General features: G+C 42.2%; 369 protein-coding genes, 4 tRNA genes, 1 other RNA gene and 1 pseudogene (2 of these 375 running past the window's edge). 157 read left to right on the top strand and 218 right to left on the bottom strand.

Annotated elements, in window-relative coordinates; translation table 11 throughout:
• Window positions 1-397, bottom strand: partial view of a peroxiredoxin gene (locus N7U62_RS03465; protein WP_264136486.1) — the 5' portion only. The gene continues 245 nt to the left of window position 1, outside the view; 397 of the gene's 642 nt are visible here — the first part of the coding sequence; its start codon is at window positions 395-397; its stop codon lies beyond the left edge, outside the window.
• A gap of 430 nt (window positions 398-827) precedes the next feature.
• Here N7U62_RS03465 and N7U62_RS03460 point away from each other — a divergent pair, with 430 nt between their 5' ends.
• The 3 genes from N7U62_RS03460 (at window position 828) to N7U62_RS03450 (ending at window position 3,271) form a co-directional block, all read left to right on the top strand.
• Complete coding sequence (locus N7U62_RS03460) at window positions 828-1,667, top strand: DUF4382 domain-containing protein (RefSeq protein ID WP_264136485.1); 840 nt, start codon at window positions 828-830, stop codon at window positions 1,665-1,667.
• A 209-nt stretch (window positions 1,668-1,876) separates the two neighbouring features.
• Window positions 1,877-2,497, top strand: coding sequence for a TlpA family protein disulfide reductase (locus N7U62_RS03455; RefSeq protein ID WP_264136484.1), 621 nt, complete (start codon window positions 1,877-1,879; stop codon window positions 2,495-2,497).
• A 3-nt stretch (window positions 2,498-2,500) separates the two neighbouring features.
• A complete protein-coding gene (locus tag N7U62_RS03450) occupies window positions 2,501-3,271 on the top strand; it encodes a hypothetical protein (protein ID WP_264136483.1) in 771 nt (256 codons plus the stop codon).
• A 50-nt stretch (window positions 3,272-3,321) separates the two neighbouring features.
• Here N7U62_RS03450 and N7U62_RS03445 read toward each other — a convergent pair whose 3' ends face one another.
• Entirely contained in the window at window positions 3,322-4,842 is a 1,521-nt protein-coding gene (locus tag N7U62_RS03445; RefSeq protein WP_264136482.1) for an FG-GAP repeat domain-containing protein, read from the bottom strand.
• A 161-nt stretch (window positions 4,843-5,003) separates the two neighbouring features.
• Here N7U62_RS03445 and N7U62_RS03440 point away from each other — a divergent pair, with 161 nt between their 5' ends.
• Entirely contained in the window at window positions 5,004-5,318 is a 315-nt protein-coding gene (locus tag N7U62_RS03440) for a phosphoribosylpyrophosphate synthetase (RefSeq protein WP_264136481.1), read from the top strand.
• Here N7U62_RS03440 and N7U62_RS03435 read toward each other — a convergent pair.
• On the bottom strand, window positions 5,315-5,860 hold the full coding sequence (locus N7U62_RS03435; protein WP_264136480.1) for a hypothetical protein: 546 nt from the start codon (window positions 5,858-5,860) through the stop codon (window positions 5,315-5,317). The two genes, N7U62_RS03440 and N7U62_RS03435, sit on opposite strands and share 4 nt — an antisense overlap.
• 156 nt (window positions 5,861-6,016) lie before the next feature.
• On the opposite strand from N7U62_RS03435, the gene N7U62_RS03430 reads away from it, so the two are divergent.
• On the top strand, window positions 6,017-7,411 hold the full coding sequence (locus N7U62_RS03430; protein WP_264136479.1) for a TonB-dependent receptor: 1,395 nt from the start codon (window positions 6,017-6,019) through the stop codon (window positions 7,409-7,411).
• Window positions 7,412-7,499: 88 nt separating this feature from the next.
• Window positions 7,500-8,891, top strand: a complete 1,392-nt coding sequence (locus N7U62_RS03425) for a sodium-dependent transporter (RefSeq protein ID WP_264136478.1) — start codon at window positions 7,500-7,502, stop codon at window positions 8,889-8,891.
• A 9-nt stretch (window positions 8,892-8,900) separates the two neighbouring features.
• On the opposite strand, the gene N7U62_RS03420 is transcribed toward N7U62_RS03425, so the two are convergent.
• The gene (locus N7U62_RS03420; RefSeq protein WP_264136477.1) at window positions 8,901-9,695 is read right to left on the bottom strand and encodes a hypothetical protein; all 795 of its coding nucleotides are present in this window, start codon (window positions 9,693-9,695) and stop codon (window positions 8,901-8,903) included.
• A 262-nt stretch (window positions 9,696-9,957) separates the two neighbouring features.
• On the opposite strand from N7U62_RS03420, the gene N7U62_RS03415 reads away from it, so the two are divergent.
• From N7U62_RS03415 to N7U62_RS03390, 6 genes are all read left to right on the top strand, one after another.
• Window positions 9,958-11,214: an asparagine synthetase B gene (locus N7U62_RS03415; protein ID WP_264136476.1), complete on the top strand. Its 1,257-nt coding sequence runs from the start codon at window positions 9,958-9,960 to the stop codon at window positions 11,212-11,214.
• A gap of 81 nt (window positions 11,215-11,295) precedes the next feature.
• Complete coding sequence (locus N7U62_RS03410; RefSeq protein ID WP_264136475.1) at window positions 11,296-12,120, top strand: prohibitin family protein; 825 nt, start codon at window positions 11,296-11,298, stop codon at window positions 12,118-12,120.
• 66 nt (window positions 12,121-12,186) lie between these two features.
• On the top strand, window positions 12,187-13,473 hold the full coding sequence (locus N7U62_RS03405; protein WP_264136474.1) for a citrate synthase: 1,287 nt from the start codon (window positions 12,187-12,189) through the stop codon (window positions 13,471-13,473).
• Window positions 13,474-13,574: 101 nt separating this feature from the next.
• On the top strand, window positions 13,575-14,024 hold the full coding sequence (locus N7U62_RS03400) for a hypothetical protein (protein WP_264136473.1): 450 nt from the start codon (window positions 13,575-13,577) through the stop codon (window positions 14,022-14,024).
• Window positions 14,025-14,046: 22 nt separating this feature from the next.
• A complete protein-coding gene (locus N7U62_RS03395; protein WP_264136472.1) occupies window positions 14,047-14,640 on the top strand; it encodes a hypothetical protein in 594 nt (197 codons plus the stop codon).
• Window positions 14,637-15,302, top strand: coding sequence for a DUF3575 domain-containing protein (locus N7U62_RS03390; RefSeq protein WP_264136471.1), 666 nt, complete (start codon window positions 14,637-14,639; stop codon window positions 15,300-15,302). The genes N7U62_RS03395 and N7U62_RS03390 overlap by 4 nt, the downstream gene beginning before the upstream one ends.
• Here the strand turns inward: N7U62_RS03390 and N7U62_RS03385 are convergent.
• Window positions 15,292-15,870, bottom strand: a complete 579-nt coding sequence (locus N7U62_RS03385) for a Maf family protein (RefSeq protein ID WP_264136470.1) — start codon at window positions 15,868-15,870, stop codon at window positions 15,292-15,294. The genes N7U62_RS03390 and N7U62_RS03385 overlap by 11 nt on opposite strands.
• 7 nt (window positions 15,871-15,877) lie before the next feature.
• A complete protein-coding gene (gene accC / locus N7U62_RS03380) occupies window positions 15,878-17,362 on the bottom strand; it encodes an acetyl-CoA carboxylase biotin carboxylase subunit (protein ID WP_264136469.1) in 1,485 nt (494 codons plus the stop codon).
• A 161-nt stretch (window positions 17,363-17,523) separates the two neighbouring features.
• On the opposite strand from accC, the gene N7U62_RS03375 reads away from it, so the two are divergent.
• Together N7U62_RS03375 and N7U62_RS03370 are read left to right on the top strand one after the other, a co-directional pair.
• Window positions 17,524-18,771 carry an aminotransferase class I/II-fold pyridoxal phosphate-dependent enzyme gene (locus N7U62_RS03375; RefSeq protein ID WP_264136468.1) on the top strand — a complete coding sequence of 416 codons (1,248 nt, stop codon included), beginning with the start codon at window positions 17,524-17,526 and terminating at the stop codon, window positions 18,769-18,771.
• Between the two features lie 104 nt (window positions 18,772-18,875).
• Window positions 18,876-19,052, top strand: a complete 177-nt coding sequence (locus tag N7U62_RS03370) for a BF3379 family histone-like protein (protein ID WP_264136467.1) — start codon at window positions 18,876-18,878, stop codon at window positions 19,050-19,052.
• An 80-nt stretch (window positions 19,053-19,132) separates the two neighbouring features.
• Here the strand turns inward: N7U62_RS03370 and dapA are convergent, their stop codons facing one another.
• Genes dapA through ligA form a run of 3 tightly spaced genes read right to left on the bottom strand, consistent with a single transcriptional unit; the run spans window position 19,133 to window position 22,530 of the window.
• Window positions 19,133-20,008 (bottom strand): 4-hydroxy-tetrahydrodipicolinate synthase, encoded by an 876-nt coding sequence (gene dapA / locus N7U62_RS03365; RefSeq protein ID WP_264136466.1) that lies wholly within the window; start codon window positions 20,006-20,008, stop codon window positions 19,133-19,135.
• A complete protein-coding gene (locus tag N7U62_RS03360) occupies window positions 19,998-20,516 on the bottom strand; it encodes a DUF6913 domain-containing protein (RefSeq protein WP_264136465.1) in 519 nt (172 codons plus the stop codon). Before N7U62_RS03360 ends, dapA begins: the two co-directional genes overlap by 11 nt.
• Before the next feature lies 1 nt (window position 20,517).
• Window positions 20,518-22,530: an NAD-dependent DNA ligase LigA gene (gene ligA, locus N7U62_RS03355; RefSeq protein WP_264136464.1), complete on the bottom strand. Its 2,013-nt coding sequence runs from the start codon at window positions 22,528-22,530 to the stop codon at window positions 20,518-20,520.
• Window positions 22,531-22,697: 167 nt separating this feature from the next.
• On the opposite strand from ligA, the gene der reads away from it, so the two are divergent.
• From der to N7U62_RS03340, 3 genes are read left to right on the top strand one after another with little or no spacing between them, the layout of a single operon-like run.
• Complete coding sequence (gene der / locus N7U62_RS03350) at window positions 22,698-24,014, top strand: ribosome biogenesis GTPase Der (protein WP_264136463.1); 1,317 nt, start codon at window positions 22,698-22,700, stop codon at window positions 24,012-24,014.
• Window positions 24,015-24,632 carry a transcription elongation protein SprT gene (locus N7U62_RS03345; RefSeq protein ID WP_264136462.1) on the top strand — a complete coding sequence of 206 codons (618 nt, stop codon included), beginning with the start codon at window positions 24,015-24,017 and terminating at the stop codon, window positions 24,630-24,632.
• An 11-nt stretch (window positions 24,633-24,643) separates the two neighbouring features.
• Window positions 24,644-24,844, top strand: a complete 201-nt coding sequence (locus tag N7U62_RS03340; RefSeq protein ID WP_264136461.1) for a YwbE family protein — start codon at window positions 24,644-24,646, stop codon at window positions 24,842-24,844.
• Here the strand turns inward: N7U62_RS03340 and N7U62_RS03335 are convergent.
• Window positions 24,841-26,244: a LytR/AlgR family response regulator transcription factor gene (locus N7U62_RS03335; protein WP_264136460.1), complete on the bottom strand. Its 1,404-nt coding sequence runs from the start codon at window positions 26,242-26,244 to the stop codon at window positions 24,841-24,843. The genes N7U62_RS03340 and N7U62_RS03335 overlap by 4 nt on opposite strands.
• Before the next feature lie 82 nt (window positions 26,245-26,326).
• Here N7U62_RS03335 and N7U62_RS03330 point away from each other — a divergent pair, with 82 nt between their 5' ends.
• Together N7U62_RS03330 and N7U62_RS03325 are read left to right on the top strand one after the other, a co-directional pair.
• A complete protein-coding gene (locus N7U62_RS03330; RefSeq protein WP_264136459.1) occupies window positions 26,327-27,055 on the top strand; it encodes a hypothetical protein in 729 nt (242 codons plus the stop codon).
• Window positions 27,056-27,115: 60 nt separating this feature from the next.
• A complete protein-coding gene (locus tag N7U62_RS03325; RefSeq protein ID WP_264136458.1) occupies window positions 27,116-27,997 on the top strand; it encodes a sensor histidine kinase in 882 nt (293 codons plus the stop codon).
• Window positions 27,998-27,999: 2 nt separating this feature from the next.
• Here N7U62_RS03325 and N7U62_RS03320 read toward each other — a convergent pair whose 3' ends face one another.
• The 4 genes from N7U62_RS03320 to N7U62_RS03305 all read right to left on the bottom strand — a co-directional run bounded on the left by N7U62_RS03320 (window position 28,000) and on the right by N7U62_RS03305 (window position 30,528).
• Complete coding sequence (locus tag N7U62_RS03320) at window positions 28,000-28,353, bottom strand: hypothetical protein (RefSeq protein ID WP_264136457.1); 354 nt, start codon at window positions 28,351-28,353, stop codon at window positions 28,000-28,002.
• Between the two features lie 244 nt (window positions 28,354-28,597).
• A complete protein-coding gene (locus tag N7U62_RS03315) occupies window positions 28,598-29,263 on the bottom strand; it encodes a Rossmann-fold NAD(P)-binding domain-containing protein (RefSeq protein ID WP_264136456.1) in 666 nt (221 codons plus the stop codon).
• A 50-nt stretch (window positions 29,264-29,313) separates the two neighbouring features.
• Window positions 29,314-29,907, bottom strand: a complete 594-nt coding sequence (locus N7U62_RS03310) for a c-type cytochrome (RefSeq protein ID WP_264136455.1) — start codon at window positions 29,905-29,907, stop codon at window positions 29,314-29,316.
• Window positions 29,908-30,045: 138 nt separating this feature from the next.
• Window positions 30,046-30,528, bottom strand: coding sequence for a deoxycytidylate deaminase (locus tag N7U62_RS03305; RefSeq protein ID WP_264136454.1), 483 nt, complete (start codon window positions 30,526-30,528; stop codon window positions 30,046-30,048).
• Between the two features lie 306 nt (window positions 30,529-30,834).
• Between N7U62_RS03305 and N7U62_RS03300 the strand changes: the two genes are divergently transcribed.
• Window positions 30,835-31,203, top strand: a complete 369-nt coding sequence (locus N7U62_RS03300) for an Hpt domain-containing protein (protein WP_264136453.1) — start codon at window positions 30,835-30,837, stop codon at window positions 31,201-31,203.
• Here N7U62_RS03300 and guaA read toward each other — a convergent pair whose 3' ends face one another.
• The 3 genes from guaA to N7U62_RS03285 all read right to left on the bottom strand — a co-directional run bounded on the left by guaA (window position 31,204) and on the right by N7U62_RS03285 (window position 34,269).
• The gene (guaA, locus tag N7U62_RS03295; protein WP_264140408.1) at window positions 31,204-32,733 is read right to left on the bottom strand and encodes a glutamine-hydrolyzing GMP synthase; all 1,530 of its coding nucleotides are present in this window, start codon (window positions 32,731-32,733) and stop codon (window positions 31,204-31,206) included.
• A gap of 86 nt (window positions 32,734-32,819) precedes the next feature.
• Window positions 32,820-33,521, bottom strand: coding sequence for a DUF6048 family protein (locus N7U62_RS03290; RefSeq protein WP_264136452.1), 702 nt, complete (start codon window positions 33,519-33,521; stop codon window positions 32,820-32,822).
• Complete coding sequence (locus tag N7U62_RS03285) at window positions 33,508-34,269, bottom strand: hypothetical protein (RefSeq protein ID WP_264136451.1); 762 nt, start codon at window positions 34,267-34,269, stop codon at window positions 33,508-33,510. The genes N7U62_RS03290 and N7U62_RS03285 overlap by 14 nt, the downstream gene beginning before the upstream one ends.
• A 131-nt stretch (window positions 34,270-34,400) precedes the next feature.
• Here N7U62_RS03285 and N7U62_RS03280 point away from each other — a divergent pair, with 131 nt between their 5' ends.
• Window positions 34,401-35,576 (top strand): OmpA family protein, encoded by a 1,176-nt coding sequence (locus N7U62_RS03280; protein ID WP_264136450.1) that lies wholly within the window; start codon window positions 34,401-34,403, stop codon window positions 35,574-35,576.
• Here the strand turns inward: N7U62_RS03280 and dnaB are convergent, their stop codons facing one another.
• Window positions 35,577-37,154, bottom strand: coding sequence for a replicative DNA helicase (gene dnaB / locus N7U62_RS03275; RefSeq protein WP_264136449.1), 1,578 nt, complete (start codon window positions 37,152-37,154; stop codon window positions 35,577-35,579). It lies immediately after the preceding gene.
• Between the two features lie 213 nt (window positions 37,155-37,367).
• Between dnaB and N7U62_RS03270 the strand changes: the two genes are divergently transcribed.
• Both N7U62_RS03270 and N7U62_RS03265 read left to right on the top strand, forming a co-directional pair.
• Window positions 37,368-38,729 carry a UDP-N-acetylmuramate--L-alanine ligase gene (locus N7U62_RS03270; protein ID WP_264136448.1) on the top strand — a complete coding sequence of 454 codons (1,362 nt, stop codon included), beginning with the start codon at window positions 37,368-37,370 and terminating at the stop codon, window positions 38,727-38,729.
• 22 nt (window positions 38,730-38,751) lie between these two features.
• Window positions 38,752-39,558: a 3'-5' exonuclease gene (locus tag N7U62_RS03265; RefSeq protein ID WP_264136447.1), complete on the top strand. Its 807-nt coding sequence runs from the start codon at window positions 38,752-38,754 to the stop codon at window positions 39,556-39,558.
• Window positions 39,559-39,650: 92 nt separating this feature from the next.
• Here N7U62_RS03265 and N7U62_RS03260 read toward each other — a convergent pair whose 3' ends face one another.
• Both N7U62_RS03260 and N7U62_RS03255 read right to left on the bottom strand, forming a co-directional pair.
• Complete coding sequence (locus N7U62_RS03260; protein ID WP_264136446.1) at window positions 39,651-40,199, bottom strand: thioredoxin family protein; 549 nt, start codon at window positions 40,197-40,199, stop codon at window positions 39,651-39,653.
• Window positions 40,200-40,517: 318 nt separating this feature from the next.
• Window positions 40,518-40,901 (bottom strand): START-like domain-containing protein, encoded by a 384-nt coding sequence (locus tag N7U62_RS03255; protein WP_264136445.1) that lies wholly within the window; start codon window positions 40,899-40,901, stop codon window positions 40,518-40,520.
• 113 nt (window positions 40,902-41,014) lie between these two features.
• On the opposite strand from N7U62_RS03255, the gene N7U62_RS03250 reads away from it, so the two are divergent.
• Window positions 41,015-41,088, top strand: a tRNA-Met gene (locus N7U62_RS03250).
• A 184-nt stretch (window positions 41,089-41,272) separates the two neighbouring features.
• Complete coding sequence (gene leuS / locus N7U62_RS03245) at window positions 41,273-44,050, top strand: leucine--tRNA ligase (RefSeq protein WP_264136444.1); 2,778 nt, start codon at window positions 41,273-41,275, stop codon at window positions 44,048-44,050.
• A gap of 88 nt (window positions 44,051-44,138) precedes the next feature.
• On the opposite strand, the gene N7U62_RS03240 is transcribed toward leuS, so the two are convergent.
• Window positions 44,139-44,756, bottom strand: a complete 618-nt coding sequence (locus N7U62_RS03240) for a hypothetical protein (RefSeq protein ID WP_264136443.1) — start codon at window positions 44,754-44,756, stop codon at window positions 44,139-44,141.
• A 258-nt stretch (window positions 44,757-45,014) separates the two neighbouring features.
• Here N7U62_RS03240 and N7U62_RS03235 point away from each other — a divergent pair, with 258 nt between their 5' ends.
• Together N7U62_RS03235 and N7U62_RS03230 are read left to right on the top strand one after the other, a co-directional pair.
• Window positions 45,015-45,590, top strand: a complete 576-nt coding sequence (locus N7U62_RS03235; protein WP_264136442.1) for a peroxiredoxin-like family protein — start codon at window positions 45,015-45,017, stop codon at window positions 45,588-45,590.
• A gap of 904 nt (window positions 45,591-46,494) precedes the next feature.
• Window positions 46,495-46,644, top strand: a complete 150-nt coding sequence (locus N7U62_RS03230; protein ID WP_264136441.1) for a PspC domain-containing protein — start codon at window positions 46,495-46,497, stop codon at window positions 46,642-46,644.
• Window positions 46,645-46,647: 3 nt separating this feature from the next.
• On the opposite strand, the gene N7U62_RS03225 is transcribed toward N7U62_RS03230, so the two are convergent.
• The 6 genes from N7U62_RS03225 to N7U62_RS03200 all read right to left on the bottom strand — a co-directional run bounded on the left by N7U62_RS03225 (window position 46,648) and on the right by N7U62_RS03200 (window position 55,573).
• On the bottom strand, window positions 46,648-47,895 hold the full coding sequence (locus tag N7U62_RS03225; protein WP_264136440.1) for a M24 family metallopeptidase: 1,248 nt from the start codon (window positions 47,893-47,895) through the stop codon (window positions 46,648-46,650).
• A complete protein-coding gene (locus tag N7U62_RS03220) occupies window positions 47,892-49,415 on the bottom strand; it encodes a M20/M25/M40 family metallo-hydrolase (RefSeq protein WP_264136439.1) in 1,524 nt (507 codons plus the stop codon). Before N7U62_RS03220 ends, N7U62_RS03225 begins: the two co-directional genes overlap by 4 nt.
• Before the next feature lie 22 nt (window positions 49,416-49,437).
• Entirely contained in the window at window positions 49,438-50,817 is a 1,380-nt protein-coding gene (locus N7U62_RS03215; RefSeq protein WP_264136438.1) for an aldehyde dehydrogenase family protein, read from the bottom strand.
• 10 nt (window positions 50,818-50,827) lie between these two features.
• Window positions 50,828-52,186 carry an aminotransferase class III-fold pyridoxal phosphate-dependent enzyme gene (locus N7U62_RS03210; protein ID WP_264136437.1) on the bottom strand — a complete coding sequence of 453 codons (1,359 nt, stop codon included), beginning with the start codon at window positions 52,184-52,186 and terminating at the stop codon, window positions 50,828-50,830.
• A gap of 496 nt (window positions 52,187-52,682) precedes the next feature.
• Window positions 52,683-55,187 carry a GIN domain-containing protein gene (locus tag N7U62_RS03205; RefSeq protein ID WP_264136436.1) on the bottom strand — a complete coding sequence of 835 codons (2,505 nt, stop codon included), beginning with the start codon at window positions 55,185-55,187 and terminating at the stop codon, window positions 52,683-52,685.
• A 50-nt stretch (window positions 55,188-55,237) separates the two neighbouring features.
• Entirely contained in the window at window positions 55,238-55,573 is a 336-nt protein-coding gene (locus tag N7U62_RS03200) for a PadR family transcriptional regulator (protein ID WP_264136435.1), read from the bottom strand.
• A gap of 340 nt (window positions 55,574-55,913) precedes the next feature.
• On the opposite strand from N7U62_RS03200, the gene N7U62_RS03195 reads away from it, so the two are divergent.
• Window positions 55,914-56,990, top strand: coding sequence for a putative type IX sorting system protein PorV2 (locus N7U62_RS03195; protein WP_264136434.1), 1,077 nt, complete (start codon window positions 55,914-55,916; stop codon window positions 56,988-56,990).
• Window positions 56,977-62,010: a putative type IX secretion system sortase PorU2 gene (porU2, locus tag N7U62_RS03190; protein WP_264136433.1), complete on the top strand. Its 5,034-nt coding sequence runs from the start codon at window positions 56,977-56,979 to the stop codon at window positions 62,008-62,010. The genes N7U62_RS03195 and porU2 overlap by 14 nt, the downstream gene beginning before the upstream one ends.
• 1 nt (window position 62,011) lies before the next feature.
• Here porU2 and N7U62_RS03185 read toward each other — a convergent pair whose 3' ends face one another.
• Window positions 62,012-62,764, bottom strand: coding sequence for a phytochrome family protein (locus N7U62_RS03185; protein WP_264136432.1), 753 nt, complete (start codon window positions 62,762-62,764; stop codon window positions 62,012-62,014).
• 122 nt (window positions 62,765-62,886) lie between these two features.
• Window positions 62,887-63,744: a short coiled-coil protein gene (locus N7U62_RS03180; RefSeq protein ID WP_264136431.1), complete on the bottom strand. Its 858-nt coding sequence runs from the start codon at window positions 63,742-63,744 to the stop codon at window positions 62,887-62,889.
• 120 nt (window positions 63,745-63,864) lie between these two features.
• On the opposite strand from N7U62_RS03180, the gene N7U62_RS03175 reads away from it, so the two are divergent.
• Window positions 63,865-64,764 carry a cation diffusion facilitator family transporter gene (locus N7U62_RS03175; RefSeq protein ID WP_264136430.1) on the top strand — a complete coding sequence of 300 codons (900 nt, stop codon included), beginning with the start codon at window positions 63,865-63,867 and terminating at the stop codon, window positions 64,762-64,764.
• Between the two features lie 10 nt (window positions 64,765-64,774).
• Here N7U62_RS03175 and N7U62_RS03170 read toward each other — a convergent pair whose 3' ends face one another.
• Together N7U62_RS03170 and N7U62_RS03165 are read right to left on the bottom strand one after the other, a co-directional pair.
• Window positions 64,775-65,326, bottom strand: coding sequence for a porin family protein (locus tag N7U62_RS03170; protein WP_264136429.1), 552 nt, complete (start codon window positions 65,324-65,326; stop codon window positions 64,775-64,777).
• 120 nt (window positions 65,327-65,446) lie between these two features.
• Window positions 65,447-66,442 carry an acyl-CoA reductase gene (locus N7U62_RS03165; protein ID WP_264136428.1) on the bottom strand — a complete coding sequence of 332 codons (996 nt, stop codon included), beginning with the start codon at window positions 66,440-66,442 and terminating at the stop codon, window positions 65,447-65,449.
• 107 nt (window positions 66,443-66,549) lie between these two features.
• Here N7U62_RS03165 and N7U62_RS03160 point away from each other — a divergent pair, with 107 nt between their 5' ends.
• Both N7U62_RS03160 and N7U62_RS03155 read left to right on the top strand, forming a co-directional pair.
• The gene (locus N7U62_RS03160; RefSeq protein WP_264136427.1) at window positions 66,550-66,897 is read left to right on the top strand and encodes a 4Fe-4S dicluster domain-containing protein; all 348 of its coding nucleotides are present in this window, start codon (window positions 66,550-66,552) and stop codon (window positions 66,895-66,897) included.
• Between the two features lie 81 nt (window positions 66,898-66,978).
• Window positions 66,979-67,251 (top strand): SemiSWEET family sugar transporter, encoded by a 273-nt coding sequence (locus tag N7U62_RS03155; protein WP_264136426.1) that lies wholly within the window; start codon window positions 66,979-66,981, stop codon window positions 67,249-67,251.
• Window position 67,252: 1 nt separating this feature from the next.
• Here the strand turns inward: N7U62_RS03155 and N7U62_RS03150 are convergent, their stop codons facing one another.
• The 23 genes from N7U62_RS03150 to N7U62_RS03040 all read right to left on the bottom strand — a co-directional run bounded on the left by N7U62_RS03150 (window position 67,253) and on the right by N7U62_RS03040 (window position 92,797).
• Window positions 67,253-68,137, bottom strand: coding sequence for a cation diffusion facilitator family transporter (locus N7U62_RS03150; protein WP_264136425.1), 885 nt, complete (start codon window positions 68,135-68,137; stop codon window positions 67,253-67,255).
• A 126-nt stretch (window positions 68,138-68,263) separates the two neighbouring features.
• Window positions 68,264-68,626 carry a response regulator gene (locus N7U62_RS03145; RefSeq protein WP_264136424.1) on the bottom strand — a complete coding sequence of 121 codons (363 nt, stop codon included), beginning with the start codon at window positions 68,624-68,626 and terminating at the stop codon, window positions 68,264-68,266.
• A gap of 4 nt (window positions 68,627-68,630) precedes the next feature.
• On the bottom strand, window positions 68,631-69,458 hold the full coding sequence (locus N7U62_RS03140) for a CheR family methyltransferase (RefSeq protein WP_264136423.1): 828 nt from the start codon (window positions 69,456-69,458) through the stop codon (window positions 68,631-68,633).
• A gap of 39 nt (window positions 69,459-69,497) precedes the next feature.
• Window positions 69,498-70,133 carry a chemotaxis protein CheC gene (locus N7U62_RS03135; RefSeq protein WP_264136422.1) on the bottom strand — a complete coding sequence of 212 codons (636 nt, stop codon included), beginning with the start codon at window positions 70,131-70,133 and terminating at the stop codon, window positions 69,498-69,500.
• Window positions 70,134-70,157: 24 nt separating this feature from the next.
• Window positions 70,158-71,951: a chemotaxis protein CheA gene (locus N7U62_RS03130; RefSeq protein ID WP_264136421.1), complete on the bottom strand. Its 1,794-nt coding sequence runs from the start codon at window positions 71,949-71,951 to the stop codon at window positions 70,158-70,160.
• 12 nt (window positions 71,952-71,963) lie between these two features.
• Window positions 71,964-72,998: a chemotaxis-specific protein-glutamate methyltransferase CheB gene (cheB, locus tag N7U62_RS03125; RefSeq protein ID WP_264136420.1), complete on the bottom strand. Its 1,035-nt coding sequence runs from the start codon at window positions 72,996-72,998 to the stop codon at window positions 71,964-71,966.
• A 16-nt stretch (window positions 72,999-73,014) separates the two neighbouring features.
• Window positions 73,015-74,058: a chemotaxis protein CheW gene (locus tag N7U62_RS03120; protein ID WP_264136419.1), complete on the bottom strand. Its 1,044-nt coding sequence runs from the start codon at window positions 74,056-74,058 to the stop codon at window positions 73,015-73,017.
• Window positions 74,059-74,062: 4 nt separating this feature from the next.
• The gene (locus tag N7U62_RS03115) at window positions 74,063-74,812 is read right to left on the bottom strand and encodes a ParA family protein (protein WP_264136418.1); all 750 of its coding nucleotides are present in this window, start codon (window positions 74,810-74,812) and stop codon (window positions 74,063-74,065) included.
• Between the two features lie 18 nt (window positions 74,813-74,830).
• Window positions 74,831-78,178, bottom strand: coding sequence for a methyl-accepting chemotaxis protein (locus tag N7U62_RS03110; protein ID WP_264136417.1), 3,348 nt, complete (start codon window positions 78,176-78,178; stop codon window positions 74,831-74,833).
• Between the two features lie 9 nt (window positions 78,179-78,187).
• A complete protein-coding gene (locus N7U62_RS03105; RefSeq protein ID WP_264136416.1) occupies window positions 78,188-78,784 on the bottom strand; it encodes a chemotaxis protein CheW in 597 nt (198 codons plus the stop codon).
• A gap of 18 nt (window positions 78,785-78,802) precedes the next feature.
• Entirely contained in the window at window positions 78,803-80,086 is a 1,284-nt protein-coding gene (locus N7U62_RS03100; RefSeq protein ID WP_264136415.1) for a response regulator, read from the bottom strand.
• A gap of 12 nt (window positions 80,087-80,098) precedes the next feature.
• Complete coding sequence (locus N7U62_RS03095) at window positions 80,099-81,418, bottom strand: sensor histidine kinase (protein WP_264136414.1); 1,320 nt, start codon at window positions 81,416-81,418, stop codon at window positions 80,099-80,101.
• A gap of 61 nt (window positions 81,419-81,479) precedes the next feature.
• Window positions 81,480-81,884, bottom strand: coding sequence for a DUF1987 domain-containing protein (locus tag N7U62_RS03090; protein ID WP_264136413.1), 405 nt, complete (start codon window positions 81,882-81,884; stop codon window positions 81,480-81,482).
• Window positions 81,885-82,049: 165 nt separating this feature from the next.
• Window positions 82,050-82,673 (bottom strand): SiaB family protein kinase, encoded by a 624-nt coding sequence (locus N7U62_RS03085; RefSeq protein WP_264136412.1) that lies wholly within the window; start codon window positions 82,671-82,673, stop codon window positions 82,050-82,052.
• 50 nt (window positions 82,674-82,723) lie between these two features.
• The gene (locus tag N7U62_RS03080) at window positions 82,724-83,317 is read right to left on the bottom strand and encodes an aminotransferase class IV (RefSeq protein ID WP_264136411.1); all 594 of its coding nucleotides are present in this window, start codon (window positions 83,315-83,317) and stop codon (window positions 82,724-82,726) included.
• Window positions 83,301-84,275 (bottom strand): aminodeoxychorismate synthase component I, encoded by a 975-nt coding sequence (locus N7U62_RS03075; protein ID WP_264136410.1) that lies wholly within the window; start codon window positions 84,273-84,275, stop codon window positions 83,301-83,303. Before N7U62_RS03075 ends, N7U62_RS03080 begins: the two co-directional genes overlap by 17 nt.
• Entirely contained in the window at window positions 84,265-84,579 is a 315-nt protein-coding gene (locus N7U62_RS03070; RefSeq protein WP_264136409.1) for a DUF6787 family protein, read from the bottom strand. Before N7U62_RS03070 ends, N7U62_RS03075 begins: the two co-directional genes overlap by 11 nt.
• On the bottom strand, window positions 84,580-85,317 hold the full coding sequence (locus N7U62_RS03065) for an RluA family pseudouridine synthase (RefSeq protein WP_264136408.1): 738 nt from the start codon (window positions 85,315-85,317) through the stop codon (window positions 84,580-84,582).
• A gap of 52 nt (window positions 85,318-85,369) precedes the next feature.
• Window positions 85,370-86,143 carry a subclass B1 metallo-beta-lactamase gene (gene bla / locus N7U62_RS03060; protein WP_264136407.1) on the bottom strand — a complete coding sequence of 258 codons (774 nt, stop codon included), beginning with the start codon at window positions 86,141-86,143 and terminating at the stop codon, window positions 85,370-85,372.
• Window positions 86,144-86,217: 74 nt separating this feature from the next.
• The gene (locus N7U62_RS03055) at window positions 86,218-89,622 is read right to left on the bottom strand and encodes an efflux RND transporter permease subunit (RefSeq protein WP_264136406.1); all 3,405 of its coding nucleotides are present in this window, start codon (window positions 89,620-89,622) and stop codon (window positions 86,218-86,220) included.
• 23 nt (window positions 89,623-89,645) lie between these two features.
• The gene (locus N7U62_RS03050; protein ID WP_264136405.1) at window positions 89,646-90,803 is read right to left on the bottom strand and encodes an efflux RND transporter periplasmic adaptor subunit; all 1,158 of its coding nucleotides are present in this window, start codon (window positions 90,801-90,803) and stop codon (window positions 89,646-89,648) included.
• Window positions 90,804-90,834: 31 nt separating this feature from the next.
• Entirely contained in the window at window positions 90,835-92,187 is a 1,353-nt protein-coding gene (locus N7U62_RS03045) for a TolC family protein (protein WP_264136404.1), read from the bottom strand.
• Window positions 92,174-92,797, bottom strand: a complete 624-nt coding sequence (locus N7U62_RS03040) for a TetR/AcrR family transcriptional regulator (RefSeq protein ID WP_264136403.1) — start codon at window positions 92,795-92,797, stop codon at window positions 92,174-92,176. The genes N7U62_RS03045 and N7U62_RS03040 overlap by 14 nt, the downstream gene beginning before the upstream one ends.
• 115 nt (window positions 92,798-92,912) lie before the next feature.
• Here N7U62_RS03040 and N7U62_RS03035 point away from each other — a divergent pair, with 115 nt between their 5' ends.
• The 3 genes from N7U62_RS03035 to N7U62_RS03025 all read left to right on the top strand — a co-directional run bounded on the left by N7U62_RS03035 (window position 92,913) and on the right by N7U62_RS03025 (window position 96,665).
• The gene (locus N7U62_RS03035; RefSeq protein ID WP_264136402.1) at window positions 92,913-93,728 is read left to right on the top strand and encodes an alpha/beta fold hydrolase; all 816 of its coding nucleotides are present in this window, start codon (window positions 92,913-92,915) and stop codon (window positions 93,726-93,728) included.
• Window positions 93,729-93,908: 180 nt separating this feature from the next.
• Complete coding sequence (locus N7U62_RS03030; RefSeq protein WP_264136401.1) at window positions 93,909-95,528, top strand: formylglycine-generating enzyme family protein; 1,620 nt, start codon at window positions 93,909-93,911, stop codon at window positions 95,526-95,528.
• A 51-nt stretch (window positions 95,529-95,579) separates the two neighbouring features.
• Entirely contained in the window at window positions 95,580-96,665 is a 1,086-nt protein-coding gene (locus N7U62_RS03025) for a formylglycine-generating enzyme family protein (protein ID WP_264136400.1), read from the top strand.
• Window positions 96,666-96,871: 206 nt separating this feature from the next.
• Here the strand turns inward: N7U62_RS03025 and N7U62_RS03020 are convergent, their stop codons facing one another.
• From N7U62_RS03020 to N7U62_RS03010, 3 genes are all read right to left on the bottom strand, one after another.
• Complete coding sequence (locus N7U62_RS03020; RefSeq protein WP_264136399.1) at window positions 96,872-97,780, bottom strand: alpha/beta hydrolase; 909 nt, start codon at window positions 97,778-97,780, stop codon at window positions 96,872-96,874.
• Between the two features lie 943 nt (window positions 97,781-98,723).
• Window positions 98,724-99,638, bottom strand: a complete 915-nt coding sequence (locus N7U62_RS03015) for a hypothetical protein (protein WP_264136398.1) — start codon at window positions 99,636-99,638, stop codon at window positions 98,724-98,726.
• 276 nt (window positions 99,639-99,914) lie between these two features.
• Window positions 99,915-100,199, bottom strand: a complete 285-nt coding sequence (locus N7U62_RS03010) for a hypothetical protein (RefSeq protein ID WP_264136397.1) — start codon at window positions 100,197-100,199, stop codon at window positions 99,915-99,917.
• Window positions 100,200-100,422: 223 nt separating this feature from the next.
• On the opposite strand from N7U62_RS03010, the gene purL reads away from it, so the two are divergent.
• From purL to N7U62_RS02970, 8 genes are all read left to right on the top strand, one after another.
• A complete protein-coding gene (gene purL / locus N7U62_RS03005; protein WP_264136396.1) occupies window positions 100,423-104,085 on the top strand; it encodes a phosphoribosylformylglycinamidine synthase in 3,663 nt (1,220 codons plus the stop codon).
• Window positions 104,086-104,181: 96 nt separating this feature from the next.
• Window positions 104,182-104,254, top strand: a tRNA-Gln gene (locus N7U62_RS03000).
• A gap of 55 nt (window positions 104,255-104,309) precedes the next feature.
• On the top strand, window positions 104,310-105,242 hold the full coding sequence (locus tag N7U62_RS02995; protein WP_264136395.1) for a ribose-phosphate pyrophosphokinase: 933 nt from the start codon (window positions 104,310-104,312) through the stop codon (window positions 105,240-105,242).
• 9 nt (window positions 105,243-105,251) lie between these two features.
• Window positions 105,252-105,863: a 50S ribosomal protein L25/general stress protein Ctc gene (locus N7U62_RS02990; RefSeq protein ID WP_264136394.1), complete on the top strand. Its 612-nt coding sequence runs from the start codon at window positions 105,252-105,254 to the stop codon at window positions 105,861-105,863.
• Window positions 105,864-105,971: 108 nt separating this feature from the next.
• Window positions 105,972-106,532 carry an aminoacyl-tRNA hydrolase gene (pth, locus tag N7U62_RS02985; RefSeq protein WP_264136393.1) on the top strand — a complete coding sequence of 187 codons (561 nt, stop codon included), beginning with the start codon at window positions 105,972-105,974 and terminating at the stop codon, window positions 106,530-106,532.
• 132 nt (window positions 106,533-106,664) lie between these two features.
• Window positions 106,665-106,901, top strand: coding sequence for a hypothetical protein (locus N7U62_RS02980; protein ID WP_264136392.1), 237 nt, complete (start codon window positions 106,665-106,667; stop codon window positions 106,899-106,901).
• 245 nt (window positions 106,902-107,146) lie between these two features.
• A complete protein-coding gene (gene queA / locus N7U62_RS02975; RefSeq protein ID WP_264136391.1) occupies window positions 107,147-108,193 on the top strand; it encodes a tRNA preQ1(34) S-adenosylmethionine ribosyltransferase-isomerase QueA in 1,047 nt (348 codons plus the stop codon).
• Window positions 108,194-108,249: 56 nt separating this feature from the next.
• Complete coding sequence (locus N7U62_RS02970; RefSeq protein WP_264136390.1) at window positions 108,250-108,927, top strand: 2-C-methyl-D-erythritol 4-phosphate cytidylyltransferase; 678 nt, start codon at window positions 108,250-108,252, stop codon at window positions 108,925-108,927.
• A gap of 54 nt (window positions 108,928-108,981) precedes the next feature.
• On the opposite strand, the gene N7U62_RS02965 is transcribed toward N7U62_RS02970, so the two are convergent.
• Both N7U62_RS02965 and N7U62_RS02960 read right to left on the bottom strand, forming a co-directional pair.
• The gene (locus N7U62_RS02965) at window positions 108,982-109,203 is read right to left on the bottom strand and encodes a DUF2795 domain-containing protein (RefSeq protein WP_073119581.1); all 222 of its coding nucleotides are present in this window, start codon (window positions 109,201-109,203) and stop codon (window positions 108,982-108,984) included.
• A gap of 185 nt (window positions 109,204-109,388) precedes the next feature.
• Window positions 109,389-110,654, bottom strand: a complete 1,266-nt coding sequence (locus tag N7U62_RS02960) for a DUF349 domain-containing protein (protein WP_264136388.1) — start codon at window positions 110,652-110,654, stop codon at window positions 109,389-109,391.
• Between the two features lie 95 nt (window positions 110,655-110,749).
• Here N7U62_RS02960 and ettA point away from each other — a divergent pair, with 95 nt between their 5' ends.
• Entirely contained in the window at window positions 110,750-112,429 is a 1,680-nt protein-coding gene (gene ettA, locus N7U62_RS02955) for an energy-dependent translational throttle protein EttA (protein ID WP_264136386.1), read from the top strand.
• 141 nt (window positions 112,430-112,570) lie between these two features.
• Here ettA and N7U62_RS02950 read toward each other — a convergent pair whose 3' ends face one another.
• Entirely contained in the window at window positions 112,571-113,545 is a 975-nt protein-coding gene (locus N7U62_RS02950; protein WP_264136385.1) for a zinc dependent phospholipase C family protein, read from the bottom strand.
• Between the two features lie 86 nt (window positions 113,546-113,631).
• Here N7U62_RS02950 and N7U62_RS02945 point away from each other — a divergent pair, with 86 nt between their 5' ends.
• The 6 genes from N7U62_RS02945 (at window position 113,632) to N7U62_RS02920 (ending at window position 122,502) form a co-directional block, all read left to right on the top strand.
• A complete protein-coding gene (locus N7U62_RS02945; protein ID WP_264136384.1) occupies window positions 113,632-114,954 on the top strand; it encodes a D-alanyl-D-alanine carboxypeptidase in 1,323 nt (440 codons plus the stop codon).
• A gap of 193 nt (window positions 114,955-115,147) precedes the next feature.
• The gene (locus N7U62_RS02940; RefSeq protein WP_264136383.1) at window positions 115,148-115,612 is read left to right on the top strand and encodes a MarR family winged helix-turn-helix transcriptional regulator; all 465 of its coding nucleotides are present in this window, start codon (window positions 115,148-115,150) and stop codon (window positions 115,610-115,612) included.
• Between the two features lie 8 nt (window positions 115,613-115,620).
• On the top strand, window positions 115,621-116,739 hold the full coding sequence (locus N7U62_RS02935; RefSeq protein WP_264136382.1) for an efflux RND transporter periplasmic adaptor subunit: 1,119 nt from the start codon (window positions 115,621-115,623) through the stop codon (window positions 116,737-116,739).
• 5 nt (window positions 116,740-116,744) lie between these two features.
• A complete protein-coding gene (locus N7U62_RS02930) occupies window positions 116,745-119,897 on the top strand; it encodes an efflux RND transporter permease subunit (RefSeq protein ID WP_264136381.1) in 3,153 nt (1,050 codons plus the stop codon).
• Window positions 119,890-121,203, top strand: coding sequence for a TolC family protein (locus tag N7U62_RS02925; RefSeq protein ID WP_264136380.1), 1,314 nt, complete (start codon window positions 119,890-119,892; stop codon window positions 121,201-121,203). Before N7U62_RS02930 ends, N7U62_RS02925 begins: the two co-directional genes overlap by 8 nt.
• A gap of 90 nt (window positions 121,204-121,293) precedes the next feature.
• Window positions 121,294-122,502, top strand: coding sequence for an MFS transporter (locus N7U62_RS02920; protein ID WP_264136379.1), 1,209 nt, complete (start codon window positions 121,294-121,296; stop codon window positions 122,500-122,502).
• 102 nt (window positions 122,503-122,604) lie between these two features.
• Here N7U62_RS02920 and N7U62_RS02915 read toward each other — a convergent pair whose 3' ends face one another.
• On the bottom strand, window positions 122,605-123,336 hold the full coding sequence (locus N7U62_RS02915) for a DUF952 domain-containing protein (RefSeq protein WP_264136378.1): 732 nt from the start codon (window positions 123,334-123,336) through the stop codon (window positions 122,605-122,607).
• A 153-nt stretch (window positions 123,337-123,489) separates the two neighbouring features.
• On the opposite strand from N7U62_RS02915, the gene N7U62_RS02910 reads away from it, so the two are divergent.
• Window positions 123,490-124,464: a polyprenyl synthetase family protein gene (locus N7U62_RS02910; RefSeq protein ID WP_264136377.1), complete on the top strand. Its 975-nt coding sequence runs from the start codon at window positions 123,490-123,492 to the stop codon at window positions 124,462-124,464.
• Window positions 124,465-124,563: 99 nt separating this feature from the next.
• On the opposite strand, the gene N7U62_RS02905 is transcribed toward N7U62_RS02910, so the two are convergent.
• The 3 genes from N7U62_RS02905 to N7U62_RS02895 form a co-directional block, all read right to left on the bottom strand.
• Window positions 124,564-126,708, bottom strand: coding sequence for a polyribonucleotide nucleotidyltransferase (locus tag N7U62_RS02905; protein WP_264136376.1), 2,145 nt, complete (start codon window positions 126,706-126,708; stop codon window positions 124,564-124,566).
• 124 nt (window positions 126,709-126,832) lie between these two features.
• Complete coding sequence (gene rpsO / locus N7U62_RS02900; protein WP_264136375.1) at window positions 126,833-127,108, bottom strand: 30S ribosomal protein S15; 276 nt, start codon at window positions 127,106-127,108, stop codon at window positions 126,833-126,835.
• Between the two features lie 67 nt (window positions 127,109-127,175).
• Window positions 127,176-128,945, bottom strand: coding sequence for an LptF/LptG family permease (locus N7U62_RS02895; RefSeq protein WP_264136374.1), 1,770 nt, complete (start codon window positions 128,943-128,945; stop codon window positions 127,176-127,178).
• 389 nt (window positions 128,946-129,334) lie between these two features.
• On the opposite strand from N7U62_RS02895, the gene N7U62_RS02890 reads away from it, so the two are divergent.
• Window positions 129,335-131,074, top strand: a complete 1,740-nt coding sequence (locus N7U62_RS02890; protein ID WP_264136373.1) for a tetratricopeptide repeat-containing sensor histidine kinase — start codon at window positions 129,335-129,337, stop codon at window positions 131,072-131,074.
• On the opposite strand, the gene N7U62_RS02885 is transcribed toward N7U62_RS02890, so the two are convergent.
• Complete coding sequence (locus tag N7U62_RS02885) at window positions 131,068-131,682, bottom strand: toxin-antitoxin system YwqK family antitoxin (RefSeq protein WP_264136372.1); 615 nt, start codon at window positions 131,680-131,682, stop codon at window positions 131,068-131,070. The genes N7U62_RS02890 and N7U62_RS02885 overlap by 7 nt on opposite strands.
• 172 nt (window positions 131,683-131,854) lie before the next feature.
• Between N7U62_RS02885 and N7U62_RS02880 the strand changes: the two genes are divergently transcribed.
• From N7U62_RS02880 to N7U62_RS02870, 3 genes are all read left to right on the top strand, one after another.
• Window positions 131,855-132,766, top strand: a complete 912-nt coding sequence (locus N7U62_RS02880) for a hypothetical protein (RefSeq protein ID WP_264136371.1) — start codon at window positions 131,855-131,857, stop codon at window positions 132,764-132,766.
• 122 nt (window positions 132,767-132,888) lie between these two features.
• Window positions 132,889-135,918: an ATP-binding cassette domain-containing protein gene (locus N7U62_RS02875; RefSeq protein ID WP_264136370.1), complete on the top strand. Its 3,030-nt coding sequence runs from the start codon at window positions 132,889-132,891 to the stop codon at window positions 135,916-135,918.
• A gap of 3 nt (window positions 135,919-135,921) precedes the next feature.
• A complete protein-coding gene (locus N7U62_RS02870; RefSeq protein WP_264136369.1) occupies window positions 135,922-136,680 on the top strand; it encodes a YdcF family protein in 759 nt (252 codons plus the stop codon).
• 5 nt (window positions 136,681-136,685) lie between these two features.
• Here the strand turns inward: N7U62_RS02870 and N7U62_RS02865 are convergent, their stop codons facing one another.
• Window positions 136,686-138,269: a peptide chain release factor 3 gene (locus N7U62_RS02865; protein ID WP_264136368.1), complete on the bottom strand. Its 1,584-nt coding sequence runs from the start codon at window positions 138,267-138,269 to the stop codon at window positions 136,686-136,688.
• A 282-nt stretch (window positions 138,270-138,551) separates the two neighbouring features.
• Here N7U62_RS02865 and dnaK point away from each other — a divergent pair, with 282 nt between their 5' ends.
• Window positions 138,552-140,480, top strand: coding sequence for a molecular chaperone DnaK (dnaK, locus tag N7U62_RS02860; protein WP_264136367.1), 1,929 nt, complete (start codon window positions 138,552-138,554; stop codon window positions 140,478-140,480).
• A gap of 67 nt (window positions 140,481-140,547) precedes the next feature.
• On the opposite strand, the gene N7U62_RS02855 is transcribed toward dnaK, so the two are convergent.
• Window positions 140,548-141,699 carry a hypothetical protein gene (locus N7U62_RS02855; protein ID WP_264136366.1) on the bottom strand — a complete coding sequence of 384 codons (1,152 nt, stop codon included), beginning with the start codon at window positions 141,697-141,699 and terminating at the stop codon, window positions 140,548-140,550.
• Between the two features lie 47 nt (window positions 141,700-141,746).
• Window positions 141,747-143,942 carry a B12-binding domain-containing radical SAM protein gene (locus N7U62_RS02850; protein ID WP_264136365.1) on the bottom strand — a complete coding sequence of 732 codons (2,196 nt, stop codon included), beginning with the start codon at window positions 143,940-143,942 and terminating at the stop codon, window positions 141,747-141,749.
• A 119-nt stretch (window positions 143,943-144,061) separates the two neighbouring features.
• Here N7U62_RS02850 and N7U62_RS02845 point away from each other — a divergent pair, with 119 nt between their 5' ends.
• On the top strand, window positions 144,062-144,631 hold the full coding sequence (locus tag N7U62_RS02845) for an acyl-CoA thioesterase (RefSeq protein ID WP_264136364.1): 570 nt from the start codon (window positions 144,062-144,064) through the stop codon (window positions 144,629-144,631).
• On the opposite strand, the gene N7U62_RS02840 is transcribed toward N7U62_RS02845, so the two are convergent.
• The 12 genes from N7U62_RS02840 to N7U62_RS02785 all read right to left on the bottom strand — a co-directional run bounded on the left by N7U62_RS02840 (window position 144,628) and on the right by N7U62_RS02785 (window position 155,758).
• Window positions 144,628-145,182, bottom strand: a complete 555-nt coding sequence (locus N7U62_RS02840) for a hypothetical protein (RefSeq protein WP_264136363.1) — start codon at window positions 145,180-145,182, stop codon at window positions 144,628-144,630. The two genes, N7U62_RS02845 and N7U62_RS02840, sit on opposite strands and share 4 nt — an antisense overlap.
• A gap of 72 nt (window positions 145,183-145,254) precedes the next feature.
• A complete protein-coding gene (purU, locus tag N7U62_RS02835; protein ID WP_264136362.1) occupies window positions 145,255-146,124 on the bottom strand; it encodes a formyltetrahydrofolate deformylase in 870 nt (289 codons plus the stop codon).
• Between the two features lie 91 nt (window positions 146,125-146,215).
• The gene (locus N7U62_RS02830) at window positions 146,216-146,449 is read right to left on the bottom strand and encodes an NADPH-dependent FMN reductase family protein (protein ID WP_264136361.1); all 234 of its coding nucleotides are present in this window, start codon (window positions 146,447-146,449) and stop codon (window positions 146,216-146,218) included.
• On the bottom strand, window positions 146,450-147,052 hold the full coding sequence (msrA, locus tag N7U62_RS02825; RefSeq protein ID WP_404818010.1) for a peptide-methionine (S)-S-oxide reductase MsrA: 603 nt from the start codon (window positions 147,050-147,052) through the stop codon (window positions 146,450-146,452).
• A gap of 23 nt (window positions 147,053-147,075) precedes the next feature.
• Window positions 147,076-147,831 carry a LytR/AlgR family response regulator transcription factor gene (locus N7U62_RS02820; protein WP_264136360.1) on the bottom strand — a complete coding sequence of 252 codons (756 nt, stop codon included), beginning with the start codon at window positions 147,829-147,831 and terminating at the stop codon, window positions 147,076-147,078.
• Window positions 147,828-148,910 (bottom strand): sensor histidine kinase, encoded by a 1,083-nt coding sequence (locus N7U62_RS02815; RefSeq protein ID WP_264136359.1) that lies wholly within the window; start codon window positions 148,908-148,910, stop codon window positions 147,828-147,830. The genes N7U62_RS02820 and N7U62_RS02815 overlap by 4 nt, the downstream gene beginning before the upstream one ends.
• 97 nt (window positions 148,911-149,007) lie before the next feature.
• A complete protein-coding gene (locus N7U62_RS02810) occupies window positions 149,008-149,649 on the bottom strand; it encodes a tetratricopeptide repeat protein (RefSeq protein ID WP_264136358.1) in 642 nt (213 codons plus the stop codon).
• Window positions 149,650-149,656: 7 nt separating this feature from the next.
• Window positions 149,657-150,073 carry a DUF2141 domain-containing protein gene (locus N7U62_RS02805; RefSeq protein ID WP_264136357.1) on the bottom strand — a complete coding sequence of 139 codons (417 nt, stop codon included), beginning with the start codon at window positions 150,071-150,073 and terminating at the stop codon, window positions 149,657-149,659.
• 22 nt (window positions 150,074-150,095) lie between these two features.
• The gene (locus N7U62_RS02800) at window positions 150,096-152,255 is read right to left on the bottom strand and encodes a TonB-dependent receptor (RefSeq protein ID WP_264136356.1); all 2,160 of its coding nucleotides are present in this window, start codon (window positions 152,253-152,255) and stop codon (window positions 150,096-150,098) included.
• A gap of 168 nt (window positions 152,256-152,423) precedes the next feature.
• Complete coding sequence (locus N7U62_RS02795; protein ID WP_264136355.1) at window positions 152,424-153,461, bottom strand: hypothetical protein; 1,038 nt, start codon at window positions 153,459-153,461, stop codon at window positions 152,424-152,426.
• 163 nt (window positions 153,462-153,624) lie between these two features.
• The gene (locus tag N7U62_RS02790) at window positions 153,625-154,659 is read right to left on the bottom strand and encodes a hypothetical protein (RefSeq protein ID WP_264136354.1); all 1,035 of its coding nucleotides are present in this window, start codon (window positions 154,657-154,659) and stop codon (window positions 153,625-153,627) included.
• Window positions 154,660-154,726: 67 nt separating this feature from the next.
• Window positions 154,727-155,758 (bottom strand): hypothetical protein, encoded by a 1,032-nt coding sequence (locus N7U62_RS02785; RefSeq protein WP_264136353.1) that lies wholly within the window; start codon window positions 155,756-155,758, stop codon window positions 154,727-154,729.
• A gap of 199 nt (window positions 155,759-155,957) precedes the next feature.
• Between N7U62_RS02785 and N7U62_RS02780 the strand changes: the two genes are divergently transcribed.
• Together N7U62_RS02780 and N7U62_RS02775 are read left to right on the top strand one after the other, a co-directional pair.
• A complete protein-coding gene (locus tag N7U62_RS02780; RefSeq protein WP_264136352.1) occupies window positions 155,958-157,754 on the top strand; it encodes an acyl-CoA dehydrogenase FadE in 1,797 nt (598 codons plus the stop codon).
• A gap of 141 nt (window positions 157,755-157,895) precedes the next feature.
• Entirely contained in the window at window positions 157,896-158,753 is an 858-nt protein-coding gene (locus N7U62_RS02775) for an endonuclease/exonuclease/phosphatase family protein (RefSeq protein ID WP_264136351.1), read from the top strand.
• 47 nt (window positions 158,754-158,800) lie between these two features.
• On the opposite strand, the gene N7U62_RS02770 is transcribed toward N7U62_RS02775, so the two are convergent.
• From N7U62_RS02770 to N7U62_RS02715, 12 genes are all read right to left on the bottom strand, one after another.
• Window positions 158,801-159,493: a hypothetical protein gene (locus N7U62_RS02770; protein ID WP_264136350.1), complete on the bottom strand. Its 693-nt coding sequence runs from the start codon at window positions 159,491-159,493 to the stop codon at window positions 158,801-158,803.
• Window positions 159,494-159,669: 176 nt separating this feature from the next.
• Complete coding sequence (locus N7U62_RS02765; protein WP_264136349.1) at window positions 159,670-161,112, bottom strand: TolC family protein; 1,443 nt, start codon at window positions 161,110-161,112, stop codon at window positions 159,670-159,672.
• 7 nt (window positions 161,113-161,119) lie between these two features.
• Window positions 161,120-164,356 (bottom strand): efflux RND transporter permease subunit, encoded by a 3,237-nt coding sequence (locus N7U62_RS02760; protein ID WP_264136348.1) that lies wholly within the window; start codon window positions 164,354-164,356, stop codon window positions 161,120-161,122.
• Window positions 164,357-164,382: 26 nt separating this feature from the next.
• The gene (locus N7U62_RS02755; RefSeq protein WP_264136347.1) at window positions 164,383-165,504 is read right to left on the bottom strand and encodes an efflux RND transporter periplasmic adaptor subunit; all 1,122 of its coding nucleotides are present in this window, start codon (window positions 165,502-165,504) and stop codon (window positions 164,383-164,385) included.
• 138 nt (window positions 165,505-165,642) lie between these two features.
• Window positions 165,643-165,981, bottom strand: coding sequence for a hypothetical protein (locus N7U62_RS02750; protein WP_264136346.1), 339 nt, complete (start codon window positions 165,979-165,981; stop codon window positions 165,643-165,645).
• Between the two features lie 238 nt (window positions 165,982-166,219).
• Window positions 166,220-169,939: a DUF5689 domain-containing protein gene (locus N7U62_RS02745; RefSeq protein WP_264136345.1), complete on the bottom strand. Its 3,720-nt coding sequence runs from the start codon at window positions 169,937-169,939 to the stop codon at window positions 166,220-166,222.
• A 215-nt stretch (window positions 169,940-170,154) separates the two neighbouring features.
• Entirely contained in the window at window positions 170,155-171,288 is a 1,134-nt protein-coding gene (locus N7U62_RS02740) for a serine hydrolase domain-containing protein (RefSeq protein WP_264136344.1), read from the bottom strand.
• 659 nt (window positions 171,289-171,947) lie between these two features.
• Window positions 171,948-172,622, bottom strand: coding sequence for a globin family protein (locus tag N7U62_RS02735; protein ID WP_264136343.1), 675 nt, complete (start codon window positions 172,620-172,622; stop codon window positions 171,948-171,950).
• 492 nt (window positions 172,623-173,114) lie between these two features.
• Entirely contained in the window at window positions 173,115-173,612 is a 498-nt protein-coding gene (locus tag N7U62_RS02730; protein WP_264136342.1) for a hypothetical protein, read from the bottom strand.
• 91 nt (window positions 173,613-173,703) lie between these two features.
• Complete coding sequence (gene yidC / locus N7U62_RS02725) at window positions 173,704-175,521, bottom strand: membrane protein insertase YidC (protein ID WP_264136341.1); 1,818 nt, start codon at window positions 175,519-175,521, stop codon at window positions 173,704-173,706.
• A 6-nt stretch (window positions 175,522-175,527) separates the two neighbouring features.
• Window positions 175,528-177,159 carry a CTP synthase gene (gene pyrG / locus N7U62_RS02720; RefSeq protein ID WP_264136340.1) on the bottom strand — a complete coding sequence of 544 codons (1,632 nt, stop codon included), beginning with the start codon at window positions 177,157-177,159 and terminating at the stop codon, window positions 175,528-175,530.
• Window positions 177,160-177,316: 157 nt separating this feature from the next.
• Window positions 177,317-177,703 (bottom strand): VOC family protein, encoded by a 387-nt coding sequence (locus N7U62_RS02715; RefSeq protein ID WP_318840622.1) that lies wholly within the window; start codon window positions 177,701-177,703, stop codon window positions 177,317-177,319.
• Window positions 177,704-177,790: 87 nt separating this feature from the next.
• On the opposite strand from N7U62_RS02715, the gene xseA reads away from it, so the two are divergent.
• The gene (gene xseA / locus N7U62_RS02710) at window positions 177,791-179,029 is read left to right on the top strand and encodes an exodeoxyribonuclease VII large subunit (RefSeq protein ID WP_264136339.1); all 1,239 of its coding nucleotides are present in this window, start codon (window positions 177,791-177,793) and stop codon (window positions 179,027-179,029) included.
• 3 nt (window positions 179,030-179,032) lie between these two features.
• On the top strand, window positions 179,033-179,227 hold the full coding sequence (gene xseB, locus N7U62_RS02705; RefSeq protein WP_264136338.1) for an exodeoxyribonuclease VII small subunit: 195 nt from the start codon (window positions 179,033-179,035) through the stop codon (window positions 179,225-179,227).
• A gap of 27 nt (window positions 179,228-179,254) precedes the next feature.
• Here the strand turns inward: xseB and N7U62_RS02700 are convergent, their stop codons facing one another.
• The 3 genes from N7U62_RS02700 to N7U62_RS02690 all read right to left on the bottom strand — a co-directional run bounded on the left by N7U62_RS02700 (window position 179,255) and on the right by N7U62_RS02690 (window position 181,946).
• Window positions 179,255-179,437, bottom strand: coding sequence for a hypothetical protein (locus N7U62_RS02700; RefSeq protein ID WP_264136337.1), 183 nt, complete (start codon window positions 179,435-179,437; stop codon window positions 179,255-179,257).
• Between the two features lie 252 nt (window positions 179,438-179,689).
• Window positions 179,690-180,337, bottom strand: a complete 648-nt coding sequence (locus N7U62_RS02695; RefSeq protein ID WP_264136336.1) for a response regulator transcription factor — start codon at window positions 180,335-180,337, stop codon at window positions 179,690-179,692.
• The gene (locus N7U62_RS02690) at window positions 180,318-181,946 is read right to left on the bottom strand and encodes an ATP-binding protein (RefSeq protein ID WP_264136335.1); all 1,629 of its coding nucleotides are present in this window, start codon (window positions 181,944-181,946) and stop codon (window positions 180,318-180,320) included. Before N7U62_RS02690 ends, N7U62_RS02695 begins: the two co-directional genes overlap by 20 nt.
• A gap of 844 nt (window positions 181,947-182,790) precedes the next feature.
• On the opposite strand from N7U62_RS02690, the gene N7U62_RS02685 reads away from it, so the two are divergent.
• The 6 genes from N7U62_RS02685 to cysM all read left to right on the top strand — a co-directional run bounded on the left by N7U62_RS02685 (window position 182,791) and on the right by cysM (window position 188,590).
• On the top strand, window positions 182,791-183,636 hold the full coding sequence (locus tag N7U62_RS02685; RefSeq protein ID WP_264136334.1) for a hypothetical protein: 846 nt from the start codon (window positions 182,791-182,793) through the stop codon (window positions 183,634-183,636).
• Window positions 183,637-183,643: 7 nt separating this feature from the next.
• Window positions 183,644-184,732, top strand: a complete 1,089-nt coding sequence (locus N7U62_RS02680; protein WP_264136333.1) for a S41 family peptidase — start codon at window positions 183,644-183,646, stop codon at window positions 184,730-184,732.
• Between the two features lie 360 nt (window positions 184,733-185,092).
• Window positions 185,093-185,518 (top strand): DUF1573 domain-containing protein, encoded by a 426-nt coding sequence (locus tag N7U62_RS02675; protein ID WP_264136332.1) that lies wholly within the window; start codon window positions 185,093-185,095, stop codon window positions 185,516-185,518.
• A gap of 71 nt (window positions 185,519-185,589) precedes the next feature.
• Window positions 185,590-186,720, top strand: a complete 1,131-nt coding sequence (locus N7U62_RS02670; protein WP_264136331.1) for an ARMT1-like domain-containing protein — start codon at window positions 185,590-185,592, stop codon at window positions 186,718-186,720.
• Window positions 186,721-186,854: 134 nt separating this feature from the next.
• Complete coding sequence (locus N7U62_RS02665) at window positions 186,855-187,661, top strand: serine O-acetyltransferase (protein WP_264136330.1); 807 nt, start codon at window positions 186,855-186,857, stop codon at window positions 187,659-187,661.
• Between the two features lie 35 nt (window positions 187,662-187,696).
• A complete protein-coding gene (cysM, locus tag N7U62_RS02660; protein ID WP_264136329.1) occupies window positions 187,697-188,590 on the top strand; it encodes a cysteine synthase CysM in 894 nt (297 codons plus the stop codon).
• Between the two features lie 3 nt (window positions 188,591-188,593).
• Here the strand turns inward: cysM and N7U62_RS02655 are convergent, their stop codons facing one another.
• Window positions 188,594-188,929: a winged helix-turn-helix transcriptional regulator gene (locus N7U62_RS02655; RefSeq protein ID WP_264136328.1), complete on the bottom strand. Its 336-nt coding sequence runs from the start codon at window positions 188,927-188,929 to the stop codon at window positions 188,594-188,596.
• Window positions 188,930-189,019: 90 nt separating this feature from the next.
• On the opposite strand from N7U62_RS02655, the gene N7U62_RS02650 reads away from it, so the two are divergent.
• The 3 genes from N7U62_RS02650 (at window position 189,020) to N7U62_RS02640 (ending at window position 194,431) form a co-directional block, all read left to right on the top strand.
• Window positions 189,020-189,451 carry a GlcG/HbpS family heme-binding protein gene (locus tag N7U62_RS02650; RefSeq protein ID WP_264136327.1) on the top strand — a complete coding sequence of 144 codons (432 nt, stop codon included), beginning with the start codon at window positions 189,020-189,022 and terminating at the stop codon, window positions 189,449-189,451.
• Window positions 189,452-189,463: 12 nt separating this feature from the next.
• On the top strand, window positions 189,464-190,345 hold the full coding sequence (ygiD, locus tag N7U62_RS02645; RefSeq protein ID WP_264136326.1) for a 4,5-DOPA-extradiol-dioxygenase: 882 nt from the start codon (window positions 189,464-189,466) through the stop codon (window positions 190,343-190,345).
• 234 nt (window positions 190,346-190,579) lie between these two features.
• Window positions 190,580-194,431, top strand: coding sequence for a two-component regulator propeller domain-containing protein (locus tag N7U62_RS02640; protein ID WP_264136325.1), 3,852 nt, complete (start codon window positions 190,580-190,582; stop codon window positions 194,429-194,431).
• Between the two features lie 447 nt (window positions 194,432-194,878).
• Here the strand turns inward: N7U62_RS02640 and N7U62_RS02635 are convergent, their stop codons facing one another.
• Both N7U62_RS02635 and N7U62_RS02630 read right to left on the bottom strand, forming a co-directional pair.
• Window positions 194,879-195,433, bottom strand: coding sequence for a hypothetical protein (locus N7U62_RS02635; protein ID WP_264136324.1), 555 nt, complete (start codon window positions 195,431-195,433; stop codon window positions 194,879-194,881).
• A gap of 252 nt (window positions 195,434-195,685) precedes the next feature.
• Complete coding sequence (locus tag N7U62_RS02630) at window positions 195,686-196,132, bottom strand: doxx family protein (protein WP_264136323.1); 447 nt, start codon at window positions 196,130-196,132, stop codon at window positions 195,686-195,688.
• Window positions 196,133-196,296: 164 nt separating this feature from the next.
• Between N7U62_RS02630 and N7U62_RS02625 the strand changes: the two genes are divergently transcribed.
• Complete coding sequence (locus N7U62_RS02625; RefSeq protein WP_264136322.1) at window positions 196,297-196,977, top strand: LytR/AlgR family response regulator transcription factor; 681 nt, start codon at window positions 196,297-196,299, stop codon at window positions 196,975-196,977.
• Here N7U62_RS02625 and N7U62_RS02620 read toward each other — a convergent pair.
• Together N7U62_RS02620 and N7U62_RS02615 are read right to left on the bottom strand one after the other, a co-directional pair.
• Window positions 196,961-199,600 carry an ATP-binding response regulator gene (locus N7U62_RS02620; RefSeq protein WP_264136321.1) on the bottom strand — a complete coding sequence of 880 codons (2,640 nt, stop codon included), beginning with the start codon at window positions 199,598-199,600 and terminating at the stop codon, window positions 196,961-196,963. The two genes, N7U62_RS02625 and N7U62_RS02620, sit on opposite strands and share 17 nt — an antisense overlap.
• A gap of 51 nt (window positions 199,601-199,651) precedes the next feature.
• Window positions 199,652-202,621 carry a helix-turn-helix and ligand-binding sensor domain-containing protein gene (locus tag N7U62_RS02615; protein ID WP_264136320.1) on the bottom strand — a complete coding sequence of 990 codons (2,970 nt, stop codon included), beginning with the start codon at window positions 202,619-202,621 and terminating at the stop codon, window positions 199,652-199,654.
• A 206-nt stretch (window positions 202,622-202,827) separates the two neighbouring features.
• Between N7U62_RS02615 and N7U62_RS02610 the strand changes: the two genes are divergently transcribed.
• Complete coding sequence (locus N7U62_RS02610) at window positions 202,828-204,630, top strand: cellulase family glycosylhydrolase (RefSeq protein WP_264136319.1); 1,803 nt, start codon at window positions 202,828-202,830, stop codon at window positions 204,628-204,630.
• Window positions 204,631-204,695: 65 nt separating this feature from the next.
• Entirely contained in the window at window positions 204,696-205,613 is a 918-nt protein-coding gene (locus N7U62_RS02605) for a carbohydrate-binding protein (protein ID WP_264136318.1), read from the top strand.
• Window positions 205,614-206,052: 439 nt separating this feature from the next.
• Here the strand turns inward: N7U62_RS02605 and N7U62_RS02600 are convergent, their stop codons facing one another.
• From N7U62_RS02600 to N7U62_RS02570, 7 genes are all read right to left on the bottom strand, one after another.
• Window positions 206,053-206,355: a DUF1330 domain-containing protein gene (locus N7U62_RS02600; RefSeq protein ID WP_264136317.1), complete on the bottom strand. Its 303-nt coding sequence runs from the start codon at window positions 206,353-206,355 to the stop codon at window positions 206,053-206,055.
• A gap of 689 nt (window positions 206,356-207,044) precedes the next feature.
• Window positions 207,045-208,016 (bottom strand): DUF4062 domain-containing protein, encoded by a 972-nt coding sequence (locus N7U62_RS02595; protein WP_264136316.1) that lies wholly within the window; start codon window positions 208,014-208,016, stop codon window positions 207,045-207,047.
• Between the two features lie 160 nt (window positions 208,017-208,176).
• A complete protein-coding gene (locus N7U62_RS02590) occupies window positions 208,177-208,983 on the bottom strand; it encodes an IS3 family transposase (RefSeq protein ID WP_264136082.1) in 807 nt (268 codons plus the stop codon).
• Between the two features lie 41 nt (window positions 208,984-209,024).
• Window positions 209,025-209,300, bottom strand: coding sequence for a transposase (locus tag N7U62_RS02585; RefSeq protein WP_264136081.1), 276 nt, complete (start codon window positions 209,298-209,300; stop codon window positions 209,025-209,027).
• 192 nt (window positions 209,301-209,492) lie between these two features.
• Window positions 209,493-210,551: a hypothetical protein gene (locus N7U62_RS02580; protein WP_264136315.1), complete on the bottom strand. Its 1,059-nt coding sequence runs from the start codon at window positions 210,549-210,551 to the stop codon at window positions 209,493-209,495.
• The gene (locus N7U62_RS02575) at window positions 210,552-211,901 is read right to left on the bottom strand and encodes a DNA cytosine methyltransferase (protein WP_264136314.1); all 1,350 of its coding nucleotides are present in this window, start codon (window positions 211,899-211,901) and stop codon (window positions 210,552-210,554) included.
• Between the two features lie 2 nt (window positions 211,902-211,903).
• Window positions 211,904-212,212, bottom strand: a complete 309-nt coding sequence (locus tag N7U62_RS02570) for a helix-turn-helix domain-containing protein (RefSeq protein WP_264136313.1) — start codon at window positions 212,210-212,212, stop codon at window positions 211,904-211,906.
• 441 nt (window positions 212,213-212,653) lie between these two features.
• Between N7U62_RS02570 and N7U62_RS02565 the strand changes: the two genes are divergently transcribed.
• From N7U62_RS02565 to uvrB, 21 genes are all read left to right on the top strand, one after another.
• Window positions 212,654-213,295 carry a hypothetical protein gene (locus tag N7U62_RS02565; RefSeq protein WP_264136312.1) on the top strand — a complete coding sequence of 214 codons (642 nt, stop codon included), beginning with the start codon at window positions 212,654-212,656 and terminating at the stop codon, window positions 213,293-213,295.
• Between the two features lie 365 nt (window positions 213,296-213,660).
• Entirely contained in the window at window positions 213,661-214,947 is a 1,287-nt protein-coding gene (locus N7U62_RS02560; protein ID WP_264136311.1) for a sensor histidine kinase, read from the top strand.
• Between the two features lie 139 nt (window positions 214,948-215,086).
• Window positions 215,087-215,713: a hypothetical protein gene (locus tag N7U62_RS02555; protein WP_264136310.1), complete on the top strand. Its 627-nt coding sequence runs from the start codon at window positions 215,087-215,089 to the stop codon at window positions 215,711-215,713.
• A 155-nt stretch (window positions 215,714-215,868) separates the two neighbouring features.
• Window positions 215,869-216,786: an alpha/beta hydrolase gene (locus tag N7U62_RS02550; RefSeq protein WP_264136309.1), complete on the top strand. Its 918-nt coding sequence runs from the start codon at window positions 215,869-215,871 to the stop codon at window positions 216,784-216,786.
• 346 nt (window positions 216,787-217,132) lie between these two features.
• Window positions 217,133-220,273 (top strand): SusC/RagA family TonB-linked outer membrane protein, encoded by a 3,141-nt coding sequence (locus tag N7U62_RS02545; RefSeq protein WP_264136308.1) that lies wholly within the window; start codon window positions 217,133-217,135, stop codon window positions 220,271-220,273.
• 20 nt (window positions 220,274-220,293) lie between these two features.
• Window positions 220,294-221,811, top strand: coding sequence for a RagB/SusD family nutrient uptake outer membrane protein (locus N7U62_RS02540; RefSeq protein ID WP_264136307.1), 1,518 nt, complete (start codon window positions 220,294-220,296; stop codon window positions 221,809-221,811).
• Window positions 221,812-221,880: 69 nt separating this feature from the next.
• A complete protein-coding gene (locus tag N7U62_RS02535) occupies window positions 221,881-222,744 on the top strand; it encodes a glycoside hydrolase family 16 protein (protein WP_264136306.1) in 864 nt (287 codons plus the stop codon).
• Between the two features lie 64 nt (window positions 222,745-222,808).
• Window positions 222,809-225,154, top strand: coding sequence for a glycoside hydrolase family 3 N-terminal domain-containing protein (locus tag N7U62_RS02530; RefSeq protein WP_264136305.1), 2,346 nt, complete (start codon window positions 222,809-222,811; stop codon window positions 225,152-225,154).
• A gap of 165 nt (window positions 225,155-225,319) precedes the next feature.
• Window positions 225,320-226,813, top strand: coding sequence for a glycosyl hydrolase (locus tag N7U62_RS02525; RefSeq protein ID WP_264136304.1), 1,494 nt, complete (start codon window positions 225,320-225,322; stop codon window positions 226,811-226,813).
• Between the two features lie 16 nt (window positions 226,814-226,829).
• Window positions 226,830-229,175 carry a beta-glucosidase family protein gene (locus N7U62_RS02520; protein WP_264136303.1) on the top strand — a complete coding sequence of 782 codons (2,346 nt, stop codon included), beginning with the start codon at window positions 226,830-226,832 and terminating at the stop codon, window positions 229,173-229,175.
• 194 nt (window positions 229,176-229,369) lie between these two features.
• The gene (locus tag N7U62_RS02515; RefSeq protein WP_264136302.1) at window positions 229,370-229,873 is read left to right on the top strand and encodes a hypothetical protein; all 504 of its coding nucleotides are present in this window, start codon (window positions 229,370-229,372) and stop codon (window positions 229,871-229,873) included.
• Window positions 229,874-230,166: 293 nt separating this feature from the next.
• Complete coding sequence (locus N7U62_RS02510) at window positions 230,167-230,445, top strand: co-chaperone GroES (protein ID WP_264136301.1); 279 nt, start codon at window positions 230,167-230,169, stop codon at window positions 230,443-230,445.
• Between the two features lie 47 nt (window positions 230,446-230,492).
• Window positions 230,493-232,124 (top strand): chaperonin GroEL, encoded by a 1,632-nt coding sequence (gene groL, locus N7U62_RS02505; RefSeq protein WP_264136300.1) that lies wholly within the window; start codon window positions 230,493-230,495, stop codon window positions 232,122-232,124.
• Window positions 232,125-232,587: 463 nt separating this feature from the next.
• Window positions 232,588-233,877 (top strand): alginate export family protein, encoded by a 1,290-nt coding sequence (locus N7U62_RS02500; protein ID WP_264136299.1) that lies wholly within the window; start codon window positions 232,588-232,590, stop codon window positions 233,875-233,877.
• Between the two features lie 47 nt (window positions 233,878-233,924).
• Entirely contained in the window at window positions 233,925-235,436 is a 1,512-nt protein-coding gene (locus tag N7U62_RS02495; RefSeq protein WP_264136298.1) for a methyl-accepting chemotaxis protein, read from the top strand.
• A 597-nt stretch (window positions 235,437-236,033) separates the two neighbouring features.
• The gene (locus tag N7U62_RS02490; RefSeq protein ID WP_264136297.1) at window positions 236,034-236,423 is read left to right on the top strand and encodes a DUF3127 domain-containing protein; all 390 of its coding nucleotides are present in this window, start codon (window positions 236,034-236,036) and stop codon (window positions 236,421-236,423) included.
• A gap of 285 nt (window positions 236,424-236,708) precedes the next feature.
• On the top strand, window positions 236,709-238,103 hold the full coding sequence (locus tag N7U62_RS02485; protein ID WP_264136296.1) for a tetratricopeptide repeat protein: 1,395 nt from the start codon (window positions 236,709-236,711) through the stop codon (window positions 238,101-238,103).
• Between the two features lie 112 nt (window positions 238,104-238,215).
• Window positions 238,216-238,989 carry a phosphosulfolactate synthase gene (locus N7U62_RS02480; RefSeq protein WP_264136295.1) on the top strand — a complete coding sequence of 258 codons (774 nt, stop codon included), beginning with the start codon at window positions 238,216-238,218 and terminating at the stop codon, window positions 238,987-238,989.
• Window positions 238,990-239,006: 17 nt separating this feature from the next.
• Window positions 239,007-239,957: a polyprenyl-phosphate transporter gene (locus N7U62_RS02475; RefSeq protein ID WP_264136294.1), complete on the top strand. Its 951-nt coding sequence runs from the start codon at window positions 239,007-239,009 to the stop codon at window positions 239,955-239,957.
• A complete protein-coding gene (locus N7U62_RS02470) occupies window positions 239,954-240,706 on the top strand; it encodes a shikimate dehydrogenase family protein (protein WP_318840620.1) in 753 nt (250 codons plus the stop codon). The genes N7U62_RS02475 and N7U62_RS02470 overlap by 4 nt, the downstream gene beginning before the upstream one ends.
• A gap of 79 nt (window positions 240,707-240,785) precedes the next feature.
• A complete protein-coding gene (gene uvrB, locus N7U62_RS02465; RefSeq protein ID WP_264136293.1) occupies window positions 240,786-242,813 on the top strand; it encodes an excinuclease ABC subunit UvrB in 2,028 nt (675 codons plus the stop codon).
• Window positions 242,814-242,889: 76 nt separating this feature from the next.
• On the opposite strand, the gene N7U62_RS02460 is transcribed toward uvrB, so the two are convergent.
• The 3 genes from N7U62_RS02460 to N7U62_RS02450 form a co-directional block, all read right to left on the bottom strand.
• A complete protein-coding gene (locus N7U62_RS02460; protein WP_264136292.1) occupies window positions 242,890-243,273 on the bottom strand; it encodes a hypothetical protein in 384 nt (127 codons plus the stop codon).
• A 501-nt stretch (window positions 243,274-243,774) separates the two neighbouring features.
• The gene (locus N7U62_RS02455; RefSeq protein ID WP_264136291.1) at window positions 243,775-244,398 is read right to left on the bottom strand and encodes a LysE family translocator; all 624 of its coding nucleotides are present in this window, start codon (window positions 244,396-244,398) and stop codon (window positions 243,775-243,777) included.
• Between the two features lie 6 nt (window positions 244,399-244,404).
• The gene (locus N7U62_RS02450) at window positions 244,405-245,964 is read right to left on the bottom strand and encodes a GH3 family acyl-acid amido synthetase (protein WP_264136290.1); all 1,560 of its coding nucleotides are present in this window, start codon (window positions 245,962-245,964) and stop codon (window positions 244,405-244,407) included.
• 126 nt (window positions 245,965-246,090) lie between these two features.
• Here N7U62_RS02450 and N7U62_RS02445 point away from each other — a divergent pair, with 126 nt between their 5' ends.
• On the top strand, window positions 246,091-246,774 hold the full coding sequence (locus N7U62_RS02445) for a YggS family pyridoxal phosphate-dependent enzyme (protein ID WP_264136289.1): 684 nt from the start codon (window positions 246,091-246,093) through the stop codon (window positions 246,772-246,774).
• 5 nt (window positions 246,775-246,779) lie between these two features.
• On the opposite strand, the gene N7U62_RS02440 is transcribed toward N7U62_RS02445, so the two are convergent.
• The 7 genes from N7U62_RS02440 to N7U62_RS02410 form a co-directional block, all read right to left on the bottom strand.
• A complete protein-coding gene (locus tag N7U62_RS02440; RefSeq protein ID WP_264136288.1) occupies window positions 246,780-247,751 on the bottom strand; it encodes a Gfo/Idh/MocA family protein in 972 nt (323 codons plus the stop codon).
• A gap of 54 nt (window positions 247,752-247,805) precedes the next feature.
• Window positions 247,806-248,297 (bottom strand): ExbD/TolR family protein, encoded by a 492-nt coding sequence (locus N7U62_RS02435; RefSeq protein WP_264136287.1) that lies wholly within the window; start codon window positions 248,295-248,297, stop codon window positions 247,806-247,808.
• On the bottom strand, window positions 248,281-248,835 hold the full coding sequence (locus tag N7U62_RS02430; protein WP_264136286.1) for an ExbD/TolR family protein: 555 nt from the start codon (window positions 248,833-248,835) through the stop codon (window positions 248,281-248,283). The genes N7U62_RS02435 and N7U62_RS02430 overlap by 17 nt, the downstream gene beginning before the upstream one ends.
• Before the next feature lie 103 nt (window positions 248,836-248,938).
• Window positions 248,939-249,616 (bottom strand): hypothetical protein, encoded by a 678-nt coding sequence (locus tag N7U62_RS02425; protein WP_264136285.1) that lies wholly within the window; start codon window positions 249,614-249,616, stop codon window positions 248,939-248,941.
• A gap of 53 nt (window positions 249,617-249,669) precedes the next feature.
• Window positions 249,670-250,779 (bottom strand): acyltransferase family protein, encoded by a 1,110-nt coding sequence (locus tag N7U62_RS02420; protein ID WP_264136284.1) that lies wholly within the window; start codon window positions 250,777-250,779, stop codon window positions 249,670-249,672.
• 86 nt (window positions 250,780-250,865) lie between these two features.
• Window positions 250,866-251,939 carry a WG repeat-containing protein gene (locus tag N7U62_RS02415; protein WP_264136283.1) on the bottom strand — a complete coding sequence of 358 codons (1,074 nt, stop codon included), beginning with the start codon at window positions 251,937-251,939 and terminating at the stop codon, window positions 250,866-250,868.
• Window positions 251,940-252,053: 114 nt separating this feature from the next.
• Window positions 252,054-253,220 (bottom strand): mechanosensitive ion channel, encoded by a 1,167-nt coding sequence (locus N7U62_RS02410; protein ID WP_264136282.1) that lies wholly within the window; start codon window positions 253,218-253,220, stop codon window positions 252,054-252,056.
• Between the two features lie 158 nt (window positions 253,221-253,378).
• On the opposite strand from N7U62_RS02410, the gene N7U62_RS02405 reads away from it, so the two are divergent.
• The 3 genes from N7U62_RS02405 (at window position 253,379) to N7U62_RS02395 (ending at window position 256,317) form a co-directional block, all read left to right on the top strand.
• The gene (locus tag N7U62_RS02405; RefSeq protein ID WP_318840619.1) at window positions 253,379-253,990 is read left to right on the top strand and encodes a YdeI/OmpD-associated family protein; all 612 of its coding nucleotides are present in this window, start codon (window positions 253,379-253,381) and stop codon (window positions 253,988-253,990) included.
• Between the two features lie 34 nt (window positions 253,991-254,024).
• Window positions 254,025-254,540, top strand: a complete 516-nt coding sequence (locus N7U62_RS02400; RefSeq protein ID WP_264136280.1) for a WG repeat-containing protein — start codon at window positions 254,025-254,027, stop codon at window positions 254,538-254,540.
• Between the two features lie 1,081 nt (window positions 254,541-255,621).
• On the top strand, window positions 255,622-256,317 hold the full coding sequence (locus N7U62_RS02395; protein WP_264136279.1) for a hypothetical protein: 696 nt from the start codon (window positions 255,622-255,624) through the stop codon (window positions 256,315-256,317).
• A gap of 451 nt (window positions 256,318-256,768) precedes the next feature.
• On the opposite strand, the gene N7U62_RS02390 is transcribed toward N7U62_RS02395, so the two are convergent.
• Genes N7U62_RS02390 through rsmA form a run of 5 tightly spaced genes read right to left on the bottom strand, consistent with a single transcriptional unit; the run spans window position 256,769 to window position 262,378 of the window.
• Window positions 256,769-258,685 carry a RecQ family ATP-dependent DNA helicase gene (locus tag N7U62_RS02390; protein WP_264136278.1) on the bottom strand — a complete coding sequence of 639 codons (1,917 nt, stop codon included), beginning with the start codon at window positions 258,683-258,685 and terminating at the stop codon, window positions 256,769-256,771.
• A 2-nt stretch (window positions 258,686-258,687) separates the two neighbouring features.
• Window positions 258,688-259,287, bottom strand: coding sequence for a hypothetical protein (locus N7U62_RS02385; RefSeq protein ID WP_264136277.1), 600 nt, complete (start codon window positions 259,285-259,287; stop codon window positions 258,688-258,690).
• Window positions 259,288-259,289: 2 nt separating this feature from the next.
• Window positions 259,290-260,222 (bottom strand): NAD(P)-dependent oxidoreductase, encoded by a 933-nt coding sequence (locus N7U62_RS02380; RefSeq protein ID WP_264136276.1) that lies wholly within the window; start codon window positions 260,220-260,222, stop codon window positions 259,290-259,292.
• A gap of 16 nt (window positions 260,223-260,238) precedes the next feature.
• Window positions 260,239-261,603: a magnesium transporter gene (mgtE, locus tag N7U62_RS02375; RefSeq protein ID WP_264136275.1), complete on the bottom strand. Its 1,365-nt coding sequence runs from the start codon at window positions 261,601-261,603 to the stop codon at window positions 260,239-260,241.
• Window positions 261,596-262,378, bottom strand: a complete 783-nt coding sequence (rsmA, locus tag N7U62_RS02370; protein WP_264136274.1) for a 16S rRNA (adenine(1518)-N(6)/adenine(1519)-N(6))-dimethyltransferase RsmA — start codon at window positions 262,376-262,378, stop codon at window positions 261,596-261,598. Before rsmA ends, mgtE begins: the two co-directional genes overlap by 8 nt.
• Before the next feature lie 23 nt (window positions 262,379-262,401).
• Here rsmA and pdxA point away from each other — a divergent pair, with 23 nt between their 5' ends.
• The 3 genes from pdxA to N7U62_RS02355 are packed head-to-tail and all read left to right on the top strand — an operon-like array spanning window position 262,402 to window position 264,691.
• A complete protein-coding gene (pdxA, locus tag N7U62_RS02365; RefSeq protein WP_264136273.1) occupies window positions 262,402-263,511 on the top strand; it encodes a 4-hydroxythreonine-4-phosphate dehydrogenase PdxA in 1,110 nt (369 codons plus the stop codon).
• Entirely contained in the window at window positions 263,508-264,122 is a 615-nt protein-coding gene (locus N7U62_RS02360; RefSeq protein ID WP_264136272.1) for a 4'-phosphopantetheinyl transferase family protein, read from the top strand. The genes pdxA and N7U62_RS02360 overlap by 4 nt, the downstream gene beginning before the upstream one ends.
• An 11-nt stretch (window positions 264,123-264,133) precedes the next feature.
• A complete protein-coding gene (locus tag N7U62_RS02355) occupies window positions 264,134-264,691 on the top strand; it encodes a thioredoxin domain-containing protein (RefSeq protein WP_264136271.1) in 558 nt (185 codons plus the stop codon).
• On the opposite strand, the gene N7U62_RS02350 is transcribed toward N7U62_RS02355, so the two are convergent.
• Window positions 264,692-265,558 (bottom strand): transglutaminase-like domain-containing protein, encoded by an 867-nt coding sequence (locus tag N7U62_RS02350; RefSeq protein ID WP_264136270.1) that lies wholly within the window; start codon window positions 265,556-265,558, stop codon window positions 264,692-264,694.
• Between the two features lie 111 nt (window positions 265,559-265,669).
• Complete coding sequence (locus tag N7U62_RS02345; protein WP_264136269.1) at window positions 265,670-267,295, bottom strand: acyl-CoA carboxylase subunit beta; 1,626 nt, start codon at window positions 267,293-267,295, stop codon at window positions 265,670-265,672.
• Between the two features lie 254 nt (window positions 267,296-267,549).
• Between N7U62_RS02345 and N7U62_RS02340 the strand changes: the two genes are divergently transcribed.
• The 3 genes from N7U62_RS02340 to N7U62_RS02330 all read left to right on the top strand — a co-directional run bounded on the left by N7U62_RS02340 (window position 267,550) and on the right by N7U62_RS02330 (window position 269,105).
• Window positions 267,550-267,954: an acyl-CoA thioesterase gene (locus N7U62_RS02340; RefSeq protein ID WP_264136268.1), complete on the top strand. Its 405-nt coding sequence runs from the start codon at window positions 267,550-267,552 to the stop codon at window positions 267,952-267,954.
• A complete protein-coding gene (locus tag N7U62_RS02335) occupies window positions 267,954-268,916 on the top strand; it encodes a YihY/virulence factor BrkB family protein (protein ID WP_264136267.1) in 963 nt (320 codons plus the stop codon). The genes N7U62_RS02340 and N7U62_RS02335 overlap by 1 nt, the downstream gene beginning before the upstream one ends.
• A gap of 104 nt (window positions 268,917-269,020) precedes the next feature.
• Window positions 269,021-269,105: transfer RNA gene (locus tag N7U62_RS02330), tRNA-Ser, on the top strand.
• 363 nt (window positions 269,106-269,468) lie between these two features.
• Here the strand turns inward: N7U62_RS02330 and N7U62_RS02325 are convergent.
• The 7 genes from N7U62_RS02325 to N7U62_RS02295 form a co-directional block, all read right to left on the bottom strand.
• Window positions 269,469-273,683: a CHAT domain-containing protein gene (locus N7U62_RS02325; RefSeq protein ID WP_264136266.1), complete on the bottom strand. Its 4,215-nt coding sequence runs from the start codon at window positions 273,681-273,683 to the stop codon at window positions 269,469-269,471.
• 96 nt (window positions 273,684-273,779) lie between these two features.
• Window positions 273,780-276,299, bottom strand: a complete 2,520-nt coding sequence (gene priA, locus N7U62_RS02320) for a replication restart helicase PriA (RefSeq protein WP_264136265.1) — start codon at window positions 276,297-276,299, stop codon at window positions 273,780-273,782.
• A gap of 6 nt (window positions 276,300-276,305) precedes the next feature.
• Window positions 276,306-277,598, bottom strand: coding sequence for a glutamate-1-semialdehyde 2,1-aminomutase (hemL, locus tag N7U62_RS02315; protein WP_264136264.1), 1,293 nt, complete (start codon window positions 277,596-277,598; stop codon window positions 276,306-276,308).
• Window positions 277,579-279,402, bottom strand: coding sequence for an ABC transporter substrate-binding protein (locus tag N7U62_RS02310; RefSeq protein WP_264136263.1), 1,824 nt, complete (start codon window positions 279,400-279,402; stop codon window positions 277,579-277,581). The genes hemL and N7U62_RS02310 overlap by 20 nt, the downstream gene beginning before the upstream one ends.
• Before the next feature lie 81 nt (window positions 279,403-279,483).
• Window positions 279,484-280,908, bottom strand: coding sequence for a pyruvate kinase (gene pyk / locus N7U62_RS02305; RefSeq protein ID WP_264136262.1), 1,425 nt, complete (start codon window positions 280,906-280,908; stop codon window positions 279,484-279,486).
• A gap of 15 nt (window positions 280,909-280,923) precedes the next feature.
• Window positions 280,924-281,352, bottom strand: a complete 429-nt coding sequence (locus tag N7U62_RS02300; RefSeq protein ID WP_264136261.1) for an IPExxxVDY family protein — start codon at window positions 281,350-281,352, stop codon at window positions 280,924-280,926.
• A 150-nt stretch (window positions 281,353-281,502) separates the two neighbouring features.
• Window positions 281,503-281,988, bottom strand: coding sequence for a paraquat-inducible protein A (locus N7U62_RS02295; protein ID WP_264136260.1), 486 nt, complete (start codon window positions 281,986-281,988; stop codon window positions 281,503-281,505).
• Between the two features lie 171 nt (window positions 281,989-282,159).
• Between N7U62_RS02295 and N7U62_RS02290 the strand changes: the two genes are divergently transcribed.
• Window positions 282,160-283,647 (top strand): dihydrolipoyl dehydrogenase family protein, encoded by a 1,488-nt coding sequence (locus N7U62_RS02290; RefSeq protein ID WP_264136259.1) that lies wholly within the window; start codon window positions 282,160-282,162, stop codon window positions 283,645-283,647.
• A gap of 52 nt (window positions 283,648-283,699) precedes the next feature.
• Here N7U62_RS02290 and N7U62_RS02285 read toward each other — a convergent pair whose 3' ends face one another.
• A complete protein-coding gene (locus N7U62_RS02285) occupies window positions 283,700-284,377 on the bottom strand; it encodes a SiaB family protein kinase (protein WP_264136258.1) in 678 nt (225 codons plus the stop codon).
• A gap of 178 nt (window positions 284,378-284,555) precedes the next feature.
• On the opposite strand from N7U62_RS02285, the gene N7U62_RS02280 reads away from it, so the two are divergent.
• The gene (locus N7U62_RS02280; protein WP_264136257.1) at window positions 284,556-286,349 is read left to right on the top strand and encodes an ATP-binding protein; all 1,794 of its coding nucleotides are present in this window, start codon (window positions 284,556-284,558) and stop codon (window positions 286,347-286,349) included.
• Between the two features lie 6 nt (window positions 286,350-286,355).
• On the opposite strand, the gene N7U62_RS02275 is transcribed toward N7U62_RS02280, so the two are convergent.
• From N7U62_RS02275 to N7U62_RS02260, 4 genes are all read right to left on the bottom strand, one after another.
• Complete coding sequence (locus N7U62_RS02275) at window positions 286,356-286,604, bottom strand: hypothetical protein (RefSeq protein WP_264136256.1); 249 nt, start codon at window positions 286,602-286,604, stop codon at window positions 286,356-286,358.
• Window positions 286,605-286,815: 211 nt separating this feature from the next.
• On the bottom strand, window positions 286,816-287,181 hold the full coding sequence (locus N7U62_RS02270; RefSeq protein ID WP_264136255.1) for a DUF2200 domain-containing protein: 366 nt from the start codon (window positions 287,179-287,181) through the stop codon (window positions 286,816-286,818).
• Between the two features lie 74 nt (window positions 287,182-287,255).
• Window positions 287,256-287,777 carry a GRAM domain-containing protein gene (locus N7U62_RS02265; RefSeq protein WP_264136254.1) on the bottom strand — a complete coding sequence of 174 codons (522 nt, stop codon included), beginning with the start codon at window positions 287,775-287,777 and terminating at the stop codon, window positions 287,256-287,258.
• Between the two features lie 128 nt (window positions 287,778-287,905).
• Entirely contained in the window at window positions 287,906-289,183 is a 1,278-nt protein-coding gene (locus tag N7U62_RS02260) for a vWA domain-containing protein (protein ID WP_264136253.1), read from the bottom strand.
• A gap of 197 nt (window positions 289,184-289,380) precedes the next feature.
• Here N7U62_RS02260 and N7U62_RS02255 point away from each other — a divergent pair, with 197 nt between their 5' ends.
• Window positions 289,381-290,166, top strand: coding sequence for a hypothetical protein (locus N7U62_RS02255; protein WP_264136252.1), 786 nt, complete (start codon window positions 289,381-289,383; stop codon window positions 290,164-290,166).
• A gap of 41 nt (window positions 290,167-290,207) precedes the next feature.
• Here N7U62_RS02255 and N7U62_RS02250 read toward each other — a convergent pair whose 3' ends face one another.
• The 4 genes from N7U62_RS02250 to N7U62_RS02235 all read right to left on the bottom strand — a co-directional run bounded on the left by N7U62_RS02250 (window position 290,208) and on the right by N7U62_RS02235 (window position 293,152).
• On the bottom strand, window positions 290,208-290,576 hold the full coding sequence (locus tag N7U62_RS02250; RefSeq protein ID WP_264136251.1) for a DUF6768 family protein: 369 nt from the start codon (window positions 290,574-290,576) through the stop codon (window positions 290,208-290,210).
• Window positions 290,560-291,144: an RNA polymerase sigma factor gene (locus tag N7U62_RS02245; protein ID WP_264136250.1), complete on the bottom strand. Its 585-nt coding sequence runs from the start codon at window positions 291,142-291,144 to the stop codon at window positions 290,560-290,562. The genes N7U62_RS02250 and N7U62_RS02245 overlap by 17 nt, the downstream gene beginning before the upstream one ends.
• A 121-nt stretch (window positions 291,145-291,265) precedes the next feature.
• Window positions 291,266-292,510 carry a beta-ketoacyl-ACP synthase II gene (gene fabF / locus N7U62_RS02240; RefSeq protein ID WP_264136249.1) on the bottom strand — a complete coding sequence of 415 codons (1,245 nt, stop codon included), beginning with the start codon at window positions 292,508-292,510 and terminating at the stop codon, window positions 291,266-291,268.
• Window positions 292,511-292,561: 51 nt separating this feature from the next.
• Entirely contained in the window at window positions 292,562-293,152 is a 591-nt protein-coding gene (locus N7U62_RS02235; protein ID WP_264136248.1) for a TetR/AcrR family transcriptional regulator, read from the bottom strand.
• Between the two features lie 903 nt (window positions 293,153-294,055).
• Between N7U62_RS02235 and N7U62_RS02230 the strand changes: the two genes are divergently transcribed.
• A complete protein-coding gene (locus tag N7U62_RS02230; protein ID WP_264136247.1) occupies window positions 294,056-295,111 on the top strand; it encodes an IS110 family RNA-guided transposase in 1,056 nt (351 codons plus the stop codon).
• Between the two features lie 364 nt (window positions 295,112-295,475).
• Here the strand turns inward: N7U62_RS02230 and N7U62_RS02225 are convergent, their stop codons facing one another.
• Window positions 295,476-295,991 (bottom strand): hypothetical protein, encoded by a 516-nt coding sequence (locus tag N7U62_RS02225; protein WP_264136246.1) that lies wholly within the window; start codon window positions 295,989-295,991, stop codon window positions 295,476-295,478.
• Between the two features lie 340 nt (window positions 295,992-296,331).
• Between N7U62_RS02225 and N7U62_RS23200 the strand changes: the two are divergent.
• Window positions 296,332-297,425, top strand: a pseudogene (locus N7U62_RS23200) (ISAs1 family transposase).
• Window positions 297,426-297,747: 322 nt separating this feature from the next.
• Here the strand turns inward: N7U62_RS23200 and N7U62_RS02210 are convergent.
• The 10 genes from N7U62_RS02210 to N7U62_RS02165 form a co-directional block, all read right to left on the bottom strand.
• Window positions 297,748-299,205 (bottom strand): alpha/beta hydrolase-fold protein, encoded by a 1,458-nt coding sequence (locus N7U62_RS02210; RefSeq protein ID WP_264136243.1) that lies wholly within the window; start codon window positions 299,203-299,205, stop codon window positions 297,748-297,750.
• Window positions 299,206-299,379: 174 nt separating this feature from the next.
• Window positions 299,380-300,009 carry an NAD(P)H-dependent oxidoreductase gene (locus N7U62_RS02205; RefSeq protein ID WP_264136242.1) on the bottom strand — a complete coding sequence of 210 codons (630 nt, stop codon included), beginning with the start codon at window positions 300,007-300,009 and terminating at the stop codon, window positions 299,380-299,382.
• Window positions 300,010-300,180: 171 nt separating this feature from the next.
• Window positions 300,181-301,914: an OmpL47-type beta-barrel domain-containing protein gene (locus N7U62_RS02200; RefSeq protein ID WP_264136241.1), complete on the bottom strand. Its 1,734-nt coding sequence runs from the start codon at window positions 301,912-301,914 to the stop codon at window positions 300,181-300,183.
• A 1-nt stretch (window position 301,915) separates the two neighbouring features.
• Complete coding sequence (locus N7U62_RS02195) at window positions 301,916-303,307, bottom strand: tetratricopeptide repeat protein (RefSeq protein ID WP_264136240.1); 1,392 nt, start codon at window positions 303,305-303,307, stop codon at window positions 301,916-301,918.
• Window positions 303,308-303,493: 186 nt separating this feature from the next.
• Window positions 303,494-303,742, bottom strand: a complete 249-nt coding sequence (locus tag N7U62_RS02190) for a VOC family protein (RefSeq protein ID WP_264136239.1) — start codon at window positions 303,740-303,742, stop codon at window positions 303,494-303,496.
• Between the two features lie 334 nt (window positions 303,743-304,076).
• On the bottom strand, window positions 304,077-304,466 hold the full coding sequence (locus N7U62_RS02185) for a nuclear transport factor 2 family protein (RefSeq protein ID WP_264136238.1): 390 nt from the start codon (window positions 304,464-304,466) through the stop codon (window positions 304,077-304,079).
• Window positions 304,467-304,498: 32 nt separating this feature from the next.
• The gene (locus tag N7U62_RS02180; RefSeq protein ID WP_264136237.1) at window positions 304,499-305,398 is read right to left on the bottom strand and encodes a mechanosensitive ion channel family protein; all 900 of its coding nucleotides are present in this window, start codon (window positions 305,396-305,398) and stop codon (window positions 304,499-304,501) included.
• 99 nt (window positions 305,399-305,497) lie between these two features.
• On the bottom strand, window positions 305,498-305,761 hold the full coding sequence (locus N7U62_RS02175) for a YtxH domain-containing protein (protein WP_264136236.1): 264 nt from the start codon (window positions 305,759-305,761) through the stop codon (window positions 305,498-305,500).
• A gap of 69 nt (window positions 305,762-305,830) precedes the next feature.
• Window positions 305,831-306,415 carry a Dps family protein gene (locus tag N7U62_RS02170; RefSeq protein WP_264136235.1) on the bottom strand — a complete coding sequence of 195 codons (585 nt, stop codon included), beginning with the start codon at window positions 306,413-306,415 and terminating at the stop codon, window positions 305,831-305,833.
• A 73-nt stretch (window positions 306,416-306,488) separates the two neighbouring features.
• Window positions 306,489-307,949, bottom strand: a complete 1,461-nt coding sequence (locus N7U62_RS02165; protein WP_264136234.1) for an ATP-binding protein — start codon at window positions 307,947-307,949, stop codon at window positions 306,489-306,491.
• Between the two features lie 73 nt (window positions 307,950-308,022).
• On the opposite strand from N7U62_RS02165, the gene N7U62_RS02160 reads away from it, so the two are divergent.
• The gene (locus tag N7U62_RS02160; RefSeq protein WP_264136233.1) at window positions 308,023-309,255 is read left to right on the top strand and encodes a sensor histidine kinase; all 1,233 of its coding nucleotides are present in this window, start codon (window positions 308,023-308,025) and stop codon (window positions 309,253-309,255) included.
• Here N7U62_RS02160 and N7U62_RS02155 read toward each other — a convergent pair whose 3' ends face one another.
• The 4 genes from N7U62_RS02155 to corA form a co-directional block, all read right to left on the bottom strand.
• Window positions 309,256-310,650: a sigma-54-dependent transcriptional regulator gene (locus N7U62_RS02155; protein WP_264136232.1), complete on the bottom strand. Its 1,395-nt coding sequence runs from the start codon at window positions 310,648-310,650 to the stop codon at window positions 309,256-309,258. It lies immediately after the preceding gene.
• Window positions 310,651-310,668: 18 nt separating this feature from the next.
• Window positions 310,669-311,013 (bottom strand): response regulator, encoded by a 345-nt coding sequence (locus tag N7U62_RS02150; RefSeq protein WP_264136231.1) that lies wholly within the window; start codon window positions 311,011-311,013, stop codon window positions 310,669-310,671.
• Window positions 311,014-311,069: 56 nt separating this feature from the next.
• Window positions 311,070-311,894, bottom strand: a complete 825-nt coding sequence (locus N7U62_RS02145) for a formate/nitrite transporter family protein (RefSeq protein ID WP_264136230.1) — start codon at window positions 311,892-311,894, stop codon at window positions 311,070-311,072.
• 71 nt (window positions 311,895-311,965) lie between these two features.
• The gene (gene corA, locus N7U62_RS02140) at window positions 311,966-313,024 is read right to left on the bottom strand and encodes a magnesium/cobalt transporter CorA (protein ID WP_264136229.1); all 1,059 of its coding nucleotides are present in this window, start codon (window positions 313,022-313,024) and stop codon (window positions 311,966-311,968) included.
• Window positions 313,025-313,328: 304 nt separating this feature from the next.
• On the opposite strand from corA, the gene N7U62_RS02135 reads away from it, so the two are divergent.
• Window positions 313,329-313,955 carry a carbonic anhydrase gene (locus tag N7U62_RS02135; RefSeq protein ID WP_264136228.1) on the top strand — a complete coding sequence of 209 codons (627 nt, stop codon included), beginning with the start codon at window positions 313,329-313,331 and terminating at the stop codon, window positions 313,953-313,955.
• 74 nt (window positions 313,956-314,029) lie between these two features.
• Here the strand turns inward: N7U62_RS02135 and N7U62_RS02130 are convergent, their stop codons facing one another.
• The 9 genes from N7U62_RS02130 to N7U62_RS02090 all read right to left on the bottom strand — a co-directional run bounded on the left by N7U62_RS02130 (window position 314,030) and on the right by N7U62_RS02090 (window position 323,749).
• Complete coding sequence (locus tag N7U62_RS02130) at window positions 314,030-314,512, bottom strand: outer membrane insertion C- signal (protein ID WP_264136227.1); 483 nt, start codon at window positions 314,510-314,512, stop codon at window positions 314,030-314,032.
• A gap of 97 nt (window positions 314,513-314,609) precedes the next feature.
• The gene (locus N7U62_RS02125) at window positions 314,610-316,103 is read right to left on the bottom strand and encodes a peptide MFS transporter (RefSeq protein WP_264136226.1); all 1,494 of its coding nucleotides are present in this window, start codon (window positions 316,101-316,103) and stop codon (window positions 314,610-314,612) included.
• A 1,251-nt stretch (window positions 316,104-317,354) separates the two neighbouring features.
• Complete coding sequence (gene trpA / locus N7U62_RS02120; protein ID WP_264136225.1) at window positions 317,355-318,131, bottom strand: tryptophan synthase subunit alpha; 777 nt, start codon at window positions 318,129-318,131, stop codon at window positions 317,355-317,357.
• Window positions 318,132-318,149: 18 nt separating this feature from the next.
• Window positions 318,150-319,331, bottom strand: coding sequence for a tryptophan synthase subunit beta (gene trpB, locus N7U62_RS02115; protein WP_264136224.1), 1,182 nt, complete (start codon window positions 319,329-319,331; stop codon window positions 318,150-318,152).
• A gap of 2 nt (window positions 319,332-319,333) precedes the next feature.
• Entirely contained in the window at window positions 319,334-319,954 is a 621-nt protein-coding gene (locus N7U62_RS02110; protein WP_264136223.1) for a phosphoribosylanthranilate isomerase, read from the bottom strand.
• A complete protein-coding gene (trpC, locus tag N7U62_RS02105) occupies window positions 319,954-320,742 on the bottom strand; it encodes an indole-3-glycerol phosphate synthase TrpC (protein ID WP_264136222.1) in 789 nt (262 codons plus the stop codon). Before trpC ends, N7U62_RS02110 begins: the two co-directional genes overlap by 1 nt.
• Window positions 320,739-321,734 carry an anthranilate phosphoribosyltransferase gene (gene trpD / locus N7U62_RS02100; RefSeq protein ID WP_264136221.1) on the bottom strand — a complete coding sequence of 332 codons (996 nt, stop codon included), beginning with the start codon at window positions 321,732-321,734 and terminating at the stop codon, window positions 320,739-320,741. The genes trpC and trpD overlap by 4 nt, the downstream gene beginning before the upstream one ends.
• A gap of 18 nt (window positions 321,735-321,752) precedes the next feature.
• Complete coding sequence (locus N7U62_RS02095) at window positions 321,753-322,319, bottom strand: anthranilate synthase component II (protein ID WP_264136220.1); 567 nt, start codon at window positions 322,317-322,319, stop codon at window positions 321,753-321,755.
• Entirely contained in the window at window positions 322,316-323,749 is a 1,434-nt protein-coding gene (locus N7U62_RS02090) for an anthranilate synthase component I family protein (RefSeq protein WP_264136219.1), read from the bottom strand. The genes N7U62_RS02095 and N7U62_RS02090 overlap by 4 nt, the downstream gene beginning before the upstream one ends.
• Window positions 323,750-324,071: 322 nt before the next feature.
• Between N7U62_RS02090 and N7U62_RS02085 the strand changes: the two genes are divergently transcribed.
• Window positions 324,072-324,485, top strand: coding sequence for a tellurite resistance TerB family protein (locus N7U62_RS02085; RefSeq protein WP_264136218.1), 414 nt, complete (start codon window positions 324,072-324,074; stop codon window positions 324,483-324,485).
• Here N7U62_RS02085 and N7U62_RS02080 read toward each other — a convergent pair whose 3' ends face one another.
• Window positions 324,486-325,340: a hypothetical protein gene (locus N7U62_RS02080; protein ID WP_264136217.1), complete on the bottom strand. Its 855-nt coding sequence runs from the start codon at window positions 325,338-325,340 to the stop codon at window positions 324,486-324,488.
• Window positions 325,341-325,570: 230 nt separating this feature from the next.
• Between N7U62_RS02080 and N7U62_RS02075 the strand changes: the two genes are divergently transcribed.
• The 5 genes from N7U62_RS02075 (at window position 325,571) to ssrA (ending at window position 350,444) form a co-directional block, all read left to right on the top strand.
• Complete coding sequence (locus tag N7U62_RS02075; RefSeq protein WP_264136216.1) at window positions 325,571-327,139, top strand: PorP/SprF family type IX secretion system membrane protein; 1,569 nt, start codon at window positions 325,571-325,573, stop codon at window positions 327,137-327,139.
• 6 nt (window positions 327,140-327,145) lie between these two features.
• Window positions 327,146-330,487: an FG-GAP-like repeat-containing protein gene (locus N7U62_RS02070; protein ID WP_264136215.1), complete on the top strand. Its 3,342-nt coding sequence runs from the start codon at window positions 327,146-327,148 to the stop codon at window positions 330,485-330,487.
• Between the two features lie 241 nt (window positions 330,488-330,728).
• The gene (locus tag N7U62_RS02065; protein WP_264136214.1) at window positions 330,729-348,725 is read left to right on the top strand and encodes a T9SS type B sorting domain-containing protein; all 17,997 of its coding nucleotides are present in this window, start codon (window positions 330,729-330,731) and stop codon (window positions 348,723-348,725) included.
• A 7-nt stretch (window positions 348,726-348,732) separates the two neighbouring features.
• Window positions 348,733-349,659, top strand: coding sequence for a PorP/SprF family type IX secretion system membrane protein (locus N7U62_RS02060; protein WP_264136213.1), 927 nt, complete (start codon window positions 348,733-348,735; stop codon window positions 349,657-349,659).
• Between the two features lie 388 nt (window positions 349,660-350,047).
• Window positions 350,048-350,444: a transfer-messenger RNA gene (ssrA, locus tag N7U62_RS02055) on the top strand.
• A gap of 64 nt (window positions 350,445-350,508) precedes the next feature.
• Here ssrA and N7U62_RS02050 read toward each other — a convergent pair.
• The 4 genes from N7U62_RS02050 to N7U62_RS02035 form a co-directional block, all read right to left on the bottom strand.
• Window positions 350,509-351,465 (bottom strand): fatty acid desaturase family protein, encoded by a 957-nt coding sequence (locus N7U62_RS02050; RefSeq protein ID WP_264136212.1) that lies wholly within the window; start codon window positions 351,463-351,465, stop codon window positions 350,509-350,511.
• 434 nt (window positions 351,466-351,899) lie between these two features.
• A complete protein-coding gene (gene msrB, locus N7U62_RS02045) occupies window positions 351,900-352,280 on the bottom strand; it encodes a peptide-methionine (R)-S-oxide reductase MsrB (protein WP_264136211.1) in 381 nt (126 codons plus the stop codon).
• Between the two features lie 36 nt (window positions 352,281-352,316).
• Window positions 352,317-352,688, bottom strand: a complete 372-nt coding sequence (locus tag N7U62_RS02040; RefSeq protein ID WP_264136210.1) for a hypothetical protein — start codon at window positions 352,686-352,688, stop codon at window positions 352,317-352,319.
• A 2-nt stretch (window positions 352,689-352,690) separates the two neighbouring features.
• The gene (locus N7U62_RS02035; RefSeq protein WP_264136209.1) at window positions 352,691-355,114 is read right to left on the bottom strand and encodes a penicillin acylase family protein; all 2,424 of its coding nucleotides are present in this window, start codon (window positions 355,112-355,114) and stop codon (window positions 352,691-352,693) included.
• 166 nt (window positions 355,115-355,280) lie between these two features.
• Here N7U62_RS02035 and N7U62_RS02030 point away from each other — a divergent pair, with 166 nt between their 5' ends.
• The 6 genes from N7U62_RS02030 to N7U62_RS02005 are packed head-to-tail and all read left to right on the top strand — an operon-like array spanning window position 355,281 to window position 360,225.
• Window positions 355,281-356,162, top strand: a complete 882-nt coding sequence (locus tag N7U62_RS02030) for a MerR family transcriptional regulator (protein ID WP_264136208.1) — start codon at window positions 355,281-355,283, stop codon at window positions 356,160-356,162.
• Window positions 356,163-356,201: 39 nt separating this feature from the next.
• Entirely contained in the window at window positions 356,202-357,707 is a 1,506-nt protein-coding gene (crtID, locus tag N7U62_RS02025) for a bifunctional phytoene desaturase/3,4-desaturase (RefSeq protein WP_264136207.1), read from the top strand.
• Window positions 357,688-358,524, top strand: a complete 837-nt coding sequence (locus N7U62_RS02020; RefSeq protein WP_264136206.1) for a phytoene/squalene synthase family protein — start codon at window positions 357,688-357,690, stop codon at window positions 358,522-358,524. Before crtID ends, N7U62_RS02020 begins: the two co-directional genes overlap by 20 nt.
• Window positions 358,525-358,532: 8 nt before the next feature.
• Window positions 358,533-359,054: an isopentenyl-diphosphate Delta-isomerase gene (idi, locus tag N7U62_RS02015; protein ID WP_264136205.1), complete on the top strand. Its 522-nt coding sequence runs from the start codon at window positions 358,533-358,535 to the stop codon at window positions 359,052-359,054.
• Entirely contained in the window at window positions 359,051-359,524 is a 474-nt protein-coding gene (locus N7U62_RS02010) for a sterol desaturase family protein (protein ID WP_318840611.1), read from the top strand. Before idi ends, N7U62_RS02010 begins: the two co-directional genes overlap by 4 nt.
• Complete coding sequence (locus tag N7U62_RS02005; RefSeq protein WP_264136204.1) at window positions 359,521-360,225, top strand: lycopene cyclase domain-containing protein; 705 nt, start codon at window positions 359,521-359,523, stop codon at window positions 360,223-360,225. Before N7U62_RS02010 ends, N7U62_RS02005 begins: the two co-directional genes overlap by 4 nt.
• A gap of 11 nt (window positions 360,226-360,236) precedes the next feature.
• Here the strand turns inward: N7U62_RS02005 and N7U62_RS02000 are convergent, their stop codons facing one another.
• From N7U62_RS02000 to pafA, 5 genes are all read right to left on the bottom strand, one after another.
• The gene (locus tag N7U62_RS02000; protein WP_264136203.1) at window positions 360,237-361,421 is read right to left on the bottom strand and encodes an efflux RND transporter periplasmic adaptor subunit; all 1,185 of its coding nucleotides are present in this window, start codon (window positions 361,419-361,421) and stop codon (window positions 360,237-360,239) included.
• Between the two features lie 15 nt (window positions 361,422-361,436).
• Entirely contained in the window at window positions 361,437-365,756 is a 4,320-nt protein-coding gene (locus N7U62_RS01995) for a CusA/CzcA family heavy metal efflux RND transporter (RefSeq protein ID WP_264136202.1), read from the bottom strand.
• 132 nt (window positions 365,757-365,888) lie between these two features.
• Window positions 365,889-366,155 (bottom strand): DUF6660 family protein, encoded by a 267-nt coding sequence (locus N7U62_RS23195; RefSeq protein ID WP_404818009.1) that lies wholly within the window; start codon window positions 366,153-366,155, stop codon window positions 365,889-365,891.
• Window positions 366,156-366,268: 113 nt separating this feature from the next.
• Window positions 366,269-366,670, bottom strand: a complete 402-nt coding sequence (locus N7U62_RS01985) for a Fur family transcriptional regulator (protein WP_264136200.1) — start codon at window positions 366,668-366,670, stop codon at window positions 366,269-366,271.
• 38 nt (window positions 366,671-366,708) lie between these two features.
• Complete coding sequence (gene pafA / locus N7U62_RS01980; protein ID WP_264136199.1) at window positions 366,709-368,343, bottom strand: alkaline phosphatase PafA; 1,635 nt, start codon at window positions 368,341-368,343, stop codon at window positions 366,709-366,711.
• 100 nt (window positions 368,344-368,443) lie between these two features.
• Between pafA and N7U62_RS01975 the strand changes: the two genes are divergently transcribed.
• The 4 genes from N7U62_RS01975 (at window position 368,444) to N7U62_RS01960 (ending at window position 372,773) form a co-directional block, all read left to right on the top strand.
• Window positions 368,444-369,856 (top strand): CCA tRNA nucleotidyltransferase, encoded by a 1,413-nt coding sequence (locus N7U62_RS01975; protein WP_264136198.1) that lies wholly within the window; start codon window positions 368,444-368,446, stop codon window positions 369,854-369,856.
• A gap of 107 nt (window positions 369,857-369,963) precedes the next feature.
• On the top strand, window positions 369,964-370,689 hold the full coding sequence (locus tag N7U62_RS01970) for a tetratricopeptide repeat protein (RefSeq protein ID WP_264136197.1): 726 nt from the start codon (window positions 369,964-369,966) through the stop codon (window positions 370,687-370,689).
• 133 nt (window positions 370,690-370,822) lie between these two features.
• Window positions 370,823-371,401 (top strand): sigma-70 family RNA polymerase sigma factor, encoded by a 579-nt coding sequence (locus N7U62_RS01965; protein ID WP_264136196.1) that lies wholly within the window; start codon window positions 370,823-370,825, stop codon window positions 371,399-371,401.
• A 64-nt stretch (window positions 371,402-371,465) separates the two neighbouring features.
• The gene (locus tag N7U62_RS01960; protein WP_264136195.1) at window positions 371,466-372,773 is read left to right on the top strand and encodes an NAD(P)-binding domain-containing protein; all 1,308 of its coding nucleotides are present in this window, start codon (window positions 371,466-371,468) and stop codon (window positions 372,771-372,773) included.
• A 71-nt stretch (window positions 372,774-372,844) separates the two neighbouring features.
• Here the strand turns inward: N7U62_RS01960 and N7U62_RS01955 are convergent, their stop codons facing one another.
• From N7U62_RS01955 to N7U62_RS01915, 9 genes are all read right to left on the bottom strand, one after another.
• Window positions 372,845-373,567 (bottom strand): SDR family NAD(P)-dependent oxidoreductase, encoded by a 723-nt coding sequence (locus tag N7U62_RS01955; protein ID WP_264136194.1) that lies wholly within the window; start codon window positions 373,565-373,567, stop codon window positions 372,845-372,847.
• A 27-nt stretch (window positions 373,568-373,594) separates the two neighbouring features.
• Window positions 373,595-373,963 carry a hypothetical protein gene (locus N7U62_RS01950; protein ID WP_264136193.1) on the bottom strand — a complete coding sequence of 123 codons (369 nt, stop codon included), beginning with the start codon at window positions 373,961-373,963 and terminating at the stop codon, window positions 373,595-373,597.
• Window positions 373,964-374,089: 126 nt separating this feature from the next.
• Window positions 374,090-374,479, bottom strand: a complete 390-nt coding sequence (locus N7U62_RS01945; protein WP_264136192.1) for a cupin domain-containing protein — start codon at window positions 374,477-374,479, stop codon at window positions 374,090-374,092.
• A 39-nt stretch (window positions 374,480-374,518) separates the two neighbouring features.
• Window positions 374,519-375,709, bottom strand: coding sequence for a glycoside hydrolase family 88/105 protein (locus N7U62_RS01940; protein WP_264136191.1), 1,191 nt, complete (start codon window positions 375,707-375,709; stop codon window positions 374,519-374,521).
• Between the two features lie 69 nt (window positions 375,710-375,778).
• Window positions 375,779-377,002, bottom strand: a complete 1,224-nt coding sequence (locus N7U62_RS01935) for a DUF4861 family protein (RefSeq protein ID WP_264136190.1) — start codon at window positions 377,000-377,002, stop codon at window positions 375,779-375,781.
• A gap of 115 nt (window positions 377,003-377,117) precedes the next feature.
• On the bottom strand, window positions 377,118-378,080 hold the full coding sequence (locus N7U62_RS01930; protein ID WP_264136189.1) for an alpha/beta hydrolase: 963 nt from the start codon (window positions 378,078-378,080) through the stop codon (window positions 377,118-377,120).
• An 85-nt stretch (window positions 378,081-378,165) separates the two neighbouring features.
• Window positions 378,166-379,389, bottom strand: coding sequence for a glycoside hydrolase family 88/105 protein (locus N7U62_RS01925; protein ID WP_264136188.1), 1,224 nt, complete (start codon window positions 379,387-379,389; stop codon window positions 378,166-378,168).
• 220 nt (window positions 379,390-379,609) lie between these two features.
• Window positions 379,610-381,250 (bottom strand): RagB/SusD family nutrient uptake outer membrane protein, encoded by a 1,641-nt coding sequence (locus N7U62_RS01920; protein ID WP_264136187.1) that lies wholly within the window; start codon window positions 381,248-381,250, stop codon window positions 379,610-379,612.
• 11 nt (window positions 381,251-381,261) lie between these two features.
• A complete protein-coding gene (locus tag N7U62_RS01915) occupies window positions 381,262-384,384 on the bottom strand; it encodes a SusC/RagA family TonB-linked outer membrane protein (protein ID WP_264136186.1) in 3,123 nt (1,040 codons plus the stop codon).
• Window positions 384,385-385,288: 904 nt separating this feature from the next.
• Here N7U62_RS01915 and N7U62_RS01910 point away from each other — a divergent pair.
• The 3 genes from N7U62_RS01910 to N7U62_RS01895 all read left to right on the top strand — a co-directional run bounded on the left by N7U62_RS01910 (window position 385,289) and on the right by N7U62_RS01895 (window position 389,473).
• On the top strand, window positions 385,289-387,943 hold the full coding sequence (locus N7U62_RS01910; RefSeq protein ID WP_318840610.1) for a sialate O-acetylesterase: 2,655 nt from the start codon (window positions 385,289-385,291) through the stop codon (window positions 387,941-387,943).
• 2 nt (window positions 387,944-387,945) lie between these two features.
• Window positions 387,946-389,313 carry a glucuronyl esterase domain-containing protein gene (locus N7U62_RS01900; RefSeq protein WP_264136185.1) on the top strand — a complete coding sequence of 456 codons (1,368 nt, stop codon included), beginning with the start codon at window positions 387,946-387,948 and terminating at the stop codon, window positions 389,311-389,313.
• Window positions 389,314-389,389: 76 nt separating this feature from the next.
• Window positions 389,390-389,473, top strand: a tRNA-Leu gene (locus N7U62_RS01895).
• Between the two features lie 120 nt (window positions 389,474-389,593).
• Here N7U62_RS01895 and N7U62_RS01890 read toward each other — a convergent pair.
• The gene (locus tag N7U62_RS01890; RefSeq protein WP_264136184.1) at window positions 389,594-390,445 is read right to left on the bottom strand and encodes a hypothetical protein; all 852 of its coding nucleotides are present in this window, start codon (window positions 390,443-390,445) and stop codon (window positions 389,594-389,596) included.
• A gap of 679 nt (window positions 390,446-391,124) precedes the next feature.
• Here N7U62_RS01890 and N7U62_RS01885 point away from each other — a divergent pair.
• The 3 genes from N7U62_RS01885 to N7U62_RS01875 all read left to right on the top strand — a co-directional run bounded on the left by N7U62_RS01885 (window position 391,125) and on the right by N7U62_RS01875 (window position 397,590).
• Window positions 391,125-391,733, top strand: a complete 609-nt coding sequence (locus N7U62_RS01885) for an L-threonylcarbamoyladenylate synthase (protein WP_264136183.1) — start codon at window positions 391,125-391,127, stop codon at window positions 391,731-391,733.
• A 147-nt stretch (window positions 391,734-391,880) separates the two neighbouring features.
• Window positions 391,881-393,068, top strand: coding sequence for a phosphoglycerate kinase (locus tag N7U62_RS01880; protein WP_264136182.1), 1,188 nt, complete (start codon window positions 391,881-391,883; stop codon window positions 393,066-393,068).
• A 214-nt stretch (window positions 393,069-393,282) separates the two neighbouring features.
• Window positions 393,283-397,590, top strand: coding sequence for a PAS domain-containing protein (locus N7U62_RS01875; RefSeq protein ID WP_264136181.1), 4,308 nt, complete (start codon window positions 393,283-393,285; stop codon window positions 397,588-397,590).
• On the opposite strand, the gene N7U62_RS01870 is transcribed toward N7U62_RS01875, so the two are convergent.
• The 3 genes from N7U62_RS01870 to N7U62_RS01860 all read right to left on the bottom strand — a co-directional run bounded on the left by N7U62_RS01870 (window position 397,591) and on the right by N7U62_RS01860 (window position 401,769).
• Window positions 397,591-397,905 (bottom strand): hypothetical protein, encoded by a 315-nt coding sequence (locus N7U62_RS01870; RefSeq protein WP_264136180.1) that lies wholly within the window; start codon window positions 397,903-397,905, stop codon window positions 397,591-397,593. It abuts the gene before it with no gap.
• 68 nt (window positions 397,906-397,973) lie between these two features.
• Window positions 397,974-398,876 carry a 3-keto-disaccharide hydrolase gene (locus N7U62_RS01865; protein ID WP_264136179.1) on the bottom strand — a complete coding sequence of 301 codons (903 nt, stop codon included), beginning with the start codon at window positions 398,874-398,876 and terminating at the stop codon, window positions 397,974-397,976.
• Window positions 398,877-398,907: 31 nt separating this feature from the next.
• The gene (locus tag N7U62_RS01860) at window positions 398,908-401,769 is read right to left on the bottom strand and encodes a ligand-binding sensor domain-containing protein (protein ID WP_264136178.1); all 2,862 of its coding nucleotides are present in this window, start codon (window positions 401,767-401,769) and stop codon (window positions 398,908-398,910) included.
• A gap of 219 nt (window positions 401,770-401,988) precedes the next feature.
• Here N7U62_RS01860 and N7U62_RS01855 point away from each other — a divergent pair, with 219 nt between their 5' ends.
• The 5 genes from N7U62_RS01855 (at window position 401,989) to N7U62_RS01835 (ending at window position 406,969) form a co-directional block, all read left to right on the top strand.
• The gene (locus N7U62_RS01855; RefSeq protein WP_264136177.1) at window positions 401,989-402,909 is read left to right on the top strand and encodes an acyl-CoA desaturase; all 921 of its coding nucleotides are present in this window, start codon (window positions 401,989-401,991) and stop codon (window positions 402,907-402,909) included.
• A 213-nt stretch (window positions 402,910-403,122) separates the two neighbouring features.
• The gene (locus tag N7U62_RS01850; RefSeq protein WP_264136176.1) at window positions 403,123-403,752 is read left to right on the top strand and encodes an SET domain-containing protein; all 630 of its coding nucleotides are present in this window, start codon (window positions 403,123-403,125) and stop codon (window positions 403,750-403,752) included.
• A gap of 143 nt (window positions 403,753-403,895) precedes the next feature.
• The gene (locus tag N7U62_RS01845; RefSeq protein WP_264136175.1) at window positions 403,896-404,861 is read left to right on the top strand and encodes a c-type heme family protein; all 966 of its coding nucleotides are present in this window, start codon (window positions 403,896-403,898) and stop codon (window positions 404,859-404,861) included.
• 6 nt (window positions 404,862-404,867) lie between these two features.
• Window positions 404,868-405,995, top strand: a complete 1,128-nt coding sequence (locus N7U62_RS01840) for a glycerate kinase (RefSeq protein ID WP_264136174.1) — start codon at window positions 404,868-404,870, stop codon at window positions 405,993-405,995.
• Between the two features lie 11 nt (window positions 405,996-406,006).
• Complete coding sequence (locus tag N7U62_RS01835; protein WP_264136173.1) at window positions 406,007-406,969, top strand: D-2-hydroxyacid dehydrogenase; 963 nt, start codon at window positions 406,007-406,009, stop codon at window positions 406,967-406,969.
• Window positions 406,970-406,974: 5 nt separating this feature from the next.
• On the opposite strand, the gene N7U62_RS01830 is transcribed toward N7U62_RS01835, so the two are convergent.
• From N7U62_RS01830 to N7U62_RS01810, 5 genes are all read right to left on the bottom strand, one after another.
• On the bottom strand, window positions 406,975-407,259 hold the full coding sequence (locus tag N7U62_RS01830) for a hypothetical protein (RefSeq protein ID WP_264136172.1): 285 nt from the start codon (window positions 407,257-407,259) through the stop codon (window positions 406,975-406,977).
• A 76-nt stretch (window positions 407,260-407,335) separates the two neighbouring features.
• Window positions 407,336-410,461: a cytochrome c biogenesis protein CcsA gene (locus N7U62_RS01825; RefSeq protein WP_264136171.1), complete on the bottom strand. Its 3,126-nt coding sequence runs from the start codon at window positions 410,459-410,461 to the stop codon at window positions 407,336-407,338.
• Window positions 410,462-410,622: 161 nt separating this feature from the next.
• Window positions 410,623-412,134: an ammonia-forming cytochrome c nitrite reductase gene (gene nrfA, locus N7U62_RS01820; RefSeq protein WP_264136170.1), complete on the bottom strand. Its 1,512-nt coding sequence runs from the start codon at window positions 412,132-412,134 to the stop codon at window positions 410,623-410,625.
• A gap of 12 nt (window positions 412,135-412,146) precedes the next feature.
• Window positions 412,147-412,749 carry a cytochrome c nitrite reductase small subunit gene (nrfH, locus tag N7U62_RS01815; RefSeq protein ID WP_264136169.1) on the bottom strand — a complete coding sequence of 201 codons (603 nt, stop codon included), beginning with the start codon at window positions 412,747-412,749 and terminating at the stop codon, window positions 412,147-412,149.
• A gap of 220 nt (window positions 412,750-412,969) precedes the next feature.
• Complete coding sequence (locus tag N7U62_RS01810) at window positions 412,970-413,863, bottom strand: DMT family transporter (RefSeq protein ID WP_264136168.1); 894 nt, start codon at window positions 413,861-413,863, stop codon at window positions 412,970-412,972.
• A gap of 209 nt (window positions 413,864-414,072) precedes the next feature.
• Here N7U62_RS01810 and N7U62_RS01805 point away from each other — a divergent pair, with 209 nt between their 5' ends.
• Both N7U62_RS01805 and N7U62_RS01800 read left to right on the top strand, forming a co-directional pair.
• Window positions 414,073-415,662, top strand: a complete 1,590-nt coding sequence (locus N7U62_RS01805; protein WP_264136167.1) for a sensor histidine kinase — start codon at window positions 414,073-414,075, stop codon at window positions 415,660-415,662.
• A 192-nt stretch (window positions 415,663-415,854) separates the two neighbouring features.
• Window positions 415,855-416,988 (top strand): carboxypeptidase-like regulatory domain-containing protein, encoded by a 1,134-nt coding sequence (locus N7U62_RS01800; protein ID WP_264136166.1) that lies wholly within the window; start codon window positions 415,855-415,857, stop codon window positions 416,986-416,988.
• Between the two features lie 51 nt (window positions 416,989-417,039).
• Here N7U62_RS01800 and dnaN read toward each other — a convergent pair whose 3' ends face one another.
• The 6 genes from dnaN to N7U62_RS01770 form a co-directional block, all read right to left on the bottom strand.
• Window positions 417,040-418,167 carry a DNA polymerase III subunit beta gene (gene dnaN, locus N7U62_RS01795; RefSeq protein WP_264136165.1) on the bottom strand — a complete coding sequence of 376 codons (1,128 nt, stop codon included), beginning with the start codon at window positions 418,165-418,167 and terminating at the stop codon, window positions 417,040-417,042.
• A gap of 117 nt (window positions 418,168-418,284) precedes the next feature.
• Entirely contained in the window at window positions 418,285-419,235 is a 951-nt protein-coding gene (locus N7U62_RS01790) for a DUF4340 domain-containing protein (protein WP_264136164.1), read from the bottom strand.
• On the bottom strand, window positions 419,232-420,908 hold the full coding sequence (gene gldG / locus N7U62_RS01785) for a gliding motility-associated ABC transporter substrate-binding protein GldG (protein ID WP_264136163.1): 1,677 nt from the start codon (window positions 420,906-420,908) through the stop codon (window positions 419,232-419,234). The genes N7U62_RS01790 and gldG overlap by 4 nt, the downstream gene beginning before the upstream one ends.
• A complete protein-coding gene (gldF, locus tag N7U62_RS01780; protein WP_264136162.1) occupies window positions 420,908-421,636 on the bottom strand; it encodes a gliding motility-associated ABC transporter permease subunit GldF in 729 nt (242 codons plus the stop codon). Before gldF ends, gldG begins: the two co-directional genes overlap by 1 nt.
• Window positions 421,636-422,553: a gliding motility-associated ABC transporter ATP-binding subunit GldA gene (gldA, locus tag N7U62_RS01775; RefSeq protein WP_264136161.1), complete on the bottom strand. Its 918-nt coding sequence runs from the start codon at window positions 422,551-422,553 to the stop codon at window positions 421,636-421,638. Before gldA ends, gldF begins: the two co-directional genes overlap by 1 nt.
• A gap of 94 nt (window positions 422,554-422,647) precedes the next feature.
• Entirely contained in the window at window positions 422,648-423,466 is an 819-nt protein-coding gene (locus N7U62_RS01770) for a purine-nucleoside phosphorylase (RefSeq protein ID WP_264136160.1), read from the bottom strand.
• A 625-nt stretch (window positions 423,467-424,091) separates the two neighbouring features.
• Here N7U62_RS01770 and N7U62_RS01765 point away from each other — a divergent pair.
• Window positions 424,092-427,034: a ligand-binding sensor domain-containing protein gene (locus N7U62_RS01765; RefSeq protein WP_264136159.1), complete on the top strand. Its 2,943-nt coding sequence runs from the start codon at window positions 424,092-424,094 to the stop codon at window positions 427,032-427,034.
• A gap of 260 nt (window positions 427,035-427,294) precedes the next feature.
• On the opposite strand, the gene N7U62_RS01760 is transcribed toward N7U62_RS01765, so the two are convergent.
• The 10 genes from N7U62_RS01760 to N7U62_RS23335 all read right to left on the bottom strand — a co-directional run bounded on the left by N7U62_RS01760 (window position 427,295) and on the right by N7U62_RS23335 (window position 436,252).
• On the bottom strand, window positions 427,295-428,857 hold the full coding sequence (locus N7U62_RS01760) for a carboxylesterase/lipase family protein (RefSeq protein ID WP_264136158.1): 1,563 nt from the start codon (window positions 428,855-428,857) through the stop codon (window positions 427,295-427,297).
• Between the two features lie 61 nt (window positions 428,858-428,918).
• Window positions 428,919-430,250 (bottom strand): DUF3237 family protein, encoded by a 1,332-nt coding sequence (locus tag N7U62_RS01755; protein ID WP_264136157.1) that lies wholly within the window; start codon window positions 430,248-430,250, stop codon window positions 428,919-428,921.
• A gap of 355 nt (window positions 430,251-430,605) precedes the next feature.
• Window positions 430,606-430,953 carry a DUF3024 domain-containing protein gene (locus N7U62_RS01750; RefSeq protein WP_264136156.1) on the bottom strand — a complete coding sequence of 116 codons (348 nt, stop codon included), beginning with the start codon at window positions 430,951-430,953 and terminating at the stop codon, window positions 430,606-430,608.
• A gap of 464 nt (window positions 430,954-431,417) precedes the next feature.
• The gene (locus N7U62_RS01745; RefSeq protein ID WP_264136155.1) at window positions 431,418-432,467 is read right to left on the bottom strand and encodes a restriction endonuclease; all 1,050 of its coding nucleotides are present in this window, start codon (window positions 432,465-432,467) and stop codon (window positions 431,418-431,420) included.
• A gap of 211 nt (window positions 432,468-432,678) precedes the next feature.
• Entirely contained in the window at window positions 432,679-433,275 is a 597-nt protein-coding gene (locus tag N7U62_RS01740) for a hypothetical protein (protein WP_264136154.1), read from the bottom strand.
• A gap of 67 nt (window positions 433,276-433,342) precedes the next feature.
• The gene (locus N7U62_RS01735) at window positions 433,343-433,519 is read right to left on the bottom strand and encodes a hypothetical protein (protein WP_264136153.1); all 177 of its coding nucleotides are present in this window, start codon (window positions 433,517-433,519) and stop codon (window positions 433,343-433,345) included.
• Window positions 433,520-433,522: 3 nt separating this feature from the next.
• Window positions 433,523-434,128: a hypothetical protein gene (locus N7U62_RS01730; protein WP_264136152.1), complete on the bottom strand. Its 606-nt coding sequence runs from the start codon at window positions 434,126-434,128 to the stop codon at window positions 433,523-433,525.
• Window positions 434,129-434,362: 234 nt separating this feature from the next.
• On the bottom strand, window positions 434,363-435,007 hold the full coding sequence (locus N7U62_RS01725; RefSeq protein ID WP_264136151.1) for a hypothetical protein: 645 nt from the start codon (window positions 435,005-435,007) through the stop codon (window positions 434,363-434,365).
• A gap of 63 nt (window positions 435,008-435,070) precedes the next feature.
• Window positions 435,071-435,349 carry a hypothetical protein gene (locus tag N7U62_RS01720; RefSeq protein WP_264136150.1) on the bottom strand — a complete coding sequence of 93 codons (279 nt, stop codon included), beginning with the start codon at window positions 435,347-435,349 and terminating at the stop codon, window positions 435,071-435,073.
• Between the two features lie 627 nt (window positions 435,350-435,976).
• Complete coding sequence (locus N7U62_RS23335) at window positions 435,977-436,252, bottom strand: hypothetical protein (protein ID WP_444875412.1); 276 nt, start codon at window positions 436,250-436,252, stop codon at window positions 435,977-435,979.
• Here N7U62_RS23335 and N7U62_RS01715 point away from each other — a divergent pair.
• Window positions 436,139-437,443, top strand: a complete 1,305-nt coding sequence (locus tag N7U62_RS01715) for a S10 family peptidase (RefSeq protein ID WP_444875409.1) — start codon at window positions 436,139-436,141, stop codon at window positions 437,441-437,443. The genes N7U62_RS23335 and N7U62_RS01715 overlap by 114 nt on opposite strands.
• A 243-nt stretch (window positions 437,444-437,686) precedes the next feature.
• Window positions 437,687-439,231, top strand: coding sequence for a methyl-accepting chemotaxis protein (locus tag N7U62_RS01710; protein WP_264136148.1), 1,545 nt, complete (start codon window positions 437,687-437,689; stop codon window positions 439,229-439,231).
• 501 nt (window positions 439,232-439,732) lie between these two features.
• Here the strand turns inward: N7U62_RS01710 and N7U62_RS01705 are convergent.
• Window positions 439,733-439,876: a hypothetical protein gene (locus N7U62_RS01705; RefSeq protein WP_264136147.1), complete on the bottom strand. Its 144-nt coding sequence runs from the start codon at window positions 439,874-439,876 to the stop codon at window positions 439,733-439,735.
• A 207-nt stretch (window positions 439,877-440,083) separates the two neighbouring features.
• Window positions 440,084-440,446, bottom strand: a complete 363-nt coding sequence (locus N7U62_RS01700; RefSeq protein WP_264136146.1) for a hypothetical protein — start codon at window positions 440,444-440,446, stop codon at window positions 440,084-440,086.
• 376 nt (window positions 440,447-440,822) lie between these two features.
• Between N7U62_RS01700 and N7U62_RS01695 the strand changes: the two genes are divergently transcribed.
• The gene (locus tag N7U62_RS01695; protein ID WP_264136145.1) at window positions 440,823-441,164 is read left to right on the top strand and encodes a T9SS type A sorting domain-containing protein; all 342 of its coding nucleotides are present in this window, start codon (window positions 440,823-440,825) and stop codon (window positions 441,162-441,164) included.
• 84 nt (window positions 441,165-441,248) lie between these two features.
• Here the strand turns inward: N7U62_RS01695 and N7U62_RS01690 are convergent, their stop codons facing one another.
• The 3 genes from N7U62_RS01690 to N7U62_RS01680 all read right to left on the bottom strand — a co-directional run bounded on the left by N7U62_RS01690 (window position 441,249) and on the right by N7U62_RS01680 (window position 442,859).
• Complete coding sequence (locus tag N7U62_RS01690) at window positions 441,249-441,437, bottom strand: hypothetical protein (RefSeq protein ID WP_264136144.1); 189 nt, start codon at window positions 441,435-441,437, stop codon at window positions 441,249-441,251.
• Window positions 441,438-441,670: 233 nt separating this feature from the next.
• The gene (locus N7U62_RS01685; protein ID WP_264136143.1) at window positions 441,671-441,862 is read right to left on the bottom strand and encodes a cold-shock protein; all 192 of its coding nucleotides are present in this window, start codon (window positions 441,860-441,862) and stop codon (window positions 441,671-441,673) included.
• Window positions 441,863-442,082: 220 nt separating this feature from the next.
• On the bottom strand, window positions 442,083-442,859 hold the full coding sequence (locus tag N7U62_RS01680) for a universal stress protein (protein ID WP_264136142.1): 777 nt from the start codon (window positions 442,857-442,859) through the stop codon (window positions 442,083-442,085).
• A gap of 303 nt (window positions 442,860-443,162) precedes the next feature.
• On the opposite strand from N7U62_RS01680, the gene N7U62_RS01675 reads away from it, so the two are divergent.
• The gene (locus N7U62_RS01675) at window positions 443,163-443,864 is read left to right on the top strand and encodes a YdcF family protein (RefSeq protein ID WP_264136141.1); all 702 of its coding nucleotides are present in this window, start codon (window positions 443,163-443,165) and stop codon (window positions 443,862-443,864) included.
• Between the two features lies 1 nt (window position 443,865).
• On the opposite strand, the gene N7U62_RS01670 is transcribed toward N7U62_RS01675, so the two are convergent.
• The gene (locus N7U62_RS01670; protein WP_264136140.1) at window positions 443,866-444,471 is read right to left on the bottom strand and encodes a DUF1684 domain-containing protein; all 606 of its coding nucleotides are present in this window, start codon (window positions 444,469-444,471) and stop codon (window positions 443,866-443,868) included.
• Window positions 444,472-444,895: 424 nt separating this feature from the next.
• Here N7U62_RS01670 and map point away from each other — a divergent pair, with 424 nt between their 5' ends.
• The 5 genes from map to N7U62_RS01645 all read left to right on the top strand — a co-directional run bounded on the left by map (window position 444,896) and on the right by N7U62_RS01645 (window position 449,727).
• Window positions 444,896-445,663, top strand: a complete 768-nt coding sequence (map, locus tag N7U62_RS01665; RefSeq protein WP_264136139.1) for a type I methionyl aminopeptidase — start codon at window positions 444,896-444,898, stop codon at window positions 445,661-445,663.
• 88 nt (window positions 445,664-445,751) lie between these two features.
• Window positions 445,752-447,326 carry a sensor histidine kinase gene (locus N7U62_RS01660; protein WP_264136138.1) on the top strand — a complete coding sequence of 525 codons (1,575 nt, stop codon included), beginning with the start codon at window positions 445,752-445,754 and terminating at the stop codon, window positions 447,324-447,326.
• A complete protein-coding gene (locus N7U62_RS01655) occupies window positions 447,323-448,003 on the top strand; it encodes a response regulator transcription factor (protein WP_264136137.1) in 681 nt (226 codons plus the stop codon). The genes N7U62_RS01660 and N7U62_RS01655 overlap by 4 nt, the downstream gene beginning before the upstream one ends.
• 89 nt (window positions 448,004-448,092) lie before the next feature.
• Entirely contained in the window at window positions 448,093-448,629 is a 537-nt protein-coding gene (locus N7U62_RS01650) for an aspartyl protease family protein (RefSeq protein ID WP_264136136.1), read from the top strand.
• Between the two features lie 15 nt (window positions 448,630-448,644).
• Window positions 448,645-449,727, top strand: a complete 1,083-nt coding sequence (locus tag N7U62_RS01645) for a beta galactosidase jelly roll domain-containing protein (RefSeq protein ID WP_264136135.1) — start codon at window positions 448,645-448,647, stop codon at window positions 449,725-449,727.
• Between the two features lie 3 nt (window positions 449,728-449,730).
• On the opposite strand, the gene N7U62_RS01640 is transcribed toward N7U62_RS01645, so the two are convergent.
• From N7U62_RS01640 to N7U62_RS01630, 3 genes are all read right to left on the bottom strand, one after another.
• Window positions 449,731-450,825, bottom strand: coding sequence for a T9SS type A sorting domain-containing protein (locus N7U62_RS01640; RefSeq protein ID WP_264136134.1), 1,095 nt, complete (start codon window positions 450,823-450,825; stop codon window positions 449,731-449,733).
• Window positions 450,826-451,052: 227 nt separating this feature from the next.
• On the bottom strand, window positions 451,053-451,949 hold the full coding sequence (locus N7U62_RS01635) for a DMT family transporter (RefSeq protein WP_264136133.1): 897 nt from the start codon (window positions 451,947-451,949) through the stop codon (window positions 451,053-451,055).
• Window positions 451,950-452,014: 65 nt separating this feature from the next.
• Window positions 452,015-454,798, bottom strand: coding sequence for a FlgD immunoglobulin-like domain containing protein (locus N7U62_RS01630; RefSeq protein ID WP_264136132.1), 2,784 nt, complete (start codon window positions 454,796-454,798; stop codon window positions 452,015-452,017).
• Between the two features lie 156 nt (window positions 454,799-454,954).
• Between N7U62_RS01630 and N7U62_RS01625 the strand changes: the two genes are divergently transcribed.
• Window positions 454,955-455,887, top strand: coding sequence for a glycerophosphodiester phosphodiesterase (locus tag N7U62_RS01625; RefSeq protein WP_264136131.1), 933 nt, complete (start codon window positions 454,955-454,957; stop codon window positions 455,885-455,887).
• A gap of 3 nt (window positions 455,888-455,890) precedes the next feature.
• Entirely contained in the window at window positions 455,891-456,394 is a 504-nt protein-coding gene (locus N7U62_RS01620; RefSeq protein WP_264136130.1) for a hypothetical protein, read from the top strand.
• A gap of 188 nt (window positions 456,395-456,582) precedes the next feature.
• On the opposite strand, the gene N7U62_RS01615 is transcribed toward N7U62_RS01620, so the two are convergent.
• On the bottom strand, window positions 456,583-458,166 hold the full coding sequence (locus N7U62_RS01615) for a SulP family inorganic anion transporter (RefSeq protein WP_264136129.1): 1,584 nt from the start codon (window positions 458,164-458,166) through the stop codon (window positions 456,583-456,585).
• Between the two features lie 277 nt (window positions 458,167-458,443).
• On the opposite strand from N7U62_RS01615, the gene fabF (N7U62_RS01610) reads away from it, so the two are divergent.
• From fabF (N7U62_RS01610) to N7U62_RS01590, 5 genes are all read left to right on the top strand, one after another.
• The gene (gene fabF, locus N7U62_RS01610) at window positions 458,444-459,694 is read left to right on the top strand and encodes a beta-ketoacyl-ACP synthase II (protein ID WP_264136128.1); all 1,251 of its coding nucleotides are present in this window, start codon (window positions 458,444-458,446) and stop codon (window positions 459,692-459,694) included.
• A gap of 12 nt (window positions 459,695-459,706) precedes the next feature.
• Window positions 459,707-459,868, top strand: coding sequence for a hypothetical protein (locus N7U62_RS01605; RefSeq protein WP_264136127.1), 162 nt, complete (start codon window positions 459,707-459,709; stop codon window positions 459,866-459,868).
• 79 nt (window positions 459,869-459,947) lie between these two features.
• Complete coding sequence (locus N7U62_RS01600; protein ID WP_264136126.1) at window positions 459,948-460,511, top strand: PhnA domain-containing protein; 564 nt, start codon at window positions 459,948-459,950, stop codon at window positions 460,509-460,511.
• Window positions 460,512-461,087: a Crp/Fnr family transcriptional regulator gene (locus N7U62_RS01595; protein WP_264136125.1), complete on the top strand. Its 576-nt coding sequence runs from the start codon at window positions 460,512-460,514 to the stop codon at window positions 461,085-461,087.
• A gap of 55 nt (window positions 461,088-461,142) precedes the next feature.
• Window positions 461,143-461,373, top strand: the 5' portion of a protein-coding gene (locus N7U62_RS01590; protein ID WP_264136124.1) for a hypothetical protein. 204 nt of this gene lie beyond the right edge of the window; only the first 231 of its 435 coding nucleotides appear in the window; it begins with the start codon at window positions 461,143-461,145; its stop codon lies beyond the right edge, outside the window.

The following is a 461,373-nucleotide window of genomic DNA, read 5'->3' as shown; positions in this document are numbered from 1 at the left end:
TCTTGTCAGGGCCGATCAAAAACACAGATCTTACTGTCAGTTTATCATCCGCATTCGGATGAATCATACCATACAATTCAGATACCTTTCTATCTTCATCTGCTATGATTGGAAAATTGACAGTTGTGTTTTGTGTCTCGTTGATGTCCTTGATCCAACCTTTGTGGGATTCAACTCCATCAACACTTAATGCTACAACTTTGACATTTCTTTTGTCAAACTCGGCCTTATAATTAGCAGCTGTACCTAATTCGGTGGTACATACTGGCGTATAGTCAGCAGGGTGTGAAAATAATATACCCCAACTGTCGCCTAGCCATTCGTGAAAGTTAATTTCTCCTTCTGAGGATTGCGCGGTAAAGTTTGGAGCTTCGTCTCCAAGTCTAATGTTACTCATGGTTAATAAGTGATTATATTAAGAAATAATAAAGTGAAAATTCTAATCCTATGGGACTGAAAAGGAATTCAATCCAAAAATGATTTTAACAACAACAGCAATAAAGTGTTTTGTTGCAGAACTGAATAGAGTCGATAAATTTTCTCATTTTGATAAAAATTTTATCATTTTGAATGAATAGTTCTAACGAAAATAAAAACTAAGGGTTGAAATGCAGAAGTATTTTTTGGTTAAATGAATGATTCGCACATCTATCAACCCAATCAATCCCCTGTTTAACAAGAACTTATCACCATACACTACTTAATTACAATTTACACTTTTATTTTTCATCCAATATTCTGCATCATATTTGCGTTAAGGATATGCAGTTGCAGGCAACCGGCTATTACGAGAACATTTAGTTATTTTAAACTTAAAAACTTCATTTATGAATATTAGGAAAACATTGAAACCAGTTGCACTTTTTGCTTTGGCTGTTGGTATTTTGGCTTCATGTGACAGTGAAAAACAAAGTGCCAGAATTCAAATCAGCCTTGTAGATGCCCCTGGCGATTACGATGCAGTGATGATTGATATTGAAGATATCCTTGTCAACACTAGCTCGGATGAATCAGACGAATCAGGATGGCAATCATTAGACACAGCAGAGCCTGGAATTTATGATCTGCTTAAATTAACCAATGGTGAGGAAGCCTTCTTAGGAGAAGTCGAGTTACCAGAAGGCCAACTAGGTCAGGTAAGATTACTATTGGGTGATGAGAACACATTAGTGATTGATGGAGAAGAAACCGCTCTAACCGTACCATCAGGAAGCCAGAGTGGATTGAAGCTGAACGTATCAGCAGAAATCACAGGCGGTGTTACTTACAAATTGATTTTAGACTTTGACGTTGACAAATCAGTGGTTAAAGCTGGAAATTCCGGAAAATATAACCTGAAGCCTGTGATTCGTGCTGAAATGGAAGCTCAAACTGGCGCGATCAGCGGTACAGTTGCTCCATTAGAAATAGGTTCTACTGTATATGCTATCATTGGTGAAGACACCATTGCTTCTACAGTTCCTGATGAAACTGGCGAATTTCTATTACGAGCATTGGACGCAGAAACTTACAGTGTTTCAGCAGCTCCAGAAGAAGGTAGTGGATATGATGGAGCTACTGTGGATGGTGTTGCTGTTGTAATTGGTGAGGTGACTGATGCAGGTGAACTGACCATGACAGAAACTGTCGTAGAAGAAGAAACTCCTACTGAAGAAGCAGGAGAATAAATAAAAAACTTTGATGAAACACTAAAGTCCTTGCATTCAGCAAGGACTTTTTTTATATCCATACCTAATGAATTTAGATGTATAGACATCTTTTATATTATAATAAATATTATCTATTCACTAATCCCCTATTCAATTCCCGATAAATCTAATTTTGCAAGCTTGAATAACGCAATCAGATATTTTGAACTCCGCCTGTTCAAACCTTTATGCTAAGAAAATTAATAGCAGGAGCTTTGCTTCTTTCAGTCATCTTACTCCTTGGTTTCCTATTTTGGGAACAAGAACTCCAGTATTCCTTTCCAACTCCAGTCCCAAATGATTATCAGATCGTACCCGTTAATCAATCACTGGTGATACCTGATAGTAGCCTAGCTCCAATTGACCGACCTGTTTTCTACCACTTTTTTAAACCAGGGTGTCCCTGTTCCAGGTTCAATGTCAAACATTTCAATAGTTTGAAAAGAAAATTTGAATCCAAAATGGACTTTGTAGTTGTAGTACCTGAGGGAAGTGATTTTGAGAAATCCCTATCTTATTTTGACAAGGAATTGACTGTAACAATAGATCAGGGAATGAAGCTCGCACATACTTTCGGGGTTTATTCCACTCCACAAGCAGTAATAGTCAATACCGACAGAAAATTATTCTATCGAGGCAATTACAATAAGGCTAGATACTGTACAGACCCTGGCAGCAATTTTGCACAAATGGCAATAGACTCATTGATGATGAATAGAAATGCACCAGATTTCGGATTACTATCTACTATATCGTATGGGTGCGGATTGCCCGACAATGAATTTAAACTTTGGAAATTAACCCTTTAGTCAATGACAATAGACCAAATATCGAAAGTGCAGATAGCACAGATTTTAAAACCACACCACTTAGGAGCTGACATCTATATGTCACGGGTACTCATGGTGCATGCAGGGCTAGCTATATTTCTGGCTTTTTTCTATGACACGTGGATCCTGGCACTTTCTGTGGGGGCTTTGTCTCTCATCGCGTGGTTTGGCACCAAAGCCTTGCTACCGAAGCACCAGCTTCATCGGTATGTAGGCAGCACCTTTCTCGGAATCTATGTAGCCTTATTCATCTATCAAATGCACGGTCTATTCGAAATGCACTTTTTTGCTTTCATCAGTGCCGCCATCCTCATCATTTATCAAGATTGGAAACTTCAAATTCCATTGATCGCTTTCATTCTTATTCATCATGCGAGTTTTGCTTACGCACAGTTCATGGGGGTTCCAGATGTGTATTTCACCCAATTACAGTATATGGATCTTCAAACTTTTATTTTTCATGCAATACTCGCTACAGCCATTGTAGTAATTTGTGGAAAGTGGAGTCAGACTTTCCGACAAAACACCTTAAATGACGCCATTGTCAAATTGCACCTAAGATCATCAAATAAAAAGATGGCCGACATTAACAAAGCGCTTCATGCAGTAAAACAGGAACTGAAAAAGAAAAATGAAGAACTGAACCAAAATAATGAAGAGCTCAATGCGCAAAATGATGAGCTAGTAGAAACCACAAGAAAACAAATGGAGATCAATGCCAGACTAGCCCAAACAGACATCAAATCATTTTAGAAGCAACATGCCCGAGCAGTCCTCGGGCATATTTCTCAAAAGTCAACTGGTTAATCACGCAATAGATTTTCCAATACCAAAAGGTCTGTGGAATTATTAGCCCATTTCGAAGTAAAAAGCTCTGGGACAGGCGAAAAGGTATAAGTGAAAGACCCAAAGATTAAATCTTCGTCTCCATCCTGATCCACATCAGCAGACTCCATCACTAACCATCTTCCCTCATTAGACACGGGAAACACACTAGGCACAAACTCCATCCCCTCAGTATCTTTATTCTCCAAATAAATAATAGATTGATCTGTTGTTTTTCCGTAATCAGGGAATGTAGACATTAAGGCAAAGTCCCAATCGCCATCTTGATCAAAATCTCCAGATTTTACCCTGGTGGCACCATTCATAGGGTAGAAATAGGCCTCATCAAAGTTATTTTCTCCTTGATTGAGATAAATACGCATACCGTGATAAGGCTTGAGCACAACCGAGTAATCGGCATTATCGCCATTGACCGTTACGATATCCAAATCACCATCTCCGTCAAAATCTAATAACTCAAACCAGCTGATTCCATAAACCGGACTCATCGACACCAACTGCTTCAACGAGAATGTAAGATTCTCTTCCTGATAAAGAACATAGATTCCTTCCCTTGCCTGTGAAGCAACAAATATCAAATCTAAGTTCCCGTCTTGATTCATATCTTTCGCGATCACACGTATCACACCAGGCAGACCATACAATGCTTCCTTGACATATTGGCCCTTAGGATCCTTTTTCAAAAGCGAAAGTTGACCCGTCAAGTGTCCAAATTCACTGATAACAAATTCTAGTTCACCATCATTATTCAAATCTCGCACCAATGTATGCACAGGACGATGAAGGCTATCTACTAAAACAGTGGTGTCCCCTTCCACTTTTATCAATCGCCCTTTTTTCTCTTCAGAGGGGTTTAAAACGCCAATTTCGGTGAGATAAGAAGCCTTAGAAGTTTTGGTATAATCTATCACAGTAGTCTCCCAGTCAAACCTTAGCGTCCTTTTCGTAGATAAAAAATCATATTCAAATAAACGTCCTGATAGATCCTGAGCCAAGACCGCATGTGTAGATTGATCATAACCCAATCTAACAACATAAGCCCCTCCGGCATCATCCAAATTGACCTGATGGGATTTAAACTCCAAATTGGTTTCAGTAATGGTTGGTACATCATTAATCACTGAATCAGGCGCCAATTGGATGATGTATTCACGCAATATTCGCCATTCCTCCTGACTCAGCATGGCTTGAGTTGGATATTGACCTGACCTGATGGTCGCTTCCATTTTCCGATAGCTCATCCCCTCATAGGGATTATAGCCTTCTTCTCTAATTCCCATCTTAGCAGCCATTTCTGGCAAAACATATTGATCCCAGGTTTTTTTAGGCAAATCCTGAATTTCTACAGCTTGATGACATGAGGCGCAATAGGTAGTGTATAATTCCTTCCCGCTTCTTTTTTCGCTCTTTTTAGAGCATGACAAAGAAACAATCAACAATAGCAGAGTGGACAAAACCAGGTTTGGGAGCTTTTTCATTTTCATTAATTTGAAAGATAACCATTAATGCCAGTTCTTACATTCAAAACCTTACGCTTTGGGAGCAGATGGATTCAAATCTCAACCCAAACCTTTAAAACCCATATGGATTAGAGCCGTTGGTATATATAAGCATTATTTGATAACTAAAGACAGAAAACATGAAAACACAAACTTTTGATACACTTTCGGAAGCGATGAATGCCTTAACTAAAGAGGGGTTTAAGGAAAACTTCATTCCCAAAGAGAATTCCATTCATGCCGTCTTTTCAGATAAGCATTACCAGCCACAAGAGCTAAAAATTACCCGCAATTTCAGATTCGAAGGGATGACTAACCCTGGAGATTCAACTGAATTATTTGCCATTGAGGCCAAAGACGGAACCAAAGGAACCATGAGTATGAACTATGGAGCCAACGGTCATCAAAATGATGAATTGATCAAAAACATTGAAATGGTCGATAACCAGAACTAATAATTCAGTTCCCGGCTTTTGACATTGCGAAACATCCCCTCGGATTCATAGAATTTACCTCTCTCGATCATCCCGATGTATTCCGTTTCGCCTTCCCTTCTTTCATAGACGTAATCTTTGCCTAGATAATCCAAAGAATACAAATCAAAGCCCATGGACACATCGGCATCTCTTACGACTAATGCATCGAATAGCATGCCAGTGTGAGTTTTATAATTGTGGTCGAGATAGAAGTATAAAATATGGCCTTCCTCAGAAACAGGGTCAATGATATGCTCTGAGGTCATTTTAGTGTCATGATTTATAAATTCGATTTTTCGCCAGATAAAATATGGTGATCCTTTGCTGGTGAAAAGTTTCCATTTGTATCGGTAAGTGATATCGACATTCTCAAATGTGAATTTCACTTTCCGATAATAAAACAAGTTGAGTGAATCTATATAATAGAGAAGTATGATAATTGAGATGATAATAAAAAACACAATCCCGAAAATAACTACCGGCTCGTTTAGTTTTAGAATGTTGGCAATAACAGGATTCATACTCAGGTTTTCAACTTAACATCAGGTTACAGACAATCAAACGACAGAGTTCTGTCAATTGATCATAATCCCGATAACTTTTTATCAAAAATAAAGCTTTGGAACTTCAATAAAGATAGACAAGTCCATACTTTTGTTCAAACTCTGAGAAACAATATGGAATCAGGTGTACATACCACGAAAGAAAAAGCCTTATCACTAAATCTAAACGAATCAATTTATGGATCATTAGCGGAAATTGGCGCTGGCCAGGAAGTCGCCGCTAATTTTTTCAAAGCAGGAGGTGCTTCAGGTACCATTGCCAAAACCATGTCGGCCTATGACATGGACTTTTCGGATGCCATTTATGGACAGACGGAGCGATATGTCTGCCAGGAAAAGTTGATGAAAATGCTGGACAAAGAGTATGGCCTTCTTTCGAAAAGGTTAACCGCACGTGCAGACAAGAGCAAATTCTTTGCATTTGCCAACACCATCGAAACCATCAACTTTAAAAAGACCAATCAAGGGCACGGTTGGTTGGGGGTTAGATTCCAATTGGAGCCTAACGCGCCGCACAATGATATCATCATACATGTTGTATTGAAGGACCCAGAGACGATTTGGCAGCAGGAAGTTTTGGGTAAAATTGGAGTTAACTTGATCTATGCCTGCTTCAACCACAATATCAATCCTGATAGAATGATGGTTTCTATCGTGGACAACATAAGTGAAGGACGAGTAGAAATTGATTACTTCAAACTCTCTGGCCCAAGCTTTAAGCATGTAGACAACCGTTTGATGAGTTTGAAACTAGTCAAATATGGTTTAACTCATGCAGCCATGTTTGATAAGAACGGAAACAACCAGCAGCCATCTACTTTCCTTTACAAAAAGAATATCTGTGTTCTAAGAGGGTATTTCCGACCTGTCACGGTAGTGAGTGAGGATATGATTGAGTCTTCCATCAACGAGTTCAAAAAGGACGCAAAAGTTGAGCATGACAAAATATTGATTACCACTGAACTGACACTGAACGATCTGTCTATGGATGGAAAAATCGACGAAAACGATTTTCTGGATAGAGTCGAGCTACTCAACTCTCTTGATCACAATGTATTGATCTCTAACTATACCGAACATTATAAACTTGCCGCATTTCTTTCCCAGTTTACAAAAGGAAAACGCATGTCCTTCGTAGTGGGAACAGATAATCTGCGCAAACTATTCGACGAGAGCTATTATGAAAGCCTGAGAGGAGGACTTTTGGAATCCTTCAGTCGATTATTTGGTTCTAATGTCAAACTACTCATCTACCCTACCCTATACAATGGTCAAATTGAGACCTCTCTGAATTTTGAGCCACCCAAGCATTTAGAGCACTTGTACCTCTATTTGAAGGAAAATGACTTCATTGTGGACATTGATTCAGCCAAAAGGAACATACAGCATGTCCAATCCAACGAGGTTTTGAGTCAAATAAAGTCTGGAGACTCTGGCTGGGAACAACATGTACCAGGGAAAGTTGCCAGTATGATCAAAGACAACAAGATGTTTGGCTACAAAGCCTAACGACAAAATAGAATTCAGACCGTTCATCAGGTAATTTTTACTGATAATACATTTTCGTATATCTTCGTGATTTAACAACAAAATTCAAATGGCCGCAAGAGGAAATTTTAGCAATCGATTAGGTTTTATTTTAGCAGCTGCAGGTTCTGCAGTGGGATTGGGTAACATTTGGAAGTTCCCCTTCGAGGTAGAAGCTGGCGGTGGTGCTGTCTTTGTGGTCTTATACTTGATCTTTTGTTTTGCTCTGTGCTTCCCTGTGATGGTTACTGAGGTAGCCATCGGTCGAAAAACCGAAAAGAACCCAGCGGGTGCATTTGTAGCATTAGGCTTCCCTAAATGGAAATATCTCGGCATATTAGGAATCGTCAGCGGTATCATCATACTTTCTTTCTATAATGTGGTTGCAGGCTGGGCATTCGGCTACTTTTTAGAGATGGCTCAGGGCAACTTCGACATTGGCAACAACTTCGGAAGCTACATTACCAACATATGGCAAATTGGGTTGTATGCAGTGCTATTCATGGGAGCGACAGCCTTCATTGTTTCAAAAGGTATTGCCGGTGGGATTGAAAAAGCCGCAAAAATATTGATGCCAACCCTGATCGTTATGATCTTAGGTATTCTTGCCTATTCATTCACCTTGCCCAATGCCATGATCGGTATCGAATACTATTTGGTACCGGAATTTTCTGAAATCAACCTTAGAGTAATTGGTGGAGCTTTGCGTCAGGCCTTTTTCTCACTCTCATTAGGTATGGGAGCTTTGATCACCTACGGTAGCTACCTTTCCAAAAATGAAAACATTGTAAGCTCGGCAGCCTCAATCACCCTATTCGATGTGGGTATCGCTTTTTTCGCAGGGTTGATGCTTTTCCCACTGGTCGCATATAGTACAGGTGGCGATATGAGTAATATACAAGGAGGTGCTGGCTTGATATTCGTGACCCTTCCAGGTGTTTTCGAATCTTTAGGACCAGTCTTAGGTATAGTTTTAGGTGCATTCTTCTTCCTATTGCTATCTTTCGCTGCATTGACTTCTACTGTATCCCTACTGGAAGTTCCTGTGGCCTACATTGTGGATGAGTTCAAAGTAAAAAGAAACAAGGCTGTTATTATTATGGCATTGATCATTTTTACAGCAGGACTTCCTTCCTTAGTAGGCAATGGATATAGCGAGTTTTTCACCAAATTCATTCATTATATCGGAGCAGAAGAACCGACTGACTTCATGACCTTCCTTGGGCATTTGGCTGATATTTCCTTGTTGCTGGGTGGATGTTTGATTGTAACATTTGCGGCCTACGTTTGGAAAAAAGAAAATCTACATGAAGAACTAGAACAAGGAAATGAAGGATACTCTTCTTCATGGCTCAAGACCTTCATTAACATTACAGTAAGTTATGTTTGTCCGGTCTTACTAGCACTTCTATTCGTTTTGGTAGTTCTAAACAACTTCTTCGGAATAGATATCATCAACTAAAAGCTGTATTTACTTTTTGACGAAACTGTCTAATTCGCCTTCCAAATTGATAGAATAATCACCAGGTTCCAAACGGCGTAAGGGAATTTCCTTGGCCGTTCCCTGAAGGATAATCTCTCCGCTGCTATTCATGATCTCGTAGCGGGCTTCACGTGAGAAATACATCATGTTCGTAACTACTTTAGGCGAAAACGTGACACCTATTGGATAATGATAGTATTCGATTTCTTCGGAGTAAAGATATCGACCATCTGGTAATTCATAGCGAATGCGAAATTTATTTCCACCATCTGCTAACTTAGGAATATAAGCATAGGTTGCTCCATTGAACCTACCTTTGGGTCGAACCATTTGCACTTCATCCCAATAATCATTTTTCAATTTCTCAATTACAAACTTCCCCTCTTTCCTATCCCCTTTGGTGTACCAATGGAGAACAGAATCCCTCATCACTAAGCTATCAAATTTGAAAGATGAGTAATACAAAACAGCCTCAGGGTTGACAATGCGAGGCTGGCAACTATCGGCATGAATAACCTGAATATGGACAGGACTGTACAACTCTACTTCATCAAGATTCAGCCTGATTGCGGTAAGGTTTACATTCACCTTACTCTTCTTTCCATTGATCAAAATAGATTGAACACAAAAGCCAGCCTTTGAAATGATGTATGGATTTTTGACATAAACATCCTCACCTTTGTTGACTCCAGTCAAAACAATCTCCTGAGCCTCAGCGAGATGGGCAGCCAATAAAAAAATAAGCAAGCAAAGGAATCGTGCTATCATTCTTTGAATTTTCATATCCTAAATTGTAAGAAGCCTTGAGCGCTGGCTGAATGATCATCGAAACAATCATAGGATTCTTTACTTCTTCTGAAATAAAACTATATACATAATTAGATAATTCAAGGAACTTTATCTAGAAATAATACAATTATAACTCAAGCGTCTTTTTTTAACCATCATTAGCAAAACAACTAGATTATTGAAACATTAATTGCGTGGAAGCGATTGAACTTACGTTGGTCTTGATAAATTTGACATTCATCCAAAATTGGCGAGCATGAGACGAATTCTTTTCATTCTATTTATTGCCCTGGCAACTCAGGCACGTGCTTCCTACCTTTTCTTGCCCATGGACGAAACCCAGTCCAATCATTTGAAAGCCTATGGCATAGCCTACTGGGTGCTGGAAAATGATGTAAAAGTAGACTGGCTTCTCAATTACAAGGGCGGGGCATTTATGTTCAAATATCTGCAGGCCTTTGAGAATGAGCTGATCATACGTGGTGTTAGCTATCAGGTAATATCCGATGCACAAGCCAACAATATCCTGGGAGAAATCGCCAGCCCTTCATCTAACATGGATGCCATGACGCTAGACAAGGTCCCTAAAATTGCCGTTTACTCACCCAAAAGCAAACAGCCCTGGGACGATGCAGTTACTTTGGTACTGACCTATGCAGAGATACCCTACGATGTGGTTTTCGATGATGAGTTGATGTACGACGAATTACCTAAGTATGATTGGCTACACTTACACCACGAAGATTTTACGGGACAGTATGGACGGTTCTACCGAGTCTATCAGCATTTCCCATGGTATCAGGAGCAACAGCGAGAATATGAAGAATCTGCACGTAAGCATGGGTTCAGCAAAGTTTCTCATCTCAAACTAGCGGTAGTTAAAAAAATCCAGGCTTATGTAGCCAGCGGAGGATTCCTATTTGCGATGTGCTCGGCTACTGATACTTACGACATTGCCCTGGCTGCCGAGGGGGTAGATATCTGCGAATCCATGTTCGATGGAGACCCTATGGATCCGAAGGCTCAATCTAAGTTAGATTTTACCAATACTTTCGCTTTCGAAAACTTCATTTTGGAAAGAAACCCTTACGTATACGAATTTTCAAGCATCGACACCTCTCCTGCCCAGCGGGGTCTGAGAGAAGAAAACGACTACTTCACCCTTTTTGAGTTTTCTGCCAAGTGGGATCCAGTACCGACCATGTTGACTCAAAACCATGACCATATCATCAAAGGATTCATGGGGCAGACTACTTCATTCAAGAAAAATCTCGTCAAATCGGATGTAGTAGTATTGGGAGAAACCAAATCAATCGATGAGGTTAAATATATTCATGGGGTCTTTGGCAAAGGGTTCTGGACTTTTTATGGCGGTCACGATCCTGAAGATTACCAACACATGGTCAGCGAGGAACCTACAGACTTAAATCTTCATCCAAATTCTCCCGGATATCGTTTAATACTGAACAACATTCTGTTTCCAGCTGCAAAGAAAAAGAAACAAAAAACTTAACTATCAGATGGTCAAGGACACAGTTCTTAATCATTGCATTAAATTCGAATTGAAAATCAAAACACCTATTAAGTACATATCATGGACAACAGAAAATATTTACCATTTATCCTAATTGGAGCGGTTGGACTTTTTGTCATAATCAGTCTATCCTCCAGTTTATTCTTCAAAGTAGAACCAGCAGAACGTGCCGTAGCATTCTACACCCTTTCCGGTGAACTTGACAAAGACAACATCATCACACCAGGGTGGCATATCAAAGCTCCATGGACCAGCATTTACACTTATGACGTATCAGAAAGCAAAGTGGAAGAAAGCATGGATGTCCTGGACAAGAATGGCCTTTCTATCAATGTGGACGTATCCGTGCGTTTCACTCCTATGAAAGATAAAATCGGCGAGATTCAAGAAAATTTCAAAGGAAACTATATCAATGTACTTGTGATCCCTGAAGTAAGGTCATCTGTAAGACAGGTCATGGGTAGATATACAGCCGAAGAAATTTATTCTACGAAAAGAGCTGAAGTTGAAACAGCCATCAAAACTGAGACAGAAACCACACTGGCTAGTTCTCAGAACAATGTAATCATGAAAGCATTGCTCATTCGTTCGATCAATCTGCCTGCACAAATCAAACAAGCCATCGAAATGAAGCTTCAGCAGGAACAGGAAGCCTTGGCTTATGAATTCAAATTGCAGAAAGAACAAAGTGAGGCAGAAAGAAAAAGAATAGCTGCTGAAGGGGAAGCTCAGGCCAATAAAATTGTTAATTCAAGTTTGACTCCTGAGCTTTTGAAAATGAGAGGCATTGAAGCCACCCAAACCTTGGCAAATTCGCAAAATTCTAAGGTGGTAATAATCGGAAATTCAAAAGATGGCCTACCCTTAATATTAGGGGACAATTAGACTTCTTTTTGAGGCAAAAAAGTTTAAATTCGCGTAAATTTTAGTCGTAAACATATTCAGTAAATAATGTCAGAAATAGCAGAAATCAAGGTAGGAGATAAAGTTATACAACTGCCAGTCGAAGTAGGTACCGAAAACGAAAAAGCAATCAACATAGGTACATTACGAGCGCAATCTGGACTGACAACATTAGATCCAGGGTATAAAAACACTGGAGCAACCAAAAGTGCCATTACTTTCCTCAATGGCGAAGAAGGAATTTTGAAACACAGAGGATATAGCATCGAAGAGTTAGCTGAGAAATCAACTTTCATCGAAGTAGCTTATCTTTTGATCTATGGCAACCTGCCTACCAAGGCGGAGCTAGAGAAATTCCAGGGGGAAATCACGACTCACACGCTGGTTCACGAAGACATCAAAAAGATATTGGAAGGCTTCCCTTCTACTGCACACCCAATGGGCGTACTGTCTTCTTTGGTTACTTCTCAAACCGCATTTTATCCTGAGTCATTAGATCCTAACAGATCGGTCGAAGAAGTAAACCTTAGCATCATCAGAATCATCGCGAAGATGCCAACGTTTGCAGCTTGGGCTTACAAAAATCAAATTGGACATCCAGTAGTATATCCAGACAATAGCCTGGACTACTGCAGCAACTTCTTGAAGATGATGTTCTCTTTGCCTGCAGAAGATTATCAAGTGGACCCAATCGTTGCGAAAGCATTGGATACGCTATTGATTCTTCATGCAGATCATGAGCAAAACTGTTCAACCTCAACTGTGAGAATTGTTGGTTCTTCACAAGCAAGTTTGTATGCTTCTTTGTCAGCTGGTATCAATGCCCTTTGGGGACCACTACACGGTGGAGCCAATCAGGCAGTGATCGAAATGCTGGAAGCAATCAAAGCAGACGGTGGAGATGCGGACAAATACCTCGCTAAAGCGAAAGACAAGTCTGATCCTTTCCGTTTGATGGGCTTTGGTCACAGAGTTTACAAGAGCTTTGACCCTAGAGCAAAAATCATCAAAAAAGCTGCAGACGATGTATTGGACAAATTAGGCGTAGATGATCCAGTATTGGATATCGCAAGAAATCTGGAAGCTAAGGCATTGAAAGATCCTTACTTTGTAGAAAGATCTCTATATCCTAACGTGGACTTCTACAGCGGTATCATCTACAGAGCATTGGGTATCCCAACTGAGATGTTTACAGTAATGTTTGCCCTAGGTAGACTACCAGGTTGGATCGCTCAGTGGAAAGAAATGAGAGAGAACAACGAACCAATTGGTAGACCAAGACAGGTTTACGTTGGCGAGACTGATAGAAAATATGTAGATATCGACAAACGATAATCTTAGCATAACAATATTTCAAAACCCTGAAGGAGTTTCTCCTACAGGGTTTTTTTATACCCCTTTCTGAAGTATTTTAGCTTCGAATTAAACACTTAGACATGTACAATTTCTTATTATATGCACATTCATGGCTCAGATGGGTCATTTTAGTATTAGCACTAATTACTATTGTTAAATCTTTTATAGGAAGCCGTGGAGGTTTGACCTATTCCAAATCTGACAAAGCCATTTCTTCCGCATTTGTTGGCTGTATTCACTTAATGTTCTTACTCGGACTTGGCCTCTATTTCACCAGTCCATATGCTTTCAATGCATTTGGAGGAGACACTTCTGTGATGAAAAATGCTACCTTGAGGTATTGGGCGGTAGAGCACGTATTCGTCATGTTAGTTGCCATCGCGCTCATCAGCATCGGAAAGGCCAAAGCCAAAAGAGCCACTGTAGATCAAGAAAAATTCAAAAAACAACTGATCTTTTTTGGTCTGGGTCTCATTGTGATGTTGAGTAGAATTCCATGGACAGAAACTGCAAGACTTTTTAGATTTTAAACAATCACCAACCTAACCAACTATGAAAAAGCACCTGTTTATCATTTGTTTTTTAGGGCTTTCGTCCTTCTGCCAGGCCCAAACTGACGTTCATCTCAACATTGTGAACCTGCTCTTCTTTGAAGCATCAGGATCAATCGAAAAAGGTTTGAACAAAAACATTAGCGTAGGAGGTTTTGCTGGTTATTTTTATGGACTTCCGCATGGAGCAGAAGGCCCATTTTTCCTAAGTAACAATGGAGGTGAAAATAAATATTTCCACATTGGTCCAGAGGTGAAGTTTTACGTTTACCCAGATGGGAGTCTAAACCGATTCTTTGTTGGGGCATATGCCAGATATACTAATGGCAAAGCGACCTCTCCAGATAACTATGGAGGGGAAATCTCCTCACGATACAACAAGGGATCTATGGGACTTAGCCTTGGAAGCAAATGGGTGACAAAATCCAACATTATTTTCGGCTTCTTTGGTGGAATAGACAGAAACTTTGTCTCTAATTATAACAACGAACGATATTTAGGGACTAGCCCAGCCGATGGTGATGATGAATATTTCGGTTACAGAATAGGAGCACATATCGGATATCGATTCGGAAATAAATCCACAGACAAATGAGAAATAAAATAACAAAAACAATCGCAGTGCTTTGCCTAACATGGTTTGGGCATCTATCTGCACAGGCCCAACAAGATTTTCAAATCAACTTGAGCAACTTGATCCTGTACGAAGCGGCTGCCAGTCACGAAGTAGCATTGAGTCCAAATGCCACCCTATCTGCTTTTGGCGGGTACGTATATGGCTTTCCCGGGCAAGATGAACACAGGTATTATTATATAGGACCTGAATTGAAGTTTTACCCCTTCCCTACAACCAAAGGGGCAGATTTGTTCTTTGTAGGGGTTTATGGTCGATACAAAAGCGGTTATACCGAGACAGATTTTTATGAATACGGTGAAATACCTGGAACTCCGGACTATCTTGACAATAACCAAACTCAAGACGTAGATTTTCAAAAGTTCGCCTTTGGATTTGATATCGGCATCAAATGGATCACTGACTCCAACATTGTTTTTAGCTTTAATACTTCGTTAGGAAGAAATGCTTATTACAATTATGACTATGATGTGTTTGACGCAGAATCTATTGAAAACCAAGTCAACTCATCTACTTATGAAAACTCCTATTCTAGTACTAGCGGCCTTGACAGTAAGTACTGGGATTTCCGCATTGGACTGAATGTGGGTTATCGTTTTGGTGCGAAGAAAACTACTGATTAGGAAATATTCCAAAATTATCTTTCAGGCTTTTGTATACCCAGTGAATAGGCATACCTACCACTGAGTAGAAAGAGCCTGAAATTTTTTCTACTCCGACCATACCAATCCACTCCTGAATTCCATAGGCACCTGCCTTGTCCATGGGCTGAAATTGTTTGACATAAAACTCAATTTCTTCTTTACTCAATGGCATCATCGTTACCACCACCTCATCGCTGTAGCTAAGTGATTTTTCTCCATCAGAAATACAAACCGCAGAAATCACCTGATGCTCCTGAGCTGACATGGCCTTTATCATCTCACAGGCTTCTTTTTCATCAACAGGCTTACCTAGAATTTTTCCATCATGCACCACTACAGTATCTGCAGTTACTATTACCTCATCCTGAAGCATAGCCCTACAGGCCGCATTCTTTTTCTTGGCCAAAAACTCAGCTACTTCAGGAGCAGGCATATCACCAAATGACTCATCGATATCCAGGTTTCGGACTGCAAACTCATATCCAACGTCACGCATCATTTGTTGCCTTCTGGGAGATCCAGAGGCTAATACCAATTCTTTCTTCATTTACTTATTAATAAGACTTCCTAGAAGCCCAGGCCATGGATTTTTGATTGGTAAAAAATGGAGTTTTCGTCCCTTCATCCAATGAACTCACAGCAGCAATTGCCGCAGCAAGCATCGTTGGCTCATCCACCTCTTGCAGTATTTCAGGCTGAAAATACTTACCCACAAACCCGGTATCAAACTTGCCAGACCTAAAGGCTTCATGATTCAAAGCAAACTTACAAAACTGAAGGGTAGTTTCGACTCCTCCTATTCGGAAGTTGTTTATGGCCTGGATCAATCGATCAATTGCCTCTTCTCGATTGGCTCCTTTTGCTATTAATTTTCCAATCATCGGGTCATAGTGAGTCGTGACTTTCATCCCTAACTCCATCCCATCATCTACTCTTACGCCTGGCCCTTGTGGTCTCACATACACTTTCAGCTCCCCTGTTGAGGGTAAAAAATTATTCTGAGGGTCTTCTGCATAAACCCTTACTTCTACGGCATGGCCATGAATCTTTAATTGATCTTGCTCAATACTCAGTTTTTCGCCTCTTGCCACCTTGATTTGCTCTTTCACTAAATCTACTCCAGTGATTTCCTCAGTCACACAATGTTCCACTTGAAGTCTCGTGTTCATTTCCAGAAAATAGAAATTCAAATCCTGATCTACCATAAACTCAACCGTTCCTGCGCCTTCATAGTCACAAGCCTTGGCTACACGGACTGCCGCCTCACCTATTTCCTTTCTTTTTTCTTCGGTCAATACTGCAGATGGGGCCTCTTCTATTACCTTTTGGTGTCTGCGCTGGACACTACACTCCCTTTCAAATAAATGTATGGTATTCCCATACTGATCTGCTAAAACTTGTACTTCTATGTGTTTGGGGTTGGTCACGAACTTTTCAATAAAAACCGCATCATTCCCAAAGGCAGAGGCAGCTTCACTTTTTGCTCTTTCCATCATGGATTCAAGTTCCTGTTCTGACTCGATGATACGCATCCCCTTGCCTCCTCCACCAGCAGAAGCCTTGATCATCACAGGGTAACCAATCTCCTTGGCCACTTGCTTAGCCTTGGACAAATCTCTAACAGCCTCGTTGAGGCCGGGGACCATAGGAACCTGGTGCTTTTCTAACAGTTGTTTGGAAGTCAGCTTATCCCCCATCAACTCCATTGACCTTGCGCTCGGACCAATCAGTTTTATGCCATTATTGGCAAGGGCATTGGCAAAGAGGGGATTCTCAGACAAAAACCCATAGCCCGGATGTACTGCATCGACATGTTGCTCCAGGCACACTTTTACTATTTTATCAATGTTCAGATAAGAAACCGAAGCATTCGCCTCACCCAAACAAACCGCCTCATCCGCATACCTGACATGAGGTGCATTGCGATCGATATCACTGTAGACAGCCACGGTTTGGATTCCCATTTGTCTTGCAGAGCGCATTACCCTCAGGGCTATCTCTCCTCGATTGGCAACCAGGATTTTTTTAATCTCTTTCATTTTGGGTGTGATTTTTGTTTTAAGTTGTTTTGACTATTATTTGACCTGTATTTTAAATGTATATTCACAAATTGGGTCTAGGGCTATTGCCAAAGATTCTGAATATGTTAAATTTGCACACATTTTAGTATTGATCAAGATCATCTTAGAACAGTAAATTAATGGATTTATTTGAAAAATTTTCGAAGGACATGGGGCCTCTTGGGCAACATTCAGACATGGATCACACGAACTATTATATGTTCCCAAAACTGGAAGGCCCGATTGCTCCTCGTATGAAATTCAGAGGGAAGGAAGTATTGACTTGGAGTTTGAACAACTATCTTGGTCTAGCTAATCACCCTGAGGTAAGAGAAGCCGATACAAAGGCGACTGAAGACTGGGGACTTGCCTACCCTATGGGTGCCAGAATGATGACTGGTAACACCGTACATCATGAAAAGTTCGAAAACGATCTTGCAGAATTTGTACAAAAAGAATCATGTATGCTTCTTAACTACGGTTATCAAGGCATCATGTCAGCAATAGATGCAATTGTAGGGCGAAAAGATATCGTAGTATACGATGCTGAGTGTCATGCATGTATCATCGACGGATTGAGACTTCATGTTGGTAAGCGTTTCGTTTATCTGCACAACGACATGGAGAGTCTTGAAAAACAATTGGTAAGAGCTGAAAAACTCGCTAAAGAAAATGGTGGCGGTGTACTTGTAATCACCGAAGGTGTATTCGGTATGTCGGGTAGCATGGGCAACATCAAAGGTGTGGTTGAGCTTAAGAAAAAATATGAGTTCAGACTGTTGATCGACGATGCGCATGGATTCGGTACTATGGGACCAACAGGTGCTGGTACAGGCGAAGAGCAAGGTGTTCAGGATGGTGTAGACCTTTACTTCTCTACTTTTGCTAAGTCAATGGCTAGTATTGGTGCATTTATCGCTGGAGACAAGAAAGTAATTGATTTCTTGAAGTACAACGTGAGATCTCAAATCTTCGCTAAGTCTCTCCCAATGCCATTGGTAATTGGTAACCAAAAGAGATTAGACTTATTGAAGTCTAAGCCTGAGCTGAAAGATAAGCTTTGGACGATTGTTAATGCCATGCAAAAAGGCCTTAAAGACAAAGGATTCAACATTGGCAACACGCAATCGCCTGTAACTCCGGTTTTCTTGAATGGCGCGTGGCAGGAAGCTGCTAACATGATCAAGGACTTAAGAAACAATTATAACATCTTCTGTTCGATGATTGTGTACCCTGTAGTACCTAAAGGCGTGATTATGCTAAGAATCATCCCAACGGCTGCTCACAGCATGGACGATGTGAATGAAACTATTTCTGTATTCGAACAGATAAAATCAAAACTTGACAAAGGAGTTTACCAAACTGACGAAGTTGGTGAATTAGCTTAGAGCATTTTTTTTCAAAAAACATGCTCTATCATGCTGATTTAATGTTTTTTGATATAAATTGCTCCCCTTGTTTAATATTCAATAACCTTAAATTATAAAACAATATGGACAGATTTAATGAAGTAAAAGACTTGATCTTAGGATTGGAAGGAGATTTCGAAAAATTCTACGACAAAAAGAATCAAGCTGCTGGTACTAGAGTAAGAAAAGGTATGCAAGATCTTAAAAACCTTGCTCAAGAGATCAGAGTTGAAGTTCAAGACATCAAGAATCAAGGTTAATTGAACCCAGAAAATTAAAAAAGGGAGTAGCTTTTCAAGTTACTCCCTTTTTTTATGTTCCATTTTTTATAATTCTCAGCCTAAATCTTCTTTTCTGCTGCTTCAATCAGTCTATAGAGCTCATCAGAAGCAGGAACCAAAGGCAACCTCAAATAGTTCTTGATAATACCCTTGGCCGCTAACAGTGCTTTGATACCAGTAGGGTTTCCCTCCATGAAGATCAAACTCAACAGCTCCACAATTTTCGAATTTTCCTCCTGGGCCTCTTCCATGTTGCCCGCTAACATGGCTCGGATCACATCAGAAGTCTCTTTAGGCTGTCCATTAGCAATCACCGAGATCACACCATGACCTCCCGCCTCCATGAAAGGAATAATCAAATCATCATCCCCTGAAGTCAGGATAAAATCCTCAGGCATTCTTTCAGCTATCTGCTTAGCCTGCTCTACGTGCGTCCCTGAAGCTTCTTTGATTCCAATAATATTAGGATGTTCGGCCAGCTCTAATACTGAATCAGTATCAAGGTTGACACCTGTACGCTTCGGCACATTATACAATATGATTGGCTGCTTGGCCGCATCTGCTACCGCACGATAGTGAGCAATCAAACCTTCCTGTCCCGGACGGTTATAGTATGGACACACCACCAAAAAGGCATCTACATACTCATCAAAATTTTGAAATTGGCGAACAAGCGTACCTGTACTGTTACCTCCCAATCCATATACCACGGGAAGCTTCTTCTTATTTTTTGACTTGACAAAACGAAGAACTTCTACCCTTTCGGCCTCACTCAGGGTTGGTGATTCTGCAGTGGTGCCCATCACCACCAAATAATCCACTCCTCCATCACTCACATGATTCACCAACTTCTCCAGGGCCTCAAAGTCTATCCTTTCATTCTCATCGAATGGTGTCACTAACGCTACTCCTGTACCTTTAAACTTATTGTTCATTTCTTAATTCCTTTAAATAATGATGCACTTCACTCAACAAAGCTCTGAAGTCACCCTTTTCATGATTAATCATCATTTCAAAATATTGGCTCACACCCTCGGCATAGAGTCCTACTCTGCATTTGGCCTTTGAGGTAGCCAATATATTCATCGTATACTTATCCAACCCTTTGTCCAGTGAGAGCAGATAATCAAAAGGCGCTTCTTTGAAGTCCTCGACTATTTCTAAACTCCACTTTCCATTGGATTTTAAATGTCTTTCGCTGAAGAAAGGGTAATCAAAATTATCCTTCTTCTTCGTTTTGGGAATAAAAGTGATGACCTGCACCGATTTCCCCTCTTGGGTTAATTCTTCTATCCACTCATAGACCAGCTTGTGATTCTTCTCAGTAGAATAAGTATAGAGAATACCAAAACGTTTTGCATCCTGGTAGGCTTTAGAGCCTCTCTCTGACTTCTTCCTTAGAGCAAATCTGGTCTTTAGTTTAACTAAATATTTGCCTATCATATCAGGTTTGGATCATCCCCTCAAAGTCACTCTCGGAGATTATTGTTATTTCAAGTTTATTCGCCTTTTCAAGTTTGGCTGGACCCATCTTATCTCCGGCCAATAGGTAATCTAGCTTAGCAGAGATAGATGACACCACCTTTCCTCCATTATCTTTTATCAATTCCTTTAGCTCATCTCTACTATGATTTTCAAATACTCCCGAGATGACAAAAGTCTTTCCTTCCAGCAAATCACTAGATGTTTCAAATTGAGAAGGATCTACCTCCATTTGCAATCCAGCCTTCTCTAACCTTTCGATCAACTCTTGATTTTCTGGCTTGGCAAAATAATCCAATAAGCTCTGCGCTATGCGATCTCCAATCTCAGGCACAGCAACTAGCTCTTCAAAAGAAGCCTGACGAAGGGCCTCCATATTCTTGAAGTGCAAAGCTAATTTTTCCGCTACGGTCTTGCCCACATATCTTATCCCCAATCCAAACAACAGCAGCTCAAAAGGAGCCTGCTTTGATGCTTCCACTCCCTTCAATAAATTTTGGGCGCTCAATTCTTTGAAGCCATCCAGATTAAAAACCTGTTCGTAAGTTAGATCATATAGATCTGCTACATTTTTTAAATAGCCTTTGTCATACAACAGCTTGATGGTTTGATCTCCAATCGAATCAATATCCATTGCCTTTCTATGCACAAAATGCCCTACCATCCCTTTGATCTGAGGCGGACAAGCCTCAATATTAGGACAATAGTGATTGGCCTCCCCCTCTACGCGCACCAACTCTGTATCGCATTCAGGGCAATGAGTAATGTACTCGAACTTGGGCAGAGACTCTTCTCGCTTGCTCAGGTCAACTCCAGTTACTTTAGGAATGATCTCGCCTCCCTTTTCTACAAACACATAATCACCCACTCTGAGGTCTTGTCTTTCGATCTCGTTGGCATTGTGCAATGATGCACGTTTAACTGTAGTGCCAGCCAACAAAACAGGTTCTAAGACTGCCACTGGAGTTACTGACCCAGTACGCCCTACCTGATAGACCACATCATTCAATCGAGTCAAAGCACTCTCGGCTTTGTACTTATATGAAATAGCCCATCTTGGATTCTTGGCCGTAAAACCTAATTCATTTTGCTGATCCAGGCTATTGACCTTAATTACGATTCCATCTGTTTCTACATCCAGGTCGTGTCGTTGTGTCTCCCATTTTTGGATATAATCTATGACCTGCTCTATGGTATCACATTTCTCATAAGTCTGTGATACATGAAAGCCCATAGACTCAATTTTCTTGATCGCATCTTCATGGGTAGCGACCTGATTGTCCTCACCCAACAGGCTGTACAGATAACAATCAAGTTTTCGTGCTGCCACTATCGATGAGTCTTGCATTTTCAAAGTGCCCGAAGCAGTGTTTCTTGGGTTGGCAAGTTTTTCTTCACCATCTGCCTCCTTTTGTTCATTCAAAGCATGAAAAACGGTACTTGGCATAAAAACCTCTCCTCGTACCTCAAATTCAGCGGGATAATCTTCTCCTCTTACTTTTAAAGGAATAGAACGAATGGTCTTGGCATTGGCCGTGATATTATCCCCACGAGTACCATCCCCACGGGTCACTGCTTTTTCCAACTTACCATTGACATAAGTGAGACTGATGGCTACTCCATCAAATTTCAATTCACAGAAGTATTCATAATCATCTGTTCCCAATCCTTTTTTTACCCGCTGATCAAATTCCCGTAATTCATCTGCAGAATAGGTGTTGGCTAGAGAAAGCATGCGATACTTATGCACCACCGTTTCGAACTCCTTGGTCACAGTTCCCCCTACTCGCTGAGTGGGAGAATCGGACTGCTTCAGATCAGGATACTTCCCCTCCAGTTCTATGAGCCTATTCATCAACTGATCAAACTCATAATCAGACACTTCAGACTCACTCTCCTGATAGTATTGATAGTTGTAATGGTCGATCTGCTGACTCAGTCTTTTGATCTCGATATTTGCTTCCTCTCTCGTCATTGAAATTCGCTTAAAAAAGCGCTGACAAATTTATAAATTCCTGCGAAGGAAGCCCTGCATATGTTCATTATTGGAAGCCTATTTTAAATATTTAACTAATTCCATATAAACTGTTAATTAATGCGCTCTGATCTCTAAATTTGCACCCGCATTAAAACACAAGGAAATTGTCAAATATTTTAGCCATAACAGGACGACCTAATGTCGGTAAATCAACTCTTTTCAATCGATTAGTCGAACAGAAAAAAGCCATCATGGATGATGAAAGCGGGGTTACTCGTGACCGTCACTATGGCTTTGGTCAGTGGTCTGGCAAGTACTTTACGGTCATTGATACTGGAGGGTATGTGACGGGTTCGGATGATATATTCGAAGCACAAATTCGTGATCAAGTCAAACTAGCTTTAGACGAAGCAAGTGTGATTATTTTCATGGTGGACTGCAAAGACGGCATGACCGATATGGACAAGGATTTTGCGAATATCCTGAGGGAGCTAAAAAAGCCCGTTTTGGTAGTAGCTAACAAAGCTGACAACCCAAACCTGGACATGCAGTCAGCAGAGTTTTATGGGCTAGGACTGGAAAGCGAAGTATTCCCTATTAGCTCTGCCAGTGGTTCTGGTACAGGAGATTTACTAGACAAAGTAGTAGAACATTTTCAGGACGATGATTTAGAAAATCCAGAAGAAGGGATTCCAAGAATTTCAATTTTAGGTAGGCCAAATGCAGGCAAATCCTCTTTCCTTAATGCCCTTTTGGGAAAGGATCGCTCAATCGTAACAGACATTGCGGGAACCACTCGTGATGCCATCAATACTCGTTACAAGCTTTTCGGCAAAGATTTTATCCTCACCGACACGGCAGGAATCAGAAAGAAAAGCAAAGTCAAAGAAGACATTGAGTTCTACTCAGTTTTAAGAGCCATTCAGTCGTTGCAGGACAGTGATGTCTGTGTCGTAATGGTAGATGCCACACGTGGCTTTGAAGCACAGGACATGAACATCATTACTCTGGCGGACAAGTACAAAAAGGGTATCATGATCATGGTGAACAAATGGGACCTGATCGAAAACAAGGAAAGCAATACTGCAGAAAATTTCAGAAAGGAAATCTTGGAGAAATTAGGCAAACCACTTTCTTACATTCCTATTATTTTCACCTCTGTGATCGAAAAACAAAGAATCTTTCAAGCCATCGAATTGGCCATTGAGATATTTGACAATCGTACGAGAAGAGTGTCTACTTCTGAACTCAACGATGCTATGCTACCTGAGATCGAACGCTACCCACCTCCAGCCACCAAGGGTAAGCACATCAAAATCAAGTACATCACTCAGTTGCCAACCAGAACGCCATCTTTTGCGTTTTTCTGCAACTTGCCGCAGTACATCAAAGAACCTTATGAACGATTCCTACTCAACAAGTTGAGGGGACATTTCAATTTTCAGGGAGTACCAGTCAAAATCTATTTCAGAAAGAAATAATTGAGAAACGAGAAGCATCGATCGGCTTTTGAACGGCATCTGCCCGCTTTGGCAGTCGATTATTGCTTTGAGCTCTGGCAGCAACTGAATTTTAATCTAAAGATCACCCCCAACCGTAAGAGCAAATACGGAGATTACCGCTATGACCCAAATACGGGAAAGCACAGTATCTCCGTAAATGGAGGGCTGAACCCCTACGCCTTTCTGATTACTTACATTCACGAAGTGGCGCACAAAACCAATTTTGATATACACCAAAATAAAGTCAGTCCACATGGTAAAGAATGGAAGCATCAATTCAAGAAACTGATGATCCCCATGCTTCGAGAAGATGTTTTCCCTATGGATATCCTCAGACCTTTGGCCCGTCACATGAAGAACCCTAAGGCCACCAGTGTATCAGACCCTGAATTATTCAAGGCACTACGTGCTCATGACAAGGGAGGCAGCAGCACTTACCTTAGCGAAATTGAAATAGGTCAGAAATTTCTCTTCCAGCAGAAAATCTATCGCAAAATTGAACATCGTAGGACTCGGGTCCTCTGCGAGCACAGTGACAGTGGTAAGCAGTACCTTATTTCTGGATCAGCACCGGTGAGTCCTTTTAAAAATCAATAATCACAATAATAATGTCCGAAGGAACAATAAGAAAAAATATACAAGTGGGTGCCGAAGTAGATATAGTACTCAAAAAAGACCAACGAAGTGGCAATCTCACGAGAGGCATCGTTGCTAAACTACTGACCAAGTCCCCTAATCATCCTCATGGCATCAAAGTCATGTTAGAAGACGGTCAGGTAGGTCGAGTCAAGCATATCATCGAAGATTAAATCAAGCGTTCCTTGATAGACTTGACATAGGTTCTTCCTACAGGAAACTCCATACCATTACTCACACAAAGAATTTTCCCTCCAGACTCGTTAGACTTCAGTCCCTGAGCCTTACTAAAATCTACAATGTAGGACTTGTGTATTCGAACAAAATGGTTCGGAACTTCTTGCATGATTTTACCCAATGATTTATCACTGAGATAATGATTTTGATTATCTAAGATGATCTCCGCATAGTTATTGGCTCCTTTGATTGCACAAATTTCTGACAGAGCCAACAATCGCTTTTCACCCTTGTGACTGGCTGTAAGATGAGTCGTGACCACAACCTCCTCCTCTTCGACCTCCTCATCCTCAAAATATTCGATCAATAGGATAGCGACATACCCTAACACCATCAACAGGCCGACCTCAATATACCAAGTCACAAATGATGTGACCAAAAGCAACCCTATCAAAACCCAAGATTTGAACTCTCTATATCTAGAGCTGATCAACAGGATACTTAAAACTGGAGCAGTAAAGAGCAAATAATATTTCGCCTCACTGTAATTGGAAAACATATAAAAGTAGGCTGCAAAAATTAACGTCAAAATAGGCAAGACAATTTTCCTGAATCGAATCACTGATGATTGGGCAAAAGCATAGTTGATGAGAGTCAAAGCCAGAAACAGGATCACTAAAGCATAGGCCACCAAACGATACTCGTGCCAGGTGTAGGGGTAGTTATACAGGGTCTTTAGGTAATTGATCACCAAATACATGACCAAAGCGACAATAACCCACATAGCATCCCTTTTTCCTCCTTTAATAAATAAGGAAAGTCCGATAATAAGCAGCAAGCCCAAAGTCATGGCCACACTAGAAAACTGCAAAACAGGCTGTATGGCAAATTGGCTCCCATCACCTAATATCACCCCTGCAAACAAGTCCCCTTCAAAAAGCGATCGTTCGCTGTGCGCTCTAAGCTCAACTACATGAAGGCCTGGCGCCACCCCTACGATTCCCAGAGGTTGTATGTAATGAATCCTACCTGCTTCTTCAGGGTCACCATTCTGCCCAATCAGACGCCCATCCCAAAAAACATCATAGGAAGCGCTCAACCCAAAAAATAGTGCATTGTAATTCACTTCATTAGAAGGCACATCCAGTTCGCCCCGAATCCAAAAATCATCTTCGACTGGTATCTCCTGATCCCAATTTTCTCTATCCAGACTGTAAGACAATCGTGCCCATCTCACTTCTGAACCAAAAACGTAATCATTGCTACTGTATAGAAGGGCTATCAAGACAAAGGTGATCACAATTACCAGCACAACAGACAGACGCTCCCAGCTCCAATGCTTTCTTAACTTGTCGTTCACCAATTGTATCTGTCGTTGACCCAAAAAAACCTTCATGATCAACAAATATAGATCACTATTGCAACATGGCAGGTTGAAATCCCTCGCCTTGACTTTAAATCATAAACATCATAAAAACATGAAATCAAAAAGCATCTTCATCCTCTTCATTCAACTATCAGTTGGTCTAACTCTTATTCTTTCTCACAGCTTCAAAGCCAAAGCCCAAAGCAACCCCATGCTAGGACTCTGGGGAGTAGATCTGGTAACAGTGGGTGATAGAGACGTCACTCCAACGGCCAAGTGGTTTCGTTTTCGTGAAGACATGAGTTGTGAAGCAGGGAATGGTTGGACACAAAACCTGATCGGAACCTACACCTACTCAGATGGTACTTTCAAACCTACCAATAAAAACCAACCACTAGATCCATTCGGTCCTTTCAAGGTGACTTTTACCGATGACAATATGTTTTGGGAACGTGAAGAAGAAGGTATGCGCGTAAAAGTAACCTTGTCACCTATCAACAAATTCCCAGCTGCACCAGCAGATCAAGTCATCGGCTTATGGGATCTACAAATTGTCAAGCAAAAGGGAAAGGACATCACAGCATCCTATGACCCGAAGGGACTGCAATACCTGAATGTGAGATGGACCAGGCAATACGATGTTCGGTTAGCAGATGGCAGCCAGACCAGAGGATTTTGGCATATGGATGCGCATGATCCCAGACTCAGTTTGGTCAACTATGACAAAGAGGTACCTGTTGAACAATACATGATTTATACAGTGGGCGACTCACTGATTATGGAATCTTTGGATAAACAAACAGTGATGACTTATCAACGGATACTAGAGAGGCCTTCCTAAATTTCTCAAAGAACTCATCTTTTGTTGAAGCAAAATCGTATGTACTAACACCTATTGATTTTGCAAGAGGTAATACAAAAGAGAAAAATGAGTCAGGAAACAGCAGAACTGAAGCAAATAATCAAGGAAAGAGACCAGCAGCTCAAAGACAAACAGGAAGAATTAGAGGCCCAGAGAGGCATGTTATCAGCTGCTGTAGAAGAACTAGTCAAAAAAAATAAGCGACTAGAAAGCACACTGAATGAACTTCAACATGGAAATGAGGAACTTGAAAACCTCCTTTACCATTCGTCTCATGGATTGAGAACACCAATCACCAATGTGATGGGACTGATTCAGATCATCAAGGCAGGAGACATAGAGGACAGTATCAAAGAATACATCGACCAAATAGAAGGGCAGGGCAATCATATGATCGAAATTATGAATGCCCTGTCTAGTTTGGCAGACCTAATCAACTACAAACCTAAGAAGGAAGTACAGTTAGAGTCCTTCTTCATCAATGAGCTCATCAATGATCGAATAAACTACCTAACACCACTAGCTAAGGAAAATCAGGTAACTATTGATTATCAAGCCTTGGAGAATCAGCCACCACTTCGCTGCTCCAAGTTTGCACTGATGGAGGTAATCAAACAAATCATGATGAACGGAATCGTGTTTCGTGACAATAGCAAGCCAGGTTATCTCTCCATTTCAGCAGAGAAGAAAGAAAACCAACTCGCTATTTACATTGAAGATGATGGAGATGGTATCGATCCCGAAACCCAACCTAAGATATACGAAATGTTTAGTCGAGGCTCAGAGAAATCAGGAGGAAGTGGGCTTGGTTTATTTATTGCTAAAAAGGCTGCAGAAATCATTCATGCTGATATCAAGTTTGAAAGTAGCCAAAAGGGAACCCGATTTATTATTAACATAGACTTGCCGCCTGACAGATGATCCTAATCTAGAGACAAGGCTTCTTCCAGGGTATCAGCATACTGTATAGATAGGTCATGAAAAGGCGCATCTGGGTATTTCTCATCGATTTGTTGTCTACCTAACTTGACACTTTGAGAAAACACCAAATCGTCCGGCAGTATTTTCACATGTCTGACTAGACCTATCTTAGCCATTTCAGACTTCCACTCCACGAAATACCACTCCATCGAAGGCTGATGAAATACTTGAAGTGAGGTTTTATCAAAAATCAATTTGTCAATTGACTTATCCTTAACCAAGTCAGCCACTGACAAGAACACTTCTTTGAATTCTTCTATTGGGATGTAAGACGCGCTTGCCTTTATCAACCCCACCTTAGGATGACTTTTGACCCAAGATAAATTTGCGCACCTAAATTCCCTGTACAATTCGATTTCTATACCTGCTGCTGAACTCTTCATCTCTCCAATAATACTTACTCCCCTTTTCTTCCAGAATTTTCAAAAATATGGGATTAGTACCAACTTACAAAAATTGAAGTTGAATAACCATTGGAATCCATTAAATATCCAACAGTTCAGGACTGAAATTTTGAAGAATGGTCTTTACTAAAAAAGATTATTGTGCCAAAACGATGATATCCTTTGGATCAATAATTGATCGCGAATACCCTTTTTGGGTGAGACGAATCATGGCTCTTCCTATCTGAGTCGTATTCACAACTGAATTTGGGGCAAAGAACTTGATCAGTTTGACCAACCACATGAAATAGTCGTACATGAATTGATAACTCCTGGTTTTTGATTTGATCCCTCGCAAGGGGATGATTGCTCCGGGACGAAACATATAAGCCTGACGAAATCCCAAATTCAAGAGGGCATTCTCAGTTCTACCTTTTACTCTGGCCCACATGATCCTGCCATTTTCTGTTGAATCAGTACCCTGACCTGAAACATAAGTACAAGTCATGTTTGGGTTCAAGGATTGCAAAGTTTTCGCAAGTGCCAGGGTATAATCATAGGTGATGGTTTGATATTCCATTTCATTGAGACCTGCAGCACTGATCCCCATACATAGAAAACAGGCATCATAGCCTTTCAACCTATCCTTGATGATCGTGTAATCGTTGAAATCATCATGAATGATTTTTTCCAACTTAGGATGTTCGATATCAATTTCGGAACGACCGATCGTAAGCACCCTCTCAACTTGATCATCGTCCAAACATTCAAGTAAAACACCTTTCCCTACCATTCCGGAAGCTCCTGTTATGATTACATTCATAGAAGGAACTAACTCTTAAAGACAGGGAAAGGTTGCGTGGCTTATGGTTCTTACATGTCTCCGGGTGCTATAGGGGCAGGTACCACATTGCTTACTGCAGGTATACTCTTCAAATAAGCAAAGATCGCCGATACATCTTCATCTTTTAGGTTGACATAATTGGTCCAGGGCATAGGTGGTAACAGCATGCGACTGCCATCCAGCCCCTTGTATTTCCCTTCTTTCAATGCCTTTGCAAATTGCTCTTCGGACCAGTTGCCCAAACCCGAGGCATCCGGTGTTAGGTTGGCAGCAAAGGTCATACCCCAGGGTCCTATTGCAGCAGTCAAGTCTGGATAGAACATGGAGAATCCCTGAGCGATCATCTCATGTTGAACCTTCATAATCGGACGATCAGACGGATAGCCAGAGAGCATCAATTCCGGTATGATCTCAGGTCCCTTTGGTCCCATTTGCTTGGGAGAATGGCAGTCATTGCAGCCCATGGTTTCTACCAGATAAGCTCCGCGTTCAATCACAGATTCCTGAGAAATTTCTGGTTCAGGAGCAGCACTTTCTTCCTTGGTTTGATTTTGGCTGGCGCATGAAAATAAGACCGAGCACATGGCCATGCCAGCAAAGAGTTGTAATAAGTTTTTCTTCATTGTCTAGTTATTTATTGATCAACCAAACTACGAAAAAAAGAAAGGAAAATTGACATCAAGACCCACTTTGTATGTAACAACATTTAACATCAAATCCTTTGACATCTCAGCCTTTGACATCAGACATTACCAGATCAACTAAATCATTTCAGTCGCATGACTGATGTCTCCCGCGTACTTCACACATTTCACTCCAAAGGTCTCCAGAAAGTCTACACCTTCATCCATTTCCAGCCCCTTGTACTCTGCATAAGATCGGAGATAAACCACCTCTTTGATTCCCATGGAAAAGATAATTCTTGCACAAGAAAGACAAGGTGAAAGGGTAACATACAAAGTAGATCCTTCTACAGAAGCCTGGTTCTTCACCGCATACAAAATAGCATTTTGTTCGGCATGAATGGCAAGCGAACAACTGCCCTTCGAATCTCTGGCACAACCCTTTTCGGGGAACTCATCATCACAGTTGTGAGTGCCAGATGGAGGCCCATTGTAACCGATAGAAATGATCCGAGTATCCTTGACCAACACCGCTCCGACATGGCGTTTGATACAGTGTGATCTCTTGGCCAGATTCACAGCCAACTCCATAAAGATATCTTCAAATGCAGGTTTGTTCATGCCTCGTAAATTTCAGATTCTAAATTAAGCAACTCTCAACCATTTACCATGAATCCAAGCCAAAAGGACACCCAACCTTCGGATGATCCTCGAAAGACGATTGGAAAAGAAAATAACAATGGAAAGAAATTATCACTTAATCAATAACTTTATTTAAACAAAATCAAAAGTCTCATTTACAATATCTTAAACTATACTCATAAATATTATCTATGAGCGTAAATTACAATATTTCAGCCTTTCATATGTTTTATTAAATTAGAAGAAAGTATTAATTTGCCTGAAAATAAAAACATTACAAATCGAATGAGTCAAACCTCCATCCCCCTACCAATCGACTACTCTTACCTATACGAAATCAGTGACAATGATCGAGAGTTCATCAAGGACATGCTGGACACTGTGATTAAAAACACACCGGGAAATCTGGATGAAATCGAAACTGCGGGAAATCAAAAAAAATGGACTGAATTGGCGCGAGCGGTGCACAAGCTGAAGCCCTCCCTTCTTTTGCTCAACATCGACTCTTTGACTGCTCATATCAAGAGACTAGAAGCAGATGCGAAAGGTCAAATTGATTTGGAATTGATACCAACAAAAATCGCAGAGCTCCGAGAACTCTGCGACTTGTTAGTGAGTGAAATTAAAAAGGATATCGAAGCAGACGCTTACTGATTATTCCCATTCAATAGTAGCGGGTGGTTTAGAGCTAATGTCATAAACCACTCGGTTTACACCCTTCACTCTGTTGATAATATCATTAGAAACTTTGGCGAGAAATTCATAAGGCAAATGACACCAATCGGCTGTCATACCATCTACACTAGTCACCGCTCTCAAGGCTACTACTCTCTCGTAAGTTCTCTCATCTCCCATCACTCCAACTGACTGCACAGGTAGCAACATAGCACCCGCCTGCCATACATCATCATAGAGTCCTTCGTCCTTCAATCCCTGAATAAAGAAGTGATCTACTTCCTGAAGAATTCTCACTTTCTCCTCGGTAATATCACCCAAAATTCTGATCCCTAAACCAGGACCTGGGAAAGGATGTCTTCCCAAAATACTTTCGTCTATTTCAAGGGTTCTACCTACTCTTCTCACTTCATCTTTGAACAAAGTATTGAGTGGCTCAACCACCTTCATTTTCATCTTCTCTGGCAGACCTCCTACATTGTGGTGAGACTTGATGGTTACGGACGGTCCATTGACAGACACCGACTCGATTACATCTGGGTAGATCGTTCCCTGACCCAACCATTTTACATTCTGAATCGCGTGGGCTTCTTTGTCGAAAACTTCAATAAACACCCGACCGATGGCCTTTCTCTTATCTTCCGGATCCGTGAGTCCCTTCAATGCTGCGTAAAAGTCCTGTGAAGCATTCACCCCTTTCACATTTAGCCCCATTCCTTTGTAGGATTCCAACACCTGCTCGAACTCATTCTTTCTCAACAAGCCATTGTCTACAAAAATACAATGCAGGTTCTTTCCTATGGCCTTATGAATCAACATGGCCGCTACTGACGAATCCACTCCGCCTGACAGTCCAAGCACGACCTGATCATCTCCTAATTGTTTCTTCAAACCTTCTACAGTCGCCTCAACGAACACATCAGGTGTCCAATCCTGGCTGCACTTACAGATATGCACGACAAAGTTTCTGAGCAAAGTCTTGCCGTCATCTGAGTGAGTCACCTCTGGGTGAAACTGAATCCCCCACATCGGGTATTCTGTACTGTGGAAAGCTGCCACTCTCACGGAATCAGTACTGGCAATTACTTCCAGTCCAGCAGGCACTTCCAGAATGGTATCTCCATGAGACATCCAAACCTGAGAACCAATATTCACTTCTTTAAGGAGTTCGCTGTGTTGATCAACCTTTGATAGATTGGCTCTACCATACTCGCGGATTTCAGAAGGAAGAATTTCTCCTCCCAGCTTGTGTGCGATCAGCTGTGCCCCATAGCAAACGCCCAAAATAGGCACTTTGCCAACCAGCTCGTCCAGATTGATGTCGGGATTTTCTTCCTGTCTTACTGAGCAAGGGCTACCGGATAATATCAAGCCTTTTACTCCCTCGTCGAATTCAGGGATCTTACTGAAGGGATGGATTTCACAATAAACATTGAGTTCCCTGACGCGTCTAGCGATCAGCTGTGTATACTGGGAACCAAAATCGAGAATGATGATCTTTTCTGCCATGCGCAAAATTAACACGGTCATTCAATCGAACAACCTTTTTTGCGATTTGATTACAAGAAAATATCTCCTGAATTAAAAGGCACTCTTTACCATTGTATGGCGTACTTCGCATACAAGTTGAGCGCAGGCAAAACCTGACTGTAAGTTCGGCCGAAACCTGGAATAGAGAAGGTATCTAGCGGTTCTTGTTCTTCATACTCTCCCATCACCCTGATCCTGACATGAAAACCCAAATGCAAACCTTTCCAAACTTGCTTTTCAGAACTCAACACCACTTCATACCAAGTGGCTGTCTGATCTTTTCTTTCAAAAGGAATACTCAGGTCATCGTAGATCCCAGAGGCACTAGCCACCTTCACGGTTCCTTTATCAGAAAAATGAGATTGGGCATATCGAAAGCTCAAGAACATATTGTTCCCCGGTTTCATGGGCAACTTATACCCTATCCCGCCTCTGTAATAGTAACCTTCCGAAACATAGCCAGTATTGATATAAGCCACATTGGGTTCCAGAGTTGCCATTCCGTACTCTCCTGCCACGATCAACTTATCCCAAAAATCCAGCTGTAATCCTGCTTCGTATTTCATTTCCGTGGGAAGGACAAACCCCAGAAGCTTGCCATAATCAAATACGAAAGCCGCCGAACTGAGCACAGCATTTCTATCATCAACCACATTACTTTCACTAATGGCAATCTCCACTGACGTACTGTCTTGCTCCTGAGCAAATGCCGTCAGAAGAAGACAGGCAAAGATTGAGGATAATATCAGCCTTTTAGAAATACGCATATATCGTGGATTCAACATCTATACAATCAGAGCTTCTGCAACTCAATCTCAAATTATCAAAATGCTCATCTCTATTGATAAGCTCCTCATTAAAACCGAAGGTTTTTACTACCACCTCATCATACTCATTGGTAATTACTGCTCTTTCGTAGTACAAAGTCATGAAATAGATTTCACCCGCAATATCTAAGGCCAGAAGCGAACTATCTGCATTCATGTCCAGAGGAATCGGCCAGCTTGTCGCACTATCTGTGTAGTTCACTACAAGGTTATTCATTCGATTGGTGATGGAGTTAATCTTCACCTCACCATTGAGTATTTTTGTTTGCACTTTTTTCCAGTAGGTATTATGAGCACTGGCGATTGAGTCTTCGACTTCAAAATCATCATAAACCGAATTAAGTCGGGCTAATTCGGTTTCCAGCCTATCTCTTTCGTCTTGCAAAGTTTCATCTCCATTATTGATAGCATTGATCACCTTTAGCAAACTATCCGCCACATTGCTGGCTGAATCAGAATAGTAAGCCAATGTATCATCCAGATCAGACAGCTCAATGGCAATAAGAGCCAAAGTATCCTCTACTCCTCCCTCCTTCTTCAAGCTGTCATAGTTATACAATACCAGATTAATGGTAGGATCATTTTCTATATAGCTCTCATTTTCCTCGCAAGCCCAAAACAGCAGCATCACGATCAATACTGTAGCAGCCGGCCCTATATGCTTTTTCAAATGCACTTTCAATTTCATCAATGGCAAACTTAAGGCATTAGACCAATTTTTCTGTGAGTCCTGGGCTTCTTTGTCATGTCCTCCAAAGGATATTTTACTACATCTTCATCTTTGTTCGCTAAAATCAGAAATCCGATTATATTGCAGCAATGGTCAAAAAGCTTTGGATCCTTTCATTTCTGTGGGCAACCCTATTCAATCTCTACGGTCAAAACATGGTGATCAATCCCAGTTTTGAAGAAATCTGGGAGTGCCCATACACCATGGATCAAACCAAGCTGATCAAAAATTGGTTTCCTTTCGGAACCGCAGATCCCTCTCCCGATTTTTTTCATGGTTGCGCAGTAGATGGATTTATGGGCGTCCCTCACAACATGTTTGGGGAGCAAAAAGCCAAATCTGGTGAAGCCTATGTGGGAATGATTTGTTATCTCACATCCAGGAGCGGCCGTGGATGGAAAGTACCTGTCAACCATCGTGAATACATCATGGTACAGTTGACCAAACCTCTGGTTGCAGGAAATGAATACTATGGAGAATTTTGGGTCAACCTGGCAGATGCCTGCGAATTTTCCATCAACAACATCGGCATGTATTTTACCCGTGACATGCCCAATTTTGATTGGCAGGCCATGGAGTTCGGCTACTACAAGGCTCAGGTCCAAAGTGATCCCAAAAAACAACTCGACGACAACAATGGTTGGACCAAAGTCTCAGGCACCTTTGTAGCCAAAGGTGATGAATTAGCGCTAACAATCGGAACATTCAAACCTGACAGCTCGCTCACAACGAAGAAAACCAAAAGAAAATTCATTACTGGCAGGGACAAGAATTTGCCCAAACACCTCCAACCTATGATCGCATACTATTTCATAGATGATGTTTTGGTGAGACCAGTAGACCCCAACGAGTCCATCTTTCCAGATCCATTGTTAGCTCAGCAGCCTGTAGACGAGGAGCATTTCGGTCCAGCAGAAGTAGGCAAGCGCTTTACCTTACAAAATATCTATTTCGAATTTGAAAAAGCCAATCTGCTAAGAAGCTCCTTGCTAGAATTGCAGCGATTGGAAGACTATCTGGTCAAGAACCCCAATATCAAAATCCAAATCGAAGGACATACGGATAATGTAGGCTCCAGAGAATTCAACGAAAAGCTTTCTGAAAAAAGAGCCAAGGCGGTAGTGGACTACCTCGTCCAGCATGGCATCAACGAATTTCGACTAGAATACGTCGGTCACGGCAGCAAGTACCCAGTAGTCCCTAATGACACACCGGAAAATCGATCCCTGAACCGAAGAGTGGAATTTACAATTCTGGAGAAGTAATTAGAAAGGCGCTGCTCCTCCATCTCCAGCAGGCTCGTCATCATTGGCCTTGGATTGGAAAGTCATCGTACTAGGCGCAGAATCAAAGCTAGATGCACCATCAGAAGGGAACCCTCCGCCATAGTCTCCGCCCATCAGACCACCATCCAAATTGGCAAACTTGGTGAATCGTCCGATAAACTTCAGCTTCACATTCTCCAGCGAACCGTTTCTGTGCTTGGCGATGATTACCTCACCAGTACCCTGTGTCGGCAGTCCATCTTCATCCTCAGTAATATCGTAATACTCTGGACGGTATAGGAAGATTACCATATCCGCATCCTGCTCGATCGAACCTGATTCCCTCAAATCCGATAGCATTGGACGCTTATCTCCTCCCCTGGTCTCCACCGCTCTACTCAACTGAGACAGTGCCAAAACCGGGACATTCAGTTCCTTAGCGATTCCTTTCAGCGCACGGGAGATCGATGCAATCTCTTGCTCACGATTACCCGATCCACCGCCACTTTTAGAGGTATCTCCAGACATCAACTGCAAGTAGTCAATGACAATCATCTTGATATCGTGCTGGGCCTTGAGACGTCTACATTTCGCTCTCAATTCCAGAATACTCAAACCAGGCGTATCATCAATAAAGATTGGCGCTTCGGTCAACTTTGAAGTTTTGTGCACCAGCTGCTCCCACTCGTGATCAGCCAGGTTTCCTTTCTTAATCTTCTCACTTTCTAACTCTGCCTCTGCAGAAATCAGACGATTGACCAGCTGAATCGCCGACATCTCCAAAGAGAAAATAGCTACAGCTTCACCAAAATCTACAGCGGCATTTCGCATACAAGACACTACAAATGCCGTCTTACCCATACCAGGACGTGCCGCAATAATCACCAAATCCGATGGCTGCCATCCTGCAGTCACACGATCCAGATCCGACATACCCGTAGGTACACCTGTCAGTCCTTCCTTCTGATCCTTCTTGGCTTCTATTTCTAATATGGCCTCATGCATCAATTGCTGCATGCCGGCATAGTTTTTCTTAATATGTGATTCGGAAATCTCGAAAAGAGACTGCTCTGTACGGTCCAGGAGTTCGAATACATCCTGAGTATCTTCAAAAGCATCCTCCTGAATCTGCGCAGAGATACGAATCAATTCACGTTTGATAGACTGCTCAGTGATGATACGAGCATGGTACTCGATATTGGCAGCTGAGTTGACACGAGTGGTTAGCTCCGCCAATTGATAAGCCCCTCCTACCACCTCCAGCGTTCCGTTCTTTCGGAGTTGCTGAGTTACGGTCATCAAATCGATCGGCTCTGACTTATTAAATAGCTGTACGATCGCCTCATAAATCTTAGAGTGAGCATCTTTGTAGAAACTCTCTGGCTTCAGGATATCGATGACAGCAGTCAAAGCATCCTTTTCCAGCATCAGGGCACCTAATACAGTTTCCTCCAGATCCAATGCCTGCGGCGGCACCTTACCTAGCTGTACAGAAAGCTCCTGTACACCCGGACGATTTCTTCTATTTCCTCGATTCGTCCCTCTATTGGCTGCTGTATCTGATCCCTTCGTATCCATTAACTATTACTTTTCTCACTCTAGTTTCTAACATGCAAAACTACTCAATAGTCTGTGACAAATCTTTGTAGTCCTTAGTGTATTCTTAACATTTTATCCACGAAGTAGAGTGACGACACAGACCGCTTATTTCCGTCCATTTCAGCCTTTCAGAACTTATTATTTGCTGGCCTGAGTATTTGTCTTAATTTTGGATAATCTATCACAGAAAGCATGAATAACAACTTTCAAAAAGTACACATTATAGCAATCGGCGGTGCTGTCATGAGCAGCTTGGCCATTGCACTCAAAAACAAGGGTTTAGCAGTAACAGGATCTGACGACAAGATCTATGACCCGTCCAAAAGCCAACTAGAGGCCAACCAGTTACTCCCTGCAAAGGAAGGTTGGGACACAGAAAATATCAATGCAGACCTGGATGCTGTCATAGTAGGCATGCATGCCAAAGCCGACAACCCAGAATTAAAGAAGGCACAGGATTTAGGATTAAAAATCCTTTCCTATCCGGAATTCATTCGCTCACAAAGCGATAAGAAACAAAGAATTGTCATTGCAGGTAGCCACGGCAAGACCACCATCACAGGTATGATTGTTCATGTCCTGCAGTATTTCAACAAACCCTGCGACTACCTATTAGGGGCCAAAATCAAGGGGATAGAAAACACCATCCACCTATCGGATGCTCCTATTATAATCATCGAAGGAGATGAATATTTCACCTCTCCACTAGACCCAACTCCAAAATTCTTAAAGTACAATCATCACATTGCACTGATAAGTGGTACGGAGTGGGATCACATCAATGTCTACCCAACGGTAGATAGCTACGTGGAGCAATTCGAAACTTTGGCAGACAATACACCAAAGGCGGGTTCGCTGGTCTACTGCGAGGATGACCGCATGGCGATGATCATTGGTAGTAAGGAAAGAGGAGACGCGAAAGGCATACCTTATAAAACGCCTAAATACAAAGTGGAGGATGGCACTTACTATCTGGAAGGCAAATACCCACTCAAGGTTTTCGGTAAGCACAACATGCAGAATATCGAGGGGGCTAAAAAGCTGCTAGACTTGATCGGTATTACCGAAGAGCAATTCTTCGAAGCAATTCAAAGCTATGAGGGTGCGAACAAAAGAAACAACATTCTGGCTTCTAAAGAAGGTACTACTGTGTACTCTGATTTTGCGCATGCTCCTTCTAAACTAAAAGCGACTGTACATGCAGCTAAAGAAAGACATCCAGAGAGAAAACTCACCGCTTGCTATGAGCTACACACTTTTAGCAGCTTAAACAAGGACTATCTGCCGCACTATGCAGATCGTATGAAGTATGCAGATGAGGCAATCGTATTTTACGATCAAGCTACTTTAGAATCCAAAGGTGGAGAAGCCATCACAGAAAAAGAAATTCAAGACTACTTCAAAAACGACCAACTGAAAGTCTATACTTCTACGGAAGAATTAAAAGCTTATCTAGAATCTCAGAACTGGAACCAACATGACTTGCTCATGATGAGTTCGGGACATTTTGGAGCCATGGATATGCAAAGCCTGGCGGACAAAATCGCCGGCTAATCCCTATTCACCGACAAACACTATGCAATTAAAACTCAAGAATCCCCTAGCTGTATTTGATTTAGAAACCACAGGAACGAGCATCACACAGGATAGAATCGTAGAGATGTCCGTGGTAAAAATGATGCCTGATGGGGAACAGATAGTCAAAACCAGAAAAATCAACCCGGGCGTACCGATTCCGATCGAGTCCAGTTTGATCCATGGCATCTATGACAAGGATGTAAAAGACGAGCCCAGCTTCAAGTCTATTGCAAAAGACCTGTCCAATTTCCTGGACGGTTGCGACCTGGGCGGTTTCAATTGCATGAAGTTTGACATTCCGCTGCTAGTCGAAGAGTTCTTAAGAGCTGATATAGAATTTGATATTTCTAACCGCAAACTGGTCGATGCGCAAAAGATCTTCCACATGATGGAAAAACGTACCCTGACTGCAGCCTACAAGTTCTACTGTGGAAAAGTACTCGAAGGAGCCCACGGTGCAGAAGCCGATACCCTGGCCACTGCTGAGGTGATCAAAGCACAAGTGGAGCGATACAATGGTGAAGAGGTCGTAGACTCACTGGGCAAAAAGATTGGCGTGATAGAAAACAGCGTAGACAGCCTTCACAATCTATCTGCCTCCAAAATGGTCGATTTGGCGGGTCGCTTCGTTTTCAACGATGATGGAGTAGAAGTATTCAACTTCGGCAAACACAGACACAAACCTGTGGAAGAGGTGCTCAAGATCGAAACAGGCTACTACGACTGGATGATGAAGGGTGACTTTCCTCTGGATACCAAAAGAAAACTGACGCAGATTAAACTCAGAGGATTCAATATGAAATAAGTTTGATCTGGTCGCAAAAAATAATGCCCAGTTTCGAGAGATTATCTCCTGAAACTGGGCATTCTTATTCTAATACTTTTTTATCCTCAGTCTTACAAACTAGACTTAAAATTCTCCTGGTATTCAGCCCATGGAGTTTCTTTGTAGTTGTCATCCCCGTAGTAGGTTATGATCTTTTCGAAAACAGGTGCTTCCAGATACCCAGGCACTGGAGACAACATTCTAAACTGCTCATCCATAAAAACCACAGTAGGGTAACTCATTTTACCTTGCAGAAGTGAATAGGCCAATTCATGAATTCCGCTGCGACCTCCTTCTACCCATTTGAATGTATGACCATCGAATTCGATATCTTCCTTCTGCTCTGCATTCAGTTTGACAGGATAGTAATTCTCATTCAGGTACTTAGCGATTTTAGGATGATTGAAGGTGGCTTTATCCATCTTCTTGCACCAACCGCACCAGTCCGTATAGACATCTATGAATATCTTCTTAGGTTTCTTCTTATTAAGGGCTACTGCTTCTTCGAAGCTATACCACTTCACCAGGCCTTCTTCCTGCCCTTCTTCTACTGATTTAAAAGAAGTAGCTGTTAAGCCCAACACCATCAATCCCAACAATATAACATTCAAACGCTTCATATCTATTCTTTTTTGCACCTCTTACAAAGGTAGGAAATTCAATTCAATACTAGGAATACAGATTTAGGATACAAAAAGTTTCGCGACTCAATGTTTTTGTATTTACATCTCAAAGTCTTAATTTCAAGCAAAAGAAGCTTATGGAAAATTGCAACAAATGTCAAAAACGAGCGGTACTCAAATGCAAAGGTTGCGGTAGAGTATGGTGCAAGGCTTGTCACGAGGAAGTAGGCAAGCCTGGATTATTTGCAGGCAAATGCGGCGCTTGTGATGGGATAGTAGTCAGAATGGAACACGTCTGATCGCGTCTGGGAGGCATTACCCTCCTACCAGCTCACGCAAGTTATGCATGAAGCTCTCCCATAATTCTTCGAGCTCCTCTTCATCATCCATTTCCGAAAAGTCAGTGACACGGATAAAAACCTCCTGTGTCAATTCATTCATATCAATTTTGAACTCCAGGTAGTTTGGTTCCTCATCATCTGAGATAAATTCGAAACGAACCTGACTATTGGTGCGATGAGAGACCATGCGAGCACGGCTTTCTTCTCCATCCCAAATAAAAGTATAGACTTTGTCTTCATTGATATTGACATCATCTGCAAACCACTGTGCCAGCCCGCTAGCGCTTGACATATAGGGATATAACATTTTTTTAGATGCCTTGATTTCGAACTCTCCTATATACTTGTATTTGCTCATAAAAAAAGCGATCAAATGCTGTCGAATAATTTTTCTGTAAGCTAACCAATTTTTTTTCTAATCCGCCATTGATAATTCAACATAATGCCTAGATTTGCACCTCCAAAATCAATGGCGAGGTAGCTCAGTTGGTTAGAGCGCAGGATTCATAACCCTGAGGTCACGGGTTCAACTCCCGTCTTCGCTACGAAAAAGAACCCTTGTATTCTTGTAATATAAGGGTTTTCTTTTTTTAAAAAAGACTTTTCAATTATTAATTACGAGAGGCAAATCTTAGAATCGTTATGAATATTCTCCTCATATCACACGGCGATAATTCACAAAAAAAATAGATTTGCAGGCGATTCGTTCATTAAAGAAAATCCCACACCATGGCAGACTATAATCACTCTGAGATAGAAAAAAAATGGCAACAATACTGGGCCGACAATGAAAGCTTCAAAGCTGAAGTGGACACCAGCAAGCCAAAGTTCTACGCATTGGATATGTTCCCCTACCCTTCGGGCGCAGGACTGCACGTGGGGCATCCGCTGGGCTACATTGCATCCGACATTATTTCGCGCTACAAGCGCACCAAAGGATTCAATGTATTGCATCCTATGGGATTCGATGCCTTTGGTCTACCGGCTGAGCAGTATGCGATCCAAACGGGTCAACACCCGGCTGTTACTACAGAAGAAAACATCGCTCGCTATAAGGAGCAATTGAAAAACATCGGTTTCTCCTTTGACTGGAGCAAAGAGCTACAAACCTGCAACCCAAACTACTACAAATGGACGCAATGGATTTTCATCCAGCTGTTCAACTCGTGGTATGACTACAAAGCAGACAAAGCCCGCTCGATCGACGAACTGATCGAACTGTTCGCAGCAGAAGGGAATGCCAACATCCAGGCTGCCTGCGATGAAGACACCACCCAATTCAGCGCGGCTGACTGGCAAGGATACTCTGAGAAAGAGCAACAGGAGATTCTACTCCAATACCGTCTGACCTATCTATCGGAAACCACTGTAAACTGGTGTCCGGAGCTGAAGACCGTACTGGCACAAGACGAAATCAAAGACGGCTACTCTGAGCGCGGGGGACATCCTGTCGTCAAAAAGAAAATGAAGCAATGGAGCATGCGCATCACGGCTTATGCTGAACGTTTGCTTCAGGGGCTGGAAAAACTGGAGTGGTCTGAGCCACTGAAAGAAATGCAGCGCAACTGGATCGGAAAATCCAAAGGCGCAGAGATGGACTATGCCATTGAGGGACACGATGAGAAGATCACCGTCTTCACCACCCGTATCGATACGGTATGTGCTGTGACCTTCCTGGTGCTGGCACCAGAGCTGGACCTGATCGAAAAAATCACCACAGACGAGCAACGTGCTGAGGTAGAAGAATATGTAAAAGTCGCTCGCAACAAGTCTGAAAGAGACAGAATGGCCAACGTGAAGCAAGTATCAGGTGCCTTCACCGGAGCTTATGCCATCAACCCATTCAATGGGGAGCGCACGCCGATCTGGATTGCCGACTATGTATTGGCAGGCTATGGTACAGGGGCTGTAATGGCCGTACCAGGCGGTGACCAAAGAGACTTTGATTTTGCTAAGCATTTCGATCTTCCTATCCTACCTGTCTATGACGGTATGGATGTAAGCGAAGAAGCAGATGCGACCAAAGAAGGAAAAATCATCAACGAAGGAATCCTTGAGGGGCTGACTTTTCAGGAAGCGACTGACAAGGCCATCGCCTTTTTGGAGGAGAAAGGTATCGGTAGTGGTAAGATCAACTATCGTATCCGTGATGCCATCTTCGCCAGACAAAGATACTGGGGAGAGCCCGTGCCGATTTATTTCAAAGACGGTATCCCTTACCCCGTGGCTGAATCGGATCTTCCGATTTTGCTACCAGAGATTGACAAATATCTACCTACAGAGGATGGAGATCCTCCACTAGGCAGAGCAGAAAACTTCACTTACACCCCAGAGGGTGAATCAGAAGCTTACCCACTAGAATTGAGCACCATGCCGGGCTGGGCTGGGTCGAGCTGGTATTGGTACCGCTATATGGATGCCAACAACGACGGGGCATTCGTAGCGGATGAGGTGCAGAAGTACTGGAAAGATGTGGATCTCTACATCGGAGGTACGGAGCACGCGACTGGTCACCTCCTCTACTCTAGATTCTGGAACAAGTTCCTTTTCGACAAGGGCTTGGTGCAGGAGGAAGAGCCATTCAAAAAACTGGTGAATCAAGGTATGATTCAGGGGCGTTCTAATTTCGTCTATAGAGTAAAAGGAACAAACCAATTCGTTTCACTCAACAAGAAAGACGAATACGAGACCACTGCTATGCATGTGGATGTAAGCCTGGTCAACAACGACGTATTGGACACTGAGGCATTCAAAGCCTGGAGACCTGACCTGAAGGATGCTGAATTCATCCTGGAGGATGGTAAATATGTATGTGGCTATGAAGTAGAGAAGATGTCCAAGTCTAAGTTCAACGTAGTGAACCCAGACGACATCATCGAAAAATACGGAGCGGATGTGCTGCGCATGTACGAGATGTTCCTTGGACCCTTGGAGCAATTCAAGCCATGGAACACCCATGGAATTGATGGGGTATCGAAGTTCCTGCGCAAGGTCTGGAGACTCTTCCACGATGGCAACAACGAATGGAATGTCTCTGACGACAAAGCCAGCGCAGACGAACTAAAAACGCTGCACAAGGCCATCAAGAAGGTAGAAGAAGACATCAACAACCTTTCACTCAACACCTGTGTGAGTACACTGATGATTGCAGTAAATGACTTGAGGAGCTGTAACAAGCGTGAGGTTCTGGAGCAACTGGTTGTGATTCTTTCTCCATTTGCGCCTCATTTGAGTGAAGAGCTTTGGGAGAAGCTGGGTCACAGCGGCGGAATCAGTACTGCGAGCTACCCGAAATTTGACGAGAGTCTATTGGTAGAAAACAGCCATGAGTATCCTGTATCGATCAACGGTAAGGTCAGAACCAAACTGAGCTTCCCTGTAGACATGGACACCGCTGAAATCGAAAAGCAAGTACTGGCCGATGAGACCGTAGTAAAATGGACTGAAGGCAAGCAGCCTAAAAAGGTGATCATCGTGCCTAAGCGAATCATCAATTTGGTATTGTAAGCGATTTCTATAAAAAACACCAAAGCCCTCAATTGCACTGCAGTTGAGGGCTTTTATTTGTCATTAACTTGCAAAAGAACCATCTGCATTAAAAATTCTCTGTGAAGGTTCTTTCAAAACTTAATTCGAAATTATTGACTTGATATCCTAAACCTGGATTCTGAATTAGCCTTCTAAAAAAAACATATTTTAGTTCTATTCGACCTGTTGCCAATTTCCATTTAACATGTCCAGATTGCACATTCCATTCAGGGCCCGGTTTTTTAATCTCATCTGGTTCACCAAACTGATTGATTAAATAATCCATATAGTTATGAAAACGAGAAACAAAAGCATCTTCTTCATTTGTCAGTTCTTCAAGAAGTACAACATCCTTATTAGCATTCCAGCTGGGGTTATAGAAACCATGATAATATCCAACTCTAATTAGTTTATCAAAGTCAACATCAAGATAATACCAGACGTGAAGTGGAATAGGGAATTCACTAACCTCTCTTTTGAATATTACAGCAACTATTGGTTTATCCAAACCTGAGTCCTCCTTGCCTAAAATCAAATAAACAGTATCCTTAATCGTAGATTTTAAATTTTCTTCATAAGCAACTGCTTCTTCAAAAGAATTGATATCTAAATTAATTGGGACTTGGGATTGCGCAGAGAAAAAAGAGTATGCACAAAGGAAGCATAATGAAATTAATGAACGCATAAATACAATCAACCTATGAATAACTATCGATTTCCAGTAACAAGAACAATTTAAGACTTCCCTCTATTAAGACATAATTTTGATTAAAATACAATACTAAATACCATTGAGTAAGTAGGTAATATTCAGTCCTTAATCATTCAACTTGATAAAATCATTTTCAGAAGCCATTAAACCTGATATTTACCAACAAAATCCTTTTATAAACCTTCTATAATTAGTAGTATACCTCTGATAAATTCTTAAACCCGACACAGCATGTCAGAAAGCCTTACGCTAAGTATCAACCAAAAAGCCCCATATTTCAAACTTCAGGATGTATATGATCGCGAAATCGATCTGCAATCTTATCGGGGCAAAAAAGTATTGGTAGGATTTTTCCGTCATGCAGGTTGTCCCTTTTGCAATGTGCGGGTACACCGCCTGCAGCGCAAGATGGAAGAATTGAAAAGTCTGGGACTGGAGATGATATTCTTCTTCGAATCGGAAAAGGAAGTATTACTTTCCAAGGAGTTTCATCAGAAGATCTCCCCCATCCCCTTGATCGCAGACCCAGACAAAACCTGGTACGATGCCTATGGAGTAGAATCCTCCGCACGAAAATCAACCATTAGCCATGTGACCCAGTTTTTTCAGACTGTCGTCAGAGCCAAAATCAACGGGCTACCGGTACACATGATGAAGGGCAAGGAATCCATCAATACCATACCTGCCGAGTTCCTCATAGACGAAAAAGGAGAAGTCAAGCATGTACACTATGCCAAGGACCTCAATGACCGCATTCACCTGGATGTTATCTTCCAATTCGCCAGGACGGGTAAAGTAGGCGTTTGATAATACAAACCAAGGTCGCCGAGGTTCGGAACCTCGACGACCTACCAAAAAACATCCATCGTAGACTAAAAAATGAATATCCCCACTCAAAAAATGCCCTCCTTCAAGTAGAAAATGAGTACCATCAGCCAGAAAATGTATGTCGCTAGCTGGAAAATGACCTCCCTGAACCAGAAAATGGATATCCTCAGCTGGAAAATGACCACCATCCAGTAAAAAATGACCATCCTCAATCAAAAAATGGGTATCATAAGTTAAAAAACGGCCTTCAACGGGCCAAAAAAGCCTATTTAACCCAGAATTATCACTAGAAAATCTATTACGAACATAAACTGCTTCAAATCAGTCGCTTCGCTAAGTTTCACTCAATCACCTTAGCGGTGCTAAGCCCCATTCGTCAAACTTCCTGATTTATTGCATTTTAAGCTCTCATTACAAAGTTCTAATGACAAATCTGGGTTTAAGCACTAGTAAGCCGATTACTTGGAGTAATCGGCTTACTCAGGTTGCTAAAAAAAACTATCAAATGGCAGGATTTTAAAGCTTTTTGTCAGGATTTTAAAGTCGGGGTTAACGTAATTAGCCACTGAAAACATCCATTAACCTAAACTGAATTCACATGGTGGCAAAATGAATTGACGCAAAGTACCCAGGCACTAAAACAAGCCGCACAAGATCAACAATCAGCTCAAATAAAAATCGGCAAGACCTGCCCCCCACTGCTACGACAATGTAGTCCCTCGTAGGATTGTAGATAATTGAACCGCCAAAAACATAGTTGACCCAAGTGCTTTGACGTAGCACAAATCGAAAGCCTCCTGGACGGGAGGCTTTTTTTTACTACTCGACATCTATAGAAACCGCAGTAATTCGTATCTTAGATTCAAACAAAAATCTAAAACATATGATATTAGGAGTATCCGATTGGTTGAGCAAAAAGCTAGGCTGGAACGCCACCACCATACGTGTCGCATTCGTGATCGCATTCTTATTCTTTGGAGCCGGGCTAGGGCTTTACCTGATCCTTTGGCTGGTCAAGATCTTTTCGAAGTAAGACTTAAAACCCCTCCTCCAAAAACTTAATTTCATAAGGCAGGTTCACCACGGACTTTCCTCCTTCGGGTGTCACAAATACCGTATCTGAGATACCAAAGCGACTCTCCTTGGCGAACTTAGACTCAGGAATCTCGATATAGGAGAGCACGTGAAAGACCATGTTCTCCTTCAGCACCGTCTCGTTGCCTTTGATCAGCGAGATCATGTGTCCCTCGCCCCAATCTGGCGCAAAGGCAGTACCGACAGAATACCCCGAACGGGAAGTTTGCTGACCTCCAAAGGTATTCTTCTGGATTACGGATTGATTGACTGCATCTACATCACTAGCGGTCACACCCGGCTTCATCGACTTGACGGTCGTCCGTAGTGCCTCGGCCAGGATGGCTTCTACTTCCTTGTACCAGGGCTCCGGACGCCCGAGATAGATGGTCCGCATCGTAGGTGCATGGTAGCGCTCGAAACAGCCTGCTCCCTCAAACAAGATGAATTCGTTGGGTTGCAGCGTACGGTTCATGAAAGTCGCATGGGCCAGATAAGAACGCGGACCCGAGGCAACAAAAGGCGGCATGGCCATGTAGTGTCCCCCCGCATCCAGTGCGCCATGATAAAAGCCCGCAGCTATGTCGTTTTCTGTTTTACCGATATGGGCTTCTTTCAAGCCCTCTATCATCCCCATATGGGTAAAGATCCCAGCATTCTTCAGTTTCTTGATCTCCAGCGTGGACTTGACCATACGGAGCTCCTCCACCATCCCGGATACATCGATCCATTCAGTTTCTTTGATCTTCTGCTTTACTTCTGTGAATTCGGTATTCCTCAGAAAGTAACTGTGCAGCTCCACCCCGATCTTCCTGCCGACCAGTCCTTCTTCTTTGAAACTATCTCTGAGCACATCAATCGGTTCCTCATTGTCGCTGTAGACGTAGCTATGTGACAGGTAGGTACGGGCATCCACATTGGGCTGCTCCAGCCCACGCAGCACCATGAAAGGCTCCTGCTTCAAGGGCACGATCATCGCCTGAAAATACCAATAGCCCAGCGTCTGATAGCCCGAAAGGTAAAAGATGTTTTCTGGCGTGGTGATCAAGGCTGCATCCAGCCCTTTGGCTGCTATCATCTCGCGTACCTTCTTTAGGCGGGTCTCAAATTCCTTCATCGGGAAGATGATATCCTGACGGCTGTAACCTACTCCTTCAATTTTGAGATTCTGATCGTTTAGATCTCCGACTTTTGTGTATCTGATATTCATGAATTAAGCGTTTTGTCCCAATGATTTAAAATTATTTTAGTGGCTTCAAAGGCCTGTTCCATGGCCTCCTCTCGCACATATTCGTCTGGATGATGTCCCGTTCCACTCTCGATAAAAAACAGCGCCGCATCTATGCCACAGGAGGCGATCACTCCGATATCCTGGCCCGGCACAGAGATCTGTCCTGACATGACTCGACCCTCAAATGCCGCATTCAGCACTTCTTCTTCCATCTGAGTGGAGGCAAACAATATAGGCGCCTTTCTGGAAAGCTCCTCTCTATGGTCGTGGATGGAATTAGGAGTTGGGATCTGTGTGGCATTCTCCACTCCTTTCATCCCTTCTAGCGTGGCGCCCCGTACATCGCAAAAGCAAGAAGCCTCGTGCCCTTTCAATTCCAGTTTAGTTATAGTAGCTCGAACCTCATCTGTATCTAATGCGTCGTTGGCCGATCGATCGACTGCCAACACGATCTGCGCCATGTAGGTCATCAGGTCGCTCGGAGTGGTTTGGATCATGATATCTGTATGCTCACACCCCCCGCACAGCGCGATGAGTTTGGACTTATGTTCGGGATGGACCCAAAGGTTTAATTTGACCCGATCAGGAATACTGGTCGTAGAGGGATCCAAAACCTCCCAATAGCCAAACTTAACAGGAAAGGGCTGCTCGACTAGCTTCATGATCAATTGAGCAGAAGCCACCAGTGCATCCTTTCTAATCTCACCCATTGGCGTTGCACCCGAATGTCCCGTTTCACCATGAATGATGAGTTCATAGCCCATCAATTGCTCCTCTACGAAGCTGGGCTCCTCTGCCTCTATCGTAAAACGGATATGACCACCTACGCCCCGCATCACGCCTATGTGAGGTTGGCCATCTGATGCTTTCGCCCGATTTTGCAACTGCAGATATTGCTCGATATGGACTTCCAGTGCCTTTACATATTCTTCAGGATTCAGTTGAAGCGCCTGTAGTTTCTCTCGGGTCAACTCCACACTTGCATCGCCAAAGAACTGCTGAATCGCTTTGGGTAAAGACATACTCGAATCATAGGCCAGCGTCATGTCCTGCAGCTGTTGCCAACTATAGTGCCCCGTGATGGCCTTGGATCCAAATGTGGCTGTAACTCCCGGGCTCTCTTCTCCCATGCACACCAGTATCTCCATGGAATACCTGGGTTGGATGCCCTCATCCTGTAGCCATCGCACATATTCCAGAGGCAAGATCACCCCCAGCACACCATCGTAGCGCCCCGCATCAAATACCGAATCGAGATGCGAAAGTACCAGTATTTTTTTCTCACTTGCTCCCGGTAAGAGTCCATACAGATTTCCCAATACATCGTATCGCGTCTGCATACCCAGTGCCTCCATTTCCTTGCGAAAATACTCGCAGCGATCATAAAGCAGGCGTGTATACGCCAAAGCTGAGCATTCCCCTTTCGGATTGAAGCCCAGCTCGAAGATGGTATTGGCATGTCGAAACAGATTCGACACATATGGATCATTTTTCACCATAGCGCATACTTAGATTGAAAACTTATTTCGGTATGTTGACTACTTTGGAATTCGTAAATGTGGTCACTCCTTCCCTACCAAAATAGACGCCATAACCAGAAGCCTTGATCCCTCCGAAAGGCACGGGGAAGTTGGTGGCGACCTTGGTATTGACCGCCACGTTGCCTGTTTCCAGCAAGGGCACGATCTTCTCTGGCGTCTTTGTATAGACACTCGCGCCCAACCCATAAGGCGTATCGTTGGCATAATCGACCGCTTCCTTGAGGGATTTGACCTTGTAAACTGCTGCTACCGGCCCGAAAACCTCTTCCTTGGAGGGCAGCATGTCACAATTGACATTGCTCAAAATGGTAGGCTCGATAAAAGCCCCGCTGCCTTCCAACACTTTGCCTCCATAGATCAGTTCGGCCCCCTGAGACAAGCTTTGCTCAATCTGGCCTTTGACCAAATCTCTGGCCTGGTGTGTAGCCAATGGCCCCACAGTCGTAGCTTCATCCATCGGATCACCTACTTTCAGTTTCTTCGTTTCCAATATGAAAGCAGCCATAAAATCATCATAAACTGCTTCATGTACGATAATCCGCTTGGCTGCCACACAGCTCTGCCCTGTATTGCCAAAGCGTGCGCCGACAGCTCCTTTGGCTGCTTCTTCCAAATCTGCATCTTGCAGTACCACCATCGGATCAGAACCTCCGGCATCTATCACTGCTGCCTTGAAAGACTCACCCGCCAGACTACCTACTCTGCGTCCGGCCTTTGTACTGCCGATAAAGGTCACCCCTTTGATATCCGTATTCTTCAATATCTCTTCGGTCTGTGGAATGGTCGTGAGTACCGGGACAAAGATTTTAGCCGGTAGTTTCAACTCTTCTACGATCTTTTCCATCTCCAAAATACATCTGGGTGCATTGGGTGCAGGCTTAGCCAACACCGAATTGCCGATGATCAACTGTGGCACAATCGCCAGCGTCGCTTGTAGAAAGGGGTTGTTCCAGGTAGAGATGAACAATACGGGTCCGAGTGGCTCCTGATGGATTTCGTAGGTCAACTGTGGTGTATCTACGACTTCCTTTTTCAGCCATTCCTCTCCCTGATCTGCATGATAGCGAGCCATGTCTGCACATTTCTGGATTTCAGCTTTCGATTGCGTGATGGGCTTACCCATCTCTTCGGTCACCAGCTTAGCCAGTTTCCCTGCACGCTCCTCGATCTTTGCTGCGATCGAATAGAGCATGTCCTTTCTTTCTTGAATACTCGTTTTGGAGAGGAACTGGTAGCCCTCTGCTACTTCCTCCAGGGCCCTGGTTAGGTCCTGATCTGTGAAGTAGGGATAAAATGCTTTTTCCTGACCATCACCGGGCGATATGCACTGATAGCCATCTGATATTTTCAATTCTGCCATGGTCTTATACTTATAAAATTTCTCCAATTGATTGATCTGTAATCTGGATGGTCTTGGCGATTTCGTCCTCCGTCACATCCAGGACAGGACGATAGCGAATCGCATAGCCATCCGGTGCGGGAGTCGTCCCTGGGAAGATATTCAAGCCGTTCTTGTAGCACTGGGCTTTTACCTTGCCAAGAAACTCTCCTGAAGGCGCACTCAACGAAAGCCCCATCAGGCCTATTCCACGGGCATTGGATACCTCATCGTATTTGTTGGCGATTCCCTTCAGGCCTTCGAGCATTTGAGCACCTCTGGCTTTGATATTGCCCACCAGATCATCTTGCTCGATGCTTTCCAACACATAGGCCCATGTGATAATATCCGGCAAATGCCCACCCCAGGTGGAGTTGATCGAAATGGTGGAATCAATCGCATTGCCTTTCACTTCTCGAATCTTTTCTTTGACCAGCACATAGCCCGTGTAGGCCTTTTTACAACCTGCTACGATATCGGGAGAAGCTGCCTCTAGTGCCTGATGAGCAAATGGCATTCCCGACGCATACATCCCTGTCTGCACCGCATCGTAAATGACATAAAAATCATACTGATCGGCCAGCTTCCTAACCCCATGATAAAAGGACGCAGGAATGAATCGGTCGCCCCATCCGCACTGGATCATATCTTCAGCGATGAAGCCCGCCAGATTGTCCGGCCCTACTTCTTGAATCAACTCTTCCAGCTTCTTCAAGGCGCCTGGTACTTCCTCTTCGCTTAGCGGTGGAGGCAGCGTTTTCCAGGTACTGAAGGTAGGCAAATACTCATTCTTCTCTGGCACTGAGGTAGTCAGGTTTCTTAAACCTAACCCTCTCCCGTGAAAGTCACCGAAGAGGCTGATCATCGCATTGCCTATTTCTCCTTTTCCCGCCTGCATGTTCTTTTCAACCTTGTTGATGATGGCGATGTGAACTGCCACCTCCACAGACTTAGCTCCACCTGAGATGTAGAAGATATGGTCGAAACCTCCAGGCTTCACGAATCGATTCATGATCACCTCTGTGGCCTTTGCAAAATCTTCGTTGTGATAAGTACTGTAGGACAGACGGTTATTTGAATATAGCGCCATCAGCTCCTTGTATTCAGGATCGTCAAATACCGGATGATTGTAACTCAAGGCCTTGGCCGAAAGTGACTGATTCATATCCAACACACTCCGGTTTTCCGAAGGCACAAACATGTAAGATCCTTTGCTCTTTCTCACATCGATTTCCTGAGCACCTATGTGCCCCACCATTGCCGCTTTCAGTTTGGCCAACATGTTGCCTTCACTGACCTTGTAGGGTGCAGTGATGGACTCAAAATAATTTTGCTTCTTTTCTTGTGCCATAGTCGTATTGTTTATAACTCCTTTCTATAAGGTACACTAAAAAAAAAGCGTAGATGCAAGCCTTTTCAGGTAAATTCTGACTTAAAATCCATAGGTTTTTGATTCAAGTTTTTAATGACTAATTTAACCAACTGACCCAACGATTTTCACCTCTATCGCCCAACAAAGGAACTGTCTTTCAATCGAATAAAAATCTGCCGCATCTCTACAATACTCCAGATTTTATTTTTTCAACTCAGGAATCAGAAGAGTTTAGAATGAATTTTCTGACCAATTGAATGGAAGAACAAAATCATCCTATTGAGCACCCAAAAATGAAGCCCTGAGAAAATATTTTTTAAGTTTTTCGGCAGCTTTTCAAATCATTTTTTAGCAGAATTTTAATCTATATTTTAGCAGATTTCAGGGGGTCTTCCAGGGATCAAAATGGGATAAAAAACAAAAAGCCCAGACCACCACAGGCCTGGGCAAATTTGACTTGAATTCTGAAATTTTATCAATCCACAGACCGCACTTTTCCTAATCCACTCTCATCCAAAGCTGTGCGACTTGGATTGCCTTTATATTTTACATTACTGATACCAGAAACCTCCGCTGAAAGTGACTCTCTGGCATTCACTCTGGCATTGGATGCACCACCCGCCTTGACATCAACCTTTTTGGCTCTCAAGTCATAAGCCCTCAGGTTAGAAGCTCCAGAAACATCTGCAGACAAGGCATCAGTGGACCCTTGAATTTTCAACTTAGAAGCCCCGGACAAATCTATCTCAAGATCATTGGTCTTAATGTCCATTTCACAATTTGAAGCACCCATCAATTTGATTTCAAAACTCTCGTTTTCGAATCGTCCAATGTGCAGTTCACAAGCCCCTCCTGATTCCAAACCAGTCAACGAGGGCATAGTGATGTAAACTTCGAGTTTCTCTTCATCCATCCCATCTAAGATGTCCCAATCCTCATCTTTGAGTCCAATGGATAACAAACTGTTGGTTTGCTGAATTCTAACCAAACTTTTTAGATCATCTGAACCATTGACAATCACATTGTACTTTTCGCCTTTCTCAACAAAGACCTTGTAATATCCGGAAAGGGCCAATTGATCGAAGTTTTCGAATTCAAAGACCATGGCATCTTCTCCATCATTTCCATAATAATCCAAACGACTACCTGGCATATCATCATCAGATTCATATTCTTCTTCCGTGTCTTCTATCGATGGCTTGCAGTTCACACATTGCAAGCCATCCTGTGTGTATACCCATCTTACATTGTCCTCGATATCATACCTGCTGTACTGTCTCTGTCCGAAATTGCGAAGTATGCCTCTTACATCTTTCTCGATGATAAACTCCTGTCCCATGGGGACATAAAGTACCATTTTGAGCTGTTGCACCCTAAAACGGGCTTCCTCTGTATATTCGAAATGCGGATCAAAGATCAGTTCATTGTCAATCTGACGAATTTTGTAAGAGATCATCTGTGCATTTTGAGATGCTTCCTCTCTGGTACGTCCACGGGCTTCCTTCTCTACTACCAGCCTGAATACTGAATCCTCAGTAGGTCGCAATCTCAGTTCTGGACGCGTGATATCATTCATCTCTTCTGGACTCAGCTTGATCACTACTGGACTTTCTTTATCCAATTCGTAGCGGACTACTTCGCGGTATTCCCCTTCCGTTCTGAAATCAGCCACTAGCCCTGGTACCGTAAAGGCCGCCATAATGATCCCTAGCAACCAGATGCCAAATACAGACCATCCTATCGCAGCGCTAATCACAAAGCGCTTAGCTAATAATGATATTCCCAACAGGGTGATGACCAACAAAGGCATAATCCCTACAATGAAAACTCCAACACTTGCCGCTACCGGAAAGCTCTGTGGCACAATATCAACCGGCACTGCTCCCATCGTGAACATGTGCATATCCAAAGAAAAGAGTCCAATCATAACTCCCAGCGCTCCAAAAAGTGCCATGATTGCGCTGATCCCCACTAGAGTCACTAAGATCCCTGCGAATACTCGGATGATATTGAAGATCAACTGAGAAATAGGTCCCAACAGTTCTCCTATCACTCGGAATAGTTCTGATATGATTCGGAATGGGAAAAGCAGAATCTTAGCAAAGGTGCTTTCCTCTCCCTCTTTATTCTTAAGAGTCTTGTTGACAGTCTGCTGGATATTGGATAGCGTCACTGGCTCGCCCTGCATCTGCATTTTTTCTGTGATCGTCTTGGCGACTGGTGTTATCATCCAAAGTATGATATAAAGTATCACACCTGATCCACCCAGAAATATTGAGAGCACAAAAAGCAAACGGACGATGGTCACATCTATCCCGAAGTAGGCGGCGATCCCGGATGAAATCCCTCCTAATACTTGATTTTCAGGATCTCTAAATAGTCGCTTCACACTTTCTTCATCTCCCAGATCTTTAGAAACCGGGATTACAATCCAAAGAAGGATATAAGCCAAAAAGACCCCTCCACTGAATCCAAAGTTGAAAACATTGAGCAATAGCGCTACAAAAACCAATCGAATCCACAATGGGTCTATCGAAAAGAAATAGGCCATACCAGAGGCTACCCCTCCCAGTACCTTGCGTCTGTCATCTCTGAACAAACGTTTCTTTCCAATGTCTTCTTCATCCGAAGGTGGCGCTTTTTCCTTTTTAGATCCAGATGAATCGCTAGAGGTTTTGGGTTCCTCCTTCACCTTCTCCTCTTCCTCTCCGTTTTCAGCAGCATCAAAATCCGCGACCGTACCCATGGTCTGGATGAGAGACTCTACATCCTCCAGGGTGATCACCTGCTTGCCATCACTCAATTTGCTAAGAAAGATCTCAGCAATCCTTCCTTCGATATCGGATATGATCTCTATGCTGTCCTCGTAGCTGGAAAAGTAGCGGTTGATCGATTCCAAATAGGACTTCAGGCTAGAGTAGCCGTCTTCCTCTATATGAAAGATGATCCCGCTTATGTTGATACTAATATTTTTTTTCATTGCCATGGTTATTTAATCGATAGGCTGTATTGCATTCAATAATAGTTTGATCATGAAGTTCTCTGAGCAGAAATTTTCTTAGTAGAAGTTACCAATTGCTTCCAGGTGCTATCTAGTCCCTTCAAAAATTCTGTTCCCACTTCCGTAATGGTGTAGTACTTTCTGGGTGGCCCAGACTTGGACTCAATCCATTTGTAATCTACAAGTCCCGCTTTTCTCAGTCTTGTCAGCAGCGGGTACAAAGTTCCTTCAACTACCATGATTTTCGCAGAAGTCAACTCTTCGAGCATGTCAGAGGCATAAACCTCTCCTCTCGAAATGATCTTCAGCACACAGTACTCGAGGATACCCTTTCTCATCTGGACTTGTGTATTCTCAATTTTCATACGCTTTGCTCTTTTTGTGTCCTACCCCACCATGTCTTTCATCGACAGAAAGAGAATCATGAATAAGACAATTAATAATGAAATCATAGCTTCAGAATTCAGATTGTTATGTGGTTAAGTAATGGTTACGGAAAAGTACCTTGCATAGCCAAGTACTGGGTTAAAACTTTTTACTTTTTCTAAAAATTCATAGAATAGTGATATGATTTCACGACATAAGTCAAACTGATAGACCTTCAGACATTTTTTTGAACCCCGTGACATTTCTAATCCTCAATACTTTTGAACAGTCATGGCAATGTTTCTAACTTTAAGCTGTTTAGTTCTATAAAGTCAAAAATTGAAAGTAACCACACTTGCCTTAGGCCTTTTCATTCTTACCTTTTCCTTACAGGCGCAGACCAATGCGCCAAAGTATAGCAATGAATTTTTGGCCATCGGTGTAGATGCCAGGGCATTGGCTATGAGTGGGGCTTTTACGGCAGTAAGTGATGACATTTCCTCGGGATATTGGAATCCCGCTGGCCTCAATTACCAAACAGACGATTACGCAGGTTCACTGATGCACGCCCAATATTTTGCAGGGATTGCCAACTATGACTATGCAGCCTTTTCTGCCAAAATAGATGAGGTCAGCACACTGGCCATATCGGCCATTCGTCTGGGTATAGATGACATTCCTGATACCCGATTTCTCTATGATGCCAATGGCGCCATCAACTACGACAACATACAATTTTTCTCCTCTGCTGATTATGGCTTTCTATTCAGCTATGCGCGAAAACTTAAAATTCTGGGAGGAATAGAAAGTGGACTAAACGCCAAAATCATATATCGAAATGCAGGCAGCTTTGCCTCTGCCTGGGGCTATGGACTGGACATCGGTTTCCAGAAGTCAATAAAAAAGCTAAAAATCGGGCTGATGCTCAAAGACATCACCGGCACCTACAACACATGGAACCACAATACCTCACTGGTCGCTGATATCTACACCCAGACTGGTAACAAGATCCCTGAAAACTCTATCGAAATCACCTTACCAAGAGCCATTTTGGGCGTGAGCTATCGCATTGAGTTCCTGAAAAAAATGTCAGCGCTTGTTTCCGTAGATCTCGAAACCACTCTGGATGGTAAACGCAATACACTGGTAAAATCAGATGTGATCTCTTTGGATCCAAAAGCAGGAGTCGAACTGGGCTATATGGACAAGTTCTTTATCAGAGGGGGAATCGGTCAGTTTCAGCAGATCCAAGAGTTTGACAGAAGCTACACCACACTATTTCAGCCCAACTTTGGTGTAGGTGTTAAACTGAACCAATTCTGTATTGACTATGCCCTGACCGACGTTGGAGATCAAACAGAGTCTCCTTATTCGCATGTTATTTCTATTAAAGCCACATTCAATGACAAGAAGTAAGCTTCTCTTATGGATCGTATTCATTCTATGTAGCTGGATCAGCCAGGCACAGCCCTATGGCAATGAATGGATCAATTACAACCAGAGCTACTACAAAATCCCTATTGCAGAAAATGGCATCTATAGAATAAGTAGAAGTGAATTAGCAGCAGCAGGTCTTCCCGTTGGCAGCATTGATCCGCGCAAGTTTCAAATATTCCATCAAGGAGTAGAAATAGACATTCTTGTCGAGGGCGAAGGAGATGGCAGTTTCAACACCAATGACTTCATTGCTTTCTATGCAGAGAAAAATGACGGAACCACCGATACGCCCCTTTATGTAACACCCGAAGCTCAGCCGCACACCTACTACAACATCTATTCTGATTCATCCGCTTACTTTTTAACCTACCGCCTGGATCCAAACTTTGGCAACCGTATGTTGGAGTTCAAAGAAAACAACGTTGGAGGGCTGTCTCCAGAGAATTATTTCATTTCTGAAGAATTACAAGTCAACACCTCTTCTTATTATCAGGGTCTGAGCTATGGATTTTCAGATGAAACCCTTTTGGGAAGTTATGATTATTTCGAAGGTTGGACAGGCGCCTTTGTCACTCGAAACCAATCAATAGAACAAACCCTAACGGGTCTAACACAAACGGTTCAAGACAACTACATCCCCAATATTGAAATTCTATTAGCCGGAGGCAACAACAATGGTCACAATGTAGAAGTATATGTAGGGCCCTCGAGCACAAATGTGCGATTAATCGAAACAGCTAGTTTCAACGGAGACGAAAACTATCTTGTCAGTCAGAATCTGGAATGGACGGACATCTCAGCAGCTGGAGAGCTGTATATCAGAGCAGATGTGCTGGGCGTAGATGGCAGACAAGATAGAGTCGCTATCTCCTACATCAAAATCAACTACAGTAAGGGCTTTGATCTGGAAAACAGTTCGGATCACTACATCAATCTTAAAACAAATCTAAATGACAAGTCCTACCTCAGTTTCCAAAATAGCCTAAGTAACATACTACTACTTGACATCAGCAATAAAGAAGAGCCCATTTTCATAGGAGTCAATGAATTTGTCTCAGAGTTCAATGCCATCGTAGACAACACTTCGACTTTCAATCGGTCGCTATACACACAATCCGGATACAAAAGCATAAGCAGCATCGAACCTGTGACTTTCAACAATTTCGATCCAAGTTTATACGACTATCTCATCATCACCCACGAAGCACTTAGAGCCAACACCACTGATAACTCTGGAGACCAGGTCGCCGCTTACAAAACCTACCGCGAATCAGCTGCAGGTGGTAGTCACACCGTGCTTGATCTCGACATTGACCAAATTTTCAATCAATTCAATTATGGCAATCCTTCCCCATTAGCTATCAAGCGATTTTGCGAATACATGTATGAGAATGGCACGCCAGAATTTCTTTTCCTCATCGGAAAAAGCTCCAGACTTCAATCCAGATACTATCGCCAGGACCCTGCTTCAGCGACTGTAAGACACTTTGTACCTACCTTTGGCGATCCAGGTGGGGATGCAGAATTTACCGCAGGACTGGATGGAGGATCGAGTTATGAAAGTATTCCTACTGGCCGTATCAATGCCTCAGAGCCCGACCATATCCAAGCCTACCTGGCCAAAGTCATAGAAAAAGAAAGCACCCCTTACAATTCTCTAAGAAGGAAAAATCTAGTCCACCTAAGTGGAGGCAATTCGGAGCAAGAGCTCAATGCTTTCCGTTCTTACATAGATAATTTTGCTCAGCTGGCACAGCAGCCTGTGTTAGGTGGGCAATCCAGTCAAATCTCCAAAAACAACAATACAGAAGTCGAACTCATCAACATTTCTGACGAAATCAATGATGGAGTCATGATGGTAACTTTCTTTGGGCATGCCAGCGGTAGTGTGACAGACATTGAGATCGGTCTGGTTTCTGATCCCTCCTTCGGCTATTCCAACAAAGGAAAATACCCTACCTTCATGGTCAATGGCTGTCTGGCCGGTGACTTTTTCAGCGAAAACGAATCTTTCGGGGTGGACTGGATTTTGACGCCTGATTTGGGAGCAACAGCCTTTATGGCACATAGTCATGTGGCCTATTCTGGGAATCTGAAACGCTACACGGATCAGTTTTATGGTTTGGCATTTAATGACCCAAACTACACCAGTCTCGGTGTAGGCCAGATCAAGGCAGAGGCTTCCAAAAGATACATCAATAGCTATGGCACGTCTGGCACTAACATCGCACAGGTACAATTGACCAACCTTCAGGGAGATCCAGCTGTAAAGGTTTTTGGTGCGGACAAGGCCAACTATGCCGTAAACGAAAACCTGGTAAACATCAAGACTTTCAATCAGGATCAATTGATAGCCACTATAGATTCCTTTCAGCTAGAATTTGATGTGAAGAATTTCGGAATCTATGACAACACTCCTCTGGCCATTCAGGTGGTCAGAACCTTTGCAGATGGCAGCACTAGCACTTATGGCCCCTTGATCTATGATCCCGTCTTGCGTCAGGAAACCCTTAGCATGACCATTGACAACCAAGTGAGCAATGCTGCTGGCCAGAACAGCTTACGAATCGAAATTGATCCTTTTGACGAAATTGAGGAGCTAGACAAAACAGACAATAGTGCTACTATTGATCTGTTTCTCAGCAACGGCAGTACATTGAATTTACTACCAGCTGCTTACAGCATTCAAAACACCAATAGCATAGATTTCTACTTCCAATCTAGCAACCTGATGTCTGCTACCAGAGATTATGACATTCAGATCGACACCACTAAAACTTTCAACAGCCCCTATCTGGTGAGCGAAACAACCAATGCAAAGGTGATAGCCAAATACACCTTCGACTTAAGTTCAAAGGGTAATATTCCTGCTCAGACGGTATTCTATTGGCGCACAAGATTTAGCGACCCTCTACCTGAGGAGAATAGTGATTGGGTTACTTCTTCCTTTACCTTCGATCCTAGTGCGTCAGAAGGTTGGGCCCAGTACTCGTTTGATCAGCTGGATGAATCGAACCGGGTAGGTCTTACATTGGATACCGACAATGGAATTTGGGACTTTGAAACTTCCACTTTGAACTTAAGCGTACAGACCTATGGAGCCAATCATCCTACCCAGACCTTTGAAGATACACAGGTCCTCCTCGAAGGTCGAAACTATTTTATATCCAATTCAAATCTGGCTAACTCTAAATGCCGAAACAATACCATCAACTTTTTGGCCTTCCAAAGACAATCCTCGGCACCTTTCAGTCCTATCACCTTTAATTCCCCACCAGAGCTCAATGCGCTGATTTGTGGCGTACTCCCTCAGTACATTTTCAATTTTACTGAAGGAAACTTCTCCGGCTCAATTACTCCTATAGACTACATCAATGCTATGTCCAATGGTGATAAGGTTTTGATTTTCTCTCAGGGAATATTTGATTATGGCATTTGGACTGAAGAATTCAAGTTAGCCCTAGAAAGTCTAGGTGTCGACCGTGCTACTATCGACAACCTGATACCAGGTGATCCATTTATTTTTCTTGGAGTTAAAAACACAGGTGAAAATGCTGTAGAAGTACTTCCAGTGACCAGCCCTCCTAGCGAAGCAACATTATTCCTTAATCAGGCAGTGGTAGGCAGCTTCGATACTGGAGAAATCAGTACTACTAAGATAGGCCCTGCCAGATCCTGGCAAAGCGCTACCATCAACCTAAATGCTTCAACCAATCCTGGAGATGATCAATTTGACATTCAAATCATAGGAATAGATAAAGATGGCAATGAGGCTCCACTTGCTGGTAACGGAACAGACATGATCTACGATTTGAGCACAATAGATGCCCTCCAATACCCCTACCTCCGCATCGATTTAGGTTTAGTAGACGATGTACAATTTTCTCCCTATCAGTTACAATCCTGGGAGGTTTCTTTTGAAACCGAAGCTGAGGGAGTATTATTAAATCACAATACGAATACTGAAAGCATAGCACTGGAAGAAGGGCAGGAAGAACAGCACCAATACACCTTTTGGAATATCTCTAATAAGAGCTTTCAAGATTCCGTAAGAGTAGATTACCGATGGTTGAACAATACCCAAAACATAGTTTTGTATGATTCAACCTTATTGGCGGCTCTAGCCGCCGGAGACTCTGCCCAATTCGATATTGACCTCAGAACGCTGGGCAATGTGGGTACGAGCGACCTGGTATTGGAAGTCAACTCACAAGATCAACCAGAGATCTACCTCAACAACAACAGCTTCAGGAGGGCGGAATTCATGACAGTATCAGGTGACACATACAATCCACAATTAGAAGTGCTGTTCGATGGGATCAAAATCATGGATCGAGACATCGTCTCCCCTAGCCCACAGATTAGAATTAGCATGAAGGATGACAACCAATACATGATGAAGGAAGACACCTTGGGAATGAACCTTTATTTACGCTCTCCCTGCGAGAATTGTGATTACGAAAGAATTGCGTTTAGCCATCCAAATGTTAATTGGCAAGCAGCATCTGATCAGCAGGATTTCAGTATCGATTATACTCCACAGCAATTGGAAGATGGTGTCTACAGCCTGCGCGTTCAGGTATCGGACGCCTCTGGCAATGCCTCTGGAACTGAACCTTACGAAATCAATTTTGAGGTGGTGAATGAATCTACTATCACCAATTTCTACCCTTACCCAAATCCATTTTCAAGCAGCACTCGCTTCGTTTTCACATTGACTGGAGACACTTATCCTGAGGATCTTAAGATCCAAATCATGACCATCAGTGGCCGTGTCGTCAAGGAAATATTCATGGATGAATTAGGCCCCATCCGAATTGGCAACAACCTATCTGAGTATGCATGGGATGGCAGAGACAACTATGGAGATCTATTGGCCAATGGCGTTTATTTGTATAGGGTAATGATTAAAAACCCAGGAGAGAACTTCGAACATAGAAAAACAGCGGGAGACAAAGGCTTCAAAAATGGTTTTGGAAAGATGTATATCTTGAGATAGCTTATTTCAAAATTACGTTAACCTTTTTTACCAGAGCATCCAAAGAGTGGGCTTGCTCTTTGAGTTCCTTTAGCACAGCCGAGTTTTTTGTGCTTTCATCAGTGTCATTTTCCAGAATCTCAATGAGTCCTAATATATTAGACAGCGGAGCTCTTAGGATATGCGCATTGTCATAGGCATAAGTAGCCAGTAATTCATTCTTTTCTCGAAGTTCGGCAGTATTCTCTTCTACGATCTTCTCGAGGTTGTTTTTAGTGTTTTGAATTTTATTTCTCTGGTGCAGCAGCTTTTTACGCTTTTCGAATAATTGCTCCGTCAAACGATCAATCTGTTCGTTGTACTGGTCATAAGTGATCCTTTCGGATTCCAGATCGTCTTTCACGAATAGAATACAAATGGCAATCAAAACCGAATTCATCAGATAATCCACATTCATCCAAAAACTAGTAGCGGCTTCAGGAGAAATCGAGTAATTAAAAAACGTACTCAAAATAAGAGTTATAGAGCAAAATAGGACCAGAGAGGAGATCTTGAAATTTCTTGGCATGACAGAAATCAGAACCAACATGATCGTAAAATAAGCTGTAGAGTACGAACTATAAACGCCTCCATTGTGAACCCAAACCACGACAAATAATGCGACAAGGGCAGTGACTTGCACAAACACAGAATAAGCCATCAAATTGGGTACTCTAACCATCCACCAAGCCAAACCAGTAATCAAAGTCATCGCTAGATAACAGGATAAATTCACTGAATCAAATTCAAAAAAAGAGAATCTAACTGCCATCATGATAAAGCAAAACATCGAGATCTTCAGCAGTTGCTTATAGAATCGAAAAGCACTGGGGGATTGGAAATTATGCTGAACGTCCATTAAGTATCGGCCTTGTTTTGAATCTTTATAAACGATTTAACCAGATTCGAACCGGACCTCTTTAGTAGTTCACCATAACTGCTATAAAATTGGCTCTTGGCTATATACGTCGTAATGGCATTGAGACTTGGAGATATTTTCGAAGAGCTCAATTCTATGTACTGTTCGATCGACTGGTTTTGTTTTCTCAACTCCTCTCTCCTCTCTTTCACCTTTCGTTCCAACAAAGCATTCAACTTGTTCAACTCTTTTTCCTGTTGCTCTAATTTTATGTTTTCCTTTCTAATCTCGGCCATGGTTTCATGAAGCTGCGCTTTTCTGCTCCACTGCTTTTTCCTGTCCACATCATATTGAAAGGCAAAATAGATCATACCGAAAGTCACTAGCACCAACACTACCTGATACCTTAAAACCTGATATCCCAGCGTACCAACCCACGAAGCAATCAAATCAAATTGAAACTCCCACAAGTAGAGCAAAAGCACCTGTACAAAGAGGACGAAACCTACCATCCATTTCATACTTCGATTCTGATTAAGCACAGCTGCCACTAGCAAAGCTGCAATCATGCTTTCATCGGCCAGTCGCTCCAATCCTCCATTATGGATCCATAAAAACGCATTAAAAACCGTGAATAGAACACCAAAAACGACTCCTAGAAAAGGACGATAACCTTTGATCAATAGAAAAGCTATGGTTCCAGAATACACCAAAAACAGAAGAATTTGACCAATCAAATTATATTCGTCAATCTCTCCAGCGTATAACTGATATATGGAGAACGCCGAACGCCACAAGGCAATCACGCATATTCCCAACAATACTTTTTTTTCAAATGTGAACTTCTCTTCCTTCATTTATTCCATAGCTCCGAGCCAGAAAAAACTTTAAAATCACAATAACAATAACCAAGTTTTATCGACACTTATCTAATTTAGTGAAGCAAGACGGTTTATCCTAACCAGAATTCCTAATTCATGCACAACCATAGTCATAATCACACCCACGACCATCAGGATATCAAAAATATCAAGACCGCGTTTTTCCTCAACTTTGGATTTACTATTCTTGAATTTGTAGGTGGCTTCTATGTGAACAGCGTGGCTATTATCTCTGATGCTATACATGATTTAGGGGATTCACTGAGCCTGCTCTCTTCCTGGTATTTCCAAAAATTGTCGCACAAAGGGCGAACACATAGCTTCTCATATGGATACAAACGTTTCTCAGTTCTGAGTGCTATTATCAATTCGATGGTCCTATTAGGAGGGTCTGTTTTTATCCTGATCGAGACCATACCAAGAATCATAAGTCCAGAGCAACCAGATACACATGGTATGATCTTGTTATCCATTTTAGGGATAATTGTAAATGGAGCTGCAGTACTTAAGACCAGAAAAGGAAAATCCATGAATGAAAGAGTGGTCTCTCTTCATCTACTCGAGGATGTATTGGGATGGATAACGGTGCTAATTGGAAGCATAGTCATGACTTTCTATGATATCCCGATCATAGATCCTATTCTTTCGATTCTAATTGCGGCCTACATTCTATTCAATGTATTCAAAAACCTATTCGCTAGTTTTAAAATCATACTACAGGGCACGCCAAGCGATCTTGATTTGAATAGTATCAAAGAAAGACTCATGAGTATACCGGCAGTAAAAAACATCCATGATCTACATACCTGGAGCATGGATGGTGACTATCACGTCCTGACGGTACATTTGGTCCTACATAAGGAAAAAGATTTCTCTCAACGTACGCAAATAAAGCAAGACGCCAGAGCCCTTTTAGAAAAAGAAGCCATCGAACATGCTACTATCGAACTAGAGCTAGAAGGAGAATGTGACACCTCTGTGGACCGGCATGATTGAATGGCTTCCCCTACAAGGCAATTGCCACTGAAATAACCCCTTGTCTATAATAATCCTGATTCCATTGATGACTAAAAGGAGTCAAACGAATTTGCCACTTATCATTAATTTTAAAATCAATATTCAGGCCTGCTTCTATACCATAAAGCATTTCGTTGGCATAGGTGGATCGAGTAGGAAGATCAATATCTCCTTTTAACCAATTTAGCCAAACCACGTATGGCCCAACAAATGGGGAAATTTCCAACCAGGACAGCCCTACCAATCGATAAGAAAAGAGTGGTGAGAAACCCAAAGTAGTGCTCATCGCTGGATAAAAATCCTGAGTAGCACGACTGTTAAGGATACAAACCTTTAGGCTAGGATCAAAAGACCATTTTTCCCGGTTTTGAAATGGATAAGGTTTTTGAATGGTTATGGCCATACCATGGACATCATCTATCCCACTTTTGCTTAACATGGCCTCAGCATAGCCCGCTCCAACATAAACTTGCGAATGAGATTCAAACGCCCCAGTCATTAACACAAGAAACAGAGCGATTACAGGCAAATATTTTATCATTGATTTATTAGGTTGATTAAGAGTTAATTTTGAATTGCGATGATAGTCTTAAATAACAGAACCCAATAATTAATCAATCTAATTCTCAGATTAAACAACCATTTGTTAACATATGTGACATTACAGGCTGGATAAAAACGCCATCGTGTCCACTCCATCGGCATAGTCATCCACCTTTGGACACTGGGCCTGTCCAAATGGAATGTAATTTTTACCCACTACACATTGAATTTTCTCCTTTTGATTGGCAAGAAACTCTTCAATATCAGCTGTAGAATTGAATCGAGAATAATAAAGAACCGAAATAGGCGAAACCAGATCAGGAGACTCTCTCAGCAGCACAAAACCATTGTCTAAATGAGGTTCGCGATTCACCAGATAGATCGATTTATTATAATCATAGTTATTTCGATACTTATGATGATCACCTACTGCCGCATAACCTTCCCAGGTATCCAGTAATCGAGATAAGTCAAAAGAGGATGGAATTAAAAGTTTAGATACATTTCTACAACCCAAACCAAAATACTTAAACACATCCTGGCCTAAAGCTTCTAACTCTTCTGGAGATTCCTCACCTGTCAGCACTGCCACAGAGGTTCTATTGGCGCGTATTACATTGGGTTTGTCCTTAAAGTAATGTTTGAAGTATCGAGCAGAATTGTCACTGCCAGTTGCTATATAAGCATCAGCTTCATTCAAACGTTCTACTATCGAATATCTTTCAACTATCCGACTATCGATATCTCCTAGCAGATTCAAAACATATTTCATCAGAAAGGTATCATCAGAACTTGGTTTGATCATCAAATGGTGACCGGACAGCAAGACTGTCATCACATCATGAAAACCCACCAAAGGAATATTGCCCGCTGCTATCACACCTATGCGCTTTGGGCTCACTTCTTTTAAATCATACTGCGACAGCCAGTTCTCCAATGAATCTTTCTTTAGAAACTCTCCTATCCCTTCTAGCGCCAGCTTCACACTTTCTTCTGTAAACCAGCTGTTCCCGTTATGGGCTAAAACAAATAGTTCCTGTTTCGCGTCGTTTGTCAGACTATTGAGTCTTTCTCCCAGTGCAACAAATAATTTAATCCTCTCCTCAACAAACATATATTTGGTATATCGTATAAGTAAACTAATGCCAGAAAATCTTTGGCAGGCAAAAATAAGGCTTATTTTTGCAGACTTAATTTTTAGCATAAATAAAGTAATATCAAATGGCAATTATTATTACCGATGAATGCATCAACTGCGGGGCTTGTGAACCGGAATGCCCAAACACCGCGATCTACGAAGGCGGAGTTGAGTGGGATTGGGCTGGTGGAACTAGTCTAACCGAAGTTGAGCTAGAAGACGGGACTCAGGTAGATGCCAATGAACCGCAAGAACCTGTGTCAGAAGATTTGTACTACATCGTTCCAGGAAAGTGCACCGAGTGCAACGGATTCCATGAGGAGCCACAGTGTGCAGCTGTCTGTCCGGTAGATTGCTGTGTGGATGACCCAGACTATGTAGAAGAAGAAGAAGAGCTACTGGCAAAGAAAGCCTGGCTTCACGACGAATAAATCATGAAAAGCTACGTTGATCGTAGCTTTTTTTATCTCCTCTCGACTCTCACTCTCCTATTATTATTAAAGATTAAAAAAATGGACATCACCAATATTGTCGGGATGATTGCAGCCTTGCTCACCACAATCTCATTTGTTCCCCAAGCGCTAAAAACCATAAGAACCAAACATACAGGAGATCTTTCCTTAAATATGTATATAGCGCTAAATACAGGAGTAGCCTTATGGTTCGTTTATGGACTCATTCAAAATGCCATGCCTATTATTCTTGCTAATAGCATTACTTTTTGCTTCACCTTTACCATACTGGTGATGATCATCAAGTACAGGGACAAACCTTCTGCCAAGTAAACTACATGGACAGGTCTACTGGTTCTATATGTATCAACACCTGACCAATCAAGGGCAAATCGCTTACTAATTGATCTTTGAGTTGATGAGCCAGATCATGTCCTTCTTTTACCGAAATAGAACCATCGACTAGCGCATGTAAATCGATGTGATAATTCATACCCACCTTCCTGACGAAGCATTTTTCTGTCCCTACTATCCCTTCTACTTTGACAGACACCATTCTTATATCCTGAATCAATTCATCGTGAATATGCTCATCCATAATTTCCGCCAATGCAGGTCTAAAAATTTTGTAGGCATTGTATAAGATAAAAGCTGATGCCAGAAGCGCTGCCCAATCATCCGCAGTCTCATAGCCTTTGCCCATAACCACAGCAGTCAATACTCCGATAAAGGCCGTTACTGAAGTGATCGCATCACTACGGTGGTGCCAGGCATCTGCCTCCAGAGCCGAGCTATTCAAGAGTTTACTCTTTCTCAACACAATTCTAAAGGATATTTCCTTCCAGGCGATCACCCCTAATAATACAATCAGAGTCCATGATTTGGGCACTTTGTGTGGCGTCATGATGTGCTGAATACTTTCATAACTGATGATACCAGCTGAAATGGCCAATGTGCCAACGACAATCATCGTGATCAGCGGCTCAGCCCTTCCATGACCATAGGGATGATTTTCGTCCGCAGGCTTTTGAGCGTAATTCAGTCCGATCATCACCAAAATAGAAGACAAAGCATCCACAGCCGATTCAATGGCATCTGCTATCAAAGCATAAGACATGCCTAAAAAACCTGCTAAGGCCTTGATAATAGCTAGAACCACGTGACTAGCTATGCTAAAAATACTCGTACGGAGTGCCGATGAAGATTCTTTAGAGTCCATTTTTAGAATAAAAAAGCTGTTCCATAAGAGTAGGTACAGGACAACCCTATCTTTTGAAACAGCTCATGAGCCTGCTGGTCCAACCAGAGGCTTCAAATCTTATTGATGTAGTTTTCTACGACTATATTATGCCAAGTGCTTTTTCACTACATCTACTAAGTCATCTGCAGTAAATGGCTTAACGATATAGTCAGACGCACCTAATTCAATCCCCTCGTTGATCACAGATTGCTGGCCCACCGCGCTCACCATAATCACTTTAGATTCCAAACCTTCATCCATCAATACTCTAAGGATATCAGTTCCAATCATATCTGGAAGGATATTATCCAAAGTAATCAAGTCTGGTTTTAGCTCCATTGCCAGGTCGATAGCAGTTTCTCCATTTGGAGCCTCCCCTACTATCTCGAACCCTTCGTTAGACAATGCATCTTTGATAAGCGTGCGCATGTACATAGAGTCGTCCACTACTAATATTCTCTTGCTCATAAGCTCAGTATTTAGTTATTTTCTTTTTGTAAATTCTTGTTTTAACATCGTAGGTATCAAAAATCTCCTTGCCTTTGTCTGGCATGATATCATAATACCCAATTACTAGAAAGCCTCCCTCGTTCAAGGATTCATTGAACAAGTTTAGCACTTTTATTTTCAAAGTTTCGTCAAAATATATCATAACATTTCGACAAAATATTATGTCAAATTTTTCGGGCATCGGATCCTGAACCAGGTTATGTTTTTTGAAGGTTATATGTTTAGTATAAGCTTCTTTGATAACCGCGTCTTTTTCCTGAAACTCAAAAAAATCGGCCATTTCTCTATTCGGGAAATATTCTAAAAATGGTTTTAGATATTGCTTCATTATCAAGAGTGAATAGACACCATTCCTTGCCTTGCTCATAGCAGCATCACTCAAGTCAGTTGCCAGCGATTTGGTTTTATATAGCATTCCCCGATCCTCTAAAACCATACTCATGGTATAAACCTCTTCGCCAGTAGAACATCCGGCATGCCATATTTTGATTTGGGACTTGTTCTTGAACTTGGCAAGAATGTTGTCTCGAATCATGATCCAGGCATCTGGATTTCTAAAAAGCTCGGTAAGGTTTACCAGTAAGTCATCTATTCCATCTAAAAAAAACTGTTTATCCTTCAAAATCTTTGACCAAAGCTCCAGCATAGATCCAATCTTATGCTTCATCATCAGTCTTACGATACTTCGTTTAAAGGATTTCTTCTCATAGTTGGTAAAGTCCAAACCATACCTATTCTTCATCGCTTGCATCAAAGCATTCAACTCCTCATCTGATATACTTTCTACCACGCGCTTTCAGTTAGATTAAAGTTTGTACTTATTGAACTATTAAAGAGAAACAAATTCTTTAGACTTCTCACTTTTCGAAAATTCAGTGATCAATTCCGCAAATCTATCTTGAAACAACCACACAAATTCACTGAATATATTCAATTCAGGAATATGGTAAATCGTTTTCAATACGATATTAGAATTGTGATCAACAGACTCAGCGTCGATATGGCCATTGGCCTCCGCAGCTTTCATAGTTGTGAGAATCGGAACATTCCCATAGACTTCCAAATTGAGATAGTTGGCCAACTGCGTCACTACAGAGCCTGCCACCATATTGTCAATCTCGGTCATAAATTCCAACTTCATCAATCTACTTTGGGAGTTGTTAGTCGTCATGATATCCTCTGGAAGGCATTTGGTCTGGATTTTTTGCACGTCTTCATCAGAGAAGATCAAATGGCAAAAACCCTTCAGGTCCCCTACTAGCTCAGTTTTGAGCAGGTAAAGTTTCTGGTCCTCCTTGGTAGTATACTGCGATACGCCATTGACGCTTGGCACGCCAAATTCTACGTTTTTCATCACCACCGGACTACCTACCATCATTTCTAAGGATAGCGCTCCCTTGGCAAGCCCAAACTTCATCAGCCTATCTGCTATGCCTTTTTCATTTTCAGTCAAATCGCTAAACATCCTGTTTATGGTTTTTGTAAAACATTATTTCATTGCTGCATTTTGAGCCATCGTTTTGTACAACAACTCAGTGATGGCTCCAACATCCACTATCAAGCAAACTTTACCATTCCCAAGAATAGTAGTTCCGCTCAATAGCTTCACCCGGTCAAGGGGACGAGCCAATGATTTTTCTAATATTTCCTTTTGCTGTAAAAGTTTGTCTACTACGAGTCCTACTAATTTACCCATATATGAAACAACAATCACATCCAATTCAACATTATCTTCTAATTGATCAAAAGTTCGATGCAAGGCACCTATCTCTGCCAAATCAGTTAATTTCTTTGCTTTTAAGAAGTCCTCGAGAAAGACTAACGAAATGGTATCTTCCAAATAATTGGTCATCAATCCATCTCCTATTTTATGTACTTCTTCCTTCTTGACCTTTACTACTGCATCGGTATAGGTCAATGGCACTGCATATTCGTGATGATCCACCTCGAACAACAGCGCTCCTTTTAGAGCCATGGAAGAAGGCAATATCAAGTTAATCGTAGAGCCTTTGCCTACCTCCGTTTTCACAGAAATCTGACCCCCAATAGACTCTGTCGCTTTCTTCACTACGTCCATCCCTACTCCTCGTCCAGAAATTTCCGTTACCTTCTCAGCATTAGAAAACCCTGGTTCGAAAATGTACATAATGATCTCAGTTTCTGACAGCTGTTCAGCCACTTCTTTAGAGACCAACCCTTTTTCTACTATCTTTTTCTTGATTATCTGAGCATCAACGCCATTCCCATCATCTGAAACCTCGATAACTACATTATCACGCTCATAGCGAGCATTGAGTGTAACTGTACCTGCAGGAGATTTCCCTCTGGATTTTCTTTTCTCTTCATTTTCGATACCATGACTCACCGCATTTCTTACCAGGTGAATCATAGAATCACTCATGATTTTTAGAATATTTCTATCAATCTCAACATCGGTACCTTTGATGACCAAATTCACCTTTTTCTTTTCGATGTGAGCGACATCTCTCACGATCCTGTGAAACTTATTGAACAGGAATCCAACTTGCACCATTCGCGCATTCATCACGCCATACTGCAAATCAGAGGAGATTCTTTGAAGACTTTCGAACTCAGATGATCTGGAACCATTGGTACTATTGATACTGATCAAGCGATCCCTCTCGATTATCAACTGCCCTACCAAATTCATCAATTCATCCATCTTTTTCACAGGAATCTGGATGACATCTGTGAAAGTAATACTAGGTTGATCATCTACCTCCTCAGTACTTTCATCAATTTCATTATCTTTATCCGATTCATCAGAAGAATCAGAAGACTCCATTGATCCAGATTCTTGTGCAGTAGAATGTTTCACTGGATCAGGAGCCTTCTTTTCTTCTTTATTTCCTTCGTCTGGAACTGCCGCTGGTGCTTGAGCAGCGTTCTTCAACACCACTCCCAACTTCGTTTTTATTCCCAGATAGCTTACCTTTTTATTGGACTTTAGTGCATCAATCAGCGCTCCCAATTTGTCATTGGCAGTAAACAGACTATCAAACAAATCATTATTGAGAAGAATATCACCACTTTTCACAGCGCCCATTACATCCTCCATGATATGGGAAAGCTTTGCAATGTCATCAAAACCCATACCCATCGCATTCCCTTTGATGGTATGCGTAATTCGGAATATGGAATCAATGGCAGATTGATTGCCATGATCCTTTTCGAGTTCGGTAAACAGCTTATTTAGCTCTTCAAAACTCTCAATCGCCTCTTGATGAAATAAATCTCGATATTGTTGTTCCTTCGAATCCAAGTCTTCTTCTGTTTATAAACTATTCACTAAAAACCCACCAATTTCTTTGATATCCACAGATCGATCAACTGCCTTGTACTCCACAGCTGCCTTTGGCATACCGTAGATCACACATGACTTTTCACTCTGCGCAATGGTAAATCCTCCATTGTTTTTAATTTCTTTCATTCCTAACATACCGTCTTTTCCCATACCTGTCAATACGACACCTATCGCCCTATCCTTGTAAGCTTCTGCCACAGACAACATCAGGGCATTGATGGACGGATTGTTATATTCTTTGAATATCTCGTCGGTAAATTCAATTACTATACTACCTCCTCGCTTCTTCTTCACGATCATGTTGCCTTCTCCCGGAGCGACAATAATCGAACCTGCTCTAGGCCTCATGTTTTCTCTTCCTACCTCTATCTGTAAGGGAGACATACTATTCAACCGCTTCACAAATGAGGGAATAAAGTTGGGTGGCATGTGTTGACAGATCAAAACAGGGACGTTCAAATTGCCTGGCAAAGAATTCACCACCTTCTCAATCGCACTCGGCCCACCTGTCGAAGCACCTATCACTATGACGTCATATTTTCTCTTCTCACTAAAGGTATGCTCATAGGTATTGACCTTGGCTTTTGGATCCGGAATCGCACGTGCATTGGCCCGGGTAGCACTCCTTATTTTCTGAATCAATTCCACCTCGATATTTCTGAGTTTGGAATTCCCTTTCTGAGGTTTGTTCAGATAATCAACCGCCCCCAAATCAAGAGCATCGAATATAGGTTGCAGGTTCGTATTACCTATTGAGCTAAGAATGATGATGGGAACAGGGCACTCTTCCATGATTCTCTTCACAGCATAAAGGCCATCATACTCTCCCATGTTCATATCGAGCAACAATACATCAGGCTTGATCTCCTTAACCTTTTCTGCAGCATCCTTTCCATCGATGGCAGTTCCCACTACCTCGATGCTTCCGCTTTCGGTCAATATATCTGAGATCAATAATCTCATAAAGCCTGAATCATCTGCTACTACTACTCGAATCTTACTCAATGTCTTTAATATTTACTTAGCCCAACAATGATTGGGAAATAATACTCACCTCGTCTTCTTGCACGAGTTCCACTATATCTATGAAGATGATCATATCTTCTTCTCCTTTAATGATTCCTTTGATGTATGTCTCATCCAGAGAGGTATTCCTCAACAATCCCGAAGAACTTACGATGTTGTCTCCGTTGACCTTTACAGTCAAAGGCACCTCATCCACTAATATACCCGCCTTGAATTCCTTGCTTTGAATCACCAAAACAAATTCTTTTAGGTTCTCACTGGTGTCCAGTCCAAACTTTTGGCCTAAGTCCAAGATCACCATCACGGTTCCCCTGACATTACTCACCCCTTTGATAAAACTTGGCGCATGTGGGATTTTGGATATTCGAGGAGTGGGCACCACCTCTTTGATTCTATCAATTTCGATGGCATACTTTTCATCTCCCATTTGGAAAACAATCAGCTGAATTTCCTTTCCTGCATAACCTTTAATCTCTTGATCAAATTTGGCCTTCAGCCTCTGCTTTTCCTGATACTCCTCCTCGGTCAAATATTTGACCGTTCCAATTTTCTTTCTAATTAATTCTCTATCCTGCTCATATTTTGCTGCCGGATAATACTCTTTCTCATAAGGCGATACTGCTGGTACTATCTCCGGTTCGTCATGCACTTCTTCTTCTACCACCTCTTCTGTTTTATTGGCCTCTTCTTCAGCTTTAATCCTATCCGCTTCTGCCACAGCAAGTGCAGCCAATTGACCAGGAGTCATCTGAGGTTCTTCTTTTGTTTGTTGCTCTTGTGCAACCTCCTTAGGAGCTACTTTAGTCTCTTCACTTACCTTTTTAGGAGCAGTTTTCTTAGAAGCTACTTTTTTCTTGGCTTTTGGTTTTGGAGCAGCTTTAGCTTTTGCAGCTACTTTTTTGGTAGTTGTTTCCTTTTTGGCCTTAGGTTTTGACTTAGCTTTAGCTTCTGTCTTTTTCTTAGCCACAGATTCTTTTTTCTCTTCCTTCTTTTCAGATGGAATCAAAGTGTCTTTCTTCAAATTCTTTCCTAGTGGCATAACGCTAATTCTTTGTTAAGCTTAAAATCTCTTTAGCGAAGGCTTTATAATCCACCGCTCCATTGGAACTCGGCGCATAACTCAACACACTCTCCCCAAAAGATGGAGCTTCGCTTACCCGCACATTACTTCTGATCTTACTTTTGAAAATATTGAGATCATAATTTTCCTCAATAAACTCATGTATCTCTCTGCTCAGATTCCTTCTACTATCTACCATCACAGGCAACAGTCCCAAAATCTGTATCTCATCATTCAATACCTCTTTGATTCGGTTGATATTATTGACTATTTGATCCAAACCTTGCAAACTCAAAACTTCCATTTGCAATGGGACAATCACTCTATCAGTAGCCGTCAGGGCATTTACAGTCAACAAGGATAAAGAGGGAGGACAATCAATGATCACATAATCATAATTATCCTTGATGCTCTTGATCTGCTTCTTGAGTATAGATTCTCTAGAATCAGCACTGGCAATATTGATCTCTACATCTGATAATCTCATGTCTGAAGGAGCAATATCTACCCCCTCCTTGTCCACCAAAACATCTGAAAGATTTGCTTCCCCCATCATGACCTCTGCCATGGTCGTTTCAGGATCACTAATTCCCATCCAGTAACTCAGGTTTCCCTGTGGATCCAGGTCTAACATCAACACCTTCTTCTTCTTAAGAGCGAGTGCACACCCTAAGTTGACCGAAGTAGTGGTCTTTCCTGTTCCTCCTTTTTGATTTATAACTGTGATTACCATAAGGTTGATCTTCTATTCTTAGTCTTCTTTATCAATATTATCCGTAATATCTCTGGAAATACCCATTGTACCGATGATGTTTCCATCCTTGTCTTTCAATGGCATTTTGGTATTTGATACCACTCTGACACTACCGTCAGGGTTCTTCTCTTCAGAGATGACATTCATACTTGGCTTACCACTTTTGATAATTGCCTGCTCTCCTTCATAGGCCTCCTGAGCATTGTCAGAGAAGTCAAAATCCGATTTACCAATAATTTCTTGTGCGTCATTCAGTCCAAAATACTGAGCGACCGATTTACTCGCCCTGATAAATTTGCTGTTCAAATCTTTGAAGTAAATGGCATCAGGCATATAATCTAAAAGAGCATCAAGCAGAGATTTTTCCTTTTGGTATGCCAGCTCCTTCATTTTCAATTCTTCAGCGATTTCGGCAGATTTAATCTCTGACTCTTTTAAGTCCGTGACGTCTCTGGTAATACCAAACGTACCCACAATGTTGCCATCGAGATCATAAAGAGGCATTTTGGTGGTAGAACCATAAGCAATTTCACCATCCTGCAAGTCTTCTCTCTGAATTTGATTCAATAAAGGCTGACCTGTTTTAATGATATTCTGCTCATCATTATAGGCTTGCTTCGCATGCTCACCAAAGAAATCAAAGTCACTCTTTCCAACCAATTTGGCTGGATCATCAAATCCAAACTGCTCGGCATGAGAAACAGAATTTCTCAAGAATTTACTATCTAAATCTTTAAAGTAAATTCTATCTGGCATGTAATTCAAGAGTGCGTCTAGTAGGTATTTCTCCTTTTCATAGGCCTCCTTCATTTTGAAAATGGCAGTGTTTTCAGACGCGGTTCCCGACAGTTTCACCATGCTGATTCCTTCCTTCAGGGTTTCAGCAATCTCTGCGAGTTTTTGAGACTTTTCGTTGTAAGTCTCCATACCAGAAGAAAGCTCTGTGGCTGAACTAGCCACCTCTTCGGTTCCTGCCGCCGTTTGCTCAGCTATCACTACCACTCCTTCGATAATCGACACTACATTGTTGATTCCTTCTGTTTGCTCCTTGGCCGAATTCAGAATTTCTTCTGAATAGCTCAGTGTTTCATTAGAGGAGTTCAAGATATGCGTAAATACCTCCGCAGCTTCTTTACTCGTCTCTTCCCCACTTTTCACACTTGCCATCATGACATCAATGACTTTGGTAGCCTCCAGGGTATCCGATTGCACGTCATTGATCAAAGTCTCAATTTCTTGTGCTGATTTGCGCGAATCCTCCGCCAATTTTCTAATTTCCTCAGCTACTACTGCGAACCCGCGACCTGCATCTCCTGCCTGTGCAGCTTCAATCGCTGCATTCAGTGCTAAAAGGTTAGTCTGAGAGGCAATATCTGTAATCACGCCCAACACTCTGGCTATCTCTTTTGAACGTTCTGCCAGGACATTGATCGAATCATTGGTTTGACTCGAGAAAGCAGAGATGTCTCCCATATTGAACATGACCTTATTAATCATATCCTTCCCTTTCTCACTACTTTCCAAACCAAGTTTAGCCACAGAGTTAATGGTCTCTGCTTTCTGGCCCATCTCATTGGATGAAGCCAAAATCGTCTCAATGAGATTGGATGATTCGTCTACCTTAGATACCTGAGTTTGAGCGCCATGACTCATTTGAGAAATCGCTGAGGCAATCTCTCTGGTATTGGTACTCATTTCCTCACTAGAGGACAACATCTCAATCGATGACTCATCGACAAACATGGCACTTTGAGAAATCTGATGTATCAATCCATCAATGTTTTCCAATGCCAAATTAAGGTTTTGAGACATCTTCTTGATATCGCCAGCCGCTGCATCAGTATAGCGCATAGTGAGATCACCCGTCGACATGGCCTGCATGATTCTATTAAAACGCATCATCGGCTTGTAGAAAGATTCTATCAAATTGTTAATTCTTTCACCCAAACCTAACCAGGCTCCTACTTTGTCATCTGTATATATTCTAGAAGACAGCTTTCCTTCTTCACCCGCTTCTACAATTACATTGCTGATATCATCCAGAGCCACTTTCAAATTACGACGCATGGTCAATAAGGCATGACCTAACTGATCTCCCTCACTTGAAGCGGAAAATTCTGTATCCAGATTCCCTTCACCTATCAGTGTAGCGAACTCAGTTTTTGCTTTCATGTCATCGATAACCTTACTGAGTAAGGTCTGCATCTGACTGAGTTCATTATTCTTATTATCAACCTCTAACTCAGTGTTATCCAACTTACCTTTTGAAAGGTTCGCTAATGCGCGGTGGGTTCTCTCTATGGCAACCGTAATCTGATTAGAATAGCTGTAGACAATGTAAGTAAGCAATATCAAGCCTATCACTCCTACAATCACCGTGTTGATCAAGGTAGAAACAAAAGAAGCGGTAATCGCGCTGTAGGGTACAACCGTAGCTACCAGCCAGGGTTCTTCAGACCTACCAATGTAAATAGGCGAAAGCGCCACATATACCTTATCACCCAATACTTCGTCATATACGGTAAAGGGCGTAAAATCTCCCCCAACAACCCGGTCCATGATACTGACATCAAGGGAGTTGTTCAATTTTAAATCATTGACACTGGTATTGATCAATTCCTCATTCGGGTGAGAGACCAAAGTCCCATCATAGGCAGCCAAAAAAGCATAAGCATTCTCGAAGTTATCGAACTCCGCCATTTCTTTGAATTGTGCCAATGACATATCAGAACCTATCATCCCCAGATACCTACCATTGTCATCCAAAATCGGAACTATAGGAGAAGTACCAAGAATGACTTTCGTAGAGTTCAAATCATAGTCATCATAGGTATAGGGAGGTGAAATATTTTCCTTCTTATCCAACTTGGTTTGGAGGTAAAGACTCCCCTCTACATCACCATCTAAATTGAGTAGTGAAATGGTCGTTTTCCTTTGACCATTTTCCATGTAGCAGGTGGTTCGTTCACGCCCATACCCCTTTTCCCAGGTAGAATCAATCGCATACAATTCCCAACTCATCCAGGTTGATTCATATATTGGATATTGCTCCAGGATATTGAACATTAGGGTTTCCTGTAGTTCTTTTCTTTCTTCAGCCGGTTTATCTACATAAGATTTGACTATAGCAGCCATCGAACGGATAGAGGACATCACATCATCGAGCTGCGCTTTGATCTCATTGGACTTTTCGCTTGCTACCGAATTGACCAATTGCTCAGCATCTTGAATGGATTTCTGCCGCATATTGTAACCTGCATAGGTGAGTGCCACTGCATAAATCAGTACAGCTACTCCAAGCACGAGGAAAATCATCTTTCCTCTAATATTCATATCTCTTAACATATGCTACTATTAATTCTCTCCTATATTCTCATTTTGCATGATGTCCAACATATCGACCCATACCACTATTTTTTGTCCCTTTCTGATGATCCCTTTTACATAGTTCAAACCTAAAGTGGACTGATTGATGATGTTATTGGCCTGAAGAATTTCACTTTTCTTTACCAACATCGTATTTGGAACAGATTTAACGTTGATGGCAAATCGAAGCTCCTCACTTTTCATCACCAAAACAAACCTTCCATCTACTTCATCAGGCGTCAAGCCAAAACGAACCGCTAAGTCCACAATCGCCAAAACATTCCCTCTCACGTTCGACACACCCATGATGTATGGAGGCACCTGAGGGATGGGGGCAATAGATGGACAAGGCACTACTTCCTTGATCTGATCGATAGCAACGGCATACTCTTCATTTCCGACAGCAAAAGCCACCAACATGATTGTTTCTTCATGTTCCTTGTTCTCTCCACTTTCTTCTTGAATCTTATTAATCTCTTTGACCGCCTGTGCCGTCTCATTGATCAATTTCAATCTTTCTTCTTCAGAAAGTTTCGACTTATCTAGTGACTGAGTATCCTTATTCGTAGTTGTATCCTCGCTCATTCGCTTTCTTATTCTATCTTAAAACTTAAGACCAATCACACTGCTGTATCCATAGTCTTTAAACATTTTGGACTGCATACCAAATGGTAATTTGTACACTTCACCCAACAGCATTTTTAGTGCTTCAGTATCTTCCTTTTTGTCGTTGGTTTCTTCAATCACATTGAAAGGAACCATATAAAGTGCATTGGCATCCCCTGCACCAATGACATTGATATCATACTCTATGGTTTTACCAGGAACCATCACTTCCTGATTTCCCATCAGCACTTTGAACTCATTATTTTCGTTGAGAAAAAACAGATCATGATGTGCTCCTGAATGAGCCACTTTATCTGTATTCTTATCGTAAACAAGAACTGCAATTTCCAGGGGACAAGTATTCTCCTTGTTCTTACCCACAAAACGTGTAAGCACTTTGTGCGACAAGTTTTTTATAATTTCATCAGTCTCTGTACAATGCTCTTTATACACTATCTCATTGAGCATAGCGCTTACAAATGAATTCAGAGACAAAGATTCTCTCACATGGGTATTAGAATGATAAGAAGCAATAACCACTCTATCATCTACTTCTCCAAACCAATAGCCATTTTTGTTTACAATATTTTTATCATATATGATGAATGCGTCATCGGTAAACAACTTGATTTCTTGCTGCATTGGCAACATGGAATCTTTCAAGTTGAGTAGATAGTTGATGCCACTATCCATAAATTCCGATCGCTTAGACTTGGCATCTTTCACCAAATCGTTGATCTCAGCCTTCAGCTGTTTAGAATCACCTTCTACCAAAGACATGGTAGATTCCAGCAAATCCACTTCCTCTTGAGGGACAGGCTTTGATTTTTTTTCAGATGCAGCCTTTACTTGTTTCTTCTTCTGAAGCGCCTGAGCTCTTTTCTCCAGGGCCTCATCAAACTCCGTTTTCAAGCGAGTCGGATCCCATGGCTTTTTCAGGAACTTATGCAGCCCCACTTTTTCTTTTACATCGCTGATATCCTGCTCATCACTAAAGCCTGTCATGATCATTCTAATAATATCAGGATATTGCGGGACAATTTTCATCAGCAGCTCCGAACCATTCATGCGTGGCATGCATTGGTCTGTCATGATGAGATCTACCGAATTAGAGGCTAGTAGATTTTGAGCCTCAAATGCGTCAATGGCAGTAATGACATTGTAGAACTTATTGAAGTTACGATTAAAGACTCGAAGATTTACCTCTTCGTCATCCACATACAAAATCGTATACTTCTTAGCTACATCATTTTTATAAGATCTGTTTAATAAATCTGCCACTGGTCTTTTTGTTTATATAAATTTCTTTGATTCGCGAGGTTGCTTTTTCAATTTGATTTGCTTTGGCAAGGTCACAGTAAATATGGTCCCCTTTCCTATTGTACTGTCCACAGTGATAGTTCCACCATGCTTATCGATAATACTATAAGTAATGGATAGACCCAATCCTGTTCCTTTTCCTACTGGTTTTGTTGTGAAGAATGGATCAAAAATCTTCTTACGAACCTCCTCTGGAATCCCCTTACCGTCATCCTGGATCTGAATCTGAACATGATCTTTATCCTGATCTATGGTTCTAATGGTAATAGTCCCTTTAAAATCAATCGCATCAGCGGCATTACCAATTAAGTTAACCAAAGCCTGATTCAGCTGACCTGGCAAACATTTGATAGCCTTTAGGCCGTGATCGAAATCCTTAAGAATTTTGGCTTTCTTCTTATACTTCGGCTTCAAGATCAATAGTGCATTATCGATAATAGTAGCCACTTCTGCTTCTTTTACCTCATGCTCATCTTGTCTAGAGAAGATTCTCAAGCCATTGACAATTTCTGTGATACGATTGGTACCATAGCTTACATCATCAATAGATTCTTCAGTAAGAGACCTTAACTCTTCGTACTCTTGATCATCCTCACGGATTGACTTGTAGAGTTTCTTCACCTCCTCTATTGTTTCTTGTTCACAAACGGTTCGATAGTTCTGGATAAAGAGCTGATATTTTTCAAAATTCTCTTTGATTGAATTGACACCATTTGATACAAAGTTGACCGGATTGTTGATCTCGTGAGCGATACCAGCAGTCAACTGACCCAGAGAAGCCATCTTTTCTGAATGTAGCACCATAGCCTGAGCATCTTCCAGCTTATCATAGATTTGCTCAATCTCAGTATTCTTTCCTTCTTTCTGCTTTTCACCCAACTTGGTTTTCATCTCAGCATTTTGAGCCACCACTTTGTCGTAGGCATCTTTGAAAACCTTTTTGATCTCCTTGTTTTTAGCGCTTAGAGCAGTCAGTTTTTGATAAAGTCCCTGACCTTGTACTCTGCTATCTTTCAGTTCTTCATTTAACTGATTGATCTGATGCTGGTATTGCTTCCTAAGGGATTGAGTTTGATCAGCTACTTCTTTCAGTTTGCTGATTTTCATAAAGGCGAAAATCCCCCCTGCTACCAAAAGTACCAGAAAGACTATCATCAATATGAGATACAAACTCGCAGAGGACGCATCGCTCTGCAGCTGGTCAAGTTCTTCTTTAGAAATGGATTGCGCAACTGCCTGTGTAGACAGCAATGCAACGAATAAAGCTAATGTTAGGTAATTCTTACTCTTCACAATATTTTTCTTTTCTTAAATATAGCAGCAGAAAGAAAAATATTCACCTTTAATTCAAAGATTAGCTCGCTTGCCTTAAAGATTCTTTGATTTTGAACACTCCAATAAAATTAAAAGGGTGCTGATAGTGCTGACTGATCTCCTTTCCAGTCTCGAGAATTTTTTCATTGTTCTTCTCATAATACCAATTGAAGATCAATTCACGATTCTCGTTCTGAAGGGAAATCAACTTCTTGACAAGAATATAAATATAGGTGGTAGACCCAGTCATATTCTTTAATCCAAAATTGACCACAATTTCTTTGTTGTTAACCGCCTCAAATTCGTGTAAGAGACTAAAAATATGCCCATAAAAACTCAATGGGTCATCGGGGGTAGACACTCCCGTAATCTCTAGTAAACCTTTTGCCGGGCTAAACTCTATCGAGGGAGTCGATCCTGTAGCTCTAATGTAATATCCATCCATAGCCTAGTCGGGTTTGTAGGCCTTTGCCTACGGTGAAACATTCTTTTCTACTGCTATTACAAATGTAGAAAAGTATAGTCCTGGATACAACTGGCTTTTTTACCTATTTTTCGATTAGGAGAATCTCGTAAACCTCGTTTTTGAGCAAAAAACCTAATTAAAGATTTAAAAATCCTTCACCGATTCTTTTAAGATCCTGATGGTCAGGATAAAGAAGCAATGATCTGGACTCAAAGGCTCGAAATAGTACTCATACTCGGTACCTGTTTTTTTCTTGATATCTATAAAACCCAATCCGGCACCCCCTACATCTGAGATACTACCCTCCATCATGGCTTGCTTGTGCATTTCTCTCAAACCATCCTTATCAAGAGCATTGATCTTATCCAAAGTATCTCTCAGGTGCATGGTGTTTTGAGTAGTAATCTGGTTACCTGTAGTTACATAGTACTCCTCTTCATTGTGACCAATCAAGAAAATACCATCCTTGGCCAAACCATCTTCCAGACTATTAGAAGCATATTCTGCGGTACTATCTGCGTGCTTACAGATATTTTGAAGTGCCTCGATCATCACATGATAAACGCGCTTAGTAGTTTGCTTGCTCTCCTGGCGCTCTATCATACTTTCTTCCATCATGTCGGTGATACCATCAATGGTCGACTGAGTTACTTTACCCAGATATACGATATTGGCATCAGACTCCTTCATCAAATCACTAAAAGCGATGATATTCTTAAGATGTATTAACTGATTTGCCTGTTTGCTTCTAACTCTTCTTTTTTTCATGACCGAATGCAATGATTCTAATTGGAACTCAATATTAAAATAAATCTATTTCACTTTAAAATAATACTATCAACATTAATTTCTATGCGACCTAAGGAATTCATGGCATTAATCAGACTCACTTTGCTAAAACTCCCCAAATCCTCAATGGCAATAGGACACGATCTAACCTCTCCTTTCTCCAGCAAAAACTGCCTCATCACTCCATTGAGCAAATAAGTATCCGGAGTCCACCAGTCCGAACCATCATATAATACCAGATTTGCATAGTAGGTGTCGGTAACTTTACCATTTTTCACAATGATAATATCATCCGCTTCACCTCTCTTCTCATACAATTTAGTCAATTCGTTGCGATCCTCGAATTTGTGTGAATATTCAATCGAGTTTCCCTGCACTAATTTCAAGGAATGGATTTCTGGTTTTCTGTATTTAACGAACTCCACCTCTACAGAATCCGCATCATAAACTACGCGACATTTGTGCTGATCATGATCTGGGATTACTGGCAGCAATTGACTCAAATCATGTGAAGGAAATTCAGAAAAATAGGCAGAAAAAGTTTGATTCAAGCGTGCCTGATGCCCCTCTAGCAACTGTGGTTTTCCGTCGATGTAATTAATACTTTCAATAAATCGGTACATAGACTTTATCAATCATTTCCTGATATTCGGAAGCCACATCGCTAAGCGCATGTATGCCTCCTCCACTTTTATACACCCAGTTTCCATTCTGGTTTTCAATAAAACGAATCATTACTCCGCTGTCAAAATTCTTTCCATCGAAGTAACCCATGACTCCCGTGTAATAGCCTCTTTCATACCCTTCAACCTGTTGTATAATTTCCAAAGTTTCAGGTTTTGGCGCGCCGCTAATCGACCCAGCAGGTAAAAGAGAAAAAATAATATCTCCCAACTTATTCAAATAACCATCTTCCAACTTCCCCGTGATTTTGGAACTCGCTTGAAGCAGATGCTTGTGATTGGTTTTGATTTCGTCGATGTATCTAAACTTTTCAACCGTAACATTTCGCGCATAGATACTCATGTCATTGCGAATCAAATCTACAATTGTCGCATGCTCAGCCATCTCCTTTTCACTATTGAGTAATTGCTCTCTTGCATTGGGCAGGTCTGCGTCTATGGTTCCCTTCATCGGATAAGAAGCCAATACTCCATCATTGATCTGAATGAAAATTTCTGGTGAGAAGACCACAAATTTATCTTTGAACCACAGTCGATACCGAGCATTGCTATGATAAAAAACTTCTTTCAATGAACCTCCTCCCCTTACAGGAGTCGGACATGTCAGATTAAGCAAATAGCTATTACCCTGCTTGATCTGATTGAGTGCAAATTCGAATTTTCTCTGATATTCATCAAACGCCAATGGAGATTTCTCAAGTGGGATCGATTGGTGGTTCACCTGGTCGCCGGAGGCATTTCCATGTCCATTGATTTGGAATAGAACTTCGTCGCTTTTTATCTCTGAATTTGGAAGAATATGATTTTGTTCTCCTTTAAAGTCTGAAATAAATAAGAAAGGAGATCCTTGACTTGCCAAATCATTGATTTTGGCAATGGCTTCTGATCTATTGAGCATCAATCTTAGATTTATTGCCAGTCATTCGGTACCAGGTCCGCTTCACAAATGACCAAAAGAAGGAAAATTGACCAAACAAGAAACCATAAATCAAGAGAATAAGGAAATAGACCGGAAGAATGAATATGTAGTATAGAATGGTAAATAAGGTCTCATAATCTGAAGAGTTGGTTATTAATGCCATGATGGGGCGCTTCAAAAACATGACAGTAAACCCTGTGCAGGCAAAAACGATCAAAACAACGATCACCTGCCATAAACTATCAAGTTGCCATCTCTTCTTCAAACGATCCAGCATTCCCATCTACTGTAATTTATCTATGAATTTATCTCTACTTTTTACTTTGGCACTTTTCTTATCTAGAACTAAATACTGTTCCCAAAAATCATTTTGAGGCACACCTGCCAAAACCTTAATCGGCTCCTTTTTGATTGGGTGAATAAAATCCAGAGAACGCGCGTGTAGATTGATACTGGCATCCGGATTGGGTTTCGAAAAACCATATTTCACATCCCCACGTATCGGACATCCCATGCTGGCCAGTTGGACACGAATCTGATGTGGTCTTCCGGTCAAAGGTTGAACTTCCAGCATATAATGGTCGTTCAGATGGCCCATCACACGATATTTCAACTCTGCCTTTTGTGCTCCATCTACTGGCTCATCAAATGCCTCCGTCTTGTTCTTAGCACTATCTTTCTTCAGCCAATGAACCAGTTTCCCTTCCTTCTCTGGCGGTCTTCTTTTGACTATCGCCCAATAAGTCTTCTTGATCTTACGATCTTTGAATAGCTTACTCATTCTCTCAAGTCCCTTAGAGGTCCTACCCATCACGACCAATCCACTTACGGGTCGATCCAAACGATGTACAGGTCCAAGAAAAACGGCTCCCGGTTTCTCATATTTTTCTTTGATATAGTCCTTGCATAGGTCGACCAATGGTTTATCACCTGTTTTGTCTCCCTGTACCAGTATACCCGGTGCCTTGTCCACAATCAGCAAATGATTGTCTTCGTAAACGGAAATGAAAGCTTTTGACATGTCGCAAAGTAAGCGAAAATTAGTGTATCTCTGAGAGCTTAGTTCCTCATTATTATTCGTTTTGAAAGAGTTGAATGGTATAATCCAACAATTGAGTACTCCCAACCTCCCCATGGCCCGGTATCACCCACACGATATCAGGAAATTGGCTCTGAATATTCTTAATGCTATTAGGCCAATTGGCAACATCTGCATCACCTAAATACCCCTTTCCTGCTCCGTCAGATTTCACCAGACATCCGCCAAACAAAACCCGATCTGCAGAATAATAAACCACTACATTATCAGCTGTATGTCCAGGTCCTGGATCATAAACCTTGATGGTATCTTGCCCAATAGTAAAATCCATGCCGCCACCAAATGAGCTCAGAGGCAACACCTCAACAGAGTCCGCACGAGCCAATTGATAAGTCTCAGCTTCCGCCATGGAAGGAATCCCATTTTTATGAAAAACACCCAAGCCAGCCAGGCAATCTGAATGAAAATGTGTAGGCACAATGAGTCTAGTACTTACTTGCAGACTATCCTGGAGCCATGAAACCAATTCTGAAGAACCCTCAGGCGTAGCAGGAGTATCAAACACATAGGCTTGCTTATCTTTCATCACGATCATTCCATTGCATTCTACCTTGCCAAAATCCTGTGTTGACAAATAAGAAATATATTGATAGCAATGAGGAGAGATTTGGCGAATGATCAAGTTTTCTGATTGGTACTTTTCTTCCCATTCAGGTTTAGCAGTTGAAATTTCTTTTTGTTCAGTCACCTGAGTACTACAAGCATACAGAGCCAAACAAAACAAGCTTAGCAGGAGGGTTCTTATCATATCCGGACATAAAAAAAAAGCGAAGAGCAACTAAGGCCCCCCGCTATCATCACTATATCAATTTATCTTAAATTCTAACTCAAACCTAACTTACGATTCAACTTCGCAAAGAATAGGTACATAACAGGAACGATGACAAGGGTCAAAAAGGTTGCAAAAGTTAACCCAAAAATAATCGTCCATGACATAGGACCCCAGAAGGCCACATTGTCACCTCCTAAATAGAAGTCCGGATCAAAACTAGAAAAGAACTTGATGAAATCAATGTTTAATCCGACCGCTAGTGGAATTAATCCCAGAATTGTCGTGATTGCTGTTAACAATACCGGACGAAGACGGGTTTTACCTGCCTCTACGATGGCATGTACGATATCATCCATTTCTAATTTATCTACTCCTTTTTCTACTCTCTTACGGTTTCTGATCAGCTCTATAAAGTCGATCAACACAATCGCATTGTTCACCACAATACCCGCTAGTGAGATAATACCAATCATGGTCATAATCACCACAAAGTTCATTTGAAAAATCACTAGTCCAAGGAATACTCCAATAGTACTCAAAACCACTGAAGTCATAATGATGAATGGAGTAGTTACTTTATTGAACTGAGAAACGATAATCAAGAAGATCAGAAATACTGCGATCAAAAGTGCCTTACTCAAGAAAGCCATTTCTTCCGCTTGCTTCTCCTGCTCACCACCGAATCGGTATTCATATCCAGCAGGCATATCAAAGTCAGTCAGCAATCGCTTGATCTGCTCATTGATCTCAGTAGCATTGGCATCCGTCTCTACGTTAGAACTAATGGTGATCACTCGGTTTAAATCCTTTCTTCTGATCGAACCATAGGTAGAACTAAGTTCTGCTTTGGCTACTGAAGAGATCGGAACAGAAACAATTTTACCATTAGACTGATTTCGATACACAATACTTTTGTTCATCAAAGCATCCAGGTCATAACGATACTTTTCATCGAGACGAAGTTGGATTTCATAGTCATCCTCTCCTTCCTTGTATTTCGAAATTTCCTTGCCAAAAAGTGCTGTCCTCACCTCCATCGCGATGGATTGGGTAGACAATCCAAATCGACGGGCCTTTTCTCTATCTATATCGACAATCAGCTCTGGTTTACCCGTTTCCAGATTTGACTTCAACTTTTCGATCCCCTCAATTCCAGATTTATTGATGAAACTTTTCATCTGCTCAGAGATTTCGATTAAAGTCTCAAAATCCTCTCCGATTACTTCAATACTAATCGGCTTTCCTGTTGGAGGTCCATTTTGCTCTTGGTCCACGGTGATAGCTACACCAGGATAGCCGTCTAATTTAGACCTGATCGAATCCATGATCGTAACAGTCGAAACCCCATTTCTCTCCTTGAATTCCACAAAGTTGACAGTGATTCTTGCCTTATTCGGTGTCTCACCTTGTCCAAATGATGACTGATCCATAGGATCCGATGCTCCTGCCCCTACATTGGCAATGACAGACTCTACGATCTCCTGATAAGGATCGATGATCTCGAAGACTTCATTTTCGATTCTCTCCGTAAATCTATTGGTAGACTCGACATCCGTCCCAACCGGAAATTCTATGAAGATGTTTACATACTTAGGATTCGTCTTTGGGAAGAACTCTATTTTTGGAGGGAACACATTCATCAGTCCAATAGACATGAACAGCAACACTACCGTTCCCCAAAAGAATAAATAAGGCCGCTTTCCAACTAGAGCAAAATCAAGCGTTTTGCTATATAGATCCTCCAACCAGGGTAGAAAAACACTTTGGAATTTCCTCGACAAGGGAACCAAAACAAATACGTTCAGCAAAGTGATAAGTCCAAGGCTTAGCGAAAGCATTCCCAATGCATTGACATTAGCTAATAACAAGGCTACACCTATGAAAAAGGCTATACCGAAATAACTAAAAATTTTCTTTTTATTCACCTTTTCTCCCCCATCCAATTTCATGAACACGGCTATGAGCACGGGGTTAATAACCAAAGCAACGAACAAGGATGAGCCAAGCGTTACCATCAAAGTGATCGGTAAGAATTTCATAAAATCCCCCATCAAACCTGGCCAAAAAGCCAGAGGTAAGAAAGCTGCCAAGGTAGTCGCTGTAGAAGCAATAATCGGCAGTGCCACTTCTCCTACACCACGTTTGGCTGCTTCATAGGAGTTAAAACCTTCCTCTCTCAAACGATAAACGTTCTCCACTACCACGATACCATTGTCCACCAACATACCTAGCGCCATGATCAAGGAGAAAAGCACCATCATATTGATAGACACACCGAACATCCCCAAAATCATGAAAGACATAAACATAGACAAAGGAATCGCTACCCCTACGAACAGGGCATTTCTGGTTCCAAGGAAAAACAGTAGTACCAATACTACCAGCAATACCCCTGAGATAATGTTGTTCTCCAAACTGCTCACCATGTCTCTGGTCTGCTGAGACTGGTCATTGGTAATGGTTACCTCTAAGCCTTCAGGAAATCGATTGGCTTTGAAATCTTCCAGAATATCATTGATCTTATCAGTGGCAATCAACAGGTTCTCACCGCTTCTCTTCACTACATCCATCATCACTACAGGCTGGCGCCTCAATCGAGCATAGCTTTGTTTCTCTTTATAGTCAAACTCTACATTCGCTATATCTCCGAGGTAAACAATATTGCCAGCCTCCTGCTTCACCACTACTTCCAGCAATTGTTTAGGATTATCAAATTCTCCTACCACTCGAATGGATCTTCTGATATCTCCTTCTTTTAGGTTGCCACCAGATAGCGTAATATTCTCCGCACGAATGGCATTTTCTATATCAGAAAAATTGACCAAACGGGCTTCCATTTGATAAGGATCCACATTGATGCGTACCTCCTTTTCGTCCACTCCACGAATCTCCACTTTGGATATTTCGATGATTTTTTCAATCTCATCTTCCAGATCCTCCGCATAGTCATTCAACTCCTCGATACTGAAATCACCCGAAAGGTTGATATTCAGTACAGGGAATTCGGCGAAATTCATTTCGAACACGTTAGGATCACTTTCCAGATCAGAAGGCAATTCTTGCTTTGCCCGATCCACTGCGTCCTTTACTTTAGTCAAAGCCTCCTCGATTTCCGTATCAGAAGTAAACTCCACTATAATGGTGGAGTAATCCTGTACGGATGTAGAGCGAATCTCATCCACCTCTGCGATGGTGTTCAATTCTTTCTCTAGAGGTCTTGTAATCAGGTTTTCCATATCCACAGGTGAGTTACCTGGATGTGGGGTTCCCACATAGACCACCGGTTGGTGTATCTCAGGAAAACTTTCCTTGGGGAGATTGATATAAGTCGATATCCCCATTAATATGATCAAAGCAGTCAACACGAATACCGTCGTGCGGTTATTGAGCGACAAAGTGGTCAACCCAAACTGCTTCTCAGTTTTAATATCCTCTTGTATGCTATTTTCAGCCATGATTGGATGATGATTTGAGTTTGTTATTTAGCAGCTACTGCTGTTTCCTTGCTGTCTTCGATGCTTACTATCACGCCCTCAGACAAGTCACGGTATCCCTTCAGGGCTACTGATTGACCTGTTGATAGACCCGAAACTATTTCTGTTTCGTTGTTGAAAGACAAACCAGTTTCGATGTGACTTTTCTTAGCCACTAATTCTTCCCCTTGCTTTTCTACCACGTAGATGAATTGACCAATTTTATCTGACTGAATCAATTTGGTTGGCACCTTGATCGCCTTTTCATTGACATAGTCTTTCAGACTTAAAACCACAACTTGATTGGGCTTAGCAGGGAAGTCCAATTTTGGCAACTTCACTTCCATGTTGAAAGTTCTGTTCTGATCGTTGATAACCTGACCCACAGATGTAACAGTCGATTCTAGTCTTTGATCCTGAGCTGGGAAATAAACATCTACTTTATCTCCTTGCTTGAATTTGCCAATGAATCTCTCCGAGACATCCGCACTGATGTGTATATCATCAGGGTTTACAATTCTTACCATTGGCATACCAGGCTGAGCCATTTCTCCAACTTTGGCATCTACCTTATCTATACTTCCTGAAAAAGGCGCCTTCACTCTAGATTGGCTCAATTGCGATTGTGCAGTAGCCAATTTACGTTCGAGTGACTCCTTATTATTCTTCGCCTCCAGGTATTGAATTTCAGTCCCAATATTTTGCTTCCAAAGGTTCTCTTGTTTTTCAGCAACTACCGTCGCGAGTTCCAAAGAAGTTCTTAGTTCTGCGATGTTATTTCTGATGATGTCATTGTCCAGTGTAAATAGCAATTGGCCCTTGCTCACTTTTTGTCCTTCCTTGACATTGACGGACTCAATTTTCCCCATAATCTGTGGACTCACCGTCACGTTGGTTCTAGACTCTACTCCACCTCGTACATCTATTTTATGTTCGAAATATTTCGGCTTGATCTCCAAAGCTGTAATCAGCACCTTATTAATGGCCTTTTTCCCATATTCTGGGTCTTCTTTCTTGATTTCATCTTCTAGCGTAGCGACTTCAGATTTCAGCTCGCTGATCTCTGTTTTCAACTCCTCGACTTTCGCCTTCTTTTTTTCTAATTCTCCATCGCAGGCTCCTAGTACCACGGCAAGAGTTATGATCGATATGTATGTTCTCATTTTGATCGGTGTTTCAGTTTAATTCTTTCTATTAGAGCAGTACTCCGTACGCTTTTTGTAATTCTACTTTTGAAATCAATGCATCATAAACAGCATTGTAATAATTGGTTTGAGCCTGTTTGTAATCGCGATCTGCTTCGATCACTTCTATATTCGACCCTACCCCTTCTTCATATTTGGTTTTAGCCACATCATATACCTCTCGTGCCAATTCCATATTCTCTTTTTGCGCCTCTATGTTATCAATCTGCTTTTCGTAGCTGGCAGTGGCTTGCTGTATTTCTATATCTATGTTTTGTTCCAACAATTCAAATTGATTATTCAGTTGCTCAGCCTTCAATTTTCGCTGCTGAACCTGACGAGTCTTCTTTAATCCATCGAAAATTGGCATAGATAGCTGTAATCCTACTACTCCTACGTTAGACCAGGGATTGGTGAAAACATCCCCTACTGCTAAGGCTCCTGTATTCCTTCCATAATTCGCATATGCATTAATAGCAGGTATATAGCGTGCATTTATGTTTTTGATATCCAGCTCATTGAGCTCCTTATTAATATTCAATTGAGAATACTCAATTCTTTGGTTATAATCGAAATCATCTACTTTTTGATAATCGAAAAACTTCACAGACGAAAGTTCATCAGTCAGCTCCACACTCGCTTTGGTATCCAAGCCCATTTGAAATTTCAAAATAGATCTACTGAGATCTAAAACTGCATGATAATTATCCTTTTCAACTTTCAGATTATTGTATTGCACTTTGACTCTATTGACATCAATTTTTTCAGCCATCCCATTTTCATATAGCAGCTCTGTATCTCTGAGCAATGAATCTACTCTGGCAAAATTGCTTTCAATCAATTCCAATCTTTCCTGATTAACCAAAACGCCATAATAGGCTTTTGAAACAGCTTCTGCCACATCTATATTAGTTTTAATGTGATCCTTTTTCGACAATTCCTTGAATGTCTTTGCGGCTTTCAACCCTACGAAAAATGAACCGTCAAAAATCATCTGAGTTGCGGACAACCTAAAAGAACTTGTATAAGGGACTCCTAACCCAAAACCTATTACATCAGATTCCAAATTGGGCGGTGGTGGGAAGAAGCTATCAGCGGTATCTAAGAATACTTGCTGGATAGCATAATTGTAGTTCAAATCTGCATTCAGATTCACTTGTGGTAAACCATCCGAAATGATTTCATCTACTTGCCTATCCGCAACCTCCACTTCTAAACTTGCATTCTTTACATTTTGGTTGTTAATCAAGGCATATTCAATCGCTTCTTCTAAAGAAAAGCTCGTTTTGTCTTGCGCCCTTCCCATCTGAGAGAGGGACAGCATTAGGCATAATACTGTTAGTATTCGTTTATATATTCTCATTGTTTATTGAGTTGTGCAGTTCTTCGTAATATTCTATTCCTTTTATGGTCATCATTCCTCTTAAAAAGTGATCCATCAGCGCCAATTGAACCTCTACAAAATCCCATTCGTGCTGAGGAAAAATGGTTTGATTAAAAGTCAGCTCTATGGTTTCGATCCTGTAGATGGCCATCATCTCTTCGTTGACATCACTTCTAAAGTAACCTTCCTTTTTCCCTCTCCTGATCACCTCCAATACAGTCTTTTTTATGAAATCATTTTTAAACTCTAGCCATTTAGTCCATGCTTCAGGATGAAACTTTTGAAGATCAAACAACATAGAAGGATTGATCTTCTTCATATTTCGTTTGATGCAAGTCGACAGATTAACCAATTCCAAAACCGCATTGTTAGATTTCTCTAAAACACCGGTAAACTCATTGATCTCCCGCTCTATGTGCCTCATCACTCCATGAGTCACCATCTCATCTTTGTCTTTAAAATATTGATAGATGGTCTTTTTGGAGATAGACAGCTCACGTGCGATATCATCCATGGAGACACTCCTGATCCCGAACCTATGAAACAGCTCGTAGGCTGTTTGACTAATCTTTTCTACTAAATCACTCATAATTGACCGCAAAGAAACTCAGGAAACTTTTAACATCCTAATCGTTTCCTCGGTTTCTACGCAACACCAAGCCAAAGGATTCATGGTTTACATAATTTTTTCATTAAACTTGAAAATGTCCGTTGAACTATACCCACATCCATCAGGTGCCCAGCTTGAATACCAGACTTTTGGTAGGGGTAAAAATTATTTGATTTGCTTCCACGGGTTTGCACAAGACGGAAACAGCTTCAAGTTCCTTGAAGATCAACTAGAAGGGCAGTATACAATCATAGCAGTTCGGTTATTTTATCATGGTTCGAGTTCAAGAGCTGATAACGTACAGATGTACTTAAAGATTCCGGAATGGAAAGAAATTTTCTCAGACTTCCTTTCTTTTCTGAAAATCGAGCAATTTTCCATCCTGGCCTACTCCATGGGTGGACGATTTGCGATCAGCACCTTTTACTCTTTTTCGAATCAAATAGATCATCTCATCTTAGGAGCAGCAGATGGAATCATCAGGAGGTTTTGGTATGAATTTGCCACCTTCCCAGTTGGCCTCAGACAATTGTTTCACTACCTGATGATTAATCCTAAACCATTTTTCGCAGTGCTTCATTTTCTTAGTAGCATAAAAGTAATGAACAAGTCTGTCATCAAGTTTGCAACGACTCAGCTGCAGAAAAAAGAACAACGATTGCTGGTCTATCAAACATGGGTAGCCTTCAAACATTTTAGAGTTCCACAAGCAGAATTGATTGAGTTACTCAATGATTCTACATGCCAATCCCTTATCATCTTTGGCAAAAAAGACCGAATCATCGACCCCAAAGCACACACCGCCTTCCTCTCCGGTCTTACCCACAGCGAGGTTCATGTACTGGATCATGGCCACAACAAATTGTTGGAGTATGCTGATGAAGTCATCGTCTCTGCATTGAAAGGCTAATCCTTTCAGAACATCATAGGGACATACACCTTACTATCACCAACTACTATCGTACCATCAGACAAGTGTATTCCTGCCAAAAGTCATTTACACCCAAGCATCCCTTGATCAAGAAGGCGCTATAACCTAATTTCGCCCCCACATTTTTTAGATGTTCACATCAACCTATAATCAAGCTCAATGCACAATCAACTGACGCTATCCACGCTCAAAAACCACCACGATCTGAACAGTACGCCCAAAGGGCTAATCCACATCTCCCCGAACATTACTTACATCGATGCTATACTAGGCAAAATCGGTAAGTACATCGAGGAGGATTTTTATGTCAACTCTGCCGAAAATACAGGACAAAATGCGAGTATTATCCACTACGATGGTGAAAACTACACTTTGGATTATTCTGGATTTGCCTATCCCCACTTTGGTGTAATTCAAACCATCAAGAGATTGTTAAAACCTCGCTACAGTTTCTTTTTGTATCAACCGCTACTTAGCCAGAATATATATGCCCTATTGATAGTGAAGAATACAGAGCTGGAATCCTTCATTAGCAAAGATGGTTTTTGGTTTGATCAGCACTTTGCCCGATTGGAAGATGGGTTTGATGGATTTTCACAACTCAACAAAAACACTCCATTACCAACCACTGAACCTGAAGCCAGAGCTCGGTACCAGGCCAGGCAAGAGCAAAGCAACCCGACTGACAGCAAAACACCAGAGAAGAAAAAGTCTAAATACCCCTTCTGGAGTGCTTTGGGTTTTGCAGACCCCGTACCTGCCGGAGACAATGACGACCCGGCTTACGACTTTGCCCGAAGAGAATACAATAAAAAACATACGCACAATGGTATGCCTGTGGCAATTGTCTTGTTGTTGCTATTAGCAATAGCAGCATGTGGCTCTTACATGTACTACATATTTAGTGTAGGAGATGGGTCCTGGGCACATAAAATGCGCAGTTGGGACAATTGGAAATCAGAAAGCGCTTTATTCCAGTCGGATGTACCTACCCAAATAGAGGAAGCGAGCTTAGAACAATATGTCGGAAAAATGATCGCTGTGAAAGGCGGTAGTTTTGAAATGGGTAGCGAGGATGAAAAATTAAGATATGCCATTCCTGTTCACACCGTCACGCTCCCAGATTTTAAAATCATGGAAACAGAAGTAACCTTTGAGCAATGGCAAGCATGTGTTGCTGATGGGGCCTGTACCAACCAACCCTCTGACGAAGGATGGGGCAAACAGCAGCATCCGGTCATCAACATCTCTTACAATGACATAGTTGATGAATACATCCCCTGGCTGTATCAAAAAACCGGCTATCAGTTTGAGCTACCCAGCGAAGCACAATGGGAGTATGCTGCCCGAGGGGGAACTACCTCCGATTTTGTCTTTGGAGAAGACATAAGCTGCGAGGACGCCAATTGGGGGCATTATGGAAATCACCGCTCATACTATGACAAGTACTGTGGAGGTAACAAGGCAGACCGAAAAACAATGCCTGTCAAAAGCTATGGACCCAATGCATACGGACTCTATGACATGTATGGTAACGTGGGTGAAATGGTCAACGATCTCTATCATGACAGCTACGCGGGTGCTCCTGCAGACGGTAGCGCCTGGGAGGCACCTTCTGCGGGAGAAATTGAAAATGTCGATTATCATTCGATAGATGTGGTTTTGCGTGGAGGCGATTATTCCTCTTCCTATCATATGATGAAAGCCGCATCACGATCAGAAATTCGCAATTCGAAGGGAAACAACAGAAGTGGTTTTCGACTCGTGCTAAAAAACTAATCTATAACCATCGATACCCCAAGAACAACCCGATCAAAAGCACTATTAATAATGAGTAAAAAGACCAACGAGAACAAGAGCAGCTTTTGGGACAACTTTCATTGGACCCCTCCGGGCAAGCCGATACCTCCTGGAGAAAATGACGATCCCCTGCAGGACTATATGCGCAGGGAGTACAACAAAAAATACACCATGAACGGGATCAACCTCAAGGTGATCTTGCTGTTTTTAAGTCCTATATTTCTGCTCTTTGTCTACTGGGGAATAACCAGCTATTTCAATAATCAGGAGGAAGAAAACCTTAAATGGAGCAATTGGGCCAGACGCAACATGAGCTTCCTCATGGATGCTCCCGAAAAAATCAGTGAGGATGCCCTGACTCAAGTAATAGGAAATCTAGTAGATATCTCTGCCGGATCTTTCGATATGGGAGTAGATAGCCTAAAAATAAAGCGATACACGCACAGTCCAAAAATTCGAGTCGATGTCCCTGGATTTAAAATCATGGAAGCAGAAGTGACCTTCGACCAATGGGCAGCATGTGTACAAGCAGGAGGCTGTCTGGCGATGCCCGACGACAACAACTGGGGCCAGGGACAGCGGCCCGTGATCAATGTCACCTACCACGAAATTCAGGAGCAATTCATCCCCTGGCTGTATGAAACGACAGGCTACCAGTTTTCGCTCCCGAGTGAAGCACAGTGGGAATATGCCGCCACTGTAGGTGGTCAAACCCTCTATGTCACTGGAGATACGCTAACTTGCGAAGAAGCTAACTGGGGACATTATGGCAATCACAGATCCCACTATGGCCCCTACTGTGGTAGCGCAAAAGAAAATCAAAAAACAACGGAGGTAAAAAGCTACGCGCCCAATGCCTGGGGACTGTACGACATGGTGGGCAATGTACAGGAGATATGTCAGGATGATCATTTCGATGATTATACCAAAACCCCAGGAGATGGTACTCCACTGGACCTAAACCTCGGAAATATGGGAGCCAAGGTGATCAGAGGCGCATCATACCAACACACTTTTGTGGATGCAGCCAACAACGTGAGGGAATACATACTGCTCAACAAAGGAAGTGAACGCGTCGGCTTCCGACTGGTCCTAAACGAGCCTGAGGGCAACTAGCATACGATTACGCCCCAAAAGGCCATATCTGCACCATCAAAAAACTAAGGCATGTTTTGGATCATGTAAAAAACGTCTTCGAATGGCGCATGATTCACCCTCATGAACTATCATCCAGTAATCCGATTACTCGAAGTAATATGATTACTTAGCTGGCAGACCTTGCTATTATTAGCCTTTCCATTCCTACATGGATGTAAGTCCTTTTATTCCAAACTATCCATCCAATCCCAAAGCCGCTCAACCCATGATTGCAAATGACCTTGTCCTATGGCTAGCGAAAACCCATGCCCTCCTGTTGGGTAAATATGTATTTCTGAATAAACCCCTTCCCTCTGCAAGGCCTGATAAAATAGTATGCTATTCTCTACAGGCACAGATTTATCATCAGAGGAATGAAGGATAAAAGTAGGAGGAGTATTTTTATTCACATATAACTCATTAGAGTATAAATCAATAAACTCCTGCTTCGGTTTTTCACCTATCAAGTTGTTTCTTGAACCTCCGTGAGTAGTGGGGGCTTTCATCGTGATCACTGGGTATATCAAGACCATAAAATCTGGACGTGCACTCAGTGAATCTACCGTATTCGATTTTTCACCTTGATCGTAATGAGTCCCCAAAGTGGAAGCGAGATGACCACCTGCAGAAAACCCCATAACTCCGATTTGGTCTTTGGATACATTCCATTTTTCAGCGTTTTGCCTCACCAGCCTTATCGCTCTTTGCGCATCATGCAATGGCGCATTGTATCCCGAAATCACATCCTTTGATTTTGGCAATCTGTATTTTAAAACAAACGCCGCAATCCCTTTAGAATTCAAATATTTTGCGATGTCCGTCCCTTCCCAATCATAGGCCAAACCGCGATACCCACCTCCTGGACATATCACCACTGCCCTTCCTGTGGCATTTTTTTTTGTTGGCAGATAGATTTCAAGAGTGGGCTTCTGAACCTTCTCAATCCATACTATATCGCCATTTTCTCGTGTTTCAGTTTCATTAGTTTCCTGATCGTTCGGGATCCCTTCAGGCCAGAGAGGTATGATTTCTTGACTAAAACAAGTACTTACAGTCAATAAAAAACAAAGGGTAAAGAATAGAAATTTAGTCATTGCAATGTATTTAAGGTTTTAAGCGCCTGTGTCAATATCCTCGGGCGCTGGTAATTTAAAGTTTTCGGAAATATAGTAAACAGGTTGCTCCAAGTCAATCCTGTCCATGTAACCCGATTACTCACCCAACATAGACAGCCTTTCTGAATTTGATTGAAACTTGCAGGCTAAGATTTGAAAGAGCGGGATTCAACTGGATTAAAATACAGCAGGTAATCGGTAGAAATGCACAGCACAAGCTACAAGCTTGCGCCAGCAGGGAGTGGGCAGATTCACGATAAAATATCAGATAGATAGTTTGGCTATTTGCTATGTCGCCAGTTGGGGAGTTTTTTAGCCGCTTATGTTTCTATTATTCTAGAGGGTGACCTAATAAATGATCTAAGGAATCTCTGGACTTGTTTACTGCAGAATTCCAGAAAATGGTTGTTATCCCATATAGGAAACTGATCAATCCAAGTGACCCCCAAAGTTCGTTCGGGTTGGAAAGAATGGCTAAAAAAGTACCCACGATCATTAGTATAGAAAATATCTTCGTTATCAAGTGAAGTGACATCTTGATAGTTATTGATGTTCCTTTTTCATTCTCAACAATAGTTCCGTCAATTATAGGATTCCAATTATGGTGCATCCCTTTTCTTATTTTTCTCTGAATTCGGAAGCTGCTATCAAATACCTCTCCCCTGAAAATAGCAGGGTTATTTATTTCAAAAAACTTTTCATAAGATGTTAAGGACCTCAAGCGAGAAATTATTTCACTCTTCTTATCCTTCGTTAAAAGTTCGTATTTCAGATATGGAATAAAATAAATTGACATCAACTATGCGATCCTACTAATTCTCCACAACGCAAAGCTAAAATCCGTAGGCTTGGACTTTATTAATTTCTTTAAAAGTATCTGATTCAAATGCCCTTTGCAAATGGCTCATAAGCCTATGGATTTTTAGCGACTGTTATCATTATTTTCAACGTTCCACAGGTATCCGATCTCAATAAGAGAGTCAAGAGCTTTTGATTCACCGAGTTCGCCAGCCAGTAGTTGATAAGTTGAACTAAGACTGGTTGTATCTCCTAAATAATAGTTGTACAAATAGTCCATGTACAAGCTTTTGTTGTTTTCACGTTCGGTCGCCATCACATCCGCCAAAACAGAATCGCCAAGAACAATTGCTAAACTCAATTTTCGTAGACTCAACCAGTTGCCTTTTTGGTGAGTTTCTGGGATGTCGTACAAAGAATAGAGTGCTTCTAAAGTATCTCCAATTGTTAATGCTTGTTCATAGGCTCTCATTGCTCTATTGGCCTGATGTCGTTCATCAGAAAAAGCATCATATTTGGAATTCATACGAAGCATGTTAATTACTTTTTCGCTATACCAAAGGTTGTCGGTGTAATGATAGAAGTCTGTCAAACTTGGCTTGTTGTTAAGTGATTCAATTCGGTATTTGAAGAAATCATAAACTCCTTCAAATGTCATAAGTAAAATAAGCTCGGAGTAAGTATCATAGTGATCTAATCTCAAGAATGAAACCTGTCCTTGATCCGAGTTCACGCGATGAACAATGCTCAAATTGCCAGTTTTTATTGTCATTCTCAGATCCTTCTCAAAAATGTGGTTCAAAACACTTTGTTGAGTTTTATTCACACGGTTGGATACTCTTTCCTTGAAAGCTTCATTATTCCATGCGTTATTAATAACTGCAAAATCGAAACCGTTGATACTGTTAATCAACTCGTTCGAAAATGATTCGATATCAGTCTTTTGTTCGGGTGTTAGCTCTTTAGGTTTTGTCTTCTTGGTTTCAGAGCAACCAAAGAGGAAAAATAGAACGATAGCAGTGATGTTTAATCTATGCATGAATTAATGATAACATTAGGTAACTACAATGCACTATATCTACATTACATCCAGTGCACTATGTACCCGATTGTTGTCGTTTATAAACGTTTAAAAAAATATTTCTCTTTCTTGAATATTTGCCATGAGAAGAAGGCCTCTACCCCACTTGGTTCTACCAAACTAATGTAACTACAGCAAACATCCCAGCCACTATACCGATTCATCTAAAAAGTAATCTGATTACTAGACCCACTAGTCCACTTTCTTCAGGATTGACTCATATAGCTGCCAACTTCAATCAGGATTGATCCCAAAACAGTCAACCCTATTCAGGACGAAAGGTCCCAAACCTCCAACTGCTACACCAAAAGTCCCAACTGTAACGCTCCAACCCCCAACTGCAACGGTCAAAGTTCCAACTGTAACGGTGAAAAATGGAAATGTAACGCCCGGAAGCCCAACTGTAACGCCAAAAGTTCCAACTGTAACGCCCGAACCTCCAACTGTAACGCCCGAACCTCCAACTGTAACGCCCAAAAGTCCAACTGTAAAGCTGAAAAATGGAAATGTAACGGGCAAAGTTCCAACTGCAACGGTCAAAAGTCCAACTGCAACGCCCCACCCCCCAACTACAACGGGCGAATGAATACCTCCGCCCGTATCAACTGGGCAAACAAGGTTAGAACTACACGATACGCCGATTTCTCATCTATCTTCCCTACCCCCTCCCAATAATCCCATACAAGCCCTCATTATTTCCTAAATCCTTCTATTTTTGCGGCTTAATAAAGTCCTTCCATAGATGATTTCAATTTTTAAGAAAAATGACAGCACCTACTACCTGGTAGGTTCACAATCTTCACTTTCCTCTACCGACATAGAAAAGCTCGTTTGGCTCTTTGGCAATGCCAGCCATTTGGAGCAGGAATCTATTTCTGGCTCCTTTATAGGTCCAAGAAAAGAGATGCTGACCCCATGGAGTACCAATGCGGTTGAAATCACGCAAAACATGGGGATCGAGGGGATCTTCAGAATAGAAGAATTCAGCACCGAGGGACATTTTGATCCTATGCTGAATCAAAAGTACGACTCCCTCGACCAGTCTACATTTACGATCGACAAGGCACCAGAAGAAATTTTGGAAATCGAAGACATTGCCGCTTATAACCAACAGGAAGGATTGGCGCTAAGCGACGAAGAGGTTGAGTACCTCGAGCAGGTAGCCAAAGACCTGGGAAGAAAATTAACAGACAGTGAGGTGTTCGGGTTCTCGCAAGTCAACTCCGAGCACTGCCGCCACAAAATATTCAACGGTAAGTTCATCATCGATGGCGAGGAGAAAGAAGAATCTCTCTTCAAGATGATCAAGAAGACCTCAGAAGCCTCTCCTGGGATGATCGAATCTGCCTACAAAGACAACGTGGCTTTCATCAAAGGGCCAGTCGTTCAGCAATTCGCTCCTAAGTCACAAAACAAACCTGACTATTTCGAAACGAAGGATTTCGAATCTGTGATTTCCCTGAAAGCAGAAACACACAACTTCCCTACCACAGTCGAGCCATTCAATGGAGCAGCTACAGGTACAGGCGGAGAGATCCGAGACCGTATGGCAGGCGGCCAGGGAAGTATCCCTCTAGCGGGTACAGCAGTCTATATGACTAGCTATCCAAGACTAGACGGCAAGAAGCCCTGGGAGAATAAAATTGAGCCACGACAATGGTTGTACCAGACCCCATTAGAAATCTTGATCAAAGCCTCCAATGGAGCTAGCGATTTCGGTAACAAATTTGGTCAGCCAGTAATATGCGGTAGCGTATTGACCTTCGAACATGAAGAGAATGGAGAATCTTTAGGATTCGACAAAGTGATCATGATGGCAGGTGGTGTAGGCTATGGCAAAAAAGAAAGCGCACTGAAGAAGCCTGTTACCAAAGGTGACAAAATCGTAATCATGGGTGGTGACAACTACCGAATCGGTATGGGTGGTAGTGCCGTTTCCTCTGTTACTACAGGAGAATTCGCCAATGCCATTGAGCTGAATGCGATCCAACGTTCGAATCCTGAGATGCAAAAACGTGTATCGAACGCCATCCGCGCCATGGTAGAGGGAGACAACAATCCGATCCACTCCGTACACGATCATGGAGCCGGCGGTCACCTCAACTGTCTATCGGAGTTGGTCGAGGACTCGGGAGGAAACATCGACATCAACAAACTCCCCGTAGGTGACCCTACCCTATCAGACAAAGAAATCATCGGAAACGAATCTCAGGAAAGAATGGGATTGGCCCTTCCAGAGTCAGCCATTGCCGAACTGAAAGAAATCTCCGAACGAGAAAGAGCCCCTTTCTTCGAGGTAGGTGAAGCCACCGGAGACATGCACTTCAAAGTAGGTAGAAGTGATGCAAAAAAATCTGCAGTAGATTGGGGACTATCCAAAATGTTTGGTTCCTCTCCGAAAACTATCCTGGAAGATAAGAGCCTGAATAAAAAATATGTGGCTGTCAGCAGCAATCCAGCCGAGTTCGAAGCTGACCTTAAGGCATTGCTACAATTAGAAGCGGTGGCTTGTAAAGATTGGTTGACCAACAAAGTCGACCGCTCTGTAACAGGACGCGTAGCGACTCAGCAAACCTGTGGAGAGATTCAGTTGCCTTTAAACAATGTGGCAGTAATGGCCATGGATTTTGCCAGCAACAAAGGTATCGCCACCTCTATCGGACATGCGCCTATAGCAGCCATTTGCGACCCTGAAAAAGGTTCTGAACTAGCTATTACTAAGGCATTGACCAATCTTGTTTTTACTCCGCTGTCTCATGGATTCGAGGGAATATCCCTAAGTGCCAACTGGATGTGGCCTACCAAGACAGATGGTGAGAAAGCAAGACTTTATCAGGCAGTAAAAGCGGTTAGCGACTATGCCATTGCATTAGGCATCAATATACCTACGGGAAAGGACTCCCTATCCATGACGCAGAAGTATCCTGACGGTAAGACGGTGGACTCTCCTGGTACGGTTATTATATCCACAGTAGGTGAAGTAAGCGACATCAATCAAACGATCTCTCCGGACATCAAAAAAGTAGCCGGAAGTAAATTGATCTATATCCCATTATCGGATGGCGCATTTTCGTTGGATGGCTCTAGTTATGCCCAAACCAAAAATGCATTGGGCAACGCCCCAGCTGCCTCTCCTAAGGCAGAAACTTTCAAAAAGACATTTGCTGCAGTACAAGAACTGATTAAAACCGGAAAAGTATTGGCAGGGCATGATGTTTCTGCGGGTGGTTTGATCACCACATTGCTAGAAATGCACTTCCCTACTACAGACACTGGTGCATCTATCGACCTGAGTGCTTTCGATACCTCAGGGAATCAAGTCCTATTTAGCGAAAGCCCGGCTATCGTATTGCAAGTGGCCGATACAGCTTCACTTGAAGCTTCAGATTTGAGCTACCAGGAAATTGGAAGCATCAACATGGATAGGTCTTTCTCTATCACGTCAAAAGATGTGAACGGAAGCTATGACATTGACGAGCTCAGAGATGTATGGATGAGTACTTCTCACCTACTGGACACACATCAAACAGAAAAATCACAAGCAGACTCAAGGTTTGCATCTTATAAGACACAACCTCTAAAGTTCAGCTTCCCTGCTGGCTTTGAAGGGTCAATTAAAGGACTGAACCTTGATCAGCATAGATCAGCGCCATCTGGAGTAAAAGCGGCCATCATTCGCGAAAAAGGCGTGAATGGTGATCGTGAAATGGCCTATGCACTTCATTTAGCTGGATTTGACGTAAAGGATGTTCACATGACGGACTTGATGTCCGGTCGAGATGACCTGTCGGACGTCAACATGATCGTATTCGTAGGAGGCTTCTCTAACTCAGATGTCTTGGGATCTGCCAAAGGCTGGGCTGGAGCTTTCCAATTCAACGATAAAGCAAACAAAGCCTTAAAAGACTTCTACGCAAGACCCTACACCATGAGTCTTGGAGTTTGTAATGGATGTCAGTTGATGATGGAGTTGGGATTGATTTTCCCTGAAAAGAAAGAGCACCCTAAAATGCAGCATAACCTTTCAGGAAAATTCGAATCAACATTCCTTTCCGTCAACATTCCAGAAAATGATTCCATCATGCTGCAAAGCCTCGCAGGCAGTAGCTTAGGGATTGCCGTGGCGCATGGCGAAGGTAAGTTTGACCTACCTGAATCGGAGGACAGCTACAACGTCTGTATGAAGTACAATTACAGTGCGTATCCTGGTAATCCTAACGGGTCTGACTATGATGTAGCAGGCGTATATTCCAAAGATGGCCGTCATCTCGCGATGATGCCTCACCTGGAGCGTTCGCTGTTCTCATGGAACTGGGCTCATTATCCGGAAGAAAGAAATGACGAAATCACTCCATGGATTCAAGCCTTTGTTAACGCAAAGAATTGGATATCAGGGCAGAAGTAAAAAAAGTGAAAAAAATCACTTAAAATACTCATCAAAAGTTTGATTTAGTGGAGCAAAATTCTAATTTTGTACTCCCAAATCAATGGGGCATCAAAATGGTCTATGGTGTAACTGGCAACACGTCTGGTTTTGGTCCAGAAGAGTCTAGGTTCGAGCCCTAGTAGACCAGCAAAAAAATCCCGGCTCATGGTCGGGATTTTTTTTTAATACTAAACACCAAAAAAATGTCATCACAAGTCAAACTCTTTGCAGGTCTAGGCTCAGATGCCCTTGCGCAACAAATCGCAAAGCATTACGGTCAGCCGCTAGGTAAGTCTACTTCTAGAAAATTTAGCGACGGAGAGCTTTCTTACAGTTTTGACGAGTCGATCAGAGGTTGTGACGTTTTCCTTATCCAATCGACTAATGGCCCTTCTGACAACATCATCGAGCTTTTGTTAATGATCGATGCAGCTAAGAGAGCCAGCGCCAAAACCATCAACCTGGTAGTACCCTACTACGGTTATGCAAGACAAGACAGAAAAGACAAGCCTAGAGTATCGATTGCTGCCAAACTGATGGCCAATTTGGTACAAGCAGCTGGAGCAACTCGATTGATGACATGTGATTTGCATGCAGATCAGATTCAAGGCTTCTTTGACATCCCAGTAGATCACTTGATAGCTGGTTTGATATTCGTTCCATACATCAACAATTTGGGATTGAACGATATTATCTTTGCAGCGCCGGATGTAGGATCTACCAAACGCGTAAGAGAATTTGCTAAATTCTTTAAAGCAGAAATGGTAGTCTGTGACAAACACAGAAAAAGAGCGAACGAAATAGCATCTATGCAGGTCATAGGTGATGTAACAGGAAAGAACGTAATCCTGGTTGACGACATTATAGATACAGCAGGGACTCTAACCAAAGCGGCTAACCTTTTGAAAGAAAAAGGAGCTAAATCAGTAAGAGCCTTCTGTACACACCCGATTCTATCAGGAGAAGCCTACAACAATGTAGACAACTCAGAGTTAGAAGAATTGGTAGTAACTGACAGTATTCCTCTTAAGGGAAGTTCTGACAAAATTCATGTGGCTAGTATGGCTCCTCTATTTGCAGATGCAATCAAGAGAATCCACGGTCACGAATCGATAAGTACATTATTTACAAATTAATATATCATTATGAAAACGATTGAGATTATAGGGTATAAAAGAGCAAATCTCGGCAAAGCAGACTCCAAAAAATTACGCAATGAAGGAATGATTCCTTGTGTAATCTATGGTGGTGACGAGCAAATTCACTTTTATGCACCAGCCATTCTTTTTAGAGAATTGGTTTACACTTCAGAAGCACACTTTGTAAAAGTGAATGTGGAAGGACAAGAGTACGATGCAATCATGCAGGACATTCAGTTTCACCCAGTAAGTGAAACTATCTTGCACGTTGACTTCCTACAATGGTTCGCAGGATCTACTATCAAAATGGACATCCCAGTTCATATCACTGGTCTATCACCAGCGGTACAATCAGGAGGTACTTTGATCGTTAAGAGAAGAACATTGAAAGTGAAATCTCTACCTAAAAACATGCCTGAGCACATTGATGTTAGCATCAACAAGCTTGAGTTTGGTAAAGCGGTAAAGGTGGGTGACCTTTCACCAGAAAACTTTGAAATCATGGATGCACCACAATCATCGATTGCTGTAGCTGAGATTCCAAGAGCACTAAGAGGTAAATCAGCGACTGAATTGAATGCTGGTGAGGAGGAAGAAGCTGCAGAAGCAGAAGCTTAATCTTACTTTTTAGTTAAAGAATTAAATCCTGTTCTAAATTAGAACAGGATTTTTTTTGATCTTTTCTTTGTACCCCTATTACGTAAATTCAATAACAGCTGAATTAAAATGAAGTATCTAATTGTAGGATTGGGCAACATAGGGCCAGAATATGAGCTAACCCGGCACAACATAGGCTTTCTGGTTTTAGATAAATTAGCAGATGATCAGGGAGTCCAATTTGAGCACCTCAAATTAGCCAACAAGACAGAGTTCAAACACAAAGGCCGATCTATCCATATGATCAAACCTACCACCTACATGAACCTAAGTGGTAAGGCTGTCAACTACTGGATGAATGAATTAAAGATAGCCAAAGAGAATGTACTGGTGATCGTTGATGATATTGCCCTACCCTTCGGAAGCCTCCGACTGAGAACAAAGGGAAGTAGTGCAGGACATAATGGACTAAAGAACATAGAAGAACTCACAGGAGGCAACAACTATAGCCGCATCAAATTCGGAGTTGGAAACGATTTTCATAAAGGACGTCAGGCCGAATATGTCCTATCTAATTTCCCCAAACAGGAAATGGAAGAACTCCCTTTCATCATGAACAAAGCCTGCGATATGATACTCTCCTTTTGCACTATAGGCGCACCCAGAACCATGAGCCAATACAACGACTAAGTACAACTACTTACGTGTTTTTTCGCAATTAATTAGATTCTTAAAATAAAATATTAAAAAAGTCTTATTTAAGAGTTGACAATGTGAAATTAACGACATACTTTCATGGTCTTAAATCAAAACTTATTACCAATGAAAATTTTGAAAAAAGCACATTTATTAGTTATTGCCTTTGTTTTATCTCTAGCTGCAGTTTCTTGCAGTCCTAAAAGCTCAGAATCGACTACTGAGGAAGTAGCAGAAGAAGCTACTGAAGTAGTAGAAGAAGTAGTAGAAGAAATGGACAGCACAGTTATGGAAATGGACTCTGTAGCAACTGAAGTTATGGATAGCGTTTCTGCTGAAGTTGATAGCGTAACTGCAGAATAATTGCTTAAAAATTTTATTACGTCGTACGACTAGATCAGAAAGGGCATTCACTTGGATGCCCTTTCTTGTTTACAAAATAATTAACGCCCCGACAAGCCTAAAATCCTAAATTTTATTAGTAGTTTTGCCCTCTCATTTTAGAATGAGCGTAGATTGCGTTTGTTCATAATCAATTGAATTTGAATGATTCTAAATATTTCTCAGAGAATATTCAATACGGGTTCCAATCCAAAAAAAATTAGCGAATGAAATTATCCGAATTTAAATTTGACCTGCCACCAGGGCTACTAGCTCTATATCCAACCGAAAATCGTGACGAATCCAGAATGATGGTAGTCCACAAAGACTCGGGTAAAATAGAGCACAAGATTTTCAAGGATTTTATCGAGTATTTTGATGAGGGTGATAGTGTTATCATCAATGACACTAAAGTGTTCCCAGCCAGACTTTATGGTAACAAGGAAAAGACTGGAGCTAAGATTGAAGTCTTTCTATTAAGAGAACTCAACAAAGAATTGCACCTATGGGATGTGTTGGTAGATCCAGCTAGAAAAATCCGTGTAGGCAATAAATTGTACTTCGGCGAGGGAGACCTGGTTGCTGAGGTAATTGACAATACTACTTCCAGAGGTAGAACCATCCGATTCCTTTTTGATGGAACAGATGAAGAATTCTATAAAACTATCGATGAGTTAGGTGAAACTCCCCTACCGAAAGAAATCGCTAGAAAAACAGAAGAAGAAGACAGAGAGCGTTTCCAAACGATCTACGCAGACAAAATCGGAGCTGTAGCAGCACCGACTGCCGGTATTCACTTCACTATGCAGGTATTGAAGAGATTAGAGTTACAGGGAGTTGATGTAAGCCCTATCACTTTGCATTTAGGTCTTGGTACTTTCAGACCTGTAGATGTAGAGGATTTGACTAAACACAAAATGGACTCAGAGAACTTCATCGTTCCTGAACCAACTGCGGAAATAGTTAATAAGGTACTAGATGAAAAGAAAAATGTATGTGCAGTGGGAACTACGGTGCTTAGAGCACTAGAATCTTCTGTATCTGCCAATGATCGTTTGAAACCAAACGAAGGATGGACTGACAAATTCATCTTCCCTCCTTACGAAACTAAAATAGTGAAGTCATTATTGACCAACTTCCACCTTCCAGAATCTACGCTGCTAATGAACGCAGCAGCTTTTGGAGGCTATGAGTTGATCATGGACGCCTATCAGGAGGCCATCAAAGAAAAATATCGATTCTTCAGTTATGGTGACGCCATGCTGATTATCTAAAGAACTTGCTCCGATTCTAATCGGAGCATTTTTTTTGACCTTTCGACATTCGATACATGAAAAAGTACGCCATCATAGTAGCTGGAGGATCAGGCAGCCGAATGCAATCTGAGCTGCCCAAGCAATTCCTTGTACTTTCCGGCAAGCCCATTCTCTTGCATACTTTGGAAGCCTTTCACCTCTTTGATTCTGAGATGGAACTGATCGTTGTGCTGCCCGAAACGCACTCTGATACCTGGGAGCTATTAAAAAAGGAACACCAGTGCAATATCCCACACATGACCATCCAGGGAGGCGACACAAGATTTGACTCTGTACAGAATGGTCTATCATCAATTATTGACCAGGAAGGATTGGTAGCTATACATGATGGCGCTAGACCATTGGTATCTCCTCAAGTCATCGCCAGAACTTTTGAATCTGCAGAAAAGAATGGAAATGGTATCGCTGCTGTTGCACTCAAGGACTCATTGAGGACTATGGTCGCTGGAGAAAACCAAGCAGTGGACAGGTCCTCCTACCTAGCTATACAAACGCCTCAAACCTTCAGACTGGATTTGATCAAATTGGCTTTTGATAAAGCCCAAGGGAACGCATTTACTGATGATGCCAGCGTAGCGGAAGCAGATGGAAGAAAAATTCATCTGGTAGAAGGGGACTATGCAAACATCAAAGTGACAACCCCCGAAGATTTAGTGATAGCAGAAGCACTTCTGAAACACCACAAACAATAATGCCCAACAACTATTGTCGTTAGGCATTTATATCTTTCTGAACGTGATTATCTCTTAATACTCGTCCTCATTAAAGAAGAAATCTTCTTTAGTTGGATAATCAGGCCATATCTCTTCAATGTTCTCGAAGGGCTGACCATCATCTTCTAATTCCTGAAGGTTCTCAACTACTTCCAATGGAGCTCCAGAACGAATTGAGTAATCTATCAACTCATCTTTTGAAGCAGGCCAAGGAGCATCTTCCAGGTATGACGCCAATTCTAATGTCCAATACATATTACATCCCTTATTTTAGTGGTTCCTAAATTTCGTCGAGTAAAACCGAATTTCACACCGACTTTTCATATATCCGCGATAATATAAAAATTATTACGAATTATGGAATTTTATATTATAAATTCTCAAGCAAAAACGCAAATCTCTTTTGCTTTGTTTCCAGAATTGATTGAGAAGAGGAAAGATTATTTGATTTTGGCCTGAATATCTTTAAGAATGGACCGCTTAATTGCTACTTTCTCTTGCTGTGTTTTCAGTTTAGACTCTAACATATCTACGAACGATCCCTTATTGATATGCATCTTGTCCATATTCTCCTTAAAGGAGGCCAATTCGCTTTCATCTCGCCTCAAAAGATCCTTGGTCACCTTCATTAAGCCTTGAAAACGTTCCTTACCTTCTTTGGAAGCGAATCCTTTGATTTTCTTTTTTGCCAACTCTACAACAAACTGTCGTTCTTGCACTTCTCTAGATAGTGTCAAAAACTGATCATGGATCTCAGGGTTATCTTTCCTTGATAAGGGCCCACATTTCTTCCATTCAGCTTGTATACTCTTCACTTTTGGAGCTTTCTCTGATAATAGACTCTCCTCCTTCAGAGACTCAAGTTTAGCGAGAACCTCCTTGCGCTGAGCCAGACTCTCCTTCCTTGATTTATCTCTATTCTTTGAGGCTTCTTTTTGACCCTTTTTACGTTGGTCATAGTACGACTTACACTGTTGCCAGTATTCTTCATTCAATTTCTTGAATGTTTCTTCCGGAATTCTGCCAATCTCCTTCCATTCGGCCTGCAAAGCTTTCACCTCATCAAAAGATTGAGACAATTTCTTAGATTTAATGATTGCCTTAATCTTATCTATAATGGTTTGATATTCAGCAATTCGCGCATCAATCAACTCCTTTTTATCATCATCGAAGGCATTTCGCTTGGCAAAGAAACCGTCTACTCCTTCTTTGAATTTAGACTCTAATTCTTCTTTTACCTCTTCATTTGGACTCCCCGTCTTGATCCATCTAGCCTTTAGGTCTTTGATCTGCTCAAAAGCCTCCTCGATATCGTTGTTAGCTAAGATGGCTTCCAATTCCAACAACAAAGCAGTTTTGATATCAGTGTTCTTCTGACGGTTTTTAGCGACATAATCCTCCAGCATATTCACATATTGCTGAATCCTATCATTCAACCCTTGATAATCACCCAAACCTTCGTGTGCCCCTAACTGGCTCTGGATATTCAATAGACTGGACAAAAACGATCCCTTGTTACCAGAATTGTTAATTTTCTTTTCTACTACCTGAAACTTTGATTCCAGTTTGTCAAACCTCTCTTTGTAATGAGCTACGGAATCATCCGTAGAATTTCCTTCGAGCATTTTCAATTCTATCTCCTCAAAATCGCCCACTGCATTACGAAAAAGCTTACCGTCTTCTATATGTCCAAAAGGTATATCCAATGCTCTATTTCAGTTAATTAAAATCGGCTGCAAATTTAGCCATTCAAGGCAAAGACCGAATTATTTTCTACATATTTGTCGAAAAAACTGACGCAATGAGTGACGAAAAAGTAATTTTTTCAATGGCGGGAGTCAGTAAAATCTACCCTCCCCAAAAACAAGTATTAAAAAACATCTACCTATCTTTTTTCTATGGTGCCAAAATCGGGGTCCTCGGCCTCAATGGTTCTGGTAAATCCTCCTTACTTAGAATCATTGCGGGAGTAGACAAAGAATATAGAGGCGAAGTGGTCTTCTCTGAAGGTTATACCATTGGTCTTCTAGAACAAGAGCCTAAACTGGATCCTAATAAAAGTGTCCTGGAATGTGTGCAAGAAGGAGTTCAGGAAACCATGGATCTATTGGCACAATTTGAAGAAATCAACTTGAAATTTGCAGATCCGGCCGTTTTGGACGACCCAGATGCCATGGACAAACTGATGGCGGATCAAGCCAAAGTACAAGAGCAACTGGATAACCTCAATGCATGGGAGCTGGACAGCCGATTGGAAAGAGCCATGGACGCGCTAAGAACACCTCCAGCAGACGCAAAAATTGAGAACCTATCTGGGGGAGAGAAACGCCGGGTAGCTCTTTGTAGACTTTTGCTGCAAGAACCAGATGTATTGCTACTGGATGAGCCTACCAACCACCTCGATGCGGAGTCTGTCCACTGGCTGGAGCAACATTTGAATCAGTACAAAGGAACTGTCATAGCTGTAACTCACGACCGTTACTTCCTGGACAATGTAGCAGGCTGGATTCTAGAATTGGATCGTGGAGAAGGTATTCCCTGGAAAGGAAATTACTCTTCGTGGCTGGAGCAAAAGCAAAAACGTCTGGAGCAAGAAGAAAAGACAGAGTCTAAAAGACAAAAAACCCTTCAGCGAGAACTTGAGTGGGTACGAATGGCTCCAAAAGGTCGTCAGGCTAAAGCCAAGGCTCGCTTGAGTGCTTATGACAAACTCGCAGGTCAGGATGCGGCAGAGAGAGAAGCCAAACTAGAGCTCTACATCCCTGCTGGAGAAAGGTTAGGATCTAAAGTGATCGAGGCGGAAAACGTATCAAAATCATTTGGTGACAAGCTGCTTTATGAAAACTTAAATTTCTCCCTACCACAAGGAGGAATCGTGGGGATCGTAGGCCCTAACGGTGCAGGTAAAACTACCCTTTTCAACATGATCACAGGAAAAGAGACGCCCGATACGGGAACTTTTGATATTGGTCCAACAGTTAAAATCGCATATGTAGATCAGGAGCATGATAATTTGGATCCAGACAAGACCGTTTGGGAGACCATATCAGATGGCAATGAATTGATCGACCTGGGTGGCAGACAAATCAATTCCAGAGCTTATGTTAGCAAATTTAACTTTGGAGGTGGCGACCAGGGCAAGAAAGTCGGTAACCTATCTGGTGGGGAAAGAAACAGGGTACATTTGGCTATGACGCTTAAGCAAGGAGCGAACTTACTCCTGCTCGATGAGCCAACGAACGACCTGGATGTAAACACTCTAAGAGCGCTAGAAGAAGGTTTGGACAATTTTGCAGGATGTGCTGTAATCATCTCTCACGATAGATGGTTTTTGGATCGTGTATGTACTCATACTCTGGCATTCGAGGGAGACAGTCAGGTGGCCTTTTTCGAAGGTAGCTTCTCTGAATATGAAGAAGCCAAAATCAAAAGACTGGGACAGACGGAACCCAAACGAATCAAATACAAAAAGCTTCAGTAAGTAACTAGAGGCTGTCTCAAAAGGTTCGAAAAAAACTTGTCACATTGAGCTTGTCGAAATGTACCTTTGAAAGGTAAATTAATGTTTCGACTTGGCTCAGCATGACAATGAAAGTCTTTTGAAACAGCCTCTTTTTATTTCTTAATTATGCTCTCGGCTATCTACTATCCTCTCCTTCCAGGCCTGTCGATCTAGTTCTAGTTTTAGAATTTCCTTTTCATTCAAATCAATTCGGATAAGCGACTCAATATCAGGCTGACCCGCATCCACCCAGCAAGTCAACCAAATATCTCCTATCCTCTTTATACTTGCTCGCATCTGTCTTTCCACCATCCCGTTGAGGCGTTGATGGTAGGCCTTTGCATATCTCTTGGAATAGACTTTGACTGTCTGAGCCCCGCGTTGCTCGTAGGAATATTTTTTGCTTTCCGGAAAATGCATAGACAAGTCCTTTTCAAATCCCAAAACAGAATCGAGAGCCAAATGAGCCTGAGCGACTCCTTCCCATACATACTCCTGAACATCCCTCACATATTCAGCCCTCCCAACGAAAAAATTGTAATCCTCATCCATTAACTCAGGTAAGCGAGACTCCCAAAACCCATGTATCCCATACTGCCCGGTCAACTGCCCATTGTAATTTTCGGTCGTATGCAGTGGCACATTAGAATCAGCGATGTAGTGTCCTATGTCAGAGGAATACCGAAGTATTTTTACCAAATCCCGTTCCTCAAAAGCTTTAGTTAATTGCCATTTCATCAGATTGATATGCCAGGGTACGATTCCATAGGCCTGCAAAGTATCCTCACTATACTCAGCCACAGCACTGTCCCATCGATGCGGTACCACGTCCAGCGCATCCTCGCCATACACATCCAGATCGATGTAATGCCTGGCGGCTTCATAATCGACCGCATACCTTCTTTTATCTGGATTAACGGCATTTTCGGTAATGAAATCGATGTGCTTTTTATAAAAATCGATCAAAGGTGGCGGTAGCGTAAACACTGCAAGCCGGTTGATCTTTTGGTGCGCATGGAAGCCCCAATTCAAAGAGTGCGCTTGAGATATCAACAAAAAAGACAGGAACAATAGGCTGGTTAGTAACTTCTTCATTTCGGTTTGGTTTGTTTCAATTTACTATTTCTCAAGGAAAATCAATTTCTCTTTCTTGATTTTCTAAAGAAACACTAACATTGGGCATGAAATTGAGAAGCATATTCCAACTGCTCGTTCTAAGTCTAATATTGAGCTCATGTATTACTCTCAAATACAGCTTGAATGGCAAAAAAGTCAGCAAGCAAATAGAAAAAGAAGCTCCGCTAAATGGTCACTTCACCGGTTTCATTCTGCATGATCCCGCCACAAATAAGAATTTAATAGAGGTAAACCCTGACAAGTATTTCACGCCTGCCTCTAATGCAAAACTCATTACCTTTTTCGCTAGTTTGGTTTCTTTAGGTGACTCGATTCCAGGACTAAAATATCAAATCAAGAATGACACTCTGTATTTTGCAGGAACAGGGGATCCTACTTTCCTGCACCCAGATTTTGACAATCAGCGAGCCTACGATTTTCTTCTCAATTCTGATCTACATCTTGCCTATGTGAGTCCTGATTTTCAAGACGACCCTTTTGGACCGGGCTGGACCTGGGAAGATTATGAATATTACTATCAGATGGAGAGGTCTGGCTTCCCTATCTACGGCAATGCGATCCATTTCGTATATGATACCGCGCAAAACAAGTTTAATGTAGTTCCAGAATTCTTCAATGATTTTGTTCAGTTGCATGAGAGTTATGACAAAACCTACCGCCATACTCGAAATCTCGACAACAACATATTTCACTTCGCACCAGACACTGCCAGATCTGCATACAAAAACAGAGTACCATTCAAGTGGTCTAATGAGCTCAATTTGGCTCTTTTAAAGGATACCTTAGCTAAACCAATATATTGGGCGAGAGATTTCGAATTTACTGCTCCCCAGCTTTTGTACTCTGTATCTGCCATAGACCTCTACTACCTGATGCTCCAACGCAGCGACAACTTTATTGCCGAACAATTGGCCTATATAGCGACGCAGGAAATGGGAATCGATATGTCTTCAACCTACTTTAGAAATCGAGTCTTATCTAAAGAACTATACCCCTATCGCGATCAGTTGATATGGAAAGACGGGTCTGGTTTGTCCCGATACAATCTGGTCACGCCCAGTTTTATGATTTCACTATTGAAAGAGACATTAAAAGTAATCCCAATGGATGATTTCAAATCATTACTACCAAAGGGTGGGTATGAAGGTACGATCCGCAACTGGTACAAGCCAGAACCCGGACAACCGCCATATGTCTTTGCGAAAACAGGAACGCTTAGTAGTAACCACAACTTGACTGGCATCATCCGCACCCAATCAGGTAAGGATCTGCTCTTCACTTTCATGAACAATAATTATAAAAGCAGCTCCTATCCTGTAAAGAAAGAAATGGAGAAAGTTCTGAAGTTGATTTACGAAAAATATTAAGGAAGCTGATACAGCTAACTTGACAATATTCTTCTAACAACTCTTCAATTCCCATTCTTGCATGTCCTGGAAAGCAAGCCATTTCATGATTTCTCTCCATTTCTTCGCCGTTCATCCTACCCCTTCTCCCTTATAATAAAAAAATGATTGTACATACAACTATCTTAGTCTAGTTTCGTACCCAATCAAGAATATGACGAGCGCAATCAATCAATTAGACAATACCATATTACCCTGGCTAGGCAAAGCAAATAAAGCGATCGACCTATTTATTTCAGACACCTTCATGCTTCACGGAATGGAATTGACAAAAGCTCAATTTATCATTCTAAAAGTGCTTTGTAGAAAAGATGGTATCCCTCAGAATGAATTGGCATTTGTCACCGATAGGGACAAAACCTCTCTAACTCGACTGATAGCGACTATGGAGAGAAAAAATCTGATTCGAAGAGAGCATGACCAAAATGATAAAAGAATCAATCACGTTTTCATTACCTCAAAGGGTAAAACAGAAATAAACAATGCACTACCGGCTATCATGAAAGTGGTGGAGTCGGTACAGAAAAACATAAGTAGGGAAGAATTGAACACAACTATTAAGGTTCTTGGCAAGATCAAGGACAACTTAATGGTACAAGAAACACAAGACAAGGAATAATCTAGGACATGAAAAGAAAAGTTATCATAGTAGGATCCGCACTGGCACTTTTTGTTGGTGGTTTTTTCGGAATGAAATTTATCGCTGGTTCGAAAAAAGACCCGCGTAAGGCCGCAGAGAAAACCATTACAACCATTTTCACTCAAAAGGTTGAAAACAAGAGTATCCCCATCCACATCATCGAAAGTGGTAGATTGGTAGCCAAAAACAAAGCAGATATCTACGCTGAAGTTCAAGGCGTAATGAAGCCAACTAGAAAAGACTTCAAAACAGGTGTTAGATTTAGAAAAGGCGATATACTGGTTCATATTAGCAGTGGGGATGCCTATGCCCGACTGCAAGCACAAAAGAGTCAATTACAAAACCTGGTGACCAGTATATTACCAGACTTGAGAATCGACTACCCTGACGCGTATGAAAAATGGAATAAATATGTCTCTGATTTTGATATAGAAAAAGGAGTAGCCCCTCTACCTGAAACCTCTTCAGCTAAGGAGAAATATTTCATTACAGGCAAAAACATTTACACGACTTATTACACCACTAAAAATCTGGAAATTATTCAGAGCAAATACGTCATAAGAGCCCCATTCAATGGGATTTTGACTGACGCACTTGTTAACCCAGGAACTGTGATTCGTACGGGCCAAAAATTAGGTGAATTCATAGACCCCTCAGTCTATGAAATGGAAATCGCCATTAGTCATTCTATGATAGACGCCCTAAACTCTGGACAAGCAGTAAGAATCACCGATCCTAACGCACCAGAAAAAAGCTGGCAGGGAAAGGTAACACGAGTCAATGGAAAAGTGGATGCAACCACACAAACTGTAAAGATCTACATCGAAGTAAAAGGTGAGAACCTGAAGGAAGGGCTTTATCTGGAAGCTCATATCGACGGACAAAACGTAAACAATGCTTTTGAGTTTGATCGCAAACTGTTAGTAGAAGGATCTAAGATCTATGGAGTAAAAGATGGAAAGCTCTATCTGACTCCTGTCGAGATTTTGCATAAAACACAGTCAACTGTAGTGGTTTCCGGACTGAAAGACGGTGAGGAAATCATAGCCAAGCAAGTACCTGGAGCATATGAAGGGATGGAAGTTAAAGTGTACAGCGAAAAGTAAAAGCCATGCAAAAAATCATAGATCATTTTATTAAGTATCCTGTCGCAGGATGGGTAGTTGTGATTGGCTTTGTATTTTTAGGATACATTGGCTTTTCAGGCTTAACCTCCTCATTCTTCCCCTTGGTGGAAAGCAGGGACATCACTATCAACGTCACCTACCCTGGTGCCTCTCCACAAGAGATGGAAGAAGGGATCGTGTTAAAAATAGAAGACAACATCAGAGGTTTAGTGGGAATCGACCGTTTCACCTCTACCTCTTCAGAGAACAGCGCTTCTATTCGTATCGAAGTACTGAAAGGCTATGACATAGATGCTGTATTGGCGGATGTCAAAAATGCAGTCGATAGAATTCCTTCATTCCCAGTGGGTATGGAGCCACCAGTGGTATCAAAAGGCATTTTCATTACAGAAGCCATATCCATGACGTTGAGTGGAGAGAATATCCCTTTGACCTCACTCAAACAAATGGCCCGAGATGTAGAAACAGACCTGAAAAACACAGAAGGCATATCTCAAGTGGAAGTCAGTGGATATCCTGAAGAAGAAATTGAAATTGCGGTAAGTGAGGATAAGCTTAGGGCTTATGATCTTACCTTTGAGGAGGTCGCAAGAGCGGTTTCAAATACAAATATTCTGGTAACAGGCGGTACCATCAAGACCCCTACAGAAGAATACCTGATTCGTGTGAGCAACAGATCCTATCATGGCAATGAGCTGGACAACATCATCGTAAAGGCAACAGAAAGCGGCGATCAAATCAGATTAGGAGACATTGCTGATGTGCGAGATCGATGGTCAGAAAATCCCGACCGACTTTACCTCAATGGCCAACAAGCGGTCAGAATTCAAGTAAACGCCACCATTTCTGAGGATTTGATTGATGTAGCGGACAAAACCAAAGCCTACATCGAAACATTCAATGAATCGAATGAAAATGCGCATATCGATATCACAAGAGACTCTTCCATAACCATCGTTCAGAGATCTCAATTGCTATTGGAAAACGGGATTGTAGGAATGGCCCTCGTACTCTTCTTCCTGGCCATTTTTCTTAAACCAAGACTGGCTTTCTGGGTGGCATTCGGACTTCCGATTTCATTTTTGGGGATGTTCATGTTGGTCGGATTGACCAATGTCACCATCAACGTACTATCCCTATTTGGGATGATCATTGTGATCGGTATTTTGGTAGATGATGGTATTGTAATCGCAGAAAACATTTATCACCATTTCGAAAAAGGCAAGTCGCCGATTCGTGCGGCTGTAGATGGAACTAAGGAAGTAATCCCTGCAATCACCTCCGCAATTTTGACCACATTGGTAGCTTTCTCTACCTTCTTCTTCTTAGAAGGTAGAATTGGAGAATTCTTTGGCGAAGTGGCCGTTATCGTGATCCTAACGCTCAGCGTTTCATTGATAGAGGCATTGATTATTTTACCTTCTCACGTAGCTCACTCCAAGGCACTTTCCAAAGACCAAAAGACTTACGTATTCAACCGATACGCAGAGCAGGCCATGAATTGGTTCCGAGACAAAACCTACATACCATTCCTGACCTTTTTCCTGAAGAACAGGCTTTTAGGTTTTGCCATACCAGTCTTTTTCTTGCTCCTTACACTAGGCTCTATTGGAGGCGGTATCATACGTACGACTTTCTTCCCTTCTATTGCCAGTGACAGGATTTCTATCAGTCTGAAAATGCCTCAAGGAACCCACGAATCCATCACAGATTCGATCATTACGGTAATTGAGGATATCACTTGGGAAGTAGCTAAGGATTTTGATCAAAGACAAGAAAAAGATGCTGTGGAGACAGTGATTCGTCGCATAGGCCCAGGATCTTCTACTGCATCGCTATACATCAACCTGCTACCGGGTGAAGAAAGAGAATTTCCATCCTTCGAGATGTCTACGGCCATTCAACAAAAGGTAGGTCCGATCCATAGTGCCGAAAGTGTAGTGTATGGATCAGGTGGAAACTTCGGCGGTATGCCTATTTCTATCTCCTTGTTGGGTGACAACATTGAGGAACTGAAAGGAGCAAAAAATCTACTGAGAGGCTACCTACAGGACAATGCACTCCTCAAAGACATTCAGGACAATGACCCACAGGGGATTAAAGAAATCACGATCACCTTGAAAGACAAGGCTTATGCCCTAGGATTCAATCTTAGAGATGTAATCAATCAGGTTCGATATGGATTTTTTGGCTTTCAGGCACAAAGATTCCAAAGAAGAAGAGACGAAATCAAGGTTTGGGTACGCTATGACAAAGAAGAACGATCTTCCATCAAAAACCTGGACGACATGCGAATAGTGAGCCAGACAGGCGAAAGAGTGCCTCTACGCGAAATAGTCAACTATGAGATCAAACGTGGTGAAGTATCCATCAATCACCTCAATGGTAAAAGAGAAATCAGAGTTGACGCGGACCTGAAAGATCCAAAAACCAGTGCCACAGACATCATGATCAAAGCACGTCAGGATTTGGTACCAGAGATGAAGGCACAGTTTCCAAGCGTAACTCCGGTCTTTGAAGGTCAGAATAGAGAAGCAAACAAAACGACCAGCTCTGCAGGAAAAGTCATTCCGATTATCTTCTTCTGCATCTTCGTGATCATAGCCTTTACATTTAGGTCTATTAGCCAGCCTGTGAACCTATTGCTGATGATTCCTTTCAGTTTGATTGGAGTAGCCTGGGGACACTGGATACATGATTTCTCCATCAACATCCTATCCTTCCTGGGCATCATCGCACTGATCGGGATTGTAGTTAATGATGGTTTGGTATTGATTGGAAAAATGAATGGCTACCTCAAAGAGGGAATGCAATTCGATGCAGCTCTGATTGCAGCAGGAAAGTCTCGTTTCCGTGCCATATTCCTTACCTCCATAACAACAGTGGCAGGCTTGGCACCTTTGATATTCGAAAAGAGCCGTCAGGCTCAATTCCTTATCCCGATGGCCATCTCGATCGCCTACGGTATCATGATGGCAACAGTTTTGACACTAGTCATGCTACCCTTGATGCTATCGGTAGGCAACTCGATCAAAACCAACTGGCTATGGCTATGGGAAGGCAAAAAGCCTGGAAAAGAAGAAGTAGAAAGAGCAGTGAAAGAATTAGAAGTAGAAAATGGGCAACACAGTGAATAAAATAGCAATCCTAACGATTTTAAGTCTGGGACTACTCTCAAAGGGTTTTGCCCAGGAAATACTGAGCAAAGCAGATGCGGTTTCGATAGCATTGGAAAACAACTTTGATATCAGAGCATCCAATAATGATCTCGAAGTAGCTGAGAACAATGCGAGTGTATTGAATAGTGGGTATTTGCCCAATGTTACGGGAAATGCAGGTGCGAATTATTCTTTATCCAATTCAGACCTTACTTTTTCAGGGGATTCAAGTATTTCTATTAATAACATAAGCAGTTCTAGTCAAAATGCCTCGATCAATATGGATTACATCTTGTTCGATGGTATGGGCAGAATGTATAACTACAAAATCCTGCAAAACACCTATCAGCTCAGCGAAACCGCGACCCGATTGGTTATGGAAAACACATTGATCAATTTGTTTGGTTCCTATTATGAAATCGCAAGACTGACAGAAAATCAGGAAACGCAAAAGGAATCTTTGGATATCTCCAGGGATCGATTGCAAAGAGCGGAATATGGCTTTGATTATGGTCAGAACACCAAATTGGATGTACTCAATGCTGAAGTAGATTACAATAACGATAGCATAGACTACCTGACTATTACTCAGCAACTACGAAACCAAAAACGCAACCTGAACTTACTGATGGGGAGAGATGTAAATGTAGGGTTTGAAGTGGATACCACTTTGACATTCGACCAGCTGACTTACCCTGAGTTGGAGCAGTTAGCCTTCGAAAACAACGCAACTGTTCTTCAAGAAAAAGGAAGTCTGCAAAGCGCGAAGTACGAGATAGAAGTGGCTCGCTCATCTGTCATCCCAAAAATTGGCATAAGTGCTTCCTATGGATACAATAAGAATATCTTTCCGCCGGGCAATGTTCTTTCGGAAAATCAGTCGCTGACTACCAATGTTGGTGCTTCACTCACTTGGAACATCTTCGATGGCGGTAGATCTAACGTACAACGGCAAAACAGTAGATTGGCTTATGAGAATCAAAGGATATCACTAGAGCAAGCCGAGCTTACATTGGAAACCCAACTACAAAATGCCTGGACGATTTACCAAACGGCATTATTCGTGATGCAAGCAGAAGCCAAAAACCTTCAAACAAACCAACTCAACTTTGACCGGTCCAAAGAGCAATATGAGTTGGGTCAGATTACCTCTATTGTTTTCAGGCAAGCACAGCAGAACCTGTTGACTGCTAACCTGAATTACAATCGGGCCAAATACAGTGCAAAGAATGCCGAATTGGCATTGCTTCAATTGAGCGGAACGCTGCTGCAAGCAGACTTCTAATCTACTATTGATACGGAGAAAACTACCGTCCGTCGAATCTTTGAACCCACGGTAATTTTCTCCGTTAAGCTATTCAGGTCAAAAACTGTCATGCAAAAAAAGCTTGAAGAAAGAGTCGTATTGTTCTCCCTTTGGCTACTGATGTTTTCATCCAGTAGTCAGTTTTTCATTATGTCCCCTATCCTATCCCAAATAGGCGAACAATTGGACATTCAGGAAAAATGGTTAGGTACGCTCATTACAGCATATGCCGTTTCTTTGGCGATTATGGCACTTTTGATCGGTCCCATATCTGATCGATATGGTAGGAGAAAAATCCTTCTGTTTGGATCTGGTCTGATGTCTATTGCTTTGCTGCTTCACCCTCTGGCCTATGACTATAGCTCACTACTGATCTTGCGTATCATTGCAGGACTGGCAGGAGGTGTACTCACAGGCAGCTGTGTGGCTTATGTAGGCGATTACTTCATAGTAGCTCGCAGAGGCTGGGCCAATGGCATAGTGGCCACAGGAAGTGCCGCAGGACAGATAGTAGGCATCCCGATGGGCACCCTTCTTTCTGGCTGGATTGGTTTTTACGCACCCTTCCAGTTTTTTGGAGTGGCCATGGTAATCGCATTTTTTGTGATCTGGTTCAAAGTACCCCAACCCAAAATCAGCGGTGGACAATGCAAAATAGGGATCTGGGAAGCAAGCAAGGATTACATCAAAATCTTAAAGATTCGTGGCATCAAGTCCATCGCACTGGGCTACATCCTTTCCTTTTTCAGTATCTCGATTTTCGTTGTATACTTCCCGACTTGGCTAGAAGATTCATTTCGTATTGACAATTACAGCATTGCTATACTTTTTCTGATAGGTGGAGTTGCCACAGTACTGGCAGGCCCCCTTTCGGGCAAACTATCTGATAAAAAAGGACGGGGCTCTATTATCGTATTCACTAATCTCCTATTGGTCATAGTTATCCCATTGACCGTTTTCTTACTCAATCAATATTACCATTTCTATCCAGTAGTATTCTTCATCATTATGCTTTTGGTAGTGGCTCGTCGGGTACCTTTTCAGACCCTAGCGACTGATATAGTAGATGATGAACTAAGAGGCCGTATGATGAGTTTAACTATATCGATTGGACAAATTGGTATGGCTCTTGGCTCAGGGTTATCAGGTATAGTTTACACCCAGATTGGCTTCATTGGCAATGCTGTATTTGCCTCTATAGCCTGCTTTGCCATGGCCGCATTGATTCAAAAATATTTCCCCGAAAGCAAAAGCAAAGAATCGCTGGTCACTTCTTAAAAACACTCCTTTTTGGCTAAAAATTCCCCTACCATTAAGTGGTTTTCGTGCGGAGACTAGGTCCACTAAAACATCTCCTAACTATAGCAAAACATGAAGAACTTATTCATTTCCTAATAGTCCCTTCAACTTTTCCTCTCCCTGAAATATCAGAGCAGAATGAATGGCTGTTTTATTGATTGTCCCCATTACATGTGGGAAGCTCGCCTCTCTCGCCTCCACATACTCCCACTCTACTTTATTATCCAGATGTTTAGGATCTATAGCCAACAAAACCAATTCAGCAGAGGCTTCAAAATAGAGTTCATAGGACTTCGCTAACTCTCCTGCCACAGAACAATGAATAAACCCTTCAGATTCCAAAGAAGGATGGGAATAATTGGCATCATAGGTCTGCGACTCCCAAAATTGTCGATCTACCAGGTGAAAGATCATTTCAGTAGATGGGCGAGACTTGTTCCTTTTGCGCTGATAAAAGCGCTTGATTGCTGCTCGTAGTTTCGGATTTAGTTCCCAGAGCAAAAACACATGCTGATGTTTAGATTCTTCAATTACTAAAGCCTTCTGGCCAATAAAGCCCCAATACATCACTGCAAAAAAGAAAAAAATACTGAACAAATTCAGGTTATAATTATACCAACCCAGAGGTAAGGCCAACATAGAAAAGGAAGTTCCAATACCTCCTAACACCAGAGCAATGATCAGTTTTTTACTTTGAATCTGTAGTGATTGCGCATGACTCCATTCTATTACTGTCGATTTGCCTTTGTGAAGAATTTGTATTTTACTTGGATATAGAATCAAACGGTTTTTTATATCGCCCTCTTTCGACATAAAACACTGAAACAGAATGGGTTCTTGATAATGCATATAATTCCAAATAATATCTCACAAACTAGCACATATTGATCAATCGAATCAAATAACCAAATAATTAATATGCAGGCAAATTCATTAAACACATTGTGTTAATATTGTGCCCAAATAATGACCTTGAAGATTAAAGACATACAGGCACCTGTCTCAAATGAGATGGCTGAGTTCGAGAAACGATTCAGACAATCGATGAAGAGCAAGGTAATGCTACTTGACAAAATCATGTCTTACATCGTCAAGCGCAAGGGCAAGCAAATGCGCCCGATGTTCGTCTTTCTCACAGCCTCCACCGTTGGGCAAATTCAAGATTCCACCTACAGAGGCGCTTCTTTAATTGAGCTGCTTCATACCGCCACTCTAGTACACGACGATGTGGTAGATGAATCGACCTACCGCCGAGGTTTTTTCTCGGTCAATGCTTTATGGAAAAACAAAATCGCCGTTTTAGTAGGTGATTTCCTCCTATCTAGAGGCATGTTACTTTCAATCGATCATGGAGATTTCGACCTATTGAAAATCGTATCTGAGGCGATAAGGGAGATGAGTGAGGGAGAAATCCTCCAGATGGAAAAGGCCAAAAGACTTGACATCACTGAAGAGGTCTACTACGAAGTGATAAGACAGAAGACAGCCAGCTTGATCACAGCATGCTGCAAGGTAGGCGCTGCGTCTACTGGTGCAGATGCAGAAACCATCACTAAGCTGGGTGAATTTGGAGAAAAAGTTGGAATGGCATTTCAGATCAAGGACGACCTATTTGACTATGGTACGCAAGAAATAGGCAAACCATTGGGTATAGACATCCGAGAGAAAAAGATGACGCTACCGCTTATCCATGCACTGAATGAATCTAGCTGGTCCGAAAAACGCCACATCATCCATACGATCAAAAAGCACAACGAAAACACCAAGAAGGTGAATGAGGTGATACAGTTCGTGATAGAAAAAGGTGGACTAGAATATGCCGAAGGTGTGATGAACCGCTACCACAAGGAAGCCATCGAGATCCTACACAGCTTCCCCGATTCTGAGGCCAGGCAATCCCTGGAACAGCTCGTCCAGTTCACTATCGAGCGAACTAAATAAGTAATCACCTACTTAAGATCTAAAACCGACATTGAGATTCAGGCACAAAAAAAGCCATTCGCTTTGCAGCAAATGGCTTTCTGATTTTATTTCAGGATCTTAGTCCTTTTTCTTTTCTGGCTTTGGCAAGATCGCCTTTCTAGACAACCTGAACTTACCAGTTTTCTTATCGATTTCGATCAATTTCACTTTTACTTCCTCACCGATCTCCATGATACCGTCCATTTTCTCGACGCGTTCCCACTTGATCTCTGAGATGTGAAGCAAACCATCTTTACCAGGCATGAACTCGATGAAAGCTCCAAATGGCTGAATCGATTTCACCTTACCTACATAGATCTCACCTTCTTCTGGCATAGCCGTGATGTTGTTGATTCTTCTGTAAGCATCCTCCATGGCCTTGCCATCAGTAGCAAAAATGCTAACGATACCGTTTTTGTCATCCTCATCTACCGAGATAGTAGCTCCAGATTCTTTTTGGATCTCCTGAATGATCTTACCACCTGGTCCGATTACAGCACCAATCAACTCTTTAGGTATTCTTACTACCTTAGATCTTGGAGCATGAGATTTCAAATCAGCTCTTGGCTCAGAAAGTGTTTCCTTGATTTTACCCAGGATATGCTCTCTACCTGCTTTCGCCTGCATCAAAGCTTCTGTCAATACTTCGTATGACAAACCATCAACTTTGATATCCATTTGACAAGCAGTGATACCTTCGTCAGTACCTGTTACTTTGAAGTCCATGTCACCCAGGTGATCTTCATCTCCCAAAATATCTGAAAGAATCGCATACTTTCCAGTTTCAGAATCAGAAATCATCCCCATAGCGATACCTGATACTGGTCTTTTCAATGGTACACCTGCATCCATCAATGCCAAAGCACCCGCACATACAGTCGCCATCGAAGACGAACCATTTGATTCCAAAATATCAGAAACTACACGGATCGTGTATGGATTCTCATCGTCTGGAGGAAGCATAGGCTTCAACGCTCTCCAAGCCAGGTTACCATGACCTACTTCTCTACGTCCAGGACCTCTGTTTGGTCTTACCTCTCCTGTAGAGAAGCCTGGGAAATTGTAGTGAAGGATGAATTTGTTATAACCAGAATGAACAGCACCATCGATCATTTGCTCGTCCATCTTAGTACCCAATGTCACAGAAGTCAAAGACTGAGTCTCCCCTCTTGTAAACACAGCTGAACCGTGAGCAGAAGGAAGGTAATCTACCTCACTCCAGATAGGTCTGATTTCGTCTAACTGACGACCATCCAATCTTACTCTTGTGTCAAGTACGCAGTTTCTAATTGCTTCTTTTTCCGTTTTGTGGAAATACTTGTTGATCAAGAAATCGCTGTATTCCTCACCTTCTGGCAATTCTGGAAGAGACTCTATGTATTCATCTTTTATCGCAGTAAGCTTCTCTTTTCTTAATGCTTTATCAGCGATACCTTCTTTGGCTACTGCGTAGATTTTGTCATAAGTCTTGGCTTTGATATCTGCAGCCAATTCCTCATCATGAGTCTCGTGATTGTACTCTCTCTTTACCAACGAACCAACAGCCTCTGCCAATTCTACTTGCAGCGCACATTGCTCTTTGATGGCATCATGGGCCGCTTTGATCGCACCGATCATAATATCTTCTGATACCTCATGCATTTCACCTTCCACCATCATGATGTCAGTAGCAGATCCTGCAATGATCATATCCAATTCAGCCCCTTCTAAAGCAGCTTTAGTAGGATTGATTAGGTATTCACCCTCCTTGTAAGCAACTCTTACTTCAGAAATAGGCCCGTTGAAAGGAATGTCAGAAACTGAAATAGCAGCCGAAGCAGCCAATGCAGCCAATGCATCTGGTAAATCCCCATCTCCCAATGAAATCAACTGAATGAAAACCTGCGTATCTGCATGGTAGTCATCTGGAAACAAAGGTCTCAGTGCTCTATCCACCAATCTACAGATCAATACTTCCTGATCTGACAATCTACCCTCTCTCTTCAAAAAGCCACCTGGTATTTTACCAGCCGAAGCAAACTTCTCCTGATAGTCTACAGACAAAGGAAGGAAGTCCACATCGTCTTTCGCATCCTTAGAGGATACTACTGTTGCGAGCAACATGGTGTTGCCCATTTTCAATACTACAGAACCATCAGCCTGCTTGGCCAATTTACCGGTTTCTATAGTAATCTCTCTGCCGTCACTTAATTTGACGGACTTAGTTACTACGTTTAATGACATAAAAAATGCTTTAAATTTTGACTAATTGAATTGAGTGTGAGTGATGTCAAAATTTCAATAAAAAGGAGTGAGAAAGTAACAAGAAAGGGAATCCATATCATGAATTCCCTTTTTGCGCATAATCTTATTTTCTAATGCCCAGATCAGCAATAGTTGCTCTGTAGCGTTCGATATCGTTTTTCATTAGGTAGTCGAGCAATTTTCTTCTCTTACCTACCAATCTCAAAAGACCCTTTCTAGTAGAGTGATCTTTTTTGTGCGTCTTCAAGTGCTCGGTCAAATGCGTGATTCGGTAAGTGAAAAGCGCGATTTGTGATTCCGCAGAACCTGAATCCGTTTTCGACTTCAACCGACCATGATTTGCAAACAACTCTTGTTTCTTTTCTGTTTCTAAATACATGACTAGTAAAAAGTTTACTTAATTATTTTATTAAAGCTGCAAAGCTAGATAAATCCCTATTAATAACCTATGATCGCTTCAAACTAAATTTTGACCAGAAATCCCCTCTGCCCTTCCATGCTCTCATCGCTCTTTCTATCAGCACATTGTAGAAGTCTGTATCAAACAATTTGGCATCCTTCCAGGCCTGAACCAAAAAGAGAACTCCAAAAGGTAGCAGTACCGCATTGGCCATCCATGCAGCGATCATTCCATCTACGATACCTCCCTTGGCCCATTTGTCGCTAGCACTGGTGAAGACATAAAAGATGATAAAGAAAATCACCCCAACGATCACGGGCAATCCAAGTCCTCCTCTCTTAATAATCGCTCCCAATGGCGCACCTATGAGAAACATAATGATACAGGCGAAAGACTGTGCATACTTTTTATACTTCTCCACCGTATGAGAATCTATGGCTCGTTGGAAATACTCCGTTCGATTGATAGAACTATTAAAAGAAGTTTTAATTCCACGAGCAATACTCAGTGCTTTGGTATAAGCCTGCTTGGATTTATCTGCAGACATAAAGAAAGTATCTATCTCCGCCTTGACCGTATCAATTTGATCAAGGGCTAAAAACAAAGAATCATTTTTAAGTTTTTTCTTCTCTTTGTTTTCTAAAAACTTAAGCGTTTGCTGAATAGAACTTTCGTTTTCAATTGCTCGAGAAGGCAGACTAGCGGTAACAGACGATTTTATATTACTTGGAATCTTAGACAAAGGAGCTGCGCCACTATCTACTGCATTCCTTCTGGCCAAAACGATAGAGTCTAACTCTTCAGGAGTTTTTGTTGTCAGGGCTTTCAAACTATCTTTTTGCTGATTGGCAGATCTTATAGAATCCCTAAAAATCTGCTTTTCCAACAAACGCTCATTGGGCGGGATATACCCCCCCATAATCAGTCGATAGCTAGTCCCAACTGAGCTATACAACTTGAAATGCACTTCAGATTGATCGAGAGCCATAGAGTCTATACTCTCTCCGAGCTCATTTACACTTTTCATGTAACGATTACCAGAAAACAAATCCATATCTGTCCTGTCCAAATCAAATGACGCCAAACTAAAAACGATGTCCATTCGTCCAAAATTGGTTCGGATAAATTGTGGGATTTCATTCTTGCGAGATTCCTTGGTTTCCTCCTCCACATAATAATTACCATTGTACAGCTCCATCATCAGATACCTATCATTGATGAATGTGTACATCCTACAAGAGTCCGCCAGAATGATTTTTTTGTTTCCATTAGAGTTCGTGTGATCATAGATAACCACGTCAGACATAGCTACACCATCCTTGTGCTTTTTACTCACCTTGATGCTGTATTTTGGAATCCCATCGTAGAATTGCCCTTCTCTCAAGTCCAATGCAGGTTTTTGCTGCTTGATATCATAGAGCAAACTATAGGCTCTTAGATTAGCATGAGGAACAAGATAATTGTTTATAAAAAAAGCTGCGATAGCTATAAATATGACAAAAACAAAGGTTGGAAGAAGTACCCTCGGAAGTGAAATCCCGGCACTCTTAATAGCTGTCAGTTCAAAATGCTCACCCAATTTACCATAGGTCATCAGTGAGGAAATCAATATCGCCAAAGGCAAAGCCATCGGCACCATATTGATACTGAAATACATCATCAACTCACCAAAAACACCAATCCCCAAATCCTTCCCGATGAAGTCATCGAAATATTTGAGCATATACTGAATGAGCAGAATAAAGACCGCTACCAAAAAGGTCAAAATAAATGGCCCGATGAAAGATTTTAAAATGAGCTTATCAAGCTTTTTCATGCGATGTGTTGTTCTTCACTCAATACTATGCTACCTGCAGGTCTTCTAAACTTCGTTCTTTTGGCAAAGTCGATTACAAAGAAGACGAGAATAATTAGAAACAGTAGGGCTATTAATAGAAATATTTTCTTCGATCGCTTCATAGTGTCATTCCAATCTTTGGGAAGGCAAATTTCATATTTATACCCCTAAATCAAAACCATAGTTTCGACATCTATCTCAATTTATGCCCCAAGACTTAAGCGAAAAACGAGCCAAAGAACTCTAATCCGCTGAATTCTAACAAAATAAAATTGAGTGTTTAAATTATTTATAATGATTATTAGCATTTAGCTTTATATATTTGAGAGTTACACCTAGCTAAATTCGAGAAAAAGACACTAGACTTAATGACTGCCATTGCTTCAAACAGAAGACTGGATGCATTGCTTAAGAAGTCATTTGCCCAAAGGGTAAGTGACCTTCCCAGCGCCATTCAAATTGCTCAGAAGGTGATCAATCGTTGTGCCCTTAACTACGACGATTACCATCAGGCCTATGCCAATTGCTATTTGGGTTATTATTATATGATTTTGAGTGACACCACTCAGAGTGAGTACTACACTCAAAAAGCACTCAGTTATTTTGAGAAAAATCATATAGATGATGGCATGGCCATGTGTTATTACACCCTTGGCAGTACACTTTACAAAACTGACAATTATCACAAGGCACTAAAATACCTCCTCGAAAGTCATGCCCTTTTCATTCAATCCGAAGACTTATTTGGGCAATCAAGAGCACTTAAGGCCATTGCTTCTATTTACGAACTGTTTCAGGATTATCAAAAAGCAGAACAGACCTACCATAAGTGTATCGAAGTTTCGAAGCTCAACAATGATGATAACGGGATCTCAAACGCCTATAACCCACTATCGGGTATCTACCTGAAAAACGGCAAGATTGACCTGGCAGAAAAGACCATCAAAAAAAGCATAGAGCTAAAAAAAGAAACCAAAGACAAAAGAGGTCTTGGCTATGGCTATTATGGTCTGGGCAAAGTAGAATTGGCCAAAAGCAATTATAACACGGCCGAAAAACTTTTCTTAAAAGGTAAAGAAATCCATTCTGAGATGGGTGATCAAATAGGTCAAATGATGGCCTTCAACAAATTGGGCATCCTATATTTCAGAACCAACAACATCGGACAGGCCAAAATAGCGCTACATGAAAGCTTAAAGATTGGAAAGGTTTCAAGACATTTCCTCCTGTTGTACAAAGCCTATCATGTACTGTACGAAATCGCCAAATCAGAAGGGCGATCAGAAGATGCATTGGAATACCTGGAAGGCTACACAGAATACAAAACCCAGGTAGAGAAAAAAGAAACCAAAAACGTCATCAGCTCGATCAAATCGCTATCTGAAATGGAGATGATCGAAAAAGAAGCGATCTGGCAAAAAGCCATCAACGAGAACATAGAAAAGAAAAACAAGGAATTGGACACCTTTGTTTACAAGGTTGCTCATGACCTGAGAGGACCCATTTCTTCGCTGATGGGACTTTACAACATAGTAGAGCATGACATCTCAGACGAAAAACCAATGGAGTATTTCGGCATCTACAACAAAGAGATCAACAGGCTCAACACGATCGTTCTGGATTTCATCAACGTAACCCAAATCAAGGAAAAGAAACTTGAGAAGAAAAGAATCAATTTCAATGGCATCTTGGCGGACATTATCGATTCCTATCGTTTCATGGAAAACTTTGACAACTTAGAATTTAGCATCAAAGTTGACGCTGCATTGGAAATGTACAGTGACGAAAGCACCATTACCACGATTGTTCAAAACTTGATCGAAAACGCCATTAAATATTCAAAAACTGACGAAACGGGCAAGGTTAATATCAAAATCTACGGACGCAAACGGGATATGGTCATTCAGGTTCACGATACGGGTATTGGCATTGAGGAGCACAATCAACCCAAAATCTTCGACATGTTCTTCAGAGCGCACAACAACAGCAAAGGGACAGGCCTTGGTCTTTTCTTGTTGAAATCAGCGGTAGAAAAACTAAGCGGTAAAATCTCTTTTGAGAGCTTCCCAGAAATAGGGACTACCTTCAAAATTGTTTTGCCTTACTGATAACCTATATAAAGTTTCTTCTTTCCCCTTCGGTTGTACTTGTACCATTTACCCACCTCCTTACCATGGGAGTAGTTCCCTTCATAGCTGAGGCCCCCATCATCATCGAAGAATTGCCATAAACCGTCTTCCTTGTTGTTGATATAAGATCCTTTTTGGATAGGATCACCATCTTCATCATACACCTCCCAGTATCCATTGGGCTCTCCGAGTTCGTATTCACCCTTACTCTTTAACTGACCATTTGGATAGTAAGACAACCAGACGCCAGTATACAAACCATCACTATACTCCCCTTTCCGATGCAAAGCACCATTTGGATGATAATAAAAGCCACTATCCACCAGATAATCCCGACTATAGTTCTCTAAGCTCTTCAGGGTACCATCAGGATAATAAGATCTAGCCTCACCTTCTAAACTCCCCCTATCATAATGTTCCTCACTATTGATCTGTCCATTGGGATAAAAGTAAACCCAAGGACCCGTTTTAGTTCCTTCTACTAGTTCACCGACAGATTTCTTTTTACCGTCGGCATAGTAGCTCGTATCCACCTGACCTAAACAGGCATAAGGAACCCAGCATATCAGCACCAATACTCCTAACATCGAATCACGAATAACTGAATTTAAGATGCACGGGTATCCATTAATCATAAGAAATGGTTTCAAGTCCATATAATCGAAAAAGCTCAAGTATCAAGCCAAATTAAACAAGCCAACGTTTTATTACTTTATAAAAATGAGTTAAAATTGGCTTTAAGAAAATTCATAACTAACAATGATGAACGTAAGACATATACTCAACTTTTTCGCTGTTGGCGCCTTGTTATTCTTGGTAGCTGCCTGTGGAGATGACAAGAAAAAATCTAAAGGAGAGCTAGAAGCTGAAGCGGAAGTATTTGAAGAAGCTGAAAATCAACTAATTGAAGAAATAGACAAAGTAGTTCACGACATGCCTCCTCCATCGGAAGTACCTTACATGTTGATGGCTACTGGTGCGGATTTCAATGCTGACATCATTAACCCAGTAGAAAACGCAAAAAAATATTATAACTCAGCAGACAAGGCAGCGATGAATCTGGGAGCATATGCTTCAGACATTGGATACTTGTCGTCATATGACCAAGTGCAGGATGCATTGAAATACATGGAGGCAAGCCAAAAGCTCGCAGACCAAATTGGTATTTCCTCTGCCTTCGAACTAGAGATGATGGAAAGATTCGAAAAGAATCTTGGCAACAAAGACTCTTTGGCAAACCTGATCAACTATGCCATGGAGGTAGCTGAGCAAAAGCTAGAAGAAACTGACAGACTTCAAATGGTTGCATTAGTGCTTTCTGGTAGCTATATCGAAGGTCTTTATCTTTCTGTAATGGTATTGGATACTTACCCAGAAGACTTACTACCAGAAGAAAGCAAGAATTTGATTCTTGAGCCTATCGTAAGAGTAATCATCGATCAAAGAAAGTCTCTGGAAGACATCACTCAGTTGCTTAAGGATTTAGAAAGTGATCCAATCATTGCTGATGTAATCGCTGAGTTCGATATCCTAAAAGAACTTTATAAAGAAGATTTGAAAAATATTGATGAAAGAATCAAAAATCAAGATCCTACTTTGAAATTGGACAAAGAGCTTTTGGTTGATATCATCAAAGAAGTAAAAAGAATCAGAGGAGAGATGGTCCAATAATTGGCATATCATCCTATCTAAAAAAAGCATTGGGTTTTCGCTCAATGCTTTTTTTTTACACGGAGGATTATGACTTATATTTAATCCTTAAAACATCAACCTCAACTTGAGAACAATAGACAATGAGTGAACCATTACTACGAGCGATCATACATCTTCTTGCCATAGTAGCTAAGGAAGATGATGTGACTGAAGATGAAAGAAGGGCGATTCAAGAGTTCCTACTCGAAAACCTCAACCAAAAAGACAGTGCCAGATACCTGAAGTTATTTGATGAGATGACTGGTGCTATGACCAATGGTCGCAAAGTAGAGTTCAGCGAAGAAAAAGAAATTGAAATTCTCGCCACACAAGTCAATCAGGAACTGGCTCAGCAGCAAAAAGCGGTAGTAATCCTGAAGGTAATTGAGTTGATCGTTGCTGATGGGGAAGTTTCTGACCGAGAGACTATCCTTCTCAACCAGATTGGGGTTGCGTTTCGCTTTGAAGCGGATGACATAGCCAACATCAAGGCCTTTGTCATGAGTAAAACTCGTAAAGATCTGGATCAAAATGACATTCTAATAGTAGATAGTCACAAGGAAGAGGAATTGAAACAGGCCAAATTTCTCTTCAGAGAAAACATGGAGGCTCCTCTGGCCTTTTTCAGAATTCCCAAACTGGACCTCTACTTTGCCAAATATTTGGGAAAGGAAAACCTAACCAACAACGGTGTCCCTATTCGTTCTAACAAGATTTTTGTATTCTCTGCTGGTAGCTCGATTCGAGGAGCGAAGATTGCGCCTGTTTTCTACAGCGATATCATCTCATACTATCGTAAGGAAGGAAATGAAACCAGAATTTCATTTGTAGCCGAAAAAGTAGAGTTTGAATTCCCAAATGGAAACAAGGGACTAAGAGGCATAGACATTGCAGAGTCATCTGGGAAGTTAATCGGTCTCATGGGAGGAAGTGGAGCAGGTAAATCCACACTACTCAATGTCCTCAACGGTAATGACACTCCTTCTTCAGGTTCAGTTCGTATCAATGGAATTGACATCCATAAAGACAAAAACAAAATCGAGGGAATCATCGGCTATGTCCCTCAAGACGACCTACTGATAGAAGAACTGACAGTCTATGAAAACCTCCACTATGCGGCTCAGCTCTGTTTTACGGACAAAAGCCCGCAAGAACTAAAAGAACTAGTGGAGGGAACCCTTTCCTCCTTAGGTCTTACTGCCACTCGAAATTTGAAAGTCGGATCTCCACTGCAAAAAACGATCAGCGGTGGCCAAAGAAAGCGACTAAATATTGGTCTGGAATTGCTCAGAGAACCATCGGTGATGTTTGTAGATGAACCGACCTCTGGCCTCTCCTCTCGAGATTCAGAAAACATCATGGATCTGCTTAAAGAGCTTTCTCTCAGAGGCAAAATGATCTTTGTGGTGATTCACCAGCCATCATCTGATATATTTAAGATGTTTGACAAACTGGTCATATTGGATGTAGGAGGATATCAGATTTACTATGGCAACCCTGTAGAGGGCGTGATCTATTTTAAAAAGATAGTGAAGATGCTCGACAAGGATGATGGGTCATGTGCGGAATGCGGCAATGTCAACTCGGAACAGATATTCAATATCATCGAAACAAAAGTGGTAGATGAATATGGCCAGCTGACCAACACCAGAAAGCTCAATCCTAAAGATTGGAACATGCTTTTTAAGGTGAAAATGAAAATTCCAGAGGCGGAAGAGGCCGAGGAAAAACCCGAAAAGACACTCAATATTCCAAACAAACTAAAGCAGTTAGCCATTTTTTCAAGAAGAGACCTGGCTGCTAAGTTGAGTAACAAACAGTACCTTTTCATCAACCTATTGGAGGCGCCCGTATTGGCGGGACTTTTGGCCTTCATCATCAGGTATTCGACGGAAGATTCTGAATACACTTTTAATCAGAACCCCAACATTCCGGCATTTTTCTTCATGGCGATCATCGTGGCACTGTTCATGGGACTAACTGTGAGTGCCGAGGAAATATTCAAGGACAGAAAGATTCTGAAACGCGAGTCTTTTCTCAACCTGAGTAGAAGCAGCTACTTAGTTTCAAAAATGATCATCCTGTTTGCCCTGTCAGCAGTACAAACGATCTTATTTGTTTTGATTGGAGACTTGATTTTGGAAATCAAGGGAATGACTATATCATTCTGGCTGGTATTATTTTCCATCTCCTGCTTTGCCAATATTCTGGGATTGAACATATCCTCAGCTTTTAACTCGGCAGTCACCATTTACATTTTGATTCCTCTATTGATCATTCCTCAGTTGATACTCAGCGGAGTAGTAGTCAATTTCGATCAGCTGAATCCAGTACTTAGCAACTCGAACCGAGTGCCTGTAATAGGCGAACTAATGGCCTCCAAGTGGGGTTATGAGGCTTTGGTGGTTCATCAATTCAAAGACAATGAATACACCAGAAACTTTTATGAACAAGAACAACAGCTGGCCAATGCAGAATTCAAAAGCGTATATTTCTATCCAGCCATTGAGAATTCTATTGATTATGCCTTAGAAAATTATCAATCCGAAGATGATAAGATCAAACAAGAGGTAACCAAGCAACTGGCCATGGTGCAAAATGAACTTTCTAAGGAGATGGAAAGGTTCAATGTGCCACTGGAAAAGTTTAAGGAGATAGAACAATTGGACATTGAGCAGTTTGACTTAGAAGTATATGAAGCAACTGATCGGTTCGTCAAGATCATGCGAAAGATCTACAACAACCGAATGAAAACTGCAACAGATGAAAAAGACAAGATCGCTCAAGCCATGTCGGACACACCCGAAAAAGCTGAAAAACTGAACACCTTACGAGATGAATATGAAAATGAAGCAATCGCATTCTTTCTGAAGAACACCACTACCAAAAACAGGTTAGAGGTAACTGATGAGGCATTGGTTCAAAAAATCTACCCAATTTATAAAGTACCGTATCCAGAAAACGCATTGGATTTTAGAGCACATTTTTACGCTCCTTACAAACATTTTTGGGGACAGTTTTATGACACGCTCAACTTCAATGTAGTCATCATTTGGTTGATGTCACTTTTTCTCTTTGTCGCTCTCTATTTTGACTTATTAAAGAAATTGATCAATAGCTTCGGGAAATAGATCATGTTTTTCATTTTATCCAAACTGATTCATTGGCTTTTGTCACCATTGGTTTGGGCTATTTTGCTGTTGATTGCCTCCTTTGTTATTAGATCAAATAATACCAGAAAAGCATTGAGGGGCTTGAGTCTGGGAATATTGCTTTTCTTCACCAATCCTTTGATTGCAAAATGGATGATGAACATATGGGAAGTAAAGTCAAAAGAGTACCAGACCATTGCTGAGGCATATGATTATGGAATAGTACTTGCCGGCATTACCGAACCCAATCGTCCTCCTTTTGATCGTATTCATTTCAATAAAGGTGCTGATCGAATCGTCCATGCCATCGAACTCTACAAACTGGGAAAACTCAAAAAAATCCTCATCATCGGAGGATCTGGTGTATTGACTTTCGAGGGCAAGAAGGAAAGTCATGCCCTGGCAGACTTTGCCATTTTATGCGGAGTGCCACCCCAGGATGTGATGATCGAAGATCAATCTAGAAACACGCATGAAAATGCCGCGTTTAGCTCGGTCTTGATTCCCAACAATAGCCAATGTCTACTCTTTACCTCAGCTTTTCATATGAAAAGAGCTGAAGGCTGCTTTCATAAAACAGGCCTTCTAGTAGACACCTTCCCCACTGATTATTACGGAGGCCCTATCCATTTCAGTCCGGACGATCTATTCATCCCTAAAATCTATAGCCTGCAACTATGGTCTATACTGCTGAAGGAATGGGTTGGAATAGTCTCCTATAAAATAGCTGGCTACTTATAACTCAATTAAAATTCACTCGTAAAGTGGAAATTAATATCTGGAAAATTGTCCTGAACCATTTGGAGCCATGCCTTTGATTCTGCCATAAACACCAGTTTTCCATCCTTATCTTTAGCGATGTGTCGGTACTTGGAATCAATGAATTCATCCAATTTCTTTTTGTCCTCACTACTAAACCAACATGCCTTGAATAAGTTCATCGGAGCAAATCGACATGACGCACCGTATTCGTGAAGCAATCTGTGTTGAATCACTTCGAACTGAAGCGCTCCCACGGTTCCCACTACTTTTCTGGATCCCATCTCGTAAGTAAACAACTGCGCTACCCCTTCGTCCATCAACTGGGTCAATCCTTTATCCAGCTGCTTGGTCTTCATCGCATCGGTATTAATCACCTCTCTGAATATCTCTGGTGAGAAACTCGGAATCCCTTTGTACATTCCTTTTTCACCTTCGCTCAGTGTGTCACCTATTTTCAAGTTACCGGTATCATATAGACCTACGATATCACCTGGCCATGCCTCATCGATGATCTCCTTGCTCTGCGCCATAAAGGCCGTGGCATTTGAGAACCTGAATTTCTTATCTAATCGGGTATGATAATAAGTACTCCCTCTTTGAAAGGTACCAGCACAAACTCGTACGAAGGCAATCCTGTTTCTATGCTTAGGATCCATGTTTGCATGGATTTTAAAAACGAAACCAGAAAATTTACTCTCTTCAGGTTCGATCACTCGCTCCTCAGTCTCACGTTTCATCGGGTTAGGCGCTATGTCAATGAAACAATCCAACAACTCCTGAACGCCAAAATTATTCACCGCACTACCAAAGAAAACAGGAGCAACTTTCCCGCTTCTATAGCTTTCCAAATCAAACTCAGGGTAGCCACCATCTACCAACTCTACATCCTCTCTCAAGGTATTGGCATAGTTCTCCCCTATCAACTCATCTAACTGCGGATCATTTAGATCAGTGATACTGATGTCATTATCCTTATCCAACTGCTGCTTACTCGCTGTAAACAGTTTCAATTTCTTTTCATAAAGGCTGTAAACTCCTTTGAATGTTTTACCCATACTAATAGGCCAGCTCAATGGACGAACCTTAATATCCAGTTTCGCTTCGATTTCATCCAACAAGTCGTAAGGATCCTGGCCTTCCCTATCCAGTTTATTGATAAAGACCATGACCGGAGTATTTCTCATTCGGCAGACCTCCATCAGCTTTTCTGTTTGGATCTCCACACCCTTTACACAGTCGACTACAAGCACTACACTGTCTACCGCGGTAAGCGTACGGTAAGTATCCTCTGCAAAGTCCTGGTGACCTGGTGTATCTAGCAGGTTGATTTTTCGATCCTTGTATTCGAATCCCATCACAGATGTAGCCACAGAGATACCTCTCTGCTTCTCTATCTCCATAAAGTCGGAAGTGGCATGTCTATCGATCTTGTTAGACTTAACTGCACCAGCCGTTTTGATCGCTCCCCCAAAAAGCAGCAGCTTTTCTGTCAGGGTTGTTTTACCCGCATCGGGGTGACTGATGATACCAAATGTTCTCCTCTTCTTTATTTCTTCCTGTATTGTCATGGATTCAATTCAAAATGAGGCGCAAAGATAGTAGAAGGAAATGGGGATTCGAAACGAAATAAATAAAGGAAGAAAGACAAGCGTCCTTCTTTCATATTAATCCTCACCCTGACAGACAATTCTATCAAAACTCACATTTCGTCAGTTGGATTTTTAATACAGGCATGTCATTTATGACAATGTGTCACTTCTGTCAGTCATTTTTCCTTTGGCACAGCAGTTGTGTAAGGGAGGGTGTAAGTTGAAAAAGATTTTAAAGAAGCGATAAATTAAAATTAGATCATGGGAAAAATAATCGGAATCGATTTAGGTACTACCAACTCCTGTGTTGCCGTAATGGAAGGTAACGAGCCAGTAGTAATACCTAACAGCGAAGGAAAAAGAACCACCCCTTCTATCGTAGCTTTCTTGGACGGTGGCAAGGGAGAAAGAAAAGTAGGTGACCCAGCCAAGAGACAGGCCATCACCAACCCTCAGAATACCATCAGCTCTGTAAAGAGATTCATGGGTAAAAAGTTTGGTGAAGTTTCTGAAGAAGCTAAATCCGTATCATACAATCTCGAAAGTGGCAACAACGACACAGTTCGTGTAGCTATCGGAGATAGAAAATATACAGCTCAAGAGCTATCTGCAGTTATTCTTCAGAAAATGAAGTCTACGGCTGAAGATTATCTGGGCACTGAAGTTAAAGAAGCAGTAATTACTGTTCCTGCTTACTTCAACGATGCAGAGCGTCAGGCTACTAAAGAAGCTGGTGCGATCGCTGGTCTAGATGTAAAACGTATCATCAACGAGCCTACCGCGGCAGCTTTGGCATACGGTCTGGACAAGAAAAATGCTGATATGAAAATCGCCGTGTATGACCTTGGTGGTGGTACATTCGATATTTCTATCCTTGAGCTTGGTGATGGTGTATTCGAAGTAAAATCTACCAACGGTGATGTACACTTAGGTGGTGATGACTTTGACTCAGTAATTATCAACTGGTTGGCTGATGAGTTTAAAAATGATGAAGGCTTAGATCTGAAAAAAGATCCTATGGCTCTTCAGAGATTGAAAGAAGCTGCTGAGAAAGCTAAAATCGAGTTGTCAAGTAGTACTTCTACTGAAATCAACTTGCCATACATCATGCCAGTGGACGGTGTGCCAAAACACTTGGTTAGAACATTGTCTAGATCTAAGTTCGAGCAATTGGCTGATGATCTGGTAAGAAGATCTATGGAGCCTGTTAAGCAAGCTTTGAAGGATTCAGGATTGTCAATTTCTGAAATTGATGAAGTAATTCTAGTAGGTGGATCTACTCGTATTCCAATCATTCAGGAGGAAGTTGAGAAGTTCTTCGGCAAGAAACCTTCAAAAGGAGTAAACCCTGACGAAGTAGTAGCTATTGGTGCTGCAATCCAGGGTGGTGTATTGACAGGTGAAGTAAAAGATGTACTTCTTCTAGACGTAACTCCACTTTCATTAGGTATCGAAACCATGGGTGGTGTATTCACCAAATTGATCGAAGCGAACACTACGATCCCTACTAAGAAGTCTGAGGTATTCTCTACAGCTGCTGACAATCAGCCATCTGTTGAGATCCACGTTCTGCAGGGTGAGCGCCCAATGGCAAAAGACAACAGAAGCTTAGGTAGATTCCACTTGGATGGTATTCCACCATCACCAAGAGGTGTACCTCAGATCGAAGTTACTTTTGACATAGATGCCAACGGTATCATGCACGTAACATCTAAGGATAAAGGCACTAACAAAGAGCAAAGTATCCGAATCGAGGCTTCTTCGGGATTGACAGACGAAGAAATCGAAAAGATGAAGCAAGAAGCAGAAGCAAATGCGGATGCAGACAAAGCTGAAAAGGAGAAAATCGAGAAGTTGAATGCAGCTGACTCTATGATCTTCCAAACTGAAAAGCAGTTGAAAGAGTTTGGCGACAAGTTGTCTGATGACAACAAAACCAAAATCAATGCAGCACTTGAGAAGTTGAAAGAAGCTCACAAGAGTGGTGAATTAGCAGCTATCGATACTGCACTTGAGGAAATCAATGCCGCATGGCAAGGAGCTTCTCAGGAAATGTATCAGGCGACTCAAGATGGCGCTGCTGGAGCTGCCGGCGGAGCACAACCAGGTGCTGATGCAGGTGCAGAAAACAGCTCTGATTCAGATGTGTCAGATGTTGAATTCGAAGAAGTTGACGACAACAAGAAATAAGTCTCTCACACTTCAATAATATATCAAAGCCCCAGCGATCTCGTTGGGGCTTTTATTTTGTAATCAATTAATAATCTCTATAAAACCGAATCAAATGACTCCTAAGCTGCCCATAGATCGGCTTAGTAAATTCTACAAATAGATCTTGAGGAGGGGGTGGCATCATCATTTTGTTGTTACAAATAGCCAGTTGTTCATCAGACAAGGCTCTTTCATCTCCATTAAAAGTTCCCCATTCGTTGAACCAAACAAACTCACCATTAAAATCTTCTTTGGTCAACACCACACCTGAATAATCATCCTGCACCGACATTCTCAGTCGTCCCCCCGATATGACCTCCATCCTGCGAATAGTCAACTTAGCACTGACAGTATTATATACGTTTTTCTTGGAGCCATCTTCCAGCTCTACCGTTCCCACCACCACACTGTCTCTCTCTACTTTTTCGACACGTTCCAGCGTATGCGTGTCGCCCACGTTGAAACCCACAAAATTCATTTTAAGTACATGGTGAGGTTCTCTTAAATTGACTCTCTGTGCCTCTCTCGGATTATAAAACCGAATAAATTCATTGCTTTCAATCTCTCTGAATACCTTCACAATCTGGTCGTAAAAGAAATCACCACTCAACTGATAGGCCTGAGACTGCACCGGCTGCAGCTCAACCAACACATTCAATATCGCCATTTGATAGGCCTCTTCTATCCTATCTTTAACATCTTTATATCCCGGTTCAAACTTGTTGGCCATTTGAAAAAAGGCATAAGCTTCCTTGGCATTTTCTCTTCTGCCCATATTTAGCTCCCGCATCCCCTCACGATATTGCTCCTCAGCAGCACCTAATTTCACCTTGGCCAATTCCTGATAATAGCTCGTGGGATTGGGAACTACCCTTCGAGCACCAGGAGAGCGATTGATCTCGTCATACATTCGATTAAGCTTTTCGAAAAGATAAACCGTATTGGTATTCGGGAATTTCCTGTCGGTAGCACGCACCCTGTCCACCTCGGCTACTATCTGATCAACTGCTAATGGGTAAGCCTTTCTCAAAGCATCTCTGGTCTTCTTATGATCTGGGTTTTTCCTTAATTTTTCAGCTGATTTGATCACTGCTAGATAATAATCCCCCTGTTCATAAAGTTTCTTGGCTGATTTGCAAGATTGAATAGCCAATAGCACGAGTAAAGCATATAAGCAATTCAGAAGTACCCTTTTCATAGTCTTTGAGTTTGTTTTAATCAATATTAACAGAAATGATGCCTAAATCAAACAACCAATAGCCCCGTTGATTTCAATTCGTTCCAGCCCTCTGTCTCTAGCAAATACTCGATAGGTTTTCCACAGGTATCCTCATACATTTTTGACAGAGAGGCAAAGGTAAATTTGCTGCCAGAATAGATCGAAGCAACTTTCATTATTTCATATAAAAATCTTCCTTCCTCCTCTTGGAGACTCAGTTCTAACAAGTTGGTCTTCAGCGTCACAGTCAAGCGAACCATGCTTTGGACCTTACCTTTTTTCTTCTTTTGAAACGAACTCATTTCAGGATCTGCCCCTAGCCAAATCACACGAGAATTGGAGTTGACATGGGTCCCAGGGTTTTCCTCCAGGGCTGTTTCGATAAATCGTGCAGGAATACTCGTAGGCGGCACACGAAAATCAAACCACTCCTGCAAGTCATATTCGAAGCATAAGCCATGCATATAATTAAAAAGGGAAGTTTTCAATCCCTCACTGTAGTTAGCATGAATTGCTCCGTTGGGATCTTTATGTATCAAGTCATTGTCTGCAAATCCTTGAAAATCTGGCCCTACCCTTTCTACTCCGAAGGCAGTAGGGTCCAAACCAGCAGGAGCATGAGCTGTCATCGCAAACTGATGCCAAAAACCAGACTGGATCACGCCATGCATAAAAAGCTGTCGTACCATCTCCAATGAATCGATGGTCTCCTGATCGGTCTGAGTAGGAAAACCATACATGAGATAGGCATGAACCATAATCCCGGATTCTGTAAAATTCTGCGACACCTGTGCGACCTGACTTACCGTCACTCCTTTTTGCATTTTGGCCAGTAAGCGATCAGAAGCCACTTCCAGACCACCAGAAACTGCAATACAGCCTGATGCCTTCAACAGACGGCAAAGGTCAGGGCTGAAGCGTTCTTCGAATCTAATGTTCGTCCACCAGCTTACCACCAGCTCCCTACGCAAGATTTCCAAAGCTAGCTCTCTCATCAACGCCGGCGGAGCTGCCTCATCTACAAAGTGAAAGCCCGTCTCACCAGTCTGTGCCATTTGCTCCTCCATACGATCACAGAGAATAGCCGCACTTACGGGCTCATAGTTTCGAATGTAATCAAGAGATATATCGCAAAAACTGCATTTCTTCCAATAGCAGCCATGTGCCATGGTCAGCTTGTTCCATCGACCATCGCTCCAAAGCCGGTGCATAGGATTGGCCACCTCCAGAACGGACAGATATCTATCCAATGGCAAATCTGCATAATCCGGTGTACCCGTTTGACTAAAGGGCACATCGCCCTCCTTGGCTCCATCGATATACTGGACCATTCCATCCGAAAGACAAAAAGTTCTTTTGAGTTCGGTCAGTTCTCTTTTGCCTTCCAAATAGCTGAGTAAGTTCTGAACGGGCCTTTCCCCATCGTCTAGCGTAACGAAATCGATATAATTAAAGACCCGAGGATCAGACAATGATCTCAACTCCGTATTAGGGTACCCACCTCCCATCGCGACTTTTATACCAGGACACTGCTCTTTGATGTATTGCCCACAGCGAAATGCACCATATAAATTCCCTGGAAAAGGGACCGATAAACAAACTAGCTCTGGCTGTACATCTTGAAGTCGCTGGCTCAAAATATCGAATGCCATTCGATCGATAAAAGTGGGTTCAGACTGCAATGCTTTTTCCATTTCATCAAAAGAGCTGGCCGACATTCCTAACCTTTCTGCATATCGACTGAACCCAAAATGAGGATCAATTGTCTCTTTTAGATAATCAGCAAGGTCTTCTAGATATAAAGTAGCCAAATGGCGGGCTTTGTCTTGCACGCCTAGATTACCAAATGCCCAATCCAAATCTTCAATTTGGTCAAACCTGGAGGCCTCAGGTAAAAATTCTCTTTCCGCAATGCTATAAGCCAAGGTTGAATTTTTATTCTGGAGAAATCGAATGACTGAATCTATGGTCGCCAGGTAGCTGTTTTTGAGTTGATAGATTCGATGAGCATTTTCTGTTACTGATTCTAAAGGCTTTTGATCAAACACCTGACTCAATCCCTCTTTGCTAAACAGTCTAAGAATTACCTCTATTCCCAAATCCATTTGGGTTGACTTCACGCCTATTTTCTTCAAGTAGCCTTGCAAATAACAGGTCCCTGGGTAGGGCGTATTCAATTGCGTAAAAGGTGGGGTAATCAGCAGTACCTGAGAATTTGACATCCGCAAATCTCCACTTGTTTGAGGATTAAATCAAAATTTGATAAGCGAATCTTGAATCAGACCACCATTAGTGCTTATTTTCGCCAAAACCCATCATAGTAATAGCTAAGAATTAAATCATGAGCGTACCCTCTGCCAAATCAGTATCATTTTCAAAAACCACCATTACAGAACTAATGATTCCTTCCTATGCCAATTTTGGAGGGAAAATTCACGGAGGCATTTTGCTTTCCCTGATTGACAAAGTAGCCTATGCCTGTGCCAGTAAGCATGCGGCGAACTACTGTGTAACGGTATCTGTAGACAATGTGGATTTCCTGGAGCCAGTGGAAGTAGGAGATTTGGTACACCTCAAGGCATCAGTGGTTTATGTGGGTAATTCATCTCTAGTGGTAGGAATCAACGTGATCGCTGAAAATGTAAAAGAAGGTACCGTCAAAAAAACCAACAACTCCTATGTAACCATGGTGGCCAAAGGAGAAGATGACAAACCTACCAAAGTTCCTGAGCTAATCCTAGAATCTAAAGAAGAAGTACGCCTTTTCCTTGAGGCCATCAAAAGAAAAGAACTGAAAAAAGACTATAGAAGCAAAATCAGAGAAGTATCCTCTGTACTCATGGAAGACACTCACGAAGACTTGCTGGCAAGCGAAAGATGTGTGCTGGACCTTAAGAAATTTACGCTTTAGTCTTCAGCTTTCACCATACCTTTCTTGATTTCCCTACAGGATCGGTTGATCGCCTTTAAGGTCAACCTTTCCAGGCCAGTTACATCTACATAATCCCTCGATGATAAAGGAATTGGCATAGAAGAAGCAATCACCTCAAAGGCAGGAGATACATTCAGATTCAAGAGATCATAGATTTGCCATCTCAATCTGACTTTACCATTTTCTAAAGGATATTGTTCATCAGAATATTGATAGATTTCTGCTGGTCTGGCTCCCTCTACGCTGTATTTCAACAAGTATCGAACTTTGAGGCATTCTGCCACTCGTATGCTCAAATCAACATCTCTTCCTATCTTGCTGAGATCCTCCTTCCTGATGCCGGAAGCCAAAAGCTCATATTCTACAGAGGGAAGAAAATAAAACTCTCCCAATTCATCATCGAGTTTCTCCTGGATGAGTTCAAACCGTTCAAACGATCCCCATTCCGTTTCTCCGTCTACAGTCGCAACCAGCACATTTTCATTCTCCACCAAATGCGGCCAGCCGTTAATATTGTTTAACCTGGTCATGCTGCAAGAGTAAGACAGTAAGGCAAGAATTGCGAGTATGAATAATCTCTGCATGGTTGGTTAATTTTTGAGTTATCCCTCGGTCTCCGGAAAAACTATGGTACGATTGCCCGTGACAATAATGCGGTGATCTAGATGGAACTTCACAGCTTTGGACAGCACCTTCCTCTCAATATCCGAACCGATTTGAGTCAACCCAGCTGGAGAACTGGCATGCGATACGCGCTCTACATCCTGCTCGATGATGGGTCCTTCGTCCAGATCATCGGTAGCATAGTGAGCCGTAGCGCCTATCATCTTCACTCCTCTTTCATAGGCCCTGCGATAAGGATTAGCTCCCTGAAAAGCCGGCAAAAAAGCATGGTGAATATTGATAATCTTTCTCTGATAAGCATTGATAAAATCGGAAGACAGAATCCTCATGAATCTGGCCAAAACCACTAAATCCACTTTATGAAACTCTAACAATCGCTTGATCTCCTGCTGCTGTTCTGTCCAGTTGTCTGCCGTCACTGGCAAGTGATAAAAGGGAATATTGAACTGATCAGCCACATACTTCACATCCTGATGATTGCTGATGATCAAAGGAATGTGGCAATTGAGCATGCCTTCGCTGTGCTTCTCCAAAAGGTCGAAAACACAGTGACTGGTCTTGGAGGCCAATACAGCCACATTCTGCTTATCTTCTGAATAGTACACCCTCCATTCCAGCTTAAGAGATAGAGCTACTTCATCAAATTTGCTTGCCAATTCCTCACGACTATAAGTCAAATCTCTGGCGTCCAGACTCACCCGCATAAAGTAGGCGTCCTGAACATTGTCGGTAAACTGCTGACAAGTGAGGATATTGAAGCCCTCTTCGTAAAAAAAAGTAGTGACTTTGGCGATGATACCTTTGCTATCTGCGCACTGTATCAGGAAGGTAATTCTATTATCAGACATTCTGGATTATAAAATAAACGGGTCTGTTGCGCTTCGAAATTAATCTAAAAAGTGCAACAGACCAGCTATTCTGTCAATTTTGACAGATCCTTCATTCCGCATACTCCGCACGGTGCGGTCGTAGGTTGTCTCGTACCGTGATCATATCCTTTTCGTCTATAATCATGAAGGCCAAAGTATACATATCATTCACCTCTTCGATTCCCGCATCATGTAGCGCAATATCAAATTTCTCTGCGTACTCTTTTAGGTGGATTGCATGGTGTTCGGCCATACCTTTAGCATCCCCTCCACGCATATCCCAAATCATTTTTATCTTCTTCACTTAATCCTTCAGCTTATCCTTAAATACCTTTTTGAACTTTTCCACCTTGGGTCTTATCACAAAATTGCAATAAGGCTGTTCCCCATTCAGTTCGTAATAATTTTGGTGGTAATCCTCTGCCGGATAGAAAACATCGAACGCAGTGATCTCAGTAACTATAGGGTCAGCAAATGCGCCAGAGGCATCCAGTTCTTTCTTATACTTCTCTGCCAGAGCCTTTTGCGTATCGTTGTGATAGAAAACAACTGAACGATATTGCGTCCCTACGTCATTGCCCTGACGGTTCAGTGTAGTAGGATCATGTGTCTTCCAGAAAACCTCCAGCAACTCATCAAAGCTGATCACTGCAGGATCATAGGTAATCTGAAGCACCTCTGCATGACCAGTGGTTCCTGAGCATACCTCCTTGTATGTCGGGTTCTTGGTCTGACCACCTGAGTAACCCGATTCCACTTTTGATACTCCTTTCAATTCCGAAAAAATGGCTTCTGTACACCAGAAACAGCCATTACCAAATGTTGCTATATCCATTTTTGTGGTGTCTGTATTTTGAATGGGTAAAATTGCACTGATTATTATCGATAAAAAAACTAATACTTTCATCTGTCTGATTTTTGTTCGCTATTCTAACAATCCAACCAGGATTTAAATTCCCCTACCCGATCTCTAGATACAATTAACTCATTGTTGTCCAAATGAGGCAAGGCAATTTTTAGTCGACTATTAGAATACGAAACGATATCCTGGATCGCTGACATTCGGATGATGAATTTTCGGTTGATTCGAAAAAAATGACCCGGATCGACTAAACCCGACAGCTGATCCAAGGCATAATCTACGATGACCCTCTGTCCCTTCGCATCCAGCAGATAAGTGGCACCTTCCTCACTATAAAAGCAATCTACCTGATCCACCGGAATACTGCGCAGATGCTCTCCTACCTTTACCACAAAGCGCTCCTTGTATTTTTTCTGACTCCCTTGAATCAAAGACTTGAGTTCATTTACATCTATCGGTGCGTTTGGCTGGTTCAAGGATTCAAATTTACTCAGAGCCTTTTCCAGCTTTTGCTCCTCAATAGGTTTTAGAAGGTAATCGACACTATTGACTTCAAATGCCTTGATGGCATATTGGTCATATGCGGTGGTAAATATGACCGGACAGTGGATATTGACCTGCTCGAAAATCTCGAAGCTAGACCCATCGGCCAGATGGATATCAAAAAACAGCAAATCAGGCATCTCATTAGTTTGAAACCAACTGACAGCAGATTTGACTGTATCCAACTGTTCCAATATCCGAACCTTAGGACGAAGCGCTGTAACCAATCGCTCCAAACGATCAGCTGCTATCCCCTCGTCTTCTACAATCAATACATTCACGACTTTTTAAGTTTTATGATAGGTAGTTTCACCGCAAATTCATTCTCTTCCTTTCGAACCTCTACTTCGGTTTTAGTGAGGTGACTATAGCGGCTTTTGATATTCTTCAAACCCAGACCTGTTGAGTCTGGTTTTTCCTGCTGGATAGGATTGATATTGTTTTTTACTATGATATGATCAGAGCCTATCAAGATCATGATATGCAAGGGACAAGCCTTAGAAATCTCGTTGTGCTTAATGCAATTCTCGATCAACATCTGCAAGGCCAAAGGCGGCAGGGAAGATTCCTCCATCATATTCTCCTCTCCCGTAATTTCCACTCCAAAATTCTTTCCAAATCGGATTTGATTGAGATAAACGAAAGCTTTGACAAAATCCAATTCCTCTTCGACTGTCACCAGTTCGTTTCCCTGCTGATGGATCACATAGCGATAGACTGCCGATAGTTTCTGGATGAATTCTACGGCCTTTTGCTGATCGTCATATACCAGGGAAGTCAGTGCATTCAGACTATTAAAAAGAAAATGCGGGTTGACCTGACTCTTGAGCGTCTCCAATTTAGAATTGGCATTTTCGGTATTGAGTCTTTCATTCTGAACTGCCATTTCTCTCCACGAGATAAAAAAACCTCTGGCATGGAAAAAAAGCGAAATAAATAGCGCAATGATAACCGTATTTGTGATGCTTCCCTTTAAATGTCCCCCTTCTAATGACTCCCAGAAATCTTTCCCAATCAAATACTCTACGATCAGAAAATTCATCACAAAAGCCACTAAGACCGTATAGATCGACATGAGCAAAATGGAAAGAATGGTACGCGTCACTGGTTTTTCCAACCACGTATAGTATCGCTCCAGTCTATCTACCAAAAAGGAATTGCCAAAAGACAAAGCAATCCAATACATGTAAGAAATAACAGTAGATATAGCAAACTCAGAGTATCTACCCTGCTCCACACAGGTCGGGCAGAAGAAATAAGAAATCACGATACTTCCCAGTAAGGGAACAATCCCTGCTGTCCATACTAGTTTTCGCCACTTTTGCTGAGGGCTTACGCATACCGCTTCATTCTCACTCATAGCCAACAAATCTAATCATCCGATCAGGAAATAAGGAAAGCCGTCCCAAAAGTATTTTTCGCATGAATCTAACTTTCGAGACGGTCATTTTTTTGGTTTATTCAGTGGGACTGCACTGGCTGGTCCATCTTTCGATTCCATACATTCCCCAACTTGGTGCCACAGGATCTTCATCCGATTGCTTTTCAAATAGATCAATTGAACTCATGATCATCTGACAAGCTTCATCCGTTGACTGACCGAAGAACTGAGCTGAGCCCATTTGCATCTGTCCCATGAACAAAACCGCTCGTGGGTTTTCTGGATTCAGTTTAAGGGCTTTCCCATAGAGCTGATAAATTTTCGGAGACAAGCTTTGACCTCTGGTACCTGGATCTACCTCGATTTTCAGCATGTACACGAAACCTTGAAGTGCTACGATTTCGGAATTGTCCTGACTTAGGTTTTCAGCCAAAGTTAACTTTTCAAGCGCTGCATCTAGTACTGCATCCTTGGTTTTGAGATCAGCGGTCTGAAAGGATTTAAAAACCTGACACAAACTGGCGTAGTAATATGGCGTCCATTTGTCCTTTTCTGCCTCCGCAATTCGTGTAAAGGTATGAGTCAATTGATCCAAATCTGAGCTCTGTGAAGTCCAAATTTTATTGATATTGCTGGTCATCGCTTTTTCGAACTGACCTTCGCCAGCAAAAGCATGAATTGAAACTATAGTAAATAGGGTTGCTATTAGCGTTTTCATAGTGGTATTAGTTTAAAGTAATTGATATGGTTTTGTCTTGATTCATTTCGATGCTGGAGTCCTCAAATGTCGGAGGCCCAAAAGATCCGGTGGCGTCATTGGAGAAACCGAAGGGTTCAGAAGGGATACCAAACACCATAGTATCCAACTCTTCATTGTCATTTTCATCATGAAACACACTGACCGCATATTTCCCCTGGGCTACTCCACTGAATACGAGCTTTGCCACCTCTTTTTCTTTAGCCTCTCCTGCTACATAGACGCCTTCTTTCAAAAATGTCCCTTCTGAGTCATAGAGGCCTGCCCGCACTTTTCCGTCCGATGTTTGGACATTCTGCACCAAGATGGTGAGTTCAAAATCTTGAGCTTTTACTTCATTCCTAAAACTCAAAAGGCCTAGCCAAAAGATGATTAAATATTTCATTTGTCTACTTATTAAGTTGTTTTTATAATTTATCTAATTGATTGTATTGTTTGTCTTTGGACAGTGAAATAAAGAGCCCAACAAAAAAGAATCGTTTGGCCTGTTGTCCTATGGGACGGGCATCCATCACCCCGTCAGTCCCAGGTTGATTTTCAAATTCATACCCAAACACATTGTCTCTTCCCAGCAAATTACTTGCTGAAGCGTAAAGAATGATGTTTTGTCGATACAGATAAGCAAAATTGAAGCTAAGATCAGAATAAAACTTGGTTCGCTGTCCATTGAAAACATCATCATTGGGATCATTATAAGGCCTGCCATTATTGAAATTCCAACTGGCACCCACCTGTGTTCTCAGCACAGGAATAAAGTGCTTGTACACCACTGACACATTGTGCATGGCAGTAAAGTCTGGCCTGGCCTGATCAGGATAATTCTCAAACTTACGTTTGCTATCAATAAAGGAATAAGAAATCCAGTAGTCAGCATTTTTGATCGTTTTAGTGTCTCTGAAGAATAAATCCAAACCTCTGGCATATCCCTTTCCTGAATTGGAAAATGTGGTAGGATTGAATGGATCAGCTGCTGAATAAGTTACCAATTGATCATAGGTCTTGTAATAAACTTCCGACCTAAAAGTAAAGCCCTCAGTGATTCTTTGATAACTCAGAATATAATGATTGGCCTCTTCTGGAGAGATGTACTCATCTCCTATCAGCATCAGTTTGCTCTGCGGCAATTGGTGGAATTTTCCAAAGGCAGCAGACAATTGAGAATATTCTCCAGTCTTATAAGCCATCGATACCCTAGGCGACCATTTGGCCTGATCAAAAGCAGAATAGTAAGCATAGCGCAGTCCGGCTCTCACCGTCAAATCATTGGTCAGGTAATAATCCAATTCTGAAAAGCCAGCAGCCAGTGAATTGTCATATTTGGCTTTATATTCTTCCGACGGAGACAGTTCAGTATCTTCCGACACACCTTGATAGATCCATTCGCCACCTACTTTAACAGACAATTGATTGACATCTGTAGTGAAATAACTTTTGCCATGGACACTTTGAGTGCTTTGCATGATGTCTATGGAGTTAAAATCTGTAGTCTCATCATACTTACCATAAGATAGCCCAGCATAGGCCATAGAATGATCACCGATGGGTTTCTTGTAGGTGGCATTCAGATAAGCATTTCGGTTACTTGATGCCATATCATTCCCCCCTGGGTTGTTAATACTCGGTATCACCGCATGAAAATCGCTCTGATCGTAGCTGGCAAACACCTTTAGCATGTCCTTGCCTTTGATTCGTTGACGATACATCATGGTTCCATTGATAGAGGTAGGACCATCCTTCCATTCATACTGCTGATCGACCAAATTCATATATGGATCCAGGTTGGTGTATTGCACCTTGCCATATAGCGATGCTTCGTCCCATCGCTGTGTATGGGCCACATCTCCGCCTATGGTCATGACGCCTATATCGGTCAGTGTCTCTTCTGCCAGGTCCAACGAATTGAGTGACAAAACAGAGGACAATGCCTGACCATACTCTGCTGAATAACCTCCGGTACTAAAAAAAGTCCCTTTGAACAAGAATGGATCGAAACGACTTCTGCTTGGAACATTGTTTGCCGTCGTAGAGTAGAAATTGTTCACCCAGATACCATCGACAAAGGCCTGGGTTTCATTCGCCGTACCTCCTCTGACAAACAGGCGTCCAGTTTCTCCATTGGTTGTAGTACCAGGCAGCATATTGAGTACTCCTGGGATATCCGCAGCAGCACCGGCAGTCATCGCTATATCCAGTGGTTTCAGGATGGTAGACTTCTTCTCATCGCTCGCCTCAAAGCTCCCCGCTGTGATAGTGACGCCTGATAAGCGATTGACTTCCTCTCTTAGTTGTATCTGAAAAGTCAAATCACCATTAAGATTGATTGTGGATTCATATGCTCTGAAACCAATAGAACTGGCGATCAGCGTTTGCTCCCCTGATTCGGAAGTACTAAAACTGAATCGCCCTTCAAGATCGGTGGTAGCACCATCATAAGAGTCCTTGATGTAAACATTGACTCCCGGAAGAGCCTCTCCCTGGGTGTCTGTCACCCGTCCGGAAACGTGAGCCGCCATTAGCTCAGTCCCAAGCAAAAAGGTGATAAGAATGATTAGTGTAGATTGAGTCATTTGATTTTTTGTTTTGATGACTCAAACATCGGCCAGGAAGCCAAATAAAAATAAGAAGAAGCAGTGAACCGTCAGATCAACTATATGAATTGTAGATTATCTAAAATGGATCGGGCACAAAAAAACCGAAGAGGACTGCCCTTCGGTTTCACTGCATTTATTTGAGATTTATTTCTTCTCAAAATACATCTTGAAAATTTCATCAGGATATTCATCTCCTACCTGTGTAAGCACCAATAGTCCGTCTTCCAATGCAATCGACCCTTCAATTGCTACATTTTCTGTTTTCTCTACACCTTCAAAAGAGAACTCATACTCAAGCGCCAGGACAATACTACCATTACTATCATCATAGGACCATACCCCATTTAAATCAAATGCTGTGGTTTCTTCAAGATATGAAGGAGAGCAATTAGAATTTTCTTCATCTAAATAAATATCTATCATTTCTGCTTTATACCTAAGACCTCCATTTTTAGAATATGTCACATGTAAGAATTTATCTTCATAAGATTCTGTTATTTCGACTTCTATTATTTCATCATTACATGGAATAGTGGTTCCGTACGTATATTCATCAGGAACACCAAAATAATATTCATAAGTCATCCCGTCATAGTGATCAACGTATTTAATTGCATTCCATTCACCTACCAAAAAGTCCCCATTCTTTCCTCCTGGCTCCACAATTTCAATACATCTACTTACTACATTACTTACTCTGTTTTCTGAGTCATAAACACAATAATTGACGCAAATTTCACCTGAGGTTAATGCTTCTGGAATTGGAATAACCAAAGCAAAATCCTCTTGAGTTTGTAGTAAACGTGACATATAATGTTTGTCAGAAACTTCAAAGGATTGATTTAACGTTGTCTTTGGAATATCCAAATAACCATCAGCCCCTTCAATCTGAAAATATAAACCTGCTACATCTCCCTGGGACAAATCTACCGAGTAATTCATATTACCCCCAGCTCCGACTTTTGCCAGCTCGTCATATTCATATTCCCAGAGTTTTGGTGCATTTTGATCTTCACTTGGCAAAGGTGGCATTCCCTCTATGAAAACCGCACCCTCCACTTCTAATGCAGCAATGACAGCATTCGGATCAGAAGAATCAATAAGATCTACCCCATCGTTATCGTCACATGAATAAAAAAAAAGCCCCAATAGGAGCATCGTAATAAATCTAGTTGATTTCATTTTTATTTATTTGGTTGATAAAAGAGTAAATATAATTGGATTATCCAGAGTGACCAATCAATGCCATTATTGAAGAGCTTTTAATAGTTGTGTTCTACAAAACACAAAAAAACCGAAGAGGACTGCCCTTCGGTTTTCATAATAAAAATTATATCAGTATCAATTATCTTTTGACAAAGTAAATGGCATAAGATTCGTCTGGATAATCTTCGTCATATTGAGTAAAGACCAATTGCCCATCGATCAATTCAATACTACCTTCTATTGCATCATTTTCAGTGTATTCCACACCATCTTCCAGATAAGTGATTTCGAAAGCCATTACTATTGAGTTGTCACTATCCTGGTATGCCCAAACACCTGTTCCACTCTCTATATCTTCTTCCGAAAAGTATACTGCTTCACAATTCGAGTTATCATAATCTAAATATGTATAAGAATATTTATTTTCAAACTCAACTCCTCCATTGCTAGCAAAAGTCAAATAAAGATATTCCTCGAGATCTTTTTCCATAGCCGTAATGGAAGTATAATCTCCGTTGCATGCTATCGTAGTTTCATATTCATAGATATATTCTACGCCTATCTCTTCCACTTCAGTTTGACCATCATAGGTTTCTACGAATTTGATTGCTTTCCACTGCCCAATCAGGAAGTCACTATTTGCCCCTCCTGGCTCTACGATCTCGATACATACCGTGACGATATTACTCACTCGATTTTCCTCATCATATACACAGTAGTCCGCACAAATTTCACCAGATTTCAAAGACTCCGGGATTGGGATTACTAAGTCGTAATCTTCATTGACTCCAAGCATTCTTGATTTTCTATCATGGTCTGAAACTGCTCTGGCTCCTACTAGGCTTGTCAAAGGTATGTCTAAGTATGAACTTGCACCCTCAAACTGAAGATAAACACCTGCAATGCTCCCATTGCTGAGATCCAGATCTAGAGAAACATTACCGCCTGCACCCACTATGGCATTATCCGAATCGTCAAACAAAGCTGGTGCAGCTGGATCACTACTAGGTGCTGGTGGGGTCCCATTTACAACTGTCGAGCCTGCTATATCAATGGCATTCGTTACTGCATCTGCATCTGATGCATCAATTTCCTCTCCTCCCTCATTGCCATCATCACAAGAATAAAATAGCACTAGAGCAGTAAACAATAGGTATTTCCCATATTTCATCATATCTATTAAATGTTAGGTTAAACAATAAATACTAAACATGAATTTCAAATCATTATTATTAAAAGCTTCATTTTTTCTTAAAATGAATCGAATAATAACTCTCCCTATCCAGGATACTGTATTGGGTAAATATTAAAACTCCATCTTCTACTATCATCTCTCCTCTGATCGCCTGATTATCCAAAGATTCTACCCCTTCATAGTAATAGGTCACCTCCAATGCCATGACAAACTCATTGGTCTCAGCATCAAAAGTCCAAACACCACCTGCATCATCCACTCTTTGATTATTGACATAAACCAACTCATCACAAGTAGAATTGGTATAGTCCAAAGAGGTGATGTTTCTTTCATTCTCTAAAGTGAGTCCCCCATCCTTAGAAATATTCAAATGGAGATAGTTCTCAGTATAGGATTCGTTAATCTCCAGATCGACATAGGCATCATAGCAATAGGCCTGCAGGGTAAAATCATTGGCATAGGTTTCACCAATGATGCTCTCCTCTATAACACCGTTTTGCTTTTGTACATATTTCAAACCCGACCATTCTCCAATTAGGAACTCACTGTTTTTCCCTCCTGGTTCCACTACCTTGATACACAGCGAAACAACATTACTCACCAGCCCATTCGCATCATATACCGAATATTCCACACAAAACTCTCCTTCACTTAGTTTGCTCGGAATGGGTAAGATCAATGCGTAATCTTCCTTAGTGGCAAGAGCACGAGATTGACTTTGATGATCTGGGCTAACCTTGGTACCATTTAGACTGCCTACAGGAATATCCCAATAACTATCCGCACCAATGACCTGTAGATACACACCAGAAATAATGTAATCAAAAGCATACAACTCAATACCTGCATTACCACCGGCGCCTACTGTAAAATCCTTACTGTAATTATACAGTACGGGGGCCGCTAACTCATTGGAGGGGGCAGGAGGACTTCCTGAATATCTAGTGGCACCCTCCATTTTCAAAGAAAGAGACACCGCATCAGGATTGCTGCTGTCTATCATAGAGTCTCCTCCTCCATCGCAAGCAATTATGAAAAGGTAAACAATAAGGTAAGAAAGGGAAATAAGCTTCTTCATAACTGCTATTTTTAAAAGGGTGAGTTCTTTAAATATACTTCATTATATCCCTATTTCTATCTTAACAGTCCATTTTATAAAAAGGATGAAAATCTTTTACACTTTATTATGCATGCATACTATATTTTTATATATTTACTCTACATATTATGCATGCATAACACTTTTAGAATAAAATAACTTTAAGCTGTAGAAGACTATGGAAGCCCAAACACTCAAAAGATCTATTAAAGGAGGAGAATTCCTCATCAAGGAAACGGAAGCACAAGATATATTCATTCCTTCAGAATTTACCGAAGAACAAAAAATGATGGCGCAAGCCACCAAAGATTTTATCGAAAAGGAGATTCAACCGATCAGAGATAAAATCGAAAAACAAGAAGGCAATACAGTGCCCGACCTTATGACCAAAGCCGGTGAATTAGGTCTATTAGGGGTTTCAATCCCTGAAGAATATGGTGGACTCGGTATGAATTTTAATACCTCCATGCTAATCGCTGACATCATTGGTGAGACAGGATCTTTTTCTACCACCTATGGTGCCCATACAGGTATCGGTACGCTGCCTATTTTATACTATGGTAACGAAGAGCAAAAGAAAAAATATTTACCCCTTATCACCTCAGGGGAATGGAAATCATGCTACTGCCTGACTGAGCCAGATGCAGGATCGGACGCTAATTCAGGAAAAACCAAAGCAACATTGACTGAAGATGGCAAACACTATTTAATCAATGGCCAGAAAATGTGGATTTCCAATGCCGGTTTTGCTGATCTCTTCATCGTATTTGCTAAAATCGAGGACGACAAAAAACTCACCGCATTCATCGTTGAGAAGTCATTTGGTGGCATCACCATGAATGACGAAGAGGTGAAACTGGGGATTAAAGGTTCTTCTACCAGACAAGTATTTTTCAACGACTGCAAGGTCCCTGTGGAGAATATGCTATCTGAAAGAGAGAACGGTTTTAAAATCGCGGTAAACATCCTGAATATTGGCCGTATCAAATTGGGAGCGGGTGTATTAGGTGGTTGTAAAGAGACTATCAACTATGCCGTCAACTATGCCAATGAAAGAAAGCAGTTCAATACTCCTATTTCCAGCTTTGGAGCCATCAAACACAAATTAGCTGAAATGGCCATTCAGACCTGGGTAGTAGAGGCAGCCTCTTATCGTGCAGGACAGAATATCGATGATTGCATCGAAGATCTTATCGCCAATGGCATGGACGATGGGGAAGCTAAACTGAAAAGCTTTGAGCAATTCTCCATCGAATGTGCGATAGTGAAAATTCTGGGTTCAGAAGCGCTGGATTATGTAGTAGATCAGGGTGTTCAGATCTATGGCGGTATGGGCTTCTCTGAAGATGCGCCAATGGCAAGAGCGTATAGAGATGCCAGAATCACCAGAATATACGAAGGCACTAACGAAATCAACAGAATGCTCATGGTCGGCATGATCCTAAAAAGAGCTATGAAAGGGGAATTGAACATCATGGAACCTGCCATGGCTGTTTCTAAGGAGCTGACTTCAGTACCTTCATTTGACATGCCAGATCTATCTAAGCCCTTTGCGGAAGAGAAAGAAGTATTGAAACGATTGAAAAAGGCCGTACTGATGGTAGCTGGTAAAGCAGCTCAAACCTTTGGACCAGCCTTTGAACATGAGCAGGAAATCATGATGGACGCCGCGGATATGATGATCCAAATCTATGCAGCAGAATCAGCTGTGTTGCGAGCAGAAAAGCTCGTTGGCCTGACAGGTGAAGAAGCCAACAAACTGCAAGTGAATGCTGCCAAGGTTTATTTGTACGAAGCAGCAGAAAAAGTAAACAAAGCCGGCAAAGATGCCATTGCATCATTTACCACGGGTGACGAACAAAAAGTCATGCTGATGGGATTGAAGCGATTTACCAAATCAAATCCAGTTAATGTAAAGGAATTGAGAAGGGAAATCGCCGACCAAATGATCGCCCAAAACAAATACACTCTTTGATTAAACATTTAGAAATCACTTAACCCGATATTTGATTGTTTGGTTTATTAGCCTCTCGTGTCCAGTATACGAGGGGCTTTTTATTTGCCTTTTGGATTCACATGTGGAACATATAGCTTTAAAGTCAAACACAGGTCCGACATGAAAAAATTATCCTGCATTACTCTTTTCCTTTTAGCCATTATGCTATTGGTCAGGTTTCATTCAGTAGCTCAAAATCGAGCCATGACCTATAACATTCGATACGCCACCACCAACGACCAAGAAAATCAATGGGACAATAGAAAAGCTGAGTTATGTGAATTATTGAACTATTATCGACCTGGCTTCATCGGACTGCAAGAATCCCTACCCATACAAAACGAATATATCGACGAGCAACTACCCAGTTACAAATACATTGGATTTGGAAGAGAAGGTGAAGGAAGCAACAGCGAATCGGCTCCCATATTCTATGATTCGACTTTGTACCAGCTCCTAGATCAAGAAGTCTTTTGGCTCTCCCCTACACCCAGTCAAATTTCTATTGGATGGGATGCCAGCTATAAACGCGTAGCGACCATAGGGATTTTTAGAGACTTGAATAGTCGCGACACTCTATTTGTGATCAACACCCATTTCGACCATATGGGGCAAATAGCACGTGAAAAATCAGCCTCCCTCCTCCTGACTAAAATACAAGCATTGAAGACCGAAAGTAAAAGTTTGATACTGATGGGAGATTTTAATAGTCTGCCTTCAGACACGCCCATTCAAATATTGACTCAGAAACTGGAAGATACCTATACCTCCTCGCTTTCTAAACCCTATGGACCAGTGGGCACATTCAATGGTTTTGACAGCCAACTCATTCCTAGTCAAAGGATTGATTACATCTTTGGCAAAAACCTGAAGGTATTAAGCTATAGAGCGGTTAATGACAAAAGATCCAATGGCCTCTGTATTTCAGATCATTTGCCTGTTTTGATTGAATGGGAGCAATCACAAAAGTTAAAATAAACTCATTGCCACCTTCCCTTGCTAGAGCAACTTGATTAGACGATGATTTAGATTTCTTGAAGTTCAACCTTCATTTCATTTATCTGAATACTCTGATTCAACCTTAAGTGAACCTTCTTATTCAAATCATCCAGAGTGTAGATTGAAAACTTTTGACCGCTATTAGTTTTGCCTATTATGTTATGAGTCGTTGCTGAATCCTGATAACTATAATAGCTAAGTTCTTCAGATTTGAAAAGCCCATAACAATAAGATGATTTATTCTCATTACTTAAAAATTGGATCAATAAATTAAAATCATAAAATCGTATTTCATCAGGACATTTTACTACGGCAGGAAATTTACTTTCTACTGAAAAGTCTTCAAATATGATATTCGAACTAGAATAACCTATAAATTCTTTAATGACCTTTAGGGTCTCCGCAGAATCAATATTCGTAACTAAGTATTTTGTTCCTGATGCAAAATCAAATTTTAAATTCTTATTTGATTTGTAAGGTTCTTCAGAAAAATTCTCACCTTCTTCATGATCGTAAATTTCAAATTTTGAAGTAACCTCAATTAATCTTCCAACCATCCAAATCGGGAAGAATATCCATGATCGTATACTTGTAGCCTCTGGTCTAAAAAGATTAAAAAATCCTCTAACCACATCCTTAGGATACTTGACTATTGTCATTAATCCTGCTAAGAGCAAGCCAACAACTAAAACCTCAATGGTCAATGAAAATGTTTCCAATCTATATCTACTCTTTGAACCTTATCTGACTTTATTCAAAGCTCAAATTATCTATAGTCTGACTCATCAACAACTCAAGTTAGAAGAAAAGCCCCATACCGAAATAATAATATCTCAATACAGGGCTCGTAGCAAGTGGATAAAAGGATCTTTAACCCGAATAGTTTATACAGGAATTATTCTCTGTACTGGTTCCAACCTCCACCAAGTGCTTGATAGATATTGATCCAGGCATGCATCTGTTGCATTTTAGTTTCTAACAGTTCGAATCTGGCATCCAAGGCCTCTCGCTGTGTCAGTAGTACCTCCATGTAGTCTGCTCGCGTATTGGTAAACAGGTAATTAGAGATTTCTACCGATTGATTTAGTACTTCAACTTGTTCCGCTTTCAAATTGTAGCGCTGCTCCAGATTGCCAATCTTTGAAACCATATTGGCCACCTCGATGTAGGCATTCAAAATCGTCTGTTCATAGTTGTAGACTGCTTGAACTTGCTGAGCATTGGCATTGTAGTACTGCGCTTTGATCGCCTTTCTATTCAGCAATGGAGCCGTCAGATCGCCTAATACAGAGTACGCCAATGACTCAGGAGATTTCACAAAATACTCCGGATTGAAGGCCTGAAAACCCACACCTGCAGTGATGGCCAAAGAAGGATAAAATCTGGCCTTTGCCACTTTAACATCCAACTTTGATGCTGCTAACTGCATCTCTGCTTCACGAATATCGGGTCTCATCTGAAGCAACTGGGAAGGAATCCCTGTCTGCACAGACTTGGGTCTAAAACTCGCAAAGGTCTCAGGATTTCTCTCCACTGGCTGAGGATACCTTCCTACTAAGAAATTGATTTTGTTTTCCGTTTCGATGATTTCCTGACGAATGCCGTACTGAAGTCCCTTAGTATTGAGAACCTGTGCCTCGAATCTTCGAACAGCCAGCTCTGTTACTCGAGCCGCCTGTTTTTGCAGCTTCACGATTTCCAGTGCATTGCTCTGAATCTCAATGTTCTGCTCTACGATAGCCAGTTCGTTATCAAGTGCCAACAATTCATAGTAAGAACTCGCAATCTCAGCTATCAACTGAGTCACCATGAAGTTTTTGCCATCAACAGAAGACAAATACCTGCGATAAGCAGACTTCTTGGCATTGCGAAGTTTTTTCCAAATATCTATTTCCCAGGTTGCGTAGGCACCTACACCCATTTCGCCTAAGGGCTCAGGAAACTCCTTTCCCGGAGCGATATCAGTATTGGCCTCTACCGCCCCATCTCGGGTGTAGTGTCCCACTTTTTCGACTCCTCCGCCAGCACCTAGCCCCACGGAAGGCAAGTATTCCCCTTTTCTAGCCATCACTTCATTGCCAGAGATGATCATTTCCTGCAGCATGATGTTCAGCTCCTGATTGTTGCTCAAAGCTGTATCTATCAATGCCACCAAATAGGGATCGGCGAAATACTCTTTCCAATTCATCTGAGCCACATTGGTTGTGTCCAGATCCTCACTGAACTGATCAGGCATAGAGACATCCTCTGTCTTAGTGACCAACTCTGGGGTACAGGAATATATGGCAGTGGTCATTGCGACCAATACCATCATTCTGAATATATATTTACTCAACATTTCTCTTCTATTTTTTGGTGTCATCATCATGAGATTCTAAGCGATTCTTAGCGCGCTCTCTCAAATACCTATCTTGTTCTTCCATGGTATGAACATATTCTTCAGTGAATGGCTGACTTTGCTCATCCTTGATCATGCTCTTACCTTCTACCATCTTACCAAAGATGTAATACAGACCTGGGATGATAATTACCCCGAAAACGGTACCCAACAACATACCTCCCAGGGCAGAAGAACCAATGGTCTTGTTGCCCACAGCGCCAGCACCATGTGAAATAACCAGGGGAATCAGCCCCGCAATGAATGCGAATGAAGTCATCAAAATCGGTCTAAAACGCACCTTAGCACCTTCAATCGCTGCCTCCAGAACAGTAGCTCCCTGCGCATGTTTCTGGACAGCAAACTCGACAATCAGCACTGCGTTTTTACCCAGCAGCCCCACCAACATGATCAGTCCTACCTGTGCATAAACATCATTGGCGAGTCCCATCATCTTCAGCATCACAAACGAACCAAAAATCCCCATCGGAAGTGAGAGAATCACAGCCAGAGGTAGCAAGAAGCTCTCATACTGTCCAGCTAAAACCAGATAAACGAATATGATTACGATAATGAAGATAAAAAGCGCTTCATTCCCCCTGCGAGATTGGTCATATGACAAATCCTCAAAGGCTACATCATAGCCCCTGGGCAAGGTAGCAGCTGCTACTTCGCGTATCGCTTCGATCGCATCACCTGTGGTGTAACCTTTGGCCGGCAGTCCTCGGATGGAAGCAGAATTGTAGAGGTTGAAACGCGTAATCTCATTGGGTCCCTGACGTTTTTCCAACTTCATGAATGCAGAGTAGGGCACCATCTCACCATGTTCATTTTTCACAAAATACTCATCCAGATCTGAAGGATAACGTCTGTAATCCGGGTGACCCTGAACGTGTACTTTGAAGAATCTACCGAAACGAATAAAGCCCTGCTCATAAGTACTACCAATCAAAATATTAAGATTTTCCATGGCTGCATCAATAGAAACCCCTTTTTGCATGGCGATCTTGTTATCAATGATCATCTCATACTGAGGGTAGTTAGCCGCGAAGAAGGTGAACAGACCAGTAAGTTCCGGTCGTTCTTTCAGGGCATCCATAAAGACCGTATTGATTCTGTCAAATTCCTGATAGTCTGTGGAATTGGTCTTATCCAACATTCTCATAGAGAATCCACCCGATGTTCCAAATCCAGGTACAGCTGGTGGTTCGAAAAACTCGATAATGGCTCCCAGGTTTCTAGTTTCCTCTTCCAGTTCTTCCATGACCTCATGAACAGAGTGCTCACGGTCAGACCAGTTTTTCAAATTGATCAAACAGGTACCTGCATTCGATCCACGTCCCTCTGTCATGATCTCATATCCAGCCAAGGCGGAAACAGACTCAATGCCTTCAATTTTCTCAGCAATCTGCTGTAATTCATGAGCCACCTTGTTGGTTCTCTCAAGTGTAGCACCCGGAGGCGTCTGAATAATGGCATAAATGGTCCCCTGATCTTCGTTAGGGATGAATCCTGAAGACAGATGACTATTCTGGATATAAATCCCCGCAGCAAAAGCCGCCAACACTCCCCAGGTCACCACCTTTCGATTTACTATCTTCTTGAGCAGGCTCACATAGCCACCCGTTAGTTTTTCAAAACCCCTGTTGAAGCCATCCAACATTTTGGTCATGATATTCTGCTTCTTCTTTTTGCCATGGTCATTTTTCAACAACATGGCGCAAAGCACTGGAGTCAAAGTCAAGGCTACAATTGCAGATAGGATAATCGCACTCGCCATGGTAATACCAAACTGGCGATAGAATGTCCCTACCGGGCCTGGCATGAAAGTAATCGGTAAGAATACAGACACCATCACCAGCGTAATCGCGATAATCGCACCACTGATTTCTCCCATCACTTCTCTTACTGCATTGTAAGGAGACAGATTTTTCTCCTCCATCTTCGCGTGAACAGCCTCCACTACGACAATCGCATCATCCACCACAATACCAATGGCCAATACCAGGGCAAAAAGCGTGATCAGGTTGATGGACAGCCCAAAGATCTGAAGGATGAAAAACGCACCAATCAAGGATACTGGCACTGCGATAATAGGAATCAAAGTAGACCTCCAATCTCCCAGGAAGATAAATACTACCAGCGCTACCAAAATAAAGGCGTCTCTCAAGGTATGAATCACCTGTTCGATCGAGGCATCCAGGAAGTTGGAAACGTCATAACTAATTTTAAAATCCATCCCAGGAGGAAAAGACTCTTTCATAATCTCCAGCTCAGCTTTCACATCTTCGATTACCTTAGAAGCATTACTTCCTACTGTTTGCTTCAATACGATAGAAGCTGATGGATAACCGTCCAGGTTAGAGTAGATATCAAAAAATTCACTTCCCAATTCTACCTCTGCAATATCCCGGAGATAAATGATCTCCCCTTCTTCATTGGCACGAACTATGATCTTTTCATATTGTTCGGGCTTATTGTACCGACCCTGATAGGTCAAAACATACTCCAGCAACTGAGCATCCTTACTGTCTGCTCTACCCAATCGACCGGGACGGGCTATGATACTCTGCTCCATCATCGCCTCCACGGCCTCTTCAGCCGAAATCTTGTAAGCTCTCATACGATCTGGCTTCAACCAAACACGCATGGCAAACTGACGGCTACCCAATATCTGCGCCCTTGCAATTCCGTTGATCCTTTGGATCTCAGGAATCATATTCACATTGGCGTAGTTATATAAGAATTTTTCATCATCATCCGTATTGGTACTGTAGAGGTTGACGTACATCAACATACTAGGCTGAATCGGAGTGATAATCACCCCTTCCCTTTGCACCAATGGAGGCAGTAAAGGCAACACCTGATCTACCCGAGTCTTGACCCGGACTACCGCCTGGTTAGGATCCGTACCCGGTTCGAAAATCACTCTGATGGTCGCCTCACCAGCACTGGTTGCATCCGAGGATATGTAGCGCATCCCCTGCACCCCATTGATAGCCTGCTCTAGAGGAATCAAAGTGGAATTGACCAATACCTCAGCACTGGATCCTGGAAATGCAATGAAAATATTCACAGTAGTTGGCGCGATCTGCGGAAACTGCGAAATCGGTAAAGTCTTAATCGCAAGCACCCCCGTAAACAGAAGCACAATAGATATAATGATGGCCAATACTGGCCGATGTATTATTCTACTAAAAAACATGATTGATTCGTTTTAGAAGTGATGAATTACTCAGAGTATAGTTCTAGTTCAGAAAGAACCTTGACTGGGTCTATAAAATCAACCCCGATTTTATCACCGTCCTTCACTTTGCGCAGACCTTCTAAAAGAATCTTATCATTTTCTGTCAACCCTGCTTTCACTTCATAGAGATGAGGCAGCTCTGCTCCCACCACAATCTGCTTCGAATGAAGCACATGGTCATCTCCCAAAACGAATACATATTTTTTATCCAAAATCTCAAAAGTGGCCTTCTGAGGAATCAACAAAGCATCCTTCAATGGAGCCTCTACCAGGATATTACCTGTTTCGCCATGTCGAAGCAAACCTTTAGGGTTTGGAAATGTGGCTCTAAAAGCAATATTCCCTGTTTCGTTGTTAAAATCAGCCTCTATGGTATTCACTTCTCCCTCATGTGAGAAAAGCTTGTTGTTGGCCATCATTAATTTCACTCTCAAGGCTGAGTCTTCACTTACCTTGATTTTATAATCCAGATACTCGGCCTCCGGCACATTGAAATACACCCACATTTCGTGGTTATCTGACAGAGTAGTTAGTAACTCCCCTTCATCTACAAGGCTACCGAGTCTAACATGCAAGTGGTCCATGATACCGTCAAATGGCGCTCGAACTTTGGTAAAATCTAAATGAACAGCAGCCAAAGACAATTCCGCTTTGGCCTTGTCCAGATTGGCTTCAGCCAGTGCTAGTTCATTCGGCGACACGACATTGTTCTCTGCCAGTTTCTTGGTGTTTCTATATTCGATTTCTGCATAATGCGCCTCAGCTTCTGCTTTTTCCAATTCTGCCTGATATAGTCTCGGCATGATCTGAAACATGAGCTGGCCCTTTTTTACGAATTGTCCCTCATCCACATAAATCTTTTCCAGATAACCTCTTTCCAAAGCTCTTAGGTCTATGTGCTGGGATGAGTGGATCTGACATACATACTCCCGGGTAGTAAGCGTGTCTCTTTTGATAGGGCTGGTTACAGCGTACTTCGATTCAAGTTCATGGTGCTCAGCTTTATGTTCACAGCCAGAGCCGAATATGAGGGTACTCAAACTTAAGAGTACAAGTAGTTGATACAAGGAAGCCTTCCTTGCATTTCTTATTTCTATGATAGTCATTGATTTCTTATTTAATGTCCACGAAAGCACTATTGGGGATAACCAACAGATGATTCTTGCCTAGATTCGTTTTAGGCAAAGAATAGGCTTAAACAGGCCCCGCTGATTCCAGTGGGACCCTTTGCAATAAATAAGAAACTAACAATGAATCTTCAGCCGCCGCTGTAGCAGGAATAATTTGGGAGCGGAACTTTTTACACTTGGGCAAAAGGAATTGCCGTGTCTTAGATATCCAGTAAAAAACAGAAGCTGCTCTGCCGGAGGATAGTTGACCTCTGACCAGCCAAACAAGACCGGATCGTGTTTGCTTTTGAGATGTACCCCTTCTCGAAGCTCTTCTTCGGATTCCTTCTCCTTTTCAGTCTCTAGTTCTGCGACTATCTTGTCGTCATCTATGAATAATTCAATCCATAGATAATCCGTCACCGCAAAGGTGAGGATCAAGGAGAAGACGATATGAAGGAAGTTTCTTTTCAAGATGGAATTATCCAAATTATACAATTCAAAGTTTAACATTTAAAACACACAATCAAATTTTCAGTGTACTTTTTTTACACTACCCCCTCTCTAATGTGGCTTTTCAACTTATCGATTGTACTATTCTAACAACAACACAAAACACAGATCACAATATTTTCAGAACAGAACAGGAAAGTACAAAAAAAACCGGCCAATATGTAGCTACATATTGGCCGGTTTCACCATTCAAATCCTTTTACTTTTTAATAAGTGTCTGCCTTCTTTCTATTGATCCGGTATCTCTATTGATCAACTGTAGGAAATAAAAACCACGTGGGATTCCAGTCAATTGAAGCGAAAGGTGGTTCATTCCAGTAGATATCTCATACACTTGACTGTGCACCACCATACCACAAAAATCGGTAATCAAAACCTCCATTTGAAAATCTCTATTTGCACTAACTCTAACATTGAAATCTGAGTAAAATGGATTCGGATAAGTGTCTACTTTTTCGATATATGGAAGATTGTCTGGACCACAACTACCTAACGAGGCTCCTCGCTCCAGCATCCGTTCAGCCACATGGCTGGGTACACAGAGGTCATTGCCTCTCCAGCAGATACTGACTTTGTCATCTCTCCTACCACAGGTTACATCTTCTACGTACACTGTGAGACTATCCGTCAGTACCTGACCGCTATTGTCACTGATCTGTACACTGTATGTTGTAGTCACTGATGGAGCTACATTGATCTCTGCATGTGTCTCTCCAGTACTCCATAGGTAGCTGTAAGGTTCCACACCTCCACTGGGCGTCACTGAAAGTTTTCCACTTGATAGTGGTTCATAGCCATAGTAAAGCGCCGTATCTCCTGCTAGCTCCATCTCTATTGGCTCCACTATATCGAACCTCACCCGAACCGGCAGGTGATCCGATGTGGTGCCCGAATAGTTGTCTACCAGCCCAAAAGGAATAATCGTGGTTTCTGACCCCTCAATCAGATCCGAAATAAGCTCGTTCGAGATCATAATGTGATCGATCATATTGTCAGCAAATAAGTAAGACCTAAAACCTGCTTCGCTCAAGCTTAAAGTTGGAGCCTGATAAGCGGCGGTATCCTGCAACAAAACCTCATAGCTAGATACACCTCCACCAATGGATTCGTCCAGGTCATCGTTGTAATCTCCGAGAATGATCACACTTTCACTTCCATACATGGCGTCCAACGTATCTTTTAGGACTGCCACATCATAAGCCCTTCGAGCCAAATCGTTAGAACCAGCACCAGACTTAGCATGTATATTCACTAGATTGATTTCTTTGGTCGCTCCCATGGCAGATACCTGAGCTGTGAGCATATAAGGCAGTCGCCCACTCGACCAAAACGAAGATGCCCCATTCGATCCAGGATGATCATCCAAATCATTGATTACCCCCGTTCTAGCATCGGTATAGAACTGATCAAAAATCACACGATCCGATATGTAATCCACTGTGGTAGTATCGTAGAGGTAGCACAACTTTTGCGCAGGGAAGGGATCGCCAGGATTCGGTTCCTCAAAAGAGTAAGAATAGACCTGCGAGCATACATAATTATAAGAACCTAAAGCCGTCGCTACTGAATCGAGCAAACTTTCTTCTGACACCTCTTGTACCGCGATGATATCAGCATGCAGGTTTTCAAGGATCGTGATGGCATTTTGCATCTGCAGTGCTACATCACTTGGACCGTAGTTGGCTATTTCTGACCCAAAAAACTCCATGTTCCAGGTGGCAATATCCACCGTGTTTTCAAAAGGAATATCTGATCCAGCAGGCTCGTAGGCTTCCGCATCCGGCATATCCGGGATAAATCGAGGCAAAAGCTGCAAGGTAGATTGGTACCTTCCCAAAACACCTGTGATGGTAGTGGTTCCTGCCGGAATCATTCGGCCTACCAGATCGACATCCGCATCGATTCTGACCTGCGCACTGCCCGTGGCATCAGATATATCATAGTTAGAATTAGGATAGAGCAGACCGCCTGACTGTGCAAAGGTGGCATTTTGGATTGTGATGAGCTGACCCTCGTAGTTGGCTAGCTGGTCGATGGTCACTGTATCTGGAGAGACACTTTGCTGTCCGACTAGCACCACAGTATCGACATTGACCAATTGAATCTGATTGCTAAAAGTACCAATCTCTGCAGTGATCCATAGTTGATCTCCGATATCGAACAAACCTTCTCCATGGACCGAGAAATCGAATAGTGCGATTCCTGCTGTCGAATCCTGCAAATAAGCTGGGCCACCGAATTGATCAGTAGCAGTGAGAGTCGCCAGCAGTACTACTTCCTCTCCTACAGCCATAGCTCGTGCCTGAGCGACAGTGACCGTATCCGAATCCGGGACTGGTGGCTCTATCACCCCACCAAAGCTTTGATCTGTATTGATCGCATCGAAGGTGCTCTCCATAGCCTCCGCCCAGACAAAGTCTGTATAACTATTGCCCGTGCCTGTCAACTGAAGGGAATATCCTACCGGAGTAGAACCGGTTTCACTCACACCTATATCAGTGCTGCTCATGCCATCGGCAGGACCGCCTACCGCTACAAAAGAACCTTCATAACTTAAAAACTGTAGTACAGAATCTACCGAAGTAACTAAGGCTACACCATCGGGCGAACCATTTTGTATCCCACTGATTGCAAAACTCAGGGTTCCATAGCCATTGTCCTGATCAGGTAAAATACCTGAGAGTGCAGTAGTCTTGTAGACCGAACCGCCATTGCCATTGTAAAGTACCAGTGAATACTCACTTAGGTCAGTACCTGCTGTACCTGCTACTTCTATGGCTTCTCCCGTATCAGAACTGGCATTGTCATAGTGTAGCTCATTAATAAATACTACAGGAATAGGAGACACAAAGGTCTGACCGGTATTGATCGCATCGTAAGTAGCCGCCATGGGATCGACCCAAATAAAATCATCGGCTTCAGAGCCTGTTCCCGTCTTCTGGAGGGAGAAGCCTGCGGCAGTCCCGCTGCTTTCGACTACCCCTATGTCCGTGCTATTCATACCGTCAGCGGGACCTCCCAATGCCACGAATGAGCCTTCGTAACTTAGAAACTCTATGACATTGTCATCGGCATCTACCAAAGCGATACCGTCTGGTGAGCCATTTTGCAATCCACTGATAGGAAAGAACGCCGTACCAAAACCCGCTTGCTGATCCGAAAAGCTACCAGTCAGCGTCACAGTTGAGTAGCTACTGCCTCCATTGCCATTGTAAAGTACCAGCCTGAAAGCAAACAAGTCTAATCCAGCAGTACCTGCTACTTCTACCCCTTCGCCGGTATCCGCGCCGCTGTTGTCATAGTGGATCTCATTGATAAAGATGGTTCCGTCAGTGACTACTACCACCGTATCGCCAGGATTGCCTATGGTATCAGGAACACCACCGAAAGATTGGGCAGCATTGATAGCATTGTAAGTCTCTGCCGCTTCAGTCGCCCAGCTAAAATCCGAATAGGTACTACCCGTACCACTCAGTTGAAGTGAGAAACCTACAGGAGTAGAGCCACTTTCGGTCACAGCGATGTCTGTACTCGTCATGCCATCAGCAGGGCCGCCTACTGCAGTGAAGGTGCCTTCATAGCTCAAAAACTGTATGACGGTACCCGATTGCACCAATGCTACCCCGTCAGGGGAGCCGTTTTGAAGGCCAGTAATCGCAAAAAAAGCGGTACCAAAGCCATTGTCCTGATTGGGTAAAGTACCAGATAGAGAAATGGTTTGGTAAGAAGACCCGCCATTGCCATTGTAGGCCACTAGCGAGTAACTACTCAGATCGGTTCCGGCCGGGCCGGCAACTTCCACACCCTCTCCTGTATCGGAGCTGGCATTGTCATAATGGATTTCGTTGATAAATACAGTCTGGGCATAAGTAGCCAGACTCATCACAAGGGATAAGATTGTTAGGATGGATGATTTCATAAAAATTAGATGGATTAAAATTAATTATCACCAAAAATAAAGGAGTATTTGACTAATCCTAATCCTGGCTTGTTACCTTTTGGTAAAGAGATGCTTAACTCAGAATCATATTGTTAGCAATTACCGTTCCTATTGGCTAATTCATGGTATACTTTGCAATCAACTAGCAGAGAGGTAGCCTGGCATTTTCAACAATTGATTTGGGCTAGTATTTTTCACTTTGTTGTAGCTAATTTCTCTATTATACTATCTACAGTATTGTTTAAGAGACCATGAATAGATGGGCCAGATTGATTAGTGGCAACAAAGACTCCGATGCCTTCGTCAGGTATTATGGTTAACCAACTTGAAGTCCCAAATGCTCCTCCATTTTGAAATATTTTATTTGGTTGATTTTTATTTTTAAAAATCTGCCAAAACATTCCATTATCGTAATCATCCCAAAGTCCAAGCAATTCTTGATGGGACTTTTGTACCACAACATTGTCTTGGTCTAGTTGGAAGGCCACATATTTCATCATATCACTAAGCGTGGATTTAATCCCTCCTTCAGCACTCATGTCTTTATTCGTAAAAAAGGGCATCCTAATATTATTTTCATTATACCCTTGAGCCAAATTCTCGGTATCATCGTCAGTCAAAGTTATTTTGGTACTTTGCATTTTTAATGGCAGAAATATGACCTCTTTTAAAAGATCTTCATAACGCTTGTTATAAATGTTTTCTAAACAATAACCTAACAAATTGGCTCCAGCATTTGAGTAACTAAATTTAGTCCCAGGTACTGTGTCAATCTTTACCTTATTTAATTCATTAAAAAATGCATCTCTCGTAAAATCTTTCTGAAGCTCATTAATAACATATGGTAATTGATTGCGATCTGGATTTTTGAAAATCCCAGGTTTGTTTGGTAACATATTTGGAATACCACTTCTATGAGTCACTAAATGACGAAAAGTAATTGGGCTATTTTCGAACTCTAAATTTGGAAAATCATCTTTTAGAACAATTCTGATATCATCGTCTAAATTGATTTTTTGATCAACTATTGCTTGTGCAAGTAATGTTCCAGTAAATGTTTTTGTAAGTGATGCAATTTCGTAGATTGTTTCTTCAGTTGGTTTGTCATTCAAACCTTTTGTTAACTCCCCTTGATGGAATTCATACGTTTCCCCATTATAAAAAACCCCGATAGAAACTGCATTTATGTCATCATTAGAAAGTAAAGAATCTAGTTCAGATGTTAAAACATCCCTAACATAGTCCGTTTTAGCCACTTTATTCTCACAACTTAATAAGGTAAATACCAAAAACATTGTCGGAATTAATAATCCATTTTTTATCATCATGCTTATACTAGTCTAATTGTAACTAAAGACGACTAAAACTATTATGAGTTGCATATTTCTTTTTAGACTTAGCTGCAAAGATCTACCATAAATCAGCTTCCAAATTCAATTCAACTATAAGCTCGTTTAGTCCATTTATTTAACTACTTACTCACTGAATGGTCTATTTGCTGTTTACCTTTTCTGATTTCTCTAACCTTATGGATTTAGGCTAGCATTTCTTACGCTTTTACCAATCTGATGTCAATTTCTCCATCGACTAATGCCCTTTCTTCTGTTTGCCTAAGTGTTTGGGGATATTTGTTGTTGGAGGCTTATTAATTACTCTTACAAGTTAGAGACAATAACTATTGCTCCGATAATAATAAAAATTGTCAAATAACCGTACCAGGCCCAGACTATCAGTCTATGGAGTTTGATTAACCCAGATATTTGTTTATTCAAAGAAGTCGAATCTACTTGATTGAAGAGTTGAGAAAGTTCGTTAGTAGTATATCCCCATCTTAAACTTGTTTTACGGATGACAAGGTTATTTTTAGATAAAAGTGAATTGCGTTTAATTTGAAAAGTTATGCTAAGAATGATATTAACAATGAAGTAAATAAAAAGAAAAGCAAAAAACCACATATTATAGAATTCTAATTATCAAGATTGGGGATTCACACTGTATGTGTTTTTTTCATCTTTGATCTGATAATAAACCAGAAAGGAATTAGACCTAAATATGCACCTATAAACATAATTAAATGTTGAGGTTCAACAGTACCTAACCCCTTCTCAAATAAAACATATAGCATGAGTAAAAATCCAGCAACTAGAATAAACGAAATCAAATAGTAAGGTATACTTATCAAGCCTTTTTCTTTGAGCATATCCCAGCTGTCCTTGACTTCAGCATTCGAGTGTTCTTTTAAATATTGGATAAACGCATCAGCATCCTTTCTCCAATATTTCGGGGTTGACACATTTATTTTCTTGTGGTTAGAAGTAAAATATTGTAGATGCTCTTTCGCTTCTCCGGGTAAAGCATCAATAACTATCGTATCAATATCAAGGAGATTTACTCGGTCAATAGCTTTAAAATTGAAAAACCACTTCTTAGACCAATGAAATGTCAGAGTTTCACCATCTGTTTTTATGGTCAATTTGCCTGCAGCAAAACAAATAGCGAGTCCATTGATTACCATTATTGAGGCTATTGGAGTAATTATTTTTAATACCGTAGATTCCAGAATTATCGCTAAATATAATCCAGTCAAAATTGACAAAGAGAACAACAAAACAGCTAGTACTGCCCTTCCTTGTTTGACAACTGTTAATTTGAATTGTTGCATAATTGGTTATATCAGCGTCAATAATCGCAACTACTACCAAATGAGTTACAACAAGACACTATTAACGTTTTGTTTTTAAATCTTCTCCCTAATCTAATATCCATCCTACTGAGATACAACTGTGCTTTCATGATTTAGCTCTAGCCTAAGGATTAACTCCAAAGTATCAATGACGTGTTTGTTTTACTTGTTTTCTTGACCTTAGGATCGCTTTAGATCCCAGCCTATCCGGATGGCTGGTCTCCTTCGGTCGAGATGACAGAACTGTTCAGTTCTTTCAATCTCAAATGCTAGCATATACCACAGTTGTTGTATCATTCCGACGCAGGAGGAATCTATGCGAGAAATGCATGTCTCATTTAGGTCAATGACAGCAACAAGTTTCGGTTTAATAAAAAGCGTAGATGAAAATAGTCGATTCAACCCATGTTATTCTTTGTGCGGTTGGGCACCAAAGGTAAGGTCTCGAAAAGACGAGAGGAAATGAAATACTTAAATAGCTTTCCAATCAGGGATGATGTCTTCAAACCTTTCATCATCAATATAGGATACAATATCAGATACTTTATGATGAGCTAATAACAATTCACATTTATGAAAAAATTGCTCTAAAAATGATTCTAAAGAATTGGCGATTACAATTGTTTCCTTCTCACCATAAATATTTTCTCTGTTCACCAATACTCTACCCTCTCCCTTAGTAGTATCCATAATCCCGTATTCTTCATGACCCGAAGTACCTATAATAATCACATCATCTAAAAATAATGTTTCAAGGCCCCTTATTTTAGGGTTTAAAACACCAAGGAAACAATAATCTAAAACGGAAAACCCATTGCTAAACTTCAAAATGGTGGTCAATTCGTCTTTCATGGGGAATTTGGAATGAGATAACCTAGCCTTTATTGCTTGATCACTAGCACCTTGGTATAACTCGACTAAATCAGGATAACCTTTCTTCAAATCCATCAACTTATTCAAAACCTTCATTATCCTAATTTAATATCTCAATCCCTAAAAGGCATAAAAAAGCCCTGCATTTTCACACAGGGCTTTCGGGTTATCGTTAAGTCAGACGGGTTTATTTCTTCTTCTTATTCTTTTGTGCTTCCTGACTCGCTTTCATCGCTTCGTCTAGTTTTTTGCGGAAGCCCGACTTCTTCTTATTTGCGTTTTTCTTTCTATTCTCTTCCATTACTGCTTTGATCTTGTCTTCGTCGACCATCTTTCTGAAAAGAGCAGTCTGACCGAAGGATACAAGGTTCGATACGAAGTAATAGAACGTCAAACCTGCAGAGTAGCTGTTCAGGAAGAACAAGAACATAATCGGCATCATGTACTGCATGGTCTTCATAGGCCCTTGTAGCTGAGAGTTCATCTGGCTATTGGTCCAGGTCACTGCCAGTGTAGAAGCCGTCATCAGCAGCGTAAACAAACTCACGTGATCTCCATAGAATGGAATCGTGAATGGCAGGTCCAAAATGCTATCATAAGTAGACAAATCATGCGCCCATAAGAAAGACTCCTGTCTCAACTCGATAGAGTTCGGGAAGAAGTTGAACATCGCGAGTAAGAACGGGAACTGCAGCAGCATTGGAATACATCCACTCAATGGATTCACCCCAGCTTTTTGGTACAGCGCCATGGTCTCCTGCTGAGACTTCTGCATGTCGTCACCATATTGCTCTTTGATCGCATCCATCTCTGGCTTCAAGACTTTCATCTTCGCCATAGACATGTGCGACTTGTAAGTCAATGGTGCCAGAATGATTCTGATGATGAATACCAACAGAATGATGATGATACCATAGTTAGAGATGTATTGCTCCAGGAAGTTGAATACCGGGATGATCAACCACTTGTTCACAAATCGGAACAAGCTCCAACCCAAATCCACATTCTCCTGATAGCCATCCGCTACCTGCTTGGTAATCTTATAATCGTTGGGTCCAAAGTAGTATTTGAACTTACCTTTTCCAGTTTTCAGATCTCCTACTGGCAATACCAAATCCGCCTTCAACTTCTTCACTACCATGGTATCTTCCTCGACGAAAGAAGCACTGTAGACAGCAGATGAAATTTGATTTTCAGCAATCAAACCTGCATTGAAAAACTTTTGCTTGAAAGAGAACCACTTGATGGGTTGAGAGATAGTCTCGGACTCATCGTCACCAGCTCCTATATCGGTCATGCTCTCTCCGATCAATTTGTAGTTGACCGTGGTTTTCTGACGCGATTCTTTCAGGGTCAGCTCGATGCGCTTCATGTTATCCTTCCAGATCATTTGCACATCGCTGTTGTCAACGATACCATCCAGACCTACGAAATTGATTTCATACTTTACCTCAAAACCTTTCTTTGGCAGGATATACTTCTGTTCCAAATAGCGATTTTCATCGAAAGCCATCACAAAGCTAAGCTCCGTCGAATCGCCTTTGACTTCTTTAACAGCGGTATAGTATAGCTCAGACACATTGACTGGCTTGTAGTTGCTCAATAGAATCAAGTCAGTCGTAGAACTATACTTGTCCATCAGGATCAGAGGCTGCTTGTCATAGGTCTTATACCCTTTCAGCTCTACCTGATTCACCACGGCACCTTTGGAAGACAGCTCTATGACGATATCTTCATTTTCCAGGGTCACTGTCTCTTCCTCTCCCTGAGCAAATCCAGCGAACAATCCATAACGCTCTTTTTGCATGGCAGTAACCAGCGAATCCTGAGTTTCTACTTCCAGCGTATCTTGAGTCACCGCTGCAGTCTTTGCAGGGCTGGTTTCAGCCTGTTCTGTAGCGGCTTTCTCCTCTACCGGAGGCGGTGTGTCGGGAGCAAAAAATTGAAAGTAAACGGTCATGAGGACGAGCATCACGACCATTCCTATTATCTGTTTTCTATCCATTTAATATTAACTTCTATTATCTGATGTTATGTCTCTTTTATATTGCAGGGCAGCCTTCACGAATTTGACAAAAAGCGGGTGCGGATTCAGGACCGTGCTCTTCAATTCTGGATGAAACTGCGAACCTACGAACCAACGGTGATCTTTGAGTTCGATGATTTCTACCAAACCAGTCTTTGGGTTAAGACCGGATGCAAGCATCCCATGCTTTTCGAAATCCTCGATGTATTTGTTATTGAATTCGTATCTGTGTCTGTGTCTTTCGGAGATCTTAGTAGATCCGTAAGTTTGAAATGCCTTTGTACCCTTCTTGATCTGGCAGTCATAGGCACCCAGTCTCATGGTACCTCCCATCTCTGTTAGATTTTTTTGATCTTCCATCAGGTCAATCACCGGGTGCTTGGTATCAGGCTTCATTTCTTTGGAGTGTGCATCGAGCTTCAATACGTTTCTGGCAAACTCTACTGAGGCACATTGCATCCCCAAACAAATACCAAAGAATGGAATATCATTCTCACGCACATATTGGATGGCCTTGATCTTGCCCTCAATACCACGCTCACCAAACCCAGGTGCTACCAACACACCATGTACATTGGCAAGTAGCTTTTCTGTATTTTCTTCTTCGATTTCTTCTGACGAAATCCAGGTTACTTTCACCTTACACTCATTGGCTGCTCCCGCATGCACGAAAGCTTCACTGATGGATTTGTAAGCATCCTGAAGCTCCACATACTTTCCTACTAAGGCCAAACGAACTTCATCAGTTGGGTTCTTCAATCGACCCAAAAATTCTTTCCAATGCTCCAGACCCGGCTCCTTCTTGTATGAAAATTTCATTCTGGAAAGCACGCGCTCATCTAGTTTCTCTTTTCTCATCAAAAGAGGCACATCGTAGATCGATTCTGCATCTCTGGCTTCAATCACACAGTTCTGAGGTACGTTACAGAAGAGGGCAATTTTCTTTCTCAAGTCATGAGGCAGGTGATGCTCACTTCTACACACCAAAATATCTGGCTGAATCCCTGCTTCCAATAGCTGCTTCACCGAGTGCTGAGTAGGCTTGGTTTTCAATTCCCCAGCTGCATTCAGATAAGGAATCAAAGTCAGGTGAATATTGAGGGAATTAGTAGGTCCCAATTCGAATCGCGCCTGACGAACGGCTTCAATGAACGGAAGAGATTCGATATCACCCACACATCCACCGAGCTCGGTGATGACAAAATCAAACTTATCGGTCTCACCTAATTTGTAGATGCTGTTCTTGATCTCGTCAGTGATATGAGGTACTACCTGTACGGTCTTGCCCAGGAACTCGCCCTCACGCTCTTTCTTGATCACATTGTAATAAATACGACCCGTCGTTACGTTATTGGCCTGCGAAGTAGGAACATTGAGAAAACGCTCGTAGTGCCCCAAATCCAGATCCGTCTCTGCCCCATCGTCAGTCACATAGCATTCGCCATGCTCGTAGGGATTCAAAGTGCCCGGATCAACATTGATATAGGGGTCGAACTTTTGGATGGTCACAGAAAAGCCTCTGGCTTGCAATAATTTAGCCAGTGATGCTGATATGATGCCCTTTCCAAGTGATGAAGTTACTCCGCCCGTAACGAAAATGTACTTTGTAGATGTCATTAAGATGTGATTTCAGAAACTATTGTTACGGGGCACAAAGTTAGGTCAATCCTATCAATAACAAAGGTTGGCTCCTGTTATTATTTGCTCGGACCAAAAGAAGTGCCCACAGCACTACTTAAGTCCTTCGTTTTCTTGCTTATAAGTCCGAAAAAAATCAGACAGTAATTTCGATAGAATTGCCTTCTGGATCTAGAATCACACTCTCATAATAGCCATCACCTGTGGTTCTTGGTTCGCCGGTAATTTCAATTCCTTTTCCTCTCAATTTTTCTGTCAATTCATCCACATGCTCCCTACTCCCGGTCGAAAAAGCCAAATGCGCCCAACCAAGCTTGTTATCACCGCTACTCTCTTGGTCAATCCCGTCCTTTTGCATCAGTTCTATTCGACATCCCGAATCAAAACTGAGAAAGTAGGAACGAAAGCCTTTGGCTGGATTGTGATACATCGAATTGCTCTGAGCCTGAAAGAACTCCACATAAAAATCTTTCATTCTTTCCAAATCCTTCACCCAAAGGGCTGCATGTTCTATTTTCATCATTTGTCTAATCTGTGAGTTAAAAAGAACGGGAGGGGTTAGATTCAGGTTATAAATTAATCCTAGATTTGAAGCCCAATTGATTCATCCATGGAGCACTACAGCCTTTCATCCTTCAACCAAATGGTCAAGCAAACACTCAAGCAGTCGCTTGCCCCATCCTATTGGATCATAGCTGAAATCGGCGAGATGAACATCGCTCAAAAAGGGCACTGCTACATGGAATTGGTTGAGAAGGAAAACAACTTTGTTAAAGCCAAAATGCGAGCGACGATCTGGTCCTATACCTTTGGAGCGCTCTTCAATCAATTCGAAAGGATGACTGGCACGACACTGAAGGCCGGCATGCAAATCCTGCTGAATGCCAGCTTTGAGTTTCATGAAATCTACGGCATCAGCCTCAACATCAAAGACATTGATCCTCAGTTCACCCTGGGGGAGCGAGAGCGCAAAAAAAGAGAGACCTTGCTAAAGCTGGAGGAAGAAGGGATCATCGATCTGAATCGATCGCTCATCCTGCCACAAGTTCCTCAGCGTATTGCCATCATCAGTTCGGAGACGGCTGCCGGATACGGAGATTTCATGAATCAGTTCGACAGCAACCCCTATGGCTACCGAGCCAAGATGAGATTATTCAACTCGGTGATGCAGGGCGATCAGGCTATAACCTCCATCATCGACAGCTTGCATCGTATTTATGAAATAGAGGATGAAATAGACCTAATTATTCTGATCCGAGGTGGTGGAGCTCAGATGGATCTGGACTGTTTCGACGATTTCGAGCTCTGTTCTCACCTGGCACAATTTCCTCTGCCTGTCATCACGGGCATTGGCCATGAGCGAGACAAAACCATCGCCGATCGAGTCGCCAATGTCAGTCTAAAAACCCCTACCGCCGTAGCGGAATTTCTAGTCAGTGGCATGATGGATTTTGAAAACGAAATACTGGAAAGCTTCGAGGGTATACGCCAGTCAGCCAAAGGAATATTACAACAAGAGTCCGAACGATTAAGTCAAAGCCAATACCTGATTCGTCTCAAAGCCAATCAACTGATTCAACAAGCCTCTTATAGATTAGAAACGCTGACCGATTATCTGGAAAGAAGACCCGTTCAAATCATAAATGAACAGAGAAAAGAACTAGCATCTATAGAAAGACTGATGAAAGCACAAGATCCAAAAGAGGTACTGAAGAAAGGATATTCAATCACCCGACTGAATGGAAAAGTATTAAAAGCTGGTCAGAAACTGAAAGTCGGTGATGACATAGAAACTCAACACCAAAACGAAGTGATCACCAGTACCGTCAAACAAATTTCAAAAAATTAATCCATGGCAAAGAAAAAGTCACAATCCTACAAGGAAGCATACGAAGAGTTGCAGAAGATCTCAGTACAACTGGAATCAGGAGAGGCTGATATAGACGAACTAGCCACACTGGTCAATCGCGCCAAAGAATTGGTCAAATACTGTCAGGACAAACTGCGCATGACAGAAGAAAGTCTCAAAGAAGAAAAGGAGCAATAAAAAAGCCGGATAAAACCGGCTTTCATATCATGCTGAAATTCTCTCTGATACTCGTTCTAAAATTCGCTTGGCAGCCCAGTTTTTGAGCGCCTCTCTGTCTTCTGGTTCCAAGACTTTCATTGCCTTGCGGTATTCCTTTTGAAATAACTCTTCATTAAAACTCACTCGATCTAATATCAACTTATAGTAGTCTAAGAATGTTGTTTTCATAAGTACTCTATTCTTTTAAGTTTTCCTCATGCAAGGGAATCAATCCATTGCTTAAACCATTATTATCCTGATTAAGTAATTATGAAAAAAGTGCTAAGGGGGAGTAAAGTAACAGCCCATCATATCTCTTCATTTTTAGTTAAACATCATCTAATAATAGTCTCTAGAATCAAATTTTCTAGTGAAGGATAATTACGATAGTATTTAATGACAGGTTTCAATTCCCATAGATAGTGACGGACTTTTTAGCTTTTATAAATCATCAAAGAGGTTACGTTCGACAGCATAAATAACCAAACCGGCCACATTTTTACACCCTGTTTTTTCCAGCAGATTCCTCTTGTGGGCATCCACGGTACGCATTCCAATAAATAATTCCTCCGAAATCTCCGCATTGCTGTACTCTTTGCAGATCAAATGCAAAACCTCCATTTCACGAGTAGTCAGAGGAATTTCATGACTCAAGCGTTGCTTGATCTCCGGCTTCTTATTATCATCCAGGATAATGCTTTGCATGACATCTTTGGAATAGTAGGTCTGTCCGTCCATCACTGCAGATATCGCGGCATCCAACTCCGATTCTGTGCAGTTTTTGAGCAAATAGCCATTGGCACCCGCCTTCATCATTTGCTTAATATGGTAACTCTCACTTAACATACTGAAAGCGACGATGCGCACTTGGTCATCGGATTCTCTGATTTTTTGGGTCATTCCGATACCATCCAGATCCGGCATCATGATGTCTGAGATGATCAGGTCAGGTTTAGTTTCCTTGTATAATTCTATGGCCTCTCTTCCAGTCTTACCTTCAGCCACTACATCATAGGCTTCATTCTCGTCCAGAAAGGTACGGATACCCGCACGAATCATATGGTGGTCATCAACGAGCAATATTTTCACTTTCGACGGCTTCATTCTCTTTATCGGTTTGGTATGGAATTTCTATAAACAATTGGGTGCCTTTGCCCGGAGCACTCTCCACAAAGAGCTGTGCACCAATCGAGGTAGCTCGACTTATCATACTATTTAGCCCAAAGCCACTTTCGGCATCCAACACCTCCTTGTAATCAAAACCCTTGCCATCATCTTCGATCGAAAGGAGCAATTGATCAGGATGTCTCATGAGCTGTATCATGACCTGTTTTGCTTCAGCGTGCTTGAGTATATTGTTAATGGCTTCTTGTGTAATTCTGTAAAGTGACAAGGCCATTGTCTTAGGTAGCTCCCCTTCCTGCATATTATGCTGAAGCTGAAAATGTGGATCTGACTCTGAAGGTAGGCTGTCGAGCAAGGCTTCTACAGCCGCTACATACCCATAGTCTTCTATCGTTTTGGGCATCAACTTGTGACTCAAATCCCTCGTATGCTGGATCGCCTCTTTGAGAGATCCGGATGCGTTGTTCAAAAACTTCATGGCCCCTTCGTCTGACCTTTTCTTGGCATGTTCCAGGTTCAAATGGGCTGTGGTAAGCAACTGCTGAAGATTGTCATGAAGCTCTCTGGAAAAATAACTCCTGGCCCGGTCCTCAGTTTCCATAGTGGCTGCCACTACTTTTTCATGGTTCTCTACCCGATCACTTATATCTATGATACAGCCCTCCAGCATTTCTTCTCCATGCTCATTCTCCTGTTTCACTCCTTGCTCCCAAAACCATTTGACTCTATCTTCTGCATCTGTGATTCTATAATTCACCTTATAAAAACTGCTTTTTTTGAGTTGTCGCTGTACTTCCATCCAGACAAACTCTCGATCATTTGGATGTATGAGTGAATCAAATGTCACCTCAGATTTAGGAGGCAAAAACTGATCTGATCGATGACCAGTCAACTCAAAAACATAGTCACTGATAAAATCCATCGTCCAATGCTTATCAAACCTGCAACGAAAAACTATACCCGGTACATTATACACCAGTGACTCAAAACGTCTGTTGTTCTCCACTATGACTCTGGATTGAGCCACAATCTCTTCACTCAGCGATTCTCCATAATTGAGTTTCTCCAGGCTGACCCCAATACTTTTCGCCAGAGTCTCCATCACTGCCACAGTTGCTCTTCCCCACTCACGCTCCTCTTCGATCGTATTCAGACTCAGTACTCCCCAGAAATTCTGCTTCATAAATATCGGAACAATAATTCCTGCTTTTCCTCCGGTCTTGTTCAAGGAGCTGACCATCTCTGGTTTGGCCGTACTCTTTTTGAAGGTATAACTCTTTCCCTGCTTCAACATATTCGACACCTCGGGAAAGGCTGACAGGCTCCTCTCCCTGTTCAATTGCAAGCGAGTCTGATCAAAAACCTGCATATAGTAGTGTTTCATATCCAGGACAAATTCTTTGTCCTTGTTCAATCCTACTTCTAATATGAAGGCATCTCCATTGAAAGCTTTCCCAATGTATTTCAGGGATTGGTCCAGAGCTTCAGAAAAATTTTTATTGATGATCAATTCATTGATTGCCTTAGAAACCGCTACCAATGCATCGTCTTGAGATTCTCTATCTTCAGGCATAAGGGAGATTTTTAAATAAGATAAAGACAAAAATGGAAAAACCGAATAAAGTCAAATGATATCTAAAAGATCAAAAAAAAGGAGTCATTTTATGACTCCTTTTTGTATCGACTAGCACTTGAGAATCACCAGTCGATGTATAAATAAGTAGAACCTCATTGCATAAAAAAAGGTCAGGGAATACGATGGAAACCATCCTTGCCCTGACCAAAAACCAACCTAACCTAATTTTAAATTTCCTCACTGCTGACACCTGCGTTAGGTCAATGTTGCTTTATGTAGAGTCATTTAGTTTAATTAGACTGGGGAGCCATCCCACTTACCAACTTCTCTTGCTCCCCAACCTACAAAAACCAACCTATCTTTGTCTCCTAAGAATCCTTCCAGATCCTCGGTTGTTTATTTGCTGATTGTGATCTTGTGATTTCAGAAAAAGGGCCTTCATACACCAACCAACTTCACGGCCCTTGTCATTTTCCAAAAATCAAACCACTTGCCAAATGACGATCTTGATCGTTCATTTAACTAATTGATTACAAGGCAAAATTGGAGGTAAAAACCATGCGAAAAAACAGTGAAAAACCTAGTTTAAAAAATTAGGTGAAATGCCTAGCAAAACAGGTGAAATTGAATGCAGGTAGCTTTTCTTCATCAATGTCTATTGTGATTTGACAATATTCTAGGTTGTTTATGCGAGGACAATAAAGGAATCCATTAAGGATCATAATTAAGGTAACTTAAAAAGACTATGCTTAGCGTTTATCCAACTATGATTATTATCAATCCAAACCTTGTACTATTTTAGTGATCCTAATGAAATCGTTCTAAACGGAACTTCAATAAAATGATAAAAACTATCCCAGGCCTGATCCTATTACTTCTTGTCAACACAACAATATGGGCGCAATCGACTATAGATTCTGTCCAGAGCAAATACATCCAAATTGGAATAGGTGGTGGAAAAGGCAGTCTTCGGGATTTCGGTACATCTCCATTAACCTACTCTGGTGCACAATCGAATCTTACCCTAAACTACCTATCCATTGGTAGTCGTAAAAAATTACAGTTTGGAATCGAATACACAGCTGGAAGCTACAGTGCTGGGGCAAAAAATGAAATCTCATCTGCCCAAAGGCATACGATCGACCTCCACTACAGCGAACTGCACCGACTAAAGGCTTTGTCCTCAGAAAACTGGAATACCAAAGTGGGAGGAAAGGCCATGATCACTGGCAACCTCCGTTTAAATCCTTCCCTTCAAAATGCACAATTGGGACTAGAAGCTTTCATGAACCTAATGGCAGCTTTTCAGGTCAACTACAAATTTGATCAGCTAGAGGACAAGCAACGGCACATTTGGTTTATCAGATATACTACAAAGGCAAGAAAAAGAAGATTAAGCTATGACTTGAATGTGGGGCTGATCAACCACAACCTAAGAAATGGATACACCTACATCGACCAAAGCGGGGTCCTGAATGAACCTAAAATTTTTGGAGATTATCAATTCAATCAATTGAATGGCATGAGAGTAAACGCATCACTGGCCTACACACGCTATATGGCGAGCAACAAAAACGCCATTCAGATAGCCTATTTCTGGGACATGATATATACCAGAGAAGATTACCACTCTTTTGAGATGGCCACCCACACGCTCAAATGTGTTTTAATGTTCAATCTCAAATAAATCAGCCATGAAAAAATTAACCTTAGCACTCACGATTCTTAGCATATTATGCTCATGCGAAAAACTCTTTTTCGAAGAAAATTATGACTCTTCGGATCCTTATGAATCCTTCGACTACTTATGGCAACAAGTTGATGAACGATACTCGTTTTTTGAAGTCAAAGACATCAATTGGGAAGAAGTGGGTGAAAGACATAGAGCCATGATTTACCCTGAGATCGATGACGATTCGCTTTTTAGAGTGATGGGCAGTATGTTGACAGAACTAAAAGACGATCATAGTAACCTTAGTTCTTCTTTCAATGTTTCTTTTTTTGGGCTTAGGTACCAAAAGAATGACAACTACGAATCCACAATTGTCGTCAAAAATTATATTGGAACGGACTTTTATATCTCTGGACCATTCCGACACGATTTCATTGATCACAACTTAGTACCATCAGTGGGTCGGGAACAAATCGCATACATTCGATTCGGCTCGTTTACAGGAACTACCAGCGACGTGAATATGAATTTTATTTTGGATCGTTACAGAGATACAGATGGACTTATTTTTGACCTTCGTGAGAATGGTGGAGGAGCGGTATCAGATGTATTTCGCATTTTGAGCAAATTCATTGAGGAAGAAACTACCGTCTATTATTCCAGAATCAGAAATGGATCGGATCACGACGATTTTTCTGAACTGGAGCCTGCAGTCGCATCCCCCTCTTCATTTAATTATGTCGACAAACCTGTTATTTTCCTTTGCGATCGCGGTACTTACAGTGCGGGGTCTTTCACCTCCCTATCTACAAAGGCCATTGACAACATTACTCTGATGGGTGATACCACAGGAGGTGGGCTTGGCTTACCGAATGGTGGCCAATTGCCCAATGGATGGAATTATCGCTTTTCTGTCACTCAAGCCCTGACCAAAGAGCAAGCTGAGAAAATCAAGTCAAATGATCAGGCTCTAATAGATGAAGTCAATGCTGAGAATTATGAAAATGGAGTTCCTCCTGACATCTATGTCACGCTAGATTGGACCAATCTGAATACGGATGAAATCCTGGAAAGAGCCATACAGGAAATTTTAAATGATCCAAGAAACTAAAATGTAAAGAGGCTGTCTCAAAAGCATAGCATTGTCATGTTGAAGGCTAAGCCTTAGTTTTATAAGGCCACAAATGCTGAATGACCTAATAGTAAATGGCCCTAAAACATTGACTTTTACAAATACGTCATTGGTAGCATTGTCGAAACATCGAATCTATCTTTCAAAGGTACATTTCCTGGCCGTCCGGCAGGCGGGCGACTATGCTCAATGTGACAAATTCGACTAATTGAACCTTTTGAGACAGCCTCTTTTTTTGCTCTAAAACATATCTTTGCGTTGCAACGCTACGTTGTTTACTTTTGAAAAAGAATAACCAGCATTAGCATTAATGCGTAAATCGAATCAAATCATTCATTTATGAAAAAGATATTTTTAGCATTGACCTTGGCATTGGGCCTTACATACGCTCAAGCGCAAGATGGACAGGAAATCATCCCTCCAGGACCACACATCAACTTTGTTAACTCCTCATACGACTTTGGTGACATCACTCAGGGAGACAAAGTAGCCTACACCTTCGAATTCACCAATGACGGGGACGCTCCACTGGTAATCTCCAATGTGAGAACGACTTGTGGATGTACCGCATCCAATTGGCCAAGAGAAGCCATCGCGCCAGGAGAATCAAGTAAAATTGATGTCACCTTCAACAGCCGAGGAAAAATTGGTCATCAAAACAAAGTCATTACCATCATGAGTAATGCCAGCAACAATCCAGAAAGAGTTAAAATCGTAACGAATGTTCTTCTTCCTGAAACTACCCCTGAAGGCGAAGGATCTTAATTGAATACACATTCAAAATATTCGAGGCGATTAGATATCTAATCGCCTTTTTTCATGCAAAAACTTCAACTATGTTCGATTCATATCCAAAAATCCCAATCAACGAAGAAGCCTTTTCTGGAATGACCTTCCGAGTTCGATACCCTAAGATCCTCACCGATGTGATCCAAAGTGAATTGTTTGATCAAAGAATCACACAAGAACTTGAGAATCTAAAGCAATCGCTGAATACTCAATTGGTCGATCGTCTTTCGAATACTACTGCAGCCTATTGGCATGACTTTTACGTTGAATATGAGGGCAAGAAATTAATAGACCTCCCCTTTTTCGATGCAGAAGTGTATTTGTTTGCACTGATCAATTCCATTGTGCAATATGATACGCTTCAGATTGATCCCTATTCCAAAATCAAAAGCGCAGATCTTTCTCAATCTCAATTGGCCTTTGATCGAATACTCGCTTCCTCTAAAGATTGGGACACAAAAGATTTCATACTCAACAACCTGCACGGCAACAAATCAGACTTAAGTCAACTCGTGCATGGAGATGAAGTGGCCATCGAAGTGATATTAGATGACAGCCAGACACTAATTGGTCAATTGCCCAGGTACACTTCCACAGAAATCATACTGGACAATACCGGAATGGAGCTATTCAGCGATCTGTTGCTAGTGGATCATTTGATCGACAAGTATGATCACCAGATCACGCTGCACATCAAAGCAGCTCCCCTATTCGTCTCTGATGTCATAGATGAGGACATCACCAAACTGCTTGACTTTCTCTCGCATCATCAGGAGGAGTTCGTGCAAAGAATAAAGACCTACATCAAGCAAGGAAAAATAACGATAGTCGCTCACAACTTTTGGAATAGTCCAGGACACTTTGATACCATCCCAAAAGACCTCATTTCGAAGGAATCTCTCCTTCTATCCAAGGGAGACGCCAACTATAGGCGTTTCTTCGGAGATAGGATACTTGACTCAGCAACAAATGCATTTGAGCTCACTTCCTATCTTAAAAATGAGGCCTTTGCCATACGAACGCTCAAGTCTGATATTCAAACCAGCTTGAGTACTGAACTTGTTCAATCCCTGAATTCAAGAAATAAAGAATGGAGAAACATAGGCAAATTTGCAGTGATTCAAAAAGTGAGTGCTCGAATTTTGAAAATCCCTAATTCGTCTCAAAAAGAATCATAATGCAGTTTTTAAATCATTCTGAAACACTAGATTTACCCCTGCGTTGCTATAGCGGTATCTGTTTTTATTCACAAATCCCCGAAAAAATAACAACGCGACAAACCAGGGCTTAGCCTTTGACTCCAACTTAGAAAATGAAAAAATCGTTTTTTGACAAAATACATGCAGCACACAATGTACCTAAGGCACTTCCAGGTGAGGAAGAAATCGATCGGTTCATCGTACGCTTGCTTCAGTTCCTTTTTCCCGAGCTCAATAATGTGAGATTCAGAGAAGGAGATGACATTGAGATCGAATACGAAGAGATCAGGCAGCTCTTCAAACACCTGCTTTTGAAAACCAAAGCTTGCGAAAAGTCATTTGCTATCAGTAGCTGTGATCTGTTTTTCGCTCAATTAGAAAACATTTACGATCTGTGTATCGAAGATGCTGAAGCCATACTAAGTGGAGACCCTGCGGCGGTAGACAGAAAGGAAGTCATCAGAACCTATCCAGGCTTTTTCGCAATCGCGATTTATAGAATCGCGCATGTGATGCTGGGACTGGATATCCCCTACTTACCGAGGATTTTTACCGAGTATGCACACGTTCGTACCTCCATCGATATTCATCCGAAAGCCAAGATCGGTAGACGCTTTTGCGTAGATCATGGCACTGGTATCGTAGTGGGCGAAACCTGTATCATTGGTAGTGATGTCAAAGTCTACCAGGGCGTAACACTAGGTGCTTTGAGCGTCAAAAAAAACATGGCCCTCACTAAACGCCATCCAACCATAGAAGACAATGTGGTCATCTATGCAGGGGCAACAATTTTGGGAGGCAAAACCGTGATTGGTGCCAACAGTATCATAGGAGGCAATGTTTGGCTGACCGAAAGCGTAGCGCCGAACTCGCGTGTATATTACGCCCACGAATCCCAGCTCATCAAAACTACGGTTTAGTGAGTCATTAATAACTTTTGAGAATCAATTGTACAATGTCTGCACAAAATATAAGTGAACTCATAGGCAATACACCTTTGGTTAGGGTGTTGCTACCAGAAATACCCGAACATGTCGAAGTGTATGGCAAGCTCGAGGGCAACAATCCAGGCGGTAGCGTCAAGGATCGTCCAGCTTTCTTCATGATCAATGAAGCCCTGAAACGAGGAGATATCACACGAGAGACCAAATTGGTAGAAGCGACCAGTGGAAACACGGGTATTGCTCTGGCCATGGTGGCCGCTTCGTTCGACATGGACATCACACTCGTGATGCCAGAAAACTCCACGCAGGAAAGGATCGATACGATGACAGCCTACGGAGCTAAAGTTGTACTGACCGACGAGGAAGGAACAATCGAGCTATCTCGTGTGGTGGCTGACGAAATGGTCGAAAAAGAAGGCTATGTCATGTTGAATCAATTTGCCAACCACGACAACTACCAGGCACACTACAATACCACCGGGCCAGAGATCTGGCGCGATACAGAAGGAAAGGTGACGCATTTCGTCTCTAGCATGGGTACCACTGGGACTATCATGGGCAACTCCATGTACCTCAAGGAACAAAATCCAGATATCAAGATCATCGGCGTGCAGCCTCAAGAGGGAGACAACATCCCGGGTATTAGAAAATGGTCGCCAGAATTTTTACCTGCCATCTATGATGATGCGCGTGTAGATGAAATATTGTATGTGAGTAGAGATCAAAGCATCGAGATGACCAAGAGACTGGCGAAGGAAGCCGGAATATTGGCAGGTATGAGCAGCGGTGGTGCAATGAAAGCGGTGATCGATCTGGCTAAAACACTCAAAGAACCTGCTACAATCGTTTCTATCGTATGTGATCGTGGCGATAGATATTTGAGCTCAGGTTTATTCTCTGACTAATATTCAAGAGTGGAGTATCTTCTTTTTGTGGAAGATGCCCCATTCCTTCAAATTTTCGAATACAGGTTTTAAGCTTTCCCCATGATCTGTTAGGCTATACAGCACTTTGTATTTGGTATTCGGGTCTTCTGCCCTATTCACGATCTTGTTCATCTCCAATTCCTTCAACTCCTTGGAGAGCATACGCGGAGAGATTCCCTCTACCGCTTCTTCAATATCCTTGTAACGCATTTCGCCAAAACTCAAGGCAAAAACGATAGGCAACTTCCATTTCCCACCTATCACGTACATCGTGTCTGAGATCGCCTTCAGACTATCCTTACAAATTTCTATTCCCATTTACTTACCAAAAGTATAGTATCTTTTTTTTGATTTTGACATCCCAGGGATATTACCTTCGTAATACATGTTGCAACAAATTTAATAACCATGCTGACACTAAAAGAAGCCAAGCAAATCGCTGAAAAAATAATGGATTTTGCAGAGGAAGAAAAACTGAACCCACTGGCAGTGGCTGTACTAGACAAAGGCGGTCATAGTCTTTGTACACTGAGACATGAGGATGCAGGCATCCTTCGCAACGACATTGCCTTTGGCAAGGCTTGGGGTGCATTGGGAATGGGCTTTGGCACCCGCACTTTTGCCTCCATGACCGAGTCGTCTCAAAAGTTTCAATCCTTTGTCGGGTCACTATCCGATATGTCTAACGGCAAAGTAGTACCTACACAAGGCGGCGTTCTAATCCGGAATTCTGATGGAGACCTGATCGGCGCGGTAGGTGTCAGTGGGGACAGTTCGGAAAACGACGAATCCGCTATTCTCAACACGCTTCACGACCTTAACTATATCGCACAACCTTAAATTATTTCAATCATGAACAGACAAGATTTCATCAAAGCAGCCTCATTAGGCACAGCAGGGCTTTTTGGATATAAAATGAAAGCATTCGAAGAATGGAACAAATCCGGACAACTGGAAAACTCTCCTACCATGCCAGTTTTCTTTGTTGGGCATGGCAACCCGATGAATGCCATCATGGAAAATGACATCACCAAAGGCTGGAGAGAGGCTGCCAAGGGAATAGAACCGAAGGCCATTTTGGTGGTCTCTGCGCACTGGCAAACACGTGGCACCATGGTCACGATGACTCCCGAGCCTGAAACCATCCATGATTTCGGTGGTTTCCCAAAAGCGCTATTTGATGTGCAATATCCTGCCCCGGGGTCTCCAGAGATGGCCAGGCAAGTGATCGATCATATGAAAAATCATACGGTTGAAGAAGACCATGAATGGGGGCTGGATCATGGTACCTGGTCTGTATTGATCAAAATGTTTCCTGATGCTGACGTACCCGTATTTCAGTTGAGCCTGGATTATAGAATGAGTCCGAAGGAGCACTATGAACTGGCTCAAGAGCTTCAATTTCTGAGAAACAAAGGGGTACTAATAGTAGGGAGTGGCAACATTGTACACAATCTGCGCAAGGCCAGATGGCAAGACGATCAGGCATACGACTGGGCCAAAGAGTTTGATGTGAAAACCAAAGAACTAATCGAATCACAAAACCATGATCAACTTGTGCATTACGAAAAGCTCGGTAGCGATGCTCTACTTTCTATCCCAACCAGTGAGCACTATCTTCCTATGCTCTACACTTTAGCCTTAAGAACTCCTAAAGACAAATTGGAATTTTTCAATGAAAGCATACTCATGGGATCGATGTCCATGCGATCTTTTGTGATTTCAAACAATTAATATTTAAGTAATTCTCTTATAAGATTTAAGAGATTTCACTTTTGTAGAGTCAATTGAGCTTCATACTTTAGCTAAAACCATGTAACTACAGGTAAAAGACTGCAATTACATGGTTTCACCGCTATTGCGGAGGCCAATCGATAGGAGTACTTAAATCAAAAATCAGCCTTTGAATAAAGTTGAATATCCCATGCTGATTGGTTAACTTATAAGTGAGAAAGATTACCCAAGAGCATGATGAGAAAGCAGCAAATTTTAGAGACAATTATTATTGTCTTACTAAATATCACCCTCACCTCTCCGCTATTAGCGCAAAGTGACAATAATTATAGGTTTAAAAATATCACTGGGTTATCTGATAACAATGTCACTTGCATATTTGAAGATCATCTGGGATATATATGGATAGGAACCAGAAATGGTATCAACCGATTCAACGGCAGTCACTTCGATGTATTCGAACCTATCAAGAACGATAGTACGAGCATCAGGCATCCATATATTAACTACATGACCGAAAGCAGCAATGGAGATGTATGGATTGCTCACGGAGGTGGTTTAAGCAGGTTCAACCGTTCAACTCATGACTTTTATAACTTAAAACACATTGAAGAGAATCCAAGCTCAATCGCCGAAGGAATGGCCAACCATGTGTTTTGTGATAAAGATGACAATATATGGGTGGCCAATATGGGAGTTGATCTATTGGACTCAGAAAACAATAAGGTTCAAAAAAGATATCTAAATGGCGAAAACATAGAGTTTATCTTTCAGGATTCAAAAGGTAGAATATGGATTACAGGTGACAAGATATTCTTAATGGACCTTGACAAAAGAATTCAACAAATCTTGCCTGAAGAAAACGACCTGAATATCAAAAGTGTAACGGAAGATTCACAGGGCAACATTTGGTTGGGGAGCTGGGAAAAAGGTTTATACAAGCTTACCGACCTTGGCAACAATCAATTTAGTTCAAAACTGTATACTCCAGAAGCAGGCCAAAATTCTCTTCATCTAGTCAGAATACTTGAAATAATCAATGATGGAGAGGGCAATATCTGGATTGGCATTGAAAACGGTGGATTGGACGTATTCAACATCATTTCTGAACAATTCACACACTTTAAGCCAGACCCCAAAAACCCTAAAAGCATCCATTCCAACTCCATATGGGCACTTTACAAGGACAGTAACCAACGCATTTGGATTGGTAGTTTCGATAAAGGAATCGACCTAATGGACCCTTATCAAAAACCCTTCATTAAAGTCAATGATAATGAAGGGAACATGGATCACAGTGCCGTTAACACCTTTGCGGAGGATTCTAAAAACAACCTTTGGGTAGGAGCAGATGGCTATGGATTAGACTATTACAATGTAAATACAGGCACATTTCAACATTATGAACACGAACCTAACAATCCGAATAGCCTGCCCAACAATTCTGTGCTGGACCTAGTAGTCATGCCTGATAACAATCTACTGATTGGTACCTGGGCTGGCGGAGTGACTCATTACGACACGAAAAGAGATGTTTTCACAAATTATATAAATGACCCCAATGACCCTACTTCCATAGCAGCCAATAGTGTCTTTACAATCGAAAAGGATGTATTGAGTAATTCAGGTTACTGGGTAGGCACCTGGGGAGAAGGTCTAGATTATTTTGATTCTGACACCAGAGAGTTTAAACACATAGGTGAGTACCTAAGTGAAGATTCAGAAAGTATAGGCGGAGACGTACGTATCATGGAACCCGACGAAAAAGGTAATATATGGCTAGGAACTGCCAACGGGGTGTATTACCTAACTGTTGACAGGGCAAATAATGAATATACTGCTAAACGATACATCAATGTGCCCGAGGATGCCAACAGCCTCAGTGAAAACGCCATATCATGTATTTATCAGTCAACTAAAGGGCAAGTTTGGATTGGAACTGAAAATAGAGGTCTTAATCTATATGTACCTGCAGATGATAAGTTCGCTGTTTTTGACAAGGAGTCTGGACTACCTAGCAATGCCATCAAATCTATCGAAGCAGATAAAGAAGGAAATCTATGGATCAGTAGTGCCAAAGGATTATCCAAAGTATCTATAACTGGAAAAGGCCTCAACACCCAATTGGTAGTGCAAAACTATGACAAAGGAGACGGCCTTCAGAGCAACTTCTTTAACATGAATGCATCGATACGCACTTCGTGGAACGAAATGTACTTTGGAGGTAGCGATGGATTCAACCGCTTCTATGCCTCTGAGATCCAAAATAACCCTATCCCACCTAGCGTGGTTTTTACAGACTTTAGCATTTTTAATAAATCCATAAAGCCCTCTAATGACGATAATGCCATTCTAAAAAAGCATATCTCAGAAGCCAAGGAAATACAAATGACTTACAAGGACGAGATCTTCACCATTGATTTCGTCGTGCTCAACTATACTCGACCAGAAAAAAACAGCTATGCCTACATGATGGAAGAAATGGATGAGGATTGGAATTATGTAGGGAATCAAACCTCTGCCACTTATACCACACTGGCACCTGGAGACTATACTTTTAAGGTAAAGGCTGCCAACAACGATGGCGTCTGGAATGAAACCCCTACCACCATTCTCATTTACATTGCTCCACCTTTTTGGGCCACCTGGTGGTTTAGATCTCTTATGATTGTGGCTGTCGTAGCAGGCATCTATTTCTATTCACGCTACAAGAGATTAGAAAATCAAAGACAAAAAGCAGAGCTGCAAGCCAAGCTCGATGAAGCTGTAGCTGAAGTAAAGAGCCGAAATGATGGGCTAAGGGCTCAGAACGACAACCTTAGTAGCTCTATCAATGATACGAATTTCGTGATTCAAGAGGCAGTCGAGTCAGGCAATTTCAGCGCTCGGATCAATACCCAAAATAAGGAAGGCCAATGGAAAGCCCTCAGTGAATCCATCAACAAACTTTTTGATGCTGTGGTCGCTCCTATTCATTCTATCAATGAAATAGTGAAAGACATGGCAGAAGGGGATTTGGCCAAAAGATTAGATGAAGATGCGAAAGGAGAAATTCTTCTGCTCACTCAAAACTTCAATAGGGCCCTCTCCAACATCAACGAACTGCTCCATCAAATCACCGAAAGTGCGAACACTATTGATGCTTCTTCTTCGGAGATGTTGAGTACGAGTGAGGAAATGACACGAAATACTGAAGAGATCGCGTCTGCTATCTCTCAAATGAGCAATGGTGCCCAAACCCAGGTATCGAAGGTGGATGAGTCCTCAACTATTGTCGAAAAAATCCGTCAGGCGGCAGAGGACATGGCAGCCAAGTCTCAAAGAATTAATCAAGTGGCACTAGAAGGAAGCAAACGTAGTGAAAAAGGTCTCACCATGGTGAATAATGTTTCTTCTAGCATGAGCGAAATATCTGAATATACCAGCAAGACAAATCACTCCATGAATATCCTAAAAGAAAGATCTCTGGAGATTCACAGGGTATTGGGTGTGATTTCAAATATTGCAGGACAAACTAACCTCCTTGCTCTTAATGCTGCCATAGAAGCAGCTCAGGCCGGTGATGCAGGTAGAGGATTTGCGGTGGTAGCTGATGAAATTAGAAAATTGGCAGAAAGCTCCAAAGCCTCCACCAAAGAAATCGAAAAGCTAATCAACGATGTACAAACGGACACCTCTATGGCTGCTTCCCTTATGGAAACAATGAGCCAGAGTGTATCCAGAGGGGTTTCAGCCTCGGGTGAAGTTTCGAAGGTATTCGAAGAAATCAGTGAGGCATCTAATGAAACATTGAGCTATTCTGAGGAGATCATGAATGCCACTCAGGAGCAAACACAAAACATCAATCAGGTGGTAACAACCATCGAAAATGTGGTAGTCATTGCAGAACAAACTGCAGCTGGAACAGAAGAAGTAGCCGCTTCTGCAAACGAACTAGTATCAGGAATGACCAATTACAATCAGAAGTCACACAGGCTAAGTGAAATTGCGAAAAGCTTGAGAGATTCTGTAGGGAAATTTGTGCTGACACAGCATACGTCTACCAGCCAGGAGGCACAAAAAGAAACAATGCTTATCGATTCATAATTGATAAGCGTACTAATCATCAATATTATTTAAAAAATTCATTAGTTCATCTCAAGGTTGCCACCTCTAGTTTCTCTCAGAATATTAGTATTCACGTAAATTGGAACCAACTTGAACAAAATGATTGACATCACGCAATTGTTAAAAAAATCCCTACTCATTCGATCTAATTCCTCCATCTACTTCTAAAAGAGGAAACTGAAATCAGTACAGGGCTGTTTTCTCGAAAAGTCACCTGATTCTATGAATCAGAAGATCCATGAATACACAGGTCATGATGTAAAGAGGTCATTTTCAAGATATGGTGATAAAAAAGCCTTAGGGATTCAGAAGGAAAATCCGTTCAGACTCAACTCACAACTACCAGCCAGAAGGCACAAAAAAACAGCGCTTATTGATTATTAATCAATAAGCGCTGTTTACAAAATAGTACTATATCAAGATTTATTAGTTCATCATAAAGGTTGGCACTTCCAATTTCAATTCAGCTATGATAGCATTGACGTAGGTTGGAGCCAGCTTGAACAATATGTCTGACACCACGTAATTGTCAGAAAAATAGACTGAGAAATCATACTCATTCGGTCTAATTCCTCCATCTACTTCTAAAAGTGGAAACTGAAACCATTGCATTGCAGTTGTTCTCAAAAAGTCATCTGAATTATCAGAATCGAACAAACCATCAATAAAGAAATCGTGACGTTGAGAGGTCATCTTCATGATCTCGTGGTAAGAAAAACCTAAAAGTTTCGCATTTTCATGAACCCGAAGCATGTAATACTTGATTACATCTAGCGCGATTCTTTCTGAAAACCCTTCATTTAATTTGGATCCCATGAGTAAGCCCAGATACATCTGCAATTCACTCTTTACAAAAGGCTCCATTTCGTGATCCACTGGTCTTTCGGTCAAAACATGACTGATAAACTCATCAGAGAGCGTAGAAACAATCTGTCTCCACCCCTTTGGTTCACCGCCTGAATTCAATAATCCCTTCATCATAAGTCTATTATAATTTTTCTCGTTTATTCAATTTTCGATCCATCCTGCTGCTAGAATCGAAAAATGGGTAAAATGCCTAAACAGGTGGTTTTTGTATATTTCAAAGATAGGCCAATTGTTATATCAAAAATATCAGCAAATACATTGAATTATTTTTTTAAGCACTTCTCCTATTAAATGTAATGACATACAATTAAAAATGCAAAAAATCAGATTTACACCTTGTTATAATGCAATTTTTAAGATGTAAGCTTACCTTTTTGGATATAAAACTAGCGCAGCTCCAATAATCACAAAATTCTTCATGATGTACTGCCCTACTATGGTAAATCCAAAGGGAGGGGCACTGAAGACTTCATTAGGGAAAATAAGGATAGGCATGAAGGTGCCAAACATATGCATCAACAAGGCTGCAATGATCAATTTGGACTTGATACGGGTGATTAAAAGCACGCCTAAAAGCACCTCGAAAATGGCCAATCCCCGAAGCAATAGATCCTTAGACACCAACCCCATTGCCAGCGTATCTAAGGTGTTGGCAGCCAGAATTTCGGCTGGACTCAAACCAGGAAAAAATTTCAACATGCCAAACCAAATGTAAATCAGGCCAATTGCCCATTGCATAAATAGCAAGCCAAATCGCTCTGAAATTGAATGCAAACCAAAATCCATCCTTTGTGACAATTCTCTAACGCTCATCTTACTCTGTTTTTGAAATGGTACCCCGTCTTCAATCCAATTGATTTATTTTAGATTTGAATCTGGTATTTGATAACAATATATTGCCAGTAATTGAAATCGGAGAAAAGAATATGTGAAGTGAGGCATATGATGGATGAAACTATTAATATAAATGATTAACCATGCGCTGCTTAATTGTTGATGATGACCCTTTGATCTGCGATTTGCTGGAGCATTTTTGCTCTAAAGTTGACGCTATCACCGAACTGACTACCACCAACAGTGGTTTCGAATCAGTCAATTTACTGTCTCAACACACCTTCGATTTGGTCCTCCTCGATTATGATCTACCTGACATGTCTGGCAAAGAGATATTAGAGATTATCTCCAAAGACACTGCTGTGATCATGATTACCTCACACAAGGATTTCGCATCAGAATCTTATGATTATGAACAAATCGTTGACTTTCTAGTCAAGCCCATTGAGTTCCCGCGATTCTTTAAGGGAATTCAAAAAGTAACACAAAAACTGCCCACTCCAGCGCCAGAAAACAAACAGCTTTTCATCAAAGATGGAACCCAGTTGATTAAGGTCGAATTAGACAAAGTCCTCTTCATCAAATCTGCTGGCAACTATGCCGAATTGTATTTTGAAGATCGAAAAGTCATGACACTGATGACCTTGAAAGAATTGGAACAAAAGCTCCCCTCCCATTTTCAACGAGTTCACAGATCTTGTATCGTCAACATCAATCATATCGAATCGATCTCCAATAATGACATTCATATCAAGGGAGAAGAAATTGCCATCAGTTCGAGCTATGAAAAGGAGCTCATGAAGAAAATTAGCCTATTGAATTGAGTCTAGCTTCGCAGCGAAAACAAGTCAGGCAATACAATATTTGATTGACAATGAAATGGTAATCCCCTTCCTCCAACTCCAATAGTTTTTCGGGCCAATGTGCGGCCAGACGATCCAGTGAGAGACTTTTGATATGAGTGACCAATCGGTGATGAATGGCCTCCCACTCCTTCTGCTCTTTGGACTGCCACACATTCTGTATTCTATCCAGATAAGAACTAAACTCCGAAATCAATATTTTCAAGTAGTTGTCAATCTTCTTACGGTCATGGTCATATTGACTGAAAATCGTATCCAATTGAGGTTTACTCCACTCAGATTGTCCCAAAAGCTGATAAACCATATCCAATACCTGCTCCCTATCAAATGGCTTCTGAACATAATATGGAGATATCCCAACCATTTCGTCAGGTTCTAAGGCCGAAACAAGCATCATCATGGCTTCTTGCTCACCTTCAATTAGTTTCTTCAAGAAAGGACCCAAATGCTCACCATCCAATCTCATATCACTTAGGATCAAATCAAACTCGTCAGACGCTAAAACCGCCTTGGCCTTTATCAAGGTATTGACCTGAATCAATTCTATTTTATCTAGACCTAGTATATCACTGATAAGTAAAGCCGTAGCAGGATCATCTTCGATGTGTAGCACTTTATACTTTGATTGCAATTCAGGGAGCCTGGAGCCCGTATCCTTCACCTCTAATTCCATAGCCCCCTCATATGGCTGAACTGGCAACTCTACCGTGAATACCGATCCCTTTTGGAAAACTGATTCGATCAACAACTGTCCATTAAATAGTCTCAATAGTTGTTTCACGATGGACAAACCCAATCCGAATCCATCACTTCGATCTGTTCCTCCCTGCTCCTGGTAAAAACGATCCCGGATCTTCTGAAGGCTCTCCTCTTTGATACCGATTCCCGTATCGCTTACTGAAATTTTGAGCAGGCCATCTACTACAGCAGCAGTTAATTTCACCTCCCCTTCTCGGGTATATTTAATTGCGTTGACTACCAGATTAGTTACTATCTGCTTGAATCTTAAAGGGTCCAGCAAATACCGCTTACCCTTTATCTCATCGCCAATATCAATACTAAATTTGAGTTTTTTGTTCAGAGCTTCGTATTGGTAGCTAGAGTAAATGTCATTGAGCAACTCAGTCAAAACCTGAGGGCTTCTACGAATCTCTACTTTTCCCTCGACCAACTTTTGATGATCCAGTACATCATACATCAGGTCCGCCAGGTTGGATGCACTGCGCTGCATTGAGTCAAGGATAGGCAATTGATTCTTAGACGGCTTGTTTTTATACATCAGCTGTACCAAACCCAAAATGGCATTGAGTGGCGTGCGCAGTTCGTGACTCATATTTTGTAGAAATTCATCTTTTTCTCTGATCGCCGCCTGTTCCCTACTCAGTGCGTCTTTCAAGTCCGTCATCTGCCGATCGATCCTCTCTCGCATGCCCTGAAATGCACGAACCAATACCCCCACTTCATCTTTTCTGTTCTCATTTAAGATAGATTGCTCCTCTCCCGAATTTTCATAAGACGCAATCATCATTGTCACCTTCGCAATTCTTTTGGAATACAACCACACAATGACAAATACTGCCAACAACAGAAAGACACAAATCATAATCACTTTACTTAATGCACTCTTTCGCACATTTTCCGCACTTGCAAACAAGTCCTCGCTTCTCATGAAAGACACCAAGTAAATCACTTGATACCCGGAGGCATAGCGCAGCTCTTCGATATGATACAAATAGCGATTGCCCATTTTGTCCTGCATAAAATCAAAATCAGGCGCTGCAGCAATCAACTGCCAGGTATTGAGATTGAAATCATTTTGAAGAGACTCTCCCGTTTCCAATTGTCGCCCAAAGCACTTCGACTTGTCAGAAGCATATAGGTATTCGTCATAATTGTTGGTAATGAACAGCTTGGCATCTCCAGCTATCAGCTGATCCAATTCGTTGAAATAGCTGGTAAGATCGACATTGATAACCACTAGAGCCTTCAGTTGGCCCTCTATGTCCTGAATCCTCCCCACCGCCCGCAAGGTGGGAGTTATCGGATGACTGACCACTCCGAATTCCTGATTCAAATTGATCTCCGAGAAAAAAAACTGGCCACCATCCAGCTTCAGTGCATTCAGAAAGTAGCCCTTTTTGCCTTTTTCCTGAAGTAAGCTATCGGGGGTTCTGATGATTCTCCCTCCTTTTTTGTCAAAGCGAAGGAGCTCTGTCCCCTTGTCTTCAGCACTGATCAAACGAACTTGAAAATAGTCCTTTTTATTCTTTAAGGTCACACTAAAAAGGGAAGCGAGATCATCTCCGTTATCTAAAGTGGGGCTTTTGACATACCTGGAAACTGTTGCGCTTTCGGCGAGAATGGCTATGTCGTTGGTCACCTCATTGAGGACATCGTAGAAGTTTTGACGAGCCAAAGCAGAGGTATGCTTGATGCGTTCCTGGCTGTGCGACACGATGACTTGTGCCGCTTGCTCATACACAAGATAACCAGAAACTAGAATGGCACTTAGGATCAGAATCGCGAAAATGAGTCCAAAACGACTGACAATGGAATTCCAAAAACGAACCTTTTCTTGTTTCATGCAGGTCTAAATGATACTAGCTCAGAGGCTAAATCTACAAAGAATTAATTCCTATTCTTCATTGAAATACTCTTCGTTTTCCTGATCCAGGTCCTGGTCCTCTGAAGAGCCCGATAGCTTCTCTAAAAACTCGACCATATTGACTTCCTTCTCCAGGCTCAGATTCTTCCTCAATCGATACCTTGCAGTCTCTACTCCCCTCACCGAAATATTCAATATGGCAGCAATCTCCTTGTTGGTCAAATTCATGCGAACAAAGCCACAAAGCCTCAACTCTTTCTGACTCAGATTTGGATAATTGGCCTTCAGCTCTCGGAAGAAATCCTGATGTACCCGCTCGAAATTCGCATCGAAAACGCTCAAGTGTTCTTCATCCTGTAAGTTCAGGTTGATTCTACGGGTCATCGACCTCACGATTTCTCGATTGGCTGCTACTTTGATCTTCGATTTTAGTTCTTTTAGTTCAGCAGCCATTTCGGTTAGCAGCTCCCTTTTCTTCAGTAGCAGAATGGTATAATTGGCAAGCTCCTTGCTCTTGAATATCACATCCTCCTCGAGCATTTTCTTATCCTTTTCGATAAGCGCCTTTTCCTTTTCCAGTTTGATATTTTCTATTTCCAGCTCCAGGGCAGCCTGCATTTTCTTCGCCTCCTCTTGAGTTTTGATAAGCTTTCGTCTGACCAAAACGCGTATCAAGAATATGACAAGTACCGCCACGCTGGCAAAAACAATCTTCGCCCAATCCGTCTGGTACCACAGTGGCAATATTTCGAACTCAAACTGTGCCTCGTCTGCCATCTGACCCACAGAAGTTCGAGACTGCACCCTAAAGGTGTAGCGCCCAGATTTCAAGTAGCTATACTCCTTGTGTGGTACCGTGGACCAATCACTCCAGGTTTTATCATTTTCCTCTAACTTATACCTATACTGTACATCCTTTTGCGAACTATAAGTGGGTGTAATGAAGGACAGCTGCAAGGAACTGGTGTTATTGGGCAAAGTAGTCAGTTCCTGCGTCTCGGTAGGCAACACACAGTATATCAGACTGTCCTGTTCGTCTTTGTATTTGATTTCGGATATCAGGGTTCTCGAATCAGGAGAATAGGCCTCATCCATGGATAGATTAAACGAAAACATGCCATCATTGGTCCCTACCAGCAATTGGTCGCTGCCTAAGGGCTGCACATATTCCATACTTTTCATAAAGGTTCCTTCCAGCGAGAGAAACAAGTCCATATTCAGCTCTGGATCATCAGCTCTGGTGTAGAAGTAGCCCAATTGTTCCTCCTTCACGAACCAGGTTCTGTCACCATGCTGCTGAATCTTTCGAATCAAAACATCGTCTCCCAAGGTCTGAGTCAAGAACGGGTGAGGTACAAACTGATTTTGGTCCTCCTGATAGGTATAGACACCAGAAACCGTAGTAAAAACAGTGTCCTCCTCCCAAACAAAGACGTTGTTGCTATAAGGCGAAGGAAGCCCATTTTGATCGGTATATTTTTCGAGCGTCAGGGTACGCTTATGTCCCGCATCTGTTTTGATCTTGTAAACGCCCTGATAACCGTGACAAACCCAGTAAGTATAGGGATCAGGTCCAGCCAATATATCCCTGCCCGAAACATCGAATCCCTGTAGTTTGTTCTGAAAGAAAAATTTTCCATCCTGATATTTGAGAACATAAATCCCGTCGTAGGAACAGGCCAGGTACATATCCTGCACACCATTGGCAGGCACTACTTTCCAAACTCCATTCGTTCCCTCGACATGATAGATACCCTTTGCATTTTTTACCAGCACTCCCTTGTCATGACTGATCAATAGCTGGTCTTCTATGATCCTCATCGACCAGGCTTGCGCCTCCAATCTATCCACGAGCTTAAAATCGCTATGAACCAGGGTAGGATCCTCCAGAGAATGGTTCGCTGCATACACTCCCTGATTGGTTGCCAGATAAAACTGGCCTTGATAAAAAGTAGCATCATAGACTGCTGCATCATCAAAGATCTTAGATATAGGCGATGAGAGCTCTACACAGTCCAACCCGGTATTGAGCAAGGTCCAGACATTGCCGTCTTTGGTTTGATACAAATTCAAGATGGTTTGATCTTGCAGGTTTTCATATTTGTGAATTTCCATCTGCCCATCTTCTTGATAGCGCAACTCCATCAACATGCTATTGATGGTTCCTAAAAAGTAACTGCCAGTATCGGAAGCAATCGCACAAAAAATTTGATCACTAGAACCATCTGCAAAAAAACTATGCTGAAAAGTGATACTGCCCTGCAATTTGTCCGCCTGATAGGAATTGCCCTCTCGGGTAAATACCATCAGCTTATTAGGAGCTGTTCCCGGCAGCAGCGCACTCACCTCCTCTTGATTATAACCAGAGGCTGGAATCAAATTGTCAAACTCCATGCTGCTCAAAGACAATCTTTTGATCCCCCAACCATCTACGGCAAACAGCTGCTTCTCGATGATCCCCAAATAGTCAAAGCGACCTTCGGCAGGAATAGTCACGGCTTGCTTGTTCTTGATGGCAATCAGCCGTTTGAAACTGCGAAAGATCACAAAGCCATTGCTTTCTTCAATTTGCCATACATCATTGAAAGTCTGATCCTCTGTCCGCAACAGATGCAACAGCGACTCGTACTCATATTTGCCATATTCGTTGCGACTGAGACGGCCCAGTTCATCATAGCCCCCTACATAGACATAGCCATCGGAGGCATATTTCAATCCACGAACCGTAGAGCCATTGGGTACCTTGACCAGCGTCCATACCTCCCCATCATATATGGCCACTCCATCATTATTACCAAAATAGAGCACGCCCTCATCATCCTGGGCCATGCACCAAAACTGCGAGTCCGAATTGTAATCTTCTTTGGAGTAATGAATGACTCTGGGCTTGCCTTTGATTTGCCAATCCAGATTTTGAGATCGGACAGAATTAGAAAATATAAGTCCAAGTGCACCAAGCACGAATAATATAGTAGAGGTTTTAATCACGCTGCTGATCATCTTTAATTTTACATAACTTACTGAATTACAGCACTACAAACACGGATGAAGTAGTAAATAAGTACTAAATAATCCAATTGATGTATTTATTATGTATTTCCGAATGCCAATGATAGCAATGGCAGGTGATAGTTTTGAAAAAGATCGGCAAGAATCTTTTGTTGACGACTAAATACTACAACTAAGCATTTGAAAACGAAGACACTATGAAAGACTATACTATTGACGGCAGAGCTTCTGCCTGGAAGAACGTTACTCGCTTCCAAAAGTCAATATTCCTTGGAGCTCTGATCCTAAGCTGCCTCACATTTGCAAATACTGCTCACGCACAATACCTCAAGGCAGAGGGCAAACAGATACTGGACCCCAATGGCGAGCCCATCATCCTCAGAGGAATAGGTCTGGGAGGCTGGATGCTACAAGAGGGCTATATGCTACGAACCAGCGGACCTCAGCACGAAATAGAAGCCAAGATAGAAGAACTGATCGGACCGGATAAAACAGAAGAGTTCTATACCGCATGGCTGGCCAACCACTGCACCAAAAGAGACATCGACTCCATGGGAGCCTGGGGCTACAATTCGATCAGGCTACCCATGCACTACAAGCTTTTCACTCCCCCTATAGAGGAAGAGCCTGTAGCGGGCGAAATCACCTGGAACGAAAAAGGATTCACCATGGTGGACGATCTAATCGACTGGGTCAAAGCCAATGACATGTATTTGATTCTGGATCTACATGCTGCACCCGGCGGACAGGGAGAAAATGCCGACATCAGTGACTATGATCGCAGCAAACCTTCTCTATGGGAAAGCAAAGCCAATCAAGACAAAATGATCGCCCTATGGAAGGAACTGGCCACTCGATACAAGGACGAGCCTGCCATCGGTGCCTACGACATCATCAACGAGCCCAACTGGGGATTTCAGGATCACCCTAATGACCTCAATGGATGCGCTGAAAGCAGCAACTCCCCACTATGGCAATTGCAAAAGGATGTGACTGCCGCCATCAGAGAGGTGGACCAAAACCACATCGTAATCATAGAAGGCAACTGCTGGGGCAACAACTACAGCGGACTCCCTACCCTATGGGACGAAAATCTGGTGATCAGCTATCACAAGTACTGGAACTCCAACGAGCAGGGTTCCATACAGGGCATGCTGGATATGAGAGACAGCAGAAATGTCCCAATCTGGCTAGGCGAAACCGGTGAAAACTCCAACGGCTGGTTCACAGATGCCATCCGACTGTTCGAAGACAACAACATGGGCTGGTCGTGGTGGCCGTTGAAAAAAATGGGCGGCAACAACCCACTTCAAATCGAAGTGACCGAGGGCTACCAGGACATACTCGACTATTGGTCGGGTGGAGCTAAACCGAGTGAAGCTGAGGCCTATGCCTCTTTGATGGAAATGACAGAAAACCTCAAGGTCGAGAACAACACCTACCATCCAGATGTAGTAGACGCCATGATCCGCCAACCCTACTCTGACGAAACGCTGCCTTTCAAAGACAATACCATCTCAGCTACGGAGGCCACTACCCTCTATTTTGTGGACTATGATCTGGGCAAACAAGGTGCCGCCTACTACGACGCGGAGTACACCAACGAATCAGGCAATGCAGGTGGGCTGGCATGGAATCGAGGCTACTCCTATAGAAATGACGGGGTAGACATCGAAGCATGTAACGACACCCCTACCAACGGCTTCAACATCGGATGGACAGAAGATGGCGAATGGCTGGTCTATAGTCTGAATGTGGAAGAAGAAGGTGCCTACGATATCAAACTGAGATATGTAGCCAGCACGGCTAACTCCAGCATCAGGGTAGAAATCGAAGGCAGCGATCAAACAGGCCTTGTCGCCTTACCCAAAACCACAGGATGGGGAGAAACTACCCTCACCGATGTGGCGCTATACGCTGGCACCCAAAAGCTCAAATTCTACATAGAAAAAGGCGGCATCAATCTGAACTTCATGGAGTTCTCTAAAAAAAAATACTAACTGAAATTGCATTTAACTCCAGGTCAGGACACACAAATACTGAAGGTGATATCATATACCTTTCTTTGAACAAAAAACTGGATGCATCTACCCTATCAGATGCGTCCGGTTTTACCTTCTATGCCGATGATCAGGAGTTGACCCTACTTTCCATCTCCAGCCATCCAGACAATGATCGTATGCTGATTCTGGAAGCAGAAAACAACTACAACGACGCACAGACGCTGACACTGGACTACAACCAGGGGAGTATTAAAGCCACAGATGGCTCACTCCTCGAATCCTTTTCAGCTCTATCCATCACCAACAACCTGCCCTTCTACACCCCTATACCGACCCTGATAGAAGCGGAAGACTACCTGGTCAACGAAGGGCTGGCCCATGAAAACACCAGCGACATAGGCGGTGGCGAAAACCTGGGCTATACCAACGCAGGCGACTACCTCGAGTACAACCTATATGTGGCAGAGGAAGGTACCTACACCATCCAGGCACGCATCGCTTGCGACAACAGCGCCGGCATTCTTGAATTTGCGCAGATCGATCAGGACGGCAAGAAGCTATCCAGTGCCCAGCTAGATGTACCGGTCACTGGCGGATGGCAGACCTGGCAGACCGTATCCACAGACATGGACATGGTGGCGGGCAGACACACTTTCCGCGTCACAATCATCCAGCCAGAGTTCAACATCAACTGGTTCAAACTGAGCGAATATGTACTGGAAGCCGATGCGGGTACTTCCGACGAGATTTTGCTCTACCCAAACCCCTGCCAGGATCAGTTAACCCTCGAAAGGAAAGGGATCGATCAACAATCGAGCATCAGTATACTGGACCTATCAGGTAAGGCCATCAAAGGATGGAATTACGCTCAATCATCCTCCTCGAGGGTGCTTGATCTGACAGGACTCAAAGCGGGACTTTATTTCGTGGAGCTAAAAACGCAGGGGCAAGTCTGGAGGCAGAAATTTGTCAAGGAATAAATACAGCTAGTAATCAGGTTACTCGAAGTAACCTGATTACTCTCGTTGGAAGACTGGCTCTCGGCTCTTTTAAGTCTCCAGACTGAAAAGCCAGATGGAACCAGGGTCTCTGATCTGAGTGAGATACTAGACCGACTGGGTCAGAGACTCTACTTATAATTCATCGTTTCAAGTCGCCCTTCGGAAGACTTAAAAACAGCTGGGGCGAAGAAAACAACGTCATCTCGACGGAAGGAGAGATCTAATAGAATCTGAAAGTCAAATCATAGATGCTTTCTTCACTGGCCCCCATTACTCTCAATTGCTACAGGATGGAAGAAATTAAGTAATCCGATTACTTCGAGTAATCGGATTACTCTCGGTTCGCTGCCCATTTCAAGCCACCCTTCAGAAGACTTGAAACAACAGGCAGTACTTTCATTGGTAGTGGGCTTGTCGATTATAATTTCACCCCTTTAACTAAGTAGCTGTATTTAATGGACTCCTCTTTCAAATGTATAAATTCCTTTCTCCTTTCATCTTTTGCAAAGCGATGAAAATCCTCTTCTGATGGAAAAGAAATAAAATGAATTTCGTAAGGGGTTTCTTCACTATTGACTAAGTAGTCTTCCTTCTTTGTCCTAATTCGATATATCAATTCTCCCTGGTAATCCTTGAGGATTGGAATCGCTTGTGCCTCAAACTCATCGAAGATTTGCTCTTTCCCTTCCTTCACAAAAATCATCATCGTTAAATAAATCATATAATTTCAAGTCTAAGTTATTGCCAACAAAGTCAACACCAGCCAGCTGGCGCGCGTTTAGCGATAGCGCAACGCGTGACCATATCTCAAGTGCTTTCCGTTGCACTCAAACGCGCCCGATCAGACGTATGTTGATTGTTCATAAATCCTGTAACAATACAGCCATTTAATTTTTTCCACCAATCTAACTTTCAATTCACTGATATACAACTTGACATCTGCTTGATCACAATTGGATTGCGATCACATCTTTCTGGGCATTTCACCAGCCTGAGATACAGTCGGGAATGCCCGAAAGTTTTCAGTCGCGTTCAGAAATGCTACCGTGCGAAGAAAACATCGTCACTTCGAACGAGCAGAAAAGACGCAAGTCCTTTCTGCAAGGAGAAGTCTGATGATCTGGTAGCTGTAAGATAATAACCGCAGCACTCTTCCCTCCGGATGTTTCATTCGCATTCAGAATTGCGACCGAGCTAGAGTTAAGTAATCCGATTAATTCGAGTAATCGGATTACTTTCAGTTCGCTGACCCCTTCGCTCTTTTAAGTTTCCTGACTTAAAAGCCAGATGAAACCAGGGTCTCCGACCCGAGCGAGATACTAGACCGACCGGGTCAGAGACCCTACTGATCATTCATCGTTTCAAGTCACCCTTCGGAAGACTTAAAACAGCGGAGAAACTAGTTGGATATTATTTTTCTATCTCCTTTAATGTTAATACAATCTGTCCCTCACCAATTTCTTTTTTTACAACAAAAGGTTGTGGCTCTTCTTGATTTTGGTGTTCTTGCCCGTAATAATAGTCGTCATCCCATATTTGGTATGAAATATCTTTAAATCTAGTTGTGATAGATTTAATTTTATTTTCATGAAACCAAACATTCCCATAAATCACATATTCTTTGTTTTTATCAAGCTTTAAATAGTCGTCTAATTTTTTGAATCCGATGATTATACTTTTGAAGTTTTCAGCATCTATGTTTGGTTCAACAATTCTAATATTTGCACAAGTAGTTTTTCCAAAATCCATATTTGTGATTTGACAAATTGCCTTTGAGGCAGGTGAAATAGTTTTATCAAATTTGACCCTTAATTTCACTTCAGCACCTGATATAGCTTTCGGAACTAAAAAAAACTTTTCTAATGTCAATTTTGATTGACTAAAATCATCTTTGGTTTTTGTCTTTTTTTCAGCTTCCTTTTTTGTCAAATACTTTTCAAACTGTCTACTAAGCTTTTGTTTTAACTCCTCAGAGTCTTTAAATGTGTCAATTGTATGCCGCTCTTTCAAAGTATCTTTAAATGAGTTTAACTTAGGTATTTTATCAAATTCAATGTATTTCGGTGAAACCTTACTTGATTCATCATCTATTATATAGATCAGAATCTCTTTGCCTAATTCTAGGGCTTTATCATATTCTAACTGGGTATATGATTTTCCTGTTTTATTATCGATTGACCCAAGTCTGTATCCAATAATTCCAACATAAATATCCGATTGTTCTACTTCAGTGATACATGTTGTTAGTGAGTCTTCTTTTCGAGCTCCAAATTGCTCCATTCCTCTGACTAAAACATCATACTTCTTCAATAACTCCCAAACCTCTTTTCGTTCCTCTTTCAAATCCACAAAAGTTGATGAGATAAAAACGGTTTTATTCATTTTTGTATCTTTATAAAATTACTAAGTCCACTCTGCTCGATCTCAATTGGATTGAGTGATCATACCCCAATAGTTAGGACAGGGATTGTTCGGTTTTAAGTTCTACAATAGTGTTTAATAATCCTTTCATTAACAATAAAACCCAAAAATAATCTACTCATTAGGCGGCCTGTTTTTGGGTGGTTTGATAGAGATCAATCGGTCTCTGATTCTCGATACTTGTATGCCTTCTTTCCATGTTGTAGTAGTTGAAGTACTCTGCCACTAGTAGGTACAGATCCATACCGTCCTTAGGTGGATTGAGGTACAGTTTTTCATACTTTACACTTCTCCACAACCGCTCAATAAAGGCATTGTCAATAGCCCTTCCTTTTCCGTCCATACTCAATTTGATGTCTTGACTCAAGACGAAGTTGGCGAAGACTTCTGATGTAAACTGTGAGCCTTGATCGGTATTGAGGATCTCTGGCTTTCCATGTGTTTCTATAGCCTCTTCTAGGCAGTTTAGGCACCAGTCCGCATCCATTGAGTTAGATACTGACCAATTGACTACATACCTGCTGTAGAGGTCAATAATGGCTATCAAATACATAAAACCCTTCTTCATTGGGATGTAGGTGATGTCTATTGCCCAGACCTGATTGGGACGTTTCACGGTCAGATTACGAAGCAGATAAGGGTACACTTTATGAGCCTTGTGCCGTCTGGAAGTATGTTTTCCAGGCTGGGTAGCTCTAAGCCCCATCACCCGATAGTAGAGTCGTTCAACCCGATTTTTGCTCACCTGCAGTCCCTTGTCTTTGGTCAGCCAGGTATGCATGCTGCGTGCCCCCTTAAAAGAATGGTGGAGATAATGCTCGTCCATCATACGCATGAGTTTTAAGTTCAATTCAGATTCTCCTCTGGGCTTATAATATATTCCCGAACGGTGTAGGGAAAGTAGTTTGCACTGCTTTGCCATACTCAATTGACCCTTGCTTATCAATGATCGCCGTTCAGCAAGAGGTCTTACCGCAAGGCGTCGTTTAAAAAATCATTCTCAACTTTAAGTTGCCCAATTACCTTAAGCAGCTGATCACGTTCATCTTCAATTTGGGACTTCTTGCTCTTGCCTTTTTTCTCAAAAACACCCTCTGCATTGGCCAAAAACTCTCTTTTCCAGAGGTTGATTTGCTGAGGGGCTAGTTCATATTTCTGTGCTAGTTCTGCTACACTTGATTGCTCTTTGATGGCCTCTAATACCACCTTCGTCTTGAATTTTGATGTGTACTTCTTGCGTGTCATATCAGTAAATTTAATCGTCATTTCTGAACTAAACCCACTGTCCCATTTTTTGGGGTATGATCAGAGATCATATCTTTATGGGCATTTCACCAGCCTGACGTACAGTCAGGAATGCCCGAAAGTTTTCAGTCGCATTCAGAATTGCGACCGAGCTGGGATTATAAACCCATAAGAACTGGATGGACAGGATTCTCAGTAAATCATGATCTCCAACATCTTCTTCAAATTCAAATGGCTTGCCGAACTAATCGTCTTTGAGTGTAAGTCCACAAGTCCAATCCAGTGAGCTAGCTTTCTTTTTTCTGTTGTTTTTATGTTCCAGTATTCAGAAAGTTCGTCAGCCGAAGTTTCAGAAAGAATAGAAAGAACCGACTCAATATTTTCAAATAGATTTATAAAGACCCTTGGGATATTCAAATATATTTTGCCTGCTATATTATAATTATCTTTGCCACCTGCTGTAAAATTATCCCGAACATTGCGACAAACTACAGATTCTCGAGTTGCGAGATAGATTGCCAAGCGCTCGAATTTACCGCTACTATTGCCAAAAAGTTCTGGAAAATAGATCATCGACCGATCTTTAATCTTTTGTTTTTCATCTTGAGTTAGATTTTTCCAAAGGTTAATTATCATGCCACTTGGCCTGCTGTTATCTTGGTCTATCCACCATAAGTCCTGACCAGGTTTAAGTTTACTTTTGTAATAATCTGTTATTGGCTTGATTGGGTTTTGACTAGTTCGCAAAGTGTCGTATGGCATTTTAATCTTGTCGAAAATTGTTTCACCAGATCCCAAATTCATATCGATCAAATATCGGGGGGAGTGAGTTACCACAACCTCAGATAAACACTCCTCATATGGTCTTGATCTAAACTCAATAGGTTGGCCAAGTTTTCCAAATAGCATGAAAATTCGTTCAACATCTTCCACTCTTGTAGATTCTAACACACTATTTCCAGTTGTTTTCCAATGATTTTGAGTTGTGGTTTTCACTTCAATTCCGTAGAATTTCTTAGCAACTATGTCAGGAAATTTTTGTCCTCCAATTAGTTCAATTGAATTTTCAAAACTAGAACCGACTGCCAAATCTGTCATCACGTTCTGAACATATGGTTCTAGTTTGTTTCCTCTCAGTTGTTCGATTTTCTTAGGCCATTTTATCGCATGACTATTCAATTCCTCAATAGTCGACTCTAGAAGCGAATTGAATTCATTAGAACTTGGTTCAGGATTAGTTGATACTACCATTTATTTTTTAAAATATATATCCCAGTTGTTCTGAATACGTCTTGCGAGGTTATAAGCAAGAAGTGGGGGTACAGCATTTCCAATGATCTTATACGCCTTAGAAGGACTTACTAGAAATGACCCCTTACGTCCATTTTTATTCTCAATCACAAATTCATAGTCAGGAGGAAAAGTTTGAATTAATGCGCATTCTCGAGGAGTCAGTCTTCTTTCTTCTAAACCTTTTGAAAGTTCATTTTCAATAACTCCACCATTTTGTTTTGATAGCCTTCTAAATTCAATATTACCATGATGCTCGGCTCTTATTGTAGGACTTATACCATCAGGCTTAATTTCAATTTGCCCTTGACAATGTTTACCCATGAACTTAGCCTTAGAATAAAATTTTTGAGAAAGATCACCTGTGAATTCAGGCTCCTCTAAATTTTGAAATAGTTCCTTCAAGTCGACATGCCGTTTCAAATAATCTCCATCTGTGGTATATGCATGGGTTGGTTGAGGATAAGGATCAAACTTTAGGGAGATGGTTTCTTTTTCTAATTCTGCAAGGGCTGATTTCTTCAAGGCTGATTTCTTCAATCCGATGAAAAACACTCTTTCTCTAGATTGTGGAACCCCAAAGTCTGCGGCATGCAATACTCTTGGTGTTAATACAATGTAGCCGTTCTCACCAGATGAAGCAAAATCATTTTGAATAATGTCTTTAACATTTGACAAATTAACCAAACCCTTGACGTTCTCGGCTATAAATATTTTAGGTTTGGTAATGTCAATTACTTGTTTCATCCACATATACAAATGCCCACGAGTCTCCTCTGACGCTGTGTTTTCAGTGTTTAACTCTCCAATATGATTTTTATGTGAAGTGAAGCCATTTCGCTTCCCCGCAATACTGAAGTCTTGACATGGGAACCCCCCTGTCACAATGTCTACCTCATCAGGAAAAACGGATGTTCCGTTTCGATGCATCTTCACAAGATCTACAATGCTGTCGCAATAAAAATCTTCTGAATTATGCCCTCTTTTTGAAAAGTAATTGACCCAAGCATTTCTTGCATCGCTTAAAATATCATTAGCGAAAATTGTTTTGAACCTAGTTTTGGCAAGTTCCACAAAACCGTCATTAAGCTTTCGCTCAACAAAATCTGGATGGATTAATTCATTGACGGAAGAAGCTAAAACTGAAAACCCACCCTCAAAGCCTAAATCCATTCCGCCACATCCAGAGAAAAGTGATAGAACTTTTAAGGTAGTTTGTGGAGTTGTAGAATCAAACGTCTCCTGTTTGTAATACTTTACTGCTAGTTGAGGTTCCTCTACCATGTTTGGAGTCAAATCGAATTCTTGCATAGTCATTTTTTAATTTGATGTGATTTTAAATATTTCACTTTACTTTCGGCAACCTTTAAAACCTTGTTTGCGCATTCTTGATCAGCAATTTCATAAGCTATTTTTTCACTTATGAATTGAACTAAAAGTTCATCCCTATCAAGTTTTAAAATCTCCGCTAATTTGCTAAGCAATTCCTTAGTTGGCTTGCGTTCACCACGTTCAATCTTACTCAAGATTGCTTGGTCTATATCAACGTATGCAGACACTTGTCTCAAAAGAAGTCCAAGGGTTTGTCTTTGATTTCTTAAAATATCTCCTATCGTTTCCATTTGACATATTTGACTTGACAATTAATGTCAAATATAGAGCTTGTGATTACATTAAAAAAAGGGGTAGAGGGATCTTTTTCGTCAACAATCTGCATATTTCTCATGAAGGCCTGCATAGACCCCTCCTACCTCTGCACAAAGCTCTCATTCCTTTGCATAAAGCACTCTTTAGTCTGCATATAGTGCTCCGACCTCTGCATAAAGCCCTCGGAGGTCTGCACAGTCGTCTCATTGGTTTGCAAGGTCATCTCGGAGATCTGCACAAAGCCCTCGGAGGTCTGCATAGTCATCTCCAAAGGCTGCATATACATCTCGGAGCTTTGCAAGCCTGAAGCACGATCCGATTTGGATTATTCCACCAAACGCTTTGATAATAAATACACATGTATTATCTTGGATTTCAGCAGCATTTTAATTGTAAACATTTAAAACATAATTAGAATGACGAAAGACCAAATCAACCGCTTGGAAATGGGCCAGGCCACTAATTCCTATCTTGACGGCCATGCCGCTGTATGGAGTTCCATCCCCATCATCAACAACTACAAATCAGTACTCACACAATCGATACTAGGTATCGAGAAGGCAGCCCTGGAACAGGAGTCTTCCAAGGTCTACATCAGCGCCTCTGTACGCGACCTTAAATATCAGATCGCTCAGAAGATGGACATCATGGACGACATACAGGAGGCCTACGCATCCGACACTAACAATGCGGAACTCCTCTCACAGTCTACCAACTCTGCCTCAGACTACTTCCGTCTGTCCCATGAGGATTTCGAAATCAAGACTAAAAACATGATCGATCTATTAGAACAGAATGTAGAGGCTATGGCAGACTATGGCCTATCAACTGACCAGATCGAAGAAGTGAAGACATCCTTCGCCACCTTTCAGGACAAAAGAGGCGTGCCACGCTCCTACCAGATTCAGTCTCGTGTAGCCACAGAGAGCCTCGCCTCGCTGTTTGACGAAATGAATAAGACCCTGGAGCGTATGGACAATGTACTCAAGCGTTTCAAACGATCCAATCCTAGCTTTTATGCCGGCTATCAGGCCGCACGACATATCGTGAAGGATTGATCCAATAGATTAAAGTTAAAAATCATAAGACCTGACAGGCTTGAGCAAGCTGTCAGGTCTTTTTTTGACCCTATCAAAGTCGTCGAAGTTCCGAACCTCGACGACTTTCATTTTTCCCCGCCGCTAGCACAGTTTCGCAAGGATGAAACCATGACCTTCTACCTCTCACCAGCCATGTAACCAAAAGACAGATGATAAAAATCAAGTAAACATATTGTCTCAGTTGGTAGGTTAGATTCAGGATTTAACTTAATTTTTCAATCCGTTCTTGATATTCAATTCAAGGGTACTCATCCAGCTTGATCCAACCTGAATTATTCCATAGCTGTAGTGGCGACTAAATTAGCATATGTCAAATTTCATATATGTTCAATAAAGAGCGGTTTCAAAAACTCCTATTAGGCAATGCACGGGCATTTTCGCCAATCGAACGTTCGCGGATCAAGTTTTCGGCAGGTGCCATTGTGATGGTCATACTTTCGTCACTGATTTTCCTGACCTATGACCTTTACCTGGGCTATCCCAGTAGTCTCTGGGTCTTCACTCCCTTTATTTTGATTTTTGGCTATGCGTGGCGTTTACTACGATTGGGCCAATTTGATGCTGGGAGATACTTGCTCCTGGTCGCTCTCAACTTCTTTATCTACATCGTCATGTCCAGCATTCCGGAGGACTCCATGTCGGCGATCTTCTATGTGGGCATCATGGTCGTCGAGTATGTCCTACTCGGCCATGACAAAAAACTGAGACTATTCGCCCTGCTTTGCTTGAGTTTTGCTTTGTATTGCCTGGATGCCTATGTGGAGTTTTCTATTCTACCCATGCGGGAGTACGATGAGGAGACCTTACAGGTCAACAAGTTGGTTGATTTTGTGGTATGTGTGGCAGGGATCCTGATGACCATCAAACTTCTGATAGATCACCAGCAGGACATCATAGCCGAAAGGACTCAAACCAATGAAGAATTGCAGCGGCTGAACAATGAGCTGGACAAATATGCCTATACCATCACCCATGATCTCAAAGGTCCTATTCACTCCATACACAGTCTGATCCACATGCCAGATATTGACCATGCCAATTTCAATCAATATCTGTCTACGATGAGAGAGAGCTTCCAGAGCCTCTCGGAGCTGATCCAGGATGTATCTGAGCAAGCACGCAACCGAAATTTTGAGGTCACGAAAGAAAAATTCAACATGCGAGAAAGAGTGGAAATCATATGGGAACTCACCCGGCATGCTCCAGAGGCGCAAGGAATCGAATTCATACTAGATATGCCCAAGGAACTGATGGTAGCTACTGACAAAGGGAGAATTACCGGCATGCTCAACAACCTGATCACCAACTCCATCCGCTACCACGACAAATCCAAAGAAAAGGCCTACATCAAGGTCAGTGGGAAGGTGGTAGAAAACAACTTGCACTTTAGTGTAGAAGACAATGGCCTAGGCATAGAGACCGAATTTCAGGAAAAGGTCTTCGACATGTTCTATCGCGCCTCCAACAAACTGGGAGGCTCTGGACTAGGCCTCTTTACTGTCAAAGAATCCATCAATAAGCTTTCAGGAAAGATCCAACTGGATTCTACCTCTGGGAAAGGTACCACCTTCAGCATCGTGATTCCAGACGTGGGTATTGAGGAACTGTGAGGGTAAAAAGCTTCATATTCAACTAAATACAGGATTGGTTATTTATTATTGAAATGGCTAAATTTATTCCTATGAAGTAATCAGGTTACTTTGAGTAACCTGATTACTAGAACACATTCCTAAGTACAATTGACATTAAATGGATACCAGAACCAGCCAACTCCTTCCCAACACAGTATTTCATATATACAATCGTGGAATCAATGGTGCTCCCATCTTCTTTGAGAAAAGAAACTATTACTACTTTCTACAACAGTACGCAAAGTACGTCGACCCTTTTGTCGAAACCTATGCCTATTGCTTAATGAACAATCATTTTCACTTGATGATCAGAGTAAAACCTGAAGAACATTTAGAATCTGTCATCAAAACAGGTACTGAAAAACCCAATTATTGGCATATAAGTAACGGGATCTCAAGTTTTCTTCAGAGTTATACCCGAGCGATAAACAAGGTATACGATAGAACAGGACCTCTCTTTGATCCAAAATTTAAAAGAATCGCAGTTGAAGAGGAATCATATTTCTCACAATTGATTGCCTATATCCATACCAACCCAACTAAGCATGGTTTTGTCAAAGACTTCAAAGATTTTGCTTATAGCTCCTATCACACCCATCTCTCCTCCAAGAAAACCAAACTACAACGTGAGCAGGTAATAGATTGGTTTGGAAGCCCAGAAGCATACATCAGGTTTCATACCGATCAAAATTTCGAAACACTAGAGGATCACTTTCATCTCGAGTTATCAGGTTACTTTGAGTAACCTGATAACTGAATTCTTCTTTTATTGAACTCTACATGAATCATTAGAAAAACTACGCTAACGCTAAACACGCCCGATGAAAGAGTTATGCTGGAAGGAGAAATTAGACATGCACTTTTTTATCCCCTGATTTAAAAATATCTTGTGTCTCGATTATGAAGAGACCTATTTACTACCTCATTGCAGTCCTTTTATTGATTAGCCATTTGAGTCTGGCTCAAACAACAGAAGTATATTTCCAAAATGACAGCCTGGAGCTGGAAGTAGACATTTTCGAACCTTCTGAAGCAAACACTGGAAAAAGACCTCTGTTTCTTTATGTTCATGGCGGGGGCTTTAGCGGTGGCAACAAAACTGCCGGTCACGCTATCAGCCAATACCTGGCTGGTAAGGGCCTGGTAGCTGCTTCCATCCAATACACCCTCTACATGAAGGACAAAAACTTCAGCTGTGGTGGCGTGACTTCAGAAAAAGTAAAAGCGATCCAGATCAGTGCCAATCAACTCAAAATGGCCACTCTCTTCTTCATCGAAAATGCCGAAAAGTACAACATAGATCCTACTCAAATATTTATAGCTGGCGCCAGTGCTGGAGCCGAATGCATCCTCCATGCAGCCTACTGGGACGAGGCTACCATGAATGTGTACGAAAAGCCCTGGCCTGCTGATTTTCGATATGCCGGGATGATCGCAAGTTCTGGAGCCATCATGGATCTGAACCTGATACAAAAAGACAATGCCATCCCTACCCTTCTCTCTCACGGCACTTGCGACACTGCGGTTCCCTATGGCACAGCAGCCCATCACTACTGTCCAGTGACTGCTACAGGTTGGTTGATGCTCTTTGGATCGCATAGCATATACGAACACCTAATCTCACTGGATAAATCAACGCAATTGTATACCTATTGCAATGGCAGCCATGATTACCATTCCTATCTTTTCAAGAATCAGAAAGAGGAGGTCTATCAATTCATCCAATCCATTCTCCAGAAAAGCAAGGTTCAAAAACACTGGATGGTCAATACTCAAGATGAATGTGGGCGTTTCTCCGCCCCTTCATTTTGTGAATAATACTCTTATATCTAGAGTTGTGACTCGCTGATTGGAAACCTTTGGTCGTGTGATTGATTCTTTTCAATCAACACCAGATAATAAAGGAAATATTTCGTCTTATTTCACACAAAAAACACCTTAAAACTGAGGAGTTAAAGAGAGTTGAATTTAGACTTAAACCTCTTATTTACAATATCTTATTTCCAATGACGTAGTATTAAAGTGCCCCCCTTCATAAGGGATGTATTTTAAGCGTAGATCATCCTTCCTCCTCCTGTTTTCATACCTATAGTTTTGATGTTGTTAAAAAGTAAATGTGTTGCGACAACACAGTTTTTTCAAACGATTATTTAAAGACTAAAGTATGAAACTACAAACTCTACAAATGTGGAAGAGGTTTACACGACCTCTCATGATTTTGTGTCTTACTATGCTTTGGGGTTTTGCGCAGGCGCAAGAATCCACAGTAAGTGGTAAAGTCACAGACGACACTGGCGAATCATTGCCAGGTGTATCCATCCTGATCAAAGGTACTGCCAAAGGTACCGTGACTGATATGGATGGAAATTACTCCATCAAAGTGGATGGACCCGATGCAGTTTTAAGTTATTCCTTTATTGGTTACCTGACACAGGAAGTAACTGTAGGTAGCAGAACTACTATCGACATGAATCTTCCAATGGATGTTCAATCACTGGAAGAGGTAATCGTGGTAGGATATGGAGAGCAAAAGAAGAGTCTTTCTACTGGCGCCATTTCCTCGGTAAAAGCCAAGGAACTTCAAACCGTATCTACTGGCCGTATCGATCAGGCGCTTCAAGGTAGAACTGCCGGGGTTAACATCAAGCCAACTTCTGGTTCGCCAGGTGCCGGCATGAAAATCAGAATCCGTGGTACGGGCTCTAATGGTAGCTCTGATCCTCTTTTCATCATTGATGGTGTTAGAACTGGATCTGGTGGAATGGATTATCTCAGCCCTAACGACGTAGAATCTATCGAAATCCTTAAAGATGCTGCTTCTGCTGCTATTTATGGAGCGGAAGGTGCCAACGGGGTTGTGATCGTAACGACTAAAAAAGGAAAGCCAAATACGGGAGTGGTTACTTACAGTGGCCAATATGGTGTTCAGTCTGCTCAGCCAGGTCTGATGTCTATGATGGACGCGCAGCAATACCAAACTTACATGGAGGAAGCTGCCGTCCCGGGTGCTCCTACGGCTGCTGATGTCAATGGAATCGGCGCAGGAACAGATTGGCTGGATGAAACCATGGAAGATGCTCCTCAGCAAAGCCATACACTTTCATTCAGTGGCGGAACTGAAAAATCTACTTACTTCGTTTCAGGTACGATCTTCCAACAAGATGGTATCATTGGTGGAGACAAAGCAAGGTTTAACAGATATACCGCCAGATTGAACTCCAATCACAAATTGAAAGAATGGTTGACAGTGGGTGAAAACCTTTCTTATTCTTACATCAACAAAAGTGGTTTAGCTGAAAACGACGAATTTGGAGGATTGGTAGCAAGTGCATTGGCATTAGATCCAATTACTCCAGTGGCTTATACAGGTAACACCCTACCATCACATGTTCAGACAGCTTTGGATGCTAATCAACCATTGGTTAGAGATTCTGATGGCAACATTTATGGTATTTCTAATTATGTAAGAGGTGAATACGGTAATCCATTGGCTAGAATTGACTTAGCTAAAGGTCAAACTGTGCAGAACAAAATCTTAGGTAATGCCTTTGTAGAAATCAAACCAATCGAAGGTCTTAAAATCACTTCTCGTGGAGGTATTGATGCGGCTTTCCAAAGACATCACAACTGGAGTCCAACATTCTGGTTTTCTTCTGAAAGCCTAAATAACACGGCTACAGGTAGTGACAGCTGGGACGAGTGGTACACCTGGCAGTGGGAAAACTTCGCCAACTATGACAAGACATTTGGTGATCACCACGTGAATGTTTTGATAGGTAATGCCATGCAGAAGTACACTTACAACAATGTGAACGGTAGCTATTCAGGCCTATTTAGAGAAGAAGACAAATGGTCGTATGGGGATTATACTCCAGATGATATCGACAGAATCGGTAGCCGTCCAGAATACAGATCGCTTTCTTCTTACTACGGTAGAGTATCTTATGATTTCGCTGGCAAATACCTTTTCAACGCTACATTGAGAAGAGACGGATCCTCCATGCTTTCTGATGGCAACCAGTGGGGCACTTTCCCATCTGCATCTTTGGGTTGGGTGATCAGTAACGAAAACTTCTTCCCAAGTGGAATTTCTGATGTAGTAAACTATGCTAAATTAAGAGTAAGCTGGGGACAAAATGGTAGTTTGTCCAACTTGAGTCCAGGACAGTGGCAATCTTCTATCGCTACCAATGTAGGTGGCGTAATAAGATACCCACAGCCTGATGGCACTTATGTATCAGGAGCTGCTCCATCAAACCTTGAGAATCCATTCTTGACCTGGGAAACCAGTGAGCAAGTAGATATTGGATTGGACTTAAGACTTTTCAATGGTCAACTGACTTTTACAGCAGATTACTATGAGAAGAAAACCAAAGATTTGATCACTCCGGGTGCTCCTCCTCTGTTCGCAGGTAACAGCCTTCCATACGTGAATGCGGGTGATGTTCTGAACAAAGGTTTTGAGTTCGATTTAGGGTTCAATAGTGAGGCAAGCAAAGAATTCCAGTATGGAATCAATGTGAACCTTTCTACTCTCAAAAATGAAGTGACATACCTGGATCCTAACTACCCGAAAATTGCTGGTGCGAATATCGGTACAGGATGGGGTGGTGTGACTCAGTTTGAAGAAGGTTACCCAGTATGGTATTTCAGCGGTTACAAAACAGCCGGTATTTTCCAAAACCAACAGGAGATCGACGACTATGTTGCTGAAAATGGATTGACAGGTTACAACCCAGTACCTGGGGATCCTATCGTCATTGATGTAGACGAGGATGGAGCTATTTCTCCATCAGATCAGACTTATATTGGTGACCCAAATCCAGATGTATTCTTTGGAGCTAGAGTGAACCTGGCATACAAAGGATTTGATTTCTTAGTTTTTGCACAAGGACAAGCGGGTAACGAGGTAGTAATGGGCTTCAACAGAACAGACAGACCTACTGCTAACAAACCTGAGTTCTTCTTCACCGACAGATGGGATGGAGACGGTTCTACTAACGATTGGTTCAGAGCCAATACAAGTGGTGGATTGGCCTATAGCAGTGACTACATGGTATTTGATGGTTCATTCGTAAAAATCCGTCAACTACAGTTAGGTTATACCCTACCTTCAAGTGTAACTGAATCTATCAATGTAAAAAATGTGAGATTCTACGTTTCGCTTGACAACTTCTTCACCTTCACCAATTACCCAGGCATGGATCCTGAGGCAGGCTCTGGAGCCAACAATAGTCAAGGTATCGACAGAGGTTACTACCCAGTACCAAGAACGTTCGTGGGTGGCCTAACATTTAGTTTCTAATCATATAAATGAAAAGAATCATGAAGAAATTTAATATCAAAAACATATTGGTAGTCTTTGCTTTGCTGATGGCTACCTCATGCGACGACTTCCTGGAGCAGGAAGTACCAGGAAAGTTTTCTGAACAAGACTTTTATGCAACAGATGACGATGCGCTTTTCGCAGTGACAGGAGTTTACGACATGATGTCGGCTCACTACTTTGGCAACTGGGCCAGTCTTTATGTAGTCAAAACCATGCTTTCTGATGAAAGTAATGCAGGTGGTGCCAATGATGGTGACCAACAGGGGTATCAAAACCTGGATGACTTCAACATCGACTCGCAAAACGACAAAGTACAAGATGTATGGAGAACACTTTACTACGCGATTTACAGAGCCAATAAAGTGATCAACAAGATCCCTGGCGATTCTGACCTTCAGAGAAGATTGATTGGTGAGGCAAAAGCTCTGCGTGCCATCAACTATTTCGAACTAGTAACCCTATGGGGCCCTGTCCCATTGGTATTGGACGATGTAGCTCCTTCTGACTACGGCAATGTAGGTAGAACACCTGTAGCAGACGTTTACACACAGATAGAAAAAGATCTGGAAGAAGCCATTGCAGTATTACCGGAAGTAGACCAGTACAGCGCATTGGATAGATTCAGAGTATCCAAAGGTGCCGCTCAGGCTATGCTTGGCAAGGCGCATTTGTTTCAGGAAGAATGGGCTGACGCTGTAACTGCTTTCAATGCGGTAATCACATCTGGTGATTATGCCCTTGAAAACTCTGTACAAGTAGCCTTTTCTCCAGCAGGTGAGTTTGGTCAAGAGTCGCTTTTCGAACTGTCCTATACTAATGGTGAATCATACGATTGGGGTAACTTCCCTTGGGGAGAAAAACCTGAAAGTAACATCCATGTACAATTAATGGGACCAAGAGCGGACTATTATACTATGGCTCCTGGTGATTCTCTAATTGGAGGTTGGGGATTCAACCTGCCAACTCAAAAGATGTATGATGCATATACAAATGCAGGCGATGTAAACAGAAGAGTAGTTTCTATGATGTCTGAGACTGAACTAGAAGCTGCTGGTGGCAACTGGAGTGTAGACAATGCCTGGGATTTCGAAGGATACTGGCAAAGAAAGTATGGCACTTTCAATAACCAAACGGGAGGACCTGTAGGCGAGTTGAACTATGGTACCAATTGGAGATTGATCCGATATGCAGATGTATTATTGATGGCAGCTGAAGCCAATTATAGAGCAGGAAATGAAGGTGCAGCTCAAGGCTTCCTCAATGAAGTAAGAACCAGACCTGGAACAGGTTTATCCGCTATCACGCCATCTGGTGCAGCACTTTTTGATGCCATTGTACTTGAGAGACAATTAGAATTGGCATTCGAAGGTCACAGATTTGTAGATTTGGTACGATGGGGATTGGACGATCAGGAACTTGGAGCATTGGGGTATAACTCTGCTTCACACAGTTTGCTTCCTATTCCTCTCAACGATGAAAGATCGGCAGGCTTAGAACAGAACCTGAATTATTAAATCAAGGTATATTTACATAGGGATTGTCACTACTCAATCCCTATGTATCTTTTTGAAAACTAAAGAACTATGAGCACTTATTTTTGTATTTTCACTTCATTCTTAATCCTATCATGTACGGCATGCGACTCTGGTGAGTCGGTACAGAAAAAGGAAAAGGAATACATCCTACCAACCATCACCTATTCTTTCTCAGAAGAACCCGTTTGGGCTGATGAATTTGACTATGAAGGAGCTCCCAGCTCATCAAAATGGGGTTATGACATTGGCGGTAGCGGCTGGGGCAACAATGAACTCCAGTACTATACCGACGACATCAAAAATGCCTCTGTAGCGAATGGACTATTGACCATTACTGCTATCAAAGAAGAAATTGAACAAAACCAATATAGTTCCGCCAGACTAGTCACCAAAGACAAAGGTGATTGGCTTTATGGCCGCTTCGAAATATCTGCCAAGCTACCAGAAGGTGTAGGTACCTGGCCAGCCATCTGGATGCTCCCTACAGACTGGGCCTACGGCGGATGGCCACAATCTGGCGAGATAGACATCATGGAACATGTTGGCTATGATCAGGATGTGGTTCACATCACTGTACATACTGAAGCTTATAACCATAGCATTGGCACACAGGTTGGCCAAAGCAAAAGAGTAGCTGGTGTCAGTACCGATTTCCATACCTATAGAGTAGACTGGACTCCAGAAGATATCAAAGGATATATAGATGATGCCCTGGTTTTCAACTTCCCTAATGAAAAAGAAGGTTATGAAAAATGGCCTTTCAACAAACGATTCCATATGCTGCTGAACATCGCAGTTGGAGGCAACTGGGGCGGTGCTCAGGGTGTGGACGAAACGATCTATCCAGTAAGTATGGAAGTAGACTATGTCAGGGTCTACGAATTGATAGAAACAGTAGAAGAAACCGAATAAACAGAAAACAGACCATATGATTGGGTCGAGAAAATGCCCAATCAAATGAAAAAGAAAAAAGGGAATGAAGAAAATATTATTAAGTGCTTTGGCTGCAGCCACTATTATCACAGGCTGCTCCATATCACAAGGAAGTGAACAAAAGGTAAGTGTAGAAGGCAATCAAGAGGTAGAATCACTACTTTCCCAAATGACGCTGGAAGAAAAAGTGGGCCAAATGGCACAGATCACTCTGGATGTAATCTCCAAGGGAGACAATGTCTATTCCAGCTATGAGCCCCTTCAGCTCAACGAAGATTTAGTTAGAAAAGCTGTTTTGGAATACCATGTTGGCTCAATTTTGAATACGGCTAACAATAGAGCAAGAACTACAGAAAAGTGGTTCGAAGTAATCAGCGGAATACAGAAGATAGCGACCGAAGAGTCGAGACTTAAAATTCCGGTAATCTATGGAATAGACGCGATACATGGCACCACCTATACCGCAGGTGCTACCATGTTCCCTCAGGAAATCGCCCAGGCTGCCACTTTCAATAGAGAGTTGGTAAGAAAAGGAGCAGAAATCTGTGCCTATGAAACCCGTGCATCAGCCATTCCATGGAACTTCTCCCCTGTGCTGGACATGGGCAGAGATCCTCGATTCCCAAGAATATGGGAAGGATTGGGAGAAGACGTTTATCTGACTTCTCAGTTAGGTGTAGAGATGATCAAAGGCTATGAAGGAGCGAACAACGATATCAGCAACCCACATAAGGTGGCCTCTTGTTTAAAACACTTCCTGGGCTATTCGGTACCCACCTCGGGAAAGGACAGAACTCCTACTTTCATCCCAGAGGTGGAACTAAGAGAGCGACATATTCCTGCTTTCAAAGCGGCAATTGATGCAGGTGCACACACCGTCATGATCAACTCAGGCATCATCAATGGCACCCCGGTGCATGCCAACTATGATCTACTGACCAAACTGCTTAAAGAAGAATTAGGCTTCAAAGGAGTGGCAGTAACCGACTGGGCTGACATTGACAATCTACACAACAGAGACAAAGTGGCTGACTCACCAAAAGAGGCGGTAAAGCTTGCCATCAATGCTGGAATAGACATGGCCATGATTCCATACAGCTATGACTTTTGCACACATTTAGTGGAATTGGTGAATGAAGGCGAAGTATCCATGTCAAGAATTGATGATGCAGTGAGAAGAATTTTGACTCTCAAATATGAACTAGGCCTTTTTGAAAAACCTGTCACGGATTATAAAGAATACAAGGCTTTTGGTAGCGAGCAATATGAGTTGGCAGCTTATAACGCAGCTGCAGAAGCCATTACTCTACTGAAAAACAAAGAAGGGATTCTTCCGCTATCAAAAGGAACAAAAGTATTGGTCACTGGACCTAATGCTAATAGCATGAGAAGCCTAAATGGCGGATGGACTTACTCCTGGCAAGGAGACAAAGTAGAAGAGTTTGCGGGTGAGTACAACACGATTCTGGAGGCCATTGAGAACATCAATGGTAAGAACAATACTACATTCTCCACAGGAGTCTCTTACATAGAGACTGGCAAGTATTGGGAGGAGACGAAAGACATCAACTCAGCGGTAAGCGCTGCAAAAGGATCGGATCTCATCGTGCTTTGTTTAGGCGAAAACAGCTACACCGAAAAACCTGGTGATTTGCATGATCTCACGATTTCTTCGAACCAAATTGAATTGACCAAGGCATTGGCAAAAACCGGAAAGCCAATCGTGCTGGTATTGAATGAAGGGCGTCCACGATTGATCAAGGACATCGAGCCATTGGTGGATGCGGTCGTGCAAACTTACCTTCCAGGCAACTTCGGAGGTGATGCTTTGGCGGATATACTATTTGGAAAAGTGAATCCAAGTGGTAAGCTTCCTTATACCTACCCTATGTATGCCAATACATTGGTGACTTATGATCACAAGCCATCCGAGGAGCAAAACAAAATGGAAGGCGTCTATGACTATGAATCTGATTTTGCCATCCAGTATCCATTTGGATTTGGTTTGAGCTACACAACATTCTCTTATCAAAACCTAAAGTTGAGTAAGGATGAATTAGGGGCAGATGAGGAATTCACAGTATCAATAGAGGTAAGCAACACCGGAGATGTAGAAGGCAAAGAAGTGGTGCAGTTATTTGTATCTGACCACTACGCTTCTATCACTCCAGATGTCAAGAGATTAAGAGGCTTTGAGAAAATAGCGCTCAAGCCAGGAGAAACCCAAACCGTCAGCTTCCAACTTAGCGGTAGAGATTTGGCCTTTGTGGCGAAAGACCTACAGTGGACAGTAGAAAAAGGCGGTTTTTCAGCAATGATTGGAGATCAAAAAGCTGACTTCAACATCACTGAAACCAAGGCATTTGGTCCAAAAGACCAAATATTGTAAACGGCTAATAGTTTATTAGTATATAGTAGTAATCGAATGAAATTTTATCCCGGAAGTCATGCGCTGGGATAAAATTCATTCATCTAAAAAAATCCAAACCACCTTAAGCCTGCAATTGAATAGAGCGTTTTATTCGGGCTTAATGGTGGTTTAACTACTCCTACAATGAAAACGACACACTTCCTTTGCTTGCTTCTGATAGGGCTGTTCATATCCTACCCTACCCTGTCTCAAAAAAGAGGAATGGCATATGGTTTTCACTCCCCTAAAGACCTGGAAGTACTAGCCCCTCATGTATCATGGTGGTACAACTGGTCCGAAACGCCTGAGAGCACAGTAGCCCAGGTCTATACCGACTACAACTTCGAATTTGTACCCATGACCTGGAATGGGAATTACAATTCAAGTAAGCTAAAGTCATACCTTTCTGAACATCCTGAAGTCAAATACATTTTAGCCTTTAACGAGCCCAATTTTCTAGAGCAGGCCAACATGACACCCTCTGAAGTGGCTGCAGCCTGGCCAGAATTGGAGGCGATTGCAGATGAATTCAACCTGGAAATCGTGGGTCCGGCCGTTAATTTTTGTGGGGACTGTGTCAGCGAGAATGGCACCACCTATGATGATCCTGTCCAATATTTGGATGATTTTTTTGCGGCCTGTACAGATTGCCGAGTAGACCACATCGCGGTTCATACCTATGTCAATACCATCGGCGCTCTCGAGTGGTTCATCGATCTTTTCCAGAAATATGATAAGCCCATCTGGCTAACAGAATTTGCCGGTTGGGAAGAGAATGGAGTGATCAACAATGTTAATGATCAAATCAGCTTCATGGAAAGCGCATTGGAGTTCCTTGACAATGAACCCAGCGTCTTTAGATATGCCTGGTTCATCGGCCGTACCTCAGGAGGTATCAATAGCTACGCTTACATTGATATATTAGGATCAAATGGTCAGCTCACAGCTTTGGGAGAAGTCTATGCAGCAGAACCTTTTGTCAGAGATACAGAAAGAGTCACTGAGCTCCCTGCCATCATCTATGCGGAAGATTACAATTTCATGGAAGGCATTTCTCTGGAAAAAACTGAAGATTTAACAGGAGACAAAAACGTGGGCTATATAGATGCAGGAGACTGGTTAGAATATCATGTCAATCTCAGCGAAGAATCCACTCTTGATTTCTATATCCGAATTGCCAGCACCCAAACAGCCAGCATTCGAGTTGGGATAGATGACACTGAAGCACTTGTCCAAGCTTTACCTAACACAGGAGGATGGCAAAACTGGCAAACGATTAGTGGCCATCAACTCTCTCTTAGTGCAGGAGAACATGTCGTCAAACTAGAAGCCATCACCGCAGGCTTCAATCTCAACTGGTTCGGTATAGGTCAAACTCTGGAAGAACCTGAACTACCTTTATCCGCTTCGCATGCTTCTCCCTTCCACTTCTACCCTAACCCAAGCGATCACACCATCTACATTTCTCAAACTCACCAGATTCAGCGAATCGAAGTGCTAACTATGGATGGAAAAACCATTTACAATCAGCCTGCCACACAACAATTGAATGTGGAGAATTGGAACCCCGGACTTTATTGGATCAGAGTCACCGACCTAAATGGACATACTTTTTCAAATCGAATAGTCATACAGTAAATCATACATCATACACATGAAAACAATTTTATCTATCCTATTGCTGAGCATTGGCACCCTATCAGGGGCATTTGCTCAGGACATAGAATCAAAAGTAAAGTCTCTGGTCTCTCAAATGACCCTGGAGGAAAAGGCCTCACTTTGTTCTGGACGTGATCCCTGGAGCACCAAACCTGTAGAAAGGCTAGACATACCATGGATTTGGATGTCGGATGGCCCTCATGGTCTTCGTAGAGCACCGTCGACTGACAAATGGGGCTATGGAGATCAGTTGCCAGCCACCTGTTTCCCAACAGCCTCGGCACTGGCTGCTACCTGGGACACGGATTTGGTCTATCAGGTAGGTCAGGCATTGGGCAAAGAAAGCCAGGCCATAGATGTGAATATTCTACTTGGACCAGGGGTCAACATTAAGCGTTCTGTTTTGGGAGGAAGAAACTTCGAATTTTTCTCGGAAGACCCTATCCTTTCTGGCCAACTGGGAGTAGCCTATATCAATGGCGTACAAAGTCAGGGAGTCGGTACATCTCTCAAGCACTATGTAGCCAACAACGTAGAGACGTGGCGGATGTACATGGATTCTGATGTGGACAAGCGTACCCTTCATGAGATCTACTTAAGGCCATTCGAAATGGCGGTAAAAGAAGCCAAGCCATGGACAGTCATGGCTTGCTACAATCGCGTGCAGGGCACTTACGGTTCTCAATCGCCATACCTATTGACCCAAGTGCTACGAGAGGACTGGGGCTATGAAGGCATAGTCATATCGGATTGGGAAGCAGTAGTAAACCGTGTGGAAGCACTAAAAGCAGGCCTGGATATCCAAATGCCAGGAAGAGATGCAGCATTCAATGATCAGATGATTGTGAAAGCAGTTCAGAACAAAGAACTAGATGAAGCTGTGTTAGACGAAACAGTGAGTTCTATCCTACGAATTGTCCTGAAGGCAAAGGCCAATGAAAAGAAGGTAAAAATGCCAGTAAAGGAACATCACCAATTGGCAAGAAAAGTTGCCTCGGAGGCGGTCACTCTGCTGAAAAACGAAAATGATGTTTTGCCGCTATCGGGCGATAAATACAAGAATGTCGCCATCATTGGGGAGTTTGCAGTGAATACACGCTATCAAGGCAATGGCAGCTCTGAAGTAAAGCCAGCCAAGGTGGACAAGTTTCTGGAGATGATCAAAAAAGAATATGGCAAGCAGGTCAATATTAGCTATGCACAAGGATATCAATTAAAGGATGACCAGGACATGAGCTTGATAGACGAGGCTGTAGCTGTAGCCAGTAAAGCAGACATAGCCATTATCATGGCGGGGCTTCCCCTCCACTACGAGTCTGAAGGCATCGATCGCAAGCACATCGACATCCCTCAGTCTCACAACGAGCTCATCAGCAGAATTACCAAGGTGCAAGAAAACACTGTAGTGACATTGACTAACGGCAGTGCAGTAGCCATGCCATGGGTTGACGAGGTAGATGGAATCGTAGAAGGATGGTTGGCAGGACAAGCTGGTGCTGGTGCCATAGCAGACGTCCTTTTCGGAACTGTCAACCCTTCCGGAAAACTGGCTGAGACTTTCCCAGTTAGATTAGAAGATACACCTGCGTACTTGAATTTCCCGGGAGAACAAGGCACTGTCCTTTACGGAGAGAGAATTTACGTAGGCTATCGCTACTATGATGCCAGAGCCATCGAGCCATTGTTTCCATTCGGTCATGGGCTTTCCTACACTTCATTCGAATACAGCGACATCCAGGTATCGGCCAATAGCATCACCGATAAAGACAAGCTGACAGTAAGCGCCACCATTACCAATACGGGCAGTGTAAAAGGCAAGGAAATCATTCAGCTCTATGTAAGTGACAAGCAGAGTGTATTGCAACGACCCGAAAAGGAATTGAAGGGATTCACTAAAATTGAATTGCAGGCCGGTGAAAGTCAAAAGATTTCCTTTGAATTGGACTTTAGAAGTTTCGCCTACTTTGATGCACGCAAGGATATGTGGGTAGTAGAAAGTGGTACATTTGACATCATGCTTGGCGCATCTTCCAGAGATATTCGATTGACGGCCTCTGTAGACATAAACTCCACACAGAAAGTACCATTGGCCTTTGATGAATACACCTTCTTTACCAGCTATTGGGCCAATCCTCAGACCCGAGAGTTGCTAAAAGAACTAATCCCCAACTGGATCAAAAGACATACTCCAGAAGGAAAAAGCATGGATGAAGCCCAATTCGAAAGCTTCATGAGCGACCAACCAATGATCAAATACCCTTATTTTACTGGAGGAGAAATCTCCAAAAAAGAGGTAATGGAATTGGTAGAACGATGCAAATCATTCACTACAACCCTATAATCCACTTAAAAGCCTGTCAGAAAATTCAGAACTCAAGTCTGGTTTTTTCTGGCAGGCCACCCTGCAACTTCCGTTTGGATTAGATCCAATCACTAATTAAATTTGAAGTTCAACAGGCAGCTATTAACACCCCGTTCCACTTGTTTTAACCCGTATCAGACCTAGACGACCACAGGTTTAAAATAAGTTATTATATGAAAAAGCTGCTGCTAGCACTGTTACTCATTGCCCCTTTTCTTTGTCAAGCCCAGACTGACTCCTGGATTCAGATCAATTATGAGGAATTGACACCTCAAATCATGGGTTCACTCCAGGATGAAATTGAAAAGATGAATTTGGAGTTCATCCGATTCAACTTTTATCAACAAGAGGATGCTGAAATTTACCCGGTAGAATTCTTAAGAAAAGGGGTAGACATCACTGCTCTCGGCGGATTGGAATACATTCTTTTCAGATCAGATGGCAGCATTTATGAAAAGCGCTTCAAATTTTATTCAGATGAGCTTTTGATTTCTACCTCCCTGGAAATGATCATGATCATGCAGGAAAAAACCAAAGACCATCAGCTCAAATACCTGACGCGAATCGAAACGGAGGGTCAGCCCGCCTATTATCAAGCGAATACGCAAGACTCCGTTTTTGTATTCAATGAACGGATGGAGTTTCTAAAAGCAGAGGCTGCTAATTTGACCCAGTAGTTATTATTAGCTATTGGCTGTTTGCTGTTAACTATTGACTCTGGCCTCTTGTCTGTTTCTCGAGTCTTGTCTTGAATCTCAAATTTCAAATCTTGATTCTAACAATCTTGGTTCTTGAATCTAAAAATCTAGCATCTAAGTTCTAGACAAGTCCCTTTGGCAGGATTATTTTGTCAGTGTCATTACAAGCTGTCAGTCCATTCGGTCTTTTTGTCAGCATTACAGCTTTGGCACAAGAAATGATATATGCCTTGCAACTTAATTTTTGTAAAAAATTATAAACGATAAGTAAAATGTCAAAAGTAAACTTTAAACCAAACGAAGACCGCATTTTGGTTGAACCTGCTGCCGCAGAAGAGAAAACTGCTTCAGGAATCATCATTCCTGACACTGCCAAAGAAAAACCACAAGAAGGCATCGTAGTTGCTGTTGGTGAAGGAACAAGCGATAAGCCTGTAACTGTTAAGGTGGGAGATAAAGTGCTTTATGGTAAATACTCTGGAACTGAGATTTCATTGGACGGAGGAGACTACCTCATCATGAGAAATTCTGACGTATTCGGAAGTCTTTAATCTAATTAGATCTAAAAGTTTAACCTGGAATTTAAATACATAGAAAAATGGCAAAAGATATATTTTTTAACACAGATGCTAGAGACAGCCTTAAAAGAGGTGTTGACTTATTAGCGGACGCGGTAAAAGTAACCTTAGGACCTAAGGGAAGAAACGTAATCCTTGACAAAAAATTCGGTGCACCTACAGTGACCAAAGATGGTGTTTCTGTAGCGAAAGAAATCGAATTGAAGGAGCCTATCGAAAACATGGGTGCTCAATTGGTAAAAGAAGTAGCTTCTAAAACTGCGGATGATGCAGGTGACGGTACGACTACTGCTACTGTATTGACTCAAGCGCTTTTCGCTCACGGAATCAAAAACGTAGCTGCTGGTGCTAACCCAATGGATATCAAAAGAGGTATCGACAAAGCAGTGGCTACTGTAGTTGAGAACTTGAAAGCTCAGTCTAAAGAGATCAAAAGCTCTGAAGAAGTAGCACAAGTAGCAACAGTATCTGCTAACAACGACGCTGAGATCGGTAAAATGATCGCAGACGCGATGGACAAAGTAGGTAAAGACGGTGTAATCACTGTAGAAGAAGCAAAAGGTACTGAAACTGAAGTGAAGACTGTAGAAGGTATGCAGTTCGACAGAGGTTACCTTTCTCCATACTTTGTGACTAACACAGAGAAAATGGAAACTGAATTGGACAATCCTTACATCTTGATCTACGACAAGAAGATCTCTACGATGAAAGAATTGCTTCCAATCCTTGAAGCTACTTCTCAGCAAGGAAGACCTTTGTTGATCATCGCAGAAGATGTAGATGGTGAAGCATTGGCTACTTTGGTTGTTAACAAAATCAGAGGATCTCTGAAAATCGCTGCTGTTAAGGCTCCTGGCTTTGGTGACAGAAGAAAAGCTATGTTGGAAGACATCGCTATCCTGACTGGTGGTACTGTGATCTCTGAAGAAAGAGGATACAACTTAGAGAATGCTACGCTTGAGTATCTGGGTACTGCTGAGAAAGTAAATATCGACAAAGACAACACCACTGTAGTAAATGGTGCTGGTAAAGCTGAAGATATCGAAGCTCGCGTGAACCAGATCAAGCAGCAAATGGAGAACACTACCTCTGACTATGACAAAGAAAAGCTACAAGAGCGTTTGGCTAAGTTGTCTGGTGGTGTGGCTATCCTTTACATCGGTGCTGCTACTGAGGTAGAGATGAAAGAGAAAAAAGACAGAGTGGATGATGCACTTCACGCAACCAGAGCTGCTGTACAAGAAGGTATTGTAGCTGGTGGTGGTGTTGCACTGATCAGAGCGATCGATTCTTTGGAAGGCCTGGAGCTGGAAAACGAAGATCAAAACACAGGTGTTAACATCGTAAGATTGGCTATCGAAGCGCCATTGAGAACGATCGTTTCTAACGCTGGTGGCGAAGGATCAGTAGTAATCAACAAAGTAAGAGAAGGAAAAGGAGATTACGGTTACAACGCAAGAACTGACGTTTACGAAGAAATGTTCAAAGCGGGTATCATCGATCCTACTAAAGTAACAAGATTGGCATTGGAAAATGCGGCGTCTATCGCTTCTCTCCTACTGACTACCGAAGCTGCTGTAGCAGATCATCCAGAAGAAGATGGAGCTCCTGCAATGCCTCCAATGGGCGGTGGCATGGGCGGCATGATGTAATTGAACATGCCTTTTCGTCCGACAGGATAGTACGGACATATCAATTATATATCAAAGTCCAGTCGATATCGACTGGACTTTTTTTGTGTCTTTTCTTCTCGAAATCATGACTATTTTGGCTAAAAACCTAAAAAAAGATCTCATTCTTTCTATCATAGAATTTTCAGATTCACAGAAACACAGGGTAGAAAACACTAGTGAAAAAGTAAGTAAAAAAGCCTATCGAGGAAAACTAACCCCATCACACAATCTTCAATCCATGAGCTAAAAAACACGCATAAAGCTCTAAAATAGCACTTTTCTTTTCAAGCAGCACGAAATCTATTAGCCCACTCCACTCCTTCTTCGCATATCTGGAGCAAAACAGTTCAGCATTTTTACTTAGATAAAATTACATCTAAAACAGGATTGTATCTGCTCCTAATAGATACCACCTTTGGAGAACAATAACCGATTCAGCACGATGAAAACATTACAGAAACTAATCTTTATCACACTAGGAATGGTCTTCTGGTCTCAATTAACATTTGGACAGGAAGAACAAACTTTCACAATGCAAGGCGAGTACCGACTCAACCCGCTTTACTCTCATGGATTCAGAATCCCCATGTATGGAGACCGCACGGATGAGGGCTATGTGAGCCAAAGAACTCGAATCATCATGAACTATGAAAAGAAGGGAGACCTTAGTACAGAGTTCATCCTTCAGGACTTAAGAGCATGGGGTACCTATAGAAACAATGGCCAGGCTGGTAACTTGAGTATCTTCAGAGCATGGGTAGAAAAAGAACTAGTAGATGGTCTTTCGGTGAAATTTGGTCGACAGGGATTTATATACGGAGATCAGTACATCCTTGGTGGACTAAACTGGGGTGGTAACATGGCGCATGATGCGGCACTTCTCAAATATGAAAAGAATGGATACAAAGTACATGCAGCCTTTGCCTACAACACGACAGGTTTCGATCTGGAACAACAAAACTACCCACTAGCCAATCACAAGAACATGCAGTTCCTCTGGGCCAGCAAAAAAACAGACAGACTCAATGCCAACTTTGTATTTATGAATAGAGGTTTGGAAAAACCAAACGATGAATTAGACATTAGATACAATCATACTACAGGATTGAATATCGGCTACAAGATCAACGACCAGCTAAGCGTTAAAGGTATTGGATATTATCAATTTGGTAAAGACACAGTAGGTTTAGGAAAAGATATCAGTGCTTATCTGTACTCGGCACAGGTAAAATTCTCACCTAACAAAAAACTATCCTTCACATTGGGTACTGATGTAGTATCAGGTACTTCTACAGCCAATGCTTCTGATCCAAATTATAACAAGAAAAACAATTTCGACATCCTTTTTGGATTGAGACACGGATACTATGGCTATCTGGATTACTTCTACACCAAATTATGGCCAGTAACCGGCGTGGAAGATTATTATTTCAAAGCCAAGATACAGACTAGTCCAAAGTCAAGTATGGATGTACACTGGCATGCTTTCTTTAGCAATGCACAGGTATCGAGTTCTGATTTGAGTACTACATTCGACGACTATTATGGCTCTGAGCTCGATCTCAGATGGCACTACAAACAAAGCAATAACATGAAGGTTACGTTAGGATACAGCCACATGTGGGTGACCGACACTTATTTGAGCTACTACAATGCTGATAGTTCTGACGGTTCTTCTACTGTGTATGCAGTTATAGTAGTGAAGCCTACATTCCTTAACATGTCTTTTTAATCAGTAATAAAAACTAAACACTTAATCTGATGAATTTACTTACAAATATGAAAGTTTCAACACGGGTGTTATCTGTCTTTGCAATCATCATTGCATTGTACGTTTCGAACATCGTTTACAACACCTACAGTCTTAGCTTGATTCGTGGCAACATCGAAGCAATCTATGAAGACTGGTTAGTCAGTATCAATTACTTGCTACAATCCGACAGAGATGGATACCAGGCACGCCTGGAATTCAGTGAGATCATTTCGACATACGGAGAAAACTCCTCTATGTCTCTAAAAGAAAAGTTCACAATAGTAGATGAAAACGGACAACAACTCAATGAGCGTTTTCAGAAGTTCAGACAAATCTATGTACAAGCTTCGGGAAACAGCGACTTGAGTCAATTCGAAACTTTCGACTACAATTACAACAAACTTGTTACTCAAACAGCGGAAATTCAAAAGGCCTTAAAATCAGGAGATCTGGAATTGGCTAAAGAGTTATACTTCACAGACTTTGCAAAAACCTTTGATATACTCAGAGGGGCGATCGATGAGATGACCGAGATCAGTGAGAAAGAAGCTGCGCAGCATTTCGCACAGAGTATCGAACGATCAGAGCAAATCAGAACCATTGCCTTCGCATTTTTCGGTGGTTTAGTACTGATCATGGTAGTATCAGGTTTGATTCTGACTAGAAGTATCGTAAGACAACTAGGTTGTGAGCCAAGCGAGGCGGCAGAAATCGCAAAAGAGCTATCTGAAGGTAACCTGACGATCCAATTTGACGACAGAGATTATGGCCTTTACAAGGATTTAAAATCCATGGTAGGTCAATTGAAGAAAATCATATCTGAAGTGATCTCTTCTTCTAAAAACCTATCTTCTGCGAGCGAGCAGTTGACAAACATCTCGATTGGTCTTTCACAAGGTGCAAACGAACAAGCTGCATCTGCTGAAGAAATCAATTCATCTATGGATATGATGACCGAATCGACAGTCAAAAACAGTGACAATGCCAAGGAAACAGAGCGCATCGCTGATACGGCCTCATCTAGCGTAAACAATGCATCCAAAGCTGTGGGTGAAACTGTGACCAGTATGAACATGATTGCTGAGAAGATCACAGTAATAGGTGAAATCGCCAGACAGACAAATATTTTGGCCCTGAATGCCGCAGTGGAAGCAGCAAGAGCTGGTGAACAAGGAAAAGGATTTGCAGTTGTAGCTGCAGAGGTAAGAAAATTAGCAGAACATTCGCAGAAGGCTGCTGCGGACATCGATGATCTATCAAGAAACAGTGTTTCTGTGGCAGAAAAATCAGGCACTTTGCTTCATGATTTGGTTCCAGAAATTGCAAAAACCGCTGAATTGGTGAAGCAAATTTCTGATAGCTCAATGGAACAAAATGAGTCAACAAAACAAATCAACAGTGCCATTCAGCAGTTGAATGACATCATTCAAAGCAACTCTGCCAGCTCAGAAGAAATGGCAAGTGGTTCTGAAGAATTGTCAAACCAAGCAGAGACTTTGAAGGAATTGGTATCCTTCTTTAGAGTAGACAATGCATAAGAAATAGTAATAGTCAGCTTCATAAATATGTTTAGTTATGTTGGCCCTTGCTCTGAATAGAGCAGGGGCTTTTTGTATTCGGGTGATTCATACCATATTATCTCATGCCATCAATTGAAACCCTGAGCCACTCAATTAAAGGCCGTCTAAGATTCGATCGATACGCAGAAGGAATATGAAAAGACAAATTACTATCTGAAACAAAATGAAACATATTTCATTCCTGTTGAGGATTTCGAAACGCAAGCGGGAAATTGGTCGATTGTAGGCCAGGCCATAATGATAAGAGAACCCGCCCACCCCCATATTCAACCTAACAAATAAGGATTCCCAGACGGCAAACGATCATTCTCAAGCAGTAATCCATAAACATTAAGATAAAGACATCCTGATTCTAATTCCGGAGTTTTCCTGCAAGGGAAATACGAAATCCATCTATTTGATTCCTGGAAAAAACCCAAAATACTCTGACATAGGTGGAATCTACGTTAACTAAGAAACCGATCCTGAAAAAGCCCGGCTAGTGGTTTGTATTTACTCTCTCTAATCTTCATCTTTGCCACCCAATTTTCAATTCATAAAAAATTATTAAGCCCCATGGAGATCAAAGCCAAACTTTTAGAAAAATTCGACACTGCACAAGTATCTGGTTCTTTCAGAAAAAGAGAATTCGTAGTTGAGTATGCAGAAAATCCACAGTACCCGGAATTTGTAAAGTTTGAGTTGATTCAGGACAAATGTGATTTACTAGATCCCTTCAACGTAGGACAAGAAATCAACGTAGCGTTCAACCTAAAAGGAAGAAAATGGACCAACCCACAAGGTCAAGTAGTCTATTTCAACTCTCTACAGGCATGGAGATTATCTGCTGCCAACGATGTAGCAGCTGCACCAAGTGCACCGGCACAAGAGGGAGGTGCTGAGAGCCTATCAGAACCAGAATGGCTGAACAGCAATGACAATGATGCCGATGATTTGCCATTTTAATCGATCCAAAAAATCATTTTATATAACCCCGCCCATTCATGGTCGGGGTTTTCTTTTTATTCAGAATCTGCCCTACCAACTTTTTTTACCCAGTATTTCAAGACTTTAATTCTCTGAAAATCTAGGATTTAACTTTCACCTTAGCACAATAATCCTTTAATAGCTGTGATAAAGCAACATAATCGGGCTTCCAAGTCTCAATAAAACTGTCTATCTTCAGAACTTAGAATTGAAGATGTGTATCCACTAAAAACCGCTATCTTTGTAGCTTAATTATTGGAGTAAATGGAAGAAAATTATAAAAAACGCAACGAAGACAAGGACCTGGTCAAAAGGTACGAATCTCACAAAGAGAATAAAGAGGCGTTTTACTTTTCTACAGATGAGTATGAGCACATCGTGCATCATTACATCGACCAGTCTAACTTCAGAAAAGCCCTGAAGGCCTTGAATTTTGCGATGGAGCAACATCCCTATGCTGCGGAATTCATGATACTGAAAGCCCAGACCTATTCTAATCTGGAGGAATATGGCCTAGCCATTAGTTTGCTGGATCAGGCGGCTAACCTCAATCCTGGAGATAGCGATATACACCTGATCAAAGGCAACATTCAGGTAATGCAAGGCAATCATGAAGAAGCACTTGAGAGCTTCTACAAAGCTTTGGAATTTTCGCAGGAAAAAGATGAAATCCACTTTTCTATAGGCCTGGCTTATCAGAATATATCTGACTATGACAATGCGGTCAAGTATTTCAAACTGTCCCTAGAGGAAAACCTCAACAATGAAGCTGCGCTTTATGAGCTGGCTTATTGTCTGGATGTGATGGGAGAACTGGAAAAGAGTGTCTCCTACTACAAAGAATTCATAGACAAAGATCCTTATTCTGAGTATGCCTGGTACAATCTGGGCATCATATACAACAAGCTGGAGAGATTTGAAGACTCTATCAGCGCCTATGAGTATTGTATCGCCATAGACGAGAAATATAGCTCAGCCTACTACAACATGGGCAATTCGTTCATGATGCTAAAAAAGAACGAGCAGGCGCTGGATGCTTTCAAAACCACATTGGAACTAGAAGGGCCGACTCCTGAGATTTATTTCAGTATCGGATCTGTATATGAAAACATCGAGCAGTACGACCTGGCCATTCGCTATTATAGAAAGGCTACTAAGCTGGATCAGTTTTATGATGAGGCCTGGTACTGCACGGGCATATGCCTGGGGCATCAGGACAAATGGTATGAAGCGGTTCACTTCTTCAACAAAGCGCTGAAATTGAGCATAGAGAATCCAGACTACTGGACCGCTCTGGCCAATGCTGAATATAAGGTAGGAAACACCATCTCCAGTATAGATGCCTATGACGAAGCGAGCCAATTGAGTCCTGGCAATCCTGATATATGGAAGAATTGGTCAAAAATATATTTTGAGCAAGGCGACATGGAACGAGCCATCGGCATTATCACTGACGGCATCAGTGAGTTGCCAGAGGAATCCTCCTTGTATTACATGTGTGCTGTTTATCATATTGAATCTGGAGAATACAAAAAAGCCTTCAACTTTCTGGAAAGAGGGTTGTTTTTGAACTATGAAGGCCACACGCTGCTTTACGATTTCTTCCCAAATCTAGAGACACAAAAGGCCCTTTATAAAATTATCCAGCAGTACAAATAAGTGATTTCAATCACAGAAATCATTCTTCAAATAGCTTTGCATCTAATCTATAAATCAATTTATTTGCAAGTCGATTATCGACCAGTGCATATTAGTTTTTGAAATATTCTGAATGAATTATAATTTAAATAATCTACCTAGTAGAACGTTAAAGCCGAGAGAGAAAGGATTTACAATGGTGATGGACAAGGGGCTTAGCACGAGACAAGCGGAAGACCTTATCGACACCTGTGGCGATTACATAGACATTGTTAAGTTGGGGTGGGCTACCTCCTATGTCACTTCCAATTTCGAGAAGAAACTAGATGTTTATAGAAATGCGGGCATCCCGGTTTATTTGGGAGGAACGCTATTCGAAGCATTCATTATCCGAGATCAGTTTGATGATTATCGCAAGGTTTTGGACAAATACCAACTAAGCCATGCAGAGGTATCTGACGGATCTATCACGCTGGATCATGAAAAGAAATGTGAGTACATCCGCACACTGGCTAAGCAAGTAACTGTACTTTCAGAAGTAGGATCGAAAGATGCTGCTGAGATCATTCCTCCATACAAATGGATCGAATTGATGCAAAAGGAACTAGATGCAGGAGCCTGGAAAGTAATCGGTGAAGCTCGTGAAGGAGGAAATGTTGGACTTTTTAGATCTACTGGTGAAGTAAGATCTGGTTTGGTTCAAGAGATCCTAACGAAAATCCCAATGGAAAAAGTACTTTGGGAAGCGCCTCAAAAGGAACAACAAGTTTGGTTCATCAAGCTGCTAGGAGCCAATGTAAACCTTGGTAACATCGCTCCGAATGAAGTAATTCCTTTAGAAACCATCAGACTAGGACTGAGAGGAGATACTTTCGATCACTTCCTTAATGGCAAAGGAGCTGAATAAACGCTAATCCACCCGACATGAAATCCATTAAGTATTACGTCCTATTGTTCCTCAAAGGAATGGGAATGGGCAGTGCAGATGTTGTCCCAGGCGTATCTGGAGGAACCATTGCATTTATCACAGGTATTTACGAAGAGCTATTGGCATCCATTAGCTCTTTTGATTTAGATGCCTTCAAACTCTTGACAAAGTTCAAATTCAAAGAGCTTTGGAAGCACATCAATGGGCAGTTTCTTCTGCCTTTGATTGGAGGCATCCTGGTTAGTGTGGTGAGCCTGGCGAAAATCATTTCGCACTTGCTAGAAACGCAACCTATCATGATCTGGTCCTTTTTCTTCGGATTGGTGATCATTTCATCCATTTCTGTAGCGAAAGAAATATCAAAATGGAACGCATTAGTAGTGCTTTCTGGATTGGTGGGGATTGCCATTGCTTTTCTGATCACGATCATTACACCTGCTACCACTCCTAATGGACTTTGGTTCATCTTTATCAGTGGGGCCATAGCTATCTGCGCTATGATTTTACCGGGGATCTCTGGGAGCTTCATCCTTTTGATTCTGGGCAAATACGCCTATATCGTAGATGCTTTAAATGATCTGGACTTTGGAGTCATCATTGTATTTGCCTTAGGCTGCATCACTGGACTCTTAAGTTTTTCGAGAGCGATATCCTGGTTTTTGAAGAAGTTCCACAACTATGCAGTGGCATTGCTGGCGGGTTTCATGATCGGTTCATTGAACAAAATCTGGCCCTGGAAAAAACCGATTCGCTTTGAGCTGATCCACGGAGAGCAGGTACCAACTTTAGAGAAAAACATCCTACCTACTCAATACCTCGAAGAGACGGGCAACAACCCAATGATTGTACAGGCGATTCTCTTTATGGCCTTAGGGTTTATGCTCGTGATCATCCTCGAAAAAGTAGCTATACTGATCAAAAACAGTTCGAACAAAAACGCCAAATGATGAAAAAATTTGGGTTGATCGGAAAGACACTGAAGCATTCCTTCTCTAAGAAGTACTTCGGTGAAAAGTTTGATAGAGAGGGAATTGAAAACTGCGAATATGAGCTGTATGAATTGCCTGATATTGCACATTTTCCCGATCTGATCAAAAACCTGAGCCCAGATCTTGTGGGGCTCAATGTGACCATCCCCTACAAACTGGAGGTCATGCAGTATCTGGATGAGATGGACGAACATGCCACGGCCATTCAGGCGGTGAATACGATCAAAGTAAGCGCTGATGGAAAGCTAACGGGATACAACTCTGACTACTACGGTTTCAAAGACTCGCTAATGGAATGGGAGCTAGCAGGCAAATCCGCCCTGGTATTGGGAACCGGTGGCGCTTCTAAAGCCATTGTCAAAGCACTGGAAGACCTTTCCATCCCCTATCAAATGGTATCCAGACGTAGCTCAGACAAAACGATCTCCTATGATCAGATCAATGAAAACCCTGACTTCATTGCGGACAATCTCTTGATCATCAATACCACTCCACTGGGCACCTATCCTAACGTGGAAGAAAAACCTGATCTGCCTTATGACCAACTGAGCGCCGATCACCTATTGTTTGATCTTGTCTACAATCCAGAGCTTACGGCTTTCATGCAAGAAGGGATCAATGCAGGAGCTAAAACAAAAAATGGCTATGCCATGCTAGTCGGTCAGGCAGAAAAATCCTGGGCAATCTGGAATGACAAAGACGAATAGTGACATTAAATTCTCTCTATTTTTTGCATCCCTAATCATTTCCTAATCTTTCTCGTATGACATCTGTATAATTGCACATATGGATTTCAAAATCACCTCAGAATACAAACCTACAGGCGATCAACCCAAAGCCATTGCCCAACTGACCGAAGGAGTAGAAAACGGAGAAAAATCTCAAGTACTACTAGGTGTAACCGGGTCTGGTAAAACCTTTACCATGGCCAATGTGATTCAGCAGACCAATCGACCCGCTCTGGTTCTTTGTCATAACAAAACATTGGCTGCACAGCTCTACAGCGAACTGAAATCCTTTTTTCCGGAGAATGCCGTCGAGTATTTCATTAGCTACTACGACTACTATCAACCGGAGGCTTTCCTTCCCACTACGGGACTGTATATCGAGAAAGACCTCAGCATCAACGAAGAAATTGAGAAGCTGCGACTGGCCGCTACCTCTGCCCTATTGACCGGCCGTAGAGATGTGATCGTGGTGGCTTCTGTATCCTGCATCTACGGTATTGGTAATCCCGAGGAGTTCGGCAAAAATGTAATCACACTGGAGGTCGGTCAGGAGATCAGCCGCAACCAATTGCTATTCGCTTTTGTGGACATCCTCTACAGTCGCACCGAGGCAGATTTCAAGAGAGGCAATTTCAGAGTCAAAGGAGATACAGTAGATATCTTTATCGCCTATGGCGACTTTGCCTATCGCATCATATTCTGGGGCGATGAGATCGAAAGCATCCAACGGATAGACCCGGTGAGTGGACAAAAATTGTCCGACGAAAAAATCGTAACCATCTTCCCCGCCAACCTGTTCGTGACAGGAAAAGACCTGCTCCATCAGGCTATCAACGAAATACAGGACGACATGGTGGCTCAGGTGCAATATTTCGAAGAAGAGCGCCGATTTCTGGAAGCCAAAAGGCTGAAGGAACGCACAGAATTTGATGTCGAGATGATGAGGGAGCTGGGCTACTGCTCGGGTGTGGAGAACTACTCGCGCTATTTCGATCGACGACAAAAAGGAGCCAGACCTTTCTGCCTGCTCGATTACTTCCCGGACGACTTCCTGATGATCGTAGACGAAAGTCACGTAACCTTGCCCCAGGTCAGAGCCATGTGGGGCGGTGACAGGGCGCGAAAGGTGAACCTTGTAGACCATGGATTCAGACTACCGTCAGCCATGGACAACCGACCGCTGACTTTTGAAGAGTTCGAAGGACTGGTCAATCAGACAGTCTATGTCAGTGCCACTCCGGGAGACTATGAATTGAGAAAGTCGGAAGGGATCGTGGTAGAGCAAGTGATCCGTCCTACGGGTCTGCTGGATCCGATAATAGAGGTGCGTCCGAGCGAAAACCAGGTCGACGACCTGATGGAAGAAATAGATGAACGCATCAAAAGAGACGAGCGCGTATTGGTCACTACCCTGACCAAACGGATGGCTGAGGAACTCACCAAATACCTCCACAATCTGAACATCAAAACCCGATACATCCACTCCGAAGTGGACACACTAGACCGGGTCGAAATCTTGAGAGAACTGCGCCTGGGTGTATTTGATGTATTGGTTGGGGTGAACCTACTGAGAGAGGGACTGGATTTGCCAGAGGTATCTCTGGTAGCGATCATCGATGCGGACAAGGAAGGCTTCCTGAGAAATGAGCGATCTCTGGTGCAGACCATCGGTCGTGCCGCACGTAACCAAAACGGTATGGTAATCATGTATGCCGATAAGGTGACTGGCTCTATGCAGGTGGCCATGGACGAGACCAACAGAAGAAGAGGCATTCAGATGGCCTACAACGAAGAGCATGGCATCACTCCTAGAACGGTGCTAAAATCCAAAGAAGCCATCATGGGACAAACCTCCGTGGCAGACTCTAAGAAAGAAACCAAACGCAAGTACTACGCCGAACCAGAGGCGCCAAATGTGGCCGCTGACCCTGTGGTGGCCTATATGGACAAAGCAGGCATAGACAAGATGATCGAGCGCACGAAAAAGCTCATGGAAAAGGCCGCCAAAGACCTGGACTTCATGGAAGCCGCCCGACTAAGGGACGAGATGATCGAACTGGAAAAACTGAAAGAGAAGAAGTCCTAAGGGCTGGTCGGGTTACAAACCCTACGAAATAGCTTCGGGATTACAAATCCCGAAGAGCGCTTTTTTTTATAGTTCATCAGCCATGCCATATCTTGTAATTCACCACTTTACCTTTTTCAAGCACCAGTATTAATGATCCTGTGTCTATCCCTTTTCGAGACATCCCTAAATAATACCTTAGTTCAGAATTGCTTTGGCTTGAAGGTTTACCCAGTAGTTCAATTATCTGTTTTGGTGACTTTCCGATGAGGTTGTAATTTGTTGCTAGATCATGAGTCATGTCCCATCGTAGTGAGACATTCGATTCCGTCTCTTCCCAACTCTTCCAAAGTTCCGAGTTGAACTCGACCCTGGCTCTGTAATTCTTGAGATTAGGTTCGAAAGTTATATAACCTACGAATCCTAGATAACTGACGATAACTAATACTGTTAAACCTCCTAAAACCTTAAATATCTGCATGACCTTTAAGTTTTACGAATAGGCCATAAGTATAACCCAAACCTCTTTCCTTTCCAATTTAACCCTCATTCCCCATATAGACAACTTCGCTGAATAGCCCCTAGCTACCTGGTATCTCTGATTTAGCGAGTCATTTCACAGAGTTGCAAAGTCCCTGCAGTCTGCAGCAGCTGAACACAAGGAGTTGCAAGCGCCCTGCAAACTGCAGCGGCTGATTGTATAGTGTTGCAAGCTCCCTGCAGATTGCAGCGGCCTTGCAACAAGCTAGCATTCCTCCCTGCAAATTGCAGGACGAGATTATACATCCTAGCAAGCTCCCTGCAATCTGCAGGGGACTTGCTACATCATAGCCATGCTTGCTGCAGATTGCAGGAAGGATTTTAGACCCTAGCAAGCTTCGCGCAATTTGCAGCGGCAGATTTAGCACTTATGATTAAGCCCTTTTAGATTTTTGCCAGGTCTGCCCCTCCTGATTCATGCAAGAGAGGTTATCATACCAGACTAAAGAGAGGAAATATTTTCGATGATCAGCTTCAGTCCCAATCCAATCAGAACCACCCCTATCCCTATTCTCAAATAGCGTTGCACCTTCTGACTTAGGTAGGTTTTGAGTTTTGGCGCGAAGTAGGCCTTGAGTGTATCCGTCACCCAAACGGTATTCAATATCCCCAGGAAATAGAAAAACTCTGCCTGGCGATTCGAAAAAGTAGTAATGGCATAATTGGACATGGCAGCCCAAAATCCCCACACCACAGGATTAATCGCGCCTAGCATCAATCCCTGCATAAACAACCCGGCATGGGCCAAATGCTTCTTTTTATCGGTTTCAATTTTAGGCTCCTCGTTTTGCTTTTCCTTTCTGAAAACAAAGGTGAGACCAAAGACAATCAGCAGCAATCCACCGCCTAAGGCCAACCAGGGACTGGGTTCATCTCCGGCGACCTGACTCATCCCTAGCCAAGTCAGAAATATGATACCCGAATCAGCAATCCCCACCCCAGCCACGAAAAACAGAGATTTTTTGAAGCCATGCTGCAAAGATTTTTGAAGCAAAGTCAGGAAGATTGGCCCTGTCGACACAGCCAAAATCAACCCAGTAGAAAGTCCTATGAGATATGGAGGCAAACCGTTTTAGTTTTTTGGCGAATCTAAGCTGTTTTCCAGCAATCCCTGCCAGGATTTCAACCTTTCTCCCTTCAACACACGAGGAAATTTGTTTTGCCCGCCTTCCTTACCATTGATTCTCATCCATTCATAAAAGCGCTCGACGGGCACCACCTCTACAAAGATTTCTTTGAGGGCCGCACCACGCTCCACCGCATAGTCGTCATTGAGTTTTTTCAGGTTTTGATCCAAAGTAGACTTGAGCCACTCGACATCCACCGGGTCATCCGTACCGATGTACCAGCGATGAGCAAAAAGACTGTCACAGCTCTCACCAGACACGGTAAACTCCTTCACGTTGATATTGAGTGTTTCGGCAGTCTGCACCATGGCGCAGTTCATATTGTCCATAGATAGATGCTCCCCGCATAGACTCAGAAAGTGTTTGGTCCGACCGGTGATAATCAACTCCATCTGATCCAAATCCGTGAACCGAATCACATCTCCAATGAGGTAGCGCCAGGATCCTGCATTCGTACTTAGCAAGATCGCATAATCCATCCCCTCCTCTATTTCGTCTATCTTATAGGTGGTAGCCTGTGGGTACACCTGCCCATCTTCGTCAAAATTGCCGGATGTAAAAGGGATGAATTCATAAAAGATGCCATTGTTCATCACCAACTTCATAGCCGAACTATCCACCCTATCCTGAAAAGCAATGAATCCTTCGGAGGCCAAATAGGTTTCCAGATACATCAGCGGCCTGGCCAGTAGCTTTTCAAAGCCCTTTTTGTAAGGCTTGAATGACACCCCTCCATGGACAAAAAACTGCAGGTTGGGCCATAGATCATGGATAGACGAAAGTTCATATCTATGGACGATCTTCTCGATCAATATCTGAATCCATGCAGGCACACCGACCACCACACCGATGTCCCACTGTGGGGCCTTCTCTACCATCTCGTTGAGCTTTTGGTTCCAGTCTGGAGCAGCGGATATCTTCTTGCCCGGCTTATAAAAATGCTGAAACCAAAAGGGTACCTGTGAGGTCGTAATACCACTCAAATCCCCTTCGAAATACCTACCATTGAACTTCAGATCCGTACTGCCGCCGACCATCAAGATTCCCTTCTCGAAAAACTCAGGAGGCAAATCATATTTCGAAATAGACAGGAGCTGGCGCACACTGGTCTTTCGGATCGACTTGATCATATCGCTGGTCACCGGGATATACTTGGAAGAGGCGCTGGAAGTCCCCGAGCTCAGGGCGTAGTACTTCACCTTGCCTGGCCAGGTTACGCCTTTTATCCCTTCTCGGGATTGAGACCACCATTCCTCATTGATCTTTTCATAATTGTAGATGGGCACGTTGCTCTTGAAATACTGGTAAAACAAATGCTCGTCTTGATTCTTAAAACCATTGAGAATGGTATCGAAGTAATGAAATCGACCAAAATAAGTGTCCTTGGCTGTGATCAGGAGTTTTCTTAACTCGTTTTTTTGAAGGTCGAAGGGAGAAGTATAGTTCTGCTCCAGCGTTTCGCGCAGTTCCATACCTCGTTTCAATAATTTGCCTAACAATGCCATATATCTACAAGCGAATTGATCCTAAAATGGTTCACCAAATGTATTTGTATTTCCAGCTATTTCGCTTCTTAAGTTAATGGTTATTTTGTTAAGTTCACGTTACGAAAAAATGAATCAGGAAACGATATGGGATCAGATATAGCGGGAAACATTCAGGCCATCAGGGAGGAACTCAAAGACACGCAGGCACAACTGATAGCAGTGAGCAAAACCAAACCCAATGAGGCCATAGAGGAAGCCTACGCTGCTGGGCAAAGAGTGTTCGGAGAGAACAAAGTCCAGGAGCTGGTGGACAAGTACGAATCGCTACCCAAGGACATCCAATGGCACATGATCGGTCACCTACAGCGCAACAAAGTGAAATACATCGCGCCATTCGTACATTTGATCCATGGTGTGGACAGCCTCAAATTGCTCAAAGAGATCAACAAACAGGGCAAGAAAGTAGACCGCATCGTTCCATGCCTCCTTCAGGTACATATCGCTCAGGAAGAGACCAAGTTTGGGTTCGATATCGCAGAGCTGAAAGAAATGCTGGACAACAAAGTACTAGATGACCTGACCCATGTAGAGATCCAGGGCCTGATGGGTATGGCGACTAATACAGAGGATGAAAAGCAGGTAGCTCAAGAATTTGCCGGACTGAAATCCCTCAAGGAAGAACTAGACAAAGACTACCAACACCCCAGATTACAGCTCAAAGAACTGTCCATGGGCATGAGCGGCGATTACCCACTGGCTCTGGCCAATGGAAGCACCATGATTCGCGTAGGCAGCACCATCTTCGGCGCCCGCAATTACAACACATAAGGGGCTTATAACTTCCCCAATATTTTATCCATCACCCAGGAGGCATGAGCACCCGTTTTGCCGGTAGAGGGATGCGTACTTTGACCTGTTAAATCATTGTACATAGCCTGAACGTGCGGTTGCTGGATGGTAGCCGGATGTGGCACTTTCAATTGCTCCTCGGTATCATCCGTAATCAGGGAAACAGGCTGCTCATCGAATATGGCAAAAGCAATCTTCCCCTTGCTGCCGTACAGCTCTACGACATCCTCGTGCACCCCGGAACCAAAGTTCCAGCTACCTGATCCCGTCACTCCACCTGGATGGGTCCAACATGCCGTAAAGGCATCCTTGGCAGTATACAAGCCTTGCTGGTTCAGACTGATACCCTGTACATCCACGATATCACCCAGGAGGTAATTGAATAAATCCAGTCCATGACTCGCCAAATCATCGAAGTATCCTCCAGGAGCGATTTCAGCTTCTGTTCGCCAGTTAGGCAATCCTTTTAAATCCTTTTTGTTCGGACCTGTTGAGTAGTGCCATCTGACATGTCTCAGCTCACCTATTTCGCCCTTGTCAATCCATTTTTTCACCTGAACAAACCTAGGTAAGGTCCGTCTGTAATAGGCCGTAAACAAAGGCAGTTGCTTTTCGGCAAAGGCCTGGACTATCCTTTCGCATGAGGCATAATCAGGCGCCATGGGTTTTTCGATGCAGCAGGGTTTGCCAGCTGCTGCGACCTTCAGTGCGTAGTATTCGTGAGAGTCAGGAGGCGTAGCGATGTAGACCGCGTCCACTTCCTTGTCGGCGATCAGTTCATCTGCATCGCCATAGGCCCTGGGCACCCCATGACGTTTCGCATAGTCCTGAGCCTTCTCAAAATCTCTACGCATCACAGCCACCAATTCGAACCCTTCTACCTTTTGATAGGCAGGACCGCTCTTTACTTCTGTCACATCACCACAGCCGATGATTCCCCATCTGAATACTTTCATAATTCGCGAATGTTTATGGCAAACATAAGCATTCAGAAGCATCTAATCCTTATTTTATTGGCCTCCCTGCTGCCGTGTTCGATACAGGATCTTGCGGGCATCTGCTTTTCGTAGCTCGGTCTGTATATCCGCTACCATTCCCATTTTGACATATTCGTCCGCTCTCAGCATCACGATCATCTGGTCACGTTGCGACTCGGGCAGGGTCTGCTTCTGTTCCATCACCCACTGCGCGATATCTTCCATCTTGATCCATTTGCCTTCAGAATAGATCCTGGCCTCTGACCCTACCAGGGCATCCTTGGGAGGCCCGACCGCTAACTCTCGAATCAAGGTTTTCTGATCTACTTTGCTGATCGCCTCAGCCTGCGGCTGTGTGACTTCCACCTGATCATCTACAGTCCGGATAGTAGCCGTGACCATAAAGAAGAATAGCAACAGGAATACAATATCAGGCAAGGAGGCTGTAGAAATCTCCGCTTTGGAACGAGTCTTTGTTTTGATCTTTTTCATATCATTTTCTTTTGGTTTAACTGTTGGCTGCATCTGGTTCAGCGATAGAAATATTCATCGGGATTCCGGCTCTGCCTTTGTCATATAGGGCCCTTTGCTCCGGGTCTGAAAGGTCCAGCAACCTAAATTCCGCGCCAGTTACTCCTACTCGTTTGCCATAGATTTCATAGTAGGCGGCTTTCACCTCATCCAGCACAGCTATGAAAGTCTTGTAGTCTGTTCCCCGGTCTGCTTTGATAGAAACTACGGCCTTCTCTGGCGATTCGGCCCATTCGGCGCTTCCCGTATCATTCAGTACGAAGGTTTGAAGTTCCTCTCTTAACCCGACCAGGTTCTGTCTCAGGTCTTTTTCGATCAAGTATTGGTTGCGCGAATTGATTCGGATGTTGTAGACATTGCGGTCCTTCACCTCGACGGAGGTAGGATTTTTCACCTCAGGAGGCAGTCTCAAAATCAGACCTTTCTCCTGAAGGATCGTCGTGCTGACCAAAAAGAAAATCAGCAACAAAAAAGCAATATCAGCCATGGAGCCGGTATTGATGCTTTCGGATTGTAAGTTTTTCGATCTCATGGGCTTTTATTCTTATCAATCCATGATCCACCGAAAAGTCACATATTCAAGATTTATTTTCAGAAAAGGAAAGTAAAATCTATGCCATCAGCATGAGTTTCACCTACTTCATTCTTTGAGCCACGATCTTTTCGACCCACTCCACCCACTTTTCATCAGATGCAGACATCGATTCTTCCTTGATGTTTTTGGCACATTGCTGCGTGTATACCACCGGCCAGAGTTGGGCTTTGTTCTCCAGTATCAGGTATTCACCAGGACTGTTTTGTTGGGGCACGATGATGCCCTGCTGCATCAACAGCGCTCTCGTTTGATCAGCCGAGAGTTGACTTAGGATATTCTGAACTGCCAGATCGAGATCCGATCCATCAGCCTTACGGCCTACAAACTGCACCGCTAATATGACTTCATTAGCAAATTTCAGGTCACTATTGGTCCATTGACGGATGAATTGAATCCGAGCGAGAGAGTCGCTAAGGGATGCGCCAGCCATTTTGAGATAAAATGAGATGGCTCTATCACCCTGGCCTTCGTAGGCCTGCACCAGTCCCAGCATATATCCTGGTGTTTCTTCTTTCAATGCCCCCAAATCATACTCTCGATTGTTTCCATCAGGCCGAGTATAAAATCCTGATTGATTCAGGTATGCTTTGGCCTGACTAAGCGAAACAGTATCCACTGCTACTTCCGTAAGTTGCTTTTCCTGCTTTGGGTCACAAGACAACAAAGAAGCCCACACGAGGCTAAGGAGTCCAATTTTGATGAAGGCTATTCTTTTCATACAACGAAACTAAAGAATATCTTTTTCCTTACCTAGCCCCTATCCACTACAACTCAATTCTTCAATCCAAAGAATGGTCTGACCCATCGCCATCGGCGGATCAAAAGCTCGTAGATCACCCAAGAACCACCAAAAGTCCCAATCAAAAGCACGGTAAATTTCACAAACAAATTCATCTCCCAGTCTATGACAAAATAAGCCACGACCATCATCACGGTCTGGTGCAGAATATAAAAGGGATAAACCGCCTCGTTGCAATATTTAAGCATCGAACTGGATCGGTTCAGGTAGTGGGCAGCCCAGCCAAAGCAAGTCAAAATCCAGGACCACAGGTTGAATACCTTAAGGAAAGCCTCTGTAAAATGAATCAGAGTAGAATCTTCAAATGAGATTTTCAATCCCAGCCATGCTACAAAACCCAGGACAGCGCATAGCAGAAGCCTCTTCCGGTTGGATTCGACAGTTTGCCAGAACTGGTCTTTCACAGCAATCAGCAAATAACCATATAAGAAGAACAAAAGGCTGAAAGTAAAATTGAACCAGTCATCGATCAGGGCATGCGTCACAGGAAAAAACGGCTCCACAAATGCCTCTACCAGATACAACGGAATGATAAAAGAATATAGACTCCAGGGTCGCGAGACTATAGCATTGAGCCACTGAATAAATGCAGCATCTTGGTGCTTTCGGATAATCAGAAACAAGGGAATCAGAATCAATGAAAACACCAAAAGGTAAGGCAAGAACCAGAGATGATGCCAACTGAGGTTTCCTTCTGGATATACTCCTATAAAGGCCTGAGAGGGCCAATACGTGAAGTACGACAGATCAATTTGCCCATTGACTAATCGCTCCACATATACCTGAGGGGGAACAATGACCAACATCCCGAAGACCAGGGGTAGCCCTAGTCGCTTGATTCGCTCCCAGCCGAACTGCGCACCAGACCTTTTAGACAAAGCATAGTAAGTCCCCATCCCCGAAATGACAAAAAGTATCGGCAGTCGCCATTGATTCAGGAAGGCCATCGGGTAGACAAACCACTGATAGGTGACATTGTTTTTGATGTGAAAGCCCCAGGGAACGAAAAGCATCCCGATATGATAAAAAATGAGCAATCCGAATACAATCACTCTTAGCCAGTCCAGGTCGTATCTACGCATGTTAATCTTTTAGATTTAACACATGAGTAGAAGAGCACGCAGATTTATTACAAATGAACTGTCAAAAAATCAAATCCTGCAGACTACTAATCTACACGTTCAAAATCCTTTACCGCTGCAAATTGAGGTTTCAAAACCCAATCTCCATTCTTGTCAATATAGCCCCATAAGCCATTGAGCTTAGCAGCAGCATAGCCGTTTTTAAAATTACGCAGCCCTTCAAATTTTGGTTCAACCATCCAGTTTCCATCAGAACCATAAAAACCATAATAACTCTCAGACCTGCCAATACAGGCACCATTTACAAAACTATGATAAGGTGCCGTACCCGGAACGGAAATTTTTTCTCCTTTCAAGTTGATGTATTGGTACTTTCCATCAACAGGTCGGACCAATGCAATCCCACTTATAGGATCGAAATCCTTGGCTACCTCAAAAATCGGAAGCACCACCCAATCCCCTTTCTTATCCATAAAACCAATCCTTCCATCAATAAGCTTAGCCCATGCCACTCCGCCACTGAAGTAACCAACTGATTTAAACACCGGGTTAATCACTATATCTCCATTCTCATTGATAAACCCAGCCTTTCTTCCTCTCAGATAGAAAACTCCCATTTCTTCTTGGAATGGCTTCAATTCTTTGAGTTTATCCATCTCTATTAAGGTTTTCTCACCTTTCCTATTGATTAAATAGCGCCTTGTACTAGTTCCCAATCCGTTGCTAGCGATGGCTACATTACTTCCGAACGGACCTACATCATCAAATTCTGCTTCAATAGCTACCTCACCCTTTGTGTTCATATAGCCCCATTTATAATTCCCTAACTTAACAGGCAACATACCATTCGAAAAGTCAAAACTCCCTCCTCCAAAATCCGAGCGCATTTTTAAAGCGACTATTTTTTCCTCTGGAATCAGAATTGTACCGTCAGCTTTTAACAATTCGTAATTCAAAGTCTCCTCATTGTATACTAACGCAACTCCCTCTGGAACAAAGGAAAAGCACTTTCGATATCTCGGCTTGACCAGTTGATTCCCATTGATATCTACATAAGTCCATTCATCTGAATTGGCTGGCCTTACCATGGCTAAATATGATTGTGGAAAAACTTCTAGAAAGTTAAATACTAAGGCAATTGCAAGAATTGTTTTTTTCATCGGTTGATTCATTAAAAATTATGTCCTGTGGACGGTCTACAAACCACGATATTAAAACATAAAAAAAGGAGCTCCAAACGAAGCTCCTTTTCATCCTGCATATTAGGACAATAGTTATTTCTTGAACTTCTTGATGATATCCTCCATATGTTTACCAGCAGCCTCTCGACCACCCAGACCATACGCCAGGGCTATCGTTACGGCGAGTGCACCCAGTGTCAGCCCAAAGGCCAGCTCCACGATGCTGTTGGCAATACCCATAGATCGCAGGGCAATCGCAAAGAACAAACCTATGATCGCAAAACGCATGGCGCTCGCTGCGAAGGTGTTATTCTCCTTTTTGGACATGGATTGAAAAACAGTCGAGGCGATGAAATTACCAATCACCATGACCACCAGACCAAAGAGAATATTGCCGGATAGGTTGAGCACATTGTGCAGGATCTCGGACAGCCGGTCGAAACCTAACATCTCCACCCCAGAAACTACACCAAAGAAGATGATGAAAAAGAACACCACATTCGAAATCACCTTAGAAAAAGATTGATCGTCTGATATGAAGAATATTTTGAGCTTCTTACTCCATTCATCCGCGCCGAAGTTGACCAACACATCATTGAGAAATGTAGTCAGGAATTTTCCTCCGATGTAGAAGATGGTAATGATCAAACCTGCCCCGATGATATGCGGTACGGCATCCATCAACTTGTGCAGAATATTATTAGCAGGCTCTGTGATTGCCTCCAGGTGCAGTGCATTCAGCGCTAGAATAATAAAGGGAATAAATACTACCAGGAAGATCAATTGCTGAATAAAATAAACGAGCTTATCCGTTTCTTTGAAACCAATGCTGTCCATCAATCGATCCAGAAAACTCCCAGTCATCTTGACCAGATTCGAAGCGAACTTGGCCAAAATATACCCAATAAAAGTCAGTACAACTCCTGCAAAAATATTGCCTATATAGGACAGGAATTCGTCGAGCATATTTCTAATCGGGTCCAGCACATAACTGACGCCCATCATTTCTAAAACGATCAGCAGTACAATGACCATCAAGATATAATAGACCAGATTGGCTATAAACTTGTTGGTATCTACGATGGTGTTTCCTAATAGTCTTTCGTCCCATTCGGTACGTTTCATCAGGCCATGTACTACGCGTCGCATGAGAAGGGCCAGCAGCCAGCCTACTACGAAAAACACCACTGCGCCAAAGACGCCAGGCAGCACATCGTGCAGCGTATCAACTAATGAATGATAAAGTCTGGTTAAATCCATAAATGCTTGTTTTTGGTTAAATAAGTCCTAGAAGTTAAGGCAAGCGCCACGGAATTCAAAAAAAACCACACTTTCTAACGTTTGTATATAGTATTTGAAAGGCTAAGTACTTTGTGGATATTTGCTCACAAAAAGAGCAATAAGCAATGAATGAGCTTGTGAACATATACCTACAAGAAGGCTGCGGACGCTGTGCATTAGGTGGGACGCACGATTGCAAGGTGCACCTTTGGCCGGAAATACTGAAGGAGTTGAGACGCATCGTATGGGGTTGTGGGCTAGATGAAGAGGTGAAATGGAGCGTACCCTGCTACACTTACAAAGGCAAGAATATCGCCATCGTGAGTGCATTCAAAAACTATGCTTCTCTCAGTTTTTTCAAAGGCGTACTGCTCCATGACTCCAAAGGAATACTGGAAAAGCCCGGAGAAAATTCTAACGAGGGCAGGCTTATCAAATTCACCACTTTGGCGCAAGTCACACAACTAGAGGCTGATATCAAAGCCTACCTTTACGAGGCTATCGAGGTAGAAAAGGCAGGAATCCCTATCCCAAAACCAAAGCCTAGTGACAACCCATTGCCCGAAGAGTTGATGGAGTGCTTTCACCATGATCCTGCCTTTGAAAAAGCCTTCCATGCTTTGACACCTGGTCGACAGAGAGGTTATATACTTCACTTCTCTCAAGCCAGGCAATCTAAAACCCGCTTGGCCAGGATTGAGAAATATCTCCCCGCCATCATGCAAGGAAAAGGCATGCAGGATCGTTAGTCAACGACAACATGCTGATGAACCACAAAAGCCTATGAAATCATTCTTGACAATTATAGCCCTGGTCCTTTCTGTCCTGTTTTCTCATGCTCAGTTTCCAGAGAAAGAATTGAAAAAGAAATTGAAAGCGGATCGAATCGAAATGGATGAAGGCAATGGTGACGGTGTGTTCAAAGCCCGAAACAAAAAGACCAAAAAGTGGGGCATGTACCAATGGCAGTTCGAAGGATTACAAACGCAAGAGTTGATTCCCATGCAATACGACAGTGTGAGGTATTTCCCGTTCAATGGCAACTATACTGCTGTGTACCAGGGTTCCAAAGTCGGTTTCTACCTGTCCTATTGGAGCTATGGAGATGAGGCTCGCGAAACTGTGGCCTGTATCTATGATGACTACAAGAGATTCACTGCAGAGGGAGTCCCCAAACTGGCAGTGAAGAAAAATGAATCCTGGGGCTGGGTGGATTGGATGACCGGAGAGGAAAAATCAGAATTCAAATACGCAACACCAGAAGACCTTCCCTACCCCTACTACAAACAAGAGTACTGAGCCATCAGACCAGTGAGTACCCCGTCATTCCCCTTGCCTGTAAGCCTACGGGCTGAGACCTAACAATTGGTACCCAACCGCACAAAAGGGAATAACAAAAACTGAATGGGTTCTAATGGCATTGCAATTGTAAAACAAATAGGGTTGTGTCATTCCGACGAAGGAGGAATCTAAAGCAATCCACAGATCAAGAAACACAGATCAAGAAACACAGATCACTAATCCCAGCTTTCAACAACACCTCCAATTATTTAAACAGAGGGGGTACCTCCGAACTCGGACTTCCGAGTAAAATGCTCGGCATGCCGAGCAAAAAGGTCCAAATTTGGAGCAAAAAGCTCGGGCTTTGAGTCTTTGAAGTGGGGAGGGGTACTTCATAGCTCGGAATTTGCTGTTCTGATCTCGAAACGCCGAGCAAAAAGGTCGACGTTCCGAGCTAAAAGGTTCGTGCTCCGAGCTATAAGGTCGGCTTCCTATGCTCTGAGGTCTGAAGAGGCACCTCTGAGGTCAGATGCCCAAGCTAAAAGGTCCGCATTCCATGCTAAAAGGTTCGTGCTCTGAGCAAAAAGGTCGGCATCCGATGCTCTGAGGTCGGAAGAGGCACCTCTGAGGTCAGAAGACCTAGCTATAAGGTCGACGTTCTGTGCTAAAAGGTTCGTGCTCTGAGCAAAAAGGTCGGCATCCGATGCTCTGAGGTCGGAAGAGGCACCTCTGAGGTCAGAAGTCCTAGCTAAAAGGTTGACGTTCCATGCTAAAAGGTTCATGCTCCGACCTAAAAGGTCGGCATTCCAAGCTCTGAGGTCAAATTAGGCACCTCTGAGGTCAGAAGACCTAGCTAAAAGCTCGGAACTTGAAGCTCTGAGCTCGGATTGGCCAGATCATAGCGTGGGTGTACTACCCCCTTTCAGGTATTTTGTCCATGCCTGGGATCAAATCATAGAAGAGCAGTTGTATCTCTACAGGGCGAGCATTAGATTGGGGAGAAATAAATGAATGAAACACCTTTGCAGTGCTTTAAAACCAGTTGAGGAAAGATGGTTGTTGCGATGGTGTTAGCTACCATAATAACAAGAGCTAATAGATGTGGCCATTAACTGACATTACCGTATATTACTACGGCACTAATATTCAAGACACCCCCAAAGATTGGACTTTCAGGAAGACGGTCAATTACATTTCCGATTTTTATCACAATTCACTTAACGGGTATAAACCACCGAAAACAGCACGAATATGTATCAGGGTAGATGATCAATTGGCAAAGGGTCAAGCTGATCACTTTGGCGCATTATGCCAAATTTACACCACCATGAACGAGCAATTTTATTTAACTTTATCTAAGATAGATCAATATAATTACTTATTAAATTTAATTCACGAATCTGTTTCTAAAGCAGCACATCAATTTAATTGGGATATAGAGGTTTTTAATTCGGCCTTTAACAGAGTCAAAAATTCCAATTTCAAATTCATTAAAGAGTATGATTCCAAAAACTCAAGAGACAGGAAAAATACTGGACAAGCCATCCTTTCTAAAACTGAAGATACAGCTAAAATAATATTGAGAATCAAAGGGGACAGATCTCAAGAGATTGAATTAATTCAGAAGAAGAACTGGTTCTGGTATGATAGTTCTTATGAAATCGCCAAATTATGTAAGTGGATTGACAACAACAAGTTCGGCTACATGAACAAGAAAACGGGGAAATTTGCCTATTATTCCATAACTTCAAAAGCCCTAGATACGAATATGAAATTTGAGGAAAGCACATTCTAAAAGGCAAGTAACGAAATCCATCCATAAGCTATCAGAACCATTTGCAAAGACTACTGCAATCTGATAGTTTTATTGAAATTTGAAAAGTCTAACTTCCGGATGATAGTTGGACGATGTATAGAATAACCATTAAAAAAGAAAATGGAAACTTTGTTCGAACTTGTCATTCAAGATCTATTAATTGGAGGAATAAGAAGACTTGGAGCCTTATTGAGGTGGACAATTCAGCCAAAAAAGAAGTACAAAAATGTACTAAATCAAAGTTATAACACTATTACAGGTATTTTATTCATTGCAATTACAATATTTCTAATTGCCAAACTAGCCTAAATTAATTAGATAAAAATTTTAGTCATTAGCCTATCACACGCTCTACAACATACCATAAATACAATTTGCTTATCATATCTGTGTAGGGTTTTCAGCAAGTGTCTAGCAATTCAACGGTTTATCAAACCTTCGGCACCAATGTCAGCACCTGATCTTCGTCAAGAAACACAATACCCTCATCCATCATAGAGCGTACCGCTTCCGTCACCAGAAAATCATCTGTGGCATCTACCTTAGCTTTTAGCTCACTTACCGGGACTGCCTCCGCTTCCACTTCTGCCAATACCTGACGTTTCAGCTTATCCATCTCCACATCAAAACCTGCTGCCTTCTTCGCTTTGATGCACACATCGCAAACGCCACAGTTTAGATATGCCTTTTCGTCAAAGTACTCTTGAAACAGTCTCGTGCGGCAGAGCTGATCATTTTTGGTATAGGCGATCATGGATTCAATTTTCTCCTTGACCACTGCCTGCCGGGGCTCGGTTTGTTTGTGATACTTCTTCAGTGCATTCTGCTCCAGCCTTGGCATCAAATAAGTCAGCTGCGGCATCAACTTGATCGGATCATATACCACTACATCATTTTTTGCGAGATACTCCAGCTTCTTGACTACTTCGCTTTTCGCATCCTGACTCACCTTGGCCAATTCGAACTCCGAAATATTCATAAAATCCGTATACAATCCTCCTCCATACAAGCGCAGCATGGCCTTGATCAAGGGCTCATATTTCGAATGCGCTATGCTAAACTTATAGAGGTCTGTACTACTCACACTTATCTTGAGACTGCTACCTCTCCGGGTATTTTCGGTCAGCAATAGCAAGCCCATCTCCTGTAGTTTCCTGACACCATGATGCGCCTCGAGGGCATTGAGGTTGTACTGATAAGAAAAGGCCTTGATATCGAAATCGAAACTTTGAAACTCACTACTGCCAGTAGCCAATTTGTAGTAGTTGGCCAGGGCTTGATAGATGCGCTGCACATACTCCAGCGATGGATTCCTCATTTCCTCGGAGCGTTGCAGATTGTAGATGTCCGTTCCACTATAGAGCAAAACCGCAAAGGCATTTTTCTCATCTCGACCCGCACGTCCTGCCTCCTGATAGTAGGCTTCCATCGAATCTGGCAAGTCCAAATGCACCACCGTTCGCACATCCGGTTTGTCTATCCCCATCCCGAAGGCATTGGTACAGACCATGACTCGCCTCTTATTATGGATCCACTCTTCCTGCTTTTTTTCTCGCACGTCTGGAGCCAAACCTGCATGATAAAAATCTGAGGAAACCCCATTCTGGTAAAGAAACTTGGCCACATTCACCGTTTCCTTGCGACTCCTCACATAGACAATCGCACTGCCTTTGACATTCGTCAAAATCTCCAACAGCTTCGGCCCTTTATTCTCCAGCTCAAAGGCCGAATATGACAGGTTCTTTCTGGCAAAACTCTTTTGAAAAATGGAAGGATTCTTAAAGTCCAGTTTGTCGCAGATATCCGACTTCACATCCTTAGTGGCAGTGGCAGTTAAGGCTACCCTCTTGACCCCTTCGATGTATGGGTAGACCAAGGCAATATCTGTATAGGAAGGTCTAAAATCATAGCCCCACTGCGAGATACAATGCGCTTCGTCCACAGCCAATAGGCTCACATTCATTTGCTTCAGTCGTTCGATGAATAGCTCGGATCGCAATCTTTCGGGTGCGACATAGAGGAACTTGACCTGCCCCTGTATGCAGTTGTCCAACAGTATATCCACCTCACGATGCTGCAATCCAGAATAGAGTGCGGCAGCTTGTATGCCTCGCTTTTTGAGCTGATACACCTGATCATTCATCAAGGCTACCAGTGGAGATATGACCAAACACATTCCTTCCAGCATCAAAGCTGGGACTTGAAAGCAAATCGATTTTCCCCCACCCGTGGGCAAAAGAGCCAGTGTATCCTGTCCATCAAGAACAGCGTTAATGATATCCAGTTGCAGAGGCCTAAAATCCTCAAAGCCCCAGTATTGCTTCAGTATTTGGTTAGCGGTAGCCAATCTCAGATCAATTGTAACGAATCAGGAAGATGCGATTCTACAAGACCTGGATGCTCTTGCAACAGTTTTTTGTAGGCATTGGCCAGATCTTCGACCCATCTTTTTTGCACTTGCAGTTGACGAATCATAGAGGTGATCATCACCTCCTGATCAATTTCTTTGCTGTAGCTCATGGTATTGATTCGATCAATGATAGACAGTCCATTGTCATGACAAATTTCTTGAAACTCATACAACTCGGATACATTCATAAGAAAATCCAGATCAAAATTTTTAACGGCTCCTGTTACCTGCGCCATCTCCCATGCCGAATGAGAAAGCAAAGTAAATGAAATTCCCAAACCCGCATCCGACTCTTGACCTTCCTTCAATTGGCCTAATCGGCCTTTCAACTGATGAATTAACGTATCCAGGTTTTCAACTTCCTGAACTAGATCTTGTCTATTGGTTGCTATTTCTATGAGGACATTTTGCAGAGCATGATTTGAAGATTTTCGATCCAAAACATCTTCCCGCCAGTGGTTAAGTACCAAAGCCAGCAAAACAGCAAACACAATTGAAAATACCTCAACGCCTAATTTCTTCCAGGTTCCTTGCTTCATGACTAAAGATCCAATTTTGCAATCTTTTGAACAAGAACCCGATTGATATTTTCATAAGATTCGAAGGTCCACCCTCCTATGTGTGGAGAGAAGAGCACATTGTCCAATTGAAATAATTGGTCATAAGTAGCCTTCTGATCTGAAGTCAAAGTTTTAAATTTTTCGTTTTCCAATACATCTAAAGCTGCATGGGTCACCTTGCCTGATTGTAGCGATGAAAGCAAATCAGCGGTATCCACCACCTCACCTCTGGCGGCATTGATCAAAACAATATTCTTTTCGAATTGGGACAGGTATTTGGCATCTACCAAACCTCTTGTTTCCTCAGTCAAAGGCACGTGGAGGCTGAAAACATCCGATTGAGCAAACACGTCCTCCATGCTCACTTCCTCTACATAGAGATCGCCAAAGCCCTTCTTATACTTGTCGTAGGCAATCACCCGACAGCCAAAGCCTGACAACTTTTCTGCCACTGCGCTGGCCATGTATCCGTATCCCAAAAGCCCCACAGTCTTTCCAGATATCTCAAATCCACGATTCCCTTCGCGATCCCATATATAATCTCTCACCTCACGGTCAGACTTTCTCAAATTATTCGATAAGCTGAGCAGCATACCGATGACATGCTCCCCCAAAGCATCGCGATTTCCTTCCGGTGCATTGATGATCTGGATGCCACGACTTTCGATATAGTCTACATCCAGCTGGTCGATTCCTGCTCCTGCTCTGGCGATGAACTTAAGCGCCTGCTTTTTCTTTAGCAGATCCTCATCAATGACCGTTTTGCTTCGGACCACCATACCTACATATTCATCCGAAATCGACTGGATATCCTCCCGGCTAATGGTAGGTTGATAATCTGTCTCATATCCAATTTTAGCTAGCATACCCGACAGACTGGCATGCATTTCATCAATCACTAATATCTTTTTCATAATCTCATACACAGACTTATAGTCCATATAACTGATGTGCCACAAAGAAATATACTGCCAAACCCAAAAGGTCATTGGCTGTGGTAATAAACGGTCCTGATGCTATGGCAGGATTCACTCCTAGATTATTTAATATCAACGGAGTAATGGTTCCCATAAAGGATGCGAGCAAAACCACACTGAAAAGAGCCGTACTCACCGTAATAGCGATGGTTTGATCTGAGGTAGAAAAAATCACAATCCCAAAAACAATAATGGCCAGAATCACTCCATTCACAATCGCCACGGCCAGCATCTTCACCAATTTCCTGAAAATCGAATTACTAAACACACTGGAGTTGGCCAAGCCCTGTACGATCAAGGTAGAGGATTGAATTCCTACATTCCCTCCTGTCGCAGTAATCAGCGGGATAAAGAAGGCCATGGCGGGTACAATTGCAATCTCTGTTTCGAACAAGCTGATAAACTTAGCCCCCAACAGACCACCTACCAGACCAATCACCAACCAGGGTAATCGCGCTTTGGAAATGATCCAAACCGTATCATCCTCCTCTACATCAGAAGAAATACCCGACATCATTTGGATGTCCTCTTCAGCCTGCTCGGTGATGACATCCAATACGTCATCAATCGTGATTCGACCTACCAGTTTACCTCTTACGTTTACTACAGGAAGTGCCTCCAAATCATACTTTTGCATGGTTTGCACGACCTCTTCCTCGTCTACATAGGTCTCCACTGCGATCACCTCCTCGTCGTATATATCAGCAATCTTGGCATTGTCCTCTGCTAGAATGATGCGCTTCAGGGACACTCTACCTAGCAAGATACCATTGTCGTCTACCACGTATACCGAATAGATTTTTTGTACATTTTCGGCCTGCTTTCTGATCTCGTCGATACATCGCTGAATCGTCCAGTTGTGGTTCGCTTTGATCAACTCTTTGGCCATCAAACCACCGGCGACATCATCTTCATAGCGCAGTAGATCCAGCAGGTAGCCCGCTTTCTCTTCATTTTCTACCAGCGTGATTACCTCTTCGCGCTTGCTGATCGGTAGTCCGTTGAGGATATGAACCCCATCATCCGAATCCAGGTGATCCAGAAAGACGGCAATTTCTTCGGATGTGAAATGCTCTAAAAAGTGAGACTGGATGTCCTCCTCCAGCTCGATGATGACTCTAGATCCCACTTCAGGATCCAAAAGCTCTAAAACATACTTGGAATCTTCCGCGTCAAATTCCTCAAGGAGTTCGGTAATATCTGCCGGATTGACCCCCTCGAGGGTTTCTCGTATGAAGTCGTCCTTTCGCTCTTCAACCGCAGGGTTAAAATGCTCGAGAAACTCCTTCGACAGTTCGAATTCCATGATTTCAGACATGACTTTGGATAAGGTTTGTGAGTTGAATAAAATCGTCTACAGACAGCTGCTCGGCTCGTTTATTGAAGACCTCTTGCTCCCTGATCGACTCGGGCAAATTTAAAGGTTTTAAGGCGTTGCGCAATGTTTTGCGTCTCATTTGGAAGCCTGCTTTGACCACTCGCTTGAACAACTTCTCATCACATCCTATATCCGACACTCCGTTTCTTTTTAGACGTATCACACCAGAGTTCACCTTGGGTGGTGGCAAAAAAACTTCTGGTGGAACGGTAAAGAGGTATTCAATATCATAATAGGCCTGAAGCAGTACACTCAGGATACCATAATCTTTGTTTCCTTCCTTTGAGGCTATTCTTTCGGCTACCTCTTTTTGCAGCATGCACACTACCTCATCCACATGCTCTTTGATATCCAGTACTTTGAAAAATATCTGCGAGGAGATATTGTAGGGAAAATTGCCAATGATGCTAAAATGTCCATTGTTGAAAATGGACAATACGTCTTCTTTCAAAAAATCAGCCAGTAAGATCTTTACTTCCTTGTCTTTGTATTTCTTTTCCAGATAATCGATCGATTCCCTATCCACATCCAAAAGGACCAAATTCCTAAAAGATTCTTCGTCGACCATCAGATCAGATAGCACACCAGTACCGGGCCCAATTTCTAAAACATTGCTGCGGGAATCTTTGGGTAAAGCATCCACAATTTTTTGAGCAATCGAAAGGTCTTTTAGAAAGTGTTGTCCTAATTGTTTTTTCGGTCTAACCTGCGCCATTGTATTTCTGAATTTGTTATAAATTGCAGGCAAGCGTCGGGATCGACAACAGCACTATTGGCCCCATCTACCCGGCGATTACCGTGATGAATGACATAAATATGGAGAAAGAGACGAAGAACCAAAACCAAAAATCAATCATTGGGATTTCGATTGGAGACATCAATGGCGTTGGCCCTGAGGTAATCATCAAAGCCTTGTCCAATAACAAGATGTCCAGATACTTTACTCCGGTAATCTATGGCTCGGCAAAAGTACTTTCATTTTATAGAAAGTCACTCAATCAGAACAATTTCAATTTTACCCCGATCTCAGACATCAGTGAGGCCTATCACAAAAAAGTGAATGTACTCAACTGCTGGGAGGATCAGGTAGATGTCACACCCGGAGTGAGCAACGAAATAGGTGGTAAATATGCCTTTTTGGCATTAGAAAGAGCTACTGAGGACTTGAAAGCCGGTAAGATTCAGGCTTTGGTCACAGCACCCATCAACAAACTCAATATCCAGAATGACCAATTCAAATTCCCTGGTCACACGGAATACCTGGCTGAAAAAGCAGAAGCCAAAGACAGTTTGATGTTTATGGTATCTGAAAACCTGAGAGTCGGCGTACTCAGCGGCCACATCCCTCTCAAAGATGTACCGGCACAGGTGACTGCAGAAAACATAGAAAAGAAGTTGAAAATGATGATTACCTCATTGAAAAAGGACTTTGGGATTCACAAGCCGAAAATCGCGGTTTTGGGGCTCAACCCACATGCCGGTGAAGACGGTCTATTGGGTACTGAAGACAAGGAAATCATCGCGCCAACCATAGAAAAGATGAAAGAAAAGGGACAAATCATCATGGGTCCCTATCCTGCCGATGGATTTTTTGGGAATGGCGAATTCAGCAAATTCGATGCGGTTTTGGCTATGTACCACGATCAGGGATTGATTCCTTTCAAAAGTCTGACTTTTGCCAGTGGGGTCAATTTTACAGCAGGGCTTCCCTTCGTCAGGACTTCTCCCGATCACGGCACGGCCTATAGCCTGGCAGGCACCGACGAAGCAGATGAAAGCAGCATGCGTACAGCTATCTTTGCTGCACTAGACATCTCGAACTATCGACTGGAAAACGAGGCGTCATGATCAAAAAGCAATTCAAAATATCCAGCCACATCATGTTAGGCATCTGGGAAATCGAGGAAACCACAGAGCAACTTATGGCTGGATATGATGATAAGGAGCTTGAAAAAATATCGCACTACCATCCACAAAAAAAGGCTGAGCATATCGCCTCCAGACAGCTGATCCAGGAGCTTTGCAAAGAAATGGACATCCCCTTTCATGGGATCTGCAAAGACAGCCACGGCAAACCACACCTTATCGATTCGACTCACCACATTTCATTGTCCCATAGTTTTCCAAAAATTGCTGCATTAATTAATCTGGATGAGCCTTGTGGCATAGATATTGAACAACCTAGAGAGCAGTTGGCTAGAGTCAAGAACAAATTCTTGAATGAAAAGGAATTGGAACGATGCAAAGAGGACCTTGAAAGACTCTGCATCTACTGGTGCGCCAAGGAATCCATCTATAAGATGCATGGCCGCACCAATTTAAGTTTCAAGCAAAACATCTTCATCGATCACTTAAAAGACGACAAGGTATTTTGCTGCATCAAGAAGGATGATATTGACAAGCCTGTGAAATTGAACATGCAACGCGAAGATCAATATATCGTGACTTACAACCTTTGATAAAAAGCAACATGAAACTCCTCTCCCTCCTTACGATCATTACATTTTTCAGCTTTTATAGCCAGGCTCAGACCATTGGTGATTTATCGCTTTGGGATGTGCAAAAGGAGGATATAGTCACCTTGAACAAAAAGCATGACATCTCGGTATTTGTATTTACTAGTACAGACTGTCCTTATGATCAACTATACGAGACGAGAATTCAGGAATTGATTGATCAATATCAATCCAAGGTCAATTTCTTTATCGTCAATGCGCATACTCCTCGCCAAAACAAGGAAAACTCAAAAGATACAAAAGCACAGGCCAAACGACTAGACGCTCCCTATTATCTGGATTTAGATCATACCGCTAAACAAATTCTGGGTATTCAGAAAAGTCCTGAAATTGCCATTGCCAAGCTGGACAAAGGCAAATGGGATATAGTATATAGAGGAGCAATTGATGACAGTCCGCAAGTAGCCGATGACGCCACTGTCAATTATGCACAGGCAGTTTTGAACAACCTATTGCAAAACAAACCAGCCCCACACAGTTACGAAAGAGCTGCAGGTTGCAGGATTAGATAATTAATCTTCAGAATCCTCCAGAACCTGAAGCAGGACTTTCACATCATCCGATTTCTTATACTCTCCTAGCTTTTCAAATGAAGCGATAAGGTTTCGCAACGCCCGAACCACAATATCCAAATTAGAACAGGGCTGATAGTAGATGTCCTGTTTGGTCAGATGAAGTTGCTCGATGTAGTTGTCGATATCTTCAGTAGTGAATATGATTCCATTGTTAAAGACATTAATATAAAACTGCGTCTCCTGCGTTTTGTAAGTCACGATGAAGAGGTTAGGAAGATTAACTCCATAGATCGGCAACTTCAGTTTTTGAGCCATCAGCAAATAGATGACACATAGACTCAAGGGATTTCCTTTTTTCGACTCCATCACCAGATTGATCATCCCATTGGATGGCGAATGAAAATTCTTGGAATTCGGACGAAACTTGAGACGATTATACATGATGTCATTCAGGATTTTGACTTCCTGAACAGGGGTATAATCTCCATTAAACTCCTTCCATGCCTCATAGTAATACTGCTCAAGTTTGCGATTGAGATAGCCGAGACTCAGATCAGGGTATTGATAGTTGGCTACCAACATCATCCCTTCCATCAGACTTTCTGCTCCCGAATCCTTCCAGGCCTTCATGCGCTCTTTCAGCAGTTCATACTGTAGCTCATGTATGATGTCTTCGATTTTGATTCTGACATCTGGAATCAGACTGTTCTTCATCCATTCCTTTTCCAAATAAGGAATCACAGAAGTGCCAAGAGATAGCAGTTTTTGTTCGACATGATGTGACACCTCTGAATCATTATCGTCCAGCAATGAAATTAATGCAGTCAATTCTTTTTCGTTGATATCCTGTATCTCGTCAGCCATTTACTCCTTTTCGTTTCAGGGCGTGAATTTATTCAAACACGCCAAATGAGCTATGAAATAATTTAAGAATAATTCACATAAAAGCGGACAATCACTCAGAATAAAGAAGAATTATGTCTGAATTACCCCAACATTGAATTTATCCACGGGTGCATGATTGGCTGCCTCAATCCCTGTAGATATGATTCTCCTTGTCTGCAAGGGATCTACCACTCCATCCACCCACAGTCTTGATGCCGCATAGTAGGGACTCAATTGCTCAGTGTAGCGATCGGTGATTTCTTTCAAAAAAGCTTCTTTCACTTCATTAGTCACTTCTTCTCCTTTGGCTTTTAAGGAGGCCACCTTGATCTGCAACAAGGTATTGGATGCTGCAGCGCCACTCATTACCGCCATTTGTGCGGTTGGCCATGCGTAGATCAAGCGAGGGTCATAAGCTTTACCGCACATCGCATAGTTACCTGCCCCATAGGAATTGCCCAAAATAAAGGTAAACTTCGGCACGACAGAATTGGCCATCGCATTCACCATTTTGGCTCCATCTTTTATGATCCCTCCATGTTCCGCTTTGCTACCTACCATAAAACCACTGACGTCATGTAAAAAAACCAACGGGATCTTGCGCTGATTACAGTTCATGATAAATCGGGCCGCCTTATCAGCTGAATCCGAATAGATCACACCTCCCATCTGCATCTCACCTTTCTTTGTCTTGACCATCTCGCGTTGGTTGGCAACTATCCCCACTGCCCAACCATCGATCCGACCATGACCACAGATGAGGGATTTGCCATAATCCTTTTTGTATTCGTCAAATTCAGAATGATCAACCAGACGCAAAATGATATCCAGCATGTTGTATGGCTTCACTCTATCCGTCGGAAACAATCCGTAGATTTCCTTTTGATCCAACTTAGGTTCTGCCGCCTTTACCCTATCAAAACCAGCTTTTTCTGATGCACCAATCTTATCAAAAATTCTTTTGATGGCATCCAGACAATCCTCGTCAGAGTCAAACTTATTGTCCGTTACACCTGATATTTCACAATGAGTAGTAGCTCCTCCCAGAGTTTCATTATCAATATTCTCTCCTATCGCAGCTTTGACCAGATAACTTCCTGCGAGAAAAATAGAGCCTGTTTTATCCACTATCATGGCTTCATCTGACATGATCGGCAAGTAGGCTCCACCAGCCACACAACTACCCATGATGGCCGCTATCTGTACGATTCCCATGGCAGACATCTTTGCGTTATTTCTAAACTGACGCCCAAAGTGCTCCTTGTCTGGAAAGATCTCATCCTGCATGGGAAGAAATACTCCTGCACTATCCACCAGATATATTATCGGCAGGTGATTTTCCATTGCCACTTCTTGAGCCCTTAGGTTCTTTTTTGCTGTAATTGGAAACCATGCTCCTGCCTTCACGGTCGCATCATTGGCCACCACCACGCATTGACGTCCCTGTACATATCCGATGCCTGTGACCACACCACCAGAAGGACACCCTCCTTGCTCTTCATACATGCCCTCACCTGCGAACAATCCGATCTCTAAAAAATCATTGGGATCATCCAGCAGATAATCAATTCTTTCTCGTGCACTCAGTTTTCCTTTTTCATGCTGGGCTGCGATCCGCTTTTCACCCCCGCCTAATTTTACTCGTTTAGCTGATTCGCTGAGTTGATACAATAGTTTCTTGTACTGGTCTTCATTTTTGTTAAATGCTATATCCATGCTTCAATGTTCTTTCGTGCAATGCCTGTTGAAGGGCACTAGCTTATTTGGGTTAATCATCTCCGAAAAGTTAATTGATAAATGCCTAATTGCAGATTATTCTGATATTCAAAAAGTGACTTATCAGAGTATTATCATTTTATTCCGGTCTTTCCTAGAAGCATTTACTTTTTGGGCTCTACCAAGAGACAGGGGTCAAAATAGAAGGAATTAATGTATAGATTGCATAAATTTTAGTTCACCAAAGAATAAACATGTTTGAATCTCAAGCCAAAGTCAGAGTTCGATATGCTGAGACCGATCAAATGGGTTATGTGTATTATGGCAACTATGCGATGTACTACGAAGTAGGCCGTGTAGAATCCCTGAGAAATCTAGGTTTGTCCTACAAAGAACTGGAAGACATGGGGGTAATGATGCCCGTACTAGAGCATAAAAGCAAATACATAGCTCCGGGTAAATACGATGAAAACCTGACGATCAAAGTAAAAATCCCTGAAATGCCACGGGTCAGGATACGTTTTGAGTACGAAGTTTTCAATGAAAAGGAGCAATTGATTAATATTGGTGAAACGACTTTGGTATTTGTAGACATGAAAAGTGGAAAACCCTGCAAAATGCCTGAAGTAATGGAAAAACTATTAGCGCCCTATTTCTGATGACTAGAAAAAGCCTTCATAAACACCTGATGAAGTTGCGCTGGTACGCTCGTATCATCAAATTTTTAAAAACCACTCGACTTAACAAAAGAAGAACCACCCTCTACAATGCCGTGGTTATCTTTCTTGACAGTGTGTTGGACAGTCGATTATTGACCATGGCCAGTGGAGTAGCCTTTAGTTTTACGCTAGCCATATTTCCTTCTATCATATTTATTTTCACGCTGATACCCTACATCCATAGCGTACTGCCGCATATAGATGCCAATAGCATCATGAACTTCATGTCCAATGTGATGCCTGAAAACATGTTCAAAGCTGCAACAGACACGATCGAAGACATAGTCAGCAACAAGAGAGAAGGGCTGCTTTCTTTTGGTGTGCTCTTCGCCCTGATACTTGCCACTAACGGCATGCACAGCCTCATGAGTGCATTCAATAGCATCTACAAAACGGTGGACAGAAGAAGCTTCCTAAAGACCCGATTGATTGCAACTGCCCTTACCTTGATGATGGCATCTGTGTTATTCATTTCGATCTTTCTACTGGTGGTAGGTAAAACGTTTTTGGCAGAACTATCTCACTCGGGATTCTTTGGCGAAAAGTACATTTACTATTTAGTTGTGATGTTGAAGTACGGAGTAATTGGTACCTCCTTCTTCATAGCCATATCCTTGATTTACTATTTTGCCCCGGCCATTAAAGATCGTTGGACATTCTTTTCTGCTGGAACCGTGTTTTCAGCTGTATCATGTGTGCTAGTGTCATATGCATTTTCCTTTTACATCAACAATTTCTCGACCTACAACAAGTTCTATGGTTCTCTCGGAATGCTGATAGCATTGATGATTTGGCTGTACTTGTTGTCCATCATTTTGTTGGTAGGATTTGAATACAATGCGAGTGTCGATAGAGCCGTTCATTCAGACAAAATCGAGGTGACTACATCGGTGTTTGAATAATTTTTTAAAATTTTCTCAGGAGTATTTGACTAGATAAAATATTCTTCTAGATTTGCACTCCCATTCAACGGAATGGCAATGTATCGACCGAAATGATACACCCTAGAGAAGTGGCAGAGTGGTCGAATGCACCGGTCTTGAAAACCGGCGTACCGCGAGGTACCGGGGGTTCGAATCCCTCCTTCTCTGCAAAAAAGCCTTCATTTCATGAAGGCTTTTTTTATGTCCAAATCCTAGTTTTGTTAGTGGGATATGAAGGAATCAAATCATTTATAATCGATAAAATCTGAGCACTTCGGAATTCGAGCTTCATTATTCGATATTCAAAATTGAGGTTATTGTTCAATCGCTACCTTTTATTGTCTGCTTTAGGCCTCCATGAAAATCGAAAAAAATTAATACTTACGGCTACCTATTCGGTTACTAAATAAAACAGGTAAGGGTGTGAATTACTCTTGCTTCAATACCTCCATTGTCTCAACAACTATTGACATAAAAAAAGCAGCTCACAATCAAGTGAGCTGCTTTGCATTGTATTTGTAATTCTAATCTTTAGTCCAATCCAATCATGATGAATGGTCCCCAGAAGATTGGATCTTTGTATTCGTCTCTAATTTCTTGCTTAGCAAGGATGAAAGAACTTCTCTTATCTCCTGTCTCTAACCATTTCTCATAAAACTTATTCATTAGCTTCTGAGTGGCCTCATCAGACACTTTGAACAATGACATGATAATCGTACGAGCACCTGCCACTAAGAAGGCTCTCTGAAGCCCGTAAACACCTTCACCAGCCTCAATCTCACCAAGACCAGTCTCACAGGCAGAAAGCACCACCAAATCCGTTTTATCAAGATTCAGGTTCATGGCTTCATATGCAGTCAGCACACCATCATCGATGTTGAAGTTAGAAGTCGTTTCGTTGAGAATGTCACCAGCTCCTGCCATTAGCAAACCAGTTTTCAACAACGGATTCTGAGCGGCTGCATTTTCGTTCATCGCTATATCTTCTGCACTGAGGTCAGCATCAGGCTGGAAAAAACCGTGAGTAGCAATATGGAATATTCTTGGATTGTCCATATCCTTAACTGCCTGCTCTGTAGCTTCATCCTGAAGGAAGTCTTCTGTGATCCAACCGTCACTTCTTAATTTATCTTTCAAGCCTTCGATCTCCTCTGCCGTTCCATATAGTCGACCTACTACTTCCGGGTTTCCTCCACGCATTTCCGCTCGTCCCGTCCATTCACCCGGTGTTGTCGCTACATAGTACTTAGGATCACCAAACATGGTGGCTGTATTGGCCTGTTGCGTGAGTTGTGTAGTCACCTGATCCAAATACAAATCCTTGGTATTACTGATGAGAATAATATTTGATCTATCCAGTACATAAGTACCGTCTGCAAGTTTGATAGCCTCCAGATTGATCTGATTATATACTCCATCTGCAGAAAGATAAATCTTACCTGGGTTGCCTACCACATCCTGAATTGGTTTCCAGAAGTTTTCATATGACTTAGGATCATCTACACGGTACCTGATACTATTTCTATAGTATTTCAAATACTTAGTCTCAAGGTCCTTTCCGTTTTTCAACAAGATCAAACCTGGCGCACTTTTCTTGCCTTCATTTTTCAGATAAAGCACTGCATACATTACCGAATCCTCTGAAAACTCATGATCGAAGACTCTAAAACGAATCATCTCCAAAGCCACTTCATCAGGACCTAAAGCATTTTTCACTTCATCCCAGGTCACTACTTTCTTATCAAAGCCACTAGAGAAATCTTCTGACTTCTCACTCAACTGCTTCTCAAGATCTTCTACTTCTCCTAGCAAAGCCTGACCATCGATCCCCGCCTGCAGCAACTGATCTGTACTCATGGACAACACTTTTGTTAGCAAGTCCTTTTTGGCTTCCCAATCCTGATAAATAGCCTTCAGTTCTTCATCATTCGAAGTAAGAATTCTTTGACGAATCTTGATCGACGAGCTTAACAGCAACGCCTTAGTCAAAAGGGCATTATTGTAAAGATTCCCGATCATTTCGTCATTCTTTCTATTGTAGTTGATTACTAGTGTGCTGTAAAATTCATAATCCGATTTGATCGTATTCCAGAATTTTGCTTTCTCCCTCTCACTCAATGCAGGAAAATACTCCTTAATAAATGCAGAATAATTGCCCAGCACCTCTTCGATGGACTCTTGAGATTTCTTAACATCCCCTTCCATGAAATAGGTTTTACTCAACTTGGACAACACCTTCACATACTCAGGGTGATTGCTATTGAAGAATTTTTCATAAAGCTTTTTAGCGTCTTCATAGTAACCTTCTGCGACACCATAGTCATGCTTGCTGTAATTCACATCTCCTTTCAACATCAAAATACTAGCTGCATTAATGTTATTTCTGGCACCAATCTTTTTACTCCAAATGGCCTGAGCTTCATCCAAAAAAGTCATTGCCTCATTGTATCTGGCATCTGCGATATAAACGACCGCAAGGTTTTTTAAGATATTAGCATAAGTAGGATTGGAAGCCCCCAATTTTCTTCCAATGATTTTTTCGGCTCTTAAGAATAGCTCCTCTACTTCTTCTGTAGGTTCATTGTTATAGAATTTCACCAATGCCAACTCAGAAACAGCTCTTGCCACATCTATATGCGTATAGCCAAATTGTTCTTCACGGATATCTATCACCTTCTCCAAGATGTCAATGGCGGTTTCATAATCACCAACCAACGTGTTGATTTTAGCCAATGCCATTAAACTTGGTGTCACCTTCGATGACTCTGTACCAAATATATCGGTGGCTATTTTATTGGCTTGCTGTGCTGCTTGCTCAGCTTCATTGTAGTGACCCAAAATCATTTCTGATCTTGAAAACAAAACCAATGGATCATTTAAGTGTCTGGAATTCGCCCCATACCTGGCCCTTTTCTTTTCCAGGTCTTTCTTGATCAGCTTTTGTGCTTCTCTATATCTACCAATATCCAAAAACACCTCAGCCAACTCATCCTCTACCTCAATACCTGAAGTCTCAACAGTTCGAACTCCATGCTTCTTCAATCTTTCTGACTCATTGATATTATCCTCAGCATCGTCATACTCCCCTTTGATAGCCAAAAGTGTAGCATGTGTAATAAGAGATTGCGCGTAATAGGATTCTGCAAATTCTGTATCAGAATTCTCAAGAATCTCCATCGCGATTTCTATGTTATCCTCAGCCTCGCTGTATAAACCAATTTTGAACTGAAGATTAGCAATCTTATCTAACTCAAGGGCGTATTCTGGATCTTGATCATCATACTTTCTTCTACAAGCTTCCAAGGCAATATCCAGAATCTCCTGCGCCTTGTCATACTGGTCATTTTCTTCATAAAACAAAGCCTGATGATCAAGCACATCTACATAATCCAAATGTCCTTCCGTAATCTGTGGCTCTACTATTTTAGCCCAGCTATTCTCATAGATTTCAAGCGCTTCATCAAAGTTCTCGGTGTAATCCACATAGTAATTAGCCAAGTGCACCTTAGACAAATTGTACTCAGGCGACTCAGTACCATAAAGCACCTCTTTGATATCTAAAATTTTATTTAGGTAGATGTGTGAATTATCATTTCTACCATTGATGATGGCTATCTTATTAGCAAACGTCAGAAGCTCAATTCTCTTAGGGTGGTACTGCGGGATCAAAGATTCCACATTAAGGATCTTGTCCACTTTATTTTCAAGTCCTACATCTTTTCCTCCCATCAACACATCGTACTCGAGCGTCTTCAGCATCAAGCTATACATACTCTTATTTCCGTAGTCCTGCTTGATGGTTTTTCTGAATTGCTCTTCTTCAGCTTTCAGCTTACCTCTGTTGCCATTCTTAATGTAGCTCTTGATCAACCTCTCCTGAATCATCACAGTGACATAGTGAGATCGACTGTATTTTCTAATGGTATGAGTAAAGGCCTTTTCATATAGATCTACTACAGCCCCTATTTCCAATCCATTTTCTTCTAACAAATAAGTATTCCAGAACTGATTTTCTGAATATAGAATATCAGCCTTTCCCAAATTCTTTTTGATCCATTCATCGGCATAGACAAATGAAGAATCGGCACTTAGATAATTACCCATCTTGCGATAGGCATTCCCTTTATGGATCATCATGCGAGCCAGATCTCTCTTTCGCTCACGAACCATCCATCTTCTCCCGTCCTCGTTCAATGCTCTTCTGAGGTAAAACGGCATTCTTTTATCAATAAGGGCCAATGCCTCATTGTAATACCCTCGACCGACATAGATCTGAGACTCTAACACATCTAGACTTGCCTCCAGATCCTCATCCATTCCGGCACCTTCCAAAATCGAACGAGCATCATCTAGATACCTCTTGGCGGCTACCAAATGGCCATACTGAATCATTACCTCTGTGGCTTCCTTTAGCAACAAGGCATGTACTTCACTTTTGTCTCCGTTGATGGAGGTACTGAGTTCCAGACCTTTGGTTACATTTTGTTCAATACCGGATAAAAAGCCCAATGCTACATCATATTTAGCCTCTTTGATATAAGCGATTGGCATGAAGTCATTGTTGGGTCCCAATTTCTTGGTGGACTTCTTCTTTATCTTATCAATTTCGGATCTAGCATCCTCATAATCCCCTACTTCATAGGCATCATCGGCCTTTTCGAGGAGTTTATCATATTTGGTTTGTGCATGGGCACCTAATACCAATAGCATGAGTAGCAATGATAGATAGGTCTTAAGGGTTTTCATATATCAATAAGTTTTAGAAAATTCTGCTTCAGTCAACATCAAAAATATTCTTTTGACATCAAACTACCAACGAGAAAGATAGGCAATGATTGTATCCTACACAGGATCTACATCAAAATATAGTCTCAAAGTACTATAATCTTTTTTCTTTTTAAGTTCTAAGCCCTTCTGATAGACCAAATCTTTGAATTTATTTACGCTTACCCCTTTCTTCTCCATTTTTAAAAAGATCTCCTCGATATACAAGTTTCTGATTCTACCAATCACTGGTGTCTGTGGTCCCAGCACCCGCTTTCTACCTAGCTCTGCCGACAACACCGCTACATATTCCTGGGCAGCCTGTTGAACGACTTTTGGTTCTTTATGCTTGAGTATCACCTTGATCATACGATGAAAGGGCGGATAACGAAAATTGCTGCGCTCCAATATTTCCTGATTGAAAAAGCCTTTGTAATCCCCCCTTAATATCAACTGCAAAAGGGCTCCTTCTGGCTCCCCTGTTTGTATCACGACCTTGCCTTGATCATCTTTCCTACCCGCCCGGCCACTGACCTGGGTAATCAACTGAAATGCTCTTTCGTGTGATCGGAAATCTGGAAAATGAACAATACGATCATAATCAAAAACACCCACCAATGAAACTTTATCAAAGTCAAGGCCCTTGCTGAGCATCTGAGTACCTACAAGGATGTCTGTATCGCCCTTCTCGAATCGGTCAATAATATTCTGATACCCATACTTACTACGAGTTGTATCCTGATCCATTCTTTGGATATGCGCTTCAGGGAACAAGATTTTGAGATCTTCTTCAATCTTTTCAGTCCCTACCCCCACAGTACGGATGGCAGTAGACCCACAAGCGTCACAGACTGCCGGCACAGATTCCTTATACCCACAATAGTGACAGACCAAATGATTGGAATGCATATGAAAGGTCAAACTCACATCACAGCTCTGGCACTTAGGCACATGATTACAATCGTTGCATATGAGATAGGGAGAGTATCCTCTTCGATTCTGAAACAGAATCACTTGTTCTTTCTTGTCTAATGCTGCCGTAATGCCTTCTATCAATTCGGGGGTAAAGTCTCCCTGCATTCTTTTGGCTTTTCTGGCATTCAGGATATTAGCCAATTGAAAACCCGGTAGACTCCCTTTGCCAAAGCGCTGATTCAACTCCACTAAATGATACTTACCATCGAGGGCATTATGATAGCTCTCCAGGGAAGGTGTAGCTGAGCCAAGCAACACATTGGCTTGATGCAACTGTGCGAGCCAAATAGCACTATCTCTGGCATGGTACCTGGGAGCAGGATCATATTGCTTAAAGGAAGACTCATGCTCTTCATCTACGATGATCAAAGCCAAATTATCGAATGGTAAAAACAAAGAAGAGCGGACCCCTGCTACGATATTAACCTTTCCTTCATTGACTTGATTCCATATTTCTACCCGCTCGTTATCCGAATATTTGGAGTGATACACCCCCATATCGGCCCCAAAAACCTTGAAAAGTCTGGTCACGATCTGTGTGGTCAATGCAATCTCCGGCAAGAGATACAAAACCTGACCGCCGCTTTCTACAGCTTGTTGAATTAGTTCGATGTAAACTTCAGTTTTACCACTGCCAGTAATACCATGAAGTAAGACAGGCTGATTGGCCTGAAACCCTTCTACTATTCCGCTAAGTGCTGCCTCCTGAGCCTCTGACAAATCAATGGTAGAATCTGAGTTTTTCCCTTTGAATTGTATACGGGGTACTATCTCCTCTTTCTCATGAAAGACCCCATTCTTGATCAGTGTTTTGATAGCAGAATCTGATAGACCTGCCTCTATCAACTCTTTCTTATCCACTTTAGAATCCCCTCCCAACCCTTCGTCAAGACGGATGATGCTAAGGTACTTCAAAAGTACCTCCAATTGCTTCTGCTTCTTCTCTAGCTGTTCGAACAACTGCTCCATCTCCTGATCCTCGGAAAGGAATTTATCATCTAGAAATACTACCTTCCTGGTTTTGGGTTTGTATTTATCCTTTACCTGTTCATATAGCAGGATTCTTCCCTTTTGGATAAGGGATTTCAAAACCGGATGAATCATTTTGATGCCTAAAACATCAGACACATCCTGATAAGACAAACGATCGTTGGAAGCAAGTGCTTCAAGTACCTTTTCTTCTTTTTCAGAATACTCCCCCTGATCTTCTTCAAAATCAGGATTGAGTTGAATAAAGGATTCACTATTCAATTTCAAGCCACTTGGCAATCCAGCATTGAGCACCTCACCAACTGTACACATATAGTAGCGTGCCATCCAGTGAAAAAGCTTCAATTGATTTTCGTTGATGGATGGATGCATATCCAGGCATTCCATAATCAACTTAGCCTCATAAACTTTTGGCGCCTGAGTATGTATGGAGGAAATAACCCCGGTATAGATCTTCTTTTTCCCAAACTGCACGATAACCCGACAACCAATCTGAAGTCCCTCCTGCATACTGCGAGGGACCCGATAGGTATATGTTCCGGGTAAAGGAATGGGTAAAATTACATCTGCAAAATAGGTGGCGAAATCGTCAATTTCGTCTTCAAAGTCGCTATTTAGCTCTAGCTGTGACAATGACGACTAGCTATTAATGGTTTGCAACGCCTTTTTATGTGCTGATAAGATCTGTTCTACTTCCTTCTGGCCTATGGCAGTCGACAGGAATAATGTTTCGAATTGAGAAGGAGCCAAATAAACACCATTGTTCAGCATTTCATTGAAATAGGCACCAAACTTATCCAGGTCACTACTCTTGGCTGTTTCGAAATCTACAACCTTCTGATCAGTAAAGAACATGCTATACATAGAGCCGACTGCATTCATGGTGTAGTTCAGCCCTAATTCATCCAAAGTCTCCTGCATCCCTTTCACAATCTGCTGCTGTGTCGACTCTAATGAGGCGTAAAGCTCGCGGTGACTATCTAAATACTTTAGCATTTCGAGACCTGCAGCCATCGCTACAGGATTGCCTGAAAGTGTACCTGCCTGGTATACAGGTCCAGATGGAGAAACCATTTGCATGATTTCTTTCTTTCCACCATATGCACCTACTGGCATCCCACCACCTATGATCTTACCTAGAGTAGTCATGTCTGGCATCACACCATACAGTTCTTGAGCCCCACCAGGTGCCAAACGAAAACCGGTCATCACTTCATCAAAAATGAGCACAATTCCTTCCTGATCACAAAGCTGACGCATGCCTTCTAAATATCCTTCAACTGGTGTCACACACCCCATATTGCCCGCTACGGGTTCCAGGATGATAGCTGCTACCTGATCTTTGTTGGCAGCCACAATTTCTTTTAGTTTGTCCAGATCGTTGTATGGAGCGGTCAGGGTATCCTGTGCCGTACCTTTGGTGACCCCTGGGCTATTCGGTTCACCCATAGTCGCTGCACCACTACCTGCAGCAATCAAGAAAGAATCACCATGCCCATGATAGCAACCTTCGAACTTGATGATTTTATCTCTTTTCGTATATCCTCTAGCTACTCTGATGGCTGACATAGTAGCCTCAGTTCCTGAGTTCACCATTCTTACCTGTTCGATAGAGGGTACCATCTTACAGATCAACTCAGCCATTTCTACTTCCGCACTGGTAGGTGTACCAAACGACAAGGAGCGAGACACCGCTTGCTTCACGGCTTCAGCGATCAGTTCATTGCCATGCCCTAAAATCATCGGACCCCAGCTATTGATCAGATCTATATATTGATTCCCATCGATATCTTTCATGTAAGCACCGGCAGCAGACTCCATAAATATCGGATCTCCTCCCACTGCTTTGAAAGCCCGCACAGGTGAATTCACTCCACCTGGAATACTCGATTGTGCTTGCGCAAATATTTCCTTACTCTTCCCCTTTTCCATCATTTGGCTCATTGACTATTTGTAATTCAGAATCCTTCATTACCGTAATCGGCACATATTGGTTATAATTCATTCGATCGTACCACACTCCAGAGTACACCTTACCTGGCACGAATCCTTCTTCTAGGTTTCCCGTCTGAAAATAGCTACCATACTTGATCATCATTTCCCCAAGTAGCATCATCATGTCAAAACCAACCTTAGCATTCTCTGTAGGTACCTTCCTGTATTTTTTAGTATAAGCATCCCTAAACTGGTGATAGCTTGCCTTGTTTTTCTGCTCATACAATGGATCTATAAAATAAACCCCTAAACGTTCCATTTCTTCCAGGGTAAGAGTCTCAGACTCTCTCCATTCTCCTCTACCTATGATTACGGTACTATCCGCGCGTATCTCTATGGCACTGATGTAATTAGACGCAAACAAAGTTTTGGAAGAGGCTACATATATATGACCAATACTATCAGGTGCAATCCTAAAAAACTCCTCATAATACTCAATCTTATCCTTTTCTCTGGTCGACCTTCTTTCTTTGATCACTCTTTTACTGTTCCTAGATCTGATCGAATCTGCTTTCGCTTCGGAATACACCCTTTCATACTTGGCTGTCAGCATATTGTAAGTGGAACGCACCGTAGTATCCACTACTCCCTCAATCATCAGCACTTCAAATCCTTCTTCCATGATCCTTTGCGCATAAGTATATGCACTCAACGAATCTCTCGCATTGTCCTCATAAAAGATCATGGCATTTTTATTCTCAACGCTATCGATAGCAATCTGTGCAGCAGCCAAGGCTCTGGCCTCTATACTAGACTGGAAAAGAAATGAAAAAGGATTACCACCAATCACATCAGAACTAGACGACAGAGGATGGATTAAATTGATTTGATTTTGATAGCAGAAATCTGAAGCCAGCTTATGCGGAACAGGAAACAAAGGCCCCACTATCAGGTCCATGGATTTCATTTCTGGAAGGCTTAGTAAACCTGCTGTCACAGCAGAATCTCTCTTTGTATCATAAGCCACCAGCTCAATTTTCTTACCTTTCTTGTTTAGCTGAGCAGCCGCCTCCTGCATACCATGGAACAAATCCATCACAAAAGCATTTCGAATGGTTCTTCTCGGATTGTCAAGACCATCAAACAAAAAGGGCATCAAAACGGCAACCTTATAAGTATCTTTTTTCACACTCTCCCCTACAACAGCCATCCCAAAATCAGATTCTTTGAATCCGAACTTATCTAGCACCATATCCAGTAGCGCATGATTACGAGCGGTAATAGGTTGTGCTACGATTTTAGTAACAAGTGCGCTCGCCACTACTTCATCGTCGGGAAATTGATAATAAATCTTCTCAAGTGTATCTACACTATCTACATCATTGAGAGATTGCTCCATCAATTTTTTACTCTCCGGCAATGACGATTTCTTGGCATAAAGGACCCCATTTGCATAATCCTCCTCTAAAAAGTAAAGCTCTGACAGCCAATAGTAAACCTCAGGCATCTTTTCCCACTTCTTATTCTTGGTGGTCATTTGCAACCACATGGATTTGGCGGTGCTGTACTGCTCTGTTTTATATGCAGCTAGTGCATAATAAAATGAGGCATAGGGTTGATAAGGACTCTGCTTGTGCTGCGCAGAGATTTGTCTAAAATACTCCATGGCAAAGGAGTACTGTTCCTGATCAAAATATCCTTTTGCTTTTAGATAGTTCTCTTCTACAGTTTGAGCAAAGAGTGAGGAGGACAGGAAAAACAGAGTTATAAAAAAAAGAAAGCCAAACTTTATCAGTTGCATCAAGCCGGTGATTATTTGTATGAAATAAAACGGCTTAAAACTATAAAATTTGGCTTTCGCAATCTATCAAATGAGGATAAATTATTTTACCTCATCCACTTTCATCATGTTCGTCTTAGACTGCCAGTGTAGCGGCATAGCTGCTGTAGTCACATAAGTATCTCCAGTCTTCAAATATCCTTTGTCTTTTAGGATTGCAACTAAATCATCAAATGTTTCTTCAGTACTCTTCTGCTCGTCATAGTAGAATATTTTCAGACCCCAAACCAAATTCAATTGGCTCAATACAGCCTTATTGTTCGTGAACATATAGATGTTAGCCTCTGGTCTGTTTTTAGCCAAACTCAAACCTGTATAACCTGATTTAGTCATACCGATAATTGCCTTAGCCTCAACTGCCTTACTCAATCTCACTGCAGAGCTCACCAACAAGCTATTTGCACCTAAATCCGTTCTACCTGACTCTTCCCAAGGTTTGTTAAAAACCACATCAGTTGATTTTTCGATAGCAGCAATACATCTCGACATACTCTCAACCGATTCTACTGGGAATTTACCTGAAGCAGACTCAGCAGAAAGCATCACAGTATCCGCTCCATCATAAATGGAGTTAGCCACGTCATTGGCCTCCGCTCTGGTCGGACGAGGATTCTCAGTCATACTCTCAAGCATCTGAGTAGCCACAATTACCGGCTTGCCCAGGTTATTACATTTCTTAACAATTGACTTTTGGATCGGAGGTACATCTTCCATCAAAACTTCAACCCCTAAGTCACCACGGGCCACCATGATGGCATCAGTCGCTGCGATGATCGCATCGATATCAGCAACAGCCTCTGGCTTTTCGATCTTCGCTATGATTTTGGTGCTTTTACCTCTAGCTGTGATAATCTCTCTAAGCTCCTCAATGTCTTGTGCATTACGAACGAATGACAATGCCACCCAATCCACATCATGCTCCAATCCGAATTCTAAATCTTCTCTATCTTTTTCTGTCAAAGAAGGAGCAGAAATTGCCGTATCTGGCAAGTTGATGCCTTTTCTTGACTTAAGCATTCCTCCATGAACAACCTCAGTCACTACTTCCTTACCGTCAGAAGAAAGTACTTTTAACTGTAAATTTCCATCATCTACCAGGATCAAGTCGTCCTTCACTACATCAGTAGCCATCGGCTTGTAAGTCGTACTTACTCTCTCACTATTGCCTAAGATATCTTCAGTCAAAATAGTAAGCTTCTGACCTGGGACGATCTCTGCTCCACCATTTTCCATTTCGCCGATTCTGATTTTCGGCCCCTGCAAATCCTGAAGCTTGCAAACATTCGTTCCCAATTCTTCATTGACTTCATTAATCGCATTGATTCTTTCCAGGTGATCCTGGTGCGTGCCGTGAGAAAAGTTCAATCTGAAAACGTCAGCTCCCGCATGGATAAGCTTCTTGATCATTTCCTTGTCCTGACTCGCCGGCCCTAGAGTAGCGATGATTTTTGCCCTTTTTGATTGCATCAATTACTGTATTAGTTAAAATATAAAACTCTCCTTTTCCTTAATTTTATTCACATCCAGCTTGACCATCGTTTCTATTTTAGCCGCATTTCGCAACTGTCCATAGATTTCTCTCAAATCTGAATTCTCTTCGAATTCTTCGATCTTCAATAGATAATCAAAATGCCCAAGTGATGGAACCAATAATTTTTGGGTCTTCGTTGGTCCTGAAATCAAAGTATTGGATAAGAGCGTGTAGCGGAGCAAATCATTTTCAAATTGATAGTTCGAAACTCGAAAAACCCCTCCCTTTTTCATCTCTATTTCCAAGTCCTTTTCCTTCTTTAGTACAGTACCCAATGCCTGGTTGATGGCCCAGGAAACTGTGTATTCTTTGGACTTTGACATTATTCCTATCAAGTGAAAATCGAATCGATAATCGGTTCTTAGCTTTAGCTTTTTCACTGCGGATATAATTAAAAATCAAAAGTGTTAACAATTTCAACAATATCAAACTTTCGTTGAATATATTAACGTAGAACCCCCACTTTATTGAGAATATACGCAGAAACTACGTAGTAAAAGTATCGAAAAACAACCTGCAATTCTCTCGGATCAATCCAGCTTTACCAACTGGATACTAAGAAGGGAAACCAAACAATAGGCAGTAAAATAGTAGAACCCTTCAAACAACTCAGCCTCCACCGACCTATTGGACTCAGTAGATAAAAACGCAATAAAAATACCTACTACAAACACATCAGCCATAGACCATTTCCCAATAGAATGTACCACTCTATAAAGCTGAAGTTTCCAGGCGGCCTTCTTTACCAATAGCACTGCCATCATGGAGACACCTTTCGCTATGGGAATGATGATACTAAACAGTAAAATAAGAATCCCTACGAACTTATTATTGTTGCTATAAAGGGTATCAATAGTCTCTAATATACTCTGAGTCTGCTCAAAAAATGTTGTACGTCCAAGAATAGGCAAATCAGCAGCCACTGTGATTCGCAACATGGGCAAGGTGAGCCCTGGATACAAAATCGCTAATGAGACAATGGTTAGGACAAGTGCGGCGATATTTCTGCTGCGCATAGGAGACTTTAAAAGTTTACGGCTACAATTATAAGTAATCTAGGAATATTACAAGGCTGATGACCAGAGTATTCAATAAGGCTGTCTTTCTTTCCTTGTTTCATGAGATATTGCCTTATATTAGACAAACGATCAGCTACAAAAAAAGACCTGAAACTAAAATCAACTCGAATGGAGAAATATGATGTCTGTGTAATAGGTGGTGGGCCGGCTGGCTATGCCGCTGCTATGAGAGCCGTTGATTTCAAGAAAAGAATCCTCTTAATAGAAAAAGACAGAATAGGTGGTGCTGGTATTCACAATGGTGCCCTTTCATCCAAGACCTGGTGGGAGCTTTCTAGAGAAGCATTTGCTCTCCGTACCCATTGTAAATCTACCAACGTACCTGCACCAGAACACAACTTTCAAATTCTAAAAGCAGAAGTAGACAAAGCAGTAGGCAAAAGAAGAGAGCTACTGGAGCATCACATGCACAATCTTAACCTCAATAGCCACGGGGAATATTTCCATCATGTAAAAGGCATTGGAAAGGTGATAGGCAACAATGTCGTTTCCATCAAAATGGACGAAGGAGAAGACATGGAGATCGAGGCTGACAACATCATATTGGCCACTGGTAGCCGTCCAAGAAAACTGGACAATATTCCTATTGATGAAGAAACAATCCTGACGAGTGACGGAATTGAAAATCTGAGAGAATTCCCCAAAAGCATAGTCATTGTAGGTGCTGGGGTGATTGGTTGTGAGTTTGCTACTATCTTTTCGAACTTTGGTCAGACCAAAGTGCACATGATTGATAAGGGTAATCGCATCCTCCCCTTCGAAGATGAAGATGTGGTGGACATCATAGAAAACAACCTCGAAAGCAAAGAAGTACTGATCCACCGCAATTCGAAACTGATCGACATGAAAGTCGAAAACGGCATGGTCGTTTACACATTGGAATACAACAATGGATCAAAAGAAATCTTTCATGTAGAGAAGGCACTGGTATCGGTAGGACGTATCCCGAACTATGAAAACCTGATCGCTGGCTCTGTCAAGATCAATAAGGACAACCGGGGAATCATAGATGACCTGACCCAAACCTCCATACCCAACATATATGCAGTAGGTGATATTACAGCAGATATTGCCTTGGTGAATGTGGGGGAACTAGAAGGTAGGTATGCGGTAGAAAAAATGTTTGGCGTACCAGAAAAGCCCTTGATCTATGAAAACATATCTACCATCATGTTTCTTGCCCCAGAGGTAGCGGGTGTAGGATTGAATGAGGTAAAGGCCAGAGAACAGGGCATCCCATACAAAGTGGTGAGCCTGGACTATAGCTGTATCTCCAGGGCGATAGCCATGAGAAACACCGACGGATTCATGAAAATTATCGTTTCTAACGATGATGAAATGCGAGTCCTGGGCATGCGTGTAGTTGGCGAACATGCCTCAAGTTCCATTGAAGCGGTCGCGCTTTTGATCTCTATGGGTAAAGGCATTGGTGAATTAGCTGAACTTATCCACCCTCACCCCTCGATTATCGAAGGAATCCAGGAGTGCGTACGTATGCTACTTAACAAATCGATCATGAAACCTGGAGTATTGAGACATTCTATGCGATGTGCCAGTTTTGCAGATGGAGAATTGAAAGACGTTGAATTCGTATAAAAGAAAAAGGCTCGATTTAGATCGAGCCTTTTTCTTTTCTTATCATTCGTTATTATTCTCTGTTGATCTTGATCTGGAACGTGAAGTAAGAATATTCTCCGTTCACTTTATCAAACTTGTAATTCAGCTTCTCGCCTGTTTTTCGGGCCAACTGAATCAACCCAAGTCCGGCAGTCCCTTTGTCTGAAAACTGGCCATTGCTCAATGTTTCTTTATACAAAGCTCTCAAACCATCTTTATCAGTTGTATTCACCTCATCTATCTTGGCTTTGAGATCATATGTGTTTTTGGTAGGGATAAAATTACCCGTCAAAATGTTGTAATACTTCTCTTTGGCCAAAACAGTAATCAACCCTGACTTGGCATCATAATCTGACACATCGTCGAACTGTCCTTTGATTTCATCCATGTGATGATAGAGGTTGTGCACCACTTCAACGGCTGCACTATAAAAAAGCTTTTGAACTTTTTTGTCGCTTTCTACCTGGGCTACTTTGCGATCGAGGGTTTCTATGACAGAGGTGACCAAATCAAACGTGATGGCCCCTTTGTACATGAGCAGGATATTTTCGTTGTATATCTTGTTATATAAATCAAAATCACTGACATGTTTGACCTCTTCACTGGACTTAGTCCCTTTATTTGCCTGATCGATCATTTCTGTTGTTTTCGTTTTTTCCCTCTTCCATTCATCAAATGCCCCAAGCATTTCCTCAGATTTTATATTCATAATCCAATGAAAGAGTGATCCACTTTCCTTTAAAAGTACAAAAATATAAGATAATCTCTAAATTATTAAAAAGATTAAAAATGCTCGTACTTTCAGAGACTTTCTCTTCAAGAATATTTCTACGCAATAATTCGGCCAAACTTCTAAGTAGTTTTTACTTAATTGATATCTTTAAGCCGTGATAAAATGCGCTAATATAGTTGGGGTTTTGATCCTCCTGTTTTGTTCTTTCACTTCTTTGGCTACTGATATATCCTGGTCACAATTTCAGGAAGCCAAAAAAGGAAGCATCACTGTATACTTTAGAAGCACCGAGCCATTCATGATTGTAAATGAAAATGGCACCCTCAAGGGCCTGGAGTACGAAATGATGATGGGTTTCAAATACTACCTACTCAATCATTATGGGCTGAATCTGGACATCAATTGGCAAAGAAAAAACAGCTTCAGAGAAATCTACAATCACATCAAAAACGACTCTAAAATTGGAGACTTTGGTCTCGACATCATATCCAAAATTCCCGAACGAGAGGCTGAAGTACAGTTTTCAGCCCCTTATTTTCCCGATATTCAAGTACTCATTACCCATAGAGATGCTCCTTTCATATCCTATCGAGGGGAATTCAGCGATTTATTCATGGGGTATCATGCTATATCGGTAAAGCAAACCACTTATGATAAATACTTGCATGAGCTGAAGGTGGATCATGACATGGATTTCGATATAGAATACATTTCCTCGAGTAATGACATCATCAAAAACATAGAGAAGAATAAAAAAGCCTTTGGGTATGTAGATCTACCCAACTACATCCTGGCCCTCAACAACAACCTGAATATCAAAAGACTGAACCTGATGTCCAAAAAAGGATTTGGCTACTGTCTGGTATTTAATCCTGAAAGTGATTGGACCATCCCCTTCAATGAATATCTACAAAGCGAAGAATTCAAACTTTTGAAAACCAATGGCATCCAAAAATATCTGGGCTATGATGTAAATGAACTGATTCAGCACATCGCAGAAGGAGAAAACGAAGAAATCGTGCTTCTACAAAAGGAAAAGCAATTCATGAACGAAGAGCTTTATCAGATCGAGAAGAAGTCAAAAGAACAGACCTATATCCAAAACATCCTTCTGGCCAGTATCATTCTCGCTCTCATCTTCGCTTATTTCCTCTACAATAGCAATCGGGTGAAGTCAAAAGCCAATGAGATCCTGACCAAACATCGACAGATGATCGAGCAGCAAAATGCACTGCTATCCCGAAGAAATGAGGAACTGGTCGCTCGCGATGAGGAAAAGAACAACTTCATCCACATCCTCTCCCACGATCTACGTGCGCCAATCAATAACATCACAGGTCTGGCTAAAATCCTAGGCATGGCGGGTGAAGATGAACTCAATGAGGAACAGCTAAGGATGATCAACCACATTGCCACAGAGTCACGAAGACTCAACAAAATGGTGACTCGAATTCTGGATATAGAAAAAATCGAATCCAAAACCTCTGAGCAATTCGAAAGGTTAGACCTGAAAGAGATATTGCAGCATGTGATTGAGAACTATAATACACAGGCCAGTGCCAAGAACATAACCGTAGAAAGCAACCTACAGGAAGCTGTAGAAGTGATGGGTGACGAACAATACCTATTCCATGTGTTCGAAAACTTGCTTTCCAATGGCATCAAATTCTCCCCTCATGGCACACGCGTATTTATAGATCTCAAAACTGAAGGGCATCTGGCTGTCGTGGAGATCAAAGACGAAGGGCCAGGTATGACAGATGAGGATCAACGAAATATGTTCAAGAAATTCCAGGTATTGAGCGCGAAAGCTACTGCCGGGGAGCGTTCTACCGGATTAGGTTTATCTATAGTCAACAAATACATCGGCCTACTCGGAGGCGAACTGGAGTGTGATTCGGAACCTGGAATGGGTACCACCTTCATCGTCAAGCTTAGTTTGGCTTAACGATGTTCAGGACAAATCATTCACAATAGCGTAGGCAAAAATTGTCAGAGCTGAGAGCAATAGCATGATCGAACCAAAGTGTTTGGCTAATCTCTTCTTCTTTGGCTCCAGCACATTAGAAATCACCACAGCAGACAAGCAATATGTAGCGGCCAACATATAGAGGTGATCATAAAATACCCAATACCAAAAAACGGCAACAATCAAAGAGACCAAAAAACTGACCATGCGAGGTAATACGAGAGTAGTAGACATAACTTTTTGTTTAAACCAAAAGAACTAATCAAACACAAATGCCTTCAATAAAGAAGTATCAAGCCCAAGGGTAGCTGATCTTCCATTGAACACAAAACGATCCTTTCGACATAGCTTTATAGGATTTTCATACCAAGCTCGCTGGCTGCTTTATAAATTTACTAAATTCCTCGCAGATTTGCACCTGACAGGTTGATAGGAAATGAAGGAGCTACTCTTCTCTTAAGATCTTCTCCATCTTTTTGCCCTTGGCCAGTTCATCCACCAACATATCCAGATAGCGTACCTTTTGGGTCAAAGGAGTTTCGAGCTCCTCCACTCGATAACCACAGATCACCCCTTTGATCAGATGTGCATTGGGGTTCAATTGTGCTCTCTCAAAGAACACCTCAAAAGTCGCCTTCTTCTCAATCAGAGCTTGCTTCTCTTTCTCACCAAAGCCAGTCAACCATTCAATTACTTGATCCAATTCGGCCTGGCTCCTGCCCTTGCGTTCCACTTTAGCGATATAATGAGGATAGACAGACGCAAAAGTCATTTTGGCTATTTTCTGATCATGTTCCGGAGTTGTTTTCATAATGAGGGGGATTAATTTTTTAAGCTCTTCCCTCTAAAAAGCAAAGACATAGGAATATTAAAACAAATAAATCATCATTCGAAAGAGGCAGTCTTTACCTTCTCTAACCAGACCTCTCGTTCATAGACCACAAAATCAAATGCTTCACCTGCTTGATTCAAAACCCTCATTCCATTTTGGAAAAGCTTAGCCGTTTTTCTTGGTATTACTTCTTGAATCTCTGTGAGCGGAAGCTGTGTTTCGCCCGATTGTACATTCTTTTGATGAGATTTGAAAATCAGCCTTTGATCAGTCAATACCAGTTTACCTCCTACTGCCTCGATTCCTTTCATTAAATTAGCCCCTCCTTCATGCCTGACGATTTCGTCATCCGCTAATTGAATCTGAATATTATTCATCAACCTTGTGGTCATCCTTTGCATGAAAAACAGGAAACCGAACCCAAACAGAAATCCAAAAAGGATCCAATTCATCATAAAAATTTCCCAGATGAATCCCTTGTCTAGAAATACATAGTACATAAGGCTGTTGAGTATGGCGAATGACAAGCCAGAAATCAGTGAGAAAAGTAGTTTTTGCTTGAATGAAACTTTCATATCAGTTGTAGTGGTTTATTCATGTTTCATTGTGAATCTAAGGTATTTGTTGAAAACATATGAATTCAAGTTTCTAAACATACACTTTAGCTTTACAACATCAGACAATCTCACTTAATAACTAATACCTAAGGCACATTCTCCCCAACCAGTCTAACCAACAAATCATTGAGCTTCTCTACCTCATAGTCCCCAATGGTGGGCTCCAGGTGATCATTACCTACCCCACTATCATCTGTGATAAAAACATAGGTGCCATTGGTTAGGATTGCGAAAGAGCGCATCAAGAACTCCGTAGATTTATCGATCCCCGAGGCAGTGATCGGTATGATTTTGATCCCATTCTCTGCTGCTCGAATCAAATTATCCTCCAGGTCAGAGATCACATCCTGTGTGTAATGTGGCGGTGCATCTAGTAGTAAAAACAATATACGACTCGAAGCATCTCGATCCCAGGTATTTTGGGTAATGGCCAGGTTAAGAGCGGAATGCACCGCTTCAGGAAAATCACCTCCGCCATTGGCATTCTGGTCCCTAATAAAATCAACCAGACTTTCCTCATCAGTGGTAAAACCAAAATCTCGTGTCAAATAGTCATCCCCTTCATCCCGATAAAAGACAGAGCCAAATCGCATTTCTAGGGTTGGATGGTCCATTCTCACTTGCTGTATCACATGTATAAGCTCGGCCTTCAGGTAATCAATTTCGTCCATCATGGAACCGGTCGCATCCACGGCAAAGTAGATATCCATTACTTTTTGATTGGAGACAGTGGTGCTCAACGCTACCTCGTTGATTCCCTCAGCATAATTGATGACCCCAAAGACCTCCTCTTCTACCGCTCCCATTTTGATAAGTGCAGAAGGTGTGTTAAGGCCTAAATCTGACCAAAGGGTGGCTCTTCCTTTGCTATCTGTTTTGGTTTTCCAGACCTCCACTTCATCTATCATCAGGCTGACTTCAGCATTGGCCACCGCTGCCCCTTGATTATCCAATACCAAAAAGCTATAGCGTTCTATTTTTTTCAGTCCCCACCGATTTACATCTTCATAGTATTCCTGATTGCTCAATAGGTCATTCCAAAAATCCCAATGCTCCAAATCACTCCATTCGCCGGCAGTGAGAGTCCCTGCTTCGAACTCCCCATTAGGGTTTCCACTACCCCATTCGCCGCTACCTGACCAGGCACCACCAGAGCCTGAGCTTGACGACAGATAAAAACTATCGGTATATACGCCTTCACTAGCATGATCTATGGGAACCTCAGGCTCGGTGACTTCATCAAACAAACTAGTTTTACCATCGGCTCTCTTTCCGTTCAGAAAATCCTCATCCGAGGAGCAACTAATAGAAAAAAGGACTACCGCGACTAGCGCAAAATTCTTGAATTGGTTTAGCGTTTTCATATCATATTGGTTTGTGAATAAGACCCGCGAAGAACGCAAAGGGTTGGAACAATTGGGAACACAAACTTGATAGACGGATTAACAGCCCACCTATCTTTCCCACCCTGGTGAAAATAATTGTGAGAGTACGGTCTGTTCGCGATCTTTTCAACTTTTACTCATTTTGTGTGATATTCGCTTACTTAGCATTTCTAATTATGAAAAGACCACTAGCTATTTTGATCCTCGGCCTATTGGTGTGGGGATGTACTGATAAAAAACTGGAACGAAAAGGATTTCAGGTCAGTGAAATATCCAAAGACGATAAAGGAAAGAAAATCATAGGCCTGCCTATAGATTCGTTGCAACTGGACAGCCAGCCGAGGAATGTGCTTTTGACCCACTATCCGGACCATCGCCTCACTCCTCTTTTTAAGGTCAATATCGACAAGGATTCTGGAAAGCCCTTTACAGGCTCGAATCGACACCACTATACCTGGCGAGAAGATAATAACGACGGCAACAATTGGAACAACCATCTGATGCCGGGCTTTTCAGTCGTGCGAGGCTACAACATGATCAACGTCTCGCACTACAACTACCAAACACAATCTCAAAATGAGTTTTTCAAGAAACCTGTTTTGATCAAAAACCTTTACTATCCCTCCTATTCCAAAGACTCATTGCACTACGAACCAGTCAGTCGGGACTACTACATGATCTCTGTCTATGATGAAGACAGCAATCAGGATGGCTTTATCAATGTGCAGGATTTGAGGAGATTCTATTGGTTCGATATCGATGGGAATCTATCGGAAGCGCTAGTTCCTAAAATCTATTCGGTCATGAGCTCGGATTATGATGCGGGCAATGACCTGATGTATGTTTCGGCGAGACTGGACGAAAACCAAAATGGACAAATGGAAGCCGAAGAGGCGATTCACATTTTCTGGATCGATCTGAAGGATCCCAGAAAGAGGGGTTTACAGTATAAAAGCAGCTAACGTCAAAGAGGTTTGAAACCTCTTTGACGTTGAAAGCTCCCTTACTTACTAGCCAGCAGTAATTCCAGCCGCTTGATCTCTCTCAGCAGGGCATTTTTATCCAGCTGATTCCAACTCCAGAGTTTGATCATGGCAGCCATGATGCCCGAGCCAAACATAGCGGCACCCCAGCGCATCATCTCTCTGAGATCTTCGGTATTCATAAACTGATAGATCGAATAAAACATGATGGCAGAAAAAATCACGGTCACAACTACAAACAGCACATTGAGCCACTTGAGTCGGCCGCTATACAGTCCTGTCAACATCTCTGGAAGAGACTGCTCGTGTAGATCTTCATAATAGGCCGCTTCTTCTTTAGAAAGCGCCTTTTTGATCATTTCGTCGATTTCTTCATTCGTATTTTTCATGGTGTTGTTCATTTAGAATTTTCTTCAATTTTTCGCGGGTATGATAGAGCCGAGACTTCACCGTCCCCTTAGGTATACCCAGTATCTGAGCGATACCTTCGATGGAGTGAGACTCCATGTAATATAGCGTCAGTACCAGCTTGTTTTCTGCGGGCAATGAAGCCATGGCCTGCTCCAACTGACTCAGTGATTGTTCAGTATTTTCAGTGCTGCTATCACCGTCAGCAGTACCAGTATCAATAGTTCGATCACGTTCATAGCTTTGATTATTGAGTTCTACATTGTGCTTTTGCTTTCTTAACCAATCGATGGAGCGCCTGTCCACAATCGTCCGGATCCACGAGCCAAAATGAGCCACATCCTCCAGTTTGTACAGATGGCCTATCAACCACTGCCACACATCCTGTACGATGTCCTGAGATTGCTCTCGGTTGTGCGTCCGTAGCTGCGACTGGTAAACCAACTTGGTATGCCACTTGACCACCAGCTGTTCGAAGGCCTCCCTGTCGCCTCGTCGTGCCTGCAGTACCAGCAGCTCATCCAATATTTGAGATTTACTCTTCATCATTTGCTCATATGTCGTAGCAATATCCCTTTGGTTCAAGGATTATGAGAAAAAAATCTAAATTATTTTTCTATCGAATAAAACGCCGACGAGGTTTGAAACCTCGTCGACGTTAATGGTAAGCTCACACAAACTTCTTCAATATCAAAGCAGCGCAGTGCCCTCCAAAACCAAAGCTATTGCTAAGGGCGTAGGTGATGTCCTTTTGGGTTGAAGTGTTCAAGGAAAGATTGAGAGAGGTATCGATTACTGGATCCACCTCCCGGGTATTGATCGTAGGAGGAATCTGCCCCTCCTGTACGGACATAGAGGTCGCAATCGCCTCGATGGCCCCTGTGCCGCCCAGCAAATGCCCTGTCATGGACTTGCTGGCATTGACTTGCAGACGCTGGATGTGATCACCAAAGAGTCCCTGGATGGCCTGAATCTCTGACAGGTCACCTGGTCCGGTCGAGGTGGCATGGGCATTCAGATAGTCGATCTGAGCCGCCTCGATTCCTGCTTCCTCCAGTGCGCTCTTCATGGCCAGATAGGCACCCAGCCCCTCGGGATGAGTAGCAGTGATGTGATAGGCATCCGAGTTTTCTCCTCCACCGACGATCTCTGCGTAAATTCTAGCACCGCGATTTTGTGCTGATTCCAGGCTTTCCACCACTAGCGCGCCAGCTCCTTCGCCAACTACAAAACCATCTCGATGGACATCAAAAGGACGCGAAGCAGTGGCCGGATCATCATTTCGAGTAGACATGGCCTTCATGGCGGTAAATCCACCTATGGACGCCTCGGTAATCGGCGCTTCGGACCCACCTGCGAGAATCACATCTGCCTTGCCCAGCCGAATGTAATTGAAAGCCTGAATGATGCTCTGGGTAGATGAAGCACAAGCGGTGACTGGACAATAATTGATACCCCGCAAGCCATATTTGATGGAGATCATCCCTGAGAGACCATTGGCGATGATCTTGGTAATAAAGAAAGGATTGAAACGAGGCTGAAATTCCTGCTGCGTATAGCCCACCACTTCCTGCTGGAAGGTCTCGAACCCTCCGATACCACTGGCCATAATGACCCCCACTCTGTCTCGGTTCAATTGTTCAAAATCCAAACTGGCATCAGCTATTGCTTCGGCGGTTGCTATCATACCATACTGACTGAATCGGTCCAGCTTGCGGGCCTCCTTTCGATCAAAATAGTCCAAAGGATCATAATCCTTGATCTCACAGGCAAATCGGGTTTTGAAAGCACTGGAATCAAATCGTGTGATAGGCCCGGCACCTGACTGACCGGCCAGCAAGTTGCCCCAATAGCTCTTGAGGTCTTTTCCTATCGGGGTGATGGCCCCCATTCCGGTGATTACTACTCTTTTCATATACTCATGATTGACTCATATACCGTAAGGTATATGAATGGTTAAAAAATTTTACTTCTGGGTCATTTCTTTAATTTCAGCACTTAGGTGATCCATGTTTTTCATCAGAATGTCAGGCTTATTCAAGGTCTTGGCTAGCAATATGCTACCCTCGATCAGCGCAATGGTGCGATAGGCATATTCCTCTGGATCTATGTCCATTAGTTCTCCTCTCGATATCCCCTTTGTCACGATGGATATCAATCGCGCAGACCAATCCTGTATCTTTTGGATGACTTCTTTCTTCAGCCATTCATTGCCGTCATCTGCATCCACAGCCGTATTCAGGATGGCACAGCCACCATTCTCAAAGATGGGCCGATACGCCTTGCGATAGTGATCCAAAAAGGCCAAAAGCTTGTCTGAGGCTAGATCGAGTTGATCCAGCTTACCCATCAGTTGCCGGGTCTGAAACTGGTAATTGTAACGAAAGGCCTCCAGAGCCACTTCATTCTTGTCTTTGAAGTTGCCATAGATACTGCCCTTGGTCAGTCCGGTGGCCGCAGTAAGATCGGACATATAGGTCCCGGTATAGCCCTTCTTATTGAAGATCGCTGCTGTCTTCTCGATGATCGTTTGTCTTGTTTTCTCTGATCTTACCACTCCACAAATATACCGTACGGTATACGAACTGGCAAATTTTAATTTGAGATTGATGATGAGCGACTGATGGCTGGGGATATAGAGATCAAACCAGAGCTAGAGATGCAAAGAATCCCTCTGTTCCCTTTATTAAGGGGGAATGGATGCTGCATTGAAAAATGGTTCAAATAAAAGTCAAACATTGAGGTTCAGAACATAGATTGACGTTCTGTTTCTACCAAAAGCATAAGGGTATAATTCCCCCTTTCGTAAAGGGGGCTAGGGGGATTTTGAGTGCTAGAATTGAATCGGATTTCTTCTACTGAGAATATTCAAATGATCAATTTACACCCACCAGCATATCCAATGTTACCTCCATTTAAACCAGATATAAAAGAGCTGCCATTCCAAAAACTAACCCTAAAAAGGCGGGGAGAAAGTTCAAACCCAATCCCTTAAAGCTTATTCCAAAAGCTTTTTTAGATTCTCTTCCATTTAACAAGATGATAGAATAAAGGACTATGACAGCAAAAATACAAGGCAGGGCAGCTGAAACAAAGTCCCCTATCATAGATATGGCCCCCAAATTAATATCGAGAAAACCGTATATAGAAAGAATAGGGTTAGTGCATAGCCAACTTTCCCTCTCCAATATTGGCCAGCAGTTGACAATAGACCTATGGTCATCAATACTGTACCTACATGCCTCATTAAGTTATCGGCAGGTTTGGATGTAGACTCGGGTAAAACGAAAAAACTGTTGCTATTGCAATCAGTAATATTATGTGGATTACAGGAAATATCTATTAATCAATGGAATCATGTTTAACGCTATCTGTAAGGTGCGTGTCCCGAAGGGTATGCACTATAGTTCCCATGATATAACCCAATGGCGTATGAAGTATAAACCAAAGGATTTATATCATGGAAGATTTAAGCACTTACAATTTATTCATTGGCTTGGACGTACACAAGCGCAGCTGGTCGGTTAGCATCTTTGCTGGCCATATTCACCATCGAACTTTCACCCAGCCACCTGAACCAATCGCACTCAAATCCTACCTCGACAAGCATTTCCCTACTGCCAAGGTGATCTGTGCCTATGAGGCCTGCAAGATTGGGTTTTGGATCTGTAGAGATTTGGAGAGTTATGGCTATCGCTGTTTGGTAGTCAATGCAGCAGACATCCCCACCACTCACAAGGAAACCACCGAAAAAACCGACCCAATTGATAGTCGAAAGATAGCCAAAGCTCTTAGAGCTGGATTACTTCGGGGCATTCATGTTCCCAGTATCGAAGTAGAAGGTCATAGGCAACTGTTTCGTTACCGCAAGAAATTGTGGGCAGAGTTGGTCAGGATCAAAAACCGCATCAAAGACAAATTATTATTTGCGGGGATCCCCATACCTACAGAGTTTGATAATGCCTATTGGAGCAAAGCCTTCTTGGTTTGGATCTCGCAAGTTCAGTTTGAATCCAAAAACACAAAACTGACTGTCAACTTCTTGCTGGAGCATTATCATTTTACATATCGTCATTTGCTTAAAGTGGCGATACAGGTCAGGAAAATCCAACGATTAGCTAAGTACAAGCAACAGGCAAAATTACTCAGAGGCATCCCTGGGATCGGCCCATTGACCACTGTACAACTACTCATAGAACTGGAGAGCATAGATCGTTTTCCCAGCTTCAAACACTTCAATAGCTTTATTGGTCTCAAACCAACCAGTCATTCCAGTGGAGAAAGAGACGTGAAAGGCTACATGACTAACCGCCGGCACAAAGCCCTGCGTAGTGCATTGATCGAATGTGCCTGGAGTTGTGTGCAGAAAGATCCCGCTATGTTGATGAGATACGAGGAACTAACCAAGTCGCATACCAAGAAAAGATCAATAGTAATTATAGCCAGGAAACTGGTCTCAAGGATATATCATGTACTCAAAACAGGAGAAGAATATGAGATAGGATTAGTAAAATAGTAAAAAGACCAAAGACTTAAAATCAGCCCCTAACGACAGTTGAGCACCCTGACCTCTTAACACTCGCTGTGTCCCGAACACTATCTTAGTATGGGGCGGGGTGCCATTTTTAAACATCTGACGGGAAACTGTGGACTTTAACGGTACCACTAATGGAAGCATGGGTTGTTTTTGAATCTCGGTCAAAGTTAATAGGCAGCTAAAAGTAAGTAAAGGAGTGGGAGCTACATCAGAGCCCACACAGGAGAATTATGGCCATCCTTGACTTACTTTCATCCACCTATTGGATCAAAGATTCGATTCCAAAACGGCCAAAAGAAACATTATGAAGAAGTTTAACTAAATTTATGCTGCAGAGGGTTATTCATGGAAGCTTTTGTTGTGCGTTCGTTTTTTTTATTTTTAAATTAATGTCGTCCAACATTTTTGTCATTTTCTCAAACCCAATATCAGATAGTGACCCGTCCATTGAGTTTTTATTCCAAGGTTCAAATCCCCATTGATAATATCCACATCCCATTTCAATAATTCCCTTAATAGTGTCATTTTTGATAAATACAAATCCCGCGTTTAAAGCAAATGTTCCGCATTCTCCATAGCTGAAATTCAAACTATCTGAAATTATTTCGATCAATCTGGATTTGTCAGTTTGATCTAATGTGTATATGCTGTCTTTATACATTAATTCTTCAATTCCTTTTCCCATTATCTCTTCATCAACAAATGGATTGAAATTTAATTGCACGTATTTAATGTCATACTCTGAACTATCATCAAGTTTAGACCAATCGATTTCTATTTTCTTAGTCATTTCAATTTTTACAGGGTTTGAACACCCGAAAACCAAAAATATCAATGTGAACAATACTATATTTTTCATTTTCATAATGAAGCACAACATTTTACTATATGCAATGCACTATATACCCGTTTGTATGTGTTAATAAACGTTTAAAAAAATGTTTTTCTCTTCTCAAACAAATGCTGCAAGAAGTCAGCCGCTGCTACAGGCTGACTTGGTTTGTCAAGAATACAGGATCGCCCGCAAAGGCACAAGTAAGTCGCTGATAAAAGTGAAGAATCTTGGATCACCCTATGGGGTATGGGATCAGTGATAGCGAGAGATGAAGATTTGGCGGTTTTGCATTCCAATCCCCCTGGCCCCCTTTATTAAGCAGGGCTGTTGCATTCTAAAAAATGGATTAACTTGAAAATTAAAAATGGCATCAGAAAGTATCATTTGGTATTTAGGAAAAGTGAAGGATCACAGGCGTGGTGCGGGTCAGCGACATTCTCTGGAATTGGTACTGGTCATCGTGCTGATGTCGGTAATGAGCGGCTACTATGGTTATCGTGCTATTGGAGATTTTATAGAAAGAAATAGAGAGAACTTATTGTCTACTTTTCAGCCCAAACAAGACAGATTACCGACTTTTTATACTATTCGAAGAGTGTTGATGGGATTGGATTTTGATTCCTTTTCTCATCAATTCTATCAGTGGAGTAAAGCCTATGTTTCGATAGAGTCTGGAGAGTGGCTTAGTGTAGATGGCAAGGCCATCGGTGGTACAATGAGTGATTATTCAAAGTCGTATCAGAATTTCATCAATCTAGTGACCGTATTCGTTTCCAGACAGAAAATGGTATTAGCCAATGGAGAAGTCATTAACTCAAAAGAGAGTGAAATACCTGTAGTTCGTCAATTAATAGAGATGCTGGATCTCAAAGATGTGGTCTTTACTATGGATGCTCTTCATTGTCAAAAAAAACGGTAGAAGTGATTATAGCTAGTGGAAATAATTATGTAATTGGAGTGAAGAAAAATCAAAAGACACTCTACCAGAGCATCGAAAAGTGTGCCCAAGAAAAGCCTATAGGTTATTATTCTCAGCTAGAGAGAAACAAAGGAAGAATAGAAAATAGAGATGTAACAGTGTTCAATTTGCCAGAGGAAATAAAAAAACAATGGACTGGTGCACAACACGGCATCAAAATTAGAAGAGAAGTAAAAGTCAATGGACGCTACAGGGAAGAAAACGCGTATTATTTAAGCAGCATAAAGAATGGAAGTGCATTATTATACAACTATGGGATAAGGAATCATTGGCACATTGAAAACAGTCTACACTGGACCAAAGATGTAACGATGAAAGAAGATGCCTCTAAAATCAGATTAGGCAACGCTCCATCAATTATATCCACGCTTAAAAATGGTGCAATGAATATATTTAGAAAACAAGGCATGAATCAAATAGCAAAGGCCACCAGACTGGTAGCCAATGATATTGAGACTCTAAACAAACTAATCAATTAGAATGCAACAGCTCTGCTTTGGTAAAGGGGGATTTATATATTCAGGCTGTGGTGGTAGTAGATCGGTTATCTATGTTTTGAACCTCAGTGTTTAGTTTTTTGTAGAAACATTTTTCATTGCAGAATATATTCCTCCTTTCGTAAAGCGGTTCGACACATCGAGGGCGAAGGAGCCTTCCAGTCGGCAGACAGGGCTTCAATCGATACTACAATTCCCAAATCATAATTAAATCAAGCATGAGAAAAGCAGTAGCACGCTGAAGCATCCATCTACCAATTAGACTCCACTATCAACTTTACACTTTTAACTTTCCACTTTCAACTCATTCCTCCTTCCACTTGGCATAGCACTCGGTGAGGAATGCCACTCCGGCCTGCTTGTATTCCTCAGTAAAGACCGTGAAGTGATCGCCCGGATAGTAGGCAAACTGCATATCGGCGTTGAGCTTTTGCATTTCCTCATCCAGCAGATGTACGGCCTTGTGCAAGTAGAAATTGTCGTGCTCTCCTACCGATATCAGGATCTTGCCGGCAATGGCCTTTTCATATTGATCCCAATTGTTTCTCAACTGATAGGAAAGGTCGTAGCGTCTAAAATAAGGCAAAGCCTCAGGATTGATATCTCCGGTTTCCAGATCGACCAGTCGGATGATCTCACCCTTTTCATCCCTATGACCAAAGACCGCATCGAAGGAGCGCATCTGCTCTCCCCGGTACAAAATCTCCTCCATACGAAACATGTCCTTGGTACTCGTCACAGGGATCCTACCGGCTATGGTCACATCAGAGAGAGGCTGCCCACTGGGGCTGTAATAGAGGTTTTTGGTCTCATAGATATTGATATTCTGCCAGTTGCGAAAGTCCACCTGATCAGGCGCACTGGACCAGGCTCCTGCAAAAGTCTCGGGGTATTGGGTCTGTAGCCACATGACCGTCCAGCCTCCGCTACTATGTCCGAACAGGAATCGTGCACCGTTGGCCTGGTATTTCTTCTCCAGAGCAGGGATGAATTCTTTCACCAGCGCATCTCCCCAGGGGCCATTGATGTCGCTGTTGGCGTAGGTAGAGTGCCCCTCCAGACACCTGCCATCCAGATAGACCACTATCGCTGGCTCTTCTCCCAGCATGGGTATGTCATATTTGGGATAGCCTGCATGGGTCTTGTAGTTCGCCCCAAATCCGAAAACTGAATAAACCACCGGATACTTTTTCTTAGACTTGGGATCATATCCTTCAGGCAGTTGAACCGCTCCTGCGATTTGCATAGGTCGATCATGAAACTGGCTCAGCAGCCTGGAGTCCACCACCAGTTCCTTCATGCGATCGGTTTCCTTCATGGTCACCTCAGGCACCATCTGATTACAAAGGATCGTGTATACCGTGTCAAAGTTTTTGTCTAGTATAAATCGTGCAGGATCAGAATATAAATTGCCCGGCCCATTGTTGATGGTCTGTCCCTTGAGCTTTCGATCAAAAAGTGCCTGAACGTAGTACTCTCCTCTCTCGATGTTGCTGAGCGCTACGGGATAGGCCAGTGCAGCATCGTCAAAGGTCAGGGTTGCTCCTGGCTGAAGATCTTCCACGACTACCCTGAACATCGGACTCCTCTCGAAGATGTGAAAGCCGTCTTTCGGGCTTGGGTTTTCCTTGGACAAGTAAAGCAGTACACTGCCTGAAAAAGAATCAGACATAAGCTCCGGCGAATAGGACACTTCAAACTTCTGGGCGTTGAGTTGCTGGATCGAACAAAGCACCAACAACAACAGGATCATTTTTTTCATATTTCAGGTTTTAGATTGAAAACTGAAGCTACTACATAATGAAGATAAATTAGATTATATCTCTAAATAAGTATCCCTCCTCTATCAATGGATTGCAGTAGGAAATCTTCATTGGCCCCAAACAAAAAATGCCAGCTATACAGCCGGCACCTTTATCTAGAAACTATCTTTTGATTACAATACGGTCACAAAATCCTCTTTTGGTGTTCTCACCTTCTTCATTTTTGCCAACCAGTCATTGTCCTCATCTCTGTAGCCCAATGGCAATAGCAATACACTTTTCAGGCCTTTCTCCTTCAATCCCAGGATCTCGTCCAACTCATCCGGACTAAAGCCTTCCATCGGAGTAGCGTCTACTTTTTGCTCTGCCGCAGCTGCCATGGCCAACCCGAAAGCGATGTAGGCCTGCTTGGCCGCATGGTGGGCGTGCCACTCCTGCGACATAGGTTCGAACATACCCCATAGCTTCTCTTTGTAAGCATCCATGGTGTCTGCTGGCAATTTTCTTTCTTCCAAAGTGCGTTGGAATACTTCCTCGATGCGATCCAGAGAATATCCATCCCATGCAGCAAATACCAGCAAGTGAGACGTATCGGTGATCTGCTCCTGTCCCCAGGCTACCGGCTTGATCTTCTCCTTCAGCTCCTGATCAGTGATCACGAAAATCTCGTAAGGCTGAATCCCTGATGAGGAAGGCGCCCATCGAGCAGCTTCTACTATATAATCTACTTTGTCTTGCGGTACAGGTTTACCATTCATCTTCTTCGTTGCGTATCGCCACTGTAAATCCTCTGCTAAACTCATTTTTATTTGTTGTGTTAATATTTGTTGAAACGATTTTTACGAAAGGACTATAATAGGGTTGCTGAGTTTTGGTCTTTATACCCAAAATTTCAACTTTAAGTTCTCAAGTGTCGGATGGATATCATTTACCAGAGATGGAATGAATTTTAGCCCCGAAAGATCAGCACATGCCTATTTTTTGGCCACTTCAAGATCAATTTCTTTGGTGCTGCGATTACCCAACAAATCAAAGGCTATGATCTTGATTTTGTATTTCCCTTCTTTTCTCAAGCCCCTGATAGGCGAAGTGTAGGATTGCTCCTGCTCCCCGTTGATCGAATAGAGGATATCACGAACACCGACATGGTTGTCCTGTGCGGCCAAATATATTTTGAGTCCCGGTGAGTACACCTTTTGCCCATCCCGAAGGTATCCCTCGCTGCTATAGGTACAGTAGATATCGGCTCCTTTGTTGTCCACAAAGACATTCATATGTGACACGTTGCGATTGTTCACATTGTCATAGCCATAAAAATCCACCGCATGATAGCCTTCACGATCGAACATAAAAGGAGTCTCATAGTCGTACTCTACTGGTGAGCCTTCCAGGCTATAAGTGATCTTTTGCAAACCTGATTCCGTGTCATGGGCCGATAGTTTAATTTGGGTGTCTGACCTCACAAATACGGTGTCTCGAGTCTCTAAAACTTCTCCCACAAAATCATAGCTAAGATTAGGCCCGGTCAAGTCAACATACACTTTGGTGGCATGATGCTCAAACGCATTGTAGGGATTGGAGCTATTTTCATCAAATGTCTTGTTGCCAAAATGATCCACCGCATAGTACCTGATCTGGTGTGTCCCGGTTTTGTTAGGGAGGTAAAAAGGGTTGTCGTAGGTCTGAAACCCTTCGTCATTCACACTGTACCTGACTTCCTTAACTCCCACTCGGTTGTCTACTGCAGTAAATTTCAACTTGGTTCTTCCAGAAAAATAGATTTGATCATCTACAATAAACCTATCCCCCAAAATATCAGCAGAAGTGAGTGGCGCAGACTTGTCCATGTAAAATTCATAGCTTTTTGGCTCCTCTTGATTGAGGACATGATCGACAGAATAATAGGTAATCATGTGAAAACCATCTGACAATGCATCGATAGCAAGCGCTTGGTTATACACCTGCCTCTCTTGCTCGTCTATTTGGTAATATATCTTGTCCACACCAGACAGGCTATCAACAGCACTCAACTGCAAAGTTGATCCAAAGGTGTATGAGTTCTTCATTTGAGGCCCGTGTCCACTGACCTGTGTCACTGGCGAACCATAGTCTAGCAACAAGTTTCGCTCATTGGCAGCTTCTGCATTGCCTACATGATCGACAGCATAGTATCGTAGCGTACTACTGCCTTCGATCAGCGCATAGTCTATTAGCTGTGTATATGGCTGAAAAGGATTGTCATCTATGGCATAGTAAATCTCGTCTAACCCAGACTGTGCATCCAGTCCTTGCAGTTCCACTTTCAGCCCTCGCCCCAGATACTCTATGCCATTGCGGACATATCTGGCCGTCTCTTGAAACAAAGCTTTAGAAACGGGAGGCTGACCATCCGCATAAACCGGCAACATGACCTCCACCGGTGGATTAGCGGGTTTCATACTTCGATTGTTGACAGCATTTCTTGTACGAATATAGTTGACGCCCTCAGTATCCAGATAGATGGGGTCGGTATATTCAGGCTGCTCATCATTGGTTAAAAGCACACCCGGATCGTCTGGACTGCTTGCGATCCTGATGTAGACAGGCATTTGCTTGTTCCAAAAAATCTTCCCCGTGCTGTCTGTGTAAACTCTGGCCTGATGCTCTGGCTGCTGAGCCTTGATATCCAGCACCATCAAAATCAAAATCACTACTGCTCCTACTCTCATCTTATTTTTCGGTGGACTGATTCTCTTTTAGAAAGGATTCGTTCAATGTGAGGCTCTCGTTAAAACTAGACAATGCATCGTCCAGCTCTGAATTGCTTTTCCCTAACATGTCCAGCAACTGCTTATTTTTTTTGTTCACTTCAATTTTGGACATCAGGTTTACGATCCCTTTGATATTGGCAACAGGTTTTCTGATGATATGACTATTCGAAAAGATAAACTCACTCAGTTTATCATTTGCCTTCTTCAATGCCTCGGTCCGTTGCTCTACCAACTCTTGCAGATTGCTGTTTAGTTCTCTTAACTCCTCCCTTTGTTCTTCGATCACTTCGTTCTTCTTTTCCAGATCGACGGCCCATTTCTTGGTTTTTCGCTTACTCCTAAGGATGAAAAAGAGTACAATCAACATGGCTAAGGAAACAGTAATAGCAATCTGCAATTTTCTTTTCTCATTCTCTCTTTCAATTCGCTCCTCCTGGATTTCCTGCTGGGCTTTGAGCTGACTAATTTGTGATTCTTTGGTAAGCACTTCTAATCGCAATTCTTTTTGATTCAAATCATCATAAAGTGACCTGGTAATGCTGTCATAGCTGCTCAACTCTAGCTCGTATTTCTGTTTGGTACGCTGTACCGATTCCAGTTCCTTTTTCCTTTCCAACAGAGCCTCTTTATGCTTTTTATTCTCCTCCTCCAGTTGAGCCTTAAGGAGTTTCTCCTCAGAATAGTCTTCCATGATCTGGTCGATCTTTTCCTTCTGAGCCATCTGGGTAAAGGTCTTGTATAGATTGAAATAATAGATGGATTGCTTGACATCTCCTGCCTTTTCATAGGTCTCTGACAACATCCCATAGCAGCTCTTCATTTGATCCACGTCCTTCATGCCACGGGCTAGATTCAGCGACTCTTGCAAAAACTGAATGGATTCCTCATACCTCTCCAAATTGTTGAGCACTACGGATAGATTGATCATGGCCGAGATCATGCCTATCTTTTCATTTTTGGAACGCCTTGCAGCTAGTGTCAACATGAAGTAGTCGTAGGATTTTTCATAGTCCATGATATCGGCATGCAGCATCCCCAGATTGTTATTGATCATGGCGATCCCGTTTTCATTCTCAATCTTTTCATTCAGGTCAGCAGAAATCTTGTAGTATTCTATGGCCTTTTTGTATTGGTTGTGTTCCCAGTAGATAAAAGCAATTTCATTCAGGTAGCGGGTGGCTTCTTTGATATTGGCATGCTCTTCCAGATATGTTTTGTATTCAGCCTCATATTTGACAACCAGTGCCGAATCATGTTTGGACAGAGGGTGCTCCTGAGCACTTGCCTGATGGTAGCCCATCACCAAAAACAGAAAGTAAAAAATCAGGCGGGTAAATGCATTAATAGACATACTTCATTTGAGATTGAAGTTTAATATAATGAACAAATCACTATTACCACCCCATTATGCAAGGACAAAAGCAGGAAACATTCAGAATTATCAATTTAATAATCTGACATACTTTCTGAGTGCAGTTCATTCTTTACTCAGTTCAATTTTCAATTGCTACTTCTGGTTAACGGTTACGGCATGTACTCACTTGTTGTCCGAGTACAGCAGATTAAATTTATGCCCATCCGGATCGGAGAAAACACAAACGTAAAAGCCGTTATCATCATAAAAGGCTTTCCTGTCGTAGTTGGAATCGAACAGGATCTGACCACCTGCATTTTTGATCTCTTCTATCCAGGCATCAAACTCCTCTTTGCTCTCTGCAGATAGGCTAAACATGATTTCATTTCCCTGACTCAGATCAGACAGATCACCTTCCAAACTACTTTTCAACTTTTCCTTTTCGAAGAAGTGAATCACAAAGGCCTCTTCTCCGAATAAAAAGCTAACCAGATCAATAGCTGGTTATCCATTAAGCGGGAAGCCCAATGCCTGATAAAAGGCTTGGGTTCTTTCTATATTCTCCACGCCGAGGTTGGCCCATATTTTTGTTGGTTTCATGGTGTATTGATTTATAGATTGTATGGATATTCGAACGAGATTTCTTTTTTAAAGACGTACGAGCGCAAGCGTCTCGCTTGTGCTCATTCCATTTGGTAAATGTCGAGAAGTCTAGTCCAAGCGGACGCTTAAACTAGATGAGTCCGTTTGAACCAGCATAAATCCCCTAGTAGCCTTTATTCATGGCATAGGAGTACATCTTTCGTATCAGGTTCTTACCCGCGCTTACGAACTCATACATATCGCAAAAGGCAATGAGTTTGCCATCAGGAAAAATTAGTTCACCATTGAGTCCTCCTTGTTTGCCGTGACTTACGATTTGATAAATAGTAATTTCTTCCGGTACAAAAGCAGCCATCTCTTTGATAGATTTCCCGAAGGCCTCCTTTCCTTCAATCACTCCTTCCCCTATTACTTCCCAGTGGATATCTTCACTCACATTGTCCAGGATGAAATCTACATCTCCTCGTGCAAAGGCCAGATTGAAATCTCGCAAAAAGGCCATCTTGGGTGAATTGCCACAATTGGGTTGGCAGTTAATTTTTAAATCGTTCATGTCTGCAGCTGTACAAATATCCTAAGCGTTTATCAGTCCTTATCATGATGCAGCGTCATCTCGGAGAGTTTTTCTCCGCCTTTGATTCCAAAATCCAAAGTACGAATTGGGAATGGAATGGTAATACCATTTTGATCGAAGGCTTTTTTGATGGCTATGATGGCTTCACTTCTGGCTCTGAGATAGCCAGGTTCGTCTGGATAGTGAATCCACAGCATGATGGTGAAATTGATCGAACTGTCTCCAAATTCATGGTAAAACAATTTCACCTCCTGACCCGGCAATAAATAAGGCAGCTTAGAGACTGCTCCGATAGCGATATCCCTAACACGCTCCAGATCCTCGGCATAGGAGACACCTACTTCCAGATCTATTCTTCTATCGTAAGTCTTGGTGAAGTTGGTGACTGGAGTCTGGAAAACATCCTTGTTGGGGATGATGACATGCAGTCCCTGAAAGGTTCTAATAATGGTAGCGCGCAGATCTATCTCCTCCACTGTACCCGTATAGTTGCTGGTAGAGATGATGTCCCCTACCTGTATAGGTTTTCGAAAAGCCATAAGCACACCCGCTATAAAGTTGGCCGTGATGTCCTGAAAAGCAAAACCCAGAGCCAAACCAATGATACCCGCACCGGCCAGCAGTGAGGTTACCGTCTGCTCTAGTTTCAATAGGTTGAGGGCAATGATCAACCCCACTCCCATCGTGATCAAATAGATGATGGCTGAAAAGAGATTGGATATGGCTCCTTTTTCTACAAATCGATCTAATAATTTCTTGGCAACTGCTCTAAGCAGCTTAGCTATGAAATAGAAAAAAACCACCACCAAAACAGCTACTACCAGATTAGGTAGCATCGCGGTGAGGTTTTCTAACCAGTTTTCTAATTTACCTTGAAGGATATCTATGGCACGGGATAAATTGAAATTCATATTGGAGATAAAAAAGGTCACAAAAAAAACTGAGCTGGAAGATGTACAATTTTCACCTTCCAGCTCAGTCGGGCAGTCGCTTGCACCTAGCTAATATAATTAAAGTGTGGCGACTTCCTTGGCTTTGTCAATGACCTTTTTCCCTTTTTGAGCCTGTGTCTCTACAGTCTTGTTCAAAATGTCCTTAGCCTCTTCTAGCTTAGAAGTAGCCGCTGCTTCCAAACTCTTCTTCATCGAATCAAAATCCTTGTTGATTTTTTCTCTTGACTTGGCTCCTTCTCTTGGGGCTGTCAAATATCCAGCTGCCAATCCAGCTCCGGCTCCTGCGATGAATACAATTGCATTTTTCAATAATGAGTTCATAATATATTTTGTTTATTGGTTTAACATTTAGTCCCGAATTTTTCGGGATTGCTTTATTTATTTAAACGATTACTGTTGAGAAAAGGCGGTCATCATCCAGTGATTTTTCTCTGTGCGTTTCACAAATCCTTTCACCATATCTTCTGTACCACTGTCTCCATGTTCAATAGCCATTTCGATCACATTGAACATATGCTCCAACAAGATTTCATAATCTTTGATCACCTCTCGGACCATTTCCATGCCAGATAGATCTGTTCCAGACTCTTTGATATCTGAAGTCTCCAGATACTCCTTCATGGTACTGAGAGGCGTTTGATTGAAAACTCTGATTCTTTCTGCTAATTCGTCAATGGCCTCTTTGGAGTAGTTGTACTGCTCTTCGAACTTTTCGTGGATATCGAAGAAGTCTCCTCCTTTTACATTCCAATGAAAATTTCTGAGCTTTTGATAATGTACGCTATAGTTAGCCAGTAGTCGGTTCATCACCTCTACTAGTTCTGCAATCTCCAATTTGGTGTACCCCAAACGTGAACTGCTTTTCGTTTCTTTCTTTATCTGTGTTCTCTCTAATTGTAGTGTATCGCTGTTCATAGTTCCATTGTTTTTCATGACACCACTATAGATACCATATTCATTCCAAAGTGAAAACAAGCCTTTGGAGCCAATAAACAGCCGTGATGTGGAGCAAAACTGTGGAAGCCAGCGCCGGTTTGTAGAGAGAATTCTACAACTCGGGATCGAAGTAGATGTAAAAGGTAGTCCCCTCTCCCAATTCGCTATCCATAGTGATACTGCCCTGATGACTATGCACAATGTTTTGGACGGTGGTGAGACCTAGCCCAGTTCCCTCCTTCTTACCTGTAAAGAAAGGCTCGAATAGCTGATGCTGATCTACTTTGGATATGCCTTGCCCATTGTCCCCTATCTCCAGGCAGATTTTATCCTCAAACCAATAGGTGGCTACTTTGAGTTGGCCCTGCTCCTCTTTCATCGCCTCAATGGCATTGATAAATAGATTGGTGAGTGCGATCTTGAGCTGATCAGTATCTAAAGACAGGTCCGGTAGATCATCTGCATAGCCTTCCACCAGCGACATGCTTTGCAAATGAAGTCGGTCTCGTACCAGGTCCAGTGCCTCTCGCACCAAAGGATTTAAGGCTTGTTTCTCAAGCTGCAGTTCTTTTGGCTTGGAAGAGTTCAGGAGATCTGAAATAAGCTTGCCGATACGTTCCGTGTTTCTGGATATGATGGTAAAATACAAGTCTGCATCTTCGACCTGCTCGTCGATTTCATCCTTGAGTTGTTCAAGCGCCAGTGAGAGATTGGTGAGTGGGTTCCGAACCTCATGAGCGATGGTTCTTGCCAGCTTTCCCGTCATGGAGAGCTTTTCGGCACGTAGTAACTGTAACTCTGCTTTTTTCCGTTTGGTCATGTCTCGGATCACCCCGATGTAGTTGTCCTGTTTGGAGTCAGCATCATAGATAGACACACAATTGACCAGGCAGTATTTCATCCCCTGTACACGATCGATCAGCGTCACTTCAAATTCCTCATTGCGCCCAACAGACTGCAGCTGCCCCCTCCAATTCTCAAATTCCTCCGAAGATTCAAACAGCAGCGAAAAGCTCATCTGTTTCAACTCCTCCAGGGTATACCCAAAGCCCTTGATCAAAGCTTCATTGGCATCCAAAAAATAAAAATCATGATCCACAAAGAAGATCCCATCGATGGACTCTTCGAACAATCGCTGATACTTATTCTCTCTGGATTGCACTTCCATGGTAGCCTCCTTGAACTGGGTGATATCCTGCATCGTCACCGTACAGCCATCTCCTAGTTGCACCACGGATATCTGAAACCACCTGAGATGCTGGGCCTCAGGATATACCTGTTCGAAGCTCAGACTCGTGCCATGATCAGCCACCTCCATCAATCGTACATTCATTCCCGATTCAACAAAAAATGGCACAGTTTCCTTCAAGGACTCTCCTAGCAATTCATCCGAATGCCTCCCGACTATTTCCTCTGCCACATCATTGATAAAGATCCACTGTAAATCTACGATTTGATTTTGCTCATCTCTGATTGATCGAAAAGACAAAATACCGTTGAATGCACTGTCTAAAATACTTCGCAGCAAGTCTTCGGAACTGTTCTTTTGATTGGGGTGAAATCTTTTGATCATAAATGAAGTGAATTACCGTAAGTTGAAAATTTATAAAACTATAAGCAAATCAAGCTTCGTACATCGAAAGTAAATGAGTAGATTTAACAAAGCTGACGATAGAATGACAGAACTGGAGAAGAGAGACGCAGAAAAGAAAAGACTGAATGTACTGAAGTCTTATTCGATATTAGATACCCCTTCCGACCCAGATTTTGACGAATTGACCTTGCTTGCTTCTCAAATCTGCGGCACGTCGATCAGTTTGATCTCATTTGTAGATGACGACCGCCAATGGTTCAAATCAAAAGTAGGATTGGAAGCTCCACAGACTCCACGCACCGTTTCTTTTTGTAGTCATGCGATTGATGAAGACAAAGACATCTTCATCGTGCCAGATGCTCGAAACCACGACAACTTCAAAGACAACCCGCTCGTCACTTCGGATCCATATATTGTTTTTTATGCAGGAGTCCCCCTTCACGGAGAGGAAGACCAACCCCTCGGTACATTATGCGTGATTGATTCTGAAACCAAAACCCTAAGCCCTCAACAAATCCAATCCCTAAAAATATTGGCTCACCAGGTAGAAAACCTGCTAAAGTTGAGAAAAATGAACTTGAATCTCAATCAAGCCATTGGGATTCTGGAAAACAAAAACCATCAGCTGGATCGGTTCGCCATGATTGCAGCACATGATATCAAATCACCTCTCAACAACATCACTGCATTGATAGAATACTTGCTATCCAGTCATAGTGAAGGGATGAGTAAAGCAGCCATTGAAACCATCAAAATGATCGGTAAGTCCAGTGGTAATCTAAAAAACCTGGTAGACGGTCTACTCTCCTACAGCAGACATGAGGAGTACATCAAACAAGAAAAAGAAACCATCCAGCTCAAAACCTTCATAGAGGATTTTCTGGGGTTATATTCTCAGCAGAAGGGATGTAGATTAAATTACAAAACGGACCTTGATGAAATCTGGGTAAATAAAATTGCTCTCGAACAAATCCTGATTAACCTGATATCTAATGCCATCAAGTATGGCGACAAGGATGAAACGATTATCGATATTTTGGTATCAGAACTGGATCACCACTACCTCTTCGAAGTGAAGGACAACGGACCGGGAATCCCGGATAAGGCCAAAACAAAAATATTCGAGCTCTTTCAAACCCTGCAAAGCACAGATCGAAATGGTCAAAAAGGAAATGGTGTAGGGTTGGCTACCGTAAAAAGACTGGTTGAATCATTGGATGGCCTAATCGAATTAGAATCTAGTGAAGGAAAAGGGTCCACCTTCCGATTTACTCTGGCCAAATAATCAAAGGTCGATATCGTACTGAGCAATCTTGTTATACAGTGTTTTTCTGTCCACTTCCAGTAGCTCTGCAGTTTTAGATTTATTGTTGTTTGTCTTTTTCAAAACCTCCAGAATGGCTGTTTTTTCTGCTTGCTCCACGACCGCTTTTAGGCTACTAGGGATCCCCCCATTCAGATTAATAGCAATCTCAGAATGTTCTTCATTTTCTGGATGTACCAGTTCAGTCGGTAAACAACTATCTTCTATATACTTATGCTGACAAAGCAAAACTGCCCTCTTCACTACATTACCTAACTCACGCAAGTTTCCATGCCAATGGTGACTTTTCAGTATAGCCAATGCCTTGTCATCAAAGCCTTCAACTGATTTGTCAAGTTGCTCATTGGCCTTGTTCAAAAACTGCTCAGCAAAAAGTATGATATCTTCTCCGCGTTCCCTCAATGGCGCCAATTCAATACTGAATTCATTCACTCTATGAAAAAGGTCCTCCCTAAACTCTCCTTCTCTAACTGCCTCTTTTAGGTCCTCATTGGTCGCTACGATCACTCTCACATCTACAGGAAGATCCTTAGCTCCTCCCACTCTTCGCACATATCTCTCCTGTAAAACCCTAAGTAATTTGATCTGATTTTCATAGCTCAAATTTCCCAGCTCATCCAAAAACAAGGTACCACCATTGGCTCTTTCGAAACACCCCTCCTTGTCATCTATGGCTCCCGTAAAGGATCCCTTGATATGTCCAAAAAGTTCACTGGCGGCTAACTCTTCAGGTAGTGCTCCACAGTCCAATGCGACAAATGCCTGATCCTTTCGCTTACTCAATCGATGAATGGACTTGGCTACATATTCCTTTCCTGTCCCTGTTTCTCCCAAAATAATTACCGACATATCTGTCGGAGCAATCAGCTCTATATGCTTCTGCACGTTGAGCGCCTGAGGAGAATTCCCAACTATATAATCAGCCTGCGCATTCTTTTTAGACCTTGGCGTTCGTTGTTTTTGTTTCTGATTGGCAGTAGAAACCACCTGCTTAGGCTCTGCAGCCAAGGCATTCTTCACAGTCAGTAAAATCTCTTCTGGATACAAGGGCTTGGTTACATAGTCATAGGCACCTTTCTTCAAAGCATCAACGGCAATTCTGACATCAGAGTAACCCGTAATCATGATCACTTGAATCTTAGAGTTGATGATCTTGATCTTTTGCAAAATCTCAAGTCCATTGTAGTCTGGAAGTTTAAAATCACAAATCACCAGATCCACTGGATTGGATTTCAGAAAAGAAATGGCTTCTTCCCCATCCGATGCGGTCTGTGCCTCATATCCATTCTTAGTAAAAAACTTCTTGAGTAGAAGACAAATGTCTGCCTCATCATCTACAATCAGAATTTTGCTCATAGAGTTGAAATCTTAGCGTTACGAAGGTATTACTTCTAATACCTGCTTTTTGGTAAAAGGTTTCTTGATAAAGTGATTGATCGACAATTCCTTGGCCTTTCGGTTTTCAAACACGCCATCGTATGCACTGATGATCACCACTCTGGCATCAGCTGAGTGATCTCGAATATCAGCCATCAAATCAAAGCCCGTACCATCTGGCAGATTAAGGTCTAGAAAAAAAATCTCGTATTCAGACGATTGAATCAAATCCCGTGCTTTGACTACTCGGTCCGCATAGTCTACCTCTAGCCCTTCCTTTTCCAGAAATCGACTCACCATCAAACCTATATCCTCTTCGTCATCTACTATCAGTGCGCGCATAGGCTTAAAGGTAGTACTAATCTGCCGTACTATCAATTCCAGCTATGATCACCTACTCATTTGAACCTCACATGACTGAATTTCAGAATGGCCACAAAGACACTGCCCCCAACGGCATTCCCCACTGTGGCCCAGAATTGAAACTTCAGATAGTCATCAAATGTGATCTCAGAACTGCTAAGCACACCAGTAAATACTTCGATAGAGCCAACAATGCAGTGATGCAGTCCTGCCACACCGATAATGAAGGTGACCAATGAAATGACCAAAATACGGCTGATAGTATCTTGGGAGGAAGTGACCAACCAACCCAAAAGCCCCATCATCCAACCCGCCAGAAGCGCACTGAGTAAAATGGTATCCCAATTGTAATCAACCAGTTCTTCGGCCAAATGATGAAAAGTAGATGGCTTAATAAAGCCCACCACTGGACCAATTTTAGAAATCAAAAGACTAAAGATATATCCCCCAATCAGATTACCGGAATATACCAGGGCCCATAACACTAAAATATTGCGAAACCTGACCGACCCATTCAGCGCAGGCAGAATGGCTAATGAGGTATGCTCTGTAAAAAGCTCTGAGCGTCCTATGATCACAAAAATAAAACCAATCGGATAGCACAGAGCCATCAGTAGCTTCATCACCTCAGGACTCAACTGCTCACCAAACATGGTAAATATTGTCCCCATGAATAGGACACTAAAACCAATCTCCAGACCCGCAGTAAAAGCTGACATAAAAAGGCCCAAATTCGAACGATTGAACTCTTTCATGCTCATATCAATCTGCTCCTCTAATATCTCTTTGCCCTCTTTGGGCTTAGACGAATCAGATTTGGGCGTCTTTTTTCTATTAAAATATCTATTCAATACTTTCATATTTATCGAATTCAGTCAGGCGTGTAGTTAGCAATAATACAACTTAAACCTTTTGCAATTACAAGCAGAGGTTATAACCACCTTTTCTTTTTAAAATAAAAAACCATAGTACCTGAAATCCCCAGCATCACTACCCAAAATATCGGGTAGGCATATTTGAAATCTAATTCTGGAAAATACCTGAAGTTCATACCATAGACGCCAACCAAAAAAGTCAAAGGACTAAAAATGACCGAATAGATCGTCAACAATCGAATGATTTCATTCAGCTTATTGGACATATTGGTATGGTAGACGCTCAATTGCTCGTTGAGCAACTCACGATAAGTCTCGATGGCTTCTGTAGCAATGGTCACATGGTCGTGAAGGTCCTTTAAGAAATGCTTGTTAGACTTTTCGATAAACTCCGATTTATCGAACTGAAAAACGGCGGCCCTAACGGGTCGGATCACTTTCCTTAGATAATTGACCTGACGTTTGTAGTAGTTGATCTGCTCCAGGATATCTTTTTTAGGATTCATAATTACCTTCTGATCTATATCCTCTATTCTCACCCCAAACTGCTCAATGGAATAAATATAATTATCCACAATAGCGTCTATCAATGCATAAGCCAAATAATCTATACTGCGATTCTTAATTCGGGTTTTTTGCTGTCTGATTCTGTCTCTGACCGAGTCCAGCACATCCCCTTCGACTTCTTGAAAAGTAAAAAGATAGTTCTCACCCAAAACCATACTAAACTGCTCCGAAGTAGTCACATCCTTCACTGCATCATAGCGAATCATCCTCAGCACAATATACAAATGACCATTGTACACTTCGCATTTGGGTCTCTGGGAGGTATCCAGGATATCTTCCAGCATCAGCGAGTCGAGGTTCAATCTCTCTCCGATATTTTCTACCACGCTCGCATCATGTAGCCCGTCGATATTCACCCAACACTTTTTGCCCTGATCCAAATAATCAAAAACCTGATCTACCTCGGCCACTGATTTTTCGGTGCATTCACTTTCGTCATACTGCATCAGTCGAATGACTGGATGTTCCATTTTTTGTTCCCCAACGAAAATCAAAGAACCGGGAGCGGTACTGGTCATATGTTTCAGGAATGAACTTTGTTTGGTCATAGTGATAGTTTTTATACAGGCTTGAAGGTAAATAATCGCATTCACTTATGCAGCTTTCGACGACCATTCCCTTCTATCCCAACAAATACGGATACAACAACCAGGCTAATTCGGTATCTGGCAGCATTTGATCCTTCTTAATTTCGCAATTGGGTATTGATCCATTAATTTTTCAACTCAAAACAGAAAGCACTGAAAAATTAGAATGCAAGAAGCACTGATCTGAAATCAAGTAAACGTTATTTTAAACTATCTTGGTGATTCCTTCTTGATCGAATGACTAAAAACGGAAAATCAAATTGTAATGGAATTAGAAAAAATATTTAAAAACAACAAAAGTTGGGTAGAAGAAAAATTGAATGTTGATTCAAACTACTTCAACAACTTATCTAAAGGACAATCCCCTGAAATTCTCTATATCGGGTGTTCTGATAGTAGGGTTACAGCAGAAGAATTAATGGGCATTTCACCAGGAGAGGCTTTTGTGCATAGAAACATCGCCAACATGGTACCAAATACAGACCTAAGCGCCATGTCTGTAATTGACTATGCAGTTTTACATTTGAAAGTAAATCATGTGGTAGTCTGCGGTCACTATTTCTGCGGGGGTGTTAAGGCAGCCATGCAGTCTCAAGACCTAGGCATTCTGAACCCATGGTTGAGAAACATTAGAGATGTATACAGAATTCATAAAGAAGAATTGAATGATATCAAAGACGAAGATCAAAGGTACAATCGTTTGGTTGAGTTAAATGTTCAGGAGCAGTGCATCAATGTGATCAAAACTGCAGAAGTTCAAAGAGCTTATAGAGATAGAGGCCTAACTGTACATGGGTGGGTTTTCGACATCCATTCAGGTAAACTCATTGATTTGAAAATTGATTTTGAGAAAACTTTAGAGCACATCATGGAAATCTACCATTTGGATTAGTGGTTTCTTCCATCTCATAAAAAAAGCCTGACTGGAGATCCAATCAGGCTTTTTTGTTCAAATTCTTATGCAGATTATTTACCGAAGCAATATCTGGCCATTACGCCAAAACCACCTGCTCCAAAATGAGTTTCTTCTACAATCCAAAATGTTGGACGATAATCAACCGCTAGTGCTAATGGAAAATCAAAGTGATAATCTATTCCAATCTCAAAACTGGCTCCCAATAAAAAAACATTATCAGTTAGTAAAGGATCATTTCCCCAATGTCCATATCTTCTACCTGCATACATAGAAGGTCCTACCCCCATGTACCAACCAAATCCATTTTCTCCACTGATATCAAAAGGACGATAAAAGAAATCCCAAAGTACATCCACTCCAATTCCTCCACCTACTGAGGCATTAGCATGTATTCGACTAAACTCTCCCACAGACAACAAAGCGTCAACCGCTACATTGTTCCCTGCACTAACACCAGATCTGATACCTAATTCTTGAGCTTGAGCCCCTGCAAATGCAAAAGCGAAAAGCCCCACTAATAATAACTTCTTCATGATGGATTTTTATTTATGTTTAAACAATTGGTTTGTTTTCAGAACAAATTTATGAATCTACTTATTAAACACAACTTCAACTTTAATAATTAATACTTTAATCATGTATATTGTCTTCTGCTCCATGTGTCAATTTTTTGAGTTTTTTCAAGAATACAATCAGCAGCAAGCCAAACCCTACGGAGAAACCACCAATTCCAGCAAATACAGCGTATTCACCAAGTTCGGATGCAGATTCACCTAATAGCCCTGCTACCTTATTCCCAAAACCTGTCATGGCGAAATAGAGTCCCATCATGATTGACCCATATCTCGCAGGAGCGAGCTTAGTGGTAAACGAAAGAGAAACTGGAGATAAACATAGTTCCCCGATCGTATGCAAAAGATAGGCTCCTACCACCCACCACATACTAGCGAGTTCCCCTCCAGCAAATTGAATAGTTGCACCAACCATCAATACAAAACCAAGCCCCATGATAATATTACCTGTAGCCATTTTAAAAAGTGCCGAATCTTCCTTTCCTTTCTGAGTCATCCAACCCCAGAAGGCAGCCACTGGCAAACCAAACATGAGAATAAAACCTGGATTAAAGAATTGGAATTGAGCAGCGGTCATTTCAAACCAACCAAATACACTTTTATCGGTTTTTTGATCTGTGTATAGATTCATCAATCCACCTGCCTGCTCGAAAGCACCGAAGAAGGCAATCACCATCAAAAAAGAAATCAATAATACAATCACTCGATCTCTTTCGATCGAATCCAATTCGTACTTATAAATATTGATACCAAAACCTATGAACAAAGAAGATATCATAAGTAGAATTCCAAACAAATAGCTCACCTCAACAAAAACGTAAGCACCAACCAAAGCAGCAATTACTACGACAACCAGCGACATTGGATTTTGTTTTAAACGATTGATATGAATGCGGCTATCAGGTAAGACCTCTTCTTTTGGCAATTCTTTCTTCAATTCGCCAATCCCCTGAAGATACTTACCACCGAAAACAAATTGCAGCTGACCGAACAACATACCAATTCCAGCAAGACCAAATCCCCAGTGCCAACCGTAAACCTGACCAATATAACCTACGATCAAAGAGGACAAAGCAGACCCCAGATTAATCCCCATATAGAAGATAGTAAAACCTTTGTCTCTACGAGGGTCACCCTGTCGATAAAGCTGACCAACCATGGTAGAAATATTGGCCTTCAATGCACCCACTCCAAGGACGATCAAAGTGATGGCAATGTAGAACATCAACTCCCCGGGCAAGGCCATAATCCCATGACCCAAAACAAGCAGTCCACCCCCTATCATAACGGCCTTCTTTTGACCTACAAATTTATCAGCCAGAACCCCTCCAGGTATCCCCATGATATAGACCATCATTGTATATGTTCCATAGAGAGAAAGAGCCTCAACCTGACTCCAGCCAAAACCTCCATTTGCAATATCATCGACCAGATAAAGCACCAGCAAACCGCGCATACCATAGTAACTAAACCTCTCCCACATTTCTGTAAAAAACAGAACTGCTAATCCTCTTGGATGACCGAAAATTTCCTTTTGACTGATGTCACTCATAATCTATAATTGTTGGGTATAATTATTTAATTCGACCGCCAAAATAGCAAGAAAATATGTCAATAAGAATTTGAGACTTAGAAAGGCATGTAGCAAGTAAAAATTACTTTGATGACAAATCATTTGTACACTTGAAAAAACAACAACTGATCTAGGTTCGATTAGAAAAAATCAACTCGTCTAAAGGGATTGCCCGACAGCAGAAAACCCATCAAATTCGCTCCTAACTTTCACCATTATAGACCCTTCAAACATTGTACTTTACCAATATAAGGATCACTACAAAAAACACATGAGAAAGTAACAAGTTAATCAGATACAAAACCAATAAAATGCTCACGAAAACCAAGCTCTGAACAGACCCCTTCAAGATTCAACGTGAGTTCAACCATAAAGACAACTGTATAGAATAAGTCAAAATTGAAAAGGAATCAAAAAACGTAAAAAGAAGACAAGGCATGCAAGAAAAGAAACAACGCTAAATTATAATAATACAAAACAACAAATTAACCTATGCCTATTATAACATTTCGATAACTCATACAAACCCCACTGAATATTGGGTCAACATCAATTACAAAAAACATCTATCCAAACTCCTCAAGAAGGGTAAGTTCTAAGCAATTAACACGACAGTAAAAAACTTAATCTCACCATGGCTTTTACAAGTGCATTTCAACTTTAATAAATCTAGCGACAGAACAGTCAATCACAACGACACGCTGCTACAACTCTCTTCCCAGGAGAATCATAAATCAGAACAATCAACTCTTAGTTTTATTAGCTAGCACTCTGCTTTTCACCACTTCAACTCTCAAGCCCAAAAACCTAGATTGGCTTTAGAAACTCTAACAGACTTTTAACACCAAAAAGCCAGCTATTCATACTCATCCAAAATACTCAGTTATGAGTCTAGCATATCAACTCAACCTCAGAATAATACTCACAAAAAAAGTCAGCTCATCCTTCAAAAATCATCAAACCAAAATCGACTTGACATTGTTGAAAGTGAACTGACTTTCTAAAATATTCTTATTTAAGATTCCACAGAGATTTCGCTTAAAACCGGAAGCTAACAAAGCTACCATCTCCGAAAACCCCCCTTCTAACCACCAATAAATTCTCTTTCTAAAAACAAAAAAAGGAGTCTAACACTAAATTTACTAAACATTAAACCTTCAAACATGATGCAACATCATAACCATCTGAATAAAAATATTTTAAACTCCATTTTTTAGCCCAGACTAAAACTTAAAAACGACCAAATTGTTTCATAAAATTAGCTGTAGAGGCAGCCGCATCTTCGCCTTCTGCCACGGCCTTCACAAAAGCACTCCCTATGATCCCCCCTCTTGAGAATCGTGTCACCTGATCAAATGATTCTTTGTCTTTGATCCCAAATCCTGTAATCAATGGATTCTTCAATTTCATTGCCTTCAGACGTTGCGCGAAAGCATCAAAGTCCGAACTGAAATTCTTATTCACCCCGGTCGTTGCAGCTGAGGAAACCATGTAGATAAAGCTATCCGTATGTTCATCCACCAACCTGATTCGGGCATCAGTAGAAGAGGGTGTAATCAATATCACGTTCTTCAAATTATAACGCTCCATCACCTCCTTGTACTCACTGATATATTCCTCCACAGGCAGGTCTGGAATGATCAATCCATCCACATCGATCTCCTTACACTTAGCGCAAAACTGCTCAACCCCAAACTGCAAAATCGGATTCAAAGAACTCATCATTATTAAAGGGATGGAAACAGATTTCCTTATATCCTTCAGCTGCTCAAAAAGCAACTTGACAGACATCCCATTTTCCAACGCGACTGTATTGCTATGTTGGATGGTAGGGCCATCAGCGATCGGGTCAGAGAAGGGCACTCCTACCTCTAACATATCCGCACCATTCTGTTCCAAGGCTTCCATCACTTTCACGGTATCATCCAATTTTGGATACCCAGCCGTGAAATAAATAGACAGTATATTTTCCTTTTGTTCTAGTACTTGATTGATTCTATTAGTCATCTTATTTTCTTCTCCGTTTTACAAGTAGCTCAAATATGTCTCAAGATCTTTATCTCCCCTTCCAGACAGATTCACTACTACATGCTGGTCTTTACCAAACTTTATTTTCTCCAAAACAGCTAGTGCATGTGAGGATTCTACAGCAGGTATAATCCCTTCCAATTTGCACAATTCTAATCCCGCCTTCATAGCATCTTCATCAGTGACTGCCTCATATTTGACTCGGCCTGTTTCAAACCAATGAGCCAAAGCCGGGCCAATACCTGGATAATCAAGACCAGCTGAAATCGAATGCGGCTCTACCACCTGACCATCTTCCGTCTGCATAAACAAGGTCTTGCTACCATGTAAAATTCCACTCACACCCTTGAAGGTAGCCGCAGCTGTAAAACCAGATTCAAGCCCTTTTCCTGCTGCCTCTGCAGCGATCAGTTCGACTGATTCTTCTTCCAGAAAATGATAGAAAGCACCTGTTGCATTACTCCCTCCTCCGACACAGGCAATGACCGTATCTGGCAACTCTGAACCTGTCTTTTCTAGCAGCTGTTTCCTGATCTCTTCTGAGATCACAGACTGGAATTTAGCCACCATATCCGGATAGGGATGTGGCCCTACTACAGACCCAATAATGTAGTGTGTATCGAAGGGGTTTGCGATCCAATATCTCATCGCTTCATTGGTCGCATCTTTGAGCGTTTTTGACCCAGATGATACAGGAACAACTTCGGCTCCCAGCATCTTCATTCGACCCACATTTGGGGCTTGCCTTTTGACATCCAACTCCCCCATAAAGACCACACATTCGATCCCCATCAAGGCGCATGCAGTAGCGGTTGCAACTCCATGCTGCCCCGCTCCAGTCTCGGCGATAATCTTCTTTTTCCCGAGCTTTTTCGCAAGGATAATTTGTCCTAGAGAGTTATTGATTTTATGTGCCCCGGTATGGTTTAGATCTTCCCTTTTCAGGTATACATTCGTTTGATATTTCTCTGACAAACGAGTGGCCAAATACAAAGGACTCGGTCTCCCTACGTAATCTTTTAGTAAAGTATCAAACTCCTTTTTGAACTCTTCTGTCGCTACTATCTGTTCGAATTTTTCCTGCAATTCAGCTACATTGGCTTGCATCATTTCAGGGATAAACGCCCCTCCGAAGCTGCCATAGTAACCTCTTTCATCAGGTCTTAAACTTGTCTTCATGTTTAGTCTTGATTCTTTAATTCAGAAATAAATGTTTTAATCGCCGATACATCTTTGAGCCCTGGCTCCACTTCGAATCGACTGTTGATATCCAATACTTGTAATGCCTTATGATGAAAACCCTTAACCTTGCTCACATCATTTGGACCTATCCCTCCACTCAACACAAAGGGCAATTCCTTCTCATATTCACTCAAGGCTGACCAATCAAACTGCACCCCATTTCCACCGTGCTCCTTACCTTTGGTATCGAATAGATAAGCATCCACAGCTTGCTCATAGCCTTGTATATCGGGAAGGGTATCCAGAACTGGAAAAGCCTTCCAAACCTGATAACCTGCCGCTTTAAGTTCTTCACATTCCTTCACGGACTCTTCACCGTGCAACTGCAATACATCCAAATCAAACTGCTCGGCCAGTCTTTTTATCTTCTGCACTTTTTCATTGACAAATACGCCCACCTTCTTTTTCCCAAGAGCCTTCATAGTTGATTCATCTATATCTCCGGCAAGAAAATAGCGCTTTGACCTTTCGTAAAAAATAAACCCGATATAGTCTATATCTGATTGAGCGAGCTCATTCAAATTGGACATATTTCGAATCCCGCAGACTTTTATTTCCATCAGACCAGCTCTTCTTTCATGAACTTCTTGAGCTCAGCAGCTGGATCAGCATGTTTCATAAACTGCTCTCCGATCAAAAAGCCCTTGTATCCTGCTGCTGTCAAATCAGCCATATCTTGAGTAGTTGAGATTCCACTTTCAGAGATTTTCAGTTGCTCTTTTGGCAGAATTTCAGATAGATCAATTGAGTTCTGAATAGTAGTTTTAAATCGCTTCAAATCGCGGTTATTCACGCCCAAAATATCCACCTCCGGAATATAAGCCTGCTCAAATTCCTCTTGATTATGAATCTCTAACAGTACCTCCAATCCAAGCTCATGCGCCAAAGAAGTAAACCTTTTAATCTCCTCTTTGGTCAAAATCGCAGCAATCAAGAGCATCAAATCCGCTCCTATAGCCTTGGTTTTATATATCTGATACTCATCGATGATAAAATCCTTTCTTAGAATCGGGCAACTCACATGTGGCCTGGCACGCTGCAAATCCTCGATGGTACCACCAAAAAACGGCTCGTCAGTCAAAATAGATACCGCAGAAGCACCAGCCTCACAATAGCCTTGAGTCACTTTCACCACATCTACCTTATCATTGATGATACCCTTAGATGGTGACTGACGCTTGAATTCAGAAATAATCGCAGGCAAAACTGAGGACTTCATTCTATCGGCAGTGGAAAATCCCTTTCTGCTAAAGCCCTCCATTTTGGTCAACTGATCTATGCTATTCAAAGCCTTTTGCGCTTCGATTTCCTTGCGCTTTTCCGCTACTATTTTATCTAATACATTCATTTTCCTACTGCTAAAAACTCAACCAAACAATTGTAAGCCGAACCAGACTCAATCGACTCCTTGGCTTTTGCTATCCCTTCCTGAATATCAGCCAAATCCTGACTCATATACAGCGCCAAACCAGCATTGGCTAGCACAACTTGAGTCTGCGCCTCTGTGCCTTCCCCTTTCAATACTCTTTGAAAAATGGCTGCAGAATCCTCTACAGTGCTTCCACCATGGATTTGTTCTGGTTTAATGACACTCAACCCAATCTGATCTGGTGAATAAGTCACCACATCATCTTTGCTGTAGACTTTAAAATCTCCTGTGAGAGAAATCTCATCATAACCATCCAGAGCATGAACGATGGCACAGGCTTTACCCTCTTGCTGATGCAATTCCTGGTAGAGCTCAGCTACTTCCAGGCTATAGACGCCCATCAACTGCTTAGCAGGCCTACTGGGATTTACCAAAGGCCCTAACATGTTGAAAAAGGTCTTTAATCCAAGCTCCTTACGCACTGGAGCCACATTTTTCATCGCAGGATGAAACAAGGGTGCATGCAAAAAGCAAATACCCGCCTTCTCGATCGTTTCCTGTAGCACAGCCTCTTCTGATGGGAACTGATAGCCCAAATGCTGCAATAGGTTAGAGGACCCACAACTTGAGGACACTCCATTATTACCATGCTTGGCCACCTTTTGACCCGCACCAGCTACTACAAAAGAAGCCGTAGTAGAAATATTGAAAGTATCTTTGCCATCACCACCCGTACCACACATATCTATGGCATCATAGGCACTCAAATCAATGGCTCTACACAAATCCAGCATGGCATCTTTGAAGCCAGCCAACTCATGTGCCTGAATCCCTCTCATCAGGTAAGCCATTAAGAAAGCAGCCATTTCACTCGTGTTACTGTTTCCTTGTGCCATTTCCTTCAAGGCTTCCCGAGCCTCCTCTCTACTGAGCACTTCGCTCGCACTCAATCTTTGTAAAATCTCTTTCATAGGTTTAGGATTAAGTCCTTACAATTTGATCCAGTTTTCCATCATTTTGATCCCATGCTCGGTCAATATAGACTCGGGATGAAACTGTACCCCTCTCACATCATACTCTTTGTGCTTCAGGGCCATTATTTCACCCTCATCGTCGACTGCAGTCACTTCTATATCTCCCTGCTTCTTAGGGTCAACGGCCCAGCTATGATAGCGGCAGATTTTGAACTGCTCAGGAATATCTCCGAACAATATGTCTTTCACTTTTACATTGACATTGGTCGCAATACCATGTAGTACGTTGGGCAAGTTGTACAAAGTGCCGCCAAACGACTCAGCAATCGCCTGATGTCCCAGGCACACCCCTAGAATGTTTTTATCAGGAGCATAAGTCTTGATCGTGTCCATCAAAATACCACTATCCTTTGGTAGTCCAGGCCCTGGAGAAAGCAGAATACGGTCATATTTGGCCACTTCTTCTAATTTAATCTGGTCATTTCTATGTACTTCCAGATTTTCATCTCCTTCCAGCTCACGAATGATATGAACCAGGTTATATGTGAAGGAATCGTAATTATCTAATACTAATGTTTTCATTGGATTGCTCTTTGGGCTAGATTCATAGAATTTGCTTTCTCGATGGCAGTTTTCAAAGCGCCAATCTTGTTATAAACTTCCTGCACTTCGCTATCAGGGTTAGATTTGGCCACTACCCCTGCTCCAGCTCTAAAATGCAGTTTATTGTCCTGACTCAGAAAAGACCGAATCAAAATGGCATGATTGAAATTGCCATAAAAGTCCATCAACCCAATCATACCTCCATAGTATCCTCTGGCCGTCTTTTCATAGGCATCAATTAGTCCCATGGCTCTATGCTTAGGCGCACCTGATAACGTACCAGCAGGAAAAGTATCCGCTGCTAGATCAATAGCGGACTTACCTGGGATCATTTTGGAAGTCACCTTGGACACCAAATGAATCACATGAGAGAAAAATTGGATCTCCTTAAACTTCTCTACAGTCACTTCACTACCCGAGATACTTAAGTCGTTTCTCGCTAAATCTACCAGCATCACGTGCTCTGAAGTTTCCTTCTCGTCCTCTGCCAGTTCCTTGGCTGCCACGGCATCCTTTTCATCGTCGCCTGTTCTACGATAGGTCCCTGCAATTGGATAAATCGCTGCCTGACGATCATTCACCTCTAATTGTGCTTCGGGTGAAGAGCCAAAAATCCTAAATGATCCATAATCAAAATAGAACAGGTATGGAGATGGGTTGACACTGCGAAGCGCACGATACAAGAAAAAATCGTCACCTTCATAGCTTGTATGAAAGCTCCTTGACAGTACCATTTGAAAGGTATCCCCCAACTGACAATGATCGATGGCCTTCAAAACATTCTCTTTAAATTCTGCATCAGTCATATCAGATACGATGTCTCCATGCGAGGAGAAATCATACTGAGGAGTCCCTGAGGCAAAAATCATATCTTCCACCATTTCAATACCTGAGTAATCCAGGACAGGGTCCCCGCTATTCTCGGTTATGAATATTTTGTTTCGAAAGTGGTCAAAGGCAATCACATATTTGAAACAGAAATACTGCATCAATGGCACTTTGAAGTTTTTGGGCTTGTCACTATCAAACTTGATATCCTCAAAAAGCTGCACAGTCTCGTAACTCGTAAACCCAAAAAGGCCCGACTTGGTGTAATACTGTTTTTCATCCTGCGGTTTAAAGCAGCTTGCAAATTCCACAAAATGAGATCTCAAGTCCACATTGCTGATGGGCTGTGAAATCACATCTTCCTCTGGAAACTGGGTGAACAGATACTCCTCCTCTACCCGAAATTCGGCCACAGGCTGAAACCCAATATAGGAGATACTGCCTTCCTTGGCATGGTAATCTGAACTCTCCAGCAAGAAAGAGTTGGGATGCTTCTCGCGCACTTTTAGGTAAATACTCACCGGGGTTATCAGGTCTCCGAGTATTTCTTTGGTCTTAGAATAAATCTTTACTTCTTTCATTTGAAAATTTGGCAAAAAAAAAGCCCTGACTGTGAACGTCAGGGCTAATGTTATATCATCGAATACAAGAATGCCGGGTTCACTTCTGATTAGAAATGATCCACCACCAATTTGTATTTTTGTTATTCAATTTCACAGGTGCAATTATATTGTAGCTGACTCAATTTCCAAAACATTCATTGTTATTTTTATTTGAAGTCAAACAAATACCGGACAAAGCTATATAGTATTGGTCTAATCGTTTTAATTTGATTTTTGATACAATTTTATGAAATTGTAATAGATAAGATTTAAAATACAGCCGTTACCAAAACCAAAACCAATGTCAGACGTCAGAGAACACCTAAGCTTACTGGTCAGATTATCCAAGGTAGATAATTTTATAGCTGAGCCTGAAGCTAAGATGATTCACTACATTGGTTCCTTAAACGGGCTCAACGAAGACGAGATAGAGACCATTATTGACAACCCTCTGCCAATTGCAGAGTTAAGATCTCTCACTCCTGAAGAAAAATTCGAATACCTATTCAACATTGTTCAATTAATGAAAGTAGATGGGAAGGTATTTCAGTCTGAGATCGATTTTTGCGAAAGAATAGCGATTAAACTTGGATATAAGCCTGGAGTAATAGCTGACCTTTCAGCCTATATCTACAGTGACCCAAATATTAGTACAAACAAAACATTTCTAAGAAGTATAGCCGATGAACATCTGCTACCTATGAGAAAGCAATGATTAATACCTCTTGGTTCTCTTCTTTTTCTTACCCAATTTATTGGTACTCTTTCCTTTCTTACTCAGTTTGACATCATAGCCGTACATATAGGCGAATGATATAACAAGCATATTGGTATTATACTCCATATCCTCACTGTACAACAAGGCGTCATTCAATTTATTTCCATCATTAAATGACATGAACGAATGTCCCCAACTGTATTTCACATCAGCTATGAGTCTACTGGATGGCGAAAACTGAATCACTCCTCCAAATCCAAAATCTATAGCATATTGTAATCTATTGGGCTTAGTAATCACATGTTTATCAGGGAAATTGGTATTCTCAAGTTCTTCCTGTGTGATATCCTTAAACATGATTTTATACTTGATTTGCTCTTCTCCAAAGCTTTTCAGTTCATCCGACACTAAAACTCCAGAACCTCCCAGCCAGTAACTCAGCCTTGGTCCTGCCTGCGCCATCAACATGATGCTACTATTTTTAAAGAAGAGCATTCTAGCCATCATTGGAGCCGAAATAAAATGATTGACCGTTTTACTATCTACGAACTGACCTCCTAAACCTCCTTCATTTAAAGGAGTTTCATAGGCATCAGTACTTCTACTCCTATTATTTACTCGCATGTACACAAGTTCTGTATGCACTTCAAAGTTGGTCTTAGTCGAATAATCAAAAGCAAGACCTGCATGCCAATTGACTTTTGAGGTGGTTTTAAAACTATCTACTCTGGCCTCATGATCATACCTGGGCATCAACAACTGCCCCCCTACTTTAGGTCCAAACCAAAACTGTGCATGGACTGCCCCGCTACACAACATAACACATACAATTACCAACAGTTTCTCTTTCATTCCACTAGTGCTGAATACATTTCAAAGTAAAGTACAAAAAAATATATAATAACTCATACTTCATAACTATGCTGCAATTTTGTAATATTAAGCAAATTTTCGAATCTTTTCGATGCATCCAAGCAGGAAGCATATTCTTTACTTTGGTATTTTTCGATTAGTTTTGAAAAGATTTTGTAAAAATGATGAACCACCTAATAGTCCTTCGTTTTTATAAACAGGTGTTTTGTATGAAGAAAATAACATTCCCACTCTTACTGCTTTGGTTAGCCTCAGCTTCTAACCTCTATGCACAAGATCAAAGAGTATATAGTCAGTTTTTCATGAACCCCTATGTACTCAACTCTGCCTATGCAGGTTCGGCTGGCTATACCACTATATATGGTGTACATCGCCAGCAATGGATCGGTCTGGAAGGCGCCCCTATGAATTCACATGTGAGTTTCCACACTCCTTTAGAATCCAACTTTTCCATCGGTGCCTTTGCCTACAATGACAATGTAGATGCCATCAACTCTTCGGGTGCCAAAATCACAGGCGGGTATTTAATGGAATTGGACAGAAGAAACAGATCCTACATTAGATTCGGACTATCTGTAGGAGGTGGCTATTCTGGTTACGATATCGAAGCGGGCAATGACCCGACTCTTTTGGCGCTAACCGGAACTAATACCTCTTACGTTACCGCTGACGTTGGACTCTCCTACTATTTTAGGGATTTTAACGTTGGGCTCTCAATACCTAATCTGATCGGCAGAGATGTAGTGAGTCCAGATGCTTTTAGTTCGGTGCAATTAAAGCCTTGGGAAAACATCATGATCAATGCCAACTACAGGTTCCTGCTGAATAAGTCATTGGCCATCGAACCACACCTTATATATAGGTTCTCTCTGGTAAATATGCCACAATACGAAGCAGCAGTCATGGCGCACCTCGGACACATCGTCTGGGCCGGACTTAGCTACAGAGAAGATTTGAGCATGGCAGCACTTTTTGGAATCAAAATTCAGGAGAGATATGCCATTGGTTTTTCATATGAATATGGCAACACTGAGCTAGAAGGATATTCATCTGGAACTTTAGAGGTCAGTCTTGGAATCAATGTGGGAGACAAAAAGAAAAAGCAAAAGCAAGGTCTTTCTTTTATCCAAAATTTCAAAAAAACCAGAGAACAAGAAATGCGTTCGGAAGCCCGAAGACAGCAATTGGCTGAACAAAGAGCACAACAGCAGAAAGAGCAGCAAACGGCTCAGACCACCCCAGAACCAAAAGAGACACCAGTTACTCCGGATCCTGTAGTCGAAGAAACTGCGGTAGTGGCCAATACGACTCCTGTAGAAGAGAAGGAAGTCGTAAACGAACAAATCGATATGAGCATACCGATAAAAACCAGAACCAATACAGAAGGCGAATGGGAAATCGGCACAACTTATATTCAAACTCATATGGATAGCACCAAAGCTTCTATCGTGAAATGGACGGATGCATTGACCAATACACCTCCAGAAGTGGCGCTTCCCGAAAACACCCACCGCATGGGTAGACATATTTTGGAATTACCTCCTGGTCACCACGTAGTGGCAGGTGAGTTTGATGACTTCCAATCTGCAGAAGATTACAGTGACGAGATTTTCCAAATGGGATATCATGGAGCAATAGTGGCTTATGTCAGTTCTATGAAACAATACGTTGTAGTAGTACACAAAGGGGCTACCATGAGGCAAGCTGAAGAAGAGCAAGCTGTATGGAGTGCGAGACACAACCTGGACCACGTTTACATTTTGAACATTTTGGAATAAGAAGTCATGCTGAGACACATTATATATAATAGCAAAAGCCTAACCCTACTAGTAGCTATCATCATGAGTCATTCGCTTTTGGCTCAAACACCTTACATCAACAGCGTGAGTCCAGGTTCTGCGGCAGCTGGAGAAAAAGTAAGTATAATTGGCAGCAATCTCCCTACCACCAATGTAGCGGTGTTTTTTGGAGGTGCTATCGCGACTGATATCAACGCCACTGCGTCATTGATTGAAACTACAGTACCATATGGTGCTACTTTTGATCACGTTTCGGTCATTGATACCAGTACCGGTCTCATCGCCTATTCAAGCGAGAAATTTATTCCTACATTTGATGGGACGAGTCAGTCCAGTTCTTCCCTATCGACTTCATTAGGTGCTTTAAGGACCTTCGAAAGTGGAGCCAATCAAAGTCAGGATTTATGTACTTGCGATCTGGATCAAGACGGAGACATGGATGTGATGATTTCTAATGCAGGATCTTCATTGGTCACTGTATTTACAAATACAAGTAGTGGAACAGGAAGTGCTAATGCCAGTTTCAGCATTTCTACCCTGTCTACAGTTCAACCATTGAGTAATATCACTTGTGGAGATATGGATGGAGATGGATATCCTGAAATCGCTAGTACTGAAAACACGAATGACGCCACCTCCTTTTTATATGTATTTAAAAACAATACTGGTGTAAGCGGAGCTGCTGATAACATCGTTTTTGCTGAAGAAATCAGCCTAGAGGTGTCTACTGAATCACATAAACCCAATAGAGTAGCTTTAAACGATTTGGATCTTGATGGCAAACCTGAGCTTGTCACGATTGCCGATAACGAGAATATCATTTACTATTTCGAAAACAACAGTACCGTGGGTACGATTAGTTTCGGATCTGTACAAACCATCAATGCGACCGAAAATTCAGGAACTGCAGGTCTTGGCGGACTAGATGTTTCTGACTTAAATAATGATGGATTCCCAGAAATCATTGTTTCCAATCAAAGTAATCAGGGCTTCTACGTTATTCAAAACAATAGTGCACCAAACAGCATTAGTTTCGCTACACCACAATACTTTGAGACTCAATCCAATATCAGAGCCTTAAAAACTGGTGATTTAGACAATGACGGTTTTAAGGATATAGTATTAACGAATGGCGACATTAGCATTGACTTGACTGAAATCGCTAAAAATACAACCACAGGTGTAGGTAACAGTATTTCATTTGGAACCACTGTTCTAATCCAAAATATTGAGAGAACCTGGGGTCTGGATCTTGGGGATGTAGACGGAGATGGTGATTTGGATATAGCAATAGGTTCTATCGGTGGCGCCACTAATTTCTACGTTTTGTTAAATCCAGGAGATGGGTCACTTAACAATTTTGATCTAGCCACTGTTGCCATTCAAGAAAATAGTAGAAACATCAAAATAGCTGATTTTGACAATGATGGTCGTGCAGATTTTGCCTTTACGCACAAATCTTCAGCAGACGTCAGCGGTCAATTAGGAATTAAATTCAACGAAATATGTTATACACCAGAAATCACCGCTCTTAGCAGCACCGAATTGTGTACTGGTGAATCTGTGATTTTAGAAGCGTCCAAAACAGGCCTGCCTTTGGTTTGGAAAAGAAATGGAGGCGTGTTAGCTGGTGAAACTGGCTCCACCTTGACAGTCAGTGATGCAGCACCAGGCAACTATACGGTCGAAATAGGCGATGGGTGTAGCACTCCTTCTGACGCTACCACGGTAAATGCAGTCGCTGGGACTTATGCAAAGCCTTCTTTCTCATTTGTAGGGACTTCACCTTATTGTAAAGGCGCTACAGTAGCAGTAAACATCACAGCAGACCCCAGCTCGGAATTCATCCTGACTGGCCCTAATGGTTTTGAATTATCTGCTAGTACCCAAACGGGAATTGTGGTGGCTGACATTAATATCAACAGCTCTGGCGAATATCAATTGACTACTATATCAAGTAGCTCTGGGTGTGGTAAAACCTCAGATCCTGTATCGCTGTCCGTGGTAGCCTTGCCTACAGTATCAGTTAAGAATCCATTACCCAACCTTTTTTGTGATGGAACTACACTCGCATTATCCACCACTTCATTTCCAGGTTACACCTATGATTGGAAATTGGATGGAGCAAGTTTCAGTACTCCAGAAACCAATCCAGACGAATTGTTAGCGTCAGTTGCAGGTAACTATTCCGTGACTATATCAGGAAGCGGATGTAGCTATACCAGCGATGCGCTTACTTTAGAAACCGTCACACCTCCTACTCCTACAATTACTACTTCCACAAATACGCTTTGTGAAGGAGCAGAAATAGACTATTCAGCTAATGCTACTGCAGAAGGCGGATTTGACATCATTTACACCTGGGATTTTGCGGATGGAAGCGCTACACAGATAGGGCAAGCCATCAGCTATGCACACAGTGCCAGTGGGACATATGACGTGTCAGTGACGGCCAGCTATGACGGAGTAGAAAACTGTACTTACACACCCGTAACCCAAACCATTGACATTACAGCCACCCCTAGCGGGACTGCTCTGGATTTAATTATATCCAACAATTCAGATCCTTCCAACTTTGAGAAGTGTGAGGAGAACAGCCTGATCATTAGAGTAGAAGGCGACTATCAATCTTATGAATGGAGAACCATTGGAGGAACAGTACTCGGGTCAAATCCTTCAGTACAAGTTAGTACAGAATCTGAAGTAACTGTTGGCCTGGTAGATGATCTAGAATGCTCATTTGATGCCAACCCTGTGATGGTATCTAATTACACATCAGGCGGGGTTAGTATCACTCCTACAGGTTCTAACACCATAGAAACTGATCCAGATTTGGGTAAAATAATCAACCTAAATGATGATCAATTCAGTGTTGGATTGTCTACTGACGCAATCGATCCAGGATGGATACCTGCAGAGTTGATTGACAATCCACTTGCCAATGATGTAACTGTAACCCCAAGAAACGCACGGACTTTAGTAGCGGTAGAAGGTATAGACATCTTAGGTTGCTATACCAGAGACTCAGTGACTTTAGTCATACCTGGCGTAAAAGCAGACAAGAGTTTCACTCCTAATGGAGACGGAATCAACGACTGCTGGCAAATCTCCAATGTGAGTGGAACAGACTGTACAGTTACTATTTTTGACGCCAAAGGACGTAAAATTCGCGACATCAAATTCTCTCCAGACACGAGTCTGAACGATTGCGTTTGGGATGGTACGAAAGTAGGTGGCGGAGAACTGCCCAATGGCACATACTACTATATCATGAACTGTTCGGACAGCCAAAATGAGAGTGGAGGAGCTATTTTTATGGCAAAATAAACTACTTATTTTGTTCATTACGCATATCCCCTAATTGGTACGTAAATACCGTAAATTCATCGAAAAAGCAACTTCTATTTGTCATATTTCATATCAAAATAGTACACAATGCTTATTTTAGCCATGTGAATAGTATACATTATACATATAATGGGGATTCTCTAGTAGAATTAGATCAAATTGGGCCGGGTTACCTTTTAACCTTAATACGCATAAAAAGTAGAACTTTTTTTTCAATCCTATGAATAGCTATAGAAAGATAATCTTTATCCTTCCACTCCTGTGTATCTCCCTGATAGCTTCGGCACAAGAAATTTGTGACGATGGTATAGACAATGACAATGACGGTTTCATCGACTGTTACGATGGTGATTGTTCTGGGGATGCGCAGTGTCTGGAGTTTTATTTTGGTAACGCCATCAATTGTGAAAGTGAGGCTACTTCCAACCCGACCTTCGATGTGAGACTCCAATGGGGCTCAGATGATGAAACAGCGTTTAATACTGCAAACCCTGCAGTAGGTGATATTGATGGTGATGGTACTCCTGAAGTAGTAGTAACCAACCGCGAGAACAATACACTTACCATTTTGGATGGTGCGACTGGTTCTACCCAAGAAGGTCCAAGGAATGTAGGATTTGATATTGCGCATACTGTAGCTATAGCTAACCTCCGCGATGACGATTGTGGAGAAATATTCGTTAGAGGATTTAAGAATGGCAATTTGGCCATGTATGACTGTGAGCTTAACCAAATGTGGGCAACCACTTCAAATACAGGAGATAAAGTAGGATTGATATCTCTTGCAGATTTTGATGGTGACGGTGTGGTTGAATTACTTCATGGAAACGAAATTAGAAATGCACATACAGGTGCAGTAATTATTGCGGGCACAGGTGATTTTAGAACTGAGGTACCTCATGGTACTGTAGCTATTGATGCACTTCCTGATGGCGCTTGTACCAACTGTCAAGGCCTGGAAATCGTAGCGGGCGGAAAAATCTACAGTGTAAATATAGCTACGGCCACACGCACGCTAGAAAGAGACATCAACGACATCCTTCCAGCAGATGGACAATATGCCATTAAATACAATGACTGGAACTTTAACTCTTCTTCGGTTACAGATTACAATCTTGACGGCAATGTAGATGTAATCTTCAGTGGTGGTCAGTTTGTAAGTGGCAACCTTTGGACTACTGTATTTTTCTGGGATGTCACAAATAACGGAGTACTTACCTACAACCTTCCCGAAAATCATGATCATGCAACGGGTCGTATCAACATAGCTGACATTGATGGTGATGGATCACTTAACTGTACATTTAACTCCAAACAACGAATATATGCCCTGGATGAAAACATGCAGGAGTTTTGGATCAAAGATGTAAATGAAGGTACTTCAGGATTCTCTGGTAGTACTGTTTTCGATTTTGACGGAGATGGTGCACATGAGATCGTTTATAGAGGAGAAGACTACATCCATATCATAGATGGTTCTTCTAAAACCTCCTTGAAAACCATTAGCTGTACGTCACAGACCTTTGAAGAGTACCCTTTAGTTGCTGACGTGGATGGTGATGGTCAAACTGAAATTTGTGTGGCCTGTTCTACTGATAACAACACACCCGTCTCTCCTTACGAAAATGGAAAGTATGGTCAGATTCGAGTTTATGAATCCAATGGTGAAAACTGGCAGCCTTCTCGTGCAGTATGGAACCAGCATGCTTACTTCAATGTCAACGTCAATGATGACCTGACCATTCCTATCACACAACAGGATATGACAAAAATCTTCCAATCCTGTGAAGGTAGCACCAACCCAGAAAACAGACCTCTGAATAACTTCTTAGGTCAATCTCCTTATTTGGACGAAACCGGTTGTCCTTCTTTTGTAAGTCCAGATATCGAACTGGTGAGTATCACCAATGTAGGAAGCGCGGCTTGTCCTGAGGTAAACTTTAATGTAAGTGTTACGATTCAAAATGCAGGAGATGTAGTACTAGCTGGTAACCTGCCTATTACATTTTACGAAGGAGCTCCTAATGATGCCAGCTCAACTAAATTGAACACAGTAGTGACCAGTATTTCTGGATTCGACATTGGAGAGTCAATGACCATTACTGCAGAAGTAGAAGGAACGGGCGGAGATTTTGACCTTTATGTATCTGTCAACGATGATGGAACTCAGGATGTGCCAGTAGCAAGCTTCTTTAGACCACTGACTGAATGTGAGGACAATAACAATATTGATTTTGTAGCTGTTACTTCTCAGACTTTTGATATTCAGCACGAAATCATTAGTCATAATGCTAAATGTGACCCTACAAAACCTAACAATGGAGATGCAAGAGTGTATTATTTCGGTACTACTTCTGAAACTTCCGAGGTGGTATATGAAGAGACCTTCGATGATTTGACTCCTGGCACTGAAGTAGATAATGGAACTTCAGCTTGGTCATTCACAGAAACACCAAACAATGCAGATAACCTTGAAGTGTCTAACACCGGGTTGTCTTTTGAACTATTCTTTGCGGATACAGATGGAGAAGCGGTTTGGGAGACTGCCGAAATAGATATTTCCAGTTACCAATCAGTTGATTTCTCCATTGATTTAAAATCAAGTGCATCTGCAGGATCTAATGACTACTTAAGAGTTTATTCTGTAATCGACGGTAATAAAACCAGCTTGACAGATGGACTTCAGAGTGGAAACTTTGGAACCATCACTGCAACTGGATCTGGTGCTGGTACCACCATGAAAATAGTAGCAGAAGTTAGAAATAACTCAGACGATGAATTCTATTATCTAGACAATGTATTGGTGGAAGGTGTAACAGATGCTCAGTCTGGAGAAATCACTGCAGGCTTTGACTTCTACTGGTTTCAAGCGAACAACTTCAATGACACCATTTATACAGGAAACAGAATTGCTACTTTAGCTTCTGGTACTTATCAGGTAGTAGCAGCATCTCAAACTAACTCTTGTGTCTCCGCTGTTGAAGAAATTGTAATTACTACAACAACAGATGCTCCTGTAGTAGAAATCGTTAAAACGCAAGACTTTACTAATTGTGGATCTCCAGATGGTATTTTGGATGCCTACGTAATCGAAAATGGCGTTCAGGTAACCGACGGTTATACTTTCACCTGGTACATTGGCAATGACTTCACGACTGTGCAGAGTGTAGGTTCTTCAGCAACAGGCTTGTTGGCCAGAACTTACTCTGTCGTGGTTACTGATAATACTTCAGGCTGTGAGACAACTGCCTCAGAGGATGTTACAACAAGTGTAACACTACCTGTTATTTCTGTTGCTACTCTAACCAATGTGACTGACTGTATCTCCAGCAATGGTGAAATCAAAGTAGAAACAGATCAGAATGATGTAAAATATACTTTCTACTGGTACGACGGACAAGGCATAAAAGCTACTCCTGATTACTCAGGTACAGGTAATGCAGGTTCAGGTGCTTCGGGACAATTCCGCAAAAACCTTGCTCCGGGCTGGTACACAGTGGTTGCACAACATACAGAAAACCCAAATCCAACTTTTTGTTACACAGAACCTATCATGGTTGAGGTTCTAGATGAATCTGGTGCCCCTGAATTGAGTGTAGATGTAAGAGATAACCAGTCATGTAGTGAAAATGGTAGTGGTAGCGCTACTGCGACAGTGGTAGGTGGTGATACTGAGGATTATACTTTCCATTATTATTCAGGTTCATCTGTGATAGCTGAGAATGAAATTTTCACCGTATCTGGCACCAACAATCAGACTGCCCTCCTTTTAGATGCAGGCCAGTATTTGGTCACTGCTACTGATGCTAGTAACTGTACTGGCAGACTTCAGTTTACAGTAGAGGATGACATTTCATATCCAACAAACCCAACCAATACAGATGACATTGTTATTGTTCCAGCTATTTCATGTAATGGAACTGTGATTTCGGCAGGATCGATTGATGCTTCTGCCCTATCGCTAGACGCGGTAGATACAGATGAATATGAGGTGGTTGAAAATGGTAGTTTTGAAGTACCTGACACTAAAGATCCGGCCAACGCTGCTTTTGTTGAAGCTGGAGGCCCAATTGGAGCAACCAATTGGTTCTACATCGATCAAGCCAACACAGATGGATGGAGTACATATAACGACCGTGCAGGAGAGCAATACAGTAATGTAATCGAGATTCACCCTAACGGATTCAATGGAGGCTTTCAAGCCTATGAGGGGCAACAGTGGGCAGAAATCAATGCGCATTATTTTGGGACACTCTACTTTGACGTAGTAACTAAACCAGGAATCCGTATGTCCTGGGGATTTGCTCACAGAGCTCGTAGAGGAGGTGGAGAAGATGTAGTTGCCCTTCTAATTGATGATGTGGCTGTTGGTGATGCGGGTACTGAAATCGGTCGCTTTTCATCAGACAATTCTCAATGGAACTACTTCAGTGGTGATTACACCATTCCTGATGGTCAAACGTCAACCAGATTCCAGTTCAAGGCGATTTCTTCTGCAACTAACAATGAGTTAGAAGGTAACCTTCTTGATGGTATTGTTTTCGAAGTAGCAGAATATTACTACGAATTGTATCAGGGTGGAAACAGTTCTGGAACTCCTATAGCTGAAAACACAACTGCGGTATTTGAAGGATTGGATCCAGGAACTTATACCATTTCTGTAGTCAATAACATCTCGGGTTGTCCTGCGGAGGATATTACTGTATTGGTAGAAGAAGCTGATCAGGAGCCTGTAACAGTTAAACAACTCAGTACGTCTGACGAATACTGTGTAGGTGGAAATGGTACGCAAAATGTAGTCGCATCTACAAACCCACTTATTGGCGAGCCTGTCAATGGATATGATTTCACCATCTATACTGGTACTGATATAACTGCTACTCCATATGCAGGACCTATTACTGATATGGATGGAGATTATACCTTCACTGGTTTGGCTAATGGAAGTTATACCATATTGGTTGCCAACAACGACAATAATTGTGATGTCACTACCACCACCACAATTGGAACCAATTCGGTTGATCCAATTTTCGCTACTCCGATCATCAGTGATCAAAGTAATTGTTCAGGTACACCAAATGGATTTGCGAGTGCCAGAATATTTGGAGAAAGCAAAGAAGATTATACCTGGTCATGGACTGATATATCTGACAATCCAATCACTGGCAAAACCAGTGTAGATGCTAGCGTGGATGGCACTGCCAATACCATTTCTGGAATGGCAGCAGGTACTTATAAAGTGACCGCATTTAACACCGAAACGGGATGTTCTGTAGGCCCTGAAGAAGTAACTATTGGCTACACTCCTATCTACCCATCTGTTAACTTAAATGAAGTAGCGGCCAATACTGGTTGTACCATTGGTAATGGTTCGCTTGAAGCATTTGCCGTAGATGGTGGGTTGAATACACAGGACAACCATACTTTTGAATGGTACATCGGATCATTCGCTGCTGTCTCTGACCTGGATTCAGAAACTCCATTAACCGATGGAGATGATGCGGGCAATGGATCTGTTGTGGCTTTATCCGGAACGAACAACTCCACGATCTCAGGATTAAACGCTCCATCTGGAAACGCTACTTATACAGTAAAGGTGACCAAAACTGATGGGGGTTGTGCAAACATCTCTACAATCACCTTGAGTTCAGCTCCAGTTGCACCAATCGTAACCAGCGCGACTGCTGTAGTTACTCCTGTTAATTCTTGTATTGGATCAACTACTTTCCCTGAAGGTGAAATTGAAATCATTGATGTAAACACAGATGGAAGCTTCACCGATCAAGTGAATGACTACACATACACCTGGAGAATCGGAGGCAGTACTGGAACTATCATCAATGATGGTGACAACATTGGAACATTGAAAGGTGGTACAGCAGCAGCTATTACCGTAGCAGATGCTACTACCAATCATATTAAGAATTTGGATGCTGGCACCTACTATGTAAGTGCTACGAATACAGCAACTGGTTGTGCTTCTGCCTATGTAACCGTAGAAGTAACAGAGAGCTTAGCTTCGATTACTTTGGGTGAAAATCCTGGAACAGATCAAACCGCTTGTACAGGAGATCCAACAGGTAGTACAGAGATCACAGCTACTTCTGCTGCAGGCACTGATACTTTCTCATTCGAATTCTTCAATGGACAAAACACGGATGCAGCTAACCAACTGCCAATCGCTTCTGACCCTAATTTGGATCAGGTATCGATTGCCAATGCTTCTGGTTCGACAGCTGCTCAGATATCAGCACTGCCACAAGGAACTTATACTGCTCTTGTAACCAATGAAGTTACAGGTTGTACGGATGAGATTGAATTTACAATAGACAATAATCTGGTAGATCCAATTATTGACAATACTGAAGCTACGGATGTCACTATCACAGAAGTGACTCAATGTAGCGGAAGTACGGCATTCGCAGATGGACAAATTCAATTGAATGATGTAACAGGTGCTGGGTTCAATGATGAAGTGAATGACTATACTTATAGATGGTATATCGGTAATTCAAATACAGGAACTCAAATCACTGATGGTACTGATATTGAAACGCAAAAAGGTAACACTCCAATAGCCACTGTTGCGGTTGCTGGTGCAACTACCAATCACATTCAAAACATCAGTGCGGGTCTATACACGGTAGAGGCTATTAATAACACTACAGGTTGTACCTCAGCAACAGTAACAATAGAAATGACAGAGAATCTCCTGCCTATTACTATGACAGAGACTCCGATTTCAGATCAAATCTCTTGTACTGACGCTTACACAGGTGAAACGCAAATCAATGCAACTAACACTGATGGAGACACTTTCAACTTTGAGTTCTTCATTGGCACTAGCACTAATGCAGCAGATAAGTTAGGAGTAGCACCTAGAAATGCAGAAGCCAATTACGATCAAGTAGTGATCAGCAGCGCCTCAGCATCTAATGCGGCTACAATTGCACAACTACCAGGTGGAACTTATACCGCAATGGTGACTAACACCACAACCGGATGTACGGAAGAATTAGAATTCACTATCGATAACAATCCTACGGATCCTGTTATTGACAATGCTGACGCAGGTGATATTACAGTCACTCCGGTGAATGTTTGTAGCGGTGGTGCAGCTTTCGCCAATGGACAAATCCAATTGAATGATGTGACTGGTGGAGGATTTGACGATGAAGTCAATGACTATACTTATAGATGGTATATTGGTAACTCCAATACTGGTACTCAGATCACAAACGGTTCGGATATTGAAACTCAAAAAGGAGTTACACCTGCTTCAAACACTAATGTAACTGGCGCAACTTCTAATCATATCCAAAACTTAAGTACTGGATTCTATACTGTGGAAGCAGTAAATAGTACAACTGGGTGTATCTCTGCTACAGTGACAATTGAGGTGACTGAGGATCTCTTACCAATCACTATGACAGAGACTCCGATTTCAGATCAAATCTCTTGTACTGACGCTTACACAGGTGAAACGCAAATCAACGCTTCTAATACAAATGGTGATACTTTCAACTTCGAATTCTTTGTAGGCTCTAGCACGAATGCAGCTGATAAATTAGGCGTAGCACCAAGAAGTGGAGAAGCAAATTATGATCAAGTGGTGATTAGTAGCGCTTCATCTTCTAATGCAGCTACTATCGAACAACTACCAGGTGGTGTATACACTGCTTTGGTAACTAACACTACCACTGGTTGTACAGAAGAATTAGAATTCACCATCGATAACAATCCTACGGATCCTGTTATTGATAATACTGAAGCTGCAGATGTTACCATTACTCCAGTAACCGTATGTAGTGGAGTTACAGCTTTCGCGAATGGAGAAATTCAATTGAACGATGTGACTGGAGGTGGATTTGATGATGAAGTCAATGACTATACATACAGATGGTACATCGGGAACTCCAATACTGGTACTCAAATAAATAATGGTACTAATATTGAAACGCAAAAAGGTGTAACACCAGCGGCCAACGCTGTAGTGACTGGTGCTACTAGCAATCATATTCAAAATCTAAGTGCTGGTTTATATACGGTTGAGGCAGTAAATACTACTACAGGGTGTATTTCCGCTACTGTGACGCTAGAAGTGACTGAAGATCTCTTACCTATCACTATGACAGAGACTCCGATTTCAGATCAAATTTCTTGTACTGACGCTTACACAGGTGAAACGCAAATCAATGCAACTAACACTGATGGAGACACTTTCAACTTTGAGTTCTTCATTGGCACTAGCACGAATGCAGCTGACAAATTAGGTGTAGCACCTAGAAATGCAGAAGCAGATTACAACCAAGTAGTAATTAGCGGCGCTTCAGTCTCTAATGCAGCCACTATTGAGCAACTACCTGGTGGAACCTACACTGCAAGGGTGACTAACACCGCTACCGGATGTACGGAAGAATTAGAATTTACTATCGATAACAATCCTACGGATCCTGTAATTGACAATGCTGACGCAGGTGATATTACGGTTACTCCAGTGAATGTTTGTAGCGGAGGTACTGCTTTCGCCAATGGTCAAATTCAATTGAATGATGTGACTGGTGGAGGATTTGATGATGAAATCAATGACTATACTTATAGATGGTATATTGGTAACTCCAATACAGGTACTCAGATCACAAACGGTTCGGATATTGAAACTCAAAAAGGAGTTACACCTGCTTCAAACACTAATGTAACTGGTGCAACTTCTAATCATATTCAAAACCTAAGTGCTGGATTCTATACTGTAGAAGCAGTAAATAGTACAACTGGATGTATCTCTGCTACAGTGACCGTTGAGGTGACTGAGGATCTCTTACCAATCACTATGACAGAGACTCCAATTTCAGATCAAATCTCTTGTACGGATGCATTTACAGGTGAAACACAAATCAACGCTTCTAATACAAATGGTGATACTTTCAACTTCGAGTTCTTTATCGGTTCAAGTACAAATGCAGCTGATAAGCTAGGAGTAGCACCAAGAAACACAGAAGCAGATTACAATCAAGTGGTGATAAGTAGTGCCTCTGCATCAAATGCAGCTACTATCGAACAACTTCCAGGTGGTACTTATACAGCAAGGGTGACTAACACTACTACCGGATGTACAGAAGAATTAGAATTCACTATCGATAACAATCCTACGGATCCTGTTATTGATAATACTGAGGCGGCTGATGTAAACATCACACATGTAACTGTTTGTACAGGTGCTACCACTTATCCAAACGGTGCTATCGAGTTGACAGATGTAACCGGTGGTGGATTTGATGATGAAGTGAACGATTATACCTACAGATGGTATATTGGCAACTCAAATACAGGTACTCAAATAGATGACCTGGATGACATTGAAACGCAAAAAGGAAATACAGCAGTAACTCCTAATGTCTCTGGTTCTAGCACCAATCATATCCAAAACCTAAGTGCTGGTTTGTATACGGTTGAGGCTGTGAACAATACGACAGGTTGTATCTCTGCAACTGTCACAATTGAGGTAGAAGATCAAGCACCTACTTTCACTTTTACGGCTGAAGTAACTCAGGACAACTTTACTTGTGACTCTTCTAACCCAATTGGTCAGGTAACTGCCAATATCGATGCTGCAGACAATTCAGGATACACCATCGAATGGTACAGAGGAACCAATACATTGTCGAGCAATTTGCTACCTGCTGCCCTTGCTAGTGCAAGTGGTACTACAGATAGCGAAGGGAGCAACCATATCATCGATGGACTACCACAAGGTACGTACACTGTAAAAGTGATTCACGATGCGAGCCAGTGTTTCGAAACACAGGAGGTGACCATCAGACGTGCTTATCCAATATTCACAGTAAACATGAGCCAAACAGCTCAGAACGAATGTTTGCCAGCCAATGGTATCGCTAGAGTAGACAATGTATCTGTTACATATTCAGATGGAGGAACCGCACCAATTGGATATACTCCTAGTTATACTTATGCATGGTATCAAGGAGAGTCAGTGGCCGGCACTCTCCTATCGCAAACAACTGCTGAATTGACAGAAATCTCGGCTGGAGAAGGACTGGAAACAGGTTATTACACTGTAGTAGTCACTGACAACAACTCTTCTTGTAGCAGCAATGCAACCAGAATTGAGGTATTGGATAATACACCAGCTAGACCAACAGCTGATCTATCTGTGGGTGTAATCCCATCGAGTTGTAAAGCTGCTGGAGACATCACTGCTGACTTAGCAACGAATCCAGGCGGAAACAACATTGCATTCGAATGGTATGAAGGAACTGGTGACTATGATGTAGATCCAAGCTCAGGAACTCCACTTACAGATGGTGGTACCTTAACTGACACAGATTTCACAGTTTCTATTACTAGTACGACCGGTGGGTTGGGCACTGCAACAACCACAATTGATGGTATTGCACCTGGTCTTTACACAGTAGTAATGATCGATCAAACATCTGGATGTAGAACACAACAAGTATTTGATCTTCCATACATTGGACAACAAGCTACAACTACCATTGCGATCAAACACGTAGAGGAGTGTCCAGATAATGGAGAAGCTACGGTAGGCTTAGCAGATAATGTATCGATTGCTTACACAGGCGGATCAGGAACATTCGAAGATGGTGAAAATGTCACAAGTACTGGAGGAGCAACGGGTATCGTCAATAGTGATGATGGTTCAACATTGGTAATCACAACTACCTCTGGCGATTTCATCAATGGGGAGAATGTGACCGGTGATAACAGTGGAGCAACTACTTCTACTTCTACCACTGTTACTGATGGATACATCGATGGTCAGGTGGATGATATTTCTGAATACACCATTTATCTCTATGCTGGTGCTGGAGTACCTGCGGATAAATTTGCAACTTATACTTATGAAGGAGATACTTATCCCAAAACAATCTCTGGGGCAGGTTTATCCCCTGGAGATGAGGTAACCTTTACTGGTCTACCTGCTGGCACTTATACAGCTGTGGCTCAGCAAATCAGCAACCCTGCATTTGCACCAGGCAATACGGATCAATGTTTCTCTGCCTATGCTACAGATGCAATTGATCAAAGAGCCTTTGAGCCAATCCTAGACTCTTCATCAATCACGGCTAATACCAACTGTGATGAAGAAGGAGTTGCAGGTCAAGGACTCGGTGGTGACGGAAGCATCAGTGCAACGGTCATTAAATATCAAGGTGATTCCACTTTAGCCAATGATTTCCAATTTAGATGGTATATAGAAGGTTCAGAATCTCCAGGAGATGAAATTCAAACCAATGACAATGTATTGACATCTACTGCCAATGATCTGGGACCTGGTACTTATGTATTGCAAATTGAAAGAATGGGTCTAGTTGGACCAGCAGTCAATGGCTGTATGATAGAAGAAACATTCGTCGTACCTCATGAGCCTGTAGAGCAGCAAATTACCGCGACTGATATCACTCCTATCACAAATTGTGGTGGTACAGGTAGCATTGAGGTGACCGGCATTACTTCAGGAAATGTGGGTGATTATACTTTCACATGGCATCAAGGAACCTATGGAACTACTTTGGCTGAAACTGGCGCTACCCTATCAGGTGTGGCTGCAGGAACCTACTTTGTAGAAGCTAGATTAACTGGTACAGGATCGGATGGTTGTGCGACATCTCCGATTGAGTTAGAGATTGAAGACAATACCGTACTTCCGGACATTGTATTCACAGTGGATCAATTGGATTCTTACTGTGGAGATGCAATTACAGGAGGCGGTGATGGTCAAATCACTGCAAATGTCAATGGCCAATCTGCTGGAGACTATACTTTCGAGTGGTTCTACGGTTCAGGTACATCTACTACCCTAGCGGCTTCAGGAATTGTAACTCAAGGAACATCTGGAACCAACGGTCAAACCGCTACTGGGCTTCCTCAAGGAACCTATACAGTTAGGGTAACAGACAACACTGATCCAAATCAGACTTGTTTGAGCACAAAACAAATTACGCTTTCTGAAGATCTTCCTATCCTTTCAGTTACTGCCTCTCAGTACACCTTAGCACACAACACTAACTGTACTGACAATGGGTCGTTCCAAATTAATGACGTGCTAGAAGATGGAGCAGCACAAGGCTTGGCTAACTACACCTTCCTCTTTGAAGTTGCTGGTGGTGGAGCCCTTCCTGGTGGAGTGGTTGCTTCTTCCACTGGTGCTGCTACAGACGACAACAGATTGGATAACTTGCCTACAGGTGATTATCAAGTAACAATTACTAATGATGTTACTACTTGTGCAAGTACTACAGTATCATTCTCTATTGATGATAACACCGTAGATCCAAACATTGTATTCACTGTAGATCAATTGGATACTTATTGTGGGGATGCTACTACTGTCGGAGGTAATGGTCAAATTACTGCTAGCGTGAGTGGAGAAGCTGCGGCTGACTATACTTTCGAATGGTTCTATGGTACGGGAACAGGTACTACTTTGGCTGCTTCAGGAATCCCAACTCAGGGTACTTCTGGAACCAACGGGCAAACTGCTACTGGTCTTCCTCAGGGAACATATACAGTAAGAGTAACAGACAATACGGATCCAAATAATACTTGTGTGAGCACAAAACAAATCTCATTGTCGGAATCACTTCCGATCGTGACTGTGACGGCTTCTCAGTATACTTTGAATCACAATACTAACTGTACGGACAATGGTTCTTTCCAAATCAATGATGTCTTAGAAAACAGCATCGCGCAAGGTTTGGCTGGATATACATTCAACTTCCAGGTTGCTGGTGGTGGTGCATTGCCTGCAGGAGTTACGGCTTCTACTACTGGTGCAGCTACTTCTAACAATAGATTGGATAACCTGCCAACTGGTGATTATCAAGTAACCATTACCAATAACACTACTGAGTGTGCGAGTACAACTGTAGTATTCTCTATCGAGGACAATACGGTAGACCCGAACATTGTATTCACTGTAGATCAATTGGATACTTATTGTGGGGATGCGACTACTGTAGGAGGTAATGGTCAAATCACTGCTAGTGTAAGTGGAGAAGCTGCGGCTGACTATACTTTCGAATGGTTCTATGGTACGGGAACAGGTACTACTTTGGCTGCTTCAGGAATCCCAACTCAGGGTACTTCTGGAACCAACGGTCAAACCGCTACTGGCCTTCCTCAGGGAACTTACACGGTAAGAGTAACAGACAATACGGATCCAAATAATACTTGTGTGAGCACAAAACAAATCTCATTGTCGGAATCACTTCCGATCGTGACTGTGACGGCTTCTCAGTATACTTTGAATCACAATACTAACTGTACGGACAATGGTTCTTTCCAAATCAATGATGTCTTAGAAAACAGCATCGCGCAAGGTTTGGCTGGATATACATTCAATTTCCAGGTTGCTGGTGGTGGTGCATTGCCTGCAGGAGTTACGGCTTCTACTACTGGTGCGGCTACTTCTAACAATAGATTGGATAACCTGCCAACTGGTGATTATCAAGTAAGCATTACCAATAACACTACTGAGTGTGCGAGTACAACCGTAGTATTCTCTATCGATGACAATACGGTAGACCCGAACATTGTATTCACTGTAGATCAATTGGATGCTTACTGTGGGGATGCGACTTCTGTAGGAGGAACTGGCCAGATTACTGCCAGCGTAAGTGGAGAAGCTGCGGCTGATTATACTTTCGAGTGGTTCTACGGTGCAGGTACAGGTACTACTTTGGCTACTTCAGGAATCCCAACTCAAGGTACTTCTGGAACCAACGGTCAAACTGCTACTGGTCTTCCTCAGGGAACATACACAGTAAGAGTAACAGACAACACTGATCCAAACAATACTTGTGTGAGCACGAAACAAATCACTTTGTCGGAATCACTTCCGATCGTGACTGTAACGGCCTCTCAGTATACTTTGAATCACAATACTAACTGTACGGACAATGGTTCTTTCCAAATCAATGATGTCTTAGAAAACAGCATCGCGCAAGGTTTGGCTGGATATACATTCAACTTCCAGGTTGCTGGTGGCGGTGCATTGCCTGCAGGAGTTACGGCTTCTACTACAGGTGCGGCTACTTCTAACAATAGATTGGATAACCTGCCAACTGGTGATTATCAAGTAACCATTACCAATAACACTACTGAGTGTGCGAGTACAATCATTGCCTTCTCAATAGAGGATAACACAGTAGATCCTGACATTGTATTCACAGTGGATCAATTGGATTCTTACTGTGGTGATGCCGCTACTGTAGGGGGTACTGGTCAAATTACCGCTAGTGTGAGTGGCAATTCTGAATTGGACTACACTTTTGAATGGTTCTATGGTTCTGGAACTACGACTACTTTGGCTGCTTCTGGCATCCCTACTCAGGGGACTTCTGGAACCAATGGACAAACCGCCACTGGTCTTCCTCAGGGCACCTATACAGTAAGAGTAACGGACAATACTGATCCAAACAATACTTGTGTGAGTACCAAGGAAATCACGCTACAAGAAAACACTCCGGTGCTTTCAATCACGGATTCAGAGTACAGCCTGGTACACAATACCAACTGTACAAATGAAAATGGCACGTTTGAAATCACAAGTGTATTGGAAGATGGTATTGCACAAAGCATTGCGAATTACAGCTTCGATTTTGCTTCAGAAGGTGGTGGAGCACTACCAGCAGGAGTCAATGAAACTATCTCGGGTCTGGCTGTTGACAACAATGGTTTGGAAAACCTTCCTGCGGGGAATTATCAAGTAACAATTACAAATACTACATCTCAGTGTACAAGTAGCACAGTAGTGTTTACCATTGATGATAACACCATCGCTCCTACTGTAACAGCTACCACTACTGCAGATACTTACTGTGTGTTGGTTAGCAATGAGGGTACAGGTACATTGACTATTACTGGAGGCTCTGCAACGGATTACACTTACACCTGGTATAAGGGTACAGGTACAACAGATTTACTATCAGCAAACCTGGGTACTACAGGAGCAATCACTAACAGTGGATTGAACCTGACTGGTTTGGCGACTGGATCTTATACCGTAGTGGTAACAGATAACAATGCAACTGATAATAATTTCGGATGTACGACTACTGCTACCTTCCAGGTAGAAAACGATACAGAAACACACACTATCACAGAAGCTAACGTGACTGGCAATATCAATCATGTAGTGGATTGTGGAGGAAGTGATGGTAGCATTACGATCAACAATGCAGATGTAACAAGTGGAGATGTGAATGATTACACATTCGCATGGTACACCGCTAATCCTACTGTGTTAATCAGTGGAGAATCTTCTGCAACACTGTTGAACAGAGAACCAGGTGATTACCTTGTCGTAGCAACGCACAATGTAACAGGCTGTAGTACAGGTCAAGTGGCTTTCGAAATACTTGACAACTCTGTCGCTCCAGAAGTAACCATCACTGTCAATAGTGTGGATACAAGTTGTGATCCAGATGCCAATGAAGGTAATGGTGCATTGGATTGGACTATCACTAACGATGATGGAGGTAACTACACTTATCAGTGGTATGCTGGAGCATCAGTAGCAAGTGGTGTAGCGCTGACCGATAATGGAACCATTGCAGGTACTTCCGGTGGAGGTGTAACAAGTGGTACACTATCAGGAATCGACGGTGGAGCTTATGTTCTACTTGTGACTGACAATGCGACTCCAAGCAACTCTTGTTTCGTGGAAGCTACCCTATTGGATAGCTCAGGAGACCCAATGTTGCTGGAAGAGGATATCCCAGTATTCGAGATCTCTACAGTGAACAAAACAGAAAACACGAACTGTATCAATCCTAATGGTGAGTTTGAAATTACAGGCATCACTTCAGATGGTACGGCGGCTGCATTGACTGACTTTACATTCACAATCCAAACTTCTACAGGTGCTGCTCACGGTGGTACGGATGTAGGAAACGGACATGTAAGCAATCTCTCAGCAGGTAGATACCAGGTAATCATTGAGCACATCAGCTCAGAGTGTGCGGGATCGACCTATGAGTTCAGTATTCTGGATGAGAGCATGGCTCCTACTTTGACTTTCAACTTAGATCAGGCGAACGAATATTGTGTAGGTGGAAATGGTCAATTGACGATCACTACCAATGCAACCTCTCCTACTATCGTGTGGGATCACGGCCCAACTACCACTACGGTTTCTGGATTGGAAAGTCAGGAATATACAGTGACGGTCACTGATGGTGTAACTGGTTGTGTGATTACGGATAGCTATACTGTTCCTTTCGAACCAATAGATATTCAGTTGAGTCTGACTACAGATGTGATCATGACGCCAGCTACGACTTGTGCTCCGGCTAATGGTAGTATCGAGTTGACTAATATCAACCCTGATGCTCTGTCTGACTATACTTACTTCCTACACACTGGAACTTACACATCTGGTGCAGGTACTAACATGGGTACAACTCCTGTGTTTACCGGACTTGCGCCTAACATGTACTACATCGAAGCTTACAGCAACATTTCAGGTTGTATGTCAGATGTATTCCAGATTGAAGTAGAAGACGAAACAGCACCACCAGTAGTAGCACTAGCAGATTTCGATCAGGTGACTAATTGTGATCCTACGAATCCGAATGGTATGCTGACTGTAACTGCAGATGGTTCTACCAGCACAACAGATTATAGATTCCAATGGTTGAATGGACCGAACGATCCTACTTATGCAGGTATCGATGTAGGTAGCTACACCATCGAAGTAGAAAATCTGGCTACAGGCTGTATCACTACCGAAGTATTTGGAATGAGCTCCATCGCTGCTGAGCCACTATTACTGAATGTATCTACTACAGGCAATGAAAACTGTGTGGATCCAAATGGTATGTTGGCGATCTCAGTCACTAACTCTACTAACGAGACTGCAGTATTTGAATACTACATGGTCGCTGGTGAGGAATTTGACGAAGCGGTAATCACTCAGGCAGCTAATAACCTGAATGGTAATACAGCTAGCGAACTGGAACACGGTACTTATTCAATAGTGGTACTAGATGTAGACGGTGGATGTAGTTCTGATCCTAACATCATTCAGATTGAGGACAAGACCAACACCATGATGATGGAAATGATCATTACTCAGGATCATGCCTTGACTAAGTGTGATTTGACCAGGGCAGATGGACAGGCAACTGTAGTTTCTGTTCCAGATGAACCATCTAGATACACTTTCACCTGGCACGATGGACCAAGCTTGAGTGATCCAGTATTGGATTCAGCAGCATTCACAGTTCACCAGTTGATTGATAAAACATATACCGTTCATATGGTAGATAGATATACTGGTTGTGATATTACAGATCAAATCACCATCACGAATGAGACTGAAGAGGTTCCTCTTCCAACGATCAACGTGTTGAGTGACAGAACGAACTGTCTGACGCCAAATGGAGTCTTGAGAGCCTCTGTCAATGAGGTAACGACTGGATACACTTTCGAGTGGACTGATGTAACGAACACCACTATCAGCAACACGATTCTGGCTACTGGCCTGGATGAAGGTAGCTACAGTGTTCAAGCCACTGACACCAACACTGGTTGTGTGTCCGATGCAGCCACTGCGGAAGTTGTAGATGAGAGAGTGACCCCTAAATTCTCAGTAAAAACGACCGACTCACAATGTAACGAGTTGATCATGGGAACTAACGAGTATGTAGGTAATGGATCTGCTGATCTGGTATTCACTACTCCTACGATCATCGAAGACTTCTATTGGACGATGGATGATGGAACTGCGGCTATTGATACGGCAGATTATGCAAGTTTCATCAGTAGAGATGAGCGTTTGAGCGGAATTGGTCCGAACAGTTACCAGGTAATGGTGATTGACGAAAATGATTGTGCTTCAGATGTCGTTCCATTTGAAATATCAACAGAAATTAAGATCTTCAATGCCGTTACAGACAATGGTGATGCCTTGAACGATTACTTTAGAATCACATGTGCGGACAGGTTCCCGAACAACAAAGTGAAAATATTCAACAGATCAGGTACCTTAGTGTATGAAATCCGTTGGTATGAAGACGATGTGAACGGAAGAGTGTTTACAGGTAAGAGTAATACCGGCCTGGGTGGCGGTAAACAAGGATTGCCTCCAGGAACATATTTCTATATTTTTGATAAAGGTGAAGGGCAAGAGGGAGACGTAACTCAAGGATACCTCGAGCTGTTAAGATAAAATTTGGATGAAAAGATATAAAGTACTTCTGGTAACTAGTTTAGTTACACTAATGAGCTTGACAGGCGTTGCACAGCAACGTCCTGTCTTTTCTACTTACCCATACAACGGGCTCGCTTTGAACCCCGCCTATGCAGGAAGTCTGAATCTCTTTTCAGCCATTTTCACCAATCGAAATCAATGGGTAAACATTGAAGGCGCACCCGTCTATCAGTCACTGACAGCTCATACCACCTTCAAAGAAAACCAGGTAGGTACGGGGCTAAACGTAGTGCGCGATAAGATTGGTGTTCATGAGCAGTACAGTCTTTACGGAAGTTTTGCCTACAAGATCAGAACACAAATTGGTATTCTATCTATGGGATTACAAGCCGGTTTTGACCAAAGAACCTCCAACTTCAACGAGTTGGATTGGTTCAGTCAGGAAGATCCATTAGCTGTCTATGCCAATGATTTCAACCCAAATTTTGGTGCAGGGATATATTTTGCGAACAGGGATTACTTCATCGGAGCATCGGTTCCTTATATTCTAACACCTAAAATAGAGTACGAACAAGATGATATTCAAACTACAGGTATAGCATCGCGTTACTACTACGTCACTGGGGGATTCGTGAAAGATTTGAGCAGAAACCTAAAAATCAATCCATCTGTTCTCTTAAGATTACAAGACAAGACGCCTATTAGTTTTGACGTCAATGTCAATTTAATCATAAGTGAAATCGTATATGTGGGTGCTTCCTACCGTCATCAGGACTGTGTATCTCTCATGACGCAATTGGTATTGAACGAAAACTTTAGACTTGGCTATGCCTATGACATCCCAACTAGCGACTTGAATGGTTATACTGCTGGATCTCATGAGATTCTTCTCAACTATAGAATCAAATTGAAAACAAGCAAGAAAGATGGCTTGTGTCCAGTATACTTCTAAGGTTTTAAGACTTTGAAACAAGAAGCGTGTTGTTCAACTAAATGAGCAACACGCTTTTTTCATTTCTGTCAAATAGGTAAGCCATCTCCCCTACTTTACACAACAACTCTAAGATTCACTAGAGCTCTTAACCATGCTTTCATTTGGAAATAATTATTAACCAATCAGATTCTACTAGATTCATTCGATATTTCATCAGAGCCCACTCCTATTAACTCAATATCCTAATAACTATTAACTCCGGCATTTGCTAATGCATAAAATAGGCTAACCACAACCCTCGCAATTGCGTTAATTCTATAGTGGCTAAAGAAGATGTAGGAAGTCTATAGACTTTCACTTACATTTGCTGCCCTTCGCAGAGAAGGAAAAGTGATCTTTGAAATATGGGGCCGACCGGTATTGACAGTAAGTGTGAATATTGTACTTGCATGTCGGGTGTTGAGCAAGCACGCGTGATCAATTTGCTCAAATCATAATTGGCGAAGAATCTTACGCCATGGCTGCATAATTCCGAAGTTTAGTAGGAATTACTTATCCTGACCTTAGAGGCAGGACAGTCACATCCCTCCAGGCTTTTGTTTTACAAGGAGGATCAAGGGGTGTCGAATCGTAAAACTAGCTTGCGGTGATGTTGTTAACCAATAGCGAAGCTCTAACAACTGGCAGGAAAGGTAGGTAGTTATCCGCCAGCCCTCCTGTAAGATCATAAGCGATAACTAAGCATGTAGAGGGTCCAACATGACCTTATCTGGACGTGGGTTCGATTCCCTCCGGCTCCACTTATTGAAACAAAAAAGCCATTTACGATTGTAAATGGCTTTTTTTATTTTCTTATACTTTTGTCTTTTAGACTGCCACCGTATTTTGGCCTAATGCACGCATCATTCTGAAATGATCACAAATTGCATCCCAAAATGTAGGCTTAGTATTATAAGGAATTCCATATTTTTCCGCTTTCTCTAAAACAATTTTTGAAAGTTGCTTGTAGTGTACATGGCACACATGAGGAAGCAAATGATGCTCAATCTGAAAGTTCAAGCCTCCAATAAACCAACTAAAAACCTTACTTCTAGGTGCGTAATTGCTAGTAGTTACTAGCTGATGCACAGACCATTCATCCGGCATCATTCCTTTTTCGTCCGGGTTCGGAAATTCCGAACTAGGCATCACATGTGCAGTTTGGAACACTACTGATATAAACATACCCGTAAAAAAATGCATAAACAAGAAAGCACCTACCACCAACCATGGTGAAACCGGTAACATAATAATCGGAATAACTAAAGAGTAACTATAGTATATCACCTTCCATAAGATGGTTTTAGCCAATTCTTTAAAAACATCATGCTTTTTCTTAAAGTACCCTATTTTTTTATACCTATTGATCCGAACAAAGTCTTTGGCTGTAACCCAAATCAAGGTTAGAAAACCATAAAAGAACCAAACATAAAAATGCTGATATTTATGCACGCGGTGATGTTTGGTATTGGGTGAAAACCGAAGAAAAAACGGCATATTGATATCATCATCAGACCCCTCAATATTTGTATAAGTATGGTGCAACACATTGTGCTGGATTTTCCATACTGAGGCATTCGCACCAATAATATTGATCGAATAACCCAAAACCTTGTTAACCCATTTGTTTTGAGAATAAGAACCATGCAAGGCATCATGCATGACGCCCATACCTATACCTGTCATACCCAAACCACTGACCAGATAAAGTAAAAAGACCATCCATCCTGACTGGACTACTCCAATAGATAAGATGATAAGTGGAACAAAAAATAAAAGGAGCATAAAAACGGTTTTGGTAGCCATATTGGCATTTCCATATCGCTTAATGTTACTTGAGGCAAAATATGCCCTGACGCTGCTTCTAAGTTCTTTTGAGAACTCAGCATGAGCTTCTGTTTTTGAAAATCTAAGATGCTTGATAAAAAAAGTATTTATTGGAGCTGAATATTATTCTGTAAAAACCAGTTATTTGAGCTCAACCCTTACTCAAAAGACACTATAAGCTATAAAATAGAGATGCTAACCAATAAGAGATAGGCCCATACAATGTGTATATGGCAATTTACCATGTTTTTCTCTCCAAACCCTGAATTGGCAAGAATAACTTTTATAAATAACAGTTATTAGTCTTTGAAAACCTGATTAAGATTATGGCTAACAGGATGGGCTTCTTTACTTAAGCCCTAGTAAGATATGTTCAAAGGGAATTGGTATTTCTATTCCGTAAAGTCAATAGAGGCAGAATTGATACAGTACCTAAGGCCTGTGGGTTCAGGACCATCTGTAAAAACATGACCCAAGTGCCCTCCGCAATTAGAGCATGTAACTTCTGTCCTCACCATACCATGCGAATAGTCAGCGTGTCGATTGATATGCTTTTCGTCGCTGGGCTGAAAGAAACTGGGCCATCCACATCCCGCATCAAATTTAGTATCAGACTTGAACAGCTCCTGCCCACAACCTGCGCAGTGATATTGTCCTTGCTTGTCAAAGTCCCAGTACTTTCCAGTAAAAGGTCTTTCAGTCCCTTTTTTTCTTAATATTTGGAATTGCTCAGGGCTCAATTCAGCTTTCCATTCTTCTTCTGACTTTTCCATGCTTGCTTCTACGTCTGATTCGCTAGAGAGATACTACTAACTATAAAAACTTTTCTCTTTTTTCTTGATGAAGATTTTCCTGAAGCTATTACCCGTGAAGGCGCCCAAAGCACCAGCGACTCCACCCAAAACACCTGTGGCTATGATCAACATATTCACATCATCTACTGGAAAAAGTTCGACTATCTTAGAAGACATAATCGAATTGGTTTCAACATCAATCTTCCACGCCATCACCATCCACAACAATCCTCCGCCTAGCAAGCCGCTCAGCAATGCATTGAAACTACCCGCAGGCAACAGAAAACAAATAATACCAGCCACCAAAATCAAACACCACCAGGGCATGATCAGTGACAGCAAAAAACTCAGGCCAGCAATGGATACAAGTCTTATTATAAATAGCATGCTTATTCTGATTTTAAAGTTTGAGTGAATACAATTTTAGGATTCTCGATCTGAACCTCATCCCAAAAATTGAGTCGATAATATTTACCGCTGGCCCAGTCATTTATCATCTCACCATAAGATGGATTTCCAGGATTTCCAGATTGGCTACCTGGATACACACCCCATGCCCGCACCTGATCAGGGCTGAGTTCCACAACCATTCGCCATGAAGGCCCATGTCCTCTACTGGCTGCATTCACTATATTTCTATCCCCCCCGATTTCAATCTGCTCAAAGGAAAATGGCTCCAATTTCAGCAAATGTCTGGCTCCTGTGTTTTTGTATAGATACCAATCCGCACGCTCTTGCTCATTTTCAAGCTTCCATCGATCTACTTTTGCCACAGCAGAGTCAAATGCCTGATTCACTAAACTCACAGCCGTTTCCCTTGACGAAGTTTTCTGAACATCAAAATACTTGTTGCCAGGATCTGTGTTCATCAGATGAATGGTATTGAAGACATGGGGCCTTTTAAGTGCCATATCTTCCCGGTCAAATTCATCCCAAACGAGTCGATAAAAAGTATCCCACCAGGCGCTGTAATAGCTTGGAGCTTCTATTTTAGGATCGTTGAAGTAATCCCAACGTCTGAGAATATTATAAGCAGCAGCTGCTTTGGCAGACATACTCGCTGTATCCAGGCTGTCCAGCATCATAGGGAGACTCTCTGATGCTCTGTAATTATAGTTATCATTCTGCAACTTCATCATATCCCCTACCTCTATGTTAGACATCAGTTTGAGTCGATCATTGATCCGTCTGTTGCGATAAAACTCGTAATTGTAATCGTAGACATAATAGGGATAAGTCGAATCCACCGGATGTTGATTGGCAGAACTAAGAAACCCTTGCTCAGGATTTTTCATGTAGGCCTTTTGCATGTGTGGAATATCACCATACCACTCATTGTCAGACTCTGTTCCATCTAGAAGGAACTTACCCTGGGTTTTCCACTTGATTGGAAAACGACCATTGACCCACATAGCAATATCTCCGGATGCCGAAGCAAACGCAAAGTTTTGAGCGGGCGCTTGAAAATACTGAAGCGCATCTACATAATCATCATAGTTTTTAGCCCTGTTCAGGAGATACAAAGTATACACCTCTAAGGTTGCCTCATGAGCGGTCCACTTCATCGCTAGATTTAGTTTCTCCCCATTCCCTTCAAAGTTGTAATCATAGACTACTGGACCATAGTGAGTATGAACTATGGTATCATATACACTTTCTTTCCCTCTTACCTTGATTTCTTCTACGACTTTTTCCGTTTTCAACCACTTGTTCTCATATAGGTACTCCTCTCTCCTATCATTCCTGAATTGGATTTTGTACCAGTCCACTACATCTCGCTTGGCATTGGTCACACCCCAGGCTATCGAGTCATTAAAACCAACTACAACGCCAGGTGCTCCAGGGATGGTTGCACCAAAGACGTTCACTCCTGGCGCCTTCAATTGATTGACATACCAGATCGAAGGCAGGTTTAAAGCCAGGTCAGGCTCATTGGCCAACATGGTACGACCATTGGCTGTTTTTTGTCCCGAAACTACAAAGTTGTTAGAGCCATTTCGAGGATCTGGCTTATCCATTGTAGAAACTATTGTATCAGTAGGCCATGCCTTGTCAGGTTTCTCCACCTTAACTGATTCAAAGTCCCATTCTCGCTCACTAGGAATGACTGGATCTATGGATGGAAAACTTTCAGGAAATAACATTTCAAAATCAGCCGCACCCAACAATTGATAGGCATTGGTATTTTCCAAATCTGCCTCTCCTGAAGACAACATATCTGCCATATATTTGAGCAAAAGGCATGACTTCAACACGCTCCACTCTTCCGGCTGGTAATCTAGCAGCTTATATTCTATAGGGTAATCTTCGTAATCCAGGGAATTGATATAATGATTGACTCCATCTGCATAAGCCTGCATCATTTCCTTCACCTCCGGATTAGCCTCCACCAATTCTAAAGATCGCTTGGCAGCATACTTTAATCCTTTTCTCCTATTTCTCTTATCAAACTCTAACGCACGATCACCCACTATTTCGGACAAACGCCCTTCAGTAGCCAGGACTTGAAACTCCATTTGCCATAGTCTATGGCTAGCGGTGGTATATCCCTGTGCAAAATACAAGTCATGATTATTTTCAGCATAAATATGCGGAATCACTTGTTCATCAAATTGGATGGTTACATCTGACTTGAGATCCTCCGCTTTGAGTTTCTTGTCAAAATCAATTCTCTCACTTTCTCCGTTTTGCCAAAAACCAGTAAAAGGGCTCATGAACCTGCCTAAAGGCGGAATTTCACCTTGCTTAAAATTGACATAAGAAATAAAAGAAATCGTAAGAATCAGTGCTATTACAAACCTGAATACCTTCATATCGGATGTTACTAATTGAAAGGTCTAAGATATGACAGATGCACATCGTAGACAAAGCTGGGAATAATAAGTTTTAAATAATCTATAAGCGGCTTGAACTATATAGCCTTAGATTGTGTAAATTTCGCCTTAAAACTATTGACAACCCTCATTATTCTTACTGAGTTTGGGAAAATATTCGATTAAGGAACTAGAAAGGCTATCAGGAATTAAGGCTCATACGATTCGTATTTGGGAGAAGCGGTATGATTTAATACGTCCTTTTAGAACGGATACCAATATCAGGTATTACAATGATGATCAACTCAAAAAAATCCTAAATGTGTCCTCCCTGGTCAATTTAGGATACAAAATCTCCAAAGTGAGTAAAATGGGCGTTGAGGAAATGACTCATTTGCTTGAAGAATCTCAAAATGGTATTCAGCTGGATCAGCAGATTGAAATAGAACTGCATCGATTGATTGAACCATGTATGAATTTTGACGAACCTCTCTTGGATGAAAGAATCAACGAACTCATTGACAAGACCAGTTTGATAGAGGCCTTTGGTCAGGTATTCTTTCCATTGCTCAATAGAATCGGATTTCTCTGGGCCACCAATAGGGTATCTCCAGCCCACGAGCATTTTTTATCGAACAAACTCATGCAAGTGCTCTATTCTTCAATGAATATGAGAACAAACAATGGAGAAGCGGGCAAATACCTTTTGTTCTTACCCGAATGGGAAGAACACGAAATGCTGTTGCTATTCAGCAACTATGTCTTGAAAAAGCACGGTTTCTCTACCATATACATTGGCAAAAGGGTGCCCGTAAAAAATCTGATCGAAACAATTAATCAGGCCCAGCCTATCGGACTGCTTTCTATCCTCATCAGTCCGAATTTTGACACAGATATTAAAAAATATTTCGAAGAGTTGTCTAAATTGAAGAATGTGCCAAAACTCATCATGGGCGGGGATAAAAGTTACGTTCACCATTTCGAAAACTTCCCGAAAATGACTTGGGTTCAAAGTTCAGATGAACTTATTGACGCAATTTCCGTTTAAAAAATTCGGTAATTTGTTAAACAGTCTTATTTTCGCTAGATGTCAACTATCTCAAAATTTAAAACAAGTGTTTTAGGTGCTGGTTTTGCGGGGCTAACCGCATCGGCTAGTCTGGCAAAACATGGGATGGAAGTCGATGTTTTTGAGAAGAATGATGGTCCAGGAGGTAGATGTCGCGTCATCAAAGAAGATGGATTTACCTTCGACATGGGACCAAGCTGGTATTGGATGCCTGATGTTTTCGAAAAATACTTCAATCGTTTTGATAAATCCACAAGCGATTATTTCGAATTAAAAAAACTGGATCCTGGTTTTAGAATTTATTTCGGTAGAAATGAATTTATGGATATTCCCAATACGCTCGATGAACAGAAAGAATTATTCGAATCTCTCGAAGAAGGCAGTGGAGCAAAACTTGAGAAATTTCTGAATGAGTCTAAGTTGAAGTATGAAGTAGGCATCAACGATCTCGTCTACAAGCCTTCCTACTCTCTATTTGAATTTTTCTCATTTGATATCATCTACAAGATGATAAAGATGAATGCTTTGCAGTCCATCCACGACTACATTCGCTCCTCATTTAAACATCCCCATATCATCGCACTATTGGAGTTTCCTGTATTGTTTTTGGGTGGGACGGCAAAAAACACCCCTTCCCTGTACAGCCTGATGAATTACAGCTGTCTCAGTCAGGGCACCTTCTATCCAATGGGTGGCTTCTACAAATTGTCTGAGGCCATGTATGAGTTAGCCAAAGAACAAGGTGTGAACTTTCATTTTAACGCACCAATTGAGCAGCTCAACATAGCTAACAAGAAAATCACTGAAGTGCATAATGGTAAAGTTCATGATACGGATGGAATCGTATCTTCTGTAGACTATCACTTCATGGAAAAGCAGCTTTTGGCCAATAAAGCCAATTATAGCGAAGACTACTGGAACAAACGAGTGATGTCCCCTTCTGCTCTGATCTTCTATTTGGGAGTGAAAGGAAAAGTCAAAAACCTGATTCATCACAACCTGTTCTTTGACGAGGATTTTGATGAACATGCCAAGCAGATCTATGACAATCCAGAATGGCCTGACAATCCCTTGTTCTACGTCTGTTGCCCTTCAAAAACTGATGACTCTGTTGCACCGGCTGAAGATGAGAACCTTTTCATTTTGATGCCTTTGGCTCCTGGGATTACAGACAATGAAACGACACGGGAAGCCTATTTTGATAAGATCATGACTAGGCTGGAAAAAATTATTGATGACAAGATTTCAGATCGATTGATCGTTAAAAAGTCATATTGTATCAAGGACTTTGAATCGGATTATAATTCCTTCAAAGGAAACGCTTATGGCCTGGCCAACACTTTGCGACAAACTGCGATGTTTAAGCCAAGCATGAAAAGTAAACATGTGAAAAACCTTTTTCACGCCGGCCAATTGACTGTACCTGGACCTGGAGTTCCTCCAGCCATTATTTCAGGACAGTTGGCTGCCTCTCAATTATTGTCTTACTTAACTCACGAACCCTATGAAAAGTATTTACGATGAGGTTTCATTCAAGTCTAGCAAACTAGTCACCAGACGATACAGCACTAGTTTTTCACTAGGCATTTACTTCCTTCACAGCAGCATTCATGATGCGATCTATTCTATCTATGGTTTTGTGAGACTGGCGGATGAGATTGTAGATTCTTTTCATGGCTTTGACAAAAACCAGATGATGAGCCAAATCCGGAAAGAAACAGTAGAGGCAATAGAAAACAAAATCAGCATTAATCCCATTCTGAATAGTTTTCAGGCTACAGTGAATCAGTACAACATCGAATGGGAACTGATCGATCTTTTCCTCAAAAGCATGGAAGCTGACCTGAGAAAGGAAAAACATGACATGGCATCTTTCGAAGAATATATCTTAGGCTCAGCAGAAGTAGTCGGGCTGATGTGTCTCAGGGTATTTACTAACAATGATCGAGACATGTATGACCACCTGAAGCCCTCTGCTATGAAATTAGGTTCTGCATTTCAGAAAGTTAACTTTTTAAGAGATCTAAAAGCTGACTATCAGGACCTAGGTCGTAGTTACTTTCCAGATGTTGACCTGAGCAATTTTAGAGAAGAGGAAAAACAGCAAATTCAAGAAAGCATTCTACAGGATTTCGACGATGCTCTAGTAGGTATCAAGCAATTGCCTTCTAACTCAAAACTGGGCGTTTACCTGGCCTATATTTATTACAAAAGACTTTTTGTTAAAATCACCAAACTACCTGCTAACAGAATCATGACAGAAAGAATCAGAATATCAAATGGTTACAAATTGGGCCTAATGATCAATTCTTTCTTTAAATATCAATTCAATATTATTTAGTTTTATTCATGGAAGAGGTAGTACTGGTAGATCATTTGGACAATGAAATTGGAGTGGAAGAAAAACTTCGCGCCCATGAAAATGGTAGCTTGCATCGTGCCTTTTCTGTTTTCATATTCAATAGCCAGGGAGATATGCTGATTCAACAGCGAGCAGCAGGCAAATACCACTCGGCCAATCTATGGTCCAATGCATGTTGTAGTCATCCCAGACCTAATGAAAACATCAACGATGCAGCTCACCGAAGACTCAAAGAAGAACTGGGCATGGAGGCTGAACTGAATTGGTTGATGAGTTTTCAGTACAAGATTGATTTTGAGAACGGACTGATCGAACACGAACTAGATCATGTTTTTGTCGGGATCAGCGATGACAAAGCCATCATTAACCCTGATGAGGTCTCGGCAATTAAGTATATTTCAACTGAATCTTTATTGAAGGATTTGGAAGAGAGCCCCCAGAACTACACCTTCTGGTTCAAAGAATTGATCAAAGATGTATTAGATAAATCAAAAGACAGAACTGTATGATGTGGATCAATATCACCGTAATGTTTCTTACAGCTGCTTTCATGGAAGGAGTAGCCTGGTTTACACACAAATATGTCATGCACGGCTTTCTTTGGATTCTCCACAAGGATCACCATGACAAGCATAGCAAAGGATGGTTTGAAGACAATGATCTCTTCTTCCTCATTTTTGCCATTCCAGGTATTGTTCTGACCTACCTGGGCTGGTATACCAAAGCGGAAAGTGTGACTTTTTGGATTGGTGCAGGAATCACCCTTTATGGATTCATGTACTTCTTCATACATGACATTTTCATCCATCAGAGATTCAAATGGCTATCTAAATCAGACAACCGATATTTCAAGGCTATCAGAAGAGCCCACAAAGTACATCATAAACACATAGGCAAAGAGGATGGGGAATGCTTTGGAATGCTCTATGTACCCAAAAAATACTTCGACCAATTCAAGAAAAGGGCAGCTGAAAAATGAAAGCCTACACCTATTTGGCCATAGACCTGGGCGCTTTGCTCATACCCTTTTTATTCAGCTTTCATCACAAACTCCGGTTTGACAAAGAGTGGAAATACTACCTACCTGCAATGGTTCTAGTAGCTATTCCATTTTTGATTTGGGACGAATACTTCACTCAAATTGGTATCTGGGGATTCAATCCAGATTACCTCAGTGGTATCTACCTGGGGCATTTGCCTTTGGAGGAAGTTATGTTCTTTATTTGTATCCCCTACGCCTGCGTATTTACTTATCACTGCTTCAAAATTGGAGGATTCAATTTCCTGAATGATAGAATAAGTCTTTGGATCAGTCTGGTTCTTTCTCTGGCACTGATAGCCATACTTAGCTTTTACTTCGGCAGATTTTATACTACTAGCACCTTTATATTGCTACCTCTAAGTATCCTATATCTGCAATTCATCAAAAAAGCTCCTTATCTAAAAAACCTTTATTTCGCCTACTTTTTCCTTCAGGTTCCTTTTTTCATCACCAACGGTCTACTCACAGGCTCATGGATAGATCAGCCTATCGTTTGGTACGATGATTCACAAAATATGGGTTTTCGTATTGCCACCATACCTTTTGAAGACACCTTCTATGGTATGTTACTCATCTTATGGAATATCGCCTTTTTTGAAGGATTCAAAGCCAAATTTAGTCCTGTGAAGGAAAACTGAGCATGACCACATTAGTGATCATGCCCCGCCTCAGATTTTTTCAGTTCTGCCAATAAATAATAAGCGTTGTTCCATGCTACTTTTTGATTGGACTCGATCTGCTGCACAAATTCGACTGCCGTCCACATTCCATCCTGTTCCTTGCGTACAACCTCTTTAGGGACAAACTCCCATTCCTCCTGCATTTCTTCTGCCGCAAAAACGTAATACCGATCCCCATCTCTTACTACTGCCTCATTAGGCAAAGACATTCTCATCTTCTCGCCTGTAATAATTCGTCCATTCACGTACATACCAGGGATCAACTGCCCTACCTTATTCTCAATCTCGGCATGAATATGAATGGCTTTTGGGTTTTGCTCGAAGGCCTTGCCTACTGCATATATGTTAGCCACCAATTCTATATCAGGAAGAGACTCAGTACTAAAGTGCACCTTCTGCCCTTTGCTCACTTTATGCACATCTCTTTCGAAAACCATTAGATCAGCATGGATATGCTCTACATTCACTAGCTCAAACATCTCAGTTTGAGGCTGGACGTACTGTCCCGTCTTCACCTCTACCAATCGAACATAGCCAGAGATCGGACTATAAACTGGAACCTTAGAATAGATCTTCCCAGACTGCACAGTATGTATGTTTAGCCCTAGCAGCTTCAATTGTGACTCCAACCCTTGTGTAGCTGCTTTGGTAGATAGAAAATCCGCTTTCGTTTTCTGAAACTCTTTCCCTGCACCCACTTTTTCTTCATACAGCTTTTCCTGTCTTTTGTAATCTTGCTCCAGATACTGCAATTGGTTCCAGGATTGGATGTAATCTGTCTGGAGTTGAATCAGATTAGGGTGACTTAGATAGGCCAGCACCTGCCCCTTCTTTACTTCATCTCCTTCGATCACTTTGATGGAGGCCACATTGGCCCCTATTATTGCGGTAACTGCCGCTTCGTTTTGTGGGGGCACTTCCAACTGCCCATTGGCCTCTACATAACTGGCCATATTTCGTTGAGTCACTGTATCTACTCTCATGCCAAGCGCGGCAAATTGCTGCATACTGAAGTGTACTTTACCTTCCTCCGATTCTTCATGATGAGCTCCTTCGTGACCCGAGTGTCCATGATCGTGCGATTGAGGTTGACAGGAAGGCAGCACCCCAGCCGATGAAATTAAAACAATGAGTAAGTATCTATAAATTTTCATGATGATATTCTGAGACTATTGATTGATAAAATATTCCAGTTTGAAACGGCTGTTGAGATATTGCTCAAAAGCATCCCAGGCATTGATTTCGATTTGCATGGCATCCTTCGTGTTTTGCAAAAAGGTTACATAATCGATCGTGCCCATCTGATAGGCCTTCAATGCTGCGGCACGTTGTTCCCCAGCCAAGTGCAAAGCCTCGGTTTCATAATATTGCCACGACGATTTCCATTTTTGATAGGAAGACAAGGCAGTCAAATAAGCCGATTTCATCTCCAGACGTGCTTGACTTATATTCTCTTGAGATTGATGATAATTGAGCTGAGCGGACTGAACCTTCCCCTGTTGATTCATAAAGAATAAGGGAATAGAAACACCCGCTTGATATTGATAAAACCCTCCCTGACCTTCAATCTCCTGAAAGCCATATTGCAAATTCAGTTTGGGTAAAAATCCAGCTTTGGCGGTATTCCATTGTTGAGCAGCCAAGGCACTCTGCTGATCGCGAAGCTGCAATACCGGATGCGCCGCAAGCGAATCCAAACTAGACTCGATCGGTTGATCCCATTCCTCAGGAACCAATGGAGATACTAAAAAAAGCGTATCACTAACCATCCATTGATTGAATTGCTGCAAGGCCATCTGATAGTCATATGCCTTTTGTTCCTTCTCGATGCGAATCTTCTTCGATTGATTGACTGCTGCCAAATAGGCTAAATAAGATGTTTCTTCCGTCTCGTACCTTAGTTTGGCAGCTCTTTCGAATTCCTGAAAAGCCGAATCAATCGTCTCGTACAATTGCATCTGCTTTTGTGCGGCAAACAACTTACCATAACTCGATTTCAGCTGATACGCCAACTCCAATCGTGACAAATCCAATGCAGCACCTGCCAATGCCACTCGCTCCTTCTGGAGTTTCATTTTAGAAGCCACACCAAAAACATCAATATTCTGCTGTTGAATGCCAATCGTGGTATAAACACCCTGACCATCATTGATTTCCTCTCCAGCTGTGAAAATATTGGTATTTCCCAACTGCCAGGCACTCTTCTTACCGGCTTCTTGCTTTTTGATCTCCAGTTGTGCCGCCTTGATCTTTGGATATTCTCTATTGGCCCTATCCAATGCATCTTCAAGAGTGATGGGTAGCTCCTGGGCTTTTAGTCCAGACACAGAAACAATCAGAATGGCCAGAACTGCCATCGCCTTTTTCGGAATAGAAAATTGAAATTTTGTCGTTTCGGACCACCTGTACAGTAAAGGCAATACAAAAAGTGTCAATAGCGTAGCAGTGATCATACCACCGATCACTACAGTAGCAAGTGGACGCTGAACTTCCGCCCCAGCAGAGGACGATATCGCCATCGGTAGAAATCCCAACACATCTGTCAATGCAGTGAGCAGGATGGGTCGAATTCTTCTTTTTGCTCCTAATCGGATTCGCTCATTGAGATTCTCAAGCCCCTCTTCTTTCAATTCATTCCAGCCATTGATCAGCACTAGACCATTGAGCACCGCTACCCCAAATAGTACAATGAAACCAACACCTGCGGAAATACTAAATGGCATATCTCTGAGCCAAAGAGTAAATACTCCGCCTACCGCTGCTAATGGAATAGCCATAAAAATCATAAAGGTCTGAGACAGGGACTTTAAGGCAAAAAAGATGATCACAAAGATGAGTCCCAGAGCTATTGGCACAACGATTTCTAGTCTCTTGCTCGCTCGCTCTAGATTTTCGAAAGCGCCACCATAGCGGATATAGTACCCTGGAGGCAGTTCAAAATCGGCCTCCAGGCGCTCCTTGATGTCCTCCACCACAGATTTCACATCTCTACCTCTAACATTGATACCCACATAGGTTCTGCGTTGAGTATTGTCACGACCGATCTGCATCGGCCCAGATTGATAACTGATACTGGCTACCTCCTTCAGCGGTACCTGAGCCCCGTTCGGCATAGGCACGTAGATTTTTCTAAGGTCATCTATGCTTTGACGATGTTGCCGGTCTAATCGAACAACCAGATCGAAGCGCTTTTCTCCTTCGAAAATCACACCCGCCTTTCCTCCAGCAAAAGCCGATTCGATCAATACATTCAACTCATCAATATGAAGCCCATACTGAGCCAGTTTGCGACGATCGTATTTCACTGTCATCTGAGGCAAGCCACTGGTGGCTTCCACCTTTAGGTCTGCCACTCCCTCAATGCCCGACACCAGCTTCCCAATTTCTTCCACTTTTACTGCCAGTATTTCTAAATCCTCTCCAAAGAGCTTGATAGCCACATCTTCTCTCACTCCGGTAATCAACTCATTGAAACGCATCTCTATGGGCTGAGTAAATTCGTAATTGATTCCTACCATCTGATCTACTTCAGCTTTGATCAATTCGATCAGCTCGGCTTTTGTCTCTGCGGATGTCCAGGTATCGGTAGGTTTCAAAATCACAAAGCAATCCGCAACATCCATGGGCATGGGATCAGTCGGCACATCCGCTACTCCATATCTGGAGATGACATGGTCTATCTCAGGAAATTTACTCAACAGCTTTTTCTCTACTTCTGTGGAAATTTTCTTTCCTTCAGTCAGAGAACTACCTGGCCTTAGTATGATATGAAAGGCAATGTCTCCTTCGTCCAATTTAGGAATAAACTCCCCTCCCATTCGGGTAAATGTGAAAATGGCCAAAGCAAATAACAGTAACGCTCCACCTAAAATCCATCCAGTCAATCCCAATGCTTTTTGAAGCAAATAATCATAAACCGACTCCAAACGACCAACCAGTCGATCTCCCCACGAGGTTTTTTTAGCATCTCCCACTCTCAGAAACCAGGCAGACATCATCGGCACATAAGTCAGGCACAAAATCATCACTCCTATCATCGCAAACATAAATGTCAACGCCATCGGCTTAAACATTTTGCCTTCGACTCCTTCTAAGGCCAGAAGAGGGATAAAAACAATCAGAATAATCAATTGACCAAAGAAAGCCGCATTCATCATTTTCGAAGAAGATTCATAAGCCATCTTAGCTCTCAATTCGCCCGTGATCTTTTGTTTTTTCAGCACCTTTTCGCTTAGAAAGAAAACGGTTCCTTCCACAATGATCACTGCGCCATCCACAATGATTCCAAAGTCTATCGCTCCCAGGCTCATCAGGTTGGCCCAGACATCAAAGGCATGCATCATGATAAATGCAAACAGCAGTGAAAGAGGAATCGTAGTGGCGACAATCAAACCTCCACGCCAATTACCCAACAAGAACACCAAAACAAAGATGACGATCAAGGCTCCAAGAATCAGGTTTTCACTGACAGTTGAGGTCGTATTGGCGATCAGCTTACTCCGATCCAAAAAGGGCACGATTTGAACTCCTTTTGGTAGCGACTTTTGAATTTCCTCCACGCGGTCTTTTACAGCGGAGATTACTTTGTCAGAATTTGATCCCTTTAGCATGAGTATCATCCCTCCGACGGCTTCTCCTTCGCCATCCTTAGTTACCACTCCATAACGCACCGCCTCCCCAAAGCGCACTTGAGCCACATCCTTGACCGTAATCGGAACACCTCCTTTTCGGGTCACCAGAATATTTTCGATATCCTTAAGTTCTCGAGCCAGCCCTTCTCCTCTGATAAAATTGGCATAATGATCCTTTTCGATATAGGCTCCTCCCGTGTTTTGATTGTTTCTCTCTAACGCCTCGAAAATATCCATAATAGTGAGCCCCATCGCATTCAACTCATCTGGATTGACTGCCACCTCGTATTGTTTGATACTCCCGCCAAAACTATTGACCTCTACGACTCCAGGCACCATAGCCATTTGTCGACGAACGATCCAATCCTGAATGGTGCGAAGCTCTGTTGGGCTGTATTCACTTTTGAACTTGGGGTCCACTTCCAGCACATATTGATAGATTTCGCCAAGACCTGTAGAAATTGGGCCCATTTCAGGCTCCCCAAATCCTGCCGGAATTTCCTCCTTTACCTTTGAGAGTTTTTCGGCTACCAATTGCCGAGGTAGGTAGGTACCCATTTCGTCATCGAAGACGATAGTCACCAGTGAAAGGCCAAAACGAGAAACGGAGCGAATCTCCTGTACTCCCGGCAAATTGGCCATCGCTAATTCCACTGGATAGGTCACAAACTGTTCGATATCCTCAGTACCTAAATTGGGAGCCTGAGTCATCACTTGCACCTGATTATTTGTGATATCTGGCACAGCATCTACAGGCACCTGGGTCATACTATACAGCCCTCCCGCAATCAGGGCAATAGTCAGTAGCCCTACGATCATTTTGTTTTTGATCGAAAATGCTATTATCTGATTGATCATAGTTATTTGATATTTTTTTGGACGTAATTCGCACGCAACCACGCCATTTGAGTCAATGGTTATTGATTCGTTATAAAGCATTTTTCCCATCAGTATTTGCTACTGATACACTAGAAATGCAAAAGAAAGGATTTAAGAATATTGGGGTGGATGCCATATGGCATTCACTCGAAGATCAGATAAGAGAGTACGGTAGTTGGATTGCAATTCAACTATTGGTTCTAACCCAATACCAGTGGAATAATGTATGGAATGAAAAACGGTATGGCTGTGACAACAATGACATATGCAGAACGGAGAGCAGTCATCTGACTCCCCATGGCTATGTCCTTCATCAGCTGCATGTTCTGTAATGGCAACCTCCTGTTCAGACGCTACCTGATCACTGCAAGTTGTCATAGACAGACTCAGAATAAATAAAGCGTATATGCCCACCAGAATTTTCACATGGCTAAGGTAATACAAATCGGATGCAACCTAATTGCAATCTTGAATTTTGAGGCTTTGAGATTCTAGGAGCAGTTGGCACAAAGTCCCTTATATACCATGCTGGCTCCTGATGCTTTGAAACCCACAGGAATATTCACAGAAGGGATTTTGGACTGGGTAAAGCAATAAGTCTCTCCACAAGCGCTACAATGAAAATGAACGTGCTGATCTACAGGCTGACATTCACAGCCCTCCTCACATATAGCATATTTGACGGCACCTGTACCATCATCGATACCGTGTATCAATTTCTTTTCTTCAAAGGTCTTGAGTGTCCTGAAAAGTGTCGCACGATCTGCACGATCAAAACGGGCTTCCAGATCTTTCAGACTCATGGCCGTCCCAGATTCTATCAATTGTCGCAAAACCAACAAGCGCATACTTGTTGGTTTTATATTCCTATTTTCCAGCTTTTCTTCCAGCATATTCAAACATACGCAATGAAAAGATCTGAAGATATAGGCTACTCAAAAATTTCGTAGAGTGGCTGCCCTGTAGCCCCACTAGGGATGCCGATATTCAGGAGCATCGAAATGGTCGGTGCAATATCAGTGATCGAATGGTAGCGGTAGGATTTCCCTGGCTTGATCCCCCAGCCATAAAAAAGCATCGGCACATGGGTGTCGTATGTATAGTGCGTTCCGTGTGTGGTTCCTTTGTTTTCTTTGCCATAGGTGCTTAACCATCCCGATTGAATAGTGAAAAGGATATCTCCAGAACGCAATTGATTAAAACCTGCTGAAAGCATAGCCAAATCATAATCACCCCCCCAGTAATTACCAATCTCATCTGCATCATAAACAGCCTTGATCCCTGGTGTTTGCTTCAAAATGGGCATTACATCAGCCTTGATTTCCTTTAAGACCAATCCGCGCTCCTTGATCAAATCATGGTTTAGAAAAATTTGATCATTACTAACACTTTCCACTAGACCTTCTACTTTCCACTTTGTTTTCAAGGTTTCATTCAAATGCATTTCTAGCTTCTTCTTGTTCCAATAGTCGGCAGGCATATCCTGCTGCTTCATCCAAACAGGAATAGCAGCCACCGCATGATCAGCCGATAAAAACACCGACCACTGACCCTTGCCTACTTTTTCATCCAGAGTGTTGAAGAATGACTCCAACTCTCTGTCCAAACGGACATACATGTCCTGAACCTCCTTAGAATAAGGACCAAAATCATGACCTGCATAATCTGTTGAAGAAAAACTCACCGCTAGAAAATCAGTGATTTCATCCTGCCCCAGATTTTCTCCATCAATACTCGCCTTGGCAAAATCTGCCAGTATGGTGTTTCCCCATGGAGTTGTTTTAATCAGGTCGTAAGGTTTATCAGAGGAAGTAAGGTCGTAAGGAAAAACAGACGGCTGTCCTTTTATTAAGTCTCTTTCCATCTCTCTATCATCCTCAGCTGATTCCACATATTCCTCTATCGGGTACAGCGTTTCCCACTTACCTGACATGTATTTTTCAACTAGTTTCTGCTTATTGAATTGCTTGACCCATTTAGGCAAATCTTCTTTGTAATAATCACTGGTCATGAACTCCCCTGTTTCATCATCGTACCAATAGGCAGCATCCGGGTGATGGCCTGCTGGCAAAACGGCTCCACGATCCTTGATAGACATCCCTATGATTTTGGATCTGTCTTGATAAAATAAGGTCAACTCGTCCGTAATGGTTGTTGATAGTAAATTGACAGGAGAAATCTTCCCGTTCTCCGCTGATCCCCCTATACTGTTCGCACTTTGATCCTCTACGCAGTATAAGAATTCCTTGGATTTCTTGTTGTACCAATCATTGGCAATGATGCCATGTACACGAGGAGTGGTACCAGTGTATACCGAAGCGTGTCCAGGCCCGGTTTTGGTCGGCACATAGTTGAAGTGCGCATTTTTGAATTCATAACCTTGATTCATCAGGCGCTTAAAGCCCCCCTCTCCATAGTAATCATAGAACCTATAGAGGTACTCAGCACGCATCTGATCGACGATAATGCCGACCATCAACTTGGGCTTTTCAATTTGATTTTTTTGACTAAAAGCTGTTGTACTGCACAGCAGAGACAGGAATAGAATCAATCTACTTTTTATCATTTTTACTCATTTTTGAGGGCTTGAAGTTAAATCAAAGATTGGGCAGGTATGTTACCTGCGAATTAAATTTTTAAAATTAATTTTGACAAAATTTTACGGCTTGGATTTAACAGAATATTTAGTTCCCAAAAACATATTTGATCACGTTTCTTCGGCAGCCAATGAGCTGGGAGTGGAAACTTATGTGATTGGAGGCTTTGTGCGCGACATTTTACTCAAACGACCTTCCAAAGACATTGATTTCGTATGCGTGGGCAGCGGAATCGAGCTAGCCAAAAGCAGTGCCAAAAAACTGCAAACCAAAAAAGTGGCTACCTACAAAAATTTTGGTACCGCCATGGTCAAATACGAAGACCATGAACTTGAATTCGTAGGCGCCAGAAAAGAATCCTACCGAAAAGAATCCAGAAAGCCCTCAGTTGAAAATGGTACCCTGGAGGATGATCAAAACCGTAGAGATTTCACAATCAACGCTTTGGCGATTCACCTCAACGAGGAAAACTTTGGTCAACTGGTAGACCCTTTTGATGGAGTGAAGGATTTGAAAAAGAAGATGATCCGGACTCCTCTGGAACCTTCGATCACTTTCTCAGACGACCCCTTGCGAATGATGCGTGCGATTCGATTTGCAGCACAGCTCAAGTTCGATATCGAGCCAGACACCTTTGATGCCATCATCAATCAGGCCGACCGTATCAAAATCGTTTCCAAAGAGCGGATCATAGTAGAACTAAACAAAATCATCCTCTCGGAGAAACCTAGTTATGGTTTCAACCTCCTGTTTCAATCCGGTCTTTTGCAACATATCTTTCCGGAGATGGTGGCCTTGCATGGCGTAGAAACGCGAAACGGCAAATCTCACAAGGACAACTTCTTCCACACCCTGCAGGTGCTGGACAACATCTCAGAAAACACCGATGATCTATACCTAAGGTGGGCTGCCATTCTACACGACATAGCCAAGCCTCCGACTAAACGTTTTCACCCTAAGGCTGGATGGACCTTCCATGGCCATGAGGACAGAGGGGCACGGATGACTCCTGGTATTTTCAAAAAATTGAAACTACCACTCAATGACCGCATGAAATATGTCCAAAAACTGGTTAAGCTACACCTCCGCCCCATAGCTTTGGTCAAAAAGGAGATCACCGATTCTGCTATTCGCAGATTACTCTTCGAGGCGGGAGATGACATAGAAGATCTAATGACCCTCTGCAAAGCAGACATCACGACCAAAAACCCAAATAAAGTCAAGCGCTATCTACAGAATTTTATTTTGGTGGAGCAAAAGCTCAAGGACATAGAGGAAAAAGACCAACTGAGAAACTTCCAACCTCCGGTGAGTGGAGAAGAAATCATGGAGACTTTTAGTTTGGACCCTTCACGAGTAGTCGGTGAAATCAAAAACGAAATCAAAGAGGCCATACTAGAAGGCATCATTCCTAATGAGAAACAGGCAGCTCTAAAACTGATGTACAAAATCGCCAAAGATAAAGGAGTGAAATCCGCTTAGCTTATCACTTATCCTCCCTCAGCACAAGGATTTAACCTTTTTTCACATTTTCTCTAAAAGGGAACTTAAAGATTCCTGCTATATTGCCGCCTCTGATAATAAAGACAATGATGAAAAAAATAATAGCAATCGCAGCATTTGTATTCAGTTCAGCACTTGGTTTTGCTCAGGAGCAAAGCACTCCACAGCCAGACTCTATGTCTTATGGTCAAATGCAACTCAATAAATACTACAGCATCTATCAACTCGCCAATCAGTTCAACGACCCAGCCGTTTCGCGCATGGCACTTTACGAGATGCTGATGTATACAGGCAACCAACCTGCGATTTTGGATTCTTTGGCTATAGCCTACTATTCCATGAACCAATTTCCTTCTGCCGCTTTGGTAGCACAGGAAAATCTAAAAATCAACCCTGATAACCAAACAGCACTAGAAATAGCTGCCGTTTCATTCCAAAACTTAGGTGTATATGCAAAGGCATTGGATAACTACGAAACACTATTTCTTAAAAACAATAATACCAATACCCTGTATCAAATGGCCTTTCTACAGTTCCAACTAAAAAGATTGAAGGAAGCCAAGACTTCAGTAGAGTTGCTACTTCAAAGAAAGGATGTTGACGAAATCCAACTACAATTCAACAAAGCTGATAAAACTGCTCAGCAAGTACCCATGCGTGCGGCGGTGCTCAATCTTCAAGGTTTGATAGCCAAGCAAAACGGGGATAAGCAAAAAGCACAAGAACTTTTCATGGAAGCGCTCAACGTCTCACCGGGGTTTGAGTTAGTTCAAATGAACCTTAGAGATCTTAAAAAAGAAGCCAGCGAATAAGCTGGCTATTTTTATACCCTAAGATTTGGCATCAAACAAGCGGTAATCAATTGTATCCTCATTATACAATTGAGCCAACCCTGAAGAGCCCAAATATTGACCTCAAAGCACTAACTTTGCAGCTATCTGAGTCATGAAGAAAATTGAAAAATATACGGAAGTCGCATCCATTTGGGAAGCCTACAAAAGTGCGATCAAAAGTTATATTTTGAAAAAGGTAAAGAATGAGGACAGTGCCAATGACCTGTCTCATGAGGTATTGATGAAAATCTACAACTCCTGTTGTTCAGGAACAGAAATCAAAAACATACGATCATGGATGTTTCAGATCGCCCACAATACGGTGATAGATCACTGGAAAGCTGAGAACAGATATGTGGATGAATTAAAAGATAGCATGGAGACCGAGGAAACCAATGCCTATTTGGAAATAGAAACCTTGATCAAACCTCTGTTAGAATTACTGCCAGAAAAATATGCTACTCCTCTCCTGCTCTCGGACATAGAAGGAATCAAACAAACTGAGGTAGCTCAACGAATAAACCTAAGCCTAACTGCCACCAAAAGCAGAATACAAAGAGCCCGAGTATTGTTAAAAGAAAAGATCATCGACTGTAGTCAAATGGAAACAGACAGTGATGGCCGGCCTATTTCGATCGAAATCAAATCGAGTTGCACTCCCCTTCAGGAAGCAAAAAAGAAAAATATTTAAAAAATTTCGCGTCTTTTTGACTCCCCCTCAGTCTTGGTTGTGATTTAATTTAAAAGACATCCAAATGAACAATCAAGAACTACCCATTGCCATCATAGGAGGGGGTCCCATAGGACTGGCAGCTGCAGCCCAGTTGGCACTAAGAGAAAAACCTTTTGTACTATTTGAAAGCGGCGAACAGATCGCCTCTAATGTAAATGAATGGGGACACGTCAGGCTCTTCTCACCCTGGGAGTACAATCTCGACCAATCTGCAGAAACCTTGCTCAAGTTGGCAGGCAATAAAATTCCAGACAAGACCTACATTCCTTTTGGTCACGAACTGATCTCCGATTATCTCCTTCCCCTTTACAAGCTCAAAGGCATCCAGGAAAACATACATCTCAATACTACTGTAAGATCAGTAGGGAGAAAAGGAATTGACAAAATGAAGGACAAAGGTCGAGAAGAATCACCCTTTTTGATTCAAGTAGAAGAAAACGGCTGCTTCAACAGCTATGAAGCCAAGGCTGTAATAGATGCATCTGGAACCTGGCAAAATCCAAACCCGCTGGGTTCAGGAGGAGTATTTGCCCTAGGGGAAATAGAAAATCGGATACAAATCGAATATGGCATGCCTGATATTCTTGAAAAAGACTCACTCAAATATGCTGACAAAAGCACATTGGTTGTAGGTGGGGGGCACTCTGCCATCGGAAGTATTTTAGCGCTTAACGAATTAAAGGTCGACCATCCAAAAACCAGGATTCATTGGCTGCTGAGGAAAGAAAATCTTGCTAGCATTTACGGTGGAAAGGAAGCAGACCAATTCAAAGCAAGAGGCGCCCTGGGTATCCAAATTGAAGAATTGGTAAACTCAGGTGCGATTGAAATTCACACGCCAGTGCACATTCATCAAATTGAAAAAACCTCTGATCAATTGACAATTAAAGGCCAAAAAGAGGGAGAATATTTTGAGCTGAATGGTATAGATCAAATCATTGGCAATACTGGTTCTCGTCCAGATTTTGACTTTCTCAGGGAAATTAGACTTGAGATTGATCCAGCTTTGGAGAGTGTCCCGAAATTGGGTCCGCTGATCGATCCTAATATCCACAGTTGTGGCACAGTCAGGCCACATGGAGAGGCAGAGTTAAGGCAACCTGAAAAGGACTTTTATGTGGTGGGGATGAAAAGCTATGGCCGGGCGCCTACCTTCCTGATGACCACTGGTTACGAGCAAGTGCGCTCCATCATTGCTCATTTACATGGTGAGTTTGAAAGTGCTCAAAGAGTAGAATTAAAATTGCCGGAAACGGGCGTATGTAGTTCTCGCAATCTTCCTGTTGTAAAAAAGGGAAAATGCAAATCAAATACATGCGCAACTGTTTAGATTATAAAAACCAATTAAAAACATGTCCCATAGAGTCTTCTGTGGGGCGTTTCTATCAAAACATCTCAAAATCAAGGTAGCTTAGCTACCAAAAACTCCGGGAGTACACGTAAGATGTGATAGATCAATTTCCACTTAAATCCTGGAACGATGATAAAGGAATTCCCCACATTGACCACAGAGGATGCGATAAAAGAAGGCTCTAGCATTAATGACTCCTCGAGATCAAGACCATCCGTCATTTTACTACGGATATAGCCCGCTACGATCACGTTGACTTTGACTCCCCTGTCAGCCAAATGCTGTCTCATTCCTGCCAGATATTGCGTAAAAGCAGACTTGGTGCTTCCATAGATAAAGTTGCTTTTCCTCCCTCTCACTCCTGACAAAGAAGAGAGGCCAACGATTCGTTCAAGCCCTTTATTTTCCTTATCCGACACGATGATATTGATGATTGATACAGCTCCAGCATAGTGCACATTCATCATCTGATAAGTTCCTTCCCAGTCTTGTAGTGCCTGCAAATTATCCACCAAATACCCCGCAGCATAAACTACGACATTGGGTTTTCGAGACAATCCATCATAAAAGGTTTGATGGCTCTGGAAATCCACTGCATCGAAAGATAGCACCTCTATATTATCCAGGTTCACGGAATGATCACTGAGAAATTGTGAGATTTGCTCTGTACTACGTGAAGCCGCAATCACGTGAAAGCCTTTGTCCAAATACTGCAATATGGCCTGCTTGGCCACATCAGAATTGGCTCCAAGAATTAATACCGTTTTGTTCATGTTGGTTGACCCCAATTATATTCTGCACTAGCTGCATTGGCTTACCAAATAATCCAATGCCTCCTCTTCTGTATCAAAGGGCTTAAGCCCCTCTCCTTTGGCAAACATACGATTGAAAACTTTAAGCAACACCAATTTTCCGCCCGTCACTCCTACGATCGCCCCCGCTATACTCAAATGTTGTGTTTTTCGACCGAGTTCCTGCGCGCGACTCAAATACCCCTTAGTAGCATAAGCATCATAGATGTTGGTCAGTGTCATAAAAGGCTTTTGTTCCTCTAATATCGTCTCTTCGGCAGCACATAGATATTCGATCATCTGCTCCTCACTTGCCCCTCTATAGTCGAGATAAATGATCTCCTTTCCCTTGTAGTTGATTTTACTAAACCCTGACATATTGTTGGTTATTCATTCTCTCGTAAAATAGAAATTTGATCAACTATATCAAACAGACACTTGTATCAAAAATCAATATTTTGAATAGTTATGCGAATCATTATTGGGAGTCAAAAACTCCGATTTTCATTCTTGCATCTGGTACTTTTTCAGCACCAGATATTTTAGTTCCTGCTGACCGACATTCTTCAAACCATGCATGGACATAGAGGGACAATACAAACTGGTATTGGGACCGGCGATGCGAGTTTCGCCATTGAGGTAGAACTCTGCTTTTCCTTCCAGAATATAAAAGAACTCATCCTCCACATGCTGATGAGGAGCATGAGTGGATTTCCCTGGCCCTACCACGCTCATTTTGATCGTACGACCATCCAAATCTTCCTTGCCAATAAACCAATACTGATAACCACTTTTAGTCGTTTTGGTGCTATCCATATTCAGTTCATTGACGCATTCGTCTATGCTACTTTCAGGAGTTAAATTTTGAGCCTGGCTACCAAATGCTAAAATCATCAAAACTAATATCAATAATTGCCTCATCATGTTTGTAGTTTAGTATTCCATTTCACTTGCTGCCATCAGCACAGCACAGTAGCCATGCGGATGTTGCTTTTTTTCATCAGAAGGACAAACCGTTGGTCTTACCTTTAGGTATTCCTCCTGATTATCTTTGATTCCCATACCTGGATTGAAGGATGTTACTTGCAAGTAGCCATCTTTATAGCTTACCAGATAATTTTGTAAAGCTCCCCAGGCCCTGTCTGCCACTTGCTGATAGCTTGGGTCTAACCATCCCTTGTCGACACCTTTTTGCAGCCCATATATGATCATTCCAGACCCACTGGTCTCCGGGTAATTCCCCTTGGCCTCTGGCCGATTGACCATCTGACACCAAAGTCCATCTGACATTTGATTGTCTTTCACTCCAACTGCTAACTGTTGATAAAGATACAGTAGATCAGCATAATCCTGATGTGTTTCTGGCAATTCAGCAAGCATATCTACTAATGCCATGATATACCAGCCAACACATCTACTCCATACCTCACTGGATGTACCCGTAATCGGGTTGGCCCAGGACTTCTCATGTGAAGAGTCCCAGCCATGATAGGGTAAATGGCTTTCCAAGTTCCAGGTATGAGACGAAACTAGCAACGTTTGAAAAGTAGCGGTATTGATGGCTATCGAATCATTGAACATCATTCCATATTTGACCAAAAATGGATTGGCCATATAAACACCATCCACAGTCATTACCTGATTGTAATGGTCATTGTTTTTGTGCCAAAACCCACCTTCTGGGGTTTGCTGAAACACACTTGGACTTCCCTCCTCACCCAATGGAAAATCCCTCATATTCTTAGCGGCTACTTTATACTTTTCCTCACCTGTCTCCTGATACAAAAACAAACAAAGCACCGCAGGATGAATCCCATCTAACTCGGTATGCATCTCTACCAGCGTTCCATCCGGTTTTACAAATTCATCGACGAAACGTTGAATGTAATCCAAGTATTCAACCTTGTGGTTCTGCGCATACAACTTCTCCATTGCATGTAGAACGATACTATTAGAATGATCCCAACCTTTGTTGGTCATCGTATTGATATGGGGCTGGTAGCGATATAAGATAGCTTCTGCTAGTTGCTCGCCCTTCAACTCCTGGGCATTAACATCTGCACTGCAGATTGAAATGAAAACAATAAATATTGCTCCACTTATTTGATTTAGGTAGTTGGTCATATGTCGATCATAAAAAACCCTCCGTTGGACACGGAGGGTAAACTCTAAAAACTATTATTAATCAATTTTTTAATTTGAGATCTGAATTGGCTCATTCAGCTGAGCTACCTTTTGATCCAGATACGCTTTAAATGATGCCTTATCTTTGATACCATTTGGCTCCTGCTCCCAGGCTCCCAACAGATAGTAGCTAAATGGTTTTTCACTTGTTTTGAATTGGATCAGGTGATCAAAACCTCCCTCTCTCACAGCCTCTACATCCTTGGTATGATAGATCAAGGCCATTCCTAAATTATCCTCCGCAAGACTCTGTGGGCCATAAGTAGCGATGTATGTCCATCCACCTGAGCCTACCAGGGCTTCCAGTCTTTCTCCCTTCGAGTTCTTTACCAATCCCGTGACAAATCCTTCTGTGGCTTCTGACAGATCCACCGTATGTTTCACAGCATGCTCTCCTGCATTGATGCTCATCTCAGATTGCAAATCAATTTTCTTTCCATCCACATCCCAACCGTAATAGTTGGTAGTGACTTTGGATTGCAAATAGCCGCTCTGAACCTGGCAGGTCACAGAATCTGTCAATTGAAAATGAACCACACTGTCGCCAATCAAACGACCTATAGAACCGACACCTAAAGACTTCCCAGCTTTCAAAACATCCATACCCCAATCCGAAGGTTCGTGATAAGAATCAAAACCGTCTTGACCTACCTGCTGCAAAACCATTGAATTGACCTTTTTGCCAAAAATATCCACCGCATTTCTCCAATCCAGGTAATAACGATAACCTACTTTGTCACTTTCTAGTCCCGGACCTTCGTATCTGATGTAATAGGAATGATCTGTATGCTCCTGCGGTACGCGTAGAAAATCTACATTTTTGAAACCCTGACCATTCACATATTTTCTATCCTGCCATTCACCTCCTTGTTGCACCGAGATTTCCGCCTGCGTCATGGCTTTGGTTATCCCATCTACTTTCAAGGCGGATAGATCCAGCGATTTGCTTTCATTGGCAGCCCACTGACCATATACTAGTAGCTGATCTGTCTGACCGTCCGCATTTTGATCCTGCGCCTCTACTTTCCAATCCGTGTCACTATAAAATCCTGGCTTTGGCAATTCCACACCATCAGCTGAAGCAATAGCCACTACTTCCTTACGATCAAAGCTGGAAGGATTATTAAGAGTAATGGCCTCAGAATTTTCCGTTTTTTTCTGCTGGTCACCACATGAGAAGGCGAGCATTCCGCCCATGCACCCTAAGACAAGGTATAAAGTCTTTCTATCCATCATGTTTTCAGTTTATTGTTGAGACAAAAATGGAAAGAAATAAGCAAAGCACAGAGAACCTCCACTATACAAATTTTAACAAAAGGATGGCAAAGCCCTTATTTATCCGGTAGTCTTACTCTTTAAAAATGCCATCCAAAAAATCAGAGATATAATCAGCAGTGGGTTCAAACCAAGGGTCAAACAACCAAAAGGTATGAGGTGTCCGGTCACCCAGCTGATGTACTTCGCTCTCTATTCCATACCCATTGAGTTTTTCGATCACATCATCCTGCCCAGCATGAAACCTGAGATAGGAGCTATTGAGAAATAAAGTGGGGGGATCATCAGAAGACACATGATAAAGAGCTGAGGCTTCATCCCAAATCTCCGGAATCTCTTCATATGTACCGCCCAGCCACTTGGCGGCAACCGTTCCTTCTTCAGATTCTGGATGATTAAAAGCCAGAACCCCGTCCATGTCAACCGCTGCCTGCACCCTACTCGACGCATCAGGACCTCCTTCTACCTCGAATTTTTCAACGCCAGAGCTATACGCAACCAAAGCTGCCAACTGGCCTCCAGCGGACGCCCCTAAGACGGCTACTCGACTAGAATCAATTTTCATTTTTTTTGATTGACATTTCAACCAACGAATGGCGTATTTCACATCTTGCACACCAGCTGGATATTCAATTTCCGGCGACAAGCGGTACTCCACGGTAGCTGCTACATATCCACGACCGGCCAATGTTTTGGCTAGTTCCTCCATGTGAGATTTATCTCCAGAGATCCATCCCCCTCCATGAACCATGACTACTAGTGGTGCCCTCTTTTTTATTTTCTTAGGACTAAAAACATCTACATGTAACTGCCTACTCCCCAGGTCTCGATAGACCAAATCTTTTTGCTCCTTTATCACCTCACCAGCAATGGCCCTGGCCATAGTAATTTCAGGAAAACTCTTCAAATATTTCGCATACGAGGAAGCCACCGTATAAGAGGTATCTCTAGGAAAGTCCTGAGCCTTTAGCTCTGACAAAAAAAGAAATCCCACTGTAAACAGCAGGATTTCAAACTTCACACTTGATTTCGACAAGCAACACATTTTATTATTAATTTGGTCCTACATCCGGCGCATCACCGTTATAGGACAAACCTAATCAACAATGAAAACTAATACATCATTGACTAGATTTTAAGTCATTATAGATCAAAGAAGCCATAATGAAGGGACCGACTCCTTTGGGGTCATTGTCTCTGATTTCCTCACCTACATAATATTCGTAGGAAGCATCACGGTAAGGATCTCCACCCAGACCTGCTACACCACATACGTTTTGCAAGGTAATCGTGCCATCCTCATTTTCTTTGATAAACTGATCAACCATCCCCTCATAAGCCTTCATACCATTGATTAAATTTTTTTCATCGAGGTACCCTTTTTGAACTCCCTTTAGAATACTATAAGCAAACATGCTGGTACACGAGGTTTCCAGATAGTTACCTTCTCGGCCTCCTTCGTCCAAAACCTGCCACCATAATCCAGATTCGTCCTGATAATCCATCAGACCTACTACGAGTTTATCTAGAATCGCAATTACTTCATCTCTTTTCGGATGATCTTGTGGCATGTAATCCAATACATCTACCAGCGCCATGGCAAACCATCCCATGGCTCTTCCCCAAAAGTTTGGAGAAACACCGGTTTCTGGATCAGACCACTTTTGCTCCCTGCTTTCGTCCCAACCATGGTAATACAATTTTTTGGTTGAGTCATAGGCATATTTATCAATAAGGTAGATCTGGTGAGCTACCTCGTCGTACAAGGCGGGTTCGTTAAACTCTGCGGCATATTGCGCCAGAAAGGGGGATCCCATGTACAAACCATCCAACCACATTTGGTAAGGGTAACGCTTCTTGTGCCAAAAACCACCTTCAGAAGTTCGAGGATGATCCTTCATTTGCGCTCTCAGCAGCTCGATTGCCTTTTGATATTTGGGTTGAGGATCTAGCTTATACACCTCCATGAGCACCTTCCCTGAATTGACGCGATCGATATTATAATCGGACTGTTTGTATGTCTTAATGCTACCATCCTCATTGATCATAGAGTCCAAATAATACTTGGCATAATCGAGATAGCTTTCATCTCCAGTTTCTTCATACACCTTCACAAAGGCAGAACAGACGAGTCCATTGGTATACTCCCATTTTGGCTTGCTTCGAAAATCTAATAGTCTTGGATCTGGTGTTCTTTTGAGCTCTGAATCAGCCATTTGTATGTAAAGTGGCGCTGATTCTTTTGGCTCTCCTTCAATTCCATCTTGCTTATGTTGCCCTGCGAGGCTACATGCTGCCAAAAACAGCAATAGGAATTGATATGAATAATTTTTAATTGATGTCATTTGATTTTTTGATTTGCAAGACCCTCTGATTCATTTCTGCAGTATGCTTTGGTCAGTTGTTCGTTTCTTAAGTGACTTCTAAAGTTTGATTTCAAACTATATTTCATCAGTTGAGTATCAGCCGGGATATAAAATCCCGACTGATGACTAAACTATTGTTGATTTTGATTAACCATCCTAAATAACTAGCCATCAAAATCTTCAATGCAATTGTTACTTATTAGTTGCTATACGCTGGATTTTGTGCAAACCCTTGATTCTGATTCAAATCCATTGCAGATTGAGGAATAGGTCTCAATACTTTAAGGTTTCCACCATTTCCAGTGAAACTAGCTGTTTCGATCAATGGATTGTGAGCAGCAGCTCTTTCAACCAATTTACCCGATCTTTTCAGGTCGAACCATCTTTTGTATTCGCCCATCAATTCACGGCCTCTTTCATCAAGAATCACATCGATATCGATACTGGTGAAGTCTGCCACACCGGCTCTGCTTCTTACTTCATTGATGCGATCAAGTGCTGTAGCCGTGTTTCCAGCTCCTAAATAAGCTTCTGCCGCTACTAGATACGCCTCTGCTAATCTAGCTACGATGAAGTCTCTTGAACTTACTCGGTCAGTGCTACCTCCAGTCACAAAAAGTGACCCTGGATCATCGAATTTCTTCACGATAATGGTAGAATAGTTGGCAGAGATATCTCCTCCTTCTGGATCATGCGTGCCATACTTGTGATAAGTCAAAGCATCTCTTTGCTCTGGTGTCATCGCACTCACATATGCAGTACTGTCTGCAGTAGTGAACCACGAAGGCTCATAAAACTCCACTACGTTGAGAGAAGAATGATCTTCTACATCAAAGTAATCATAGTACCTCTCAAAAACCTCGGTCATGAAAGTTCCTTCCCAACGGGCATCACCCTGCTCGAACAGGTCCAATGCAAATCGAGTAGGACATAGATTGTATGATTTATATGGAGCATCGCCAGCCACTTCAGAACCTCCAGTATAAGATCCAAAGAAGTTCTGCTGCTGATGTCCCAACTCCAATGGAGCTGTGCTGATACTAGAAGGATCGAATTGTACAGAGAATATAACTTCTTCATTCATTTCGTTTCCTGGCGTCCAAAGCTCTTCGAACGAAAGGTTCAAAGTCTGGCCTCCGATCACAGCATCTGCATATTGAGCTGCTACGGCAAAATCATCACTTGCTGCAAAATCTTCATACGCTCTAGTCAAATGTACCTTAGCCAAAAGATCCTGAACGGCTCTTTGATTGACACGGCCATCGAAAGCCCCATTGCCTACCAAAGTAAGTGCAGCTTCCAAATCAGCAATAATTAAGTCATACACTTCGCTTGCCGAAGCTCTGTCAAACTCTACAATAGCCTCATCTATCAACTCCGTAATCAATGGCACTCCGCCATAGCTTTGTACCAAAAGGAAATAAGCATTGGCTCTCATGAATCTTGCCTCACCTATGCTCTGATTGATTCCTTCAAAATCTGAATTCAAATCCGCATAATAAAGAGCAGTATTCGCTCTTTGTACTGATACAAAAGCATTCTGGTAGATAAAGTCAACACCTTCTGAAGCTGGAGTCAACTCAGAATATCTACTCAATCCATTAGGTTCCTGATTTCTTCCTTCTACATACAGGTCGGTTCCACTGGCAAACATCCATGGATCCTGACCATACAATTCTCTAAGTGCAGAATAATTCGCATTCATCAATGCGTCAAACCCTTCCTCAGTTACATAAAACTCTTCTGCTGTAACGTTCGACTTGTTTTCTTCTTCGAGGAAACTATCGCAACCTGCGAGAAAAATCAGAGCCAACGTGATTATTGAAATATAATTCTTCATTGTTCCTTACTTTAAAATTTTAAACTTAGACCTACTTGAGTAGTGACATTACTCACACGGCTGACGTTAAATGAACCTTCGGCCCACTCTGGATCCCATCCTGTATAATCTGTGAACACGAATGGATTAAGTACATTCACATAGATTCTTAGGTTTTGGATTCTTGCTTTCTCCAGCATTGAACCTGGTAGTGTATATCCAAGACCGATGTTGTTGACCTTCACATACGAAGCATCTTTGTAGTAACCTACACCGTCATTTCTCCAGTAGGTACCGCCGTTTCTAGGTTGTGGATATTTATTAGAATACTGAGGCTCTACACCGACTGTATTTTCCGGCACATACCAACTTCCCACATCCAACTTCTGACGACCTCTATCTCTCATGTCTTCAAAGTTTTGGTGGAACTCACTGTAAGCAAGTACTCCCTGAACGGTAGAGATGGTGAAATTGAAATCAAATCCGCCAACTGTCAATCTAGAGATTAAACCTCCTGTCCATTTAGGATCAGAATTACCTAGAATCATTCTATCATCATCCGGATCAATCACGCCATCGTTGTTTACATCTACTACTTTGGCTTGACCTTCAGACTGATTGTAAGACTCAGCTACATCCGACTCATCTGCTTGCCAGATACCATCAAACTTGTAGTTGTAATGTGCGTTCACCGACTCGCCGATGAACAAGTTGTTCCCCACATCATCATTTTCACTTTGGCCATAGATAGATTCTACTGTATTGATATTCTTAGAGAAAGTCAATGTAGTTTCCCAAGTGACAAGGTTTGTTTGCACGTTGGTAGTTGTCAACATCAACTCCACCCCTTTGTTTCTGATTGATCCTGCATTGGCAATGATATTATCAAATCCAGTTTCTAACGGAAGGGTTTGCTCGATCAAAAGCTTCTCAGTAGTTCTATCATACACGTCTAATGAACCTCTAATTCTTCTGTTGAATAAAGCATAATCGATACCTAAGTTCCATTCGTTCATTCTAGCCCAGGTCAAAGTCTTGTTAGCCAAGCTACTAGACACCCAACCATTAGCTGCTGTACCATTGTAATCGTAATAAGTCTGATCTGTCAATGTATTAACAGAAGAGTACGGACTTACATTATTGTTTCCAGTTGATCCATATCCAACTCTTAATTTCAGATCGTTGATTGCATCCACTCCTTTCAAGAAGCTTTCGTTGCTCAACCTCCAGGCCACAGCAGCAGATGGGAATGAATTCCACTTGTATCCATCCGCCAAAATAGATGATCCATCCCATCTGTTAGAAACTGTCAATAGGTATCTATCATCAAAGGAATAGTTCAATCTCAAAGCAAAAGAAGACAGCTGTGATTTAGAAAACTGGTTACCTAGATTGTATGTAGACTGAAGGCCCGATCCGACATTGTAGAATTCCGTCTCAAACGGCTGGTTGCTAGAAGACATCTCTGCCTTTTCGAATTGATCTACAAAAATACTTTGCAGTCCCATCAAGTTAATACTATGTCTATCGAATGACTTGATAAAATTGACCTGATTGTCCCAGGAATAATTGAACTTTTCATAGTAGGTAACCTTTGAACTGGCTAGGTTATTATTACTCACTCCATCATTGGTCATTTCACCACTGAATTCTCCTCTTCTATAGCTTTGCAAACCACCTGAAAAACTTGATTTGATAGAAATCCAATCTACCGGTTTCACTTGCAAATAGACATTACCCAATGCATTCCATTGGTTTTGCATATCTCTAGAATTAGCGATTTCCAATAAAGGATTGTAGGTTGAAGTTTTGTTTATTACAAAGTTTCCATCCACATCTCTAAGCTTTCCTGGTTGTGGATACAACTCGTCTGTCTCTTGAAGGTTCTCATCTACTGCATATGGCGTCAAAAATGGATTTAAACGAAATGCCTCTCTCATCGCATATCGGCTACCTCTTTCTCTATTAGTTTTAGCGATAGTAAAAGCTGATCCTACTTTGATTTTGTCATTGATCTCCTGATCAATATTAGATCTCAAAGTGAATTTTTCGATTCCTTCATTCTCGATATTACCCGTCTCTTTTTGGTAACCAGCACCTATGGTGTAAGCAGACCCTCCATTTCTGTGAGAGATAGAAAGGTAGTTGTTAGACTGCATACCAGGTTGCAACACTGCATCATACCAGTCGAAAGCATCGTTATTAGCTACTCTTTCGCCCATCACGGCATTACTTCCTGCATATCGTCTATCATAAAACTCCTGCTCAGTCATTCCAGACCAATTGTCAGTAGCGAGATAGGCCGACAGGTGATAGTAGGCCCAATCCTCAGATGACATCATCTTTGGAAGGCGTGCTGGATTTTTAAATCCATAGAAAGTATCAAATGAAACAGTGGTACCACTTGGTACAGACGATCCTCCTTTAGTCTGGATCATCACCACACCATTGGCAGCTCTAGAACCATAAATAGCTGAAGAAGACGCATCTTTCAACACATCAATCTTAGCAATGTCCTGAGGGTTCAAGAAATCAATATTATCGACAATCACTCCATCTACCACATACAATGGCCCCCCATTTTGTGGGTTACCGTTGCTATCGTTGAATGTTCCCTGCCCTCTTACCTGAACAGACATAGGCTCACCCACCATACCATTCGAATTGCTGATTTGAATACCGGGGACAGCACCTTGTAATGATTGCATAGGACTAGTAGTACCTCTGGAAACGATATCTTCTCCATTAACGCCTACTATTGCTCCTGTTACATCTTTCTTCTTTTGAGTACCATATCCTACTACTACGACTTCAGTCAGTGTCTCTGCATCTTCCTGCATCGTCACTTCGATTACCGAACGCCCGTTGATATTGACTTTTTGTGTCGTGTAACCAATGAAGCTTACTACCAGTGTAGTCGACCCTTCAGGAACAGTCAATTTGAAGTTACCTTCGAAATCTGTCACTGTACCTGCAGATGTACCTTCTGCCAAAATAGTCGCACCCGGCAATCCTTCGCCCAGGTCACTTACTATTTTACCACTAATTTGTGTCTGGGCCATAGAGGCGAAGCTCATCAGGAGCATGGCCACCAATCCCAGCTGAATTCTTCCCAGCCTGCGTAGGAATGATCCAAATAGTAATTCTTTAATCATACTTAGTTTATTTGATTTAGAAATGTTTAATCTTTCGCTACTCTCAATCGCCTAGTCCTAACGCCGAAAGTAACATTTCAAATGTCCTACTATTTGAACCGATCGGGTATTCATTAATTCACAGAAACAAAGCAAGGCCAGAGAATATAGACCAAGCCATGAGCAGGCGAAAAACAAACCTGAGAAGGCTGAATCAATGTTTTTAATAAAAAAAGTATAAGAGATGTGAAAAATTGATAGTGCAATCAGTATTTGAGAATTCAACAGCTATGCTGGATGTGAACTGATAAAAAGGGAATAGCCTATAAAAAAAGAAAAGCTGCTCATCCCGTCCGGATCAGCAGCTTAAGCATGATTATGAAAGACTAAATTACTATTCTATTTCAGTGGAGACTTTTGATCGTCTCAGTATAGTTAACGAACACGATTGATTTTGGTTGGCTTTCTTTGTGATTAACTACAATGCAATGATAGCTCAGACCTAAACATCCTGAAACACAAAATCGGTGAACTTCATTATTTATCAGGTGAACTGCAGGATTAAAAATGTAGCTTAATTCAGCCTATACAAAGATTAATTAACTTCTCACCTTATTTATGTCTGGAAAGGTGAGTACCCAACGCAACTCCCGGCTAGCAATAGAAAAAAGTAGAACCGAGAATGGTCAAAAGGAATGGAGATTTTCTATTCTCTATTTTTATTCCTGAATCAAAACCTATTTATTTACGCAATCGATTGTTTCGTAATGAATCATCAAAGATTGGATAGAAATGGGCTGCTTTCTATGATCCGGTACTGGCCATCATTCGTTCAGAAAAAGGAGCAAGTGGAATCATAAAAATCAAAGCAGAATCCCCGAACTTACAATCTGCACACATAGAGATTAAAATCAAGGAATAAAGCATGAAGAAGATTAGCATAATTGGACTACTACTATGTTTCACCTTGGCTGGCAGCTTACAGGCACAGCTTCGTCTACCCAAACTGGTAAGCGATGGCATGGTACTACAGCGCGGTGAGGATATCAATATATGGGGCTGGGCCGATCCCGGTAGCGCAGTAACCGTAAAATTCAAAGGCAAAAACTATCAGGCCACCACAGAGGCTTCTGGCAAATGGATGGTGAAGCTCCGAAAATCCAAGGCTGGCGGGCCTTATGAAATGGAAATATCCAGTGCTAACGAACAGATCGTGCTCAAGGACATTTTAATCGGTGATGTGTGGTTTTGTTCAGGTCAATCTAATATGGTGCATTACCTGGGGCGACACAGCGATCGATATACCGATGAAATCGCAGCAGCTACCAACCCCGAGATTCGTCAGTTTTTAGTACCTTCCAATCCAGAATTTCAAGGTCCTTCAGAAGATTTACCAAAAGGCGAATGGAAGCAAGCCAATCCAGAAAACGTACTAGTGTTTTCCGTAGTTGGGTATTTCTTCGCCAAAAACCTTTACGATAAGTACAAAGTCCCAATGGGTTTCATCAACTCCAGCTATGGCGGAACCCCCATAGAAGCATGGATCAGCGAAGGAGGCTTCAAAGATTTTCCATCCGAACTAAACAGAATAGCTCAAAACAAAGACACTGCCTATGTCAACCGCATCAATCGGGAAGCACAGGCTAGCAGAGCAGTTGCTGAACCACAACCGGAAGACCAGGGACTCACAGCCTCTACCCCATGGCACGATCCAGCATACCAACCGAAAAACTGGCACAATATCAACATCCCTGGCTACTGGGAAGATCAGGACATCAAAGATTTGAATGGGACAGTTTGGTACCGAAAAGTCATCGACCTACCAGAAAACATGGCAGGTCAGGCAGGCAAAATACATATGGGTAGAATCGTAGATGCGGATGCCATCTACATCAATGGCGAACGTGTAGGAGGTATTGGCTACCAATATCCACAGCGGAGATATGCCTTTATAGAAGGAATATTAAAAGCGGGTGAAAACCTCATCACCATCCGTGTGACCAACTACGGCGGTAAAGGAGGATTTGTGCCAGACAAGCCATATTATCTCGCTGCGGCTGGCGACACCCTGGATCTAAAAGGCACCTGGCAATACAAAGTCGGTCAGGTTTTTCATCCACAAAAAAACATCAAACATGGCATAGCGGCACAATACCAGCCTGCTACGCTCTACAATGGCATGGTCGCTCCTTTCATCAACTTCCCCATCCGAGGTATCCTCTGGTATCAGGGAGAAAGCAATGCGGGCAATCCAAAAGCCTATGAAGGCCTGCTCAAAGCACTGATATCAGACTGGAGAGCCAAATGGGGAGAGGAAGAACTACCCTTTCTCTATGCGCAACTCCCTAACTTCATGGAAGTCAACTACACTCCTTCAGAAAGTGGCTGGGCCGAACTGCGTGAGTCTCAAAGAAAAGCCCTCAGCGTACCCAACACAGCCATGGCTGTGACGCTAGAGCTAGGAGAATGGAACGACATCCACCCAGGCAATAAAAAACCAATTGGAGACCGACTGGCGCAGGCTGCACAGAAACTCAGTTATGGGGAGAAAGATGTAGTCTATTCTGGCCCCATGTATCGCTCCGCCACGGTCAACCAGGGTCAAGTGACGCTCTCCTTCGATCATATAGGCAGTGGCCTGACCTCCAAAGATGGCGAAAAGCTGAGATGGTTTGCTTTGGCAGGTGTAGACCAGCAATACTACTGGGCAAGTGCAGAGATCAAAAACAATCAAGTCCTTGTTTCAACTCCCAAAGTACCAAACCCCATCTATGTGCGCTATGCATGGATGGACAATCCTCAGGACATCAACTTCTACAACGAAGAAGGACTGCCCGCCTCCCCTTTCGAGGCGCAATTGATCGATGAGCTATGGTATGGCAAAAAAGCCGGCGTGGTACTGACCTATGACGATGCGCTGGATGTACATCTCGACAATGCCATCCCGGTGCTGGACTCTCTGGGATTGAAGGCTACCTTCTACATCACTGCCAATGCATCGAAGGGCAGGATGTATGACTGGAAACGTGTCGCTCAGAATGGACACGAACTCGGAAATCACACGCTTTACCACCCATGTCTGGGTGGAGAAGGGCGCGAATGGGTCATTCCAGAAAACGACTTAAGAAACTACAACACACAGGAGATAGTCAGAGAGATCGAGATGACAGAACTCTATCTAAGGGCGCTGGATGGCAAAAGCAGTAGAACATTTGCCTATACCTGTGGAGATACGGAGACCAGCGAAGGATCTTTCATCCCAGAGATCAAAGACAAGTTCACTGCTCTGCGAGGGGTCGACTCCCAACTCAACCACATCGAAACAATGGACTTTACCGACATCAAGTGCTATGGCTTGGATGGACATAGCGCTGAAGAAATGATCCAATGGGCAGAAAAAGCCCGCGAGGAAAATGCACTTCTGGTGATTCTCTTTCATGGCGTAGGTGGCGGTCATTCTCTCAACGTGAGTCTTGAAAACCACCGCAAGTTCCTCGAATACCTCAAAACCAACGAAGCGGACTACTGGGTCACTACCATGGAAGAAGCCGCACAGCACTGCAAAGACCAAAAGCCTTAATCATGAACAAATACATTCTATTGATCGGTCTGCTAGGTACTGGCATATTCGCTCATACTCAAAGGCTATCGCAAGCACAAAGAGACAGCATTTATCAATTGACAGTGGCGGATTTCGAACAGATGAAGGAGCAACTGGGCATCAGCATCCCCAACCGACCCGGACCATCCGGAGACCCCAGCGCACCCAATGCCGCCAATAGCGACGAAAGCAAGGTGCGCAGCTATGACTTGCCCGATCCATTGCGCTTTGACAATGGGAAGCCCGTGCAATCCTCTAAAGAATGGTGGAGCAAAAGGCGGCCCGAAATAGTCGAACATTTTGATCGTGAGATCTATGGACGCGTGCCAAAGAACGTCCCTTCGGTCACCTGGCAGGTGCTGTCCGAAAAGGACACGACCATAGGCTCATGGCCCATCGTAGAAAAGCGCCTGAAGGGGGTAGTGGACAACTCTTCTTATCCAGACCTGTCGGTTGAGATAGAACTGTTGATTGCCACGCCTGCCTCCGCCACGGAAAAGGTCCCTCTGGTTCTGGAGTTTGGATTCATCAACTGGCCCTTTGGCCCCAGACCTGATCAAAGCGCCTCTATCTTGAGCTCCAACGAACCGGGATGGAAAGAACAATTGATCTCTCGAGGATGGGGCTATGCGATCATCGTGCCACACAGCATCCAGGCCGACAATGGAGCCGGGCTAAGAGCAGGCATCATTGGCCTGACCAATCAGGGCAAAACCAGAACACCCGAGCAATGGGGTGCACTCCGTGCCTGGGCCTGGGGCGCGAGCCGAGCCATGGATTACTTCGAGGTGGACGATGACATAGATGCCAAGCGAGTGGCCATAGAAGGCCTCTCCAGATATGGAAAAGCTGCCGCAGTGACACTGGCCTATGACGACCGCTTTTCGATTGGATTTATTGGATCGTCCGGTGCGGGAGGATTAAAAATTCTTAGAAGGAACTTTGGCGAAAGCGTAGAGAACCTGGCCTCCTCTGGAGAATATCACTGGTTCTGCGGCAATTTTATCAAATATGCCTCTACACATACCGCTGACGACCTTCCAGTAGATGCGCACCAGTTGGTAGCGCTCTGTGCGCCGCGTCCTGTATTTATCAGTCTGGGATCCCCCGTAGTAGAAGGCAATTGGATCGATGCGAAAGGCAATTTTCTGGCGGGCGTCCATGCCGGGCCGGTGTACGAATTGCTAGGCAAGAAAGGCCTATCCAACAACAGCTTCCCTCCTCTCGGCACGGCCATGACGGAGGGCGACATTGCCTACAGACAGCACGCCGGAGGACATACCACCGGCCCCAACTGGAGCACCTGGATCGCCTGGGCTTGTCGCTACTGGGGTGATTGTGGATTTTGATATGTTAGTAAAAAATTAAGGGCAACAGCCATTCTCTTTGTCGACAGGAATCACTATTCTTGCGTTCAAGATAGCTGCCCAAGTGTTGGAACTGGTAGACAAGCTAGATTCAGGTTCTAGTGCTCGTTAGGGCGTGAAGGTTCGAATCCTTTCTTGGGCACACAAAGGCGAAGTAACTCAGGTTGCTTCGCCTTTTTTTGTTAAGATTATGCTTACAGTAAGGCATTGCAAACGCGCTCGATCAGGGCTTATGGATGATAGTGTCTGTTAAGCATATTGTTTAAAAGTAATTACCAACCACACTAACCATATATTCTGGTCTTGGAGGTGCTGGATGTAAATCGAATTCGAGCTTTTGGAGTTGTTCACCCTTTAAAATATCTTCTGGATGCTGATGAAATAAACTTCTGACTGGTACTTTCGATCGAGAATAAAATTGAGTTAAGTCCACAAACATTTTTTTGGTTAGACTGTCAGAATAGAAAAACTCAACCTTAAACCAGTCAATAATTGTGTATGAATATACAATCTCAAATTCATTTTTTGTGCCATAAATAGAAAGCGGACTATTGTAAAAGTTACCCGTTGGTTCACCCTCTTTTTTCAATTTTTCGAGTATCGCCCAAGAATCGGCTCTTATTTCAAAATGGACAAATAGCTTTTCAGTTCTTTTAGCACCCCTAAGAAACTTAATTAATGCCGTATCTATATTGATACTATTTTGTGCTAATCGGCAGCAGAAATGTTTGTAATAATAGCGGATTACATTGAGCTGGTTTTCATAAACTTTCTCGTCAAAAATTTCATTGAAATCAATATGTCCGTTTCTGGTTATAGATTCAAAGTTTGAAAGCACGTAACTAATGAATTGTTCATAAGCTTTATCAAAGGGTTGACTTAATGTGCCATTGCACTTATTGCAAAGAAGTTTTTCAAATTTTAGATTGTCTGAGTTGTCACTTTGAAGAGGTGTTTTTCGTGGTACTTCGTTTTGGTGGTAAATTAACTTTGTACCTTCATGCTCTAGGGCTTTTTTTATGTCCGTCCTCTTAAATTTATGTTCACCAGTCAAAGCACCCTCCTGATTGCAAAGCCAACATTTCTTAGGGTTCTTTATGGAAGGAGTGATCATATTGAACTATTATGCTTAACACCCAAATATCAGCCACTCCCTCTCAAAACATGGATATAAGCAGCACAATAGGGCTTTTAGTTAAAAAATTAAGTGTTTACTAAGTGTTTACTAAGTGTTTACTAAGTGTTTACTAAATGTTTTTAAATGTATCTAAACGTATAAATAAACGCCTTCACTCCTCGAATCTACCCCCATCCCCCTATTCCTCCAAGCCCAGCTGAATGATAGTTACCCTCCGAAACCAAATATCCCCAGATCCGGGTATGGAACTTTTCGCTGTACAGCACTTGCAACCTCTACTAAGACAAAAAACCAGTCTACCAAACAAGGACTAAAACCAAGACAACCCAAAACAGGACTAAATTCCAGCCTATCAACTTTTTTAGGGCACCTCATTTTTTGAATATAAGAGCTCATTTTTTTACCTGAAGATGATCATTTTCTGATGGAAAGCACACATTTTTCACCCCAATGGTGGTGATTTTTTACTACATATGATTGAAGTAACTTTAAAAAACATGCTCCAAGTAAAAGAACTCGTTTGATTGCAAGGATATCTCGAAACACTGCACAAAACCCTCGGTAGACTGCACAGCCTACTCATCCCAATGCACAAGGATCTCCTTCCATTTGCCTTACATCAATTTTCGAATCATATTTGCCCAAATTTTTCGCTATGGCAGAAATAGGAAAAGACGTACAAAAAGCCGCAGCATTGCTCAGAGAGGGTAAGTTGGTGGCGATCCCAACAGACACTGTATATGGTCTGGCAGGCAATGCCTTTGACATTGCAGCGATCGAGCAGATTTATGAGGTCAAAGGGAGACCTAAAAGCAAAGCCTTCATCGCACAGACCAATTCCGTAGAGAAGATCAAAACCTTTGTGAAGGATTTTCCGGCGAATGCCGAAAAACTCGCTAACAAATATTGGCCTGGCGCCCTGACTCTCATCCTGGATGCCAACGACAAAATACCTGTAGAAATGCTGGCTAATGGCGTCACGGTGGGTGTGCGCATCTGTAATCATGCCCTGACACTGGAGCTACTGAGCCTTCTGGACTTCCCGGTAGCACTACCAAGCGCCAACCTGCATACACAGCCTAGTCCGGTGACGGCACAGGAGGTAGATGCGCAGCTGGGTGACCGTATAGACTACATTCTGGATGGTGACGAATGTCATATCGGATTTGAGTCCACGATCGTTGGGTTTAACGACCAAAAACCACTTATTTTGCGCCAAGGTGCTATCGCAGAGGAGGACATACTTGCTACGTTGGCATCTTGATCATTAGACGCCCAACATGCACCCAGATCTGGTTCTTTTTTTAGCTGAAATAATTATAGTTTCAGCACATAATGAGCATTAGAAATTAAAATCAAACAGCCAAGCGAACAATAAGGCGCTGGCTAAATATTTAAATCTTAAAAGGAGATGATAACCTTAGACCAATACAATTTTGAAGGCAAAAAAGCCTTGGTGAGAGTCGACTTCAACGTACCGTTGAATGACAAATTCGAAATCACCGATTTCACACGTATCAAAGCAGCTACTCCTACCATCAAGAAGATTCTTTCTGACGGTGGATCAGCCATCCTGATGAGCCACCTGGGTAGACCAAAAGAGGGACCTGAGGAAAAATTCTCGTTGAAGCACCTGGTGAAAGAACTTTCTGAAAGATTCGGTACCGAGGTAAAATTTGCAGAGGACTGTGTAGGTCAGGACGCTACTGATCTGGCGGCAGGATTGAAGCCTGGCGAAGTATTGCTTCTAAATAACCTGAGATTCTACAAAGAAGAAACCAAAGGTGACGAAGCATTCGCTGAGAAGCTATCTAAACTGGGTGATGTCTATGTGAACGACGCCTTCGGCACGGCTCACAGAGCACATGCTTCGACCACTATCGTGGCTAAATTCTTCACTGACAAAGTATGTGGATATGTGATGCAGGCAGAGCTGGACAATGCTGAGAAAGTATTGAATAACCCGACTCGTCCATTCACAGCGATCATGGGTGGAGCGAAAGTTTCTGACAAAATCATGATCATCGAAAAATTGCTAGACAAGGTAGACAACCTGATCATCGGTGGCGGTATGTCATACACCTTCTCTAAGGCAAATGGTGGCAAGATTGGCAACTCACTTTGCGAAGATGACAAAATGGAGTTGACCAAAGAATTGGTTAAAAAAGCAGAAGAGAAAGGCGTGAAGCTCTACTTGCCAATTGACAACACGATCGCAGACGACTTTAATAACGATGCGAATACGCAAATCGTAGGACGTGGCGAAATTCCTGATGGCTGGGAAGGTCTGGACATTGGACCAGAAACTGTTAAACTTTTCGAAGAGGTAGTAGCTAACTCTAAGACGGTACTTTGGAATGGACCTATGGGCGTATTCGAATTCCCAACCTTTGCAAAAGGCACTGAGGCCATCGCAGAGGCAGTAGTGAAAGCAACTGACAATGACGGATTCTCATTGATCGGTGGTGGTGACTCGGCATCAGCTATCAACAACCTGGGTTATGGAGACAAAGTATCTTACGTATCTACAGGTGGGGGTGCATTGCTAGAGTACATGGAAGGCAAAACACTTCCTGGTGTCGCAGCTCTACAGAGCTAAATCTCAAAAGCTATCAAAAAATTAAAGCATCTCGTCTTCGGGATGCTTTTTTTGTTTTAGCCTACTCGTCAAATAATTAAATCCAAAACTCTGAGTAAAGTCATCTTATTTTTAAATACAAAAGAAGATAAAAAAACGTAGTTTTATAGAAGCGTCTTAAAGGTTTGATCACTATAGAGTCAATCAAACTAATTAAACGACTAACCACTTGACCATGCACGAAAAGGAATCCAGCCATATTGAATACCAGTTTCAAAAACTTTTCGAGCTTTCTCATGACCTTTTATCTATTGCCAGTTTTGACGGATACTTATTAGAGGTCAACCAAAAATGGGTGGAAACACTAGGGTATTCCAGAGAGGAACTAACAAGTCAGCCCTATATTAATTTCATCCATCCAGATGATCTCAATAGGACTAGTGAAGAAACACAGAGAATAGCCATCGAAAGAACGAGTGTTGATAAATTCCAGAACAGGTATAAATGTAAAAACGGAGAATATGTCTGGCTAGAATGGGTTGGAGCCATCGATGAAAAAAACAGAAAAATATATTCTGTAGCCAGGAATATCACTGAAGACAAGAAAAAAGCCAAGAAAAACACCGAATTTCAAGACATCATTCTCTTTCTGTCAGATCTGAGTACCATCGAAATCTCAAGTCAAAATGGCTTCATCAAATACTTTCTGATCGCATTAAAGAACTACTATGAGGTAGAATGTGTCAGCTATTGGGACATGCATGAGGGAGACAAGGTTTTGGAGTGTACTCATGAAGTTTTTTCCAAAGAACAAAAAACACGCAAGGGCCTAAAAATCTTGAAGGCCGACTTCCCTGAATACTTCACTCATGTTTTATCTGAGAAGATCATTTCAGCTCATCAGACCAATCTTCACCCGGCCACTTCAAAACTTCATCCATACTACCTTCAGGATCATAAGATCAAATCCAAATTAGATTGTCAAATAGTTAGAGGTGATAACCTCAATGGGGTAATAAGTATAGAAAGTTGCTCGCTCAGAAAGTGGACAGCAGATGAAGAAGTTCAGCTCATGGCCATATCGAATATTCTTTCTAATGCCTTTGCTAATGGCCACATGATGGCTACAAAGAAGAGATTCGAGAGTTTGTACAACAACTCTACTGTCATGATGCATTCTATCAATACTCAAGGTGAATTGATCAATGTCAATAACAAATGGTTGGAAACCCTAGGCTATAGTCGTGAGGAAGTAATAGGAAAAAAATCCTATGATTTCTTCACTAAAAAATCTAAGGACTATGCTATCAATACTGCTCTACCTCTCTTTTTCAAACAAGGCCATATCAAAGACATTGAATATGAATTCATAGCCAAGGACGGACGTATAGTTACCACCCTATTAAGTGCATCAGCAGAAAAGGACAACAACGGTGAGATTACCCATTCCATCGCCATCTTAGAAGATATCTCAGAGAAAAAAGCCTCAGAAGAAAGGTTCAAAATCATATCAGATATTGCTACTGATTTTGCTTTTGCGATAGAGGTTCTACCTGACGGCAGCAAATCAGTTAAGTGGCTGTTTGGTGCATTCGAGCAAATAACTGGCTATACGAGAGACTATTTCAAAACACATTACCCCTTTTCGAATATCATACATGAGGAGGACAGACTAAGAATCGAGAAACAACGCAAAGCCTTTGAAACCTCTGGCCAGGGAGAAGTATTCGAATATAGGATCAAACACAAAAAAGGTTATTACATCTGGATAGAAGAAAAATGCCTTGCTCTCTTTTCCACGGCAGACAAACAACTTTCTTCTCTATTTGGTAGTGTAAGGAACATCACCAATCAAAAACTTCATTTGAAGGATTTAACAGAGGCCAAAGAAGAATTGATGAAGGCCTATAGACTACTGAAAGGTTCGAATGAAGCAGCAAAAATTGGTCACTGGGAGGTAGGTTTGACTAATATGTCTCTTTATTGGAGTGGAATGACAAGAAAAATCCATGAAGTCCCCGTGGGTTTTCAACCCAATGTAGAAACCGCCATCAACTTTTACAAAGAGGGATACTCCAGAGATTTGATATCAAAGGTATTTGAAGAAGCTATCGCAGAGGGAACTAGCTACGACATAGAAGTAGAAATTGTCACTTATAAAAACAATCTTAAATGGGTCAGGTCCATCGGGATCCCCATCACTGAAAATGGTAAAGTAGTAAACATCTACGGTCTATTTCAGGACATCGACGAGCGCAAAAGAGCTGAAATCGAAAACAAACGACTTTCTCTGGTGGCAAGTCAGGTGCAAAATTGTGTGATTATCACCAGTGCAAATCAAAAAATACAATGGGTCAATGAGTCTTTTACCCGATTGACAGGTTACGAATTAGAAGAGGTTATTGGTAAAAAACCAGGAGAATTGCTTCAAGGAGAAAACACCTCTCCTGAACATGTTCAAGCGATTAAGGATGGAATCAAAAGCAAAAAACCATTCACACAAGAGATCATCAACTATACTAAAACCGGAGAAGAATATTGGATCGAACTTTCAATTACCCCGATCTTCAATGATCAAAATCAGTTATTCCAATTCATAGGCATCCAACAAATAATAACAGAAAGAAAACAAGCAGAAAAGGCCATCAAGGAGCATAAAGAACTACTATCTAGAATCACCAACAATGTTCCCGGAGCTTTATTCAAATTGGAGATCAACCTAAAAACAGAAGAAATGCAACTTCTGTTCTTAAGTGAACAGTCTGAATCATTGACAGAAATCCCAAATCATGAGGCACTCAATGATTTGTCCAAATACAGCGAATTGATTGAACCGGAGGATATTCATGGTCTCCGAGAAGCTATTCTGTTTTCTATAGAAAACAACACATTCTTCAATCACAACTGGAGACTCAACACACCTAGTGGAAAACAAAAATGGCTCAATGGTCGTGGCACACCAGACACCCGTCAAAACAATATCATTAACTTGGATGTGATCGTTTTGGATATTTCGGAGCAAATCAAAACAGAAAAAAAACTGGCTGATAAATCGAGGAGACTTTCATCGGTCATTGAAGCCACCAATGTCGGCACATGGGAATGGAATGTACAGACGGGCCACCTTACTATCAATAAAAGATGGGCCAATATTCTCGGGTATGAATTGGAAGAACTCGAGCCCATTTCCATAGAAACCTGGCTTAAAAATGTACATCCTGAAGACCTGGAAAGGAGCAATCGCTTACTAGATCAGCATTTCAATGGCGAAACTGAATTTTATGAAATGGAGTGCCGAATGCTGAGTAAAAGCGGTGAAACTATCTGGATCTGGGATAAGGGTAAAATCATCTCATGGACACCAGAAGGCAAACCTCTGATGATGTTTGGTACCCACACCGATATCACTAGTCAAATGAAGGCTGAAAAAGAAATTCAGCGTATGCAAAAGCTCGACGAACTTGGCACCATCGCTGGTGGGATTGCCCACGATTTCAACAACATCCTGACTGGAGTTCAAAGCAACATTGAGTGGATTAAAATGGACATTGATTCGACCCATCGATATTATCAATCAATGGAAGAGACGCAAAGAGCCCTGCAAGAGGCCAAATATTTAACAGGACAACTACTCACTTTCTCAAAAGGAGGTAGCCCTATCATAGAAACTGTAGAGACCCAAAAATTGGTAAAAGACACCGTCAATTTCAATTTGCGTGGCAGTAAGGTTCAAGCCTTGTTTAATTTCGAGAAAAACCTATGGCCTATCCTGGCGGATAAGGGTCAAATTGTCCAGGTGATTGCGAACCTTACCATCAATGCGATGCATGCCATGCCCCGCGGCGGTAAACTTTACATAAGTGCTGGAAATTTAGAAAGCCGAAACGATAAGGAGCCCAAAATGATTAAACTTTCCTTTCAAGATGAAGGCTGTGGTATTGCCAGTGAAAACCTGGAAAAAATATTCAACCCTTATTTTACGACCAAAGAAGGGGGCCACGGGCTAGGACTATCCGTAGCGCATAGCATTATCAATCAGCACAAAGGAACCATTGATGTAGAATCGAACAATAAGGGAACTACTTTTTTCATTACATTACCTGCAGCTCAAATAGAAATGAATCAAAGACCAATAGAAGTCGAATGCAATAAAAAAAATGAAACAGAATCTCTAAATATTCTTCTCATGGAAGACAACGCCATGATCAGAAAAGCAATGAATCGGACACTTTCTATATTAGGACATAGCGTGGAAACAGCGAAAGACGGGGACGAGGCTATTGATTCTTATATTAAAGCTCAGAAGCTAAAACCTTTTGACCTGATAATCATGGATTTGACTATACCTGGTGGAAAGGGTGGTCAGGAAACGATAAAGGAAATATTAGAGATTGATCCAAAAGCAAAAGTGATAGCTTCGAGTGGGTATACGTCGGACTCTGCAATGGCAAATTTCGAAAACTACGGTTTTGCTGAAAGCCTACCCAAACCTTATACAGTAGATGAGCTCACTCAGAAAATTCAGATAGTGATGAGTCAATGACTAGACCCAAATAGACTTATTCTTTCTTTGATGATTTTTTTCTCTTAGACGCCCCATCAATGCTTTGACTTCTTTTTCAGCTTTCTTGGCACCCTTTTTTACTTCTTTCTTGGTTTTGCGCCAAGCAGGTTTCACCTCTTTCTCTACCTTCTTATAGGTTTTCTTAGTCTCCTTGGACACCTTTTTTGTGGCCTTTGAGATATCTTTCTTCACCTCTGCCCATTCCGAATCTTTCTTTTTATCCTGAGCTACAATGTCGGTAGCAGAAACCATCCATAATACTCCCACTAACAATACCAACAACGTTCTTTTCATCGATCTAAAATTTGAATGAGCAAACCAAATCAAATATCATGCCTCACGCAAGCAGAATGAGATTTCTCTTAAGATCGAAAATACTGAGCATATTGCTCTGGCAGCAAATCCAATTCCCGAATCAAAATATCCTTATAGTAGACTTCCGAAGCTTCACTTTGCAATTGTATCTTACCTTCAATCAAAGGACTCTCTTTTCCTCCTTCCACATATCTGGAATTCTGCAAAACCATCACTACTTCTCCGTTGACAATATGAAGGCTTTTACCTTCAAAACAGATCAACTCCAGCGTATTCCATTCTCCAACTGGATGTTCATAATTGGCACTGCGCATACAATATCCATCCACCTCTTCGCCAGTCCCGAGAGGCAAAAACGGCTGACTGACATCTGCCACAGGACTCATGATGTACTCAGGAGGATAAGCACGTATATCGATAGCCGAGCTGGCCTGCGACCAATAGTCTCCCATGTGCCCCTCCATGATTTGAAACTCTTGAGATAGCATCCACGAACGCCAATACTCCGCTCCCATTGGACCTATAGAATGATAAAGAATCCCCGTATCCTTTAAGAGATTCTCTCTTGGGGTCCATTTCTTCTCTCCCCACTTCACCTTCAACTTGAAATGATAATTACGGTAGGATGCCTTCGAAATGACACAACCATAGTATTCACCTGTGACATAAAGCAAAGTTTCACCTTCTTTTTCGATCGTACGAAACACCTGATATTCATCATTTTTATTGGTTCCGATAGGCGACAATTCATTGCCAAGAGAATCTACGGGAATAGAACCATCATAGCCTTCTTCGAATTGATAGCTCAAATAATTATCCCACTGAGACAAATCCGGATCCAGTAAGTTGTCCCACGATTCATCCACCATCGTGGCAGTATTTGAATCTGGTGCTTGACAGGAAAAAGCAAAACAAAGCAGTAAGATTAAACCAATGACTTCTTTATTCATAATTATTATTTGATCCTATTTAGAAATCAATTTAAGTTTTGGGATCGTCTAACTCCTCGTTGATCTTTCTGGTGATTTCATCCAACTCATAAGCCGACTCTTCGATGTGCTTATTGATTTCGTTGAGTTCTTTTTGGCTCAATTTACCCGATTTATAAAGTCCAACCAAACCCAATATCCGAACCAAGGGAGAACGAACCTTATGCGAATTTAGAAAAGCATATTCTTTCAATTGGTTCATATGACGATCCAACTTTTCTGTTCTCTTAGCCACTTGAAATTCAAGATTAGAATTCGCCACCTGCAGGAGTTCATTGGCTGTACGGACTTCCTCCTCGGCCTGCTGCAAAGTTAGATTTTGCTCCATCAGCTTCTGGTTTTGCTGATCGATTATAGCAGTGCGTTCTTTAACCAAAAGATCCATTTTCTTCCCCTGCTTGACCAGAGATTCAACTCTAAAGCTATGAATAGAGATAACCAAAAGGACTAACAACACAGCTACCAACACCCTGAACCAAGTTGTAGCCCAAAATGGAGGTACTATTTTCAGTATTATGTTTGTGCTTTTTTCATAATATGGAAGGTTCGCATTAGCGACCAACACCTCGAACATATAATAACCCGGCGATAAATTGGTATAAGTAGCCATTCTATTGTTACCTACTTTATTCCATTTTTCATCGAACCCTTTCATTCGATAGGCAAATCTAGTTTTACCCTGATCGAAAAAATCTGCGGCTGTAAAGCCAATCGAAAGCACATTTTGATCATGCTGCAATACCAATGTATCAAGGTATTGTAACTTCTTTTTGATCACCGCATTCTTTCCTGGCTCAATTTTCTTATTAAATAGATACAAATCAGTCAATACAGCTTTTAAGGAAGTAGTATCCTCTACCAAATCCAATGGATCAAATTTATTGAAGCCATTGATTCCACCAAAAAGGAATTCACCGGACTGACAAGCATAACACGCCCCTGCTCGAAAAGTGCTACTTTGTAAATTATTCGACTCATCAAAAACTTTGATGCTTCTGGTATGGGGATCAAACTTAGCGAGTCCATTTGATGTACTGAGCCAAACTTTATTTTCTTCATCTATTAGGAGACAAAGCACCATATTTGAAGGCAATCCGTCTTTTATGTCATAGTTGGTAAAAGTATCAGATTGGGGGTTAAAATGACTTAGCCCACCATACGTTGCAACCCAGATAGTACCAAAATCATCCTGTATCATACTAGTGACCACATCGTTAGGCAATGAAGCCCTATCCTTACTATCATGCCTGTACCATTTGACAAACCGTCTGGTTTCTGTATCAAATACATGAATACCATCCATGCTACCCATCCAAAGTTGATTCCCTATTCTCAGAACCGACCGGATGGTTCTATCCTTCCAGGTAGGACCTATTTCATATGCATACCTTTCAAAAGTATCTCTTTCAGTATCATAGTGATAAAAAGCATTCCAGTTGGCCGCCCACAAGTCTCCTTTTTGATCTTTTATAAGAGCGGCTCCTGTTGTCAATGTCATACCCTCCAATGCCTCAGGTTTTTCATTCAAATAATGAAAAAAGGTTTGGTTTTTAGTATCATATTTCACCACCCCATTAAAAAGTGTACCCATCCACAAAATCCCCTCTTCGTCCAAAAGCATATGCCTGATATTGAGATCCGTGATATGATGCTCATATTGGTCATTCTCCACATCCCAGACATTGAGTCCTCCTCTACTACTGCCTATGTAGATCTTGCCATCTGGCCCTTCGACAAAGTCATTGAGGATATTAGAATTAAGGCTGCTTCTTTTTTGAGGCGCATGCTTATGGAGCTCAAATGATTTTAAATAGGGTGAATAATAATTAAGCCCTCCTGAATAAGTACCTATCCATAGCCCGCCTTCCTTAGTTGCTAGTGCAGAATGAATCGAATTATCCGAAAGGCTGAATGGATTGCCAGTTTCATGATGAATTCTATCAACAAACTGTTTTTTTATAGGGTCGAATACAAAAGCTCCACTGTATCCATTGAGCCAAAGGTTCCCATCCACCCCATTGAGTATTAACTTACAATCAAAGCTCAATTTCTGATCATTTTCATCCATATAGGCATGATCAAATGACTCTATCTTGCCCGATTCAATCTCATAATGCCACAGTCTAGAGAGACTACCAATCCATAGAGTTGAATCATCTGTTTGATGAAAGGATTGAATATAAGATGCCTGCACACCCTCATCTTCAAGCGGGATTTCTACAAGACCATAAGCAGAATTGACCTTTTGAACCATATACAGTCCGTCACGTCCTCCCATAAAAACTCTGCCATTCCGACCTGTGTACACTCGAAAAACGTCCTTATATTCTCCTGAAACAGTATCAGGGCTTATTTGAAGAAGTTTTTCTTTTCCCTGAGGTTTCAAAAACAAACCATTTCGAGACGCTACCCAAACATTACCCTCCTGATCCATCTCCACATCGACCACTTGCCAGTCCTCATCAGTATCGCTACTAATAGAGTAACGCTTGAAAGTTTCAGTTTCTAAATCAAGGCGACATAAACCATTATTAGTACCAACCCATAATTGATTATCGAGTCCTGGCTCAATGGCCTCAATATGGTTATGACTTAAGGTCGTACTATCCCATGGATCATGAAAAAAATGCTTGAATTCATAACCATCAAAGACATTGAGACCGTTTTTCGTTGCGATCCACAGAAAACCATTTTCGTCTTGATGCAATGCCAATATGGTGATTTGAGAAAGGCCATCGTCTGTTGTAAAGCGTTTGAAAGCCAGTTCTGAATGCTGGGCTGCACACAGAAATGCTGAGGACAAGTAAATGATCATCCCCACTATCCATTTCATATACTTTATAATCTCTCTCACGCTGCTCACTGCCCATTATTTGACAGCTTTCTAATATAGTACTGATTCATATCATTTGAAAGCAATTCCTTACATCATTCTAAAAGCTTAATATTCGTGTCAATAAAATGTCTCAAATGATTGACATGATTTTGTTCATCTTATTTTTAGATGCTACTTCATCTGGTATACTTATCTTTGTACAGGTTTCAATTGAAACGTAAGAATTAAAATAGAATTATGTCTACAGCTTCTACTTCTCCAAGAGAACTGAGTAAACCAAAACTCAAAACGGAGATCAGTTTTTTGATTGTCCACCTATTGCCTTTAGCAGCAATCTATACAGGTGCGACATTGTTCGATTGGTTGCTTTGTGCCTTTTTGTACTTTTTCCGTATGTTCTGGGTGACTGGCGGTTACCATAGATACTTTGCGCATCGCAGCTACAAAACATCTAGATTTTTCCAATTCATCATCGCCTTCATGGCGCAGACCTCTGCACAAAAAGGGGCATTGTGGTGGGCTGGACACCATAGAGTACACCACAGGACAAGTGACACCTATGATGATCCACATTCTATGAAGCACTATGGCTTTTGGTATTCCCATGTAGGATGGATCGTGGGGCCAGACTACAAAGAGACTGATTACAAAATCATTGCGGACTATTCTAAATATCCGGAGTTGGTTTGGTTGAACAAATACTATCTGGTTCCTCCATTTATCCTGGCACTGGGTGTGATGGCTCTCGGTGGTATAGTCAATGGCGGCAGCATTACGACCATGTTTACTACGGCAGGATTCTCCAGCTTATTCATTGGCTTCTTCTTAAGTACTGTATTGTTGTACCACGGCACATTCAGTATCAACTCTATCATGCACAAATTCGGGAAGCAGCGCTACCAGTCCAACGACGAATCAAAAAACAACTTGATTCTGGCATTGATTACCCTTGGAGAAGGATGGCACAACAACCACCACTACTACGAAGTAGCAGCTCGTCAGGGCTTCTTTTGGTGGGAAATTGACATCACCTTTTACATTCTCAAATTCCTTTCTTTCTTCGGAATTGTATGGGATCTAAAAGGGGTTCCAAACCATATCAAATACTCTAAAAACAAAGAAGAAGCCCGGCAGTTGGCCAAAGAAGCAAAGGCTTAAAACAAGAAACTTGATAAGCGCCAGAATCACTTGATTTTGGCGCTTTTTTTATCCCTTCGACCGAAGGACAGCAACACCTTCAAATCACTACTAATCAGACAATTACCACCGGACTGGGTTGCGCCTAAAAACAGCAAATATTTCCACTCCAAAACACAACTAAAATCCTTGAATTTCGATACATTCATCCAATTGAATTGAATGATTATCGCAATGATTCATCCTAAAACAAAACTTCAACATATCAATGAAGTGGTTGGATACGGAGTATTCGCCACCGAAAGGATTCCGAAAGGAACCATCGTCTATATTAAAGACAGTTTGGAACATATAATTGTTCCTGAGGTTTACCATCAGCATGATGCTGAAATGAAAGCAGTCATTGACAAATACTCCTACATCGACGAACATGGCAACAGAATCGTCAGTTGGGATTTCGCCAAATATGTCAACCACTGCTGCAACTGCAATACCATGAGCACAGGTTATGGTTTTGAGATTGCGATACGTGATGTCGAGGCAGGCGAGGAAATAACCGATGAATATGGAATTTTCAATATCGATCAGGAGATGGAATTGATCTGCAGCGAACCTACATGCCGCAAGAAAATTGCCCTGGATGATTTTGAGCGCTACTACGAAAAGTGGGACGACAAAATCGTGACAGCCATCTTCGATCTATGGAATGTAGATCAGCCCTTGATTAACCTTCTGGATGAAAAGACTCAAAAGGAAATCGAAATGCTAAGAAATGATCCTGCCAGCTACAAATCAGTCTATGCACTAAAGTATCACCCACAACCACAGCTCCACCTTAATGGCCAACAAAAAACAATAGCATAGGAAAACACAACCTCACAAATCCCCTTGAGAGAGAATCTTTCAAGGGGCTTTTTTTGTCTTCATCCTATCCATTATTTCAAGCCAGAAACCCTTGGTTCGAAAAATGAATGTCCGTAAATTGATTCCAATCCAAATGACTCGACATGAAAAACATCCCATTCACCTCTGCCCTATTTTTGATGGTGCTACTCAGCTTTATGTTGGGCTGTCAGTCGTCATCCAAAGAAGCCTCCAATACCGATACTCAAAGTATTGCTTACAACGAAGGCCTTCAAATCGTTGATCAAAACTGTATCTCCTGCCACTCTCCTAACGCCAATAGAAATAACCGAATTGCTCCACCCCTATTTGCCGTAAAAAACCACTATCTGGAATCAGACAGAGACCAGGAGCCATTCATTCAAAGCATGAGCAGCTTTCTTTCCTCTCCCAAGATCGAAACCTCTAAGATGCCGAGAGCCATCGAAAAATTTGGTCTAATGCCCAATTTGGGGCTCAGTGAGGAGCAGTACATAGCAGTAGCTACCTACCTCTACCAATCGAACCTAGATAAGCCTGACTGGTACGAAGCACATCACCTGAAAGAAAGAGACCTACTGATGAAAAACTCAACTCCCGGTACTGAAAACTACCTGAAGAAAGGCATGAGTCTGGCACAATCAACCAAAGCTGTCTTGGGCAAAAACCTTCTTACAGCCATCAAAACCAAAGGCACCGATCAGGCGCTGGCTTTCTGCAACGAAAGAGCCATAGCCTTGACCGATAGCATGTCCAATGAATTAAATGCCAAAATCAAACGCGTATCTGATCAAAATCGAAACCCAGAAAATCAGGCCAATGCTGATGAACTAGCCTACATTGCGCAGGCCAAGGAGGACATATCATCATCTGGAAAAGCCAGCCCACAAATGCAGGAGATCGGAGATAAAATGGTGGGATATTACCCCATCATGACCAACAATATGTGCCTGCAATGCCACGGCAACCCAGCGAGTGATATCGATTCTAAAACCCTAAGCATGATCAACTCCCGCTATCCCAACGATAAAGCCACCGGCTACTCCGCAGATCAGTTAAGAGGCATCTGGGTTATAGAAATGGATAAGTAAACCGCTATGAACATTCTCCTAGCACCTGATTCTTTCAAAGGCTCTCTATCAGCCATTGAAGTGGCAGATGCCATCGCTAAAGGGATTCTTGAATTTGATCCTTCTATTTCATGCATCAAAGCCCCTATTGCCGATGGTGGGGAAGGAAGCCTGGCAGCATTGAAGATGGCTACAGGATGTCAGTTAATTTCAGCTCCCAGCACTGACCCTTTAGGCAGGAAGATCCAGGCTCAATACGGCCTATTACCAGATCGGTCCACTGCCATTATCGAAATGGCCACAACCTCGGGACTCCCCCTCCTAAAACCGAGCGAATACAATCCCAGCAAAACCAGCACCTACGGTACGGGGCTTTTGATTCGACATGCCCTTGATCAGGGAATCAGGCATTTTATCATAGCCATTGGAGGCAGTGCTACCAATGATGGAGGAGCTGGCATGGCACAAGCCTTAGGTGCCAGCTTGCTAGATAAAGCCGGCGATGAGTTAGCGCACGGTGGAGCCACTTTAGGCAACCTGCATCGAATGGATATGAGCAGCTTTGATATCAGAGTTGCCCAATCAAAATTTGAAGTGGCATGTGATGTTACCAATCCTCTTTGCGGACCTGAAGGTGCTTCCTTCGTGTTTGGCCCTCAAAAAGGCGCCACACCAGAGGAGGTTAAACAGTTGGACTTCAATCTTTCTCACTACGCTGAGATCATAGAAAAATCCCTTCATATTAATATTAAAAACATGCCTGGCGCTGGTGCTGCAGGCGGTTTGGGGGCTGGATTGGTTGCCTTTTGCCATGCTGAGCTGAAAGGTGGATTTGAATTGATCGCCAAAGCCATTCGTTTGGAGGATAAGATAGAAAAAGCCGATTTGATTCTTGCCGGAGAAGGGTCCATGGATGCACAAACGCTCTCAGGCAAGGCTCCCTTTGGCGTAGCTCAATTGGGTAAAAAATACGGCAAACCCGTTTATGGAATTGCTGGCATTCTGGGTAAAGGTCATGAAGCCTTGCTGCAAAAAGGTTTTACCCAATTATTCGAAATCAAAAGTCCAGACATGTCCGTGGAAGCCTCCATCCAAAATGCCTCCGAATTGATTAGCCAAACTGTCAAAAGAATTCTTAGTTTGCATTTCCAATAAAATTCATTGCTATGAAAATAGTCATATTAGATGCATATACCTCCAATCCCGGAGATTTGTCCTGGGATGGACTGAAGGAGTTAGGAACTTTAAAGATACTAGACCGAGTAAAACACAATCCAGAAGTCATATCAGAAGCAATCGGTGATGCAGAGGCTATCTTGACCAACAAAACTCCTATATCCGAAGCAGTTTTAAAGCAAGCGTCAAAACTTAAATACATTGGCGTATTAGCTACTGGCTACAATGTGGTGGATATCAAATGTGCGCAGAAACTAGGCATCACCGTGACCAATATCCCGAGCTATAGCACCCAATCGGTAGCGCAGTTTACCATGGGCTTGCTCTTGGAGATGTGTCACCATATCGGAGATCACAGTAATAGCGTGCATCAAGGAGACTGGGAAAGAAGTTTGGATTTTTCCTATTGGAACTCTCCATTGATCGAATTGGCTGGAAAGAAATTTGGCATCATCGGCATGGGAGCGATCGGTCAGGCAACCGCCCAATTGGCCCTGGCATTTGGGATGGAAGTGATCTTCCATAACAGATCCAACAAGCCTGAAGCTGAAAAGGAAAACTGTCGACAGGTTCCATTAGATCAATTGCTGGCAGAATCTGATTTCATCAGCCTTCATAGCCCATTGACACCCGAAACCGAACACCTCATCAACCAAGACTCTATTAGCAAAATGAAGGATGGTGTCAAACTCATCAACACCTCACGAGGACCTTTGATCCATGAGCAAGACTTATACGAGGCATTGGAATCTGGTAAAATATCTGGTGCAGCAGTAGATGTAGTGTCTGTAGAACCCATCAAAGGTGATAATCCTCTATTGAAGGCCAAAAACTGCATCATTACTCCTCATATCGCCTGGGCACCATGGGAGGGTCGAAAGCGTTTGATTCAAATCGCCACAGACAATCTAAAAGCTTTTCAAGAAGGAAAGGCTGTAAACGTGGTGAGTTAGTCTTGTCACCAATTCCATCTGTATCGACATACCCAATACAAAAAGCTTAGGGCCATAATCAAATAAACGCAAGCCACACAGGGAAACACTCCCGATGCCCAACTGGAATTGTTCTGAGCATCCTCGTTGCTATTGTACTCTAAATTTGAATAGTCAGAAAGAGCTTCCTCTGAGGAGTATAAGTAAATTGAAGAATCCTCTAGACAACTATTGACTGATACTTCTCTCGCCTCAACTATGTTGGTAGTAAAAGCCGCGACAAATAAGGACATCATTAAAAATCGTTTCATTTCTTTCATCATCTGGTCAATAATGAAACGATTGATAAGCGAATAACCCTACCCTTTTATCTTCGAATTACAATCCCTACTGACTGTGGTTTTTACGATATTTCCAGTTGGCCAGTAACGATATGATGATCACGCCAGCTACTATCCAATAAACAAACTGAGGAATCGGAACAGGGTCTCCTTTCGCATAAGAATGCAAGCCTGCCAGATAGTAATTCACTCCAAAAGAAGTCATGATAATACTAAAGAAAGCCACCACACTCGCCACACTAAATACATAGAGATCGTTTAGCTTCGGTACAAGACGAAGGTGAAGCACCACCGCATATACGATAACCGAAATCAAGGCCCAGGTCTCTTTGGGATCCCAACCCCAGTAGCGTCCCCAGGATTCATTGGCCCAGACACCTCCCAAAAATGTCCCTATCGTAAGCATGAACAAACCAATGGTCATGGACATCTCTGAGATATAGCTCAGCTCCTTCATACTGCTGAAAACACGCGTATTGTTCTTTTTCTCAAAAATCATGAAGACCAAAGTAAGTAACCCTAGCAAAGCCGATAGACCCAGCGGAGCATAACTACTCACAATAATGGCCACATGGATTTTCAACCAGTAAGATTTTAAAACAGGCACCAGATTGGTGATTTCGGGATTGAGCCAATCCAAAAAGGCCACAAACAACAGTGTACCTGAAAATAAAGCTGCCAAAGGAACAACGAAGCTGGATTTCTTATAAAAAGCAAAACCAAACAGCATCAGAGCCCATGAGACCAAAATGATCATCTCGTATCCATTACTCCATGGTGGGTACTGTGCGGCATACCAGCGTAAGATCAAATTGAAAGTCAAGGCAAGCGAACCAAGCAAAACAAGTCCTGTCAACACAAGCTTAGCTATGCGAATCCCTTTATTGCCTGGATAGAAAACCAACAAGATCGCTACGATCAACAGGGCCAAACCTGTCAACCAAAAGAATGAAAACAAGTGATTGAAAAGCCTGAGTTTATTGTAAAGCATTTCTGCTTTTTGGATGTTCTCGCTTGGAATCACTTCTGACCCTTTCACATTCTGAAAAGTGTGAATATAGCCCAATGTCTCATCGACCAGATCCCATTCGCCATCTCTACTGGCCTTGAGCACTCCCTGATAGTACATCGGCAAGATGCGTTTTACAAAAATAGAATCCTCTCCTTTGAAAGCCTCCCCTTCATAATTCGCATGATACCAGGTATTGGCAGGATCTCCTTCTAGTGGAAATATCTTCATAAAATAGCCCGTCAACCCCTGGAAGTACACATTGAATCTTTCATCGACGTTGATCAACTCCTTGTCCAGATTGGATCGCTCTGCTGGCTTCTTCCGGGTTGCTTCTTCTACCAGATCCAACAACAGATAATTCCCTTGATTATCTACCAAATCGCTGAAAGCAATGTATTTTGTCTCTTCCTTTCCAACGGTCTGCAGTATTTCATAGCCCTTTTTGGGGTCAATTTTGATCATAGGTACAGCCTGCCAGATCATCGGATTGATTTGCATCATCAGGAACATCTGATCACTAGTGAGCTGGATATCCTCTGCTAGTTTGAGAGAAGAACGTCCATGTACCTTTCTCAGAAATTCAGAAGTAAGGGTATTCACTGGTTTGATCCTTCCATCCAGATCTTGAACCAGCAGTTTTCCGAAATCTGCTGCTTTTTCGGCTGGAATCATACCAGATCGAATGGCTTGCAGATATGCCGGTTCTTGATTCTCCTGAGCAGACAGCGTCCCAAAAGACGCCATTAACAGAACAAGCGCACCCGCTACTTTCTTTGCATTCAAGGAGGCTAACTTTCTGTTGACTATTTGGAATCGCGATTGCTTACCAAACAATGTAAGCAGCATCCCCAGTCCCATCAAGGTGTATCCTATATAGGTGATGTTGGTTCCCCAAAAATCGCTATTGACAGATAAAACGGTTCCCAATTCATCATTGTCATAGCTGGCCTGAAAGAATCTATACCCTCTGTAGTCCAGCACATTGTTCATATATATACGGTAAGGAAAGCTAGTCTCTCCATCCTCCACTGTTACCTCAGAGGCATAAGACGATGGACTCACAGATCCCGGATATCGCTCCAGTTGGAAATCTCTGAGACGAATTGAAAATGGTAATTCGATTGGCTTAGGCCCATAGCTGATATCCAAATGGTAGGCACCTAATTGCACATGTTGGGTATCGCTGTAGTTCCCATCAAAAGCTGGCAATAGTACCTCATGCTTTTGCTGACCATCCGTTACCGTCACGAAGAGCAAATCGTCTAATCTCTTGGCCTTTTGCTGATCCTCGGACTGGCGATAGACTATCGAACTATTCTCGAACAGCTCCGGCACCACAAAAGAAACACCCTGTCCTCTGTAAAGGGCACGTAGTTTCAAGTCCTGGATGGTATCGGCAGGTAACTTCCCTCCCGATTGAGTAGCCATCACCATAAAATTCAATTCTACCGGCGACTGTATCTTCAATTCACCGTCGACATCCATGATATTGACCGCTCCTTTCACTGGATTGTTAAAGGTAATCGGGAAGTTATTGACCAAAATAGAACCTCCAGATTGCAGATAGAGGTTTTCTCTTCCCTGTGTACCAGCTGTAACCACAGTCAAGACGGTTTGTCCTTTATCTGAGGCAATTACTTTTTGCTCAGCTTGTGGAACAAAAGCCTCAGATTTGATGGATATCTCATCATTGGCTCCCAGTTTTAGATTAAAGTCGGGTTGACTGAAGTAGGATAACTTTAAAGGCTTGTTGATTTCTTTTTCATATCCATCCGCGCTAAGTTTCACCTGAAGGAAACGGTCCTGAGAAACAATCTCATTGGTTGCCTTTCCCTCTCTTATGTGCATCAATCCCTCAAAACCAAAATAGCGAGTGGTAAAAGCTCCAATTAGCGTAATGATGAAAGCCACATGAAATAATAGTATCGGCCACTTTTCTCTCCTCAGTAAATTGTAACGAAAGATATTTCCAATGAAATTGAGTGTGAGAAGGGCCATCACCAACTCGAACCACCAAGCCTGATAGATCATGGTCTGGACGGCCTGCGTACCAAAATCATTCTCCAAAAATGTTCCGTAAGCCATCGCTATGGCGAACACTAACAAAAGCACGGTTGTCAATTGGTTTGAAAACAGCACTTTAAAAATTCCTGACCTCATATTGCTTCTTTTGCCTGATCTATTCAGATCAATAAATTAGGCTGCAAAAAAACAACACTTTAGTCAGAACATTTGCCCCTTACAAGACAAATGGACCTGAACCATTATTTTTTTACAGCCTAACTAAATGTACTCTATTTCTTAGCGCGTGAATTCGGAAGTTAATTCATCGAAACCGCTTTTTTAACTTCCATTTTATCTTCACGTTTCTTGGCTTCTTCCAGCCATTGTGGGATTATATTCTCTTTGAATATTTCCTTTTCTTTTTCGAGTTTTTCCATATCCAATCCTACGATAGCCTGCGCTTTGGCTTTGGTAGAAATATCTGGATAAGGCAATTCCTCATTATAACCTAGTGATGATAGCAGTCTAGCCAATTTGAGACGTCCTTCTTCTGCCACTTCTAGTGCCGAAGTAACGATACGTCCTACTTCCACTGGAGAGTGAAAAGAAGCACCGTGTGAGGCTACAGAGTAATCCCATCGCCACTGTGCATGACGAATATCCTGCAGGATTTCAGCCATTTGCTCCTCTGTGGCACCTAGATCCCAAGCCTTGCCTGCTTCCATATGCAACCTAACCAAAGCCTTCTCCAGCTTTTCCATTCCTTGTTTTGCCTTCTTTTGTCGAGAATAAACATCTGCAACCAAATCCTCCTTATCCTGTCTGTGACAAACCTGACAAGAGTTATTGACATTGTTGAGCGGCGACTGAATATGGTGATCAGTAAACTTCTGTCCCCCTTCAGACTTGTATGGCATGTGGCAATCCGCACAAGAAACACCGCGTTTCGCATGAATACCAGTCGAATAGATTTCATATCCCGGGTGCTGCGCTTTCAGCATCGGTGCTTTACTGATTTTGTGGGTCCAATCGCTAAATTCAATATCATCATAGTAGGCTTCCATGGCTTCAACAGACATCCCGTCTTTCCAAGGGAATACCAAATAAGGAACCCCTTCTTTTCCTGGTAGCTTCTTATTGAAATAATATTCGACATGGCATTGTGCACATACCAGAGAACGCATCTCCTGATGACTCGCTTCGTTGATATCCTTGCCCATCGCCTCAAAAGCCTCAACCAAGGCTGGACGACTCACTCTAAGACTCATGGTCTCTGGGTTGTGGCAATCCGCACAACCAATGGCATTTACAATTTCAGTTCCTTTGTCAGCCCATTTCCCACTGTAGTATTCATCAATACCGATTTCGTTCATCAGACGAGGTACGTCTGGACTTTTACAAGTCCAACAAGTACTAGGCATAGGGCCTGTACCTGGCCCGGTTGGCCCACCTGTTCTCAAAGTATTGTAGATATCCTCTACTGCATAGTAGTGTCCTCTTGGCGCGTTGTAGTCTTTAGAAAAGCCATATCCAGCCCAAAGCACCACCAGACGCGGATCCTTCTCCAGCATATCCATCATTTTACTACCTCCCTGATAGCTTTGGAATGTGGTATCTTTTGTTTTTAAAAATGACTGGTATTGTCGAGGAAAATTTTCTCCCCAAACAGCATTTCGAGGTTCATTGTCTGCAATTTCTACTGCGGGTTGATAAGCAAACTTCGATTCTGTCTTACGACTAATGATGCTATTCGCTAACAAACTCAATAAAAATGCCCCCACTGCTGTGGCTACAAATAATAGGACGTGTCTTTTTTTGATATTGGCCATGGTAAGTGATTTTTACTTTTTTGATTCTTTCAGTTGATTTTTGATCCAGTCCGGAACGAACTCTTTTTGCTGCTGTCGCTGAGGTAGCGGATCGATAAACTGGCCTATGGCAGCCAGACTCTTGATACGGCCATGAGGTGTTTCTCTATGACACTCCCAGCATTGGCGACTGGTTTTATTTTCTTTATGATTTTCCACCCAGGCATTCATCTTGGCATCTGCTACCTGATCCGAATGACATCTGATACAATTGCTCTGAACGACCTTTGCACTTGGCTCCTTCATTCGTATCGCCTGAGGCTCTGCACGCATCGTATATACCGATGCATGATACAAACCATCCTTGGCTTTGAAGAAATACTTGTTAGCAATGTTGTCATGCGGAACATGGCAGTCGTTGCAGGTCGCTACATTTTTGTGCGAACTATGGTCCCAGGTTATGAACTCTGGTGTCATCACGTGACAATTGATACAAGCACGAGGATCATCCGACAGATAGGAAGTGGCATTCGATACCTTTAAGACATAAAAGCCCATACCTGCGATCAAACCACAGAGCAAAGTCACAGGAATCAGCCATTGGTCAGGTGGAATAATTTTTTTTAGAAAACTCATTTCATCGTTGGTTATTTCATAACGCCCTAAACATCAGCCGTATAATACACAACTTTATATCATTAAAGTTATAGAGCCAAATCCTGGAATCAAAATGAATAGAGCACCGATCTTATAATTCAATTAGAAATACAATTGATCGAAGGCCTACTCTCCCACGAAGATAGGTCTACAAACAGTTTTACAATTGAATACTAATCATTATTAAAACTGATTTTCATCAGCTTTTCTGTTTTTTGCGAGTCACATAATAAACCCCTACAATCACAACTATAGCCCCAACTATCTGAATCACTGTCAATTGCTCCCCTAAAAATACCCAAGCCAAAATAATAGTAGAAACAGGCCCCATACTCGCCATGACTGAAAAATCGGAGGCTCCTAATAACTTGATGGCATAGGAAATTAAATATGAGGGGATAATTGTAGATAAAGTAGCCATCGCAATACTCAAACCATAAACTTCTGCCGGATAATTAAACAAGTCAAAATCCCCTACCATACAGTAGTGCAGAATCACGCAAATACAAGAAACAATCATCGCCAGTGAAGTAAACAAGGTAGATCCCAATTGTGGAATCAACCAATCGCTACCCACCAGATATGAAGCATAGGTGAGTGCACTGAGTAAAATCAGTCCAACACCTAGCATACTTTCCGTAGAAGAAAAATCCGGTTCTTGATAATACATGACCAAAACACCCAAATAGGTAATCGCAATGGCAATCACCTGACGAGATTCTATTTTCTTTTTTAGAAAGAGAAAGGAAAGGATAAGAACAATCGTAGGATAGATAAAAAGTATGATTCGCTCTAGACTGGCCTTGATAAATTTCAATCCCAGAAAATCGAAGTAACTGGCCAAATAGTATCCAAGAAAACCAAAAAGCAACAATGCCCATAAATTTTTCGGATTGAGACGGGTTTTAAGCTTTGAAAAATTGAGACTTGTTATCAATAAATAAACGGGCAAGGCGAAGAGCATGCGAAGAAGCAATAATGACACTGCTTCTACACCATTTACATATGCGAGTTTTACCATCACAGCTTTTGCCGAAAACATCACAACTCCTAGAAATGCCAGAGCAAAACCCAACTGCCTTTTGTTATTCATCTTAAAAACTCTTTATAAAAGCACGAAATAAGGCATTTTAAGGGGATTTATTATGTTGATATCAAGAATATCTGAACCTGCTACCGTCCATCAAAACTAAGTTGTTTGACAACATAAAATAACATACATTTGGCCTGAGAAAAATTAGTAAAACCGACCCATTTACTACCACCAAACCTAGATTTAACAATGACACTGACGCAGCATTTATGGATTTGTATGGGATTGTTGGGTCTCTGCTAAGCTTAGGGCTTATCAGCGGCGGTACAGCTATCATTTTTCAAAAGTCAAAAAGTTACCTCAAAAAAAACCAGTTAATTTCGGAGGAAAAATCTGAAGAAAACCAGGATTATGAGCGCTTAAAGCTTCTTTTCAACAGAACGCAGAAGGAGGCCAAATTGGGTATTTGGGATTGGGATCTCAATACCAATAAGCTGACCTGGTCTGATGAGGTATACAACATTTTTGACCAGCCCAAATTCGTAAAACCAAGCATTGAAATTATTAGAGCAATCATATTTCCAGAAGAACTAGAGGAGTATGACAATGCAATCAAAGAAGTCATAGATGGCGGATATCCCCGTCGCTTGCAGTACAGGATAGAAACACGCAATCATTTCATCAAACACATCTCTGAGAAAAGAGAGGTGATAAAAGATAACACAGGACGAGCCGTCAGGGTATTGGGAACTATTCAGGACATCTCCAAACAAACCCAAACCACCAAATATCTTTTCCGAACTAAAAACAACTATCGACTATTAACACAAACCCTTCCTGTGGGGATCTATAGATCTAATAAAAAAGGGCAAGTGCTATTCGTCAACCAAACCATGGTAGAGATGTTTGGCTACAACAGCGAAGAGGAAATGATGCATCGCAGCTGCCTGGAATTCTATGCAGAAGAGAACACCAGAGAAGGACTGATTGCCGATCTGGAAATCGACGGTATGCTTCTGGATCATAAAATCATGTTCCGAAGAAAGGACGGGACCATCTTTGTAGGTACTGAGAGCTCTCAGATCGAAGGAGACGAAATCCACGGTGTGATTCAGGATGTCACGGCTAGAAATGCCATAGAAGAAGAGAAAAACGAACTCATCTCCACCCTGCAAAGGCAAAATGAGGACCTGGAACGTTTTGCTCACATCATATCTCACAACTTGAGAATCCCATTGGTCAACCTCATGGGCTTAACTCAAATCATGGATGAATCTAATTTGAGCACAGACAACAAAGAGATATTGGGATTGATGAAGCAATCCACCAACAATCTGGACATGATTATCAAGGATTTGAACAAAACCGTATCTATCCGAGATAAAAAGCATGAGCACTACGAAGTAATTTATCTGACTAACTGTCTCGATAAGTTAAAATCCGATCTGGCAGAAAAGATCAATAAACATGAGGTCACCATCAACTCGAATATCAGCAAGGAGGACAAAATGCTTTCCATCCCTGGATTCATGAACAACATCTTTGCTCAATTGCTGGATAACTCGATCAAATTCAGACATAAGGACAGAAAACCTGTCATAGACATCAGCTATCGTTCGACCGAAAAAAGCCACGACTTCCTGATAGAAGACAATGGGATTGGTATTGACATGAAGAACAATCGTGAGAGATTATTCAAGCTCTATGAAAAATTCTATCCTGAATATGAAGGTCGAGGAGTGGGGCTATATATGGCCTATAATCAAATCAATGCGCTCAAAGGAAACATTAATATCGAGAGCGAGCCAGGCAAAGGCACCTTGATCAACATCTCTATTCCTAAGGAAAATCACAGCTAATTCAATAGTACTTTTCTAAGATTTACTTTTCAAAATCGCCGAACAAGCACAGCTTTTCGATGAACCCCCTACTTTTTATCGACCAATTCTACCCTTGCTTGATCAGTATTTAAAGGTCAAGCACCTATCATTGCATTCTATTCAATCAGCAACCATCAGGTATTTACCCGCATTAGACGTTACAGTTTAAATATGAATACCAAGAAAAATACAAACCCAAAATGGTTTCTGATGATAGTCAGTATGCTAGTGAGCGCAGTTCTTTCTGCACAGCCACTGGAAATACGCGGAACTATCCTTGATGCCGTCACTCAAGAACCTCTCCCCTATGCCAACATTGTATGTGGGCAAGAGGGAACCTCGAGCAATCAAGATGGCAAATTCATCCTTCACCTTTCCAAGGCAAACACCAACGACCGAGTTAGCATTAGATACATCGGGTACCAAAGCATAGAACCTACAGTCGCAGAATTGATTGAAAATAGTAACATTCAATTGGTGAGCCATTCAGAAGTACTAGAAGGTGTTACCGTTTATTCTGGAGAAAACATCATTGAAGACTTGATTAACCACTACCAAATCAACTATGAATTCAATGACCTTTTACTAAAGGCCTATTACAAAGAAAGCATTCAGAACACTTCCTCCTATCTATACATTGGCGAAGGCCTATTTGACATCTATCTCCCCACTATCTACAGTGAAGACGAAACGACTGTTAGCAGCATCAAGACCAGAAAAAAGGAGTTTAACGGAATAGATTCCGTTCAGATCCCACATGTCACTGGGCATGTCAGTGATATGGTAAATGCAGCAACCAGACGCAAATCGAGTTTTCTCACTATGGAAGGTCACAAGCACTACACATTCACGAAGGAGGAGTATAGCTTTTATGATGGAAGGGAAATATTCAAACTGCATTTTGAGCCAAAAGACAAACACGGAAACTCCAGTGGGACCCTATATGTAGATGCAGAAAGCAAGGCCATCATCAAAGCAGATTACTACCCATTGATCGAAAACCAATACTTCTGGAGCTTCGCTCATTGGACGGAAGAATTTAAAGAGATAGAGGGCACCTGGTACATTCATCGTGTATCCTATGAAGGTGAATGGATAGACCAAAACAAAGTCTTCACCTACCATGCAGACATGGTCATCACTGATTCTAAAGTGACCAAAAGCACTCCACAGCTTAGTCATGAAATTTCCGACACGGCATCCTTCTTCGATGAAGCTTCAGATTTCGGTTCAGGCTTTTGGGAGGAGCAAAACCACATGCTACTTACTGAAGAGGAGCAATTGGCACTAGCAAGCAGACAATAAAAAAAGCGAACCATTTCTGATTCGCTTTGTCATATCTTTAAAAAGACTGTCTTATGCAGAATAGTTGCTCAGCATTACTGGCATCACCAACATTAACAAATCTTCATTCTCATCATGATCTACTGGGAATATCAATCCCGCTTTATTAGGCTCTGAGAACTTCATAGTTACCTGAGTAGAATCTATGTTAGCCAACATCTCGATCAGGAACTTACCGTTAAAACCAATTTCGATATCTCCCCCATCGTGCTCACAAGACAATCTCTCGTTCGCCTCGTTAGAAAAGTCTAAGTCTTCAGAAGAAATTACCAACTCGCTACCCGCTATTTTCAACCTTACCTGATGGGTAGTCTTGTTAGCGTAGATGGCGATACGCTTAAGCGACCCCAAAAGCTCCAGGCGATCGATGGTCATCTCATTGTCGTTATTGGTTGGGATTACGTTTTCGTAATCCGGGAATCTCTCGTCGATCAATCTACATACCATGTGGATACCATCGAACTTAAAGAAAGCGTTCGCTACGTTATACTCCACGTTTACATTGGTATTGCCAGATGGCAAAGTTGATTTTAAAAGTGTCAAAGCCTTGCGAGGGATAATCATACTAGCACCGGCCTCAGAAGCAATATCTACTCTCCTGTAGCGAATCAAACGATGTCCATCTGTAGCCACAAAAGTCGTATTGGTATCAGCCAGATTCAAATAAACACCTGTCATGGCTGGTCTCAACTCATCGTTGCTAGTAGCAAGGATGGTATTGTTGATCGCATTGCCCAATACATCAGAAGAGATATTCACTGAACTACCATCAGATACAGTCGGTACTTTAGGAAAGTCCGTTGCATTTTCACCCGATAGTTTGTATCGTCCATTGTCCGAGTTGATTTCTATGCTATATGAATTCTCATCGATGCTAAAAGTAACTGGCTGCTCTGGCAGGTTTCTCAGCGTCTCTAACAAGATCTTAGAAGGAACTGCAATGCTTCCATTTTCTTTTGCCTCCACCTCTAGCTCGGTAATCATTGAAGTCTGCAAATCGGAAGCAGTAACTGTAAGTTTACCATCCGAGATTTCGAAAAGAAAATTTTCAAGAATAGGAACGACCGGGTTAGTGGTAATCACACCATTGATAGCCGCAAGCTGCTTCAACAAGTATGAGGATGAAACGATGAATTTCATTTGCTATAGGTATTTTTTATGTTCTGGTAAATTGAAAAATACTCGGAAAGACACTTCCTCGAATTTGAGCCAAAGTTAATGATAAAATCCAAATAAAAAATTCTTAAAAAGAGGCAATCAATCTTCCTCCTTAGAATCATCCAGTTTAAAATCATCTTCTCTTTTCAGAAGCATTTCTGTACGTCGCTCATCGACCACCATCATCTCCTGTTTCCCATCTGAAAGCAGATAAAATTGTTCCCCGGGAATCTTGGCGTAAATCTCCAATGCCCTGTTTTTTGAAGCATCGATATCTGTCAAATTCAATTTAGCAATCGGCTCTGTTTGGAGTAAGCTATCATAACTCGGAAACATCCCTGGACTCAAATAATCATTCAATAAGAATCCTTCGAACCCATTGAGATAATCCATCAGCACTGCCGTATCTATCCTCTGCAATTGATTGACTGCAAAGAAACGGTCCTCAAACTCCAAAACCAGCTGACTACCATCTGCATAGTCTATCGTCAGGTTTTGGATGCTCCGATAGTTGGAATCAAACAACTCACGATCGCGCCACTGATTAGGAGTCAATTCGAAGATTCCACTCAGATAGTGGTTGTAACCTGGAATGTTGACTAGATAGATATTTTCTAAATCTGCATCAGCAAAATAGGCTTGTGTCTTGTTGACATTCCCTCCGGCGAAAAACGTTTTCTCCTCTCCATTCAATTCGAGCGTTACCTGCTGCCCCGTATTTCTCAACAATTCTCTAATCTCCTCCACATTGAGTTGACTTATCGGTCTTTGGACATTGACCTGACTGAGGATCGACTTCATCACTCTCATGACAGATGGATCTACAGCTAAGGAATCATTCAACACCCAACTTCCCTCCTGCTTTTCGACTTTGAGATCAAAGGCTTTACTATTGATCGTGACGGACTGAATCGCTGCAGTATCCTCCACCAGAAACCGCGTTCGGTCAATGTTATCACTTCCTCCTCCTTTTCCATCAAAGACAAAAAGAGCCACAGAAACCAATACCAGTGCTATGAGCACGCCGCTTAATTGTTGAACCTTTGTCATTTGAAACTCGCGTATTTCTTTTTCCTCAAATAAACTCTCAACACTCCGTAAGCAATCAGGAGCACAATAGGTACGATTAAATTAAAGAGCTGCCACCACAGCTTTTCATCTGCAATCTGAACCTTATCCAGGGGTCGGATTTTAATCTCTTTGGTTTTAGAAGTAATGATCCCCTCTTCGTTCAGCATGTAATCCAGTGCATTGAGTACAAAGTCCGCATTGGCAAATTTCTGTCGATTGTAAGGGTTCAAGCCCAACTCTAAGGGTTCACCAGTCTGTAGGTCAAAATCATTTCGGATCATATCACCATCCGCACAAATCAAAATCGCACTGGGCTCACCATCTGCAATGAACCCTGATGGGTCTACCCCGTCAGGTACAAGACGGTTCTTAAATACCGAGGTAAAATTACCCTTTAGCAAATAAGACACTACCTGAGAGCCAGCCGTGAAACGATTGGGGTCCAGATTTTTCTGCAATTCGTTGAATGCCACCTTAACAGGTGTGGCCGATATCATCGAGTACTGAGAGGTCATCAACAGAGGTGTTTTAGCCACCCCTTCCGCTTTCACCGTGTCGATGGTGGATACAAATCTCATCTGCACGACATCCAGATTTTTCGTGATGGGGTGATCACCAAAGGTGTTGACATTCGGAAAGAAAGGCCAGGGCAGCATGCGAATCTGCGGCTGATCACCAGTCATACCTGCCACGATCGGAAACTCTCCACTAAAAACATCTTGCACAAAGTTGCGATTGATTCGAACACCATACTTGAAGAGCATATTATCCAAATTCAGCTCGTACGGAAAGGCATAGGTTCCCTCTCCCGAAGCACTATCCATGTTTACCCTCAATGCATCGATGAAAAACAAAGCCTTGCCTCCCTTCATGATGTATTGATCCAGCATGTATTTTTCTTTTTCGCTAAAAGCGGTGGTGGGCTTAGGCAATATGACCGCATCGTAAAGCGATAGGTCACTGGTTCGGTTCGGTAGATCGACTTCAAAGACATTGTACTTTTCAGCCAATGCGCCTGTCAATCCTGCAAGATTCAACGAATCCGGTTCATTGTGCCCCATGATCAGCCCCACGTTCTTTTTCACATCCGTGGATAGGTTTCTTATCGCGCTGACCAACTCATATTCGATCCCTTCTATAGATTGATTAAGTTGCTCTTCAGCGGTGGCTCCTTTGTTTCCTTTGAGGAGCAAAACAGGCTTTTCTTTCCCATAGTAGCTCACAATTGCCCCTGGAAAAATCAACTTCTCTGTCTTGTTTCCATTGCGGGTATAGTTCAGATTGGTTGGCTGTAGCCCTCGCTGCATCAGCGATCTGAAATATTCATTTCTCGCCTTGGTGTTCTTGGCAATGGATGGATCCTTGAATGTAAAGATGACCTTATCGCCCGAATAATATTCCAACTGATCCAAAGTTTCCGCAATGGCCTTTTGCAGGCGTTTGAACCCCGCTGGCATCTCTCCTTCCAAAAACACCTCAACATAGACCGGCTCATTCAAGCTTTCTAACACCTCTTTGCTGGCATCAGAAATCGAATACCTTTTTTCTTCTGTAAGATCAATGCGGATAGGGAAACGATCGATCAACTGATTGACGATGATCACCACCATCAATCCGATCAAAAACTGAAGTATATGAATGCGTTTGTTCATCACCATTTCCTCCCGTTTAAGACCAATTGTGTCAACAACAACATCACTGCTATCACACTCAGAAAATAGACCACATCACTCATATCGATGAGTCCACGACTCAAGGCCCCATAGTGAAAAATCATACTCAGCTCCTGTAAAATCAATGCACTGCTGCCCCAGATATCAATGGCCGCCAAAGAATCCAAGCCTGAATAAAGCACAAAACACAAGAAAACGGCAAGCACAAAGGCCACCACTTGATTTTCGGTAATGGCCGAAGCAAACACCCCAATACTGACAAAAACGCCCCCTAATAATAGCAACCCGATATAAGAACCGACCGTACCTGAAATATCCAAATTACCCACTGGATTACCCAGCTGATAAACAGAATAGAAATAAAGCAAGGTCGGCAGTATAGACAACAATACCAGTACAAATCCTGCGAGGTATTTACCCAGAATGATGGAAGCCCCCGTCATCGGACGTGTGAATAGCAATTCATTTGTTCCTGTTCTTTTCTCCTCTGCGAAAAAACGCATGGTGATGGCTGGAATTAAAAACATAAATACATAAGGCCCGAGATTGAACAAGGTGCCCATATCTGCATAGCCATATTCTAAAATGCTGCTTTCAGGGAATACCCACATCAGTAGACCGATGGTAGTCAAAAAGACCGCAATAACGATATACGCGATGAGGCTATTGAGAAAGCTGTTGATTTCTTTGATGAATACTGCGTACATTATTTCTCACGAGTTAATTCATGGAAAATTTCTTCCAGAGAGTCGCTCTCTTCCTGCAATCCGACCAGCGGCAGTTTGTGTGCAGCTGCCAACCCGAAAATTTGCGTGCGCACCTCCTCGTCATTTTTGGCTTTGACCTGATAGATGCCTGCTTCCAGATGACTAACCGCCTCTACTGCCTCCAATTCCTGCAACAGGGTGATATCAACCGCCTCTTTAAACTCGACTTTGAGCACTGGTTCGCTTTTAAAACCTTTGGAGAAATCAGCAATGGACTGATCCGCCACGATTTTGCCTTTGTTGATAAGCACCACCCGATCGCAAAGCGCCTGCACCTCTTGCATGATGTGTGAGGAAAATATCACCGTCTTGTCTTTGGATACTTCCTTGATCAGCTTTCTGATTTCCAATATTTGATTGGGGTCCAGTCCGGTAGTAGGCTCATCCAGGATCAGCACCTCTGGCTCGTGTAGAAGTGCTTGTGCCAAACCCACACGCTGACGATAGCCTTTGGACAGTTGACCCAACTGCTTATTTTGTTCGAGTGTCAAACCACACTGTGAGATAACTTCTTTGATTCTGGCTTTCGCTTTACTGCTTTTCAGTCCATAAGTTCTCGCTGAGAAAGCCAAAAACTCATGCACATACATATCCAGATATAGCGGATTATGTTCTGGTAAATAACCAATCACCTTTTGGGCGGATAGGGTATCGCTGGCAATATCCAACCCAGCAATGGCAACATTGCCTTCATCAGCTGTGAGATAGCCGGTGGCAATCTTCATGGTGGTGGACTTCCCTGCTCCATTAGGCCCAAGAAAACCCAGAATCTGGCCTTTGTTAGCGGTGAATGAAATACCATCCACAGCCCTTTGCTGGCCATATATTTTAGTAAGATTTTCTACTACGATCGACACCTGTTTCTAAAATCGTTTGTTGGGTGAATGCAAAACTATCATTGAAATTGAAAATTAATAGAAAGTGGCCGGGAATTAACAAAAGATAACAAAGTCAGTCCCGCTGTATCATCTCCCTGATGATCTTTGTCAATGCAGGCTCCGCCTCAGCCGCAGCTGCGAGGATATCCTCGATCTTCACTTTCTCGATATGACCGGGATAGCACAGATCTGTCATCACAGAGATCGCAAACACAGGCAACCCCATCTGTCTTGCAACTATATTTTCCGGCACAGTAGACATACCTACTGCATCTGCACCTAGGATGCGCAGCATTTTATATTCCGCTCGAGTCTCCAGATTGGGCCCATTGACCCCTACATAAACACCTTTATGCACACGAGTTCCAGATTCCTTGGCCAGTGCCAAAGCTCTATCGATCAAACCTTGATCGTAAGGTTCACTCATATCCGGGAACCGGTCTCCCATCTGATCCAGATTCTTTCCTACCAGTGGGTTTTCCGTTTGTAGATTGATATGATCGTCGATGATCATCAGGTCACTCTTCTGAAAGTCAGGGTTCAATGCACCAGCAGCATTGGAAATGAGAAGTTTTTTGATCCCCAGCATTTTCATCACACGAACGGGAAAAGTCACCTGCTTCATATTATAGCCTTCATAGTAATGAAAGCGCCCCTTCATCACTACAACTTCTTTGCCTCCCAGCTTACCAAAAATCAACTTACCTGTATGAAACTCCACAGTAGAAAGGGGAAAATGAGGAATGTCCTCATAGTTTATTTCCAGTGTAATATCAATATCATTGACTAAAGCTCCCAGCCCGGTACCTAGTATAATACCGTACTGTGGATGGGTTTGGATTCTTTCGAGAATGTAGTCAGTGGTTTCTTTGATTTTCTTGTATTCGTCCATAAAGAGGAAGCGCTGAATTGATATGCTTATAAAAAAAGAAAAGAGACTTCTTCTAAGTCTCTTTTCATCAGCTAATATAGGGAGGAAATCAAATACTTTTCTAAAAAAACAGAGCCCGATTGTTTTACGCTCGATCCCACACGAGCAGCGTATCTAAACCAAAACTTACTCTATTAAAAACTCAACTATCATTTCCGGGCTCTGTTACCATGTTTATTCTAACTAATTATCTGAACGTAAGATAGTTTATTTTTGTTTAATTTTTATTCATTTTTTTTAAACATTTATTTTTTACGATCCCCTTATAAAAGTCAATCAGATTTCACACCCTGCATTTACCTCGTAAAACATTGCTTAAAAGCAGTTTTTCACCTGCTATTATTTGATCTAATAGATAGATTAGATATCTTACTCCGGCAGCATGAGTATTGAGATTAATTATTTCCAAAGGATTGCCTTTCATCAGCTAGGGGCAAACTGGTCTATGTACATTTCATGTTTTTGCAATCCAAACCTGATCTCCTAATTAAATAGTGGAAATACTAAGTAAACCTTAGGTTTATTGGCCCACTTATATTGTTAGAGATTGGATTTGGTCATTTGATTGGAAAGACAAATTAATTGCATGAGACAAACACTTCTAAGAAGGCCTATAGCCCTATGTGTTTTTACTTTGTACCTTTTATTAAGGTCATGGCCAACCTATGCCAACAAACCAGATTTAAAATTTCAAGCCATCAAAGAGGGCCTTGTAAACCTGCAGGTATCTAGCATCATTCAAGACCAATTAGGATTTATCTGGATTGGTACCATCGGTGGACTTCAAAAATATGATGGTGTCAATTTTGTTAATTACCCTCACTCCAGTGACATCAACAGTCCCAATAGCAATCACATCAGATCCCTTTATGAGGATTCTCATGGACGCATTTGGGTAGGGACTACTGAAGGAATTTGCCGATTTGATAGAAGTAAAGATCATTTTATTAGATATGAACAAATAGATCCCAATTCGAAAACCAACAGCTCTCCGTTGAAATGGGTCAGGGCTATCAAAGAAGACTTCTCTGGAAAATTATGGATTGCCAGCGAAGATTTTGGAGTGTTATCACTCAATGAAACGACCGGTTTGTTTGAACCCTATCCAGTAGGCAACCAGGAGAATCAACTCAATAGTCATAGAGTATCTGATATAGTCTTTGATGATGCGGGCAATCTTTGGGTCGGCACATTTGACAAGGGCCTAAATGTAATACTGACATCAGGGAAAGTTCTAAAAATGTCAGATTTAGGAATGATCAAAGGCTCCAATAGGTGGGCAGTGGTATGGACATTAGAGAAAGATTATGATGGTAAAATATGGATTGGCACCAAAGGCAATGGACTTTTTTTAGCAGAAATAACAGATGAACAAACCCTTTCAACCCAACAATACCTCCATGATGCCAATGACCCCAATAGTCTGGGAAACAATGAAATCTTTGATATTTTCCTCGATAGTAAAAAACGATTATGGGTGGGCAATGAAAATGGAGGGCTTCATATTTTCAATCGAAAGGAGGGCAACTTCTACTACTACACTAACGATCCCAGGCAAGCCAATAGTTTATCTCACAATTCCATTTGGTGTATAAATGAAGATCGTCAAGAAAGAATCTGGATCGGCACAGCACTACAGGGCATCAATTACTACGATAAATATCACGCCAAATTCGCTCATTACTTCAATCGACCGGGCGATTACAACAGTTTAAGCAGCAATATCGCTCGATCATTTTCAGAAGATGACTCTGGCAACATCTGGATAGCCACTGACGGTGGAGGACTCAATTATTTTAATAGAAGTGAACAATCCTTTAAAAGCTATACACACTCAAGGGATCCTAATAGTCCAAGTTCTGACGCGATGCTAAGCTTATGCGAAAATGAGGCGGGTCAGCTCATGATAGGGACTTGGGGAGGTGGAATCTGTGTTTTAAAAGACAGAGACAAAATGATCTTCGAACCGCTCCATTTAGAAAACTACCCAGATTCTCTTAGCTCAAATCACTTTTGCCTGATCAAAGACCATGAAGGCAATATATGGACGGCCAATTACGGAGTAGGGTTGAGTAAATACAATGTCAAGGATAAATCATTCAAAACCTATTTTATCAAAGATCAAGATAATGGATCTCCGGCAGTTTTGATCATCTCGGTTTTTGAAGACAGTGATAATAACATTTGGTTAGGCACTGATTCTTTTGGTTTAATTAAGTTCATTCGCCAAGAAGGTGATGAAGGTTACTTTGTACAATACAAAGCACAGGAAAATGACTCCTCTGCCCTACCCAACAACAACGTCAACCAGGTAATAGAAGATCGGAATGGCAATCTCTGGATTGCAACGGACGGAGGGCTCGTCAAGCGAAATAAAACCAAGGACACATTCACCACTTATACCACTCGCGATGGGTTGGGTTCCAATGTCATCGCCTCGATAGTAGAAGACCACAATGGACATCTTTGGCTGGGCACAGCCGATGGACTCACCCGATTTGACCCAATCAGTTTAGAGACTGCTACCTTCAATGTCAATGACGGACTTCAGGGCAAGAAATTCATCCGGTTTTCGGCAAAAAAATTAAGCACTGGTGAATTGATTTTTGGTGGGATGAATGGATTCAATATTTTCCATCCCGATAGCATATTTTACAACCCTCACATCCCCCCTGTTTATTTGACTGATTTTAAGATTTTTAATAAAAAGGTGGAGATCGACTCTGAAAATTCCCCTCTGAAAGAACATATCTCTGTTACTAATCACCTCTCCCTTGATTACAATCAAAATGTGTTTTCATTTGAATACACCTCCCTTAACTACACCCGGTCTGACCAAAATCAATTTGCCTTCAAACTAGAAGGTCTCGAAGAGGATTGGAACTATGTGGGAACTCAAAAAAACGCGGCTTACTCCAATCTCGCTCCAGGAGAATATGTGTTTAGAGTTAAATCTGCCAACAATGATGGAATCTGGAATGAAGAAGGTGTAAAACTTCACATAACTGTACTTCCACCCTGGTGGCTTACCTGGTGGGCCTACACACTTGCAGTGATCTTTACGATCCTTATTGTCTATTTCATTGTAAAATACAGAACCTCGTATTTGCAAGCTCAGCGGACCTACCTGAAAGAAAAAGTAAAACAAGGAACAGAAGAATTAGAAATTAAAAACAAACAAATCTCCCGACAAGCTCAGAAACTTCTTACTTTCAATGAAGCCCTTAAGGACTTGAATCAAGAACTAAAAGATGTAAATGAGCATCTGGAAGAAACCGTTCAAAAACGAACCAACGAACTAATACTGAAAAATAAGAAATTAGCAGAATACGCCTTTATCAATGCTCATAACCTACGCGTACCAGTGGCTAATATCAAAGGCATCATTCAACTCTTTGAGAAAGACAGAACCAAAGAGGAAACCCATGAATTGTTGCTACTAATCCAAAATCAATCTAATGATTTGGATGCAATACTGATGGACATCAATCATAAACTAGAGAAAGATGAAATGCTCATGAGTAGATGATGTCATGAGCAAAAAACAAAGAGGCTGTATCAAAAGCTTCGAAAAAACCATCTTGTCACATTGAACTTGTCGTCCGTCTATCAGACGGTCAGAAAATGCACCATTGGAAGGAAGAATTAATCCCGACCTGGCAACATGACAATGATAGACTTTTGATACAGCCTCCTTTATATTATGACCTTATTGTTATAACCGAAGCATTTGTTCGATAGCTTTTTGCAAGTCTATTAACCACTAAAGAAGCTCAATTAACATTGTCATTAATTAGCCCACTCCTGGCCTTCTTTGGTAAACCTCCATTGAAAATATGAATCCAATACTTTCATCGCATTCTCATCCGGCACATCAGATGCATGAGGCTCTTCATTGAGATACATAAGTTGCTGATTTTCCATGGTAAACTCTGGCCAAGCAGGTAAACCTTCAGCGTTAGGATGACCATACTTTGTAAAGTTGACCCAGTAACTACTCATGGTCTCAGAAAGGGCTACATCAGCCTCGGTGGTTTGAGAATTTTCCTTATCCAACGTCATGAAAACGTAAGGAATCTCACTGCCGTGCGGTGAACCAAATCCATACATAGGAGAACCCTTAGGGTGGTCTGGGTGCTGATCAAAATAATAAAGGAATACGTTTGAATTGCCTGTTTGTGCTTGAAGCCTCGCCCAAGTCCAGGAATGCCAACCAAAAGCAGCAGCACTGGTGAGATCACGAGCTGATTTAGGCACTGAATTCTCTCCTACAGGAAAGACCGAAAGCAAGGTATCTGCAAACTGACCATAGCGTTGTTGAACTCTGGTGATATGCTCTTCAGGGGTCTTAGCAGTTAGGAAAAATGCACACTCGTCGGAATTATAACCAACTAGTACATCGACATCATTGTACTTGCCTTCCTGATACAATTGGTATTGGTCACCGGGTATCACATATCCATCTACGTTAGGCCATGCGCCGCCCATACCTGGTTTAATAGGCAGCTCTTCCACTTTAAGCTTCCGCAATTCTGCTATGGAAGAAACGTTCGCCTCTTCTAAAAAATCCTTTCCACTTTCCTCAGCCTTTTGTAATGTCTTCATGTTTTCACCTGGATATGTGGTCTCTCTGGTTGGACCGAAAGAACCTCCACTTTGAGAAATGGCACCACGGAACAAGCCTTTGGCCAATGGCGAAGCACACAACATACTGACTGATATCCCTCCGGCAGATTCTCCGAAAATGGTAACCTTCGCAGGATCACCTCCAAAACCGGCAATGTTATCTTGTACCCATTGCAAACCTGCAATCTGGTCAAGCAATCCATAATTACCAGAAACCTTTTCTGGATTTTCGGCACTCAACTCTGGGTGCGCCAGGAAGCCAAGTTTCCCTACTCTGTAGGCAATACTAACCACGATAACCCCTTTTTGAGCTAAATGCTCGCCGGTACATACTGACTCTGCCGCAGATCCATAGCTAAATCCGCCTCCATATATCCAAACTAACACGGGCAGTTTTTCATTGGGCGATTGAGCTGGTGTCCATACATTCAGATACAGACAATCTTCGCTCTTACCTGCAGGTGGTTCGCCATGTTGGTAGGGAGAGGGACCAAACTCCTTCGTCTCTTTTACCCCTTCCCAGGGTTCTACAGGTGCTGGGGCTTTCCAGCGCAAATCACCTACTGGTGGTTTGGCAAAAGGAATTCCTTTAAACACGGTAAGCCCGTTTTCTTTCGACCCCTGAACGGAACCGCCTGTAACCTCTACAGTATCCACAGTTTGCTCCACACAAGAAACCATGAAGCCTAAACATAGTAGGTACACAAAAAATCTCTTCGTCTTCATTTTGTTAATATTTGATAGTTAGTTTTTATCGAAATCGGTTTGAATTGACTGTTCTGTTTATTTAGAGTACTTTCCATACTTGAATGGATATATACCCGTCTTTGCCTTCCGGTTTACAAACATAGATAGCATTATTGAGCCAGGCATATTTTGAATCTATGGGTGCTTCAAATGTAGGTGCGGCTCTAAAATAGAATGCTTCAGAACTTTCCTCTGAGGGTTCATGTATCAATCCTGTGTTACGTACATGAATCAATACCCCGTCATCTGTCTTGATGGTGTAAATAGCATTCACCTCCGTGCGATTAAGGTCTAGGTGTCGATATTGATAATCAGCACCGCCGTTTAATACCACACCTTTCATCTTAGGACCACTAAAGGTACCACCTGTAATCGGAATGATGACCCTGTCTCCATGAGGCGTAGCACCTAATGACATAGGCTCATCAATGGTCACCTGCAATTCGCAAACGAATTCTAATGCAGGTGGGGTAAATTCCAAAGGGGCAGTATTTCCAGTTTCAGTTTCAAAACCCTTTGCTTTCATGGTCCACCCCGGATAATCCGACAAATCATTATTTAAGAAAATATGAGAATTGTCTTTGTTTTTAAACTGCCAATCCAGCCAATCGATCGTCATTTGAGCAAAAGAGCCTCCAAACTCCTCCGAGAAAGTTGCCCCGTGACCAGCGGTAGTATGGTCAGCAAATACGACAGGCACATGACTGATTCGATCGTAATCTAAAACAGCGTTTTCGTAGGCAATGTCAGTCTTCCCTCCGATCATATAGATGATCGGGGCGTGCAACATAGGCAATGATGCTGAACTCGCACCCGCCATGGTCATGTTGCCCATGCCTGCATTCAAAATCAAATAGGTTTTAATCCGTGGATCGTAAGCAATTCGCAGAGTTTGTGCCCCACCACATGAGTGTCCACCTGCCGCTATTTTGTCCAGATCTACTTTGTCGTAATAGTCACTGCTCTGGGTTCTGGCCTGTTTCGCTATCCAGTCCAGCGCTTTCAGCAGTTCATCATCAGGAGTGGACTCATGTACCCGTTCTTCCACAGTCATTTGCAAAGTCCCAATGGCCACTATGATGTAGCCATGAGAGGCGATCTCTGACAATAAACGTTCCTGATGGATCGACGAGTTCATACATCCACCATTCGCCCATACGAGTATGGGTAATTTGCCTTGTTGCTTAGCCGCCTTCTCTATATTTTCAGGTCTATAGACCACAAAATCAGGAAGGGACTGTTCTGTCACAGCAATGGACGGATAATTGCCACTGCCACCTTGATCTATAAGCTTCGTCTTGATTACCTGTGCGTAACCGACTCTCAATGTAAAAAGGAACAGTAAAATAGTTAAATAGTCTTTTCTCATCATCTTCATTTTCAACGAGAAGTGTAGCCATTTACAAAGCAAAAAACAGCAGTATTGTCTCTCCTCAATCAATAATCGGCACAATCTAGTGAAATCTAACCATGCACACAACGAAACACAACCCTGTGCCCTCACATAAAATTAGACCTATGAGGTTTCACCCCTTTTTTCAAAATTCAATATCCCAACAAGTTCAATTGGCCCCTTCTGTTCGTGGAAGGTAGTTCATTTCATTTCGACCAGCGGGAGATATCTATAAGAGAAATTTCACGTGACTGCATAGGCTAATTTGAGACGAGTAACTAGGTAAAGAACACATTGAAATTTCGGTAGTACTAGGAATTGCGACCGAGTCATATCACCCCCAAAAACATCCGAACTCATCTTCATCCACGGCATTGAGAAAGGCGTCTATTGTATCGACTTGTGCCAAGGGTTCGTAACCATGCCATTTCAGATCGCCTCTCATCCAATAGACCTTCCATACTTCTTGTGTTTTCACCCATGTAGCCTTGGCAATAGGTCTTTCTATTTTCTTATCCTTATCCCTCCAGTCTGCTCGTATATCATAAATCAACACGCTTTGATTATCTATGCGATAGCCCACATCCACTTGATTCCTGACAGATTCATCTGGTCTATTCTTTTCTAGAAATACCTCTAATGCCAGTAAAGTTTCTGCTGTCCTTAATACCTCCAGTGCCATAATTCATTGGTTTAATTGGTCAAGGCAAGTTAAAGTTTTCAGCATTATTCAACCAAGTATTTGTTGACGAAAGGTCGACACCCTGCCGTTTTAAGTGTTCCGAAGGGGGCACTTGAAACTAACATATAAAATCAAGTCTTCAGACTTGTAGATCATAAATACCATCTACCCCTGTCATCCGAAAGGCTGGCATTCTGCTACTGCAAATGTTACATAACATATGCCTTCTTGATTTCTTGTTTGATAGCCAGATTTACTCATCATTAGATTGATTGTCAAACTTTTAATTTAGCAATATTAACCGAACAAGTCTGGAGACTTGACATCATCTATACTTTCAAGTCACGCTGCGCTAAGACTTAAAAGAGCGGGTTCTAAAACGGCCAAAAGAAACAATGGGAAGTATTGGGATTAAAATTGTAGCTACTGAGGGTTATTTTTGGAAGTGTTTGTTAGTTGCTTTTTTACCTCATTCCTAAGCTCGAGTCGATAACTCTGTCTTCATATTCAGTTTTGTAGAAATTAAGTCCTCGAACAGCGTTTTCATAATGTTCAAAAGTATATGGGTTTATCAATCTAATTTGAAAGTCAAAATTGCTATTGTGATCCATTAGTAATTCAATAGCCATATTATCCTTAAGTCTTTTGAAGCAGTATATAGCTAATCTGTAGTTATTCCGATCTTTAGAGTTGATTAGCATTTCAGTTGTCATAAAATCATAGTGAACTTCTTCATCAAATTGCTCCACTAATGCTCCTTCATCAGATAATGTGTCTATATCCTTCAGGTTTGCCAAAAGCGAGGCTTGCTCTCGTCCATTTTTCAGAAATTCCTGTTCCAATTCCGTAATTATAGACTCCACTTCAATGCCATGATAGACTCTGTTTTCGAGTTCTTCCATTTTAGAATAATTGCTATAGTAAATCAAGTAGAGGAAAACCTTGTCAGTCATAGTTAAAACTTGCATTTCAAGGTTTTCAAATATGTAAATCCAAGTGCTGAAACTAGGAACCAAATTATGTATTAGCCAATTCTTTTTTATCTCGTTGAGAAGTTCGATACTGTCATTTTTCAAGAAATACTTCTTGATTAAATCATCATGCTGAGAAATCAGTTTCTTAATTTGATGCCCTTCAATTAAATGGATTTTATAAGATTTATCTTTTTCTATCCTTTCAAGCCAAGTACGAGCACTGTTTGTAAGGTGAGATGTTAAAATTAAAACGAGATGATTAGGTTTTTCTGCATCAGCCCAGGCAATCTTAGAGTACAGCTTTTCAGGTGGGACTCCACCAGTAAAATGCTTACACTCAATGAAAAACTTATCTTTATATGCCTCAACTAAATTATTATCTATCGTCCTGTATGCTTCAATATCTCTTCCGTCATCCGCAGCTCCTTTTCGCCATGTGATTCCTGAAAAACCCAATTTCATCAAAAGTTCAAAGCAGATTTCTTCGAACTCACTGTGGTTGATTTTTTGGAACTCTATGGATTCTTCTAGTTTATTCATTCGATCTGCAAGGAATTGCAACTAACCCCTCTATACGCAGTGTCCGTTTTTTGTAAATCTAACGTTTCGTCTTCTAAATAGCCAAAAATTCATTTTGGGCTATTGCTTATTTCTTCTTCATAGGTCAAAACGAAGTTTTGGCGGGGTATCCATGAACCTCTAACCCTTACTCTAGCAAAACTCAAGGATGCTGTCGTATAGCACGTTATAACTATTTCATAATTGTGTATACTTCACCATTACCATATTCGTATCTAGTTAGACCAAATTCCTTTGTCCATATCACGCTGTGTATTTTATCATCAGGAATTGGAGCTCCATTTCTAGAATCATAGTTTGATTTCTTTATTTGCCAGTATTCGGACACGCCAAGGTGACTAAGACTATCATTATGCTTTATACTGGAGATATTCTCTAATTCACCTTCAAAATCTCGATAAGAGACATAGATAAAGCAACCTGAATCGGGATTGCTTCTAAATGATTTTTCCAGTACAAATAAGTCTTGATTTAATTCGTTATTTCCTTCGCGTCCTCCTATCCAGTTATTACTTGGCAAATGTTGAATCCCTGTTCTGAAATCTTTTCTTCTGTAGGCCATTATACCACTTCCACAGTGTTCTGTTGTATCGTAACTTGAGATCAGTAATGTGTCTAGGTCTCCTGTGTTGGATCGGAAAAATATTGTGTCACCTTTATGATACTCAAATAAGAATTCTCGGTATGCTTTAGAAATTGTAAAATCACAATTACCAGAACAACCATATAATATCAAAAGTGCAAAAAAAATTAAAATTAATCTGGTCATTATTAGCTATAACTAACGTCATGGTAGGCTGCGTGCCTAACCACAAAAAGTTTGTAATACCTCGAATCTAGCTGATCCGCTCCACACAGCCAAGGTTTGACTGGTCGTTCAGTCTCATCAGGAATGTATCGGCTACAGAAATGGGATTCCTTGGACTTGCATTGCTTCCAGAGCGGAACAGCGTTCCACTGGTAGAGAAATATCGGACTTCCGGTGCAGAGGTCAAGGCATACTGACCTACCATTTGTTATGAGGATTTTAACAATTCAGCAAGTTCGATTTTTAACTTTTCAAAGTTGTTTTGTCTGTATCTCCATAAGTTTAACCCGTACATATCCTCGGTTAAATCGCTGAAAGTTTCTACCCCAATAATTTTCTCATTACCCAAGATCTTTGGAAATACTAAGGCTGCAATTAATAATGGCAGGCCAAAAATTAAAGGAAGGGCTGCGTTCAGTAAATCAAATCCAAAAAGAAGGAATTCTGGGTTTTTAGAAAAGAACTTATAAAGAAGAAATACTTCAGTAAGCATCATGGCAGTTGTTATGTAGAATTTGATTTTCGACATTTCTCTTTTAGGTAAAGTTAGATCGCTGGCCTTCATAAATTCTCTTTCGTTGAATATAAGCTTGGGGCCTAAGGAGGTTGAATAGTAAATGCTTTTTTCTGGGGATATTTTCATGCCAAGAACATTAAGGTGGTTCTCAAACTTGATGAATATTAGCTTGGTTATCGTTACCCACAGAAGCTTATTGTCTAAAATATGTTCTGTAACTGCTTCTAGGTTATCAAACTTTTTAGACTTTAATTCTGGAATCGCAGTAAAAAGATTGTTCCAATTATAATGATTCATTCAGGTTCAGGCTTTTACATTCCTCATAATAACAATTTCGCAACAGCAATGCTGTTATGCGCACTGCATATTTCCTCCACAAATTACCTCACTTCCACCAAAACAGCAACCCCATCCAAAAGAAAAGCCCCGCGATCCAGTAAACCACAGGGCTTTTGAAAAAGTATCGTCACTTCGACAGAGCAGATAAGGACGCGAGTCCTGAGCTACGACGAAATGACGGGGAACTATCGATCACCGATCCACAATGATGCGGATGCCTTGATACTCTTCGTAGAGTTCGGGCTGGGTGAATTGGGTCAGGTCCATCAGTACATCGAGCTTTTCTTTCAGCAGGTCGTCGGCGGCATCCATGCGAGCCTCTAGCTGATCACCGCTATGGCTCTTGCCCACGATGGCGACTCTTACCTTGTTTTGCTGGGTGGCAAATTGCTCATGGGCAGCCTGCAGGGACGATAGCAATTCTGTGCTGAGACCATAGGGTTCAGCAGCCGCTTGCTCGGCGGTAGCAGTCTCTCGCACCTTGCCAGAGATGGAGAGCAGCAGCTGCTCCGAAGCTCGATCCAGCTGAGTCGGCGTATGGTCGATGGCCGGGATCAGACTCAGTTTGTCGGCAAAGGTCGCATAGGCCTTCAGGATATTGATGACCCGTAGCAAGAGCTGCTCCAGCTGGGTACGGGCATCTGCCTTATCCTGGGTGATCCCTGTCGTAGTAGTGAGCTTGTCCACATCCAGCGCCTCGATCTGCTCTAGTTGCCCACCAAAGGCAGTCAGCGTCTCGCTAAAGTTGGGCAGGACTGACAAAACACTCAACTGACTGAGCAACCAGTCTCGCACCGTTCTGTACATGTTCAATTTGTTTTCATCGCGTTTTCGCATTGTCTATATGTTTAGGTAAAAAAAATATTTACTTGTTTGATTAACCCAAAGCTGAGAAAGGGTCTAGGCCCCATACGCTGGATAGGTCGCCTCTGAGGCGCTGCTGGCCTGTGCTCTCGATTGCCCGGCCGGCTCATTGGCTCGCAGAGCCAGGCCCATTGCTTCCTCCCGCTCACCCGATGTTTGGATGTCCGGTTCCCTTGTATCACTCGCCCATTGAGAGGCTTGACTGACCGGACCCCTTGTATCGACTGCCCTGGTCTTTGTATCGCTTGTCAGGTCTATTGTATCGCCTGCCGACTCCTTTGTACCGATGGCCGATGGTTTTGTAACACCTCCCATCTCTATTGTTTCGGTTACCGAGGGCTTTGTACTGCATGCGGCTCGGGATGTTTGACTGACCGGACTCTTTGTACTGCATGCCCTAGTCCTTGTATCGGTTGTCAGCCCCTTTGTATCGGTTGTCAGCCCCTTTGTATCGCCTGCCGGAGGCTTTGTAATGCCTGTCACCCGCTTTGTATCGAGTGCCGAAGCATTAGTAATTTCCCCATGTCTTTTTAAGTAAAAGGCAGCTTTCATAGTCTGGTTTCTCTTCTTCTTTTCATCACTTTCCTGACATCAGAATCCTACAATAGTTAGATCCGACCCTATGTCTATGGTCTGTGATATAGGTTGGCCAGAGATAGCGACGGTTCGTCGAGAACGATCGAAATCGCGGGCGCGAGTTTCATTCTCAATAAGGCTGCTAACACTATATTAATCATAACGGCGCGACTTTCAAAATATACAGGTGTTTTTATCCCACTGACTCCCCACTCATCCATCCATCTGGCGCCTCAGTCCAAAATCTCAACCGCCCAAAAGATTTCCCTATTACGCCCTTTGATTAATTTTTAAATTGATCCTATAACCCCATTCGGTCTATGATGGATCGAACCAATATTCAACAGCATGAAACACACATTGATCCTACTTTTCAGTATCCTCAGTCTCTCTACCCTGGCCCAAAACCGTAGCATCCCGGTCGATACCATGATCGTGACTCAGCATTCGAGCACCATCAATGGCAGCAAGGTGGACTACAGCGCCACGACCGGCACGCAGCCCGTTTGGGACGAGAAAGGGGAACCCATCGCCACGCTCTTTTACACCTACTACCGCCGCACCAATGGCGACAGCAAGGCCGATAGACCCCTGGTCATTTCCTTCAACGGAGGTCCCGGTTCGGCCTCCGTATGGATGCACATCGCCTACACCGGCCCCAAGGTGCTGAACATCGATAGCGAAGGCTATCCTCTGCAGCCCTACGGCGTACAAGACAATCCCCACTCGATACTGGATGTGGCGGATATCGTCTATGTCAATCCGGTCAACACGGGCTACTCGCGTACCATCCCCGCCAGTGGCGAAGAGGTAAAACGCGAAAAATTCTTTGGCATCAATGCCGACATCACCTATCTAGCCGAGTGGCTCAACACCTTCGTATCTCGACACGAGCGATGGACCTCTCCTAAGTACCTGATCGGCGAAAGCTATGGCGGCACACGGGTTTCGGGTCTGGCCCTCGCCCTACAGGACCAGCAGTGGATGTACCTCAATGGCGTCATCCTTGTTTCGCCCGCCGATTACAAAGTCTTTGATTCTGACACGCCCATTTCTTCCTCGCTCAATCTGCCCTACTTCACCGCAGCAGCCTGGCACCATGGCGTATTGCCTGAGGCCCTTCAGTCCAAAGACCTCCTGGAGATCTTGCCGGATGCGGAAGCTTTCGCTCTGGATGTGCTGATGCCTGCACTGGCGCGAGGAGCGTCTCTCTCTACTGAGGAAAAACTAAAGGTAGCCGAGCAGATGGCCTACTATTCGGGACTGTCCCAAAAAGCCATCCTGGAGCACAACCTGGACGTGCCCACGCATTTCTTCTGGAAGGAGCTACTCAGAGACGAAAGTGGCCAAACCATCGGCCGATTGGACTCCAGATACCTGGGTCTGGATCGAACCCTCGCTGGAGATTCGCCAGACTATAATGCCGAGCTGAGCTCCTGGCTGCACTCCTTCACTCCCGCCATCAATTATTACCTCAGAGAAGAACTCAATTTCAAAACCGACATCAAATACAACATGTTTGGCGATGTACATCCCTGGGACAAACAAAACAACCATACACGCGAAAACCTGCGCCTCGCCACGGCGGAGAACCCCTATCTCAAGGTCCTCTTTCAGGCAGGCTACTACGATGGTGCCACGACCTATTTCAACTCCAAATACACCCTGTGGCAGATCGATCCTAGTGGGCAAATGAAGGAGCGCCTGGATTTCAAAGGCTACCGCAGCGGACACATGATGTACCTACGCAGCGAAGACCTAAAATCCGCCAATCAGGACCTGAGAGACTTCATCAACAGCAGCCTCTCTAAGGGCAAAGCAGCGAAGTACTGATCGACACGGTTGATTCAAAAATAAGACTGGGCTCTTCGGTGGTATAGATCGAAGGGCCCATTGCTTCACCTTTCTAAACTCAGCGGCTCCCTCCTCTCCAACATACCGCTTATTCTCTTCTAGCGTAAAACACCTAATCTTTATAGGGACAACTCTTTTCGTTCCTCAGGATTTTCCGGATGCTGATTGTCTTCCATTTATTTGCATCCTATAGCCATTGCGAAACGCATTATACCTACTAAAATGAAGAAGAGCATAGACAAGTTAACCTGGGTGGTGGTACTTACTTTTTTGATCCCACCAGCCATTGTCGCTACCATCAACAACATCGCCATGACCAACATCGGCGATTTCACAGAAAGACTCGTGGCACACTGGTCTTTTTACGCCTTCACGATTCCCTACATGATATTGACGCCTCTGCTGATCCGCAGCATGGTGATGGGAGCTGTGACCAAGATCGAAAACAAAAACTACCGTGCAGCCAATGCCAGCTATCGAACCACGATCCTTACCTTTTCGGTCATAGCAGTGGCTTATGGTTTCATGGCCCTGGTCATAGGTGCTTTGGTCGGTAGCAGCGATGTAGAAAACCAACTCGGAACCATCAGTGCCATCTTCTATACCATGGTGGCCAACATCCCCTTTCTGCTCAAGTTCATTCAGTTTTTGGACAAAGTGTATGCAGAGGTGCCTAAGGACGAAAAAAGGATCTTTAGGATCAAAGCCAAATTTGGTATCACGACTTTCATTTCTTCCTTTGCCGGGATCGGCCTGCTCGCTACTGCGGCCTATACGCTATCATGGCGTATGATGGATTTCCCAGAGCTGGGATTGACACCTGCCATCTTCGCTCAAAAGATCATCTTCATCGGCATCATCATCATGCTACTACAGATGGCACCTAATATCATTTTGGGCAACATCTTCACCAATTACATCATTCAGCTGAAGGAGGTGATGCTGAGCATCAGCCAAAAGAACCTGACCAAGGCGAGTCTTATTCCTAGCCGCGACGAGTTTGGCTTGATGTCCGACTCTATGGAAGTCCTCCGCTCTAATCTGAAAGCGGTGATCGAAAACATCAAACACAACTCGACCTATATCAGACATACCGGTGAGGAGCTGGCCCAGATGTCTATCGGACTGTCCAGCGACTCGACAGAGCAGGCCGCAGGTGCCGAAGAGATCGCTTCCAGTGTAGAAGAGATGGCCGCCAACATCAACCTGTCCACTGACAACTCGCAGCGATCTGCCAAAATCAGTGTGGAAGCCAGGGAGCACATGATCGAGGGCAAAAGCTCCGTCGATCAGACGCTAAAGGACGTGTCGGACATCACCGAAAAAATCAAATACATAGAAGAAATCGCCAATCAAACGAACCTACTCGCCATCAATGCCAATGTGGAAGCCGCCAATGCCGGTGAAGCAGGCAAGGGATTCAGCGTGATCGCCAAGGAAGTTCGCGCACTGGCAGACCGCAGTAGAGATGCTGCAGCCCAGATCATGGAGCTGGCTACCCAGACCCTGGGCAACTCCAAAATCTCACAAGAAAAAATCACCGAGATCGTGCCTCACATCGAGAACATGTCTCGGTACTCGACCGAAATCGCCAACTCATCACTCGAGCAGCGCTCGGCCAGTGACGAGATCAACACCGCGGTTCAGTCCTTCAACGAATCCTCGCAGCGCATGGCCGCTTCTTCGGAAGAGCTGTCCGCCTCCTCTCAGGAGCTGCAAAACAAGTCCCGAGAGCTCGACGAAACCGTCAGCGAGTTTGTACTATAGTCTTCATTAAGTTATCTAATACAAAGCACAGGAGTTTTCTTCTGTGCTTTTTTGTTAATTGTGATATCTCTATTTTAGGGGATCTCGGTTAATTGTTATTGAAGATTAATTCTCCAATAGAATTTTCTCTAGACGGATTTTAAAATCAAGCATCACTTTTAATAACCCCGAAATCAGTGAATAATCTGTTTCTTCAAGGTTTTCTCCGGCCTTAAATCAAATGCGTTAAGAATTTTAGGGAGTGAAATGGTTAAAAAAATCATACTGTTTGAGCGCAGCGAGTTTATGATTTTTCAGTGTAACGAACTGAAATTTAGTAATTTGATTTACAGTCCCGGCGGGGAACCGCTTGACCTTTTTGGGGGAGCGCCCCTCCGATTCGTTTTTGGACGGTCCGCCGCTGCGGTCAAGCCAAAAATGAAGAGCCTGCTCGGCTTGAGAGCTTAAATAAAATCGGGTAAGTTCTATTCTAGAGGTTTCTGATGAATTGGGTAGCCTATCTCACTTTTTTAGCCATTCTTTGACCAGTTGACTTGTTTCAGAGTTGGAATACAGCTTTCCTAGCTCCGCATCCTTAATTCCTCGATCTATGGTTGTTTTTTCAGCATTTGTCAGTTCGTCTACATGCTGGATTTCATACTCCAAATCAACAGCCTTTAGAAGTTCATCTAACAGCTGTGGATCGTTGATCCCATCGATTCGCTCCTTTATTCTTTCTTTTTAGTTCAGGTTCAACATTTTGATGGCAATAGAATATTTGAGTATTCGAAAACCTAATGAGTTCTTTTTATCCGCATGTTCGGAGTTACATAACAAGCCATAATACGTTGGCTTTCTCTCGAAGTTATGATTCTAACTGGTGTGTTTTTCGAGCGTGGCTAGTTTTGCAAGTAGTTGTTCAACCATTCCTTCGATGGTGTTCGTTCCGAAAATCGCTGAGGCTGTCGATAGAAGTTCTTCAAGAGAAGCTTTGCTTTCAAGTTCCCAAGAGTTGGTACCAGAAAAAGAAACACTGTTCAATCGTTTCTTGGTTATAGGCCGTCCAAAATAGCTTGAGAGTTCATCAATGAACTGCTTAATTGATTCGAGATTCTGAGTTGGCCAGTCGTTCATAGACGTTATCAATAGTTCAGCAAGTCCTCTTAGTTCAGGAGTGATTAATTCGGACTCAATTATGTCCTCCAGTTGTTCCAATGTCTGAATAGTTTGGCTCATACAGTTATGGAAGGTAACAATTTTCATAATAGCCATCCATATTATACACACGGCATCTTCACTGCCAAATTACCTTACTCCTACCAAAGCTCCAACCCCACCCAAAATAAAAGCCCTGCGATCCATTGATCCATGGGCCTTACAAATCCCAAACTGCCATCTGACAGGAATCCACAGGGCAACTACAGAATACGCTAGCTACCGATTCGTTACCGTGCTCCTACACGACAAACAATAAACCCCATTACCAAATACCATAAAAACTCTTCACTTCACCTGAATAATCTTTAAGCTCACCGATTTCTCCTTTAATAAGGAAGCAGGCTGCTCTATGTTTGCATCGTAATCAAATTCAAAAAACGATAAAATTACACATATGAAAACGACACTTAAAACAATCGCCCTGTCCCTATTAGTTGCTCTTTCTACTTCTGCTTTCGCTGCGGACAACGCTGAAAAAGTAGTTAGCGCTGAGCTAAACGTTCAAATCAAACAAGCGGCAGAATCTAAAGTAGTCGTGAGATTCGGCAAACTAGAAGGTGAAGAAGTAAATGTTAAAATTTACGATGCTTACGGTACCTTGATCTACTCTGACAAAGACGTAGCGAACACTTCTTACGCTAAATCATTCGATCTTTCTGCTTACCCAGCTGGTAAATATGCTTACGTGGTTTCTAACGAAGTATACAGCGTGAAGAAAATCGTTGAGCTGAAATAAGACATTTAGAGAAAACTACTAAAGAGCCTGATTCGAAAGAGTCAGGCTTTTTTTATGCTCATGCATGAAGTCGATCAACTAAGATCATTGGTTCTCCCTATGCTCTTTGATATACTTCCAGTGGCATAATACGCCATGAATCAAAAACAGCACGGAAAAGAACATGAGCCCAGCATACACCCCTCTCATTTCCGCATTGTTGATCCACCCGAGTACACAACTGGTCAACACCAGCAAAGGGGCCAGCCAACGATATTTTAGCGCTTTGATCATGTTTGTTTTGGTCTTGGTTTGTGATAAAGTAAACACATTTTTATCCATTCATCCAAAAAAACATGGATACATGCATCAGTTAATTGTATTGCTATGATGGGTCTACTTCAATAGTCATTGCCCTCTTTACTGGTCTATAAGGAAAATCACTGCCGTTTGGAAGTGAAATAAAAAAGCACAAAAAAACCCGGGCTTTAGGCCCGGGTCAGCAATGATTAAAAGTCGTTATATAATTAAACTGCCTTTACGCTGACAGCATTTAATCCTTTTTTACCTTCCTTTAAATCAAATTCTACTTGGTCGCCTTCTCTTACTTCGTCAACCAAACCTGAGACATGTACAAAGTACTCTTTTTTTGTCTCGTCATCAATAATGAAACCATAACCTTTGGACTCATTAAAGAATTTTACTGTACCGTTATTCATTGTATTAAATTGTTATTAAAGGAAGTAAGGTACGTGTATTTTTCTATTTTCAATACTTTTGAGAAAAAAATTAAATAAAGAAATGATGAACATAACTCCCTGTTTATCTTAAAGAAATGTCCAGTTAACCTACAAATAGGCCCTGGCTGTAAACAAAAAAATCCCTGGAGTCGCCGCGACTCCAAGGACTTAAACTGCACCCAAATAAAATAATCTTTCTTTAGTCAATCACCAGTAGTGGCACCTTGCTATGAGAAGCCAACGCCTTGGTCAGTTTCCCTTTGGACGGCTGGGAATTCTGTGCATGAATCCGCGGAATAATCGCCAGCGCATCTATGTCATTATTACTGATATATTGATTGATACCTTCTTCTATATCGCTGTTTTTGGGGAAGGAGTAGTGATACTCCAGACTATCCAGATAGTATTCCAGTGTCTCTTCCTTTTTCAAGGCGACTTTCTTTCTTTCCTTGTCTTCTGGATCCACTTTCAATAAGTGAACCTTAGCATTGTACCATCTCGCGATCTCATGAAATACTCGCAGGTCAGAAGCATTGTCCAATTCGTTTTCGTCCAGTGCGAGCGCAATATTGTTAAGCTTAAAATCTGCAGCTGGATTAGGAATCACCCATACAGGACAGTCTATCAGCTCGATCAGCTGTGCCGTATGTGTATTGACAGATTCGTCCTGGCTACCTGCAGTGCCCATCACCACCAGGTCTATTTTTTCCTCTGTAACCAAATCAGCCACACTGTTCATGAGCACGCCTTCTTTCACCAATGTTTGACAGGTAAAATCTTCAGGATCAAACCACTCCTCCTTGAGTTGTTTGAGTCGCAGATCTGCTTCAGCTAAATCTGAGCCTGCCTCCGCTATATGCAGCAGGGTGAAATTGACTTTTCGATCACCTCGTGCCATTCCCAGCACGTATTTGACCGCTCCCAGGGCTACTTCTGAAAAGTCAACAGGGATTAGGATGTTTTGGATGATGTTCATGGTTATCAGGTTTATTCGCTTTCGATGAAACAAATATGCTCATCTCTATTTCGGAAACACATGACATAGGTCATGTATAGAAATGATTGACACCTGTATACAATATTAAAATGGGCTAAAAACCCCTTTCATTCACACATGTCTCCTCCCTAACTTCTGATGATTTATCTTTATCTAAAATCACTTCTCAGTATAGGAATAAGACTGATTTTTGCTCCATTGTACGAGACAACTATATTTCAGAGTATCTTTTTAAGATCAATACCGTTTATTGATTAAGGAAAATAAATAAACAAAAACACCATGAAGCAGAACCTTCACTCCTATTTGACAATTGTTTGCCTATCGCTACTGACCGGCTGCATGATACCTCAGGATCGATGCAAGGAACTCCTATCTGACGCTATGGACGAAAAGTATGATGTAATCGTAGTACCGGGAGTGCCCTATGAGGATGGGGATTGGAGTCAAATCATGAAAGGCCGCGTGTATTGGAGCAAATACCTTTATGATCAGGGCGTAACCAAAAACATCATGTATTCAGGCTCTGCCGTCTACTCACCCTACTACGAGGCGAAAATCATGGCCATGTACGCCCAGGAGCTGGGGATTCCGGATTCGGTCATCTACACGGAGATTCGTGCCGAACACAGTACTGAAAACATATATTACGGATACAAAAAAGCCCAGAATCTTGGTTTCAAAAAAGTAGCCCTGGCTACAGATCCTTTTCAGGCCTCCATGCTAGAGGATTTTATCAAAGAAAAAATAAGTAATGAGGTGGGAATCATACCTTTTGTGATAGATACCATGACAACACTGAATACTGATTCTCTTCAATTGTCCATAACGGATAGAGACAGTCTGGCTTATGACCAGGATTTTGTTTCTATAGAAGACCGAGAATCCTGGTGGAAACGAATCAATGGTACCAGAGGCAAAAACATCAAGAAAAATTTCTATGCCAATGGGAAGCTAGAAAACGAGGAATTAAGCTCTTATTGATTCAATATTTATATTTAATACCAGACTCAATTCTTACTTGCAGATTGTTTTCAGAAGGGGGGATTGGGCACGAATATCCCTCACTATACGCACAGTAGGGGTTGTAGGCTTTGTTGAAATCTAGTATGATTTGATCTCCATCTGGAATAATCAAATCCAGATACCTACCCGCTCCATATGAATCATCGCCACTGGTCATATCGGTAAATGGAAGGAACAAATGATCTTTGTATTCCTCCATCTCTCTTAGTCGATGGCTTTGGTACACTGTCAACTGATGGACTTGTCCATCTAACTCAAACTCGACGATTCCGAACTTATCATATTTGGCTTTCATACCGCTAGAGGTCTCCATATGAATGGTTTCTGTCAGCCCGTGATGTGGTTTGAATTTCGCATTGATGCGGTATTTATTGTCAATAGTAAAAAACTCATGTGACTCGAACTTCTTCCTGTCTCTTGAGGAAAGTGGTGACGTCTTTGGGTCTTTATATTCCTTGTTCAGCTCATGCTGAAAGGCCCTGATCTCAGACACGTAATCCCCTTGAGCCAAAAGGCTAGCATACAATCCAAATATCAGTACCCAACCTACAATCACCTTCTTCATAGCGTTCATTTTGCTTCAAAAATAACAATTGTTAGTTGAGAAGCAAGAGTATGAAAAAAGGCCCGAAATCGGGCCTTTTTCTAATGTGCATTTTCCTTTTTCCACAATTCGATACGTGGGATCAGTTTCTTTTTGATCACCACCGTCTCACCTAAGAAATCCTGCAAACCTCTCCTCCTCTTATTGGTAAGAAGAATGATGTATTCGCTCTGGCAAAATTGAATTTTTCATGTTAATTGGTTTTTGTGATAAATAGAATCCCCGAATATTGAATGATTCGGTTGTAACCTCTTAGTGGTTAAAAACCAATAAATATTACAGATGTAGACGAATATTTATTAAATAATCGAACCATTACCCCCACAACTCTCGTCCCATAGGTTTTTACTATCTTTAATTTTTTGAAATCGACAATCAAAAAACTATGTCCATTAAAACAGCAGCAGAACTCGAGGGAATGAAAAAAGTAAGCGAAGCAGTCGCTTCTACCCTCCTTCAAATGAGAAACTACGCCAAACCAGGAATTAGTACTCGAATGTTAGATGAATTTGGAGGCAAAATCCTGAAACAATTTGGTGCCAAATCTGCACCTTATGAGACCTATGGTTTCCCAGGATGGACCTGCATCAGCGTAAACAACGAAGTAGCACACGGCATCCCATCCACTAAACGAATCCTGAAAGAAGGGGATCTGATCAATATAGATGTATCAGCAGAACTCAATGGCTTTTGGGCGGACAATGGAGGTTCTTTTGTTTTGGGAGAAGACATTCACAACCATCTACCTCTTGTAGAAGCCTCTAAAAAGGTCCTCCACAATGCCATTATCAATATTAAAGACGGAACTCCAATAGCTGAAATAGGCGCGATCATTCAGAATGAGGCCAACCGAGCAGGATTTAAAGTGCTCAAAAACCTGGCAGGACATGGGGTGGGCCGTAGCTTACACGAAGAACCAGAGGACATCCTGAACTATCCTGACAGACGCAACAAAAAGAAATTCAAAAAGGACGATGTAGTGGCCATCGAAACATTTATCTCTACCAAGTCCACTCAGGCGGTCGAATTGAAAGATGGGTGGACGCTGGTCGGCAACCGGGGAGGATATGTGGCACAGCACGAACATACCATCGTAGTAACGGATAGGAATCCAATAATCCTCACAGAAGGAAATGATATCTTCAATTATTAATCTCCTTATGACCCTCCTTTCTGGCCATTGAACTAAAGGTTGTGGACTCTTGATTTTGTCTATATTTATCCGATAATCGAATCCAAGTATGAAGGGCAACAACCGAATCCTAATTATACTCGCACTGGTCATCGTCTTGCCCATTTTGATCTATGCTGCGTTGCAAACACAATCGCTGGCAGAGGATGAAAAAGTAGCCAATCAGGTTTATGAAAAACAGATGGAAACCATTCTTTTTTCACTCAACCAATATGCTGACGACTACATGGATCGCTGGATCAGGACTTTGGGCTCAGAAGAAAAGAGCATAGAGGCCAATGCACGTATGTTGGTCAGAGAAAATGAGGCCATACAACTGTTGTCCATCAGATCCCTCAAAACTGGGAAGAGTCAAAGATACTATAGCGAATATGTAGGAGGAGCAGAAGCAGACAGTACGCTTATCAATGGTTGGTATCAGCAGCAACCCGATCTGATAGACCAGCTGTGTCGCTATTTGGAGGCAGGGTTTCAAAAGATCCAACCTGCTACTGACTTTCCTGCTTTACCCGGTCTGCAGGGAGCCCAGGCCCCACTTACTGTGATGTTTTACGACAAGGATTCGGCCTTTTATAGTGCGCTATTTGTACTAGAGCCTTATTATTGGACTGAGCAGTTGCTGGGTCTGAATATGCAGGAGATCGCACAAAACAACAACCTGCGACTCGCAGTAATGCAACGAAATGACACTAGCGACCAACCACAACGGATATACCAAACCGAACCCTTCGATCTGGAAAGAGATTTCATACAGAATGAGCTTTGGATTCTACCTCAGACCTTCCTGACCATACAGACCAAAGGCAGAAGCTACGCCGAGCTGATCAGAGACAGAAGTAAAAACAACCTCTACATCCTGCTCTCTTCATTGATCGTGATGCTAATCGGAACCCTTATCGTCATGCGCAACATCCGTAAAGCGGTAAAAATCGCCCAGCTTAAATCTGATTTTGTATCCAATGTCTCCCATGAGATTCGTACACCTCTTTCGCTGATCCGAATGTATTCTGAAACCCTGCTAATGGGACGACTCCCCTCCGAAGAAAAAAAGCAGCAATACTATCAGGTCATCCATCACGAGTCAGGCCGACTCACCTACATGGTCAACAACATTCTCGATTTCTCAAAGATAGAAGCCAACAAAAAACAATATCAAAAAGAAGTCATCGAGCTAAACACCATCATCCAACAGATAAAAGAGAACTATGCCTTTGCTTTGAAAGAAAAGCAGATGACCTGTACACTTTCATTGACCGAGAGTAGCACCAGGATACTAATCGACCGTACGGCCATAGAAGAAGCCATCTCTAACCTCCTCGACAATGCTATCAAATACAGTGGAGAGAGTAAAAAAATTGAAATAATAACCGAAATAAAGGGGAATGCAGTTTTATGCCATGTCAAAGATTTTGGGTTAGGAATACCCAAAAGTGCACAAGGTCAAGTATTCGAAAAATTCTATCGTGTGGAGAGTGCATTGACTCAAAAGACTAAGGGCACAGGCTTGGGGCTTAGCCTGGTCAAGCACATCGTAGAGGCACATGATGGAAAGATATTGCTCCAATCCAAAAGTGGAGAAGGCAGTACATTCACCCTTCAGTTCCCAAAACATGATCAAGAATGACTAAAATACTCGTAGTAGATGACGAAATGGCCATGCGTCAGGGTCTGGTCGACAACCTGATGTTTGAAGGCTATGAAGTGGATGAAGCCGAAAACGGGAAAGTGGCTCTCGACAAAATCCAATCTGAAAGCTATGACCTGATCGTATTAGATGTGATGATGCCAGAGCTATCTGGATTCGATGTATGCAAGCAGCTGCGACAGGCAGGTAATCAGGTCCCCATCATCTTGCTAACCGCAAAAGGCGAAGAAATAGACCGTGTATTGGGGCTGGAGTTTGGGGCTGATGACTATATATCCAAGCCTTTTAGCCTGAGAGAATTGCTGGCTCGTATCAAGGCCATCCTCCGCAGAACTCAGCATAGTACAACACCCGTTCAAAATCTGACTGAAATAGGCCAGATGAAAGTCGATTTTGAAAAGTATGAAGCCTTTGTCGGATCAGAAAAGGTCAAGCTCTCCCACAGAGAGTTTGAGGTATTGCATTTTCTCTACAATCACCGCCAGAAAATTGTCAGCAGAGACGATTTACTCAAAAACATTTGGGGCTATGACGAATTCCCAACGACTCGTACCATTGACAATTTCATCCTTAGAATCCGCCAAAAAGTAGAAATCAATCCAAACGACCCAAAAATCATCCTGACCGTACATGGGATGGGATATAAAATGCTGTGACAACTTGTGACATCTCTTTACCTGGCCGTGACACAGGGTAACATCATAGTGAGTTGCTTTGAAATGTAAACTCAAAACAACGACGTACTATGAAAAAGCAATTTCTAATTCTCGCACTGATGATTCTATCCATTCCTCTATGCATGGGGCAAAAGTTCAACACCCTGGAAATGCACTACCATGATAAACCAATTGTGGAAATGGAGCTAAATGGTAAAAAAACCTGGGTGCTTTTGGATACTGGTTCGGACATCAGTGTTTTGAACCTCAAGGCCAAAGACAAATATGAATTTCATGCCCATCAGGACTTTAACCAAACCATCAAGGTGGCTGGATTCGGAACCCGACACAACGAACTACACCAGGTAACGAATGCCGAACTCTATTTTGGAGATGTAAAGTTAAGATCTGTTTACTATGCCTACGATATCAGTCACATTGCCGCATCTATCCGAGCCCGAACCGACAAAACCATTACAGCCATCATTGGGACCAATCTGATGCGAGACTATGGATTTGTAATCGACATGGGGACTCAGAAGGTTTCTATGACCTATAAAGTAAAAAAGAAGGACAGAAATCAGGATGATAACAACGGCCTTTTTACTATTGCTAAAAGAAACTAGGAAGACTGCTCACAAATGAAAAGATTCACACTCATATTGATGTTTTCTTTGGGCCTGATTTTCAGACTTCAGGCTCAGGAGGATAGTGGCTTTGAATGGTTTCTGAATTGGCTAAGAGAAGAATTTAACTATGAGCATGAAAACTACAACAGCTCTCCTCTCTACGAAAACAGTGAACTTATTAAAAAGATTGATCTGGAGGGCAGCTGGTCATTTAGCATTGGGGACAACCTTAATTGGGCCACTACGACATACAATGACCAACATTGGGAAAAGATCAAAGTACCATCCAAATGGGAAAACCAGGGATTCAATGGCTATGATGGCATAGCCTGGTACCGGATTCGTTTCGATGGAAGAAAATTGAATCAAAAGCAAACTCATTTCTTGTTGCTAGGCCAAATCGATGACGCAGACGAGTGCTATGTCAATGGACGTATGGTTGGCAAGAGCGGGCGCTTCGCTCCTGATTTCAAAACAGCTTATACAGCTCATCGCAACTACCTGATTCCTAATGAGAACATTAACTTCAATGGTGAAAATATAATCGCCGTGCGTGTCTATGACCAAACCTTGGATGGCGGAATAGTAGGCAATGCCCCCGGGCTATATGCCAGTCTCAACAGTGAAAATCTGGAACAAGACCTATCAGGTCCATGGCGTTTTCAAAAATGGGATGACAAAGAATCACTCGAGGTGAATCATGACGATTCGGGTTGGGATGAAATTTGGGTTCCTGCCAAATGGGATGATCAGGGCTTTCGTACATTTGACGGGATCGCCTGGTACCGCAAACATTTCAAAGTCAATTTTACTTACGACCCTAATAAACAATACTACCTGATATTAGGAAAAATTGATGACTTTGATATCACCTATCTGAACGGTAAGCGACTGGGAATGACTAATGACGGACTCAGATTTGGTGAAAGTACGTCATTTGATAAACTACGCTTATACCGCATACCACCCAGTCTCATTGACAAAAATGGAGACAATGTGATAGCCGTAAGGGTGAAAGATATAGGATACCATGGCGGCATCTACAAAGGACCCATTGGTATCGTGACCGAAGATCAAATCTCCGGACTAAAATGAAATTTAACGCTGAATGAGAATTCTTTGGGTAGACACTTCTCCCAAACCTGAAATTGTTCGGACGAAATAAATGCCATTTTGAAGGTCGTTGACATTGACCTGGAGCTGTGATTGGTAATCTGCTTTGGCAGACCTAATTACAGCTCCTTTCATGTTTAGGATATGAACCTCCATAAGGTCTTCGGACACTACCTGAAAACTAGCACCCTTCACTAAAGATGGATAAACGTGAACTGATGAAGACTGATTCATCTGCACTTTTACGGTATTGAAATATTCGAAGGCCCCATCAAAGTCTACTTGTTTCAGTCTATAGTAAACCACATTGGCTGATACGTTTCTATCTGTGAAATAATAATCTATAGTTTCATTCGAATCACCAGCCCCGGATATCTTTGCTATGGCTTCAAAATCATTTCCATTAACCGATCTCTCTAGCTGAAAATAATCATTGTTGATTTCTATCGAAGTAGCCCATGACAAATTCACCTCATAATCTGCTAGCTCCGCATTAAAATGAAGCAATTTCACTGGCAATGGTGTGGTCCCACCTCCTGCAACAAATTCTTCAATAGTAGTTAAACCATCACCACTTAGGTCAGCCACTGTCTCAACAGTTCCTGTACCATTATTGGCCATGCCAGCAGTGGTTCCATCAGTGTATATGTTACCTCCTCCAGTGAATTCTCCATTATTACCAGATGCTGTGATACTTCCTTTTACCACTAAAACCCCACCAGTCTCTACGTTGGCTCCAGCATTATTTTTCCCCATTTCTAAATCACCAAAAATGATAAGAACGTTATTAGCGCCTACATGTATGGCCGCATTATTACTTCCAACATCAAAGAACACACTTCCATAAACAATGAGTGTATCATAGACTGATAGAGAGCAACCATTTACAGTGGAAAAAGTTAGGGTATTATTGGAGATCACATAAGAATCCACAATAGGGTTTGTTAATCCAGCATAGCCGGGAGAAGTTCCTCCCCAAGTCGGCCCATCGATCCAATCTCCATCTGCAACTGAGGTCTGTGCAGTTGCTACTTCTCCTAAACTAAGCACAAGGCTTATTGCTATTATTATCTTCTTCACTTCCTTCTTTTATAGCTTGGTTCTTGTGGTCTAAAACGATGAGATCAGGAAATACCCTACCCATTGTCTATTCAAAGGAAGCATGAAAAAAGGAATAAATAAGGCCCAAAAAAGGCAATTTTGGACGACTACTAAAAAATACGTGTTTGCACTGATGACATTAAATAGGAGAATTCCTATCCGAGACTTCAGTAATTCTTAAAACTACGTAATTCTCTTAAATTCGATCAGTTTGTTACTGAAATGGGCTTTTTCTTTCGCAAGGCAAAAAGGTTTCCCATCACGATCATAATTACCCCAAAAAGTGTCATCCAGGTCAACTGGTATCCTTCGAATATTGCAGACAGAGATATAGAAATAATAGGGATGATCACCAGCGCATAAGAGGCCTTGTCAGCACCAATCTCCCCTACCAGAGTTAGATAAAAACCGAAGGCCACAACAGAACCGATAATTGACAGATACAAAAGAGACAGAACATAAGTCTGGGTATATTCAAAGGTAAATTCCTTCCCCATGAACAACCCTAGTAAAGCCGTAATGATACAGCCATAGACCATACTGTATGCATTGGCCTGAATGACAGGTACACCTTTGCCGGTGTTTCGCGCTGAAATGATATTGCCCAGGGAAGCCATAGTCACCGAAAGCATGGCCATACCAGCTCCGAAGAGGAATTCATCAGTCAATCCAATCCCAAAAAACTGCTTACTAAAAATGATAAAGGTTCCGCTCAAGCCAAAAACCGCCCCAATAAGGACCCCCTTGTTGATAGGCCGTTTCAGAAAAACATAGCCAAAAAGGGAGTTGGCAAAAACGATGGTAGAAAAAGCAACTGCCATCAATCCACTTGGAATGTATTCTTCCGCTCGATAGGCCATCCAGTAGTTGATTCCAAAAAGCAAGGCTCCCTGTCCTAGCATAAAAGCATGCTGCCTCGGAGCAAATTTCATAGGTAGCCCCTTCAACCAGCAATAACCCATCATCACAGCTCCTGCAATCACATATCGATAAACGACGGATACCAATGGATCTACCTTGCCCAGCTGGAAAGTAATGGTAAACCAGGTAGAGCCCCAAATGAGGGCGGGGACTGCATACAAAAGGAAATTACGAGCCGGCATAGATCAGAATTGAGTTAATGAAAAATACTATTACGTGAAAAACATCAAAGGTTTACCACATTGATTCATTTTTTGAAATAAAGCATTTTTCCGGATTTCATTTTGCCCTGATAGTAGATGCGATAGAAATACAAGCCATCGTCCACCGGGCCTCCCACCACATTAGTCCCATCCCAGCTAACTTGCACATCGCCAGCAAATTGTCTTGAATCCAAAATTGATTTGATTAGTTGACCCGAGCTATTCAACACATGAACAACCACACGATCTTCTTCAGGAATTTTGAATTGAATTTTGATGGTTTCCTCAAATGGGTTCGGGTACCCCTTGACAATCTGCAAACCCGATACATCTCCAGATTCGGGAAGCACCGACTCGGGTGTTTCTATGGTCGTCTCAAACACCCCATTGCCATGAGTAGCTACAATAAAAGTCCCATCAGAAGAGCGATAATCCATCATTCTAATCACCGAATTACCAATGGTCTCGTCTCCCTCCTTGACCCAAACAGTCGAAGCACCATTTAGCTCCCTTGTACTGTATAACCCCGTACTGGTCGCAGTAAAATACATCGAACTGCCATCTGCTAAAGGTATGATCTGATTCCAACGAACACTAGGACCGCTCCCACTGCCATCTGGATTTTCCTCTAGATTGCCCCCTACATCTGTAAAGGTCGCCCCACCATCTTCCGAATAAAACAAACTTGGAAAATGGTAGTTGGCATATGAAAATAAAACCTGGTCTGCATTGGACGGGTTCACAGAAACATTGGAGATATAACCACTGGATGGATTTCCCCCTTCATCAGTTACCACATGTTGAAACAGAAAGAAGGTCTCTGCGCTATCTGTATTGGCATAGATGGTCTTAAAAACCGCTCCATAGCTTGTGCCCCAGTAGAGCACATGACCAGGACGTGTGGAAATCGCCATGGCCGAAACGGCACCTACTTCACTTTCGGTACTTTCAATCTTAGACCAGTTGATCGGCGTAGGTTGTTGTTTTCCAGAAGGGACCTGTGAAAGATTGTCATTTCTCCATATTACATTTCCTCCGGCCATATACATACGGTTGAAGTTGTTCGGATCTAAAACAAATGGATTAATGAACAAATAGCCTTCTCCACCTACCGGATCTACCTCAGCAAATGAAACCAGTTCGTTGCTATTGTTGAGCGATAGACGAAAAGTACTCCCCGATTGAAAAGAAGCATACCAATAGGTATCGTTGGGAGTAGTCGCTACATATGAACCATCACCACCCAAAAGGTACCTCCAGGTGGAATTGTCACTACCCAAAATCTTGAGATAGGTGCCATTATCCTGCATGCCACCCAGTGCTTTCAAACTCCCCTCCTGCTGACTCAATGCAATTGTATAAAACTGGGAAGTGACATAGCCCTCATTTTTAGCTGTCCAGCTGACCTTATCCGCAAGATTGTCTCTGGTAAGCCGAACCCCACCGTCGTTGGCCGAAAACATAGTATTCGGATCAGAAGGTAGAAACACGAGTTCATGCTGATCTGGGTGATGTCCAGGATACAAATTCCCCTCTTCAGGTCCTGGATTATAGCCTCCAATCCATCGAGAATTATTGGAAGTAGCAAATCCATCAGATGACCGATAGAGATTGGTCCCTCCAGCGAAAACCACGTTCTCATTTTCTGGATGAACCTTGATCACCATATTGTAAGACTCTTGCGTATCTAAGGAAGGCAAAGTATCCTGAAGCCCAGGCAAATTCATCGATCGATTCTGCCATAGGTTATTTTTTCGTTTCCACAGCTCCAGATCTCTTCCATCACTCAAAGTGTAAATGACCTCCTCATCCGTAGGTGCATAGGCCATAACAGTACGATCATGTCCATCTGACCATTGGGTGGGAGTTATATCAACCCAGTTGTTAGGGGACTCTCTTTGGTAGATGCCTGCATATGCCTGCCGATAGCCCAGAGAAGTAAACGCACTTAAGGCTGCGTATAATGTACCCGATGGGGTCTGAAGCAAACTGGTATAAAAGGGGGCTTCAGAATCATTCAGGTCGGTGATTGGTGGGTCCAGACTTTGTGGATTCAGTAAATCCGGCCCCAAAACTACCTCCCAGCTCACTCCATCATCTTCTGACTTCACCACGCATCCATAGAGTGCAGCATAGATCACACCATTGGGATCTACCTCTATGCTCCAGACATAATTGAAAGGGCTTTCAAAATCTGTCAGTCTGTTATTGCTCGTAGAAGGAAGGATATCCCATGACAACCCACCATCTGTAGATTTGTATATCCCATCTCCCCTATAGGGTGCACCTGTGGCTCTCGGCGAATTGCCTCGCAACTCTCCTGTGCCATAGTACCAAACGTTTTCATGACCGGGTCTTTTGTCTTGTGTTATACAACTGATGCTATTTAATATGGAAGGATGGGTAGTCCTTGTCCAGGAATTGCCCTGATCTGTAGATCGGTACATGCCTCCCGATACACCTCCTGCCAGCAAAACATCTTCATCGGTCACATCGACTGCCAATGCTCTGGTTCTACCTCCTACATTGGCTGGCCCCTTGGCATTCCAGTCCTGAGTCAGTCGACGAGCCTGAGGCTGCTCTGATTGCATCCTGGCTGCATAGGCCAATTGATCATGGTTGATATTGATAGGCAATCTACCTGTGGCAGGATCTACCAGCTGCATCATCTCAAATTCCAATCGAGCCTGAGGATTTTCTTTGCTCCCAATGGCATGAGGTGCTTCTATGCTTACTTCCTCTTGCGTTTCGGGAGCAGTGCAAGAAAAGACCAAGATGAACAAAAAAATCCCAACAGCTGAAGTGAAAGCCCGACACGTTTTTATCATTTTTGCGGATGTTAATCGAAAGTCAGTTTTTAGACGACCGGTAAATTAATAAAACCGCCCTAAAACAGACTGTCGTTCAACATGCAAACCGCATTTTTTATGTTAGCATTGTTGTTGTATTTTTAAGCCGAAAATTTTCATCCATAGAAGCAACATATGAATAGTCGCAACTTTATCTGGTATGCCCTCCCAATGATGTTATTCCTCGCCCTGATGTGGCTTTACGAACCTTGGTTTTACCAGAGATATATCGTGAGTGATGACATAGAGGATATCAAAAAAAGGAACTTTAAAATCGTGGGACACAAAGGTGCCTCTGGAGTGGCTCCAGAAAATACCCTGGCTGCTTTTCAAAAAGCCATGGATATGGGAGCGGACATGGTGGAAATCGATGTACACTATACCAAAGATGGAGAAGTAGTAGTTTTTCACGACGAAGACGTGGACCGTACCACCAATGGCACTGGCAAAATCCACAAATTCACATTGGAGGAAATCAAGCAGCTGGATGCAGGCTCCTGGTTTGGAGATCACGAACAGTATAGAGGTGAAAAAGTACCCACCCTACAAGAAACCCTCGAGCTGATCCATGGCAAAATGGAGTGTGTGATTGATATCAAATCTAAGGGACATGAATTCTATGAAGGGTTTGCCAAACGAGTCATTGAGATAATCGATGAATATGAGGCCAAGGATTGGGCCATCGTTCAAGCCTATGACGAAGCATATCTGGAAGAGGCCTATGAAGCTGACTCTACTGTACAACTCAAAAAAATCATGATGGGTGAAGATGAAACGCATCTACTGGCCTTCTATATCAATGCCAAAAGTTTCACCGATCACCGCGAAAAGCATGAGTTTTACAGCACGATCAATCCACACTATACCACCCTGTCTCAGCGTAGATTATTCAGGTTCAAGGCCAGAGGATACAAGGTGTTTACCTATGTAGTCAACGAACGTGAAGACATGATCAAAATGCTGAACATGGGCGTGGATGGAATCATCACTGACTACCCTGACCGAATGGTTGAGATTCGCAAAGAACTCGAACAACTGGACAAAATCAGAAACCAAGACGAAAATTAAACCTTGGCAAAAAAAAAATACAAAAACGGAGAAGAGTACTATAACAAGATATATACGCTCTTCAACCTCAGTGTGGCTATCACACTCCTACCCTTTGGCTATTTGGTCCTCGAGAAACACAGCGGCGATTTGGTCTCCATGCCCATTGACGAATGGAAACATTGGGTAATCTCATTGCCAGTGGTCATCGCGCTGGGATGGATCATGTGGCGATCGCAGCAGAACTTTAAAGAAGATAAAAAGGCAGCCAAATCAGTGGAAGGCTTGCGAAACAAATTAGACGCCTTTCAGCAGCTTCTCTCTCGCAGGTTTGCTATATATACAGGTATAGGTGCCGTATGCACTATGATGCTTTATCTAACGGGTAGTGGACTATTCATCATGGCTTATGTAGCCTCTATGATCCTTCTATCCCTCAGTCGCCCGACTCTTAACCTAATTATAGACGAATTAGGCCTTAGTGAGGAGGAAGAAAAAATCATCATGGAGAAGAGGGAGATTGAGTAAGTCTGGCTCCTGAGCCTATCTCAATTAACTCCATAACAATTTCTTCTATATTAATTAGTTCAGTAAAAATGTAAGTGCCCAGGCACCATTACAACTAAAAATATTGATCATAGCGGATTCTATCATTGCATAAAAAAGGGGTGTAACCAAACAGTCACACCCCTTTTTCGATTTCAATACTTTATCTCTTATTCAGCGTCATGAACTGCCATATCTGACATTACATAATATCTTGGATCATCTATATCCGTCAGGATGATTTCATCAAACTTAGGATTCGCTTTCATCAAGATGCTCTTGCAGTCAGAACTCAAGTGTTTCAACTTTACCGTTTTCCCAGCTTCTTCATACTTATTCACAATGCTACGGATAGCCTCTACGCCTGAGTGGTCAGACACTTTCGAATCGATAAAATCAATCTCTACTTGATCTGGATCTTCTTTCAAGGTGAATTTAGAATTAAAAGCTGTCACCGAACCAAAAAATAAAGGTCCCCAAATTTCGTACACCTTCGTTCCATCCTCTTTCATAGTCTTACGAGCACGGATCTTAGTGGCATTTTGCCAGGCAAACACCAAAGCAGATACAATCACCCCACAGATCACGGCTATGGCAAGGTCAAAAACCACAGTCACACCCGATACCAGCACCAAAACAAATGCATCTGCAAAAGGAATCTTGTGCATGATACGGAAACTGGACCAGGCAAAAGTTCCGATCACAACCATAAACATTACCCCTACCAATGCAGCAATAGGAATCTGCTCGATGTAGGGAGAAAGGAATAAAATAAACGACAACAACATCAGTGCTGCAACGATACCAGACAATCGACCTCTACCGCCAGAATTGACATTGATCATGGACTGACCGATCATCGCACAGCCCCCCATACCTCCAAAGAAGCCATTGAGGATATTGGCACCACCCTGAGCCACACACTCACGATTACTGCTGCCACGGGTCTCTGTGATCTCGTCTACGAGCGTCAGAGTCATCAGAGACTCAATCAACCCAATTGCCGCCAGGATCGCCGCATAAGGAAAGATAAATTTCAAGGTTGCCCAGGTCAAGGGTATCTGTGGAACCATGAAAGAAGGCAGACCACCTTCTATTCCTTCTCCACCGCTCGCCTGTACAAAAGACTGAACTGTAGCTGTATCTATACCTCCAAAAATTACGATCAACGAAACCACAAGAATGGCTGCCAGTCCTGAAGGAATCTTGTCCGTTAGTTTTGGTAATCCGTACATGATCGCCATGGTCAGTGCCACCAAACCGAGCATTACCATGAGATCAGACATTTCCAACCACTCTCCTCCGCTCTTGAACATCCCTAACTGAGAGAGAAAAATCACGATCGCCAGACCATTGACGAATCCAAGCATCACAGGATGAGGAATCAAACGCACGAACTTACCGAGCTTGAACACCCCTGCTAAAATCTGCAGTAAGCCCATCACAATAAGTGTTGCAAATAGGTACTGAACACCGGCATTTTCTACGCCCGGCATCATTTCATTACCTTCTTTGACCAGCGAAACCATCACTACCGCGAGAGCGCCAGTCGCTCCTGAGATCATACCTGGTCTACCACCGAAAAGAGCTGTAACCAGTCCGACCATAAATGCCCCATAGAGTCCTATCAGCGGATCTATCCCTGCTACAAAGGCGAATGCCACTGCCTCAGGTACCAGCGCGAGCGCTACGGTGATCCCAGAAAGAATATCATTTTTTGGGTTGTGAGTTAATTTTTTGATCAAATTCATCATCTTATTTGTGTGCGTTTGCTAAAAACAAGCCGCAAATCTAGCAAGCCTAGCCGTCAAACACAGGCTTTACCTCAAAATCTCAAACTTTTAGGAAAATTACCGAGGGATCATAAAGTAAAAAGAAGATGAAAAGATGGAATGACTTGTTGTCTCTACTAATTAGTCAATCTCCCATTAACCATTAACTTCAAAAGACACTATGTTTGCAGCCGAAATTTTGGAAAGGCCAGAATGCGAACCGCTGAACATCAAAGCATCGGCCCTAAACAAATAGCACATGTCAGAGAGAAGAGTAGTTGTAACAGGAATGGGTGCCGTCACGCCCCTAGGAAATGATGTCAAAACCTTTTGGGAAAACGCAGTAAAAGGCACAAGTGGTGCAGGACGCATCACCCATTTCAATCCCGAAAAATTCAAAACCCAATTCGCATGCGAGGTAAAGGGCTTTGATCCTAAGTTGAGACTAGACAGAAACGAAATCAAAAGAACCGACCTATATGCCCAATATGGAATCGACGTAGCTGCACAAGCCATCGAAGATTCAGGATTCGAATTTGACAAGATGGATCCTTTCGATGTAGGCGTGATCTGGGGTACCGGTCAGGGAGGACTCGAAACCCTGGAAAAGGAAGTTCAAAGCTATACGGCCAGAGATTATGACCCACGATTCAATCCTTTTCTGATCCCAAAGATGCTATCCAATATGGCAGGTGGTATGATCGCACTTAAGTACGGTTATATGGGCATCAATTACTCAGCAGTGTCCGCCTGTGCGACCTCCAATACGTCTATCATGGACGCCTTCAATTACATCAAGTTGGGCAAAGCTAAAATCATCATTACAGGAGGGTCAGAAGCAGGTGTGACTGAAGCTTCAATTGGTGGATTCTCTGCCATGAAGGCACTTTCTACTAGAAACGACTCTCCAGCAACGGCTTCTCGTCCTTACGATCCAGACCGGGACGGGTTCGTGATGGGCGAAGGTGGCGGTGCGCTGGTATTGGAAGATTATGAACATGCCAAAGCACGCGGAGCGCACATCTATGCTGAGCTGGCTGGCTCGTCTATGACCAACGATGCCTACCATATGACTGCTACCCATCCAGAAGGACTGGGTGCCTACAAGGCCATGCAGTTGGCACTCAATGAAGGAAAAATCAACCCATCGGAAGTAGACTATATCAACACTCACTCTACCTCTACTCCGGTCGGTGACATCAGCGAGCCTGCTGCCATTCGCAGGTTGATGGATGGTCATACCAACAATGCTTCCATCAGCGGAACCAAATCCATGACAGGCCACTTATTAGGAGCCGCTGGGGTAGTCGAAGCGATTTTGAGCATTCAGGCCATCAGAAACAACATCGTACCTCCTACGATCAATACCGATAGCATCGATCCGGAGATCGGAGATGATTTAGATATTGTGATCAAAGAGGCAAAGGAAAAGGAAATCAAAGTAGCCATGAGCAACACCTTTGGTTTCGGTGGGCACAACGGAATCGCTGTGTTCAAGGAGTTCAAATAAGCATACTAGCCATTGGCTTTTAGCTCTTTGCTAATAGCCAATGGTATTTTGCACAATGTCACGAACCAACCTTTGCGTGGAGGAAAAAGCTACTATCGGACGGATAAGAAGAAGGAATGGACACGTCCTCCCCATGGCTATCGCATGTATGTGGATGCTGAAGTTTTGGAGTAGCTAGCAGCCTTAATTCTTTCATGTCATTTCAAATCGCTATTGAAACTGATATCTTTGCTGCCCATTTAATATAACAGACATGAAAGAAGCATTAGAAGAAAGAAGCGGATCCAAGTGTGAACTATGTAGCGCGCCCATAGACTTGCAGACCTATGTAGTATCTCCAAAATCCGGTCAGGACATTTCTGAAAATGCTTATCTCTGCACCATCTGCATCGAGCAAATTGACAATCCAGAGAAGATCGACCCCAATCACTGGCACTGCCTCAATGAAAGCATGTGGAGTGAAGTTCCTGCAGTACAGGTGCTGGCCTGGCGCATGCTCCGCCAATTGAACAACGAGGGATGGGCACAAAACCTAATTGACATGCTCTTCCTCGACGAAGAAACGGAAGCCTGGGCTAAATCTGGCATGTCCGACGGAGAAGCCATCAAACACGTCGACAGCAACGGCGCTCAGCTATCAGCTGGAGACTCTGTGGTACTGATCAAGGACCTGAATGTGAAAGGGGCCAACTTCACCGCCAAGCGCGGCACAGCTGTTCGTAACATTACACTAGATCCAGACAATGCCACCTACATCGAAGGCAAAGTCAACGGCCAGCAGATCGTTATCTTGACACAGTACGTGAAGAAAAGCTAATTGGAGGCCATCCGGAAAATACTGAGAGAAGTACTGGACATCACACCGGATGAGTGGGATTACTTCAGTTCACATCTCAAACAACAGCAGCTATCTGCCAAACAATTTCTTGTGAAGACGGGGCAAATCGCCCGACAGATTGTTTTCATAGATCAGGGATTGCTGCGCAGCTATCACTACCTAAATGGCAAGGAAGTGAACACCTACTTTGCCTGCGATGGGCAGTTCATTTCCGCATATGCGAGCTTCATCTCCCAGACGGCATCTGCAGAAAACGTGGAAGCAATGGAGGATTGCCAGCTGTATTCACTCAGCCACCAGGCTTTACAAGACTGCTATGATAGATTTCCTCGGTTCGAAAAGCTGGGGCGCTATCTTGCGGAACAAACTTACCTCTGCGTGATCGAACGCACCCACTTGATGCAAACACGTACGGGTAGAGAAAAGTACGAACACTTTATAGCCAGCTACCCAAGTAAAATCGTGCAGTCCCTCCCCCAACACATGATTGCGAGTTTCCTGGGAATGGCTCCTGAATCGCTCAGCAGGATTCGGCGCGAGCTCAGCATTTCTTAACATTTGTCAAGGGAAAGCTTCCCTGCATCAGGTTCTTTTGTCAAAAAAAAGAATCATGAAATACATCCAACTAGTAAAAGCCAGTGCGTGGTACGATTTGATTGTCACCGCTCCATTCGCTCTTCCATTTACCGCCAAGTTGACGGTAGAACTAATGGCTCAAATTGACCAATCCATGAACCTGGGAGGATATGTCCCTACATTCGAACCCTTCCACTTCATTTTCACCAACCTATTAGGGTCTCTGGTGATTATTTGGTCCGTCATTAGGATCCGACACTCCCAT

It is taken from the genome of Reichenbachiella ulvae, assembly GCF_025833875.1.
Classification (GTDB): domain Bacteria; phylum Bacteroidota; class Bacteroidia; order Cytophagales; family Cyclobacteriaceae; genus Reichenbachiella; species Reichenbachiella ulvae.
Note: the sequence above shows the minus strand (reverse complement) of the source record. Positions and strands in the feature narration are given on the sequence as shown.

What these genes read in the sequence shown, in the direction of transcription:
- N7U62_RS03460 (WP_264136485.1), top strand. Translation starts at nt 828, where the DNA reads ATGAATATTAGGAAAACATTGAAACCAGTTGCACTTTTTGCTTTGGCT.
- N7U62_RS03455 (WP_264136484.1), top strand. Translation starts at nt 1,877, where the DNA reads ATGCTAAGAAAATTAATAGCAGGAGCTTTGCTTCTTTCAGTCATCTTA.
- N7U62_RS03450 (WP_264136483.1), top strand. Translation starts at nt 2,501, where the DNA reads ATGACAATAGACCAAATATCGAAAGTGCAGATAGCACAGATTTTAAAA.
- N7U62_RS03445 (WP_264136482.1), bottom strand. Translation starts at nt 4,842, where the DNA reads ATGAAAAAGCTCCCAAACCTGGTTTTGTCCACTCTGCTATTGTTGATT.
- N7U62_RS03440 (WP_264136481.1), top strand. Translation starts at nt 5,004, where the DNA reads ATGAAAACACAAACTTTTGATACACTTTCGGAAGCGATGAATGCCTTA.
- N7U62_RS03435 (WP_264136480.1), bottom strand. Translation starts at nt 5,860, where the DNA reads ATGAATCCTGTTATTGCCAACATTCTAAAACTAAACGAGCCGGTAGTT.
- N7U62_RS03430 (WP_264136479.1), top strand. Translation starts at nt 6,017, where the DNA reads ATGGAATCAGGTGTACATACCACGAAAGAAAAAGCCTTATCACTAAAT.
- N7U62_RS03425 (WP_264136478.1), top strand. Translation starts at nt 7,500, where the DNA reads ATGGCCGCAAGAGGAAATTTTAGCAATCGATTAGGTTTTATTTTAGCA.
- N7U62_RS03420 (WP_264136477.1), bottom strand. Translation starts at nt 9,695, where the DNA reads ATGAAAATTCAAAGAATGATAGCACGATTCCTTTGCTTGCTTATTTTT.
- N7U62_RS03415 (WP_264136476.1), top strand. Translation starts at nt 9,958, where the DNA reads ATGAGACGAATTCTTTTCATTCTATTTATTGCCCTGGCAACTCAGGCA.
- N7U62_RS03410 (WP_264136475.1), top strand. Translation starts at nt 11,296, where the DNA reads ATGGACAACAGAAAATATTTACCATTTATCCTAATTGGAGCGGTTGGA.
- N7U62_RS03405 (WP_264136474.1), top strand. Translation starts at nt 12,187, where the DNA reads ATGTCAGAAATAGCAGAAATCAAGGTAGGAGATAAAGTTATACAACTG.
- N7U62_RS03400 (WP_264136473.1), top strand. Translation starts at nt 13,575, where the DNA reads ATGTACAATTTCTTATTATATGCACATTCATGGCTCAGATGGGTCATT.
- N7U62_RS03395 (WP_264136472.1), top strand. Translation starts at nt 14,047, where the DNA reads ATGAAAAAGCACCTGTTTATCATTTGTTTTTTAGGGCTTTCGTCCTTC.
- N7U62_RS03390 (WP_264136471.1), top strand. Translation starts at nt 14,637, where the DNA reads ATGAGAAATAAAATAACAAAAACAATCGCAGTGCTTTGCCTAACATGG.
- N7U62_RS03385 (WP_264136470.1), bottom strand. Translation starts at nt 15,870, where the DNA reads ATGAAGAAAGAATTGGTATTAGCCTCTGGATCTCCCAGAAGGCAACAA.
- accC (WP_264136469.1), bottom strand. Translation starts at nt 17,362, where the DNA reads ATGAAAGAGATTAAAAAAATCCTGGTTGCCAATCGAGGAGAGATAGCC.
- N7U62_RS03375 (WP_264136468.1), top strand. Translation starts at nt 17,524, where the DNA reads ATGGATTTATTTGAAAAATTTTCGAAGGACATGGGGCCTCTTGGGCAA.
- N7U62_RS03370 (WP_264136467.1), top strand. Translation starts at nt 18,876, where the DNA reads ATGGACAGATTTAATGAAGTAAAAGACTTGATCTTAGGATTGGAAGGA.
- dapA (WP_264136466.1), bottom strand. Translation starts at nt 20,008, where the DNA reads ATGAACAATAAGTTTAAAGGTACAGGAGTAGCGTTAGTGACACCATTC.
- N7U62_RS03360 (WP_264136465.1), bottom strand. Translation starts at nt 20,516, where the DNA reads ATGATAGGCAAATATTTAGTTAAACTAAAGACCAGATTTGCTCTAAGG.
- ligA (WP_264136464.1), bottom strand. Translation starts at nt 22,530, where the DNA reads ATGACGAGAGAGGAAGCAAATATCGAGATCAAAAGACTGAGTCAGCAG.
- N7U62_RS03340 (WP_264136461.1), top strand. Translation starts at nt 24,644, where the DNA reads ATGTCCGAAGGAACAATAAGAAAAAATATACAAGTGGGTGCCGAAGTA.
- N7U62_RS03335 (WP_264136460.1), bottom strand. Translation starts at nt 26,244, where the DNA reads ATGAAGGTTTTTTTGGGTCAACGACAGATACAATTGGTGAACGACAAG.
- N7U62_RS03330 (WP_264136459.1), top strand. Translation starts at nt 26,327, where the DNA reads ATGAAATCAAAAAGCATCTTCATCCTCTTCATTCAACTATCAGTTGGT.
- N7U62_RS03315 (WP_264136456.1), bottom strand. Translation starts at nt 29,263, where the DNA reads ATGAATGTAATCATAACAGGAGCTTCCGGAATGGTAGGGAAAGGTGTT.
- N7U62_RS03310 (WP_264136455.1), bottom strand. Translation starts at nt 29,907, where the DNA reads ATGAAGAAAAACTTATTACAACTCTTTGCTGGCATGGCCATGTGCTCG.
- N7U62_RS03305 (WP_264136454.1), bottom strand. Translation starts at nt 30,528, where the DNA reads ATGAACAAACCTGCATTTGAAGATATCTTTATGGAGTTGGCTGTGAAT.
- N7U62_RS03300 (WP_264136453.1), top strand. Translation starts at nt 30,835, where the DNA reads ATGAGTCAAACCTCCATCCCCCTACCAATCGACTACTCTTACCTATAC.
- guaA (WP_264140408.1), bottom strand. Translation starts at nt 32,733, where the DNA reads ATGGCAGAAAAGATCATCATTCTCGATTTTGGTTCCCAGTATACACAG.
- N7U62_RS03290 (WP_264136452.1), bottom strand. Translation starts at nt 33,521, where the DNA reads ATGCGTATTTCTAAAAGGCTGATATTATCCTCAATCTTTGCCTGTCTT.
- N7U62_RS03285 (WP_264136451.1), bottom strand. Translation starts at nt 34,269, where the DNA reads ATGAAATTGAAAGTGCATTTGAAAAAGCATATAGGGCCGGCTGCTACA.
- N7U62_RS03280 (WP_264136450.1), top strand. Translation starts at nt 34,401, where the DNA reads ATGGTCAAAAAGCTTTGGATCCTTTCATTTCTGTGGGCAACCCTATTC.
- dnaB (WP_264136449.1), bottom strand. Translation starts at nt 37,154, where the DNA reads ATGGATACGAAGGGATCAGATACAGCAGCCAATAGAGGGACGAATCGA.
- N7U62_RS03270 (WP_264136448.1), top strand. Translation starts at nt 37,368, where the DNA reads ATGAATAACAACTTTCAAAAAGTACACATTATAGCAATCGGCGGTGCT.
- N7U62_RS03265 (WP_264136447.1), top strand. Translation starts at nt 38,752, where the DNA reads ATGCAATTAAAACTCAAGAATCCCCTAGCTGTATTTGATTTAGAAACC.
- N7U62_RS03260 (WP_264136446.1), bottom strand. Translation starts at nt 40,199, where the DNA reads ATGAAGCGTTTGAATGTTATATTGTTGGGATTGATGGTGTTGGGCTTA.
- N7U62_RS03255 (WP_264136445.1), bottom strand. Translation starts at nt 40,901, where the DNA reads ATGAGCAAATACAAGTATATAGGAGAGTTCGAAATCAAGGCATCTAAA.
- leuS (WP_264136444.1), top strand. Translation starts at nt 41,273, where the DNA reads ATGGCAGACTATAATCACTCTGAGATAGAAAAAAAATGGCAACAATAC.
- N7U62_RS03240 (WP_264136443.1), bottom strand. Translation starts at nt 44,756, where the DNA reads ATGCGTTCATTAATTTCATTATGCTTCCTTTGTGCATACTCTTTTTTC.
- N7U62_RS03235 (WP_264136442.1), top strand. Translation starts at nt 45,015, where the DNA reads ATGTCAGAAAGCCTTACGCTAAGTATCAACCAAAAAGCCCCATATTTC.
- N7U62_RS03230 (WP_264136441.1), top strand. Translation starts at nt 46,495, where the DNA reads ATGATATTAGGAGTATCCGATTGGTTGAGCAAAAAGCTAGGCTGGAAC.
- N7U62_RS03225 (WP_264136440.1), bottom strand. Translation starts at nt 47,895, where the DNA reads ATGAATATCAGATACACAAAAGTCGGAGATCTAAACGATCAGAATCTC.
- N7U62_RS03220 (WP_264136439.1), bottom strand. Translation starts at nt 49,415, where the DNA reads ATGGTGAAAAATGATCCATATGTGTCGAATCTGTTTCGACATGCCAAT.
- N7U62_RS03215 (WP_264136438.1), bottom strand. Translation starts at nt 50,817, where the DNA reads ATGGCAGAATTGAAAATATCAGATGGCTATCAGTGCATATCGCCCGGT.
- N7U62_RS03210 (WP_264136437.1), bottom strand. Translation starts at nt 52,186, where the DNA reads ATGGCACAAGAAAAGAAGCAAAATTATTTTGAGTCCATCACTGCACCC.
- N7U62_RS03205 (WP_264136436.1), bottom strand. Translation starts at nt 55,187, where the DNA reads ATGAAAAAAAATATTAGTATCAACATAAGCGGGATCATCTTTCATATA.
- N7U62_RS03200 (WP_264136435.1), bottom strand. Translation starts at nt 55,573, where the DNA reads ATGAAAATTGAGAATACACAAGTCCAGATGAGAAAGGGTATCCTCGAG.
- porU2 (WP_264136433.1), top strand. Translation starts at nt 56,977, where the DNA reads ATGACAAGAAGTAAGCTTCTCTTATGGATCGTATTCATTCTATGTAGC.
- N7U62_RS03180 (WP_264136431.1), bottom strand. Translation starts at nt 63,744, where the DNA reads ATGAAGGAAGAGAAGTTCACATTTGAAAAAAAAGTATTGTTGGGAATA.
- N7U62_RS03175 (WP_264136430.1), top strand. Translation starts at nt 63,865, where the DNA reads ATGCACAACCATAGTCATAATCACACCCACGACCATCAGGATATCAAA.
- N7U62_RS03170 (WP_264136429.1), bottom strand. Translation starts at nt 65,326, where the DNA reads ATGATAAAATATTTGCCTGTAATCGCTCTGTTTCTTGTGTTAATGACT.
- N7U62_RS03165 (WP_264136428.1), bottom strand. Translation starts at nt 66,442, where the DNA reads ATGTTTGTTGAGGAGAGGATTAAATTATTTGTTGCACTGGGAGAAAGA.
- N7U62_RS03160 (WP_264136427.1), top strand. Translation starts at nt 66,550, where the DNA reads ATGGCAATTATTATTACCGATGAATGCATCAACTGCGGGGCTTGTGAA.
- N7U62_RS03155 (WP_264136426.1), top strand. Translation starts at nt 66,979, where the DNA reads ATGGACATCACCAATATTGTCGGGATGATTGCAGCCTTGCTCACCACA.
- N7U62_RS03150 (WP_264136425.1), bottom strand. Translation starts at nt 68,137, where the DNA reads ATGGACTCTAAAGAATCTTCATCGGCACTCCGTACGAGTATTTTTAGC.
- N7U62_RS03145 (WP_264136424.1), bottom strand. Translation starts at nt 68,626, where the DNA reads ATGAGCAAGAGAATATTAGTAGTGGACGACTCTATGTACATGCGCACG.
- N7U62_RS03135 (WP_264136422.1), bottom strand. Translation starts at nt 70,133, where the DNA reads ATGTTTAGCGATTTGACTGAAAATGAAAAAGGCATAGCAGATAGGCTG.
- N7U62_RS03120 (WP_264136419.1), bottom strand. Translation starts at nt 74,058, where the DNA reads ATGCCACTAGGAAAGAATTTGAAGAAAGACACTTTGATTCCATCTGAA.
- N7U62_RS03115 (WP_264136418.1), bottom strand. Translation starts at nt 74,812, where the DNA reads ATGGTAATCACAGTTATAAATCAAAAAGGAGGAACAGGAAAGACCACT.
- N7U62_RS03110 (WP_264136417.1), bottom strand. Translation starts at nt 78,178, where the DNA reads ATGTTAAGAGATATGAATATTAGAGGAAAGATGATTTTCCTCGTGCTT.
- N7U62_RS03105 (WP_264136416.1), bottom strand. Translation starts at nt 78,784, where the DNA reads ATGAGCGAGGATACAACTACGAATAAGGATACTCAGTCACTAGATAAG.
- N7U62_RS03090 (WP_264136413.1), bottom strand. Translation starts at nt 81,884, where the DNA reads ATGGATGGATATTACATTAGAGCTACAGGATCGACTCCCTCGATAGAG.
- N7U62_RS03085 (WP_264136412.1), bottom strand. Translation starts at nt 82,673, where the DNA reads ATGAAAAAAAGAAGAGTTAGAAGCAAACAGGCAAATCAGTTAATACAT.
- N7U62_RS03080 (WP_264136411.1), bottom strand. Translation starts at nt 83,317, where the DNA reads ATGTACCGATTTATTGAAAGTATTAATTACATCGACGGAAAACCACAG.
- N7U62_RS03075 (WP_264136410.1), bottom strand. Translation starts at nt 84,275, where the DNA reads ATGCTCAATAGATCAGAAGCCATTGCCAAAATCAATGATTTGGCAAGT.
- N7U62_RS03070 (WP_264136409.1), bottom strand. Translation starts at nt 84,579, where the DNA reads ATGGGAATGCTGGATCGTTTGAAGAAGAGATGGCAACTTGATAGTTTA.
- N7U62_RS03065 (WP_264136408.1), bottom strand. Translation starts at nt 85,317, where the DNA reads ATGTCAAAAGCTTTCATTTCCGTTTACGAAGACAATCATTTGCTGATT.
- bla (WP_264136407.1), bottom strand. Translation starts at nt 86,143, where the DNA reads ATGATAAGAACCCTCCTGCTAAGCTTGTTTTGTTTGGCTCTGTATGCT.
- N7U62_RS03055 (WP_264136406.1), bottom strand. Translation starts at nt 89,622, where the DNA reads ATGGCTGAAAATAGCATACAAGAGGATATTAAAACTGAGAAGCAGTTT.
- N7U62_RS03050 (WP_264136405.1), bottom strand. Translation starts at nt 90,803, where the DNA reads ATGAGAACATACATATCGATCATAACTCTTGCCGTGGTACTAGGAGCC.
- N7U62_RS03045 (WP_264136404.1), bottom strand. Translation starts at nt 92,187, where the DNA reads ATGAGAATATATAAACGAATACTAACAGTATTATGCCTAATGCTGTCC.
- N7U62_RS03040 (WP_264136403.1), bottom strand. Translation starts at nt 92,797, where the DNA reads ATGAGTGATTTAGTAGAAAAGATTAGTCAAACAGCCTACGAGCTGTTT.
- N7U62_RS03035 (WP_264136402.1), top strand. Translation starts at nt 92,913, where the DNA reads ATGTCCGTTGAACTATACCCACATCCATCAGGTGCCCAGCTTGAATAC.
- N7U62_RS03030 (WP_264136401.1), top strand. Translation starts at nt 93,909, where the DNA reads ATGCACAATCAACTGACGCTATCCACGCTCAAAAACCACCACGATCTG.
- N7U62_RS03025 (WP_264136400.1), top strand. Translation starts at nt 95,580, where the DNA reads ATGAGTAAAAAGACCAACGAGAACAAGAGCAGCTTTTGGGACAACTTT.
- N7U62_RS03020 (WP_264136399.1), bottom strand. Translation starts at nt 97,780, where the DNA reads ATGACTAAATTTCTATTCTTTACCCTTTGTTTTTTATTGACTGTAAGT.
- N7U62_RS03015 (WP_264136398.1), bottom strand. Translation starts at nt 99,638, where the DNA reads ATGCATAGATTAAACATCACTGCTATCGTTCTATTTTTCCTCTTTGGT.
- purL (WP_264136396.1), top strand. Translation starts at nt 100,423, where the DNA reads ATGATTTCAATTTTTAAGAAAAATGACAGCACCTACTACCTGGTAGGT.
- N7U62_RS02995 (WP_264136395.1), top strand. Translation starts at nt 104,310, where the DNA reads ATGTCATCACAAGTCAAACTCTTTGCAGGTCTAGGCTCAGATGCCCTT.
- N7U62_RS02990 (WP_264136394.1), top strand. Translation starts at nt 105,252, where the DNA reads ATGAAAACGATTGAGATTATAGGGTATAAAAGAGCAAATCTCGGCAAA.
- pth (WP_264136393.1), top strand. Translation starts at nt 105,972, where the DNA reads ATGAAGTATCTAATTGTAGGATTGGGCAACATAGGGCCAGAATATGAG.
- N7U62_RS02980 (WP_264136392.1), top strand. Translation starts at nt 106,665, where the DNA reads ATGAAAATTTTGAAAAAAGCACATTTATTAGTTATTGCCTTTGTTTTA.
- queA (WP_264136391.1), top strand. Translation starts at nt 107,147, where the DNA reads ATGAAATTATCCGAATTTAAATTTGACCTGCCACCAGGGCTACTAGCT.
- N7U62_RS02970 (WP_264136390.1), top strand. Translation starts at nt 108,250, where the DNA reads ATGAAAAAGTACGCCATCATAGTAGCTGGAGGATCAGGCAGCCGAATG.
- N7U62_RS02965 (WP_073119581.1), bottom strand. Translation starts at nt 109,203, where the DNA reads ATGTATTGGACATTAGAATTGGCGTCATACCTGGAAGATGCTCCTTGG.
- ettA (WP_264136386.1), top strand. Translation starts at nt 110,750, where the DNA reads ATGAGTGACGAAAAAGTAATTTTTTCAATGGCGGGAGTCAGTAAAATC.
- N7U62_RS02950 (WP_264136385.1), bottom strand. Translation starts at nt 113,545, where the DNA reads ATGAAGAAGTTACTAACCAGCCTATTGTTCCTGTCTTTTTTGTTGATA.
- N7U62_RS02945 (WP_264136384.1), top strand. Translation starts at nt 113,632, where the DNA reads ATGAAATTGAGAAGCATATTCCAACTGCTCGTTCTAAGTCTAATATTG.
- N7U62_RS02940 (WP_264136383.1), top strand. Translation starts at nt 115,148, where the DNA reads ATGACGAGCGCAATCAATCAATTAGACAATACCATATTACCCTGGCTA.
- N7U62_RS02935 (WP_264136382.1), top strand. Translation starts at nt 115,621, where the DNA reads ATGAAAAGAAAAGTTATCATAGTAGGATCCGCACTGGCACTTTTTGTT.
- N7U62_RS02930 (WP_264136381.1), top strand. Translation starts at nt 116,745, where the DNA reads ATGCAAAAAATCATAGATCATTTTATTAAGTATCCTGTCGCAGGATGG.
- N7U62_RS02920 (WP_264136379.1), top strand. Translation starts at nt 121,294, where the DNA reads ATGCAAAAAAAGCTTGAAGAAAGAGTCGTATTGTTCTCCCTTTGGCTA.
- N7U62_RS02915 (WP_264136378.1), bottom strand. Translation starts at nt 123,336, where the DNA reads ATGTCGAAAGAGGGCGATATAAAAAACCGTTTGATTCTATATCCAAGT.
- N7U62_RS02910 (WP_264136377.1), top strand. Translation starts at nt 123,490, where the DNA reads ATGACCTTGAAGATTAAAGACATACAGGCACCTGTCTCAAATGAGATG.
- N7U62_RS02905 (WP_264136376.1), bottom strand. Translation starts at nt 126,708, where the DNA reads ATGTCATTAAACGTAGTAACTAAGTCCGTCAAATTAAGTGACGGCAGA.
- rpsO (WP_264136375.1), bottom strand. Translation starts at nt 127,108, where the DNA reads ATGTATTTAGAAACAGAAAAGAAACAAGAGTTGTTTGCAAATCATGGT.
- N7U62_RS02895 (WP_264136374.1), bottom strand. Translation starts at nt 128,945, where the DNA reads ATGAAAAAGCTTGATAAGCTCATTTTAAAATCTTTCATCGGGCCATTT.
- N7U62_RS02890 (WP_264136373.1), top strand. Translation starts at nt 129,335, where the DNA reads ATGACTGCCATTGCTTCAAACAGAAGACTGGATGCATTGCTTAAGAAG.
- N7U62_RS02885 (WP_264136372.1), bottom strand. Translation starts at nt 131,682, where the DNA reads ATGTTAGGAGTATTGGTGCTGATATGCTGGGTTCCTTATGCCTGTTTA.
- N7U62_RS02880 (WP_264136371.1), top strand. Translation starts at nt 131,855, where the DNA reads ATGATGAACGTAAGACATATACTCAACTTTTTCGCTGTTGGCGCCTTG.
- N7U62_RS02875 (WP_264136370.1), top strand. Translation starts at nt 132,889, where the DNA reads ATGAGTGAACCATTACTACGAGCGATCATACATCTTCTTGCCATAGTA.
- N7U62_RS02870 (WP_264136369.1), top strand. Translation starts at nt 135,922, where the DNA reads ATGTTTTTCATTTTATCCAAACTGATTCATTGGCTTTTGTCACCATTG.
- N7U62_RS02865 (WP_264136368.1), bottom strand. Translation starts at nt 138,269, where the DNA reads ATGACAATACAGGAAGAAATAAAGAAGAGGAGAACATTTGGTATCATC.
- dnaK (WP_264136367.1), top strand. Translation starts at nt 138,552, where the DNA reads ATGGGAAAAATAATCGGAATCGATTTAGGTACTACCAACTCCTGTGTT.
- N7U62_RS02855 (WP_264136366.1), bottom strand. Translation starts at nt 141,699, where the DNA reads ATGAAAAGGGTACTTCTGAATTGCTTATATGCTTTACTCGTGCTATTG.
- N7U62_RS02850 (WP_264136365.1), bottom strand. Translation starts at nt 143,942, where the DNA reads ATGTCAAATTCTCAGGTACTGCTGATTACCCCACCTTTTACGCAATTG.
- N7U62_RS02845 (WP_264136364.1), top strand. Translation starts at nt 144,062, where the DNA reads ATGAGCGTACCCTCTGCCAAATCAGTATCATTTTCAAAAACCACCATT.
- N7U62_RS02840 (WP_264136363.1), bottom strand. Translation starts at nt 145,182, where the DNA reads ATGACCAGGTTAAACAATATTAACGGCTGGCCGCATTTGGTGGAGAAT.
- purU (WP_264136362.1), bottom strand. Translation starts at nt 146,124, where the DNA reads ATGTCTGATAATAGAATTACCTTCCTGATACAGTGCGCAGATAGCAAA.
- msrA (WP_404818010.1), bottom strand. Translation starts at nt 147,052, where the DNA reads ATGAAAGTATTAGTTTTTTTATCGATAATAATCAGTGCAATTTTACCC.
- N7U62_RS02815 (WP_264136359.1), bottom strand. Translation starts at nt 148,910, where the DNA reads ATGAGTGAGAATGAAGCGGTATGCGTAAGCCCTCAGCAAAAGTGGCGA.
- N7U62_RS02810 (WP_264136358.1), bottom strand. Translation starts at nt 149,649, where the DNA reads ATGAAAACGCTAATAGCAACCCTATTTACTATAGTTTCAATTCATGCT.
- N7U62_RS02805 (WP_264136357.1), bottom strand. Translation starts at nt 150,073, where the DNA reads ATGAAATATTTAATCATCTTTTGGCTAGGCCTTTTGAGTTTTAGGAAT.
- N7U62_RS02800 (WP_264136356.1), bottom strand. Translation starts at nt 152,255, where the DNA reads ATGACTCAATCTACACTAATCATTCTTATCACCTTTTTGCTTGGGACT.
- N7U62_RS02795 (WP_264136355.1), bottom strand. Translation starts at nt 153,461, where the DNA reads ATGAAATCAACTAGATTTATTACGATGCTCCTATTGGGGCTTTTTTTT.
- N7U62_RS02790 (WP_264136354.1), bottom strand. Translation starts at nt 154,659, where the DNA reads ATGATGAAATATGGGAAATACCTATTGTTTACTGCTCTAGTGCTATTT.
- N7U62_RS02785 (WP_264136353.1), bottom strand. Translation starts at nt 155,758, where the DNA reads ATGAAGAAGCTTATTTCCCTTTCTTACCTTATTGTTTACCTTTTCATA.
- N7U62_RS02780 (WP_264136352.1), top strand. Translation starts at nt 155,958, where the DNA reads ATGGAAGCCCAAACACTCAAAAGATCTATTAAAGGAGGAGAATTCCTC.
- N7U62_RS02775 (WP_264136351.1), top strand. Translation starts at nt 157,896, where the DNA reads ATGAAAAAATTATCCTGCATTACTCTTTTCCTTTTAGCCATTATGCTA.
- N7U62_RS02765 (WP_264136349.1), bottom strand. Translation starts at nt 161,112, where the DNA reads ATGTTGAGTAAATATATATTCAGAATGATGGTATTGGTCGCAATGACC.
- N7U62_RS02760 (WP_264136348.1), bottom strand. Translation starts at nt 164,356, where the DNA reads ATGTTTTTTAGTAGAATAATACATCGGCCAGTATTGGCCATCATTATA.
- N7U62_RS02755 (WP_264136347.1), bottom strand. Translation starts at nt 165,504, where the DNA reads ATGACTATCATAGAAATAAGAAATGCAAGGAAGGCTTCCTTGTATCAA.
- N7U62_RS02745 (WP_264136345.1), bottom strand. Translation starts at nt 169,939, where the DNA reads ATGAAATCATCCATCCTAACAATCTTATCCCTTGTGATGAGTCTGGCT.
- N7U62_RS02740 (WP_264136344.1), bottom strand. Translation starts at nt 171,288, where the DNA reads ATGATGATAAAAAATGGATTATTAATTCCGACAATGTTTTTGGTATTT.
- N7U62_RS02735 (WP_264136343.1), bottom strand. Translation starts at nt 172,622, where the DNA reads ATGCAACAATTCAAATTAACAGTTGTCAAACAAGGAAGGGCAGTACTA.
- N7U62_RS02730 (WP_264136342.1), bottom strand. Translation starts at nt 173,612, where the DNA reads ATGAAGGTTTTGAATAAGTTGATGGATTTGAAGAAAGGTTATCCTGAT.
- yidC (WP_264136341.1), bottom strand. Translation starts at nt 175,521, where the DNA reads ATGGATAGAAAACAGATAATAGGAATGGTCGTGATGCTCGTCCTCATG.
- pyrG (WP_264136340.1), bottom strand. Translation starts at nt 177,159, where the DNA reads ATGACATCTACAAAGTACATTTTCGTTACGGGCGGAGTAACTTCATCA.
- N7U62_RS02715 (WP_318840622.1), bottom strand. Translation starts at nt 177,703, where the DNA reads ATGATGAAAATAGAACATGCAGCCCTTTGGGTGAAGGATTTGGAAAGA.
- xseA (WP_264136339.1), top strand. Translation starts at nt 177,791, where the DNA reads ATGGAGCACTACAGCCTTTCATCCTTCAACCAAATGGTCAAGCAAACA.
- xseB (WP_264136338.1), top strand. Translation starts at nt 179,033, where the DNA reads ATGGCAAAGAAAAAGTCACAATCCTACAAGGAAGCATACGAAGAGTTG.
- N7U62_RS02700 (WP_264136337.1), bottom strand. Translation starts at nt 179,437, where the DNA reads ATGAAAACAACATTCTTAGACTACTATAAGTTGATATTAGATCGAGTG.
- N7U62_RS02690 (WP_264136335.1), bottom strand. Translation starts at nt 181,946, where the DNA reads ATGCCTGAAGATAGAGAATCTCAAGACGATGCATTGGTAGCGGTTTCT.
- N7U62_RS02685 (WP_264136334.1), top strand. Translation starts at nt 182,791, where the DNA reads ATGATAAAAACTATCCCAGGCCTGATCCTATTACTTCTTGTCAACACA.
- N7U62_RS02680 (WP_264136333.1), top strand. Translation starts at nt 183,644, where the DNA reads ATGAAAAAATTAACCTTAGCACTCACGATTCTTAGCATATTATGCTCA.
- N7U62_RS02675 (WP_264136332.1), top strand. Translation starts at nt 185,093, where the DNA reads ATGAAAAAGATATTTTTAGCATTGACCTTGGCATTGGGCCTTACATAC.
- N7U62_RS02670 (WP_264136331.1), top strand. Translation starts at nt 185,590, where the DNA reads ATGTTCGATTCATATCCAAAAATCCCAATCAACGAAGAAGCCTTTTCT.
- N7U62_RS02665 (WP_264136330.1), top strand. Translation starts at nt 186,855, where the DNA reads ATGAAAAAATCGTTTTTTGACAAAATACATGCAGCACACAATGTACCT.
- cysM (WP_264136329.1), top strand. Translation starts at nt 187,697, where the DNA reads ATGTCTGCACAAAATATAAGTGAACTCATAGGCAATACACCTTTGGTT.
- N7U62_RS02655 (WP_264136328.1), bottom strand. Translation starts at nt 188,929, where the DNA reads ATGGGAATAGAAATTTGTAAGGATAGTCTGAAGGCGATCTCAGACACG.
- N7U62_RS02650 (WP_264136327.1), top strand. Translation starts at nt 189,020, where the DNA reads ATGCTGACACTAAAAGAAGCCAAGCAAATCGCTGAAAAAATAATGGAT.
- ygiD (WP_264136326.1), top strand. Translation starts at nt 189,464, where the DNA reads ATGAACAGACAAGATTTCATCAAAGCAGCCTCATTAGGCACAGCAGGG.
- N7U62_RS02640 (WP_264136325.1), top strand. Translation starts at nt 190,580, where the DNA reads ATGATGAGAAAGCAGCAAATTTTAGAGACAATTATTATTGTCTTACTA.
- N7U62_RS02635 (WP_264136324.1), bottom strand. Translation starts at nt 195,433, where the DNA reads ATGATGAAGGGATTATTGAATTCAGGCGGTGAACCAAAGGGGTGGAGA.
- N7U62_RS02630 (WP_264136323.1), bottom strand. Translation starts at nt 196,132, where the DNA reads ATGAGCGTTAGAGAATTGTCACAAAGGATGGATTTTGGTTTGCATTCA.
- N7U62_RS02625 (WP_264136322.1), top strand. Translation starts at nt 196,297, where the DNA reads ATGCGCTGCTTAATTGTTGATGATGACCCTTTGATCTGCGATTTGCTG.
- N7U62_RS02620 (WP_264136321.1), bottom strand. Translation starts at nt 199,600, where the DNA reads ATGAAACAAGAAAAGGTTCGTTTTTGGAATTCCATTGTCAGTCGTTTT.
- N7U62_RS02615 (WP_264136320.1), bottom strand. Translation starts at nt 202,621, where the DNA reads ATGATCAGCAGCGTGATTAAAACCTCTACTATATTATTCGTGCTTGGT.
- N7U62_RS02610 (WP_264136319.1), top strand. Translation starts at nt 202,828, where the DNA reads ATGAAAGACTATACTATTGACGGCAGAGCTTCTGCCTGGAAGAACGTT.
- N7U62_RS02600 (WP_264136317.1), bottom strand. Translation starts at nt 206,355, where the DNA reads ATGATTTATTTAACGATGATGATTTTTGTGAAGGAAGGGAAAGAGCAA.
- N7U62_RS02595 (WP_264136316.1), bottom strand. Translation starts at nt 208,016, where the DNA reads ATGAATAAAACCGTTTTTATCTCATCAACTTTTGTGGATTTGAAAGAG.
- N7U62_RS02585 (WP_264136081.1), bottom strand. Translation starts at nt 209,300, where the DNA reads ATGACACGCAAGAAGTACACATCAAAATTCAAGACGAAGGTGGTATTA.
- N7U62_RS02580 (WP_264136315.1), bottom strand. Translation starts at nt 210,551, where the DNA reads ATGGTAGTATCAACTAATCCTGAACCAAGTTCTAATGAATTCAATTCG.
- N7U62_RS02575 (WP_264136314.1), bottom strand. Translation starts at nt 211,901, where the DNA reads ATGCAAGAATTCGATTTGACTCCAAACATGGTAGAGGAACCTCAACTA.
- N7U62_RS02570 (WP_264136313.1), bottom strand. Translation starts at nt 212,212, where the DNA reads ATGGAAACGATAGGAGATATTTTAAGAAATCAAAGACAAACCCTTGGA.
- N7U62_RS02565 (WP_264136312.1), top strand. Translation starts at nt 212,654, where the DNA reads ATGACGAAAGACCAAATCAACCGCTTGGAAATGGGCCAGGCCACTAAT.
- N7U62_RS02560 (WP_264136311.1), top strand. Translation starts at nt 213,661, where the DNA reads ATGTTCAATAAAGAGCGGTTTCAAAAACTCCTATTAGGCAATGCACGG.
- N7U62_RS02555 (WP_264136310.1), top strand. Translation starts at nt 215,087, where the DNA reads ATGGATACCAGAACCAGCCAACTCCTTCCCAACACAGTATTTCATATA.
- N7U62_RS02550 (WP_264136309.1), top strand. Translation starts at nt 215,869, where the DNA reads ATGAAGAGACCTATTTACTACCTCATTGCAGTCCTTTTATTGATTAGC.
- N7U62_RS02545 (WP_264136308.1), top strand. Translation starts at nt 217,133, where the DNA reads ATGAAACTACAAACTCTACAAATGTGGAAGAGGTTTACACGACCTCTC.
- N7U62_RS02540 (WP_264136307.1), top strand. Translation starts at nt 220,294, where the DNA reads ATGAAGAAATTTAATATCAAAAACATATTGGTAGTCTTTGCTTTGCTG.
- N7U62_RS02535 (WP_264136306.1), top strand. Translation starts at nt 221,881, where the DNA reads ATGAGCACTTATTTTTGTATTTTCACTTCATTCTTAATCCTATCATGT.
- N7U62_RS02530 (WP_264136305.1), top strand. Translation starts at nt 222,809, where the DNA reads ATGAAGAAAATATTATTAAGTGCTTTGGCTGCAGCCACTATTATCACA.
- N7U62_RS02525 (WP_264136304.1), top strand. Translation starts at nt 225,320, where the DNA reads ATGAAAACGACACACTTCCTTTGCTTGCTTCTGATAGGGCTGTTCATA.
- N7U62_RS02520 (WP_264136303.1), top strand. Translation starts at nt 226,830, where the DNA reads ATGAAAACAATTTTATCTATCCTATTGCTGAGCATTGGCACCCTATCA.
- N7U62_RS02515 (WP_264136302.1), top strand. Translation starts at nt 229,370, where the DNA reads ATGAAAAAGCTGCTGCTAGCACTGTTACTCATTGCCCCTTTTCTTTGT.
- N7U62_RS02510 (WP_264136301.1), top strand. Translation starts at nt 230,167, where the DNA reads ATGTCAAAAGTAAACTTTAAACCAAACGAAGACCGCATTTTGGTTGAA.
- groL (WP_264136300.1), top strand. Translation starts at nt 230,493, where the DNA reads ATGGCAAAAGATATATTTTTTAACACAGATGCTAGAGACAGCCTTAAA.
- N7U62_RS02500 (WP_264136299.1), top strand. Translation starts at nt 232,588, where the DNA reads ATGAAAACATTACAGAAACTAATCTTTATCACACTAGGAATGGTCTTC.
- N7U62_RS02495 (WP_264136298.1), top strand. Translation starts at nt 233,925, where the DNA reads ATGAAAGTTTCAACACGGGTGTTATCTGTCTTTGCAATCATCATTGCA.
- N7U62_RS02490 (WP_264136297.1), top strand. Translation starts at nt 236,034, where the DNA reads ATGGAGATCAAAGCCAAACTTTTAGAAAAATTCGACACTGCACAAGTA.
- N7U62_RS02485 (WP_264136296.1), top strand. Translation starts at nt 236,709, where the DNA reads ATGGAAGAAAATTATAAAAAACGCAACGAAGACAAGGACCTGGTCAAA.
- N7U62_RS02480 (WP_264136295.1), top strand. Translation starts at nt 238,216, where the DNA reads ATGAATTATAATTTAAATAATCTACCTAGTAGAACGTTAAAGCCGAGA.
- N7U62_RS02475 (WP_264136294.1), top strand. Translation starts at nt 239,007, where the DNA reads ATGAAATCCATTAAGTATTACGTCCTATTGTTCCTCAAAGGAATGGGA.
- N7U62_RS02470 (WP_318840620.1), top strand. Translation starts at nt 239,954, where the DNA reads ATGATGAAAAAATTTGGGTTGATCGGAAAGACACTGAAGCATTCCTTC.
- uvrB (WP_264136293.1), top strand. Translation starts at nt 240,786, where the DNA reads ATGGATTTCAAAATCACCTCAGAATACAAACCTACAGGCGATCAACCC.
- N7U62_RS02460 (WP_264136292.1), bottom strand. Translation starts at nt 243,273, where the DNA reads ATGCAGATATTTAAGGTTTTAGGAGGTTTAACAGTATTAGTTATCGTC.
- N7U62_RS02450 (WP_264136290.1), bottom strand. Translation starts at nt 245,964, where the DNA reads ATGGCATTGTTAGGCAAATTATTGAAACGAGGTATGGAACTGCGCGAA.
- N7U62_RS02445 (WP_264136289.1), top strand. Translation starts at nt 246,091, where the DNA reads ATGGGATCAGATATAGCGGGAAACATTCAGGCCATCAGGGAGGAACTC.
- N7U62_RS02440 (WP_264136288.1), bottom strand. Translation starts at nt 247,751, where the DNA reads ATGAAAGTATTCAGATGGGGAATCATCGGCTGTGGTGATGTGACAGAA.
- N7U62_RS02435 (WP_264136287.1), bottom strand. Translation starts at nt 248,297, where the DNA reads ATGCAGCCAACAGTTAAACCAAAAGAAAATGATATGAAAAAGATCAAA.
- N7U62_RS02430 (WP_264136286.1), bottom strand. Translation starts at nt 248,835, where the DNA reads ATGAGATCGAAAAACTTACAATCCGAAAGCATCAATACCGGCTCCATG.
- N7U62_RS02425 (WP_264136285.1), bottom strand. Translation starts at nt 249,616, where the DNA reads ATGAAAAGAATAGCCTTCATCAAAATTGGACTCCTTAGCCTCGTGTGG.
- N7U62_RS02420 (WP_264136284.1), bottom strand. Translation starts at nt 250,779, where the DNA reads ATGCGTAGATACGACCTGGACTGGCTAAGAGTGATTGTATTCGGATTG.
- N7U62_RS02415 (WP_264136283.1), bottom strand. Translation starts at nt 251,939, where the DNA reads ATGAAAAAAACAATTCTTGCAATTGCCTTAGTATTTAACTTTCTAGAA.
- N7U62_RS02410 (WP_264136282.1), bottom strand. Translation starts at nt 253,220, where the DNA reads ATGGATTTAACCAGACTTTATCATTCATTAGTTGATACGCTGCACGAT.
- N7U62_RS02400 (WP_264136280.1), top strand. Translation starts at nt 254,025, where the DNA reads ATGAAATCATTCTTGACAATTATAGCCCTGGTCCTTTCTGTCCTGTTT.
- N7U62_RS02395 (WP_264136279.1), top strand. Translation starts at nt 255,622, where the DNA reads ATGTGGCCATTAACTGACATTACCGTATATTACTACGGCACTAATATT.
- N7U62_RS02385 (WP_264136277.1), bottom strand. Translation starts at nt 259,287, where the DNA reads ATGAAGCAAGGAACCTGGAAGAAATTAGGCGTTGAGGTATTTTCAATT.
- N7U62_RS02380 (WP_264136276.1), bottom strand. Translation starts at nt 260,222, where the DNA reads ATGAAAAAGATATTAGTGATTGATGAAATGCATGCCAGTCTGTCGGGT.
- mgtE (WP_264136275.1), bottom strand. Translation starts at nt 261,603, where the DNA reads ATGTCTGAAATCATGGAATTCGAACTGTCGAAGGAGTTTCTCGAGCAT.
- rsmA (WP_264136274.1), bottom strand. Translation starts at nt 262,378, where the DNA reads ATGGCGCAGGTTAGACCGAAAAAACAATTAGGACAACACTTTCTAAAA.
- N7U62_RS02360 (WP_264136272.1), top strand. Translation starts at nt 263,508, where the DNA reads ATGATCAAAAAGCAATTCAAAATATCCAGCCACATCATGTTAGGCATC.
- N7U62_RS02355 (WP_264136271.1), top strand. Translation starts at nt 264,134, where the DNA reads ATGAAACTCCTCTCCCTCCTTACGATCATTACATTTTTCAGCTTTTAT.
- N7U62_RS02350 (WP_264136270.1), bottom strand. Translation starts at nt 265,558, where the DNA reads ATGGCTGACGAGATACAGGATATCAACGAAAAAGAATTGACTGCATTA.
- N7U62_RS02345 (WP_264136269.1), bottom strand. Translation starts at nt 267,295, where the DNA reads ATGGATATAGCATTTAACAAAAATGAAGACCAGTACAAGAAACTATTG.
- N7U62_RS02340 (WP_264136268.1), top strand. Translation starts at nt 267,550, where the DNA reads ATGTTTGAATCTCAAGCCAAAGTCAGAGTTCGATATGCTGAGACCGAT.
- N7U62_RS02335 (WP_264136267.1), top strand. Translation starts at nt 267,954, where the DNA reads ATGACTAGAAAAAGCCTTCATAAACACCTGATGAAGTTGCGCTGGTAC.
- N7U62_RS02325 (WP_264136266.1), bottom strand. Translation starts at nt 273,683, where the DNA reads ATGAAAACCCTTAAGACCTATCTATCATTGCTACTCATGCTATTGGTA.
- hemL (WP_264136264.1), bottom strand. Translation starts at nt 277,598, where the DNA reads ATGGAAAAGGGGAAGAGTAAGGAAATATTTGCGCAAGCACAATCGAGT.
- N7U62_RS02310 (WP_264136263.1), bottom strand. Translation starts at nt 279,402, where the DNA reads ATGCAACTGATAAAGTTTGGCTTTCTTTTTTTTATAACTCTGTTTTTC.
- pyk (WP_264136262.1), bottom strand. Translation starts at nt 280,908, where the DNA reads ATGCAATCAAAAAGGGCAAAAATCATCGCTACTCTAGGGCCGGCGAGT.
- N7U62_RS02295 (WP_264136260.1), bottom strand. Translation starts at nt 281,988, where the DNA reads ATGCGCAGCAGAAATATCGCCGCACTTGTCCTAACCATTGTCTCATTA.
- N7U62_RS02290 (WP_264136259.1), top strand. Translation starts at nt 282,160, where the DNA reads ATGGAGAAATATGATGTCTGTGTAATAGGTGGTGGGCCGGCTGGCTAT.
- N7U62_RS02285 (WP_264136258.1), bottom strand. Translation starts at nt 284,377, where the DNA reads ATGAATATAAAATCTGAGGAAATGCTTGGGGCATTTGATGAATGGAAG.
- N7U62_RS02275 (WP_264136256.1), bottom strand. Translation starts at nt 286,604, where the DNA reads ATGTCTACTACTCTCGTATTACCTCGCATGGTCAGTTTTTTGGTCTCT.
- N7U62_RS02270 (WP_264136255.1), bottom strand. Translation starts at nt 287,181, where the DNA reads ATGAAAACAACTCCGGAACATGATCAGAAAATAGCCAAAATGACTTTT.
- N7U62_RS02265 (WP_264136254.1), bottom strand. Translation starts at nt 287,777, where the DNA reads ATGAAAGTTTCATTCAAGCAAAAACTACTTTTCTCACTGATTTCTGGC.
- N7U62_RS02260 (WP_264136253.1), bottom strand. Translation starts at nt 289,183, where the DNA reads ATGAAAACGCTAAACCAATTCAAGAATTTTGCGCTAGTCGCGGTAGTC.
- N7U62_RS02255 (WP_264136252.1), top strand. Translation starts at nt 289,381, where the DNA reads ATGAAAAGACCACTAGCTATTTTGATCCTCGGCCTATTGGTGTGGGGA.
- N7U62_RS02250 (WP_264136251.1), bottom strand. Translation starts at nt 290,576, where the DNA reads ATGAAAAATACGAATGAAGAAATCGACGAAATGATCAAAAAGGCGCTT.
- N7U62_RS02245 (WP_264136250.1), bottom strand. Translation starts at nt 291,144, where the DNA reads ATGATGAAGAGTAAATCTCAAATATTGGATGAGCTGCTGGTACTGCAG.
- fabF (WP_264136249.1), bottom strand. Translation starts at nt 292,510, where the DNA reads ATGAAAAGAGTAGTAATCACCGGAATGGGGGCCATCACCCCGATAGGA.
- N7U62_RS02230 (WP_264136247.1), top strand. Translation starts at nt 294,056, where the DNA reads ATGGAAGATTTAAGCACTTACAATTTATTCATTGGCTTGGACGTACAC.
- N7U62_RS02225 (WP_264136246.1), bottom strand. Translation starts at nt 295,991, where the DNA reads ATGAAAAATATAGTATTGTTCACATTGATATTTTTGGTTTTCGGGTGT.
- N7U62_RS02210 (WP_264136243.1), bottom strand. Translation starts at nt 299,205, where the DNA reads ATGAAAAAAATGATCCTGTTGTTGTTGGTGCTTTGTTCGATCCAGCAA.
- N7U62_RS02205 (WP_264136242.1), bottom strand. Translation starts at nt 300,009, where the DNA reads ATGAGTTTAGCAGAGGATTTACAGTGGCGATACGCAACGAAGAAGATG.
- N7U62_RS02200 (WP_264136241.1), bottom strand. Translation starts at nt 301,914, where the DNA reads ATGAGAGTAGGAGCAGTAGTGATTTTGATTTTGATGGTGCTGGATATC.
- N7U62_RS02195 (WP_264136240.1), bottom strand. Translation starts at nt 303,307, where the DNA reads ATGTCTATTAATGCATTTACCCGCCTGATTTTTTACTTTCTGTTTTTG.
- N7U62_RS02185 (WP_264136238.1), bottom strand. Translation starts at nt 304,466, where the DNA reads ATGAACGATTTAAAAATTAACTGCCAACCCAATTGTGGCAATTCACCC.
- N7U62_RS02180 (WP_264136237.1), bottom strand. Translation starts at nt 305,398, where the DNA reads ATGAATTTCAATTTATCCCGTGCCATAGATATCCTTCAAGGTAAATTA.
- N7U62_RS02175 (WP_264136236.1), bottom strand. Translation starts at nt 305,761, where the DNA reads ATGAACTCATTATTGAAAAATGCAATTGTATTCATCGCAGGAGCCGGA.
- N7U62_RS02165 (WP_264136234.1), bottom strand. Translation starts at nt 307,949, where the DNA reads ATGATCAAAAGATTTCACCCCAATCAAAAGAACAGTTCCGAAGACTTG.
- N7U62_RS02160 (WP_264136233.1), top strand. Translation starts at nt 308,023, where the DNA reads ATGAGTAGATTTAACAAAGCTGACGATAGAATGACAGAACTGGAGAAG.
- N7U62_RS02155 (WP_264136232.1), bottom strand. Translation starts at nt 310,650, where the DNA reads ATGAGCAAAATTCTGATTGTAGATGATGAGGCAGACATTTGTCTTCTA.
- N7U62_RS02150 (WP_264136231.1), bottom strand. Translation starts at nt 311,013, where the DNA reads ATGCGCGCACTGATAGTAGATGACGAAGAGGATATAGGTTTGATGGTG.
- N7U62_RS02145 (WP_264136230.1), bottom strand. Translation starts at nt 311,894, where the DNA reads ATGAAAGTATTGAATAGATATTTTAATAGAAAAAAGACGCCCAAATCT.
- corA (WP_264136229.1), bottom strand. Translation starts at nt 313,024, where the DNA reads ATGACCAAACAAAGTTCATTCCTGAAACATATGACCAGTACCGCTCCC.
- N7U62_RS02135 (WP_264136228.1), top strand. Translation starts at nt 313,329, where the DNA reads ATGGAATTAGAAAAAATATTTAAAAACAACAAAAGTTGGGTAGAAGAA.
- N7U62_RS02130 (WP_264136227.1), bottom strand. Translation starts at nt 314,512, where the DNA reads ATGAAGAAGTTATTATTAGTGGGGCTTTTCGCTTTTGCATTTGCAGGG.
- N7U62_RS02125 (WP_264136226.1), bottom strand. Translation starts at nt 316,103, where the DNA reads ATGAGTGACATCAGTCAAAAGGAAATTTTCGGTCATCCAAGAGGATTA.
- trpA (WP_264136225.1), bottom strand. Translation starts at nt 318,131, where the DNA reads ATGACTAATAGAATCAATCAAGTACTAGAACAAAAGGAAAATATACTG.
- trpB (WP_264136224.1), bottom strand. Translation starts at nt 319,331, where the DNA reads ATGAAGACAAGTTTAAGACCTGATGAAAGAGGTTACTATGGCAGCTTC.
- N7U62_RS02110 (WP_264136223.1), bottom strand. Translation starts at nt 319,954, where the DNA reads ATGGAAATAAAAGTCTGCGGGATTCGAAATATGTCCAATTTGAATGAG.
- trpC (WP_264136222.1), bottom strand. Translation starts at nt 320,742, where the DNA reads ATGAATGTATTAGATAAAATAGTAGCGGAAAAGCGCAAGGAAATCGAA.
- trpD (WP_264136221.1), bottom strand. Translation starts at nt 321,734, where the DNA reads ATGAAAGAGATTTTACAAAGATTGAGTGCGAGCGAAGTGCTCAGTAGA.
- N7U62_RS02095 (WP_264136220.1), bottom strand. Translation starts at nt 322,319, where the DNA reads ATGAAAACATTAGTATTAGATAATTACGATTCCTTCACATATAACCTG.
- N7U62_RS02090 (WP_264136219.1), bottom strand. Translation starts at nt 323,749, where the DNA reads ATGAAAGAAGTAAAGATTTATTCTAAGACCAAAGAAATACTCGGAGAC.
- N7U62_RS02085 (WP_264136218.1), top strand. Translation starts at nt 324,072, where the DNA reads ATGTCAGACGTCAGAGAACACCTAAGCTTACTGGTCAGATTATCCAAG.
- N7U62_RS02080 (WP_264136217.1), bottom strand. Translation starts at nt 325,340, where the DNA reads ATGAAAGAGAAACTGTTGGTAATTGTATGTGTTATGTTGTGTAGCGGG.
- N7U62_RS02075 (WP_264136216.1), top strand. Translation starts at nt 325,571, where the DNA reads ATGAAGAAAATAACATTCCCACTCTTACTGCTTTGGTTAGCCTCAGCT.
- N7U62_RS02070 (WP_264136215.1), top strand. Translation starts at nt 327,146, where the DNA reads ATGCTGAGACACATTATATATAATAGCAAAAGCCTAACCCTACTAGTA.
- N7U62_RS02065 (WP_264136214.1), top strand. Translation starts at nt 330,729, where the DNA reads ATGAATAGCTATAGAAAGATAATCTTTATCCTTCCACTCCTGTGTATC.
- N7U62_RS02060 (WP_264136213.1), top strand. Translation starts at nt 348,733, where the DNA reads ATGAAAAGATATAAAGTACTTCTGGTAACTAGTTTAGTTACACTAATG.
- N7U62_RS02050 (WP_264136212.1), bottom strand. Translation starts at nt 351,465, where the DNA reads ATGCTCCTTTTATTTTTTGTTCCACTTATCATCTTATCTATTGGAGTA.
- msrB (WP_264136211.1), bottom strand. Translation starts at nt 352,280, where the DNA reads ATGGAAAAGTCAGAAGAAGAATGGAAAGCTGAATTGAGCCCTGAGCAA.
- N7U62_RS02040 (WP_264136210.1), bottom strand. Translation starts at nt 352,688, where the DNA reads ATGCTATTTATAATAAGACTTGTATCCATTGCTGGCCTGAGTTTTTTG.
- N7U62_RS02035 (WP_264136209.1), bottom strand. Translation starts at nt 355,114, where the DNA reads ATGAAGGTATTCAGGTTTGTAATAGCACTGATTCTTACGATTTCTTTT.
- crtID (WP_264136207.1), top strand. Translation starts at nt 356,202, where the DNA reads ATGTCAACTATCTCAAAATTTAAAACAAGTGTTTTAGGTGCTGGTTTT.
- N7U62_RS02020 (WP_264136206.1), top strand. Translation starts at nt 357,688, where the DNA reads ATGAAAAGTATTTACGATGAGGTTTCATTCAAGTCTAGCAAACTAGTC.
- idi (WP_264136205.1), top strand. Translation starts at nt 358,533, where the DNA reads ATGGAAGAGGTAGTACTGGTAGATCATTTGGACAATGAAATTGGAGTG.
- N7U62_RS02010 (WP_318840611.1), top strand. Translation starts at nt 359,051, where the DNA reads ATGATGTGGATCAATATCACCGTAATGTTTCTTACAGCTGCTTTCATG.
- N7U62_RS02005 (WP_264136204.1), top strand. Translation starts at nt 359,521, where the DNA reads ATGAAAGCCTACACCTATTTGGCCATAGACCTGGGCGCTTTGCTCATA.
- N7U62_RS02000 (WP_264136203.1), bottom strand. Translation starts at nt 361,421, where the DNA reads ATGAAAATTTATAGATACTTACTCATTGTTTTAATTTCATCGGCTGGG.
- N7U62_RS01995 (WP_264136202.1), bottom strand. Translation starts at nt 365,756, where the DNA reads ATGATCAATCAGATAATAGCATTTTCGATCAAAAACAAAATGATCGTA.
- N7U62_RS23195 (WP_404818009.1), bottom strand. Translation starts at nt 366,155, where the DNA reads ATGACAACTTGCAGTGATCAGGTAGCGTCTGAACAGGAGGTTGCCATT.
- N7U62_RS01985 (WP_264136200.1), bottom strand. Translation starts at nt 366,670, where the DNA reads ATGCTGGAAGAAAAGCTGGAAAATAGGAATATAAAACCAACAAGTATG.
- pafA (WP_264136199.1), bottom strand. Translation starts at nt 368,343, where the DNA reads ATGATAAAAAGTAGATTGATTCTATTCCTGTCTCTGCTGTGCAGTACA.
- N7U62_RS01970 (WP_264136197.1), top strand. Translation starts at nt 369,964, where the DNA reads ATGATGAAAAAAATAATAGCAATCGCAGCATTTGTATTCAGTTCAGCA.
- N7U62_RS01965 (WP_264136196.1), top strand. Translation starts at nt 370,823, where the DNA reads ATGAAGAAAATTGAAAAATATACGGAAGTCGCATCCATTTGGGAAGCC.
- N7U62_RS01960 (WP_264136195.1), top strand. Translation starts at nt 371,466, where the DNA reads ATGAACAATCAAGAACTACCCATTGCCATCATAGGAGGGGGTCCCATA.
- N7U62_RS01955 (WP_264136194.1), bottom strand. Translation starts at nt 373,567, where the DNA reads ATGAACAAAACGGTATTAATTCTTGGAGCCAATTCTGATGTGGCCAAG.
- N7U62_RS01950 (WP_264136193.1), bottom strand. Translation starts at nt 373,963, where the DNA reads ATGTCAGGGTTTAGTAAAATCAACTACAAGGGAAAGGAGATCATTTAT.
- N7U62_RS01945 (WP_264136192.1), bottom strand. Translation starts at nt 374,479, where the DNA reads ATGATTTTAGCATTTGGTAGCCAGGCTCAAAATTTAACTCCTGAAAGT.
- N7U62_RS01940 (WP_264136191.1), bottom strand. Translation starts at nt 375,709, where the DNA reads ATGACCAACTACCTAAATCAAATAAGTGGAGCAATATTTATTGTTTTC.
- N7U62_RS01935 (WP_264136190.1), bottom strand. Translation starts at nt 377,002, where the DNA reads ATGGATAGAAAGACTTTATACCTTGTCTTAGGGTGCATGGGCGGAATG.
- N7U62_RS01925 (WP_264136188.1), bottom strand. Translation starts at nt 379,389, where the DNA reads ATGACATCAATTAAAAATTATTCATATCAATTCCTATTGCTGTTTTTG.
- N7U62_RS01920 (WP_264136187.1), bottom strand. Translation starts at nt 381,250, where the DNA reads ATGAAGAATTATATTTCAATAATCACGTTGGCTCTGATTTTTCTCGCA.
- N7U62_RS01915 (WP_264136186.1), bottom strand. Translation starts at nt 384,384, where the DNA reads ATGATTAAAGAATTACTATTTGGATCATTCCTACGCAGGCTGGGAAGA.
- N7U62_RS01910 (WP_318840610.1), top strand. Translation starts at nt 385,289, where the DNA reads ATGAAGAAGATTAGCATAATTGGACTACTACTATGTTTCACCTTGGCT.
- N7U62_RS01900 (WP_264136185.1), top strand. Translation starts at nt 387,946, where the DNA reads ATGAACAAATACATTCTATTGATCGGTCTGCTAGGTACTGGCATATTC.
- N7U62_RS01890 (WP_264136184.1), bottom strand. Translation starts at nt 390,445, where the DNA reads ATGATCACTCCTTCCATAAAGAACCCTAAGAAATGTTGGCTTTGCAAT.
- N7U62_RS01885 (WP_264136183.1), top strand. Translation starts at nt 391,125, where the DNA reads ATGGCAGAAATAGGAAAAGACGTACAAAAAGCCGCAGCATTGCTCAGA.
- N7U62_RS01880 (WP_264136182.1), top strand. Translation starts at nt 391,881, where the DNA reads ATGATAACCTTAGACCAATACAATTTTGAAGGCAAAAAAGCCTTGGTG.
- N7U62_RS01875 (WP_264136181.1), top strand. Translation starts at nt 393,283, where the DNA reads ATGCACGAAAAGGAATCCAGCCATATTGAATACCAGTTTCAAAAACTT.
- N7U62_RS01870 (WP_264136180.1), bottom strand. Translation starts at nt 397,905, where the DNA reads ATGAAAAGAACGTTGTTGGTATTGTTAGTGGGAGTATTATGGATGGTT.
- N7U62_RS01865 (WP_264136179.1), bottom strand. Translation starts at nt 398,876, where the DNA reads ATGAATAAAGAAGTCATTGGTTTAATCTTACTGCTTTGTTTTGCTTTT.
- N7U62_RS01855 (WP_264136177.1), top strand. Translation starts at nt 401,989, where the DNA reads ATGTCTACAGCTTCTACTTCTCCAAGAGAACTGAGTAAACCAAAACTC.
- N7U62_RS01850 (WP_264136176.1), top strand. Translation starts at nt 403,123, where the DNA reads ATGATTCATCCTAAAACAAAACTTCAACATATCAATGAAGTGGTTGGA.
- N7U62_RS01845 (WP_264136175.1), top strand. Translation starts at nt 403,896, where the DNA reads ATGAAAAACATCCCATTCACCTCTGCCCTATTTTTGATGGTGCTACTC.
- N7U62_RS01840 (WP_264136174.1), top strand. Translation starts at nt 404,868, where the DNA reads ATGAACATTCTCCTAGCACCTGATTCTTTCAAAGGCTCTCTATCAGCC.
- N7U62_RS01835 (WP_264136173.1), top strand. Translation starts at nt 406,007, where the DNA reads ATGAAAATAGTCATATTAGATGCATATACCTCCAATCCCGGAGATTTG.
- N7U62_RS01830 (WP_264136172.1), bottom strand. Translation starts at nt 407,259, where the DNA reads ATGAAACGATTTTTAATGATGTCCTTATTTGTCGCGGCTTTTACTACC.
- N7U62_RS01825 (WP_264136171.1), bottom strand. Translation starts at nt 410,461, where the DNA reads ATGAGGTCAGGAATTTTTAAAGTGCTGTTTTCAAACCAATTGACAACC.
- nrfA (WP_264136170.1), bottom strand. Translation starts at nt 412,134, where the DNA reads ATGGCCAATATCAAAAAAAGACACGTCCTATTATTTGTAGCCACAGCA.
- nrfH (WP_264136169.1), bottom strand. Translation starts at nt 412,749, where the DNA reads ATGAGTTTTCTAAAAAAAATTATTCCACCTGACCAATGGCTGATTCCT.
- N7U62_RS01810 (WP_264136168.1), bottom strand. Translation starts at nt 413,863, where the DNA reads ATGAATAACAAAAGGCAGTTGGGTTTTGCTCTGGCATTTCTAGGAGTT.
- N7U62_RS01805 (WP_264136167.1), top strand. Translation starts at nt 414,073, where the DNA reads ATGGATTTGTATGGGATTGTTGGGTCTCTGCTAAGCTTAGGGCTTATC.
- N7U62_RS01800 (WP_264136166.1), top strand. Translation starts at nt 415,855, where the DNA reads ATGAATACCAAGAAAAATACAAACCCAAAATGGTTTCTGATGATAGTC.
- dnaN (WP_264136165.1), bottom strand. Translation starts at nt 418,167, where the DNA reads ATGAAATTCATCGTTTCATCCTCATACTTGTTGAAGCAGCTTGCGGCT.
- N7U62_RS01790 (WP_264136164.1), bottom strand. Translation starts at nt 419,235, where the DNA reads ATGACAAAGGTTCAACAATTAAGCGGCGTGCTCATAGCACTGGTATTG.
- gldG (WP_264136163.1), bottom strand. Translation starts at nt 420,908, where the DNA reads ATGAACAAACGCATTCATATACTTCAGTTTTTGATCGGATTGATGGTG.
- gldF (WP_264136162.1), bottom strand. Translation starts at nt 421,636, where the DNA reads ATGTACGCAGTATTCATCAAAGAAATCAACAGCTTTCTCAATAGCCTC.
- N7U62_RS01770 (WP_264136160.1), bottom strand. Translation starts at nt 423,466, where the DNA reads ATGGACGAATACAAGAAAATCAAAGAAACCACTGACTACATTCTCGAA.
- N7U62_RS01765 (WP_264136159.1), top strand. Translation starts at nt 424,092, where the DNA reads ATGAGACAAACACTTCTAAGAAGGCCTATAGCCCTATGTGTTTTTACT.
- N7U62_RS01760 (WP_264136158.1), bottom strand. Translation starts at nt 428,857, where the DNA reads ATGAAGACGAAGAGATTTTTTGTGTACCTACTATGTTTAGGCTTCATG.
- N7U62_RS01755 (WP_264136157.1), bottom strand. Translation starts at nt 430,250, where the DNA reads ATGATGAGAAAAGACTATTTAACTATTTTACTGTTCCTTTTTACATTG.
- N7U62_RS01750 (WP_264136156.1), bottom strand. Translation starts at nt 430,953, where the DNA reads ATGGCACTGGAGGTATTAAGGACAGCAGAAACTTTACTGGCATTAGAG.
- N7U62_RS01745 (WP_264136155.1), bottom strand. Translation starts at nt 432,467, where the DNA reads ATGAATAAACTAGAAGAATCCATAGAGTTCCAAAAAATCAACCACAGT.
- N7U62_RS01740 (WP_264136154.1), bottom strand. Translation starts at nt 433,275, where the DNA reads ATGACCAGATTAATTTTAATTTTTTTTGCACTTTTGATATTATATGGT.
- N7U62_RS01735 (WP_264136153.1), bottom strand. Translation starts at nt 433,519, where the DNA reads ATGGTAGGTCAGTATGCCTTGACCTCTGCACCGGAAGTCCGATATTTC.
- N7U62_RS01730 (WP_264136152.1), bottom strand. Translation starts at nt 434,128, where the DNA reads ATGAATCATTATAATTGGAACAATCTTTTTACTGCGATTCCAGAATTA.
- N7U62_RS01725 (WP_264136151.1), bottom strand. Translation starts at nt 435,007, where the DNA reads ATGCGAAAACGCGATGAAAACAAATTGAACATGTACAGAACGGTGCGA.
- N7U62_RS01720 (WP_264136150.1), bottom strand. Translation starts at nt 435,349, where the DNA reads ATGGGAGGTGTTACAAAACCATCGGCCATCGGTACAAAGGAGTCGGCA.
- N7U62_RS01710 (WP_264136148.1), top strand. Translation starts at nt 437,687, where the DNA reads ATGAAGAAGAGCATAGACAAGTTAACCTGGGTGGTGGTACTTACTTTT.
- N7U62_RS01700 (WP_264136146.1), bottom strand. Translation starts at nt 440,446, where the DNA reads ATGAGCCAAACTATTCAGACATTGGAACAACTGGAGGACATAATTGAG.
- N7U62_RS01695 (WP_264136145.1), top strand. Translation starts at nt 440,823, where the DNA reads ATGAAAACGACACTTAAAACAATCGCCCTGTCCCTATTAGTTGCTCTT.
- N7U62_RS01690 (WP_264136144.1), bottom strand. Translation starts at nt 441,437, where the DNA reads ATGATCAAAGCGCTAAAATATCGTTGGCTGGCCCCTTTGCTGGTGTTG.
- N7U62_RS01685 (WP_264136143.1), bottom strand. Translation starts at nt 441,862, where the DNA reads ATGAATAACGGTACAGTAAAATTCTTTAATGAGTCCAAAGGTTATGGT.
- N7U62_RS01680 (WP_264136142.1), bottom strand. Translation starts at nt 442,859, where the DNA reads ATGAACATCATCCAAAACATCCTAATCCCTGTTGACTTTTCAGAAGTA.
- N7U62_RS01675 (WP_264136141.1), top strand. Translation starts at nt 443,163, where the DNA reads ATGAAGCAGAACCTTCACTCCTATTTGACAATTGTTTGCCTATCGCTA.
- N7U62_RS01670 (WP_264136140.1), bottom strand. Translation starts at nt 444,471, where the DNA reads ATGAAGAAGGTGATTGTAGGTTGGGTACTGATATTTGGATTGTATGCT.
- map (WP_264136139.1), top strand. Translation starts at nt 444,896, where the DNA reads ATGTCCATTAAAACAGCAGCAGAACTCGAGGGAATGAAAAAAGTAAGC.
- N7U62_RS01660 (WP_264136138.1), top strand. Translation starts at nt 445,752, where the DNA reads ATGAAGGGCAACAACCGAATCCTAATTATACTCGCACTGGTCATCGTC.
- N7U62_RS01655 (WP_264136137.1), top strand. Translation starts at nt 447,323, where the DNA reads ATGACTAAAATACTCGTAGTAGATGACGAAATGGCCATGCGTCAGGGT.
- N7U62_RS01650 (WP_264136136.1), top strand. Translation starts at nt 448,093, where the DNA reads ATGAAAAAGCAATTTCTAATTCTCGCACTGATGATTCTATCCATTCCT.
- N7U62_RS01645 (WP_264136135.1), top strand. Translation starts at nt 448,645, where the DNA reads ATGAAAAGATTCACACTCATATTGATGTTTTCTTTGGGCCTGATTTTC.
- N7U62_RS01635 (WP_264136133.1), bottom strand. Translation starts at nt 451,949, where the DNA reads ATGCCGGCTCGTAATTTCCTTTTGTATGCAGTCCCCGCCCTCATTTGG.
- N7U62_RS01630 (WP_264136132.1), bottom strand. Translation starts at nt 454,798, where the DNA reads ATGATAAAAACGTGTCGGGCTTTCACTTCAGCTGTTGGGATTTTTTTG.
- N7U62_RS01625 (WP_264136131.1), top strand. Translation starts at nt 454,955, where the DNA reads ATGAATAGTCGCAACTTTATCTGGTATGCCCTCCCAATGATGTTATTC.
- N7U62_RS01615 (WP_264136129.1), bottom strand. Translation starts at nt 458,166, where the DNA reads ATGATGAATTTGATCAAAAAATTAACTCACAACCCAAAAAATGATATT.
- fabF (WP_264136128.1), top strand. Translation starts at nt 458,444, where the DNA reads ATGTCAGAGAGAAGAGTAGTTGTAACAGGAATGGGTGCCGTCACGCCC.
- N7U62_RS01600 (WP_264136126.1), top strand. Translation starts at nt 459,948, where the DNA reads ATGAAAGAAGCATTAGAAGAAAGAAGCGGATCCAAGTGTGAACTATGT.